The sequence below is a fragment of the Paraburkholderia sp. BCC1876 genome (assembly GCF_902833695.1).
Taxonomy (GTDB): domain Bacteria; phylum Pseudomonadota; class Gammaproteobacteria; order Burkholderiales; family Burkholderiaceae; genus Paraburkholderia.
The window spans coordinates 1-325,414 of the sequence record NZ_CADFGI010000009.1 but is presented as its reverse complement, the minus strand read 5'-3'; the positions used below and the strand labels follow the sequence as shown (position 1 = coordinate 325,414).

Below are 325,414 nucleotides of genomic sequence, written 5' to 3'. Positions count from 1 at the left end.
TGCCGCCAGCGTTCAATCTGAGCCAGGATCAAACTCTTCAGTTCAAACCTGTTACTGTTTTTCGGTTCCGTTAAGAACCGGTCGCTCACTCAACGTACTGACGAATTGTTCGATCGTCTTTCGACAGTCAAACCTTCCTTTCATTACTGTGTGAGACTTGATACTTTCGCTTTGCGGCAGATCCCGAAAGATCCGCCTCGCGTCTCGCATCAAGCGCCCACACTTATCGGCTGTTAATTTTTAAAGATCGATTACGCATTCACTACCAAACCAGCACCACGTGTCGTCAACATCACAACTACCCGGCACCGCTTCGTTCTGCGTCGCTGCATCTGCAGCAGAGAAACGAGATTATGAAGAACTTTCGCTACGTCGTCAACAGGTTTTTATAACGTTCTCAACCCGTTCACTTCGCTGAAACCCTTGCCATTGCTGGCTCTCCCGCCTCCCGTGCCCCGGTGTCCGAAGCACGAAAGAGCGAGATTCTAGCGACCCACGCAGGGCCTTGCAAGCGTTATCTGGAATTTATTCAAGGCGCCTTTTCCACTCGCGCCGACTCGTCGACAACCGGCACTTTTAGATCAGGCGCAAGGGCGCGTGCGCCCGGTGCGCCGATCGTCCAGTCATGCAGCACGGTATAGGCAACCGCAAGCAACGTCGGCCCGATGAAAACACCCAGGAAACCGAACGCAAACGCGCCGCCCAGGATACCCAGCATCACCAGAATCAACGGCATGTCGCTGTTCTTGCCGATCAGGATCGGCTTGATGACGTTGTCGGACATACCCACAACCAGTACGCCCCACACGACCAGAAAGATCGCCCACCCGGTCGAGCCGCCGTGGTACAGCCAGATCGCCGCGGGCAACCACACGACCACCGGACCACCCGGTATCACGGACAGGAAAAAGGTAGCCAGCCCGAGCAGCGCCGGCGCCGGCACACCAGAGATCCAGCAACCGAATCCGGCCAGAATCCCTTGCACGAGCGCCGTGCCGAGAATCCCATACACCACGCCCTTCACGGTGCTGCCTGCCAATGCCAGCAAATAATCAGCGCGTTCGCCCGCGATCCGCCGCATACCCGCATTCAACCAGGCGGCAGCGCCCTCCCCTCCGGTATAGAAGAAGAAAGCGAGCACGATACTCAACGCCAACAACCCCAGACCGTGCGTAACCGCAAGCGCTGCCGCAAGGATCCACTTGCCTGCGGGCGCCGCGAGCGAATGCAATTGCGCGATCAACTCTGAATTCCCGCTGGTCAGATGCTCCCAGAAGGTCTCGATGCTCGAGCCAATCAGGGGAATACCGCCCACCCACGGAGGCAGATCCGGCAACCCGGCCTCAAAGAGCCTCTGCACCAGCGCGACGATTTCATGAACATGCGCGCCAAACGCAAAACCCGCATAGACGAACGGCCCAAGCACCACGACCAGAATGATGATCACGATCAAAGTGGCGGCCCATTTGCGTCGGCCGCCCACAGCCGCGGTCAGCCGCCGATACAGGCCCCATGAGCTATAGCTGAGAATGGCGCCCCACAGCAGCGCGGTCGTAAAAGGCGCGAGTACCAGCAGCGAGCCGCCCACCAGAATGATCAATGCGAATACCGCGGCAAGACGTTCGATCAGTTGGTCCGATTTCACGATGAATCTCCTGTTGCGCCAGGCCACGGCGGCGAGTGGACACACACTTGTCAGACGATCTCTGAAAGCGGTCAGTATAGAAGCGAGTCAAGCCTCCGGGGGCGTCTTATATCATCCGGCCAGGTCGGCAGATAACGCGGCCTCGCGCCATGTAGGAAAACCGAAATCTCCGCGCAGAAATGTCTTAATCCACCCGGCGTAAGCGGCCAAATAATATGGCGGCGGATAAAAGACTAGAATATAAGGTTCTGTGCACCCCAACTTCCGGATTTATGCGCTCGCGAATCGCCAAACGTCTCCCCCCCGATGCCGACAAGCTCGTCGGTCTCTCGCTCGCGCTTTTCGCGTCGGGCAGCCGAACCGAAGACCGCTTCTGGGAAGCGAAACTCGACACGCTGCTGACCAAGATCGTCCGCAATGCCAACCAGACCACGCTGGACGCCGCGCTCGATCATCTGCAGCAGAATCATCCCGATGCGTACGGCGCGCTCGCCGACATGGCGGAAACTCACAGCGAGTCGTTCATCGTCGAGCATGAGGGCGTGCCTTATGAAGCGCTGCTGATCGCGGCGCCCGTGCTCGCCTGGACCCGCTACATGATTCCGTCGGGCCCGCTCAAGACCGACGCGGCCGACGCGCTTCGCGCGCATCTGCAAGCTCACGTGCTGGCGGCCAATACGCGCGTGGCCATGGCGCCGTTCCTGTACAGCATCGATCAGTTGCCGCGTCACCACGTCGAGACATGGCGTATCGCCCAGCAGCTTACGCAGGCAGCAATGGCCGGCGGCAACGCCAAACTCAATTTCGGCGAACTGCCGGAAACCTCGCCGATTCTGGCCGACCCGCGTTTCCTGCTGGCAGTGGTGGCGGCGCCGGTGGGCGAGCCGACCTTCCGCTGGCAGGAAGAAGAGCACGGCAGCCGGATCGAACGCGGCCAGTGCCTCGAACAATGGACCACGCAAGGCGGCGCCAATCTGTCGCTGGTGCTGCCGGGCTGCGAGTTCGAATGCCTGCTGCCGGATGCCTATTACTCGGCTTGCCGCGACGCCGACGAACGCGTGCGTCCTCACACGGTGCGCACCGCCGTGCGCTACCTGTTCGACACGATCGGCGCGGCGCCGCAAGAATTGCGCGCGGTGGTCGCCGGCTTCGGTGAACGCCGCATCGACGAATACCGTGTCGGTTTCACGCGCCGCGGCAGCAACGACGTGATCTACGGCGTCGTCTGGCCGCTGTACGGCCGCGAGAACAGCGAGCCGGGTATCGACGAGGAACCGCAGGAAGTCGCCGCATCAGACGATCCGCTCGAAGAAATCGTCGCGCTGCTCAAAGATACCGGCGTGACCGACGTGCGTCGTCATGCGGGCCGCTTCGAGCCTGAATATTGCGACGACTGCGGCGTACCGCTCTATGCGGATCCGCTCGGCGAAATCGTCCACGCCGAGATGCCGGAAGACGCGGAGCCCGCCCAACCGCATTTCCATTGAGCATCGGCGCGACGACCGCCAACGCGCGCCGCCGCCGAGATAAAAAAGCCCCGCCACACGCGGGGCTTTTTTTACGCCAGGCTTTTTTACGTCATTCCTCCTATGCCTTTTGGACAGGCCGTCAAATTGAAGGGAATTTGTCATCATAGGAACGGCGACGCATCGCACTGCACTCGACGCGTTTGCCGGGTGCGCGCATCGCGCCACCTCGCCCGATTCATCTGGAGACATGCATGCGATTCTCGATACTCAACTCAGACGCGGAACGGCGTGATGGGCTCAAAGTACTACTGCGGCAAATCGACCGGCTGGCACGCTTCAACGAAGCACAAGACTGGCGCCAGGTTGAACGCACGCTCAAGCGTCAGTGGCCCGATCTGCTCGTGATCGACTGGCAGGACTGGATGTCGGTGGCGGATACCCGCCATCTGCTCAGCGATTACCCCGACCTGCGCATCGCCGTGCTCACCGACCAGATCTCCCCCATCCATGTGCGAGCGCTCATGGACGAGGGCGTACTCGGTGTGGTCTCACGCGAAACCGATCCTTGCCTGATCGTGCGCGCATTCGAAATGGTGCTGCTGGGCGGTCACTACGTGCCGCCCGGCGCGCTGGCGCTCAATCCACCGCTGCCGCCGGACATTGCCATCCGCCCATTCGACGAAAAAACGCCGCCGCCGCGCCGCGGCAAATTGGCCAGTGTGCTCTCGCCCCGCCAGGAGCAGATCATGCGCTGCGTCCATATGGGCAGCACCAATAAGATGATTGCGCGCACCCTCGGCATCAGCGAAGGCACCGTCAAGATTCACCTGACCAGCATATTCCAGCAACTTGGCGCACCCAATCGCGCGGCGGCGGTCGCGCTTTACAACGGCTGGCTATCGAACCATTTGCAAGTGCTGCGCATTGGCGGCGACGGCACCGCGCGCCCGATCATGGGACAAAGCAACGTCGTGCCATTGCGGCGCCGGTTGCGCAAGCGCTTTCAATATCCGTTGCCAGTCAGTGACACGACGGCTCCGCTCGCCATGGCCGCCGAACCGAGCCCGCCCTATGGCGACGCATTGCCCACCGGCCCGTCATTGGAACCGCCTCCGCCAGGCGCGGCATAACAGCTCCAAATGAATGCGCCAGACGCCGGGCGCGCAGGTTGTGACGGCGTCCATGCCCGCTGGCATGGAATCCGCTCACACCTTTTCTCGTCCAACGAGTAATATGAGACACATGGGTTTCCTCTACACACCGCTTCCGTTCTGGGTCGCTGTCGGTGGCTGGATCGCCACTGCGATAGTGGTCGCGCTCGCGCTGTGGAAAAATCCTTTCAAACGACTTCAGGACGGCACCTTGCAGCATGTCTGGCTTGCGATCATCGTCGCAGTGTCGGTGCTGTGGGCAAGTAATGCGTGGCTCGACGACGGCACCGTGATGCATCTGCTCGGCGCCACGCTGGTCGTCACGCTCTTCGACTGGGCGCTGGCACTGATCGCCATGGCGGTGGTCACGGGTCTTGCCGCCGTCGTTTTCGACGCGCCGTGGCAAGGTATCGCGCTGACGTTCCTCGTGTATGGCGCATTGCCGGTCGGCATCTCGACGCTGGTCCAGCGCGCCAGCATCGCCTGGCTGCCGCGCAACCTCTTCATGTTCATCTTCGGCCAGGGCTTCGTCTCGCCGGCCATCGCCGTGTCGCTCACGGCCGCCGCCGCGCTCGGCATTCACATCACGCTCGCCGATGGCTCGATGACCGTAATGCCTGCCGGCTACGCGTTCAGCGTGCTGCTACTCGCTACCGGCGAGGCCTGGTTCACGGGCATGTCGACAGCGCTGATCGCGGTCTACCGTCCCGCCTGGGTCACCACTTACGACGTCCGGAGATATCGACTGGGCGGACCACGCACCTGACTCAGGCTCTGCATGGAATGCGCATTCGCGGCGATCGGCCACGCGGCCGTCTCGATCCGCCTCAATTGCGCACACCACGACAGGACAAAATATTTGTGCCAGGATTGAACTCCACCCTATCGCGAGGCATCTTACGTGCCTCATGTCACATTAGCGTCTAACGAACTAGATGGATCGCACCAACGTCCCGCGCCGATTGCTGCGGCTGGTCGGCCGGTTGGCGACACTTGCAGCGAGTCTCTCGCTCATGTGTAGCGCCCCCGCATTCGCCGATCAACTCGAACAGCACAACGACCTCGTCAACAAATTTGTCAATGACATGCATGCGGACCCGCTCGTCGCGGACTGCGCCGCTCATGGCAATTTTGTCGCCAGCACCTCGACCGCTTTCGACCACGTCGAGTTTCCCCCCAGTTCTTTCGACAGCGCGCACGCGTCGGTCACGCCCTGGAACGATTCGTTCGACGAGGGCAAGCAGCGCGTCAAGGTCGACAACATCGTCATCGTCGAAGGGCTCGGCATTCCTCAAGGCGGGGGCGGCGATCCGGCCGATCTGAAATTCCGCTGCGGCTATGTCGGCGTCCAGATGCTGGCGTTCAGCTGGAACGATCCGGTGCCGCCAGCCCGCGCGCGCAGCGGTGAGCCGTCGGGGTCGCGCGCCGTGGCGGGCAAGCATAAGAGCGTCAAGGGCAAGCACTCGGCAAGCGGCAAGAGCACGAAGAAAGCGACGACGAAGTCGTCCAGGACCAGCTCGGGCAAATCGTCAAAGTCGACGTCGAGCAAGTCTTCGAGCAAATCGACCGCGAAAAAGACCACGGCGAAGAAGAAGGCTCAATAGCGGTAGTACGATCACCGGCACAGACTTGGCGAGCCATGGGCGAAGAGCCATAAGCCCGCACTCACACAACGCTCCCCGCAAAAAAAAGAGGCACACGTCACCGTGTGCCTCTTTTTTCTATGCAGCGCCCGCTTTACGCAAACGTCTCCACATGCCGCAAAATCGCCTGCAGCATGGCCGCGCCGAGCGACGCGCTACGATCGCCGTTCCAGCCGACCCGCTCATCGGGCAGATTGGCGTTGTCCTTGAACGGCATTTCCAGCGTCAACGACAGGCAGCCGAATTCGTTGCCGATGTACTTCGACGCCAGCTTCAACGCGTCCTCGCGATACTTGCTCGCGGCGTAACCATACTTGTCCTGGAAGTCCGGGCTCGCCTGCTTGAACGCTTCGATAAACGCCTTCTGCTCCTCGCCCTGCCGTTCGGTAAAGCCCGGCAGCATTTCGGAGCCGGCCACGAACACATAGGGCAGCGCCTCGTCGCCGTGAATATCGAAGAACAGGTCGCAACCCACGGCGTGAATCGCGTCGCGCACCACCAGCACTTCAGGGCTGCGCGCGGCGTCCGGCTCCATCCATTCGCGATTCAGATTCGCGCCGGTCGCGTTGGTGCGCAGATTGCCGCGCACGCTGCCGTCCGGATTCATGTTCGGCACGATATAAAACACCGCGTGATCGTAGAGCTTGCGCGCGACCGGATCACCCGCCCAGTCGCCCCAGCCCGCGAGCCGCTTCACGAGACCTTCGATAAACCATTCGGCCATCGTCTCGCCCGGATGCTGGCGCGCGATCAGCCAGATTTTCTTCTTCGGTGTGTCGCCGGTTTCCGGCGTGCCGAGCGTGAGCAGCGACATGGGACGGCCTTCGACGGTCGTGCCCAGTTCGGTCAGCGTGGCCTGCGGCAACTGCTGCACCGCGCCGAGAAACTCCGAATGACGCTCCTCGCTGTACGGCTCGAAATACGCGTAATAGATGCGCTCGAAATCCGGCGTGTGATCGATCGTCAGCACGCGGCCGTCGTACGAGGTCGGTACGCGAAACCAGTTCACCCGATCATAGCTCGCGACCGCCTGATAGTCGCGCCAACCTTCGGCGAACGCGCAGGCGGCGGCATTCTCGAACGTCATCACGCAGCGCTCGCCCGCCGCGCCGGACAAACGGAAGTAAAACCACTGCGCGAACTCGGCGTGGCTGTCCGGCCGCACGCGCAGACGGATGTTGCCCGCGTCTTCGCAGGACAGGACTTCGATCGCGCCGGCGTCGAAGTTACTCGTGATGGATAAGGTCATGGTGTTCTTCCCTGCGGGTTGCACCGCGAAACGCTTCAACGCTTATTCAGCGACGCGGCGGCGGAATACGTAAGTGGAATCGTTCGATGCCGCGGCGTCGAACGCATAACCTTCGGAGTCGAACGCCTTGAGCTGTTCAGGCTTGTCGAGACGGTTTTCCACCGCATAGCGCGCCATCAAGCCGCGCGCGCGCTTTGCATGGAAGCTGATGATCTTGTAGCGGCCGCCTTTCCAGTCTTCGAAAACGGGCGTGACGACCGGTGCGTCGAGCAACTTCGGCTTGACCGATTTGAAATATTCGCCCGATGCGCAATTCACCAGCACCCGGGACGCCGCCGCGTTCTTCTTCAACTGCGCGTTCAGGGCCTGCGTGATCCGCTCGCCCCAGAACGCGTACAGATCCTTGCCACGCGGATTGGCGAAGCGCGTCCCCATTTCGAGCCGGTACGGCTGCAGCAGATCGAGCGGCCGCAGCAGACCGTAAAGACCCGAGAGCACCCGCACGTGGCTCTGCGCATAGTCCAGATCGGCCGACGACAAGGTCTTCGCGTTGAAGCCTTCGTACACGTCGCCATTGAACGCGAGTACCGCCTGCTTGGCGTTATGCGTATCGAACTTCGGCGACCAATCCGCGTAACGCTGGAAGTTCAGATGCGCGAGCTGATCCGAAATGTCCATCAATGAAGCGATCTGCTGCGGCGACAAACGACGCAATCCGCCGATCAATTCGGCCGCGTCGTCGACAAAATCGGGGATGGTGTGCTTTTTGACGTGCGGTGGGGTTTCGTAGTCGAGCGATTTCGCCGGCGACAGAACGATTATCATAGAGGCTTGCAGGCACGCCGTGCCTGGCGGTCAAAGACGAAAGCCAGATTGTAACGAATGCCCGGTTCCCATGCCTCACACGGCGCTTTGCGCGTCGTCCTCGATTCCAATGTGTGGATCGATATTCTCGTGTTCGACGACCCGCATACGCGGCCCATCCGCGCCGCGCTCGAAAGCGGCACGCTGGTCGCGCTGATCGACGCGCGTTGCCTCGCCGAACTCGCCTATGTGCTCGACTATCCGCAATTCGTGCATCGAAATGTGGACAAAGCCGCCGCGCTCGCGGTCGTCGCGCAGCTTTCGCAGCGGGTCGAAACCGCCGCGCCGGCCGAAGACGCCAGGCCTTTGCCCAAATGCAAAGACCGCGACGATCAGAAGTTTCTCGAACTCGCCCATGCCGCGCAGGCCGACTGGCTTGTTTCGAAGGACCGCGCGGTGTTGAAACTCGCGAAACGGATCGCCCGCGATTTCGGTTTCCAGATCGCGCAGCCCGCGCCGTTCGTCGACGCCATCGCCGTTTCGGCTCACCCGCTTACACACCCCACAACGCTCCGGACAGCGCCATGAATGCACCGCACGACACGCCCACGAGTCCTTCGTTTCCGTCCCGACTGCCGAATGTCGGCACGACGATTTTCACCGTGATGAGCGCGCTCGCCGCCGAAAAAGGCGCGGTGAATCTGGGCCAGGGCTTTCCCGATTTCGGCTGCGATCCGCGCATTATCGACGCGGTCTCGAACGCCATGCGCGACGGTCACAATCAGTACCCGCCCATGGCCGGCGCGGCGCCGCTGCGTCAGGCGATTTCGGACAAGATCGCCACGCTGTATGGCCGCCGCTACGACGCCAACACGGAGATCACCGTGACCGCGGGCGCCACGCAGGCGTTGCTGACCGCGATTCTGTGCACCGTCCACCCCGGCGACGAAGTGATCGTGATCGAACCGAATTACGACAGCTACGTGCCGTCCATCGAACTGGCCGGCGGCAAGCCGGTTTTCGTCACGCTCGAGGCGCCCGACTACGCGATTCCGTTCGACAAGCTCGCCGCCGCGATCACGCCGAAAACGCGGCTACTGCTGATCAACACGCCGCACAATCCGACCGGCACGGTCTGGCGCGAGCAAGATATGCGCAAGCTCGAAGAGATCGTGCGCGGCACCAACGTGCTGATCCTCTCCGACGAAGTCTACGAACACATGGTGTTCGACGGCGCGCCGCACGAAAGCATGGCCCGTTATCCGGAACTGGCGCAGCGCAGTTTCGTGGTGTCGAGTTTCGGCAAGACCTACCACGTGACGGGCTGGAAAGTCGGCTACGTAGCCGCGCCGGCCGCGCTCATGGCCGAGTTCCGCAAAGTGCATCAGTTCAACGTGTTCACGGTCAATACGCCGATGCAGATCGGCCTCGCCGACTACATGAAAGACCCGGCGCCGTATCTCGACCTGCCCGCGTTTTATCAGCAGAAGCGCGACTTCTTCCGCGCGGGTCTCGCGAATTCACGCTTCAAGCTGCTGCCGTGTACGGGCACGTACTTCCAGTGCGTCGACTATTCGGCCATCAGCAACTTGCCCGAAGCCGAGTTCGCCCAATGGCTGACCGGCGAGATCGGCGTCGCGGCCATACCGGTCTCGGCGTTCTATCACGAGGCGCACGAATCGGGCGTGGTGCGCTTCTGCTTCGCCAAGCAGGAGAGCACCCTCGCCACCGCGCTCGAGCGGCTGGCGCGGCTCTAGGACGCCCCGCGCGATGCTGCGAACGACACCACGTTCCCCGCTATCGCGCGCCGCGGCCTGGACGGCGTGCATGGCACGCCGTCGCACGCTCAACCGGCACGATACCGCGTCCAACTCGAATCAGCCGCGGCACCTCTCATCAAGCCGGGCGCGACGCCGCGACATACGCCTTGCGGTCCTCGGTGATGCGTTGTGCGGCCGGCCGCGCATTGATCGCCTTCACATAACTTTTCCAGTCGACGCCCGCATCGAGCAGCAAATCGCGGCCGTAAATGGTTTGCGTCGCCATGCCCACCAGCGGCAAGCTCACGAAACCCGCCGCGTCGGCAACGCTGAAAAGCTCGCCGGCCAGGTACGGCCCGAACTTCGCGATCCGTTTGAAGCCGGTAATGTGATGCGCCAGCAATTTCTCGACACGCCCTTTGGTGGCGTCCGTCACCGTGCCGCCGAAGAACGCCTCTTTGTAGAGATTGCGCGCGGTCAACTCGAGATGCACGTCGACGAACATGATCAGCTCGCGCTCCTTGGCCGCCTCCCAGGGATCGGCGGAGAAAATCGCCTTGTCGGGAAAGCGCGCGGCCAGATACTCCACGATGCATTGCGACTCGCACAGGTCGCCGTCTTCGGTCTGCAGATACGGCACCTTGCCGAGCGGCGAATGCTCCAGCACGGCCTCGTCCTGGCTCGGCATCACGAACACTTCCTCGAACGGAATGCCGTGTTCGAGGAGCACGAACTTCACTTTGTTGTAATAGTTAGAGAGCGCGAAACCGCACAGCTTGATCATCGGGTGTCTCCTTTCTTTTGGGTGGGTGCGACCGTGCATCGACGCATCAGCATCGATGTCGATGTCAGAGCCGCGGCCTTCGAACAATCATCGATAAATTGCACGATCGTGCTATTCTAAAATAACCATGGAGTCGAGCATCACAATGACCTCTCGCAATTTCAGTATCGAGACTATCGGCATTGTCGGAACCGGAGCAATGGGGCGCGGCATCGCACAGATTGCCGCGCTGGCGGGCCTCACGGTACGTCTGTACGACACCAATCCTGCCGCGATTGGCGCCGCGCGCGATTACCTCGCCGAGACTTTCGCCAAATTGACGGCCAAAGGCAAGCTCGATCAGGCCCGCTCGCTCGCCGCGCTGGCGAACGTGAGCGGCGCGCAAGCCATTGGCGACCTCGCCGGCTGCGACCTGGTCGTCGAAGCGATCGTCGAGAAGCTCGACGTGAAGCAGGCGCTGTTCCGCGAACTCGAGACGGTGGTCAGCGGCCGCTGCGTGCTAGCGTCGAATACGTCGTCGCTGTCGATCACCGCGATCGCCGCCACGTGTACCGCTCCGTCGCGCGTGGTCGGCTACCACTTCTTCAATCCTGTCCCGCTCATGAAAGTCGTCGAAGTGATCGACGGTCTGCGCGGCGACCCCGCCGCCGGTGACGCGCTGATGGATCTCGCCCGTCGCATGGGTCATACGCCCGTGCGCGCGAAAGACATGCCGGGCTTCATCGTCAATCACGCGGGCCGCGGTATGAATACCGAAGGCTTGCGCGTGGCGGGCGAAGGTGTCGCGAGCTTTGCCGACATCGACCGCATCATGCGCGAGCAGGCCGGCTTCCGGCTCGGGCCGTTCGAGTTGCTCGATCTGACCGCGCTGGACGTGTCGCATCCGGTGATGGAGTCGATCTACCATCAGTTCTATGAAGAGCCGCGCTTCACGCCGTCGCCGATCACGGGCACGCGACTCGCGGGCGGACTGATCGGCCGCAAGACCGGCGAAGGGTTTTACCGTTACGAAGACGGCAAGAAGCAGGTGCCAGCCGAAGCGCCCGCACCGTCCACGTTGCCGGCCAGCGCGTGGGTCAGCAAGCGCTATCCGCAAGCGCATGAAGCCGTCGTTCAACTGATCGCCCAGGCCGGCGTGACACTCGACGAAAACGCGACGCCCGCCGCGGACTCGTTGATCGTGGTCACGCCGTTCGGTCACGACGCGACCACGGCCGCGGTCGACGAAGCGCTCGACGCCAGCCGCGTCGTCGCGATCGACGTCCTCTTCCCGCTCGTCGCCGCGCAACGTCGCACGCTGATGACCACGCCCGCCACCACGCGCGCCGCGCGTGACACCGCCCATGCTCTGTTCGCCGCCGACGGCGTGCCGGTCACCGTGATTCGCGACTCGACCGGCTTCGTCGCACAGCGCGTGGTAGCGACGATCGTCAACATCGGCTGCGATATCGCGCAGAAGCAGATCGCCACGCCCGACGATATCGATCTCGCGGTGACGCTCGGCCTGGGCTACCCGCGCGGCCCGCTCGCGCTGGGCGATGCGCTCGGCTCGAGCACGATCCTCACCATCTTGCGCAACATGTTCAGCGTGCTCGGCGACCCGCGCTATCGTCCGTCGCCGTGGCTGGCGCGGCGCGCGCAACTGGGCCTGTCGCTGACGCAACGCGACGCCGCCGACATCCAACCTGAAACGCAACCGGAGACCCAACAATGAGCGCCGAACTGCTGACCTCGCGCCCGACCGAAAGCGAATCGACGCTGGTCCTCACACTGTCGAACCCCGGCGCGCGCAACGCGCTGCATCCGGACATGTACGCAGCCGGCATCGAAGCGCTCGATTCGGCGGAACGCGATCCGTCGATCCGCGCCGTGGTAATCACCGGCGCCGACAACTTCTTTTGCGCGGGCGGCAATCTGAACCGCCTGCTGGAAAACCGCGCGAAAGATCCGTCCGTGCAAGCTGAAAGCATTGATCTGCTGGGCGAATGGATTTCGGCGCTGCGACTCTCGTCGAAACCGGTGATCGCCGCCGTCGACGGCGCGGCGGCCGGCGCCGGCTTCTCGCTCGCGCTTGCGTGCGACCTGATCGTCGCCGCCGACGACGCCAAGTTCGTCATGTCCTACGCGCGCGTCGGCCTGACGCCCGACGGCGGCGGCTCATGGTTCCTCGCCCAGGCTTTACCGCGTCAACTGGCCACTGAAGTACTGATCGAAGGTAAACCGATCGGCGCCACGCGTTTGCACGAACTCGGGGTCGTCAACAAGCTGGCCAAAACCGGCGCCGTGCGCGATGCCGCGGTGGCATGGGCCGACGAACTCGGCAAGATTTCGCCCAACTCGATCGCGCGCATCAAAGGGTTGATCGGCGCGGCCGGCGCACAACCGCTGGCCGACCATCTGGTCGCCGAGCGCGACAGCTTTGTCGCGTCGCTGCATCACCGCGACGGCCTTGAAGGCATTTCCGCGTTCCTCGAAAAGCGCGCGCCGGTTTACAAATGAACGAAGGGACCATGCCCGACTATCAATTGCCCAAGCGCCGCCGCATCTTCCTGATGCGTCACGGCGACGTCACCTACTTCGACGATTCCGGCCGCGCGATCGATCCCGACACCGTGCCGCTGAATGCCAACGGCCGCGAGCAGGCTAGCGCGGCGGGCCGCGTGTTCGCCGAACAGCAGGTTCGTTTTGACCGGGTGATCGTGAGCGGCCTGCCGCGTACTGTCGAAACCGCCCAGCGGGTACTGGCGGAAACAGGTCAGCCGATCGAACTCGAAGTCGAACCGGCATGGCAGGAGATTCGCGGCGGCAAGCTCAGCAACATTCCGCCGCAGGATATCGAAGCCGCGTTTCTCGGCGTGTTCGATGGCATCGTGCCGGAAAGCACGCGCTTTCTCGACGGCGAGACGATCGGGGCCTTGTTCGATCGCGTGTTGCCGGCTATCGACGCATTGCGCGCGGACACCTCGTGGGACACCGTGCTGCTGGTTCTGCACGGCGGCGTGAATCGCGCGATCCTGTCGCACGCGATCACGGCGGGAGGCCGCACGTTCTTCGGCCATCTCGCACAAGCCACCGGCTGCATCAATGCGCTCGACGTGGGCGTCGCGCCGCGCGACTGGGTGCTGCGCACAGTCAATTATTCACCGCCGTCGCCGCTGCATCGCGACGTCCGCAATACGACGATGGAAATGCTCTACGCACAATTCATTCAATACAAGCGTAGCTGAACCCGAACTGGAGGAGACACATGGTGCAAGCCACACAGAGCGGCGAACCAGAACACAAACCGGATTATTCGGCTTTCGAAGGCACGCGCCCGGTCAATGATCGGCAACGCTTCGACAGCGAAGCACTCGCGGCGTGGCTGACCCAGCATGTCGACGGTTTTGCCGGGCCGCTCACGCTGGAGCAGTTCGCCGGCGGACAGTCCAATCCCACCTTCAAACTGGTCACGCCGTCACGCTCCTACGTGATGCGCGCCAAGCCCGGGCCGGCCGCGAAGCTGCTGCCGTCCGCGCATGCCGTGGAACGTGAATACCGTGTGATGCACGCGCTGGCCGGCACCGACGTGCCGGTCGCCAGCATGCTGGCCCTGTGCGAGGACGAAAGCGTGATCGGCCGCGCGTTTTACGTGATGGAGTTTGTCGAGGGCCGCGTGCTGTGGGATCAGTCTTTGCCCGGCATGGCGACTACCGAACGCACGGCGATTTACGACGAAATGAATCGCGTGATCGCGGCGCTGCACAGCGTCGACGTCACCGCCGTCGGTCTCGCCGACTACGGCAAACCGGGCAATTATTTCGCCCGCCAGATCGGCCGCTGGAGCAAGCAGTACCTTGCGTCCGAAACCGAGCCGATCGACGCGATGCAGCGGCTGATCGACTGGCTGCCGCAGCATATGCCGGCGGAAACCGGCGAGCGCGCCTCGATCGTGCATGGCGACTATCGACTCGACAATCTGATCTTCCACCCGAGCGAGCCGAAAGTGCTCGCGGTGCTCGACTGGGAATTGTCGACGCTCGGCGATCCGCTCGCCGACTTCGCCTATCACTGCATGGCGTGGCATGTCGATCCGACGCAATTCCGCGGCATCGCGGGGCTCGATTGGGCCGCGCTCGGCATTCCCGATGAGGCCGAATACGTCGAGCGTTATTGCAAGCGCACCGGCCTCGAGATTCACGGCGACTGGAACTTCTACCTGGCGTACAACATGTTCCGCATCGCCGCGATCCTGCAAGGAATCATGAAGCGCGTGGTCGACGGCACCGCGGCCAGCGCTCAGGCGCTCGATGCCGGCAGCCGCGCGAAACCCATGGCGGAACTCGCCTGGCGCTACGCGCAGAAGGTGCGTTGAACGCAACGAGCCCAATCGTCCGTTACCCGTTTTATCCGCGAGGTCCTACATGAATTTCGATTACACCCCGAAGGTTCAGGCGTTGCGCGAGAAACTGCTCGCCTTCTTCGACGCGCACATTTATCCGAACGAACAGGCGTTCTATGCGGAGATCGCGCGCAATCGCCATAACGGCAACGCGTGGCTGCCCACCGAACTGATCGAACAACTGAAAGTGAAGGCGCGCGACGCCGGCTTGTGGAATCTGTTCCTGCCTGAATCCGTGCGCGGCGCCGGGTTGACGAATCTCGAATACGCGCCGCTGTGCGAAATCATGGGCCGCGTGCCCTGGGCGCCGGAAGTGTTCAACTGCAACGCGCCCGACACCGGCAACATGGAAACGATCGAGCGCTACGGCAGCGAGGACAACAAGCGCGAATGGCTCGAACCGCTGCTGCAAGGGCAGATACGATCGGCGTTTCTGATGACGGAGCCGGAAGTGGCGTCGTCGGATGCGACCAATATCCAGACCAGCATCGTGCGCGACGGCGATTACTACGTGATCAACGGCCACAAGTGGTGGTCGTCCGGTGCGGGCGATCCGCGCTGCAAGGTCTATATCGTCATGGGCAAGACCGATCCCGACGCGCCGCGCCATCAACAGCAGTCCATGATTCTGGTGCCCGCCGAGGCGACCGGCATCACCGTGCATCGTCCGCTGACCGTATTCGGTTACGACGACGCGCCGCACGGCCACATGGAAATCACGCTGGAAAACGTGCGCGTGCCGGTGACCAATATGCTGCTCGGCGAAGGCCGCGGTTTCGAGATCGCGCAGGGCCGCCTCGGACCGGGACGGATTCACCACTGCATGCGTTTGATCGGCCTCGCCGAACGTGCGCTCGAACTGATGGCGAAGCGTTCAATGCAACGCGTGGCGTTCGGCAAACCGGTTGCCGCTCAAGGCGTCACCCAGGAGCGTATGGCCGAGGCGCGCTGCATGATCGAACAGGCACGGCTGCTCACGCTGAAGACCGCGTACATGATGGACACGGTCGGCAACAAGGGCGCGCGCGGCGAGATTGCGATGATCAAGGTGGTGGCGCCGAACATGGCGTGCCAGGTGATCGACTGGGCCATTCAGGCGCACGGCGGCGGCGGCGTCAGCGACGATTTTCCGCTGGCTTACGCGTATGCGTCCGCGCGGACGCTGCGTTTCGCCGATGGTCCCGACGAAGTGCACCGCAACGCGATCGCCAAACTCGAACTGGCGCGGCATATGGATGCCGGCGCGGCGGCTCGCGTGGAAATGCCGGTTACGCGCGTTTGAACGTGCTTGAGGTTGAGGCTGAGCTTAAGTTTGATCCGAGCACGGCTTTCGGCATCGTAACGATCCGCGACGCCGCCAGCAGCATCGTGCGATCTATGCTCTAATTTTCGTCAACAGCGGCGCCCTACGTGGCGCCGCTTTCACGAAACAACGGAGCCACGATGATCGACGTCTATAGCTGGGCAACCCCGAACGGCCACAAGGTCCACATCATGCTCGAGGAGACGGGCCTCGACTACGCCGCGCACGCCGTGAATATCGGCACGGGCGATCAGTTCAAACCCGAATTCCTCGCCATCAGCCCGAACAACAAAATCCCGGCGATCGTCGATTCCGAAGGTCCTAAAGGCGCCGACGGCCAACCGTTCGCGTTGTTCGAGTCGGGCGCGATCCTGATCTATCTCGCCGAGAAGACCGGCAAGTTCCTGCCGACCGATCCGGCCGCGCGCTATTCGGTATTGCAGTGGCTGATGTTCCAGATGGGCGGCCTGGGTCCGATGCTCGGGCAAACGCACCACTTCCGCATCTACGCGCCGGAGCCGATCGAATACGCGATCAATCGCTACACGAACGAGACGCGGCGTCTGTACGGTGTGATGGACGCGCAACTCGGCAAGACGCAGTACCTTGCCGGCAACGACTACACGATCGCGGACATCGCGGCGTTTCCGTGGACGCGCTCATGGAAAAACCAGGGCGTCGATCTGGATGCCGTTCCTAATGTGAAGCGCTGGCATGAAGAGATTGCCGCACGTCCGGCGGTGGTGCGCGGTGTGGAAGTGCTGGCTTCGATACGCCAGCCGGTCATGGACGAGAAGGCGAAGGAAATGCTGTTCGGCGCGACACAGTATGCGAAGCGGTAGGTTTGCCGTGGTGCGGTTGCGGTGGCTGTGATGTGATTGTAATTGTGGCGACGGCTACGGCTGCAGGTGTATAAAAAAACGCGGGTCGGCATGAATGCCGCCCGCGTTTTTTTGCCTTCGCGCTCGCACTGGTTTCAGCGTCAACGCCAGGGTCAGTGCCTGAAAATCACACCGAACTTGCCCGCGTTAGAAGTAGTGCCGCGTGATGAACTCCGCGACACACACCGGCCGCTCACTGTCCTGCCGTTCCAGCGTCACATTCCACACCACTTGCACGCCGGCATTGTCGACCTCGCTGACGGAGTCGACCGCGAATTTCGCCCGCAATGACGAGCCGACCGGCACCGGCGACGTGAACCGCACGCGATTCAATCCGTAGTTCACACCCATACGCTGTCGCAGTGCGACCGTCTTGCCCAGCAACGCCGGGATCAACGATAACGTCAGGAAACCATGGGCGACCGGACCGCCGAACGGCGACTCACGCCGCGCCCGTTCCGGATCGACGTGAATCCACTGATGATCGCCGGTGGCCTCCGCGAAGCGATCGACGCTCGCCTGATCGACGGTCAACCATTCGCTGACGAGCGGCTCGGCGCCGATCAGTTCCCGCAGTGCCGCGGCATCGCCGAACGTCGCGGCAGGCGCCGCGCCGACCGTCATGATGCGGCTCCCGGATTGCGCAGTCCGAACAAACCCTTCGAACGCACCGTGATCACCGTTTCACCATGCTGGTTGATGCCTTCCCACTGCGTCGACACGATGCCGCGATCCGGCTTGCTCTCAGACACGCGTTTGTCGAGCACGACGTTCTTCATCGTGATCGTGTCGCCTACGCGCACCGGCTTCAACCAGCGGATATCGTCGATGCCGGGCGAGCCCATCGACGTGGAACCTGCCAGCGTGTTACGCACCAGCATGCCCATCATCACCGAACAGGTGTGCCAGCCGCTCGCCACCAGACCGCGGAACGGCGACTGGGCGGCAGCGGCTTCGTCCAGATGAAACGGTTGCGGATCGTACTTTTGCGCAAAGTCCACAATCTCTTCACGCGTGAACGTGTGCTTGCCGACTTCCACGCTCGTGCCGACCACCATGTCCTCGAAACTGAAACCCATTGTCGCGCTCCTTGTTTTCCGATTCGACCGGCCGATCAAACTTCGGCGGTCATGAAGCCGGGCAGCGCAGCGAACCGCGCGAGATGGTGATCAACATCGCCCAGTGTGGTTTCGATGATCGCAAGACGTTTGAACAGATGCGCCGCCGCGACTTCGTTCGTCACGCCCATGCCTCCATGCAACTGAACCGCCTGCTGACCGACGAAACGCGCAGCCTGCCCAACCCGCGCCTTTGCAGCGGAGACGGCCCGGCGACGCTCGTCGGGGTCTTCGCTGGTGTAGCGCATGGCGGCCAGATAGGTGACCGAACGCGCCTGCTCGGCGTGAATCAGCATCTCGACCATGCGATGCTGCAAGGCCTGAAAGCGCGCGATCGGCTGGCCGAACTGCTGACGTGTTTTGGTGTAGTCGACGGTGGCGAGGTTCAGTGCGTCTAGCGCGCCAATCGCTTCCGCGCACAGCAAGACCGTGCCGTAGTCCGCGATGTGTTCGAGCGCAGCCGCGCCGGCGTGCTTGCCTTCGAGACGGCGCGCGGGCGTGCCGTTGAATTCGAGCGTTGCGGCGCGTTGACCGTCGATCGTACGGTAGTCGGTCAGCTTCACGCCCGCTGCTTCGCGCGCCACGATAAACAGCGCGATTTCGCCATTCAGCCGGGCCGGCACGATCCAGTAATGCGCTTGCGCACCGTGCAATACGACCGACTTCGTACCGGTCAAGGTCGGCTGCTCGCCGGAGCCACTCGCGGTCGTGGCGACGTCGAACAGATCGTACCGTGCGTGGGGTTCGTGAAATGCCACGGACAGCTTGATCTCGCCCTGCGCTGCGCGCTCCAGCAACGATGTATCTTCGCCCCGCCCGCTGCCGGCAAGACGCAATGCCTCGATGCCGACTGCCGTCGCCCAATACGGCTCGACGACCAGCGCGCGGCCGAGTTCCTGCATAACGACCAGCATGTCGATCGGGCCGCCGTTGAAACCACCTTGCGCTTCCGGCACCGGCAGCGCGGTCAGACCCAATTCGGTGAATGCGGCCCAGTGCGTATCCGATATGCCCGCTTCCGAGCGGACAATCGCCTGGCGCGCTTCGAACCCGTAGCTCTTGTCCAGATAGCGACGCAATGCGTCGGCGAATTGCTGTTGTTCGTCGTTGAAATTGAAGTCCATGCGCCGCTCCTCAAAGTCCGAGAATCATCTGCGCGATGATGTTCTTTTGAATTTCGTTCGAGCCGCCGTAAATCGACGTCTTGCGGAAGTTGAAGTAGTACGCGGCTAGCGGCGCGGCGTCGTCGTCGCCGGCCAGACTATGATCGCGCTCGCCTTCGAGGAACGGTACGTCGAACGGTGCGGCAAGCGGACCGACGGATTCGAACATCAGTTCGGTCAGCGCCTGCTGGACCTCGGTGCCTTTGATTTTCAGCATCGACGCCTCGGGCCCCGGTCCGCGTCCGCCAGCTTCATTGGCGACCACGCGCTGCACGGTGACTTCGAGCGCCATCAACTCGATCTCGAGGCTCGCGACTTTCGCGGCGAACACCGGATCTTGCAGCAGCGGCTTGCCGTTCTTTTTCTGATCCAGCGCGAGACGTTTCAGGAAAACCAGTTCTCGCTTGGATTGGCCGACACGCGCAATACCAGTGCGCTCATGGCCAAGCAGATATTTTGCGTAAGTCCAGCCGCGGTTCTCGTCTCCGACCAGATTCTCGACCGGCACTTTCACGTCTTCGAAAAAGACTTCGTTGACTTCGTGATCTTCGTCGAGCGTGATGATGGGACGCACCGTGATGCCCGGCGTTTTCATGTCGATCAGCAGGAACGAAATGCCCTCCTGCTTCTTCGCACCGCTGTCGGTGCGCACGAGGCAGAACATCATGTCCGCGTACTGGCCGAGCGTGGTCCAGGTTTTCTGGCCGTTGACCAGGTAATGGTCACCGACGCGTTCGGCGCGCGTGCGCAGCGAGGCCAGGTCGGAACCGGAACCCGGTTCGGAATAGCCCTGGCACCACCAGTCCGAGCCATCGAGAATGCGCGGCAAATAGTGACGTTTCTGCGCCTCGTTGCCGTATTTCATCAGAACGGGCGCCACCATCGAAACGCCAAAAGGCAGCACCGACGGCGCACCGATGCGCGCGCACTCTTCGTCCCAGATGTGTCGTTGAGTCGCGTCCCAGCCCGGGCCTCCATATTCTTTGGGCCAGGCGATCACCGACCAGCCGCGCGTGCCGAGCAGCTTGTGCCAGCCCGCGAAATCTTCGCGGGAAAGGCGTTTGTGATTGAGAACTTTGTCGCTGAGCTCGCGAGGCAGATTCGCTTCGAGCCAATTGCGGATGTCTGCGCGGAACGCGTTATCAGCGGAGGAATAGTCCAGATTCATGCGTAGTGTCTCCTGGCCGCAACCGCCCGCCGCCAGTGAGCCACTGCGCTATTGCAGCGGTTCCTTCAAGGCGGCCGGGACCGGCAGCGGCATCACTTCGATGCCTTCTTCGACCAAGGCTTTCGCATCTTCGGGTGTCGTAACACCGCGAATATTGCGTGCGGGCGCTTCGTTGTAGTGAATGCGCCGTGCTTCCTCAGCGAAGCGGTCGCCCACGTTCTCAGTCTTTTCCAGTACCTCGCGCAACGCACGCATGACACGCGCCTGCATGTCATCTGTGGCCGCCGGTGCCTTTGCCTCCGTCGCACCCGACAAATTCAGTCGCGGCGCCGACGGCAAGCGGCTTACTTCGTTCGCACCGCAAATTGGACATTCGACCAGCTTGCGAGACTGCTGCGACTCGAAGTCCTCAGCTGAAGCGAACCAGCCTTCGAACCGATGGCCATGCGGACACTGTAAATCGAGGACCTTCATGTGGAATCAGGGCTTGCGTGCCAGTTTAGCGCAAAACATAAATTTGTGAACGGTCGTTCGAAAAACTATTGCGAACGACACGCCGACGCCGGATGCTCAGGGCAAATCAAACGCGGTGCGCGATTTTAACGCTTTGCGCAAAGGGCTGCCGAAGGTCGTCCGATTGGAAAATGACGTGACGCTCGAACGTTGAGTCAGTCAGGGAGTTGCGTCCGTTCGTTACCCTCGCACACTGATCGCGGCACAGCGCTACGCCACCAGGCATTCGAGTTGGCGGTTAAGCCGCGGCTCGAGTTCGCGCGCACCTTTGGCGAGGTTGATCTGCTTCGCCGACTTCGCAACGTCAAGGACGTGTGCCTTGATGTCATAGCCACCGCGCGCTGTCAGCCAGGCCAGGATGTCCGACAAATGCCAGACCGACGCACTGCCCTCGTGGACCGGCGGCGGGAAATCAACTGCGTGGCTCAGCATCAGCTTGCGCATGTTCTGTCGCGACACGCCGGCGACCTCGGCGACGTCGGTAAGCCCGACGAAATCCGGGCCGGCTTCGACGAGGCGTGCAGACGGCACTGCGCGTTTGACGTCTTCGAGTGCGCTGACGAGCGCGGCGAACGCGGACGCGCCTTCACGCGAAAAGAACAACGCCATGCGACCCGGTTGCCCCACGCCGACCGTGGCGTCGTCGCAACCCTCCTCGCCCAACCGCTCGACGATGGCGTCGAGATCGCTGTCTTCAGCCGCGAGCCGGTACTTCAAGATGAAAACATATTCCATACGTTACTCCTACCTTCATTCGGCCTGAACTCTCATTCTGCGGCGCTATCCGCTACCGCTGGGCCGTGCAATTGTCGACAATGCGCCTGAGATGTCTGGCATGGTTGCCGGGGTTCCTGGGCGTACTCCAGACACTCGATATACAAAACTCTCCACAACGACACTCTGCGTCTTTGTACGGACAGTATATTTTTCCCCACGCGTGCCCTTTACCACCGCTCTGAACACGCCAGCCGTTCGTTTCCGCATAGACCAGCGCGGCCTCGATCTCCTTCTTGGAGTGGGTTCCACGTTTCATCTATACCCTCCAATTTAGTGACTTAAAGCATGGTTGTCAAGTGACAACCATGTGCCGTTTACTCAAACACAATTACCCTCCAATCTGTTCGCCATCCGAATCAATCTGGATGACGAGCACCATCGGAGAACGTCAATACTAGAGCGATGAGCGTCGTGAGGCGAGACTGTCGGATGGCATAGGACGGAGCAGCATTTTTTCAGACAACGGCCAGGCAACCCGTCTCATCCGGCGTAAAAAAAGCCCTTGCTGGTCGTAGACCGGCAAGGGCTTTTTGCAGATTCCAAACCGCTGCGCGTTTATCCACGCGCCCGGCTGATTGCGCTACTGCGGTTGCGCGGTTGTCGGCCAGGCGCCCGACAACACCTTCTCCAGCCAGAACGTGCCGATCACCGTCTTCACGTCGGTGATCTTGCCGGTACGCACCCATTCCGACACGTCGGCAACGCTTGCTGTAAACAGCTCAAGGAACTCACCTTCATCGAGCTTGCGCTCGCCCGCGCTCAAACCACGAGCGAGGTAAATGTCGATGAACTCGGTCGAGTACGAAATGATCGGGTGAATGCGCGTCAGGTAGACGAATTCACGCGCCGTGTAGCCCGTTTCTTCCTGCAACTCGCGTTTCGCGCACGCGAGTGCGCCTTCGTTCGCGTCGAGCTTACCGGCCGGGTATTCGACCATGACCTTGCCCATCGGATAGCGATACTGGCTTTCCAGCAGCACACGACCGTCGTCGAAAAGCGGAATCACCATGACGGCGCCCGGATGCTGAACGTATTCGCGCGTGGCCTGCTTGCCGTCCGGCAGGCGAACGGTATCGCATTTCAGCGTCAGAAACGGCCCTTGATGGATCGTTTTGCTCTCGACACAAGTCTCGGTGAGCGCGGCGTCGTGATCAGGAAGTTCAGCCATATGCGGACCTCGGGACAGCTTGGTGCGCGACGGCGAGACGCCGTCAGCGGCGTTTGACGAGATACTGGAAAGTAAAGCCGGGGAATGCGAACACGATGAACAAAGCGAACGTGATCGCGTAGAACTGCCAACCCTGCTCGAAGCGGTTACCCGCGCGCGCCTCAAGCAGAAAACCCAGTGCGCCGACCACGAAGTACAGCACGATCAATTCGGCAATCCGGATCCAGGCGCTCTTCTTCACCGCTTTCAACGGCACGGCGGCGAAGAGGCGCTGATTCAGGAACGGCAGGTTGGCGCCGACCAGCGCCAACAACACGATAAACCAACCCGCAGCCGACATCAGAGCAGCAGCGTGTGCTGGATAGCCTGCAGGCAGGCCTTCAACAGCGGGTCCGGCACGATGCCGAGCACCAGCACCGCCAGCCCGTTCAGCGCGAGCAGAGCACGCGTGCTGGAGTCGGCGTGGATCGGTGCGGTGTCTACCGGATCGTCGAAATACATCAGCTTGACGATACGCAGGTAGTAGAACGCGCCGAACAGCGACGTCATCACGGCCAGCACCGTCAGCCAGGTCAGACCGGCGTTCATGGTGGCCTGCAGCACCGCGAGCTTCGCGTAGAAGCCGACCGCAGGCGGAATGCCGGCGAGCGAGAACATCATGACCATCATCACGAACGCGAACACCGGGCTGCGTTGATTCAGGCCCTTGAAGTCTTCCAGCGTGTCCGCTTCGAAATCGCGGCGTGCCAACAGCATGATGACGCCGAACGTGCCCATCGTCGTGATCAGGTAGACGATGCTGTAGAACATCGCCGAGCCGTACGCGTTCGCGGCGCCGGTGGTCTTGTGGTCGACCACGCCGGAGAGCAGGCCGAGCAGCACGAAGCCCATGTTCGAGATCGCCGAATACGCGAGCATCCGCTTGACGTTGCGTTGCACGATACCGGTGATGTTGCCGACGATCAGCGACAGCGCCGCCATAATCACCAGCATTTGCTGCCATTCGACCGCGAGCGGCAACAGGCCCATCACGAGGAAGCGCAGGCCCCACGCAAACGCGGCAACCTTCGGACCGCCGCCGACCATCAGCGTCATGGCCGTCGGTGCGCCCTGATAAACGTCAGGCACCCACATGTGGAACGGCACCGCGCCCATCTTGAACGCCACGCCCGCCACGATAAAGATCACGCCGAACAGCAGCACGCTCGGGTCGTAGTGGCTCGTGCCGATCGCCTTGAACACTTCGTTCAGGTCGAGCGAACCGGTCGCGCCGTACAGCATAGAGATGCCGTACAACAGGAAACCCGAAGCCAGCGCGCCGAGCACGTAGTACTTCATCGCCGCTTCGTTCGACGGCGCCGCGTCACGGCGCAGCGCGATCGCGCCGTACAGCGACAGCGACATCAGTTCCAGACCGAGATACAGCGTCAGGAAGTTGTTGCCCGAGATCATCACGAGCTGGCCGAGCAACGAGAACATGCCCAACAGGAAGAACTCGCCGCGGAACAGGCCGCGATCTTCGAGGTAACGGCGCGAATAGACGATCGACACGGCATAGCCGAGCGTCACCACCGCTTTCATCACGTTGGCGAACGGGTCCACCACGTACATGTGGCCGAAGTAGTAGCGCACTTGCGGGTCGAACGCGTTCATCGCAAACCAGATGCCGGCGACGAGCGTCGAGAAGAACGCAATGAAGTACGTGGTACGGCGACCGGCCTGGCCGACGAACGTGTCGTTGAGCCACGCGACGACAACGGCGAGCATCACCAGCGCGTCGGGCAACAGAGCAGTCATAGGGGCGTTTTGCATGGTCTTTAAATTCCTCCGCTCGGCGTTACTGAGGCAACGGCAGCTTTGACTGCGCAACGTGGGAGAGGAGGTTTTCCACGGATACGTGCATCACATCGGTAAAGGGCTTCGGATACAGGCCCATGAACAGCGTCAGTGCGGCGAGCACTGCCAGCATGAAAAATTCGCGACGGTTGATGTCGACAAGGCTCTTCACGTGATCGTTGGTGATCGCGCCGAAGTACACGCGCTTGTACATCCACAGCGTGTAGCCCGCGCCGAGAATCAGCGTGACTGCCGCGCCGCCCGCGATCCAGAAGTTGTACTGGACGGAGGCCAGAATCACCATGAACTCGCCGACGAAACCCGAGGTGCCCGGCAAGCCGCAGTTCGCCATCGAGAACAGCATCACGAACGCGGCGAACTTCGGCATCACGTTGACGACGCCGCCGTAATCGGCGATCTGACGCGAGTGCATACGGTCGTACAGCACGCCGATACACAGGAACATCGCGCCCGACACGAAACCGTGCGAGATCATCTGCACGATCGCGCCTTCCACGCCGAGCTGGTTGAAGATGAAGAAGCCGAGCGTCACGAAACCCATGTGCGCGATCGACGAATACGCGACCAGCTTCTTCATGTCGGCCTGCACCATCGCCACGAGACCGATGTAGATCACCGCGATCAGCGACAGCGTGATGACGACCGGCGCGAGGAAGTGGCTGGCGTCCGGTGCGATGGGCAGCGAGAAGCGCAGGAAACCGTACGCCCCGAGCTTCAGCATGATCGCGGCCAGCACGACCGAGCCGCCGGTCGGCGCTTCCACGTGGGCGTCAGGCAACCACGTGTGGACCGGCCACATCGGCACCTTCACGGCGAACGCCATGAAGAACGCGATGAACAGTAACACCTGAGGCGTCATCGCGATCTGCGCGTGCTGCCACGTCGCGAGGTCGAACGTGCCGGTCTGGACGTACAGATAGATCAACGCGACCAGCATCAGCAGCGAGCCCATCAGCGTGTACAGGAAGAACTTGAACGCCGCGTACACGCGGTTCGCCCCACCCCACACGCCGATGATGATGTACATCGGAATCAGCGTCGCTTCGAAGAACACGTAGAACAGCATGCCGTCAGCGGAGCTGAACACGCCGACCATGATGCCCGACAGGATCAGGAACGCGGCCAGGTACTGCGCGACGTTCTTCGTGATCACTTCCCACGCGGCGATCACGACGATCACCGTGATCAATGCCGTCAACACGACGAACCACATCGAGATGCCGTCGACACCCAGGTGATACGAAATGTTGAAACGCTCGATCCAGTTGGCCTTTTCGACGAACTGCAGATCGGCGGTGCTCGAATCAAAACCCGTGATCAGCGGGATCGTCGCGATGAAGCTGACAACCGAACCGATCAACGCAACCCAGCGCGCGGGCGCCGGGTTCTTGTCGGAACCGATAGCCAGAACCAGCAGGCCAACGAGGATCGGTAACCAGATTGCGATACTGAGAATCGGATAAGCGTGCATTAGTGTCCCTCGCCTTATTTGCCGCCGAGCGTTACAAACAGGGTCAGGAGCCCCAACATGCCGATAATCATGGCAAACGCGTAGTGGTAGATATAGCCGGATTGGAGGAAGCGGATCACGCTGGCGAACCAGCCGATAAAGCGTGCGCTGCCGTTGACGATACCGTCGATCACCACGACGTCGCCTTCCTTCCAGAGACCCCGGCCAATGGCCACGGCACCCCGCGCGAACACGACTTCGTTGATCTTGTCCATGTAGTACTTGTTATCGAGCAGCGTGTAGATCGGGCCGAACGCGCGCTTGATGACAGCCGGCAGATCCGGTCGAACAATGTACAGGAACCACGCCACCACCACACCCGCGAGCGCCAGCCAGACCGGCAGACCCGAGACCGAGTGCAGACCCATCGACGCCCAGCCGTGGAACTCCTCGGCCATCTCGGACACCGCCGGATGGTTCGCGCCGATGAAGATCACCTTGTCGAACGCCACGCCGTGCTGGAAGAAGTCGCCGAACAGCATCGGACCGACACCGATCGCGCCGATCACCACCGACGGAATCGCCAGCAGCACCAGCGGCAGCCACACCACCCACGGCGTTTCATGCGGCTCGTGAGCGTGGTCGTCGTGACCGTGCGCGTCATGGCCGTGGCCGTGTGCGTCGTGAGCATGAGCGTCATGCGCGTGCGCAGCGGCTTCGATACCCATCGGCGATTCCGGATGCTTCGGACCGCGGAAGCGCTCCTTGCCGTGGAACACCAGGAAGTACATACGGAACGAATACAGCGCCGTGACGAACACGCTCGCCACCACCGCGAAGTACGCGAAACCCGAGCCCGGCAGATTCGACAGCTTCACCGCGTCGATGATCGAATCTTTCGAGTAGAAGCCCGAGAAGAACGGCGTGCCAATCAGCGCCAGCGAACCGACCAGCGACGTGATCCACGTGATCGGCATGTACTTGCGCAGGCCGCCCATGTTGCGGATGTCCTGATCGTGGTGCATGCCGATGATCACCGAACCCGCGCCGAGGAACAGCAGCGCCTTGAAGAACGCGTGCGTCATCAGGTGGAACACGGCAACCGAGTAGGCCGAGGCGCCGAGCGCGACCGTCATGTAACCGAGTTGCGACAGCGTGGAATACGCCACCACACGCTTGATGTCGTTCTGGATGATGCCGAGGAAGCCCATGAACAGCGCGGTGATCGCGCCGATGACCATCACGAACGACAGCGCCGTATCCGACAGTTCAAACAGCGGCGACATGCGCGTGACCATGAAGATACCGGCCGTCACCATGGTTGCCGCGTGAATCAGCGCGGAAATCGGCGTCGGGCCTTCCATCGAATCCGGCAGCCACACGTGCAGCGGGAATTGCGCCGACTTACCCATCGCGCCGATGAACAGGCAGATGCAGGCCACCGTCAGCAGACCCCAATCCGTACCCGGGAAGCTCAAGGCCGCGAGTTCGGTACGCTTCGCGAAGACGTCGCCGTAGTTCATCGAACCGGCGAACGCGAACAGCAGGCCGATACCCAGCAGGAAGCCGAAGTCGCCGATGCGGTTCACGATGAACGCCTTCATGTTCGCGTAGATCGCGGTCGGGCGCGTGTAGTAGAAACCGATCAGCAGGTACGAGACCAGGCCCACCGCTTCCCAGCCGAAGAACAGCTGCAGGAAGTTGTTGCTCATCACGAGCATCAACATCGAGAACGTGAACAGCGAGATGTACGAGAAGAAGCGCTGGTAGCCGTCGTCGTCGGCCATGTAGCCGATCGTGTAGATGTGCACCATCAGCGACACGAAGGTCACCACGCACATCATCATTGCCGTCAGCGAGTCGACCAGGAAGCCGACTTCGAAATTCGTTTTACCGATCGTCATCCATTGGTAGATGGTCGCGTTGAAGCTCGCGCCGTCCATCACCTGGAAGAACACCACAGCCGACAGGATGAACGAGATCGCGACGCCGAGGATCGTGACCGAATGCGCACCGGCTCGCCCTACCGCTTTTCCGAACAGCCCTGCGATCAGGGAACCGGCCAGCGGTGCCAGCGGGATCGCCAGCAGCAGGTTTTCATTGAGTATCGTGGACATAACCGCTTTTCCTGAAATTAACCTTTGAGCTGATCGAGATCCTCGACATTGATCGTGTCGAGGCTACGGAACAGGGTCACCAGAATTGCGAGGCCGATCGCCGCTTCCGCCGCCGCTACCGTCAGCACGAAGAAAACGAAGATCTGGCCATGCACGTCGCCGAGGTAATGCGAGAACGCGACGAAATTGGTGTTCACCGCCAGCAGCATCAGTTCGATCGCCATCAGGATGATGATCACGTTGCGGCGGTTCAGGAAAATGCCGACGATGCTGATCGCAAACAGGATCGCGCCGAGGACAAGGTAATGGGCAAGGGTCAACATGATTTCTATCTCCTGTCCGCTCAGCTGTTTTTAGCCGCTGCCGAGTCGGCCGCTGTTGCTGCCGCCGCCGCTGCTGCCGCGGCGGCTTCTTCCGCCGCGACGGTTGCCGCGGTCTTTTCCGACTTCATCTTCACGATACGCACACGGTCCTTGGCACGCACCTTGACCTGCTCGCTGACGTTCTGGCGTTTGCTGTCTTTCTTGTGGTTCGTGGTCAGCGCGATCGCCGCGATGATCGCGACCAGCAGCACGAGGCCGGCCACTTCGAACGCGAAGATGTAATCGGTGTAGATCACCTTGCCGATCAGGCGGGTGTTCGACCAGTCGCCCATGCCGTTCGCGGCGGCCGTGGTGTCGCGCAGCGCGGTGGCGGTTGCGCCGTAGCCGTGCCACAGGATCAACGCGGTTTCGATCACGATGATCGCGCCCACCAGCGTGGCCATCGGCACGAAGCGTTTGAAGTCTTTACGCAGCACGTCGATGTTGATGTCCAGCATCATCACGACGAACAGGAACAGCACCATCACCGCGCCGACGTAGACCAGCACCAGCAGGATCGCAAGAAACTCGGCCTCCAGCAGCATCCAGATCGCGGCTGCGTTGAAGAACGCCAGCACCAGAAACAGTGCGGACGACACCGGGTTGCGTGAGGTGATCACCTTCAGCCCTGAAACCACCAGGAACAGCGCGAAGATGTAGAACAGTACGGTCGTGAATTCCATGATTACCGGTTCATCGTTAGGCCATCGTCAGGCATTGTTCTTTGGCACGCGGCGTTGGCCGGACGGAGAAACCGTCAGAACAACCACACAGGTGCGCCGTGCCGCGGCGTTCAAACCGCGGCGCCCGGCCCGACAACAGGCCGTTTTGCTCATGCATTTACTGCCGCATTGACTGCTTCAACTGAAAACTGCAAATGAAGCGTTTCAACGATACGGTGCGTCGGCTGCCTTGTTCGCAGCGATCTCTGTTTCGTAACGATCGCCAACAGCCAGCAGCATGTCTTTCGTGAAATACAGATCGCCACGCTTTTCGCCGTGATACTCGAGAATGTGCGTTTCGACGATCGAATCGACCGGGCAGCTCTCTTCGCAGAAACCACAGAAGATGCACTTGGTCAGGTCGATGTCGTAACGCGTCGTGCGGCGCGTATTGTCCGCACGCGTTTCCGATTCGATCGTGATGGCGAGCGCCGGGCACACCGCTTCGCACAGCTTGCATGCGATACAGCGCTCTTCGCCGTTTTCATAGCGGCGCAGTGCGTGCAGGCCACGGAAACGCGGCGAGATCGGGGTCTTCTCTTCCGGGAACTGCACGGTCACCTTGCGCTTGAACGTATAACGTCCGGTCAGTGCGAGGCCCTTCAGCAGTTCCGTCAGGAAGAAGGTCTTGAAAAAGTCTTGGATTGCGGTCATGGGTTCATCCGCCCTTTATTTCCAGATATTCAACGGCGACATGATCCAGAAGCCGACCACCACCAGCCACACCACGCAGACCGGAATAAAAACCTTCCAGCCCAGACGCATGATCTGGTCATAGCGATAGCGCGGGAATGTGGCGCGCGCCCAGATGAATACCGACAACAGCAGGAAAACCTTGAAGACGAGCCAGAAGATGCCCGGGATAAACGACAGGAACCCGAACGGAGCGCTCCAGCCTCCAAGGAACAATGTTGCAGCCAACGCCGAGATCACGATCATGTTGATGTACTCGCCGAGGAAGAACAGCGCGAACGCCATCCCCGAGTAATCAATCATGTGACCCGCGACGATTTCCGACTCCCCTTCCACCACGTCGAACGGGTGGCGGTTCGTTTCGGCGATGCCCGAGATGAAGTACACGACGAACATCGGCAGCAGCGGCAGCCAGTTCCACGACAGGAAGTTCAGGCCGTGCGAAGCGAAGAAGCCGTGTTCCTGCGAATTGACGATGCCCGACAGATTCAGCGTGCCGGCGGTCATCAGCACGACGACGAGCGCGAAGCCCATCGAGATTTCGTACGAGACCATTTGCGCCGCGGCGCGCATCGCGCCGAGGAACGCGTATTTCGAATTCGACGCCCAACCGGCCAGGATAACGCCGTACACGCCGATCGACGAAATCGCCATGGCGTACAGCAGACCTGCGTTGATGTCGCCGAGCACCGCGCCCGCCTGGAACGGAATCACCGCCCAGACCGCGAAGGCCGGCACCACCACCATGATCGGCGCGATCAGGTAGATCCAGCGGCTGGCTTGCGCCGGCTGAATCACTTCTTTCAGCAGCAGCTTCAGCACGTCGGCGATCGGCTGCAGAAGACCTGCGGGGCCGACGCGGTTCGGGCCGAGACGCACGTGCATCCAGCCGATCAGCTTACGCTCCCAGAGAATCAGGTAAGCCACGCACAGCAGGATCACGACGGCCACTACCAGGATGCGCACCAGTGCCCACACCGTGGGCCATGCCACACCGAGAAGCTGGGTGCCGCCCGAGTTGATCGTATCGAACAAGCTCATTTACGCCTTCTCCACCAGCAGTTCACCGAACAGGCTGCCCAGCGCTGCACCGGCAGGCGTAGCCGCCGATACGCGGACGACCGTCTCCGCAAGATTCGCGTCGCGCACGGCCGGCAACTGCACCGATTGCTCGCCCTGGCGCACGCGCACTGCGTCACCTTCCTTCAAACCCAGTTTGTCGAACAACCCGGCCGGCAGACCGACCGAGTTCGCCGCACGCGACGCCGCCGTCAGATGCAGCGATTCAGCGCGACGCACGAGCGCGTCGGCGTGATAGATCGGCACGTTCGCGATGCGCTCGAACTGACCTTCCGCTGCCTTGACCGCCTTGCCGCGCGCGACCGTAGCACCCGTCTTGTTCGACAGACGCGGCGTCAATGCACCGTCGCCCAGCGCTGCCGTGCGGACTTCTTCCGACGTGTCGAATTCGAAGCCCGGCACGCCCAGCAGGCTGCCCAGCACGCGCAACACCTTCCATGCCGGACGCGTGTCGCCGAGCGGACGCACGACGCCGTTGAACGACTGCACCGTGCCTTCGGCATTGACGAACGTACCGGACGTTTCCGTGAACGGCGCGATCGGCAGCAGCACGTCGGCGTAGTCAGCGCCCGTCTGGAACGGCGACATCACGACTACCATCTCAGCCTGGTTCAGCGCGGTCAAAGCCTGCGCCGGATTGGCCGTGTCGAACTCCGGTTCGACGTTCAGCAGCAGATAACCCTTGCGCGGTTGCTCGAACACTTCGCGAGCGTTCAGACCGCCCTGGCCCGGCAGCGCGTTCACCAGATGCGCGCCGACCGTGTTGGCCGTTTCCGTGAGGAAGCCCAGTGTCGCGCCGGTTGCGTCCGCGATCCATTGCGCCGCGGCGTGAATGACAGCGAAATCCGGATGACGCACCGCCGCGTTGCCCAGCAGCACGAGGCGGCTTTCGCCGGTGCTGAGCGACTTCGCGACCTGCTTGTTGGCGTCGGTCGGCTGCGTGCCGGCAAATGCTTCCGGCAGTGCCACGCCCTTCGCTTCCGACACCGCGCCGGCGATACCCGCCAACGCGTCGAGCCATGCCGACGGTGCGGCGACCACGCGTTGCGCTTGCGGAATCAGCGCGTCGTCGTTCGTGGCCTGCACGAGCGTGAGCTTCGCGCCGTTCTTCGCGGCTTGCCGCAGACGCGCGGCGAACAGCGGGTGGTCACGGCGCAGATCCGAGCCGATCACCAGTGCGGCGTCGACGTTCGACAACTCGGCGATGCTCGTGCCGAGCCACGGCGCGCCGTTCACCGGCGCCGAGAAATCCGATTGACGCAGACGGAAGTCGACGTTCGGCGTGCCGACCGCTTGCGCCAGTTGCTTCAACAGGAACAGTTCTTCGACCGTGCTGTGCGCGCTACCAATCGCGGCCAGCGCATCCGCGCCATGGTCGCCCTTGATGCCCTTCAAACCCTTGACCACGTAGTCAAGCGCGGTTTGCCAGTCGGTTTCGATCCATTTGCCGTCCTGCTTGAGCATAGGCTGCGTCAAGCGCTCGGGGCTGTTCAGGCCTTCGTACGAGAAGCGGTCCTTGTCCGAAATCCAGCATTCGTTGATGGATTCGTTTTCGAACGGCAGAACCCGCATCACGCGATTGTTCTTCACTTGCACCACGAGGTTCGCGCCGACGGAATCGTGCGGGCTCACCGACTTGCGGCGCGACAGCTCCCACGTGCGGGCGCTGTAACGGAACGGCTTGCTGGTCAGCGCGCCGACCGGGCACAGATCGATCATGTTGCCCGACAGTTCCGAATCCACCGTCTTGCCGACGAACGACGTGATCTCCGAATGCTCGCCGCGACCCAGCATGCCGAGTTCCATCACGCCGGCCACTTCCTGACCGAAACGAACGCAACGCGTGCAGTGAATGCAACGCGACATTTCTTCCATCGAGATCAGCGGGCCGACGTTCTTGTGGAACACCACGCGCTTTTCTTCGCTATAGCGCGATGCCGACTTGCCGTAGCCCACGGCCAGATCCTGCAACTGACATTCGCCGCCCTGGTCGCAGATCGGGCAATCGAGCGGGTGGTTGATCAGCAGGAATTCCATCACGGCTTGCTGGCCCTTCACCGCCTTGTCCGACTTGGTGCGCACGATCATGCCGGCCGACACCGGCGTCGCGCATGCGGGCACGGCCTTCGGCATCTTTTCGACATCGACCAGACACATCCGGCAGTTGGCCGCAATCGACAGCTTCTTGTGATAGCAGAAGTGAGGAATGTACGTGTCGACCTTATGCGCAGCCTGGATCACCATGCTGCCTTCAGGCACCTCTACTTTCTTGCCGTCTATTTCAAGTTCAACCATGATGGTCAATCTTCCTTAACCTGTTACCGCTCAATCGTTCGCCCGGCTCACCGCCCGTTTCAGGCGATGAATCCCGCGGATGACGTGTTCTTCTGCGTGCTTGTCTGCTTACTTAAGCCGCTACGGTTTCCGACGCCGCCGCTGCGCCGGCGTGACCGCCGACGAGGCAATGCTTGTGGGCGACGTGATATTCGAATTCGTCCCAGTAGTGCTTGAGCATGCCGCGAACCGGCATGGCCGCCGCATCGCCGAGCGCGCAAATCGTGCGGCCCATAATGTTTTCAGCGACCGAGTTCAGCAGATCCAGATCTTCCGGACGGCCGAGCCCATGCTCGATACGATGCACGACGCGGTAGAGCCAGCCCGTGCCTTCGCGGCAAGGCGTGCATTGACCGCACGATTCTTCGTAATAGAAGTACGACAGACGCAACAGCGAGCGCACCATGCAACGCGTCTCGTCCATCACGATGACCGCGCCCGAACCGAGCATCGAGCCTTGTTTGGCGATCGAGTCGTAGTCCATGTCGGTCTGCATCATGATGTCGCCCGGAATGACCGGTGCCGACGAACCGCCAGGAATCACGGCCTTGATCTTCTTGCCGCCGCGCATGCCGCCGGCCAGTTCCATCAGCGTCGAGAACGGCGTGCCGAGCGGAATTTCATAGTTGCCCGGACGTTCAACGTCGCCGGCTACCGAGAAAATCTTCGTGCCGCCGTTGTTCGGCTTGCCGATCTCGAGGTAATTCTGCGGACCGACTGCGAGCAGGAACGGTACTGCGGCGAACGTCTCGGTGTTGTTGATCGTGGTCGGCTTCCCGTACACGCCGAAGCTCGCCGGGAACGGCGGCTTGAAGCGCGGCTGGCCTTTCTTGCCTTCCAGCGACTCGAGCAGCGCGGTTTCTTCGCCGCAGATATAGGCGCCATAACCGTGGTGCGCATGCAGTTCGAACGAGAAGCCCGAACCCATGATGTTCTCGCCGAGGAACCCGGCGCGACGCGCCTCTTCCAACGCTGCTTCAAAGCGTTTGTAGGTTTCCCAGATTTCGCCGTGAATATAGTTGTAGCCGACCGTGATACCCATCGCGTACGCGCCGATGGCCATGCCTTCGATCAGCGAATGCGGATTGAAGCGCAGGATGTCGCGGTCTTTGAACGTGCCCGGTTCGCCTTCGTCCGAATTGCAGACGAGGTACTTCTGGCCGGGGAACTGACGCGGCATGAAACTCCACTTCAGACCGGTCGGGAAGCCCGCACCGCCACGGCCGCGCAGACCCGACGCCTTGACGTCGGCGATCACCTGCTCGGGCGGAATTTTTTCTTCGAGAATACGGCGCAGCTGGGCGTAACCGCCGCGCGCCACGTAGTCTTCGAGATGCCAGTTGTCGCCGTTCAGGCCGGCGAGAATCAGCGGTTTGATGTGACGATCGTGTAAAGACGTCATTTTGAAAGTTCCTCGAGCAGCTGGTCGATCTTCGCGCGGCTCATGAAGCTGCACATGCGATGGTTGTTCACCAGCATCACCGGCGCGTCGCCGCACGAACCCATGCATTCACCTTCTTTCAGGGTGAACTTGCCGTCTGCCGTGGTTTCGCCGAAGTCGATGCCGAGCTTCTGCTTCAGATAGTCAGCCGCGCTGTCCGCACCGCCGTCCGGGCCGAGCTGGCACGGCAGGTTCGTACAGAGCGTGATCTTGTATTTGCCGACCGGCGAGGTCTCGTACATCGTGTAGAAGGTAGCAACCTCCTGCACGGCGACTGCCGGCATGCCGAGATAGTCCGCGACGAACTGCATGAGGTCGGGCGACAGCCAGCCATGCTCTTCCTGAGCAGTAGCCAGCGCCGACATCACGGCGGACTGTTTCTGATCGGCGGGATACTTCGCGATCGCACGATCGATTTCTTTCAGGCCTTCAGCTGAGATCATTTTCAGACACGACTCTTTCAATTCCTACCGAACGAAAACCCGTCGCTCACTCATGCTGCGACAGACCCGGCGTTCCTTTGCTTGACGCGCGCTTCGGTGCAAGCTGAAGACGCGCGGCGATGAATACGTCCTAGCGATCCACTTCGCCGAACACGATGTCCTGCGTACCGATGATCGTCACGGCGTCGGCGATCATGTGACCGCGTGCCATTTCATCGAGCGTGGACAGGTGCGCATAACCCGGCGCGCGAATCTTCAGGCGATACGGCTTGTTCGCGCCGTCCGAGATCAGGTAGATACCGAACTCGCCCTTCGGGTGCTCGACCGCAGCGTACGCTTCGCCTTCCGGCACATGGAAGCCTTCCGTGAAGAGCTTGAAGTGGTGAATCAGCTCTTCCATGTTCGACTTCATGCCGACACGCGACGGCGGCGCAACCTTGTGATTGTCGACCATCACCGGACCCGGATTCTTGCGCAGCCACTCAATGCACTGTTTCACAATCCGCGTGGATTGGCGCATTTCTTCGACGCGAACCAGATATCGGTCATAACAGTCGCCATTAACGCCGACCGGAATGTCGAAGTCGAGCTTGTCGTAGACTTCGTACGGCTGCTTCTTGCGCAGGTCCCACTCGATACCCGAGCCGCGCAACATCGCGCCGGTCATACCGAGGTTCAACGCACGTTCCGGAGTGACCACGCCGATACCGACCAGACGCTGCTTCCAGATCCGGTTGTCGGTGAGCAGTGTTTCGTACTCGTCGACGCACTTCGGAAAACGCGTAAAAAAATCGTCGATGAAGTCGAGCAGCGAACCCTGGCGGTTCTCGTTCATCTTCGACAAGGCCTTCGCATTGCGAATCTTCGAGGCCTTGTACTGCGGCATGGCTTCCGGCAGATCGCGATAGACGCCGCCTGGACGATAGTACGCCGCGTGCATCCGTGCGCCGGACACCGCTTCGTACACGTCCATCAGGTCTTCCCGCTCGCGGAACGCATACAGAAACACCGCCATCGCGCCAACGTCGAGTGCGTGAGCGCCGATCCACATCAGGTGGTTCAGCACGCGCGTCACTTCGTCGAACAGCACGCGGATGTATTTCGCGCGGATCGGCACGTCGATGCCGAGCAGCTTTTCGATCGCCATCACGTAGCCGTGCTCGTTGACCATCATCGACACGTAGTCGAGACGGTCCATGTACGGCACGGACTGGATGAAGGTTTTAGTTTCCGCGAGCTTTTCAGTCGCGCGATGCAGCAGACCGATGTGCGGATCGGCGCGCTGGATGACTTCGCCGTCGAGCTCGAGCACGAGGCGCAGCACACCGTGCGCTGCCGGATGCTGAGGGCCGAAGTTGAGCGTGTAGTTTTTGATCTCTGCCATGGCGTTCTCTTAGTGTTTCAGACCGCCATAGCGATCCTCGCGGATCACGCGCGGCGTGATTTCCCGCGGCTCGATCGTCACAGGCTGATAGACGACGCGCTTCTCTTCCGGGTCGTAACGCATTTCGACGTAACCGGAGACAGGGAAATCTTTACGGAACGGGTGACCAATGAAACCGTAGTCGGTCAGGATGCGACGCAGATCCGGGTGGCCTTCGAAGACGATGCCGTACAGGTCGAAAGCTTCGCGCTCGTACCAGTTGACCGAATTCCAGATGTCGACGACCGAGGGGAGAATCGGCACTTCGTCGTCCGGCGCGAACACACGCAGACGCAGGCGCCAGTTGTTCTGCACCGACAACAAATGCAGAACGGCCGCGAAACGCGGACCGTCGTAAGCGCCGTCGGCGTAGGTCTGATAGTCGACGCCGCACAGATCGACGCATTGCTCGAAACCGAGCGAGCGGTCGTCGCGCAGACGGGTTGCCACGTTGAGGTAGTCGCTTGCCTTCACGACGATCGTCAACTCACCGATTGCCTCGGTCGTGCTCAACAGGAGGCCGCTGAAGGCCGCCTCGAGGTTCGCTTTCAGGGTCTCGAGTTTGCTTGCCATATTGTGGGGGAGGCGTTGGCCTTATTGACGGGCGATTGTGTTGGTGCGGCGAATCTTGGCCTGCAACTGGATCACGCCGTACACCAGCGCCTCCGCTGTGGGCGGACAGCCCGGCACATAGACGTCGACCGGCACGATGCGGTCGCAGCCACGCACTACCGAATACGAGTAGTGGTAATAGCCGCCGCCGTTCGCGCACGAGCCCATCGAGATCACCCAGCGCGGCTCGGCCATCTGGTCGTAGACCTTGCGCAAAGCCGGCGCCATCTTGTTGCACAGCGTGCCGGCGACGATCATCACGTCCGACTGACGCGGACTCGGACGAAACACCACGCCGAAACGGTCAAGGTCATAACGGGCAGCGCCCGCATGCATCATCTCGACCGCGCAACACGCAAGACCGAACGTCATCGGCCACAACGAACCGGTGCGCGTCCAGTTGATCAGCTTGTCAGCCGTGGTGGTGACAAACCCTTCCTTCAAGACCCCTTCGATACTCATTTGCTTTCCACTCCAGACGGGGTGGCAAGCCTGGCCACCCACGCAAACCGGCGATTAATCCATCATTCCCAGTCGAGGCCGCCTTTCTTCCAGATATAGGCGAAGCCCAGCAGGAATTCGAGCAGGAAAATCATCATTGCCATGAAACCGGGCCAGCCGATGTCGCGCAGGGCGACGCCCCACGGGAACAGGAACGCGGTTTCAAGGTCGAAAATGATGAAGAGAATGGCGACGAGGTAATAGCGCACGTCGAACTTCATGCGCGCATCTTCGAATGCTTCGAAGCCGCACTCGTACGGTGCGTTTTTCTCGGTGTCGGGCTTGTTGGGACCGAGGATTTTACCAATGCTGACCAGTGCTACGCCTAAACCGGTGCCCACAATGAGGAACAGCAAGACGGGGAAATAGGCTGCGAGGTTCAAGACTATCCTCAATCGGTTGGTTCTGAGTGCCGACAGGAGCATAGCACTCCTGCCGCGAAATCACTTCCGAAACGCACAAGCTGCAAGCCCAACGCAAGCCGTGCTCCAGAAACAAAAAATGCCAGCCGAAGCGAAGCAAGCGGCTAGCATTTAGATAACATTTTGGTGCCGACGGCGAGACTCGAACTCGCACAGCTTTCGCCACTACCCCCTCAAGATAGCGTGTCTACCAATTTCACCACGTCGGCACTGCATGCAATCCGGGAAAACAACTTGTAAAACCCGCGAATCGCTTCAAGACTCAAATTATAACTGGCTTAAGCGGTTTGTTCAACGCACAAAATGCAGTTTGAACGAAAATTTATTTCGGCACGTCAGTAGCCGGCGTGGACGCTGCCGATGCCGGCAACACAGCCGACCCACCTGCCGGTGCCGATGCCGCGGAAGCCGCAACCGGTGCAGTCGCTGCCGCGCCCAGCAAGCCTGCGGAAGGTTTCGCACGATACGCGCCGAGGTAAGTCAGCGTCAACGTGGTGACAAAAAACACCGCTGCGAGGACTGCGGTTGTACGCGACAAAAAGTTCGCCGAACCCGTCGCGCCGAACAAACTGCCCGATGCGCCGCTGCCGAAAGCAGCGCCCATATCGGCGCCTTTGCCGTGTTGCAGCAAGACGAGGCCGATAACCCCGAGTGCCGACAACAGCTGAACGACGATAATCAATGTTTTCAAATACAGCATCACACTCACCTGAGTCTTTATTAACCGGACCACACACGGTGTGTGGCACGGGAATGGGGCATCCTCGCCGAGGCGCCCTGCTTAGCCAGCGACGCCCACTACAACCGCAGCCGCCTTGCAGATCGCCAGAAAATCCTGGTCTTTCAACGACGCGCCGCCAATCAGGCCGCCGTCGATATCCGGTTGACGGAACAATTCTTCCGCGTTTTCCGGCTTCACACTGCCGCCGTACAACAGCGGCACATCCGCCACTTCCGCGCCCTTAGCCGCCAGACGCGAACGCAGGAACGCGTGAACTGCCTGCGCCTGCTCCGACGTCGCGCTCTTGCCAGTGCCGATCGCCCAGACCGGCTCATACGCGACAACGATACGCGCCGCGTCTTGCACCGACAGCTTCGCCAGCACTTCGTCCAGTTGCGTGCCGACTACCTGCTCGGTCGCACCGGCTTCGCGCTCTTCGAGGGTTTCGCCGACACAGACGATCGGCGTCAATCCCGCTTCCAGCGTGCGCTGCGTTTTTACCGCGACCAGCTCGGCGCTTTCGCGATGATAGGCACGGCGTTCCGAGTGTCCGACGATCGCGAGCGAAGCGCCGAAATCCACTACCATCGGCGCGGCCACTTCGCCGGTATAGGCACCATGCGTGAACGCGGACACGTCCTGCACGCCCCACACGATCCGGCTGCCTGCCAGTAACGACTGAGCCTGCGCGAGATACGGGCTCGGCACACAGACACCGACTCGCACCTCACCAGGCAATGCGCTTGCACCTTGCGCCACAGCCTGCAACAGCGTCGCATTTTCAGCGAGGCGCCCGTGCATTTTCCAGTTACCGACTACCAGCTTGGCTCGTTGTTTCGACATCGTCTCGTCTTATCTTGGCGGCGGACTTCGTTTGCGCTTACAGCCCGCCTTTCGGATTCATGCGGCGTGCGCAAAACGCGCAATTTTACTGCGTGGGGTGGATCGGGTCAAACAGCCTGTGTCAAGGCTCGTATCGAGCCGCTTGCGTCAAGCGTCCTGACCCCAGCTCAGCACGAGCTTGCCGACGTGGGTGCTGCTCTCCATCAGCGTGTGCGCTTCGGCCGCCTGCGCGGCCAGAAACACGCGATGCACCACCGGCTTGATGCGACCGTCTTCGAGATGCGGCCACACGTGTTCTTTCAACTGCGCGGCGATCTTCGCCTTGAATTCGATCGGCCGCGGACGCAGCGTCGAACCCGTCACCGTCAGCCGGCGGCGCAACACCTCGTTCAGATTCAGCTCAGCTTTCGCGCCGCCCAGCAACGCGATCAGCACGATCCGGCCGCCTTCGGCCAGCGCGGTGAGCTCTCGCGGCACGTAGCTGCCCGCCACCATGTCGAGCACCACGTCGACGCCACGGTCGTTGGTGAGCGACTTGATGACTTCGACGAAATCCTCAGTTTTGTAGTTGATCGCCCGCTCGGCGCCCAGCGCCTCGCACGCACGACACTTTTCGTCCGAGCCGGCGGTGGCGAACACGCGAAAACCCAGCGCATGCGCAATCTGGATCGCCGTCACGCCGATGCCGCTCGAACCGCCCTGCACCAGCAGCGTCTCGTTCGGTGCGCCCTCGCCCTTGCCGAGTTGCGCACGGTCGAACACATTGGTCCAGACCGTGAAGAACGTCTCCGGCAGCGAAGCGGCCTCGACATCCGACAAACCCCGCGGCACCGGCAAGCATTGCAGCAACGGCGCGGCCGCGTATTCCGCGTAACCGCCGCCGGCCAGCAGCGCGCAGACGCGATCGCCGATCTTCAGACCGAACGGATTATTCTTCTCGTCGATCGTGCCGCCGACTATCTCGCCCGCCACCTCCAGCCCCGGCAGATCCGACGCGCCCGGCGGCGGCGCATAGCCGCCCTTGCGCTGAAACACGTCCGGACGGTTGATGCCGGAAGCCGCCACCTTGATCAGCACCTCGCCCGCCTTCGGCTGCGGCATGGGCCGCTCGGCGAGCTTGAGGACATCCGGCGCACCGAATTCGGTGATTTCGATCGCTTTCATCTGCGTCAACTCCAAGATTGGATTGCGTTGCACACCCGCTGCACACTTATTGCGCGCCGCTCAAAACGCGAACCGTCTGACTGACGACGAAGCGCTCCATGCAAACAGAGTACCCGTTTGTACTCATTCGCATACGTTCGCAACGCAATCCACCCTGCACCCTTCATGAAAAACGGCCGGCGCGCATTCGCGCTGCCGGCCGTTGCTCCGCTACCGGATTACTCCGGCGTCGGCTCGCCTTGCGGCGCGTCGTTCAGCAACGCCTTGGCCGACAAACGCACGCGGCCCTTTTCGTCCGTCTGGATGACCTTGACCTTCACTTGCTGGCCATCTTTCAGGTAGTCGTTGATGTCCTTGATACGCTCGTTGGCGATTTCGGAGATGTGCAGCAGACCGTCCTTGCCCGGCAGGATGTTCACGATCGCGCCGAAATCGAGCAGCTTGAGCACCGTGCCTTCGTACACCTGGCCCACTTCGACTTCCAGCGTGATGTTCTCGATACGCTTCTTCGCTTCGGCCATCCCTTCGCTGCTCGTGCTGGCGATGGTGACGACGCCGTCGTCCGAAATATCGATCGTCGTGCCGGTTTCTTCGGTCAACGCGCGGATCACCGAACCACCCTTGCCGATCACGTCGCGGATCTTTTCCGGATTGATCTTGATGGTGATCATGCGCGGGGCGTAGTCCGACAGCACCGTGTTCGCGCCCGACACCGCCGAGGTCATCTTGCCGAGGATATGCATACGGCCTTCCTTCGCTTGCGCGAGGGCGACCTGCATGATTTCCTTCGTGATGCCCTGGATCTTGATGTCCATCTGCAGCGCCGTCACGCCTTGCTCCGTACCCGCCACCTTGAAGTCCATGTCGCCGAGGTGATCTTCGTCGCCGAGGATGTCGGTCAGCACGGCAAACTTGTTGCCTTCCAGGATCAGGCCCATTGCGATGCCGGCGACGTGCGCCTTCATCGGCACGCCGGCGTCCATCAGTGCGAGGCAGCCGCCGCACACCGAAGCCATCGACGACGAACCGTTCGATTCCGTGATTTCCGACACCACGCGAATCGAGTAGCCGAATTCGTCGGCGCTCGGCAGGCAGGCTGCCAGTGCGCGCTTGGCCAGACGGCCGTGACCGATTTCACGGCGCTTCGGCGAACCGACGCGACCCGTTTCGCCGGTTGCGAACGGAGGCATGTTGTAGTGGAGCATGAAGCGTTCGCGGTACTCGCCTTCGAGCGCGTCGATGTTCTGCTCGTCGCCCTTGGTGCCGAGCGTTGCGACAACCAGCGCTTGCGTTTCGCCGCGCGTGAACAGTGCCGAACCGTGCGTACGCGGCAGCACGCCGGTACGGATTTCGATCGGGCGCACGGTGCGCGTGTCGCGGCCGTCGATACGCGGCTCGCCGTTCAGGATCTGCGTACGGACGATCTTCGCTTCGATGTCGAACAGCACGTTGCCGACGGTAGCCTTGTCAGCCGCTGCCGTGCCGCTTGCTGCCGCGTCTTCTTCCAGCTTCGCCGACGTTGCTGCGTAGACTTCCTTCAGCTTGGTCGAACGTGCCTGCTTGTCGCGGATCTGATAAGCGGCGAGCAGTTCGGCTTGCGCCAGTTCCGCCACGCGTGCGATCAGCGGTTCGTTCTTCGCTGCCGGCTTCCAGTCCCATTCCGGCTTGCCCCCTTCGCGGACCAGCTCATGGATCGCGTCGATCGCGATCTGCATCTGCTCGTGACCGAACACCACGCCGCCGAGCATGATTTCTTCGCTCAGTTGCTGCGCTTCCGATTCCACCATCAGCACCGCGCGCTCCGTACCGGCGACGATCAGGTCGAGCGCCGATTCCTTCATTTGCGGACGCGTCGGGTTCAACACGTATTCGTTGTTGATGTAGGCCACGCGTGCTGCGCCGACCGGGCCGTTGAACGGCAGACCGGAAATGGCGAGCGCCGCCGACGCGCCGATCAGCGCGGGAATGTCAGCGGGGATTTCGGGGTTCAGCGACAGGACGTGGATCACGACCTGGACTTCGTTGTAGAAGCCTTCCGGGAACAGCGGACGCAGCGGACGATCGATCAGGCGCGAGGTCAGCGTTTCGCCTTCCGACGGACGGCCTTCGCGGCGGAAGAAGCCACCCGGGATCTTGCCTGCGGCGTAGGTCTTTTCGAGGTAGTCGACGGTCAGCGGGAAAAAGTCCTGACCCGGCTTCGCGGTCTTGGCGCCGACCACGGTTGCCAGGATGACGGTGTCTTCGATATCGACGATCACCGCACCGCTCGCCTGACGAGCGACTTCGCCCGTTTCGAGGCGAACGTTATGTTGCCCCCACTTAAATTCTTTGACGATCTTATTGAACATAGTCATTGCTTTTCCTCTTCGTAATGCCGCGCGGACCAGAAGCGGCGCGGCAACGCCAGGACCGGCGCCGCAGGGGGAAGAGTAGTGTTATGCCATTCCAGAGAACCACGCCCTACGTCGAGTACGTGCGCGAACCGCTGGAATGACACAAAGCTCTGCCCTGAAGCCCGGCCATGTTTCTCTTGTGCTGCTTGTTCTACCGCTCTTTGCTACTGCTTTACTACGACTTCCTGTTCCCGCCGCATGAACCGGCACGCCACTGCGGACCACAGGCAGCGCGCGTCACATGAAGCGCACCGTGCAAAAACAAAATGCCTGCATCAGCGGAACTGACACAGGCATCTTGCCAAGAGCGCCTAACCGCGCGCCCGATTACTTACGCAGACCCAGCTTCTCGATCAGTGCGCGGTAACGGTCCGCGTCCTTACCCTTCAGGTAGTCGAGCAGCTTACGACGGCGGCTCACCATGCGCAGCAGACCGCGGCGGCTGTGGTGATCTTTCGTGTGAGCCTTGAAGTGGAGCGTCAGTTCGTTGATGCGGGTCGTGAGCAGCGCGACCTGAACTTCGGGGGAGCCGGTGTCGTTAGCTGCGCGTGCGAATTGCGCAACGACGTCGGACTTCTTGCTTGTTTCAACTGCGGACATGTCGATTTCCTTAAGAACTAGACAGGCGGTCACGGAAGAATGGCCGTGCCGTGGGTTACTCCCGTTGCTAAAGCCTGAACATTGATATGCCATGCCTCACAACGGGACGCGTATTGTAGCACAGCCCATTGCGGCCGCGAACCCTGCTGCGCCGGGGCGATTCGAGGGCGGCTCGGCAGCGGGAAGGCCGCGCGCGACCAGCCTTACGGCCGTTTCATCTTGCAGGTGGTCGGCGGCACGGTGCGCTCGGGCGGCAGCGCCAGCACCGTGCGGAAACCGTAGCCGGAGCCTTCGTTATCGAAATGCACGCCCGGCGTGCCGGCTTTGTCCATCTCCATCACATAAAGCGGCTGGATCAACTGATGGTCGTCGGCGCGCATCCACGAGGCGTGGAAGCCGTTGTCGAACCTGATGCCCTCGAGCGCGCGGGCGACGGCCAGCGGGTCGGCGCTGCCGGCACGGTTCATCGCCGCGGCGAGGGTTTCGATCATCAGCGGCATGCGCAGCACCGGGTAATCGTCCTGGGCGGCCGGGAAACGGGCCCGGAACGCGGCGTACCAGGCGTCGGACGCTGCGCCACCGGCGTTCGGGTGCCAGTCGGCCACGGCGATCACGTGTTTGACGCCGGCGTCGCCGAGCGCGGCCGGCGCGCCGAGGCTGTTGCCGTAGAACGTATAAAACTTCGTGTCCAGGCCCTGCTCGCGCGCCGCCTTGACCAGCAGCGTCAGGTCGTTGCCCCAGTTGCCCGTGATCACGGCATCGGCGCCGCTCGCGCGGATCTTCGCGATATACGGCGCGAAATCCTTCACGCGGCCGATCGGATGGAACTCGTCGCCGACCACCACGATATCCGGGCGCTTCGCCGCCAGCGTGGACCGCGCGAGGCTGCTGACGTCGTGGCCGAAACTGTAGTCCTGGTTCAGCAGGTAGACCTTCTTCACCGCCTTGTCGCGCTGGATCACATCGGCCAGCGCATCCATGCGCATGCCCGCGTGCGCGTCGAAGCGGAAGTGCCAGAAGCTGCAGTTGGCGTTGGTCAACGCGGGGTCGTCGGCGGAATAGTTGAGGAACAGCTCGCGGTTGGCCGGCTCGCGGCTGTTCTGCTTGTCGATCGCGCCGATCAGCGCGGCGGCGACCGCCGAACTGTTGCCTTGCATGATGTAGCCGATATGGCGGTCGGCGGCCGCGCGCAGTTGCGTGAGCGCCTCTTCGGCGCTGCCTTTACTGTCCAGCACGACCAGTTCGAACGGATGCGCGCCGTCGGCGAGTTTCACGCCGCCCTGCGCGTTCACCTGCTCGACGCCGAAGCGCAGATTGCGCTCCACCGCGGCGCCGGCGTTCGCGAATGGACCGGACATGCCTTCGATCAGCGCAAGCTGGATTGGGGCGCCGGTCGGTTTGCCACCCGTTTGCGCCACGGCGTAACCCGCCGCCGCCATCGACATCGCTGCCAGCGCCGCTGCTGCCGCCCGTTGCCACTTCGCCATTGTGATCGCCCCGCTTGATTCGTCGAAGCGCGGATCATAGGTCGTTCGAGACGGAATAAGCAAGCCGCCGCAAGCGTTACTGTACTGACCGGGCGGCCTTGCACGAAGCGCCGCTGTTTCGCCGCAGCGCGTGTCAAAATACCGGGTCTCGATGATAAAAACCGCGACTCAAATGCCATCGGAGGAATTCATGTTCAACCGCCACGCCTTGACGGCGGCTTCGACCGGAGCGCCGGCCGTCGGCGTTCAAGCAGCTTCGCGCCTGCGCCGCGCGGCGCTCGTCTGCCTGAGCGCGCTGGCGCTCGCCGGCTGCGCGCAACCCTGGCAACAATTCCAGGCAGGCGCCGACGAATCGACCATCGTCACGCGCCTCGGGCCGCCGCGCGAAAGCTACGACCTGCCGAACGGCGGCAAACGGCTGATGTGGCCGACCCAGCCGATGGGCGAAACCACCACCGCCGCCGACATCGACGCCTCGGGCAAGATCGTCAATGTCCGCCAGGTGCTGCAGCCCAACGAGTTCTACCGGGCGGAAATCGGCAAATGGACCAAGAGCGACGTGCTGGTGAATTTCGGCCGACCGGTCGAAACCGCGTACTTCCCGCTCATGAAGCGCCAGGTCTGGACCTACCGTTATCAGGAAGACAACGTGTGGTACATGATGTACAGCTTTTATTTCGACGATCAGGGCATTCTGCGGACCACCCAGAAAACGCCGGATCCGTTGCATGATCCCGATCGCCGCGGCCTGTTCTAAGCATTCGCTCGAACCGGTCCGTATGGATCTACGAAAGCCGCCTCCCCAGGCGGCTTTTTTTTATTTATTTCGCATGCAAGCGAATTTTATTTCTCGCCTGCCGGATTTATTTTTTGATAGAAAGGCATTCGTAAGCATTGATTCGATATCCGCTGACCCGACGGAACCGCTCGCTGACAGGCGAGCACAGCCGTCGCGAAACTCAGCCGGATCAATGCGCCCCACTCACGGAGCCGCTATCGATGAACCGTCCCAAACGCCTGCTGGTCGCCAACGTTGCATGGGCGCACGAAACCGCCGTGCGCAATCCCGCGTTTTTTCGTGATCTGGTTCGCGGGCAAAACCCGCACGTGCTGTGGATCGGCTGCTCGGACAGCCGCGTGCCCGCCGAAACCATCACGCATTGCGAGCCGGGCGACCTGTTCGTCCATCGCAATATCGCCAACCTGTTTCAGCCGGACGACGACAACTCCGCGAGCGTCCTCGAATACGCGGTGAAGGTGCTGAAGGTCGGGCATGTGATCGTCTGCGGTCACTACGGCTGCGGCGGGGTGCGTGCCGCGCTGCTGCCGCCGGAACCGAGCCTGCCGCACGTGAATCGCCGGATCGCGCCGTTGTGCGCGCTGGCGGGCGCGCATCGCGACGAACTCGACGGCCGCGCGACCGAGCGTGAGCGCATCGACCATCTCGCCGAACTCAATGTGCTGGACCAGGTGCGCCGCTTACGCGCGCATCCGATCGTGCAGGAAGCCGGTCCGGCGCCGCTCGTCCACGGCTGGATCTTTGCGCTCGAAGACGGCCGCATCAAGGTGCTCACGTCGGGCTACGAAGCCGACGACGCGATGACCTGCGCGACCGCTGCGCATAGCGCGGCTTAACGGTAAAGAGCGCTGAAGAGCACAAAGGAGCGCTAACCCGCGCTGACGAATGCCGCATCGAGCGCATCACGCGCATCACGCGCATGCATGCGGGCGTGCACGCGCCGCAGCTTTCGCAGCCGACCCGGTAGTCAGCAACAGTTCCGTCCTCGCCAACCACCCAAGCCGCGCGCCAGCGTCTTACCTCTCACTGCACGGACACCATGAATCTACGCGCTTTCTTCTCCACGTTTCAGCGCGACCTGCTTGCGGGCACGGTCGTTTTTCTGGTGGCGCTGCCGCTTTGTCTAGGCATCGCTAACGCTTCGGGCGTCGAACCGTTCGCGGGGCTCGTTTCGGGTATCGTCGGCGGTCTGGTGGTGGCCGTGCTGAGCGGTTCGCGCCTGAGCGTAAGCGGTCCGGCAGCGGGCCTCGTCGTGATCGTCGTCGACGGGATCGCGCAGCTCGGCAGTTTTTCCGCGTTCCTGCTGGCCGTGCTGCTGTCCGGCGCGATCCAGTTCGGCTTCGGCATGCTCAAGGCCGGGCGATTCGCGGCGTATGTGCCGTCGCCGGTGATCAAAGGCATGCTGGCCGCGATCGGCGTGCTGCTGATCGTCAAGCAGTTCCCGCTCGCGCTGGGGCTGGGCGGGGCGTCGTCCGCTTCATCGGCTTCATCGGCTTCATCGGCTTCATCGGCTTCGTCCGCGGCGTCCGGCGCGCAAGCCGCCGGCGCGATCGCCACGCCGTTCGGCTCGATCTCGCTCGCGGCCTGTGTCATCACATTGTTGTCGCTGGCGATTCTGGTCGGCTGGGAAACCCGCGCCATGCGACGCTTCAAGCTCGTGCGTTTGCTGCCCGCGCCGCTCGCCGTCGTGTTGCTCGGGATCGGCGCGACTTTGCTGCTCAGCGTGCTCGCGCCTTCGTTCGCGCCGCCGGCCGAACACCGTGTTGCGCTGCCGTCGCTGGAATCGTTCGCGGCGTTGCAGGTAGCGCTTCAATGGGCCGACTTCGGGCCGCACTTCGCGCAACTCGTCAATCCGGACATCTGGCGCGTGGCCATCACGCTGGCGATCGTTGCGAGTCTCGAAACGCTGCTGAGTCTCGAAGCCGTCGAGCAGATCGATCCCCAGCGCCGCGCCGCGCCGCCGGATCGCGAACTGAAGGCGCAAGGCGTGGGCAACCTGATTGCGGGCGCGATCGGTGGCTTGCCGATCACGTCGGTGATCGTGCGCAGTTCGGCGAACGTGCATGCGGGCGCGCAGAGCCGGCTGTCGGCGATCGTTCACGGCGTGTTGCTGCTGGTCAGCGTGTTCGCGCTCACCAGCGTCATCAATCTGATTCCGCTCGCCTGTCTCGCGGCGATCCTGATTTTCACGGGCGTGAAACTCGCCAAGCCGTCGTTATTCGTTGCGATTGCCCGGCAAGGTTTCGCGCCATTCGCACCGTTTGTCGTCACGCTGGTCGGCGTGCTCGCGACCGATCTGCTGATCGGCATCGTGCTCGGCATTCTGTGCAGCGTGCTGCTCGCGCTGGTTGCGAACCTGCGCGGTCCGATCGTGCTGGCGCAGCACGGCGATCACTATCTGCTGTCGTTTCGCAAAGACGTGTCGTTTCTCGGCAAGGTGCCGCTCAAACATTATCTGCAGCAGATTCCCGACGGCGCCACGTTGATCGTCGACGCGACGCGTGCCGATTTCGTCGATCACGATGTGCGCGAACTGCTCGATACGTTCGTGGCCGATGCGCCGCGCCGCGGGATCGCGGTCGAGGTACGGCATCAGGTTCAGGCACAGGCGCGCGCGGCGCGTGGCTGGTCGATGCGGCGTGCGGCGGCGGAATAGCGCACGGGTTGCCAAACGAAAAAGCCCCGTGCCATTCAAGACACACGGGGCTTTTTTTCTACGGCTACACGGTCGCGCTTTCAGCGCCCCGCGTTCGTCTCGCTCACTCCGAACGTTGCGGATTCAACTTGTCGACGTTCGAATACAACTTGTTGAGCGCCGAGATATATGCCTTAGCGGAGGCCGCGACGATATCCGGATCGGTGCCGACGCCGTTGACGATACGCCCGCTCTTCGACAGGCGCACGGTCACTTCGCCCTGCGCCTGCGTGCCGGTGGTGATCGCGTTCACCGAGTACAGCAGCAGCTCCGAACCGCTGCCCACTTCGGTTTCGATCGCATTGAGCGTGGCGTCAACGGGGCCGTTGCCGCGCGCTTCGCCGGTGATCTCTTTGCCTTCCACCGAGAACACGATCTTCGCGTGTGGCTGCTCGCCGGTTTCCGAATGCTGCGACAGCGACAGGAACTTGTAGTGCTCCTTTTCCTGCGCGGCCGCCGATTCCTCGGTGACGATCGAGATGATGTCTTCGTCGAAGATTTCCGACTTGCGATCCGCCAGTTCCTTGAAGCGCGCGAACGCGGTGTTCAACTCCGCCTCGCTGTCCTGCGGAAGGCCCAGCTCCAGCAGACGCTGCTTGAACGCGTTGCGTCCCGACAGCTTGCCGAGCACGATCTTGTTCGCGCTCCAGCCCACGTCTTCGGCACGCATGATTTCGTAGGTATCGCGCGCCTTCAGCACGCCGTCCTGGTGAATACCGGACGCGTGCGCGAACGCGTTCGCGCCGACCACCGCCTTGTTCGGCTGCACGACGAAACCGGTGATTTGCGACACCAGTTTCGACGCCGGCACGATCTGCGTCGTGTCGAGGCCCACTTCGAGACCAAAATAATCCTTGCGGGTCTTCACCGCCATCACGATTTCTTCGAGCGACGTATTGCCCGCGCGCTCGCCGAGACCGTTGATCGTGCACTCCACCTGACGCGCGCCGCCAATCTGCACGCCGGCCAGCGAGTTCGCCACCGCCATGCCGAGATCGTTGTGGCAATGCACCGAGAACACCGCCTTGTGCGAGTTCGGAATGCGCTCGCGCAGCGTTTTCACCAACTGGCCGTACAACTCCGGCACGCCGTAACCGACCGTATCCGCGATGTTGATGGTGGTCGCGCCTTCGGCGATCACCGCCTCGAGCACGCGGCACAGAAAGTCCATGTCCGAGCGGCTGCCGTCTTCCGGCGAGAACTCGACGTCGTCCGTGAATTTGCGGGCGAAACGCACCGCCAGCTTCGCCTGCTCGAACACCTGGTCCGGCGTCATGCGCAGCTTCTTCTCCATGTGCAGCGGCGACGTGGCGATGAACGTGTGGATGCGGAAATGATCGGCCGGCTTGAGCGCGTCGGCGGCGCGCTGGATGTCTTTGTCGTTCGCGCGGGCCAGCGAGCAGATCGTGCTGTCCTTGATCATGCCCGCAATGGTCTGGATCGCGTCGAAGTCGCCGTTCGAGCTTGCCGCGAAGCCGGCTTCGATGACGTCCACTTTCATCCGTTCAAGCTGCTTCGCGATGCGGATTTTTTCTTCTTTCGTCATCGACGCGCCGGGCGATTGTTCGCCGTCGCGCAAGGTGGTGTCGAATATGATCAGTTTGTCGGACATGTCGGGTCTCCTGAGGAGTCGTTCAATTGTGGGGATCGGATCTTGGAATGGGGGTGTCCGGAGGTTTCCGCGCCACCGCTGGCGACGTTCGGCCACAGACGCGGCAAACGGAGCGGCGGGCGAATACGACTCACGCGACAATTCGTGCGACGATCAGCGCGAGCCACGCGCTGGCACGCTGGATGACGCGCCGGCCTGACGAGGCACGTGGCGCATCAAAAGCGGCGTGTGAACGTATTCAACGAACGACTATAACGGCATTCCCCCTGCCGTGCAATTAGCGCCGAACCTGCCTGCGGGGCGCTGCCGACGGGCTCCGCACAACGAAAAACGGCGGCCTTCCGGCCGCCGTTTTGTCATGTTGCATCCAGGTTGAAAGACGCCCGCTTTTGCTCGAACTTACCGGTCCCGCACCACCGAACGCGCCGGATTGGCGCGGCCGCGCAGCGCCTGGTAACCCCAGAACACATAGCCCGACAGACCATACAGCACGAACAGGCCGAACAGCATCAGCGGCGGATCGGACGACACCAGCACGAACGTCAGCACCACCAGCAGAATCACGCCGAACGGCACGCGATGCCGCACGTCCAGCGCCTTGCCGCTATAGAACGGCGCGTTCGACACCATCGTCACGCCGGCGTAGATGGTCAGCACGAAGGCGACCCACGGCAGCCAGACCAGCTTGAGCGGCACGCGGTTGTCGGTGGCGAGCCACACGAAACCGGCGATCAGCGCCGCGGCGGCCGGGCTCGGCATGCCCTGGAAGAAACGCTTGTCGACCACGCCGATATTCGTGTTGAAACGCGCCAGACGCAGCGCCGCGCCCGAGCAGTAGACGAACGCCGCGAGCCAACCCCAGCGGCCGAGGTCCTTCAGAATCCATTCGTACATGACGAGCGCCGGCGCGACGCCGAACGACACCATGTCCGACAGGCTGTCGAACTGCTCGCCGAACGCGCTTTGCGTATGCGTCATACGCGCGACGCGGCCGTCCATGCCGTCGAGCACCATCGCGACGAAGATCGCGATGGCCGCGACTTCGAAGCGCACGTTCATGGCCTGCACGACGGCGAAGAAGCCGCAGAACAGCGCCGCGGTGGTGAACGCGTTGGGCAGCAGATAAATGCCGCGCTTTCTCAGGAACTGCTGACGTTGCGCGCGCCGGCTGTCGACCGCGCCCTCCGCCACCATCGGCTTGTTACGGCGAAACGGACGCGGCAGCGGTCCGCTGTTGCGGGGGCGACGCGGTTTGAATGCGGCCATTCGGAAAACCTCCTTGGTGCCGCTTTATAGTTCAGCGAGGATCGTGGACGACGCCGAAACCTTCTCGCCGATCGACACACGCGGACGGCTGCCCACCGGCAGATACACGTCGACTCGCGAACCGAACCGGATGAATCCATAACGTTGACCACGCGTGAGCGGCTCACCCGCCCGAACGTAGCAAAGAATGCGCCGCGCGATCAGACCGGCGATCTGCACCGAGGTCACCGTCTGGCCGCCGGCCATTTCGATCACCACCGCATTGCGTTCGTTTTCCGTCGACGCTTTATCCACCGCGGCATTCAGATACGCGCCCGGGAAATATTCGACCTTGGAAATCGCGCCATCCACTGGCGAGCGTTGCGAGTGGACGTTGAACACGTTCATGAACACACTGATCTTCAGCGCTTCACGATTGGCATACGGATCATGCGCGGTCTCGACTGCGACGATACGGCCGTCCGCCGGACACAGCACCGCATTCGCCTGAGTGGGGATGGGACGTGCGGGGTCGCGGAAGAACTGGACGACGAAGATCAGCAGCAGCCAGAACAGCCATGAAATGCCGAACCCCGCGAAGAAGTGAACCAGTAGTGCAACGACGGCCGCGATGGCGATGAACGGCCAGCCTTCTCGCGCGATGATCGGATGAGGGTAATTCATGAATGGCTTCTGTGTTTTTGTAAAACCGTAGGATAGCAAAAGCCGCCCAGGGTTCAGCACCCTTGGACGGCTTTTTGATCTGCCCGGCTCTTTCGTTACGTTTGCGGCTTGGCGCCGCACCGGGCAAAAGCGGTGACTAGCTTAGTTCTTCGACTGGTCGACCAGCTTGTTGGCGGCGATCCACGGCATCATCGAACGCAGCTTCGCACCGACCGTTTCGATCTGGTGTTCAGCCGTCAGGCGGCGGCGCGATTGCAGCGTCGGTGCGCCGGCCTTGTTTTCAATGATGAAGCTCTTCGCGTACTCGCCCGTCTGAATGTCGGTCAGCACGGCCTTCATCGCCTTCTTCGTTTCAGCCGTCACGATGCGCGGACCCGTCACGTACTCGCCGTATTCGGCGTTGTTCGAGATCGAGTAATTCATGTTGGCGATGCCGCCTTCATAGATCAGGTCGACGATCAGCTTCAGTTCGTGCAGGCATTCGAAGTACGCCATTTCCGGCGCGTAGCCCGCTTCCACCAGCGTTTCGAAGCCGGCCTTGATCAGGTCGACCGTACCGCCGCACAGCACGGCTTGTTCGCCGAACAGGTCGGTTTCCGTTTCTTCGCGGAAGTTGGTTTCGATGATGCCGGCACGGCCGCCGCCGTTCGCCGCTGCGTATGACAACGCGATGTCACGTGCTGCACCCGATTTGTCTTGTGCGACCGCGATCAGGTGCGGCACGCCGCCACCTTGCGAGTACGTGCCGCGAACCGTGTGGCCCGGTGCCTTCGGCGCGATCATGATCACGTCGAGGTCAGCACGCGGAATCACTTGACCGTAATGCACGTTGAAGCCGTGCGCGAAGGCCAGCGCCGCGCCTTGCTTGGCGTTACCGTGCACTTCTTTTGCGTAGACTTCGGCGATCTGCTCGTCCGGCAGCAGCATCATGACGACGTCCGCGCCCTTCACGGCTTCAGCCACTTCCTTGACTTGCAGGCCGGCGTTTTCAGCCTTGCTCCACGATGCGCCGCCCTTACGCAGACCGACCGTGATGTTCACGCCGCTTTCCTTCAGGTTCAGCGCGTGCGCATGGCCTTGCGAGCCATAGCCGATGATGGTGACTTGCTTGCCCTTGATGAGGGAGAGGTCAGCGTCCTTGTCGTAGAAAACTTTCATGTCGGTTCCTTGGCTAAATTCGGTGATAACTGTGAAATTCAAATACTGCGAATGTTGTGCTGCCTGGCGGGATTTTTAAGGCTCCGCCCGGCCTTGATCGAGACGGGTTGGCGTTGAGCGTCACACCTTCAGAATGCGCTCGCCGCGACCGATGCCCGAACCACCCGTACGGACGGTTTCGAGAATCGCCGTGGAGTCGATCCCTTCGATGAAGGCGTCGAGCTTCTCGCTCGCGCCCGTCAGTTCGATCGTGTAGGTCTTTTCGGTGACGTCGATGATGCGGCCGCGGAAAATATCCGACATCCGCTTCATTTCCTCACGTTCCTTGCCGACCGCCCTCACCTTGATCAACATCAGCTCGCGCTCGATGTGGGCGCCCTCGGTAAGGTCGACCACTTTCACCACCTCGATCAGGCGGTTCAGATGCTTCGTGATCTGTTCGATCACGTCGTCCGAGCCAATGGAGACGATGGTCATGCGCGACAGCGAACGGTCTTCGGTCGGAGCCACCGTCAAGGTTTCAATGTTGTAGCCGCGTGCCGAGAACAAGCCCACCACGCGTGATAACGCGCCCGGTTCGTTTTCCAGCAGGACTGAAATGATGTGTCTCATGATTCGCTTCTTCCAGATGTTTTGTCGATGTCTGCGAGCGGATTCGCGCCGCTTCGCCCGCGTTTGCCGTTTTTGACGGCACGCGTGACGAAGCCGGCACTCAAGCCGTCGTTATAGATCTTCCGAACCCATGAGCATCTCGGTGATGCCCTTGCCGGCCTGGACCATCGGCCAGACGTTTTCGGTCGGATCGGTCTGGAAATCGAGAAACACCGTGCGATCTTTCAGGCGCAGCGCTTCCTTCAACGCCGGTTCGACGTCGGCCGTGTGTTCGACACGGATACCGACGTGGCCGTACGCTTCGGCGAGCTTCACGAAATCCGGCAATGCATCCATGTACGAATGCGAATAGCGCTTGCTGTATTCGATCTGCTGCCACTGGCGCACCATGCCCAGATAGCGGTTGTTCAGCGAGATGATCTTCACCGGAGTCTCGTACTGCTTGCAGGTCGAGAGTTCCTGGATACACATCTGGATCGAGCCTTCGCCCGTGATGCAGAGCACGTCGTCGTCCGGGTGCGCCATCTTCACGCCCATCGCCGCCGGCAGGCCGAAGCCCATCGTGCCGAGACCGCCGGAATTGATCCAGCGACGCGGCTTGTTGAAGCGATAGAACTGCGCCGCCCACATCTGGTGCTGGCCGACGTCGGAACACACGAAGGCATTGCCGTCGGTCAGTTCCCACGCCTTTTCCACCACGTACTGCGGCTTGATGATGTCGCTCTTGCGGTCGAACTTCAGGCAGTCTTTGGCGCGCCAGGCTTCGATGTCCTTCCACCAGTCGGCGAGCGCCGCGGTGTCGGGCCCATGCTCGGCCGTTTGCAACTGCTCGATCAGCTCCTTCAGCACTTCCTTCACGTCGCCGACGATCGGAATGTCGACCTTGACGCGCTTGGAGATGGAAGAAGGATCGATGTCGATATGGATGATCTTGCGCGGACGCGACGCGAAGTGCGCCGGATCGCCGATCACACGGTCGTCGAAGCGCGCGCCGATGGCGATCAGCACGTCGCAGTGCTGCATGGCCATGTTGGCTTCGTACGTGCCGTGCATGCCGAGCATGCCGAGGAATTTCTTGTCGCTCGCGCGGTAGCCGCCCAGACCCATCAGCGTGTTGGTGACCGGATAGCCGAGCAGGTCGGCGAACTGGTTCAATTCACGCGCTGCGTCCGCGAGGATGATGCCACCGCCGGTGTAGATGTACGGACGCTTCGCGCCCAGCAACAACGACACGGCCTTGCGAATCTGCCCCGAGTGGCCTTTCGTGACCGGGTTATACGAGCGCAGCGACACGCTCTTCAACGGTTCGTACTGGCACGGCGTCTTCGACACGTCTTTCGGAATGTCGATCAGCACCGGGCCGGGACGGCCGGTACGGGCAATGAAGAAAGCTTTCTTGACGGTAGCGGCGAGGTCGCGCACATCTTTCACGAGGAAGTTGTGCTTCACGCAGGGACGCGTGATGCCGACCGTGTCGCACTCCTGGAACGCGTCCTGGCCGATCGCGGCAGTCGGCACCTGGCCGCTGATCACGACCATCGGGATCGAATCCATGTAGGCGGTAGCGATGCCGGTAACCGCATTGGTGACGCCCGGACCGGACGTCACGAGGCACACGCCAACCTTGCCGGTGGAACGCGCGTAAGCGTCGGCTGCGTGGACCGCGGCCTGCTCGTGGCGTACCAGAACGTGCTGGAATTTGTCCTGCTTGTACAGCTCGTCGTAAATATAAAGTACCGAGCCGCCGGGATAGCCCCAGATGAACTCGACGTCTTCGTCGGCCAGTGCCTTCATGAGCACGGTGGCGCCGATAGAGTCAGCTTCGGGATGAGGAGTCGTATCCGACGTGGAGAATTCCGCGCTGGGCATATTCATTTATTCACCTTTCGAAATTTCGGCAAAAATTTGATCGGGTGCTCTCTGCCGGGCTTGTGGCTCGGGTTCAAGCTGCGCGTCCAGTTGACAGGTGAGCTTCTTGGGCCACACCTCAATTGAGACAAATCACTTGTGTTGCGAACCAGCGAAGATATCTGCTGACGCCCACGCGGTCAAGCAAATATTGCCTGAGCGCCCTGCCCCCGAATCTCTCCCGTCGCTCCAGATCGACCGAAAGCTTGTTATAGAAATGCAAGGTGGATCACGTTTCGCCCCAGCGGCGCAAAAGTTTGTTAGCATCCGCGAGTTTTACGACATTTTTCGACCGATTACGCGCACGCTCGCTGCGCCGACCCCCAACGGATGGCATCAGACAAGGAACTCGCCGATTTTTTGGCGGGCGTCGAAAGGCGCGCATTCAAGCAGACGGTCTACGCCGTGCGGGACGACGACGCCTCGCTAGATATCGTGCAGGACGCGATGATCAAGCTCGCCGAAAAATATGGCGACCGTCCGGCGGCCGAACTTCCGCTGCTGTTTCAGCGTATTCTGCAGAATGCGATGCACGACTATTTCCGTCGTGCGAAAGTACGGAACACTTGGGTGAGTCTGTTTTCGTCGCTCGGCAACGCCGACGACGAGGATTTCGACCCGCTCGAAACATTCGAAGCCCAGCAAGGCTCGGCGGGCTCGGAGAGCAACGAACAAAAACTCGAACGCGAACAGGTTCTGCAGTTAATCGACGACGAGATCCAAAAGTTACCGGCACGTCAACGGGAGGCGTTTCTCATGCGTTATTGGGAAGATATGGATGTCGCCGAGACTGCCGCCGCGATGGGCTGCTCCGAAGGTAGTGTGAAGACGCACTGCTCGCGGGCCACCCACACGCTGGCGCAAGCGCTCAAGGCTAAAGGAATCACGCTATGAGCTCCCTGGAAACCAAAGAACTCGAGTTCGCCCGCCAAATGCGCCGCGCGCTCGACGAAAACGCCGCCAGCATTCCCACCGCCACCGTCGACCGGCTCGCCGCGGCGCGCCGTGCCGCGCTCGCCCGCAAGAAGCCCGAAGCGGTGAGCGCGCCGGTGTTCGTACCGGCCTTCGCCGGCGCGGGCATGCCGGCTGGCATGCCGCCGGTCGAATTGCCGCAGCGCCGCCGCTCGCCGCTGCGCCGCTTCGCGCTCGCGTGGCCGCTCGTCGCGCTGGTCGTGAGCCTGGTGGGGATTGCCTACTGGGAAGACCAGCAGCGCACCGCCGAACTCGCCGATATTGATGCCGCCATGCTAAGCGACGATCTGCCGCTCAATGCCTACCTTGACCACGGCTTCAACGCGTATCTTTCACGCGCCCACTGAGCGGGAGATTCTTCGGGTGAGTTACAAGCGCGGCCTGGCCGTTGTTTTCGGATGTACGATCGCGGCCCTGGTGTCGTTCGCCGCGACCTATCCGCGCTTTTACCCGAGCCCCTCCACGCCCAGCGCCCCCGCTGCGGGCGGCAACACGGCTACCGCCAAGGCGCCCGCGCCCACGCTCGCCGTTGAACTGCCGGGCCTGCCCGGCAGCAAAAGTCCGATGGCTTGGTCGCGCCTTAGTTCGGCCGACCATATCGCGCTTGCGCCGTTCGAACCCCTTTGGGATTCGTTCAGTGACGAACGCAAGCGCAAATGGATCAAGATCGCGTCGCGTTACCCGAAAATGTCGCCCGATGCGCAAAAGCGCCTGCACGATCGCATGACTGAATGGGTGCGCATGACGCCCGATCAGCGGCGCGTCGCGCGTGAAAATTACCAGGTGTCGAAGGAGCTGCCGCGCGAGACTCGTCAGAACGCGTGGAAGACCTATCAGCAGTTGCCCGAAGAGCAGAAGGAACGGCTCGCGGCGAGCGAACGCAAGCGTCGGCCGAGTGTGATCAGTGCGCCGCCGTCGGGCCGCACCGAGATCAAGGGTATCGATCGTCTCGTCAATGCGCGTGAACATGGCGCAAGCGGTGCTGCCACGGCCAGCGCCGCAGCCGCCGCGACGCTGCCGAGTCCGGCCGCCGTCGCACCGGCGATTCCCGCCGCAGGCAGCTTCGTACCCGCCACGCCGGTGCCGGTTTCGCCGGCCGAAGCGCCGTCGATTTTCAACGGCTCCTGATCCGGCCCGCCCGTGTCCCAGCCGCTCGCCACCCCGACACTGCCCGTTGATGCGCCCAGCATCGCCCCGACCGTTCGACGGCGCCTCGCGGCGTTGCTCTACGAAGCGGTGATCCTGTTCGGCGTGGTGTTCATCGCCGGTTATCTGTTCAGCACGCTCACGCAGCAACGCAACGGTCTGACTCACCACAACCTGCTGGCGGCCTGGATCGGGCTCGTGGTCGGCGTGTACTTCGTGTGGTTCTGGACCCACAGCGGCCAGACCCTGCCGATGAAAACCTGGCGCCTGCGCGTAGTCGCCGCCAACGGCGCGACGCTTTCCACCGGCCGCGCAATCGTCCGTTACGTGCTGACGTGGCTATGGTTTCTGCCGCCGCTCGCACTGCATCCGCTGCTTGGGCTCAAGCTGCCGCAGACGCTGCTGATCGCCGGTATCTGGTTCGTGCTGTGGGCCGCCACGGGCCGCTTCGATCCGCAGCGCCAGTTCCTGCACGACCGCCTCGCCGGCACCAAGGTAATCGGCGTTTAGCGTCAAGCTAACGCGCGCACCCTTCCCGCCTTAACCCCACACGCCCTGCCCCGCGGACCACCGTCCCTCGACGTCGCCCCGCCTCCCCGCTGCCACTCGCCGCAAACCCTCCCCGCAGTAATAAGAACTTCTCGTGACTGTCACGGCACAGTCACGCGAGCCAGGCTCAATACGGTCACTGCAACTCGACGCGTGAGCCATGGACCCCAAAACGTCCGCGACTTCCCTGTTCCGCCAAACCGGCCCGAGCGTCGACCCCGTCGCGTTCCGCCCGGAACCCAACCCCAGTCACGGCTTGCCGCTGCCTATGGCCTCCTTGCCGCTCGACGCTTCCGCCGGTCATCACGACGACGACCATGCCGAGCCGCATCGTTACCGCACCATCTGGCTGTCCGACATCCATCTCGGTTCGAGCGGCTGCCAGGCGCCCTATCTGCTCGACTTCCTGCGCCACAACGAGTCGGAGTATCTGTACCTCGTCGGCGACATCATCGACGGCTGGCAGTTGAAGAAGGGCTGGTACTGGCCGCAGGCGCATAACGACGTGGTGCAGAAAATCCTCCGCAAAGCCCGCAAAGGCACCCAGGTCGTCTACGTGCCGGGCAATCACGACGAAGCCGCGCGCCAGTTCTGCGACCTCGCGTTCGGCGACATCCACGTGCGCGGCGAGGCGTTCCACACGACGCTCGTCGGCAAACGCCTGTGGATCGTGCACGGCGATCTGTTCGACGGCGTGATCCAGCACGCCAAGTGGCTCGCGTATCTCGGCGACACGCTCTACACGATGATCCTGATCCTGAACCGCTGGTTCAACCGGATCCGCAGCCGGCTCGGCTTCCCGTACTGGTCGCTGTCGCAATACCTGAAGCATCAGGTGAAGAACGCGGTGAATTTTATCTCCTCGTTCGAACGCGTGATGACCGACGAAGCGCGCCGCCGCGGCTGCGACGGCGTGGTCTGCGGACACATCCACAAAGCCGAGATCCGCGACATCGACGGCGTGCTGTATTGCAACGACGGCGACTGGGTGGAAAGTCTCTCCGCGCTGGTCGAGACGTATGAAGGCGAACTCAAGGTGATCTACTGGACTGTGATGCGCTCCCCGGAAGTCGATGTGCAAAAGGCTCGGGCGACCGCGTAGTCCCTCTCAACTTTCATAGGGCCAACACCGATGAAGATCATGATCGTCACCGACGCATGGGAACCGCAGGTCAATGGCGTCGTGCGTACGCTGAAAAACACCACCCGCGAACTCACCGCACTCGGCCACAACGTCGATCTGCTGACGCCGCTCGAATTCAGGACGATCCCCTGCCCGACTTACCCCGAGATCCGCCTGTCGCTGCTGCCGCGCCGCAAGCTGCACGAACGGATCGACGGGTTCGCGCCCGACGCGCTGCACATTGCCACTGAAGGCCCGCTCGGCATGGCCGCGCGCAATTACGCGATCAAGCACAAGCTGCCCTTCACGACCGCTTATCACACGCGCTTTCCGGAGTATGTGCAGGCGCGCTTCGGCATTCCGATCGGCCTCACCTACAAGTTCCTGCACTGGTTCCACAAGCCTTCGCTGGCGGTGATGGCGCCTACGCCGGTGGTCAAGACCGACCTCGAAAAATTCGGCTTCACGAATGTGGTGCTGTGGACCCGCGGCGTCGATCTGGAAATTTTTCACCAGATGGACTCGAAGGTGCTCAATAGCGCGCGGCCGATTTTTCTGTACGTGGGCCGCGTCGCCGTCGAGAAAAACGTCGAGGCTTTTCTGAAGCTCGATCTGCCCGGCTCGAAGTGGGTTGCCGGTGAAGGCCCCGCGCTCGCCGAACTGAAGTCGCGCTATCCGCAGGCGAATTATCTGGGTGTGCTGACGCAAGCCGAACTGGCCAAGGTGTATGCTGCCGCCGACGTCTTCGTGTTCCCGAGCCGTACCGACACCTTCGGGCTGGTGCTGCTCGAAGCGCTCGCCTGCGGTACGCCGGTCGCGGCGTATCCCGTCACCGGTCCGATCGATGTACTCGGCAACGGCGGCGCGGGTGCGATGCACGAAGACCTGCGCGAGGCCTGCCTCGAAGCCCTGAAGATCGATCGTAACCATGCACGCGCGTGGGCAGAGCGCTTCTCGTGGACCGCGGCCTCGGAACAGTTCGCCGCCCATCTGAAGCCGCTGCCGCGCACGTCGTACCGAGAGGAAAGCGCCGCCGCCTGACGCGGCGCGCCGAGCTGTCCATGCCAATCAGACAATCCACCGCGGCGCGCGCCGCCCCACGCGCGCTACGCGCTATCGACGGCGCGAGCGAGACGACGAACATCGAACCGTTCGACGACGTGAGCGAACCCGGCACGCCGGATCATGCGGAGCGCGCGCAGGGATTGAACAGCGTGAACGGCGCGACGCATGCGGGTGCGAGTACGAGTCGCGCGGACGCAAGCAACGTGAACGCCAACCACGCGAACACGAACAACACGAACGACACGCAGCACGAACCGCTCAGCCCCGACGACCCGCTCGCGCCGCTGCCCTTCAATCCGTACAAAGGCAATCGCGGCCTCACCCGCGCCTGGCACGCGATGAAAAACTCGCTCGCCGGGTTTCGTGTCGCGATCCGCGAAGAAAGCGCGTTCCGTCAGGAATTGACGCTCGCGGCGATCCTGATTCCGTGCGGCGTGCTCGTGCCGGTCGAACCCGTATCGCGCGTGCTACTGCTCGGCTCGGTGCTGCTGGTGCTGATCGTCGAGTTGCTGAACTCGAGCGTGGAAGCCGCGATCGATCGTATATCGCTGGAACGTCATGAGCTATCGCGCCGCGCGAAGGATCTCGGCAGCGCGGCGGTGATGGTCGCGCTCGGCATGTGCGTGATGACGTGGGGGCTGATCGTCGGACCGCTCGTCGTGCATTGGATCGGCCGGTGGTGATGGACGCTTGCGCGCATAGCGTGCGAAAACCGCCTGAAAACACGTGAAAAACACACTCGGCGCACCGGCGCAAGGCGTCCGAAAGAATGAAAACCCTGAGTATCTGTTTGGTATAAGAACGGTCGGTTTATAATCGTCCGACAGTCCCACAAGAAAACGCTGGGTCGTCCCCAGGTTTTTCTTGCCCCGCAGGGATCTGCCGCACAACGGCAGATTTGAGGGCACTCAATATACCAACCGCGTCCGGGTGGATCACGCAGCAGCGGCATGCCGCCCAAGCGCCCAGCCCGGCGAAACCAGGGCCGGACGACATGGAAGCCAAACCTCCCCGCCGCACGCGCGAACGGATTCTCGAACTCTCGTTGAAGCTCTTCAACGAAATCGGCGAGCCGAACGTCACGACGACGACGATCGCCGAGGAAATGGAAATCAGTCCAGGCAACCTGTACTACCACTTCCGCAACAAAGACGACATCATCAACAGCATCTTCAGCCAGTTCGAGCAGGAGATCGAAAAGCGTCTGCGTTTCCCCGACGACCATCGCGCGACCATCGACGAAATGTGGTCGTATCTGCAGTACATGGTCGATTTCACATGGCGCTACCGTTTTCTGTATCGTGATCTGAACGACCTGCTGGCGCGTAATCGCACGCTCGAAACGCACTTCAAGCAGATCATCAGTCACAAGGTGCGTTTTGCGAGCCAGTTCTGCGAGCAACTCGTCGCCGACGGCGAAATGGTCGCCACGCCGGAAGAGCTGCAAGTGATCGCCACGAACGTGGGCGTGATCGGCACCTACTGGCTGTCGTACCAGTTCGTGATGAACCCGCGCAAGTACAACGAGCAGGAAGCGATGCGCGCGGAGCTGCATCAGGTGAGCGTGCAGATCGTGTCGCTGATGGCGCCTTATCTGCGCGGCCGCTCGCGACAGATTTTCGACGACCTCGTGTCGGGCAAGCTGCCCAAGCGCGAGTTTTACGACTACCTGCCACCGAAGGAAGGCGCCGCGCCCCGCAACGAACCGAAGGACGTGTGAGCATGAAGTCGGTGTGTGTGTATTGCGGCTCCGCGAACGGAGCCAAACCGCTGTACGCGGACGCGGCGCGCGCGTTCGGCCGCGCGCTGGTGCAAGCCGATCTCGCGTTGGTCTATGGCGGCGGCAAGGTCGGCCTGATGGGCGTGATCGCCGATACGGTGATGGCCGAAGGCGGCCGCGCGATCGGCGTGATTCCTGAGCTGCTGGTCAACAAGGAGGTCGGCCATGACGGGCTGACCGAATTGCACGTGGTGCCCGACATGCATCATCGTAAGAAGATGATGGCCGATCTGTCCGACGCGTTCGTCGCGATGCCGGGCGGCGCGGGTACGCTCGAAGAGTTCTTCGAGGTCTACACGTGGGCGCAGCTCGGCTATCACCAGAAGCCGGTGGCGCTGCTCAATATCGACCGATTCTACGATCCGTTGATCAGCCTGTTGCAGCACACGGTGGAAGAAGGCTTCATGCGTCAGACCTACTTCGACATCCTGCAGGTGGATGCCGATCCGGTCGAACTGATCGGCAAGCTGCAACGCTATCAGCCGCCCGCCAGCGACAAGTGGGCGATCAAACGCGACGCGGTTTGAATCTCGAAGTTTGACGTTTGACGTTCGAAGTTCAAAGCGGGCGCGCTCCGCGCCCGGCCAACGAGACGCCCATGACGAAAACGGTTCTGATCACAGGCGGCAGTCGCGGCATTGGCCGTGCGACTGCCCGGTTGCTGGGTGCGCTCGGCTGGTCCGTCGGTGTGAACTACGCGAGCAACCGCGCGGCGGCTGAAGCCACCGCCGCCGACGTCGAGCGCGCCGGCGGCCGCGCGTTGCCGATTGCCGGCGACGTCGCCAGCGAAACCGACGTGATCGCCATGTTCGACACGCTGCAGCAGGCCTACGGCCGCATCGACGCGCTCGTCAACAACGCCGGTATCGTCGCGCCGTCGAGCCAACTCGCCGACATGGACCTCACGCGCCTGAAGCGCATGTTCGACGTCAACGTGCTCGGCGCGTATCTGTGCGCGCGCGAAGCGGCGCGGCGCATGTCCACGAGTCGCGGCGGCGCGGGCGGTGTGATCGTCAACGTGTCGTCGGCGGCGTCGCGGTTGGGTTCGCCGAATGAATATATCGACTACGCGGGGTCGAAAGGCGCGGTCGACACGCTCACGCTCGGTCTCGCCAAGGAACTCGGCCCGCAAGGCGTGCGCGTGAACGCGGTGCGCCCCGGCCTGATCGACACGGAAATCCACGCGAGCGGCGGCAAGCCGGAGCGCGCCGCCCAGCTCGGCGCAACCACGCCGCTGGGCCGTCCGGGCAGCGCCGACGAAGTGGCGCAATCCATCGTCTGGCTGCTGAGCGACGCAGCGTCGTACGTGACGGGCGCGTTGCTCGACGTTTCCGGCGGTCGCTGAGCGCTGTTTTCCCTCGCGCCGGCAGCCGGCAGCGGGAAGCGGCTCTTCGCCCTTCATTCTTGATCGCCGCCGGCCGCATCTCGCGCCCCTCCGCCCCCTCGCTCTCATCTCCCACCAGCCGCTTCGCGCGAGCATCTTTTTCTCCCCGCCTTACAGATTCCCGTCAATTTGACGAGTAATCCCGGTCAGGTGCGAAATAGCCGCACCGATTCCCGCATTTTCTGTAATCGACAGTAATAAACTCGGACTACAATCGCTGCGAATCGCGTGGCATGCAAGCGCCTGCGACACCTGGCAAAAAACATCAGTAAGCGGCCTATGTTGCCGCCTACGGCGATTAGAGATCTTCATGCAAGAAAACCCATCCGCGCCGTTGGGCACGGGTGCTGTCGCGCTCGCGGCAGCCGCGTCGTCCGGTCCAGCCGGCGGCGTTCAGGACAACGTGCGCGCCGGCTCGGCACAGTTCGCCGACACCGGTGCGGGAGCGGGTGCGACTGCTGACCCAAGCACAGGCACAGGCACGAGTACGCCCAACGGCCTCTTCGCCGATGCAGGCGCCCCCGCACAACCGACCCCGTCCGACGCGCCAGTTCGTCCCGCCGATCGCGGCGCTCGGCGCTGGCGCGCGCTCGCCAAGGCGCGTGCGTTGCGCTGGATCGTCGCGCTGGCCATCCTGTGCGCGTGGATTCTGCCCGGCATCCTCGGTCATGAACCGTGGAAGCAGGACGAGACCTACACCTTCGGCATCATCCAGCACATGCTCGACACCGGCGATCTGGTGGTGCCGACCAACGCCGGTCAGCCCTTCGTCGAAAAGCCGCCGATCTACGACTGGGTCGCCGCCGGACTGGCGTGGATGTTCGGCCGCTACCTGCCCTTGCACGACGCGGCGCGTCTGGCCAGCGCGCTATTCGCCGCACTGACCGTCTACTACACCGCGCGCGTCGCCCGTCGCGCAGTGAACGCCGCGAGCTGGTTCGATCTGCGCGTGATCGGTACGCTCGCGTTGTTCGCCAGCACGCTGGTGGTCGTCAAACACGTGCACGACATGATGACCGACGTTGCGCTGATGGCCGGCGCGGCGCTCGGCTTCTGCGGTCTGTTCGAACTGGTGCTGGTGCATTTGCGCGACGAGGCGCGTCTGTTGCCGGTCGACGTGCGTCGCCGCCGCGACGCCGTGCGCAGTGCCGCGGCCATGTTCGGCGCGGGCGTCGGCGTGTCGCTGCTGGCCAAGGGGCTGTTTGTGCCGCTGGTATTCGGCGCGACCACCTTCGCGGTGCTGGTGCTGTATCCGGCTTGCCGCAGCCGCAGCTTCGCGGGCGCGCTCGGCATTGCCGCGCTGGTCTGCGCGCCGTTCGCGCTGATCTGGCCGATCTGCTTCTATCTGCGCTCCGAGCCGCTCTTCATGGTGTGGCTGTGGGATAACAACGTCGGGCGCTTTTTCGGTTTTTCAGTCGCGCAACTCGGCTCCGAAAGCGAGAGCCGGCTGTTCGTGTTGCGCACCGTATTGACCGTCGGTTTTCCGGCGGCGCCGCTGGCGCTGGCCGCGCTGGTCGGCGGCGCATGGCGGCGCTGGCGCGATCCGCGCGTGGCGCTGCCGACGATCTTCGCGTGCACGGGTTTCGTCGTGCTGCAAAGCTCGGCGACGATCCGCGAGTTGTACATCCTGCCGTTCATCGCCCCGCTCGCGCTGCTGGCCATGCAAGGCGTGGAACGGCTGCCGCGCCGTCTGCATACCGTCTGGGATATGACGAGCCGCGTGCTGTTCGGCAGCACGGCGGCGCTCGCCTGGATCGTCTGGTCGATCATGAGCAATCCGGCGAACACGCATGCGTCGCTGCACTGGCTCGGCCGCTGGCTGCCGCTCGATTGGGTGCTGCCGGTGAAGCCCGGCATGATCGCCGCGGCGCTGGCCATGACGCTCGGCTGGCTGTGGCTGCTGCCGGTTTTCAAGTTCACCGGCAAATGGCGCGGCGCGCTGAGCTGGTGCGCCGGCGCGATTCTGGCGTGGGGGCTGGTGAGCACCCTGCTGTTGCCGTGGCTCGACTATGGCAAGAGCTATCGCGCGGTGTTCGAAGACCTCGGCGCGAAGATGAATATCGAGTGGAACGACGGCGACTGTATGGCGAGCAGCGCGCTCGGCGAATCCGAAGCGCCGATGCTGTACTACTACACCGGCATCGAGCATCAGCCGACGGCCGATACCCGCTCGACCGAGTGCACGTGGCTGATCATGCAAAGCCGCCGCGACAACGCCAAAGCACCCGAGGGCGACGACTGGCGCCTGTTCTGGTCAGGCGCGCGTCCGGGCGACACGGATGAATTGCTGCGGGTGTTCGTGCGTACCCCGGCTGCCGGTGTGAGCGGCGACGGGGACTAACAGGGCGCGGGGCGCGTTCAGAACGACGACCCCGGGGTCCGCAGAAACGCGAGTTCCTCCGCCGTCGACTCGCGCCCCAGCACCGCATTGCGATGGGGAAAGCGCCCAAACCGCTCGATGATGTCCGCATGCCGCACCGCGGAACGGTAATACGATCCGCCCTGCGGCTCCGCTTTCAACCGTTCGAACAAACGCAGCGATTCGCGTTGGCTGTCGAGCGTTTCGTCGTGTTCGAACGGCAGATACGCGAAAGCACGATGATGCGCGCCCGGCAACAACCGATCGGCGCCGCCTGCGACCATCCGCTGCGCGATCTGCAGCGCGTGGTGATCCGCGGCGAACGCGCGCGGCGTGTTGCGATGGCAATTGCGGGAGAACTGATCCAGCACAATGATCAGTGCCAACGCACCCAGCGGCGTTAGCGTCCAGTCGTCGAGTTGCGCTTCGCGCGCCGCGTCGATCAGCGTGCCGAAGCGTTCGCGCAGCAGCGTATCGAAGGCGTCGTTGCGGGAGAACCAGCGCTTGTGCGCGTGGCCGAAGCCCGGCGCACCCGGCGCGTCGAACCAGCAGTCGAGCACGGCGCGCGCCTGCGGCGTCAAGGCGGCGTAATCCGCCGGGTTCGTACAGGGCATCTCGCACGGCCCGTTGGCCACCCTGACCTCGTGACCGCCTGGCTGACGGGAATGGCGGGCCCTGCCTGTCATCGGCACCTCCAACAAGAAAGATACGCGGCTGCTTAAGGCGACAAAGCCCTTTTTAGACGCCTGCAGCCGCACGTTTACTGCCGCGCAATCGCTTCGAAGTGACCGCCCTTATCCCAGATCAACACGTCACGCGAGTCTCTATAGGGAAAGTCAACCCGATCGACGGCAAGGGTCCCCGCTACATCACTGATGCTATACACGCGCAACGGTGGCGTGACAGCCGAATTGCCGTTGATGATCTCCACCGCGCGACGCGTCTCAGGGCCGGTGAACAGCATGGGCTCGTTGCGGCGGATCAACCGCTCCGCAATCAGCAGGTTGCGAATGGCATAGGCGCGCGTCAAATGATTCTGGCTATAGTCGCCGGTGGCATGTTGCAGCAGCGAGATCAGCAGGCAATTGTTACGGTCGCCGTCGTTGCGCACAACCCGCATACCGCTTTGGGCAAGCGCGGCGTCGATCCGATCGTGGTCGGTGGCAGCCTGGGTGGCTTCGCGCTCGAACTGCGAGCGATCGTTGCCATACACGTCTCGCCTGATCCCGACCGGCAACGACGCCCAGAGGTCGCCTGGAGGCATCACGACCGGCCGCGCGGGCAGGCGCTGCAACTGTTGCAGAAAGCGCTGGATATGCTGGTTGTCTGACTCTGCTCGCAGAGAACGGGACGACTGGAACGAACCGAGGGCGGGCCGCACGATAGCCGCACCGGAAGTCCCCCGCACACCAGCGGCGCGGCAAATTCTATCGGTTCTCGTTCGACTTAAACCGAACCTGTTGGCGATCTCCTCACGCGATTGATCCGCGTGAATGCGGGCGTAGTCTGCAACCTCGCGTCGTCTTGCATCAGTCAATGCGATTCTCGGGGGGACAATCCTCGGCACATCAAAGGCACGGCGAATTCTAGTGACTGTGTTTTGGGATACATCGAATATCGTGGCGATGTGATTATCCGAATTGCACGGGTGAATGCGGGCGTAGTCTGCAATCTCGCGTCTCCTTGCATCAGTCGAGACGGGTCGAGGGAGCGTGTTCGGCACACCGAAATCACGGCGAATTCCATAGACTGTCCTCGGAGATACATCGAATACCCTGGCGATCTGCTTATCCGTTTCGCGCAAGTGACCGCGGGCGTAGTCCGCAATCTCGCTCTTCCATGAACAGGAGCCCAGGCTGTCGACGGTGACAGTCCCGGCATGATGCGGCGGCGTTTGATCGTGCCTCTGCCGACCCTCTCGCATCGCGCCTTCGGCAGTACCGGGCGGCAGTCGATGTTGCAGGCTGAGTGACGGCAACGTATCAGGGCTTGCCGCTGATCGGCCTTGAGAGAATCGCGACGCCCAACCCGGTCCTTCAGGCAAAACGTAGTCGGGATCGAATTCTTCCGGCGGCCATTGAGGGTTCACCGGTGTCTGATCCGACGAGGCGGCGGGCGGCGTATGGGCTTGCGGAACAAGACCAGACACCGCCAATCTCTGACCACAATCGGCAAACTGCTGCGTGGATGAGACCCGCTCGACTTCCGCCCGATTTTCCTGGGGAACAAACGGAGGCCGTGCACCATTGTTGACGTTCATGACACTCTCCTGTTTCTAACGGCGACACGTGATTCTCCGTTGTACGCAGCAGCAGAGGTCATACAGGGGTCTATGGCACGATCAGGTGTTGCGGTCGTGTATCCCCGAAAAAATTAGCCATTGCGGTTGCGCATCCAGTCGGCGGTTTCGAAGAACGAACCCAGCAGACGCTCGCGCAACGGTTCGTCCAGACCGATGTCCTGCATCGCCCACGCCATACACCTGAGCCACTGATCGCGCTCGCTCGACGCGATGGCGAACGGCAAATGCCGCGCCCGCAAACGCGGATGCCCGAAGCGGCTGATGTAGTGATCCGGACCGCCCATCCAGCCGCACAGAAACCAGAAAAACTTGTCGCGCGAACCGTCGAGCGACTCCGGGTGCAACGCCCGAATGCCGGCGAAATCCGCCTCGAGATCCATCAGGTCATAAAACCGGTCGACCAGTTCGCGCACGCGCGCTTCGCCGCCCACCAGCTCGAAGGCCGTCGGCTGCGCCGCGGACACTTCGTCGTCAAGATCGCTCATACCCACTCGTCAAACAGAAAGAAAAATCACGCGTCGCGCAGCGATTGCAACGCAGGCCGCGCCAACACATGCCGCAAGCTCAACCAGCCGCCGAGCCCGGCGCACGCGATACCCGCCGCGATGCCCGCCGGCAGCACCCAGGGATCGAAGCTCAGATAAAACTCGAACACGCGCGTGGCCAGAACATAGCCGATGATCTGCGCGCCGATCGCCGCCATCAATCCGGCCAGCGCGCCCACCGCGACGAACTCGGCGATCTGCACCGCGCGCACCTGGCGATGCGACGCCCCCAGCGCGCGCAGCAGCGCGGATTCTCGCATACGCTCGTCGCGCGTACCGGCCAGCGCCGCGTACAGCACCAGCACGCCCGCCGCGAGCGTGAACGCGAACAGGAATTGCACTGCGCCGATCACCTGCTCCAGCACCCGCTGCACCTGCGCGAGGATCGGCCCGGTGTCGATCGCGGTGAGGTTCGGATAGGCGGCGATCAGGCCGTCGATCGTCGCCTGCCTGTTCTGCGGCAGATGGAAGCTCGTGATGAACGTCGCGGGGAAATCCTTCAATGCCGCCGGCGGCATCAGCACGAAAAAGTTGACCTTGAACGAACCCCAGTCGAGCTTGCGCACGCTCGTCACTGGCGCCTCGACCTGCATGCCGGTCACGTCGAAGCGCAACGTGTCGCCGGGTTTGACGTTGATCAGCTTGGCAAGTCCCTGCTCGATCGAAATCTGCGGCGCCGTCGCGTTGCCGTACCACTTGCCGGCGGTGAGCACGTTGTCGTCGGGCAGGTCGGACGTGTACGACAGATTGAATTCGCGGTCCACGAGACGCTTGGCGTCGTCGCCCTTGAACGAATCCGGATTGACCGGCTTGCCGTTGATCGCGATCAGCCGGCCGCGCACCATTGGCGATAACTCCGCGTCGGTCACGCCGTGCGCGCTCAGATACTGCGTCACGACGTCGCGCTGATCGGGCTGAATGTCGATGATGAATTCGTTCGGCGCATCGGGCGGCGTCGATTTGCGCCAGCCGGCCACGAGGTCGTTGCGCGTCATCGCGATCAGCAGCAGGCACATCAGGCCGATGCCGAGCGCGGTGATCTGCAGCGCGCTCGCGCCGCTGCGCCGTTCCAGCGACGCCAGCGCATAGCGCCAGCCGATCCCCGCATTGACGCGCTCGCTGCGCACGAGCCGCGCCGCGCCCCACAGCGCAACTCGCGCGATGCACGCGAACACCAGCATGCCGCCCGCGAAACCACCCGCGACGATGCCGCCGAGCTTCAGCTCACCCGCCGCGATGATCAGCAATCCAGCGAACAGCGCGATGCCGAGCGCGTAGGCTGCCCATGCGGTGCGCCCCGCTTCGCCCCATTCTCGGCGCAGCACGCGCACCGGCGGCACGCGCGTGAGCGGCAGCAGCGGCGGCAACGCGAAACCGAGCAACAGCACGAGACCGGCGGCGATGCCTTCGAGCATCGGCCAGATCGTCGGATACGGCAGCACCACGTCGATCAGCGTGCCGAGCCACGTCAGCAACGCCAGGTGACCGAGATAACCGAGCACCACGCCGACCAGACCACCCACCAGACCCAACCCGGTGAACTCCAGGATGAACAGCGCGCGCAGCGTCGACTGACTGACGCCGAGGCAGCGCATCGACGCGCAGCCGTCCAGATGCCGGCGCATGTAGCGATGCGCGGCCATGGCGATCGCCACGGCCGCCAGCAGCGCCGTGAGCAGCGACACCAGCGTGAGGAAATGACTCGCGCGGTCGAGCGTCTGACGCACTTGCGGCTGGCCGTCCTGCAACGATTCGAGCGCGACGCCGCGCATCTTGCCGCCGTCCACCCGCTCATGCGCGAACTGCGCGAAATTCGCCACTGATGCATCGGCCCCCGCCACCAGCAGCCGGTACGTCACGCGGCTGCCGTAGGCGATCAGGCCGGTCGACGGCACATCGTCGGCGCGCAGCATCAGGCGTGGCGAAAAATTGACGAAGGCGAAGCCGCGGTCGAGTTCGCGCGTGATCACCGCGCCGATCGTGAAATCGCGGCTGCCGACCTTGACCTTATCGCCGACGTGCAACTTCAACGCATCGAGCAGCGCCTGGTCGACCCACACGGTGCCGGGCGCCGGAATCGAGCGCGTGGCATGGTCGGGCGCGCTGGGCGCCGGGGCAATCCGCAATTCACCGCGCAGCGGATAACCGACCGACACCGCCTTGACGGCGGCGAGCCGCGAGACCGGCTGGGCGCCGGTCGAATTGACCATACTGGGAAAGATCGCCGTGGTGGCGGTGTTCAGTCCAAGCGCTTGGGCTTGCTGACTGAATTGCGGATCGACCGGATGATCGGCCCGCACGATGAAATCGGCGGCGATCATGCGCCGCGCGTCGCGCTCGAGCCCCAGGTGCAACCGGTCGGCCAGAATGCCGACGCTGGACAGCGCCGCGACGGCCAGCACCAGCGCCAGCAGCAGCATGGTCAGCTCGCCTGCCCGCCAGTCGCGCGCGGTCATGCGAAGCGCCTGACGCAACACCTCCATGCCGCTCAGCCCGCCCGCTTTTACCGCGGCGGCGCGCGCCGTCGAACCCCGTACCGTTTCACTCAATCGTGCCTGCTCCTGGCAAAGCGCGACACCATATGCGTCGCCATCCCGCGAAAGCCGCCCTGCACGCCGCGCCAAAGCCGCGGCAAGGCCCAGCCGGCCAGCATCAGGAAGCCGACCATCAGCACCAGAAACGCCACCGGTACGAACAGCGCGAGCAGCATGCCGCCGAACACGAGACCGTCTTCCGCGGTCGACGTGACCACGTTCGACACCGGTTCCGGCGACAGATTGATCAGCGCGCGCGTACCGGCTTTAGCCAGATGCGCGGTGCCCGCCAGCGTACCGCCCGCGAGCGCGGCAACTGTCAGCAGCGCCGGATCGGCATGGCCGAGCGCGCCGGCGGCCAGCACAGCGCCGGCCGGAATGCGGATGAAGGTGTGGATCGCGTCCCACAGCGAATCGAACGCGGGGATCTTGTCGGCGAGAAATTCGGTGACGGTCAGCACGCCGGCCACGCCGATTACCCACGGCGACGACAGCGCGGACAGCGTATCGGGAAGATGGATCAGGCCGAGCCGGGCGAATACGCCGGCCAGCAGGACCGTCAGATAGAGGCGCAGACCGCTGCCCCATGAGAGGCCCGCAGCGAGCGAAAGTGATTCAAGCATGGCCGCCTCCGGGCGCGCTGTGCGTGCCGGGCGCTTCGACGGTAAAAGCAGGCGGAGCCACCGCACCGAAGTCGTCAGACCCGCGCCAAGCCGGCCGCGCCAAATAGGCCGCGGGCAATGTCAGGTTGGATTCGATCTCATTATAGCCACGTTAATTCGCAGAACGCAGAGACGTGAACAATTGGCGAATTCTAACGGGCCGTGTGGCGGGTGGATCGACGCATTTTCCGCGCTTTTTGAGGCGAATCGTAAGGTTTTCGGGACACCTGAGCGGCGCCTCAATGCCCCGACGACAGTTTCAACCCGATCAGCCCGATCACGATCAATGCCGCGCTGGCCACCCGCGCCACCGTCAACGCTTCGCCCATCATCACGATGCCGAAGATGAACGCGCCGACCGCGCCGATCCCCGTCCACACGGCGTAGGCGGTGCCGAGCGGGAGCTGGCGCATCGCCATGGCGAGCAGCACGAAGCTGCCGAGGGCGGTCACGATCGTGAACACGGACGGCCCCAGGCGGGTGAAACCTTCGGAGGTTTTGAGACCGGCGGCCCAAGCCACTTCGAGCAAACCGGCGATCAACAGAAGAAACCAGGACATGAGACAACTCCATGGTCAGATGGGGCCGTCCCCGTTTGTAGCGGATGCGTAAGGTCGTCCTTACGATGTGTAATTATATCAAAATAGCCCGCGAGCCGCTCCCGGCCCGCCAGCAGCGGCTCCGCGCGCGGTTCGCGGCCTCGTTCGCGGCCTCGTTCGGGGCATGGTTCGGGGCATGGTTCGGGGCCTCGTCGACCTGCCGTCAAACCGCTCCGACCAAACGGTAACCCACCCCCGTTTCCGTGACGATATGCTCCGGCTGCGCCGGGTCGCGCTCCAGCTTGCCGCGCAAATGCGCCATGTAGATGCGCAGATAGTGATGGCTTTCGACATGCGACGGCCCCCACACATCGCGCAGCAGTTGCCGGTGCGTCAGCACGCGGCCGGCATGGCGCACCAGCGTGGCGAGCAGCCGGTATTCGATCGGCGTCAGATGGATCGCCGCGCCGTCGCGGGTGACCTGGCGCAAGGCCAGATCGATGGTCACCGCGCCGAAGCTCACCTGCGGCGATTCGTTCGCGCCGCCATGATTGCGCCGCCGCATATGGGCGCGAATCCTCGCCAGCAGTTCCGACACGCCGAACGGTTTGGTGAGGTAGTCGTCCGCGCCGGCATCGAGCGCGGCGACCTTCTCGCTCTCCTGGGTGCGCGCCGACAGCACGATCACCGGCAGCTCGCTCCAGCCGCGCAATTCGCGGATCACGTCGAGGCCGTCGGTATCCGGCAGGCCGAGATCGACGATCACCAGATCCGGCTTGCGGGTGGCCGCTTCGACCAGGCCCTGCTTGCCGGTTTCGGCGTCGTGCACGACGATGCCCTCGCCTTCCAGCGCCGTGCGCACGAAGCGGCGAATCTGTTTTTCGTCTTCGATCAGAACGACGGTGATGCTCGGGTCACTCATGGGTAGGCTTGGCCAACGGGAGGTTAAGTGATGAATCGCCGGCGTGACCGGCGAACTCGCCATGCGTCGGAGCATCCAGCTCTTCGTCTTCCAGCACGTCCGGCGCGTCGGGCGGCGTTTCCACCGGCAGCGTAAACCAGAAGCGCGCGCCTTCGACGCGGCCGTCCGCAGCCACCCGGTTGAGCGCGCCGATTGTACCGCCGTGCGCTTCGACGATCGCGCGGCAGATCGCAAGGCCGAGACCGATGCCCGGCTTGGCCGATTCCTTCTCGCCGCGCGTGAATTTCTCGAACACGCGCGCTTCCATGCCGGCGGGTAGTCCGGGGCCGTTATCGTCGACGCAAACGCGCACGAACGACTTGCCGTCCGCGTCGAGCCGTTGCGCGCCAATGGTCAGCGGCGTGTCCGGCGCGGTGTATTTGGCCGCGTTCTCGAACAGGTTCGAGAAGAGCCGCTCCATCAGCACCGCGTCGAGATGCAGCAGCGGCAAATCGCCCGGCAGTTTGACCTGCACCGGGTGTTTCGCCAGCACGCGTTTGCACGCGCGCAACGCGGCGCCGACGGTTTCTTCGAGTAGCGTCCACTGCTGATTGAGTTGCAGACTGCCCGCCTGCAACCGCGCCATATCGAGCAGATTCGTAACGATGCCGGTCATGCGCAACGCTTCCTCGTGAATCGCTTCGACGAGATCGTCGCCGGGTTGCGCTTGCGCATGGGCTTCACGCGACTGCGCCAGCATCGACGAAAACCCGACGATGGTCGTCAACGGCGTGCGAAGATCGTGCGAGATCGCGGACAACAGCGAATTGCGCAGGCGCTCCGATTCCATGTTGACGAGCGCGTCGCGCGCAATGTCGACGTAGTGCACCCGCTCCAGCGCGAGCGCGATCTGCGCGGCGAACGCGTCGAGCATGCGTTGCTGCTCGGGCACGTCGAGCTCGCGTTCGTCGCGCATCACGACCGCGAGCACGCCGCGCGTACGCATCGGCGCCTTCAGCGGCAAATACAAAGCGGCGGCGGCCGGCAGCGTGTCGGTGCCGTGGCCGGCCGGCTTCTGCTGATCGTAGACCCACTGGCCGACGTCGATATCGAGCAGTTCGCCTTCGAGCGTGACAGCCGCGTCCGGGTCCTCGATTTTCTGCTTCACCTGATCGACGCTATCCGGCAACAACATCGCCACGCGCGCGCCGAACACCTCGCTGACGTGACGACTGCCGATCTCGACGATCTGCTCGGTGGTCAGCGCGGCGGCCAGCTCGCGCGCCATCGCATACATTGCGCCGGTGCGTTGCTCGCGACGCCGCGCGACGCTCGCCTCGCGGCGCAGGCTCGACGTCAGATGGCTGATCACGAGCGAGGTCAGCAGCATGCCGAAGAAGGTCAGCAAGTACTGCGTATCCGACACCGACAGCGACATGCGCGGCGGCACGAAGAAGAAATCGAACGCGGCCACACTCAGGAACGACAGCACCACGCCGGGGCCGCGCCCGAGTTTCACCGCGGTGAAGATCACGCCGAGCAGATACAGCATGACCAGGTTGGTCAGATCGATGTGATCGATCAACTGACTCGACAGCAGCGTGATAGCCGTGCAGATCGCCAGCGCGATGCCGTACGCGCGCGGCGGCGAACGGCGTTCGCGCGCCGCGCTCAACGCATCGCGCCACGCGTTCGCGGTGGTGTTCAGCAAATGCCGATGCTCGCCGCCGTCCCGATCGGACGACGCGCGAATCAGCGTGAGATCGAGTTCGCCGGTCTGTTCGGCTAGGCGCTCGCCAAGTGGACGGCGCAACCAGCGCTGCAGGCCGGTACGCGCCGATGCGCCCGCCACCAGCTTCGATACGTTGCGGGCCTGCGCATAGCTGACCAGCGCGGCCACTGCATCGGTGCCCGCGAGCGTCGCGGTTTCCGCGCCGAGTTCGGCGGCCAGCTTCAGCGCATTGAGCGTGCGTTCACGGCGCGCGTCGGGCAGGCGTTGCAGCGCGGGCGTCTCCACATACACGGCGAGCCAGTCGGCCTTCAGGCTGGCGGCGAGGCGCGCTGCCGCGCGCACCAGCATCGGCGCTTCCGGGCCCGGGCCGACGCACACCAGCAAGCGCTCGCGCGCCTGCCAGATGCGCTGGATCGAACGGTCGGCACGATACTCGCGCATCTGCGCATCCACGCGATCGGCGGTACGGCGCAGCGCCAGTTCACGCAGCGCGATCAGGTTGCCCTTGCGGAAGAAATTGCGCACCGCGCGCTCGGCCTGCTGCGGCAAATACACTTTGCCGTCACGCATGCGGTCGAGCAGTTCCTCGGCCGGCAAGTCGACCAGCGTGACTTCGTCGGCGCGATCGAACACGCGGTCCGGCACCGTCTCCCACACGCGAATCCCGGTGATCTGGCCGACCACGTCGTTCAGACTTTCGAGGTGCTGCACGTTGACCGTGGTGTAGACGTCGATGCCCGCGTCGAGCAGTTCGTAGACGTCCTGCCAGCGCTTCAGATGCCGCGCGCCCTGCACGTTCGAATGCGCGAGTTCGTCGACGAGGATCAGCGTCGGCTTGCGCGCGAGCGCGGCGTCGAGATCGAACTCGCCGAGCTTACGGCCGCGATACTCGATCTGCTGCAGCGGCAGTACGTCGAGCCCGTCGAGCAGCGCAGCGGTTTCGCTGCGGCCATGCGTTTCGGCGATGCCGACCACCACGTCCGCGCCTTCGTCGTAACGGCGCCGCGCGGCCTGCAACATTGCGTAGGTCTTGCCCACACCCGCCGACGCGCCGAAGAAAATCTTCAGCCGGCCACGCTGACGTTTCTCTTCGTCGCGTTGCAGTTTGTCGAGCAATTCATCAGGATCGGGGCGGTTCATGCTCAATGGTTTTCATAGTTGGACGAGCGACGGTGTGTGCATGGTGGCACGCCGGCGGCCGGCCCGCAAATAGGGGTGCATTGCCGTGTAGTGCCTGCGGGTCATCACCGTTGTCGCGCTCCGTCAAAAAGGCAAAGGCGGCGTCGTGCGGACGCCGCCTTTGCGAAGCACCGCACGTGCTATCAACCGTGCTTCATCTCGTCCAGCGCCAGATTCAATTGCAGCACGTTGACACGCGCCTCGCCGAGGACGCCGAACTGACGGCCGCTCGTATAACGGTCCACCAGCGCCTGCACGTCGTTGACCGCGAGCTTGCGCGCGTTGGCGACGCGTTCGATCTGATACGCAGCCGCCGCCGGGCTGATCTCCGGATCGAGACCGCTGCCTGACGAGGTCACCAGATCCACCGGCACCGGCTTCGACATATCGGTGCCGGCGGCCTTCAACGCGTCGATGCGACCTTTGATTTCGTCGAGCAGCGCCGGGTTGGTCGGCCCGAGATTCGAACCGCTCGAACCCGTCGCGTTATACGGCATCGGGCTGGTGGCCGACAGACGGCCCCAGAAATACTGCGGCGCATCGAACTGCTGGCCGATCAGCTTCGAGCCGACCACCTTGCCGTTCTGTTCGATCAGGCTGCCGTTGGCCTGATCGTGGAAAGCCGCCTGGCCGACCACGGTCATCACGGCGGGATAAGCGAGTCCGGTGACGGCGGTCAGCACCGCGAAGATCACGATTAACGGACGGAACAGATTTTTCATGATGTTTAATCTCTCTTGAGCTTTAGCGTTCTCAAACCCAGCCGAACGCGGCCAGCACCATATCGATCAGCTTGATGCCGATGAACGGCACGATGATCCCGCCCAGACCGTAGACCAGCAGATTGCGGCGCAACAGCACCGCCGCGCCGAGTGCCCGGTAACGCACACCCTTGAGCGCCAGCGGAATCAGCAGCACGATGATCAGCGCGTTGAAAATCACCGCCGACATGATCGCCGAGGCCGGCGTGGCCAGATGCATCACGTTCAGCGCGTTCAACGCCGGATAGGTCGTGGCGAACGCGGCAGGAATGATCGCGAAGTACTTGGCGACGTCGTTGGCGATCGAGAAGGTGGTCAGCGACCCGCGTGTCATCAGCATCTGCTTGCCGATCTCGACGATCTCGATCAGCTTGGTCGGGTTCGAATCGAGGTCGACCATGTTGCCGGCTTCTTTCGCCGCCTGCGTGCCGGTGTTCATCGCCACCGCGACATCGGCCTGCGCGAGCGCCGGGGCGTCGTTGGTGCCGTCGCCGGTCATCGCCACCAGACGGCCTTCGGCCTGGTGCGCGCGGATCGTGGCGAGCTTCGCTTCCGGCGTGGCTTCGGCGAGGAAATCGTCGACGCCCGCTTCCGCGGCAATGGCGGCGGCCGTCAGACGGTTGTCGCCGGTCACCATGATGGTCTTGATGCCCATCTTGCGCAGTTCGGCGAAACGCTCCTTGATGCCGCCCTTCACCACGTCCTTCAACTCGATCACGCCGAGCACGCGCGCGCCCTGCTCGCCCTTTTCGGCGACCACCAGCGGCGTGCTGCCGCGCCGGGCGACTTCGGCCACGGCGTTGCTGACTTCGTTCGGGAAACGGCCACCGTGCGCTTCGACGTAGTTCTTCACCGCGTCGGACGCACCCTTGCGGATTTCACGGCCCGGCAGATCGACGCCGCTCATCCGCGTTTGCGCGGTGAAGGCGAGGAACACGGCCTGCAGCGAAGCCATATCGCGTTGGCGGATGTTGAAGCGTTGCTTGGCCAGCACGACGATGCTGCGGCCTTCCGGCGTTTCATCGGCGAGCGACGACAACTGCGCGGCGTCCGCGAGCGCTTCTTCGGTGAGGCCGGGCGCCGGCACGAATTGCGACGCCTGACGGTTGCCGAGCGTGATCGTGCCGGTCTTGTCGAGCAGCAGCACGTCGACGTCGCCGGCGGCTTCCACCGCGCGGCCCGAGGTGGCGATCACGTTGGCCTGCATCATCCGGCTCATACCGGCCACGCCGATCGCCGACAGCAGCCCGCCGATGGTGGTCGGAATCAGACACACCAGCAGCGCGACCAGCGCGGTGATCGTCACCACGTGGCCGGATTTGGCGGCTTCGACCGAGAACATCGAGAACGGCAGCAGCGTGGCGGTGGCGAGCAGCATCACGATGGTCAGTGCGACCAGCAGAATGGTCAGCGCGATTTCGTTCGGCGTTTTCTGACGCTTGGCGCCTTCCACCATCGCGATCATGCGGTCGAGGAACGCCTCGCCCGGATTCGCCGTGACGCGCACGACGATCCAGTCGGACAGCACACGCGTGCCGCCCGTCACCGACGAAAAATCGCCGCCCGACTCGCGGATCACCGGCGCGGATTCACCGGTAATCGCCGATTCGTCCACCGACGCGACACCGTCGATCACTTCGCCGTCGGCCGGAATCACGTCGCCGGTTTCGACCAGCACGACATCGCCCTTGCGCAGATCGGAAGCCGTCAGAATGCGGATCGGCGACTTCGGATGCGGCTCGTTGAGCTTCTTGGCCATCACGTCTTTCTTCGCGCTGCGCAGCGACGCGGCCTGGGCCTTGGAACGGCCTTCGGCGAGCGCTTCCGCGAAGTTGGCGAACAGCACCGTGAACCACAGCCACAAGGTGACCGCGAGAATAAAGCCCGCGGGCGCCTCGGCCTGGCCGCCGAGCGCGGCGATCCAGAGAATGGTGGTCAGAATGCTGCCGACGTACACGCAGAACATCACCGGATTACGGAACTGCGTGCGCGGCGTGAGCTTTTTAAAGGAGTCCACGATCGCCGGGCGCAGCAGCGCCGGATCGAACATGGACCTGGTTGCATTATGTTCAGTCATTGAATCCTCGAATTTCCCGTTTGCACCTGTTCAGTCTTGGGTCGCATGTGTCTTGTCGGGCCGCTCAATGCGCGCCCATCATCATCAGATGTTCGACACCAGGACCGAGCGCAAGCGCAGGCACATAAGTCAGCGCACCGACCAGCAACACCGTGCCGAGCAGCAGCACGACGAACAGCGGGCCGTGCGTGGGCAGCGTGCCGCCGGTCACGCCGATACGCTTTTTCGACGCCAGCGAACCGGCAATCGCGAGCACCGGGACGATCGTGCCGAAGCGGCCGAACCACATCGCGATCGCGGTGAGCCAGTTGTAGAACGGCGTGCTCACGGTCAGGCCGGCGAACGCACTGCCGTTGTTATTGGCGGCCGAGCTGAACGCATAGAGGATTTCAGAGAAGCCGTGCGCGCCGGGGTTGGCGATACCCGCCTTGCCCGCGTCGCTCAGCACCGCGATCGACGTGCCCACCAGCACCAGCATTGGCGTGAGCAGCACCACGATCGACACCATCTTCATCTCGTACGCTTCGATCTTCTTGCCGACGTATTCCGGCGTACGGCCGATCATCAGGCCCGCCACGAACACCGCCAGCAGCGCGAACACAAGCATCCCGTACATACCGGAACCGACGCCGCCGAAGATCACTTCGCCGAGTTGCATGAGCAGCATCGGATAGAGGCCGCCGATCGGCGTCAGCGAGTCGTGCGTATTGGCGACGGCGCCGCACGAAGCCGCCGTGGTCGCGACCGTGAAGATGCCCGACTGCGCGATACCGAAGCGCGTTTCCTTGCCTTCCGCGTTACCGCCCGCCTGCAGCGCATTGGCCGACTGATCGACGTGCAACGCGGTGAAGGCCGGATTGCCGCTCTGCTCCGCGCTGATCTCGCCGAACACGCAGACGCCGAACGCGATCGTCATCGCCGCGAGCACGGCCACGCCCTGCTTGCGGTCCGCGATCATGCGACCGAACACCAGCGCCAACGCCGCCGGAATGATCAGGATCGAGAAGATCTGCAGGAAGTTCGAGAACGGCGTCGGGTTTTCATACGGATGCGCCGAGTTGCCGTTGAAGAAGCCGCCACCGTTGGTGCCGAGCATCTTGATCGCTTCCTGCGACGCCACCGGACCCATGGCGAGCGTCTGCGTCTTCACGGGCGTGTCGACCGTCACCGCATTGCCCTTCGCGTCCTTCACCGGATTGCCTTGCGCGTCGAGCTTCGGCGCGGCGTAGGTGGTGGTTTGCAGCGTCGGAACGTCCTCATAGGCCTTGAAGTTCTGGATCACGCCCTGGCTCATCAGCACGGCCGCGATGATCGCCGACATCGGCAGCAGCACGTACAGCGTCACGCGCGTCAGGTCGACCCAGAAATTGCCGATGGTCTGCGCGGTGTGACGCGCGAAGCCGCGAATCAACGCGATCACCACCACGATGCCGGTGGCCGCGGAGAAGAAGTTCTGCACGGTCAGGCCGAGCATCTGCGTCAGATAGCCGACGGTCTGTTCCGGCGTGTAGTCTTGCCAGTTCGTGTTGGTCACGAAGCTGACGGCCGTGTTGAACGCGCCGTCTACCGTCATCGGGCCGAACTGCTGCGGGTTGCCCGGCAGCCACTGTTGCACGCGCAACAACACGTACAGGAACAGCGCGCCCAAGGCATTGAACGCGATCGTGGCGATCGCGTAGTGCTTCCAGCCCATTTCCTTCGACGGATCGACACCCGCGATGCGATACAGCAGACGTTCGAGCGGCCCGCCCAGGCGCACCACGCGCGAGCTGCCGTCCATCACGGCGCTGAGATAGCGGGACATCGGCACCGCGGCGGCCAGCAGCACGACGATGAAGAGGCCCGCCTGCAGGACATTGTTCGAGTTCATTCAATGTCCTCCGCGCGCAACAGCGCATAGACCAGATAAGCAAACAGCAGCGCGGTAGCGGCGCCTGACAACCAGAGAATCCAGTTCATGACCGCGCTCCCTGCCCACGACGAAACTGCATCAACTTCTCGCAGCCGGCAATCAATGCAAAGGTCAGCGCGAAAAACAGCACCAGCCCCCCGACATACAGCACATCCATTTTTGTTCTCCATATCACGGACTTTGGATAGGTGGAACGTTATGCCGAACCGCGTAAAGGCCTGGTCAAAGAGTCCGCTTGAGGTGTAAAAATCGCGTAAACGGACGGCCGTTCCGGCGGTCGTTAATGGCTGGAATAGATGGAATAGAGGGGAGGGGGCAAGGCGGTGACAGCGAGCGGCTCGACTGATTCGAGCGCGGCGGTGAAGCAGAAGGGGCAAGGCGTGGCGGCGGCGCGATCGATCGCACCGCCGCGCGACTATGACGCGTAGTTATTGAGGCAGCAGTACCGTCGACCCGGTCGTCCGGCGCCCTTCCAGCTCGGCGTGCGCCTGACCGACATCCGCCAGTGCGTAGCGCTGATTGATGCTCGTCTTCACCTTGCCCGACACCAGCACGTCGAACAGTTCCGTCGACATCGACTCGTACTCGGCCCGTTTGGCGATATACGTGAACAACGTGGGACGCGTAAAGAACAGCGAACCCCGCCCCGCGAATTCCGACGAATCGATCGGCGGCAACGGTCCCGATGCATTGCCGAAGCTCACGAACATGCCGAGCGGCGCGAGGCAATCGAGCGAGGCCGTAAACGTGTCCTTGCCGATCGAGTCGTACACCACCGGCACACCCGCGCCGTTGGTGATCTCACGCACGCGCCTGGTGAAGTTCTCGCGCGTGTAGACGATCGCGTGGTCGCAGCCGTGCGCCTTGGCGATCTCCGCTTTTTCGTCGGAGCCGACGGTGCCGATCACGGTCGCGCCGAGCGCTTTCGCCCATTGGCACACCAGCAGCCCGACGCCGCCGGCCGCCGCCTGAATCAGGATCGTGTCGCCGGCCTTCACCGGATAGGTACGGCGCAGCAGATACTGCGCGGTCAAGCCTTGCAACATCACCGAAGCCGCCTGCTCGTCGGTCAGCGCGTCCGGCACCTTGACGACTTGCGCCGCCGCCAGCACGCGTTCCTGCGTATAAGCGCCGGGCGGACGCGCCACATAGGCGACGCGATCGCCAGTCTTGAAGCCGGTCACGTCCGTGCCGACCGCGGTCACCTCACCGGCCGCTTCCATGCCGAGACCGCCGGGCAGCGGCAACGGGTAGAGGCCCGTGCGGAAATAGACGTCGATGTAGTTCAGCCCGACCGCCGTCTGCCGGATGCGCAGTTCGCCCGCGCCCGGCTCGCCTACCTCGACGTCGACCCATTTCATCACTTCCGGGCCGCCGGTTTTGTCAAATCGGATTGCTTTGACCATCATGTCTCCTTGATGTGATGTTGCGTGAATGCGGGGCAAGGCCCGCATTCGAAACCGGTGCTTCAGGCCTGCTGCTTCTGGCGCAAGGTCAGCACGTCGAGCACCATGCGCGCCGTCGAAATATTCGTCGCGCACGGAATGTTATGCACGTCGCACGCGCGCACCAGCGCGTTGATGTCCGGTTCGTGCGGCTGCGGCGTCATCGGGTCGCGCAGAAAAATCACCATGTCCACGCGCCCTTCCGCGAGTTGCGCACCGATCTGCAAGTCGCCGCCATGCGGGCCCGACAGCATCCGCTCGACCGTCAGGCCGTGCGTGTCGGCAATCCGACCGCCGGTCGTGCCGGTCGCGACGATCTCGCAACGCCGCAGCGTCTCGACGTATTCGCCGGCCAGTTTGACGATGTCGTCTTTCTTGTGATCGTGCGCGATCAGCGCAATGCGGGTGCTCATGACGTAAGACTCCTGAAACCGTTGTGATTGTCGTTGTTGTAGTGAGGATGAAACCGCGGGCACGCGCTCAGGCACGCGCCCGTTTGAAACTGGATGAACCCGGACCGCTCAGAACGTGCCCGGATAAGCGCCGCCGTCGATCAGCCAGTTCTGGCCGGTGATGTACCCCGCATGCACGCTGCACAGAAACGCGCAGGCGCGGCCGAATTCGTCGCTCGTGCCGAAGCGGCCGGCGGGGATCGTCTTCATGCGCTGCTTGCGCGCGTCGTCGACGGAAATGTTTTGCGCCTTGGCTTGTGCGTCGAACGTGACGGCGATGCGGTCGGTGTCGAACAGGCCCGGCAGCAGGTTGTTGATCGTCACGCCGGTCGGCGCGACCTTGCGCGCGAGTCCGGCGACAAAGCCTGTCAGCCCCGAGCGCGCGCCGTTCGACAGGCCCAGCACGTCGATCGGCGCCTTCACCGCCGAACTGGTGATGTTGACGATCCGCCCGTAGCCGCGTGCGCTCATCGAGTCGATGGTCGCGCGGATCAGCTCGATCGGCGTGAGCATGTTGCTCTCGAGCGCGCGGATCCAGTCCTCGTGCGTGAAGTTGCGGAAGTCGCCCGGCGGCGGGCCGCCCGCGTTATTGACCAGAATGTCCGGCTGCGGACAGGCCGCGAGCGCGGCCGCGCGGCCCTCCGGCGTGGTGATGTCGCAGGCCACCGTCTTCACTTCCACGCCGCTCTGGCGGCGAATTTCCGCGGCGGTCGCTTCGAGCGTTTCCGCGGTGCGAGCGACGATCGTCAGGTTGACGCCCTCGGCGGCGAGCGCTTCGGCGCAACCGCGCCCCAGGCCCTTGCTGGCCGCGCAGACCAGCGCGGTGCGTCCGGCGATTCCCATGTCCATGGTGTGTGTCCTCGTGATGGCCAAGCGTTGCACAGAATCCCCCGATTCTAGAAGAATCGGTGCCGGACTGCGCCGGGTCGCTGCAATCTCCGGTATCGTCGGACGGTACTCTTTCGGTAAACTTGCGCCGTGGCGCGTCCGCCAGCCAGCCTCAGCCAACCTCAGGCCGGCCCGGCGACACGCCGAACCGATCCCTCTAGCCGCCGCTCGTGCCCCCCCCGCCATGACTCAGGACAGCCGTTTCCCCAATCTTTTCATCCTCGATCACCCGCTGATCCAGCACAAGCTGTCGCATATGCGTGACCGGGACACCTCGACTCGCACGTTCCGCGAACTGCTGCGTGAAATCACGCTGCTGATGGGTTACGAAATCACCCGCAATCTGCCCATGACCACGCGCCGCCTGACCACGCCGCTGGTGGAGATCGACGCGCCGGTGATCGCCGGCAAGAAGCTCGCCATCGTGCCGGTGCTGCGGGCCGGTATCGGCATGTCGGACGGTTTGCTGGAACTGGTGCCGTCGGCGCGGGTGGGTCACATCGGCGTGTATCGCGCCGACGACCACCGCCCGGTCGAATATCTGGTGCGCCTGCCGGACCTCGAAGACCGCATCTTCATTCTGTGCGACCCCATGGTCGCGACCGGCTACTCGGCCGTGCACGCGGTAGACGTGCTCAAGCGCCGCAACGTGGCCGGCGAGAACATCATGTTCCTCGCGCTGGTGGCCGCGCCGGAAGGCGTGCAGGTGTTCCAGGACGCGCATCCGGACGTCAAGCTGTACGTCGCGTCGCTCGATTCGCACCTGAACGAGCACGCGTACATCGTGCCGGGTCTCGGCGACGCCGGCGACCGGTTGTTCGGTACGAAGAACTGAGAATTGCATGAAAAAGTGCGGGTTAGCGGGCGTAAAACGCCGCTGCCCCGCACTTTCGTCACCGTTTCCCGCCGCCTCCCCCTCTGCCGCACCCCGCCGCCGTGATAAAATTCGAATCCGCTCAAAGAGCGGCTTAACTGGCGCTATTGCCCGGCGCATCGCGCCTTCACACGGGCGGCGAACCTCGGGCAACCCGCTTTGGGAAGCGGGTCAAGGGCGCCTGGACACGGCCGGGGCTTACCCCGTGCGGTCACACACCAGACGGTTAGACATCGAGGCGCGCCATCGCGATTCCCACGCGCAAGCGCCCGACATCGCAACGACAATTGCACAATGCGTGCGCCCCACTGGCGCGCGCGACGGAGAAAGGTATGGCGGGTCATTCGAAATGGGCCAACATCAAGCATAAGAAAGCAGCGGCTGACGCCAAGCGCGGCAAGGTCTGGACGCGGCTCATCAAGGAAATTCAGGTCGCGGCGCGCATGGGCGGCGGCGACATCGACTCGAACCCGCGTCTGCGGCTCGCCGTCGAAAAGTCGTACGACGCCAACATGCCGAAAGATAACGTCAACCGCGCGATCCAGCGTGGCGTAGGCGGAGTCGACGGCGCAAGCTACGAAGAAATCCGCTACGAAGGCTACGGCATCGGCGGCGCGGCGGTGATCGTCGACACCATGACCGACAACCGTACCCGTACGGTGGCGGACGTGCGTCACGCGTTCTCGAAGAACGGCGGCAACATGGGCACGGACGGCTCGGTGTCGTTCATGTTCGATCACGTCGGCCAGTTCCTGTTCGCGCCCGGCACGGCGGAAGACAAGCTGATGGAAGCCGCGCTCGAAGCCGGCGCCGACGACGTCGTCACGAATGAAGACGGCAGTATCGAAGTGCTGTGCCCGGCGAACGATTTCCCGAAGGTGAAGACCGCGCTCGAAGCCGCGGGCTTCAAGGCCGAACTGGCCGAGGTCACGATGAAACCTCAGACGGAAGTCGAATTCACCGGCGACGACGCGCTGAAAATGCAGAAGCTGCTCGACGCGCTGGAAAATCTGGACGACGTGCAGGAAGTCTATACAAACGCCGCGATCGCCGACGAATGAGCGCGCCACGGCGGCGCGCCGGCATCGCGAACGTTGCGGGTACTCCACGGCTGAGCTGTCCGCGTCAGCCGTTTATGGTTTTTAAGTCTCGGGGATTCACATGAAGTTACTCGTCGTCGGTTCCGGCGGTCGCGAACATGCGCTCGCATGGAAGCTCGCGCAATCGCCGCGGGTTCAGCTCGTCTACGTCGCGCCGGGCAATGGCGGCACCGCACAAGACGAACGTCTGCGCAACGTCGACATCACCGAGCCGGCCGCGCTCGCCGACTTCGTCGAGAAAGAACAGATCGCCTTCACGCTGGTCGGGCCGGAAACGCCGCTGGCGGCCGGTATCGTCAATCTGTTCCGCTCGCGCGGCCTGAAGATTTTCGGGCCGACCAAAGAAGCCGCCCAGCTCGAAAGTTCGAAAGACTTCGCGAAGGCGTTCATGAAGCGTCACGCGATTCCCACGGCCGAATACGAAACCTTCGCCGACGTCGCCGCCGCGCACGCCTATCTGGACACCAGGGGCGCGCCGATCGTGATCAAGGCCGACGGCCTCGCCGCCGGCAAGGGCGTGGTGGTTGCGCTGTCGCTGGAAGAAGCGCACGCCGCGGTCGACATGATGCTGTCGGACAACAAGCTGGGCGATGCCGGCGCGCGCGTCGTGATCGAGGAATTCCTCGCCGGCGAAGAAGCGAGCTTCATCGTGATGGTGGACGGCAAGCATGTGCTGCCGCTCGCCTCGAGCCAGGACCACAAGCGTCTGCTCGACGCCGACCAGGGCCCGAATACCGGCGGCATGGGCGCGTACTCGCCCGCGCCGATCGTCACGCCGCAACTGCATGCGCGCGTGATGCGCGAAATCATTCTGCCCACCGTGCGCGGCATGGAGAAGGAAGGCATCCGCTTCACCGGCTTCCTGTACGCGGGTCTGATGATCGACGCGCAAGGCAACCCGAAAACGCTCGAATTCAACTGCCGGATGGGCGACCCGGAAACGCAGCCGATCATGGCGCGTCTGAAGGGCGACTTTTCGAAGGTGGTCGAGCAGGCAATCGCCGGCACGCTCGACACGGTCGAACTGGAGTGGGACCGCCGTACCGCGCTGGGCGTTGTACTCGCCGCGCACAACTATCCGGACACGCCGCGCAAGGGCGACCGCATCAACGGTATTCCGGCTGAAACGGTGGATTCGGTCACGTTCCACGCCGGCACCACGCTCGCCGACGGCAAGCTGACCACCTCGGGCGGCCGCGTGCTGTGCGTGGTCGGTCTGGCGGATTCGGTGCGCAGCGCGCAGTCGGTCGCGTACGAAACGATCAACCAGATCGCCTTCGACGGCATGCAGTATCGCCGCGACATCGGCTACCGCGCGTTGAACCGCAAGCACGACGCCAGGACCGAAGGCAAGCACTAAGCGGCCACGCCGCTTCCCCGCGTGTGGCGCCGGCGGCGCTACACTGCGGGTCTTCGCGGCGGCGCTTTGCCGTTGAATCCGGCGGCACGACGAGCGCCGCCCTCAGTATCTGCATTCATGACCGATTCGAGCTACGACGCACAAGCCGTGCGCAGCTGGCTGCAAGGCCTGCAATCGCACATCGCGGACACGCTCGGCGCGTTCGACGGCACCACGTTCGCCACGGACGCCTGGCAGCGCGCGCCCGGCGAAAAGCTGCGCGGCGGCGGCTGCACGCGGATTCTCGAAGGCGGCCAGTTCTTCGAGCGGGCCGGCATCGGCTTTTCGGACGTCGCGGGCGACGCGCTGCCGGGTTCGGCGAGCGCGGCGCGTCCGCAACTGGCCGGCCGTGGTTTCGAGGCAATGGGCGTGTCGCTCGTGCTGCACCCGCACAATCCGCACTGCCCGACCGTGCATATGAACGTGCGCCTGCTGATCGCGACCAAGGCCGGCGAAGAGCCGGTGTTCTGGTTCGGCGGCGGCATGGATCTGACGCCGTACTACGGCTACGAAGACGACGCGCAGCATTTTCACCGCACCTGCCGCGATGCGCTGCAGCCTTACGGCGCCGACCTGTACCCGAGTTTCAAGCGCTGGTGCGACGAGTATTTCTTCCTCAAGCACCGCAACGAACCGCGCGGCATCGGCGGGATTTTCTTCGACGATTTTTCGGCGCCGGGCTTCGATCAATCGTTCGCGATGCTCAGGAGCGTTGGCGACGCGTTCCTCGCCGCCTATATGCCGATCGTCGAAAAGCGCCGCAACATTCCGTATGGGCCGGCCGAGCGCGATTTTCAGGCTTACCGGCGTGGACGCTACGTCGAGTTCAATCTGGTCTTCGACCGTGGCACACTGTTCGGGCTGCAGAGCGGCGGACGCACGGAGTCGATCCTGATGTCCATGCCGCCTGTGGTGAACTGGCGTTACAACTGGCAGCCCGAAGCGGGCACGCCGGAAGCGCGTCTTTACAGCGATTTTCTCGTGCCGCGCGACTGGGTGTGACGCGCTTTCCGCCCGCACCGCCCCGCACATGGCCACGACAAAGGACCTTCACCTGAAGCCGAACGCTCACCCTGCTGCCCTGCCGCGCCGGATCGGACTGCTAGGCGGCACTTTCGACCCGATCCACGACGGCCATCTCGCGCTCGCGCGGCGTTTTGCCGAGGTGCTGCAACTGACCGAACTGGTGCTGCTGCCGGCCGGCCAGCCGTGGCAGAAATCGGACGTCTCGCCGGCCGTGCATCGCCTCGCCATGACCCGCGCGGCGGCTGGTGAGCTGGTGCTGCCGCACGCAAGCGTGCGTGTCGCAACCGACGAGATCGATCACGAGGGTCCGACTTATACGCTCGACACGCTGCAACGCTGGCGTGAACGCGAAGGCAAGGATGCATCGATAGCGCTGTTGATGGGCGCGGATCAACTGGTGCATCTCGACACATGGCGCGACTGGCGGCGCCTGTTCGACTTCGCACATATTTGCGCGGCCACCCGGCCCGGTTTCGACCTCGCGTCGATCCCACCGGCGGTCGCTCATGAAATCGACGCGCGCCGTGCCCGCGCCGACGTTCTGCAAGCCACGCCCTGCGGCCACTTGCTGATCGATACGACGCTTGCGTTCAACGTCTCGGCCACCGACATTCGCGCGCATCTGCGCGAACAGGTAAGCCAGCGGCTCGCCCTCGCGGGCGCCGAGCCGCAAGACCAGAGCCAGGCCCGGGCCGCAAGCCATGTCCCCACCGCGGTGTGGGACTATATTCTTCAACATCATCTGTACCACCGGTAACCCCATGGATATTCGTAAACTGCAACGCGTGATCGTCGACGCTCTCGAAGACGTCAAAGCGCAAGACATCAAGGTGTTCAACACCAGCCACCTGACCTCGCTGTTCGATCGCGTGATCGTCGCGAGCGGCACCTCGAACCGCCAGACCAAGGCGCTCGCGTCCAACGTGCGCGATAGCGTCAAGCAAAACGGCGGCGACGTCATCAGCACCGAAGGCGACGACGTCGGCGAATGGGTGCTGGTCGATTGCGGCGACGCGGTCGTCCACATCCTGCAACCGGCGCTGCGCCAGTACTACAACCTCGAGGAAATCTGGGGTGACAAGCCGGTGCGCATCAAGCTGTCCACGCCCGATCCGTTCGGCGGCGCGCGTTCGAGCGAGCCCGACGAAGAGGAAGACGAAGAAGAAGCGCCGGCCGTGAAGAAGCCCGCGCGCAAGACGCCGGTTCGCCGCAAGTAAGCGCAACGGCCGGCCTTGTGCCGGCACGTCGTCAAAGTCTTCGAAGTCTTCGATTCCACCGCTGATGAAACTGCATATCCTCGCCGTCGGCCACAAGATGCCGGACTGGATCGCCACTGGCTTCGACGAGTACGCGAAGCGCATGCCGCCCGAGTTGCGTATCGAGCTGCGCGAGATCAAGCCCGAGCAGCGTTCGTCCGGTCGGCCGGCGGAAAGCGTGATGGCAGCCGAGCGTCAGAAGATCGAAGCCGCGTTGCCGAAGAACGCGCGCATTGTCGCGCTCGACGAGCGCGGCAAGGACTGGACCACCATGCAACTGGCGGGCGCGTTGCCCGACTGGCAGCAGGACGGCCGCGACGTGGCGTTTCTGATCGGCGGCGCGGACGGGCTCGACCCCGATCTGAAAGCGCGCGCCGACATGCTGTTGCGCGTGTCGAGCCTGACCTTGCCGCACGCGATGGTCCGCGTGCTGCTCGCCGAACAGCTTTACCGCGCGTGGACCATCACGCAGAATCACCCCTACCATCGCGTGTGAGCGAACGAGGCTGCTGAAGGAAACGCGTGTTTCGAGCACTTCGTGCGTCTCACGCGCTGTTCCGATTCATCGAGACCTGTTCATGCCCACGTCCGCCGATTCACTGCCTCCGCTGCATCCGTTCGTCTACCTCGCTTCGCAAAGCCCACGCCGCCAGGAGTTGTTGCAACAGCTCGGCGTGCGTTTCGAATTGCTGCTGCCCCGCCCCGATGAAGACGCCGAAGCGCTCGAAGCCGAGTTGCCCGACGAGTCCGCGCGCGACTACGTGCAGCGCGTCTGCGTCGCCAAGGCGCAGGCGGCACGCGCGCGTCTCGAAGCCGGCGGTCACGCCGCGCGACCGATTCTGGTTGCGGATACAACCGTCACGATCGACGGCGCGATTCTCGGCAAGCCGCTCGACGCCGACGACGCCGTCGCGATGCTCACGCGCCTCGCCGGTCGCGACCACGAAGTGTTGACCGCCATCGCCGTGATCGATGCACAGGGCGCGTTGCTGCCCGCCGCGCTGTCGGTGTCGAAGGTGCGTTTTGCTGCACTGCACGCAGACGCAATTCGTCGCTATGCGGCGAGCGGCGAGCCGCTCGGCAAAGCGGGCGCATACGGCGTGCAGGGACGCGCCGCCGAGTTTATCGAACATATCGACGGGTCCTATTCAGGTATCATGGGTTTGCCACTTTTTGAAACCGCTGCGCTCCTGCGCGCAGTGCGCATCGACTTCTAAAACAACACCATGAATGAAGAAATCCTGATCAATGTCACGCCGCAGGAAACGCGCGTCGCGCTAGTCCAGCAAGGCGCCGTCCAGGAACTTCACGTCGAACGAACGCTGTCGCGCGGCCGCGTCGGCAATGTCTATCTCGGCAAGGTCGTCCGTGTGTTGCCGGGCATGCAATCCGCCTTCATCGACATCGGTCTCGAACGCGCCGCGTTTCTGCACGTCGCCGATATCTGGCATCCGCGCATTGCCGGCGAGCCGCAACATCAGGCGCCGCATCAGCCGATCGAAAAGATCGTCTTCGAAGGTCAGACGCTGATGGTGCAGGTCGTGAAGGATCCGATCGGCACCAAGGGCGCGCGGCTCTCCACGCAAGTGAGTATTGCCGGGCGCACGCTCGTGTATCTGCCGCAGGAGCCGCATATCGGCATCTCGCAGAAGATCGAGAGCGAGGCCGAACGTGAAGCGGTGCGCGCGCGTTTAACCGCTGTGCTGCCCGCCGATGAAAAAGGCGGCTACATCGTCCGCACCATCGCCGAAGATGCGACCAGTGAAGAACTCGCCGGCGACGTCTCCTATCTGCGCAAGACGTGGGCAACCATCATCTCGCAAGGTCAGCGCATGCCGCCGACCAGCCTGCTCTATCAGGATCTGAATCTGGCGCAGCGTGTGCTGCGCGATTTCGTCAACGACGACAGCTCGCGCATTCAGGTCGACTCGCGCGAAACGTATCAGATGCTCGCCGACTTCGCCGCGGAGTTCACGCCGGCGGTGTCGTCGAAACTGCATCACTACACCGGCGAGCGGCCGCTCTTTGATCTGTACAACATCGAGGCGGAAATTCAGCGCGCATTGTCGCGCCGCGTGGATCTGAAGTCGGGCGGCTATCTGGTGATCGACCAGACCGAAGCCATGACCACGATCGACGTGAACACCGGCGGCTATGTCGGCGCGCGCAACTTCGACGATACGATCTTCAAGACCAATCTCGAAGCCGCGCATACCATCGCGCGGCAGTTGCGGCTGCGCAATCTCGGCGGCGTGATCATCATCGACTTCATCGACATGGAGAACGTCGAGCATCGCGATCAGGTGCTGGGCGAGTTGAAGAAGGCGTTATCGCGCGATCGCACGCGCGTCACCGTGAATGGTTTCTCGCAGCTTGGGCTGGTGGAAATGACGCGCAAGCGCACGCGCGAATCGTTGGCGCATGTGCTGTGCGAACCGTGTCCGGTTTGCCAGGGCAAGGGGCAGGTCAAGACGCCGCGTACGGTGTGCTACGACGTGCTGCGCGAGATTCTGCGCGAGTCGCGGCAGTTCAATCCGCGCGAGTTTCGCGTGGTGGCATCGCAGCAGGTGATCGATCTGTTCCTCGAGGAAGAGTCGCAGCATCTGGCCATGCTGATCGACTTCATCGGCAAGCCGGTGTCGTTGCAGGTGGAGTCGAATCTGAGTCAGGAGCAGTACGACATTGTGCTGATGTAGGCGGCGCGGCTCGCCGCCCACCGCCCCCGCTCGTTAATGCCCCAACCCGCTCGCCGCGACCTGCTGCTCCACGTACTGCGCGAATAACGCATGCACATGCGTCGTCGGATGCAAGTCGTCGGCGAACATATACGTCTGGTCGGCATTGGCCGCCGAGTACGTGGCCGGCGAGCACAGCAACGACGTGTCATCCGGCGTTTTCGACGGGTCGCAAGCCATCGCGGTGTTCGACACCGTAAAGCCGTAGCTCTGAAAGTTCGCGATGATCCCGTTCAGCCAGGTATAGGCGTCGACCGGGATCACCTTGCCTTGCAGCCCATTGGCTTGCAACGCCGTGGTGAGGTCGCTGTTGAAGAGTTGCGACAACTGGGTCAGGTTGGCCCCGCCGTCAGGCTGGGCGAGCCCTTTGGGCGACAGTCCGATATTCGGCAGGTTGACCACCACCACGTGCGTCGCGCCGTTCCCCACGATCTGCCCAACGACCTGCGCGAGCGCCGCAGCGGCCGTCTGCACGACCGGCGCGGCGGTCGGCAACGTGCCCGCACGCAGCACGTCGTTCGCGCCGGCCCACACGAGCACCAACTGGTTCGCATTGAAGCTCGTGTGAGCGCTCAGATAGCTCCCCACCTGCTGATTGACCGGCATCTCGACGTTGCCGATCACCGCGGTCAGGAAGTCGTACTGGTCGGCCGGCGTCGCCACCGTCGAACCGCCTTCCGCGTACCCCAAGCCACTCTGCGGACTCAGTTCATGCGTGAGGTTGATCGTGAATGCCGCGGTGAGCGTGTTGCCGTAGTACTGCGCGACGTCCTGAGTCCACACCTGTCCGGGATTGGTCGTGAAGCGTCCGCCGCCCACCGCACTCGCGATCGGCGCATACGTCCCGACATCCGAAAGACTGTCGCCAAACGACACCACCTGCAACGTGACGCCACCCGCCGGCGGCGTGGTGGTGCTGCCGCTCGAACTGCCGCCGCCGCTCCCGCCCCCGCATCCGGTCAGAAAGCAAATCGCACTGGTAAAAATTGCAGCGCATAGCGTTTGCTGAAGTCCTTTCATGACGGCTCCCTGCTGATCGGTCGGGCTGAGGCGGGCTTGCGCATGGCGCGGCGTATCGGTTGCCGCACATTGCGCTGACGAGGGTTCGCATCTCTGAGCAAGAAGCATGCGCCGGCGTCAGCGGACTTAGTGCGCCCTGTTTTTTCTCATTGACCCCGGTCAGCCGACAGGCGTATAACCATCCCATTGGATGGCATGGGGATGCCATTCAGATGCCAAACGGAGTATGAATGCCTAAACTCAACCTCGTCGATACCTCGCGCCCGAAAGGCGGCGAGACTGAAAAGATCACCATCAATCTCGGCCCGGTCGACCTCGGGCAGATCGATCTGCTGGTCGAAGAAGGCTTTTATTCGAACCGCACCGATCTGATTCGCACGGCGATCCGTAACCAGCTCGCGGTGCATGCGCAGGTCGTCACGGAAACCGTAACGCGCCGCGCAATGGTGCTCGGCCTGCAGCACTTCTCGCGGGGCGATCTCGAAGCCGCGCAGGCCGCCCATGAGCAACTCGACATTCACGTGCTCGGCCTTGCCAGCATCGCCGCCGACGTCCCGCCGGAACTGGCGACGGCCACGATCGCATCGGTGGAGGTGCTGGGGGCGTTTCACGCGTCGCCCGCGGTCAAGGCGGCGCTCGCGGGCCGCATCCGCTAGGCGAGCTTTTCGATAGATAGATTGATTGATTGCATGGCGTAACCCGTGGCGCACTTCACCGAGCGTCGCTCACGCCTCAACTCAGGCCAACGCAAACCATCATGAAAGTGAACGAAGATTTTTTAAAGTCGATGAAAGAAGCCTTCGACCTGTTGCGCACGAAAGGCCCGAAGGAAGCCACTGCAGCGGTTCAACGAGCGCTCGCGGGCGGCAAAGGCCATGGACACAGCAGCGGCGATGGTGGCGGCAACGCCACCAACAGCGCACAACACGCGCAGCCTGGACAACCCAACGCCGCGCACCCGAACGCGCACCCCAACATGCCTCGCAGCGCGGGCGAATGGTCGCAGGCATGGACCAACGCCTACGCTCAAACTCAGGCGCACCAACCTCCCCACACCCAAGCCGACACCACGATCGACGCCGACGCCCCCGGCGTCTTCAGCACGCACACGTTCAGCAATCACGCGGGCCAACGCGGCTACAAGCTGTACGTGCCCGCTGTCTATAACGACACCCCGCTGCCGCTGATCGTTATGCTGCACGGCTGCACGCAGAACGCCGACGACTTCGCCGCCGGCACGCGCATGAACGAGCTGGCGGAGCGTCACGGCTTCCTCGTCGTCTATCCGAATCAATCGCAGGCGGCGAATCACTCGACCTGCTGGAACTGGTTCAAACCTGAGGATCAGCAACGCGATCAGGGCGAACCGTCGTTGATCGCCGGCATTACGCGCGAGGTGACGGCGCGCTATCGCGTGGATCCGGCGCGGGTGTATGTCGCGGGTCTGTCGGCAGGCGGCGCGATGGCGGACATCATGCTGACCACGTCGCCCGATCTGTACGCCGCCGCCGGAGTGCATTCAGGCCTGGCCTACGGCAGCGCGAAGGGTCTGCCCTCGGCGCTCGCCGCGATGAAGGGCGGCATGGGCGCGCAACGGCATCGTACTCACGCCGCGCCGCAACGTCCGCTGATTGTGTTTCATGGCGACGCGGATCAGACCGTGCATCCGTCGAATGGGATCGCACTCGTCGCGCCGTTCGATGCCAGCGCCACGGATCTCACCGCAAGCACGATCGCCGCCGCGCAATCGGACACCACCCGCGCGACCCACGCACAGCGTCGCTATACCGTGCAGCGTCGGCTCGCCGCGAACGGCGTCGAAGCGGAGTACTGGTCGATTCACGGCGCGGGCCACGCGTGGTCTGGCGGCAGCCCACGCGGCACGTACACGGACCCGTCGGGCCCCGACGCCGCTGCGGAAATGGTGCGATTCTTCTTCGCCCATCCACGGCAACGGTGAGTGGTGACATCAAGCGACATCAAGCGGCAGCAAAGAGCGGCGACGATAACGACAACACCCAACCCACCCCGCCGCCCTCACGCCCGCTATGCGAAAATGCCCTATACCGATCGTGGAGCACGCATGGCAGACCTCGCATCTTCCGTGTCTTCGAGCCTTGAAGACAACTGCGCAAGAGAACCCATCCACATTCCCGGCGGCATCCAGCCGCACGGCTTTCTGTTCAGCCTCGCCGCCGACGGCACGGTGCTGCAGGTCAGCGCGAATATCGCCGCCATCACCGGCATGCCGCCCGAGCGCGCGTTGGGCGAACCGGCCGCGCAACTCGTCGGCGACGCGTGGGCCGCGCGCATCGTCGAGGCGCTAGGCACGCATCAGGAAGACGGCATTCCGCTTTACCTCGGCTCCATGAGCGACCCGCGCGCGCGCCGCGCCGGCACGCAGCCTTCGCACGAAGCCGACACATCCGGCATGCCGTTCGCGGTGATCGTGCATCGTCATCAGGACATTGCGATCGTCGAACTGGAACCGGCGCGCGGCACGCTCGACGTGTTCTCGTCGATGTACCCGCTGGTGCGCACGTTCATCAACCGTCTGCAAGAGGTGGACAGCGTCGACGGCCTCGCGCAGTTGGCCGCCGACGAAGTGCAGCGCATCACCGGCTTCGGCCGCACGATGGTCTACAACTTCGACGAAGCCGGCAGCGGGCACGTGATCGCCGAACATCTCGAACCGGGCTACGCGTCCTATCTCGGCCAGCGCTTTCCCGGCTCCGACATTCCCGCGCAAGCGCGCGCGCTTTATGTGCGCAACCGCATCCGCCTGATCGCCGACGCCGACTATCAGGCCGCGCCGCTCGTGCCGCCGCTGCATCCGTCGACGGGTCGGCCCACCGACCTTACCTTCTCGTCGCTGCGCAGCGTCTCGCCAGTCCACGTGCAGTACATGAAGAACATGGGCACGCTGTCGTCGATGTCGATGTCGATCGTGGTGCGCGGCAAACTGTGGGGGCTGATCTCCTGCCATCACGACAGCGCGCGGGTGCCGCCGTTCGAAGTGCGCAGCGCGTGCGAGCACATCGCGCAGGTGCTGTCGCTGCAAATCGAAGCAAAGGAAGCCCACGCGGAATCCGAATACCGCCTCGCACTGCGCCGCACGCTCGCGCGCTCGCTCGCTGCGATGGCCAACACGGATAGCTTCGCCGACGCGCTCGTCAACGCCCCAAAAGATCTGCTCGGGCTGACCGCGTCGGACGGCGCGGCGATCGTCTTCGACGGCCGCATTCTGCGGGTCGGCGCCACGCCGCCGGAAGCGGCCGTGGCGAGGCTCGTCGAATGGCTCGACACGCAGGTCGACGACACCTTCGCGACCGACTCGCTCGCCACCGCGTGCCCGGTTCTGCCGGCTCATCCGGACTACGCGGGCCTGCTCGCCGTGTCGATCTCGAAGCTGTTTCGCAACTACGTGCTGTGGTTTCGCGAGGAAGTCGTGCAAACGATCCAGTGGGCCGGCGACCCGCGCGCAAAACTGGCCGGCCTCGCCGATTCGCTATCGCCGCGCAAAAGCTTCGACGTCTGGACCGACACCGTGCGGGGCCATTCGCTCGCGTGGCGCCCCGCCGAACTCGAAATCGCGCTCGAATTCCGCACCGCGCTGCTCGGTATCGTGCTGCGCCGCGCGGAGGAACTCGCGCAACTGGCGCTCGAACTCGGGCGCGCCAACAAGGAGCTCGAAGGGTTTTCGTACACGGTGTCGCACGATCTGCGCGCACCGCTGCGGCACATCGTCGGCTTCGCCGATCTGCTGCGCGATATGGAAAGCGAGCGCCTGTCCGAACGCGGCCGGCATTTCGTCGAGCGGATCATCTCGTCGGCGCGCTTCGGCGGCAAACTGGTCGACGATCTGCTCGCCTTCTCGCAGATGGGCCGCGCGGCGCTGCGTGCGCAATTGGTCGAGCTGACGCCGATGATCAACGCGCTGATCGCCGACGAAGCGAAAGACGCCGCGCCGCGCGAGATCGCCTGGCGTGTCGGCGACCTCGGCCACGTCACCGCCGACGCGGTGCTACTGCACGTGGTGCTCCGAAATCTGATCGAGAACGCGGTAAAATTCACGTCCACCCGCGAGCACGCCGTGATCGAAATCGGCCGCCATGCGGGCGAAGCGGAACTCGCCGGTCAAGACGTTTTCTTCGTCAAAGACAACGGTGTCGGTTTCGACATGCGCTACGTCGACAAACTCTTCGGCGTGTTTCAACGGCTGCATCGCGTCGAAGAATTTCCCGGTACGGGCATTGGGCTTGCTGGTGTCAAACGCATCGTCGAACGGCATGGCGGAAAAACGTGGGCCGTCGGCGAAATCGGTCAGGGCGCGGCGGTGTATTTCTCGCTGCCGCGGGTGTTCATTGCCGACGCCAGCCAGGGCGAGGAGTCCGCGGCGGCGGCGGTGGCGCGGCTGACCGCGTTGTCGCCGGGCAAGCGCTTCCGCCCGGTGCCGAAGGAGTCGAAAGATGAACCGAAATGAAGGAAACAGCGTGCTACGACCGATCCTGCTAGTAGAAGATAATCCGAACGACGTCGAACTCACGCTGATCGCGCTGGAGAAAACGCGTCTCGCCAATCCGGTCGTGTCATTGCGTGACGGAGCGGAAGCGCTGCAATATTTGCGCCGTGAAGGGCAATGGGCGGATCGGTCGGAAGAAAATCCGGCGGTGATTCTGCTCGACAAGAAACTGCCGAAGATCGACGGTCACGAAGTGCTGAAGGCCGTGCGCGGCGACGATAATCTCAAGCGGATTCCGGTGGTGATGCTGACGTCGTCGCGTGAGGAAAGCGACTTGTTGCGCAGCTACGATCTCGGCGTGAATGCCTACGTGGTGAAACCGGTCGCATTCGACGACTTCATGGCCGCGATCAACGACCTCGGCATGTTCTGGGCGGTGCTGAACGAACCGCCGCCTTACGCTCGTTGAGCGTGCTTGAGTGGTTGTGTGCTTGAGCCGCTGAGCGGCTGAACGCCACACGTTGATGCGCGCCGCAGTTTGCGCGCGCCGCTCAGCGATACACCGGCAACCTGACCCGAAACGTTGCGCCCTGCCCCAAGCCGGGACTCTCGGCCACAATCGTGCCGCCGTGCAGATCCACGAGGTTCTTCACGAGCCACAATCCCAAGCCTAAACCCGCCACACGTCCGGAGCCCTCCGGACTGAATTGCTGGAAGCGCTCGAAAATCCGCTCCAGCGATTCTCCATCCAGACCCAGACCCGTATCGCGCACCGCCAGTTCGACGCGCTCGCCTTCCGCTCGCACCGACAGCGTGACACTCCCCTGCGGGCAGAACTTCACCGCGTTCGACACGAGATTCCAGACCACCTGCTTCATGCGGCTTTCGTCGGCGAGCACCATCGCGGAGGTGAGGTCGTCCGCGATCAGTTGCAGGCCCTTGGTTTCGGCATGCATGCGCATGTCTTCGGCGATGATGCCGGCCAGCGCGCCGAGATCCACCGGCTGCAAATTGACCGACAGTTTGCCCGTCACGATCGCGCCGCTGTCGAGCAGATCGTCGACCATGTGGGAGAGCTGGCGCGCGTTGCGTCGGATGACGTCGGTAGCGCGCGTGACATGCGACGGATCCGCCGCGCGCTGCAGCAGATCGGTCCACGACAGAATCGCGGACAGCGGTGAGCGCAATTCGTGGCTGACGGTGGTGACGAAATGGTCCATGGCCATCGCGAGACGTTCGCTGTGTTCGCGAGCGCGTTTCTCCGACGCGGCGATTTCCCGCTGCTCCAGTTCCACTTCCTTGCGCGCGGTGATGTCGAGCGTGAAGCCGATTACCGAACTCAGCGTGTTGTCGGCCAAAAAGCGGCCGACGCCGCGCACCAGAATCCAGCGGATCGCTCCGCTCGCCCAGCCGACCCGATAGTCGACGTCGAAATGCTCGTGGCTCGCCAAGCCCTGATGCATTGCGTCGCGCACGCGGTCGCGGTCCTCGGGATGCACGATCTCCTCGAGCAGGCGCTGTTCGGTGAGCACCGAGGTCGCACCTAAACCGAGGTTGCTCTTGCACTGATCGGTGCATTCGATCGCGCCCGTCGCGGGGTCGAGTTCCCATGCACCGAGTTGCGAAAACGCGAGCGCGAGATGAAAGCGCTCCTGATGTTCGCGCAACTGGGCCTTCGCTTCGTCGGCGAGCAGAAGACGCAATTGCGCCTGCGAGCGCAGCTTCGCGCGTTCGCGCTGGTCGCGCTCGTAGTCGGACAGGCCCTCGGTGACTTCGCTGACGCGCAGCGCGATCTGACCGCCCTGCCCTTGATGCGCACCCAGCAGGCTCGCCTTGATCTTCCAGTAACGCGGCACGTCATGCGGCATATCGCTGCCGCTGTCTTTACCGTTCTCGCCATGACGCGATCCGGGCATCTCATAGCGAAACAACGGCGACCATTTCGCTTCGGCCGCGGACAACTCGCGCAGCGCGCTGCCCAACCAGGCACGGCGCGCTTCGCGCTGTTCCACCGGGCCGAACTGGTTGACGTCGAAAATCGATTTACCCAGCAAGTCGCTCAACGACTGTCCCATCAACTCGAGATAGCGCGCATTGGCCAGCACGATCTCGTAGCGATGATTGAGGATCAGATAAGCGTCCGGCAACGACTCGAACGCGGTTGCCGCGTCGAACCGATGCGAAGGGTGGGAGGGATTCTGGTGACGGCTATCCATAAGCGTATTCCGGGCGCGCTTCAATCGACGTTCGCGCAGGCCGCCGACGTGGGGCATTGCGCGAGTTCGATCAGACGGTCGAACGCATCGGCCGCGCCGCGGCACACTTCGTCGATCGTGGCTGGCGAGTGGACCTCGGCCGACAGCGCGCGAATAAAGGCCTGCCAGCGCGCGCCGAGCGTCTCGCGGCCCGCAGCGAGGTAACCGAGCGGATGCGGCGCGAGGCGGTCTTTCAGGCGCGCATATAACACCGCGCCGCCGAGTTGCGAACCTTCGATCACGTAGCAGACACCCCAACGGTAAGCCGCGCTTTGCGCGCCGCGCCATGGCTGCGTGCTAGTCGGTTCCGTCACGTCGGTGCGTTCATCTTGCCGGCGAGCCGCTGTGTGCGCGAGATCCGCGTCGATCAACGCAAGACGGTCAATGCGCGCCGGCAACGTGGACGCTTGCGGCCCGTCGTCGAACTTGTCGAGCCACGCTTCGAGCGGTTCGAGCCAGTCGCGCAGTATCGCCAGATGCGCAAGATAATCGCGCAGCGCCACGCTCTCGACCGACAGCGGCATGATCACGTGCAGCAGTTCATGACGCGCCGCGGTGGCGGCACGTAATGCGCCGAGCGCGCCGTCTTTACCCGGCGACACGCGGCTGACGGATTCTGGTGTGTCGATCAAACGAGTCCGGTTCAACATGATTGAGTAGCGAATGATTATAGGGGCGCGTGCGCGCACGCGCGATAGGCGATTTGCACGGGGTGCTTCGCATGGCGGCAGCGCGAAAATCGCGGGTCGACTGTCGCGCCAACTCGCTCGCGTAGAGCCTGTACACCGCGCGCGAAACGGCACGTGGATCACGCGAGAACACACCACATCGAACGTCAAGCCGCGACCGGGCAACCGGCCTGTTCGAGTGCGCTTTGCGCGTGGTCATGCAGGTCGTCGCTGGTCAACGACGCGTCCGGCGAACGTACCCACGCGGCGATGCGCAGCGTCGCGCCGCCGCTGTCGGGATAGTCCGCCACCGTAATGACCGGCGCGAGCGTCGAGCCGCTCAACACGCGCGGTTCGTCGGCGACGAGTTTCTTCAATTCGCCGATCGCCGCATCGACATCCTTGCGCTCGGCCAGACCCACTTTGACCTCGATACGTTGCGTGCCGCCGCTGCTGTAGTTGATCACCGGATTGCTCCAGATCTGGCTATTCGGCACGAACACCGCATTGCCGTCGCCGCGTTCGATGCGCGTGGTGAACAGCCCCACTTCGCGCACGATGCCGGCCGCGGCGCCGCTACCTTCGATCACGTCGCCGACGCGAAACGGCCGCAACATCAGCAGCATCATGCCGGCCGCGATGTTCTGCAGCGTGCCTTGCAACGCGAGGCCGATCGCGAGGCCGGCTGCGCCGAGCACCGCCAGCACGCTGGCTGTGGCAATACCGACTTCGCCGAGCGCCGCGATGAACACCAGCACGCGCACGGCCCAGGTGCTCATGGCGGCCAGCATCGGCGCGAGCGTCGGGTCCGCATGAGTGCGCGCGAGCGCGCGGGCAAACATGCTGCCGGCGCGATTGGACAGCCACCAGCCGACCACGAGGATCAGCACGGCGAGGACGATATGAAGGGCGTCGTGCGTCATCGTGACGAGCAGCGACGGCTGGAAATGCAATAGACGGGCAAGGAGATCGTTCATGGGTCGTCGTTCCGTTGCGATAGGTTCACCCGATGCAACCAAGCAGGATACGTTCCCGCCCTTTACAAAACGGTTGAGGCGGCACACGGCTTGCTCGACGGCTAGCGGTCCACGGCCGGGAGCGCACGCATGAACCCACCTCTGAAATTACATGACCGCGTCAGTTGGAACACGCCGCAAGGGCTCACGCACGGCAAGATCGTGCGTGTCATTTCTACCCATACGAGCGTGGACGGCAGAACCGTCGATGCGTCGGCGTCCGACCCGCATTACGAAGTGGAGAGCGACAAAAGCGGCAAGCATGCCGTGCATCGCGGGGAGGCGTTGCGGCGATTCAAGGCGTAGCGGAGGAATGAAGGAACGACCGAATGAATGAATTAAGCCGGGACGCTTTAAACAGCGCCCAACGGCTTCAACAGATTGCACAACGCGGCAACCGTGATCGGCCGTGAGAACCAGAAGCCTTGCGCCTCGTCGCAACCCAGCGCTTCGAGTTGCGCGGCCTGTTCGGCGGTCTCCACGCCTTCGGCCGTCACGCGCAATTTGAGCGCGTGCGCCATCGCGATGATCGCGCCGACCAGCGCCTCGCACTGCGGATCGCTGTTCATGCGCATCACGAACGAGCGATCGATCTTGAGACGGTTCAGCGGAAAACGCGTCAGATACGCGAGACTCGAATAGCCGGTGCCGAAGTCGTCGAGCGCCACTTCCACGCCCAGTTCACGCAGCGCATGCAGCGTCTGCAAGGCTTGTTCGGTGTCGCCCAGCAGCACGCCTTCGGTGATCTCGACTTCGAGGTACGACGGATCGAGCGCGGCGTCTTCGAGCGCGCTGCGTATCGTCTCGAACAGGTTCTGGCGTTGGAACTGTTGCGGCGATACGTTGACGGCGATTCGCGGCAGATTGCCGGTCAGGCGCAGCAGCTTGCCGGCGTCGCGGCACGCGGTGCGGATCACCCATTCGCCGATTTGCTCGATCAATCCGGCTTCTTCCGCGACCGGCACGAATTCGACCGGGCTGATCAGTCCGCGCTGCGGATGATTCCAGCGCAGCAGCGTCTCGACCTGCGCGATACGACCGTTCGACAGCGTGACCTGCGGCTGATACACGAGATGCAGTTGCTGCCGTTCAAGCGCTTCGCGCAGCATCCGCTCCAGTTCGAAACGGCGCGCGGCCTGCCCTTCGAGCGCGGTGGAAAAGCGTCGCACCGCATTGCCATGCACCGCCGACGCCGCCGACAGCGCCACGCCCGCGCGACGCATCAGCGTGGGCGCATCCGCACCGTCGGCCGGATACGCGACGATGCCGATGCTCGCCGTGATGTTCAGCGCGGTGCCGCCGCAATCGATCGATTCGGCGATACGGCCGAGCGCTTCGGTGGCGAACGTTTCGGCTGCGGCGCCGCTTTCGTTGATCAGCAACGCGAACTGCGTGCCGCTAATCGACGCGATCGTGCCGTCGTTGGGAAAGAGCCCGCGCAATCGCTCGCCGACAATCTGCAACACGAGTTCGGCCGCATGCAGGCCGAGCGCGTCGCGCAGTTTGCGCAGATGATCGAGTTCGGCGATCACGACGCTGAAGCCGTTGCCGTTGCGCGCACAGCGCTCGATCATCATGTCGAGGCGTTCGGTGAAAAGCGTCTGGTTCGGCAGGCGCGTCACGCCGTCGTGATGCGCGACGTACCAGAGGCGTGCTTCGGACAGCGCGTAGCGCGTCATGTCGATCGCAATGCCGACGTAGCGGGCCGGCTCGCCGACCAGCACCATGCCGGTCTGTGCCGAGTCCGTGACCAGCGGCGCCAGCGCAAGCACCACGCGAATCGTCGTACCATTGTGCCGCACGAAGGTCCACTCGCCTTCGTAGCGTGCGCCGATCGCCGCCAGTGGCGGCAATTCGGCGCGGCGCTTCGCGAGTTCGGCCGGGTCGAACAGGGATTCGAACGACCGCGCGCCGAGCAACTCGTCGGCGGCGAAACCGGTCAGCTTTTCGAAAGCGGCATTGACGGCCTCAAACGTGCCGTGCGCGGTGCAGATGAACATGCCGTACGGCGCCGACGCGAGCGCAGCGTCGCGCGTGTGCGCATCGGCATAGAGGTGATGTTGCATCGCGCCGGCCTTTGAATTTCCCAGGTGGTAACAGCGAACAGGCAAAAGCGAACAGGCGTTTCTTCAAGCGGGGCGCAACCGGTCCGGCCTCGCGAAATCGCTTCGGCATGCCCGCGTGAATTTTCGCAGAAGCCGCTGCCGGATGAGCGCCCGGATTAGCCCGGATTGCTCCCCGCCTCCACTCATGTACGCCGGCCAACCGTGCGTATCATAACGGCTTTCCCGCCGCGCTCCCCTCGCGCCGGACGCGGATTCTTCACGGCAATCGTTTCCCTCCGTGTAATCCCCAATTCGCGCGCCGCGCCGGCTGTCGTTCGCCTGTCGCGCTGCTGTCGTTCAGCTGCGGGTCGGCTGCGGTTCAGTTGCCGTTCATTAGCGAATCGCGCACCTCATACCGCACCGGCTATGGCCAGGATATTCCGTGCGTCATAAGTCAATACGCATCGGTGTTTCATCGCGTTGCACAGGGTGTCGCCGGATTGACGACCGTTATATCCGTGGATATATTTTGCTCGCACTTTCCCCGATACAAAGCGCCGTTCCGCCGCATCGATCCGCACGGATCCGCACGTCACCGAGTCCCGCATTGCATGTCCAAGGAAGTCATCGACTCGCACCTGCTCAAGGTGCTGCACACGCTACTGACCGAGTCGAGCGTGTCGCGCACCGCGACCTTGCTCGGCCAATCGCAGCCCACGGTCAGCGTGGCGCTGCGCAAACTGCGCGACATGACGGGCGATCCGCTGCTGGTACGCAGCGGCAGCCGGATGGTGCCGACGCCGCACGCGCTGACCCTGATCGAACCCGCCGCGCAGGCGTTAAGCCATATCGCGGCGATCCTGCATCCCACCACGTCGTTCAATCCGGCCAACACCAGCCAGACCTTTCGAATCGGCTCGCCCGATTATCTCGACGCGTTCTTCGTGCCCGCCGTGGTCGACGCATTCCATCGCGAAGCGCCGCACGCCAAGCTCGAATTCCGCCATCTGATGATGGTGGACGGCGGTTACGAACACGGCCTGGAAAGCGGCTTTCTCGATCTGGTGATCGGCAACTGGCGCACGCCACCCGAGCATCTGCATCTGCAGCCGCTGTGCAAGGACGAACTGGTGTGCCTGCTGCGCAATGGTCATCCGATCAAACCGGGACGGCTCAATAAAGCGGTCTATGAAGAAGCCGAGCATCTGGCGGTGACGACCTACAACACGACCGCATGGGGCACGGTGGATATCGAACTCGCGCGCAACGGTTTGTCGCGCACGGTCACGACGACGCTGCCGTATTTCGGCATGGCGCCTTACGTCCTCGCGCGCTCCAATCTGCTGTTCACCACCACGCGCGCGCTGGCCACGCATTACACGAAACTGCTGCCGCTGCGCATTGAACCGGTGCCCGGCGAACTGCGTGCGCTGACCTACTATCAACTGTGGCACGACCGCACGCATCGCAGCGTGGCCGCGATCTGGCTGCGCAGGTTGATCGCCAACGTCGCGAAAGATCTGGCTTCCTGATAAAACTCCCTGGCGGCTTCTCGCCACCTTCGCACGCAAGCGCAAGATAAAAAAACGCCGCAAGCAAAGCTTGCGGCGCGAACGGGATCAACGGATGCTTTTCAGGTTGACAGGCCCTGTAGAACACCAGGCGATCACGAAGTGAGGTCGGTCAGAAGGAAGATTGTTATCGCGTGCTGCGTTAAGAGTTAAGGGTTACGGGTTAGATGTTAGGCGTTAGGCGTTACGGATTCGGCGGCGGCGCCATCGCTTTGATCAGCGCCGCTTTGCCCTCGACGGATTTGCCGAGCAACGCGAAGCCCAAGGTCCGTTCGCCATCCACCTGCGTGCACACCGCACGCGCCGCATGCACCGCTGTGTCGCCGCCGGTTTCGATCGACCACGCGCCCTCGCCTTCCGGCGTGACGACCACCGCGGGACTCGCCGGCGTCTTCACCGTGATCGGCATGACCGGGAACGCTACACGCGTCGGCTCGCCGGCCAGCGTGCGCGCCAACGCCCGCGCCGCGTGCATGATCGGCAGCACGTACGGCTGCACTTTGCCGTCGATTGCCGCGCAATCACCGAGCGCGTAAATATCCGGCGCGCTCGTGCGACACCACGCATCGGTACGAATCCCCTGCTCGATCTCGAGCCCGGCCGCCGCGGCCAACGCCGTGCGTGGCGCGAGCCCGATCGCCGAGACCACGAGGTCGGCGTCGATCCGTTCGCCGTCGGCGAAACTCAGGCGGTAACCGTCCGACAGCCGATCGATACGACTCACGCTACGGCCCGGATGAAAGCGGATGCCGCCTCCTTCGAGAGCGCGCGCGAAAATCTCGCCCACCTGCTGCGGCAACAGACGCGCCAACGGCGTGGTCGCCGGATCGATCAGATCGACCGCGTAACCGGCGGCGGCCAGGTCGTTAGCGAACTCGCAGCCGATCAACCCCGCGCCGAGAATCGCCACCGAACGGCAGCGCGTGAGCGCCAGCCTGAACCGCGCGTAGTCGTCGAGATCGTTGATCGACAACACGTCGTCCGCGCCGTCGCCGCCTACCAGCAAACGGCGCGGATCGGCGCCCGTGGCCAGCACGAGCTGGCGATAGCCGACCAGCGCGTTATCCACCAGCAGCGTGTGCTCGGCCGGCATGATGCGCTCGACGTTCTGATGCACGCGAATCCACGCGCCCAGTTGCGAGGCCATCGCCAGCGCGTCGAAACTCGCCAGCGCCTGCGGCTCTTTTTTCATGGCCAATGCGTTCGACAACATCGGCTTCGAATAGAAGCTGCCCGCGTCGCGGCTGATCATCACGATCGGCACGGCGATGTCGAGCTTGCGCAGTTCGCGCGCCACCGTATAACCCGCCATGCCGGTGCCGACGATCACCACCGGCGCCACGCCGTTCTCCTGCTGCGCGGCCGTCATGCGACCACCTGCATTTCGAAATCGTGTTTGCCGGTCGCGCAGTCCGGACACAGCCAGTCGTCCGGCACGTCTTCCCAGCGCGTGCCCGCCGCGATGCCCGCTTCGGGCAGGCCCAGCGCTTCGTCATAGCGAAATCCGCAGATCACGCATTCCCATACTTTCATGACTTCTCTCCCGAATCGCCGCGCGCGTTAGCGCACATAAGCCTGGCCGAGACCGATCTCGGCCAACGCGCGCCGGTAAGCGCCCGACGAGCGGTCCGCCAGAATCGGCGCCTCGGCCGCGCGGTCGATCGGCAAGTCTTCCGGACGCTGTTGCTCGACGATCGCGCGGTCTTCCTCGAACACCTGACGGTTGAACGCGTAGACGTCCTCGAGCGGCAGATCCTTGTCGAAGTTGCGCACGATCGGCACGAACAGACGCGTCTTGCGCGCCGACACCGGGCTCGCGGCATTCAGGATCGACAGACGGCCGTTCTCGGGAAACTGCACAGTGAGGCGCGCGAAGAACGGCACGTCCACTTCGAAAATGCGGTGCCACAGATAATCGTCGGGCGCGCGATGCTGCATCGACTTCGGGAAGTTGCTGACGTTGCTCACATACTCCGCCTTCATGCCGCGTTCGCGTCGTTCGACGGAGTACTGCGGCACCACCGGGTTGTGCCGGTCGGCGAAACTGTCGTGGTGAATCCACGCGAAGTGCGCGACGTCGATAAAGCCTTCCGTCTGACGTCCCGCCGACGCGTTGATGTCGATCGAAGGCGGCAGAATCTGCTGGAAATCCGGATCGTTCCAGTACGGAAACGAAGGCAACGCTTCCGTGCCGCCGCCGAGCGACACCCACACGAGTCCATAGGCCTCCTGCGTCGCGTAGGTGACCAGACGCAGGCGGTCGGGGATCGGGCCGTCCGTTTGCGACGGAATGTGGTTGCACTTGCCGTCGCTGCCGTACGCCAGGCCGTGATACGGGCACACGATGTTGCCGTTATCGACCCAGCCCTGACTCAGCGGCGCGCCGCGATGCGGACAGATGTCGCGCGCGCTCACCAGTTGTCCGTTCGAGCGGAACACGACCAGCGGCTCATCGAGCAGCGTCACGCTGACGGGTTTGTCGGTGACGTCCGCGGCGAACGCGACCGGATGCCAGTAGCGGCTGAGAATCTCCCAGTCGTGGGCGTCGAACGTGCAATTGCGGGGTAACGCGGGGGAGCGCTGAAACGTCAGCGGCTGGGTGGTCGTAGCAGCAGCCGTCGAGGAAGCGCTAGGGGTAGCGGTGGCGGAACTCATGCGTGTCTCCAAAACCTGGTGGGGGTTCGTCGCGCTCATGTGAAGTCCTGAGCGCGTGGAGAGAACGATAGCGGGATGAGGTCCGCCGACCCATCCCCTGAAGGGCATCTAGTCTATGTACGAAAGCGCATAGGGTGTCCCCGCGCGCTACGTGAAAAACGTTACGCGGCGCGCGGCATCGCCGCTTCGATAAACACCGCGCAGAGCGCTTCCATGCCCTTCGCGTCTTCTTCGTCGAAGCGCGCGACCAGCGGGCTGTCCACGTCCCATACGCCGATCAGCGTGCCGTCCGGCGCGACCAACGGCACGACGACTTCCGAATTCGACGCGGAGTCGCAGGCAATGTGACCGGGGAATTCATGCACGTCGCGCACTACTTGCGTCTGACGGGTTTGCGCGGCCGTGCCGCACACGCCCTTGCCGAGCGGAATGCGCACGCACGCGGGCTTGCCCTGGAACGGACCGACGACGAGTTCCTGACCGTCGTGGAAGTAGAAACCGGCCCAGTTCAGATCGCTCAGCGAATGGAACACGAAGGCGGAAAAATTCGCGGCGTTGGCGATCCAGTCGGTTTCGCCGGCGAGCAGCGAACGCGCCTGCGCGACGAGTTCTTCGTAGTGCGCGGCTTTGGGCAGAGAGGAGGCGGAAGAAACTTCGAACATGACGGTGTCCGTGACGAAAGCGGAAAGAGGAACAGCAAGGCTGTGCAGTTTAATGCAAGCGGCTGTTTCGTTCACGGGACTGGTGCGGTGGGCAACGCCCTCGTCAATGTCGGCCAGTCGCGAAACCGGCCGACACGCAGCGCTTACTGATCGACGCCGATGATCACGCTCGACGCCTTGAAGATCGCCGTGGCCGCTTTGCCGTTCGCCAGCGCCAGACGATCGACGCTGTCGTTGGTGATGATCGCCGCGATCTGTGCGCCGCCGGCGCTGATCGTCACTTCCGAATTCACCGCGCCCTTCGTCACCGCCGACACCGTCCCGGCGATGCAGTTGCGCGCCGACACCTGGTTCTTCGCGACGTCGACCATGACGATCACCGACGACGCCTTGACCAGCGCGAACGCTTTTTTGCCGGCCGCGAGACCGAGTTTGGTCGCGCTGCCGTGCGTGATGATCGCGACGATCTCGAGACCGTCCTGGGTCCGCAGCGTGACTTCGTCGTTGACGGCGCCGTGTTTGACTTCGGTGACGTCGCCGGTGAATTGATTGCGTGCGCTGGTTAGCATGTCGTTCTCCTGGTGGTAGGGCCGCGTACGTGAGCGTCGAGGCCCGATGTGAAGGTGGCGGCGAATGGTGCGAAACACTCGCCGGCCGCGCCCGCGCTTTGCGTCGACAGAGACGTCATATAGACGTCGATACAGACGTAAAGCGCGGGTTGGCGCAACCGTATTTCACGGCCTGAAACGCCATGAAAACACGAAAGCATTATGTAGGGTTTTTCACAACGCAGCGGGGACACGACATATCGTTCACGTCGATCGCTTCGCCGACACCGTATCATCGTGCCCTTGGCCCTTTTCCCCGTCGAAGCTCATGCCTGTCGCCGTCCTGCCCCGCCGTGCCCTCAATGGGTCGAACCACTGGTCGAACGCCTGCCGCGCCGCCGCGCTGTGCTGCTCACTGACCGCACTCGTTACGCTCGGCGCCTGCAGCAATCCATCGCAGTCCCACGACGCCCGTGTGCCGCTCGACACCGTCACGCTGTTTCCGATCGCCAACTACGATCAGAACGTCGATCACTGGCTCGAACCGGACAGCCCCGACTACGACAAGCCGTTTCTGAGTGCCGCGGACCAGCAGGCGCAAGTCAAGTCGCTCTACGCGCGCTACTTCGGCACTGGCAGCGACGCGCCGTCGCCGTGGAATTCGGCGTTCGTCGCGATGCGGGTGTATCGCCAGCAAGGCGCGGACATTGCCGCGTTGCAACAGCGCAGGCTCGACAAGTTCGACAACACCGGCAAGAGCGGCGCGGCGCTCGGCTACGGCGAGAACTTCCGTCCGCACGACAAGGCGTGGATCGACGCGATCGCGCAAAACGAAAACGTCGCGCAGTTCACGCAGAACGCCGCGTATCGCCCCGAACAACGCGCGATCGCCACGACCAATCTGATGGTGCGCGAACTGCCGAGCATCGACCCCTCGTTCTACGATCATCGTCTGGCCGGCGAAGGCTATCCGTTCGACAACCTGCAGATCTCGGCGGCGCGGCCGGGTACGCCGCTTTATGTGCTCGGCAGTACGGTGGACGGCGCGTGGCGCTACGTGCAGACGCCCGACGTGCAGGGCTGGGTGCGCAGCGACGGCGTCGGCATGACCGACGATCGCTTCGTCGACAGGTGGCGCGCCGCCACGGCGAAATCGCTGGGCGCGGTGATCGTCGCGTCGGCGCCGGTGCGCGACGACCGTGGCGTGTTCCGCTTCGACGCGCCGGCGGGCACGCTGCTGCCGCTGCTGCCTCGGGCGGCGGCATCGGCAAGTACCGCGAAGCGTGCTGTAGCTAACACGGTGCCAGCGAAATCAGGCGCGGCAGCACATGCGGCAAGTGCCGCCCATGCCGCAGACCGCGCTGCGGAAACCAGCGCAATCGCAAACGAGCCGGACACCTCCGCACCGACCAGCGCCGCTGCGTCCCACCAACTCCTCGTCCCTGCCCGCGATGCCGACGGTCAGGCGCTGATCCGCACCGCCACGCTGACCGACACGCAGATCGCAGCGACGCCGCTTGCCGCCACGCCGCGTCATCTGGCCATGCTGATGAAGACGCTGATCGGGCGGCCGTACGGCTGGGGCAATAGCGGGCTCTACAACGATTGTTCGTCGGAACTGCAGAGCATCTTCGCGACCTTCGGCGTGTGGCTGCCGCGTCATTCGTCCACACAGATGAACGCCGGACGCATGGTCGATCTGTCGGCGTCCACGCCCGCGCAGCGGCTCGACTATCTCGCGCAGCACGGCGTGCCGTTGCGCACGCTGATCTACATCGGCGGCCATGTGATGCTGTACATCGGCAACACGACCCGCAACGGCGTCGCGGTGCCGGTGGTCTACCAGGACGTGTGGGGCCTGCGCCCCGCCGACGACAGTCGGCGCGCGGTGATCGGCGGCTCGGTGATTTTGCCGCTGCTCGAACATATTCCGGAAGACGCGACGCTGCAGTCGCTGGCGGCGACGCCGACCTTCCAGGTCAGCATTCTCGGCGCACCGGACGGCGCCGCATCGACGCCGGGCGCCGCCGGCACGCCGGCCACGCCGCCAGACGAAGACAACCCGGCCGGCTGACGCAGTCAGCCGGCACGCCCGTGCTGAGAATATTTTTCCCGGCGTGTCGATTCGACGGCAGTGCACTCGTCGTACGGTTGAAGGCCTCGCTCAGCGAGCCGGTCTTCCACTCACGAAGCCGTTCAACCAAGGAGTCGCCGTCATGTCCAGCACTGCTGTCAAACCGATCCCGGATGGGATGCACTCGCTTACCCCGTATCTGATCTGCGCCAACGCCGCGGACGCCATCGCGTTCTACGTGAAAGCCTTCAACGCCGTCGAACAGTTTCGTCTGCCCGGCCCCGGCGGCAAAGTGATGCATGCCTGCCTGAAGATCGGCGACTCCATGCTGATGCTCACCGACGAATGGCCCGAGCACAACACGCTCGGCCCGCTCGCGCTGAAAGGCACGCCGGTCATGATTCATCACTACGTGCAGGACGTCGACGCCAGTTTCAACCAGGCTGTCGAGGCCGGCGCGACCGTGATCATGCCGGTCACCGACATGTTCTGGGGCGACCGCTACGGTCAGTTGAAGGACCCGTTCGGCCACGGCTGGTCGCTCGCCACTCACACCCAGGATCTGAGCCCGGAACAGATCCAGCAGAACATGGCCGATTGCATGAAGTAACCCGCGGGTCCAACAGAGAGCGGCGCCAGGCCGACCCTCGGGTCGGCCTTTTCTTTGCCGGAAGAACCCGTATCGACCCGTTGATCGCAGCACTCGCAGTGGCAATCATTTGCCCCGAGTGCTAATCGCGTATTGACGGTAAATGAAATGCCCGTTTTAATCCGGCTCAATTCGATTCAAGTCGCATTACCAATTACCTGATTCGCATAATTTACAATATCGCCAACAACACCGAATTGCCGGACGCAATTGAAATTAGAAAAAAATACCACGCTTAGGGTTTTTCCCCAGCCTCGCCAGGCAGAAACAATTTCCTGCAACACGCCCGCCCCGCCTACCATTGCTGTTGACGCACCCTTGACCCATTGCCTGAACCGAAAATTCTCATCTAAGCATTTGTATGGCAAAGAAAGTCTGGTGTAGACTCATTTTCAACAATTGCAATAACGTTTTTCATAAAGCAAACACTCAGCGGGGAAATTTCAACCACTCGCCGTCTATCCGGCGGCTTGAATTGAAATTGACCGCGCGATAAAACCGGTGTCCTGTCGGCCTGAGAGGTTTCATGATGAAACGAAAACTGCTGTCATCCAGCCTGATCGTCGCAATGATGTTCGGCTTGCCTCTTCAGCTTGCGCGCGCCGCCGTCTATTCGAACGGCACCGCGACCAGTACCTTCACCGTCACACTCACGCTCGCCGCCAACTGCTCGATCAGCGCGACCCCGCTGAACTTCGGCAGCAACGGCGTGCTCGCCACCGCGATCAACCAGCAGACCACGGTCGCGGTCACCTGCACCAACACCACGCCGTACAACGTCGGGCTCGACGGCGGCACCGTCACCGGTTCGACCGTGACGAGCCGTCTGATGGCCGGCACCGCCACCGGCAACACCAGCACCACGGTCGGCTTCCAGTTGTATCAGGACGCCGGCCACACCACGCTGTGGGGCAACACGCAAGGCACCAACACGGTCAGCGGCACCGGCTCCGGCTCGTCGCAATCCATCACGGTCTACGGCCAGGTGCCGGCGCAGACCACTCCGAAACCTGACACGTATCAGACCACCATTACCGCCACGGTCTACTTTTGACGCGCGGCGCCTGGCGCCTGGGCGCGCCTCGCCGGCTCCTCGCGGCAAGCGCATTCGCGTGGTGCCTGAGCGCGGCGGTCGCGCCGTTCGCGCAAGCCGCGACGCTGCAGATTTCGCCGGTCATGGTGGACATGTCGGCAGACGCCAACGCGACCGGCATCACGCTGAAGAACCCCGGCGAGAAACCGCTGTTCGGTCAGGTGCGGGTGTTCCGCTGGGATCAGGCTAACGGCGAGGACACGCTGACGCCCACGCAGGATCTCGTCGCCAGTCCGCCGCTGATCCAGATTGCCGGCCACGCCGATCAACTGGTGCGGCTGGTGCGCACGAATCCGGCGCCGTCGGCGGCTGAGCAGGGCTATCGCGTGCTGATCGACGAGTTGCCCGAGCCCGACGCCGCGCCCACCAGCGGCGTGACGATCCGCCTGCGTTATTCGGTGCCGGTGTTCGTCGAACCGGCCGTCGACATCGGTCAGCCGAAACTGTCGTGGCATCTGTCGCGCGGCACGCAAAGCTGGATGCTGCGGGTCGACAACAGCGGCCGAAAACGCGCGCAGATCGCCGCCGTACAACTGATCGACAACGCCGGCAATGCCTACCCGATCAACAAAGGACTGCTCGGCTACGCGCTGGCCGGACGCGAACGGCACTGGCCGGTCGCGCTGCCTGACAACGTCGCGCAGAACGGCCCGCTGAAGGTGCGAGCCTCGGTCAACTCGCTGCCGGCCGAAGCCGCCGTGAAGCTCGACTAGGCACGCGGCAGCACGCGGCCACGGCGCGACCCGGCGCGACCCGGCGCACACGAGTCCGGCCGCGAGCGCGCGCCGGCCGGAGGGAACCGACACGATGGACCGCCACGCAACCGATGAGAATGACACGACGGCGAATACGTCATGGATGGAAGCCGCATGCCGTCGCGCTCGCGGTCACGCTGTCTCTGCTCGGCGCGAGCCGGGCCGGCGCGCAGACGCCGCCGACGTTGCAGCGATCGCAACCGCAGCCGCAGCCACAGCAGCCGGCCATGCCCGCCGCCGCACCGGCCAACCCGCCCGCCGCGGGCGCCGCGCCGGCACGTGATCTGTATCTGGAAGTCATGCTCAACGGCCAACGCACTTCGTTGATCGCGCACTTTCGCGAAGTGGGCGGCCGCCTCAGCGCGACCGCGAAAGACCTGAGCGACATCGGCGTCGCCACCGACAAACTCGGTGCCGCCGACAGCGCCTCGCTCGAACTCGACCGCATTCCCGGCCTGCAGTACCAGTACGACGCCGCCAGCCAGAGCATCGACCTGCAAGTGCCCGACGCGATCCGCAAGCCCTATACGTTCGACACCCGCGAACTCACGAAAACGCCGGACGCCGCGTCGTCGCGCGGCTTCCTGATCAACTACGACGCGTTCGCGCAAACCGACACCAACGCGCAACTCGCGCTCTGGAGCGAGGAACGCTACTTCGATCCGAACGGTGTGGTGAGCAACACCGGCATTGCGTACCTGTACCGCGATCTGCATCGCTACGTGCGCTACGACACGTCGTGGAGCAAGTCGGACCCCGCCAAACTCACCACCACGCAAATCGGCGACACGATTTCGTCGTCGCTCGACTGGAGCCGCTCGATCCGCATCGGCGGCTTTCAGTGGCGCAGCAACTTCGCGCTGCGTCCCGATCTCGTGACGTTTCCGGTGCAGTCGCTGTCGGGCACGGCGGTAGTGCCGTCGGCGGTGGATCTGTACATCAACAACGTGCGGCAATACAGCGGCAACGTGCCGAGCGGACCGTTCATCGTCAACAACGTGCCGGGCATTACCGGCGCGGGCGAAGCGACCGTCATCACGCACGACGCGCTCGGCCGCACCATCGCGACCTCGCTGCCGCTCTATGTGGATACGCGGATGCTCGCGGCGGGTCTATCGAGCTATTCGTTCGAAGCGGGTTTCCTGCGCCGCAACTACGGCATCGATTCGTTTTCCTACGATCCGCGGCCGGCCGCCAGCGCGACCGCGCGCCGCGGCATCAGCGATTCGCTCACCCTCGAAGGTCACGCGGAAGCGACCGGCGGCCTCGTCAATGCGGGCGCCGGCGCGCTGGTGCGCATGGGCATGGTGGGGGTGATCAACGGTTCGGTGTCCGGCAGCGCCGGCAAGCTGAACGGCACGCAACTGGGTCTCGGCTATCAACTGATCGAGCCGCGCTTTTCGATCGACGCGCAGACCTTGCGCGCCTACGGCAACTACGGCGACCTCGCCGCGCGCGACGGCACGCCGGTGCCCACCACCACCGACCGCGTGACGCTCGCGCTGCCCCTCTTCAGCCGGCAGACGCTGTCGCTCAGCTATATCGGCTACCGGTATCCGGGCGTGTCGGCGTCGCGGATCGGTTCGCTGTCGTACACGCTGAGCTTCGGCAATCTGGCCTCGCTCACGTTCAGCACCTACAAGGATTTTCTGCAGCACGACGCACAAGGCGTGTTCCTGACCGCGAGCTTCGGCCTCGGCAACAACACGTCGATCAATGCGAGCGTGGGCCGCCAGAACGGCCAGTCGACCTACAACCTCAACGCGCAGCGGCCGCCCGATTACGCCGGCGGCTGGGGCTGGGGCGTGCAGGCGGGCGGCACGGGCGCGGTGCCGTATCGTCAGGCACAGGCGCAATACCTCGGCAAATACGGCGAAGTGACGGCGGTGGCGCAGGACATCGACCGGCATGCGGGCGCCTCGCTCGACATGACCGGCGCGATCGTGCTGATGGACCATACGATCCTGCCGGCGCGCCGCATCGACGACGGCTTCGCGCTGGTCTCCACCGACGGCGTCGCGGGCGTGCCGGTGCTGCATGAAAACCGCGTGATCGGCACGACCGATCGCAGCGGTCATTTGCTGATTCCCGATCTGAACGCGTACCAGCACAACCAGGTCGCGATCGACAGCATGAATCTGCCCGCCGACGCGCGCATCGCGACCACCTCGATGGATCTGGTGCCGCAGGCCCATGCGGGCGTGCTGGCGACCTTCCGGGTGTCGCGTTACAGCGCGGCTTCGGTGATCCTGCGCGGCGCGGACGGCAAGCTGCTGCCGCCGGGCACGCGCGTGCATCACGTGGAAAGCGGCGGCGATACGATCGTCGGGTATGACGGGCTGACGTTTATCGAGCATCTGGAGCGCGACAATCATCTTGAGGTGGACGGCGCGAACGTGCATTGCAGCGTCGCGTTCACCTACGAGCGGCCCAGCGATGGCTCGCTGCCGACGATCGGGCCGTTGACGTGCGGGAAAGCGATGTCGAATGCAGCGCAAGGTGACGCGGGCGACGCTGCGGTGAACGGCGTATCGGGTGCAGCGACCGACACGATCGGCGCGGCCGCCCACGCTGCGACCATCCCCACGGCGGCGCGATGAAGCGGCTCTTCCTGCTCCTCGCACTATGCGCCCTGCTCGGCTGCTTACCGCGCGCCGCGAGCGCGCAAACCTGCACGGCGAGTCCCTCCGCGCTGAGTTTCGGCAACGTCAGCCCGATCGCGCTGAGCGTCGTCAACGCGACCGGCAGCATCACGGTTCAATGCACGTGGCCCGCCGTCACGCTGACGCCAAGCGTGCAGGTCTGCCTGAACATGGGCGGCACGACGCCGCGCTATATGACGAGCGGCGCCAACCAGTTGCAATACAACCTGTATCAGGACGGCGGCTATTCGATTCCGTGGGGGTCGTCGGCACTCGGCACGACGCCGATCTCGCTGATCCTCAATAAACCGTTGACCGACGTCACCGCGTCGGCGACGGTCAATTTCTACGGGCAGGTCAGCAGCAACCAGCCGACCGTGCCGACCACGGGCAACGTCAGCACGGTCTATTCGCAGCTCCTGAGTCAGACGTCGCTGAACTATGGCTTTTATCTGCTGGTCGGGCCAACCTGCGCGTCGCTGACGACGAGCGGCGGCAGCTTCGCTTTCACGGCCAGCGCGACGGTAATCAACAACTGTCTGATCAGCGCGACCAACATCGCGTTCACGTCGACGGGGGTATTGAGTTCGGCGCTGAGCGCGACGGGCGCGGTGACGGCGCGCTGCACCAATAACGACGCTTACCAGATCACGCTGAACGGCGGTTCGAGCGGCAACGTCGCGGCGCGCCAGATGCAGCGCTCGGGCGGCGGCGGCGCGGTGAATTACCAGCTTTATACCGATGCCGGCCACACGCTCCCATGGGGCGACGGCACGGGCAGCACGACGGTGGCCACCGGCACGGGCACCGGCAATCCGGTCGCGATTCAGGTCTACGGTCTGGTGCCGGCGCAGAGCACGCCGATGCCGGGGAGCTACAGCGACACGATCACCGCGACGATCAGCTTTTGAGGGTCGCGGAAGAGGCGCGACTTAGAAATTGACGGTCCAGACGGTTTGCCGGGCGTCGCGAGCCGCTACGTATTCCACTGGCGGCGGCGCGTTCCGTAGCGCGTTCTGGGTCGCGTTCTGAGCTGTACTTTGAGTCGTACTTTGAGTCGCGTTTGCGGACCCCGCCGGATCGATCCCAGCCTGCGTGATCTCGAACGGCGCGCCGTGCAGACAGGACACCACCGGCTGGTTCGCCACGCTGATGGCCGCGTCGGTGGCTTGCACGAGGCAGGTTTCCTGCACGGTCAGACTGACGGCGATTGCCGCCAGCTCGGCCGGTGCGGCCTGCGAAGCCGGCGCACTGGGTAAGGCAAGAAGAACGGCCGCGAAAACGGCGGCCAGGTTACGGGAAATCATGGTGTTCCGGAGTCGGCTCGGGGAGCGGGATTAAGTCGAAAGCGCGTTCAAACGCCGGGTCAAAACCAGGCCGAAAGCGAAAGTCAAAAGCAGATGCATAGCATGTCGGCATCTCGTGCAAAAAACTTTAGGCTTTCCTCGACAAAACCCGCTAAACCGGCTCGCACACCACCGTGAACTTCAGCAACTGCGTCGGCCCGAACGCATTGCTGATGGCGACGTCCGCGGCATCCCGCCCGCGCGCCATCAGCACCCGCCCAATGCGCGGCACATTGTTACGCGGATCGAACGTCTGCCAGCAACCGCCGACATACGCCTCGAACCACGCGGCGAAATCCATCGCCGAATACGGCGGCGGCACGCCGACGTCGCTGATATAGCCCGTGCAATAGCGCGCGGGGATGTTCATCGCCCGGCACAGCGCCACGGCCAGATGGGCGAAGTCGCGGCACACGCCCTTGCGCTCCTGCCACGCCTGCCATGCGGTCTTGGTGGGCCGCGCGAAGTCGTAGCCGAATTCGATATGCTGGTGCACGTAGTCGCAGATCGCCTCCACGCGCACGCGCCCGAGCGGCAATTTGCCGAACGTCTGCCACGCGAATTCGGACAGCAGATCCGTTTCGCAGTAGCGGCTGCCCAGCAGGAACAGCAGCGAATCGTTCGGCAACGCCTCCACCGGATGCTGCTCGGTAAACGGCGGCCGCCGTTCCGGTTCCGACGACACTTCGAGCACGGCGCGCGTCGAGAACGACACCTTGCCCTGCGGCGCCACCAGCCGGCTGCACAGATTGCCGAAGCCGTCGCGATACTGGGTGATCGGCACCGACGGATCGACCGTCAGCAGATCCGGACTCAGCACTTCTTTGACGTGCGAAAAGTGGGTGTTCAACATCAACATCATCGGCGTCGGTTGCACGCACTCGTAAACCAGCTCGTAGCCGACGTGCAATTTCATCGTGTTCACACTTGCAAAGAAAGCCGCCGCCTCAGTGGGCGCGAAGCGCCCGGCACGGTTTGATTTCTGAATGAGCCACGGCCGGTTCCGGCGTGGTCGGGTGCTGTCGAATAGGCCAGTTACGGCTTGAGCATACACCCGCCATATTGGATAAAGAATGTCACTTTGGCCGCGGCGGTACGCGCGAAAGTTATCAACAGAAACTGTTCGCAAATCTGTGCATAACTATCCGGCAAAATCTGCAAGCTGTTGATGTGATTGCCATTTTTACCGTGTCGTCGAAGTTGGGCAGCGGCTTGTGGTCTAGACGGGTCAATCGCGCGGTTGAGTGGGCGTAGCGCCAGGTGGGGCTGGTTGTTGCAGCTCGTGCGCCACCTCATGTCCCGCTTCGCGCACAGCCGGCGCATTGCGCGCCTCCTCGCGCCATTGACGGCGCGAGCGAACCATTCTGCGCACGGCGACGCGCGCCATCGTGACCCAGCCCGACGGCCGCGGGTCGGCGAGCATGCTGAGGGCGCGCGCGTAGTCGAGCGTGAGGCCGGGCGTCCAGGCCATCGTGGCGGCGCGTTTGCGCAGTTGTGCGGCGACCCACAGTTCCGGCGTGGTGATCACGCGCAGAAACGGCCGCCATCCGCCGAGATCGCCCCACACGCGTGCCGACGCGCCCTCGATCGCCGCTTCCAGCGCGCGCGACACGCTGCTCGAACAATTGCGATGCGTGAGGTTGTAGGTGGCGTCCTCCCGATAGGTGTCCCAGAAGCGGCGCAGGCGCACCGGATCGTAATTGCGAATCCGCACCTGAACCGTCGACGGGCACCACGCTTTCGATTCGGTCGGGTAATCGGGCTGAAACACGCCCGGCACGTCGTTCTCATGCGTGGCGCGCAGGAGCCGCGCGAAATCGTCAGGTGAGCGATCGATCTCGACACCCGGGTACAGGCTGATGTAAATGCCCTCGGGCGATTCGAGCGCGGCATGGCCGGTGGAGATCACGCCGTTGCGATCCACCGCCGCGATATAACGATCGACGATCAGCTGACGGCGCGCCTCGCTTTTGGCGGTGCCGACCGGGGTCCAGACGTGAACGGTCAATGCGGCTTCGTCGGCGCCGGGTGGGCCGTCCCATTCGAGGGTGGGCGGTCGGCGGGGCGTGGCGGGGTTGGTGGCACTTGCAGCACTCGCGGCGGCGTTAGCGCCATCCGCCACTTCCTCGCCGACCACCGCCGGATTCGACGCCATCCGCCGAACCCGCGTACTCAGCAGAATCATGTTCCAGCCGCCGAAGATCAGACCGAGGCCCAGACAGTACGGCACGGTGCCGACATAGTGCGTCGGGTACGGCTGGTAGAAAAAAACCGCCAGCGCAATTTCGACACCGCCGCCGATCATCGCGAACCGCCACGTGCGATAGCGCACCACTCGGGCCGAGACGATCTGCAGCAAACCGTCGGCCAGAAACAGCGTGCCGAAAATCATCGACAGAATGAAATTGCCGTGATGATGGCCGGCGAGAATCAGCGCGGCCGCGCAGCAGAACGCGAAGCCCTTCACATAGCGCAGCGTGCGCTGCCCGCCCATGCCGGTCCACGCGACGGCCAGCGTGGCGAGACCTTCGAGCAGCAGCAGCAACGCGAACGGCGTGATCGGAAAATACAGCGCGTTGTCGAGCGCGTCGACGAACACCACCACGCCGAGCAGCAGGCTCACCCAGCCGATCAACTGCAGTGTGCGCCAGCGCGTACGCAGGTAATCGACTCCCAGCAGAATCATGACCAGACGAACCATCGGCAAACCTCCGTGACAGGCGCGCACTTCTGATCGCAATCTTAACCATGTTTGCGGGGATGGGACTCACACGTACTTGTGCTTCTCATGACGACGCGGTTTCGACGAACGTCCTTCGCGTTTGCTCGGACTAGTGCTCGTGCTCGAACGCGTGCTCACGCTCGCGGCGGTGTGCGTTTCATTCCGCGGCGCGGCATACGAACCGTTCTGCACGCCAGTCGGGACAGCAGGCGCGGTCATCTCGCCTCGCGGCGCGCTCAGGACAGCCTGCGCATCCGGCGACGAACCGCTTGCCGCATCGACGACTCGCTGCAGTTCGTCCTGCGCATAGGCCGGCAACGGGGCAGGCGGATACTTCGCGTCGGTGGCGCTGGCCGAGGCCGGCACGGCAGCGGCGCAAGCAAGGCCGAAGGCAATCATCAAGGGGGCGAGTTTCATGGCGGGTCCTGGTCAGGATGACGCGGCCGGCATGAAGGCAATGACAGGCCCGGCGCGCGTCGATGGATCGGAAGGTTCCTGACGGCTTACACCGTCAGCACAAGCAGTGTGACGGCCGGGACATGAAGGGTAAATTTTATTAAGCCGGATTCAGATAGGCATAATTCGGCTTAATAAGCACCGACGCGGACATCTGGGCGCGCGCCGGCCTGCAACATCAGAAACGCGAACGAAAACGCAGACGAAACGGCCTCAGGCCGCCGCGGCTTGCGGCATCGCAACGTCCTGCTCGCCGCCCAACGCGTCGAGCAGATCGCTCAGCATGCGGTCGAGTTCGGCGGTCATCAGCGTGACGTCGGAGTCGAAGCGTTCGTCGTCGTTTTGCGCGGTGGGATCGCTCGCTTCTTTCAGCACGTCGAGCGCCGCAATGCGCTTGATCACCAGCGACGGCGTCAGCACGAACGACACGCGGTCGTTCCACGTCATCGCGAGTCGCATGCATTGCTTGCCGGCTTCGATATGGCGGCGCATGTCTTCGGCGTCCAGCGTATGGCCGACGTAACGCACGGTCGCATTGCCTTCGGTCGGCGAGCGCAACTCGGTGTCCTGATCGAGCGTGAAGCCGGCGGGGCCTTCGCCGGAGAGCAGCCAGTTGGTCATTGCCGCGACCGGCGATTGCGTGACGCGCACCGTGCCGAGCGGCAGTTGATCGATCGACTTCACCAGCAAGCCGCGCACTTCATCGGCGACCGCTTGCGAGGCCGCGTCGATCACCAGCCAGCCGTTCTTGCAATCGATCCACACGCGCGTATCGCGGCGAATGCTGAACGCGCGCGGCAGCAGGTCGTCGGTGACCTGTTCCTTCAGTTCGCGCATCTGCTTGCGGCCGGGTTTGAAGCCCTGCTGTTCCTCGAGTTCGGCGGCGCGCGCCTTGGTCACCTGCGTGACCACCGATGCCGGCAGCAGCTTCTTTTCGGTACGGAACACCAGCAGCATCTGGCCGTTGAGCGTGTACACCAGCGAGTCGTTATCGCGCGGCGAGGCCCAGCCGTGGCTTTGCATCTCGACGGTATTGCCGGGCGCAAATGCGTGCGGCGCGAGCCACTTCTGCATCTGTTCGGGGGTGACGGACCACGGAGCGGGGAGACGGTGCAACTGAAGGTTTTTGAACCACATGGGCGACGGTCGTGTTTGGAGCAAGGCGCGTCATTCTATATGACGACGGAGGGATCGCGCGTCCTGGCGCTGACCACCCGCGGTTCGTTGAAATGACAGCGTCGAACGGGTTATTTTCAAATTAAACAATAAAATCCTTTCAACGAAAGACCCATTATCAAATACCGTCGTTAGCTGGAGAATGCGTTTCATCAACTTCAACTTCTCCGGAGCCTGCCATGTCCCACCATTCTTTTGCCCGTCTTTCTCGTCACGCGCTGCTTGCAGCTAGCCTTGCCGGCGCCTTGGGCACCGCTCATGCGGCTCAAGCCGCTCAAGCCGCGAACGACGCCGACCTGCCCGTGCCGCACCACATCGCCGTTGACACGCGTTCCGCGCACAGCGCCGCGATCGTGCAAACCGCGCGCCGCTACGCCGCGTTCTGGAACACCGGCGACACCTCCTACGCGAAGCTCGCGCTGTCGCCGGCGTTTATCGATCGCACCTTGCCTGACGGACGGCCGCAAGGGCCTGAAGGGCCGTTGGCGGCGTCGAAGGGATTTCGCGCGGCGGTGCCCGACCTGCATGCGGAAATTGACGACCTGGTGGTGGCCGGCGATCGAGCGTCGGTTCATTTGCATTTCCATGGCCACTTCACCGGCCAGTTCCAGAATCTCAAAGGCAGCGGCCAGACCGTCGACTTTCAGGCGTTCGATCTCTACCGGATCCAGGACGGCCGAATCGTCGAGAACTGGCACCTCGAAGACAATCTGACGCTGCTCAGGCAACTCGGCGCGATCAAGCCGTAAAGCGCGCGCGGCGCCGTTGTTTAAGCGCGCCGGACGCGGAAATCACCTAGACTTTTTGAGAGGCGTGATAGGGAAGGAGGCGACCATGGCCGATGAAACCGCACCCTGGCAAATGGTGGAGTACGAGGGTTTCGAGATTCACGTGGCGCCCTTTCCGAAGACTCCGCCGGGAGAAGGCGGCGGCGGCTCAGTGCCGGCGGTGGCGGATAACCGATACACGTATGTCGGCTACGTCTGCCATCCTGGCGCCGATGCGGCGATTCCCGGCCATTCAGTGCCGTTTCATGCGGATGGCGAGGAAAGCTTCGCCGGTCACGACGAAGCGTTGTACGAAGGGGTACAGGTGGGGCGCAGCATCGTCGAAGGAACGCATCCGGATTTGACGGTGCTGCCGTTGGTGACGGGCGGCGTGTGAGCGGCGCGCCCGGCTGCTAGCAATCAGCTGAACGCGCGCTTGATTCGCGACTTGAACAATGCACGCCGCAGACGGCCGTTCTGCTCCGGTTCCGTCACCGCGAGTCCGCCTTCAACCGCTGTGCCGCGCCGCAAAAAATAACGGTCGAACGTGGCCTGCGTCATGCCCCACTTGTTGAGGAATTGACGACGCCCGTCGTTCTTCACGACCTTGCCGGTGCTCTTCTGCTGGAAGTGATACACGAGACTATCGCCGACGCCCAGAAACACACGGCAACCGGCATCCCACAGCTTCATCGAAAAGTCGTTGTCGCTGCTCATGCCCGGGCTCAATTCGCTGCTATAGCCGCCGAGCTTGTACCACCAGTCGCGATGCACGAGCGTGGGCGGCCAGGTCGCGCCGCGCCAGTCCGCCCGCACGAGTTTCGGCGTGGCCGCGACCAGTTCGTCCGCGCGGAAATTTTCCACGTCGCGGCCGAAGTTCTGCACCACCACGCAGGGGTTGCCCGAATCGACCGGCTCGACCATCGTGCCCGACAGCATGAACAGGTTGTCGGCCGGCATCTGCGCGAGCCGTTTGACGAGCGCGTCGTCCCAGCCGGGGCAGCAGTACATGTCGTCGTTCATGTAGACGATGTAGTCGTGCGTGGCGCGCGCCGCCGCGATATTCACCGCGTGGCAGATGCCGATGTTGCCGGGCGACGCGGTGTGTTCGATGCCCTCGTCGCGCACCCACGCCAGCGTGCCGTCCGACCCGTCGTTGACGTGCACGATGATCTGATGCGTGTGCGTCGAATGACGCCGCAGGCTCTCGATCACGAGGCGCAGATAAGGCAGGTTGTTCCAGGTCGGGATGATGATTGAGAACATCGAATAGGTATTCCGTGGTGATGGCCCATGCAAACGGATCGTGCCGCTGGGATGCGGCGCGGATCGGCGGCGCCCGGTCTAGTCTTTTGCCGTTTTGTTGAACGGCGTGTTGAACGTGAGCTTGGCGGGAAGATCCGCTTCCCAGCCTTCCAGATCCTCGAACGGATAACGGCCCAGCGCATACAGCACGCGCTTGAAGCGGCTTTTGAACGGCGCGCTCGGCACATTGGGCAGCGAACCCGGTGCGGCGCCGGCCGTCTGGCGAATATAGTCGCGCGCGAAATCGCGCTGCGAAATGCCCCACTTCATCAGGAATTCGCGGCCGCCGCGATTGCGCCGGATACGGCCGGTCGATTTGGTGCCGAAGTGATAGATGCGGCAGGCCCCGACCGAGCGGAACGTGCGGCAACCGACCAGCCAGAGCTTCATCAGGAAGTCGTCGTCGCTGCTCATGCCGGGTCCGAACTCGATGCTGTAGCCGCCCACCATGTGCCACAACTGACGGCTGATCAGCATGGGCTGCAACGCGACGCCGTCGCGATCGGCCGACTTCATCGCCGCGGTGTACTTGAGCAGCCCGGCTTCGTCGAAATTGTCGGGTCCGCTGCCGAAGTTGGCCGCCGTGACGTTCGCATTGCCGGTATCGGTCGGCTCGATCAGCACGGAGGACAGATACGCGGACGCATGTCCCAGCCCGCGCAGGCTGGCCTCGAATGCGAGGTCCCAGCCCGGTGTGACGAACATATCGTCGTTCAGGAACAGAATCCAGTCGCGCGTGGCGAGGCGCGCCACGTCGTTCAACGCCAGGCAGACGCCGACGTTACCTTTGCTCCACGTATGGAGAAGGCCTTCCGAGCGCACCCAGTCGAGCGTGCCGTCGCTGCCGTCGTTGACGTGCACGATGATCTCGTGATCGAACGCCGAATGACGGCGAACGCTGTCGATACACAGCTTCAGATACGGCAGATTGTTCCAGCTCGGAATCAGGATACTGAACATGAGGCGACGGGAAAGCTCGTTGAATGGGATCGCGCGACACGGAAATGCTGAGTGCCGCGGGAAAGAAACGGGAAGGCGGACGACATGACCACGGCCGCCATCGATAACGCGTTGCCCGCGCAATGCTTAAGCGGATCGAGCAAGCCCAGCCGACCGGCCGACGCAAACGTGAGCGGAAATAAGGCTGACAACGGGCTTCGTGAGTTGACGCTCAGAAACGGAAGATGGGCGGGCGTCGACATGTCTTATGAATTTAGCCGGCCGCCGCGACAGTTGCCGTGCGACCCGGTAGGATGGCCTCGCCATTGTACCGGGTTAGGGTCCTGATCCTGCAAATCGGCCGGGAGCCCAAAGCCCGCGCGGGTTGCCGATAACGCGGGCATTGCCGCGCCGTGACCACGCCGGCGCCGGCCTCGGCATCGCCTCGGCATCGGCCTCCGCATCGACGCGGCAATGTCCGCGTAAGCTTGCTGGAGCGTGCTGTTACCATACGGCCCACTCGCCTGCCCCTGCAAGCCGCCGTCATGCCGACACGGCGGGCGCTGTGTCGGCGACCGGCTTCAGCATTTATTCCGTTTTTTTCAGTTTCGAGCAATGAACCGATTGATGAGCGCGCTCTACCGCGGCGCGCCTGCCGCCTTGAAACGCTTCGTGGAGACGGCTGTCGAGCGCTCCACGCGCATCCCTTACGCGGGCGTTGCGCATGAGCCCGAGGTGTTTCTGCGCAAGACGTCGCGAGCCAAAATCGTCAAGAAGTACCTGCACAAGCACTGGCTGCTCAGATGGCGCGGACAATCCCGCCTCGAACTGAGCAGCGCCGCCGACGCGAAGCGGCTGCTATGGATCTACACCGGCAAGCGCAATTTCGGCGATGCGACGATGGACATGTCCGGGCGCGCGCTCCTGAAGGGTCGCGGCTTCGACATCGACCTGTTCACGCTACCGAACCTGCTCAAGCTGTTCGAGGAAGACGATGTGTTCCAGCACGTCTACTCCGATTTGCAGCAGCTTGCCGGCCGTCGATACGACGCGATCGTGATGTCGGAATTCAACCTGCCGTCCATCAAGCTGAAGACGCGCAATTTCAGGCATTTGCCGTACGTCTGCCTGTTCCAGTATTTCTACGGCCCGGACCGCAACCAGACGACGTTCAGTTACGCCGCGGTGAATCACGCGTTTTCGCTGGGCTATGCGCCAACGAGCATCGTCGCGCTGAGCAAGCCTTATCTGGCTGCGAAGACCGGCACGCGCGAGTCGGTGCGAGCGTTGGTACCGAACGAACCGTTCGTGGCGCTGGCGGTCGGCGGGCTCGATACGAACCGCACTTATGGGCGTTGGGGCGAATTACTGGATCTTCTCGATCGATCGGACGAGCCGGGCATACCGAGGCACATCGTGCTGCTCGGCTCGGACAACGGGCTCGCCATGGCGGAAGTGTTGCTGAAGCGGACGTTTAGCACGCTGAAGATCAGTTCGTGCGTTGCTCGATTGACGTTGTTGCAGTCACGCGAAGTCGCGGCACAGGCAAGCCTTTTTGCGGGCGCGGATGGTGGTTTGATGCACGTGGCGCACTCCACACCGACGCCGAGCGTATCGTTATTTTCCGACCGCGAGCCACCGTATCTGCGACTGACCGAGGCGTGCCGTTCGATTGGAATTCAGAGTACTGGCGACGTCGACGAGATTGCGCCGACGGCGGTGATGAATGCGATTCGGACGCAGTTGGTGGGTTTGTCGAGCGCGGCGGGTCCGGATAAGCCGGGTGTTGCAGCTTAAAGGAGAAGGTGCGAGTCTCTTTCGCCGCTCAACTGCCGAGTCCCACTGAACACTGCGGCACGCGAAGCGCTGCCGGAAGAATGACTGCTGTGCCCCTGACGTGGAATGTGCGAGAACACGGATTCCAGATGCACCACTACCGGAACTGTGCGGGGGACCCACTTATAAGCTAGCGGTGTGAGCCGCTTTCTTTTGCTTACTTTGCTTTGCGGCAGGCAAAGAAAAGTGAGTGCCGCCCCGCACAGGGGCAACGCTAATAGACCACTAGCAAAGCAAGGAAAGGCCAACTCAGCAAGCGCCGCGCCCCCTTCTCACGCCGCATCCTGCTGAAACTGAATCCGATGCAAATTCGCATAAAGCCCATCATGCGCCAGCAACTCCCGATGACTCCCCCGCTCAACGATCCTCCCAGCCTCCATCACAAGAATCCGGTCGGCCCGCTCGATAGTCGACAACCGATGCGCGATAACGAGCGTAGTACGCCCCTTCATCAAGGTCTCCAACGCCGCCTGCACATGACGTTCCGACTCAGAATCCAGCGCCGAGGTCGCTTCATCGAGAATAAGAATCGGCGCGTCCTTATAGATAGCCCGCGCGATCGCGAGCCGCTGCCGCTGGCCACCTGAGAGCATGAGCCCGTTATCCCCAACCAGCGTATCGATACCATTCGGCATAGCCTGAACCGTATCCCACAGGTTAGCCGCACGCAGCGCCGCCCTGACCTTGTCCGAATCAGCCACTTGCCCATAAGCAACGTTATTGGCGACCGTATCGTTAAACAGCACAACATCCTGACTCACCATAGCAATCTGCCCACGCAGCGCATGCAGGTCATACTCAGGCAACGCAACGCCATCGACCAGAATCTCCCCGCCGGTCGGATCAAAAAACCGCGGCAGCAAATTCACCAACGTCGTCTTGCCACTCCCCGACGGTCCCACGAGCGCAACCATTTCCCCTGGCGCCACCTTGAACGACACCTTATCCAGCGTGTGCCGATTATTCGTAGCGCTAGCGCCATAACTGAACGACGCATCGCGGAACTCCACTTCACCGCGCGCGCGCTCGAGCGGCTTGCCGCCGCCTTCCGGTTCGGACGGCTCGTCGATCAAGCCGAAGATCAGTTCACACGCCGTCATACCGCGTTGCAGCGGCTGATTCACGTCCATCAGATGCTTGAGCGGTGAAATGATCAACAGCATCGCTGTCACGAACGCGACGAACCCGCCGACCGTGGTCTGATCCGACGACGACTGCATCACCGCAATCGTGATCACCACCGCCAGCGCGATCGACGCGAGAAACTGCGTGAGCGGCTGCGCGAGACCGCCGGAGACGGTCATACGCATTGCGTAACCGCGCAGGCGCTGGCTCATCGACGTAAAACGGTCGATCTCGTACTGCTCGCCGTTGTGCACCTTGACGACCTTGTAGCCGCCCACCGTCTCTTCGACGATGTACGACAGTTCGTTCGTCAACAACTGATGTTCACGGTTCAGGCGCCGCAAGCGGCGGTTGATCTTGCCGACCAGCCAGCCGATTGCGGGCAGCAGCACCGCGACGATCAGCGTCAGACGCCAGTTCAGATAGAACAGATAGCCGAGCAGGAACACCACGGTCAGCGAATCGCGCACCAGCGTGACCATCACGCTCAACAGCACGTTGAGAATCTGGTTCACCTCGAAGACGATCGCGTTGATCACCGTACTCGCGGTTTCGCGCTGGAAAAACGCGACGCTCGTGTGAATCATGCGGTTGAACATCTTCAGGCGCAGTTCGAGCAGGATACTGTTCGACACATACGCGAGCAGGTAACCGGATGCGTATTGCGACAGACTCCGAATCAGCGCGAGACCGATCACCGCGGACGGCACGAACCACTTGGTCTTGTCGTTGGCGTGCGCACCGAAACCCTTGTCCAGCAACGGCTTGAGCAGGGCCGGGATCGCCGCGTCGGTCGCGGAACTGATGGCCATCGCGACGATCGCACCGATGAGGACCCAGACCATCGGCTTGATGTACGGCCACAGGCGTCGAAAAATGACGGATGGCGACGACGCCTCGCCTGTGCCGATGGGTTTGCTTAACGTTGGCTTCGCGCTCAAGGAATCCTCTGGGAATGCGGGACGGCTGCCGCGCGGCGGACGGAATGCCCGCCGCGAGGAAATTCAAAGAAGAGCATTGTAAACGGTTGCGGGCGACGGCTGGGAGCTGGCTGAATGGGCTGTGTATACTGCTGCAACTCGCTGCGAACACCTTGCCGCGAACACCTCGCTGGCGGGTCGCCCCGAGTTGCCGGCGCGACCCGCTCGCGAATGTCGCTCGTGCGGCTCGTTCCATCACTTTGCCCTCCACCCGATTCAGGCATGCAAGAAACCACCCTCGGCGTCGCCATCATCACCAAAAACGCGGCGGCGCGGCTGGCCGAATGCCTGCAAGCTGTGTCGTTCGCCGACCAGATCGTCGTGATCGACGGCGGCAGCACCGACGGCACTGCTGATATCGCCCGCGCTCACGGCGCCCGGGTGATCGAAGAGACCGACTGGCCAGGTTTCGGCCCGCAGAAAAACCGCGCGGTAAAGGCGCTCTCCACCAACTGGATTCTTTCTCTCGACGCCGACGAAATCGTCTCGCCGGAACTGGCCGCGGCGATCCGCGCGGCACTCATCTCTCCCACCGCCGACGTCTACGCGGTGGACCGCCTGTCGAGTTTCTGCGGCCACTGGATTCATCACAGCGGCTGGTATCCGGACTGGATTCCGCGTCTGTTCAAACGCGGCGCGGCGCGTTTCTCCGACGACCTCGTCCACGAGCGTCTGGTGTTCGACACGCCCGCGCAACGGCTCACCGGCAAGCTGATGCACTACTCGTACGAGGACTTCGAAGGCGTGCTGCGCAAGCTCGACACGTATTCGACGGCCGGCGCGGCGCAACGTCATGCGGCGGGCAAGCGCGGCAGTTTCGGCAAGGCGCTCGGGCGCGGCGCCTGGGCGTTCGTTCGAACCTACGTGCTACGGCGCGGCTTTCTGGATGGCAAGGCCGGCTTCATGATCGCGGTGTTTAACGCTGAGACGGTGTACTACCGGTTTTTGAAGCTGGCGCGGTTGGGCGATGAGGCGCGGCGCTGAGGGCGAGACTGGACGCGGCGTGGGCCGTGAGAGGTGTTGCTGTGCCGCTTGATTGTGTTTTGCTGCGCCGCCTGGTTGTCGAGGCTTGTCCGTGTCCGGGCAGCTGCTGCCGCATCGCCGCGACCGTACGAAGCCCTAAGCGGCAGCCCTATAAGCCGTAGCCGAACCCTCTGGTCGTTTTGCCCGCGCCACTGGCGCGGGCAACCCAACCATCAATAGACGATTTCGATCGAACTGCCGGCAAATTCGCCGCGCAACGCCGCGAGGAGTTCGTCGGTCGGCTTCACGCGCCACGCGTCGCCCAGACGCATTTCACCCTGCGCGGTTTCGCTGCGATACACCACCTGCACAGCCAGCCCGTTCGGGATCTGCACCGCCTGACGCTGACGGCCATTGTCGCCGCCATAGCCGCCGCCTCCGCCGCCGTTACGCCCGCCACCATTGCCACCGCGCGCCGACGCAACCGGCGCCGGAGCCGCCGCCGGTTCGTCCTTACCCGCGCTATGCGCTTCGAGCACGCGCCGCAACGCGAGTGCGTCTGCGTTGCCGTTCATCTCCACCTTCACGGCCTCCGCATAACGGCAGCGCGCGCGCCCGAGATCCATGACCGTCTCGACGGTAAAGCGGATGCCGCCAGTGAACGCGTCGTTACGCGCCTGACCCTGCACGACCAGCAGTTCGTCTTCCTTGAACAGTTGCTTGTGGGCTTCGAACGTCTCGTTGAACACCGTCACTTCGCACTGGCCCGTGCCGTCATCGAGCAGCGCGATCAGCATCTTGCCGCGCTGGGTCATCTGCGTGCGCAGCGACGCGATCACGCCCGCGACCAGCTTGTCGCGCCCTTCCTTCAATTCGCCGATCTTCTGCCGCACGAAACGGCGCACTTCGCTCTTGTACGCGTCGAACAGATGGCCCGACAGGTAAAAGCCAAGCGCGGCCTTTTCTTCCTGAAGCTTCTTCTTTTCCGCCCACTCCGGCTCGTCGACCAGTTCGTGACCTTGCGACGGCGCGTCGCCCATGTCGAACAGGCCCGCCTGCAGCGCATTGGCGCTCGCCTGTTCGGCGGCTTCCATGGCGAGTGAGACGGAAGCGATCAACTGCGCGCGATTGGCATGCAGCGAGTCGAACGCACCGGCGCGGATCAACGCCTCGACCGTGCGACGATTGACGATACGGCGGTCGACGCGATTGCAGAAATCGAAAATGTCGATGAACGGACCGTCTTCCCGCGCACGCAGGATTTCTTCGATCGCGTTCTGGCCGCTGCCCTTGATCGCGCCGAGACCGTAGCGGATCGTTTTCGAGCGTTTGCCGTCCGGCTCCGCGACCGGTTCGAAGCGGTACGCCGACAGATTGACGTCCGGCGGCAGCACCGCCATCTTGTTCGTCAGGCAGTCTTCGAACAGGATCTTGACCTTGTCCGTGTCGTCCATGGCGAGCGACATATTCGCCGCCATGAATTCCGCCGGATGGTGCGCCTTCAGCCACGCGGTGTGATACGCGAGCAGCGCGTACGCGGCCGCGTGCGACTTGTTGAAGCCGTAGCCCGCGAACTTCTCCATCAAGTCGAAGATTTCGTCGGCCTTTTCGCCGGTCAGCCCGTTCTTCGCGGCGCCCTGGCGGAACAACTCGCGATGCTCGGCCATTTCCTCGGCCTTCTTCTTACCCATCGCGCGACGCAGCAAGTCGGCGCCGCCCAGCGAGTAGCCACCGATGATCTGCGCCATCTGCATCACCTGCTCCTGGTAGACCATGATGCCGTAGGTCTCTTTCAGAACAGATTCGACGCGCGGATCCGGATACTCGACGACTTCGCGGCCGTGCTTACGCGCGCAGAAGCTCGGGATCAGGTCCATTGGGCCCGGACGGTACAACGCGACCAGCGCGATGATGTCCTCGAAGCGGTCAGGCTGCGCATCTTTCAGCATGCCTTGCATGCCGCGGCTTTCCAGCTGGAACACCGCGACCGTATTCGCTTTCTTCAGGATCGAAAACGACGGCGCGTCGTCCAGCGGCACCTGCGCGAGCGACCAGTCCTGCTTCGACGGATCGAGACGGCGGATATAGCGCTCGGCCCAGTCGAGAATCGTCAGCGTGGTCAGACCCAAAAAGTCGAACTTCACGAGGCCGACGGCTTCGACGTCGTCTTTGTCGTACTGGCTCACGACGCCGCTTTCGTCGCCCTGCGTGTACAGCGGACAGAAATCGGTCAGCTTGCCGGGGGCGATCAGCACGCCGCCCGCGTGCATACCAACGTTACGCGTGAGGCCTTCCACACGCTGCGCGAGTTCGAGCAACTGATGCACTTCATCTTCGTTGTCGAAGCGCTCCTGCAACAGCGGCTCTTCCTTCATCGCGTCGGCAATCGTGACGTGCTTGCCCGGCTTGAACGGAATCAGTTTGGCGATGCCGTCCGTGAACATGTAGCCGAGATCGAGCACCCGCCCGATGTCGCGCACCGCCGCCTTCGCCGCCATCGTGCCGAACGTGGCGATTTGCGACACCGCGTCCGCACCGTACTTTTCCTTCACGTACTGGATCACGCGATCGCGGCCGTGCTGACAGAAGTCGATGTCGAAGTCGGGCATGGAGACCCGTTCCGGATTCAGGAAACGTTCGAACAGCAGGTTGTAGCGCAGCGGATCGAGGTCGGTCACGCCGAGCGCGTAAGCGACCAGCGAACCCGCGCCCGAACCCCGGCCGGGGCCAACCGGCACGCCGTTGTTCTTCGCCCAGTTGATAAAGTCCGCCACGATCAGGAAGTAGCCCGGAAAGCCCATCTTGATGATCGTGCCGCACTCGAATTCGAGGCGCGCGTAATACGTTGCGCGTTGCGCTTCGCGTTCGGCCTCGTCCGGGTACAACTGTTCGAGACGCTTCTCGAGCCCCTCTTTCGACAACTGCACCAGGTAGTCGTCAAGCGACATGCCGTCTGGCGTGGGGAACAGCGGCAGCTTCGGCTTGCCGAGTTCGAGTGTGAGATTGCAACGCTTGGCGATTTCGACCGTATTGGCGAGCGCCGACGGAATGTCCGCGAACAGCGCGGCCATTTCTTCCTGCGTGCGGAAAAACTGCTCGGACGTGAAGCGCTTCGAGCGGCGCGGATTCGCGAGAATGTCGCCTTCGGAAATACACACGCGCGCTTCGTGCGCGGTGAAATCGTCTTGCGTCATGAACTGCATGGGATGCGTGGCGACCACCGGCAACTTCAGCGCCGCGGCAAGTGCGACCGACTGCTGCACGTACTGCTCGCCGCCCGGCTGACCGCTCCGTTGCAACTCGATATAGAAGCCGCCCGGAAAGACCTTCGCCCAATGCAATGCGTTGCGTTTGGCCGCTTCTTCGTTACCCGCCGCGAGCGCGAGGCCAATGTCGCCGTGCTGCGCACCGGACAACGCGAGCAAGCCTTCGCCCAGGCCGGATTCGAGCCAGCCAGCCTCGACTTCCGCGCGACCGCGATACTGATTGGTGAGCGACGCCTTGCTGAGCAACTCGCACAGATTCAGATAGCCGCGCCGGTCTTTGACCAGCAGCAGCAAACGGGAAGGCTTGTCGCGGTCGTCGGGATTGGTGATCCAGACGTCGCAGCCGGCAATGGGTTTGACCCCTTTGCCACGGGCTTCCTTGTAGAAACGGACGAGGCCGAACGCGTTACCGAGATCGGTGAGGGCGAGCGCGCCCTGACCGTCTTTGGCAGCGGCCTTGACGACGTCGTCAAGACGCACGATGCCGTCGGCAATCGAGAATTCGGAGTGAACGCGGAGATGAACGAAGCGGGGATCTGACATGGGCGACATTGTAACTCCACCCTCCGGGAGTTTTCAGGCCAAAACCGCGCGTTGGCCGTTCGGCTTAGGACACGAACGCGGCAGCCTTTATGCACTGGCGCTCCGCGCTATTTTTGACAATTGCGACGGCCACGTGAGAGCGACGCCGCTCGCCCGCGGCGTCAAAAAACCTTGCGCTAATCCGCGTGAATCCGCGTGAATTCGCCCCGCCTTTGTTGACAACCGGCCGCAACGCGCCACGAGATCGCGGACGATTTGCGCTAGCGCAAATCCCTGGCCATTCGGCCGAGTCGGGGAAAGTGCCGGGTTGAGGGATAATACGGGTTTCGCCCTATTCGACGTGGCCGCGCCAAACGAGGTCCAAACGGAGGCCAAACGTGAGCGCCCAACCGCGGGCAGCCTCACTCGCTCCGTTCTCCGCGCCGTCGGCCACCTCTTACCGCTGAACACACATGAGTATCGTCAACCTCTCCGCGTACCATTTCGCGACCATCGAAGACACCGCCGCGTGGCGCCCGTTCGTCACCGATCGCTGCAACGCGCTCGGCCTGCGCGGCACCGTGCTGCTCGCGCCGGAAGGCATCAACCTGTTCGTCGCCGGCACGCGTGAGACGACCGACGCGTTCATCGACTACATCCGTCACGACGCGCTGTTCGAAGGCAAGTTCGCCACGCTGCAATTCAAGGAAAGCCTGTCCGACAAGCAGCCGTTCACGCGCATGCTGGTCAAGCTCAAGCGCGAAATCATCACCATGAAGAAGCCGGCGATCCGCCCGGAACTCGGCCGTGCGCCGTTCGTCGACGCGCCCACGCTGAAACACTGGCTGGACCGCGGTCACGACGACCAGGGGCGCCCGGTCGTGATGCTCGACACGCGCAACGCGTTCGAAGTCGACGTCGGCACCTTCGAGAACGCACTCGACTACCGCATTTCGAAATTCAGCGAATTTCCCGAGGTGATCGAGCAGAACCGCGCCGACCTCGAAGGCAAGACCGTCGTGTCGTTCTGCACCGGCGGCATTCGCTGCGAGAAGGCCGCGATCCACATGAAGGAAGTCGGCATCGAGAACGTGTATCAGCTCGAAGGCGGCATCCTGAAGTATTTCGAGGAAGTGGGCGGCGCGCATTATCAAGGCGACTGCTTCGTGTTCGATTACCGCACCGCTTTGAATCCGCAACTGGAACCCACGTCGACCGTGCAGTGCTTCGGCTGTCGCGCGGTGGTGCCGCCCGAGGCGCAGCAGTCGCCGCTGTACGTGGCGGGCAAGACGTGCCCCGCGTGCCATCCAGACGGCAAGGCCGCGCACGCGGCGTAATGCGGGCGGACATGCCGGCGGTGCGGATCACCCAGCCATGACCTATCGCGGGCGCTTCGCGCCATCGCCTACCGGGCCGTTGCATTTCGGCTCCCTCGTCAGCGCGCTCGCCAGTTGGCTCGACGCACGCGCGCATCGCGGCGTGTGGCTGGTTCGCATCGAAGATATCGACGGTCCGCGCACCGTGCCGGGCGCCGCCGAGAGCATTCTCTCGACGCTCGAACGTTTCGGCATGCACGCGGACGAGCCGCCGGTCTGGCAAAGCCGTCGCATGCCGCGCTACCTGCAGGCGCTGGAACAGTTGAAGTCCACCGGACTGATCTATCCGTGCGGCTGCACGCGCAAGGAGATCGCCGACTCGCTGCTGCACGCACATGCGCGCAATACGACTCTCGCTTATCCCGGCACTTGCCGCACCGGCCTGCATGGCAAGCCGGCGCGCGCGTGGCGCCTGCGCGTGCCCGACGGCGATGCGGCCGTCATCACCTTCCAGGACCGCTGGCAGGGTCCGCAGACGCAGAACCTGGCCACTGAAGTCGGCGATTTCGTGCTGCGGCGCGCGGACGATCAATGGGCGTATCAACTGGCCGTGGTGGTTGACGATGCCGACGACAACATCACGCATATTGTCCGCGGCGCGGATCTGATGGATTCGACGGCGCGGCAGATTTATCTGCAGCGCTGTCTTGGCGCGCCGACGCCGCACTATTTGCACGTGCCCGTGGTCACGAACGAACACGGCGAAAAACTCAGCAAGCAGAACGGCGCGACCGCGCTCGATGACGACCAGCCGCTCGACGCGCTGAACGCCGCGGCGCGGCATCTCGGCCTCGACCTCGGCCTGACGACGAACGGCCAAAAACCGGCAGCAACGCTGGAATGCTTCTACGCGGCCGCCACGGCAGCATGGGCCAGGCGAATGGGAATAAGCGAGTGAATGCGGGCGGGAGTTTCTGCCTGGCGACCGGACCGAGAGCCCAGTAGAACCGAACCCGAGCGGCGCCAAACGAAGCAGAAAGCGAAGAAAAAAGAAGAAAAGCGCGAAGCAAAAACAAAGGGCGATTTACAGAGAAACCGCCGCGATGACCAACCTGTCCGGCCTAAAACTATCGGCTACCGCCCCGCTCGGGGCATAGGGCGCAGCGCCGATCAACCTGCAAAGACCACCATCCGCATCCGCGCGATCAGGAAGACGGAGTAGTCGACTTCCGCGGCATCCCAAACCCACCCAGCAACGCCGCCAAAGGCTGCTTGGAACCGGACTTCTGCGGCGCGGCAGCGGAAGAAGCTGCAGCCTCTTCGACCTTGCGAACCGAAGCCGGCGACGGCTCATAAGGCTTGAGAAAGAAATCGTCCACCGGCTGCGCGCGATGATGATGCGGCCGATCGAACGAACCCGACGACGCCGGACCCGAACGCCGGCGAGCACCGCGCTCATCACGGCCTTCGCGACCCTCACGGCCTTCGCCGCGGCTTTCGCTGCGCTCACGGCGCGGCGCGCGCTCTTCATGATGATGACGCATAGGTGCATTCACCGTCAGATGCTGCACGTCCAGCGGACGCTTGATCAGCTTCTCGATATCGGCGAGTTGCTTGCGCTCGTTCGGGCTGCACAGCGACAACGCGTCGCCCGACGCACCCGCGCGGCCGGTACGGCCGATCCGGTGCACATAGTCTTCCGCATTGAACGGCAGATCGAAGTTGATCACCGCCGGCAGTTCGGCGATATCCAGGCCGCGCGCGGCGACGTCGGTCGCCACCAGCGCTTCGATCTCGCCGCGCTTGAACGCGTCGAGTGCCTGCATCCGCTCGTTCTGCGTACGGTCGCCGTGAATCGCGGTCGCGACCACGCCGTCGCGCTCCAGACTGCGCGCAAGGCGGCTTGCGCCGATCTTGCTGTTACAGAACACGATCACCTGCTTGAGGCTGCGTTCGCGAATCAGTTGCACGACCGCGCCGGTCTTATCGCCTTCGGCGACTTCGTAGACGATCTGCGTCACGTTGGTCGCGGTGGAATTGCTGCGCGCGACTTCGATAGTCTGCGGGTCGCGCAGATACGTGGCGGCCAGTTTCTTGATTTCGCCCGAGAAGGTGGCCGAGAACAGCAGCGTCTGACGTTCCTTCGGCAGCAAATTCAGAATGCGCTGCAAATCCGGCAGGAAGCCCATGTCGAGCATGCGGTCGGCTTCGTCGAGCACCAGAATCTGCACCTGGCCGAGATTGGCGGTTTTCTGTTGCACGTGGTCGAGCAAGCGGCCCGGCGTGGCGATCAGAATTTCGACGCCGCGGCGCAATGCTTCGGACTGCGGGTTCATATCGACACCGCCGAACACCACCGTGCTGCGCAGCGCCGTGTGCTTCGCGTACGACTGCACGTTCGCGGCGACCTGGTCGGCCAGTTCGCGGGTCGGCGTGAGAATCAGCGCGCGCACCGGATGGCGGGCCGGCGAAGCACTCGTGCTCGCCTGCGGCAGCAGCCGCTGGATGATCGGCAGCGAGAAGCTCGCGGTCTTGCCGGTGCCGGTTTGCGCGGCGCCCATCATGTCACGGCCGGCCAGCACGACGGGAATCGCCTGCTCCTGGATCGGCGTAGGCGTGGTGTAGCCCGATTCTTTGACGGCTTTCAGGATATCGGGCGCGAGGCCGAATTGATCAAAAGTCGCAGTGCTGGGCGTGACGGCTGTGTCGGACATGGTGGCTTTCGCTAATAAATGCGCTTGGCGCGTGCGCGCGGCAGCGGTCGGAACCGCAGAGGGCATTGTGATGAAGGCGGAGCCACGGCGTTCCGCACGGGACCCGTTGGTATTGCAGGAAAAAATGCGGCCGGCTCCGGCCGGCGGAAACACCCGCCGGAAAGGCCGGTATTGTAGCACTTCAGCAAAAACACTCATGGCGCATCTGCCGGCTTTCTGCTTACGTCAGCGAAAGCCGCGCCGCCGCTCGCTGTCCGGGGACCGGCAATGCGGTGCGAATTCCAGCAAACACCAGCCAAACCCGGCAAAACACCGCCGCGCCTCGCTGGCGAGCGTAGTGCGCGCAGGCGACAGTTCCGTGACAGCCTGCGCTCACTGGGGGCCAACCGCCATTTACCCGCGCTTACTACCCGCGCCTACCAGGTCTCACGCATCACCATCAGGCGCAATTCGGTCATGTCCTCGATCGCGTAGCGCACGCCTTCGCGTCCCAGCCCGGAATCCTTCACGCCGCCGTACGGCATGTTGTCGACCCGGAACGACGGCACGTCGTTGATCACCACGCCGCCCACGTCGAGTTCGTCCCACGCGCGGTGCGCATTCGCGAGCGAATCCGTGAAGATACCGGCTTGCAGGCCGAAGTCGCTGTCGTTGACGGTGGCGAGCGCCGCGCCGAAGTCGTCGAAACGCTCGAGGATCGCCACCGGGCCGAACGCTTCCTTGCGATACAGGTCGCTATCGCGCTTCACGCCTTCGAGCAGCGTGGCCTCGAACATCGCGCCCTCCACCTTGCCGCCGGCGACGATCTTCGCGCCCGCCTGCACCGCGCTGTCCATCCAGCCGGCGAGGCGTCTGGATTCCGATTCGGAGATCATCGGGCCCACAAAAGTCTTTTCGTCCTTCGGATCGCCCATGATCAGCGACTTCGTCTTCGCGATCAGTTTCTCGCGCAGCGCGTCGTAGAGGCTTGCATGCACCAGAATCCGCTGCACGCCGATACAGCTCTGCCCCGACTGATAGAACGCGCCGAACGCCAGCCGGTCCACCACGTAGTCGAGCTTGCCGCCCTGATCGCCGTCGACGATCGCGGCCGCGTTGCCGCCCAACTCCAGAATCACCTTCTTCTTGCCGGCCTTTTTCTTCAGATCCCAACCCACCGCCGGCGAGCCGGTGAAGGACAGCAGCTTGAAACGTTCGTCGGTGGTGAACAGATCGGCGCCGTCGCGATGCGCCGGCAGAATCGAAAACGCGCCTTTCGGCAGATCGGTTTCCGCCAGAATCTCGCCCATGATCAACGCGCCGACCGGCGTGCGGCTCGCCGGCTTCAGCACGAACGGTACGCCTGCCGCGATCGCCGGCGCCACCTTGTGCGCGGTCAGATTCAGCGGGAAATTGAACGGCGAGATAAACGAACACGGCCCGATCGGCACACGCTTCACATAGCCGTGATAGCCCTTGGCGCGCGGCGCAATCTCCAGATTGATGATCTCGCCGTCGATCCGCACCGATTCCTCCGCGGCCACCTTGAACGTGTCGATCAGCCGCGTGACCTCGCCCCGCGAGTCGTTGATCGGCTTGCCGGCTTCGATGCACAGCGCCAGCGCCAGTTCGTCGTAACGCTCGCGAAAACGCTTCACACAATGTTCGAGCACCGCCTGGCGCTTGAACGGCGGGAAGGCGCGCATGGCCGGCATCGCCGCGACCGCATGGCCGATCGCCTGGTCGATCGCGGCGGCGTCGGCCATGGCCACACGGGTGGCCACTTCGCCGCTGAATTTGTCGGTGACTTCGAGATCGGTGTTGGCCGCCACGGCTTCGTTGGCGAGGTAGTAGGGGTAAGTCTTGTTCAACATGACACGCTCTCCTGGTTCCAATGCCTGACAGTGCTCACAGTGATCACAGTGATCACAGTTGCGCGCTCAACCTCTTGATCTCGCGGTTCAACACGCGCTCGTTATCCGAATAGTCGATCGGCAGATCGATCACATGCACGCCCGGCGTGACGAAGCATTCGCGCAGCAAAGGCGCGAACTCCGCCGCCGATTCGATCCGGTGTCCCTTCGCCCCATAACTCTCCGCGTAGGCCACGAAATCCGGATTCGCCAGCGTCATGCCGTAGTCCGGGAAATTCATGTTTTCCTGCTTCCAGCGGATCATGCCGAACGCGTCGTCGCGCAGAATCAGGACCACCAGATCGAGCTTCAGGCGCACCGCCGTTTCCAGTTCCTGCGAATTCATCATGAAGCCGCCGTCGCCGCACACGGCCATGACCTTGCGGTCCGGGTGCACGATCTTGGTGGCAATCGCGGACGGCAAGCCCGCGCCCATCGACGCCAGCGCGTTGTCGAGCAGCAGCGAATTCGGTTCGTGCGCGCGGTAATAGCGGGCGAACCAGATCTTGTACATGCCGTTATCCAGACACACGATGCCGTCCACCGGCGTGGTCTCGTACACGTCGTTGACGATCCGCACCGGGTACATCGGGAAGCGGTCGTCGTGCTGGCCTTTGACCAGATGCGCCTCGAAGTGCTGCTTGATCTCCTTGAAGCGCGTGAAGTCCCAATGCTCCTGACGTTCCTTCAGACTTTCCTTCAGTTGCCACACCGCATTGGCGATATCGCCGACCACTTCGATCTGCGGGAAGTACACCGTATCCACTTCCGCGCCGAGAAAATTGACGTGAATCACCGTCTTTTCGCCCGCTTCGCCGCTGCGCATGAAGAACGGCGGCTTCTCGATCACGTCGTGACCGACATTGATGATGCAGTCGGCGTGATCGATCGCGCGGTGCACGAAATCGCCGTCGGACAAGGTCGCGTTGCCGAGCCACATGGGATGCGATTCGTCGATCACGCCCTTGCCCATCTGCGTCGTGAAGAACGGAATGCCGGTCTGGTCGACGAACTCGCGCAGCATTTTGGTGGTGGTTTTGCGATTGCCCCCCGCGCCGATCATCAGCAGCGGATGCTTCGCGCTCTTGATCGCCTCGACCGCGCGCGCCACCGCTTTTTCCTCGGCCACCGGACGGCGGCTGAAGCTCTTCGGGATCGGCTTGCCGTCGCCCTCTTCATGCGCGACGTCTTCGGGCAACTCGAGGTGAGTGGCGCCCGGCCGTTCTTCTTCCGCCTGCCGGACCGCCTCGCGCACCGCCGCCGGGATATTGCCGATCGAAACAATCTGCCGCGTGTACTTGGTGAGCGGCTCCATCATCCGCACCACGTCGACGATCTGGAAATGGCCCTGCTTGCTCGACTTGATCGGCTTCTGGCCGGTGACCATCAGCATCGGCATGCCGCCGAGCTGCGCGTACGCGGCGGCGGTCACGAAGTTGGTCGCGCCCGGGCCGAGCGTGGCCAGACAGACGCCCAGGCGGCCGGTGAGACGCCCGTAAGTGGCGGCCATGAAGCCGGCCGCCTGTTCGTGACGCGTGAGGATCAGACGGATTTTGGAGCGGCGCAGCGATTCGAGCAGATCGAGATTTTCTTCGCCGGGAATGCCGAACACGTACTCGACACCTTCGGCTTCCAGCGATTTGACGAACAGGTCCGATGCTTTCATGGAGGGTCTCGCTTGATGAAACGGACGCGGGCCGTGAGCCCGGCCGTCAGGGTCCGGGAACGGACGAAACGGACGATCGAAGACGACAGCAGTCGCGCGGAGAACGCGCGGCATGGCGGAACGGCGTGGTGCATGCCACGCCGGACAGCTTACTACTCGAACGGAAAGGATGTGTGCGGGCGGGCAGTGCCGCGCGGCGGAAGGCGGGGGACGCGGGCGAAGCAGGCAGCGCAGGCGAAGCAATCAAGACAGGCGGCGTTGACACGCAAGGCCACCGCATCGCGGTCAGCGATTGATGGTGACGCAGTCGGACAGCATGGGCGGTGCGTTTTCGCCGTCTGTCGCGTCGTACAGGTCGGCGCGCGGCCCCTTGGTCCACCACGTGTAGCTGCCAGCCTGGTATTTTGCGCCGGACGCCGACAGCGTGTTGACGAACAGCAATTGCTGACCCTTCACGGGCACGAGCGCAAAGCTCTGGCCGTTGGCCGTGTTCCAGTAAGTGACCTGCAGAATCTTGCCGGTCGCGCAGGTGTATTTATGCGTCTGACGGTTTTTGGTTTGAATCTCGGCGAGGCGTAACGGTTCGGCGCACGCGTTGCCATAGAGCGCCGCGAGACCGGCCGCCGTGGTGACTGCAACAAGCCATTTCTTCATAGGAAGCCTCGTTAGTTGCTGCTTGCCGCCGATGCGTGGCGCGATGCCGATGGCGCGACGAACGCCGCCGCGCTGCGCGGCCGCATGACGCGCCTCGATATCGCGGACCGCGTGCTTACGGATCGATCACATTGGCGCACGCGTCGGTCGGCGCGGCGGCGACGTGCCCGACCAGCGGCACGATCTTCAGACCCGCCGATGCGACCCGGCACGGCGCGGCCGCGAGACCGCAACCTGCCAGACCAGCGCTCAACGCGAGCACCACGCTCAATGCGCCCAACCGCCCGGCCACACCACGCTGCTTTCCAGCGCTGGAAGCGGAGTCGACACCCGCGTCGGACCCGGACTCAACCTCGAAGTGACTGCTCGACTGACTGCTGCGGAATCCCTGCATCATGCCTACCTCTTACACTTGCTTACCTGCTTCAACGATTCGGGTCCCGCGCGCGACACCGCGCACACGGCGGACTATATGGCACATAGACACGTGTCGCCGTGCATTCGTTCGCCCTGTTTCGCGTAGCCCTGTTCGACGTCGCTTCGACGTCACTTCGACTTCGTGGACACCGGCCGCACCGCCGCCGCGGCCTGCTTCGCACGCGAGCGGGCTTCGTCGAGATTTTCGCCGGTGGCCAGCGCCACGCCCATGCGACGCTTGAGGAAACTCTCGGGCTTGCCGAACAGCCGCAGATCCGCGTTGGGCACGGCCAACGCCGCCGCCACGCCTTCGAACGCGATGCCGGTTTCGTCGAGCCCACCATAAATTACCGCCGACGCCCCCGGCGCCCGCAGCGACGTATCCACCGGCAAACCGAGGATCGCGCGCGCGTGCAGTTCGAACTCCGAGAAACGCTGCGAGCACAGCGTGACCAGACCCGTGTCATGCGGACGCGGGCTCACTTCCGAGAACCACACCTCGTCGCCGCGCACGAACAGCTCGACGCCGAACAGGCCGCGGCCGCCGAGCGCCGCCGTCACCTTCTCCGCGACTTCGCGCGAACGTTGGAGCGCGAGCGGGCTCATCGGTTGCGGCTGCCACGATTCGACGTAGTCGCCCGCCACTTGCACGTGGCCGATCGGATCGCAGAAATACGTGCTGACCGCGCCGCTTGCCGGATCGATGGCGCGCACGGTCAATTGCGTGATTTCGTACTCGAAGTCGATAAAGCCTTCGACGATCACGCGGCCGTGATTCACGCGGCCACCGGCCATGGCGTATTGCCACGCGGGTTCGACGTCGGCGTCGCTCTTCAGCACCGACTGGCCCTTGCCCGACGACGACATGACCGGCTTCACCACGCACGGATAGCCGACCTTGGCGATGCCGGCGCGCAGTTCGTCGAGCGAATCGGCGAACGCGTACGGCGAAGTCGGCAAGCCGAGCTCTTCGGCGGCCAGACGGCGGATGCCTTCGCGGTTCATGGTGAGCTGCGTGGCGCGCGCGGTCGGGATCACTTCGGCGAGACCGTCGGTTTCGATCGCGGCAAGAGCCTCCGTCGCGATGGCTTCGATCTCGGGGACGATCAGATGCGGGCGCTCCTGCTCGACCAGCGCGCGCAACGCAGCGCGGTCGGTCATGTCGATCACGTGGGCGCGATGCGCGACCTGGTGACCCGGTGCGTTCGGGTAACGGTCGACGGCGATCACTTCGACGCCCAGCCGTTGCAGCGCGATGATCACTTCCTTGCCGAGCTCGCCGGCGCCGAGCAGCATGACGCGCGTAGCGGATTCAGAAAGGGGCGTGCCGATCCGTTGGCCGATCTGCATGGGGTCTCCAGATAAAAGTCGGATGAGGGTGGGATTGGATAGAACACGATGTTAACATGCTGGCCCCTCGCCGCGCCTTGCTCGCAGCGGCTGCATTCTCATCTGCGCGTGGGGCACGCAGGCGCGCCGCGGACCGATCCGCCGGCGGCCCGATTAAGCGCTTGGCACGCCGTTGCGCTCGCGTGCGGCGAGCTTAGTGCGTTACCCTTACGCCTTCGCCAGTTTGAAGAGGAACGACGCCATGCTCCAAAGCTCCTCCGCGCGACGTATTGCGCGCTTTACCTCACCTTTCGTCTCGTATTTCGCTCCGCGTTTTGTTCCGCGCTTTGTTCCGCGTTTTGCTCGTCATGCGCGCACGGTTTTGGCCGGGCTGGGCGTCGCCGCGCTGTTGAGCGCCTGCGCGATCCCGAAACATCCCGATTCGGAAGCCGCGGCGCCCGATCCGTTCAATCCCGCCGCCACGCAATTGCTCGACGACACGAGCTGGGTGCTGAGCGGCTGGAAGCAGGCCGACGGCAGCGCGCGCGCGATTCCGTCCGCCGATCAGGGCGCGCCGATCACGCTCACGCTCTCCACCGACAAAGGCCAGCGGCACGCGAGCGGCTTTTCCGGCTGCAACCGCTACATGGGTTCGTATGGGCTGAAAGACGGCAAGCTGAGCTTCGGCACGCTGGGCGGCACGCGCATGGCGTGCATGACGCCGGGTGGGCAGCTCGAAGGCGCGTATCTGAACGCGCTGACGCATATCGACCGTACCGGCGTGCAAATGCGCGCACCGCAGCAGATGCAACTGGTGCTCGATAACGGCGATACGCTGACGTTCGACCGCAGCGCTAAATGATCGGCGCGCGGCGCGCGGCAATGCACCGTTTTTCTTTCGACGCAAGCTCGCTTGCGTCTGCTTTCGAAGCCACTGGCTTCGCCGGTTTAAACTCGACGGATTGCGTTCTCGCGCGTCCGTCATTCGTTGATGTCTAGCATGCACACGGTAGTTTTCGGCTGGTTCGGCGGGTCGGCCGTCTGGTTCATTCCTCTTTTGTGGCGTCTCGTGAAGTCGGTGCTGCCGGGCGGCGCGGGTTTGCGCGGTCCGGGCACGATCCGGCTGTGGCTCGGCTTCGTCTGCGTGATGGTGGCGAGCTGCACGCTGGAGGCGTCGCTGCTCGACGTGGTCGGCGTGAACGGTGTCGGCCACGCGCTGGCCGCGGGCTTCGGCCATCTGCTCGGGCATATCGGCACGCCGCTCGCGGCGCTGGCGCTGCTCGGCATCAGCCTGCCCTGGCTGATCGATTTCCGCTGGCGCGATGTCGCCGTGTGGGCCGACGGCGCGTTCGGGCTGGGCTTGTCGCGCGGGCTGGCTAAACGCGATGAAGAAGCGCGCCGTCATCGCAGCGTCGATGAGGGTGTGTCGTCGCATGTGTCGCCGACGACTAATACGATGGCGCCCAAGACTAACGGGCGTTACGCGCGGCCGACGGTGTGGCGGCCGCCCTCGCGTGGGCGTGGGGCGGATGTGGCGGCGGGTGCGGCGGGTGCTGCTGCGGCGGCTAAGGATGCGGCGGCGCGGAATTCCGGCGCGAGCTGGCGTGCTGGTGCGACGCCGTCGCGGGCCCGCGCGGCGCAGCCGGCGGAGCCGGTGCTGCGCACGGGTGTTGCGACACCGCCGCGACAAGCGCAGATGCCCGCGCAAAAGTCGGGCGCGGATAAGGCTGCGTGGATGCCCGCTGAGCCGGTTGCGCCGGCGGGATGGTTGCGCGAGCAAAGGTCGGCGGGATCGGCGGCGGGTACGGCGGGGTTGGCTGGTGCTGCCGGATTGGCCGGTGCTGCGGGTTCGGCTAGCGCGTCGGGATTGGCTGGTGCCTCAGGTTTGGCCGGTGCTGCGGGCGCCGCGAATGCCGGCGGTTTGGCCAGCGCTCCCGGTCTGGCGAGCGCCGCAGGTTTGGCAAGTACCGCAAGCTCTGCTGCCGCTCAAACCAGCGCCTCGAGAGCTGCCCAGACCATGACTGCGGCTGCGACACGCGCCACGCCTCGCACTGCTGGGCCAGCTCTTACAAGTTCACCCGCGAACACGTCTGCGGGTTCCGTGAGGAACGCCACAGTTCAGACGGGTCGTCCGTCGACGGGCCAAAGTTCAGCGAATCCGGCGGGTCCGATCAATCGCGCTACCGTGCAGCGACAACCGTCCCCAGTTGCGCCGCGTGCCGACATCGCAATGTCGACGGCAAGCACACGCCGCCCCGGCGCGTCCGCATACACGCGGCCCATGCCGACGACGCAAAAAGTCGCACCGCCCGCGAGCGTCGAGGAAACGCTGCGCAGCATCGCCGAAAACACCGCACGCTGGACCGACATTGCCGGCGTGAGCCTCGCGCGCACGAGCGGCGCGGAAAATGCAAAGCTCGGCACGGGGCCTGCGAATACGGCGGTCTCGGCTGCGGCCGAAGCTGAGCATGGTCAACCGGCGCAACCCACAGTTGAAACGGCGCAGGCTGAAGCTGCGTCCGCGATATCGCCTGAAGCACGGCATGCGGATAGCGCATTCGATGCGCCGCTTGGCGCGGACGCTGACGCTCACTCTGATATCGAAGCGGAAGCAGATGCTCACGCCCGCGCTGACACCAAAACCCACGTCGACACTGACGCCAACGCCGAACCCGTCGTGCAATGGCCGATTGAACCGCCGGTCATTCAGCCACCGTTGACGGCCGCGCCGGCATTCGCGCCGGTTGTAGCGCCCGCATCGGCGACGGATGCGCCTGTGGCCGGATCCTCGCCAGCGACGACGTCCATGACCGACACATCGCCAGCGCCGACATCCGCGGCTGAATCCTCGCGCGCACCGGCAACGCCGCCGACGCCCGTGACTTCGTTCACCCCCACGGTTGCCGTTGAGCTCAATTCGCAGCCTGCCGTGCCTGTCACCACCCCCACGCCGTTCCAGATCTTTGCGGCCCGCCTGCAACAGAGCGAGACCTCCGACAACGCGTCTCCGTTAGACGACGCGGAAAACGCAGAAAACGCAGAAGACGACGCAACGCCATCCGTCGCTCACACGGAAGCCTTGACGAACACCAACGTCGAAGATGCGCAACCGGCCGCCCAGTTCTCGGCGCGTGCACACGTAGCGACATCGGAAACCGCAGCGCCAGTTGGGAACGCAGCAACAACGCACCCGGCAGATGCCGAGCCAGTCGCTCAGCCGCCATCCACAACGCCGACGCCGGTTGCCGAGGTCGTTATCCCGAAGCCGCTCGCGCCCTGGGAAACCGTCAACAGTGTTGCCGCGTCGTCGCACGCGGCGCTGTCAGCGAGCGAATCGCCTGCGCGCAGCAACGCACTGTCGGAAACATCGGTGCCGCCGCATCAAGTCACGCCGTCGTCGCCGCGCATCGAGAGCCCGAGTGACAACGTGGCACCACGCGCAGCGGAACCGGTGGACTCCCCTGCCCCATCCGTTGCATCCGAGACATCCGAATCGTCAGCGGCCCACAGCGCGGCGGACGTAGTCGCCGCCGTGCGGCCGGCGGACGTAGTCGCCGCCGTGCGGCCGACCGACGTCCCGCCGTCTGCTTCGAACGTGGTCCGCTTCCCGTTCGCGGTGCAGGCCGCGCCGGTCGATTCGAGCCCGATCGTCGTCGAAGCCGCCGCCCCGTCAGCGCAAGCAGGCATAGCCTCGCAGTCGGCATTGCCCGCCGGACACGTCGAACCCATCGAAGCCATCGAGCCAAACGAACCGATCGAGTCCAGCGAACCGGCCGAACCCACCGAACCCACCCCCGCCACCCAGCGCCCACCCGTACGCGGCCACAGCCCCGCCAACGGTTTCGAATTCCGCGCGCCCGCCGCATCGATGGTCGAACTCCCGACCCTCGACCTGCTCGCGCCCGCCGACATTGACATCGAACCGGTCTCGGAAGAAAAGCTGATCGAAACCGGCCTGCTGATCGAACAGCGTCTGCAGGAGTTCAAGGTGCCGGTCACCGTGGTCGGCGCATCGGCCGGTCCGGTCATCACGCGTTTCGAAGTCGAGCCGGCGCTCGGCGTGCGCGGCAGTCAGATCGTCGGTCTGATGAAGGATCTGTCGCGCGGCCTCGGCCTCACGTCGATCCGCGTGGTCGAAACGATTCCCGGCAAGACCTGCATGGGTCTCGAACTGCCGAACGCGAAACGGCAAACCATCCGTCTGTCCGAAATCCTCGAAGCAAGCGTCTATCAGAACTCGCATTCGCAACTGACGCTCGCGATGGGCAAGGACATCACCGGCCATCCGGTGGTGGCCGATCTGGCGAAGGCGCCGCACATGCTGGTCGCGGGCACCACGGGGTCGGGCAAGTCGGTGGCGATCAACGCGATGATCTGCTCGCTGCTCTACAAGGCAACGCCCGAAGAAGTGCGCCTGATCATGATCGACCCGAAGATGCTGGAGCTGTCGGTCTACGAAGGCATTCCGCATCTGCTCGCGCCGGTCGTCACGGATATGAAGCTGGCGGCCAACGCGCTGAACTGGTGTGTCGGCGAAATGGAAAAACGCTACCGCCTGATGTCCGCGGTCGGCGTGCGTAACCTGCCCGGTTTCAACCAGAAAATCCGCGACGCCGAAGCCAAGGGCAAGAAGCTCGGCAATCCGTTCTCGCTGACGCCGGAAGCCCCCGAGCCGCTCGCGCCGCTGCCGCTGATCGTGGTGGTGATCGACGAGTTGGCCGATCTGATGATGGTGGCCGGCAAGAAGATCGAAGAGCTGATCGCGCGCCTCGCACAGAAAGCGCGCGCCGCCGGCATTCACCTGATTCTGGCGACGCAGCGGCCGTCGGTCGACGTGATCACCGGCCTCATCAAGGCAAACATTCCGACGCGCGTGGCGTTCCAGGTGTCGTCGAAAATCGACTCGCGCACGATTCTCGACCAGATGGGCGCGGAGTCGCTGCTCGGTCAGGGCGACATGCTGTTCCTGCCGCCGGGCACCGGCTACCCGCAGCGCGTGCACGGCGCGTTCGTCGCGGATGAAGAAGTGCATCGCATCGTCGAATACCTGAAGCAGTTCGGCGAGCCGCAGTACGAAGAAGGCATTCTCGACGGTCCCGCCACCGACGGCGGCGCGGCCCAGGACCTGTTCGGCGAATCGCCCGACGCGGAAGCCGATCCGCTTTACGACGAAGCGGTCGCCTTCGTGGTGCGCACGCGGCGCGCGTCGATCTCGTCGGTGCAGCGGCAATTGCGCATCGGCTATAACCGCGCGGCGCGTCTGGTCGAGCAGATGGAAACCGCTGGGCTGGTGTCGGCGATGGGCATCAACGGCAGCCGCGAAGTGCTGGCGCCAGGACCTGCGGAGTAACTTCGGGGTCACTGCGCGATCGAAAGCGAAACACGCAGCCAAAGCAAAACGGGCCGCTCAACTGAGCGGCCCGTTTTTTTATCCAGCGCGTGAGATCAAGGGAAATCAACTCACGCTGCCTCGACGCTCACGACGGCGACACCAGCTTGAAGTCCACCGGCGAATCGATCTCGATCCGCTTCGGGTTCGCCTCGAGCAAACCGCTCTGCTGATCGCGCTTGAACACATACACCGTGCCGCTATTCTGATTGCCGACGATCAGCCAGTTGCCGGTCGGATCGATCGCGAACTCACGCGGCGACTTGCCGAGGCTCGACTGATGGCCGATCTTCTTCAGGTGCCCATTCGTCGGATCCACCGAGAAAATCACGATGTCGTTCGCGTCGCCGCGATTGGACGCGTAGAGAAAGCGCCCATCCGGCGAAAGATGGATCGCCGAGCCGCCCACCGCGCCCTTGAAGCCCGGCTCGGTCAGCGAAAGAGTCTGCACCTGCGTGAGCTTGCCGTCGTCGTAATTGAACGTGCTGACCGTGCCCGCCAGTTCGCTCGTCAGATACGCCTGCTTGCCGTTGGCGCCGAACACCAGGTGACGCGGTCCCGTGCCCGCCTTCTCCTGCGTATAGCGCCAGTCGGTCGGACCGAACAGGCCGCGGCTACCGTCCGGCGTGTAACGGTACGAGTACAGCTTGTCGGCGCCGAGATCTTGCGCGAACAGATAGTGACCGTCCGGCGAGAACACCGTGGAGTGCACGTGCGAATTGTCCTGACGTCCCTTCACCGGACCGCCGCCTTCATGATGCACGGTCAGCACAGAAGCGCCGACCTGGCCGTCGTCCTGCAGCGGGAACACCGCGAAGCTGCCGCCCGGGTCGGCCGCGACTGAGTAGTTCGCCGTCAGCAGATACTTGCCGTCCGGCGACAGGCTCAGATAGCACGGATCGTTGCCGTCCGACGAGACCTTGTTGAGGAAGCTCAGTTGCCCGCTCGCGGCGTCGAAGCGGAACGCGCTGATGCCGCCGCGCTGCGAAGCCGGGCCGTTGTCGCCGGGCAATTCGTTGACCGCGTAGACGAAGCGGCGGTCGCGGCTCACCACCAGATACGACGGGTTGACCGTCTGCGCGACCGAGACGCGCGTTGCCTCGCCCGTCTTCGTGTCGAAGCGATAGACGTAGAGCCCCTGGCTCGTGCCGCCGGTGTAAGTACCGACCAGCATGTCGTAAACACCATCGGCCGGGACCGGGCCGGAACCTTGCGCAAACGCATGCGTTGCAACAATCGAGACCATGAGCGCGAAACCTTTTATTATCGAACGGGCGGAGCGCAACGGAGCAGGCCGCCCCGCGCGCCATGAAGTGGATTGAGCCGCGTCGGTAGCAGCGGCAGGCCGATGAGAATCCGCGACGGCACGCTGAGCGGCCCGGTGACGACGAAGCATTGAGACCTCCTGGACATCGGTTATTCGGTGAATCGGTTGTAGTGGTGTCTCTGGTCTGCCGCGCGATGGGTCGAGCGTTGTTCTTGTCGAAGCAGTATAGAAGCGTTGTGTCGGATCATGCAGCGAATCCGGTCGACTCGCAGGCTGCTGCATGCGAAGCTGCATCGGTAAATAGTGTCCCGCCTGACGGGGCATTTTTTCAATCTTTTTCAATCGTGTCTCACGCGTCTCACACTTTGGAGTCTTCATGAACGTCACACTCAGCCTGGGCCCGCTCGTTTCGTTGATCGCCGGCATTCTGATTCTCGTCATGCCGCGCTTGCTGAACTACATCGTCGCGCTCTATCTGATCATCATCGGCATCATCGGGATCTTCGGCATGGGGTCGACGCATTTCTGAACCAGGCAGCGGACCCGCAGCGCGAACGCAACCCGTGGACGCACGAAAACGCACGACCGGCATTTGAATCCGGTCGTGCGTTGGTTCAGGGTGAAGAGGTGAAGGGCTGAAGCGCGCGAGCGCGCTTCAGCGTCAGTTCGTCACGCGGCCGGTAGTCGGACCGATGGTCTTCCCGACAGTCAGCCGTTCGAAAGCTGATCGAGACGCAGACGCCCCTGCAACGACAATCCGCCAACGGCATAATGGCCGTCACCGTGTTGATAGCGGCGGAAGCAGGCCCGTTCGACCAGAAATGCCATGGCCGTCAACATGCCGTTGCGGCTTAGGCCCAACCGGCCATGATCGAGAGGCAACATCGAATCGTCGGCCACTTTGCTCGCGGCCGAGAGTATGGTGATGCAATCGGTTTTCGACGGGTTCAGCATCGTTCGGATCCTCGGAAGCGGCGTCTGGTTGCGCCAGGGGCAAGGCCGATCACGATCCGGAGCGTTCCGGGCATCGGCTCGAAATCCGATTGTAGGCAGGGATTTGACAATTTACCAACCCGCGTTTCGCGGTATTGCCCGATGAACCAAAGCGCATTAGGCGAGTCCGGTAATAACCACGACCTCGCGCGCGGCGGTGCTCGCCGTGCGTCACTCTGACACGCTATTCCATGCCCGCACTCATCGAAGACTATGCGCTTATCGGCGACGGCCACACGGCCGCGCTTGTCTCCCGCGACGGTTCCGTCGACTGGCTCTGCTGGCCGCGTTTCGACTCCGGCGCCTGCTTCGCCGCCCTGCTCGGCACGCCCGACAACGGCCGCTGGCTGATCGCGCCGGTCACGGACGCTACGCCCACCTTCACACGCCGGTATCGCGGCGAAACCCTGATCCTCGAAACCGACATCGAAACGCCCGAGGGCGCCGTCACGCTGATCGACTTCATGCCGCCAGGCAACGGCTGGTCGGAGATGGTCCGCATCGTGGTCGGCAAACGCGGCAGCGTGCGCATGAAGATGGAACTGGTGCTGCGCTTCGACTATGGCTTTTCGGTGCCGTGGGTCGATCGGCTGAAGCACGACAACGGCATCAAGGCGATCGTCGGGCCGGACACCGCCGTGCTGCGCACGCCTGTCGAATTGCGCGGCGAGGATATGAAAACCGTCGCCGAATTCACCGTGAACGAAGGCGAACGCGTGCCGTTTTCGCTCGCCTACGCGCCCTCGCATCTGCGCATTCCGCCCGCGCGCGATCCGCATACATCGCTCGCGCGCACCGAGAATCACTGGCTCGAATGGTCGGCGCGCGGCACGGTCGAAGGACGCTGGGCCGAGCCGATCCGCCGCTCGCTGATCACGCTGAAGGCGCTCGCCTATGAGCCGACCGGCGGCATTGTCGCCGCGCCCACCACCTCGCTGCCGGAACAACTCGGCGGCACGCGCAACTGGGACTACCGCTACTGCTGGCTGCGCGACGCCACCATCACGCTGCTCGCGATGATGCGCGGCGGCTACTTCGACGAAGCGCGCGCGTGGCGCAGCTGGCTCGGCCGCGTGATGGCCGGCGCGCCGGATCAGTTGCAGATCATGTACGGCATTGCCGGCGAACGGCGTTTGCCGGAGTTCGAGATCGACTGGCTGCCGGGCTATCAGGACGCCAAGCCGGTGCGGATCGGCAACAACGCGGTCGGCCAGCGTCAGCTCGACGTGTACGGCGAAGTGATGAACGCGCTGCATCTGGCGCGCGTGGGCGGCCTGCAGGCGGACGACACGGCGTGGAACGTGCAGCGCGCGCTGCTGAGCCACCTCGACACGATCTGGCAGGAACCCGACGAAGGCATCTGGGAAACCCGCGGCGGCCGCCAGCACTTTACATTCTCGAAGGTGATGGCGTGGGTCGCGTTCGACCGCGCGATCCGTTCGGCGGAAATGTTCCAACTCGAGGGCCCGCTCGACGCATGGCGCGCCACTCGCGCCACGATTCACGCGCAGGTTTGCGAACAGGCGTGGAATCCGACGCTCAACGCGTTCTCGCAGTCGTACGGCAGCGATCAACTCGACGCCAGCGTCTTGCTGATGCCGATGGTCGGCTTCCTGCCGCCCGACGATCCGCGCGTTAAAGGCACGGTCGCGGCAATCGAAAAAAATCTGATGCACGACGGCTTCGTGATGCGCTACCGCACCACCGAATTCGACGACGGCCTGCCGCCCGGCGAAGGCACGTTTCTCGCGTGCTCGTTCTGGATGGTGGACAACCTCGCGCTGCAAGGCCGCCTCGACGAAGCGATCGCCATGTACGAGCGCCTTCTCGCGCTCGCTAACGACGTCGGCTTGCTCGCGGAAGAATACGATCCGGCGACGAAGCGCCTCGTCGGCAATTTCCCGCAGGCGTTTTCGCATGTGGCGCTGGTGCACACCGGCCTGAACCTGATGAAACACGAACAGCAGATGGCCCAGGCGACCGGACAGCCGCCGCATAACGGCACCGGACAGTCGGAACTTGAGGCTGAGGCAAGCCCCGATAGCGGCGGAGCAGCATCGCCAGTAGCATGATTTAATGACAGTTTGCGTGCAGGTAGTACGCGAATTGCTGCATTGCACAAGTAGGCGTTGTTCGATATGATCGGACAGATTGTTGGCCGAAAATCAATGCGCCCACAACCAATTTGGCCCGCCACAACGCCACACGCGTGTTTGCGAAGCCCCATGCGAACCGCCTTGAAACGGAGCACCCATGCTCTACCAATTGCACGAATTCCAGCGGGCGATGTTGAGCCCTCTCACCGCCTGGGCCCAGGCCGCTTCCAAATCATTCGCGAATCCCGCCAGCCCGCTAGCTTATGTGCCCGGCGCCACGCGCCTCTCGGCCGGTTACGAACTGCTCTACCGGCTCGGCAAAGATTACGAAAAGCCTGAGTTCAACCTTCATCAGATTGTCAAAGACGGTCACAACATTCCGATCATCGAACAAGCGATCATCGAGAAACCGTTTTGCCGCCTGATGCGCTTCAAGCGTTTCGCGGACGACAGCGACGCTGTTGCCCAATTGAAAGATGAGCCGGTCGTGCTGGTCTGCGCGCCGTTGTCGGGCCACCACGCCACCTTGCTGCGCGACACCGTGCGCACGTTGTTGCAGGATCACAAGGTCTACCTGACCGACTGGATCGATGCCCGCATGGTGCCGCTCGAAGCCGGCGAGTTCCGTCTGGACGATTACGTCGCCTACATTCAGGAATTCATCCGCCACATCGGCGCGAAGAACCTGCACGTCATTTCGGTATGCCAGCCCACGGTGCCGGTGCTCGCCGCCATTTCGCTGATGGCGAGCCGCGGCGAAGAAACGCCGCGCACCATGACGATGATGGGCGGCCCGATCGACGCGCGTAAGAGCCCGACCTCGGTCAACTCGCTCGCCACGCAGCACTCGTACGGTTGGTTCGAGAACAACGTGATCTTCACGGTACCGCCGAATTATCCGGGCGTGGGCCGTAAGGTTTACCCGGGCTTTCTGCAGCACACCGGTTTCGTCGCGATGAATCCGGAACGTCACGCGGCTTCGCACTGGGACTTCTACCAGAGTCTGCTGCGCGGCGACGAAGACGACGCGGAAGCGCATCGCCGTTTCTACGACGAGTACAACGCCGTGCTCGACATGGACGCCGATTACTATCTCGACACGATCCGCGTGGTGTTCCAGGACTTCAATCTGGCCGAAGGCACGTGGGACGTGTCCGGTGAACGTGTGCGTCCGCAGGACATCACGAAGACCGCGCTATTCACGATTGAAGGCGAGCTCGACGATATTTCCGGCGACGGCCAGACCTATGCCGCGCACGATCTGTGCACCGGCATTCCGGAGAAGGACAAGCGTCACTTCACTGCGGAAAAGTGCGGACACTACGGCATTTTCTCGGGGCGCCGCTGGCGCACCATCATCTATCCGCAGTTGCGCGACTTCATCCTCGAGCACAATAAAGCGCCGAAGGTCGTGAAGGAAAAAGTCGAAGCCTGACTCTGACTGAATACCCAGCGCGTAGTCACTCACAACGGCCTCTTCGGAGGCCGTTGTTGTTTATAAAGCCGGCAAGTGATAGCGCGAGTACGACGGTTAGGAATACCGCGCGAATACCGCGGCATTCCACCCACCGCGATATTCGCCGCTACTTTCGCAACAGATACGCGAGCAGCAACTCGGTGTTCATCTGAACCACTTCGCTGCGTTCGGTCGCACTGCTGAAATCGCGGCCAAGGGTGGCCTCGAGCGTGAAGCGGTTCGACACGATGTAATAACCCATGCCGGACAGCGTCACATAGAAGCGCAACGGATCGACGTTGGTGCGAAACAGTCCCGCGCGTTGACCTCGCTCGAGAATGCCGCCGAGCGTGGCGACGATCGGCGAGATCATTTCGCGGATGCGCGTCGACTTCTGCATGTAGCGTGCTTCATGCAGATTTTCGTTGTTGATGAGACGTAGCAGTTCGGGATGATCGCGGTAGTAATCCCAAACAAAATGCGCGAGGCGCGTCACGGCCTCGACCGGCGCGATACCGGCCAGTTCGAGCGTGCGTTCCGCTTCGTTGAGCGCGCTGAACGCGTGCTCGAGTACCGCAGTAAAAAGCTGCTCCTTGCTACCGAAGTAGTAATAGAGCATGCGTTCATTCGTCTCCGCGCGGCGGGCGATCTGATCGACGCGCGCGCCGAATAGCCCCCCATTTGCAAACTCTTCGGCCGCCGCAAGCAGAATGCGGCGCCGCGTGCCTTCAGGATCTCTTTTGATTTTCGGCTGATTCATGGTGGCATCATCTTCGTGAGCCGCGTTATCCGGATCGCGCCGCCGGTCTCTCCTCGGACCTTGCACCGACAGCGTTGAACGGGCGCGCCATGGTTGGGGGACACCCTTCTGCGGTCTTTCGAAAAAGCGCTTCGATTATGGCACATGGATTGCGGATGGCAATTGGGGAAATCGGCGATAATGTGCTATTTAGTTCAAGCTGTGCGGCCGCAAGCCAAGCCCCAACGTCGTGACCGTGACAGACAATAAAACACTCGCAGATCGCATCGAAGATCTGCTCCCCCAGACGCAATGCACGAAGTGCGGTTATCCCGCGTGCCGGCCTTATGCCGAAGCCGTCGCGAGCGGCGCAGCGCTCTATAACCAGTGCCCGCCGGGCGGCGCCGAAGGCATCGCGCGTCTCGCCGCGTTGCTCGGCAAACCCGCGATCCCGCTCAATTCCGCCAATGGCGTGGAAAGGCCCCGGCCGTTGGCGGTTATCGACGAACAGGTTTGCATCGGCTGTACGTTGTGCATGCAGGCGTGTCCGGTGGACGCGATAGTTGGCGCACCGAAACAGATGCATACGGTGATCGCCGAACGCTGCACCGGCTGCGATCTGTGCGTGCCGCCCTGCCCCGTCGATTGCATTGCGCTGCCGCCGGTCACCGGCGCGGCGACCGGTTGGGACGCGTGGAGCCAGAGCCAGGCCGACACGGCACGCGAGCGCCATAACCGGCGCGAAGCACGCCTTGCACGCGAACGCGAAGCCGCCGAAGCGCGTGCTGCAGCGCGGCGAGCCGGCAGCGGCGCCACTGTCGCAGTGGCCCAAACGGTTGAAGCCGGCGCCTCGGTTGCACCCGCAGCCGCCGCCGTGGAAGACGCCGACGCGAAGAAACGCGCGATCATCCAGGCCGCGCTCGAACGGGCTCGCAAGAAGAAAGAGGAGTTGGCCGCCAAGGGCCAGGGGCCGCTGAACACCGAGCACGTCAGCGCGGACGTGCAAGCGCAGATCGACGCCGCCGAAGCACGCCGCCGCCGTCTCGCACTCGCCGCGGCCGATGCCGGCGCCGGCCAGAGCGACGACACATCGGCCAACGCCACCCCCGCCGACAGCGCCGCCAAAACCGGCCCGTCGTCCAAGCCGCACTAACAGCCCCTGCACCCGCACGCTCACTCAGCATGAACGCGAACAAACGCCGCGCCATCTACGAAACGCTTCAGAGTCTCAACCCGCATCCGACCACCGAGCTCGAATACACCTCACCGTTCGAACTGCTGATCGCCGTGCTGCTGTCCGCGCAAGCTACCGACGTGTCGGTCAACAAGGCGATGCGCAAGATGTTTCCGGTCGCGAACACGCCGCAGCACGTGTTCGATCTCGGCGAGGAAGGCGTGGTCGGGTATATCAGGACCATCGGCCTGTACCGGACCAAGGCCAAAAACGTTATCGCGACCTGCCGGATTCTGCTCGACCAGTTCGGCGGCGAAGTGCCCGAAGATCGCGAAGCGCTCGAAAGCCTGCCGGGCGTCGGCCGCAAGACCGCCAACGTCATTCTGAACACGGCGTTCGGTCATCCGACCATCGCCGTCGATACGCACATCTTTCGGGTTGCCAATCGAACCGGTCTGGCGCCGGGCAAAGACGTGCGCACGGTCGAAGCAGCGCTGGAGAAATTCACGCCCGCCGAGTTCAGGCAGGACGCGCACCACTGGCTGATCCTGCACGGCCGCTATGTGTGCAAGGCACGCAAGCCCGAATGCTGGCATTGCACGATCGAACCGCTCTGCGAGTTCCGGCCGAAGACGCCGCCGCCGGATCTGTGAGCGCACGCCCAGCATGGCGCCCGGTCCCGGCGTAAAATGTTGGGCTTCACGGGCGGCTCGCCGCCCCACATAACGCCCCACCCACAGCACCGGTCCCACGATGTTCAATCCCAGCCGCGATGAAGTCCGCCTCTTTTTCACCGACACCTGGCGCAAACAGCGTCAAGGCGAAATTCTGACGCCGCTGGAGGCGATCGCCGCCGACTGGATCGTCGAACATCCCGAGTACCACGCCGACCTCACCGACGGCGACGCCGCGCAGGCCCAGGACTACTCGCCCGAGCGCGGCCAGACCAATCCGTTCCTGCATCTGTCGATGCATCTGGCGATCACCGAGCAGTTGTCGATCGACCAGCCGCCCGGCATTCGCGCCGCGCACGAACGACTCGCCGCGCGCCTCGGTTCCACTCACGAAGCGCAGCACGCCATCATGGACTGCCTCGGCGAGACCATCTGGGAAGCGCAGCGCACCGGCACGCCACCGGACACGGACGCGTATCTGCAGCGTATCGAGCGGCGCGCCACCCGCGACTGACGTGCCGGACTGGCGCCCGGGATTAACGCCCGAGACAAACCCAAAACCGACGCCCCAAAAGCAAAACACCCCGCCGAAGCGGGGTGTTTTTCATTCAGGAAGCCGCGCGCGGCAACCAGCCGGACGCGCTTACTTCTTCTGCACCAGATCGCCGTTCAGCGATTCGACATAAGCGGCGATGTCTTTCATATCGCCTTGCGACAGGCTCTGCACCTGCGCCTGCATGATCGCGTTGTTGCGACCGAGGTGCGGGTTGCCGTTGCCCATCTGGTATTGGCGCAGCGCCCAATAGACGTAATCGGCGTGCTGACCGGCGAGCTTCGGATACTCCGGGCTCACCGGCTTGTTCAGGTTGACGCCGTGGCAAGCCGCGCAGTTGTGGGCGTCGGCCAGCACCTTGCCGTTGCCGGCGTCGGCGGCATGCGCGACGTTCGCTGCAACCAGACCGATTACTGCCGCCGACGCGCATGCAGCCTTGAACACCGTGTGGAGTGCCTGTTGTGGCTTATTCATGAATTCTCCTATCCCGCGAATTGATTAACCGGGTGACTGGACGGACGACCGCGGCCGATCACTTGTCGGGATTGCTTTTCGAAGAGGAATTTTGCGCTGCGTAGTAAGCGGCGATGTCGGCGATGTCCTGATCGGACAGCGACGTGGTGATCGCATGCATGGTTTCGAAGTGGCGGTCGCCCTTCTTGTAACCGTGCATGGCGTTTTCGAGGTACTGCTGATTCTGGCCACCCAGCATAGGCACGCGGTACACCTCAGGGTAAGCCGTGCGGTATTCGGGAATGCCGTGGCAGCCGATACACATTGCGACCTTGCCTTGACCCGCCTTGGCATTGCCGACGACATCCGCTGCCTGCACACTGGCCGCATAGCCCGCGAGCACCGACAGCGCTGCGATCACGACGTGTTTGCCGACGAATTTATTCATAGCATGTAACCTGGCATGAGGGGAACGGGCGCCCAAAAAGGCAACGGCCCGCGCCGTTCTTCTTATAGGGTAGCCACGCAGGCCAAAAAAATCGGGCTAATTGTACCGCGACGTCGCGCGAAACGTCCACCGAGCGGGGTGGACGGCCCGTCCGCCCGCCGCAAAGCCAGCGCTAGCGTAGCTTTGCTCCGCCGTGCGGCATCGCGGGTCACACCTTACGCGAGCCCGTTTCAGGCCAACAGGCCTTCTGACTTATACTGGGTTTTTTCCCAAAAAAGAGCATCTCGCCATGCGTTTCGAAGGCTCATCGCAGTACGTCGCCACCGACGACCTCAAGCTCGCGGTCAACGCCGCGATGACGCTGAAGCGCCCGCTGCTCATCAAGGGCGAACCCGGCACCGGCAAAACCATGCTCGCGGAAGAAGTCGCCGCCGCGCTCGGCATGCCGTTGATGCAGTGGCATATCAAGTCCACCACCAAGGCCCAGCAAGGGCTGTACGAGTACGACGCGGTGTCGCGCCTGCGCGATTCGCAGCTCGGCGACGAACGCGTCAAGGACATCCGCAATTACATCGTGAAGGGCGTGCTGTGGCAGGCGTTCGAAGCGGACGAGCAGACCGTGCTGCTGATCGACGAGATCGACAAGGCCGACATCGAGTTTCCGAACGACCTGCTGCGCGAACTCGACCGCATGGAGTTCTACGTGTACGAGACGCACGAGCTGATCCGCGCGAAACATCGCCCGCTCGTGATCATCACGTCGAACAACGAGAAGGAATTGCCCGACGCCTTTCTGCGCCGCTGCTTTTTCCACTACATCAAGTTCCCCGATCCGGTCACGATGCAACAGATCGTCGAGGTGCACTACCCCGGCATCAAGAAAGAACTGCTGGCCGCGGCCATGCAGAGCTTTTTCGAACTGCGCAATGTCGCCGGCCTGAAGAAGAAGCCGTCCACCTCGGAACTGCTCGACTGGCTCAAGCTGCTGCTCGCCGAAGACATTCCGCCCGAAGCGCTGCGCTCGACCGACCAGAAACAGATCATCCCGCCGCTGCACGGCGCGCTGCTGAAGAACGAACAGGACGTGAGCCTGTTCGAACGCCTGATCTTCATGAACCGCAACAACCGTTGATACCCGTCTGACGCGCGACCAGGGCGGCGCCGCGCAGACGCCGAGGCAACGCCACCCGCCACCGATGAGCCCGTCACACCGACCACCCGCCGCCGAGGACCCAGCATGCTGATCGACTTCTTCTACTCGCTGCGCGCCGCCAAGCTGCCGGTGTCGGTAAAGGAATATCTGACGCTGCTCGAGGCGCTCAAGGCCAACGTGATTGCGCCGTCGCTCGACGAGTTTTACTACCTGTCGCGCATCACGCTGGTGAAGGACGAGAAGTACTTCGACAAGTTCGACCAGGCGTTCGGCGCCTATTTCAGCGGCGTCGCGAAAGCGTCCGAACTGGCCTTCGACGTCCCGCTCGACTGGCTGAAGAAGAAGCTGCAACGCGATCTGTCGCCGGAGGAAAAAGCGCAGATCGAAGCCATGGGCGGCCTTGACAAGCTGATGGAGCGCCTCAAGGAACTGTTCGACGAACAGAAAGAGCGCCACGAAGGCGGCAGCAAATGGATCGGCACCGGCGGCACCTCGCCGTTCGGCAACGGCGGCTATAACCCGGAGGGCGTGCGCATCGGCGGCGACGCGGCGGGCAACCGCACCGCGGTGAAAGTGTGGGAATCGCGCGCCTATCGCGACTACGACGACCAGGTCGAAATCGGCACGCGCAATATCAAGGTCGCGCTGCGCCGTCTGCGCCGCTTCGCGCGCGAAGGCGCCGCCGAAGAACTCGACCTGCCCGACACGATCCGCAGCACCGCCGCGAACGCCGGCTGGCTCGATCTGAAGATGGTCCCGGAGCGGCACAACAAGGTGAAAGTGCTGATGCTGCTCGACGTGGGCGGCTCGATGGACGACCACATCAAGCGCGTCGAGGAACTGTTCTCCGCCGCCAAGGCCGAGTTCAAGCACCTCGAGTTCTATTACTTCCACAACTGTGTGTACGATTTTCTGTGGAAAAACAACCGCCGCCGTCACGCCGAGCGCATGCCGACGTGGGACGTGCTGCACAAATTCACGCCCGACTACAAGCTGATCTTCGTCGGCGACGCGACCATGAGCCCGTACGAAGTGCTGCAGCCGGGCGGCTCGGTCGAATACAACAATCCCGAGGCCGGCGCGGTCTGGCTACGGCGTCTCGCGGACCACTTCCCGCATCACGCGTGGCTCAATCCCGAACCGGAAGGGCTGTGGGCGTATCGCCAGTCGGTCAGCGCGATTCGCGAAGTGCTCGGCCACCGTATGTACCCGCTCACGCTCGCCGGGTTGGAGACCGCCATGCGCACGCTGAGCAAATAAATCCGTTCGTGCTTTATCTTCACCTGCTTCACCTTCAACGATAAGAAAGCTGCCGCATGCGTCCGTCTACCTCCCCCGATTTGTCCCCTTCCGCCACGCCGCCGGGACGTTCCAACCCGTTCGCCGACACCTCGCTGTCCACCATCGTCGCCGGTTTCGTCGCGATGATGACCGGCTATACCAGTTCGCTCGTGCTGATGTTCCAGGCGGGTCAGGCCGCGCATCTGAGCGATGCGCAGATTTCGTCGTGGATCTGGGCGCTGTCGATCGGCATGGCCGTCTGCACGATCGGCCTGTCGCTGCGCTTTCGCGCGCCGATCGTGATCGCATGGTCGACGCCCGGCGCGGCGCTGCTGGTGTCGTCGCTGCCGCATGTGGCGTATCCCGAGGCGATCGGCGCGTTTATCGTCTGCGCGGTGCTGCTGACGTTGGTCGGTCTGACCGGCTGGTTCGACACGCTGATGAAAAAAATCCCGGCCGGCATCGCCTCGGCGTTGCTGGCGGGGATTCTGTTCGAGATCGGCATTGAGATTTTCCGTGCCGCGCAATTCCAGACCGCGCTGGTGCTGACCATGTTCTTCACCTATCTGATCGTCAAACGGCTGGCCCCGCGCTACGCGATCGTGACGACGCTGATCGTCGGCACGGCGGCGGCCGGTGGGCTCGGCCTGCTCGATTTCAGCCGCTTTCACGTAGCGCTCGCGCATCCGGTGTTCACGATGCCGGCGTTTTCGTTGGCCGCCAGCGTCAGCATCGGCATTCCGCTGTTCGTCGTCGCGATGGCGTCGCAGAACGTGCCGGGCATTGCCGTGTTGCGCGCGGACGGCTACAGCACGCCGTCGGCGCCGCTGATTTCCACGACCGGCCTCGCCTCGCTGCTGCTCGCGCCGTTCGGCTCGCACGGCATCAATCTTGCGGCGATCACCGCGGCGATCTGCACCGGCCCCGAAGCGCACGAAAACCGCGACAAGCGTTACACCGCGGCGGTCTGGTGCGGCATTTTCTATCTGATCGCCGGGGTGTTCGGCGCCACTATAGCCGCGCTGTTCGCGGCGCTGCCGAAGGCGCTGGTGGTGTCCGTCGCGGCGCTGGCGCTGTTCGGCTCGATCATGAGCGGCCTCGCCAACGCCATGCAGGACCTCAAGCAGCGCGAAGCGGCGCTGGTAACGTTCATGGTGACGGCCTCCGGGCTGACCTTGCTGTCCATCGGCTCGGCGTTCTGGGGGCTGGTGGCGGGCGTGGTGACCCAAATGGTGTTGAACGCGCGGCGTGGCTGAGCGCCCGAAACAAGGGTGAACCGATCGCGTTGGGCAAGTGTCAACCCTGCATCAGGCGATCCGCCATAGAATAGAAGCATCCGGCAGCGCTTTCCGTCAAAATGCCCCGGCACTATGACGGGCAGCGCTGCAGCGTGACCCGCGGCCGCCGGCACTGGTGAATCCGATCAGTCCGGCGGCGATCTCATTTCTCCTGAACCACGGCGCGCATGCGCCCTGAAGGCTCGAACATGACAACCGCACTCGACCAACTCAAGCAATACACCACCGTCGTCGCCGATACCGGCGACTTCCAGCAGCTTGCCCAGTACAAGCCGCAGGACGCAACGACCAATCCGTCGCTGATTCTGAAGGCCGTCCAGAAAGACGACTACAAGCCGCTGCTCGAAAAGACCGTGAAGGCGCACGCGTCGAAGCCGGTTGGCGCGATCATCGACCAGTTGCTGATCGCGTTCGGCACCGAAATCCTCAAGATCATTCCGGGTCGCGTGTCGACCGAAGTGGACGCGCGTCTGTCGTTCGACACCGAAGCGTCGATCGCCAAGGGCCGCGAGTTGATCGCGCTGTATAAGGACCACGGCATCGGCCGCGAACGCGTGCTGATCAAGCTCGCGTCCACGTGGGAAGGCATCCGTGCCGCCGAAGTGCTGCAGAAGGAAGGCATCCACTGCAACATGACGCTGCTGTTCTCGCTCGCACAGGCCGCGGCTTGCGCCGAAGCGGGCGCGCAACTCATTTCGCCGTTCGTCGGCCGTATTTACGACTGGTACAAGAAGAACGCCGGCAGCGCGTGGGACGAAGCGAAAGACGGCGGCGCCAACGATCCGGGCGTCAAGTCGGTGCGCCGCATCTACGCGTACTACAAGAAGTTCGGCTACAAGACCGAGGTGATGGGCGCGAGCTTCCGCACGCCGGGTCAGGTTCTGGAACTGGCCGGCTGCGATCTGCTGACCATCAGCCCGGATCTGCTGCAAAAGCTGCAGGAGAGCACCGAGAAGGTTGAACGCAAGCTATCGGCGGACCTCTCGCAGGGCGCGGATATCGAACGCGTGCCGGTGGACGAATCGTCGTTCCGTTTCCTCGTCAATGACGAAGCCATGGCGACCGAAAAGCTCGCCGAAGGTATCCGCGCGTTCGCCGCAGATGCCGTCAAGCTGGAAAAGCTGATCGAAGCGCTGCGTTGATGGCGGTGAGATTCGCGGCGGCGGAGTAAGTCGCCGCGCTTGCCGCGAAGATTGTTCGGCAAACGGCCCCGGACCTGACGGTTCGGGGCCGTTTGCCGTTTACCGACCCGCCCTACCCTACGATATAAAGTCACGATCCCGCCGCAACGGACGACTACAATTTTCACCACGCCCGTCCCTCGTGGCAGCTTACCGAGGGCCGCCGGCGCCTGCTGTTCCTACTTCAGGAGACGATCATGTCCGTTCAGCCTTACGTGTTTTTCAACGGCCGTTGCGAAGAAGCGCTCGACTATTACACCGAGAAACTCGGCGCCGAAGTGCTGCTCAAGATGCGCTACAAGGAAGCGCCGCCCGACCCGCACAACGCGCCGCGCGCCGGCCTCGAAGAAAAAATCATGCACGCGTCGATCAAGATGGGTTCGACCGTCTGGATGGCGTCCGACGGCCATTGCGATCCCGCCGCGAAAATGGAAGGCTTCGCGCTGTCGCTCACGGCCGAGCCCGCCGTCGCCGAAAAATACTTCAACGCGCTCGCCGACGGCGGCCAGGTCACGCTGCCGTTTCAGCCGACCTTCTGGAGCAAGGGCTTCGGGATGCTGGTGGACCGTTTCGGTCTGATGTGGATGGTGACGTTGCCGGAAGACTGAACTCGCCGCCGCGCCGTGCCGCGGACGCTGCTAAACCTTCAGCAAGGTCCGCGAATGCCGTTCGATATTCCAGTTCGGCTCGGTTTCCAGCAATAGCGCGCGCAGCCGGTCCACCTGCTCCGCGAGCCGCTGACCGAGCCAATACGGCCCCTGCAGATCGGCCGGCAATCTGAGCGCCGCGTCGCCATGCGCCTGCGCGAGCGGCGACGCGGCCGGAATCCCAAAATGCGTCGCCCGGCCGAAGCGCAAGCCACGCGAAATCGCCAGCAGAATCGCCCGCACGGCGCGCACCTCGGCGCCGCACTGCGCGCCATACGCGGCGCGCGCGACCGCGTCGGCGTGCATCAGCGGGCCGGTGGCGAGCAGTTCCAGCGAACTGAGCACCGAGCGGTGCAACCGCTGAATTTCATCGAGTCTGGACTGCGGCACGTCGATCTCTTTCGCGACCGACGGCATCAGCGCACGCAACTGCACCAGCCGCTTGTTGATCGCCAGAAAGTGCTGAACCTGTTCTTCCTCGCTGATCGTCTCGCCATCGATCAACCGCGTGTAGATGCGCGCGCATTCGCGCAGATTGGCCGCGATGCCGTAGCGCCACGAATAAGTGGCATGCAGCGGCAGCGCGAACGAAAACGCCAGCGCGATCACAATGCCGATCAGCACGTTCAGCGTGCGCCACAGCCCGACGTCGATCAGATTGTCGCCATGCCCGGCGACGATGCACATCGTGATGGCCGTCAACAGCCCGATGTAACCGGACGAGCCGATCGCGAACCACGCGCAGATCGCCGCGACGATCGACATCAGCACATAGGTCAGCGGCAACGAGCCGGTGAAATTCTGCACGAGGATCAGCGCGAGTCCGATCGTCGCGCCGAGGAGCGTGCCGGCCGCCCGTTCGGCGGCTTTCTTGCGGATATTGCCGTGATGTTGCAAGCCGCCGATCACCACCAGCAACGTTACCGACGACCAGATGCCATGCGGAATGTCGATGCCCGTAGTCGCCAGAATCGACACCAGCATCGCGAGGCCAACGCGCAGGCTATGCAGCACCTTCGCGTGACGATAGCGGTAATACGGCGAGGTGATCGCGCGCACCATCCGGCTGAGCGCCGAGCGGCGTGGAATCACAGTGTGGGAATCGGCAGAGGCCATGGCGGCGCGGCGAATCCTTCGAAAGACAGTTCCGCTATCGTGCCCTGGACTGCCCTATAAAGACAAACGCCCGCGAACTTTCGTCCGCGGGCGCCGTGATTCATGCTGCGATGAGACAGTCAGGCGCTGTTAGCCCTCGACCACATCCAGATAATCTTCCGGACGCGTGCGGTCCTCGGCGCGCTGCATGCCGAGCACGCGCACCAGCAGACTCACCAACACCGACACCACCAGGTTCACGATCAGCGACCACACCGCCGCGTAGCCCGGAATCGCCAGACCGAACAGGTGAATCGTGAAGATCGAGCCCGCCAGCTTCAGCGAAATCGCCATCCACGTGCCGGTTGCAATCCCCACCGCCCAGCCGGCCAGCAGACCGCGATAGTCGAGCACGCGCGTGTACAGACCGAGCACGATCGCCGGCAGCGTCTGGATGATCCAGATCCCGCCGAGCAGTTGCAACTGGATCGCGTACGTGAGCGGCAGACCGAGAATGAACGCGACCGCGCCGACCTTCACGATCAGCGAGACCAGCTTCGCGACATTGGTCTCCTGCTCGTGCGACATGTTGCGGTTCACGAACTCTTTGTGGATGTTGCGCGTGTACAGGTTGGCCGCCGCGATCGACATGATCGCCGCCGGCACCAGCGCGCCGATGCCGATTGCCGCGAACGCCACGCCGACGAACCACGACGGGAAGAAGTGCAGGAACAGCGCCGGCACCGCGAAGTTCGGGCCGAACGCCTTGAAGTACGGCGCGAATTCCGGCATGTCCTTCACGCCCGAGGCCAACGCCATGAAGCCGAGCAGCGCGAGCAGGCCGAGCACCAGTGAGTAAGCCGGCAGCATCGCCATGTTGCGGCGAATCGTGTTACCCGACTTCGACGACAGCACCGCGGTGATCGAGTGCGGATACAGGAACAGCGCGAGCGCCGAACCCACCGCCAGTGTGGCGTACGCGCTATAGCCGTTCAGGCTCGACACGTCCGGCGCCTTCAGCAGCAGCTTGGCCGGCGGCACGACGCTGAAGATATGCCCGAAGCCACCCAGTTGCGGCGGAATCACGATAATCGCGGCGAAGATCACGATATAGATCAGGATGTCCTTCACGACCGCGATCATGGCCGGCGCGCGCAGACCCGAGGTGTAGGTGTAGGCCGCCAGAATCGCGAACGCGATGATCAGCGGCAGATCGCCGACGAAGCCCTTGGTGTCGAAACCGAGCGCGCCGATCACCACTTCGATACCGACCAGTTGCAGCGCGATATACGGCATGGTCGCGACGATGCCGGTGACGGCGATCGCGAGAGCCAGCATGCGGCTGCCGTAGCGTGCCGACACGAAGTCCGCCGATGTCACGTAGCCCTGACGTTTGGCGATGCTCCACAGTTTCGGGAACACGACGAACGCGAACGGATAGATCAGGATCGTGTACGGCAGCGCGAAGAAACCGGTTGCGCCCGCACCGAACACCAGCGCCGGCACGGCGATGAAGGTGTACGCGGTGTACAGGTCGCCGCCCAGCAGGAACCAGGTGACGACGGTGCCGAAGCGCCGGCCGCCGAGGCCCCACTCTTCCAGATGGGCGAGATCGCCGCGCCGCCAGTGGGCCGCGACAAAGCCAAGAATCGTGACGCCGATGAAAAACAGAACGAAGACGAAAGTTGCGGTGGCGTTCATTATCGTGCGCCCCCTTGCGGACGGCCCGATGAGCGCGCCTTGGTCTTGAAGTACACGAGCGCCGTGATGACGGCGCTGATCAGCACCCACAGGAGCTGATACCAGTAGAAGAACGGGAAATCGAACAGTTGCGGTTCGACCTTGTTGTATGACGGCACCCAGATCATCGCGATCCAGGGCAACAGCAGCAACCAGAGCCAGTGCTTGCTGGCCTTGTTCGCGTCGGCGTCGTGAGCCATGACGTCTCCTCTTCCCTATTATTGAAATGTTGTTGGCCCGTGTTTGACGGGTGGTGGAACCCATTGCGGATAGCCACGGGCGCCCCGAAAGCTTCGAAAGAGTATAGGAGCCGCGAACGTGCGGTCAAGCAGGGCCGACCCGAGGCGCGAGCCTGCTGTTGGGGCGCGCGGAGCGGCGGCTTAACGGAGACGAGGGGGTATGGCGGACTGCAGAACCGTCGCATGCACGCAACGGGGAGGCGCGAAGCCCAGGGGGAAGTCGAGCCGGCGGCAGCCGGCCCGACCTTGACGGCATCAGATCGCGAACGACGCGCCCTTCTGCCCGGTCGATTCCTGCAGACCCTTGATCCACTTGCGCGCCGGCAAGCCGAGTTCCGCTTCGATCAGCCTGGCGCGCGCCTGCAGCGCCGTGAACGGCACGTCGAGCGCCGGGCCCGAGAACGCGATCGCGATGCGGTTGCCGTCGTGCACTTCCGGCAGCGCGATCACGCGGCCGTCGAAGGCTTCGTTCAGGCGCTTCATGTTGCGCACGAAGCTCGGATGATCGCCGAACAGATTCACCGTCACCACGCCCGCATCGGTCAGGCACGCGCGCACCGCGCGGTAGAAGCCGACGCTGTCGAGCACCGGGCCGCGCGCGGTCGCGTCATAGACGTCGACCTGCAGCGCGCCGATCGTGCCGTGGTTGACGCTGTCGTTGACGAAGTCCCACGCGTCGGTTTCGTGCACGGTCAGGCGCGCGTCGTCGTGCGGCAGTTCGAACATCGTGCGGGCGGCAATCACGACCGCCGGGTTCAGTTCCACCGCCTCGACCTTGGCGCGCTTCAGGAAGCGGTACGCGAACTTGGTCAGCGCCGCCGCGCCCAGACCGAGCTGGACGACGCGCTTGGGCGTTTCGATGAACAGCAGCCAGGCCATCATCTGCTGCGCGTATTCGAGTTCGATGTGATCCGGCTTACGCAGACGCATGGCGCCTTGCACCCATTCCGTGCCGAAATGCAGGAAGCGCACGCCGCCTTCTTCGGAGAACGTCACCGGTGCGAAACGCGGCTTGCGCGGCGTTTCGATTTGCGGCGCGTCGTGCAGATCGTCGTCGTGCAACGGGCGCTTCCTGCTGCGCACGGCTTGCTGTTTGCCGCCGGCGCTGGCGGAGTCGGCGTCGCGATTGCGGAAGGCGCGCGCTTCGGCCGAAGCGCGCTTGATCAATTTCGTCATGTGAGGATGTCGCGTTAGAGGCACAATTTTTGGTCGAACGAGAGCATAGCATTCGCCGGACTGGACGAAGGCAATACGAGGGCGGCGTAGCCGGCCACGCCGATCGCTGGCGCCGGCGAGGCGCCGCAACGGATCGATATTTTGTCCAGTTTGACACCTCTGCCGATCACCCAGCATGCTGCTGCCACGCACGCATTGCCTGCCGACATGACCTGTTTCGTCGTTACGTCACCGAAACCTGCTAGCCTCGGTTTCGGCGCTACCACCTCCATCACACGGGAACCGTAAGCATGAGTCATATCCACTTCATCGGCGGAGAAAAAGGCGGCGTGGGCAAATCGCTCGCCGCCCGCGTGCTAGCCCAGTATTTCATCGATCGGGGCGTGTCCTTCATGGGCTTCGATACCGACAGATCGCATGGCGCGCTGCTGCGTTTCTATGCCGACTTTGCCGCGCCTGCCGTTCTCGACCAGCATGACAGCCTCGATCCCGTCCTGGAAGCGGCCATCGCAGAACCGCAGCGACGCATCGTGGTCGATCTCGCGGCCCAGACGCAGCAGGCGCTCGCCGGATGGCTCGACGATTCGGACGTATTCGGTTTCGCCGAAGAACACGGCCTCGCGCTAACGTGGTGGCACGTCATGGACACCGGGCGCGATTCGGTCGATCTGTTACGGCAATGGCTCGACGCCTTCGGCGGACGCATCAAGCTGGTACTCGTGCTAAACGAAGTTCGCGGCGACCGCTTCGAGATTCTGGAGGCATCGGGCGAGCGCAAGCGGGCCGAAGCACTCGGCGCCAGCGTGATAACACTGCGCCACCTGCCCGATACGACGATGCAGAAGATCGATCGACAGAGCGCGAGCTTCTGGGCGGCAGTCAATCATCCGGATCGTGCCGCCACCGGGCTCGGCTTGCTGGAACGCCAACGCGTCAAGGTGTGGCTACATCGCGCTTATGCGGAACTGGACACGCTCGCCTTGTAGGCGGGTCCGGCTTCTACGCGGGGCGCACGGGAAGCCCCGCGTTTGCGCGATTGAGAAACAACGTCAGGAAACAACCTCTCGCCACAGCAACAGCTTCTGATCGAAAGACAGTGTCGCATTCGCCGGACTAGAAGAAGGCAGCACCAGCGTTTCATATCCCGCCTCGCCTATCACGCCGGCAAATCGCCCCGCCGTCTTGCCGTTGAAACACACCTTCTTCAGCAAGGGCGCATGCTCGCGCAGCGCATCGAAATCGTTCGGCTTCGCATTCCGGATCGCCGAATCGAGACTGCCTTCGCGATGGCACGCGGCAAGCACGTCCCAGACACCGATCCCGTGCTTCAACACGAGCTTGAGACGTTCGTCATAAGCGAGCGTATGCAACTGAGGCTCGCCGAGCACCTCGCCCAGTAAGCGCCAGAACTGATTCCGCGGATGCGCGTAATACTGCGTCGCGACCAGCGACGCCTCGCCGGGAAAGCTGCCCAGAATCAGCGTATGGGTATTCGCCGCGACGACGGGAGGAAAACCGCGCAGCATCAGCGGCCTCGCTCATTGGATGGACGCGGCGCCGGCGGATCCTCTGACGGCACCTCCTTCGGCGCGTGCGCGCGTGATACGGTGTGGTCGAGCGGTCGGCCGTGCTCGCGCACACGTGGATGCGCGGCGTGGGCCGTTAGGGCAGAGTTCGCGTCGTCAGCGTGGGAAGAAGCCGTCGCCGCGAGATGCGACCACAGTGCAGGCAGAAAGCATTCCGTCACCATCAGCGGCGCGCCGTGGCGTTCGAACACCGAGCGACGCGCGACCAGCGCATGCGGCGACGCCGTGGTCGCGGCAATTTCACGCGCCGCCAACCGGTACAACGGATGACGCTCGGTTAAACGCCGGCTCACCAGCGCCGAACGCGCGACGCTGCTGTCGCTATACAGCAGCTCGGCCAACGGCCGCGTGCGCAAACGCCGGGTGGCCTGCCACACGCCGACACTCGCGACGAGCGGCGTCACGCTATGCGCGGCGACGAACGGCACGCGGTCGACCGACAGCACCACTTCCCGAACCCACACCTGCGCGCGTGACGCGAGGCCGAGCGCGGCGTACTCGTCGGCCCACGGCAGCGCGACGCTTTCACGCGTGACGCGCACCGCGACCGCACCGAGCGCACGCAGATGCGCGGTCAGTGAACCGCCGCGCGTCAGCCAGTCTTTCTGGGCGGCGCTGAAGCCGGGTAAAGGAGCAACGCGCCAGTGGGCGTCGGCGGCATCGAAACGGATAGGCATGGTGTCGGATTATAGCGGCGCTCAGCGAAGAGCTTGCGGCGGCCGCACCCGCTCGTTCAGCGGTGGTTTCCACCCACGCTTCGCGCCAAACTTTGCGCCACACTCACCGGTTGCGGGCCGGCATCGCCTGCAAGCGGTTTTTGACCCGCTCGACCACCGGCGCCCAGTCCGCCGGCTGTGGCTGCCTGAACAGTTCGATCGAGTCGTACCAGGACTGCGTCTCCTCGCTGCCCCACGACCAGTGCGACACATGGTCGAGCATCGCGAACACCGGGCAACCGAGCGCGCCGCCCAGGTGCAACGGCGCGCTGTCGATCGTCACCAGCGCATCGAGCACGCCGAGATGCGCCGCCACGTCGTCGAAGCCGCTTTCATAGGCCGCCGTCAGATCGCACACGCGATAGCCTTGCGCGAGCAGCGCCGCCGCGTCTTCGTGACGGCCAGGCGTGAGCGGGTAAAACACGACATCCGGCAGCGTCAGCAGCGGAGCAAGCGCGGCAAGCGGAATCGACCGCTTCGCATCGCGCCGATGCGTCGGACTGCCGGACCACACCAGACCGACGTGACGCTTCGCATCCGGCGCGCAGGCGTGAAGCCGCTCGCGCCATGCGGCCATCTTCACGACATCGGCGTGCAGATACGGTGCGCCGCGTAGTTCGTCCGGCCGCAGATCGAGCGCGAGCGGCAAGCTCATCATCGGCAAGCCGTAGTCGGGCGTGCCGAGCGGGCCGTCCTCGATCGACACGCAATCCGCGTAAAAACGTACGAACAGCGGTTGCAAGGCGCGCCGCACGGCCAGCACCAGGCGGCCGCCTTCGGCGTGCACGCGTGCGGCCATTCGCGGGACGAAACGGACCATCTGGATATCGTCGCCGCTACCCTGCTCGCTATGCACGACGAGCGTTTTGCCCGCCAGCGATTCACCCCACCAACGCGGACACAGCGCGGCCATCACGGTGACGATGTTGTTGGGTTCACGGTCGGCGCGTGCGAGCCGCGCCTCGAAGCGCGGCCATCCGCTCGTCCACGCGCCGCGTCGCAATTCCAGATCGGCCAGATCGACGGCCGCCTCGACCGTCGACGGGTCGAGCGCCAGCGCCGCTCGCAACGCCGCTTCGCTGGCGTCATAACACGCCTGCTCGGCCAGATACATGCCGATCGCCGCCGACACATGCGGATTGCCGGGCGCGGCGCGATCGACGGCGCGCATGGTGGCCTCCGCGGCGGCCGCGTCGTTGCTTTGCCACTGCGCGTGACTGAGTTGCCAGGCCATTTCCGCATCCGCGGGATTGCGCGCGAGGCGCTCGCGGCAGATGCGTTCAACCGTCGGCCAGGCGCAAATCTCGCGGAAGGCCAGCGCGAGTTGCAACGGGAGCGCGGGGTCCAGCTCAGGGTTTAGCGCGTAGGCTCGCGCGAGCGTCGCGCGGCGCTCGGTCTGCGCGGAGGAGGTTGCCAGGGCGGAATCGTGCATGGGAATTCACAGAAAGTCGCGACGCGCGAACGCGTCCTCGTTGAATAAGATCCGGCGCAAATGCGACCTAGAAGATTGCGATAAATCCTTCAGGCATCCGAATTTAGAATGCGGAAGAATAAGACAATCCCCCGTGATTACGTCTCATAAACCAATCTCAATTTATGGTCGTTGATTATGTTTAGTTAGTTACCCATACTTATTCGAGTCGACCAAACAGGCCATGCCTGTGCGGCCGACATAATCGATAACTAACACGCCAGGAGTCACCCTTGAATACTGTCAACACGAAAGAAACGTCTGACCGAATCGCTCATCTGGCCGCGCTGGTTTTGCGGCGTTCGTCGGTTACGTTCATGGAGAAGGAACTCGCCGGCTCGGCGCTCGCGCAGCATCACACGTCCAAGCAGACTAGCCAGAAGATCGGCAGTCTGGCGGCAAAGGTACTGGCCGACCATGCGTCCTGCCAGGAAGCCAAGGAACTGGCCGGCTGCGTGCTCTCGCAGGTCACGCATTTGAACGGCCCGGTTCCGGCCCGCTAAGTCTCGCGCTTACAAAGGCTCACGCCGCAGCTCAGGCGCTGCCAAAAAAAATGCGCTGCCAAAAGGCAGCGCATTTTTCAACTCCCAGCGTCAACTAGACGCCAGTTACATCGCACTCACTGCGCACGCGCCAGCAACAACGCGTTGGTGCGCTTCACGAAGCTCGCCGGATCTTCCAGCGATCCACCTTCGGCCAGCATGGCCTGATCGAACAGCAGGTGGCACCAGTCGTCGAAGTTCGCGCTGTCCGCGTGCAAGCCCTTCACCAGCGCGTGTTCCGGATTCACTTCGAGAATCGGATGGAACGACGGCGCGTCCTGGCCTGCGGCCTTCAGCATGCGTTGCAGATAACCGCTCATTTCACCGTCGTCGGCCACGAGGCAGGACGGCGAATCGGTCAGGCGGAACGTGAGACGCACGTCTTTCGCCTTGTCCTTCAGCGCTTCCTTCATCTTCTCGACGAGCGGCTTGAACTCTTCGCCGACCTTCTCCTGCGCCTGCTTTTCTTCATCGTTCAGCGCGCCCAGATCGAGATCGCCGCGCGCCACGCTTTGCAGCGGCTTGCCGTCGAATTCGTTCAGGAACGACAGCATCCATTCGTCGACGCGATCGGTCAGCAGCAGCACTTCCACGCCCTTCTTGCGGAACACTTCGAGATGCGGGCTGTGGGTCGCGGCCAGCCAGGTATCGGCGGTCACGTAGTAGATCTTGGTTTGCTCGGGTTTCATTCGCGCGACGTAGTCCGCCAGCGAAACGGTCTGCTCCGCCGTGTCCGTATGCGTCGACGCAAAGCGCACGAGCTTCGCGATCCGCTCGCGATTGGCGAAGTCTTCGCCGATGCCTTCCTTCAGCACCTGGCCGAATTCTTTCCAGAAACCGGCGTACTTGGCGCGCTCGGCTTCGTCTTCCGAATTGGCCAGCTCTTCGAGCATGGACAGCGAACGCTTGATCACGCCTTCGCGAATCGTCTTGACGTCGCGGCTTTCCTGCAGGATTTCGCGCGACACGTTCAGCGGCAGATCGCTCGAATCGACCACGCCCTTCACGAAGCGCAGATAGCCCGGCAGCAGTTGCTCGGCTTCGTCCATGATGAACACGCGCTTCACGTACAGCTTCAGCCCGCCGCGGTTGTCGCGGTTGAACATGTCGAACGGCGCGTGGGTCGGCACGTACAGCAGTTGCGTGTACTCGCTGCGGCCCTCGACGCGGTTATGCGTCCAGATCAGCGGGTCCTGATGGTCATGCGCGAGGTGCTGATAGAACTGCTTGTACTGCTCTTCGGTGATCTCGTTCTTCGAACGGGTCCACAGCGCGCTGGCCTGATTGACGGTCTCGTCTTCGTCTTTCGTGACCATCTCGCTCTTTTCCGCGTCCCACTCTTCCTTGTGCATCAGGATCGGCAGCGCAACGTGGTCCGAGTACTTCTGAATGATCGCCTTCAGACGATGCGACGACAGCAGCTCGTCTTCTTCGGCACGCAGATGCAGCGTGATGGTCGTGCCGCGCGCGGCGCGCTCGATGCTCTCGACCGCGAAATCGCCCTCGCCCGCGCTTTCCCAGCGCACCGCGTCCGACGCCGGCAAACCGGCACGGCGCGTTTCGACCGTGATCTTATCGGCGACGATAAAGCCCGAATAAAAGCCCACGCCGAACTGGCCGATCAGCGCCGCGTCTTTCTGCTGGTCGCCGGAAAGCTTGCCGAAGAATTCCTTGGTGCCCGAGCGGGCGATCGTGCCGAGGTTGGCGATCGCTTCGTCGCGGCTCATGCCGATGCCGTTGTCGTCGATCGTGACGGTGCGGGCGGCCTTGTCGAACGCCACGCGAATCCGCAGATTCGAATCGCCTTCGTACAACGCGCTGTTTTCGATCGCTTCGAAGCGCAGCTTGTCGGCCGCGTCGGACGCGTTCGAAATCAGCTCGCGCAGGAAAATTTCCTTGTTGCTGTACAGCGAATGGATCATCAGGTGCAGAAGCTGTTTCACTTCTGCCTGAAAGCTCATGGTTTCTTGTGCCATGGTCGGACTTCCTCTCTGTTGCGAATGGGATTCAAATCAGGGTAAAGCGGGACGCCTGGCGCGGCCGGTGCGGGCTGTGCGGCCTTTGCAACTGGCCGCGCAGCGCCGGCGGTCGGTGCGCCGAGTCGGTCCGTCGGTGCGTCAATTCGGCGGCTACCGGGCGGCTACCGGATTGCCCGCGTATTTTGGGGCAAGCTCGCGCGGTTTCAAGAGGCGCGGCGTGCGACTCCGTCAAGATAGCGGGACAGAAACGTCGCCAGTTCCGGATCGCCGCAGTTGGCGATATTGAAGCGCATCCAGGTGGTCGGCGACTGCTGCGGCGAGAACAGGCTGCCGGGCGTCAGCAGAAAGCCGGCTTCGTGACCGGCGGCGGCCAACGCGCCGGCGTCGACGCCGGTATCGGCCCACAGGAACATGCCGGCCGCGGGCGTCAGGAACAGCTTCAGGCCGGTCTTTTCCAGCATCCGCACGGATTTTTCGCGCACGCCGTCGAGCCGCACGCGCAGCCGCTCGACATGCCGCCGGTAATGGCCCTCGGTCAGAATCTTGTACAGCACGCGCTCGTTCAGTTCCGGGCTGGTCATGCCGACCAGCATCTTCTGATCGCTGACCGCCCGCGCCACGTCCGGCGCGCACGCAATAAAGCCGACGCGCAGATTCGGCGCGAGCGTCTTCGAAAAGCTGCCGAGGTAGATCACCCGCTTCAACTGATCGAGGCTCGCGAGCCGCGTGCCCGGATAGCTTGGCGGACACAGGTCGCCGTAAATATCGTCCTCGACGACGATGAAGTCGTAGGCCTCGGCGAGCCGCAGAATGCGGAACGCCTGGGCCGCCGTCAGCGACGTGCCGGTCGGGTTCTGCAGCACCGAGTTGATCACCAGCATCTTGGGCCGCCACGTCTCGACCAGCGCTTCGAGCGCGTCGAGGTCCGGGCCGTCCGGCGTGTACGGCATGCCGACCAGCCGCGCGCCCTGCGACACGAAGCGCCCGAACATCTGAAACCACGCCGGATCGCCGACGATCACCGCATCGCCCGGTTTCACGTAGATGCGCGAGATCAGGTCGATGGCCTGCGTGACGCCGGACACCATCACGATCTGGTCCGGCGAGGCGCCGATTTCCAGCTCCTCGAGCCGCGTCTGCAACTGCTGGCGCAGCGGCAGAAAGCCCTGTGGCGTGCCGATGCCGAGCATCTGCGCGCCGCTTTGCCGGCCGAGCGTGCGTAACGCATTGGTGATCAGGTCGCCGTCGAGCCAGCGCACCGGCAGATAACCGAGACCCGGACTGCGCTCCGAGCGCGCGCCGGTATGCAGCATGTTGCGCAGCAGCCAGACCACGTCGAGCGCGGCCGGCTCGGGCGTCGCGATGCTCGGCGCGCGCGTCTCGACCAGCGCCACGCCGCTCAGACGCTCGCGCACATAAAAGCCGGAACCGCGCCGCGACTCCAGATAGCCTTGCGCGACCAGCCGCTCGTAGGCCTCGACCACCGTGAAGCGCGACACGCCTTTGTCCAGCGCGAGCTTGCGGATTGACGGCATGCGCATGCCGGGACGAAACACGCGTTCCTCGATGCGGCGGCGGGCCCACTGCACGAGTTGCTCGACCAGCGTCATCGAGGTGGTGTCGTGCGGCGTGGGAATCTGGGCAAGCGGGACGGACATGACAGGCTCCAACTGTTCCCCGAGCGGACGTCGTACGGGACGTCGCTCAGGACGTCGTACAGGCGTACTGGAAAGTATCGAATCGATTGTACCGTTACTGTGCCGGTCGTCGCCGCTACATTTTGAGAGAAGCAACGGGACAACGCGACCCGGCCGCGACGGGACGAACGTCCCACCGGCCGCGACGGGACGAACGTCCCACCGGCCGCCAGCGATCCGGCAAGACCCGCCGAAAACACCCCGCGCATGGCCCGCCGATCCGGCAAACGGTTATGCTTACGGCCCCGGCAGCGCAGCCGCCCACCCTGGCGCGCGCCGGCCGGCCGCAGACAACCCGTTTTCCGTTTCCCGATCCGTCATGACCGCCCATACGCTTCGTCTCGACCACCTCGTGATTTCCGCCCGTACCCTCGACGAGGGCACGCAGTATGTCGCCGATACGCTTGGCGTCGCCCCGGCCGGCGGCGGCGCGCATCCGCTGATGCGGACCCACAACCGTCTGCTGAACCTGTGGGGCGGCGTGTATCTGGAAGTGATCGCGATCGATCCGCAGGCAGCCGCACCGGCCGACGGCAATGCGCCGCGCGCCCGCCTGTTCGCGCTCGACGATCCGGCCATCCAGGCGCGGCTCGAAAACGGCCCGTATCTGTCGCACTGGGTCGCGCGGGTCGACCGGCCGAAGCGGCTGTCGGCGTGGCAAACGCAGTATCCGCAGCGCATCGCACCGATCGTGCCGATGACACGCGGCGATTTCACATGGGGCCTGTCAGTCCTCGACGACGGCGCATTCCCCAGTTGGCAAGGCGTTGGCGACGGTGTGCTGCCCTCGCTGATTCAGTGGGACTCGGCGCACCATCCATCCGCGTTCCTGCCGGACTCGGGCATTGCGCTGAAAGCCTTGAAAGGCGCGCATCCGCAAGCCGACGCCATCGCGGCGCAGTTGCAATGGCTCGGCGCCGCGCATCTGATCGCATTGCAGCCGACCGAGGGCGCCGCGGCGCTCGTCGCCGAGTTCGATACGCCCGACGGTCTACGGACCCTTAATTAAAGCAGCGCGCGCGGGTCGCCGACTCGCGCGATAATTGAAGTTTTGACCGGTTCCACCAATACCAGCAGAGGAAGACCATGGACCAAAGCGACTTGAAAGCCCCCACGTGGCAACTATCCGAACGCGCACGCAAGCTCACGAGCTCGGCGATTCGCGAGATTCTGAAAGTCACGGAACGGCCCGAAGTCATTTCGTTCGCGGGCGGCCTGCCCTCGCCGGCCACCTTCCCGGCTGAACGCATGCGCGAAGCATCGGACCGCATTCTGCGCGACTCGCCCGCCGCGGCGCTGCAATACAGCGCGACCGAAGGCTATCTGCCGCTGCGTGAATGGGTGGCGAAGCGCTATTCGGTGAACGGCGCGCAGATCCGTCCCAGCCAGGTACTGATCACCACCGGTTCGCAACAGGCGCTCGACCTGCTCGGCAAAGTGCTGATCTGTCCGGACAGCCCGGTGCTGGTCGAAACGCCCACGTACCTCGGCGCGCTGCAATCGTTCTCGATGTACGAGCCGCGCTACGTTCAAATGCCGACCGACGAACAAGGCCTGATTCCCGAAGCCCTCACGCCCGAGCTGACGGCCGGCGCGCGCCTGTTGTACGCGCAACCGAATTTCCAGAATCCGACCGGCCGCCGTCTGCCGGTCGAGCGCCGCCGCGCGCTCGCCGAGTTCGCGAAGACCGCACCGTTCCCGGTGATCGAAGACGACCCGTACGGCGCGCTCGACTACGCCGGCGAGCCGTTGCCCACCATGCTCTCCATGGCGCCGGACCATATTGTCCACCTCGGTTCGTTCTCGAAGGTGCTGGCGCCGGGCCTGCGGGTCGGCTACATCATCGCGCCCGAAGAACTCATCTTCAAACTGGTGCAGGCCAAGCAGGCCACCGACTTGCACACGCCGAGCTTCACGCAGCGCATCGTGTACGAAGTGATCAAGGACGGTTTCCTCGACACACACGTGCCGACCATCCGCGAGCTGTATCGCAATCAGTGCGAAGCCATGCTGGCCGCGCTCGAACGCTATATGCCCGAAGGCGTGAGCTGGAACCGTCCGGAAGGCGGCATGTTCGTGTGGGTCGATCTGCCCGCGCAGATCGACAGCATGAAACTGCTCGAAGAAGCCGTCGCGCAAAATGTCGCGTTCGTGCCGGGCGGACCGTTCTTCGCGAACGAGGCGCAACACAACACGCTGCGTCTGTCGTTCGTCACGGTGCCGCCGGCCAAGATCGACGAAGGCATGGCGCGTCTCGGTGCACTGATCCGCGCGAAGATTTAAACGCAGCCTGCTTGCGCGCATAGCGCCCAGCACGCCTCACCGAATTCCATCACTGACCAAGGACGCAACATGGCTCAAACCAATGTGTACGACAAGCTCAAGGAACTGGGCATCGAACTGCCGACCGCCGGTGCGCCGGCCGCCGCTTATGTAATGAGCGCGCAAAGCGGTAACACGGTGTACCTGTCGGGTCATATCGCGAAGAAAGACGGCAAGGTGTGGACCGGCAAGCTCGGCGCCAACCTCACGACGGAAGAAGGCAAGGCCGCGGCGCGTTCCATCGCTATCGACCTGCTCGCTACGTTGCACACGCACGTCGGCGATCTGAACCGCGTCACGCGCATCGTCAAGCTGATGAGCCTCGTCAACTCGACGCTCGAATTCACCGAACAGCATCTGGTCACCAACGGCGCGTCCGAACTGGTCGCCGACGTGTTCGGCGAGCGCGGCAAGCATGCGCGCTCTGCGTTCGGCGTTGCGCAGATTCCGCTCGGCGCGTGCGTCGAGATCGAGATGATTGCCGAAGTCGAGTAAGGCTGCGTAACGGTAACCAGAACGCGTCGCGAGGTCTCAGCACCTCGCGGCGCGTTCTGCTTTTTGCGGCGAGGTGGCTCGTTGCGTCAGCACCGGATAGAATCCGCGAACCCGATTCACTCGCACGATTCGCCGGACCGCGCACGATGCTCGCCAACACTGTTCGTTTCAAACAAGTCGACGTGTTCACGTCGGTGCCGTTCAAAGGCAATCCGCTTGCCGTGGTGTTCGACGCCGATACGCTCGATGCGGATCAGATGCAGGCGATCGCGCGCTGGACCCATCTGTCCGAAACCACCTTTCTGCTGAAGCCGACCGACCCGGCCGCCGACTATCGCGTGCGCATCTTCACGATCGAGGGCGAGTTGCCGTTCGCGGGTCACCCGACGCTCGGCACCGCGCATGCGCTGCTCGAAAGCGGCTATCAGCCGAAGCAGGCCGGCCGCCTCGTCCAGCAATGCGGCGTGGGTCTCGTCGAACTCAAGGCGTTGCCGGAAGCGACTAGCGCAGAAGGCGCGGCCAACACCGAACAACACGCGTGGGCTTTCGCCGCGCCGCCCGCTCGCGTCACACCGCTCGGCGCGGATCGCTATACCGAACTGTCTACGGCTTTGCGTAGCGACGCGATCGATTTCAGCGCCGTGCCCTGCGCGGTCGACAATGGTGCACCGTGGCTGGTGGTGCGCGTTAATTCGGCGCAAGACTGCCTCGCGCTCGATCCCGATGGGAGCGCACTCGCCAAACTCGTGCAGTCGGTCGATGCCATTGGCCTCGCTGTCTACGGTCCGCATGAAGCCGGCGGCCCGGCCACATTCGAAGTCCGCTGCCTGATGGCCGGCGATCGCTTCGGCACCGGTGAAGACCCGGTCACCGGCAGCGCCAATGCGGCGCTCGCCGGTTTGTTAAGCACGCAGCAGCGTCGCCCGGGCGAGCGTTATACGGCTCGTCAAGGCACCGTGCTCGGTCGTGCGGGCCAGGTGTCGGTGCACTACGACGACGCACACGGCAAGACGTGGATCGGCGGCGCCTCGGTGACGATCGTCGACGGCACGTTCCGCCTGCCATGAACGGCACGCTCTTTGCCTGCCCAGTGTTGGCCAGCGTGTCCGTGTCCTCGCCACGCAATAACGGACGCGATTTGCCCCACTCAGCCACGCTAAACCACAAAGCGCCGCAGACTCTGCCCAATTAATGCTTTTTGCATTGCGAAAGGCCTGGCACACCTGAACGCCGCACCGCGACTCCCGATGAAACATTCGAAAACGACCACCGGGCCGCGGCCCCAGCACCGGCCGAAGCGGCCAGAAATTCAGCCGGGCAGCGCCGTTTGCTGCGCCCGCGTATACCCGATGCGCGGCCCCTTCCTTAATGCAGTGGCATTAAGTAATATCGAAAGGTGCCTGATAACGTGCGGACGGTTGGGCACGACACCACGCTCCCTCCTCCTGCGCAGCAGTTCCGGCACCCTGGTCACGATGCAGCCAACCATGAAATCAGCGCAGTCGACGCTCGCTCGTTTGCAACCGGCCGGAACCCGCGCACGGACTCGCCGATGAGCAAGTCACGCTTCTCCGACCAGCGCGAAGCCCAACCCCGCCGCGACCCCGCCCTGTCGCGCCGTCGAGCCCTGCTCGCGATTCCGGCGCTCGGCGTGTTGGTGCTGATCCTGCTATGGACCGTGATCTTCGCGCGTCTGTCGGTCGAGAAAGAAGCCACCAATCGCGAGGCCATGGCCTCTGCCGCGATACTCTCCGCGGCGCTGGAGCAGCACACGGTCAAGGCGATTCACCAGGTCGACCAGATCACCCGCTTCGTCAAATACGAGTTCGAGAAAACCCCTGGGCATTTCGATCTCGCCAGCACGGTCGAAAAAGGCGTGGTGCAGAGCGAGACGCTGGTGCAGGTGTCGTTGATCGACGAACACGGCACGTTGATCGCCAATACGGCCGAACTCAATCCAAAACACATCGATCTGTCCGACCGCGAACACTTCAAGGTTCACGAGCACGAGAACGACGACCAGTTGTATATCAGCAAGCCGGTGCTCGGCCGCGTGTCCGGCCACTGGACCTTGCAGATGACGCGGCGTCTGAATCATCCGGACGGTTCGTTCGCAGGCGTCGTGGTGGTGTCGGAAGATCCCAGCTATTTCACCAGCGACTTTTATAACAATGCAGCGATCGGCCGCGAAGGCGTGATCGCGGTGATCTCGGACAACGGCACCGTGCTCGCGCGGCGCACCGGCAGCGCCGACAGCGCCAACGGCACGTTCTCGGCGAGCGGCACCTACCCGACCTCGGAACACGTGTCGGGCACCTACATCGATTCGATCGACAATGTCACGCGCATCGTGTCGTACCGGCATATCGACGGCTATCCGCTCGGCGTGCTGGTGGGTCTGTCGCAAGCCGAGGAATTCGCCGACTACAACCACACGCGCAACGTCTATCTGCTGATGGCGGGTTTCATCTCGCTCGCCATGCTGAGCTTCTTCGCGGTGGCTACAGGACTGATCGGCAAACTGCTCGGCCGCGAGCGCGAGATGACGCATCTGGTCGAATACGATCTGCTCACCGGTCTGCGCAATCGCTACGCGACGCTGCAGAGCCTGCGTCATGACGTCACGCAGCCGGCCAACCTCGGCTGTCTCGCGATTCTGTTTATTGACCTCGACAACTTCAAGACCGTCAACGACACGCTCGGCCACAACGCCGGCGACATCGTGCTGCAGATGACCGCGTCGCGCCTCGCTACCGCTGTCGGTGAGAGCGGCGCGTTGAGCCGCATCGGCGGCGACGAGTTCGTTGTCGTACTCAAGGGCGACGACGTCGAGAAGCAGGCGGTCGCGCTCGCCGAAGCGGCGGCGGACGTGTTCGCCAAACCGTTCGAAGTGCGCGGCAGTTCTTTCGTGCTGCATGCGAGCATTGGCATTGCGCTGTATTCGGTCGCGAACGAAAGCGAGATCGACCTGCTGAAAAAAGCCGACCTCGCGATGTACAGCGCCAAAGATGCCGGCAAGAACTGCTACCAGTTCTATTCGCCGCAACTGTCGCACCGCGCCGATCATTTGATGAAGTGGGAACAGCAACTGCGCGTGGCGCTGACCGAAGGTCAACTGTTTCTCGCCTATCAGCCGAAGATCGACCTGACACGCCGCTGCATCACCGGCTTCGAGGCGCTGGTGCGCTGGAACCATCCGCAGCACGGTTTGATTCCGGCGAACGAATTCATTCCGGTCGCCGAATCGACCGGCCTGATCGTGCCGATCGGCGACTTCGTGATCGAGACTGCCTGCCGGCAACTCGCGTTGTGGCAGCAACAGGGCTACGACACGCTATCGCTCGCGGTGAACATTTCGGCGGTGCAGTTCTGGCGCGGCGACCTGTATGAAACCATCTCGCACGCCATCGAGGAAAGCGGCATCTCCGCGCGCCGCCTCGAACTCGAAATCACCGAAACGGCGATGATGGAATATCCCGAACTCGTCTCCGAGAAGATCTTCGCGTTGAAGCGTCTCGGCGTGCGCGTCGCGCTCGACGATTTCGGCACCGGCTATTCGTCGCTGTCCTATCTGAACCGCTTCTCGGTGGATACGCTGAAGGTGGACCGCTCGTTCATCCAGGCCATTCCCGGCGACCGCAGCGTCTGCGTGATGGTCACCGCGATCGTCAACCTCGCGCGCTCGCTCGGGCTCACCGTGGTGGTTGAAGGCACCGAGACCGAAGAGCAGATCGCGTGGCTCGCCGCGCTCGGCCATATCGAGGCGCAAGGCTTCCTGTTCTCGCGGCCCGTGCCGGTGGAGGCCATCCCCGCGCTGCTGGAACGCTTCGGCGTATGCGGCATGGCTGGCCGTCGCACCACGCATGAAGCGGACAACGCCACCATCATCTCCAGCACGAGCGCCAGCGCCAATCCCTGAGCCTGATGGCGCGCAATGGCCTCACCACGGCCGCCTAAAACCGGCTACATTCACGCAGTACCGCATCACAGCGCGATGCCCGCCACCGGCCGCGCCACCCTATCACAATGATCCCGGAGGGTGGGCGCGCCGCGTGCCGGTCGCCCGCGGCGCCATGCAGACGATCACGAGCCAGGATGCCGCCCGACGAGGCGCACGAGAACCACTATGGACGCTATTCCGGGTCGTATTCGGCCTGTCGGCACTGTCATGGGGCGGCCTCGCGCTGATGGCGCAACTCGAAAACCACTACGTCGAACGCGAAGGGCGGCTGTCACGCATCGCCTTCTCCGATCTGATCGCGCTCGCGTGGATGGTGCCCGGTCCCGTGGGCTGCAATGTCGCCGTGCAGGTGGGGCATGCGCTGCGCGGACGCGCCGGCGCGTGGATCGCGGGCGTCGCCAGCGTGCTGCCCTTCTTCATGCTGATGACGCTGTTCGCGATCTTCTACCGCACCCCGTTCGTGCGCGCCGCCGCGTCGCAAACCTTGTTGAATCACTTCAGTGTCGTGCTGGCCACGTTGATCGCCGTCACCTGGTATAAGCAGGCGCGCGCGCTGCTGCGCGGCAAGCTCGAATGGATCGCGGCGGCGCTCGGCTGCGTGGCGCTTTTCTATGCGCGCAGTCCCGCTGCTTATGTGGCGATGCTCGGTGCAGCCTTCGGCGCGGGCTGGGTGATCAGCCCGATTCGCAATACGCGGCTTGTCGTGTCGTTCGGACGCGGCGACCGGCATCTGCTGATCGCGCTGTGCGTGCTGCTGGTGCTGTTCGCGGTGCCATTGCCGACCCGCTATGAACTCGCGCTGCTGTGGCCGCGTCTGGCGGGCGCCGGGATGACCTTGTTCGGCGGCGGCTTCTCCGCGCTGCCGGTTTTGAAGACGCTGTTCGTCACCCCGGCGATCGGCGTATCGGACAATGACTTCACGCTGGCGTTTTCTTTGTCGCCGCTGTCGCCGGGTCCGCTGCTGAACGTGGTGCCGTTTTTCGGCTATCTGGTGGATGGCTGGGTGGGCGCGCTGATCGCCACGCTCGCGTTATTCGTGCCGTCGGGCTGCCTCGTCGTGCTGGCGCAGCGGCATCTTCATCAACTGAAGGCGAATCCGCGCTTCGAGCACGGCATGCGGATGCTGCGCGCAGTGACCACCGCGTTTCTTGCGGTGGCGGTGCTGCGCATTGCCGGGCATGTGCCGTTCAAACCAGCGTATCTGATCACCGCGCTGTTTTCCGGCATGTGCTTCGTAAAGTTGAAGGTGCCGGTCTACGTGGTGTACGGGACGGTGGCAGTGGTGTGCGGGTTGTGGCTTGCGTATGGGGCGCTGCCATAGACCCGCTTGCCGTGCGCATTCGTAGCGCCGCCCAGGCTGCGCGGCAGCCTTGCCACGCAGCGGTCCTGCTTCAGGCCTGCAACATCAGAATCCGCGCGACAGCACGGCGACACCGATCGTCACCACGCCAAGCACGATATTGATCAGCACCAGACGCCGGATCGTACCGACCGCTTGCGCGCCGTCCGGCCATTTCTGCGCCTGCACCGCACGCCGAATGCGCGGGAACACCGCAAACCGGATATGCCCGAAGATCAGCATCATCACGATGCCGAGGCCGGCCATGGCATGCAACGGCCACGTGGCGTGACCGCCGCCGAATTGCATCAGCAGGAATCCGCCGGTGATCAGAATCACCAGCACCGCCGCCGCGACCCAATTGAAGAAACGGCTAAACACCGATTCCCACAAAGGCAGGCGTAATTGCGGCGATAAATCGGCAATGGCCGGGCGCAGACAGAAATGCGCGAAGATCATCCCACCCACCCACACCGCGACCGCGAGCAGATGGAGAAAGAGTGCGAGTTCGATAGCTTTGTTCATGTTGTTTTCCTCTCCCGACGACGCCATGCCGCTTATGACGAATAATATTTGCGGCGGCTATTGAGCGCATTCGACCGCGCGCTGTGCGTGCAGTTCCTGACGCGTGAGGCTTTTCCCCGCGGCGAGCGCCCCGCATGCTAGCAGAGGCTCGCCGCGCTCGAACGTCAAGCTTTGTTAAGCAGCCGGCACCGGACGCATACCATCGAGCTTCATCTTGCTCTCGGGCGTGCGTCCCTTGCGCGCCCGTTTGCCGACGTGCGGCGCGAGCGCGGCGGGGCCGAGCTTTTCTTCGTCGACGCGGCCACCGCGCCGCGTGCCGATCAGGATCACGCCCGCGTGATTGACCGACAGCGCCTGCACCAGCGTTTCGTTATCGTCGAGCCCCATCAGCGTGACGCCGCGGCCACCGCCCGACAGCGTCTTCATCTCGTCGAGGCCGAACACCAGCAAACGGCCGCCCGACGACAGACAGGCAATGTGCGTGGCATCCGGCAGCATCGGCATCGGCGCGAGCGGTGCGGCGCCGGCGTCGATCGTCATGAACGACTTGCCCGCCTTCACGCGGCTCACCATGTCGCCGACCTTGGCGACAAAGCCAAAGCCGTTGCTCGACGCGAGCAGCAAGGCCTGATCCGCGGATGCCGCGTAGTAATGCATCAGATGACTGCCCGACTCGAGTTCGATCAGCGACGTGACCGGCACGCCGTCGCCACGCCCGCCCGGCAGTAGCGCGACCGCCACCGAATAGACGCGACCGTTGCTGCCCCACGCGACCAGCGTGTCCGGCGTGCGGCACTGGAACGCCGCGTAGAGGCCGTCGCCGGCCTTGAACGTGAAGCCCGCCGCGTCGAGACCGTGGCCCTTCAGCGCACGCACCCAACCCTTCTGCGACACCACCACCGTGACCGGTTCGTCGACCACCCGCGCTTCGAAGGTAGCGCGCTTTTCCTGCTGGATCAGCGTGCGGCGCTCGTCGCCGTATTGCTTCGCGTCGCCCTCGATTTCCTTGATGAGCAGGCGCTTCATGGCCGATTCGCTGCCGAGCAGTTCTTCGAGCTTGGCCTTTTCGTCGCGCAGTTCGGCCAGTTCCTTCTCGATCTTGATCTTCTCGAGGCGCGCCAACTGACGCAGCCGGATTTCAAGAATGTCTTCGGTCTGCCGGTCGGACAAGCCGAACGCGGCCATCAACGCGACCTTCGGTTCGTCCGCTTCGCGAATGATGCGGATGACTTCGTCGATATTCAGAAAGACGACCATCCGGCCTTCGAGGATGTGAATCCGGTCGTTCACCTTCGACAGCCGATGACGCGTGCGGCGCGTCACGGTCGCGAAGCGGAACGCGATCCACTCCTGCAGAATTTCGCGCAGGCCCTTCTGACGCGGCCGGCCGTCGCCACCCACCATCACCAGATTCAGCGATGCGTTCGATTCCAGGCTCGTATGCGCGAGCAGCGTGTTGACGAAATCGGTCTGATCGATACGGCTCGACTTCGGCTCGAACACGAGACGCACCGGCGCATCGCGGCCGGATTCGTCGCGCACCGCGTCGAGCAGCCCGAGCATGGTCTGCTTGGTCTGCAGCTGTTCGGGCGTGAGCGTCTTCTTGCCGAGCTTGATCTTCGGGTTGGTCTGCTCTTCGATTTCCTCGAGCACCTTCTGCGCGGCCGTATTCGGCGGCAGTTCCGTGATCACCAGTTGCCACTGGCCGCGTGCGAGTTCTTCGATCTTCCAGCGCGCGCGTACCTTCAGGCTGCCGCGACCGGTTTCGTAGGCCGCGGCGATTTCCGCTTCGCTCGAAATGATCTGGCCGCCGCCCGGGAAGTCCGGCCCCGGAATGTGTTGCATCAATTCGGCATGCGACAGGTTCGGGTTGCGGATCATCGAGACCGCGGCGCCCGCGACTTCGCGCAGGTTGTGCGACGGAATTTCCGTGGCCAGACCCACCGCGATACCCGATGCGCCGTTGAGCAGCACGAACGGCAGACGCGCGGGCAGCAGCCTCGGCTCGTCGAACTCGCCGTCGTAGTTCTTCATGAAATCGACCGTGCCCTGGTCGATCTCGTCGAGCAGCAGCTTCGCGATCGGCGTCAGGCGCGCTTCGGTGTAGCGCATGGCCGCTGCGCCGTCGCCGTCGCGCGAACCGAAGTTGCCCTGGCCGTCGATCAGCGGGTAGCGCATCGAGAAGTCTTGCGCGAGACGCACCAGCGCGTCGTACGCCGACTGGTCGCCGTGCGGGTGGTACTTACCCAGCACGTCGCCGACCACGCGCGCGGACTTGACCGGCTTCGCATTGTCGGACAGGCCCATGTCGTTCATCGCGAACAGGATGCGGCGCTGCACCGGCTTCTGGCCGTCGCACACGTCCGGCAGCGCGCGGCCCTTGACCACGCTCACCGCGTACTCGAGGTACGCGCCTTCCGCGTAATTGCCGAGCGTCAGAAAGTCGCCCTCCGGGGGCGGCGGCGCGGTGAAAAGGTCGAGAGTGTTGTCGTCGTCCATCTAGATTCCGTATCCGTGTTTGGCTTGAAGTGTGTTCAGGGAGGTCGAGCGCGCTTCTACGCGCTCAGATGTCCGCTTCCACTTCATTGCCCTTTTCTTCCAGCCAGCTACGGCGCGAGGCCGCTTCGCCCTTGCCCATCAGCATGGTCATGCGCGCTACCGTGGCGTCGTAGTCGAGTTCGCCGAGCGCGACCGGCGTCAGACGCCGCGTGTCGGGGTTCATGGTCGTGTCCCACAGCTGTTCCGCGCTCATTTCGCCGAGGCCCTTGAAGCGGCCGATCGACCACTGCGTGTCGCGCACGCCGTCTTTACGGAGTTTGTCGAGGATCGCTTCGAGCTCGCCCGCGTCGAGCGCATACAGCTTCTGCGCGGGCTTCTTGCCGCGCGCCGGTGCGTCGACCCGGAACAACGGCGGACGCGCGACGCACACATGCCCGCGCTCGATCAGTTGCGGGAAATGCTTGAAGAACAGCGTGAGCAGCAGCACCTGAATATGCGAACCGTCGACGTCAGCGTCCGACAGAATGCAGATCTTGCCGTAGCGCAGATTCGACAGATCGATCTTGTCGTCCGGGCTATGCGGATCGACGCCGATCGCTACCGAAATGTCGTGCACTTCGTTATTGGCGAACAGCCGGTCGCGTTCGGTTTCCCACGTGTTCAGCACCTTGCCGCGCAACGGCAGGATCGCCTGATATTCCTTGTCGCGGCCCATCTTCGCCGAACCGCCCGCCGAGTCGCCCTCGACGAGGAACAGTTCGTTGCGGCCAATTTCCGTCGACTCGCAATCGGTCAGCTTGCCCGGCAACACCGCCACGCCCGAGCTCTTGCGCTTCTCGACCTTCTGACCGGCACGCGTGCGCGCCTGCGCCTGCTTGATGACGAGATCGGCGAGTTTCTTGCCGTGCTCGACGTGCTGATTCAGCCACAACTCCAGCGCCGGCCGCGAGAACGACGACACCAGTTTGACCGCGTCGCGGCTATTCAACCGTTCCTTGATCTGCCCTTGGAATTGCGGATCGAGCACCTTGGCCGACAGCACGAACGAGACGCGCGCAAACACGTCTTCGGCGAGCAGCTTCACGCCCTTCGGCTGCAGGTTGTGCATTTCGACGAAGCTCTTGACTGCCTGGAACAGACCGTCGCGCAAACCGGATTCGTGCGTGCCGCCTGCGGGCGTCGGAATCAGGTTCACGTACGACTCGCGCATCAGCGTGCCTTCTTCGCTCCACGCGACGACCCACGACGCGCCCTCGCCTTCCGCGAAAGTCTCTTCGCTCGTGCGCGAGTTCTCGACGAAACGCTCGCCCTCGAACAACGGGATCAGCAGATCGCTGCCGTTCATGCCTTCGAGCAGATAGCCGCGCAGACCGTCTTCGTATTTCCAGGTTTGCTGTTCGCCGGTTTTCTCGTTGATCAGCGTGACTTCGACGCCCGGCAGCAGCACCGCTTTCGAGCGCAGCAGACGTTGCAGTTCGCCGAGCGGCAGGTTCGGCGAGTCGAAGTATTTCGGATTGGCCCACGCGGTGACGCGCGTGCCGGACTTCTTGTCGCCCTTCACGGCGGAACGCACTTCGAGCTCTTTGGCGACGTCGCCATTGGCGAAGCTCAGATCGGCGACCTTGCCGTCGCGCCACACGGTGACGTCGAGGCGGTTGGACAGCGCGTTGGTGACCGACACGCCGACGCCGTGCAGGCCGCCCGAGAACGTGTACGCGCCGCCCGCGGCTTTGTCGAACTTGCCGCCCGCATGCAGGCGCGTGAAGACGATTTCGACGACCGGCACGCCTTCTTCCGGATGCAGACCGAAAGGAATGCCGCGGCCGTCGTCTTCCACCGAGACCGAGTGGTCCGCGTGCAGCGTGACGGTGATTTGCCGGCCGTGGCCGCCGAGGGCCTCGTCCGACGCGTTGTCGATGACTTCCTGAATGATGTGCAGCGGATTTTCGGTGCGGGTGTACATCCCGGGCCGTTGCTTGACCGGCTCGAGGCCCTTCAACACCTTGATCGACGCTTCGCTATACGCGGCGTTTGGCTTTTTCGTAGACATGGTTGACTCGGGTGCGGCGGTTCATCGTTGTCCACAGCTCCTGTGGACAGGTCCGTGGACAATGCGTTGACTTTTCAAAAAAAGCGAAACGAAACAACGGAGTTAGGTCTCGTGCCCGCCATGCGGGCATGCCTGTTCGCGGGGTATTTTACTGATTTCGAATCAGGCGGCAATTCACTACGTGCCGGATTGGCCATCTGGATAAGGGGCGACGTGGACGAAGACCCCGTTTTGATCTCGACGAGCGACGGCCGGCGGGCGCGCCGCGAAGCACAGCGCGCTGTCGCGCCGCGCTCGCGGCCGCCGCCGCCCGCGCGCATCACTTGCGACGGTTTTCCAGTTCGTCCCAGCGTTCCAGCGCGACCAGCAGTTCTTCGTCGATCGCGGCGTAGCGTTCAGTCAGGCGCGTGCCCTCCTGCGGGTCTTTCGCGAACACGGAACCGTCTTCCAGTTGCGCGCCGATGGTCTTCTGCTCGGCTTCCAGCGCGGCGATCTTCGGCGGCAGCGCCTCCAGTTCGCGCTGTTCCTTGAAGGACAGCTTGGCGGCGCGCTGCTGCGTATTGCGGGCCGCCGGTTCTTTGGACGCCGCGGCGTCTTTGCCCGCTTCTTTACCGGCTTCCTTCTGTGCCTCAAGCGCCATTTGCTGCGAGCGGTCGCGCTGAATCTGCCAGTCGGTAAAACCGCCGACGTATTCGCGCCACTTGCCGCCGCCTTCCGCCGCGATCACCGAGGTCGCGACGTTATCGAGGAACGCGCGATCGTGGCTGACCAGCAGCACCGTGCCGTCGTATTCGGTGAGCAGTTCTTCGAGCAGTTCGAGCGTGGGAATGTCGAGGTCGTTGGTCGGTTCGTCGAGCACCAGCACGTTAGCCGGCCGCGCGAACAGACGCGCCAGCAGCAGACGGTTGCGCTCGCCGCCCGACAGCGACTTGACCGGCGAACGCGCGCGTTCCGGCGCGAACAGGAAGTCGCCGAGATAGCTCATGACGTGCTTCTTCTGGCCGTTGACTTCGACCCATTCGCTGCCCGGGCTGATCGTGTCGGCGAGACTCTTTTCCAGATCCAGTTGCGCGCGCATCTGGTCGAAATAGGCGACCTGCAGATTGGTGCCGACGCGCACCGTGCCTTCGTCCGGCGCGAGTTCGGCGAGGATCATCTTGAGCAGCGTGGTCTTGCCCGCGCCGTTCGGACCGACGAAACCGATCTTGTCGCCGCGCATGACCGTGGCCGTGAAGTTGTCGACCACCGTGCGCGAACCGTAGCGCTTGGTCACGTCGGTCAATTCGGCGACGATCTTGCCGGACTTCTCGCCCTGGCCGACGTCGAGCCTGACGTTGCCCTGCACGTTGCGGCGATCCGCGCGCTGATTGCGCATTTCCACGAGCCGCGCGATCCGGCCGACGCTGCGCGTGCGGCGCGCCTCGACGCCCTTGCGGATCCACACCTCTTCCTGCGCGAGCAGCTTGTCGAACTTGGCCGCTTCGACCTGTTCGATTTCGAGTTGCTGCGCCTTGCGCGTCTGGTAAGCGGAGAAATTGCCCGGATACGACAGCAGACGGCCGCGATCCAGATCGACGATACGCGTGGCGACACGGTCGAGGAACGCGCGGTCGTGGGTAATGAAGAACAGGCCCGCGCGCAGTGAGACGAGCAGGTCTTCGAGCCAGCGAATGCCTTCGAAATCCAGGTGATTGGTCGGCTCGTCGAGCAGCAGCACGTCAGGCTGAACGACCAGCGCGCGCGCCAGCGCCACGCGCTTTTGCATGCCGCCCGACAGCGAACCGACGCGCGCTTCACCGTTCAGGCCGATCTGTTGCAACGTGGTGGCCACGCGCGTGCTCCAGTTCCACGCGTCCACCGAGTCCAGCGACGATTGCAGCGTGTTCATGCGGTCCATCAGCGCATCGTGCTCCGCGCCTTCCGGCTCGTCGGCGAGCTGATTGGCGACCACGTCGTATTCGTCGAGCAGCGAACGGGCGTGCGCGAGGCCTGCGGCGACCGCCTCGAACACCGTGTCGTCCGTATCGAACTCGGGTTCCTGCGGCACGTAGACCGTGGTCAGGTTCTGTTGACGCGTGACGAGGCCGTCGTCAGGTTTGGTCAGATCCGCGACGATCTTCAGCAGCGACGACTTGCCCGCGCCGTTACGGCCGATCAGCCCAACGCGCTCGCCCGCTTCGAGAGAGAAATCCGCGTGATCGAGCAACGCGACGTGACCGAACGCGAGTTGCGCCCCGGTAATGGTGTAAAGCGACATGGAGAATTGGAGAAGACAGCGATGAGTCGGAACTGCCCATTGTACCGGGCGCGCGGGGCGGTGCCTGTATGGCGGAAGAGATAGGCTGTTTGGCGGGGTTGTGAAACGTGGAACGGCCGGGTGAGCGGCCGGTTCGGCATCTGCGCCGAGCCGGCCGGCCTGTGCGATGCGCGATTACTTCACGTGTACGGTGATGGTCTTGCTCATTTCCGGACCGTACGAACGATGCATGCCGTCGCCGAACTGCAGCGTCAGCGTGTGATCGCCCGGCGGCAGCGTCAGATCGGTCTCGGTCTGGCCCTTGCCGAAGTGCAGCGACTTGTCGGTCGCGGGAATCACCTCGCCCTTGGGCAGCGGCTGACCGTCGATCAACAGATGATGATGACCCGTGCCTTCGGTCATCGTGCCGGCCGGCGCGATCTTCATGCCGTCGACGGCGAACACCACGTGCACGGGATTGCTGACGGTTGCGCCGTCCGCCGGCTGCACGAACGACACGCTTGCCGCCTGCGCCACGCCCGACACGGCGAGCAATCCAGCCAATGCCGCACCTGCCAGCCATTTGTTTTTGAACATCGTTTTTCTCCTTGTTGGAAACGAAAATGATGCGCGAACCGAGCCGGCGATAGCGGCCTGGCCGTCTGTGGCCGATCGTCGCAACCTGTGCCGGACACCCGGCGCGGCTGTCCAAACGACTGACTGTGGATCAGAGCATACACGCTGTGCGTGACGGAATTCGCGGGCAGTTCGTTGGCCTAGCGCGGGTTGTCGTCGGCGCTTTGCGGCGGCGCAGCGTCGGTAGTTTTCGGTCGAATTGACAAATTCCGGTAATATTGCGGGTCGCCGCCGTGCCTAAAAAAGGGGCAGACGGGCGGATCATTGCATTGAATAGAGAGAAGAGTACGTCGTGAGCGAAGTAATTGAAGTGACTGAATATAAGAGCTGGGTCTGCCTGATTTGCGGCTGGATCTACAACGAGGAAGAAGGCATCCCCGAAGAAGGCATCGAGCCGGGTACGCGCTTCGCCGCGATTCCGGAAGACTGGCGCTGCCCGCTGTGCGATGTGGGTAAGGCGGAGTTTGCAGTGGTGGAGTTTTGAGGGTTGCGTGAGCTTGCTCGTTTTCTGTGAGCTTTGAGTTTTAGCCTGGACACGCTGGGATAGTGGCGTGACGGCACGGTGGTTCTGACGGTCCGGCAGGGGTTGCCCGCTGGGCCGTTTTGCGTTTTGGGGTGGGCTTTTCGCGGGTTGGCGTAGGCTCGACGCTGCCCTCCTCGCGGCCGGGTCGGTTTGATATACTCTGCGCTCGCTGGTGAAGTTGACTCGCTCGATCCCGCAGTGCCCAACAAAAGGCCGCACGGGTCGAAGCGATCTGGTCCGGCTTCGGTCCCTCTCCCTGTAGTTCAATGGATAGAACAAGTGCCTCCTAAGCGCTAGATACAGGTTCGATTCCTGTCAGGGGGACCAAGAAGCATCCCAGCCTCTCCCGGATTTACCCAAGAAAGCCCCGCACGCCTTGCGCTGCGGGGCTTTTTGTTGCCACTATTGCCTACATACAGTTGCCCAGCCCAAGCAAGACGCTCCGGGGGTACAGCCCGGCACCTCACCAAACACGCCCCCAAAAACCACCCCCGCATCGCCCCCACCATCAGAAAAACAGCAAAATGTCCAAATCCCACAGGTTCGAGCGTCATTGTCAGGCGGCGCAAATTGCCCGCCGACAACCCAACCCATGACGGAGATTCAAGATGCAATACATGTTGATGCTCTATGCGAATGAAGGCGGCTGGAACAGCCTGACGAAGACCGAGCAGGAACAGGGCGTGGCGGCCTACGCCGCGTACACGGAGGCATTGAAAAAGGCAGGCGCGCTCGTGGCCGGCGGGCGTCTGCAGCCAACCGCGACAGCAACAACCGTCCGTATCTCAGACGGCAAATCACAGGTGCTCGACGGCCCTTACGTGGAGTCGAAAGAGCAACTAGGAGGCTACTACCTCATCGACGTGCCCAATCTCGACGCCGCCCTCTCGTGGGCCTCACGCTGCCCGACCGCGAGTCACGGCGTCGTCGAGGTGCGGCCGCTTTGGCACGCCGCAGGCTGAGCTGAGCCATGAACCGCGTCTCAGGCAAAGTATGAACGCATGAACTTGCCCAACGACGCCATCAACGCGCGCGACACCGTAGACGCTGTCGCGCGCCGCAGCTTCGGCAAGCTCGTCGCCTTTCTCGCGGCACGTACGCGGGATGTAGCGGCGGCCGAAGATGCGCTATCGGACGCATTTGCCTCGGCGCTGGCCACCTGGCCGCACAACGGTTGTCCGTCGAACCCGGAAGCGTGGCTGCTCACCGTCGCGCGTCGCAAGATGATCGACCTCGCCAGGCGACGCCGCACCGGCGAGGCGGCTGCCGTGCAATTGCTGCTCCTCGGGCCGGAGTTCGACGACGGCGCGACGGACGCCGGCATCCCCGACGATCGTCTCCCGCTCATGTTCGCCTGCACGCATCCGGCGATCGAAGCGGCCATCCGCGCACCGCTGATGCTGCAAGTGGTCCTCGGCCTCGATGCGAAGATGATCGCATCGGCGTTTCTCATGTCGCCGGCCGCCATGGGCAAGCGTCTCGTGCGAGCCAAAAACAAGATTCGCGAAGCCGGCATTGCGTTCAGCATCCCTGAGCGCGAGGAACTTGCCGGCCGGCTCGACGCGGTGCTCGACGCCATCTATGCCGCCTTTACGGAGGGCTGGACGGATCCGGGCGGCACCGACGTCGCACGCCGCAACCTCACCGACGAAGCACTGTTTCTGGCGCGGCTCGCAGCCGACCTGCTGCCGCGAGAACCGGAAGCGCTAGGCCTGCTCGCCTGCATGCTGCATGCGCAGGCGAGGCGTCGCGCGCGACGCGGCGAGGACGGCGAATACGTGCCGCTTGCCGGGCAGGACCCGGCACTGTGGGACTGGCCATTGATCGACGAGGCCGAAGCGCTGCTACGCCACGCCAGCGCGCTGGGTTCGATCGGGCGGTATCAACTCGAAGCGGCGCTGCAGTCGGCGCATGTTCATCGGCGCCGGAGCGGACACGCCGACTGGGCAGCAGTGGTGCAGCTTTACGAGGCGCTCGCGCGGCTCACCGGGTCTCCGGTGGTCGCGATCAACCGGGCGCTCGCCGTCGCGGAACTGCGGGGCGCGAACGCCGGCCTGATCGCGCTGCAACAGGTGGCCGCCGACGCACGGCTCGCGCAATATCAACCGTACTGGGCGGCACGCGCGGAGCTGCTCGCGCGGACCGGCGCGCATCGCGAAGCTCGCGATGCCTACGACATGGCGATCGGCCTCGAACGCGACCCGGCGGTGCGCCGCTTCCTGCAGCGGCGCCAGGCCGGATTGGCGAACTGATCTTCTGTCGGCCGATGCGCCGCCTACGTCCGGTGCGCGAAGACAATCGCGTTCACTAATGCGATCGAACCTAGCGGCGACGAACGCCGCACGACTATCCCCTACTGACGCGCAACGGGCGTGAATCCATACCGCGTCAATACGTCCTGCGCGGCGGGACTCATCAGATACAGCGCGAGCCGATACGCGGCATCGCGCGTGGCGGCGTTCTGCCGCGACTCGATAACGGTCATGCCATAGTCCGCTGCGATGGCCAGCTCCGCCGGCAGCTCGACCTGCGTCAGCGTCGTGTCGGGCGTCGGTTCGTGCGAGCTGCAATAGCCAATGAACACGTCGATGCGTCGCGTCGTCATGAAGTATTTGACCGGATTCTGGCCGGCCGGCACTTGAGGGGCGACGGCGCCGCCAACCAGCTGCTGCGCCTTCGCTTCGAGTGTTTGAGTCGCTCCCGGGCGAACGGTGCCGGCCTTGGCGAACAGCGCCCACGCATAGTCACCGCCGGGATCCGACTTCGGCGTCGACGTGCCGATCTTGACGTTCGGATCGAGCAGCTTGTCGAGCAGGTTGCCGGTCGTCAGGCCGACGTCCGGGCGCGCCTCCACGCACAGCCGGTTTCTCGCGAAGACGACGGTGGGCGCCGCCTTGCCTTCTGCGCTGAGTTGTTGCGGATGCGCCATGTTCGCGGAAACGAAAATGTCCGCCTTGGCCGAGTGCTCGATCTTGTCGAGCAGCATGCCGGCCGGCCCGCTGACGAGCTCGACCGGCTGACCGGTCTCGCTCGTGTATTGGCGCGTGATGGCGCCGAGCGCGCCACTCATGCTACCGGCCGTATAGATCGTGATGGCCGGCGCCGCGGATGCCTGCTGCGCCGTGGCGAGGCAGGCGTTCGTGGTCAGAAAGGAGAGCAGCAGCGTCCGCAGCAGGATGGATTGCGATTTTTTCATGTTTAGAGGTCGATCTGGATTGACGCGCGAACGGTGCGCGGGGCGCCGAGTGTGGCGGTGCCGCTGTCGCTGCCGGTGTAGCCGCTCTGACCGGCCGGCGTGATGTTGGCCCAGTAGTGCCGGTTGGCGACGTTATCGACGCCGACCCGCAGCGTCACAGCTTTGGCGGCGATTTTCGTGCGGTACCGCGCGCCGAGATTGAAGATCGTGTAACCGTCGACGTAATCGCTGTTCGAATAGTTGGCCGCGCGGCGGCTCGCATAGTTCATGTCGACGTTGAAGCCGAGGCCGGCCACCGTGGGCACCGAGTAATCCACCAGCGCATCGAACACCACGCGCGACAGACCGAGAATCTGCGTGCCGTTGGTCGCCGCGACACCCGTGTTGTGCAGACGCGGATCCAGCAGCGAAAGTCCGGTGTAGATGTTGAGATCGCGGGTCACGGCGCCCGTCGCGGTCAGTTCGAGCCCACGGTTGACCTGCTGGCCGCCTTCGGCGAAAACATTGTTCGCTTCCACCAGCGCATACGGCCGCTCGATGCGATACAGCGCGGCGCCGAGCGTCGCGCCCGCCATGTCGACCTTATAACCGAGCTCCCATTCCTTGCTTCGATACGGCGCGAGGGAATTGCCCGCGTTGAGCGTGCCCGACGGGGCGATATCGCCCTGCTGCAGGCTGTCCGCATACGTGAGGTAGGCGGTCATGTTCTCCTGCGGTTTGTACATCAGGCTAACCGTCGGACTGACGCCGTCGGCGGAATATCTGCTCGTGATCGCCCCTTTCGCGTTGTAGTTCTCGGCGTGGATCCAGCTTTGGCTGGCCGCTAGCAGCATCGACCAGTGCGGGTTGAAGCCGATCGTGTCGCCCACGTTGATCGACTGCTGGAACGTGCTGACGGAACGGTAGCGATGCGAGAAGTCAGGCAACGCGGGCTGGCCGAAACTCGCCGGATTGTTGAGGTTGCCGGTGCCGAGCGTGATCGCGCCCGTTTGATAAGGCGTGTACCGATTCCAGTAGAAGCCCGTGGTGGAGACGAACACGTCGTGCGTCAGGCCGGCGAGTACGACGTGGCCGTTCAACGCGATCGTATTGCTGATTACCTGGTCGAGACTGTACGTGGTCGTCGCCGTCGTTTCGGTATAGGCGCCCTTGTTGTTGGTGAGCGTGAGCGTCGGCACGGTCGAGGCGCGGTCGTTCGTTTCGCGCTGCACGCCGGCGCTCAGGTGCCAGTCCGGATTGAAGTCGTGCTTCAGCGTGGCGCTCATCATGTTCGTGACGTTGTCGTCACCGGCCCATGACTGGCCGTAGCCGACCGTCGACGGGTTCGGCGCGGCGGGCAGCAACACGTTCTTCGCGAGGGCGAACGTCCCGGGGAAGCCGGTGTCCAGATAATGGTACGTGCTGAAGTTGGTTTCGAGCCGTGTGTCCGGCGTGAACCGGATATCGAAAGCCAGGCTCGCCAGGTCCCGGCGCAGGCGGCTGCCCGAGACATAACCCTCGCCGTTCTGGTTGAGCAGGTTGAGCCGGTAGCCGAAACGATCGTCGTTGCCGAAGTGCCCGCTGAGATCCGCGCGCTCGGTGAACAAGGCGTTCGACTCGTAGCCGAACGTGAATTCGCGCAGCGGCTGGTCGGTCGGCCGCTTGAGCACGTAGTTGAACGTGCCGGCTGGGCTGGCCGGTCCGTAGAGCGCGCCGGCGAGGCCGTTCAGCACCTGGATACTGTCGAACTGCTCGATTGGGTAATCGGTCGTCGCGGCGATGTTCATGCCGTCGATGCGCGTGTTCTGCACCACGCCGGCCTGCATGCCGCGTGTTTGCGGCCGGATATTCAGACCTTGCACCGAGGGGATGAAGCTGAACGCCTCCTGCACACTGCGCAGTTGCTGATTCTCAGCCAGCGACCTGGGGATGACGTTGATCGAATACGGCGTGTCGAGCAGATTTTTCTTGCCCAGCGGCCCGACGACCGCCTGATCGACCTGGTACGAAGGATAAGGCGTGGGCTTGATGCCGGTGACGACGATCGGGGTCAGTTGAGCGTCGGAATCCTGCGCATGGGCCGGGAAGGTCGCGGCGACGCCTGCGGAGACGACGGCAAGCATGCGTAGGGTGCAGCGGGAGGGTGGTGTCATTGAAATTGCCGTTACGAAATATTGCGGTTCGCAATATTCCGCGAAATATAACGGGGTGCGCGAATTCTTGTAAGGGCTCAGGTGCAAATAGTCGAAATAGCATAAAAATTGGGCTGGTCGAGCGAGGGAAGCGTCGGCCGCGCTACTATCCGCAACACCTGGCTTGAGACGAACTGGATGGAACTCTGGATTCAACCCTGCGCCGCATGCGCCGACCTGCACGGCCAACCGTCGCTTGTCGATCCGCACGGCGAGTTGCTGCTCGACAATGTCGACTGGAAGGAAGGTCAGCGCGCGGCGGAGAAATACACGTGCGCGCGATGCAGCGGCGTGATGGATCGCGCGCTGATGGGTAAGCCGGCACGGCAGCTTTGGACGTTGATGAATGCGGGGCAGCATTGAGCCCGGCGGTGGCTAATCGGACGCGGCTGGGCTTGAAATCCCCTTGGCGGCGAGCAGCCGATTGCGTCCACTCGTCTTGGCTTCCTACAACGCCGTGTCCGCAACGAGGCTCAGCTCCGTCGGCTCACTCGCGCCCCCGGGTCGGGACTCGCGCGGCTACCCGGGCGCTGGAAGTGCTCATCCGACACACTACCGACCTTCACCGACATCGCTCAACGCCCGGACCATCCGCTGCGCCGACTCTTCAAGCGAGAGCCTCGCCCGCTCAACCGTCGACGCCGCGTCCCAATCCGCCTGCACGCCGACAGAAAGCGCATACCTCACTCGCCCGTCGCGCAGAATCGGCACCGCCATCAACGGTAGAGCGGCAGCCTCCGCATGCGCGCCGCCGACGATCGCCTCGCCGTATGTCCACACCGCGGCGTCGCCCCCGCAAGCGCTCCGCACGCCGCGAGCCACGTCGCCGAACTGCCCGCCGCAAAAACTCGTGCCGCCAATCGCGAAGCGCGCCCCCACCCGGGTCGCCGCACACGCGCCGCCTGGATCGTCCGGTAACGCCTGCGCGATCACGACAGCCTGCATGCCGTCGAGCGCCAGCCATTGCGCCGCCGCTAAAGTCCGATTCGCCAGCTCGCGGAGCACGGGTGCTGCCACCCTCACGACCGACGCCCCGTCCAGAAAGCTTGTCCCGATGCCCAGCACCGCGGGCCCGGGACTCAGCCGCCCCGCCTCGTCTTCCACCAGAAAACCCAAAGACGCCAGACTGCGCACCAGACGCGCGACCGTGCTGCGCGGCGCATCCAGATAAGCAACCAGTTCGCTCATCGCCCATTTCGGCCGCGCCGTCGAAAACGCCTGCATCAACCGCAGCCCGCGCACCAATGCAGGCACCAGGTTCGATACCGACGCGCAAGCCTGGCCGTCGCCCGCCTCCGCCACAGCGTCACCCGATGAACTCATCTCCCCCTCATCGACCACCACGCCGCTCCAGATCGAGTGGATCGGGCGCGGACTTGACATACGCCCTGGGCGGCATCCCGGCCCAGCGCCGAAACGCGCGCGCAAAGGCCTTCTCGGAGGTATAGCCGACACGCTCCGCCACCTCGATCAACCGGCTGCGGCCACGCGTCAACTCGCCCGCCGCGAGATACATCCGGTATGCCGTCAAATGCGCGATCGGCGTTTCGCCGACCAGTTCGAGAAAGCGCACGCTGAACCCCGAGCGCGACAACCCGGCCGCCGTCGCGAGATTCGCCACCGTCCACGCCTTCGCGGGCGTCCGATGGATCAGCGCCATCGCCTGACCGATCTGCGGATCGGCCATGCCGCGCAACCAGCCGGTATGCCCGCCGGTGCTGCTCGACAGATGCGCGCGCAACAGATGAATGAACAGCACGTCGGCAAGACGCGCGGCGGCCATCGCCCAGCCGGGCTGCGCCGCCATCGATTCCTGAATGAAGCTGGTCAAGGTATTGGCAAGCCACGGCGCGATTGCGGCATCGCCGGAACGAATGTGAATCAGTGGCGGCAGCATGCCGAGAAAAGGATTGCGCATCGACTCGCGAAACACAACGATGCCCGTGTACAACTCGCTCAACGCGCCCTCGCCACCCGCCGAAAAAGCCAGCGGCGTATCGAAGCGCGGCTCGATGCCCTGGCTCGCCATCAGTTCGTCGAACGGCACGGGCACTTCGTCGAGCGCCGAGCACATCACATGCTCGTGGCCGTGCGGCAGCAACACGAAGTCGCCGGGTTCGACCCGCACGGGCTGCATCCCCTTGACGACGATATAGAACGGATTGCCCGAACAGGTGCGGAACGGCGCGCCGGCTACCGCGGGCTTGTTGAAGGCCCACGGCGCCGCCAGCGAGAATCTGCCGGTCACGACCGTATCGGCCCGCAAGTCGGACAGGACATCGCTCAGCAAATCCATCGGTTCGTCCCTCCCTTGCGTGCACCGCGTCGTCCGCATGCCGGCTGCACCCGCCGCTCGCCTCATGCTAGAAACGCTGCTGGATGCCGACCATCACGCCGAGTTGATCGGCGCCGGTTTGCACGGTGCCGGCCGCAGCCACCGGCGCGGCGGCCTTCTGGCTGTTGAGCATATAACCGAGCGACGAGTACACCGACGTGCGCTTCGACAGAAAGTAGGTCGCACGCGCGATCAGCAGCGTCGAGTCGGAGACGCTCCTGACGTTATATCGCACCATTTGCGTGTCGAGTGAAAGCGCCGGCAGCGCGAAATAGTTCACCCCGACAAAAAACAGATCCGTCTGACTATGAACCGCCGCCGACGTGTTGCGCCGCTCCCAGCCGCCGCCGAGTTTCGCGTCGCCGTATTTGACGTAAGCGTCGACGATGGTCCGGGTATCGGTGTACGCGCTGTTCGTCAACGGCGCGGACGCACCGGTACCGCCGCGCATCACGTCATACGAAGCCGCCATGCCGAAATGCGCCGAATCGTAGGCGGCCAGCGCCGTGTACTGGCGGCAGGCAATGAAGTTGCCGGCCACCTGCCCCGCGCAATCGGTCGCGGACGGGCCAGCCGGTCCCGCGGCGTCGCGGCCGAAACTGTAGGTGCCGCCGAGCGTGAAGCCGCCGAATTTGCCGAGGTAGCCGATCGCATTGTCGCTACGCGCATTCGGCAGATAGGTGTCGAAGCTCGCCATCGAATGAATCGACGGGCCGATCACGTCCGCCTGCAGCAACGCGTAATACGACATGTTGATCTGGCGCCCCAGCGTCAGCGTGCCGTACGGGCTGCTGATACCGACGTTCGCGGCACGGCCGAACAGACGGCCGCCGTAGTTCAGTGCGCCGGTGCCGGTGGCAAAACCGCTTTCCAGCTGGAAGAACGCTTGCGTGCCGCCGCCCAGATCTTCAGCGCCGCGCAAGCCGAAGCGCGACGGCACTTCGCCGGTCAGCGCCGGCATGCCGACGACCGAGCCGCCGGTCGCCGCATGGTTGTAATACTGCACGCCGGTGTCGACGATTCCGTACAAGGTCACGCTGCTCTGCGCATGAGCCAGATTCGCCACGCCGAGCAGACACGCTGCCGCAAGATAGTTTCTCATTTCCAAACCCTGGTTAAATTAGCCATCCGAATCATCAGGGCCGCTTGAGCAGCTCTGGTGTTGCCGATGATCCGTCGATTGAAACAGCACGTCAGGCACGCCCGCGAGTTCGCGGGCATGGCGCGGCGACCTCAGTGATCGGGCGCGCCCGCGAGCACCCAGTTGACGAGGAGCCGCGCGTCGGCGGTGTCGATCCGGTTCGGCGGCATCGGCACATTGCCCCACACGCCCGCGCTACCCTGCTGCACATGCTTGACGAGCAACGCGGCGGCGTTGCTCTGGCCGCTATAACGCGCGGCCACGTCGTGGTAGGCGGGGCCGACGAGCTTCTTGTCCACCGCGTGACAACCGAGGCAGGCGTGCTCGCTGGCCAGCGCCCGCGCGCGGTTGAAATCGGTGTCCGCGTGCGCGTGAACGGCAACGCACGCGAATGCAACCAGCAGAGTGGTTCTTTTCATAAAGCCTTCTTCAACAAGTGGGGAAAAACAGTCGACGGCAGCGCCCGGCTGCCCGGAAAATCAAACGTCGAAGCGCTGTGGCAGCGGCATCGAACGCAAGCGCTGTCCCGTGGCGCGAAACAGCGCGGCGGCCACTGCCGGCGCAACCGGCGGCAACGCGACTTCGCCGCAACCTTGCGGCGCGCGGTCGCTCGGCACGATCACGGTTTCCACCTTCGGCATCTCGGAGAGATTGAGCAGCGGATAGTCCGCGAAATTGCTTTGCACGACGGCGCCTTTCGCAAACGTGATTTCGCTCTTGAACGTGTTGGTGAGCGCGAAGCCGATGCCGCCTTCGATCGCTTCCTGAATCAGCATCGGATTGATCGGCCGGCCGCAGTCGACGGCGCACACCACACGCTCGACTTTCACCTGCCCGTGTACAAGACGCAGTTCGACGATCGTCGCGACATAGGTGGTAAATGCGCCGCCACGGCCGGTATAGAGGCAGAACGCCATACCACGGTGCAAGCCGGGCGCGCTCTTGCCGAACCAGTCGGCTCGCGCCGCGGCATGGTCGAGCACCGCGACGCTCAACGGGTCGTGCCGCAGCAGCGCGCGCCGGTAGCGCAGCGGGTCGATTCCCGCAACGTGCGCCAGTTCGTCAATGAAACTCTCGAGAAAAAACATGCTCGACGTGCTGCCGACGCTGCGCATGAAGCTGACAGGAATCGGCTGCGGCACGTGCAGCGAATCGACCAGCAGATTCGGCACGCCGTAGCAAAGATCGTAAATGCCGTCGAGCATGGTTTCATCCCAGCCGCCGGCTTTGTCGAAGAGGTCGGGTTTGATCGACTTGTATAGCGACTGGCCGACGACGCGCGCGTGCAGCGCCGTGGGCAAGCCGTCCTTGCCCAGCACCGCGCGCATACGCGCCGACGCGCAAGGACGGTAGAAACCGTGTTGAATGTCGTCTTCGCGCGAACGGATCACCTTGACCGGACACCCGACCGCTTTCGAGGCCACCGCCGCGTGCACGACGAAATCGGGCACATACTTGCGGCCAAAGCTGCCGCCGAGAAACGTCGTGTTGACGATCACTTTCGCCGCAGGCACTTTGAAGATCGCGGCCAGGGTCCAGCGCACCTTGTCCTGCCCCTGGATTGGCCCCCACACGTCGACCTCGCCGTCGCGCACGTGCACGGTCGCGTTGACCGGCTCCATGGTCGCGTGGACGAGATACGGCGTGTGATAGTCGGCTTGCACGACGGCAGGCGAGCCCTGCCCGGCCTCCGCGAAACGCGCTTGCGGATCGCCGAGACAGGTCGCGACGACCGCGTGCGCGGATTGCAGCGCGCCCTTGCGTTCGTCGAGAATCGTCGCGCTGTCGAACGGACCACCCGCCGGCGTGTCCCACTCCACCTGTGCGGCGTCGCACGCCAGCTTTGCCTGCCAATACGTATCGGCGACGACGATGAGCGCATCTTTCGCCAGCACCGTATCGACCACGCCCGGCATCTTTCGCACGGTGTCGGCATTGGTGACGCGCAGCGGTTTGCCGCCGAGCGTGGGCGCCATTTTGACGGCGCCCGTCAGCATGCCGGGCACTTGAACATCGATTCCGAATTGCGCCGAACCGTTGACCTTGGCGGGCGTGTCGAGCTTGTGCAACGGCTGACCGATCAGCTTATGCGCCGATGCGGGCTTGAGCCGGGGATGTGCGGGCAACGGGATCTTCACCGCGTCCGCCACCAGCTCGCCGTAGCTCAACGCGCGGCCGCTCGGAATATGGATGACCTGACCATTGGTGGCCGTGCATTGCGTGCCGCGCACCTTGAAGCGGCGCGCGCCGGCTTTGATGAACGCGGCCCGCGCCTGCGCGCCGGCAATCCGCAAGCGCTCGTAGAACATCGTCACCGACATCGAAGCGCCGACGAATTGCTGCGGCATCTCGTTGGCGGCATCGATCCGATAAGCGTCGCGACCGGTCACGAACGTCACCGTGACGTTGCGCCAGTCCGCATCCATTTCGTCGGCAAGCACTTGCGGCAAGCCGGTGTACACACCCTGCCCCACCTCCGCTTGCGACAGGCCGATCACCGTGTGGCCGCTCGCGTCGATACGCACCCAGTCGTTGATCTCATAACTGGGAGCACCACCGTCGCCGGCCCATGCGAGTTCGCTGAAGCTCAACGGCAGGACGAAACTGCCCGCGATCGCCAACCCGCTTTTCAGAAAAACGCGCCGGCTTGCCGAGGCCGCGACGCCCGGTGCGCCGCGCCTCGCGTCAGTATTCCGCGGCGACATGAATAGCCTCGCGGATGCGTTGATAGGTGGCGCAGCGGCACAGATTGGTGATCGCCTGATCGATCTGCGCGTCGGTCGGTTTGGGGGTGTGCACGAGCAAGGCGGCCGCGGCCATCACCATCCCCGATTGACAGTAGCCGCATTGCGGCACGTCCTTCGCGACCCAGGCGCGTTGCACGGGATGCGTGCCATCGGGCGACAGTGCCTCGATCGTGCGAATCGACTTACCCGCCACCGCGGAAACCGGTAGCACGCACGAGCGCACCGCGTCGCCTTCGAGGTGCACCGTGCACGCGCCGCAAGCGCCGATCCCGCAGCCGTACTTCGTGCCGCACAGCATGGCGTGGTCTCGAATCACCCACAGCAGCGGCGTCTGCGCGTCGCCGTCGAAGGAAAACGGGCGGCCGTTGAGTTCAAATTGCATTGCGTGTCTCCCGGAATGCTGTCGTCTCGATGCAAGCGCCGCGAATGCAGCGACATCGACGAGCAAATTCTCGATGCCGCAAAAATCAGCATCAATGACCGGGAAGCTATAAAAAGGCACCGATCGTCCAGCGCGCGAAAATAACGCTGCGGCGAGCGGACGAGGCTTGTGGAAAGGACCACGGATGAAACGTCGACGGCCAGGCGTCGACGCGAGGTCAATTCGACAGGAGGGGAAGTTCGCGAGAGAGCAGAAAGTCCGCGCAGAACGCACTAGACCGTGGGAGACGACGGCCGGACGCGCCTAACGCGATCCGGCCGCCTAAAACCATTACGCAGGCCGCTTCGGAATATCCAGCCCCCGCACCACCGCCGGACGCGCGACAAACGCCGCCAGCACACGTTTCACGTTTGCGAAGTCATCGATCCCAACCAGATCGCCCGCCTCATAGAACCCAATCAGATTACGCACCCACGGGAAGGTGACGATATCGGCGATCGAATAAGCGTCGCCGAGAATCCAGTCGCGACCTTCGAGTTGCTGGTCCAGCACGCCGAGCAGCCGCTTCGATTCGGCGACGTAACGATCACGCGGACGCTTGTCCTCGTACTCCTTGCCGGCGAACTTATGGAAGAAGCCGAGCTGCCCGAACATCGGCCCGATGCCGCCCATCTGGAACATCACCCACTGAATCGCTTCATAGCGACCGCCGATGTCCTCGGGAATCAACTTGCCGGCCTTGTCCGCGAGATAGATCAGAATCGCGCCGGATTCGAACAGCGCCAGCGGCCGGCCGCCGGGACCGTTCGGATCGATGATCGCCGGGATCTTGTTGTTCGGATTGAGCGATAGAAACTCGGGCGTCATCTGATCGTTCGTATCGAAGCGCACGAGATGCGGTTCGTACGGCAAGCCGATCTCCTCGAGCATGATCGACACTTTGACGCCGTTAGGCGTTGGCAGCGAATAGAGCTGAATCCGGTCCGGATGCTCGGCAGGCCATTTCTTCGTGATCGGAAAATCGGAGAGATCGGTCATGGGACGATGTAAGCCTTGTACGAGAGTTGAGCAACGCAGGAGAGCAAATCGAAGTCGCGAGCCAGTTCGAGTCAGTTCGAGCCTTGAAGACCGGCATCGAAATCTCAGCAACGCGAGACCGCGAGATTGCGCGACCGCCAAATATAAACCGACCCGACGGAACGCGTGCGGAAGCGCTCAAGCGCTGCAGGACTTCCGCGCAGCACGTATGGCTTCGAGAGATGGCTGGCGCAAAACCAGGCGGTCACGCGCGCGGCAAAGCTCCTCGACCGCGCGAGAAAGCTCACCACAAGTCCTTGGTCGCCGTGCCGGCGCGCAAGTTATAGCCTTCGCGCCACAACGCCGCACCGACCGTCAGCAGCAACGTCTTCTGCTCACCGTCGAGTAGCTCCCATGCCGCCGCCAGCCACGAGGCGTAGCTCGCGCAGGTCTGCTCCAGATCGACCGGCGCTTTGCCTTCCAGGTACTGCCGTTCGAACATCGAAAGCAATTTTTCGGGTGTCATGGGCGCGATCTCCGGGTTGGATCCCCAAGTCTAATGGCGACACACCACGCGCGGCGCACTCCCACGGTTCACTGCGGGTTACTCCCAGGCGGAATCCGACCAACGCCGCAACCTGCCCGCCATCCGATCCGCAGCCCAAAACGGAAAAGGCGCCGAAGCGCCTTTCCGATCCATCGACAATCAGCACAGCAACCGGATTACGGCGCGTTGCGCTTTGCATTGTCCTTGGCGTCTTCCTTGGCATCGCCATAGGCCTTCTGCACCTTGCCCGCACCTTGTTGCAAGTCACCCTTCAGTTCCTTGCCGGGGTTGTTCGTCGCCTTGCCGACGGCTTCGTTGACCTTCCCCTTGATCTGCTCGCCCACACCCTTCACCTGATCCTTGTTCATGATCGGCTCCTTTATCTCGAATGCCGGCGCGAGATTACGCCAGTATCCCTATCGAGCAACGCGTGTGCCCGCCGTCGGGAACGTGCTTTTTCGCCCGAGGCGCCATACTCAAAAAATAATCGGAAAAGGTCTAAAGATTCGCCCCCGCCTGCCGTAAAGCTGCGAAGGAGGTGCCATGGACCGCACATTCATTACGCTGACGGGTTCGTCCCAGGCCGCGCTGGTCGACCGGGATATCGCGCACATTTCGCGCGCAATGCGGCTTTCTTTACACGGCGATCTCGGCGGTCCGATCCTGCCTCCCGCCTATTGGCGCCAGCGTTTATACACGCTGCTCGACACCGGCTATCTCTCCCACGCGCAACTGTGCTCGGTGGACAGCCTGCTGCTCCAGCTCGATCAGTTCGCAGCCGAACCGCAACTGGCCTGGGACACCCTCACGCCAGCGGTCGCCGCGCTGTTCCCACCGCCTTATCCCGTCGATAACAGCCGCCTCGTTTGAGGTCGAATCCGGGCGCCGCTGAGTTTCAGCGCGGCGGGCCTTTGCGCGCCTGCCGCCTCGCCATACCCACATATCCATCAATAAAAAAAATGGCCGCGAATCGCGCTGCGGCCTCAACACGTCGCTACGCAGGGAATTTGCGTCGCTTCGGTAGCGTACACGCCCAACTGTGACAGCCGCGTTTAGCGGATACGCATCGCCGACAGTCGAAATTTTCCACCGCTCTGCGTCGAAAATAGGGAAAAAGGGACGACCTTAGGTCATAATGTCCGCAAAAATTCCCAGCAAGGACTTCCGTGACCCTCGCCGCACCGCTCGAACTGCTCCGACAGGCGCGCGCCCGCTTCACTCAACGCGAAATCGCCGCGCACGTCGGCAAAGACATCAAGACGGTGCGCCGCTGGGAAAAAGGCGCGACCCCGTGCCCCGCGATGCTGGAGCCGGCCTTGCGCGATCTGCTGCAAGGCAACGCGCGAATCGACGGCGGTCACGCACGCAAAACCGCCGGCGGCGCCTCGTTCCGTTTCGTCGATCTGTTCGCCGGCATCGGCGGTATTCGCATGGGTTTCGAAGCGCAAGGCGGCGAGTGTGTATTCACCAGCGAGTGGAACGATTTTTCCACCAAGACGTACCGCGAGAACTATCCAGGCGGTGCCGAGCATGCGCTGATCGGCGACATTGTGACGTTTCCGGCGGAAGACGTGCCGAGCCACGACGTGCTGCTCGGCGGCTTTCCGTGCCAGCCGTTTTCGATCGCCGGCGTCAGCAAGAAAAACGCCCTCGGGCGGCCGCACGGTTTCGAATGCACGACGCAAGGCACGCTCTTTTTCGACGTCGCGCGCATCATCGCGGCCAAGCGCCCCGCCGCTTTTTTGCTGGAGAACGTGAAGAACCTGCTGTCGCACGACAAAGGCCGCACGTTCGACGTGATCCTGCAAACCCTGCGCGACGAACTGGGCTACGAAGTGCATTACCGCGTGATCGACGGTCAGCATTTCACGCCGCAGCATCGGGAGCGGATCCTCATCGTCGGCTTTCGCGGCAAGACCTCGTTCTCGTGGGACGATCTGCGCTTGCCGGAACACGGCCCGCGCCTCGGCTCGATCCTGCATCGCACGGACGGCAGCGAACCGGTGCTGCCGTGGGACCACGACCGCTTCTTCGATCACACCGCCAAACGCGTCCAGCCGAAGTACACGCTCACGTCGAATCTGTGGACCTACCTGCAGAACTACGCGGAAAAGCACCGCGCGGCGGGCAATGGTTTCGGCTTCGGCATGGCGTATCCGGATAGCGTCACGCGTACGCTGTCGGCGCGTTATCACAAGGACGGCTCCGAGATTCTGGTCTATCAAGGCGAGTCGCTGCGCCCACGCCGCCTCACCCCACGCGAATGCGCGCGGCTGATGGGCTTTCCCGACACCTTCCGGATCCCTGTCAGCGACACCCAGGCTTACCGGCAGTTCGGCAACAGCGTCGTCATGCCCGTCATGCGCGAAGTGGCGCGCATCATGCTGCCGCATGTGCAAACCCTGCTCGCCGAGGAGACGCCCCGTGGTTCGAAGCAAGCCCTCTCGCTGTACGCCTGACCGCCTCGCTGCGCCGTGCGGTGAAGACCGGCGCGGACGCGTCTGAACATGGTCGATATCGTCGATAGCGCGACCCGCAGCCGCATGATGTCCGGCATCCGCGGTCGCAATACGAAGCCGGAAATCCTGATCCGCAGCCTGCTGCATCGGCAAGGCTTCCGCTTCCGTCTCGATGCGCGCGATCTGCCGGGACGTCCCGACATCGTGCTGCCGCGCTACCGCGCCGTGGTGCTGGTGCACGGCTGCTTCTGGCACGGTCACGACTGTCATCTTTTCAAATGGCCGCAAACGCGGCCCGAGTTCTGGCGCGACAAGATCGGCCGTAATCGCAGCAACGACGACAAGGTGAGCGCGGCCTTGCTCGCCGACGGCTGGCGCGTCGCGGTGGTGTGGGAATGCGCATTGCGTGGTGCCAATCGCGATATCGCGGGCATGCTGGAGCGGCTGGTGGCGTGGTTGAAGAGCGACGCGCCGAGCTTCGAGGAACGCGGCTGAAAGCCGCTTGTAGCCTGCCCGTGTGGAGCGAATCCCGGAGCGGCTGGTGATACACTCGATTGGCTCACCCGGGGCCTCGCCGCGCGTTGTTTCAGCGCTCGCCGCAAGCTCCAAGCGGCAGCCAAACCGCCCGCCCCGATCGGCGCAGAACCACTTACTAGGGAGACACATCATGGCTGATTTTCGTCTCTGGTCCGACGACTTCCCCACCAACGGCTTCATGCCGAAAGCCCACGAGTATCACGACAAAGCGTTCGGCGTGGACGGCGAAAACATCTCGCCGGTCTTGCACTGGGACGCACCGCCGGCCGACACCCAAAGCTTCGCGCTCACCGTTCACGATCCCGACGCGCCGACCGGCAGCGGCTTCTGGCATTGGGTCGTGGTGAACATTCCGGCCGAGGCCCGCACACTGCCGCGCGATGCCGGCAAAGCGGACGGCTCGCTGCTGCCGCAAGGCGCGCTGCAACTGCGCAACGACTACGGCACGGCCGGCTTCGGCGGCGCCGCGCCGCCACGGGGCGACAGGGCACATCGCTACATCTTCCGTCTGCATGCGCTGAAGGTGCCGCATCTGCCGATCGACGCGGAAACCACCAACGCGGTCGCGCGCTTCATGACGCATCTGAACGAACTCGACTCGACCACGCACACGGGTCTGTACGAACTGAAGTAACGCGGCGAACGCGCGGCCGGCGTGCGCTTTGCGGCGCCGGTCGCGTACGTAGTGAATCGACACCGGCGTGTCCGGCACAGGCGGGCACGCGGGCGGTCAGTCGCGTGCTCTGTCTCACCCCCCATTCGAACAATCGATGCACGCACAACCACCGCGCGAAGACGGCGCTCCGCCCTCTCCCACCCCATCGCTATCGGACAGCACCGAACAAGGCCTGCCGATTCCGCAGCGTTACTGGGCGATGCTGGTGATCGCGCTCGCGCTGACGCTGGCGGTGCTCGACAGCGCGATCGCCAACGTCGCGCTACCGACGATCGCGCGCACGCTGCACGCCAGCGCGGCCAGCTCGATCTGGGTCGTCAACGCGTACCAGTTGGCCATCACCATTTCGCTGTTGCCGCTCGCGTCGCTCGGCGATCGGATCGGCTACCGGCGCATCTATCTGGGCGGCCTGATCCTGTTCACGGTGGCGTCGTTCGGTTGCGCGTTGTCGACCTCGCTGAACACCCTCGCGCTCGCGCGCGTGGTCCAGGGCTTCGGCGCGGCCGGCGTGATGAGCGTGAATACCGCGCTGGTGCGGATGATCTATCCGCCCGCGCAACTCGGTCGCGGCGTCGCGATCAACGCGATGGTGGTCGCGGTGTCGTCGGCGATCGGGCCGACCATCGCGTCCGGCGTGCTCGCGGTCGCATCGTGGCCGTGGCTGTTCGCGATCAACGTGCCGATCGGCATCGCGGCGATCGTCGGCGGCTTCAAGGCGCTGCCGATGAACCCCGGCCACGAATCGCCCTACGACTACCTGAGCGCGGTGATGAACGCGTTCGTGTTCGGCCTGCTGATCTTCGCCGTCGACGGACTCGGCCACGGCGAACAACTCGGCTACGTCCTGCTCGAAGCGGTCGGCGCAGTGGTGATCGGCTACTTCTTCGTGCGCCGTCAGTTGACGCAGTCGGCGCCGTTGCTGCCGATCGATCTATTGAAAATTCCCGTGTTCGCGCTGTCGATCGGCACGTCGGTCTGTTCGTTCTGCGCGCAGATGCTGGCCTTCGTGTCGCTGCCGTTTTTGCTGCAGGAGACCTTGGGGTTATCGCAGGTGGAAACCGGTCTGCTGATGACGCCATGGCCGGCGGTGATCATCATCGCCGCGCCGATTGCCGGCGTGCTGTCGGACAAGGTGTCGTCGGGCTGGCTCGGCGGCATCGGCCTCGCCGCGATGACCCTCGGCCTGCTGCTGCTCGCCACGCTCGGCGCGCATCCGGACGCCATGCAGATCGCGTGGCGCATGGCCTTGTGCGGCGCGGGCTTCGGCATTTTTCAGTCGCCGAACAATCGCACCATGTTGTCGGCCGCGCCGCGCGAACGCAGCGGCGGCGCGAGCGGCATGCTGGGCACCGCGCGCCTGATCGGGCAGACGCTCGGCGCGGCGCTGGTCGCGCTGATCTTCGGCATCGCGCCGCAGAATGGGCCGACGGTCGCGCTGTATGTAGCCGCGGGTTTTTCGGCGGTCGCCGCGGTCGTCAGTACGTTGCGGGTCAGACAGCGGATCAGCACGCAACCGGCGTGAGGTTTTTATCGGCGGGTTAAAGCCCGCTGTCGGTCAGACGAGCCCATGCACGAAGGGCGCGAATCGCAACATGCGATTCGCGCCCTTCCTGTTTTCGTCCTTCAATCTTTATCAGACGTGATCAGCCTGCGTGCCGTCACCCACCGGTCACGACGACGACGATGCCGTCACGTCAGCGAGCTTTACCGCTTTGGCCGTCACCGAAGAAGCCGTCGCGACATTGCGCAGATCGCCGAGGAACGTATCGCGCCACACCGAGAGATTGTTTTCGCGCATCGGCGCCATCATGTCGGCGTGACGCGCCTGGCGTTCGGCGAGCGGCATCGACAGTGCGCGCTCCAGCGCCTCGGCCATTTGCGACAGATCGAACGGATTGACCACCAGCGCGCCCGGCAACTGCTCCGCCGCCCCGGCGAATTGCGACAGCACCAGCACGCCCGGATCGGCGGGGTCCTGCGACGCGACGTACTCCTTGGCAACGAGGTTCATCCCGTCGCGCAGCGGCGTCACATAACCCACCTGCGATTGCCGGAACAGCGCCATCAGCAGATTGCGTTCGTACTTGCGGTTCAGGTATTGGATCGGTGTCCAGTCGAGCTGCGCGAAGCGACCGTTGATGCGGCCGGCCTCGCCTTCCAGCGTCTGACGAATTCGCTGATACGTCGCCACGTCCGCGCGGGTCGGCGGTGCGATCTGCACCAGCGAAACCCGGCCGTGCCAGCCCGGCGCATTCAGCAGCAGACGTTCGAACGCCTGGAAGCGCTCCACCAGCCCCTTCGAATAATCGAGCCGGTCGACGCTCATGATCAGCTTGCGACCGCGCATGCCGTCGCGCAGACTGCGCACCGGTTTGCGATCGGTGAACTGCTCGGCGGCCTTGGCGATCGCGTCCGGATAGATACCGATTGGATACGCGCCCACTTTCAGGAAGCGGTTGTACGCGTGCACCATGCCGTCTTCGCTCGACGTGCCATGCTGACCGCGCTCAATAAAATCGACGAACGACTGACGATCCGCTTCCGTCTGGAAGCCGACCACGTCGTAGCTGCACATGGCCTTGACCAGCTCCTCGTGCGGCGGAATCGTGCGCAGCACCTCCGGCACCGGAAACGGAATATGCAGGAAAAAGCCGATCGGATTCTTCACGCCCAGCTCGCGCAGGCAGCGCGCGAACGGCAGCAGATGATAGTCGTGCACCCAGATGATGTCGTCGGGCTTGAGCAACTCCTTGAGTTGCTTCGCGAGCGTCGCGTTCACGCGCTGATAGCCCGCGTATTCCTGCCGGTCGTAGCGCGACAGGTCATTGCGATAGTGGAACGTCGGCCACAGCGTGGCGTTGGAAAAGCCGCGGTAGTACTGGTCATAGTCGCGCTTGGTCAGACCCACGGTCGCGTACGTCACATTGCCTTGCTTCTCGATGACCGGAGCGGACGGCTCCGCCACCGTCTCGCCGCTCCAGCCGAACCAGACTCCGCCGGTTTCCTTCAACGCGTCCAGCACGCCGATCGCCAGGCCACCCGCTGCGGGCCGGCCTTCCTGAGTCGGTGCGACACGATTCGATACCACGATCAGTCTGCTCATTGGTTAATGCTCCACCTGGTTCAGTTGCTTCGTTGTAGTCGGATATGTGCCAAAAAGGTGCACGCAAGTCGCGTGCCTTTTTATGAGATGTTGGAAATAAAAATGTATGCAAATGTGACCGACGAGCAGAAACGCGCAACGCCAGCGCGTCGCGAAGAAATTTTTTCTGCTTTGTATGAGGAAACAGGAAGCCTGGCTGCCGGCCGCCGACGCGGCCCGAATCCGCCCTATGCGTCCTGCTCCGAGCCCAGATCGCGCTGGTACTCCAGCCCTTCCTGACGCACGCCGCCCTGGTTGTGCTCGCCGTCCGGCGGGGCATCGGGCGCGACGCGGTTCTGCGCGGCCGGATTGTGCGACGCGGGTTCATCGGGCGGATTGGCCAGATTATCGGGCGGACCGCTCTTGCTGCCGCCCGGCCGGGCGTCGCGCTTCGTATGGCGCGCTGAGCGTCGCAGTGCTGGATGTCTCATGTTCGATGCCTCCAGGGGAAGCCCGCCGCCAGATGAGCGGCATCAGTACAGTCTAGGGGTCACGACGGCAAATTGCCGGTAAAAGAGTCGTCGGCTTTGTAACAAGTACATAAAATTGCTGCGCCGAACTGTGGCGCAGCGCACCAAGCGCGTCAGAGTTGCATGCGCGGCGAGTCGGACGGCGGTCGCATGCTGGCTTGTGGCGTTTGCGTGGGTTGCGGCGGCGGGTCGCCGATCGGCGGGCCGACCGGTTCGATGGGTTCGATAGCGGGCGGCGCCGGACTCGGCACCGTGTCGGGCTCGCCGGGCGTGGGCGGAGGAATCGGCGGCGCCGACGGCGGTTCGATCGGCTCGGGACGATGAGCGTGCTTCGACAGGGGAAGCGCGGGAGCGGCGGTGGTGTCCGGCATATGGGTTATCCTCGTTTGCGTTCCGGTGCTATGGAATGCAGCAAGGCGTGTGCCGTTGTGGCCGCGGCCGCGAGGCGCTGAAGGGATGACGCGGGGCATGAAGCGTTCACGCTTGAACGCCTGGCTGTCTGCCAGGCGAGCCCAAGCCGTGACGCGCTTCAGCGTCCGCGATTAAGCGTCCGCGCCGCCCAGCGCGCGCGATTCATCGGCGGCATCGCCGTCGTCGCGCGCGTCGTTGCCGTACTCCACCAGACGGTTGTACAGCGTCTTCAAACTGATGCCGAGAATCTCGGCCGCACGCGTCTTCACGCCGCCGCATTGCTCGAGCGTGGCCAGAATCAACTGACGATCCGCTTCGGCGAGCGACGTGCCGAACGGAATCGTGATCGCCGTGCCGGCCGCGGGCTTCGACAGCGTGATCTGCAACGGCACCGTCGCGGTGCTGTCCGAGTCCGTGCCCGACATGATGTGTGCGCGCTGCACGTAATTCTTCAACTCACGCACATTGCCGGGCCACGGATACGACATCAGCATGTCCTTCACGGCGGCGGGGAAATGCTTCTTCGTGGCGTGGCGCTCGTTGAGTTCGTCGAGGAACGCCTGCGCCAGCAGTTCGACGTCTTTGCCGCGATCGCGCAACGGCGGCAAGCTGATCGGAAACACGTTCAGCCGGTGATACAGGTCGAGCCGCAGCTTGCCTTCCAGCACCGCCTGCTCCGGATCGCGGTTGGTCGCCGCGATCAGCCGCACGTCGGTTTCGATTTCCTTGGTCGTGCCGACCCGCATGAACATGCCGGTTTCCAGCACGCGCAGCAGCTTCACCTGCAACTCGATCGGCATCTCGGTGATTTCGTCGAGGAACAGCGTGCCGCCGTTCGCGCGCTCGAAATAGCCCTTGTGCTGGCGGTCCGCGCCGGTGAACGAGCCGCGTTCGTGGCCGAACATTTCCGACTCGATCAGATTCGGCGAAATCGCGCCGCAATTGACCGCCAGGAACGCATGTTTGCGGCGCAAGCTCAGTTGGTGCAGCGTCTGCGCGGCGACTTCCTTGCCGGTGCCCGATTCGCCCACCAGCATGACCGAGGCCGCCGTCGGCGCAACCCGGCCGATCTGGTCGTAGACCTCCTGCATGGCCGGCGAATTGCCGAGCATCAAACCAAAGCGGCCCATGCGGCGCAGCTCGCCGCGCAAGGTGCCGATTTCCGCTTTCAGGTCGCCGGCACGCGGCAGGCGCGACAGGATCGCCTTCACGCGCTGCATGTTGATGGGCTTGACCAGATAGTCGGTGGCGCCCATTTTCAGCGCGTTCACGGCCGACTCGACCGTCGCGTGACCGGTAATCACGATCACTTCCACGCCGGAGCGCGGGTCCAGATCTTCGAACAGATCGACCCCGAGGCCGTCGGGTAGCTTCAAATCCGTAAAGACGACGTCCGGCATCTGCCGGACCAGTTGAATGCGCGCTTCGCGCAAATCGCCCGCGGTGGCGGTGGTCAGGCCGTCTTCCCCGATGATGGCGGCAAGCGCCTCGCGGGTACTCGCGTCGTCATCGACAATCAGTACATGTGGCATCGCGTCTCGAAAGCCTGCAAGCGTGAGTGGAGAAACATGCTGGAAGCATGTCTAAAAGCGGCTCGGCGGCACTGCGCCCGGCTGCGGCGCATGGTGTTGCGACGTGAGCACACGCTAACTTCGCATACCCTGCCAAACCGGCAACCTGGTTCAATACTGCAACAATTGACGACAAAACACCGGTTAAGCCGCCGTCATTGTTGTTGATTTACCTATTATAAAGCTTTATCGAGACAGTTCAGCAAGGTGCACCTTGCATCCCTGGTTGCACCGCCGGGCAGAGCGGTGCGCCTCCTCATCTCACTGCCAAGCCCGCTAGCCGCGTCTTCGCCGCGATCGATCCTGCCCTGTCCACGCACCGGCGGCGCACTACCTAACTGCGCGGAAACGGCCACGCGGCGTCGTGCCCGTTCGGATGCGCCGCGCCGTTGGTGCCATGCGCGCCCGGCGTGTCCGGGTTGACCGCCGCTACCGTGGCGGCCGGCGCCACCGGCGCCGCGACCGCGCCGCCCTCGCCTTCCCAGCGGCTCAATTCACGCGCCGCCGGCCCCTGCGCGGCGCGGTTGCGCTGCTGCACGTAGCGAACCGCGAGAAAGCCGCCAAGCGCCATCAGCGCGCCGAAGATACCGATCCTGGGTCGTCCCATTGTGAACTCCTTATGGTCTTAAAGCGAACGGATAGCGTGCCGCGCCTTAGCGCGCGGTCAGCACGCCCAGCACGAAGCCTACGCCTGCGGCAATGCCGATGGAGCGCCACGGGTTATGCCGCACGTAGCGTTCGGTATTGACGGTCGCCGTGCGATAGCGCCGCTGGGCATTCTGCTGCGCGTCGCCGAGCGCGGACTGCAGCGTCTCGACATGGGTGCCAAGCTTGTCGCGCAGCGCGTCGACGCCTTCGCCCGGCACATTGGCGGCAAGTCGCAGCATCTCTTCCGAGTCCTTCAGCAGCACCCGCAGATCCTCGACGATCTTCTGCCCGCCGAGTGCAAGCTGTTGCGCGGTGTCAGTCATCATTCACTCCTGGTCTGAGTTCGGCGTTGGCGTGGGCTTTTCCCTTTTCCGCGCCTGTGCGGGCTGGCGAACCGCCAGCGCCGCGCTCGCCGTGCTTCAATGGATGGCGCAAAAGCACACGCGTGTCGGGTACTAGGCGCAAACGCCGTGCCCGGTAACTTTGCCTCTTCGCAATGCGAGCGAATTCGCGTCAGGCACTTTCGACCGAGCGTGCGGAAAGTGTTTTCGGCGACCGTCACATCGTTTGCCGGAAGCGGCGTCGAAGTGGTTAAATCGACCTTTGTGAGATATTGGCCGTCGCGGCCGATCTCGTTTCAGGCCTGCGCGCCGCAACAACGCAACCCATTTGCACAGGACTCCCCGTTTATGGCGTCAATCGATCTGGACTCGCCCGTCTCCGCCGGCGGCAATACTTCGGCACAGGCGAAGCAGCGCGTCGCGGACGGCATCGCGGGACTCAAATCGTACGGGCTGTTATATGGCTCGTCGCCGGTCATGCTCGATCTGTACGAGCAGATCGAACGCGTGGCCGGCACCGACGCGACCGCGTTGATCATCGGCGAATCCGGCACCGGCAAGGAGCTGATCGCCCGCACGATTCACGATCAAAGCAGCCGCAAAGACATGCCTTTCGTCGCCGTGAACTGCGGCGCGATTCCCGACGAGCTCATCGAAGCCGAACTGTTCGGCCATGAAAAAGGCAGCTTCACCGGTGCGGTGCAGGGCCGCGTCGGCTATTTCGAACACGCGAACGGCGGCACGCTGTTCCTCGACGAAATCACCGAAATGGCGCCGGTGCGTCAGGTCAAACTGCTGCGCGCGCTTGAGACCGGCACGTTCTTCCGCGTCGGCGGCAACGATCTGATCAGCGGCAACGTGCGCGTGATCGCCGCCACCAATCGCGACCCGGCCGTGGCCGTGAAAGAGAACGGACTGCGCGAAGATCTGATGTACCGTCTCGCGGTTTTCCCGTTGCGCGCGCCGCCGTTGCGCGAACGCGAGGGCGATCGCGAACTGCTCGCCCAGCACTTTCTCGCGTTGCTGAACCAGCAGGAATCCGCCAGCAAAAGCTTCAGCAAACGCTCGCTCGAAACATTGCGCACCTGGTCCTGGCCGGGCAATGTGCGTGAGTTGAAAAACGCCGTGTATCGCGCGTTCATTCTCGCGGAGAAGACGGTCGAATTGCCGCATCCACATCTCGCGTCGCGCGTGAAAAAACCCGTGACGCAGGGCGATGCGATGAGCGTGTGGATCGGCACACCGCTCGCGGACGCGCAAAAACAGATCATTCTCGGCACGCTCAAATATTGCGGCGGCGACAAACGACGCGCGGCGAAAGCGCTCGGCGTCAGTCTCAAAACGCTGTACAACCGCTTGAGCGCCTACGGCGACGAAGGCGGCGCGGACGACGAAGTCGAGCAGTAGAAAATTCCGTCGCGCGGCTTCCCGGCACGCTGACAAGCGCGTCAACAATCCCTTCGCATCGCCAATCAAACGGGTGACTGTCAATCAGAAACCCGCTTGAATCGCACCACTTTTTGCAATTGCTTGCACTTTCCCACTGCCAATTACAAATGGCATCCTGCAAAATGCGGCAGCACGTAGTGCCGCGTAGTTGTCGCATTGGATGACGTGCCGTTCGCTCACCCGGCGCTGTTCGCGCGTGAAACGAAAGGCACTTGCAGGAGCAGAGACAGGGAAATGCAAAAAAGTATGGTGTGGGCCGAATGGGTAAAACAGACGGCCGGGCGTGGACGCCCCAATGCAACCGCGGTCGTTGCACTGGCCGTGGCGATCTCGTCGGCGTTGAGCGGCTGTAGTTCGCTGTACTCGGAAGGCGCCGTGGCCGGAGCCGGTATTGGGGGCGCCGCGCTCGCGGCCAAAGTCACCAGCAATGCGGCGGTCGCCACCGGCATCGGTCTCGGCGCGGTCGCCGCGGCCAAAGCAGGCGTGCAGTACTCGGAGCGCGTGGTCCACACGAATACGCAGGACGGCATCGCCAAGATCGCCGGGCCGCTCGACGTCGGCGCGATCGCGCCGTGGAGCGTGACCCACTCGTTCCCGATCGAAGACGACGAACACGGCCGCGTGACCGTCAGCCGCGCGATTAGCGCGGGCGCGCTCGACTGCAAGGAAATCGTCTTCTCGGTCGATACCACCGCCACCAAGAATGTGCCCGCCAGCAGCGCGTTTTACGTCGCGTCGATCTGTCGCGACGGCGACAACTGGAAATGGGCGTCGGCCGAGCCGGCTACCGAACGCTGGGGTGCGCTGCAATGATGGCGGGCTCGTCTGCGGCTTCTTCGGCCGCCTCAGGGGGCGTACGTCGTCCGTTGCGTGCCGCGCTCTCAGGTAGCCCGTTGCGGCTCGTGCTGGCCGGCGCAGTGTGCGTCGGCGCGGCGCTGTTGACGAGCGGCTGCTCGTCGGTCGGCGCGGCGAGCGGTGCGGCCGCCGGGGTCGCGTCGGGTCTGGTGACGTCGAACCCGGCGATCGGCATCGGCGTCGGCATCGCGGTGCAAGCCGCAACCGACGAAGCCGTCGGCCGCTACATGCGCAACATGCACGAAGACCAGCAGAACCTGATCGCCGCGCTCGCGGGCGCGATGCCGGTCGGCGAAACGCGACCATGGGCGATCAAGCACACGCTGCCAATCGAGAACGGCCACGGCCAGGTGCGCGTGACGCGCGCGTTCGGCTCGGCGCTCGCCCTGTGCAAGGAGTTCGTGTTCTCGGTGCAGGACGGCGAGGGTGCGAAGGCGCATGAGGACTGGTATACGGCCAGCGCGTGTCAGCAGGATAAGGGCTGGAAGTGGGCGTCGGCGGAACCGGCGGTCGAGCGGTGGGGCAATCTGCAATAAGCGTTCGGGCTACGCATTTAGCGGCAAGTACTCAGCGATAAGCACGCCGCCCCGAGCACACGGCAATAAAAAAACGGCAGGGTCTCCCCTGCCGTTTTTGCCTGCTGCGTCCGGCGAACGAACCGAACCGCGCCAACCCTCTGCGCTTAAGACTCCACGTCTTCCAGACTGAAGATTTCGGTCTGGTCGTTATACGAGAAGATCTCGCCATAACGGCCCCAGTTGATGACCGCGTCGAGCGTCTCTTCCGCCGCGCTGTCCGACAGAAAATCCTCCAGCTCCTGCTCGAAGCGCACGCGCGGCGCGCGATGCCCCGGCCGTTCGTTCAGCACCTTCTTGATCCGTGCGGCGAGCGGCACGTGCCGCAGCAGATGCTCGGCGAACATCATCTTCCGTTCCTGAGTGCCGAACTCGGAGAACACCCGCGCCGGCGGCGTCAGGAAAATGTCGCCTTCGCGCACGTCGGCGAAACCGAGGTGTTGCAGCACTTCGGCCACCGGGAACAGATCGTCGACCTCCAGATGCAGCGAGCGGGCGATTTCCGGCATGTCGGCGCGGCCGTGGTACGGCGCGGCGGCCAGCGTTTCGATCAGACCCGCCATCAGGTTGGTCGACACATGCGGCAGCCAGCTATGCAACTCGAGACCCTTCTTGGTCTTTTCGTCGGTCTGACGCGCGGTCATCTTCGCGTAGATCTCGTCGACGAGGCGGCGGAACGCCGGGTCCAGACGGTTGCGCGGATGCTTGAACGGCACCTTGATCTCGGCGATCACGCGGCCCGGATTCGACGACAGCACCAGAATCCGATCGCACATGAACACCGCTTCCTCGATGTTGTGCGTGACGATCAGCACCGCCTTGATCGGCATGCGGCCTTGCGTCCACAGATCGAGCAGGTCGGTACGCAGCGTTTCGGCGGTCAGCACGTCGAGCGCGGAGAACGGCTCGTCCATCAGCAGCAGCGTGGGGTCAACCACCAGCGCGCGGGCAAAGCCGACGCGCTGACGCATGCCGCCCGACAACTCGCGCGGATAGGCGTTTTCGAAGCCGTCCAGACCGATCAGATCGATCGCGGCCAGCGCGCGGGTGCGCCGCTCGCTCGCGCCGACGCCTTGCGCCTCGAGACCCGCTTCCACGTTCTGCAGCACGGTCAGCCACGGGAACAGCGCGAAGGTCTGAAACACCATCGCGATGCCGCGCGCGGGACCGCTGAGCGGCTTGCCCAGATACGTGACTTCGCCGTCGGTCGGTTCGATCAGACCGGCGATGATGCGCAACAGCGTCGACTTGCCCGAGCCCGAACGGCCCAGCAACCCGACGATCTCGCCTTCGCGCAGCGACAGATTCGCGTCGTCGAGGACGAGCAGCTCGCCCTGCGACTTGTTGAACCCGCGGCACACGTCCTTGACGCGCAGGATCTCTTCGCCGAGGCGCGGCGGCATCGGCGGAGTCTGGATCGGCGCGGCGGTCATAGCAGCTTTAGGATTTTGCATCGCGTTTAGCCTTTATTACTTAATCGAGCCGGAGCTTGGCTTCGGCATAGGCGTACATCGGACGCCACAGCAGGCGGTTGAACAGCGTCACGAACAGGGACATCACGGCGATGCCCATAATGATCTTCGGATAGTCCCCGGCCGCGGTGGTTTGCGCGATGTACGCGCCCAAGCCGTGCGCGGCGACCTTGGTGTCGCCCCACTGCACGAATTCCGCGACGATACTCGCATTCCACGCGCCGCCCGACGCGGTGATCGCACCGGTCACGTAGTACGGGAAGATGCCCGGCAGCATGATCTGACGCCACCATTGCCAGCCGCGAATCTGGAAGTTCTTGGCGGCTTCGCGGTAGTCGTTCGGGTACGAACTGGCGCCGGCAATCACGTTGAACAGGATATACCACTGCGTGCCGAGCACGATCAGCGGCGACAGCCAGATGTCCGGGTTCAGGTGAAAGCGCACGATCACGATCACGAACACCGGAAACAGCAGGTTGGCCGGGAACGCGGCGAGGAACTGCGCAAGCGGCTGGATCTTTTCAGCCAGCGCCGGACGCAGCCCGATCAGAATCCCGATCGGCACCCAGATCACCGAGGCGATCGCGATCAGCAGAATCACCCGCAACAGCGTGATGAGCCCGAGAACGAACACGTGGCCGACCTCGTCGAGCGAGACGCCGGTACGCACGTAGGTGAACACGCGGTACACCACGTACACCGTGGCGACCAGCACCAGCGCAGCCCACAGCATGTCGCCGAGCTTCGAGCTTTTCTCGCGCTGCGGAATCTGGAAACGCGGCGCGTTGAACGCCGGCAGGCGGAAATTCACCCGCGCGGCCCGCGCGAACATCCAGCCGACCGGCACCAGCAGACGGTGAATCAGACGGGTGCGGCGAATCAGGTCGAGCAGCCAGGATTCCGGCGCGTCGCCCGAGCTGGTGTTTTCCATGCGGAACTTGTCGGCCCACGCGACCAGCGGACGGAACAGGAACTGGTCGTACGCGAGAATCACGACCGTCATGGCGAGAATCACCCAGCCGATCGCGTGCAGGTTTTTGTCCGAGATCGCCTGCGCGAGATACGCGCCGATGCCCGGCAGCGTGATCGTGTTGTTGCCGACGGTGATTGCTTCCGAAGCGACCACGAAGAACCAGCCGCCCGACATCGACATCATCATGTTCCAGATGAGGCCGGGCATCGAGAACGGCACTTCGAGCTTCCAGAAGCGCTGCCACGAGGTCAGATGAAAGCCGCGCGACACTTCGTCCAGATCGCGCGGCACCGTGCGCAGCGACTGATAGAAGCTGAACGTCATGTTCCACGCCTGGCTCGTGAAGATCGCGAAGATCGCCGCCAGTTCGGCGCCGAGCACGCGGCCTGGAAACAGCGCGAGAAAGAAGGTGACCGTAAACGAAATGTAGCCCAGCACCGGCACCGACTGCAGGATGTCGAGAATCGGCACCAGCACCAGACCGGCGCGCCGGCTCTTGGCCGCCAGCGTGCCGTATACGAGCGTGAAGAACAGCGACGCAACCATGGCCGCGAGCATGCGCAACGTGGTGCGCATGGCATATTCAGGCAGGTTCGACGGGTCGAGCGAGATGGCCTGGGTCTTGAGCGTCGACATCGGCGCCAGCGTTTCGTGGAAACCGATCGCCGCCATCGCGATGATGCAGATGATCAGCGGAAACGCGACGAAGTCCCAGCGGTTGGGCAACACCCGCCATGCGGACGCATTGGCGGTGCGCTTCAGGTTGAAGCTGAAATCCATCAGAGGCCCTCCCCGTTGATGAAAGCGAAACGTACGAAGGAGGCCGAGGCAGGCGCGCGACGGTCTGAAGATCGGTCCGGAAAGCGGAAATCAGGCATGGCAAAAACGCGTGGGCGCGGTAAATCGTTAGCGTTGGAGACACGTGGGCCGGTGACGGCCGTGTCCGTGGACGAGCCGCCCGGACCGCAACCATCGAGCCGGACTCCTGTCGCCGCAGGCGCCGCCCGAAGGCTGGCGGGCTTTCCTTGTTTTGGACGGCACGACACTACACCATCCTATGTTTCAGGCACAACCTTTAGCGGTAAATAGCGATATCTCGCGGCAAACGCCTGGTTAAAGCCTGGCGGGGTTTCGAGGCAGGCTTGATCCAGTCGTCAGCTTCGCGTGCGGAAAACCCGCACGACCATCAAGAAACGGGCTGAACTGCCGTTATCAACCTGATCGCCGCGACACACCGTTTGCATTCCCGCAATAACGGTGGCGTCAGGCCCCATGACGGTTAAAATCAGGAGACGACGCACCGGCCGGCGCTCTGTCCGGCCACCGCGCCGCGACACGGCAGCGGCGCATCGCGAGCCGCTTCCACGAGAGCCGAACAGCGCCAGCGCGCTGCCACGAACGAGCTAGTTGCATGTCACAGCCAGACGGATCAGAGGGTCGATGAACAGGACAACCTTGCGCCAGGCAACCGGACCGATCAGCTTCGCGCTGATCGTACTGGTTTGCTGGTTCGTGGCCGGCATGGTCGCGGACCGGATGGTACAGCAAGAGCTGGACGCGGCCCTGCACACGCAGCGGCAGATGTCCACGTCGATCGTCGACAACATGGCGGAAGTGATTGCCAGCGACCTCGCGATGTCGCGGGCCATTCCCGCCACCATGGCCGAAATGGACGTTGTCCAGCACGCTCTGGTGCAATCGCAGAATTATGCCGCGAACGGCGCGGCGGCGGAACCCGCCCTGCACGCCGCGCTGTTAAAAGACGCCCGCATGAGCGCCGTGAGCGAGTTCCTGCACGACGCGCAAGGCTTCTCCGGACTCGACCAGATCTGGCTCGTCAACGCCAACGGCATCTGCGTCGCGTCGAGCAATTCCATCAGCAATCCGCAGGCGGCGCAGCAGTCGTTCGTCGGCATCGACATGCGCGAGCGCGGCTATCTGGCCAACGCGCTGCTTGGGGCTTTTGCGGAAGCCTATGGCGTCGGCCGCGCGAGCGGCGAGCCGGGCATCTTCATCGCCGCGCCGGTTTATGCCGATGGCCTGCTGGTCGGCGTGGTGGTCGCCAAGGTCGGGATCGCGCGGTTGCGCCACTGGGTCGCGCACGCCGGCACCTTCGTCGCCGATGAAAACGGCGTCATCATCATGGCGCACAACAGCGCGCTCGAAGGCCACGCGCTGCCGAATTCGCGCGTCATGCAGATGAGCGACGCCGACCGCAAGATCGTCTACCGCCGCGAAGCATTTACCGATATCAGCATTCAGGTCGACACCCAGGTGCGCGACCAGGCGCCGTGGGTGCCCGCGTCGATCGCCGGGCAGTTGTTCGGCATGAGCGAGCGGCCGGTGCCGTCGCTGTATCAGGCCCGCACCGGCTTGAACTCCGGGCTCTCCGCGCATCTGGTCGATCCGCTGGCGGCCTGGCCCGAACTGTTGCGCAATCACAAGCGAGATCATTTGCTGGTGTTCCTGACGCTGGCCGGCACGGTCGCGCTGGCCTGGGTGATCACCGTGTCGTATGTGCGCGAGCGGCGCCACCATCGCGCCACGCGCGACCTCGCCGAGCAGTTGCAGTCGGCCAATACGCTGCTGTCGGCCGAGGCGCGTCACGACGCGCTGACCGGGGCGCTGTCGCGGCGCTACTTCCTCGACCTGTTGCGCCACGAGATCGAGCGCGCGCATGCCAACAACGAGCCGCTGTGCATGGCGATCGCCGATCTCGATCACTTCAAGCAGATCAACGACCGCTTCGGCCACGCCGCCGGCGACCGCGCGCTCGAACATTTCGTCGACACCTGCCGCGCCGAACTACGCGGCTCGGATGCGATCGGCCGGCTGGGTGGCGAAGAGTTCGGGCTGCTGCTGCCGGCTACCGATCTGGCCGGCGGCCATGAAGTGGTGGAGCGGTTGCGGTTGCGGCTGAAGGCGATACCTTCGCCGAAATTGCCGGCCTCGGTGGGCTTGAGCGTGAGCATCGGGATTACCGAGCTGTCGCCCGACGACCTGCCCGAACGGATCATGAGCCGTGCCGACACCGCGCTCTACGCGGCGAAATCGGGCGGCCGCGACCGCACCGAAGCCTTGCCGCCCGACGACACCGCGCCGCCCACGCGTACCGTGGCCAACGTCTGGTGAGCATGGCGCCGCGATTGCCGCCGCGGCTTCGCGACACACGCCGCCGGCGCACGTAGCGAAGCACGCCTCGATGCAGCGCCACTGACGCAACGCAAGTCCCTCCCTCGTGGCTCCCGTAATGAAGCAGGTATGATCGACCCTGATATCTAGGTTGCCGCTACCGCTTTAACGGGAGATTCGCATGAAGGGAAATTTGGTCATCGTCTGTCGGGATCAGGATGCGCACGCATTCGATCATCTGCTGGCTGAATACGGCGCGTTCCAGACGCGCCTGTCGTCGACCACGTGGTATCTGAAGCTGGACGTTGCGCCGGAACTGATTCAGGAGGAGATCCTGGCGCGGCTCGGCAAATACACCACGCACTATATTTTCGAAGCCGAAACGGTGACGTGGAATACGGTGGATGGCGACGCGGCCAATGCGCTGAACACGCTGTTCTCGGACTAGCGTGGATTGGCGTATTGAACTAGAAAACTAGAGAACCAGAGAAGTAAGCGGCCGCGCATGAGCGGCCGCGCGCAGGAAATTACCAGACGCTTTCCGAGATCGCCGCGATTCGCGGCACCGCCTCAAACGGGAAGCTAATCAACACGCGCAAGCCACGACCGCCGTGGTTGCCGATCTCCCACTCCCCGCCTGCCCGCCGCACCAGCCGCTCGACGATCGCGAGCCCGAGCCCGCTATGGCCGTTGCCGCCGCGCGCCGGATCGAGCCGCACGAACGGCCGGCTGGCATTGATCAGATCTTGCGCGGCGATACCGCCGCCGCTGTCGCTGACCGACAGCGTGTAGCCCTGCGCGGTGCGCGCGGTGGCGACGACGATCGGCGGCGCGCCATATGCATGTGCGTTATCGAGCAGGTTCGACAGAATCCGGTCGAGCGTGGCGGCCGGCAGCAGGAACGCAGGGCCCGCGTGCAACTCGGTCTGCACGGCGGGCACACCGCCGGCCACTGCGCGATAGCTGCGCACTACCCGTTCGCATTGCGCGTCGACTTCGACGGCTTCGCTGCGATCGGCGCCGTCGTGCGCGAACACCAGGAATTGCTCGACGATATGCGTCATCGAATCGACGTCGCGGACCACGCCGTCGCGCATTTTCACTTCTTCCATCATTTCAGCGCGCAGCCGCAAACGCGCGAGTGGCGTCTTGAGGTCGTGCGCGACGCCGGCCAGCATCACCGCGCGATCGTTTTCCGTGCGCGCCACTTCCTGCACCATCTGATTGAAACCATGGGTCAATTGCCGCAACTCGCGCGGACCACGCTCCGGCACCGGCGGCACCGGCAAGCCGCGGCCGAAACGCGCCACCGCCTGCGCAAGCGAACGCAACGGACGCTGCAACGCCCACGCCGCGAACAGCGCCGCCATCACGGCGAACGAGAAAATGATCGCGAGCCACAGCATGGTGCGGTCGAGCGAGCGCGGCGGACGCAACGGCTGCACCGGCACGACGATCCAGTTGGCGTCTGACGCACCGCGCACCCACAGCGTGGGCGGGCGGCCCGGCTCGCCGACGCGCACCTGGGTGCCGGGCGGCATGCGGTCACGCGCGTCTTCGATAAAGCGTTCGAGCGGCGCCGGCATGTCGGCTCGCTCCGCCGGCACGTCCGGGCTGGACGGATCGACCAGCTTCACCCGCGACGGCAACGGCTGATCCGGCGTATGCGCGACGTGCTGACGCACCGCGTCGACGAGGAACGTGGCTTCTTCCACCGCGTAACGCGTCTGCAATTGGCTGCGCTCCAGGCGCATCAACGCGAACCACGCGAAATGCGACAGGAGCAGGACCGCGACGACTAGCAGCGCCAGTCGCCCGAAGAGCGAATCAATGGGCCGACGCATGCTGTTCGCCATCCGGCACGAACACGTAACCACGGCCGCGCACCGTTTGAATGAAGCGCGGCGTGGACGGATCGGTTTCGAGAATGCGACGCAGACGCCACACCTGCACGTCGATACCGCGGTCGGTGCCGTCATATTCCGGACCGTGCAGCAGTTCGAGCAGGCGTTCGCGTGTCAGCGTGCGCATGGGGTGATTGACAAAAATCTTCAGCAGCGCGAATTCGCTGCCGGACAGCGTGAGCGGCTTGTCTTCCAGATTCAGCGTGCGCGACTGGAAGTCGAGCGTAAAGCGGCCGAAGTTGAACGGCTCGCGCTGTTCCGGCGCGGCCGCCGACGGCAACGTGCGACGCCGCCGTAGCACCGCCTGCACACGCGCCAGCAACTCGCGCGGGTTGAACGGCTTGCCGAGGTAGTCGTCGGCGCCGAGTTCCAGCCCGACGATACGGTCGACGTCGTCCGCACGCGCGGTGAGCATGATCACGGGGATGTCGTCGCCCGACGCGCGCAGTTTGCGCAGCGCAGTCAACCCATCGACGCCCGGCATCATCAGGTCGAGCACGATCAGGTCCGGGCGCTCGCGTTCGAGCCTGCGCTCGAGCGAGCCCGCGTCGTGCAGCACCGAGACTTCGATGCCCTGACGGGCCAGATAGTCGCGCAGCAGATCACGCAATTCGACGTCGTCGTCGACAACCAGTATTTGAGTAGCCATGGGATGGAGTTTAACGCGCAGCTGAAAGGGTTTTCGTTTCCGGACGGCCTTCAAGGGTTACCGGGTGTTACGGTGAAAGCCACCCGTAATGACCCGTAATAGCCGAATCAAGCCACGTAACACAGCGCACGACGCAGTTCTCTACGCTGTGTCTTACCGAATGCAGGCCGTCCACGTTTATCGGTTGCATCGTCGGCTATTCCATTACAAGGAGCCTTACATGTCCACCAAAAAGATGTCGCGCGTTCTCGCCGTTGCCGCCACTGCTCTCGCCATCGGCGCGGGCGCAGCCTATGCAGCCCAACCCGCCGGTCACGGCGGCCCTGGCGGCTGGCACGCCGGTTTCATGAAGCAACTCACGCAGTTGCACGACCAGTTGAAGCTCAACGCGGATCAGGAAAAGCAGTGGCAAGCCGCGCTCAACACGATGAAGCAGAACCATGAGGCAATGCGCGCCAACCACGAGCAGATCAAAGATCAGTTCAAGGCCGCGCAGCAACAGCCGATCCTGGATCTGAACGCAATGTCCGCCGCGCATCAGCAGGTCGAGCAGAAAGATGCGCAACTGCGTCAGCAAACCTCCGACGCGTGGCTGTCGTTTTACAACGGCCTGAACGATCAGCAGAAAACCACCGTCAGCACGGCGCTGAAGCAGCGCTTTGCCAGGATGGAAGCGCGTCACGACAAGATGCGCGAGGGTTGGGAACATCACAAGGGCGCAGCGTCGGCGCCGGCTGCGAATCAGTAATGAGCCGCAGTGTAGGCGGAAGGGGGCGGCTGCCGCCGCCTTCCGGATGCAAAAACGCCACGGAAATTTTCCGTGGCGTTTCTGTTTGGTGGGGCGCGCCGCCCTTCAGTTCAGGCGCGGCGGCGTTCAGGCGCCCAACGAAGCAGACGCTCGAACGCCAGGCCCATCATCCGTTCAGCGGCCCGAGATCGAACAGCAGCACTTCAGCGTCTTCGCCCTTCTCCAGCGTCACCGTGTCGATCTCGCTGAGCTTGGCTGCGTCGCCCGCATGGAGCGCTTCGCCGTTCACCGTCAGCGCGCCGCGCGCTACATGCACATACGCGAGACGCCCCGCCGGCAACGTCAACGTCGCCTGTTCCGCACCGTCGATCAGCGCCGCGTAGATCGAGGCGTCCGCGTGGATCGTCACCGAACCGTCGCGGCCATCGGGCGACGCGACGACGCGCAGACGGCCGCGCTTGTCGGCGTCGACGAAACGTTTTTCCTCGTAGCTGGGGACGTCGCCCGTGCGTTGCGGAATCACCCAGATCTGCAACAGATGCGCGGCGTCCTCCTGCGACGCGTTGTACTCGCTATGCTGCACGCCCGTGCCGGCGCTCATGCGCTGCACGTCGCCCGGACGGATGGTCGAGCCGTTGCCCATGCTGTCGCGGTGCGCCAGCGCGCCGTCCAGCACGTACGTGACGATTTCCATATCGCGATGGCCATGCGTGCCGAAGCCCTGGCCACCGGCAATGCGGTCTTCGTTGATGACCCGCAGCGGGCCGAAATGCACGTGTTGCGGATCGCGATAGTCGGCGAAAGAGAAGCTGTGATACGAGTCGAGCCAGCCGTGGTTGGCGTGGCCGCGTTCTTCGGAACGGCGGATCTCGATCATGGAAGGACTCCCGGTGAGTAATTAGCGATGTACTCAATGTAGGGGCGCACGGCGCGCTACACAATCGGCACGGGCGCACCGGATCGTTCCACAAATCCATGCAATCGAAGCCCGTGGGCGCGTGCGGCGGTTCGGGCCGACGGCGCAACGAGCGGCCGAACCGCCGCGCACGACGCGCGCGCGGCCGCGAGCTGAGCCCGCCGCGCCGGGCAACGTCGCGCTCGCACAACGGCTGGTCCGCCGAGTGGCCGACCCCGGCGCGCCGCACTGGCGCCGCGTCCCTGTTCGGGTAAAATACCGCCCTTTTCAAGACACGTGGGTGCCGAAGGCACGCCGGCCGGCCCTGACAGGCGGGTCGCAAGAGCGCGCCAAGCCGCAGCGGCTCCGCCGCCCCGTCTGAAAACGCAGCCCGCGAACCGATCCCCGATCCCGCGCGGCGCGACAATTTTGACCGCCTAGAATAGCGACGGCCGGCCACGAGCCGGCGTTCGTCGGGATCGAAGCACCACGACGATCAGTTTGATCCAGGAGAAACATGAAGAAGTTCGCACTGTGCGTGGCGCTTGCGGTCATGGCCACCAGCGCGATGGCGAAGGAATGGAAGACCGTGCGCATCGGGGTCGACGCCAGCTACCCGCCGTTCGAATCGGTGGCGCCGAGCGGCCAGGTCGTCGGCTTCGACGCCGATCTGACTCATGCGCTGTGCGCGCGGATGAACGTCAGGTGCGTGTGGATCCAGCAGGATCTCGACGGCATCATTCCGGCGTTGAAGGGCAAGAAATACGATGCGATCGTGTCGTCGCTGACCGTCACGGACAAGCGTCGCGAGCAGATCGACTTCTCCGACAAGCTGTTCGACGCACCGGCCCGCATGATCGCCAAAACCGGCTCGCCGCTGCTGCCGACGCCTGAATCGCTGAAAGGCAAACGCGTCGGCGTCGAACAGGGTTCGACTCAGGAAGCGTACGCCAAAGCGTGGTGGGAACCCAAAGGCGTGACCGTGGTGCCCTATCAGAACCAGGATCAGGTGTACGCCGACCTCGCCTCGGGCCGCCTCGACGCGACGCTGCAAGACGAAATCCAGGCCGACGCGGGCTTCCTCAAGACGCCGCGCGGCAAGGGCTTTGGCTGGGCCGGACCGGACGTGAAGGACCCGAAGACGATCGGCGAAGGCACCGCCATCGGCCTGCGCAAGGAAGATACCGATCTGAAGGCGATGTTCAACAAGGCGCTGGCGCAGGTTCACCAGGACGGCACGTTCAGGAAGCTGGAGAAGCAGTACTTCGACGTCGATATTTATCCAGGACATTAAGCTGGGCGCTGAGCTGGGCACCACGCGGGGCGCCGCGTCAAACCGCAACCGCGGCATCGTCCCGCTCACCGCTCATGCACAGCCGCAGTCAAACCGCCTCACGCAACACCCGCGCTTCTCGGGGCTCGCCCGCATGGGCTTTCCCCGGGCTTCGTAATACAGTCGTCGGCAGTCGGCGACCCGCTTCAGGCAGTCATCCGGCAGTAGCGTCACCCGCAGTAGCTTCACAGGCAGTTTTCATCACGAGAGTCGAAAAGCGCGCTGCAAGTCCGGCAACGGTCATGCAGTCATGATTTGCACAGCGGTGCGCTGTGCGCCGCCGGTCGCGGCGAGCCCCGGGCTCGCGGCAAACGCGGTGCGGAGCTGGCCGCGTCTTTCGCGGTGTGTCACAAGCACATCGTCAAGGACCCCCTATGTACCTTCAAGGCTACGGCCCGCTGCTTCTTAACGGCACCTGGCAAACCGTCAAACTGGCGGTGTTGTCGCTGGCGTTCGCTTTTGTGCTGGGCCTGCTCGGCGCGGCGGCGAAACTGTCCAGGAACCGCTTCTCCCAGGGCGTCGGCACCGTCTACACGACGCTCGTGCGCGGTGTGCCCGATCTGGTGCTGATGCTGCTGCTGTTCTATAGCATCCAGATCTGGCTGAACAACCTCACCGACCTGCTCGGCTGGGATCAGATCGATATCGATCCGTTCGTGGCCGGCGTCGCGGTGCTCGGCTTCATCTACGGCGCGTACTTCACCGAAACCTTCCGCGGCGCGTTTCTCGCGGTGCCGCGCGGCCAGCTCGAAGCGGGCGCGGCCTACGGCATGACCGGCTGGCAGGTGTTCACGCGCGTCATGTTCCCGCAGATGATGCGGTTCGCGCTGCCCGGCATCGGCAATAACTGGCAGGTGATGGTCAAGGCCACGGCGCTGGTGTCGATCATCGGTCTCGCCGACGTCGTCAAGGCGTCGCAGGACGCCGGCAAGGGCACGCTGCGGTTCTTCTTCTTCACCCTGCTCGCGGGGGCGATCTATCTCGTCATCACCACAGTGTCCAACTTCGTGCTGATGTACCTCGAAAAGCGTTACTCGACCGGCGTGCGAAAGGCGGATCTATGATCGAGATCATTCAGGAATACTGGCGCAACTATCTCTATACCGACGGCTACCGCCTCACCGGCGTGGCGATCACGTTGTGGCTGCTGGTGGTGTCGATCGGGCTGGGCTTCTGCCTGTCGATTCCGCTCGCGGTAGCGCGCGTGTCGAAGAAGAAATGGCTGCGCGGCATCGTTTGGCTCTATACGTACGTGTTCCGCGGCACACCGTTGTACGTGCAACTACTGCTCTGCTACACCGGCTTGTATAGCCTCGAGATCGTGCGCAGTCACGAACTCACCAACGCGTTCTTCCGCGACGGCATGCATTGCACGCTGCTCGCCTTCACGCTGAACACCTGCGCGTACACCACCGAGATTTTCGCCGGCGCGATCAAGGCGACGCCATACGGCGAGATCGAAGCGGCTCGCGCGTACGGCATGTCGTCGTTCACGCTGTACCGGCGCGTGATTCTGCCGTCGGCACTGCGCCGCGCGCTGCCGTACTACAGCAACGAAGTGATCCTGATGCTGCACGCCACCACCGTCGCCTTCACCGCGACCGTGCCGGACATCCTCAAGATCGCTCGCGACGTGAACTCCGCGACGTATCAGTCGTTCAACGCATTCGGCCTCGCCGCCCTGCTCTATCTGTGCATTTCTTTCGCGCTCGTGTGGCTGTTCCGCCGCGCCGAGCGCCGCTGGCTCGCGTATCTGCGGCCGCAAGGCAAGTAACCCGGGGCAACGCGCCCTCAGCCAGCCAGCACGCCCAAGGATCCTGATGAACACCAAGAAGCAGAAGCTCTTCGTCGACGAGCTTCACAAACAGTACGGCGACAACGAAGTCCTCAAGGGCGTGTCGCTGAAGGCCAATGCCGGCGACGTGATCAGCGTGATCGGCTCGTCCGGTTCGGGCAAGAGCACGATGCTCCGCTGCATCAACTTTCTCGAACAGCCGAACTCGGGCCGCATCTTCGTCGACGGCGAGGAAGTGCGGACCCAGCTCGCCAAGAACGGCGCGCTGCGCGTGTCCGACCCGAAGCAGTTGCAGCGCGTGCGCACCCGTCTGTCGATGGTGTTCCAGCACTTCAACCTGTGGTCGCACATGAACGTGCTCGAGAACATCGTCGAAGCGCCGATCAACGTGCTGGGTCTGAAGCGCAAGGAAGCCGAAGAACGCGCCCGCGAGTATCTGGAGAAAGTGGGCCTCGCGCCGCGTCTCGAGAAACAGTATCCGTCGCATCTGTCGGGCGGCCAGCAACAACGCGTGGCGATTGCGCGAGCGCTGGCCATGCATCCGGACGTGATGCTGTTCGACGAACCGACCTCCGCGCTCGATCCCGAACTGGTCGGCGAAGTGCTCAAGGTGATGCAGACGCTCGCCGAAGAAGGCCGCACGATGATCGTCGTGACGCACGAAATGGCGTTCGCCCGCAACGTCTCGAATCACGTGATGTTCCTGCACCAGGGACGCGTGGAAGAAGAAGGCCATCCCGACGAGGTGTTCAAAAACACCCGCAGCGAACGCCTCAAACAGTTCCTGTCCGGCAGCCTCAAATAAACACCGTCGAATAGCCCATCATTTGGGCTGTAGTCAAAGTAGCATTACAGGGCGCTTACGGGCGCCCTTTTTGTTTCGCTGAACTGTGCATTTGAGCCGTTTTGGCCGCGAAATCCCACTTTCAACCGTCCCCCACCCCCTCCTTTCGCCCTACTCTGCTGCTTTTCAAGCGTCAATAGTGGCAATCCTTAACGTTGTTGCCGCCGATCCGTGATTCCCTTGTCGCGCAAGGGTTTCCGCCTTTTTCGAAGGTGTCGCAAAGGGTCATTGCGCACATTCTTATTGCAATTTGGAGACATCGGTCGTGGCGGGTACTAATTTCTTCTCCCAGCGAAGTGTATTTTTGATAAATTAGTAACCAAAGTAGCAAAACAAAGTTGATTAAAAGTAGTTTCACTTCAAAAGCACAGAGGAGAACCGGTCGGCGAGGGATCGGCATGACGACCAGATAGCCCCAGGCTACACGTCACGGCAGGAGACCCAATCCACCCGCCAATCTCCCTGGTACCGATTTCTGTTCGGCGCATTTGCGTCCGAACACCATTCGCAGTACTGGGTTTCACTATTTGACAGGGTATGGAGGAGAAGATGAAGAAAGCTTTGCTCGCCGCGGCGCTGATGTCGGCCGGTGTTATTGCGCACGCCCAAAGCAGCGTCACGCTGTACGGCCGCCTGGATGCAGGCCTGGAGTACATGAGCGGCCTGTCGAACGGCAATGGCGGATCGACGAACCGTTTCAAGGCAGAAAGCGGCGACTGGGGTACCAGCCTGTGGGGTATGAAGGGCGTTGAGGACATCGGTGGCGGCAACAAGGTTCTGTTCCAGTTGGAAGGCTCCTTCAACACCATGACCGGCGCAGGCCCTGGCGGTGGCGGTCTCTTCAATCGTTGGGCAACGGTCGGCCTGTCGAACGACGCGTACGGTACCTTCACGATGGGCCGCATGCTGTACATCTCGAACGGCGTGTGGGACTTCGACCCGTTCGGTCAATCGAACTGGTCGTCGGCGTCGCTGGTGCGTGGCCGCAACTGGCCGCAATCGAGCAACAACTTCGCGTACCAGTCGCCGAAGATCGCGGGCTTTGACTTCTACGGTCAATACGCGCTGTCGAACGCAACGAGCTGGAACGGTAACGGCACGACGGCCCAAGGTCGCGAAGCTGGTGCACAGGTCACCTACACGTCCTCGCTGTTCCAGTTGCGCGGCATGTACGACGAAATCCGCAACCCGGCCAACGGCAGTCTCGGCGACCCGTTCAACTTCTCGCGTGAATACACGGGCGCAGCCAACGTTTTCCTCGGCCAGTTCAAGATTCAGGGCGCGTTCCAGGCAGTGCGCACGGCTGGCGTGACCGGCGTCGCGTACGGCACGCCGACCACCCTCGATCACGAATGGGGTGGTGTGACGTGGCAAGCTACGCCGGCAGCTGCGCTTATCGGTGCGGTCTATCACGTGAACGCCAACAACGGCGGTGGCAACGCAACGATCTACACGCTGGGCGGTTCGTACAACCTGTCCAAGCGGACGCTGCTGGACATCCAGGTCGCGACCGTGCGTAACAGCAAGACCGCCAACTTCGGTCTCGAAGCGAACTCGGCAGGCGCAGGCGGCCCGACGACGGGCGGCGGCTTCAACGACAACCCGCTGCCGGGTCACCAGCAATCGGGTGTGTACGCAGGTATTCAACACTCGTTCTAAACGAACGGCGCCCCGGGGGACATTCTTCGGGGCGAAGTCAGACAGTCTTCAAGAGAATCTTTTTCACGCTGCTGCGAGAGGCGCGTATCGGTGCGATGTCCGAAAGGGTATCGCACCGTTTTTTATTTCTGGGCGCGCTTTTGCCTCGGCCCCGGCGCACCGCTGCGGTGCATTCGCGAACCGCGTGGCGACCGCTGCGAACTCGAACGCGCGATCAAACCGCCGCTTCGTTTTCTTCGCCGGTGCGAATCCGGATCACACGCTCCACGTCCGCGACGAAAATCTTGCCGTCGCCGATCTTGCCGGTGCGCGCCGCGCCGATGATCGCGTCGATCACCTGGTCGCACTGATTGTCCGCGACCACGACTTCGATCTTCACCTTCGGCAGAAAGTCGACCACGTACTCTGCACCACGATAGAGCTCGGTATGACCTTTCTGACGGCCAAAGCCTTTGACCTCGGTCACGGTCAGACCCGTGAGGCCGACTTCAGCGAGCGCCTCGCGCACTTCGTCGAGTTTGAACGGTTTGATGACTGCGGTGATGCGCTTCATGGCGAACCTCGTCTCGTGATTGGAAGAGTGAAAGGAAAAGGGATGATTTTGATTCTACGCCGCGCCGGATGCGTTGCGGCAATCCGGCGCGTGCTTCAGGTTTAGCTTGAGGACAAGCGTGCCGCGATGGTTCGCTACCGCTCACTCCACCGGTTCGGTGTAGCGCGACGTGATCGGATAACGCCAGTCGCGACCGAACGCGCGATGCGTGACGCGAATGCCGATCGGCGCCTGGCGACGCTTGTATTCGTTGATCTTGATCAGACGCGTGACGCGTTTCACGTCGTCGACTGCATAACCCGCGGCGATGATTTCGGCGAGCGAGCGGTCCTCTTCCATGTACATGCGCATGATCGCGTCGAGCACGTCGTACTCGGGCAAGCTGTCCTGGTCGGTCTGGTTGTCGCGCAGTTCCGCCGATGGCGCGCGCGTCAGAATCCGCTCGGGAATCACGTCGCGCTTCGTGAACGTGGTGGCCTGGTTGCGGTAGTGGCACAGCTTGTAGACCAGCGTCTTGGCAATGTCTTTGATCACCGCGAAGCCGCCGGCCATGTCGCCGTACAACGTGCAGTAGCCGACCGCCATCTCGCTCTTGTTGCCGGTGGTCAGCACGATCGAACCGAACTTGTTCGACAGCGCCATCAGCAGCGTGCCGCGAATGCGGGCCTGGATATTTTCTTCGGTGGCGTCTTCGGCGCGGCCGGCGAACTCATCGGCGAGCGAGCCGCGGAACGCGTCGAACATTGGCGCGATCGCGATTTCGTCGTAGCGCACGCCAACGCGGCGTGCCATCTCGGCGGCGTCGGTCGTGGAGATGTCCGCCGTGTAGCGCGACGGCATCATCACCGCGCGCACCCGGTCGGCGCCGAGCGCGTCGCACGCGACGGCCAGCACGAGCGCCGAATCCACGCCGCCCGACAGGCCGATCAACGCGCCCGGGAAACCGTTCTTGTTGATGTAGTCGCGCACGCCCATCACGAGCGCGGCATAGACCTGCGCTTCGAGCGACAGCTCCGGCGCGACCGCCGTACTCAATGGCCGGCCGCCCTCGAATTCGACGATCGCGGTCGCCTCTTCGAACTGCGCCATCTTGGCCACTAACGCACCGTCGGCATCGAGCACGAACGAGCCGCCGTCGAACACCAGTTCGTCCTGCGCGCCGACCATGTTCACGTAGACCATCGGCAAACCGGTTTCGCGAATCCGCGCGCGCAGAATGTCGAAGCGCACCGCTTCCTTGTTCAGGTGATACGGCGAGCCGTTCGGAATCAGCAGCACTTGCGCGCCCGCCGCTTTCGCCATTTGCGCCGCCGACGCATGCCATGCGTCTTCGCAGATCACCACGCCGTACTTCACGCCGTCCAGTTCGAACACGAACGGCTGCGGGTCGGACGCGAAGTAGCGCTTCTCGTCGAACACCTCGGTATTGGGCAGATCCTGCTTGCGATAAGTGCCGACCACGTCTCCGCCGACGATCAGCGAGGCCGCGTTGAACGTATCGACCGGCGGCACGCCGCGCTCGATCGGCGCGTTTGCATTACCATGGCCGTGCGCTGTGCTGTGGGCAACCTCGCGCAGCGGATGACCGACCAGCACATGCAAGCCGGCGAACGGCTTCAACTGCGTGGCGAGATCGGCCAGCGCCTCGGCGCTTGCGGTATAGAACGCGGGACGCAGCAGCAGATCTTCGGGCGGATAGCCCGATAGCGCGAGTTCAGGCGCGATCAGCAGCTTCGCACCATCGTTGTGCGCGGCGCGCGCGGCAGCGACAATCTTCGCGACGTTGCCGGCGAAGTCGCCGACAGTGACATTGATTTGAGCAAGAGCGATTCGGGTCTTCATGGCAGGATCGACAGGCAAGCCGGACGGCTTGCGAGTACCGCGGCTGGTCAGCTCGACGGCAACGGACAAATCGGATAAACGAACGGCGTAGTGCATCGGCACCGCGCGGTTCATTGGGAACAGTCACACAGATTGAACCAGGAACGCTTTGATTATCGCACGGGCATTCTGGCGTCGCCCTCCGAGGTAGACGCCGCTGAATGGAACGCGCTACTCGCGCAACAATCGCAACCCACGCCGTTTCTGCGGCACGAGTTTCTGAGCGCGCTGCACGCGACCCGCTGCGCGGTCGCCGATACCGGCTGGGCGCCGCAATTCGTCACGCTCACCGATCCGCGCACGGATAAGCTCGCGGCCGCCGCGCCGGTGTATCTGAAGGGGCACTCGTACGGCGAGTACGTGTTCGACTGGGCGTGGGCCGACGCGTACAAACGCAACGGCTTGCCGTACTACCCGAAGCTGCTGTGCGCGGTGCCGTTCACGCCCGTGCAGGGCAACCGCCTGTTGTCGGCGGATCCGCATGCATTGCGGCATCTCGCGGCCACCTTGATGGCGTTCGCCGAGCAGGCCGACGTGTCGTCCTTGCACGTGCTGTTTCCGACTGAAGCGGAAGGCGCCGCGCTGACCGACATGGGCATGATGCAGCGCGAAGGCGTGCAGTTTCATTGGCTGAACGACGGCTATCGTGACTTCGAGGATTTCCTGTCGACGCTCGAACAGAAGAAGCGCAAGAACATTCGCGCCGAGCGTCGCAAGGTGCAGGAAGCCGGCGTGACGATGCGACGGATTCACGGCGAAGACATTCAGGACGCGGACTGGCGCTTCTTCAGCAAGTGTTATCGGCAGACCTATCGCGAGCACTTTTCGAGTCCGTATCTGAACCTCGATTTCTTCCGCATGATCGGCGCGTCGATGCCCGAGAACCTGCTGCTCGTGATCGCCGAATACGAAGGCAAGCCGATCGCCAGTTCGCTCGTGGTGTATCAGCGCGACGCCAAAACCGGCGGCACGCTGTACGGCCGCTACTGGGGCGCGCTCGAACATGTGCCGTGCCTGCACTTCGAAACGGCGTACTACCAGCCGCTGGAGTTCTGCATCGAAGAAAAGCTCGGCGCGTTCGAAGGCGGCGCCCAGGGCGAGCACAAAATGGCGCGCGGCTTTCTGCCCACGGTCACGCGCTCGGCGCACTGGCTCGCGCATCCGGCTTTTGCCGATGCGGTCGGCCATTTCCTCGACAACGAAAAGAACAGCATCCACGCGTACGTGGATGAGCTGCGCGAACACAATCCGTTCAAAGGCTGAAGCGCATTTATGGCGTGGTTTCTTTATCTGCTCGAATGTTCGGACGGCAGCGTCTATACCGGCATTGCCACCGACGTGCAGGCGCGTTTCGACAAACACGTGAGCGGCATGGGCGCGCGTTATACGCGTTCGCGCAAGCCGGTGCAGGTGCTGGCGTCGTTCGAGCTGGCGGACCGGTCGAGCGCGTCGCGCGCCGAGTATTGGGTCAAGCGGCTGGCGGCGCCGGAGAAGCGGGCGCTCGCGGCGGGAGTGCGTACGCTGGAGTCGGTGGTGCCTGTGGTGCCTGTGGTGCCTGTGGTGCCTGTGGCGCCGGTGGTGCCGGTGATCGAGGCCGTGGAAGAAAGCGAAGCGGAAGACAGCGCGTCCTGAAACGGCGCACCGATTGCCCTACCCCCGCGCTTCCCGCATCCGCTCCGTCAACAGTCGTTGCATCAAGGCAAGCTGTCCCACCGCGTCGGCTTCCAATGAGGTCAACCCATCCCGCGCCGGCAGTTCGTGGCGAACCGGTCGCAATGTCCGGTTCAACGCGGCGTCGATCTCCGCGCTCACGCTGTCCGCCCACTCGCCGAGTTCGTCGTGCGTATCCGCCGTATCGCGCCGGTTCGTGCTGAGCCGCAATTGCGTCGCGGTCCCGGCCATTCTGCGCAACAGGCTGAGCACGGTCAGCGTGACCGTATCGACCATCGAGTCTTCGAGCTTCTCCAATCGAATCCGCCCGACGGCCTCCTCCGCGTTATTGCTGGACAGGCCCGCGGCCCGGCGCAAGCGCTCCATGTCCTTATCGCTCTGTCCAGCCAATGTCAGCGCGGCCCGCAGATACGCGAGATTGGCGCGCACCGCGTCGTTCAGATACGCGCGGTAGTCGGATTTTTCGCGGGTCGGCCACAGATAGAACGTCGCCAGCAGCGCCAGCACGCAGCCGAGCACGTTGTTGCCGAGCCGCGTGAGCGCGTACGCGAATTCGCTGGCGCCCGGCGTCGCGAAGTCGGCGACCAGCACGAAGGTCGGCGTCAGGAACAGCACGAACAGGCTGTAGCTGACCGGACGCAGCGCCATAGTCGCCATCACCAGCGGAAACACCGCGAGCGAAATGCCGAGCGGCGAATGGATCGCGTAACCGATTGCCGCCGCCAGCACGCCGCCGACAATACTGCCCGCCACGCGCTCGATACTGCGCGGCCAGGTCGCGGCGATCGACGGTTGCAGGATCAGCAGCGTCGCCATGGTGGCCCAGTAGCCGAACGGCAGCCCGAGCGCGCGGATCACGAGAAAGCCCGTGGTAGTGGTCACGCCGACGCGCGCCGCGTGACGCAAGCCGACCGATTCGATCGACAGGTTCGCTTTGAGCGTCGCCATGATTCGCGTCGACAGCCGCAGCGCGCTGGCCTGCCAGGTTTCGGGCTCGGCGAAGGCCGGCGCGAAATCGACCAGTTCGAAGCCGGACTGCAGCTTCACCGGTTCCAGCAAGGCGGTTTCGAGCCGCCCGGCCAGACGTCGCAAGCGTAGCTGCAAACGGGCGAGGTGCTGCCATTGCGCGTCGCCGGCGGCCGTGCCGGTGCCGCGCAGAACGTTGCCGATCGCCGTCAGCAATCTGGACGCGCGGCGCACGCGCCAGGCGTCGTCCGGCACCCGTTCGCACGCGCCCGACACGGCGATCAGATAGGCGAACAAGGCTTCGCCGTCGGTCAGCAACGCGAGCAGCGTGTCGTAGGTGTCGCGCCCGCCCGTTCTCGAGGCCGGCACCTTCGCCAGGATCTTGCGCGAGCGTTCGAGCGCGGCGCGCGCATCGGCGCGGAATTTCGCGGCATGCGTGGCCCATTCGCTCGGCGGCGCGTGGCGCTCGAGTAGACGCGCGCTGTCCAGCGCGATATCTGCGAGCCGCAGATAAACGGTACGCAGCGACGCGCGGCTCGCGCCGAACGGATGAATCCGCCAGACGGTCAGACTCAACCCCACCGCGAACAGGCAGCCGATCAGATAGACGCCGAGAAACGCGAGGCCGGCGCGCCGATCGTGCATTGGCCGGTCGACCATCACGACGCAGGCGGTCGCGGCCAGAATCGTTACTTGCGAGGCGGCCGCGCCCCAGATCCGGCCGAACGCGCCGAGGCTCGTGAACAGCAGCAGCGCGATGGCCGCGCACAGCGTGCCCGCGCTGGAGGCGAGCGCGGTGAGGCCGCCGCACAGCGTGGACAACAGCGCGAAGCCCATCATCGAAGCGAAGCGCGCGCGGTTCGAGCCGCCCGCGTCGGCGAGGCAGGTCCAGAACGCGCCGATCGCGGCCCACGCGAACGCCGGCTCGTGCAGCAGATTGCCGAGCGCGAGCATCGCGGTCGACGCACAGGCCGCCCTCAAGCCCTCCGACAGACTGGCCTCGCTCGTCGCGAACGACACCATCCACACCGGCCGCTTGCGGTAGATCGCGGTGCCGATAGCGTAGAGCCCGCTCGACCAGCGTTGCGGCCACGAGGATGACGACGGGTTGGACTTGCGATTCAGCATCCGGACGGTGTGCTCCTAAAAACGCGCGTTGATCTGGCTAATGACAAACTAGCGACGAACTAACGACGAACGCCGGCAAGCGGCAAATAATACGGGTTTACACCTAACTATAAAAATGGCTTCGGTTCATCCTGGCGATGCACGCAGGCTATGCGCCCGCAGTCTCTAGAACCGTATGCGATCGGCTTGAAAAGCCCATGAAAAAACCGCGCGGCCCTGGCGGGCTCGCGCGGTTTTTTTTAGCTCGGTGCCGCCGATCGGTCACAACGGACCGATCGACCGGTTGGCAACAGGCGATTTACTTCTTGAAGTTCGCCACGCCTTCCGTGATTTCCTTGTGCGCGGCTTCGATACCCGCCCAGCCCTCGACCTTCACCCACTTGCCCTTCTCGAGCGCCTTGTATTGCTCGAAGAAGTGCTTGATCTGGTCTTTCAGGTACGCCGGAACGTCGTCGATCGACTTCAGGTCGGCGGTCATCGGGCAGATCTTGTCGTGCGCGACGGCAACCAGCTTCGCGTCCACGCCCGATTCGTCGGTCATTTGCAGCATGCCGAGCGCGCGCGCGCGAACCACCGAGCCGGCCAGCAGCGGGAACGGCGTGATCACCAGCACGTCGACCGGGTCGCCGTCGCCCGACAGGGTTTGCGGAATGAAGCCGTAGTTGGCCGGATAGCGCATGCCGGTGCCGATGAAACGGTCGACGACCAGCAGGCCCAGATCCTTATCGGCCTCGTACTTCACCGGATCGCTTTGCGCCGGGATTTCGATGATGACGTTGAAATCTTGCGGCAGGTCTTTGCCCGCGGGGACGTGATTGAAGCTCATGAGCGCTCTCTGATCAGGATGGAATTCGGAACACGGCGCGCAGTGCATGCGCCCGGACGGTGTGAAGCGTGACGACTCGAATCGCCGCTGCCGCCTCGACATCGCCGCGGGCCGCGGCAGTTGCGGCCGGACAGTGCGGAATGCGCCATTATAGCCAATCGGCCGATGGCGCCTCGGCGAGGATCGGCGCGATAATCATCCGGCGTCGTTCGATTGTGCCTCTCGTTTGTGAACAGCACGTCACCGCCCGCACTTGCGTGGCGCTGCGTGTCACCTCAAGGAGTCTGCATGGAAGAAGCCCGACACTTCATCGGCGGCGAGTGGCGCGCCGCTTCAGGCAACGAGACGATCGCCGTGCTCGATCCGTCGGACGGCCAGCCGTTCACCCAGTTGGCGCGCGGCACCGCGGCGGATATCGAGGCCGCCGTGCAGGCCGCCCGCCGCGCGTTCGAAGGCGCATGGGGCGCGGCCAGCGCCGCCGAACGCGGCCGCGTGCTGTACCGGCTGTCCATGCTGGTCGCGGCGCATCAGGAAGAACTGGCGCAACTCGAAGCGCGCGACACCGGCAAGCCGCTCAAGCAGGCACGCGCCGATTCGGCCGCCCTCGCCCGTTATTTCGAGTTTTACGCCGGCGCGGCGGACAAGCTGCACGGCGAAACGCTGCCCTATCAAGCCGGCTACACGGTGCTGACCATCCGCGAGCCGCACGGTGTGACCGGCCATATCGTGCCGTGGAACTACCCCATGCAAATTTTTGGCCGCAGCGTCGGCGCGGCGCTCGCCACCGGCAATGCGTGCGTCGTCAAACCGGCCGAAGACGCTTGCCTGTCGGTGCTGCGCGTCGCCGAACTGGCGGCCGAGGCGGGCTTGCCGGCCGGCGCGTTGAATATCGTCACCGGCTACGGCCATGAAGCCGGCGCGGCGCTCGCCCGTCATCCCGGCATCGATCACATTTCGTTCACCGGGTCGCCGGACACCGGCAAGGCGGTCGCGCAAATGGCCGCTGAAAATCACGTGCCCGTCACGCTCGAACTCGGCGGCAAGTCGCCGCAAATCGTCTTCGCCGACGCGGATCTCGACGCGGCGCTGCCCGTGCTGGTGTCCGCGATCGTGCAGAACGCCGGGCAAACCTGCTCGGCGGGCAGCCGCGTGCTGATCGACCGCGCCATTTACGAGCCTTTGCTGGACCGCCTGAGCGGTGCGTTCCATGCGTTGCGCGTCGGCCCTTCGCAGGCCGACCTCGACTGCGGGCCGCTGATCAACGCGAAACAGCAGCAGCGCGTGTGGGACTTTCTGTCGGACGCGCAGCACGACGGCATTGCCATGGCGGCGCAAGGCGAAGTGATTTCCGACGCGCCGGAAAGCGGCTTCTACCAGGCGCCCACCCTACTGCGCGACGTACCCGCGAGCCATCGCCTCGCGCGCGACGAAGTATTCGGTCCGGTGCTCGCCGCGATGTCCTTCAACGGCGAAGACGAAGCGCTGGCGCTCGCCAACGGCACGCAATACGGCCTCGTGGCCGGCATTTGGACACGCGACGGCGCGCGGCAAATGCGTCTCGCGCGACGTCTGCGCTCCGGCCAGGTGTTCATCAACAACTACGGCGCGGGCGGCGGTGTGGAATTGCCGTTCGGCGGCGTCAAGCATTCGGGGCACGGCCGCGAGAAGGGCTTCGAAGCGCTGTACGGTTTCACGGTGTTGAAGACCATCGCGATCCGGCACGGGTAGCGGTCGGCCGGCGTTCCGGGCAAGCAGTGAATTGATTGCAGTCACAACCAACAACGGAGACATCATGCGGTTGACAGGTAAAACGGCCATCGTCACGGGTGGCGGCTCGGGTTTCGGCGAAGGCATTGCGAAGACCTACGCGCGCGAAGGCGCCAACGTCGTGGTCAACGATCTGAACGGCGCGGCCGCGGAGCGCGTGGCGAGTGAAATCGCGCTGGCCGGCGGCAAGGCCATCGCGGTGGCGGGCAACGTCGCGCAGCGCGACGACTGGCAGAAGCTGCGCGAGGCCGCGCTCGAAGACTTCGGCAGCGTGCAGATCGTGGTCAACAACGCCGGCACGACGCATCGCAACAAACCCGTCATGGAAGTCACCGAAGCCGAGTTCGACCGCGTCTACGCGGTGAACGTCAAAAGCATCTACTGGAGCGTGCAGGAATTCGTGCCGTATTTCCGCGAGCAAGGCGGCGGCAGCTTCGTCAATATCGCGTCGACGGCCGGTGTGCGGCCCCGGCCGGGTCTCGTCTGGTACAACGGCAGCAAGGGCGCGGTGATCATCGCGAGCAAGTCGCTCGCCGTCGAACTGGGTCCGGACCGGATTCGCGTGAACTGCATCAATCCGGTGATCGGCGAAACGGCGCTGCTGTCGGAGTTCATGGGCGTCGAAGATACGCCGACCAATCGTCAGCGCTTTCTCGCGGGCATTCCGCTCGGACGCTTTTCGACGCCGCAGGACATCGCCAACGCCGCGCTGTATCTGGCCTCGGATGAAGCGGAGTTCATCACCGGCGTGTGTCTCGAAGTGGACGGCGGCCGCTGCGTGTAGCGGCGGCGGGCTGACGCCTCAGTGTTTTCCCCCGGTATCGATTCGTGATCCAAAGCACCTGGCGCGACTAGAATCCATCGCAGGCGGTACTTCAATTCCACAAGAAAAGAGGAGACACCATGGCAAGTCCTGCAGATCCGCTCCACCACCCCGGCGCGGGCGCGCCCCCTTCCACGTTCGAGGAGGCTACCTACCGTAAGGTCACGTGGCGGCTCGCGCCGCTGCTGATGCTCTGCTACGTGGTCGCGTATCTGGACCGCGTCAACGTCGGCTTCGCGAAGCTGCAAATGACCAGCGACCTCGGCCTGAGCGACGCCGTGTACGGCTTCGGCGCGGGGATTTTCTTCCTCGGCTATTTCATCTTCGAAATTCCCAGCAACGTGATCCTGCACAAGGTCGGCGCGCGCGTGTGGATCGCGCGGATCATGGTGTCGTGGGGCATCGTTTCGATGCTGACCATGTTCGTCACCACGCCGGCCATGTTCTACGCGATGCGCTTCCTGCTCGGTCTCGCCGAAGCGGGCTTCTTCCCCGGCATCATCCTGTACCTCACCTACTGGTATCCGTCGCACCGGCGCGGCCGCATGACCACCTGGTTCATGACGGCGATCGCGCTGTCGGGCGTGATCGGCGGTCCGGTGTCGGGCTACATCCTGAAGAACTTCAACGGTGCGAACGGCTGGCATGGCTGGCAGTGGCTGTTTCTGCTCGAAGGCGTGCCGTCGGTAATCGTCGGGATTCTGGTGTTCGCAAAGCTCGACGACCGGATCTCGAAAGCCAGATGGCTGACGCGCGAAGAACAGCAACTGCTCGAAAGCCAGGTCTCCGCCGAAGAAGCAACCAAGCACGATATGCCGATCCGCCAGGTGCTCACGAGCGGCCGCGTGCTGATGCTGAGTCTGGTGTATTTCTCGTTCGTGATGGGGCTTTACGGCGTGAGCTTCTGGCTGCCGACCATCATCAAGGCGACCGGCGTGACCGACTCGTTCATGATCGGCCTGCTGTCCGCGATTCCGTTCGCGGCGGCGGTGGTAGCCATGGTGTTCGTGGCGCGCAGCGCGGACCGCACCCGCGAGCGGCGCTGGCATATCGCGGTGCCGGCCTTTGCGGGCGCGCTCGGGCTGGTGCTGTCGGTCGTATGGGCGCACAACACGGTGCTCGCCATGGCGGCGCTGACCCTCGCGACCATGGGCATTCTGACCACGCTGCCGCTGTTCTGGAGTCTGCCTACGGCGATCCTCGCCGGCACGGGTGCGGCGGCCGGCATCGCGATGATCAATTCGATCGGCAATCTGGCGGGCTTTCTGAGCCCGTACGCAGTGGGCTGGCTCAAGCAGGCGACCGCCGCGAACGACTCCGGCATGTACATGCTGGCCGCGTTCATGGTGCTGGGCGGTTTGCTCGCGATCAGCGTGCCGGCCAGGATGGTGAACAAGTGAAGCAGGTCGTCGCGTAACCATCAGGCGTCGGGCGGCAAGCGCCGTGACGCGCTCGCTGCCTGCTTGACCGGCACAGCATCTGGCGATTCGACGCATCGACGAAAAACAAAAACCCCCGGCGTTCTGCAACGCCGGGGGTTTTTGTTTGTCTGCCTGCGCGGCCCGAACCAGCCAGCGCCCAAGGCAAACCTCACACCACGTTCATGGCCAGCGAACTCTCGCGATAATGCTGGCTCGCCTTATCCGAATCGCCAAGCTGTTCGTGCAAACGCGCCAGCGCACGATGCGAGCGAATCTTCAGCGTCTCGTTGTCGGCCAGTTTCAACGCGCGCTCGAGGAACGATTGCGCCTTGCCCCACAGTTGCTGATGCAGGCACAAACGGCCCAGCGCGAACATCAGGTCGGCATCTTCCGGGCGATCCTTCTGCCAGGCTTCGGCCTTCTGGATCAGCGGCAATGCGTCGCCCGCAGTGGTGTCCGGATAACGGCGCAACAGACGCGCGTCCCAGTTCTGCGCCAGCGCTTCCTCGACGATCTTGCGTGCGTCCTGCGGACGGTTCAGCGCCACCAGCAGTTCGGCGGCGAGATCGGCGAGACGCGGCGAATGACGCTCGGTGGCCGACAGCGAGGTCCACAGTTCAAGCAGCGCGTCGGCGTTATGCCGGCGATCGCGCAGCAGGTTTTCCGCCGCGAGTTGCCGCAAACGCACCGCCACCGCCGGATGAATCGCCTCGCGTTTTTCCAGTGTCTTGACGAGCTTGAGCACTTCGGCCCAGTTCTTCAATTGCTGTTGCGCACGCAACATGATCTGCTGCGCGTGAATACGCCGCGCGCCCTGCGATTGCATCTCGGTCAGCGCGGTCAACGCGCCGTCGGCGTCGCGGCCGTCGGCGCGCATGTCGGCGGTGGCCATCAGGCGGGCGTCGAGCCAGTCGGCTTCGTCGATCTGCGCGAGCCATTCGTCGCGCCGACCGTATTCGTGCATGCGGTGCGCCGCGGTGGCCGCGATCAAACCGGCCGCGCCCTTGTTGTCGCCATTGGCGAGCGCATCTTTCGCGGCCTTTTCAGCGCGCGAAAAACGCCCCGCATAGAGATTGCCGATCGCATCGCGCAACGCCGCATGCGCCTTGGCGACGCGCGAACGCGCGCGGTAAGCCGACACGCGCTGCGGCATGCGCCAGATATTGCGGACGATACGCAGCAGCGCGTACAGCAGGATGAACAGCACCACCAGCCCGACCACGAACAGATTCAACGAAATGTCGACGCGGTAAGGCGGATAGATCAACAGCACCTGCCCCATATCGAAGCGCCCGACCACCGCCAGCACCACCGCGACGGCGAACAGCAACGCAAGCCATAGAAGTCCCCGGATCGCCATGATTAACCTCGGTTCCGGTATTGATTGACGGCTTGCAGGCTCGTGTTCAGATTCGGCAGTTCGACCGCGGCGGAACCCGCGTCCACCTGCTTGACCAGATCTTCCACGGTCTGCGTCTTCTTCGACGCGTTGTCGAAGTAGCGCGTCAGCGAAGACTGCGCGGCCTGCAGATCCGATTTCAGCGTGGTCTGGTTGCGCGACAGCAGCGCGAGACGCGCCGACAGCAGGCGCAGCTTCACGTTCTCACGCACGAAGTAGCCCTGGTCGGGCGTGATCAGCATCGCGTCGGCGTTGTCGATACGGCGCACCTGCACGAGGCTCGTCAACTGCTGACCGATGCCGGTGCTCACTTCGCGCCACCACACTTTCCAGCGCGGCTCGCCGGTGGCCGCGGCCACCTTCGCCGTGTCCGCCCAGGTCGCGGCCTTCGGCGTGGCATGCGCGATCGGCGACTCGCCCGACAGCGGCAGGCTGTCGATCTGGTCGATCGCGTTGTCGAGCTTGATGGCGAGACCGGTCAGGTCGGTGGACGGCGCGGCCTTCAGCTTGTCGATGTCTTGCGCGATCGCCTTGCGCACCGTGACGGCTTGCGGGCTGTCCGACGCGGCCAGACGCGTGTCCGCGCTTTGCAGCGCGAACAGCGCGAGCTGCGTGTTGCCGGTGAGCTGCAACTGCTGGCTCGCGGCCGACAGCATCTGCCCGACTTCGGCGAAGGTCCAGTCGTCGCGATTGCGGGCGAGATCCGTGTATTGCTGCTGCAACGCCTGCTGCGCGGTTTGCGCGTCGGCGAGCTTGCCTTCGAGCTGCGCAACCTGTGCGTCCGATTGATGCACCGTGGCCAGCGCCTGCTCGGTCTTGACGCGCAACTCGCTGGTCTGCGCGTCGTTGGCCTGCTGGCGTTGCGCGAGTTGCTGCTCGGCGCGCTCCACCTTGCGGTTGAGCGCAAAGCCGCCCACGCCCGCCGCACAGGCAAGGATCACGACGACAAACCACAGCAGCGGTCCGCTCGCGCTGCGGCGCTTTTGCGCTTCGTAGGGCGTGAAGGGGGGATTCGGCGGCAACCCGGTGGTCGCGGCCGGCTGGGGTGAAGCGTTCGTGGAAGCGGTCGTTTCAGTCATGCGTGATTGTGCCGGTGAATGAGCCGGGTTGGACGGTGCCGGTTGAACTACGGTCGGAACGGCGGCAAGCAGAGCGCGGGCAATCCGGTCGTCGCCCGCGCCGGACACCGTCATGCTATCAAAACCCAATGCCCGCGCGGTCTGCGCAATACGCGGATGCGGCGTGACGAGCGTGGCGTGTTTGAGCGCGGCGATTTCGCCGGTAGTCAGATGGTCTTGCGCGAGTTCGTGCAGATTGCGCACGCCTTCGGAACTGGTCAGCAGCCACGCGTGCGGCAAACCGGCGAGCAGTTCGTGCACGCGCGCCCAGCCGCCGATCGACGGTTCGGGCACCAGACGCCGGTAAGCCGCGGCCGTCTCGACCTCGGCGCCGGCTTCGCGCAGACGTTCGGCGAGCCATTCGCGGCCGCCGTCGCCGCGCACGATCAGCACGCGTTGGCCTTCGAAGCCGGTGGCACCGAGCGCGATTTCGAGCGCCGCGAACAGACCTTCGGAATCGAAGCGAGCGGTTTCCTCGTCGTTACCCGACGGCGGGCTGATGACGTTGTATGCCGGCGCCGCGACGCCATGGCGCGCGAGCGCCTGCACGCTGCCCGGCCCGACGACGCCGATCGGCAACGCATGCGGCCAGATCGCGTCGCTGTGTGCGAACGCCTGGTCGATCGCGTTCGGCGACACGAACACGACCAGCGCGTAGCGTTCGAGCGAAGCGAGCGCCGCGCGCAGCGGCGCGGCGTCGGTGACCGGTGCGATGTCGATCAGCGGGAAATCGAGCGTGGCGATGCCGGCCTCGGCGAGCCGCGCGATCAGCTCACTCGACTGACCGGCCGGTCGCGTAATCACGACCGTGAACGCCGTCTTGCCGACGGCGGAGGACGAGGTGTTGCCGGAGGAGTCGGCCGTCATCACTCGCCGGTCACCGCGCCGGGGGCTGTGTGGGGATTTGCGCTGTCTGCCGAGCCGGCAGCGGGACCGCTGGCCGTGCTGAGCGCACGCACGATCTCCATCGCGCCTTGCTGTTCGAGCTCATCGGCGACCTGCTGACCGAGCGCGATTGCGCGTTCGACGGTCGGCGCGGGCGCCGAGGCCTGCGCGCTCAACACGCGCTGGCCGTCGGGCGTCGCGACGATGCCGCGCAGATGCAACGCGCCGTCATGCCACGTGGCATAGGCGGCGAGCGGCACTTCGCAACTGCCGCCGAGCGCGCGCGAGACCATGCGCTCCGCTTCGACGGCCGCCGCCGTGTGTTCGTGATGCAACGGCGCGAGCCATGCCGCGAGGTCCGCGCGATCGGCGCGAATCTCGATACCGAGCGCGCCCTGGCCCGCCGCAGGCAAGCTGTCTTCCGGATCGAGCAGCGCACGGATGCGTTCAGCGAGACCCAGCCGCTTCAGCCCGGCGGCCGCCAGAATGATCGCTGCATAGTCGCCACGGTCGAGCTTGCCCAGCCGCGTATCCAGATTGCCGCGCAGCGGCCGCACTTCGAGATGCGGATAACGGATGCGCAACATCGCCTCACGGCGCAGGCTGGAAGTGCCCACCACCGCGCCGGCCGGCAACGCGGCCAGTGACTCGTACTGATTCGAGACCAGCGCGTCGCGCGGATCTTCGCGTTCCATGATGGTCGACAACGCAAAGCCCTCGGGCAAGGTCATCGGCACGTCTTTGAGCGAATGCACGGCGAGGTCGGCGCGGCCATCGGCCAGTGCGGCCTCCAGTTCCTTGACGAACAAACCCTTACCACCCACCTTCGACAAAGTGCGATCGAGAATTTGATCGCCACGTGTCGTCATTCCGAGGATTTTTACGTCACAAGATGGATATAATTTGTGCAGCGCACATCGCACATGCTCCGCCTGCCACATGGCAAGGCGGCTTTCTCGCGACGCAATCACAAGCGTGTGGGGTGGCGTAGAAAACGTCTCGGTGTTCATTAGCTTGCTGATCGAATGTCGGGATGTAATAACAAACAATGTTAGCACGCGCCCTTATGTCTCAAGGCACGGCCAGCCGCCGTGCGGGCGCGGTATCGATGGAGGAGACAGGCTTCGCGCAGCGCACGCCTGCCCCATCCCAGCCTGTTCACGCACGGTCGTTCGCGCACCGCTGCCCGGCATGCGGGATGATGCAATGCGGCGCAAGCTGCACGCGTGGCCGACCCGGCCGGCGTGCATCGCATGCCGGCGCACGGTCACCCTCACCGGCGTTTCGGCGGTTCAGCGTGCTGGTTCCACAGCCGTTCTCCATCGGCACCTGTCGTTAGTGCTGTTCACATGCAGTCCGTAGCGCAGTTCCGCAGTAGCAGTTCATCACTCAACAGACCCCGGCTTCCCTGAGGAAACCCATCGTGACGTCTTCCGGATCGGCGCGCCCTGCCCGCCGCAACACTGCATCGCCCAACACCAACGCGGCCGACACCGCCGCGGCGCCTACCGCTTCCGCCGGCTCCACCGCGAGCGCCACGCAGTCGACACCGGCCAAACGCGCCGGCAAAACAGCCCGCGCCGCCCAGCCGGCCCATGCCGCCAAGGCCAGCAAATCCGCTAAAACGTCCACGTCCGCCAAGGCGGCCAAGCCCATGAAAACCGTCAAGACGGACAAGGCCACACCGGCTGCGGCCGGCGTGACTGCGCCGCAGTTGCAGGCCGTGTCGAAAGACACCAGGGTTTCCGCGCCGAAAACCAACGGCCGCACGCGCGAAGACAAGGACCACCCGCTGTTCCAGGACATCCGTTATCTGGGACGCCTGCTCGGCGACGTGCTGCGCGAGCAGGAAGGCGACGCGGTGTTCGACGTCGTCGAAACGATCCGTCAGACGGCGGTGCGCTTTCGCCGCGAGGACGACAGCGCGGCCGCGCAAACGCTCGACAAGAAACTGCGCTCGCTGAGCCCGGAGCAAACGGTCAGCGTGGTGCGCGCGTTCAGCTACTTCTCGCATCTGGCGAATATCGCCGAAGACCGCCACCGCAACCGCCGTCACCGGATTCACGCGCTGGCCGGCTCGACCTCGCAGCCGGGCACGATCGCCCATGCGCTCGAGCGGCTCGTCGCCGCCGGCGCGGCCGCGACGCCGGTGCTGCAGCAGTTCTTCAACGAAGCGCTGATCGTGCCGGTGCTGACCGCGCACCCCACCGAGGTGCAGCGCAAGAGCATTCTCGACGCGCAGCACGACGTTGCCCGTCTGCTTGCCGAGCGCGATCAGCAACTGACCGATCGCGAGCGCACGCACAATGAAGCGATGCTGCGCGCACGCGTCACGTCGCTGTGGCAAACGCGCATGCTGCGCGACACGCGTCTGTCCGTCGCCGACGAAATCGAAAACGCGCTGTCGTTCTATCGCGCCACCTTCCTCGAAGAAATCCCGGCGCTGTACGCCGATATCGAAGAAGCGCTCGCCGAGCACGGCCTCGAAGCGCGTCTGCCGCCGTTCTTCCAGATGGGTAGCTGGATCGGCGGCGACCGCGACGGCAATCCGAACGTCACGGCCGAAACGCTGGAAAACGCGATCACCCGCCAGGCCGCGGTGATCTTCGAACACTACATGGAGCAGGTCCACAAGCTCGGTGCGGAGTTGTCGGTGTCGAACCTGCTGGCCGGCGCGAGCGAGCCGCTCAAGGCGCTCGCCGCCGCGTCGCCCGACCAGTCGCCGCACCGCACCGACGAGCCGTATCGCCGTGCGTTGATCGGCATGTACACGCGGCTCGCCGCCAGCGCGCGCGTGCGTCTGGGCGAAGGCAGCGTGCCGGTGCGCAGCGCCGGCCGCGGCGCGGCGCCGGTGCGTGCGATCCCGTACGACGACTCCGCCGACTTCGTGCGCGATCTGCACGTGCTGATGGATTCGCTCGCCGAGCATCACGGCGCGCCGCTGGCCGCGCCGCGTCTGTCGCCGCTCGCGCGCGCCGCCGAAGTGTTCGGCTTCCACCTCGCGAGCATCGACCTGCGTCAAAGCTCGGACATTCACGAAGCCGTGATCGCCGAATTGCTCAAGTGCGCGGGCGTCGTGGAAGACTACGCGGCGCTGTCGGAAGCGGACAAGCTGGTCGTGCTGCTCGCCGAACTGGCACAGCCGCGTCCGTTGCGTCTGCCGTATGCCGAGTATTCCGATCTCGTGAAGAGCGAACTCGGTGTGCTCGAAGAAGCGCGTGTGACGCGTGAAAAATTCGGCGCGCGCGCGGTGCGCAACTACATCATTTCGCACACGGAAACGGTCAGCGATCTGGTCGAAGTGATGTTGCTGCAAAAGGAAACCGGCCTGCTGCACGGCCGTCTGGGCGACGCCAACGATCCGGCGCGCGCGGGCCTGATGGTGATTCCGCTGTTCGAGACGATTCCCGACTTGCGCAACGCGCCGCACATCATGCGCGACCTGATTTCGCTGCCGGGCGTCGACGCGCTGATCGAACATCAGGGCAACGAGCAGGAAGTCATGCTCGGCTATTCGGACAGCAATAAAGACGGCGGTTTCCTCACGTCGAACTGGGAGCTGTACCGCGCCGAACTCGCGCTGGTGTCGCTGTTTAACCAGCGCGGCGTGACGCTGCGGCTGTTCCATGGCCGCGGCGGCACCGTCGGCCGAGGGGGCGGTCCGACCTATCAGGCGATTCTGTCGCAGCCGCCGGGCACCGTCGACGGTCAGATCCGTTTGACCGAGCAAGGCGAAGTGATTGCCAGCAAGTTCGGCAATCCGGAAATCGGCCGGCGCAATCTGGAAACGGTCGTGGCCGCGACGCTCGAAGCGTCGTTGCTGCCGCACGGCAATACGCCCGCGCAGTTGCCCGAGTTCGAAGAGACCATGCAGCAGTTGTCTGACGCGGCGATGGCGTCGTATCGCGCGCTGGTCTATGAAACGCCGGGCTTCAAGGAGTACTTCTTCGAGTCGACGCCGATCGCCGAGATCGCCGAGCTGAACATCGGCAGCCGGCCGGCTTCGCGCAAACTGCAGGATCCGAAGCAACGCAAGATCGAAGATCTGCGCGCGATTCCGTGGGGCTTCTCGTGGGGCCAATGCCGTTTGCTGCTGACCGGCTGGTACGGTTTCGGCAGCGCGGTGGCCGCGCATCTGGACAGCGCGCCAAGCGACGCCGAACGCGCGCGCCGTCTCACGTTGCTGAAGAAAATGCACAAGAGCTGGCCGTTCTTCTCGAACCTGCTGTCGAACATGGACATGGTGCTGGCGAAGACCGACCTCGCCGTCGCTTCGCGTTATGCAGCGCTGGTGTCGGACAAGAAGCTGCGCAAGCACGTGTTCGAGCGGATCGTCGCGGAGTGGGAACGCACGTCGAAGGTGTTGTCGGAAATCACCGGCAAAAGCGAGCGGCTCGCGGAGAATCCGCTGCTCGCGCGTTCGATCAAGAACCGCTTTCCGTATCTCGATCCGCTGAACCACTTGCAGGTGGAGTTGCTCAAGCGTCACCGCGCGGGCGACACCAACGCACGTGTGCGGCGCGGGATTCACCTGAGCATCAACGGGATTGCGGCGGGGCTGCGCAATACGGGTTAAGCACACGGTTTGAGCGCGCAAGCGGCGTGGTCGGCCGCTTGAACGACAACGCCGGGCAAGGAGTTTTTTCCGTGTCCGGCGTTGTCATTTCCGGCTGGGGGTTTTTCCTTCGCGGGTTCCTTTCTCGCTTTCTTGTGCGCGTTCGTTAGTGCGCCTCGACCATCAGCGCATCGAGCTTGAACGAGCCATCTTCCTGCACGTCGAAATAGGCGCGCACCTCGTCCGGCGAATGGGTCCACAGCGAACGGATCGCTACGACCCGCGGCTCCGGCGTGCGCATGCGCGCCACCCACGAACTGAATTCGATATCGATGCGCCAGCGCTCGCGAATCGACGCCTGAAATCCCGCCGCTTCGAAAAATGCGACCCATTCGTCGGCGCGGTAATCGCGGATATGCGAACCGTCGCGCAACACCTCGACCGCCTGCAAGTGCGTATCGAGCAACGGATGATCGCTACCGGCGATATCGATAAACAACACCTTGCCACCCGGTTTCAACACACGCCGCACTTCCGCGAGCGCGAGCGGCACGTCGTGCCAGTGGTGCGCGCTCATCCGGCTGATCACCCAGTCGAAGCTGTGATCGGCGAACGGCAGCTTTTCCGCCGCGCCCTGCTGCGTGCGAATGTTCGCGAGGCCGCGCTCTTTCGCCGCGCCTTCGACAGTGGCGAGCATTTGCGGCGCGATGTCGTACGCGACCACCTCTTTCGCATGCTTAGCGACCGCGAAGCTCGCGTGGCCCGCGCCGCATCCCATGTCGAGCACCGTCGCGTCCGGCGTCGCGGCGATCGACGTCGCCAGCGTCTGCAGGTCGGCGCCGGTGGCATGGGTCTGACTCGTCAAATACGCGGCGGCGGTCGAGCCGAAGGCGTCGGCGACCTGATCGTGATGCTTCATGGGGAGGCTCCGGTTTATCGGTTATTGGGTGAAACCCAGCTGATACGGGAAGGCGTTGCTGCGTTCCTGCCGCTACAATAGGGCCCGCCGTGTACCAGTACAAGTTAAGCAATTATTCTGGTATCAAAAGCACCCCCAAAAAAGATCGCCCGAATAATCCTCAATAATCCCCTCTACGCCGCTCTACGCGCCGCCCGCTCAGAATGACCACGCCGCCCACCGCCGACCACCCGCCGCCGCTCGAAGCCACCCCCGCCCGCGCGCTCGGCGACTTCATCCGCGCTCACCGCGAGCGCCTGTCGCCGCAAGCGGTCGGCCTGCCGCCCGGTCCGCGCCGCCGCACGCCCGGCCTGCGGCGCGAGGAAGTCGCGCAACTGTGCGGCGTCAGCCCGACCTGGTACACGTGGATCGAGCAAGGGCGGCCGGTGTCGGCTTCCGCCGAGGCGCTCGCGCGGATCGCGGTCGCGTTGCAGTTGTCGCGCGCCGAGCGGGCCTATCTGTTCGAGCTGGCCGCCCAGCGCGATCCGGCCGAGCCCGATCCGGCCGCCGCCGACGCGCCTGCCACGCTGCTCGAAACCGTGCGGCTGGTCAACGCGCCGGCTTATGTGCTCGACCGTCAGTGGACCGCGCTGGCGTGGAACGAGCGCGCCGCCGACCTGTTCGTCGGCTGGCTGGACGGCGCGCACGACCGCAATCTGCTGCGCTACACCTTCACCGAACCCGCCGCGAGCGAGCTGATCGTCGACTGGGAAACGCGCGCGCGGCGGCTCGCCGCCGAGTTTCGCGCCGACTCGATCCGCCATCTGAACGACGCGCCCACGCGCGCGCTGATCGACTCCCTCAGCGCCGCCAGCGACGCGTTCACGCGCTTCTGGGCGTCGCAGGACGTCGGCGGCCGCGAGGGCGGGCGGCGCGAATTCAACCATCCGCGCGACGGCCGCATCGTTTATGACCAGATCACGTTCAAACCCGCGCATCGTGAGGATCTGAAGCTGGTGGTGCTGGTGCGCGAGTAGCCGCGCGCGGCGCTCGACACGCCGCCCGGCGTGCGTGTCGCGACTCGTTCGCCGGGTGGGCAGCGCGTTCGCTGCCCACCGCCCTGTCTTCGGCCTGCTCCGCCGGTGTTAAAATCCCTGTCTTTCCGCGCTTCGGCGGCACCTCGCACGCACCGTGCCCTTGCGCCGTCAGCCTCTTCATCGCTCGCTCAACCCCGCTGCTTAACTGCCGCTCAACCGCCGCTTAACTGCCCAACACCATGACGTCCCAACTGCACAAAAAAGGCGAAGCCTGGTCGGCTCGCTTCTCGGAGCCGATGTCGGAACTCGTCAAACGCTATACGTCGTCGGTCTTCTTCGACAAGCGTCTGGCGCTCGTCGATATCGAGGGATCGCTCGCGCACGCCTCGATGCTGGCTGCGCAGAAGATCATCGCCGCCGACGACCTCGCCGCGATCCAACGCGGCATGGCGCAGATCCAGGGTGAAATCGAGCGCGGCGAGTTCGAGTGGCAACTCGACCTGGAAGACGTCCACCTGAATATCGAAGCGCGTCTGACCGCGCTGATCGGCGACGCCGGCAAGCGCCTGCACACCGGCCGCTCGCGTAACGACCAGGTCGCGACCGACATCCGTCTGTGGCTGCGCGGCGAGATCGACCGGATCGGCGGCCTGCTGACGGAACTGCGTGTGGCGCTCGTCGACATGGCGGAGAAGAACGCGTCGACCATCATGCCGGGCTTCACGCACCTGCAGGTCGCGCAGCCGGTCACGTTCGGGCATCACCTGCTCGCCTACGTCGAAATGTTTTCGCGCGACGCCGAGCGCATGATCGATTGCCGCAAGCGCGTGAACCGCCTGCCGCTGGGCGCCGCCGCGTTGGCCGGCACCAGCTATCCGATCGACCGTCACGCGGTGGCGAAAACGCTGGGCTTCGACGGCATCTGCGCGAACTCGCTCGACGCCGTTTCCGACCGCGACTTCGCGATCGAATTCACGGCCGCGTCGGCACTGGTCATGACGCACGTGTCGCGCTTCTCCGAAGAACTGGTGCTGTGGATGAGCCCGCGCGTCGGCTTTATCGATCTGGCCGATCGCTTCTGTACCGGTTCGTCGATCATGCCGCAGAAGAAGAACCCGGACGTGCCCGAACTCGCGCGCGGCAAGACCGGCCGTGTGAACGGCCATCTGATCGCGCTGCTGACGCTGATGAAAGGCCAGCCGCTCGCGTACAACAAAGACAATCAGGAAGACAAGGAACCGCTGTTCGACACCGTCGACACGGTCGCCGACACGCTGCGCATCTTCGCTGAAATGGTCGCGGGTATTTCGGTGAAGCCGGAAGCCATGCGCGCCGCTGCGTTGCAAGGCTTCTCCACCGCGACCGATCTGGCCGACTACCTGGTCAAGCGCGGCCTGCCGTTCCGCGACGCGCACGAAGCGGTCGCGCTGGCGGTGCGTGTCTGTGCGGATCGCGGCTGCGATCTGGCGGATCTGTCGCTCGAGGAAATGCGCGCGGATCTGCCGAACGTCGCGCATCTGATCGGCGACGACGTGTTCTCGTATCTGACGCTGGAAGGGTCGGTGGCGAGCCGCAATCATCCGGGCGGCACGGCGCCGGAACAGGTGCTCGCGGCGGTGAAGGCAGCACGGGCGGCACTGCAGTAAGCGGCGCCCGGTGGGCGATGAGTGCACTTGCCGCGTGCTCGTCGCCGACGCGATAGAAAGCGAATCCTTGAACCGGATTCGTTTTTTTTTCGTCCTGAATGCGGCATATGAATGTGCCGCGCAAAAAAAATAGCCCGCATAAAGCGGGCTAAATGAAAGACTTCCACCGATGCCTCCCGAAAGAGGCCAGCAGAGTGTAGGCGCGTTTCCGCCGCAAACAAATCTGCTCATATTTCAGGCTATTACAAGCTGCGGAGCGGCCCACGTCAGCAGGCCAAACGGGCCGAACTCAGGCAAAAACCGGACGAAAAAAGCTGCGCTCATAACTCAGGATGCAACGCGTTGCCTGCGCGTACGCGAATGCGGCCTGGCATTCGGCATCGTCCGTTGACTGAATACGGTAAGCCTCGTAAGCCGCCAGTGATTCGAATGTAAACATGGCGAGCGCGACGTTGCTCGCGCCTTCGGACGGCAAAAAATAGCCGTGATGCCGGCCGCCGAATTTCTCGACCAGCGGAATCCACAGCTTGCCGTAATGCTCGAATTCTTTCAGCTTGTACGGGTCGATGATATAGCGCAGATAGCAGGTGACCATGGTTGCCGGTTTCCGTGTCGGAATGGGTGAATGGATGAAGGCCGGCACACATGATAGGTCAGTTCGCAGCGCCGGCATTTCGACGGCACGCAGGGACAACGCTCATTGAATCATGGCGGTTTTTGACTACCATCCAATTACACCCTGCCTCAATGCTGCCGCGACTATGCTCATCCGCACACGTCACGTTCGCCGTTTTACCGGAAGGTTTATCGGACGCTTCGGCGCCTCGTCGCGGGCTCTTGTCACGGTGATGGCGTTCGCCATGACCGCCTGCACGTTCACGCCGCCAACCCGCCCGGCCCTCACGATACCGCCCGCCGCCATCAACAGCGCGACGCTCGATCAGTATCGCGACGCCGTCGCGCGACGCATCATCGAACGCAATCCGTCCTATGTGTTGCGCGGCACGCCGCAAGCCATGCTGCGTTCGCTGGTGGTGGTGTCGTTCACGGTGGATCGCAACGGCCGCGTGCTGCAGTCGTCGGTGTATCGCACCAATGGTGACGACGAAGCCGAAAGCACCGCGCTCGCCACCTTGCGACGCGCTTCGCCGCTGCCGCAACCGCCCGGCAAATTGCTCGACGGACGCGGCCAGCTTGAACTGTTCGAAGACTGGCTCTTCAACGACGACGGCAAATTCCAGTTGCGCGAACTGGCCTCGCCGCAAGCGCAAACCATCGACTGACGGCGCGGTCCTGTGCAGAGCGCATGCGTGAGCTCCCTGCACCGCCCTGCCGGGCCGAGCCCGCAGCCGCCCCAAGCTCGCTATAATTTTGCGATTCCCTGCGCCGGACCTATCCGGCATGGCTCACACCGCCCGCTCACCCGCCGGCGCGGCATCGGCCCGATTACCGCGTTGTCGCGCTACCCGCACGCGTCGCGCAAGCCCCTGGTTATTCCCCTGGTATCACCGCATTCCCGCGCGAACACGGCCAGCCGCCGTTGTAAGCTGTTGCTTCGTCGCCCCCGCCGCAGGTGGCCGCACCTCAGCCCACGTCCGACGCCGACGCCGAAGCCAGCCTTAAGCGCACGAACCCAAACAGAGATGCCGCCCACGCGCGCGCCGCCGCTTCAAGACTCACGGCGCTCGCCGGCATCCACGACAAAAGGAGACCTTGCATGTCCACTTCGCCGATTTCCGCGGCCCAGCCCAATGTGGCCGGGCAGAACAGTAGCGCGCGGATCATCTTCGCGAGCTTTATCGGCACCGCGATCGAGTTCTACGATTTCTATGTCTATGCGACCGCCGCCGCGCTCGTGATCGGACCGGTGTTTTTCCCGCACGGCTCGGCGACCGCTCAGGCGTTGTCGGCCTTCGTCACGTTCGGCATCGCGTTCGTCGCGCGGCCAATCGGCTCGTTCCTGTTCGGCCATTTCGGCGACCGGATCGGCCGTAAATCGACGCTGGTGGCTTCGCTGCTCGTGATGGGTGTGTCCACCACGTTGATCGGCTTCGTGCCCGGCTACGACTCGATCGGCAGCCTCGCGCCGATCCTGTTGTGCGTGCTGCGCTTCGGGCAGGGCATCGGTCTGGGCGGCGAATGGGGCGGCGCCGCACTGCTCGCCACCGAAAACGCGCCGGCCGGCAAACGCGGCTGGTTCGGCATGTTCCCGCAGCTCGGGCCGTCGGTCGGTTTTCTGGCGTCCAACGGTCTGTTCTTCGCGCTGGCTCTGTCGTTGAGCGACGAGCAGTTCCGTAGCTGGGGCTGGCGCGTGCCGTTCCTCGTCAGCGCGGTGCTGGTTGCGCTCGGTTTGTACGTGCGTTTGAAAATCGCCGAAACGCCGGCCTTCAAGGCCGCGATCGAACGCAAGGAACGCGTCAAGGTGCCGATCGCGACACTGCTGTCGCAACACTGGCTGCCCACGCTGCTCGGCGCGCTCGCCATGGTGGTCTGCTACACGCTGTTCTACAACGCGACGACGTTTTCGTTGTCGTACGGCGTCTCGGTGCTGCATATTCCGCGACCGACATTCCTCGGCATGCTGTGCATCGCCGTCGTCTTCATGGCGCTCGCTACGCCGCTGTCGGCCTGGGCTGCGGACCGCTACGGGCGCAAGCCGGTGCTGCTCGTCGGCATTGTCGCGGCGATCCTGTCGGGCTTCACGATGGCGCCGCTGCTCGGCAGCGGACAGACGCCGCTGGTGCTGCTGTTCCTCGTGATCGAGCTGTTCCTGATGGGCGTGACCTTCGCGCCGATGGGCGCGCTGCTGCCCGAGCTGTTTCCGACCAACGTGCGCTATACCGGTGCAGGCGTGTCGTATAACCTCGGCGGGATTCTCGGCGCGTCCGTGGCGCCTTACATCGCCTCGGTGCTGGCGGCGCACGGCGGCCTGCCGTGGGTCGGCGCGTATGTGTCGATCGCCGCGGCGGTCAGCATGATCGGCGTGCTGTGCATGCGCGAAACGCGCGACACCCAACTGATGTGACGCGAGCGACGCAAGGCGGGGGACTTCTGAGTAAATTCCCTGCCTTGCGCGTCTTTTTGACTTGCCTATACTCAACTTCAATAACCCTAAGGCAAGCAGGGAGGCTCGGATGAACGTTCATCTCCACAACGCGGATATCGTCATGATCATTGCGCTGGCGCTACTGTGCTCGCTGCTGCTGGCCTTGCGCTTTCGCCCCGCCACCTGGAAAGGCATCGTGATCGAAGCGCTGGCCGCGAACGCGGCCGCCATCACGGCGGTCATCGCGTTCGAAATGCTGCTGGCGTGACGGCTTAGCGATAGTAGCCACCGTGATGGTAGTAGCCGTAGCCGCCGCCGTAGTAGTAGCCGGGGGCCGGTGCGACGATGCAGCCGCCGAGGGCCGTGGCGAGCAGAGTGCCTGCGATCAGGGTCAGGATTAAGCGTTTCATATTGTTCTCCATCGAGTCAGATTCATTCGAGCCGAAACCCCGAATGATTTGATTGGACACGATGGCGCCTCGCGCGGGCGTTGCCATTTGTAAAGGAAGATCACGCGGGCGTTACAGGTTTGGGCCTCGCGTTTTCGCGTTATCCGACGCGGCGCCTTGCGAGACTCACATCAGAGGAAAACACCGCCTATACTGGGTTGACCATCGATATCCGGCGCATGCCTTGCTGGCTGCGGTTACGCGGCGCGGCAACCTGAGCGTGGATGTTGCAGCGACCCATTTACGCGCCGTCGCACACGGTTAGGCGGGCGAATCAAAGCGTCACGACTCGAGCCGTAGACGATTAGGTGCTCAACGAATAGCGACAGTTTTAACAGACGTGTAATGCGCGCGCAGAGCCGCAAACCGACTTCGACGCGCGCTACGTGTTCTTCGCGATGATTCCTCTCCGCCCGTTGTTCCCCGACGCGGGCGTTTTTTGGAGGCGCAACGTGGCAGCGTCCGTTCGCTCGGGCGGACTGTGCGTCGCGCCTCTTTTCTTTTTCAGCAAACGATTGCGCTGCGACGCAAGAAGAAACGCTCAGGCCGCCGAATCGTGATGATGCAGGGCCACGTCGTGCGGCTCGGTGTGGACGTAGTCGATCGCTTCGAGCGCGTCGCTGACGGACGGCATGGCGCCGCCGTCGCCGATCGAGATCGAGCGGAACGGCGCATGGATACCGCAATGCGATGGCGAGGTCGCCACGAAGATCATCACGGTGCGCTTGAGCAACGCGTGCGCCAGATGGACGAAGCCGGTATCGGTGCCCACCACCAGCGCGCAGGCGTCGATCATTTGCGCGATTTCAGTCACGCTCATTTTCGGCAACACGGTCGAGCCCGGCACCTGGGCGGCGATCTGCTCCGCCTCGGCGCGCTCGCCTTCCGAACCCCACGGCAACACCACCTTGAAACCGCGCTGCGCCAATTCGCGGCCAACCGCGGCCCAATGGGTGAGCGGCCATTTCTTGTCGTCTTTCGAGGTGGCGTGAAAGAACGCCGCGACCGGCGCGGCCTCACCGCCGAACGGAGGTTTGGCCGGCTCGGGCAAACGCAGGTTGTAGATGGGCGGGCCTTCCACGACATAACCCAGCGCCTCGCTCGTGCTCACGCGCATGCCGTGCCACGCATCGCACTGCGGACGCGGGCCGAAGCGCCCGGTGTACGCAAACGCGGCGCCACGCTCGCCCAGATCCTGGTTCTGATAGCCGATACGCCGCGACGAACGCGTCAGAAAGGCGATGATCGCGCTCTTGTAGACACCATGAATGTCGACGACATAGTCGTAGCGGTACGCCCGCAACTCGGCGATCGACGCCGCGATCGCCTTGAAATCGGCCCAGCGGCGGGCTTTTTTGAAGCGCCGCAACGGCGCGGACAGCACGCGGTCCACGCTTTCGCTCCAGTGCACCACCTCGGAGAAGGATTCGTCCGATGCCCAGTCCACCTGAACGCCGGGGAACGCGCGCTTGATATCGGCGACCACGGGCAACGCCTGTACGATATCGCCGAGTGAAGTGACCTTAACGATAAGGACTCGCTTCAGCATCATTGAGGACCTATTAGTTGTTCGAACGTCAAACTATTTTAGCCGACGAATGGATTAATCTTGACCGAAGCCGGCAGCACGCAAACATGTCATTAATACAATGCATTACATCGTCAACCTTACAATAGACCGTTTGCGTACGTTTCAAAATACTTTCTCCCGGTTTTGATGCGTCTGCGGCCCCTATAATTCACCTTTTGCGCCAGCACACGGCTCACCTCTCATGTCCCGCGCTTACCCTCTTCTTTCTTCCGGAATCGTGCGTCGCGCGAGACGCCTGTGGCGGCAATACGGCATTTTCTGGCTCGGCGCGATCGCCGTCGGCCTGGTGGCCGTGCTGTATGCCCGATTGATCGATTGGGGCTACGGCGAATTTCGCACGATGCAGCAACAGCACGTGTGGGCGCCGCTGATCGTGACGCCCGCGGTCGCCGCACTGGCGGTCTGGCTCACGCGCAAATTCTTCCGCGGCGCCGAAGGCAGCGGTATTCCGCAAGTCATCGCCACGCTGCATTCGAAACCCAGTGAGTACGGCGCGCGCCTGCTGTCGTTCCGGATTCTGTTCGGCAAGATCGCCGTGTCGTTCCTGGCGATTCTCGGCGGTTTCACGATCGGCCGCGAAGGGCCCACCGTGCAGGTGGGCGCCGCGCTGATGTTCAATCTGCGGCGGCTCTATCCGCGTTCGAACGCGCTGATCGAGCGGCAACTGGTACTGGCCGGCGCGGCGGCGGGTCTGTCGGCGGCGTTCAACACGCCGCTCGCCGGGATCGTCTTCGCGATCGAAGAGCTCACGCGCAGCTTCGAAGCCCGCGCGAGCGGCGTGCTGATTACCGCGATCATCATCGCCGGTGTGATCGCGCTCGGCTTGAACGGCAACTACACCTATTTCGGCACCATCCAGATCGGCGCGCATTTCCCCGATCTGCTGGCGCTCGCCGTGCTGCTTACCGCGATCGTCACCGGCATCGCGGGCGGTGTGTTCGGCTGGCTGCTGCTGAACACCGCGCGCTGGATTCCGGCGCCGCTGCGTCAATTGCATGGCGAGCGGCCGGTCGCGTTCGCCGCGCTGTGCGGTTTTGCGATCGCGGTGGTCGGCCTGATCTCGGGCGGCACGACTTTCGGCAGCGGCTATGCGGAAGCGCGCGGACTGCTGGACGGACATGAGCATCTGTCGGTGTTCTATCCGTTTCTGAAAATGATCTCGATGGTCGGCTCGTATTTGCCGGGCATACCGGGCGGCATCTTCGCGCCGTCGCTCTCGATCGGAGCAGGCTTCGGCAATCTGCTGCACATGGTGTTCGGCTCGATGCAATTGCCCATGCTGATCGCGCTGGCCATGGTCGGCTATCTGGCCGCCGTCACGCAGTCGCCGATCACGTCGTTCGTGATCGTCATGGAAATGATCGACGGTCACGCGCTGGTGATTTCGCTGATGGCGACCGCGTTGATTGCGAGCCGCGTCGCGCGTCTGTTCGCGCCGCCGTTGTACGAGTCGCTGGCGGAGCGCTATATGAAGCCGCTGCCGCAACCGGCACCCGCGCCCGTGCCGGAAGTCCCCGAGGTCGAGGCGCCGGAACCCGTGGTTGTCAATGAAGCCGACGATGCCGACGAAACCAACAATACGGCGGAACATAAAACCCGGGACAGCGTTCAAGACCTCACTGAAAACAACGCCAAGAACGACGCTGAAAACGGCACCGACACACCGCGTCAATAAACCACGACGCCCGGCGCGCGCACCACCAAAGGCCGCGCCGGTACAACGACACAACCGGCCAGCATCACCGCCAGCATGGCGATCAGAAGCAGATTCTTTTTCATCACTCGAGTCCTGAAAGTCTAGGGAAACGAAACGCAGGCGCGCGCATCCGCGCGAGGCGCATGTGCGGCGCCTGCGTGCTCTTTGTGTTCAATCGGGGAGAGGCGGCGCGAGCGACTCGATTAGCTCAATCGGCTTGAGCCGCGCCGCGCCAATCACGCTGAAGGGAGGCGATTAAGCCCAGTGGCCTGCGACCCAGTGGTAATGCGGACCGAACGCGTCCCAGTGGCCCGGCACCCAATGAAAGCCGACGCGTTCGGCTTGCCAGTGACCTGCGGCCCACACATAGCGGCCATGGTCCCAACGCCAGTGACCGTGATCCCACACATAGCCGACGCGCGCAGTCGGCACGACTTCGTAACGCACGGGCGGCGGCGCGTTCGGCGCGATCACCACGACTTCTTCGGCCGAAGCCGATCCCACGGCAGCGACGCCGGCGGCGATCAGAACGGTGTTGGCGAGCAGCACACGCAAGGTCTTGTTCATTTTTTCCCTCTGTAGTTGGACACCGAATACGGCGTTATCCGTTTAATGCGCGAGGGGTCGAACTGGCTGACGGCGGCCGTGTAACGGTCCACACGGAAATGCTACGGATTATTTCGCGGAGTGGAAAAGCAGCGAGAAAAGCACGAGGTGAACGGCGGGAAATGAGAAGCGTGGGATAAAAAGCGGAGAGTGAAAAGCGCGGAGAAAAAACCGCGCGCGGCAGAGCCGGCGTTCGCGCGCCGCGTCACATGATGCTTATGCAACACGGACGCGACGCGTCAACCGAACTGAACCGATGAGAACCGCCCAGCCGCTTACGCCGCCGGCGCTCCGGCTTGCGGTATCTCGATCTTGACCTCGAGCACTTCGAGGTCGTCCTGGCGTTCAAGACTCACGCGAATATCGTCGTCGGAGATCTTGACGTACTTCGAAATCACGGCCACCAGTTCGCGTTGCAACGCAGGCAGGTAATCGGCGGGCGCGTGGCCGCCGGCGCGCTCGTGCGCGATGATCAACTGCAGGCGTTCCTTCGCTACCGACGCGGACTTCTTCTTCTCGCCCAGCAAAAACGAAAGAATCGACATGACGTGCGCTCCCCTTACTTGGTGCCGAAGAGGCGCTGCAGCAGCCCGGGCTTCTGGTAATCGGTAAAGCGAAGCGACTTCTGCTCGCCGAGGAAACGCGACACGACGTCTTTATAGGCTTCGGCCACATCGGTACCGTCGAGGTGCACGGCCGGCAGACCCTGGTTCGATGCGTGCAGCACCGCTTCCGACTCCGGGATCACGCCGATCAGATCGATACGCAGAATTTCCTGGATATCGGTCAGCGACAGCATTTCGCCTTCGCTGACGCGCTTCGGGTTGTAGCGGGTGATCAGCAGGTGTTCCTTGATCGGATCCTTGCCTTCGATCGCGCGCTTGGTCTTCGACGACAGGATGCCGAGAATGCGGTCCGAGTCGCGTACCGACGACACTTCCGGGTTCGTCACGATCAGCGCTTCGTCGGCGAAGTGCATGGCGAGCAGCGCGCCCGATTCGATACCGGCCGGCGAATCGCAGACGATGTATTCGAAGTCCATCGCGATCAGGTCGTTGATGATCTTCTCGACGCCTTCCAGCGTCAGCGCGTCTTTATCACGCGTCTGCGAGGCCGGCAGGATGAACAGGTTCTCGCACTTCTTGTCCTTGATCAGCGCCTGGTTCAGGTTGGCTTCGCCCTGGATCACGTTGATCAGGTCGTACACCACACGGCGCTCACAGCCCATGATGAGGTCGAGGTTGCGCAGGCCGACGTCGAAGTCGATCACGGCGGTTTTGCTGCCCCGCAGTGCGAGGGCCGATGCAAAACTCGCGCTCGTGGTCGTCTTGCCCACGCCACCCTTGCCCGAAGTCACCACAATGATTTTTGCCATTACCCTTACCTTGTGTTCGTCAAATTCGTCAATTATGTGCGGCCCTCTTTGCCCTACCGTGCCGTGCTGCGCCGCGTGCCGTTGATTCGCTCAGGGCAACGCGCGCGTCGCGCCGGTTACGTGAGCCGCAGCGGTTCGATCATCAATTTCTCTTCGTCGAGCCAGATCTGCACCGGCTTGCCGTGCACGTCGGCCGGCAGCGGGTTCTCGGTCGTTCGATAGATACCTGCGATCGAGATGAGTTCCGGCTCGAGACACGTGCAGAAAATGCGCGCGTCGTGATTGCCCTGCACGCCGGCCAAAGCCCGGCCACGCAACGGCGCGTAAATATGGATATTGCCTTCCGCGATCACTTCCGCGCCGTAGCTCACGAGGCCGAGCACGACCAGATCGCCCTTCGCGTAGATCCGCTGGCCGGAGCGCAAGGGCTTGTCGACCACCGTGGTTTGCGACGACGTGGCAAGACGCACCGGCTCGGCGGCGGGCACGGGTTCGACCGTGGCGGCGCTGGCGGGCGTACCGTCGGGCGGCAGCAGACTTGCCTGAGCGTTGCCGTTGCCGGCGGTCGACGCAGCGGTGGCCGGGGTAACTGGGGCCGCCGCTGCGGCGTTCGCGGCCTCTTCCTCGGCGGATTTAGCGGTGCTGCCACGGCGGTCGCGCGCTTCCAGCAGCGGCAGCGCGGACTCGGCGGCCCACGTCTGATGCGGATTGGCGACCACGCCGACCGGCCGCATCCGCACGCTGTCGAGCAACTGCGCGATGTCGGCGAGCGGCACACGTTCCGTGTCGGCGAGGCGGCGCACGTCGATCGCGACGACGTCGTTGGCAAAGAATTCGGGGGTCGCCTCGAAGCGCCGGGTCAGCTCGGCACGCATCGCGTCGAGGTCGGTTGTCTTGACCACGAACAGGAGCGTATCGACCGAGCCGCTGCGGAGTTCGAAAAAGGGTGATTTCTTGGGCGACATAGCGTTCGGCAAAAAATTTTGCGTATTTTACAGGCGTCCACGCGCGCGGCCAGTTTTTTTGCCGTGGCAACGGGGAGCCACCGATGACGGTGCCGAAGACACCGCCACGAACGCTGCACAGACGCGGAGGGGAATCGAGCGGCAGGCTGCTGCGCCGCTCGCGAGATCACTGCTGAAATACCTGGGACGTGGTCGGCACGTGCCGCACCAGCAGACTTTCGGCTTGTTCCGGCGCGCGCTGAACGCGCCGGTGTTCGCCGGTCGGACCAAAGCCGAGCGCTTCGTAAAAGCGCATGGCGTTGCGGTTGGCGTCGGCGACCCACGCATAGATTTCCGTGGCGCTTTCGCTCGCGAGCCAACTGCCGGCCGTGTCGACCAGCAATTCGCCGCCACGCAGATGACGCACGGCCGGCGCCACCCACAGTTCGCAGACGAACGCGCGGCGTGCCGCGCTGTCGTCGAAATGCGCTTCGATCAGCCCGGCGGGATGGCCCTCGGTGTAGAGAATAAAAGTGGCGACGGCAAACGACACCGCGCGCTCGGCGGCGGTGGCGTCGAAACTGGCGACATCGGCCGACAACGCGTCCTCTAGCGTAGCGCCGAAGGCATACGGCGCCTCCCGCAGCGACGCGGTACGGAGTTCGCGAAAAACGGCGCCCTGATCAGCGGCGATACGGCGAACGGTCAATGACGGACTCATGCAGACGAAAACCCCTTGAAACCCTAAGGCGTAGCTTTAACCGAACCGGCGTGCGAGTCAAATCATTATTGACCGGATTTGACCGGCACGCGAGGTTTGATACGAGACGTGCGCACATCGAGCAGGCAATTCACGCGCCCGGCATGCAGAGCGCGTGTGATCGATGCAGCGCGCAACCCACGTTCAGGTTGCGCTCAAGGCGCTTCGTAACTGCCGGTGCCATCCGGCCAGGGGGTGAGGAGCTCGTAGCCGTCGTCGGTGACGGCGATCATGTGCTCCCACTGTGCGGACAGCGAGCGGTCTTTGGTGACCACGGTCCAGCCGTCGCGCAGCACCGTGGTGCCGGCGCGGCCCGCGTTGATCATGGGTTCGATCGTGAAGACCATGCCGGGCTTCAGGCGTACGCCCTGCCCCGGCTGGCCGTAGTGCAGCACCTGCGGGTCTTCGTGATACACCTTGCCGATGCCATGCCCGCAATAGTCGCGCACGATCGAGAAGCCGTCGCGTTGCGCCACTTTCTGGATCGCATGGCCGACGTCGCCGAGCGTGGCGCCCGGCTTCACTTCGCGGATGCCGGCAAGCATCGCTTCATAGGTCGTGTCGATCAACTGGCGGCCTACCGTGCTCGGCTGACCGACGCAATACATGCGGCTGGTGTCGCCGAAATAACCGTCTTTGATGATCGCGACGTCGATGTTGACGATGTCGCCGTCTTTCAGCACTTCAGTGCGATTCGGGATGCCGTGGCACACCACCTGGTTGACCGAGGTGCACACGGTCTTCGGAAAACCCAGATAGCCGACATTCGCCGGAATCGACTTTTGCGTATTGACAATGTAGTCGTTGCACAGCGCGTCGAGCTCCTCAGTGGAGACGCCGGCCTTGACGTGCTCGCCGATCATCGCCAGCACGTCGGCCGCGAGGCGACCCGAAATGCGTAACCTGGCAATGTCGTCGGGAGTCTTGTAGGTAATGGCCATGAATTCAGTCGATGGGGTTCGATGGTTCAAAGGACGCTGCGTAATCACATGCCCGCGCGTCCCGCTCTGCATGACCGGCGTGGCCGCCCTGCCGCCTGAAACGGCATGGCGAACCGGCCTACGCCGGCGATCGATCGGCCAATTGTACAGAGGATCGCGCGCCAGCCTCCGCGAACCGGGTCGAACTTGCCAGTCGGACGCTTTCGCGCCGGGCGCCACGCGCCGCAAAAAATCCATCGACCGGTACGCGGCGCGCGATGCTGCAAACGCACAAGGAAATCTTTTGTGAGGTTTGCATCTACTCGCAGTTTCGTTCCGTAAAGGCGGGTGAGGACTCGCTTCTTCTGCCTGCATCGATTAGTTCTTCTCAGAAGAACCGAGGCCTCTTTGCGTCCGCGTTTTTGCGTTTTGCAACGCGTGAACAGCAGTCGAGCGCGTGGTTGCATCGCCAGTCCGCGGCATAGGCAGCGAACCAATTGAGGAGCACAGCCATGTCGGAGTCCAGCAGCAAATCAGCAGAGCTTATCGATGCACTCGATCGCCGGGTCGAACGGCGTTTGCAACGCAGACAGTTTTTCCGCAACGCCGGCGGCCTGGGTCTGGGCCTGGTCGGCGGCACGCTGATCAGCGCGTGCGGCGGCGGTTCGGGTTCGAGCGTGTCGGCTCAGACCGCGCCGACCGACCCGGAGATTCTGAACTTCGCGCTGAATCTGGAGTACCTCGAATCGCAGTTCTATACGTACGCGACGACAGGCGCCGGCTTGGCGGCCAGCATGACGGCCGGCGTCGGCACGATGGGCACCGTGATCCCTGGCCAGCAGGTGCCGTTCCAGGATCCCGTGGTGCAGGCGTATGCCAACGAGATCGCCAACGACGAACGCGAGCACGTCGCGTTCCTGCGCAGCGCGCTGGGTTCGGCGGCGGTGGCGATGCCGTCGATCGATATCGGCGGCACCGATCCGAACGGCGCGTTCTCGAACGCGGCGCGCGCGGCGGGCCTGGTCGGCGCGGGTGTCGCGTTCAACCCGTATGCGAGCGACAACAACTTCCTGCTCGGCGCGTTCATCTTCGAAGATGTGGGTGTGACGGCTTATAAAGGCGCCGCGCCGCTGATCACCAACAAGACCTTCCTGTCCGCCGCAGCCGGCATTCTGGCGGCCGAGGCGTATCACGCGAGTCTGGTACGCACGGTGCTGTATTCGAAAGGGATCGACATGACGAGCCTCGTCACGGCCGCCAACGCGATCTCCGCCGCCCGCGCCAGCCTCGACGGCGTCGGCAACGACGATCAGGGGATCACCGGCGCCACTGCCGGCACCTCCAACATCGTGCCGCTCGACAGCAACGGGCTCGCGTTCAGCCGCAATTACAGCAACGTGCTCAACATCGTCTATCTGACGAGTTCGGTCGCGACCAAGGGCGGCTTCTTCCCGAACGGCGTGAACGGCGTGCTCAACATGAGCGCCTGACGCAAGCCGTTTGCTGCACCGGCAACGGGTCGCCGCGATGACGATCGCGCTCACCCGTTGGCCGGCCTTTCTCCGTATTGCCTTGAACGCTTGACGACGGACAGGAGCAGTCATGAACGAAGCGACAGGTCAGCCCGCCGTGCCGCAAACCCTCACCGAGCAAGCGTGTTTCGACATTCGCGAAACGCTCGCGGGACGGCGACGCGGCCTGCGCGCGATGCTGCCGTTCGCCGGACCGGCGGTGGTGGCCTCGATCGCCTACATGGACCCGGGCAACTTCGCGACCAATATTCAGGCGGGCGCCGGTTACGGCTATACGCTGCTGTGGGTCGTGGCGGTGGCGAACATCGTCGCGATGCTGTTCCAGTCGTTGTCCGCCAAACTCGGGCTCGTCACCGGCAACAATCTCGCCGAGTTATGCCGCGCTGCGTTACCGCGCCGCTACGTGCTCGCGATGTGGGGCATCAGCGAAATCGCGGCGATGGCGACCGATCTCGCCGAATTCGTCGGTGGCGCGATCGGCGTGTCGTTGCTCACGCATCTGCCGATGATCCCCAGCATGCTGATCACCGCCGCCGTCACCTATGCGCTACTGCAGTTCGAAAAGCGCGGCTTTCGTCCGCTCGAACTCGCAATCGCGGCGCTCGTCGGCGTGATCGGACTGTCGTATCTCGCTGAATTGCTGATCGCGCCGGTGCATTGGCCGTCGGTCGTCAAGCATACGTTCACGCCGGCCATGCCCGATAGCAATGCGTTGACGATCTCGGTCGGCATCATCGGCGCAACCGTCATGCCGCACGTGCTGTTCCTGCATTCGGGACTCACGCAGAATCGCGTGACGCCGCGCAATGAAAACGAGCGCGGCAAATTGCTGCGGTTTTCGAATATCGAAGTGGTGGTTGCGCTCGGCGTCGCGGGGCTCATCAACATGGCGATGGTGATCATGGCGTCGAGCGCTTTTCATGCGGGTCACGCGGATATCGCCAGCATCGAAACCGCGTGGCGCACGCTTACGCCGCTGCTCGGCGGCGCCGCGGCGGGATTGTTTCTTGCGGCGTTGATCGCGTCGGGCGTGTCGAGTTCGGTGGTCGGCACAATGGCCGGGCAGATGATCATGCAGGGGTTTGTGGGCTTTCACATTCCCGTGTGGGCGCGGCGTTTGATCACCATGGCGCCGGCGTTCGCCGTCGTCGCGTGGGGCGTCGACGCGACGCGTGCGCTGGTATTGAGCCAGGTCGTGCTCAGTATTGCGCTGCCGGTGCCGATGATCGCGCTGGTGTGGTTCACGTCGCGCGGCGACTTGATGGGCCGCTACCGCAACCGTCGCTCGACGACGATCGCCGCCGTGGTCGGCACGATCGCGGTGCTGGCGCTGAATCTGGTGCTGCTGCTGCAGGTGGCGGGAATTTCGCCGTGGTGAGGGGCTGAGAGCGTCTTAGGCGCTGCCGGTCTGAGGCGCTGAGGATCTGGGGCGATGTGCCGCTGCATCCACTTCGCAGAAAGACACGTACATTGTTCGAACGAATCATCTCGAACGGATCGACTGTCATGCCTCGACGCCTGCTCACCCTGACCGCCGCGCTGGCGCTCGCCGCCCTGGGCGGTTGCAGCGCCACCGGCGTGCTCAACGCCGCCGTCTCGCCCAAGAGTTTCCACGCCGACGACGATATCGCCTACGGCGCCAATCCGCGTCAGAAACTCGACGTCTACACGCCCCCCGCCTCCGCGCCGCAAACTGGCGCGCACGGCCGTCCGGTCGTCGTGTTCTTCTATGGCGGCAGTTGGCAAAACGGCTCGCGCAGCAGCTATCTGTTCGTCGGTGCGGCCCTTGCCGCGCGCGGTTTCGTCGCCGTGGTGCCGGACTATCGGACGTGGCCGGAAACGGCCTTCCCCGGTTTCGTCGACGACGCCGCCAGCGCCGTGCGCTGGGCACGCGATCACGCCGCCGAATTCGGTGGAGACCCGTCGCGCATCTTCCTGATGGGACATTCGGCCGGCGCGCATATCGTCATGCTGCTCGCTACCGACGGCCGCTATCTCGCCGCGCAGCAGATGAGCAAAAGCGACCTCAGCGGCGTGATCGGCCTGGCCGGTCCGTACGATTTCCTGCCGCTGCACGACGCCACGCTCGAAGACATTTTCCCGCGTGCGTTGCGCGCCGCGAGTCAGCCGATCAACTTCGTGCAGGGCGACGAACCGCCGATGTTCCTCGCCGCCGGCGAGCGCGACACGACCGTCGACCCGGGCAACACGGATCGCTTGGCGGCGAAGCTGCGTCTGGCGGGGGATAAAGAGGTGGAGGTCAAGCACTATCCGCGCATCGGCCACGCGATGCTGGTGGGCGCGATTGCCGGACCGTTGCGCGGTTTTGCGCCGGTGCTGGACGATAGCGTGGCGTTTATCAACAGTCAGGCGACGATCGCGGTGCGGCGGGACAGCACCACGCAGGCGCCTGATGTGGCGTCACAGTCGGCGCCGGTTTCACAGCCGTCCAGGTCCGACAACGTGATTCAAATGCGTCGCCGGACGAAGGCAGAGGCAGCGCCGTGCGAGGCGGCTTCAACGTCAGCATCGGCGTCAGCATCGGCGTCAATGTCGCTCGCCGAAGCAACTTGCCCGAAACAGCGCACGCCGGGTCACGGCGACTGAACGCCTCACTCCCCGATCCCCAGCAAATGCTTGCGCAAGGTCGGCGCACGCGTCGACGGATCGAGCCAGATGCCGAAGAACGCCCGCGCGAACGCAGGATCGTCGAACTCGCCGGTCATGCGATCGCCGGCGTAAAAGCGCACGCCCTTATCCGGCAGATTGACCGCGCTCAACTGATCGCCGGGCGCGACATCCACGAACGCCTGCATCATGTCCGCGCGCCAGCGCGCTAGCGTCTCGGCCGGAATCGGCGCATCGGCCAGACGTTTGATCTCGCCGATGCCCGTCTCCGCCAGCCGCTCACGCTTGATTCCGCGCGTATAGACAATGTGCAACGCAAAGCGCTCGTCGTAATCGACCGGCGTACGTTCGCTCCACAGTTGCGCGCGATACAGCCGGAAGCCGAACACGGTGAAATCCCCTTCGCCGACGAGTTTCGCCGACTGCACGTCGCCGCGCCAATCGGCGCAGGCGGCGCCGGCCCACAGCATCAGCAGCACAGCGGCGAGCTTGCGCATGTCAGTCCGCCCGGACGAGCACGAACTGCATCACGTCCGTGCGGCCTTCGTCGAAGCCGGCCTCGCAATACGCCAGATACAGCCGCCAGGTCCGCACGAAAATCTCGTCAAAGCCCTGCGTCCGGATCGTATCGAGTTGCGCTTCGAACGCGCTGCGCCAGCGGCGCAAGGTCTCCGCATAATCGCGGCCGAATGCCAGCGACGTCGACGCCACCAGCTTGCCGCGCCGTGCCGCGTCGATGAAACGCTGCGGGCTTGGCAGCATGCCGCCCGGAAAAATGAATTCGCGGATGAAGTCGCTGGTGGCGCGATACGCGGCGAAGTGCGAGTCGTCGATTGTGATGGTTTGGACCACCGCGCGCGCGCCGGGCAGCAGACGCTCACGCAGAATGCTGAAGTACGTCGGCCAGAATTTCTCGCCGACCGCCTCGAACATTTCAATCGAGACGATGCCGTCGTATTGCCCGGTCAGCGTCCGGTAGTCACGCAGTTCGAGCTGCACATGCTCGTCGAGGCCCGCCTCGCGCACGCGTATCCGGCCGAATTCGAGTTGCGCCGGCGAGATCGTCACGCCATGCACCTGAATGCCCTGCCGCGCCGCATGCATCGCGAAACCGCCCCAGCCGCAGCCGATTTCCAGCACCCGCATACCCGCACGCAAACCGAGCGTATCGATGATGCGTTGATACTTCGCGTGCTGCGCGTCTTCTAGCGATTGATGGAAGTCGCCGTCGAACACCGCGCTCGAATACGTGAAGGTGGGATCGAGCCACTGCGCGTAAAACGCGTTGCCGATGTCATAGTGCGCGTGAATATTGCGCCGGCTGCCCGAGCGCGTATTCGGCCGCAGCTTGTGGCGCAACCCGTACCAGAGTTGCGCGAGCCAGCCGCCGTACACCGTGCGTTGCAGCGCGCGTTCGTTGCGGATCGCGACGCGCAGCAGCGCGGCGAGATCCGGCGTATCGACCCAGAACGAACGCCACGCGTCGGCGAAACCGATGTCGCCTTTGCGCAGAATCACGCCGCACGCGCGCCAGTCACGCAACTCCAGACGCGCGCCCGGCGCCGCGTGCGGATCGCCGAACACATGCGGCTGGCCGTCGGGCGTGATCAGTTCCACATGCCCGACCTGAATCCGCTCGAGCAAGGACAGAAACAGACGGGCTGACGCGGGGGCGGAGGGGTGCCCGCTCAGGGTTCGGGAAAACGCCATGGCGCAATCTCCTCAATCGGACGAAATGGAACGCGCAGCGGTGGACGGTTGGCCCGCTGCGGCGTGGTCGGTGGATGCGTCGGCATTGCGCCCCGGCGCGGGATGTTTGCCGTAGAACGGCGCTTTCTTCAGCGCGAGGCGCACGGCCTGCCAATGAATTCTGGCGACGACGCCGAGCGTCAGCAGCGGCTGGCGCAGCAACGCGCCAAGCGCGCTGGCGCGTGTCAGCGGTTGCAGATGGCCACCCAGCGCGGTGCGGATCAGCAGACCGTCGGCGTCGCGGTAGTCGATCGCGACCGACGCGTGAAGCCGCGTCTCCCGGACGCGAAATGAGTAGCTGCCTTCCACGCGGCAAAACGGCGACACGTGCAGCACTTTTCTGCACATGAGCTGCGTCTCCGCGGTGATCGGCGCGTTGCCTTCGGCGCTCAACAGATAGCTGTGACGCGCGCCGAACGTGTTGCGAACTTCGGCCAGCAGCGCGCGCAGATTCCCGTCGCGGTCGTGACAGAACCAGAAGCTCACCGGATTGAACGCGTAGCCGAACACGCGCGGAAACGCCTGCAGCCAGATCCTGCCGTCCGCTTCGTCGATACCCGCCGCCGATAGTTGCGCGCGCATCCACACGGCGAGATCGCTGCCGTCGCGCGGACCATGGTCGCGCGTATGCAGACTGAGCGGCCGCCAGCGGTCGATACCGAACCAGCCGCTCGCGAGCGACGCCAGCCGGTCCAGATCGCAGCGCACGTAGAACACCGGATACGTGAAACGATGCGGCCGTGGTCGCAGACGCTCGTGCATCACCTGCCCGGTCAGGAGCCAGGCGGCCGGATCGACGCTGGCGCGGACGGCACTCATAGCTTCGCCCATGCCGGTGAAGCGTCGAAATCGGCGGCAACGCGCAGCGCCGATTTCAGGCCGTCCTCGTGAAAACCGTAGCCCGTCCATGCGCCCGCGAACCACGTGCGACGCTTGCCTTGCAACTGCGGCAGACGATGCTGTGCATCGATCGCGGCCAGATCGAACAGCGGATGGTCGTAGACGAAGCGGCGCAGTTCGGTGCCGGGCGCGGGCTGCGTCACCGGATTCAGCGTGACGACCAGCGGCGTCTTGAACGGCAGCGGCTGCAACTGGTTCACCAGATAACTGACGCACACCGGATGCGTGCCGTCGACCCGGCGGCTGCCCAGGTAATTCCAGGCCGACCACACGCGTTGCCGGCGCGGCAGCAGGTTCGTATCGGTATGCAGCACGGCGACGTTCGGCTGATAGCGCACCGCGCTCAACACGCCGCGCTCGTCCTGATCGGCATCTTCCAGCAGACGCAGCGTGGTCGGCGCGTGGGTGGCGAACACCACGGCGTCGAAGCGCTGCGCGCTGTCGTCGGTAAAAATGTCGACACCGTGCGCGTCACGCCGCACGCCGCGCACGGCGGTGTCGATGCGCACATCGGTGAGCGTGTCGACGATGCGACGCACATATTCACGCCCGCCGCCGACCACCGTCCGCCACTGCGGACGCCGGTTCACCTGCAGCAACGCGTGGTTCAGGCAGAAGCGCAGGAACGTGGTGGCTGGGAACGCGAGAATGTCGGAGGTCGCGCTCGACCAGATGGCGGCGGCCATCGGTAGCAGATAGTGGCGTTGGAACGCGCCGCCGTAGCCGCCGGCCGTCAGCAGTTCGCCCATCGAGGCGCGCGTTTGCGTCGCGAGTTCGAGGTTCTGCTGGGCGCTGCCGTTAAAACGCATGATGTCGCGCAGCATGCCGATGAACGTCGGCGAGAACAGGTTGCGGCGCTGCGCGAACACGGTGTTCAGATTCGTGCCGGCCCATTCGAGGCGGCCTTCGTCGAGCGAGACCGAGAAGGTCATTTCGCTCGGGTGCGACTGCACGCCCAGTTCGGCGAACAGCGCGATCAGATTCGGGTAGGTGCGGTCGTTGAACACCAGGAAGCCGGTGTCGACGGGATGCGTGTGGCCTTCGAGCGTGACGTCGACGGTATTGGTGTGACCGCCAATGTAGCCGGCCGATTCGAACAGCGTGACCTGATGGTTGCGTGCCAGCAGATAAGCGCTGGCGAGGCCCGAAATGCCGCCGCCGATAACCGCGACCCGCGATCCGCGCGGTAGTGGGGTGGTCGGTGCCGGGTGGGTCATGGGCGCGTCTCCTGATCGAGGGGCGCGCGGTCGGTGAATGGGATGTAGCGGGGGTTGCGCGTCCTTGAGGGGATTTACGCAACGCGGACCGGAATGGATGCAGGCGTGGCGGAATTAGGGGGCTGATTCTGTGATGTGAAATGGGCGCAGCGGGATGACCCGTATGCGACCTGCTTCACGACGCCCTGCCCGTCTCGCGCCGGGCGGCGTGAGACGGGTGGCGGAACGACGCTCCGGCGATGCGTTTTAGTGCAGCGGGATGATCAGATGCTGGCCGATCAGGATCAGATTGGGGTTCGGCAGGTTGTTGCGCTTCTGCACGTCCACATAGCGGGCGCCGCTGCCCAACTGGCTGAGCGCGATGGCGTTCAGCGTGTCGCCCGAACGCACCACGTAGGTCTTCTCGCCGCCGCTTGCCGCGGTGGTCAGCACCTGGTCGCTGATGAAATATTGTCGCAGCAGGTCGAGATACGCCGGCGACTGCTTGACCTTGGCGATGGCCGAGTTCAGGTAGATCAGCAACGCGCCGTCTTCCTTGCGCACGCCGACCTTGTACGACAGGTTCGAGCCGTCGAGCTTGGTGACCGCGAACTTCAGATCGGTGCCCTTGATCTCCGCGACGCCGAACGGATAGTCGTAGACGATCGCGTCGACCTGGTGGCCGTCGAGGAAGTGCGCCATCCACGAGCGCTGTCCTTCGATGCTTGCATCCGACAACTCGACGATCTTGCTATCCGGAAAGGCTTTCTGCACGAACGCCTTCACGTCCGGGTCGCCTTGCAGCACGCCGACCGTTTTGCCCGCGAGATCCGCCGCGGAACGTACCGGCGAACCCTGCGCGACGATCAGCGAATAGCCGAAATCCTCCACATACGGAATCGAATACACGACGCCGCTCGGCGTGTTGTCGGCGAAGGTCAGGCCGTCCATCGCGACATCGACGACCGCGTTGCCCTGCTGGTCGGTCTTCGTGAGCTGATCGGGGACCGCAGGGTACGTGTCCACGCCGTGATGCGTGTCGACCGTGATGGTCGGATGATCGCCCGACGTGAACTCTTTCTGCGCGAACAGCAGCTTGGCGAAGTCGACGTTGAAGCCTTGCGGCTTACCGTTGTCTTCCGAATAGAACGGCCGCGAAGGATTCTCGACGCTGACGCGCACGACGCCGTTGCTCAGGATTGACTTCAGCGTGTCCTTGTTCGGCACGAAGCCGTCCGGGTTGTTGGCGACGGGCGGCGTCGCGGCGGCGGTGGTGGCGCTGTTGCTGTTATTGCCGGTGCTGCCGCTGTTGCCATTATTACCGCTGTTGCCGGTGTCGATGCCGTTCACCGTGGCGGAGTCTTTGTTAGCGCCCTGCCCGTAGTTGAGGTTTTTCAGGCCGCCTTCGTGGATGTACCAACCAGCCGCCAGCAAAATCAGGAAAAGAACCGAACCCAGAATTTTCTTCATTTTTGGTCGAGTCGAGTTATCGGAGGGTGCGCCGGAATTAGTGCGGCGCGGTCGGCGAGCCGATTTGCGGGGCGGGCGGCGTGAGCGTGCCCATTTCGGTGGCGGCCTTCGCCTGCTGCACTTCGGCGCTCTCCATCAGCGACGTTTCCATTTCGGAAAACGCTTTATTGACCGAGTTCATGACCGAATCGAGCGCGGCATCGGTTTTGATTTGCGCGAAGGTGTCGCTGGTCTGCATGCCGGCGATCTTGTTCATGCGTTGCGCGGACTGCGACATATCCCACAGCGCCTTGGCGCGGTCGATCGCGTCGGCGAAACGCTTGAGTTCGTCCTGTACCTGTTTATAGCGACCCTCGCGAAACGCGAGCAGCTTTTTCATGGTCGCCAGCTGGTTTTCGAAACGCGCGGCATCTTCCGGATATTGTTTTTTGAATTGCGCGGTTTTGTCTTCGAAGTTTTTTACTTCGGTACGGAAATCGGTGATGCTTTTCTTGAAGCGCTCGGCGCCTTCCTGTTTTTCGGCCAGTTCGTTGTAAAGCGTTTCGATCGGATTGGCTTTCGCTTCGTTCACGAACATCTTGACCTTCTGGTTCGCGAACTTCATGGCGAGCACGGGACCGAAGTTGATCGCGGCGAGACCGATGACCGCGGCGAGGATCAGGCCGACGAGGCCCTTGACCAGCAGGATGGCGAGCGGCGCGCCGATGGCGATGCACAACCCGATAATCGACCACTTGATGAGCTTGTACTTCGTGCTGCTTTTGGTCGCGTCAACGACCGTATTGCCGACTGACATGTGAATCCCCTTTTGAAGCCTGTTTTACAAAACTGCGTTTGCAAAAAAACTTACGGGACGTCTTTGTGGCTTGTGAACCTTGTGTGGCGTTATTACTTTGCGGTTGCGGGCTGGGTTTTTGGACTTCAGCAGGCAAACGCGGTATGACTTTACAACCACTAAGGCGACGGGGGAAGTGGGGGTGGTTTTGACGCGCGATCGGAAAGGGCTGGCAGGAATTCAAACGCTCGTTGATTCTGACGAAGTCACGTGGCGAATATTTCACAACGCTTTCACTGGAGTTATGAAGCGTGACGTTATGTTCTGATGCGTCACGCCCATGCCGACTATCTTCTGCGTTCGCGCCGCCGGGCGGCGCTTCGCTCACGCTGGCGCTTTTGCCGGCGCGGCGAGCCATTCGCGGCCCTTCAGCAGGCCGTTCCAGTACAGCCACGGAAGAAAACCGGACTTCAGATGCCAGGCGAGCGCGCGCGGCACCGTTGGGTCGAGCGGAAACGTGGGCAGCAGCTTGCCGCCGTAGCCGAATTCCGCCAGCACGACTTTCCCTCTCTCGACCGTCAGCGGACACGCGCCGTATCCGTCGTAGAGCGCAGGCAATGGTTTAGCGTCGATGGACGCCAGCAGATTTTCCGCGACGACCACGATCTGTTTGCGAACCGCCGCGGCCGTTTTGGCGTTGGGCGCGGAACACGCGTCGCCGAGGGCAAACACCTCCGGATAGCGCGGATGCATCAGCGTGGCGTGATCCACTTCGCACCAGCCGGTCTTGTCGGCGAGCACGCTGCTGCTGACCACGGCCGGCGGAAGCTGCGGCGGGACCACATGCAGCATGTCGAACGGCTTCTCGACACGAACGACGCCACCCGCCTCGTCCTTCACAGCGAACGTTGCGATCTTGCGAGCGCCGTCGACGCTGATCAGATCCGAGCCGAACGCCAGCGACGCCTGATAGCGCTCCACGTATTTCATCAACGACGGCACGAATGCCGCCACGCCGAACAGCACGTCGCCGGCCAGATTGAATTCGACCGAAACCTTGTCGAGCACGTGTTGCTTGCGCCAGTAATCGCACGACAGATACAGCGCCTTTTGCGGCGCGCCCGCGCATTTGATCGGCATGCCCGGTTGCGTGAAAAGCGCCTTGCCGCCCTTCAGTTCACGGACCAGTTGCCAGGTGTACGGCGCGAGATCGAACCGGTAGTTCGACGTCACACCGTTTTTGCCCAGCGTCTCTTCCAGCCCTTCGATCTTTTCCCACGCGAGCCGCAAACCGGGACACACGATCAAACGCTGGTAAGTCAGTGCGCGTCCGTTGTCGAGCCGAACAAGATGCTGTTCGGGTTCGATGGCGTTGGCGCTCGCTCGTATCCAATGCGCGCGCTCGGGCATGACGGACGACATGGGCCGCACGGTGTCGCCGATATTGAAGACGCCCCCGCCGACCAGCGTCCACGCCGGCTGATAGAAATGGCGCTCCGCCGGCTCGATGATCGCGATGCGCAATCCGGGACGGCGGCGCAGCAAGCTCGCCGTCACGCCGATGCCCGCGGCGCCGCCGCCGATCACCACGACGTCGAACGTTTCCGGGCTGTCTGAAGCTGCTGCAGTCGTACTCATCGCGATACCTTTGCTTCCGGAGGGTTGGGTTATGCCGGTCGACACGTTGCAGCGGTGGCCGGTGCCGTCGTCAGGCAGATAGGGTTCTGCCATGAACCGTTAAGCGCTGTTCAATGAAATTGATATCTCGACTCGAATTCTATCGCATTGAACACGCGATAACGATTCCGGCCGCCCTTCAATATTTTAGATATAGTCACGGCGCATTTTTATTTTATTTCCAGATAGAAGGTAATACTCACTCATCGACACCCTCCACTTTCAGAATTACAAAAATAGAGCCACTTCTGTTACCACAATCAACTCTCGCATTAAGATTCACTTTAAATACCACAATTCGCCATCCTTTCAATAATTTATGCCATATACGTACCGGTTACGTAGTTTCCACGGATACGCCCACGTCCTTTTAACGCGACAATTATCAAGACGTCGCGCATTGCTTTCGGACCTGTACGAAACGGACGAACTGCCGCCAGACGAGGGAGCGCGCGCGGACTTTATATGCCCCACGCATTCATCTGCGCAACACGAGCGAAACATGAAAAAGAATCTTAAATTCCGCATCGGCGCCAGCTGGCTGTGTATCGAGAATGGCGACGAATCCGCGCCGGCGTATCCGGATTCGGTATCGGTCGTCTTACGGCAAAGTCAGTCGAACGGGCAGCCTGGCCGGCGTATCGAGATGACCCCGCACGTGCAGCGAAACGCCATCCTCGCACTGGGTCTGCGCTTACTCGATCTGGCGGGTCGCATGACGCCGGAAACGACGTCGTCGGACAGTGAATCGACGCCCAGCAACGCACCATCGCCGAGCCTGCTCGACGACCTCGATGCGACGGATGTTGAGCTTATCGAAAGCCTGCCGCACGAGGAGCCGGTCGATTTCGCGCGCGATGTCTCCCAGAGCGCAAAGCGCCTGCGTAAGCGCATGCCGATTCTGCGCGCTGCACAAAGCGTGCTTGAGCAGTGCAACGATGAGACTGCCACCCGTCTTTATCTGACGCTCGTTGCGGCGGACATGGATGGCAGCTTGCCAGTACGTGTACCTATCGTTGCCGAGTCGAGTTGGTCGCCATGTTTTGAACAATGTGTGAGAACACCGGACACGACGGAACACTGAAAATCATCAAAGCGATACGGATTTAATCCATAAGGCATGTTTAGTTGATCACGGATACCAAGACCCTGTAATCTGCAATCCGTCCGCCCGATTGAGCAAGCGTCGGAGCACCTATGACTCACCATGGTTTTTTGCGTAAGACCGATCATGAAATCCGATAGCGCAATTATCAGCTTCATAGAGAATTTTCCGGTCTCCGCCAGCCTCAAGGAAGCAGACACCGGCAAATACATTATTAATAATAGATACAATTCCCGGCAATTCGGCGTTGAGAATCCGGCGGAACTCGTAGGCCTGACGATCAATGATCTGAAATTCTGTCAACCGGAATGGGGCGCGCAATACGCAGCCGCCATTCAGAAGCTTGATTTTCGTGCGCGCGAAAAGAAAACGCATGTACTCGGCAGGCACCATTTTCTCGACGACAGCGGCGAGGCCCAACTGGAGGAAATGGTCAAATTCCCGGTGCTAGGTTCCCGGAAGAATATTCTGGGCATCGTCACGTATCGGAATGACATTACGCCCACGCTGCCGCCCAACAGCCTCTACCAGCTCTACCTGAATTTTTACGACGTCATGAGTGCGATCAAGCGTGTGCTGGCGTGTCTCGAGATCGTTCAATACTTCGTCACGCTACCTACCGATGCCCAGTTCCGGGTTTTCCTCTTAAAGACTGAGCGGCTCACCAACAAGGAAATCGCCAAGTTTCTCGGCACGTCGGACCGCACAGTGGAAACCCATCTGGACGCCCTGCGCAACAAGGTAGTCGACGGCAATCTGCCCCACGTCCTTTCCCTCGTCAAATGGCATACCCCCTACGCTTCCGATTCAACCCCCTGCTGAGAATCGCGCTCACCGCCAATCTGTTCGAGTGGTACGAATTCTCGCTGACGGCTTTCATGGCCCTCGAAATCGGCCGGCTATTCTTTCCCGCCGCCAACGACAAGACGGCGCTCATGCTGAGTTTCTCGGTGTTCGCGAGCAGTTACCTGGCGCGGCCTTTCGGCAGCGTCTTTTTCGGCGTACTGGGTAATCGGTTCGGCGCGGGGACCGCACTCAGATTAAGCATGATCGGCATGGCGATTCCGGCGTCGTTGATCGCTTTTTTGCCGACCTACCAGACGGCGGGTTATCTCGCGACGGGGCTGCTGATCGCCCTGAAAATACTGCAAGGTTTTGCGGCCGGCGGTGAGTTGCCGTTGAGCGGTTATTTTGTGTCGCTCAACGTGGTGGATAAAAATCGCGGCCTCTACTGCGCGGTGGTCGTGGCGAGCGGCTTCGTCGGTATGTTGCTGGCGTCGGGGATCGTTCTGGCTCTGCCCTATTGCAGCGCCATGCTGCAACGCTTGCCGGCGGCGGCTCGCGGCGGGTATCTCACCGAGGTATGGCGCTGGCCGTTCCTGCTGTGCATTCCGCTGTCGCTGTGGATCTATTCACTCAGGTCTTCGATTTCGACGAAACCGGGTAATCAGCCCGATCGTGCATCGCATGCACGGCCCTTATTGCCGTTGATACAAGCCATTGTTCTGGTGGCGTTCATGGAGGCGCACCTTTATACGGCGTTTGTCTGGTTGCCGGGGTATCTCCGCACCTATCTCGGCGTGTCCAGTTTCGACGCTCATTCGACCAACGTGATTACGCTGGTGATTTTTTCACTGTCGATGGTCGCGGCGGGTTACGCCACACGCTGGATAGAGGCATCGAGGCTCGCCCTCATTGGTATCGTGTCTCTGGTCTGCAGTAGTTATCCGCTGTTCGCGTTTCTGCAGCGCGGTGATTTCCTGACGCTGCTGACGGTGCAGGCGGCATTTGCCGTCATGGCGGGTTGTCTGGTCGGCGTTATTTTTGTCGTGCTGCCCGACCTGTTTAAAGACAACTGGCGCAGTTTTGGTATGGTGACCACCTATTCGCTCGCTACCGCCGTGTTTGGTGGGACAGCGCCTGTTGTCGGCGCTTATCTGATCAAGGTGACGCATCTGCTAACCGCGCCCGCGCTTTATATCACCGTGATGGGTGTGCTGGCCGCGCCGGTTGCGTACAGCATTTGCCTGAAGCAACGGAACTTGATTAAGGCGGCCGTCGATCCGGCTGAGGCCGAACAACGACGTGCGTCGTCATCGATTGTTTAACGCTTTTCGCTGAGCTTTAATGAGTCATCTCATGCAGTTACCGCAGACGTTTCTGGTCACGCCTGAACCCGTGGCTGGGAAACCTTTTGGCGACTTTATCGCGTGCCTGGAACGCAGTCTCGAAGCGGGTGTTCGCCTGGTGCAGTTGCGCGCCAAGACGCTGGATGCGCCGCAGTATGCCGGGTTGGCCGAGCAGGCGCTGGCGTGCTGCCGGCGCTACGATGCGCGCTTGCTGGTGAATGCGTCGGCCGAAGTGGCGCTGGCCGTGCGCGCCGATGGGGTTCACCTCACGAGTACTCGGCTGATGGCTTGTAGCAGTTGGCCGTTGCCGTCTAGGCTGCTGGTTTCGGCTGCGTGCCATGACGAACATCAGGTGCTGCATGCGAACCGGATAGGTGCGGATTTACTGACCATCTCGCCTGTTATGCCGACGGCCACTCATACGACTGCCACACCCCTGGGTTGGCCGCGTTTTCGTGAGCTTGTGGCATTGACCAAGATTCCGGTTTATGCGTTGGGCGGGATGAGCGTTGATAGCCTGGATGAGGCTCGTAAGTCGGGAGCTCATGGGATTGCGGCGATTCGGTCGCTTTGGGTTAGCGTTGGTGAATAGGGGGGTTAGTCTCCGGCCAATTTGCCTCGAAGCGAGATTTTGAGCCCCCAAACAAAAAACCCCGCAAGTCATAGACTTTACGGGGTTTTCTGAAGAATCTTGGCGGAAAGGGTGAGATTCGAACTCACGGTACCCCTAAAGGTACACTGGATTTCGAGTCCAGCGCATTCGACCACTCTGCCACCTTTCCGGGTCTTCCAACTTGTCAGCTGTAAGGCTGCTTCGTCAGATCCAAGCGGGTCGTTGCTTGGGAGAGAAAGATTATAGAACAGCTCAATCCGATTTCCAAGCCCCTCGTCAAAAAAACTTCAAAGAGACCTGGTCAAGCCGCCGGCACTTCCAACCGCTCCGTCCCACCCAGGTACGGACGCAACGCCGCCGGCACCGTCACCGAGCCATCGGCATTCTGGAAGTTCTCCAGCACGGCGACGAGCGTACGCCCCACCGCCAGCCCCGAACCGTTCAGCGTATGCACCAGCTCCGGCTTGCCTTGCGCATTGCGGAAACGCGCCTGCATCCGGCGAGCCTGGAACGACTCGGTATTCGAGCAGCTCGAAATCTCGCGATACGTGTTCTGCGCCGGCACCCACACTTCGAGGTCGTAAGTCTTCGCGGCCGAGAAGCCCATGTCGCCCGTACACAGCGTGATCACGCGATACGGCAACTCCAGCTTCTGCAGAATCGCTTCCGCATGACCGACCATCTGTTCCAGCGCCTCATACGACGCATCCGGCGCGACGATCTGCACCATCTCGACCTTGTCGAACTGATGCTGGCGGATCAGGCCACGCGTGTCGCGGCCGTACGAGCCCGCTTCCGAGCGGAAGCACGGCGAATGCGCGGTCAGCTTGATCGGCAGCGCGTCGGCTTCGAGGATGCTATCGCGCACCGTGTTGGTCAGCGAAATCTCCGACGTGGAAATCAGATACTGCGTGACCGTATTCTCTTCACCGCCCTTCTCGACACGGAACATGTCGTCGGCGAATTTCGGCAACTGGCCGGTGCCGTACAGAATTTCCGGATTCACGATGTACGGCGTGTAAACCTCCGTATAACCGTGCTGCTCCGTATGCGTGTCAATCATGAACTGCGCCAGCGCGCGATGCAGCCGCGCAATCTGGCCGCGCAGCATCGTGAAACGCGCGCCCGACAGCTTCGCGCCGGTCTCGAAGTCGAGGCCGAGCGGCGTGCCGACGTCGACGTGATCCTTTACCTCGAAATCGAACTGGCGCGGCGTGCCCCAGCGGCGCACTTCCACATTGCCGGCTTCGTCGGCGCCGTGCGGCACGCTTTCGTGCGCGAGGTTCGGCACGCCGAGCAGCAGGTCCGACAGGCCCTTCTGAATCTCTTCGAGGCGGGCCGCCGACGCCTTCATCTCGTCGCCGATACCGCCCACGTCGGCCATCAGCGCCGAGGTGTCTTCGCCCTTGCCTTTCATCGCGCCGATCTGCTTCGACAGGCTGTTACGGCGCGCCTGCATCTCTTCGGTACGGGTCTGGGTATCGCGGCGTTCCGCTTCGAGCGCGGTGAAAGCCGCCGCGTCGAGGGTATAGCCGCGGTCGGCGAGGCGCTTGGCGACGCCGTCGAGGTCTTTGCGCAGCAGCTGAATGTCGAGCATGGGATGGGGCGGGTGTTCGTTATATGAAGCTGGGATTTTAACGCACCGGCGCGGGCGGCCGGTGCGTTAGATGATGCGCGCGTGCGGAATGCCGGCACCGGGCGAATCCGCTCAGTCCTTCTTCGGCTTGTTCTCGCTGCGCCACTGCGCATCCAGTTCGGCCAGACGCGCCATCTTGTCGCCGATCTTGCCTTCCAGACCGCGCGGCGTCGGCTCGTACCAATGCGGATCGCGCATATTGTCCGGCAGATAGGTCTCGCCGGCCGCATACGCATCGGGCTCGTCGTGCGCGTAGCGGTATTCGTGACCGTAACCGAGCTCCTTCATCAGCTTGGTCGGCGCATTGCGCAGATGCACCGGCACGCCGCGCGACTGATCCTTGCCGACGAACCGCCGCGCTTCGTTGTACGCGTTGTACCCGGCGTTCGACTTCGGCGCGACCGCCAGATAAATGATCGCCTGCGCCAGCGCCAGTTCGCCTTCTGGCGTGCCGAGGCGCTCGTAGGTTTCGGCGGCGTCGAGCGCGATGCGGGCCGCGCGCGGGTCGGCGAGACCGATGTCCTCCCACGCCATCCGCACGATGCGGCGTGCGAGGTAACGCGGGTCCGCGCCGCCGTCGAGCATGCGGCAGAACCAGTACAGCGCGCCGTCCGGGCTGCTGCCGCGCACCGATTTATGCAGCGCGCTGATCTGGTCGTAGAACGCGTCGCCGCCCTTGTCGAAGCGGCGCAGATTCTCGGCGAGCGCGCTGCCCAGCAACGCGCCATCGATCTCGGTGGTTTTCTGCTGCGCGGCCGCGCGGGCGACGATTTCGAGGTTGTTCAGCAGCTTGCGGCCGTCGCCGTCGGCGGAACCGATCAACGCGTCGCGCGCTTCGTCGGTGAACGTGAGGCCGCCGAGTTCCTGCTGTGCACGGTCGAGCAACTCGCGCTGCTCGTCGTCGGTGAGACTCTTCAGCACGTAGACGGCGGCTCGCGAGAGCAATGCGCTGTTCACTTCGAACGACGGATTTTCCGTCGTCGCGCCGACGAACACGAACAGCCCCGACTCGACGTGCGGTAAAAACGCGTCCTGCTGGCTCTTGTTGAAGCGATGCACTTCGTCGACGAACACCAGCGTCTGGTGCCCGTTCGCGCGATGAATCTGCGCGGTCTCGACGGCTTCGCGGATATCCTTCACGCCCGAAAGCACCGCCGACAACGCGATGAACTCGGCGTGAAACGCATCCGCCATGAGCCGCGCGAGCGTGGTTTTACCGACGCCGGGCGGGCCCCAGAGGATCATCGAATGGGCTTCGCCGGATTCGAACGCGACCCGCAGCGGCTTGTTCGGGCCGAGCAGATGCTTCTGGCCGATCACTTCGTCGATATTGCGGGGCCGCAGGCGTTCGGCGAGCGGAACATTGGCGCGGGGTTCTTCAAACATGACGTTTTGGGGATAATCTCGGCTTTTCCGGACGCGGTCCGTATGAAGGCGGCGGGTTGCCGGATGAATCAGGCCGGCACTTCAGCGTGCGAAGGTGCGGGCAAGGTCCTGCATTATGACAGTGACTGACAGCAACGGCGGCCGGCGGAAGGCCACGCGGATTCGGGCAGCGTGGCAAACGCCGCCCTTCGGACACGGATCGGACAAGACGCAGACGGCCTTTACCGGCGCGGATAAAGACACAGGTGCGTCTTGACGTGCAGATTCGGATTGCCGCAACGATGACCCGCATAGTCCACCTGCTCGCCGGGCCCGAGATCCATGGGGGGCGTCCCCGCTTTTGCCGAGTTTGAGGACGACGGCGAAGCTGACGTGCTGCCGGAAGTCACCGGTTTGCGCGAAGGACTCGCGCATCCGGCGAGACTGGCGATGACAAGAACCGTGACGAGCGATCGAGACAGGAGTGCGCGCATGATCCACCGTAGAGAGCGACATCGGGATGGGCATCTTGCAACGCGACGGTCGCCGTCAACGTGACGCGAAAATGACGAAAATCTCATGCTCCAAGGCCTGCTGCGAAGCACCTTCAGCGACCGGGCAACGCTGACATTTTTCTCATCTGGCGGTCATGGTCACGCACTGCCGGCTTCTCATACTGGGCTCCTGATTCGCCAACCGGCAATCGCTTCCCAGGAGATCCAGATGAACGCCATGAAACTGTCCACGCTTTCCGTCGCGGCGCTGCTGTCTATCGGCGCGCTCTCTCAAACCGCGCAAGCGCAGGCCCAGGCGCCTGGCAAGTCGCGTGCGCAAGTACACCAGGAGTTAATCAAGGCTCAGCACGATGGTTCGATTCCGCTCAGCAAAACACAATACCCGCCGAACGAGGCGGTGATTGCGCAGAACAAGCAGACCCACGCGGGCACACGACACAAAGGAGAAACCGCGCCCGCGCTCGACCAGCATGACGCCCCCAAAGCGCGCTAGCGCGGACTGCCGCCGGACGTTTTGACGTCCGGCGGCTCAGCGATCAATAGCGCTTAAATAGAGGTCACTCTGTCGCCTGCCTGATCCGGGAACCGCAGCCAGAACCGCGTCAGAACATGCGGCCGGCTCTGCACGCCGCACTCTCCCCCGTGACTATTCATGATCGATCTGACGATCGCGAGCCCTAGCCCGGTGCCCGACGCCGAGTTGTGCCGCGACGGGTCCACCCGGTAGTAGCGCTCGAAGATCCGTTCGATATGATGCGTGTCGATGCCGGGGCCCAGGTCCGACACGCTGATCGTCGTCGCATCGTCCGCCTGATTGCAGTCGACGGTAATCGCGGTCCCTTCAGGCGCATGAGCCAGCGCATTCGACAGCAGATTGCTGAGCGCTCGCTGATACAGCAGCAGGTCCGCGCGCACCACACCCTGCCCCGTCACGACGATCGACACGCCCGCATCTTCCGCCACCGTCTCGTAGTACCCCGCGACGCGTTCGGCCTCCGCCACGGCATCCAGCTCGCGCAGCGACAGCGATGCATCGGCCTGCTCGGAGCGGGCCAGAAACAGCATGTCTTCGATCATCCGCGACAGTCGCTGATATTCGTCGACGCTCGACTCGATCACGTCGCGATACTCGTCCGCGCTGCGGGGCTGCGCCAGCGCGACCTGGGCCGCGGCCTGCAGATTGGTGAGCGGCGTGCGCATGTCGTGCGCGAGGTTCGATGAAAACTGGCTCAACCGCGTGAACGCCTCGTCGAGCCGCGCCAGCATGCCGTTGAAAGCACGGCCCAACTCTCTCAACTCGCCGGACGTATCGAGCGCCGGCAGCGGTTGCGCGAGGCGGCTGGTCGACATATCTTCCGCGCGCGCCACCAGCCGGCGCAGCGGGCTCAAGCCGAGCAGCGCGATGCCATAGGCCAGCGCGGCCGCCGCCACCACGCCCAGCACTTCGATCAGCACGATCGTTTGCGCGCTGGCGCGCAGCAACGCCTGATCGCTGGAGGCATCGTACTGAACCGCGACGCGCACCGACGCGCCGCCCGGGTCCTCGAGCGGCGCGTTCGCCACCAGGTATCGGAGCGCCGAACGGCTGCGCTCCAGCCGAACCGGTGCAGGAATCGACAGAACCGGCGCATAAGGTTGAAACCCTGCCGTGCTCAGCAGACGATTGCCTGCCGCGTCGTAAATGGCGAGATCCATATTCCGGTGACCATGCAACTGATCGACCCATGTCTCGGCGGTACGCGCAATGTCATCCGGATTGTGTATGGCGGTCAGGTGCATTTGCAGCGCACTCACGGTCTCGGCCATCTGCTCGAGCGACGCCGACTCGATGCGATTGCGCAGCGCCTCATACAGCCCGAAGCCGCTCGCCGCGAGCACCGCCGACGTGGACAGAATGATGAGCGCCGTCAATCTCGCGCGTAGCGTGCGCGGCAAGATACGCCGTATCACGTGCCGCTGCTCCGGTGTTCCAGCACGTAGCCCATGGCTCGCACCGTGTGAATGAGCTTGGGTTCGTAGGCGTCGTCGACTTTGGAGCGCAGCCGCCTGATCGCCGAATCCACCACGTTCGTGTCGCTATTGAAATTCATGTCCCAGACCTGCGACGCAATCGTCGCGCGCGGCAGAATCTCCCCCTCCCTGCGCATCAGTAGCCAGAGCAGCGCGAACTCCTTCGCGGTCAGCAGAATCGTGTCGCCCTGGCGGGTGGCCTTGCGGCGCGTCAGATCCAGCTCGAGGTCCGCGACCTTGAGCAAGGTCGATTCGCGCGGCTTGCCGCGCCGCAGAATCGTGCGCACACGGGCCACCAGTTCGACGAAATCGAACGGCTTCACGAGGTAGTCGTCGGCGCCGAGTTCGAGACCCTTGACGCGGTCCGACACGTCGTCGCGCGCGGTGAGAAACAGCACCGGCGTCTGCTTCGTGCGCCGCAGTTTCTCCAGCAGTGTCCAGCCGTCGTGACCGGGCAGCATCACGTCGAGAATCAGCAGGTCGTAGTCTTCCGTCTCGGCCTGATGCAAGCCCGTCACGCCGTCCTGAACCCAGTCGACCACGTAGCCCGCCTCGGTCAAGCCCTTGCGCAGATAGGCGCCGGTCTTCGGCTCGTCTTCTACTAAAAAAATCCGCATGCGAACCTACCTTGAAATTAAACCGAAGCGGCGCAGCATCTGACCGACGCCGCCGCGAAACAATCCGGCCACGATGAGGGAACGCCACGAGCCCGAATGCGCGACCCGATAGAGCACGGGCAACACCAGCAGCGTCAACGCCGTGGACGACAGAATGCCACCAATCACCACCGTCGCCAGCGGGCGCTGCACTTCGGCGCCCGTGCCGGTCGCGAAGGCCATGGGCAGAAAGCCCAGCGACGCCACCAGCGCGGTCATCAGCACCGGCCGCAGCCGCGTCAGCGCACCGTCGCGCACGGCCGTGTCCAACTCCGCGCCTTCGTCGCGCAGGCTGCGGATAAACGAAATCATCACGAGACCGTTCAACACCGCGACACCCGAGAGCGCGATAAAGCCAACCGCCGCCGTAATGGATAGTGGAATACCGCGCATCCACAGCGACAGCACGCCACCGCTCAACGCGAACGGAATGCCCGTGAACACCAGCAAGCCGTCTTTCGCGTTATTGAACATGACGAACAGCAGCACGAATACCATGAAGAGCGCCAGCGGCACGACGAGTTTCAACCGCTCGCTCGCGCTCTGCAGTTGCTCGAACTGGCCACCCCACGACAACCAGTAACCCGGCGGCACCTGAACCTCGTCACGAATCCCCTCGCGCGCTTCGGCCACGAACGAACCCACGTCGCGCCCGCGCACGTTCGCGCTCACCACCACGCGCCGTTTGCCGTTTTCGCGGCTGATCTGGTTCGGGCCCGGCGCTACCTCCACGGTGGCCAGCTCCGCGAGCGGCACGTAGGGCGCCTGAATCGACGGTGAAGTCGCGGTCGCCGTCTTGCTCCCGGTCGTGGCCGGCGAGAACGGCAACGCGATCGGCAAGCGCTTGATCGCTTCGATATCCGAGCGCAATTCGTCCGGCAATCGCACCACGATGTCGAATCGCCGGTCGCCCTGGAACAGCGTGCCCGCCTTCTGGCCGCCGACCGCGGCCGCGACCGTGTCCTGCAGATCGCCGACCGTGACGCCGTAGCGCGCCAGCTTGTCGCGGTCGAGCCTGAGCGTGAGCACGGGCAAACCAGTGGTCTGCTCGACTTTCACCTCCGCCGCGCCCGGCACTTTCTGCAGCGCGGCCGCGATCTTCTCGCCGGTGCCGTTGAGCACCGTCATGTCGTCGCCGAAGATTTTAACGGCTACGTCGCTACGCACGCCCGAGATCAACTCGTTGAAACGCAACTGGATCGGCTGCGAAAACTCATACGCGTTGCCGGGCAACGCGGCGAGCGCCGCCTCGATTTCCCCAACCAGTTGCTCGCGCGTCTTGCTGGGATCCGGCCACGTGTCCACCGGCTTCAGCATGATGTAGCCGTCGGACAGATTCGGCGGCATCGGGTCGGCGGCGATCTCCGCCGTGCCGGTGCGGGCGAACACCCGCTCTATTTCCGGAAAGCGCTGCTTGAGCGTGGTTTCGATCGCCTTCTGCATCTCGACCGACTGCGATAGACTCGTGCCCGGAATGCGCAGCGCCGCGACCGCAAGATCGCCCTCGTTCAGGCTCGGGATGAATTCGCTGCCCAACCGCGTCGCCAGTAAAACACTCAACGCGACGATTGCCACCGCGCCGCTCAGCACGCGCCTGGGCCGCGTCATGAAGGCCGCAAGCACCGGGGCGTAGAGCCGTTTCGCCCAGCTCATCAGGCGATTGTCCTTCTCTTCGACGCGCTCGCCGATAAACAGCGCGACCGCGGCCGGAATGAACGTCACCGTCAACACCATCGCAGCGGCCAGCGCCATCACGACCGTCACCGCCATCGGGTGGAACATTTTCCCTTCGACACCCGTCAGCGCGAAGATCGGCAGATAGACCACCATGATGATGAGCTGGCCGAAGATCAATGCGCGCCGCGCTTCCTGTGACGCCCGGAACACTTCGGCAAAACGTTCGTCGCGAGTGAGCGGCCGGCCCGCCAGCGTCTGCGCATGCGCCAGCCGCCGCACGCAGTTTTCGACGATCACCACCGCGCCGTCGACGATGATGCCGAAATCGAGCGCGCCGAGACTCATCAGGTTCGCGCTGACCTTCGCGTTGACCATGCCGGTGAACGTGATCAGCATGGACAGCGGAATCACCAGCGCGGTGATCAGCGCGGCGCGCAGATTGCCGAGGAACAGGAACAGCACGACGATCACGAGCACCGCGCCTTCGAGGAGGTTCTTCTTCACCGTTTGCACGGCTCTTTCGACAAGCACCGTGCGGTCGTACACCGGCACCGCGCGCACCCCTGCCGGCAGCGTGCGATTGACGTCGTCCATTTTCGCGGCCACGGCTTTCGCCACCGTCCGGCTGTTTTCGCCGATCAGCATGAACACCGTGCCGAGTACGACCTCTTCGCCGTTCGCGGTCGCGGCGCCGGTGCGCAACTCGCGGCCAATGTCGACCTGACCGACATCCTTGATCCGCACCGGCACCCCGCCGACGTTGGTCAGCACGACGTTGGCCAGGTCCTCGACCGAACCGGCCTGACCCGGCACCCGCACGAGGTACTGTTCACCACGCCGTTCGATGTAGCCCGCGCCGACGTTGTCGTTGTTGCGCTCGAGCGCGCGCACCACGTCGGCCAGCGTCAGGCCGTACGACATCAGCTTGGCCGGGTTCGGCGCAACGCGAAACTCCTTCACGAAACCGCCCATGGAGTTCACTTCGGTGACGCCCGGCACGTTGCGCAGTTGCGGCTTGATGACCCAGTCCTGCAGCTCGCGCAAATCCACCGGCGTGTAGCGCGTGCCATCCGTTTTGCGCGCGGCGGGGTCCGCCTCGACGGTCCAGAGATAAATCTCGCCGAGACCCGTCGAGGTCGGCCCCATCGCAGGCGTGGCGCCGGGCGGCAGCTTGTCCTTCGCTTCCTGAATGCGCTCGTTCACCAGTTGGCGCGCGAAGTAGATGTCGGTGCCGTCCTTGAAAATCACCGTGACCTGCGAGAGGCCGTAGCGTGAAATGGAACGCGTCTGCTCGAGATTGGGCAGGCCCGCCATCGCCGTTTCGACCGCGAACGTAATGCGCTGCTCGGCTTCGAGTGGCGAATAACCCGGCGCGGCCGTGTTGATTTGCACCTGCACGTTGGTGATGTCGGGTACGGCGTCGATCGGCAGCTTCTGGTAGCTGTAGACGCCCAGCGCTGCGGCAGCGGCGACAGCCAGCATGACCAGCCAGCGGTGCGCCAGGGCGAAACGAATCAGTCTCTCAAACATGGAGATCGTCCTGTGAAACCGGGTAATGGACGCGCGCCCCGTGTGTCGCGCGGCGTCGGAAAAATGCGCGGCGGCTGTTACTCGTGCTCGGCGCTGCCCTTGCCGAGTTCGGCCTTCAGCACGAAGCTGTTGGCGGCCACATACTGCTGGCCCGTCTTGAGCCCTTTGACGATCTCGACGACGCGTTCATCGCGCCGTCCCGTCTCGACGCCTTGCGCGACGAAGCCCTTGCCCGACTGAACGAACACCGCCGGCGCGCCGTCGATGTCCTGCAGGGCGTCGCTCGCCACCGCAAGCGGTACGGCTTGCCGGCCGGCGTCGACCGAGACGTTGACGAACATGCCCGGGCGCCACGCGCCGTCGGGATTCGGCAGGACCACGCGGGCCGGCGCCGTGCGCGTCTGCTCGCCCAGCAACGCGCCGACATACGCAATCGGCCCGCTCGAAGTCGACTCGAACGCCGCGGCGCTGACGCGCGCTTCGCGGCCGACGCGCACCTCGTTCAGACGCTGCGCCGGCACCGCCATCTCGGCCCATACCGACGACAGATCGGAGATCACGAACAGATTGGCGTCGGCCGCGACGGCCTCGCCGGGCGTCGCGTGTTTCTCGACGATCGTGCCGCCGAACGGCGCGCGCAATTCGTAGCGGTTCAACGCGCCGGCGGAGACCGGCGCATTCAGCGCGGACAGTTTCGCCCGCGCGTTCTGCGTGGCGATCTCGGCTTCGCGCAACTGCACCTGGGCCTGCAGATAATCCTGCTCGGCCGAAATGCGTTCCTGCCAGAGTGTCTTTTCGCGTTCGTAAGCGGTACGCGCGGCGCCGAGGCGGCGTTGCGCGGTCAGGAGTTCGCTTCTGCGCTCGGCCAGATCGACGCTCGCGATCACCGCCAGCACCTGCCCTTGCGCGACCTTTTCGCCGACCGACACGCCGACGCGTTCCACCACGCCGGCCACGCGCGGCACGACATGGGCGGTACGGTCTTCGTTGAATTTGATCTCGCCGGGAAGCTCGAACGACGTGACGACTTGCGCCGGGCCAACTTGCGCGACATCGATACGTGCGGCCTTGATCTGCTCCGGGCTCAGCGCGAGCGCGCCGTCGACGCTGGAAAAAACAAACGACGCGGCTTGCGCCTGCCATTTGAGATTGATGCTTGCATCGAAGACGTGCGGCTTCGCGATCGCCTCGGTGGAGACGAATTTTTGCCCCACCGACACGAATTGCAGGGTTTCCTTCGAACCGTCGTAACGCGTCACCGAGGCGGATAACGTGACGCCCTTGCCAACGGCCTTGCCGTCGACGAACGGATAGACGACGAGACGCGCATTACCCGGCTTTTCGGACAGCACGATTTCGACGGCCAACGCGCCGTCTTCAAGCACGGTGCCGCCGTGCTGGCCGAGGGCCTGGGCCTGGGCCTCGATCGGGTTCGCCTGCGAGGCTTCGGCGCGATTTTCCGCCGCGACGTTCGCCGGCGATTCACGTGTCAACGCCAACGCGGCAAGCGCGATACTCGCGCCGCCGACAAGGGTCGCACTGACGACGATGAGCTTTCTGCGCGACATGATGAATCCTTCAAGGTTGAGAGGGGGTACGGGCGGCATCGGTGCGCAACGGCGTGCCGACCAGCCGGCCGATATCCGCGTAGGCCAGATGCGCGTCAGTCAGCGCTTGCACGTATTGCGACTGCCGCTGGAAAAACGTGCGCTGCGCGTCCAGCACGTCGAGGAGGCCGAACTTGCCGAGTTCGTAGCCGCGCGACATCGCATTGAGTGCCTCACGTGCGGCGGGCAAGACGTCGGCGCCTAGACGGCGGGCTTCCTGCGTTGCGCGTTCGTAGTTGGTATAGGCCTGGGCCAGGGCCAGTTGCAGGCGCGCCGTCTCACTGTCGAAATCGGCGTGCGCCTTCCCGGCGTTATGGACGGATTCGAGTAGCGCGCCTTTGTTGGTGTCGAATAACGGCAGCGGAATCGAGACGCCGACCACCGCCTGGTTGCCACGCGCGCCGCCGGCCGTGATCCGTTTCATGCCGGCGCTGAAGGTGATATCGGGAATCCGTTTGGCACGCTGCACCGAGATGGCGGCGTCGGCGCGCTGCATTTCGGCGCGCGCGGCTCGTGCGAGCGGGGCCTCGGCGAGGCGCGGCATGAGCTGAGCCAAAGGCTCGACGGCGGGCAGGTTTTCCATCTCACCCGAAGCCGGACGCTCGCGCACGAGCGGACTGCCGGTGACGTTCGCGAGCGTTTCCATGGCCATCTCGACGCGCGATCTGGCGTTGCCGAGTTCGATCTGTACGGCGGTCGCGGCGACGCGGGCCTGGGTCGCCTCGACCGGAGAAACCTTGCCCGCACGCACCCGCTTCGCGGCGAGTTCGGCGGAGCGGGCCGCGATACGCGCCGATTCTTCCGCGACCTGCAACTGGCGTTGCGCGGCGAGCAGGCCGTAAAACGCGGCGATTACGTCGGAGCGCAGCGCCGCGCCCCGGCCGTCGAGCGACGCGAGCGCCACCTCACGGCCATACGACGCGACGTCGAGACGCGCCTGACGCTTGCCGCCCAGTTCAACCAGTTGGCTTACCAGCGCGGTGCTGGTCCGATCGGGCCCGCTGAAGCCTTCCTGCAGAAACGAGATGTCGGGGTTGGGGCGCGCGCCCGCTTGCATGAAGGCGCCCTGGGACGCGTCGGCAGTGGCGCGTGCGCCGCGTAGCAGCGGATTGTTCTGGGCCGCGAGGCCGAGCGCTTCGTCGAGGGATAACGGCGACGTGGGTGTCGTGAGGGCAGCGCTTGCTGTTGTTTCGGCAGCAGCGCCTGCCGATGAATCTTGCGCACGCTCAGGAGTGGCTGTCCCCGGCGATGCATAAGCGGACGCCACGGCGGCAAGTGCAAGACAGGCAACGAGGTTGCGGGTAAGCATGGCGTAGAGAATTCGTCGAATAAGTCGGCCGATGCTAAGGTCCCGCCGCGGTGCAAACATGAGGCGAAAATGACAAATCCGTCATGTTTCGCGGCGGCTCCGGTGCGGGTCGAGTGACGCCTGAAACCTGGCCGGGGACGTGGTCGATTCGTGGTCGATCCCAGACCGATTTGATGCCGATCCGGGCCGTAAGCTGATTTAGGGATAATCTCGGGTTCGCCGGCGGCTGGCCGCCGCCGCGGCGACACTTTTTACGCAGCGCTCACACCAACACAAAACAGCCGTATAGCAGTTATTTCAGCGTCAGCAATAGATCAAGCATCACCAACAGGGACAAGACCAGATGGCACAAGATCCACTCGCCGGCGACGCCGGTTCCACCTACGCACCGCTCATGCCGGTGCCCGACGCGCGTCGCGCATTCCGCACCGGCGACGCATTCGCGCTCTGGTTCTCGCTCGGCATCGGCCTGCTGGTCGCGCAAGCAGGCGCGCTGCTGGTGCCCGGCTTATCGCTGCCGCATGCATTGCTGGCCATCGTGATCGGCAGCGTGATCGGCGTGGTGCTGCTGGCGCTCGCCGGCGTGATCGGCACGGACACCGGCCTCGCGGCGATGTCGTCGCTGCGGCCGACGCTCGGCGTGCGCGGCGCGTCGGTGCCCGCCGTGCTGAACGCGGTACAACTGGTCGGCTGGGGCTCGTTCGAAGTGATCGTGATGCGCGATTCTGCCGACGCGCTCGCCAAACAGTCGTTCGGCTTCTCCATGCCGCTGATCTGGACCGTGGTCTTCGGCTTGCTGGCGACGCTGCTGGCGATCAGCGGCCCGCTGTCGTTCGTGCGTAAATTCCTGCGCACGTGGGGCATCTGGCTGCTGCTCGCGGGCGCAGCGTGGCTCACGTATAACCTGCTGGCCAAACACGATCTGGCCGCGCTGATGCGCCGTCCGGGCACGGGCGAGATGTCGTTCGGCGGCGCGATCGATCTGGTGGTGGCCATGCCGTTGTCGTGGCTGCCGCTGATCGCCGATTACACGCGCTTCGGCCGCAAACCCGGCGAGACGTTCCGCGGCACGCTGCTCGGCTATGGCATTGCGAACCTGTGGTTCTACGCGCTAGGCGCGATCTACGGCCTCGCGGCCGGCGGCGGCGATGCCTTGCTGACCGGCGCGCTGGCCCAGGCCGGCGGCGGCCTCGCGCTGCTGCTGATCCTGATCGACGAAGTCGACAACGCGTTCGCCGACATTCACTCGGCCGCAGTCTCGACCGGCACGTTCTGGACGCGCGGCAGTGTGCCGATGCTGTCGGCCGCGTTCGGCGCGCTCTGCACGCTGGTCGCGCTGCTGGTGCCGATGGCGAAGTATCAGAACTTCCTGCTGCTGATCGGCTCGGTGTTCGCGCCGCTGTTCGGCGTAGTGCTGGTGGATCACTTCATCGTCCGCAAACGCCGGATCGAAGCCGCCGTGCTCGCCGATCTGCAAGGCCGTTACGGTTTCTCCGGCGGCTGGCATCTGAGCGCGTTCGCCGCGTGGGCGATCGGCATCGTGTCGTACCAGGTGATCAATCAGTGGCTGCCGAATCTCGGCGCGACATTGCCCGCGCTGGCGATCGGCGCGGTGTGTTACTACGCGCTGGTGTCGGTGCGCAAGACGGCGTATGCGTGAGGTTTGATGTCACGCGGTAGCGTCGTCTGAAAATGCGAAAAGGCCTGCAAATGCAGGCCTTTTTTTACTTTCCCGGTACGCGGTACGACGTGTGGCTCGTCGCGTCCTATCGCGTGGAAGCCCGATACTCGACGCCCGGCAGCACGCATAGCAACTCGAACGCCAGGTTCGCACCCAGCAGCGCGGTCGTGCCGAACGGATCGTACGGCGGCGCGACTTCCACCAGATCGCAGCCGACGATATTCAGCCCATGCGAGCCGCGAATGATCTCGAGCGCCTGCGGCACCGTCAGCCCGGCGATTTCCGGCGTGCCCGTACCCGGCGCGAAAGCCGGATCGATCCCGTCGATGTCGAACGTGAGGTACACCGGGCCGTCGCCCATACGTTCGCGCACGCGCGCCATCAGCGGCGCCAGCGACTGGTTCCAGCACGCCTCGGCCTGCACGACCTCGAAGCCCTGATCGCGGCACCAGTCGAAGTCTTCCGCCGCGTAACCCGTGCCGCGCAAACCGATCTGCACGACGCGCTCGCAATCCAGCAAGCCTTCTTCGACCGCGCGGCGGAACGGCGTGCCGTGCGCGATCTTCTCGCCCATCATCGTGTCGTTGACGTCGGCGTGCGCGTCGACGTGAATCAAGCCGACCTTGCCGTGCTTGCGATGAATCGCGCGCAGGATCGGCAGCGCGATGGTGTGGTCGCCGCCCAGCGTGATCGGCTTGCAATCGTGCTGGAGAATTTCGTCGTACGCGGCTTCGATGCGCGCGATCGAGTCGTGCAGGTTGTACGGGTTGATCGCGACGTCGCCCAGATCGGCCACCCGCAGCGAATCGAACGGCGCGGCGCGCGTCGCCATGTTGTACGGGCGCAGCAGCACCGATTCGCTGCGAATCTGGCGCGGCCCGAAACGCGCGCCGGTACGGTTCGAGGTGCCGAGATCGAACGGCACGCCGACGAAGCAGGCGTCGAACCCTTCGGCCGAGCCGACGTTCGGCAGGCGCATCATCGTCGCGATGCCGCCGCAGCGGGGCATGGCGTTACCGGAGAGCGGCTGCGGCCGTTCGCCGGCGTCGGGAGAAATGAAGGAAGAAGGTTTCATCGTGGCTCGGCAATGAAAAGGCGCTGCAAACGGACTGCAAGCGAAAAACGTGCGAACCGGCCGAGGAGAAAGCATAAGAAGCGCACCTTGCCGGGCGAATCTGGATTCTTAAGCAGTTTCCCTGAAGTTAAAATACGAACAGAATAAACTTCACATCGATTTTCAGCGATGTATCCTGACGCATGTTCTCTCAACTCACCGATCTCGACCTGCGGCTGATCCGCGTGTTCCTCGCCATCGTCGACGCGGGCGGCGTGTCGCCCGCCCAGGCGACCCTCAACGTCGGCCAGTCGACCATCAGCACACAGCTCGCCACGCTGGAAACGCGTCTGGGCTACCGGCTGTGCGAACGCGGCCGCGGCGGCTTCAGCCTGACCGCGCGCGGCGAGCAGTTCATCGACGCGGCGCGTGCGCTGTTATCCGCGGTCGATACCTTCGGCATGCAGGCGCGCAACGTCGGCCGCAAGCTGGTCGGCACGCTGGATATCGGCATGATCGGCCATACGCCGGTGTCGGCCAGCGCCCGTATCAGCGACGCGATCGGTCGCTTCCGGGCGCGCGATCAGTCGGTGCGGTTTTCGATTCTGGTGCGCTCGCCGGGCGAGCTGGAAGAGTTGCTGCTCAATGGGCGGATTCAGGTGGGCATCGGCTATTTCTGGCATCGCGTGCCGTCGCTCGAATACACCGAGGTGTTCGCCGAAGACCAGCTCGCGTATTGCGCGAAGGGGCATCCGCTGTTCACGCAGGCGGGCGCGGTGCCGCCCGCCGAAGCCGCACAGCATGAATGGGCGTGGCGGAGTTATCCGTTGCCCGAGGCCGAGAGTTCGACCACGCCGCAGAACGTGACCGCCGTTGCGGACAATATGGAAGCGGTCGCGATGCTGGTGCTGTCGGGGCATCACCTCGGCTATTTGCCGGGGCATTTCGCGGCGCCGTTCGTCAGGCAGGGGCTGCTCGCGGCGTTGAATCCGGAGTTGATGCGCTATCGCGTCGCGTTTCATATGGTGACGCGGGGGCGACAGCATCGCACGGATATCGTCGAGGCGTTTATCGACGATATGAAGGCTGCGCATCCGGCGCAGATTCTGGAGGTGGAGGCGTAGTCGAGCTGGTTGCGTCCGCCGGCCCCCACCCCGGGATAGTCAGGTAATAGCGGGTCGAGCGACCCGCACCGACCCTGCCCAGTATGCCCATGTCCTCGAGTTCGATGAGTTCGCGCGACGCCGTGGCCCGCGACGTGCCGCCGACGCTCTCGTATTTCCGCGTGTTCATGCCGCCGTCGAAACCATGGGGACCGGCATCGAGCAGCAGCTTGACGACTTTGCGCTGTCGAGTGGTCAGTACCTTGTCCTGATGGTTCATCCAGAAAAGGGCTGTGGCGAGCGCGGCGTCCATGACGCCGGACGCTTCTTCGCAGGACACCCGCACCTGCTCCACGAACCACAGAACCCATGCGGTCACGTCCAGATCGCCATGCTGGGCGCGTTCGAGCTGCTCGTAGTAGTCACGCCGCTTGTCGAGCAGGCGCTGCGAAGTCCGGATCAAGCGGCTGATCTCACCGTTTTCGCGCGCCAGCACGAGATCGATGAGGACTCGACCGACGCGGCCGTTCCCGTCCTCGAAAGGGTGAATCGTCTCGAACCACAGGTGAGCGAGTGCCGCTTTGACCAGACTGTCGTGCTCGGTCGTGGCGTTGAACCAGTCCAGGAATTGCTGCATTTCGGCCGGGACGTGGGCCGACGACGGCGCCTCGTAGTGCACCCTTTCGCGTCCGAAGCCTCCACTGACCACTTGCATCGGCTCGGCATGCTCGCGGTAGGCCCCGACGAGAATTTTCGTCATGCCCGAGTAGCCGGTCGGGAAAAGCGCCGCCTGCCAGGCGCACAGACGCTCATGCGAGAGTGGCGCCGCCCTTTGCAGCACCGCGTCGTCCATGATGTCGAGCAGGCCTTCCACGCTTCGAGGCGCGTTGGCGCCGTCCTGATTGCCGACGCCGAGCCGCCGCGCCACGGACGAACGCACCGCGGTAAGGTTGATGCGTTCACCTTCGATAGCGGCTGTCGCGACGGCGTCCTGACTCCAGGCTTCGGCGGCGAGTTCGAGGCGCTGTTCGAAGCCCAGACCCGCCAGCTTGCCCTCGACAACGCCTTGCGCCCGGTGCGCGCGAGCCAGTTCGGCGCCGACCTGAATGACGTCATAGTGCATGCCGGGCCACGTGGGGGCTTGCCAGATAAGGGACTGTGTCGGTGACATGGCGGAATGAGCCTTGAGGCGATTACGGGCTTTAATCGACTCATAACGTGAGTCGAATCTAAGTATAGTCGACCCTGAGGCGATTGAGCGTCTAATCGACTCAAATTGTAAGTCGATTAGACGCTCAACGGTGAATCGCTCCCGGGACCGGCAAGAGCCGACATAAAAAAGCCTCTGTAAGTCAAAGACTTACAGAGGCTTTTGGCAGAATCGAAACCCACTTTCAACCGGCGAAGCGAGAGGCCTGACGCCTCCCGCGAACGCTTACCCGTTGATCACATCCGCACCCTTCGGCACCGTGAACTTGAACGCATCCGCCGGCAGCGGCGGGTTCTTCTGAATGTTCGAGAAGGTCAGCAGGGTCACGTTGCCGAACACGTCGTGCAACTCCATTGCTTCGAGATTGCCGTCCTTGAAGCCGATGCCCACGCGTTGGAACTGCGTGTCTTTTGCTTTCGGCGTCAGTTCGAGCCAGTCGATGCCGGCCTTCACGCCCGCATCGCGCAGCGTGAAGTTCTTGTCCAGATCGTTGCTGCCGAACAGGATCGCCGCCGGACTCGCGCCCAACGCCCCGCCAAGACTGCGCACCGTCACCTGATTCAGATCCTTGTCGTACACGTAGAGCTTGTCGCCGTCCGCCTGCAGCAGTTGCGCATAGGGCTTCTCGTATTGCCAGATGAACTTGCCGGGACGCGCGAACGTGAACGTGCCGCTCGACGTTCCGGTCTTGCCGGCGCCGCTGGTGGACAACACGCCGCTCGCGCCCTGCGCCTTGCTCGGCGCGCGCACTTCCTGCTGCACGAAGGTGCCGCGCGCCGAATGCACTTGCGCGACGAACGCCTTCAGTTGCTCGGTGCCGCTCGCGAATGCCTGCGACGCCACCAGCATCGACGCGCCGATCGCCACGCTGCCGACGCCACGCACAAACGTGCGCGCGAGTTGGCCGAAGCGGCTGGATTGAGCACTCTGTCGAGCGTGCTGCTGCGCGAATAGCTGCATAGTTTTTTTCTCCCTTAATTGAATTCGTTGAGCGGTCGCGGCGGTGGGTCTGCACCTCGTGCGCCGCGCTGCCTTTCGTGGCCTGTAGCTCGTGGCTCCGAGGCTCGTGGCTCGCTCCTGGCTCAAACCCGAGCGGTTTGCCGTCAGCCTTATGCGACATAGCTTAGGCGGCGAGCCTTAAACGGGCCTTAGTGCGGCGTAAAGCGCGCGCCGCACCCCGCACCACAAGTGCGACCAACGCCGCGACGCTTATTCCGCTTCCCGCGCCGGCGCGAGAATCTCGCGATTGCCGTTCGACGACATGGACGACACCACGCCCGAGTTCTCCATCTGCTCGAGCAGGCGCGCCGCGCGGTTATAGCCGATGCGCAAATGCCGCTGCACCAGCGAGATCGACGCGCGGCGGTTCTTCAGCACGACGTCGACCGCCTGGTCGTACAACGGGTCCGACTCGCCGTCGCCCGAGCCGGTTCCGCCGGCACCTGCCGAGCCTTCGTCGCCCTCGCCCGTCACGCCGCCTTCGAGAATGCCCTCGATATAGTTCGGCTCGCCCTGCTCCTTGAGCTTGTCGACCACGCGGTGCACTTCCTCGTCCGAGACGAACGCGCCGTGCACCCGCACCGGCATACCGCTGCCCGGCGGCAGATACAGCATGTCGCCCATGCCGAGCAGCGATTCCGCGCCCTGCTGGTCGAGAATGGTGCGCGAGTCGATCTTCGACGACACCTGGAAGGCCATGCGCGTCGGCACGTTGGCCTTGATCAGGCCGGTGATCACGTCGACCGACGGCCGTTGCGTAGCGAGAATCAGATGGATGCCGGCCGCGCGCGCCTTCTGCGCGATCCGCGCGATCAGCTCTTCGACCTTCTTGCCGACCACCATCATCAGGTCAGCCAGTTCGTCGATCACGACCACGATATTCGGCAGGCGCGACAGCGGTTCCGGATCGTCCGGCGTGAGGCTGAACGGATTCGGCAGCTTCTCTTCGCGCTTGGCGGCTTCGTCGATCTTGTTGTTGTAGCCGGCGAGGTTACGCACACCGAGCTTGCTCATCAGCTTGTAGCGGCGCTCCATTTCGGCGACCGCCCAGTTGAGCGCATGACCCGCCTGACGCATGTCCGTGACCACCGGACACAGCAGATGCGGAATGCCTTCGTAGACGCTCATTTCGAGCATCTTCGGATCGATCAGGATCATGCGGACCTGGTCGGCGCTCGCCTTGTAGAGCAGCGACAGGATCATCGCGTTGATCCCCACCGACTTGCCCGAACCGGTCGTGCCGGCCACCAGCAGGTGCGGCATCTTCGCGAGGTCGGCACACACCGGCTTGCCGCCGATGTCCTTGCCGAGCCCCATGGTGAGCGGCGACGCGGCGTCCGCATAAACCGCCGAGCCGAGAATCTCGGACAGGCTCACGGTCTGACGGCGCAGGTTCGGCAACTCGAGCGCCATGAAATTCTTGCCCGGAATGGTCTCGACCACGCGGATCGACACCAGCGACAGCGAACGCGCCAGGTCTTTCGCGAGACCGACGATCTGGCTGCCCTTCACGCCCGTGGCCGGCTCGATTTCATAGCGCGTGACGACCGGCCCCGGATACGCGGCGACCACGCTCACTTCGACGCCGAAGTCCTTGAGCTTCTTCTCGATCAGACGCGAAGTGAATTCGAGCGTGTCGGCGGAAATCGTTTCCTGCGCGACCGGCGCGGCGTCGAGCAGCGAGATGGGCGGCAAGGTGGAGTCGCCCGGCAGATCGGTGAATAACGGCACTTGCCGTTCTTTCTCGACGCGCTCCGATTTGGCCGGCGTGACGACCGGCGGCACGATTACGACCGGCTCGTGTTCCTCGATCCGCACGCGGCCTTTTTCGACCTTGCCTTCGCGCTTCACCGCCGCCGCTTCACCCAGCTTGCGATCGCGGCCGGCCTCGCGGCGCAGCTTCGCGAACGTGACGGCGGAAATGATCGACTCGCCGACCTTTTCCGAAACCGACAGCCACGAGAAACGGAAATACAGCGACAAGCCGATCGCGAGCGCGATCAGCAAGGCCAGCGTGCCGCCGGTGAAACCAAGCGCATGCGAAACGCCGCGCGCCACCGCCTCGCCGATCACGCCGCCGGGCGCGCGCGGCAACTGCACTTTCAGCGACCACATGCGCAGCGCCTCGATACCGTCGCAGGCGAGCAGCACGAGCATGAATGCGAACGCATCCGCGAGCCAGCTGACGTCGCGCGGCTTGTCTTCCTGCACGTCTTCGTTGCGGGTAATGCGCTTGTAGTTGGCGGAGATATGGCGGCCGAGCAGCACGATCCACCAGTAGGCGGACAGGCCGAACAGCAACAGCAGGATGTCCGACGTCCAGGCGCCGACACGGCCGGCCCAGTTGCCGATATGGTCGACCTGAGCGGCGTGGGTCCAGCTCGGGTCGCGCCGGCTATAGCTGACGAGCGCCATGAGCAGGAACACGCCGAGCGCCACCTGCAGGATCCAGCGGATTTCGGTGAAAAGGCGCGACATGCGGTGCGGCAATGCCTGCGCGCTCGCGGAATAGGGAGCTTTTGCCATTGATCCTGTTGCGTGTGGAGCCACGTACGGCCGATTCCCGGCTGGCGCCTCGCCCAGCGCGGCTTCGGGCCCGCTCGCGGCGACCGGAAACTTCGATCCGGCCTATTGTAAACGCAGTGTCCCGCGCAAGGCTGTAAATGACGGTAACTTGGCCGATTGGCTACACCGACGCGCCGCGGCCCGTGCGGCGACCCTATCGGCGCGATCGGAAAGCTTCATGGAGCAGGCTCGCGCCCCGCCCTTTATAATGCCGCACTAACACCCCATCTGTAGTTTCAGCTCAAGTCGCGCGGCCTCGCATGGGCGAGCCGGGCGCCGTAAAAGGATTCGATCATGCCCGCTACTTCCACGAAACACGCCAAGGTTCTGATTCTCGGTTCCGGCCCTGCCGGCTACACGGCTGCGGTCTACGCGGCGCGCGCCAACCTGGCGCCGGTGCTGGTCACGGGTCTCGCCCAGGGCGGTCAGCTGATGACCACGACCGACGTCGAAAACTGGCCCGCGGATGCCCACGGCGTGCAAGGTCCGGAACTGATGACGCGCTTCCTGGAGCACGCGGAGCGCTTCAACACCGAGATCCTGTTCGACCACATTCACACGGCCAAGCTCGACGAAAAGCCGATCCGCCTGATCGGCGATTCGGGCGAATACACCTGCGACTCGCTGATCATCGCGACGGGCGCGTCGGCGCAGTACCTCGGCCTGGCGTCGGAAGAAGCGTTCATGGGCAAGGGCGTGTCGGCTTGCGCCACTTGCGACGGCTTTTTCTACAAGCAGCAGCACGTGGCCGTGATCGGCGGCGGCAATACCGCGGTCGAAGAAGCGCTCTACCTGTCCGGTATCGCGAAGAAGGTGACCGTGATCCATCGTCGCGACAAGTTCCGCGCCGAGCCGATCCTGATCGATCGTCTGCTGGCGAAAGAAAAGGAAGGCCTGGTCGAGATCAAGTGGAACCACACGCTCGACGAAGTGACCGGCGACCAGACCGGCGTCACCGGCCTGCGCATCAAGCACGCGCAAACCGGCGCAACGGAAGACATCGCGCTGCAAGGCCTGTTCGTCGCGATCGGCCACAAGCCGAACACGGACATTTTCGCCGGCCAGCTGGAAATGAAGAACGGCTACATCATCACCAAGGGCGGCCTGAACGGTTTCGCGACCGCCACCAGCGTGCCGGGCGTGTTCGCTGCCGGCGACGTGCAGGACCACGTCTATCGTCAGGCGATCACCAGCGCGGGCACCGGCTGTATGGCCGCGCTCGACGCGCAACGCTACCTGGAAACCATCGACGAGATGGCCGGCGAGCATGCCATGAGCCAGGAAGCCGGACGTTGATGCACCGCGCCGGGCGGCAACGCACGGCGCAACGGTAAAATGGCGGCTGGGCGTGGCCCGGCCGCCTGCCTGATAAAAGGCCGCGGCTGACAAGCCTGCGGCCTTTTTTGCGTCTGCGTCACGCGTCCTGTTTCATGCGCCCTGTTTCATGCGTCATGCCGCTCGCGATCAGCGTCGCGCGATCGATCTCCTTGTCTGCGTTGTCTTCCCGATATGCCGAAAAACCAGCCCCACCCCAACGAACCGAAGCGCGCCCGCACCGCCGCCAGGGCGGCACCGGAACCCGCCGTCCCCGTCGCCCAGGCGAAGCTCGAAGCGGCGGCCGGTCTTGCCGGCCTCGGCGCGCTGCGCGACGCGTTGAAGGGCGAAACGCAACGGCGCGACCGCGAGCGCGCCGTCGCCGCGGTGGCGCAGCGCGAAGCAACGGCGGACGCCGATCTGTTCCGCCGCGAGATCGGCGCAGTGGCGCCGTTAGCGGTGCCGCCGCGCGCCACGCTGCCGCGCAATCCCCCGCCGCCGCTGCCGGTGCAAACCAGGCTCGACGAAGAAGCCGTCCTGCACGAAGCGATTTCCGACGAGTTCGATCCCGAGGTACTGCTCGAAACCGACGAGACGCTCTCGTATTGCCGCCCCGGCGTCAGTCAGGAAGTCGTGCGCAAACTGCGGCGCGGCGACTGGATCGTGCAGGCGCAAATCGACCTGCACGGCATGCGGCGCGAAGAAGCGCGCGAGGCGCTGGCCGAGTTCATCCGCGAGTCGGTGAAGCGCGGTTTGCGCTGTTTGCGCGTGATTCACGGCAAGGGTTTGGGGTCGATCGGCAAGGAGCCGGTGCTGAAAGGCAAAGTGCGCGCCTGGCTCGTGCAGAAGTCCGAGGTCTACGCGTTCTGCCAGGCGCGTCCGCACGACGGCGGCGCCGGCGCGGTGGTGGTGCTGCTGCAGCCGGGCGCGTTGCCGGCGCACGCCAAATCCTGAGGCCGCCGCGGTGATCCATCCGAGGCTGACGCTGGCGCTGACCCTCATGGAAGCGCTGGCGATTTTCGCGTACGCGATTTCCGGCTTCATCGAAGCCCGCACGCGGCGGCTCGACCCCGTGGGCACCTTTCTCGTGGCGATCGCCACGGCTTTCGGCGGCGGCACGTTGCGCGATGTGTTGCTGGAGCGGCGGCCGTTCTACTGGGTCCAGCATCAGGGTTATCTGATCGCGATCTTCGCGATGTCGCTGTTCGCGCCCACGCTGTTGAAGATGACCTCGCGCCTGCTGTCCGAGCGCGTGCTGCTGGTCGCGGATGCCATCGGGCTGGGCCTGTTCAGTATCGCGGGCACGTCGATCGCGCATGACGCGCAGATGCCGTGGTTCACCGCGGTAATGATGGGTGTGCTGACGGGCGTGTTCGGCGGCGTGATCCGCGACGTGCTGTGCAACGAAGTGCCGCTGATCCTGCGTGACTCGCGGCCTTATGCGACCTGCGCATTCGTGGGCTGCTGGCTGTATGTGCTGCTGGACTATGCAAACGTGGATACCGTGTACAGCGTATTGATCGCGACGGTTTTTATTCTGCTCGCCCGGCTGCTGACGTTCAGGTTCAACGTGCGCTTGCCGCACTGACGGCGATGGCGTTAGTCGAGCGCATTCAGCGTATCGAACGCTGAATCGAGCGCCGCATCGCCCGCGAACGCGAACACGAACGATACAGCGCCCTTCACCCTTACTTATTGGTGGCCAGCGCGCCCGCGCTCTTCGAGCCGCCGAACAGCGCCGTCAGATAGGCGGAGTTGTTGTTCATCGTCGCCATTAGCGTGTTCAGCGCGGTGAACTGGCTCTGATACTGCTTGGTCAGTTGCGTCGCGTAGTCGGCGAGCTTGGACTGCTGCGCGGTGACGCTCTTCAGATCGGCGTTCAACGCGCTGTTGCGCGTGTCGATGATGCCGCCGGTCCGAGTGAACTCCGTGATGCTCCTGTTCAGCTTCGCGCCGAGCCCGTCGGTCGTGTTGAACAGTTGCGCCACGCGCGCCGGCGCGGTGCTGAGCGCCGAGCTCAGCTTCGCATTGTCGATCACCAGCGTGCCGTCCGCCGGATCGCCCTTCAGCGTGATGCCGATATGCGCGAGGCTCACCGTCGAAGTGCCCTTACCCACCCCGCCGCCGATAATCGACGCCAGCGAATTCTTGATGGTCTGCAGCGTGGAGTCGCCGAGCAGCGCGCCGCCGGTCTTCGACGTTTTGTCGTACGAGGACAGTTTGTTGACCGTCGTGACGACCGTGTTGTACAGGTTCGCGAAATTCGTGATCGCGGTGTTTTGCGCGGTGGTGTCCGGTGCGATGGTCAGCGTCTGCGTGGTGCCGATCGCGTCGCGCGACAGATTCAGCGATACGCCGGAGATCGCGTCGGTCACGGCGTTGGTCGCGCTGCGCGCGTCGATCCCGCCGATGGTGAGCAGCGCGTCCTGCGCGGCTTCGCTCTGACGCCAGGCTTTGGTGCTGTCCGACGAGACGAACGTGGACGCCGCGCCATCCGCGCCGGGCGTCGACTTGACGCCGAGGGCAGCGAGGCCCGCATCGTTCTGCACGTTGCTGGTGGTGACGTCGATCGTGTTGGCCGCGCCGGTGGTGGCCGCGCGCAGCACGAGGTGGGCGCCGCCCGTGCCGGTCACGATCGTGGCCGTGACGCCCGGGTTGTTGCTCGCCTTGTTGATCGCGTCGGCAATGCCGCCGAGCGTGTTGTTCTTGCTGTCGACCGCGATGTCCATCGACCTGCCGCCGACCGCGATGCTCAACGTGCCGGTGCCCAGTTGCGTGGTCGTGCCGAACGCGGCGGACGCCAGGCTCTGCGACGTGGCGATCTGTTTGACCTCGACGACGTAGCTGCCGGGTACGGCGCCGACGCCCGCTTTCGGGTCGAGTCCTTTACCGCTGGCTGTGGCCGCGAAGGTCGACAGCGTGGTGCCGTCCGACAGATTCTTGATCGCCGCCTGCAGCGCGCTCAGCGCCGACGTCAACGCGCCGTACGCGGACAACGTGGTGTTGTCGGTGGTTTGCCGGGCTTGCAATGCCGCGGACTGACCCGCCGTCTTCGCATTTACTAGCGCCGACACGAGGCTCGCGACGTCCATGGACGAATTGCCGGTCGAGCCGCTGATGATGGATTGCGCCGCCTGCTGCACCTGGTTGCGTGCGCTGGACGTCGCCTGATTGACGGACGTGTTGTTGATCGTAGACATGCCATGGCTCCGTGCGTCGAGTGGTTCGTGATCTCTGGTGTGACGCCCCGGGCCTGTTCAGTTGCGCCATCTATCCGGTCACATCGGCGTCGCTTACATTTTTTTCAAATGTTACACCATATTTCTTGAGCCGAATGTGACGATTTGTCGGAAATAGGCCGATGTTATTTGGTTTGAATTCGTCGAAAAGAGAGATTTGAGCGCTTTGCGCTCAAAAACAGACGTGGCGCGATGCAACACCACTTTTGGAGGGAACAACGACACCCGACGTCACGATGCGTCCGGGTGTTTGAAGCCGGCAGGGCGCTACTGCGTGATCGCAGCGCGCCCCGCCGTGACTACGTCAGCTCTTACTGGAGGAGCTTCAGAACTTGCTGCGGGTTCGAGTTAGCTTGCGCCAACACCGAGATACCCGCTTGTTGCAGCACTTGCGCCTTGCTCAGGTTCGCCGTTTCTTGCGCGAAGTTGGCGTCCGTGATTTGCGACTGTGCCGACGACAGATCGGTCGACTCAGCTTGCTGCGACGTGGCCCCTTTGACGATCAACACTTATCGCTTTGCGCGACTGTCGCGCAAAGTTTATCAATCCGCCATTTTCAACAACGTCGCGACGGCTTAAAGGTTCATTAATGTCTGATCGACGGTCTTTTGCGTCTTGATCGTCTGCGCGTTCGCCTGATAGTTGCGTTGCGCGGTAATCAGCTTGACCAGTTCGCTAGTCAGATCGACATTCGAGTTTTCCACCGCGCCGCCTTGCAGCACGCCGTGGTTCGTCGAACCCGGCGCCGAAATCTGCGCGACACCGGATTGCGAAGTCTGCTGAAACTCGTTGTTGCCGAGGTTCACCAGACCGTTCTGATTCGAGAAGTTCGCGAGCACGATCTGGCCGAGTGCGGCGGTTTGCTGGTTCGAGTAGTTGCCGGTCAGCGTGCCGTCGGCGCCGATCGTGAAGCTCGTCAGCGTGCCGGCCGCGTAGCCGTCGGGCTGCAGCGAGTTCACGCCGTCCTTGCCACCGTACTGCGTCGTGCCGCCGATGTTCAGCGTCAGATTCTGCGGCGTCGACGAACCGTCCGTGGTCGGCACGCCGAAGTTGAACACGAATGGCGTGGTGGTCGCGACGCCGCTCTTGTCCGTCGTGCCGAGCAGCGTGCCCGACGAGTTGAAATTCGCGTGGCCGATCAGTTGCGCCGCGCCGCTCGACGGACCCGCGTAGACATTCCACGCGCCGGCCGCCGTCTTGGCGAAGTACATGTTGACCGTCTGCGAGCCCCCGAGCGAGTCGTAGACCGTCGTGCTGGTCGAGTAGTTGTACGTCGTCGAGCTGTTCTGGTTGAACGCGATCGGCGTCGGCGAGATCGTGTAGCTGTCGTTCGTGGACGGCAGACCGTTGAACGTGATGGTTTGCCCGTTGCCGAGCGGGATCGCCGTGCCGGCCGTGTAGGCGCCGGTGGTCGAGGTGCCGAGCGTGTTGTCGGTCACCGTGTAGGCGGTCGGGCTCGTGAACTTGACGGTGTAGTTGTCGTTGTTCGTGCCGGACGCCGGATGCGTAATCGTCGCGCCAGGCGTGGTGAGCGTGCCGGCGTTCGCGCCGGGCGTGACGGTCGGCGTGCCGAGCATCAGCTTGTCCTGCGCGTTCAGGTTCAGACCGGCGACGATCTTCGTGGTGGCCTGCGGCGCGATGTTCGCGGTCGGCACGCTGAGCGGCACGGTTTGCGCAGTGTTGACCACCCCCGCGGCGTTCGCGCCGAAGCCCATCAGTTTCAGGCCTTGCGCGTTGGTGATGAAGCCGTTCTTGTCGAGCTGGAACACGCCGTTGCGCGAGTACACCGCCGTCCCGTTGTTCGACAGCTGGAAGAACCCGTTGCCGTTGATCGCGACGTTGAGTGCCTGGTTGGTGCTGTTGATCGTGCCTTGCGAGAACTGCTGCTGCACTTCGGCGAGGCGAGTGCCGATGCCAACCTGATTGCCCACCGCGGTCGCCACCGAATTGGCGTACATGTCGGCGAATTGCGCGGAACCGCTCTTGAAGCCGACCGTATGCGAGTTGGCGACGTTATTGCCGATCACGTCGAGATTCTGCGACGCAGCCGTCACCCCACTCAAACCTTGCTGGTATCCCATCGTGGTCTCCGTTCTGGAAAATCGTAACTTCGGTGGTGTTGTTCTGAAGATGAGGGGGCGCCATGATGTCGACGCCTGGCAATATCAGGCGCTCGTCGAGTCGCCGGATGCGCCATTGGGAAGAGGATTGACGGCCGGTTGCGATGCCGCGGCGTTCGCATTCGCCAGCGCCGACGCCGACACGAGGCTTGAAACGAGGCTCGACATGTTCATCGCCGCGTTGCCCGTCGAGCCGTTGATAGCGGATTGCGCCGCCGCCTGCATCTGGTTCTGCACACTGGCGGTCGCGGTGCTGACCGACGTGGTGGTGATCGATGACATGCAAAGGCTCCGTGCGCCGAGTGATTCGCTGTTTTTGGTGCGACGCCCCGAGCCCGTTGAACTGGGCCATTTATTCGCCACACCCGCATCCTTACAATTGTTTCAAATGTTACGCCATATTTCTCAAATACATTGTGAAGATTTGTCGTAGGAATGCGGCGGTGCAACCCTGTGCGCGGTTTTTACGCAGCGCTCGCGTGCCACGATGTCGACCTCGGCGCGCTATCCGCGCATGTCGATTTCCGCTGTTATTGTTCGTCGTCGGGTAAACGGCCCTGCGGCCGTCGTTGCGCCACAACAGCGCCCCCACAACCGCCCACGGTGAACACGATGACCCTGAAGCTTTATGCCCATCCTTTCTCCTCGTACTGCCAGAAGGTCCTGACCGCGCTCTACGAAAACGGCACGCCGTTCGAACTGCGCAAGCTGGCGCACGACGACCCGCAAGTCATGGCCGAATTCGCTGCGCTCTGGCCGATCAAGCGCTTTCCGCTGCTGGTCGACGGCAGCCGGACCGTGATGGAGGCGAGCGTGATCATCGAATACCTCGGACTGGTACATCCCGGGCCGGTGCGACTGCTGCCCGCCGATCCGCTCGCCGCGCTGGAGGTGCGCACTATGGATCGCTTCTTCGACAATTACATCTCCACGCCGCAACAACGGATCGTGTACGACAGCATGCGTCCGGATGCGGAGCGCGATCCGATCGGCGTCGCCGAAGCGCGCGCCGCGCTCGACACCGCGTACGGCTGGTTGAACGACGTGATGGCGGAGCGCGAATGGGCCGCCGGCGACCACTTCAGCCTCGCCGATTGCGGCGCCGCGCCGTTCCTGTTCTACGCGGACTGGACGCACCGCATCGGAGCGGCGTATCCGCATGTGCTGGCGTACCGCAAGCGCCTGCTGGCGCGCTCGTCGTTTGCGCGCGCGGTCGACGAAGCGCGGCCATACCGCTCGTACTTTCCGCTCGGCGCGCCCGACCGCGATTAGTCAGACACCCGCCGCCGAGCACACGCCGGCTGCCCCATACACGGGACCGCCGGACCGTCGCGCGGGCGCATCCCTCGTCGCCCGCAAAACCCCACTGCGACAACAGGTTTTCCACCCTATACACTTCACGTCGAAACCCAATTCCGCCCATCACTCATAAGGCAAAAAACATGGACCGTTTCGAAGCGATGGAGATATTTACGCGGGTGGTGGAAGCGAACAGCTTCACCAAAGTATCCGAATCGCTCGACCTGCCCCGCGCCAAAGTCAGCCGCACGATTCAGGCGCTGGAGGAACACGTCGGCGTGCGTCTCCTGAACCGTTCGACGCGCCAGGTCAGCGTCACCGAAGACGGCGCGGCCTTCTACGAACGCTGCGTGAGCATCCTCGCCGAAGTCGCCGAGGCCGAATCGTCGCTGTCGAACAAGCGCGAAAATCCGGCCGGCACGATCCGCGTGGATACGTCCGGCACGCTCGCGCGAGCGCTGCTGCTGCCCGCGCTCGACGATTTCTACCGCCAGTACCCCGAGATCGACGTGCGGCTCGGGCTCGCGGATCGCAATATCGATCTGATTCAGGACGGCGTGGATTGCGTGATCCGCATGGGCACGCCGGAGGAGTCGAGTCTGGTGGCGCGGCGCATCGGCCAGGCGCGCATTGTCACGTGCGCATCGCCGGCGTATCTGGAGCAGTACGGCACGCCGACCACGCTCGAAGAATTGAGCGAGCATCGTGCAGTCAATTACGTGTCGGCGCGCACCGGCCGAACCTTCCCGTTCGAATACGAAGTGGCCGGCGAAATCGCCAAGGTCACGCTGAAGAGCGTGCTCGCGGTGAACGACGGCTCGGTCTACATCGGCGCGGCCGCGCTCGGCCACGGCATCATTCAGCCGTCGCGCTTCATGGTGGCCGATCTGATCAAGGAAGGCGCGCTGAAGGAAATCCTGACCGACCACACGAGCCCGAGTACACCGCTGTCGATTCTGTACGCGCATCGCCGCAATCTGAGCTCGCGGCTGCGTGCGTTTATCGACTGGGTGAGCGAGTTGTCGCGCAACAATCCGGATCTGCGCATCCCGGACGCTTGAGCGGCAAGCGGCGATCAGCGGCAAGCACCACGCACCACGCGCTCCAAAAGCAAAAACCCCATGCGTGACAAAAAAATGCATGGGGTTTTTCTTTGCAGAACCCGACTTCGCTGCCGTCAGGCTCTCAACCTCGATCAGGCAATCCGCTCTTCATTCGACGGATCGAACAGCACCGCCTTCGACGTGTCGAACAACAGCGTGGTGTTCGTCAGCGGCTGCGGATTCGACGCCGGGTGAACACGGCTCACGATACGCTTGCCGTTCACCTGCGCGAACACCAGCGTATCCGGACCCGTCGGCTCGATCACGTCGACCTTCACTTCGATCGATTGCAGCTGCGCGTTGTCGCCATGCGCGCCGCGTGCGTCGGTGATGCGTTCCGGACGCAAGCCCAGAATCACCTCACGGCCCACATGCGACTTCACCTTGGCCGAATCGAACGGCAGGTTCAACGCCGTGCGCGTCACGCCCGTATCCAGTTCGAGCGCGACACCCGCGCCCTGCTCCACCAGCTTGCCCTGAATGAAGTTCATCGGCGGCGCGCCGATGAAACCGGCCACGAACAGATTCGACGGCGAGTCGTAGATTTCCTGCGGCGCGCCGAACTGCTGCACGATGCCGTCTTTCATCACCGCGATGCGGTCGCCGAGCGTCATCGCTTCGATCTGATCGTGCGTCACGTAGACGATCGTCGTGCCGAGGCGTTGATGCAGCAGCTTGATTTCCGAACGCATCTCGATCCGCAGCTTCGCGTCGAGGTTCGACAGCGGTTCGTCGAACAGGAACATCACCGGATCGCGCGCCAAGGCGCGGCCCATCGCCACACGCTGACGCTGGCCGCCGGACAGTTGCCCCGGCTTGCGGTCCAGCAGGTGCGTGATCTGCAGCGTGTTCGACACGCGGTCGACGATCTGCGCCTGCTCCTGCTTCGGCACCTTGCGGATGTTCAGGCCGAACGAGATGTTCTCGCGTACCGTCATGGACGGATACAGTGCGTACGACTGGAACACCATCGCGATATCGCGATCTTTCGGCGACAGGTTGTTCACCGTCTTGCCGTCGATCTGGATCTCGCCCTTGGTTACGGTTTCGAGGCCGGCGATCATATTGAGCAGCGTCGACTTACCGCAGCCCGAGCCGCCGACCAGAATCAGGAACTGGCCGTCTTCGATGTCGATGTTGACACCCTTCAGAACCGGCACCCCATTCGGGTAGGTCTTGTACACGTCACGGATGGAAAGGCTTGCCATGCTGTGAATCCTCTTTGTCTCTGGTACTGCTTGAAAACGTCTTGTGTGACGGCGGCGGATCACATCACGCACCGCCGTCCTCGGATAGGTTTAGCCCGGCTTCAGCCCTTCACCGCGCCCGCCGTCAGACCGCGCACGAAATAGCGTCCGGCGACGATGTAGACCAGCAAGGTGGGCAGCGCCGCGATGATCGCGCCGGCCATGTCCACGTTGTATTCCTTCACGCCGGTCGAGGTGTTCACGAGGTTGTTCAGCGCCACCGTGATCGGCATCGAATCGACGCCGGAGAACACGATCCCGAACAGGAAGTCATTCCAGATCTGCGTGAATTGCCAGATCAGGCAGACCATGAAAATGGGCAGCGACACCGGCATCAGAATCTTCGTGAAAATCGTGAAGAAACCCGCGCCGTCGATCCGCGCCGCTTTCACGAGTTCAGCCGGAATGCTGACGTAGAAGTTGCGGAAGAACATCGTCGTGAAGGCGATCCCGTAGATCACGTGCACCACCACCAGACCGGTCGTGGTGTTCGACAGACCCATCATGCCTTCGAAGCGCGCCATGGGCAGCAGGATCGCCTGGAACGGAATGAAACAGCCGACCAGAATCATCGTGAAGATCGGGTCCGCGCCACGGAAGCGCCAGTGCGTCAGCACATAACCGTTGAACGCGCCGATGATCGACGAGATCAGCACGGCGGGAATCACCATCCGCACCGAGTTCATGAAGAACGGCTGCATCCCGTCGCAACGCACCCCGGTACAGGCGCCGCTCCATGCCTTGATCCACGGATCGATAGTCCAGTGCGTGGGCGGCGTCAACAGATTGCCGGTGCGCAACTGATCGATGTCCTTGAACGACGTGGACAGCATCACGTACAGCGGGAACAGGAAGTACAGGGCGAACAGAATCAAGGCCGCATAAATGACGGCACGGCTGATCGTCATCTTAGGCTGCATTGCGGGTGCTCCTCGATTCCAGATACATCAGCGGCACGAGCACGGCGACGACGGTGGCGAGCATCATCATCGACGAAGCCGCGCCGACGCCCAGTTGCCCGCGATTGAACGAAAACGTGTACATGAAAATAGCCGGCAGCGACGAAGACGTGCCAGGACCACCCGCCGTCAACGCGACGACCAGGTCGAAGGTCTTGATCGTGATGTGGCAGAGAATCAGCAGCACGGAGAAAAACACCGGGCGCATGCTCGGAATCACGATCTTGCGGTAGATGGTGGGCAGCGCCGCGCCGTCCATCTGCGCGGCCTTGAAAATTTCAGCGTCGACCCCGCGCAAACCCGCGAGGAACAGCGCCATCACGAAGCCGGTGGATTGCCAGACGGCCGCGATCACGACGCAGAAGATCGCCTTGTCCGGGTCGCCCAGCCAGCTGAACGAGAAGCTCGTCCAGCCCCAGTCGTGGAACACCTTTTCGAGGCCGACGCTCGGCGTCATGATCCATTGCCACGCGGTACCCGTCACGATGAACGACAGTGCCATCGGGTACAGGAACACGGCGCGCAGCGCACCTTCGTTGCGGATCTGCTGATCGAGCAGGATCGCGAGGAACAGACCGAGACCGATACAGATACCGATGAACGGAATGCCGAACCAGCCGAGGTTGGCCGCCGACGTCCAGAACACGTCGTTATCGAACAGCTCGCGATAACGGTCGAGACCGACAAAATTATAACGAGGCATCAACCGCGAATCGGACAGCGAAAGAAAGCCGGTAATTGCGATGAAGCCATACACGAAGATCAGGCTGATCACGACGCTGGGTGCGAGCACCAGCTTCGGAATCCAGCGATCGGCAAGCGCCGCCATCGGCGACGTGCGGCGGGCGGCGGTGGCCGTTTTCCCGTTTCCGCTGATAGAAGCAGTCACTACTCGACTCCTGCTGAAACTGAACCGCCGCGATACTCGCGTCTGACAGACGCAAGGCTGCAACGGCCTAGGTGTGACTCGATGAATCCAGAGATGAAACCGCCTGCCGACGAACCAGTCAGCTCAAGCCGGCGGTCTGAAGAGCGCGCCCGATGTGCGTGGAGTCACACCGGGCGCGCCGCTTCGCTTACTTCACTTACTTGGTCTTCGCTGCCTTCGCGAGCGCTGCAACTGCGCTCTTCGAATCCTGCTGCGAGTTCATGAACTTCGTGACCACGTCCGAGATCGCGCCGGCTGCTGCATCCGGTTGCGCCATGCCGTGAGCCAGCGACGGCACATAGCCGCCCGACTTGATCGCCACCTGTTCATCCGCGTACGACTTCTTCGCGCAGTCGTCGAACTTGGCCATCGACACGCCCAGACGCACCGGGATCGAGCCCTTGTTCAGGCTGAACTGTTCCTGGAAGTCCGGCGACATGATCGTCTTGGCCAGTGCCAGTTGACCCGGCGTTGCGGTCTTTTGGCCCTTCTGCTGGAAGAACACGAACGAGTCGACGTTGAACGTGTAGGCCTTTTCCGTGCCCGGCACAGCAGCGCAGACGTAGTCCACACCCGACTTCTTGCCGGCGTTGGCGAATTCGCCCTTCGCCCAGTCGCCCATGAACTGCATACCGGCCTTGCCGTTGATGACCATGGCCGTGGCGAGGTTCCAGTCACGGCCCGTACGGCCCGCGTCGAAGTAACCCTGGATCTTGCGGACCGTGTCGAACACGCCGACCATCTGATCCGACGTCAGCGTCTTCTCGTCCAGATCCACCAGCGCCTTCTTGTAGAAGCCCGCGCCTTGCGACAGCACGACGTCTTCCCACAGCGTCAGGTCTTGCCACGGTTGACCGCCCATCGCGATCGGCTGGATGCCGTCGGCCTTCATCTTGTCGGCCAGCGCGAAGAACTCAGGCCATGTGGTCGGCACCTTGCCGCCTGCCTTGTCCAGCGCTGCCTTGTTGATGTACAGCCAGTTCACGCGGTGCACCGAGAACGGCGCGGCGACATAGTGACCGTCGGCGTGCATGATCTTGTCGATTTCCGGCGGCAGATTCTTCTTCCAGTCGCCGGCAGCTGCGTCGATCGGCACCAGCACGCCTTGCGACGCCCAGTCCTGAATCAGCGGACCCTTGATCTGCGCAGCGCTCGGTGCGTTACCCGAGATCACCTGCGTCTTCAGTGCCGTCATGGCAGCCGCGCCCGCGCCACCCGCAACCGCGAAGTCCTTCCACGTGTAACCCTGCTTCGTCATGTCGTCCTTGAGGACGCCGACGGCTTTCGATTCGCCGCCCGAAGTCCACCAGTGCAACACTTCGATCGACTCGGCAGCCTGCACGGCCGAGACGCCACACATCAGACCCGCAGCGCACAAAGCGCCCATGATCGCGCGAAATTTCATTGCTTATCTCCTCCAGACACCTGAACAAAAAACAAATGGCCCCTGATGTCGCCAGGGTGCTGTGGTTGGTTCAAACAGGCAAAACACTGGGCGATCGAGCACGGTCGGGCGCATGCGCGAGGCATGTGCCGGCGGACCGATGTCCGGCCGCTGGAAGCTCAACAGATGAGTGGTTCGGGATGCAACTGACTGTCTCCTCTTTTGATTTTTGCCTGCCCGCGTTGAGCGCGGCAGACTCGAGGTGCCTTGCACGTCAATTCGGGCAATCGCCTTTGCTGGCCGGTCGACTTCCCGGCTTTCCCTAAGGCTCGCCGGGCCGTGCTGACACGTGCCGAAAGGCAATGTCCGTTAACATGCAGGGAGCGCCTGCCGATTCGGGAAAACGCGCATCTTGCCTGCCAGCGCACGCTTTTTTCATCGAATTAGCGCTACCTCTTGATTTGGATTGTAGTTAAACTACAATTCAGTGTCAAAAAATATTTTATCGGACTACGGTCGCCCTTTCCGGTCATCCCGGCGGCCCCAGGACATCGACGGAGACTCATGCAAACCGACTCAAGCTTCACCTTCGTTCTCTTCGGCGGAACCGGCGATCTGTCGATGCGCAAGATCCTGCCGGCACTGTTTGAAGCACACCGTGCAGGCGGCATGCTTGCGGATAGCGGCAAGATCGTCGCGGTGGCGCGGCATGCTTCGGATCGCGCGGAGTACATCCAGTGGGTGAACGAGCACGTCAAATCGCATGTGTCGAAGAACGGGGTGGACGAAACGGCGTGGGCGAGCTTTCTCGCGCGCATCGAGTTCATCAATATCGACCTGAGCCAAGCGGAAGACTTCGTGCAGTTGCGCGAGGTGATCGAGGGTTTGCCCGGTATCCGCGTGTTCTATCTGGCCACGGGCCCGTCGCTGTTCGTGCCGATCTGCCGCGCGCTCGCGTCGGTGGGGCTGAATGAAAATGCGCGCATCGTGCTGGAAAAGCCGCTCGGCTACGACCTGAAGTCGTCGAATGCCATTAACGATGCGGTCGGCGAAATCTTCACCGAAGAACAGATCTACCGGATCGACCACTACCTCGGCAAGGAACCGGTGCAGAACCTGCTGGCGCTGCGCTTCGGCAATGCGTTGTTCGAGCCGCTGTGGCGCCGCGAGTGGGTCGAGAGCATCCAGATCACGATTGCCGAAGAACTCGGCGTGGAAGCGCGCGGCGACTTCTACGACAACACCGGCGCGTTGCGCGACATGGTGCAGAACCATTTGCTGCAACTGCTTTCCATCGTCGCGATGGAACCGCCGCATTCCATGGATTCGGACTCAGTGCGCGATGAAAAGCTGCGCGTGCTGCGGGCGTTGAAACCGATCGATCCGCGCGATATCGGCAAGGTTGCCGTGCGCGGCCAGTATCATTCGGGCGTGATCCGCGGCAATGCGGTGCCGGCCTACGCCACCGAACCCGGCGTGAAGCCGGACAGCAGCACCGAAACCTTCGTCGCGCTGAAGGTCGAGATCGAGAACTGGCGTTGGGCCGGCGTGCCGTTTTTCCTGCGCACCGGCAAACGGCTGGCCGATCGCGTCGCCGAGATCGTGGTGAATTTTCGTGCGGTGCCGCATTCGGCGCTCGGCGCCTCGGCGTTGCGTGCCGGCGCGAACCGTCTGGTGATCCGTCTGCAGCCGAACGAAACCATTCGCCTCTACTGTCTCGCGAAGCAGCCGGGCGAAGGCATGAACCTCGCCAGCGTGCACCTCGACCTCGCATTCGACCAGTTCTTCCGCGAAGGGCAAATGGAAGCGTATCAACGCCTGTTGCTCGACGTGATCAACGGCCGCCTCGCGCTGTTTGTGCGGCGCGACGAGCAGGAAGCCGCATGGCGTTGGGTCGAACCGATCCTGAACGAATGGAAGGCGTCGATCAAGCCGCCGAAACCGTATGCATCGGGTACGTGGGGACCGGCCGCCTCGAGCGCGATGCTTGCGCAGCACGGCACCTGCTGGCTCGAAGAAGAGAATTGAACTGACACGCGGGACCTTCCCGCAGATCCAACAAAAAAGCAGCACGGAGGAGAAGTGATCCAGCTTCACGCTTTCGACGATCAACGCGCCCAATCCGACGCGTTGGCGAAAGCGGTCGGCGACGCATTACAAGCGTCGCTCGCCGCTCAGGCGGCCACATCCCAAAGCGGTGTGCGCCCGGCCATGCTTGCAGTGTCCGGCGGCAGCAGTCCGCGTCCGTTCCTGCAAACTTTGTCCACGCAATCTTTCGACTGGGCGCGCATTGCCGTGACGCTGGTCGACGACCGCTGGGTGCCGGAAACGGACAGCGCGAGCAACTCGCAACTGGCGCACGACACGCTATTGCAGAACGCCGCGAAAAACGCCGCGTTCTGGCCGCTGGTCGACAGCACGCAAGAGCTGAACGCGCACGTTGCCGCGCTGAATGCCGACCCGCGCTTTAGCGTGGTGCCGGACGTCGCGATTCTCGGCATGGGTGAAGACGGCCATACGGCGTCGATCTTCGCCGACTCGCCCGAATGGGATCACGCGATCACCACGACCGAGCGCTTCGTCGCCGTGCATCCCGGCAGCGCGCCGCATGCGCGCGTGAGCTGGTCGCTGTCCGCGTTGAAAGAAGTGAAGCATCTGTTTTTGCTGATCGCAGGACCGCGCAAGATGGACGTGCTGAACGCCGCGTCCGCTTCGCTACAAAAAAATGCCATCTCGCAGTTGGCAAACGACAAGGGAGTGAGACTCGATGTCTACTGGTGTGCAAACTAAGGCTGTTCCGGGCGCGGGCCAGCACGCCGATGGACCGAGGCTGCTGGCCGACATCGGCGGCACCAATGCGCGCTTCGCGCTGGAAAACTCACCGGGCGAAATCGGCTCGGTGCACGTGTATCCGTGTGCGGACTATCCGGGCGTTGCCGAAGTTATCAAGAAGTATCTGAAGGACGTCAAGATCGGCCGCGTGAATCACGCGGCGATCGCGATTGCGAACCCGGTCGACGGCGATCAGGTGAGCATGACCAATCACGACTGGAGCTTTTCGATCGAAGCCACGCGCCGCGCGCTCGGCTTCGACACGCTGCTCGTGGTGAACGATTTCACGGCGCTGGCGATGGCGCTGCCGGGCCTCACCGACCAGCAACGCGTGCAGGTTGGCGGCGGCTCGCGCCGGCCGAATAGCGTGATCGGTTTGTTGGGCCCGGGCACCGGCATGGGCGTGTCCGGCCTGATTCCCGCCGACGACCGCTGGATCGCGCTAGGCAGCGAAGGCGGTCACGCCACCTTCGCGCCGGCCGACGAAACTGAAGACATCGTGCTGCAGTACGCGCGCAAAAAGTGGCCACACGTGTCGTTCGAACGGGTGGCTGCGGGTCCCGGCATCGAAGTGATTTATCGCGCGCTCGCGGGCCGCGACAAGAAGCGTGTGGCGGCGAATGTCGACACGGTCGAAATCGTCAAGCGCGCGCTGGAAGGCGAGCCGCTCGCGGCGGAATCCGTCGATGTGTTCTGCGGCATTCTCGGCACGTTTGCCGGCAATATCGCGGTGACGCTCGGTGCGTTGGGCGGCATTTATATTGGCGGTGGCGTCGTGCCGCGGCTGGGCGAATTTTTCGCGAAGTCGTCGTTTCGCAAGCGGTTCGAGGCGAAGGGTCGCTTCGAGGCGTATTTGCAGAACGTGCCGACGTATGTGATTACCGCTGAGTATCCGGCGTTTCTCGGCGTGTCGGCGATTCTGGCCGAGCAGTTGTCGAATCGCGCGGGCGGGAGTTCATCGGCGGTGTTCGAGCGGATCCGGCAGATGCGCGATGCGTTGACGCCCGCTGAGCGGCGCGTGGCGGATCTGGCGTTGAATCATCCGCGTTCGATCATCAACGATCCGATTGTGGATATCGCGCGTAAGGCGGACGTGAGTCAGCCGACGGTGATTCGCTTTTGCCGGTCGCTTGGGTGCCAGGGGTTGTCGGATTTCAAGCTGAAACTGGCGACGGGGTTGACCGGGACGATTCCGGTGAGTCATAGCCAGGTGCATCTCGGCGATACGGCGACGGACTTCGGTGCGAAAGTGCTGGATAACACCGTGTCGGCGATTTTGCAGTTGCGCGAGCATCTGAATTTCGAGCATGTCGAGCGGGCTATCGATCTGTTGAACGGGGCTCGAAGGATTGAGTTTTATGGGCTCGGGAATTCGAATATCGTCGCGCAGGATGCCCATTACAAGTTTTTCCGGTTTGGGATTCCCACCATTGCCTATGGGGATCTTTATATGCAGGCGGCTTCCGCTGCTCTGCTTGGGAAGGGGGATGTGATTGTTGCTGTGTCCAAGTCTGGACGGGCGCCTGAGTTGCTGCGTGTGCTGGATGTTGCGATGCAGGCTGGGGCTAAGGTGATTGCTATTACCTCGAGTAATACGCCTTTGGCTAAGCGGGCTACTGTTGCTTTGGAGACCGATCATATTGAAATTCGTGAGTCGCAGTTGTCGATGATTTCGCGGATTTTGCATCTGGTCATGATTGATATTTTGGCTGTTGGGGTGGCTATTCGGCGGGCTGTGCCTTCGGCTGATGTGGCTGAGACTGTGGCTAAGGCCCGGCAAGGGGCTGATGATGATGCTTCCGCTGTGCTCGATTGGTTGAGTCATGGGGCGGCTTCTTCGGCTCGGGATTGAGGTTGGGGGTTGGGCCTTTGGCGGAGGCAGAGTGGGTTGCTTTCGGTGTTGGCCTTTCCTTGATTTGGTAGTGGTCTATTTGCGTTGCCCCTGTGCGGGGCAATGCTCTCAACTTAAGCCCCACTGCATCAAGCGAGTTTGTACGCGAGATGGAAGTGGGGCTTGGCTTTTCTGGGTGGTCTTGGATAAGAGCGTGACGGCTGTACCCGGCATCGGGTCAGGCG

General features: G+C 63.5%; 287 protein-coding genes, 3 tRNA genes and 4 pseudogenes. 127 read left to right on the top strand and 167 right to left on the bottom strand.

The genetic code is table 11. The annotated features are described in order from the left end of the window. Positions 1-529: 529 nt before the first annotated feature. Positions 530-1,645 carry an AI-2E family transporter gene (locus tag HWY05_RS29030; RefSeq protein ID WP_081935905.1) on the bottom strand — a complete coding sequence of 372 codons (1,116 nt, stop codon included), beginning with the start codon at positions 1,643-1,645 and terminating at the stop codon, positions 530-532. A gap of 272 nt (positions 1,646-1,917) precedes the next feature. Here HWY05_RS29030 and HWY05_RS29025 point away from each other — a divergent pair, with 272 nt between their 5' ends. From HWY05_RS29025 to HWY05_RS29010, 4 genes are all read left to right on the top strand, one after another. Continuing rightward, positions 1,918-3,132, top strand: coding sequence for a DUF2863 family protein (locus HWY05_RS29025; protein ID WP_035551684.1), 1,215 nt, complete (start codon positions 1,918-1,920; stop codon positions 3,130-3,132). A 233-nt stretch (positions 3,133-3,365) separates the two neighbouring features. Then, the gene (locus HWY05_RS29020) at positions 3,366-4,244 is read left to right on the top strand and encodes a response regulator transcription factor (protein ID WP_035551686.1); all 879 of its coding nucleotides are present in this window, start codon (positions 3,366-3,368) and stop codon (positions 4,242-4,244) included. A 112-nt stretch (positions 4,245-4,356) separates the two neighbouring features. Further along, complete coding sequence (locus HWY05_RS29015; RefSeq protein WP_035551688.1) at positions 4,357-5,031, top strand: energy-coupling factor ABC transporter permease; 675 nt, start codon at positions 4,357-4,359, stop codon at positions 5,029-5,031. Positions 5,032-5,200: 169 nt separating this feature from the next. Next, a complete protein-coding gene (locus HWY05_RS29010; protein ID WP_176060474.1) occupies positions 5,201-5,869 on the top strand; it encodes a hypothetical protein in 669 nt (222 codons plus the stop codon). Positions 5,870-6,002: 133 nt separating this feature from the next. Here the strand turns inward: HWY05_RS29010 and HWY05_RS29005 are convergent, their stop codons facing one another. Together HWY05_RS29005 and yaaA are read right to left on the bottom strand one after the other, a co-directional pair. Continuing rightward, complete coding sequence (locus HWY05_RS29005) at positions 6,003-7,157, bottom strand: carboxypeptidase family protein (RefSeq protein ID WP_176060473.1); 1,155 nt, start codon at positions 7,155-7,157, stop codon at positions 6,003-6,005. A gap of 42 nt (positions 7,158-7,199) precedes the next feature. Next, positions 7,200-7,982 carry a peroxide stress protein YaaA gene (gene yaaA, locus HWY05_RS29000; protein ID WP_176060472.1) on the bottom strand — a complete coding sequence of 261 codons (783 nt, stop codon included), beginning with the start codon at positions 7,980-7,982 and terminating at the stop codon, positions 7,200-7,202. A gap of 57 nt (positions 7,983-8,039) precedes the next feature. Between yaaA and HWY05_RS28995 the strand changes: the two genes are divergently transcribed. Both HWY05_RS28995 and HWY05_RS28990 read left to right on the top strand, forming a co-directional pair. Further along, on the top strand, positions 8,040-8,549 hold the full coding sequence (locus HWY05_RS28995) for a putative toxin-antitoxin system toxin component, PIN family (RefSeq protein ID WP_176060471.1): 510 nt from the start codon (positions 8,040-8,042) through the stop codon (positions 8,547-8,549). Further along, complete coding sequence (locus HWY05_RS28990; RefSeq protein ID WP_035551706.1) at positions 8,546-9,718, top strand: pyridoxal phosphate-dependent aminotransferase; 1,173 nt, start codon at positions 8,546-8,548, stop codon at positions 9,716-9,718. The genes HWY05_RS28995 and HWY05_RS28990 overlap by 4 nt, the downstream gene beginning before the upstream one ends. 139 nt (positions 9,719-9,857) lie before the next feature. Here the strand turns inward: HWY05_RS28990 and HWY05_RS28985 are convergent, their stop codons facing one another. After that, positions 9,858-10,505, bottom strand: coding sequence for a glutathione S-transferase (locus HWY05_RS28985; protein ID WP_176060470.1), 648 nt, complete (start codon positions 10,503-10,505; stop codon positions 9,858-9,860). 145 nt (positions 10,506-10,650) lie between these two features. On the opposite strand from HWY05_RS28985, the gene HWY05_RS28980 reads away from it, so the two are divergent. The 6 genes from HWY05_RS28980 (at position 10,651) to HWY05_RS28955 (ending at position 17,031) form a co-directional block, all read left to right on the top strand. Beyond that, positions 10,651-12,219, top strand: coding sequence for a 3-hydroxyacyl-CoA dehydrogenase (locus HWY05_RS28980; RefSeq protein WP_176060469.1), 1,569 nt, complete (start codon positions 10,651-10,653; stop codon positions 12,217-12,219). After that, the gene (locus HWY05_RS28975) at positions 12,216-13,004 is read left to right on the top strand and encodes an enoyl-CoA hydratase (RefSeq protein ID WP_176060468.1); all 789 of its coding nucleotides are present in this window, start codon (positions 12,216-12,218) and stop codon (positions 13,002-13,004) included. Before HWY05_RS28980 ends, HWY05_RS28975 begins: the two co-directional genes overlap by 4 nt. Before the next feature lie 11 nt (positions 13,005-13,015). After that, the gene (locus HWY05_RS28970) at positions 13,016-13,732 is read left to right on the top strand and encodes a histidine phosphatase family protein (protein WP_035562046.1); all 717 of its coding nucleotides are present in this window, start codon (positions 13,016-13,018) and stop codon (positions 13,730-13,732) included. Between the two features lie 20 nt (positions 13,733-13,752). After that, on the top strand, positions 13,753-14,859 hold the full coding sequence (locus tag HWY05_RS28965) for a phosphotransferase (RefSeq protein ID WP_176060467.1): 1,107 nt from the start codon (positions 13,753-13,755) through the stop codon (positions 14,857-14,859). 49 nt (positions 14,860-14,908) lie between these two features. Beyond that, positions 14,909-16,168 (top strand): acyl-CoA dehydrogenase family protein, encoded by a 1,260-nt coding sequence (locus HWY05_RS28960; protein ID WP_035551733.1) that lies wholly within the window; start codon positions 14,909-14,911, stop codon positions 16,166-16,168. Between the two features lie 161 nt (positions 16,169-16,329). Further along, positions 16,330-17,031 carry a glutathione binding-like protein gene (locus tag HWY05_RS28955; RefSeq protein WP_176060466.1) on the top strand — a complete coding sequence of 234 codons (702 nt, stop codon included), beginning with the start codon at positions 16,330-16,332 and terminating at the stop codon, positions 17,029-17,031. A gap of 186 nt (positions 17,032-17,217) precedes the next feature. Here the strand turns inward: HWY05_RS28955 and HWY05_RS28950 are convergent, their stop codons facing one another. The 30 genes from HWY05_RS28950 to HWY05_RS28810 all read right to left on the bottom strand — a co-directional run bounded on the left by HWY05_RS28950 (position 17,218) and on the right by HWY05_RS28810 (position 45,642). Next, positions 17,218-17,694, bottom strand: a complete 477-nt coding sequence (locus tag HWY05_RS28950; RefSeq protein WP_035551736.1) for a MaoC family dehydratase — start codon at positions 17,692-17,694, stop codon at positions 17,218-17,220. Further along, positions 17,691-18,149 (bottom strand): MaoC family dehydratase, encoded by a 459-nt coding sequence (locus tag HWY05_RS28945; RefSeq protein WP_035551738.1) that lies wholly within the window; start codon positions 18,147-18,149, stop codon positions 17,691-17,693. The genes HWY05_RS28950 and HWY05_RS28945 overlap by 4 nt, the downstream gene beginning before the upstream one ends. 35 nt (positions 18,150-18,184) lie before the next feature. Then, a complete protein-coding gene (locus tag HWY05_RS28940) occupies positions 18,185-19,312 on the bottom strand; it encodes an acyl-CoA dehydrogenase (RefSeq protein ID WP_035551740.1) in 1,128 nt (375 codons plus the stop codon). A 10-nt stretch (positions 19,313-19,322) separates the two neighbouring features. Beyond that, a complete protein-coding gene (locus HWY05_RS28935; RefSeq protein WP_176060465.1) occupies positions 19,323-20,519 on the bottom strand; it encodes an acyl-CoA dehydrogenase family protein in 1,197 nt (398 codons plus the stop codon). Positions 20,520-20,567: 48 nt separating this feature from the next. After that, entirely contained in the window at positions 20,568-20,993 is a 426-nt protein-coding gene (locus HWY05_RS28930) for a DUF1178 family protein (RefSeq protein ID WP_035551742.1), read from the bottom strand. A 249-nt stretch (positions 20,994-21,242) separates the two neighbouring features. Beyond that, positions 21,243-21,767 carry a DNA-binding protein gene (locus HWY05_RS28925; RefSeq protein ID WP_035551743.1) on the bottom strand — a complete coding sequence of 175 codons (525 nt, stop codon included), beginning with the start codon at positions 21,765-21,767 and terminating at the stop codon, positions 21,243-21,245. 52 nt (positions 21,768-21,819) lie between these two features. After that, positions 21,820-22,065: a hypothetical protein gene (locus tag HWY05_RS38470; protein WP_081935907.1), complete on the bottom strand. Its 246-nt coding sequence runs from the start codon at positions 22,063-22,065 to the stop codon at positions 21,820-21,822. Between the two features lie 324 nt (positions 22,066-22,389). Continuing rightward, entirely contained in the window at positions 22,390-22,977 is a 588-nt protein-coding gene (locus HWY05_RS28920) for an NUDIX hydrolase (protein WP_035551746.1), read from the bottom strand. Positions 22,978-23,020: 43 nt separating this feature from the next. After that, positions 23,021-23,317: a DUF2818 family protein gene (locus HWY05_RS28915; RefSeq protein WP_035551749.1), complete on the bottom strand. Its 297-nt coding sequence runs from the start codon at positions 23,315-23,317 to the stop codon at positions 23,021-23,023. Continuing rightward, the gene (gene nuoN / locus HWY05_RS28910) at positions 23,317-24,789 is read right to left on the bottom strand and encodes an NADH-quinone oxidoreductase subunit NuoN (RefSeq protein ID WP_035551750.1); all 1,473 of its coding nucleotides are present in this window, start codon (positions 24,787-24,789) and stop codon (positions 23,317-23,319) included. The genes HWY05_RS28915 and nuoN overlap by 1 nt, the downstream gene beginning before the upstream one ends. Before the next feature lie 25 nt (positions 24,790-24,814). Then, positions 24,815-26,305, bottom strand: a complete 1,491-nt coding sequence (locus HWY05_RS28905; RefSeq protein ID WP_035551752.1) for an NADH-quinone oxidoreductase subunit M — start codon at positions 26,303-26,305, stop codon at positions 24,815-24,817. A 14-nt stretch (positions 26,306-26,319) separates the two neighbouring features. Beyond that, complete coding sequence (gene nuoL / locus HWY05_RS28900; protein WP_176060464.1) at positions 26,320-28,401, bottom strand: NADH-quinone oxidoreductase subunit L; 2,082 nt, start codon at positions 28,399-28,401, stop codon at positions 26,320-26,322. A gap of 17 nt (positions 28,402-28,418) precedes the next feature. Further along, positions 28,419-28,724, bottom strand: coding sequence for an NADH-quinone oxidoreductase subunit NuoK (gene nuoK / locus HWY05_RS28895; RefSeq protein ID WP_006052894.1), 306 nt, complete (start codon positions 28,722-28,724; stop codon positions 28,419-28,421). Positions 28,725-28,744: 20 nt separating this feature from the next. Further along, positions 28,745-29,446 (bottom strand): NADH-quinone oxidoreductase subunit J, encoded by a 702-nt coding sequence (locus HWY05_RS28890; protein ID WP_035551756.1) that lies wholly within the window; start codon positions 29,444-29,446, stop codon positions 28,745-28,747. A gap of 204 nt (positions 29,447-29,650) precedes the next feature. Continuing rightward, positions 29,651-30,139 carry an NADH-quinone oxidoreductase subunit NuoI gene (nuoI, locus tag HWY05_RS28885; RefSeq protein WP_035551757.1) on the bottom strand — a complete coding sequence of 163 codons (489 nt, stop codon included), beginning with the start codon at positions 30,137-30,139 and terminating at the stop codon, positions 29,651-29,653. Positions 30,140-30,154: 15 nt separating this feature from the next. Next, on the bottom strand, positions 30,155-31,219 hold the full coding sequence (gene nuoH / locus HWY05_RS28880; RefSeq protein ID WP_035551759.1) for an NADH-quinone oxidoreductase subunit NuoH: 1,065 nt from the start codon (positions 31,217-31,219) through the stop codon (positions 30,155-30,157). Next, a complete protein-coding gene (gene nuoG, locus HWY05_RS28875) occupies positions 31,220-33,553 on the bottom strand; it encodes an NADH-quinone oxidoreductase subunit NuoG (protein WP_035551761.1) in 2,334 nt (777 codons plus the stop codon). Between the two features lie 112 nt (positions 33,554-33,665). Beyond that, positions 33,666-34,994: an NADH-quinone oxidoreductase subunit NuoF gene (gene nuoF / locus HWY05_RS28870; protein ID WP_105511582.1), complete on the bottom strand. Its 1,329-nt coding sequence runs from the start codon at positions 34,992-34,994 to the stop codon at positions 33,666-33,668. Next, entirely contained in the window at positions 34,991-35,476 is a 486-nt protein-coding gene (gene nuoE / locus HWY05_RS28865; RefSeq protein ID WP_035551765.1) for an NADH-quinone oxidoreductase subunit NuoE, read from the bottom strand. The genes nuoF and nuoE overlap by 4 nt, the downstream gene beginning before the upstream one ends. 130 nt (positions 35,477-35,606) lie before the next feature. Next, complete coding sequence (locus tag HWY05_RS28860; protein ID WP_035551767.1) at positions 35,607-36,860, bottom strand: NADH-quinone oxidoreductase subunit D; 1,254 nt, start codon at positions 36,858-36,860, stop codon at positions 35,607-35,609. Between the two features lie 9 nt (positions 36,861-36,869). Next, complete coding sequence (locus tag HWY05_RS28855; protein ID WP_134960462.1) at positions 36,870-37,472, bottom strand: NADH-quinone oxidoreductase subunit C; 603 nt, start codon at positions 37,470-37,472, stop codon at positions 36,870-36,872. Positions 37,473-37,493: 21 nt separating this feature from the next. Then, positions 37,494-37,973 (bottom strand): NADH-quinone oxidoreductase subunit B, encoded by a 480-nt coding sequence (locus HWY05_RS28850; RefSeq protein WP_006052903.1) that lies wholly within the window; start codon positions 37,971-37,973, stop codon positions 37,494-37,496. A 62-nt stretch (positions 37,974-38,035) separates the two neighbouring features. Further along, positions 38,036-38,395, bottom strand: coding sequence for an NADH-quinone oxidoreductase subunit A (locus HWY05_RS28845; protein ID WP_007175615.1), 360 nt, complete (start codon positions 38,393-38,395; stop codon positions 38,036-38,038). A 163-nt stretch (positions 38,396-38,558) separates the two neighbouring features. After that, positions 38,559-38,643 (bottom strand) — tRNA-Leu (locus tag HWY05_RS28840). A gap of 113 nt (positions 38,644-38,756) precedes the next feature. Continuing rightward, positions 38,757-39,134, bottom strand: coding sequence for a preprotein translocase subunit SecG (secG, locus tag HWY05_RS28835; RefSeq protein WP_035551774.1), 378 nt, complete (start codon positions 39,132-39,134; stop codon positions 38,757-38,759). A gap of 81 nt (positions 39,135-39,215) precedes the next feature. Further along, positions 39,216-39,998: a triose-phosphate isomerase gene (tpiA, locus tag HWY05_RS28830; RefSeq protein WP_035551776.1), complete on the bottom strand. Its 783-nt coding sequence runs from the start codon at positions 39,996-39,998 to the stop codon at positions 39,216-39,218. 147 nt (positions 39,999-40,145) lie between these two features. Further along, on the bottom strand, positions 40,146-41,162 hold the full coding sequence (locus tag HWY05_RS28825; RefSeq protein WP_176060463.1) for an NAD(P)H-quinone oxidoreductase: 1,017 nt from the start codon (positions 41,160-41,162) through the stop codon (positions 40,146-40,148). Between the two features lie 218 nt (positions 41,163-41,380). Continuing rightward, entirely contained in the window at positions 41,381-43,516 is a 2,136-nt protein-coding gene (gene pnp, locus HWY05_RS28820) for a polyribonucleotide nucleotidyltransferase (protein WP_176060462.1), read from the bottom strand. A gap of 366 nt (positions 43,517-43,882) precedes the next feature. Further along, a complete protein-coding gene (gene rpsO / locus HWY05_RS28815) occupies positions 43,883-44,155 on the bottom strand; it encodes a 30S ribosomal protein S15 (RefSeq protein ID WP_035551782.1) in 273 nt (90 codons plus the stop codon). A 203-nt stretch (positions 44,156-44,358) separates the two neighbouring features. Continuing rightward, on the bottom strand, positions 44,359-45,642 hold the full coding sequence (locus tag HWY05_RS28810; RefSeq protein ID WP_176060461.1) for a branched-chain amino acid ABC transporter substrate-binding protein: 1,284 nt from the start codon (positions 45,640-45,642) through the stop codon (positions 44,359-44,361). A gap of 190 nt (positions 45,643-45,832) precedes the next feature. Between HWY05_RS28810 and HWY05_RS28805 the strand changes: the two genes are divergently transcribed. From HWY05_RS28805 to HWY05_RS28795, 3 genes are all read left to right on the top strand, one after another. Continuing rightward, on the top strand, positions 45,833-46,399 hold the full coding sequence (locus HWY05_RS28805; protein WP_035562051.1) for a hypothetical protein: 567 nt from the start codon (positions 45,833-45,835) through the stop codon (positions 46,397-46,399). Positions 46,400-46,641: 242 nt separating this feature from the next. Further along, positions 46,642-47,277, top strand: coding sequence for a carbonic anhydrase (locus tag HWY05_RS28800; RefSeq protein ID WP_176060460.1), 636 nt, complete (start codon positions 46,642-46,644; stop codon positions 47,275-47,277). A 203-nt stretch (positions 47,278-47,480) separates the two neighbouring features. Next, positions 47,481-49,097: a SulP family inorganic anion transporter gene (locus HWY05_RS28795; RefSeq protein ID WP_176060459.1), complete on the top strand. Its 1,617-nt coding sequence runs from the start codon at positions 47,481-47,483 to the stop codon at positions 49,095-49,097. Positions 49,098-49,200: 103 nt separating this feature from the next. Here the strand turns inward: HWY05_RS28795 and HWY05_RS28790 are convergent, their stop codons facing one another. The 6 genes from HWY05_RS28790 to HWY05_RS28765 all read right to left on the bottom strand — a co-directional run bounded on the left by HWY05_RS28790 (position 49,201) and on the right by HWY05_RS28765 (position 56,322). Beyond that, a complete protein-coding gene (locus tag HWY05_RS28790; RefSeq protein WP_035551792.1) occupies positions 49,201-50,748 on the bottom strand; it encodes a 2-isopropylmalate synthase in 1,548 nt (515 codons plus the stop codon). A gap of 399 nt (positions 50,749-51,147) precedes the next feature. Beyond that, on the bottom strand, positions 51,148-52,014 hold the full coding sequence (pssA, locus tag HWY05_RS28785; protein ID WP_035551795.1) for a CDP-diacylglycerol--serine O-phosphatidyltransferase: 867 nt from the start codon (positions 52,012-52,014) through the stop codon (positions 51,148-51,150). A gap of 24 nt (positions 52,015-52,038) precedes the next feature. Continuing rightward, positions 52,039-52,677, bottom strand: coding sequence for a phosphatidylserine decarboxylase (locus tag HWY05_RS28780; RefSeq protein ID WP_035551798.1), 639 nt, complete (start codon positions 52,675-52,677; stop codon positions 52,039-52,041). A gap of 141 nt (positions 52,678-52,818) precedes the next feature. Beyond that, positions 52,819-53,835, bottom strand: coding sequence for a ketol-acid reductoisomerase (gene ilvC / locus HWY05_RS28775; protein ID WP_035551801.1), 1,017 nt, complete (start codon positions 53,833-53,835; stop codon positions 52,819-52,821). A gap of 120 nt (positions 53,836-53,955) precedes the next feature. Beyond that, the gene (gene ilvN / locus HWY05_RS28770) at positions 53,956-54,447 is read right to left on the bottom strand and encodes an acetolactate synthase small subunit (protein WP_035551805.1); all 492 of its coding nucleotides are present in this window, start codon (positions 54,445-54,447) and stop codon (positions 53,956-53,958) included. 111 nt (positions 54,448-54,558) lie between these two features. Further along, complete coding sequence (locus HWY05_RS28765) at positions 54,559-56,322, bottom strand: acetolactate synthase 3 catalytic subunit (protein ID WP_035551806.1); 1,764 nt, start codon at positions 56,320-56,322, stop codon at positions 54,559-54,561. 363 nt (positions 56,323-56,685) lie between these two features. On the opposite strand from HWY05_RS28765, the gene HWY05_RS28760 reads away from it, so the two are divergent. From HWY05_RS28760 to HWY05_RS28710, 11 genes are all read left to right on the top strand, one after another. Further along, entirely contained in the window at positions 56,686-57,249 is a 564-nt protein-coding gene (locus tag HWY05_RS28760; RefSeq protein ID WP_012432361.1) for an RNA polymerase sigma factor, read from the top strand. Then, complete coding sequence (locus HWY05_RS28755) at positions 57,246-57,674, top strand: DUF3619 family protein (RefSeq protein WP_035551807.1); 429 nt, start codon at positions 57,246-57,248, stop codon at positions 57,672-57,674. The genes HWY05_RS28760 and HWY05_RS28755 overlap by 4 nt, the downstream gene beginning before the upstream one ends. 16 nt (positions 57,675-57,690) lie before the next feature. Further along, complete coding sequence (locus HWY05_RS28750; protein ID WP_035551808.1) at positions 57,691-58,455, top strand: DUF3106 domain-containing protein; 765 nt, start codon at positions 57,691-57,693, stop codon at positions 58,453-58,455. A 12-nt stretch (positions 58,456-58,467) separates the two neighbouring features. Then, positions 58,468-58,983 (top strand): RDD family protein, encoded by a 516-nt coding sequence (locus tag HWY05_RS28745; RefSeq protein WP_035551809.1) that lies wholly within the window; start codon positions 58,468-58,470, stop codon positions 58,981-58,983. A gap of 199 nt (positions 58,984-59,182) precedes the next feature. Further along, positions 59,183-60,124, top strand: coding sequence for a UDP-2,3-diacylglucosamine diphosphatase (locus HWY05_RS28740; RefSeq protein WP_176060458.1), 942 nt, complete (start codon positions 59,183-59,185; stop codon positions 60,122-60,124). Between the two features lie 30 nt (positions 60,125-60,154). Continuing rightward, the gene (locus tag HWY05_RS28735) at positions 60,155-61,186 is read left to right on the top strand and encodes a glycosyltransferase family 1 protein (RefSeq protein WP_035551822.1); all 1,032 of its coding nucleotides are present in this window, start codon (positions 60,155-60,157) and stop codon (positions 61,184-61,186) included. 20 nt (positions 61,187-61,206) lie between these two features. Next, the gene (locus HWY05_RS28730) at positions 61,207-61,893 is read left to right on the top strand and encodes a diacylglycerol kinase (RefSeq protein ID WP_176060457.1); all 687 of its coding nucleotides are present in this window, start codon (positions 61,207-61,209) and stop codon (positions 61,891-61,893) included. A 311-nt stretch (positions 61,894-62,204) separates the two neighbouring features. Further along, complete coding sequence (locus HWY05_RS28725) at positions 62,205-62,930, top strand: TetR/AcrR family transcriptional regulator (RefSeq protein WP_035551824.1); 726 nt, start codon at positions 62,205-62,207, stop codon at positions 62,928-62,930. Between the two features lie 2 nt (positions 62,931-62,932). Continuing rightward, positions 62,933-63,517 carry a TIGR00730 family Rossman fold protein gene (locus tag HWY05_RS28720; RefSeq protein WP_035551826.1) on the top strand — a complete coding sequence of 195 codons (585 nt, stop codon included), beginning with the start codon at positions 62,933-62,935 and terminating at the stop codon, positions 63,515-63,517. Between the two features lie 71 nt (positions 63,518-63,588). Next, complete coding sequence (locus HWY05_RS28715; protein ID WP_176060456.1) at positions 63,589-64,335, top strand: SDR family oxidoreductase; 747 nt, start codon at positions 63,589-63,591, stop codon at positions 64,333-64,335. A gap of 349 nt (positions 64,336-64,684) precedes the next feature. Further along, the gene (locus HWY05_RS28710; protein WP_176060455.1) at positions 64,685-66,715 is read left to right on the top strand and encodes a glycosyl transferase; all 2,031 of its coding nucleotides are present in this window, start codon (positions 64,685-64,687) and stop codon (positions 66,713-66,715) included. A 17-nt stretch (positions 66,716-66,732) separates the two neighbouring features. Here the strand turns inward: HWY05_RS28710 and HWY05_RS28705 are convergent, their stop codons facing one another. The 16 genes from HWY05_RS28705 to HWY05_RS28630 all read right to left on the bottom strand — a co-directional run bounded on the left by HWY05_RS28705 (position 66,733) and on the right by HWY05_RS28630 (position 84,623). Continuing rightward, a complete protein-coding gene (locus HWY05_RS28705) occupies positions 66,733-67,347 on the bottom strand; it encodes a DUF924 family protein (protein ID WP_176060454.1) in 615 nt (204 codons plus the stop codon). 146 nt (positions 67,348-67,493) lie between these two features. Next, the gene (locus tag HWY05_RS28700) at positions 67,494-68,993 is read right to left on the bottom strand and encodes a hypothetical protein (RefSeq protein WP_176060453.1); all 1,500 of its coding nucleotides are present in this window, start codon (positions 68,991-68,993) and stop codon (positions 67,494-67,496) included. A gap of 113 nt (positions 68,994-69,106) precedes the next feature. Beyond that, complete coding sequence (locus HWY05_RS28695) at positions 69,107-69,520, bottom strand: group II truncated hemoglobin (protein ID WP_035551837.1); 414 nt, start codon at positions 69,518-69,520, stop codon at positions 69,107-69,109. A gap of 26 nt (positions 69,521-69,546) precedes the next feature. Continuing rightward, positions 69,547-72,036, bottom strand: a complete 2,490-nt coding sequence (locus tag HWY05_RS28690) for an FtsX-like permease family protein (RefSeq protein WP_244146726.1) — start codon at positions 72,034-72,036, stop codon at positions 69,547-69,549. An 89-nt stretch (positions 72,037-72,125) separates the two neighbouring features. Beyond that, on the bottom strand, positions 72,126-72,737 hold the full coding sequence (locus HWY05_RS28685; protein ID WP_035551846.1) for a DUF4126 domain-containing protein: 612 nt from the start codon (positions 72,735-72,737) through the stop codon (positions 72,126-72,128). Between the two features lie 278 nt (positions 72,738-73,015). Beyond that, the gene (gene sugE / locus HWY05_RS28680; protein ID WP_105511605.1) at positions 73,016-73,336 is read right to left on the bottom strand and encodes a quaternary ammonium compound efflux SMR transporter SugE; all 321 of its coding nucleotides are present in this window, start codon (positions 73,334-73,336) and stop codon (positions 73,016-73,018) included. A 202-nt stretch (positions 73,337-73,538) separates the two neighbouring features. Then, positions 73,539-74,237, bottom strand: coding sequence for a two-component system response regulator KdpE (kdpE, locus tag HWY05_RS28675; RefSeq protein ID WP_035551861.1), 699 nt, complete (start codon positions 74,235-74,237; stop codon positions 73,539-73,541). Beyond that, positions 74,230-77,088: a DUF4118 domain-containing protein gene (locus tag HWY05_RS28670; protein ID WP_176060451.1), complete on the bottom strand. Its 2,859-nt coding sequence runs from the start codon at positions 77,086-77,088 to the stop codon at positions 74,230-74,232. The genes kdpE and HWY05_RS28670 overlap by 8 nt, the downstream gene beginning before the upstream one ends. 182 nt (positions 77,089-77,270) lie before the next feature. Beyond that, the gene (kdpC, locus tag HWY05_RS28665) at positions 77,271-77,849 is read right to left on the bottom strand and encodes a potassium-transporting ATPase subunit KdpC (RefSeq protein ID WP_176060450.1); all 579 of its coding nucleotides are present in this window, start codon (positions 77,847-77,849) and stop codon (positions 77,271-77,273) included. A gap of 31 nt (positions 77,850-77,880) precedes the next feature. Beyond that, on the bottom strand, positions 77,881-79,965 hold the full coding sequence (kdpB, locus tag HWY05_RS28660; RefSeq protein WP_035551865.1) for a potassium-transporting ATPase subunit KdpB: 2,085 nt from the start codon (positions 79,963-79,965) through the stop codon (positions 77,881-77,883). 64 nt (positions 79,966-80,029) lie between these two features. After that, positions 80,030-81,835: a potassium-transporting ATPase subunit KdpA gene (gene kdpA / locus HWY05_RS28655; RefSeq protein WP_176060449.1), complete on the bottom strand. Its 1,806-nt coding sequence runs from the start codon at positions 81,833-81,835 to the stop codon at positions 80,030-80,032. Beyond that, a complete protein-coding gene (kdpF, locus tag HWY05_RS28650; RefSeq protein ID WP_007583461.1) occupies positions 81,832-81,924 on the bottom strand; it encodes a K(+)-transporting ATPase subunit F in 93 nt (30 codons plus the stop codon). Before kdpF ends, kdpA begins: the two co-directional genes overlap by 4 nt. Next, the gene (locus HWY05_RS28645; RefSeq protein WP_028196918.1) at positions 81,921-82,034 is read right to left on the bottom strand and encodes a hypothetical protein; all 114 of its coding nucleotides are present in this window, start codon (positions 82,032-82,034) and stop codon (positions 81,921-81,923) included. Before HWY05_RS28645 ends, kdpF begins: the two co-directional genes overlap by 4 nt. Before the next feature lie 271 nt (positions 82,035-82,305). After that, positions 82,306-83,283 carry a quinone oxidoreductase gene (locus HWY05_RS28640; protein WP_176060480.1) on the bottom strand — a complete coding sequence of 326 codons (978 nt, stop codon included), beginning with the start codon at positions 83,281-83,283 and terminating at the stop codon, positions 82,306-82,308. Between the two features lie 62 nt (positions 83,284-83,345). After that, on the bottom strand, positions 83,346-83,735 hold the full coding sequence (locus HWY05_RS28635) for a methylglyoxal synthase (RefSeq protein ID WP_035551868.1): 390 nt from the start codon (positions 83,733-83,735) through the stop codon (positions 83,346-83,348). Between the two features lie 108 nt (positions 83,736-83,843). Beyond that, complete coding sequence (locus tag HWY05_RS28630; RefSeq protein WP_035551869.1) at positions 83,844-84,623, bottom strand: SDR family oxidoreductase; 780 nt, start codon at positions 84,621-84,623, stop codon at positions 83,844-83,846. Positions 84,624-84,846: 223 nt separating this feature from the next. Here HWY05_RS28630 and upp point away from each other — a divergent pair, with 223 nt between their 5' ends. From upp to rng, 9 genes are all read left to right on the top strand, one after another. Then, positions 84,847-85,497 carry a uracil phosphoribosyltransferase gene (gene upp / locus HWY05_RS28625; protein WP_035551870.1) on the top strand — a complete coding sequence of 217 codons (651 nt, stop codon included), beginning with the start codon at positions 84,847-84,849 and terminating at the stop codon, positions 85,495-85,497. 371 nt (positions 85,498-85,868) lie between these two features. Further along, on the top strand, positions 85,869-86,597 hold the full coding sequence (locus HWY05_RS28620) for a YebC/PmpR family DNA-binding transcriptional regulator (RefSeq protein WP_035551871.1): 729 nt from the start codon (positions 85,869-85,871) through the stop codon (positions 86,595-86,597). A 100-nt stretch (positions 86,598-86,697) separates the two neighbouring features. Then, the gene (gene purD, locus HWY05_RS28615) at positions 86,698-87,996 is read left to right on the top strand and encodes a phosphoribosylamine--glycine ligase (protein WP_035551874.1); all 1,299 of its coding nucleotides are present in this window, start codon (positions 86,698-86,700) and stop codon (positions 87,994-87,996) included. 117 nt (positions 87,997-88,113) lie between these two features. Beyond that, a complete protein-coding gene (gene hemF, locus HWY05_RS28610) occupies positions 88,114-89,037 on the top strand; it encodes an oxygen-dependent coproporphyrinogen oxidase (protein ID WP_035551875.1) in 924 nt (307 codons plus the stop codon). 28 nt (positions 89,038-89,065) lie between these two features. After that, entirely contained in the window at positions 89,066-89,818 is a 753-nt protein-coding gene (locus HWY05_RS28605; protein WP_035551878.1) for a nicotinate-nucleotide adenylyltransferase, read from the top strand. Between the two features lie 4 nt (positions 89,819-89,822). Beyond that, positions 89,823-90,278: a ribosome silencing factor gene (gene rsfS / locus HWY05_RS28600; protein ID WP_035551881.1), complete on the top strand. Its 456-nt coding sequence runs from the start codon at positions 89,823-89,825 to the stop codon at positions 90,276-90,278. Between the two features lie 64 nt (positions 90,279-90,342). Beyond that, a complete protein-coding gene (rlmH, locus tag HWY05_RS28595; protein WP_035551884.1) occupies positions 90,343-90,813 on the top strand; it encodes a 23S rRNA (pseudouridine(1915)-N(3))-methyltransferase RlmH in 471 nt (156 codons plus the stop codon). 82 nt (positions 90,814-90,895) lie between these two features. Further along, positions 90,896-91,534 (top strand): Maf family protein, encoded by a 639-nt coding sequence (locus HWY05_RS28590; RefSeq protein ID WP_176060448.1) that lies wholly within the window; start codon positions 90,896-90,898, stop codon positions 91,532-91,534. 9 nt (positions 91,535-91,543) lie between these two features. Further along, a complete protein-coding gene (gene rng, locus HWY05_RS28585; protein WP_035551889.1) occupies positions 91,544-93,013 on the top strand; it encodes a ribonuclease G in 1,470 nt (489 codons plus the stop codon). Positions 93,014-93,046: 33 nt separating this feature from the next. Here the strand turns inward: rng and HWY05_RS28580 are convergent, their stop codons facing one another. Continuing rightward, complete coding sequence (locus tag HWY05_RS28580; RefSeq protein WP_176060447.1) at positions 93,047-94,072, bottom strand: SGNH/GDSL hydrolase family protein; 1,026 nt, start codon at positions 94,070-94,072, stop codon at positions 93,047-93,049. 230 nt (positions 94,073-94,302) lie between these two features. On the opposite strand from HWY05_RS28580, the gene HWY05_RS28575 reads away from it, so the two are divergent. The 4 genes from HWY05_RS28575 to HWY05_RS28560 all read left to right on the top strand — a co-directional run bounded on the left by HWY05_RS28575 (position 94,303) and on the right by HWY05_RS28560 (position 99,003). Then, positions 94,303-94,728, top strand: a complete 426-nt coding sequence (locus tag HWY05_RS28575) for a CopG family transcriptional regulator (protein ID WP_035551896.1) — start codon at positions 94,303-94,305, stop codon at positions 94,726-94,728. 101 nt (positions 94,729-94,829) lie between these two features. Beyond that, on the top strand, positions 94,830-96,032 hold the full coding sequence (locus HWY05_RS28570; RefSeq protein ID WP_176060446.1) for a PHB depolymerase family esterase: 1,203 nt from the start codon (positions 94,830-94,832) through the stop codon (positions 96,030-96,032). 123 nt (positions 96,033-96,155) lie between these two features. After that, entirely contained in the window at positions 96,156-98,555 is a 2,400-nt protein-coding gene (locus tag HWY05_RS28565; RefSeq protein WP_176060445.1) for an ATP-binding protein, read from the top strand. Positions 98,556-98,565: 10 nt separating this feature from the next. Beyond that, positions 98,566-99,003: a response regulator gene (locus tag HWY05_RS28560; RefSeq protein ID WP_035562057.1), complete on the top strand. Its 438-nt coding sequence runs from the start codon at positions 98,566-98,568 to the stop codon at positions 99,001-99,003. An 82-nt stretch (positions 99,004-99,085) separates the two neighbouring features. Here the strand turns inward: HWY05_RS28560 and HWY05_RS28555 are convergent, their stop codons facing one another. From HWY05_RS28555 to HWY05_RS28545, 3 genes are all read right to left on the bottom strand, one after another. After that, positions 99,086-100,750 carry an ATP-binding protein gene (locus HWY05_RS28555; protein WP_176060444.1) on the bottom strand — a complete coding sequence of 555 codons (1,665 nt, stop codon included), beginning with the start codon at positions 100,748-100,750 and terminating at the stop codon, positions 99,086-99,088. A gap of 20 nt (positions 100,751-100,770) precedes the next feature. Then, positions 100,771-101,439, bottom strand: coding sequence for a biliverdin-producing heme oxygenase (locus HWY05_RS28550; protein ID WP_176060443.1), 669 nt, complete (start codon positions 101,437-101,439; stop codon positions 100,771-100,773). A gap of 185 nt (positions 101,440-101,624) precedes the next feature. Continuing rightward, the gene (locus tag HWY05_RS28545; RefSeq protein WP_176060442.1) at positions 101,625-102,434 is read right to left on the bottom strand and encodes a mechanosensitive ion channel family protein; all 810 of its coding nucleotides are present in this window, start codon (positions 102,432-102,434) and stop codon (positions 101,625-101,627) included. A gap of 129 nt (positions 102,435-102,563) precedes the next feature. Here HWY05_RS28545 and HWY05_RS28540 point away from each other — a divergent pair, with 129 nt between their 5' ends. Further along, positions 102,564-102,779, top strand: coding sequence for a DUF2945 domain-containing protein (locus HWY05_RS28540; RefSeq protein ID WP_176060441.1), 216 nt, complete (start codon positions 102,564-102,566; stop codon positions 102,777-102,779). Between the two features lie 47 nt (positions 102,780-102,826). Here HWY05_RS28540 and HWY05_RS28535 read toward each other — a convergent pair whose 3' ends face one another. Continuing rightward, on the bottom strand, positions 102,827-104,539 hold the full coding sequence (locus tag HWY05_RS28535; protein WP_035551907.1) for a GGDEF domain-containing phosphodiesterase: 1,713 nt from the start codon (positions 104,537-104,539) through the stop codon (positions 102,827-102,829). Positions 104,540-105,129: 590 nt separating this feature from the next. Here HWY05_RS28535 and HWY05_RS28530 point away from each other — a divergent pair. Next, positions 105,130-106,050 carry a LysR family transcriptional regulator gene (locus HWY05_RS28530; protein WP_035551911.1) on the top strand — a complete coding sequence of 307 codons (921 nt, stop codon included), beginning with the start codon at positions 105,130-105,132 and terminating at the stop codon, positions 106,048-106,050. A gap of 223 nt (positions 106,051-106,273) precedes the next feature. Here the strand turns inward: HWY05_RS28530 and HWY05_RS28525 are convergent, their stop codons facing one another. From HWY05_RS28525 to HWY05_RS28505, 5 genes are all read right to left on the bottom strand, one after another. Further along, on the bottom strand, positions 106,274-107,458 hold the full coding sequence (locus HWY05_RS28525; RefSeq protein ID WP_176060440.1) for an FAD-dependent oxidoreductase: 1,185 nt from the start codon (positions 107,456-107,458) through the stop codon (positions 106,274-106,276). Then, on the bottom strand, positions 107,455-107,622 hold the full coding sequence (locus HWY05_RS28520; RefSeq protein WP_035551914.1) for a rubredoxin: 168 nt from the start codon (positions 107,620-107,622) through the stop codon (positions 107,455-107,457). Before HWY05_RS28520 ends, HWY05_RS28525 begins: the two co-directional genes overlap by 4 nt. A 27-nt stretch (positions 107,623-107,649) precedes the next feature. Continuing rightward, positions 107,650-108,744 carry an aromatic ring-hydroxylating dioxygenase subunit alpha gene (locus HWY05_RS28515; protein WP_176060439.1) on the bottom strand — a complete coding sequence of 365 codons (1,095 nt, stop codon included), beginning with the start codon at positions 108,742-108,744 and terminating at the stop codon, positions 107,650-107,652. 161 nt (positions 108,745-108,905) lie between these two features. Beyond that, positions 108,906-109,406, bottom strand: a complete 501-nt coding sequence (locus HWY05_RS28510) for a GAF domain-containing protein (protein ID WP_035551916.1) — start codon at positions 109,404-109,406, stop codon at positions 108,906-108,908. A 143-nt stretch (positions 109,407-109,549) separates the two neighbouring features. Then, complete coding sequence (locus tag HWY05_RS28505; protein ID WP_035551919.1) at positions 109,550-109,975, bottom strand: TOBE domain-containing protein; 426 nt, start codon at positions 109,973-109,975, stop codon at positions 109,550-109,552. Between the two features lie 307 nt (positions 109,976-110,282). Here HWY05_RS28505 and HWY05_RS28500 point away from each other — a divergent pair, with 307 nt between their 5' ends. The 6 genes from HWY05_RS28500 (at position 110,283) to HWY05_RS28475 (ending at position 118,078) form a co-directional block, all read left to right on the top strand. Then, the gene (locus HWY05_RS28500) at positions 110,283-112,028 is read left to right on the top strand and encodes an SH3 domain-containing C40 family peptidase (protein WP_176060438.1); all 1,746 of its coding nucleotides are present in this window, start codon (positions 110,283-110,285) and stop codon (positions 112,026-112,028) included. 142 nt (positions 112,029-112,170) lie between these two features. Next, the gene (locus HWY05_RS28495) at positions 112,171-112,638 is read left to right on the top strand and encodes a VOC family protein (RefSeq protein ID WP_176060437.1); all 468 of its coding nucleotides are present in this window, start codon (positions 112,171-112,173) and stop codon (positions 112,636-112,638) included. Positions 112,639-113,245: 607 nt separating this feature from the next. Further along, positions 113,246-113,731: a spore coat U domain-containing protein gene (locus tag HWY05_RS28490; protein WP_231585119.1), complete on the top strand. Its 486-nt coding sequence runs from the start codon at positions 113,246-113,248 to the stop codon at positions 113,729-113,731. A 17-nt stretch (positions 113,732-113,748) separates the two neighbouring features. Further along, positions 113,749-114,483, top strand: a complete 735-nt coding sequence (locus HWY05_RS28485) for a fimbria/pilus periplasmic chaperone (RefSeq protein WP_176060479.1) — start codon at positions 113,749-113,751, stop codon at positions 114,481-114,483. A 119-nt stretch (positions 114,484-114,602) separates the two neighbouring features. Next, complete coding sequence (locus HWY05_RS28480; protein ID WP_244146724.1) at positions 114,603-117,125, top strand: fimbria/pilus outer membrane usher protein; 2,523 nt, start codon at positions 114,603-114,605, stop codon at positions 117,123-117,125. After that, positions 117,122-118,078, top strand: coding sequence for a spore coat U domain-containing protein (locus HWY05_RS28475; protein WP_035551924.1), 957 nt, complete (start codon positions 117,122-117,124; stop codon positions 118,076-118,078). Before HWY05_RS28480 ends, HWY05_RS28475 begins: the two co-directional genes overlap by 4 nt. 21 nt (positions 118,079-118,099) lie before the next feature. Here the strand turns inward: HWY05_RS28475 and HWY05_RS28470 are convergent, their stop codons facing one another. From HWY05_RS28470 to HWY05_RS28450, 5 genes are all read right to left on the bottom strand, one after another. Further along, complete coding sequence (locus HWY05_RS28470; protein WP_176060436.1) at positions 118,100-118,474, bottom strand: hypothetical protein; 375 nt, start codon at positions 118,472-118,474, stop codon at positions 118,100-118,102. A gap of 151 nt (positions 118,475-118,625) precedes the next feature. After that, complete coding sequence (locus HWY05_RS28465) at positions 118,626-119,429, bottom strand: transglutaminase family protein (RefSeq protein ID WP_035551930.1); 804 nt, start codon at positions 119,427-119,429, stop codon at positions 118,626-118,628. A 312-nt stretch (positions 119,430-119,741) separates the two neighbouring features. Beyond that, positions 119,742-121,214 (bottom strand): DUF308 domain-containing protein, encoded by a 1,473-nt coding sequence (locus HWY05_RS28460; RefSeq protein ID WP_244146723.1) that lies wholly within the window; start codon positions 121,212-121,214, stop codon positions 119,742-119,744. A 66-nt stretch (positions 121,215-121,280) separates the two neighbouring features. Next, a complete protein-coding gene (locus tag HWY05_RS28455) occupies positions 121,281-121,652 on the bottom strand; it encodes a hypothetical protein (RefSeq protein WP_176060435.1) in 372 nt (123 codons plus the stop codon). Positions 121,653-121,904: 252 nt separating this feature from the next. Then, positions 121,905-122,828: a recombination-associated protein RdgC gene (locus HWY05_RS28450; protein ID WP_176060434.1), complete on the bottom strand. Its 924-nt coding sequence runs from the start codon at positions 122,826-122,828 to the stop codon at positions 121,905-121,907. A gap of 218 nt (positions 122,829-123,046) precedes the next feature. Between HWY05_RS28450 and HWY05_RS28445 the strand changes: the two genes are divergently transcribed. Both HWY05_RS28445 and HWY05_RS28440 read left to right on the top strand, forming a co-directional pair. Next, on the top strand, positions 123,047-123,616 hold the full coding sequence (locus HWY05_RS28445) for an ester cyclase (RefSeq protein WP_176060433.1): 570 nt from the start codon (positions 123,047-123,049) through the stop codon (positions 123,614-123,616). Positions 123,617-123,701: 85 nt separating this feature from the next. Beyond that, the gene (locus HWY05_RS28440; protein WP_035551939.1) at positions 123,702-124,031 is read left to right on the top strand and encodes a hypothetical protein; all 330 of its coding nucleotides are present in this window, start codon (positions 123,702-123,704) and stop codon (positions 124,029-124,031) included. 23 nt (positions 124,032-124,054) lie between these two features. On the opposite strand, the gene HWY05_RS28435 is transcribed toward HWY05_RS28440, so the two are convergent. Together HWY05_RS28435 and HWY05_RS28430 are read right to left on the bottom strand one after the other, a co-directional pair. After that, positions 124,055-124,900 carry a glycosyltransferase family 2 protein gene (locus HWY05_RS28435; protein WP_176060432.1) on the bottom strand — a complete coding sequence of 282 codons (846 nt, stop codon included), beginning with the start codon at positions 124,898-124,900 and terminating at the stop codon, positions 124,055-124,057. Positions 124,901-124,978: 78 nt separating this feature from the next. Further along, entirely contained in the window at positions 124,979-125,899 is a 921-nt protein-coding gene (locus HWY05_RS28430; protein ID WP_035551942.1) for a glycosyltransferase, read from the bottom strand. 606 nt (positions 125,900-126,505) lie between these two features. Between HWY05_RS28430 and HWY05_RS28425 the strand changes: the two genes are divergently transcribed. Next, positions 126,506-127,675, top strand: coding sequence for a glycosyltransferase family 9 protein (locus tag HWY05_RS28425; protein WP_176060431.1), 1,170 nt, complete (start codon positions 126,506-126,508; stop codon positions 127,673-127,675). Positions 127,676-127,986: 311 nt separating this feature from the next. Here HWY05_RS28425 and msbA read toward each other — a convergent pair whose 3' ends face one another. Further along, the gene (msbA, locus tag HWY05_RS28420) at positions 127,987-129,750 is read right to left on the bottom strand and encodes a lipid A export permease/ATP-binding protein MsbA (protein WP_231585120.1); all 1,764 of its coding nucleotides are present in this window, start codon (positions 129,748-129,750) and stop codon (positions 127,987-127,989) included. On the opposite strand from msbA, the gene HWY05_RS38465 reads away from it, so the two are divergent. Together HWY05_RS38465 and HWY05_RS28415 are read left to right on the top strand one after the other, a co-directional pair. After that, on the top strand, positions 129,644-129,862 hold the full coding sequence (locus HWY05_RS38465; RefSeq protein WP_231585167.1) for a hypothetical protein: 219 nt from the start codon (positions 129,644-129,646) through the stop codon (positions 129,860-129,862). The two genes, msbA and HWY05_RS38465, sit on opposite strands and share 107 nt — an antisense overlap. Positions 129,863-130,041: 179 nt before the next feature. Beyond that, complete coding sequence (locus tag HWY05_RS28415; protein WP_176060430.1) at positions 130,042-130,803, top strand: glycosyltransferase family 2 protein; 762 nt, start codon at positions 130,042-130,044, stop codon at positions 130,801-130,803. A gap of 212 nt (positions 130,804-131,015) precedes the next feature. Here the strand turns inward: HWY05_RS28415 and dnaE are convergent, their stop codons facing one another. Further along, positions 131,016-134,600, bottom strand: a complete 3,585-nt coding sequence (dnaE, locus tag HWY05_RS28410) for a DNA polymerase III subunit alpha (RefSeq protein WP_035551949.1) — start codon at positions 134,598-134,600, stop codon at positions 131,016-131,018. A 443-nt stretch (positions 134,601-135,043) separates the two neighbouring features. Between dnaE and HWY05_RS28405 the strand changes: the two genes are divergently transcribed. Next, positions 135,044-135,907: a sulfurtransferase gene (locus tag HWY05_RS28405; RefSeq protein ID WP_035551955.1), complete on the top strand. Its 864-nt coding sequence runs from the start codon at positions 135,044-135,046 to the stop codon at positions 135,905-135,907. 37 nt (positions 135,908-135,944) lie between these two features. After that, positions 135,945-136,844: a tRNA glutamyl-Q(34) synthetase GluQRS gene (gene gluQRS / locus HWY05_RS28400; RefSeq protein WP_176060429.1), complete on the top strand. Its 900-nt coding sequence runs from the start codon at positions 135,945-135,947 to the stop codon at positions 136,842-136,844. 247 nt (positions 136,845-137,091) lie between these two features. Here gluQRS and HWY05_RS28395 read toward each other — a convergent pair whose 3' ends face one another. The 6 genes from HWY05_RS28395 to purT form a co-directional block, all read right to left on the bottom strand. Next, complete coding sequence (locus HWY05_RS28395; RefSeq protein ID WP_176060428.1) at positions 137,092-138,600, bottom strand: DEAD/DEAH box helicase; 1,509 nt, start codon at positions 138,598-138,600, stop codon at positions 137,092-137,094. A 416-nt stretch (positions 138,601-139,016) separates the two neighbouring features. Then, a complete protein-coding gene (locus HWY05_RS28390; protein WP_176060427.1) occupies positions 139,017-140,453 on the bottom strand; it encodes an aldehyde dehydrogenase family protein in 1,437 nt (478 codons plus the stop codon). Positions 140,454-140,505: 52 nt separating this feature from the next. After that, positions 140,506-142,158, bottom strand: coding sequence for an acetolactate synthase large subunit (locus tag HWY05_RS28385; RefSeq protein ID WP_176060426.1), 1,653 nt, complete (start codon positions 142,156-142,158; stop codon positions 140,506-140,508). Between the two features lie 285 nt (positions 142,159-142,443). Further along, the gene (locus HWY05_RS28380; protein ID WP_035551969.1) at positions 142,444-142,812 is read right to left on the bottom strand and encodes an MliC family protein; all 369 of its coding nucleotides are present in this window, start codon (positions 142,810-142,812) and stop codon (positions 142,444-142,446) included. A gap of 115 nt (positions 142,813-142,927) precedes the next feature. Next, complete coding sequence (locus tag HWY05_RS38750) at positions 142,928-143,104, bottom strand: DUF6726 family protein (RefSeq protein WP_347880822.1); 177 nt, start codon at positions 143,102-143,104, stop codon at positions 142,928-142,930. A gap of 254 nt (positions 143,105-143,358) precedes the next feature. Next, positions 143,359-144,579 carry a formate-dependent phosphoribosylglycinamide formyltransferase gene (purT, locus tag HWY05_RS28370; RefSeq protein ID WP_176060425.1) on the bottom strand — a complete coding sequence of 407 codons (1,221 nt, stop codon included), beginning with the start codon at positions 144,577-144,579 and terminating at the stop codon, positions 143,359-143,361. Between the two features lie 241 nt (positions 144,580-144,820). Here purT and HWY05_RS28365 point away from each other — a divergent pair, with 241 nt between their 5' ends. Beyond that, a complete protein-coding gene (locus tag HWY05_RS28365; protein ID WP_035551973.1) occupies positions 144,821-145,420 on the top strand; it encodes an META domain-containing protein in 600 nt (199 codons plus the stop codon). A gap of 138 nt (positions 145,421-145,558) precedes the next feature. Then, the gene (locus tag HWY05_RS28360; protein ID WP_176060424.1) at positions 145,559-149,908 is read left to right on the top strand and encodes a DNA translocase FtsK; all 4,350 of its coding nucleotides are present in this window, start codon (positions 145,559-145,561) and stop codon (positions 149,906-149,908) included. Between the two features lie 127 nt (positions 149,909-150,035). Here the strand turns inward: HWY05_RS28360 and HWY05_RS28355 are convergent, their stop codons facing one another. After that, positions 150,036-151,343, bottom strand: a complete 1,308-nt coding sequence (locus tag HWY05_RS28355; RefSeq protein WP_176060423.1) for a lactonase family protein — start codon at positions 151,341-151,343, stop codon at positions 150,036-150,038. A gap of 247 nt (positions 151,344-151,590) precedes the next feature. Here HWY05_RS28355 and HWY05_RS28350 point away from each other — a divergent pair, with 247 nt between their 5' ends. Continuing rightward, positions 151,591-151,743: a DUF3096 domain-containing protein gene (locus tag HWY05_RS28350; RefSeq protein WP_081935917.1), complete on the top strand. Its 153-nt coding sequence runs from the start codon at positions 151,591-151,593 to the stop codon at positions 151,741-151,743. A 179-nt stretch (positions 151,744-151,922) separates the two neighbouring features. Here HWY05_RS28350 and HWY05_RS28345 read toward each other — a convergent pair whose 3' ends face one another. After that, the gene (locus HWY05_RS28345; RefSeq protein ID WP_035551979.1) at positions 151,923-152,168 is read right to left on the bottom strand and encodes a hypothetical protein; all 246 of its coding nucleotides are present in this window, start codon (positions 152,166-152,168) and stop codon (positions 151,923-151,925) included. Positions 152,169-152,398: 230 nt separating this feature from the next. On the opposite strand from HWY05_RS28345, the gene HWY05_RS28340 reads away from it, so the two are divergent. Next, positions 152,399-154,279, top strand: a complete 1,881-nt coding sequence (locus HWY05_RS28340; protein ID WP_176060422.1) for a glycoside hydrolase family 15 protein — start codon at positions 152,399-152,401, stop codon at positions 154,277-154,279. Between the two features lie 181 nt (positions 154,280-154,460). Next, positions 154,461-155,738 (top strand): polyhydroxyalkanoate depolymerase, encoded by a 1,278-nt coding sequence (gene phaZ / locus HWY05_RS28335; protein ID WP_035551984.1) that lies wholly within the window; start codon positions 154,461-154,463, stop codon positions 155,736-155,738. 148 nt (positions 155,739-155,886) lie between these two features. Here the strand turns inward: phaZ and HWY05_RS28330 are convergent, their stop codons facing one another. Beyond that, on the bottom strand, positions 155,887-156,519 hold the full coding sequence (locus HWY05_RS28330; protein WP_035551986.1) for a TetR/AcrR family transcriptional regulator: 633 nt from the start codon (positions 156,517-156,519) through the stop codon (positions 155,887-155,889). A 235-nt stretch (positions 156,520-156,754) separates the two neighbouring features. Between HWY05_RS28330 and rsxB the strand changes: the two genes are divergently transcribed. The 3 genes from rsxB (at position 156,755) to HWY05_RS28315 (ending at position 158,860) form a co-directional block, all read left to right on the top strand. Further along, positions 156,755-157,651 (top strand): electron transport complex subunit RsxB, encoded by an 897-nt coding sequence (gene rsxB / locus HWY05_RS28325; protein ID WP_176060421.1) that lies wholly within the window; start codon positions 156,755-156,757, stop codon positions 157,649-157,651. A gap of 29 nt (positions 157,652-157,680) precedes the next feature. After that, positions 157,681-158,325 (top strand): endonuclease III, encoded by a 645-nt coding sequence (nth, locus tag HWY05_RS28320; RefSeq protein ID WP_035551988.1) that lies wholly within the window; start codon positions 157,681-157,683, stop codon positions 158,323-158,325. Between the two features lie 100 nt (positions 158,326-158,425). Then, complete coding sequence (locus HWY05_RS28315) at positions 158,426-158,860, top strand: DUF1841 family protein (RefSeq protein WP_035551992.1); 435 nt, start codon at positions 158,426-158,428, stop codon at positions 158,858-158,860. Between the two features lie 129 nt (positions 158,861-158,989). Here the strand turns inward: HWY05_RS28315 and HWY05_RS28310 are convergent, their stop codons facing one another. Both HWY05_RS28310 and HWY05_RS28305 read right to left on the bottom strand, forming a co-directional pair. Next, on the bottom strand, positions 158,990-159,373 hold the full coding sequence (locus tag HWY05_RS28310) for a c-type cytochrome (RefSeq protein WP_176060420.1): 384 nt from the start codon (positions 159,371-159,373) through the stop codon (positions 158,990-158,992). A gap of 58 nt (positions 159,374-159,431) precedes the next feature. Further along, on the bottom strand, positions 159,432-159,800 hold the full coding sequence (locus HWY05_RS28305; RefSeq protein WP_035551998.1) for a c-type cytochrome: 369 nt from the start codon (positions 159,798-159,800) through the stop codon (positions 159,432-159,434). A 289-nt stretch (positions 159,801-160,089) separates the two neighbouring features. Here HWY05_RS28305 and HWY05_RS28300 point away from each other — a divergent pair, with 289 nt between their 5' ends. The 5 genes from HWY05_RS28300 to HWY05_RS28280 all read left to right on the top strand — a co-directional run bounded on the left by HWY05_RS28300 (position 160,090) and on the right by HWY05_RS28280 (position 165,321). Next, on the top strand, positions 160,090-160,932 hold the full coding sequence (locus HWY05_RS28300; protein ID WP_035552001.1) for a MoxR family ATPase: 843 nt from the start codon (positions 160,090-160,092) through the stop codon (positions 160,930-160,932). Positions 160,933-161,037: 105 nt separating this feature from the next. Beyond that, positions 161,038-162,213, top strand: a complete 1,176-nt coding sequence (locus HWY05_RS28295) for a VWA domain-containing protein (RefSeq protein ID WP_035552004.1) — start codon at positions 161,038-161,040, stop codon at positions 162,211-162,213. Between the two features lie 56 nt (positions 162,214-162,269). After that, positions 162,270-163,490: a benzoate/H(+) symporter BenE family transporter gene (locus HWY05_RS28290; RefSeq protein ID WP_176060419.1), complete on the top strand. Its 1,221-nt coding sequence runs from the start codon at positions 162,270-162,272 to the stop codon at positions 163,488-163,490. 230 nt (positions 163,491-163,720) lie between these two features. Then, positions 163,721-164,674: a transaldolase gene (tal, locus tag HWY05_RS28285; protein WP_035552009.1), complete on the top strand. Its 954-nt coding sequence runs from the start codon at positions 163,721-163,723 to the stop codon at positions 164,672-164,674. Between the two features lie 236 nt (positions 164,675-164,910). Further along, positions 164,911-165,321 carry a VOC family protein gene (locus tag HWY05_RS28280; RefSeq protein ID WP_035552012.1) on the top strand — a complete coding sequence of 137 codons (411 nt, stop codon included), beginning with the start codon at positions 164,911-164,913 and terminating at the stop codon, positions 165,319-165,321. 30 nt (positions 165,322-165,351) lie between these two features. Here HWY05_RS28280 and HWY05_RS28275 read toward each other — a convergent pair whose 3' ends face one another. The 5 genes and pseudogenes from HWY05_RS28275 to HWY05_RS38460 all read right to left on the bottom strand — a co-directional run. Continuing rightward, positions 165,352-166,476, bottom strand: coding sequence for an FUSC family protein (locus HWY05_RS28275; protein ID WP_176060418.1), 1,125 nt, complete (start codon positions 166,474-166,476; stop codon positions 165,352-165,354). Between the two features lie 129 nt (positions 166,477-166,605). After that, positions 166,606-168,156, bottom strand: a complete 1,551-nt coding sequence (locus HWY05_RS28270; protein WP_035552015.1) for a sodium:solute symporter family protein — start codon at positions 168,154-168,156, stop codon at positions 166,606-166,608. After that, positions 168,156-168,395, bottom strand: coding sequence for a DUF3311 domain-containing protein (locus HWY05_RS28265; protein WP_035552017.1), 240 nt, complete (start codon positions 168,393-168,395; stop codon positions 168,156-168,158). Before HWY05_RS28265 ends, HWY05_RS28270 begins: the two co-directional genes overlap by 1 nt. A gap of 294 nt (positions 168,396-168,689) precedes the next feature. After that, positions 168,690-169,610, bottom strand: a complete 921-nt coding sequence (locus HWY05_RS28260) for a spermidine synthase (RefSeq protein WP_176060417.1) — start codon at positions 169,608-169,610, stop codon at positions 168,690-168,692. A gap of 14 nt (positions 169,611-169,624) precedes the next feature. Beyond that, positions 169,625-169,723: pseudogene (locus HWY05_RS38460) on the bottom strand (DNA-deoxyinosine glycosylase); the annotation flags it as partial. Positions 169,724-169,900: 177 nt separating this feature from the next. Between HWY05_RS38460 and HWY05_RS28255 the strand changes: the two are divergent. Next, the gene (locus HWY05_RS28255) at positions 169,901-170,596 is read left to right on the top strand and encodes a mobilization protein (protein ID WP_035552025.1); all 696 of its coding nucleotides are present in this window, start codon (positions 169,901-169,903) and stop codon (positions 170,594-170,596) included. A 63-nt stretch (positions 170,597-170,659) separates the two neighbouring features. Here HWY05_RS28255 and HWY05_RS28250 read toward each other — a convergent pair whose 3' ends face one another. From HWY05_RS28250 to HWY05_RS28240, 3 genes and pseudogenes are all read right to left on the bottom strand, one after another. Then, positions 170,660-171,136: a DNA-deoxyinosine glycosylase gene (locus HWY05_RS28250; RefSeq protein WP_035552028.1), complete on the bottom strand. Its 477-nt coding sequence runs from the start codon at positions 171,134-171,136 to the stop codon at positions 170,660-170,662. After that, complete coding sequence (locus HWY05_RS28245) at positions 171,136-171,873, bottom strand: chorismate lyase (RefSeq protein ID WP_176060416.1); 738 nt, start codon at positions 171,871-171,873, stop codon at positions 171,136-171,138. The genes HWY05_RS28250 and HWY05_RS28245 overlap by 1 nt, the downstream gene beginning before the upstream one ends. Positions 171,874-171,976: 103 nt before the next feature. Continuing rightward, positions 171,977-173,314 (bottom strand): annotated as a pseudogene (locus tag HWY05_RS28240) (hypothetical protein); the annotation flags it as partial. A gap of 302 nt (positions 173,315-173,616) precedes the next feature. On the opposite strand from HWY05_RS28240, the gene HWY05_RS28235 reads away from it, so the two are divergent. Then, a complete protein-coding gene (locus HWY05_RS28235; RefSeq protein WP_035552033.1) occupies positions 173,617-173,886 on the top strand; it encodes a hypothetical protein in 270 nt (89 codons plus the stop codon). Between the two features lie 116 nt (positions 173,887-174,002). Here HWY05_RS28235 and htpG read toward each other — a convergent pair whose 3' ends face one another. Both htpG and HWY05_RS28225 read right to left on the bottom strand, forming a co-directional pair. Further along, the gene (htpG, locus tag HWY05_RS28230; RefSeq protein WP_035552036.1) at positions 174,003-175,901 is read right to left on the bottom strand and encodes a molecular chaperone HtpG; all 1,899 of its coding nucleotides are present in this window, start codon (positions 175,899-175,901) and stop codon (positions 174,003-174,005) included. A gap of 206 nt (positions 175,902-176,107) precedes the next feature. Next, on the bottom strand, positions 176,108-177,562 hold the full coding sequence (locus HWY05_RS28225; RefSeq protein WP_035552038.1) for a PLP-dependent aminotransferase family protein: 1,455 nt from the start codon (positions 177,560-177,562) through the stop codon (positions 176,108-176,110). Between the two features lie 358 nt (positions 177,563-177,920). On the opposite strand from HWY05_RS28225, the gene HWY05_RS28220 reads away from it, so the two are divergent. The 6 genes from HWY05_RS28220 (at position 177,921) to HWY05_RS28195 (ending at position 185,700) form a co-directional block, all read left to right on the top strand. After that, positions 177,921-178,610, top strand: a complete 690-nt coding sequence (locus HWY05_RS28220) for a VOC family protein (protein ID WP_176060415.1) — start codon at positions 177,921-177,923, stop codon at positions 178,608-178,610. Between the two features lie 77 nt (positions 178,611-178,687). After that, positions 178,688-179,884 (top strand): PLP-dependent aminotransferase family protein, encoded by a 1,197-nt coding sequence (locus HWY05_RS28215; RefSeq protein ID WP_035552042.1) that lies wholly within the window; start codon positions 178,688-178,690, stop codon positions 179,882-179,884. 69 nt (positions 179,885-179,953) lie between these two features. Beyond that, on the top strand, positions 179,954-180,418 hold the full coding sequence (locus HWY05_RS28210) for a RidA family protein (protein ID WP_035552044.1): 465 nt from the start codon (positions 179,954-179,956) through the stop codon (positions 180,416-180,418). Positions 180,419-180,564: 146 nt separating this feature from the next. Then, positions 180,565-181,485, top strand: a complete 921-nt coding sequence (locus HWY05_RS28205) for a PhzF family phenazine biosynthesis protein (RefSeq protein WP_176060414.1) — start codon at positions 180,565-180,567, stop codon at positions 181,483-181,485. Between the two features lie 485 nt (positions 181,486-181,970). Beyond that, positions 181,971-184,337, top strand: coding sequence for an EAL domain-containing protein (locus HWY05_RS28200; protein ID WP_176060413.1), 2,367 nt, complete (start codon positions 181,971-181,973; stop codon positions 184,335-184,337). A 154-nt stretch (positions 184,338-184,491) separates the two neighbouring features. Further along, the gene (locus tag HWY05_RS28195) at positions 184,492-185,700 is read left to right on the top strand and encodes a chromate transporter (RefSeq protein WP_035562089.1); all 1,209 of its coding nucleotides are present in this window, start codon (positions 184,492-184,494) and stop codon (positions 185,698-185,700) included. 84 nt (positions 185,701-185,784) lie between these two features. Here the strand turns inward: HWY05_RS28195 and HWY05_RS28190 are convergent, their stop codons facing one another. The 5 genes from HWY05_RS28190 to HWY05_RS28170 all read right to left on the bottom strand — a co-directional run bounded on the left by HWY05_RS28190 (position 185,785) and on the right by HWY05_RS28170 (position 193,625). Next, complete coding sequence (locus tag HWY05_RS28190) at positions 185,785-186,243, bottom strand: CopD family protein (RefSeq protein WP_035552051.1); 459 nt, start codon at positions 186,241-186,243, stop codon at positions 185,785-185,787. Positions 186,244-186,417: 174 nt separating this feature from the next. Further along, complete coding sequence (gene parC / locus HWY05_RS28185) at positions 186,418-188,742, bottom strand: DNA topoisomerase IV subunit A (RefSeq protein ID WP_035552056.1); 2,325 nt, start codon at positions 188,740-188,742, stop codon at positions 186,418-186,420. A gap of 64 nt (positions 188,743-188,806) precedes the next feature. Beyond that, on the bottom strand, positions 188,807-190,792 hold the full coding sequence (gene parE, locus HWY05_RS28180; protein ID WP_176060412.1) for a DNA topoisomerase IV subunit B: 1,986 nt from the start codon (positions 190,790-190,792) through the stop codon (positions 188,807-188,809). Positions 190,793-191,111: 319 nt separating this feature from the next. Then, positions 191,112-193,049: an ATP-binding cassette domain-containing protein gene (locus tag HWY05_RS28175; RefSeq protein ID WP_035552062.1), complete on the bottom strand. Its 1,938-nt coding sequence runs from the start codon at positions 193,047-193,049 to the stop codon at positions 191,112-191,114. 174 nt (positions 193,050-193,223) lie between these two features. After that, a complete protein-coding gene (locus HWY05_RS28170; RefSeq protein ID WP_035552065.1) occupies positions 193,224-193,625 on the bottom strand; it encodes a DUF4399 domain-containing protein in 402 nt (133 codons plus the stop codon). 331 nt (positions 193,626-193,956) lie between these two features. On the opposite strand from HWY05_RS28170, the gene HWY05_RS28165 reads away from it, so the two are divergent. The 4 genes from HWY05_RS28165 (at position 193,957) to HWY05_RS28150 (ending at position 196,439) form a co-directional block, all read left to right on the top strand. Then, a complete protein-coding gene (locus HWY05_RS28165; protein WP_035552069.1) occupies positions 193,957-194,148 on the top strand; it encodes a rubredoxin in 192 nt (63 codons plus the stop codon). 291 nt (positions 194,149-194,439) lie between these two features. Continuing rightward, positions 194,440-194,514 (top strand) — tRNA-Arg (locus HWY05_RS28160). A 281-nt stretch (positions 194,515-194,795) separates the two neighbouring features. Further along, complete coding sequence (locus HWY05_RS28155) at positions 194,796-195,149, top strand: YciI family protein (RefSeq protein ID WP_035552189.1); 354 nt, start codon at positions 194,796-194,798, stop codon at positions 195,147-195,149. Positions 195,150-195,188: 39 nt separating this feature from the next. After that, positions 195,189-196,439, top strand: coding sequence for a DUF6596 domain-containing protein (locus HWY05_RS28150; RefSeq protein WP_176060411.1), 1,251 nt, complete (start codon positions 195,189-195,191; stop codon positions 196,437-196,439). A 101-nt stretch (positions 196,440-196,540) separates the two neighbouring features. Here HWY05_RS28150 and modA read toward each other — a convergent pair whose 3' ends face one another. Next, on the bottom strand, positions 196,541-197,383 hold the full coding sequence (modA, locus tag HWY05_RS28145) for a molybdate ABC transporter substrate-binding protein (protein WP_035552193.1): 843 nt from the start codon (positions 197,381-197,383) through the stop codon (positions 196,541-196,543). A 2-nt stretch (positions 197,384-197,385) separates the two neighbouring features. After that, positions 197,386-199,515, bottom strand: coding sequence for a TonB-dependent siderophore receptor (locus HWY05_RS28140; RefSeq protein ID WP_176060410.1), 2,130 nt, complete (start codon positions 199,513-199,515; stop codon positions 197,386-197,388). A 177-nt stretch (positions 199,516-199,692) separates the two neighbouring features. Between HWY05_RS28140 and HWY05_RS28135 the strand changes: the two genes are divergently transcribed. Next, positions 199,693-199,917 carry a hypothetical protein gene (locus HWY05_RS28135; RefSeq protein ID WP_176060409.1) on the top strand — a complete coding sequence of 75 codons (225 nt, stop codon included), beginning with the start codon at positions 199,693-199,695 and terminating at the stop codon, positions 199,915-199,917. Between the two features lie 189 nt (positions 199,918-200,106). Here HWY05_RS28135 and HWY05_RS28130 read toward each other — a convergent pair whose 3' ends face one another. From HWY05_RS28130 to HWY05_RS28090, 9 genes are all read right to left on the bottom strand, one after another. Next, the gene (locus tag HWY05_RS28130; RefSeq protein WP_176060408.1) at positions 200,107-200,877 is read right to left on the bottom strand and encodes a helix-turn-helix domain-containing protein; all 771 of its coding nucleotides are present in this window, start codon (positions 200,875-200,877) and stop codon (positions 200,107-200,109) included. A 7-nt stretch (positions 200,878-200,884) separates the two neighbouring features. Further along, on the bottom strand, positions 200,885-201,850 hold the full coding sequence (locus tag HWY05_RS28125) for an AraC family transcriptional regulator (protein ID WP_035552201.1): 966 nt from the start codon (positions 201,848-201,850) through the stop codon (positions 200,885-200,887). 67 nt (positions 201,851-201,917) lie between these two features. Beyond that, on the bottom strand, positions 201,918-202,991 hold the full coding sequence (locus HWY05_RS28120) for a porin (protein WP_035552203.1): 1,074 nt from the start codon (positions 202,989-202,991) through the stop codon (positions 201,918-201,920). Between the two features lie 131 nt (positions 202,992-203,122). Then, positions 203,123-203,449 carry a c-type cytochrome gene (locus HWY05_RS28115; RefSeq protein ID WP_176060407.1) on the bottom strand — a complete coding sequence of 109 codons (327 nt, stop codon included), beginning with the start codon at positions 203,447-203,449 and terminating at the stop codon, positions 203,123-203,125. Between the two features lie 60 nt (positions 203,450-203,509). Then, a complete protein-coding gene (locus tag HWY05_RS28110; protein ID WP_176060406.1) occupies positions 203,510-205,735 on the bottom strand; it encodes a molybdopterin cofactor-binding domain-containing protein in 2,226 nt (741 codons plus the stop codon). Beyond that, entirely contained in the window at positions 205,716-206,159 is a 444-nt protein-coding gene (locus HWY05_RS28105) for a (2Fe-2S)-binding protein (RefSeq protein ID WP_176060405.1), read from the bottom strand. The genes HWY05_RS28110 and HWY05_RS28105 overlap by 20 nt, the downstream gene beginning before the upstream one ends. 330 nt (positions 206,160-206,489) lie before the next feature. Continuing rightward, positions 206,490-207,197, bottom strand: coding sequence for a glutathione S-transferase N-terminal domain-containing protein (locus tag HWY05_RS28100; RefSeq protein ID WP_035552214.1), 708 nt, complete (start codon positions 207,195-207,197; stop codon positions 206,490-206,492). A 283-nt stretch (positions 207,198-207,480) separates the two neighbouring features. Further along, positions 207,481-207,702, bottom strand: a complete 222-nt coding sequence (locus tag HWY05_RS28095; protein WP_035552216.1) for a hypothetical protein — start codon at positions 207,700-207,702, stop codon at positions 207,481-207,483. Between the two features lie 197 nt (positions 207,703-207,899). Then, a complete protein-coding gene (locus tag HWY05_RS28090) occupies positions 207,900-208,091 on the bottom strand; it encodes a CsbD family protein (RefSeq protein WP_035552219.1) in 192 nt (63 codons plus the stop codon). A gap of 175 nt (positions 208,092-208,266) precedes the next feature. Here HWY05_RS28090 and HWY05_RS28085 point away from each other — a divergent pair, with 175 nt between their 5' ends. The 5 genes from HWY05_RS28085 to HWY05_RS28065 all read left to right on the top strand — a co-directional run bounded on the left by HWY05_RS28085 (position 208,267) and on the right by HWY05_RS28065 (position 212,917). Beyond that, positions 208,267-208,593, top strand: coding sequence for a hypothetical protein (locus HWY05_RS28085; protein ID WP_035552221.1), 327 nt, complete (start codon positions 208,267-208,269; stop codon positions 208,591-208,593). A 296-nt stretch (positions 208,594-208,889) separates the two neighbouring features. Next, on the top strand, positions 208,890-210,182 hold the full coding sequence (dcm, locus tag HWY05_RS28080; protein WP_176060404.1) for a DNA (cytosine-5-)-methyltransferase: 1,293 nt from the start codon (positions 208,890-208,892) through the stop codon (positions 210,180-210,182). A gap of 48 nt (positions 210,183-210,230) precedes the next feature. Beyond that, positions 210,231-210,677 carry a very short patch repair endonuclease gene (locus HWY05_RS28075; protein WP_176060403.1) on the top strand — a complete coding sequence of 149 codons (447 nt, stop codon included), beginning with the start codon at positions 210,231-210,233 and terminating at the stop codon, positions 210,675-210,677. Positions 210,678-210,849: 172 nt separating this feature from the next. Next, complete coding sequence (locus HWY05_RS28070; RefSeq protein WP_035552228.1) at positions 210,850-211,353, top strand: YbhB/YbcL family Raf kinase inhibitor-like protein; 504 nt, start codon at positions 210,850-210,852, stop codon at positions 211,351-211,353. 136 nt (positions 211,354-211,489) lie between these two features. Next, positions 211,490-212,917 carry an MFS transporter gene (locus tag HWY05_RS28065; protein WP_176060402.1) on the top strand — a complete coding sequence of 476 codons (1,428 nt, stop codon included), beginning with the start codon at positions 211,490-211,492 and terminating at the stop codon, positions 212,915-212,917. 147 nt (positions 212,918-213,064) lie between these two features. Here HWY05_RS28065 and otsA read toward each other — a convergent pair whose 3' ends face one another. From otsA to HWY05_RS28035, 6 genes are all read right to left on the bottom strand, one after another. Further along, on the bottom strand, positions 213,065-214,498 hold the full coding sequence (otsA, locus tag HWY05_RS28060) for an alpha,alpha-trehalose-phosphate synthase (UDP-forming) (protein WP_035552230.1): 1,434 nt from the start codon (positions 214,496-214,498) through the stop codon (positions 213,065-213,067). Between the two features lie 227 nt (positions 214,499-214,725). Then, positions 214,726-214,968 carry a hypothetical protein gene (locus HWY05_RS28055; RefSeq protein ID WP_176060401.1) on the bottom strand — a complete coding sequence of 81 codons (243 nt, stop codon included), beginning with the start codon at positions 214,966-214,968 and terminating at the stop codon, positions 214,726-214,728. 152 nt (positions 214,969-215,120) lie between these two features. Then, positions 215,121-215,378, bottom strand: coding sequence for a hypothetical protein (locus HWY05_RS28050; protein ID WP_035552236.1), 258 nt, complete (start codon positions 215,376-215,378; stop codon positions 215,121-215,123). A gap of 171 nt (positions 215,379-215,549) precedes the next feature. Next, on the bottom strand, positions 215,550-216,950 hold the full coding sequence (locus tag HWY05_RS28045) for a sigma-54 dependent transcriptional regulator (protein ID WP_176060400.1): 1,401 nt from the start codon (positions 216,948-216,950) through the stop codon (positions 215,550-215,552). Positions 216,951-217,323: 373 nt separating this feature from the next. Continuing rightward, positions 217,324-217,596, bottom strand: a complete 273-nt coding sequence (locus HWY05_RS28040; protein WP_035552241.1) for a hypothetical protein — start codon at positions 217,594-217,596, stop codon at positions 217,324-217,326. Between the two features lie 46 nt (positions 217,597-217,642). Beyond that, the gene (locus tag HWY05_RS28035) at positions 217,643-217,960 is read right to left on the bottom strand and encodes a DUF883 family protein (protein ID WP_176060477.1); all 318 of its coding nucleotides are present in this window, start codon (positions 217,958-217,960) and stop codon (positions 217,643-217,645) included. Positions 217,961-218,326: 366 nt separating this feature from the next. Here HWY05_RS28035 and HWY05_RS28030 point away from each other — a divergent pair, with 366 nt between their 5' ends. The 3 genes from HWY05_RS28030 (at position 218,327) to HWY05_RS28020 (ending at position 220,818) form a co-directional block, all read left to right on the top strand. After that, positions 218,327-219,385 carry a sigma-54 dependent transcriptional regulator gene (locus tag HWY05_RS28030; RefSeq protein ID WP_035562140.1) on the top strand — a complete coding sequence of 353 codons (1,059 nt, stop codon included), beginning with the start codon at positions 218,327-218,329 and terminating at the stop codon, positions 219,383-219,385. A 276-nt stretch (positions 219,386-219,661) separates the two neighbouring features. Further along, complete coding sequence (locus HWY05_RS28025; protein WP_035552247.1) at positions 219,662-220,240, top strand: hypothetical protein; 579 nt, start codon at positions 219,662-219,664, stop codon at positions 220,238-220,240. Next, positions 220,240-220,818 carry a hypothetical protein gene (locus tag HWY05_RS28020; RefSeq protein ID WP_244146725.1) on the top strand — a complete coding sequence of 193 codons (579 nt, stop codon included), beginning with the start codon at positions 220,240-220,242 and terminating at the stop codon, positions 220,816-220,818. The genes HWY05_RS28025 and HWY05_RS28020 overlap by 1 nt, the downstream gene beginning before the upstream one ends. Before the next feature lie 146 nt (positions 220,819-220,964). Here the strand turns inward: HWY05_RS28020 and HWY05_RS28015 are convergent, their stop codons facing one another. Both HWY05_RS28015 and HWY05_RS28010 read right to left on the bottom strand, forming a co-directional pair. Then, positions 220,965-222,311, bottom strand: coding sequence for a nitrate/sulfonate/bicarbonate ABC transporter ATP-binding protein (locus tag HWY05_RS28015; protein WP_035552249.1), 1,347 nt, complete (start codon positions 222,309-222,311; stop codon positions 220,965-220,967). A 19-nt stretch (positions 222,312-222,330) separates the two neighbouring features. Beyond that, on the bottom strand, positions 222,331-224,082 hold the full coding sequence (locus HWY05_RS28010) for an ABC transporter permease subunit (RefSeq protein ID WP_035552250.1): 1,752 nt from the start codon (positions 224,080-224,082) through the stop codon (positions 222,331-222,333). Positions 224,083-224,742: 660 nt separating this feature from the next. On the opposite strand from HWY05_RS28010, the gene HWY05_RS28005 reads away from it, so the two are divergent. Beyond that, positions 224,743-226,434, top strand: a complete 1,692-nt coding sequence (locus HWY05_RS28005) for a sensor domain-containing diguanylate cyclase (RefSeq protein ID WP_035552252.1) — start codon at positions 224,743-224,745, stop codon at positions 226,432-226,434. 181 nt (positions 226,435-226,615) lie between these two features. After that, positions 226,616-226,882 (top strand): hypothetical protein, encoded by a 267-nt coding sequence (locus HWY05_RS28000; protein ID WP_035552253.1) that lies wholly within the window; start codon positions 226,616-226,618, stop codon positions 226,880-226,882. Between the two features lie 79 nt (positions 226,883-226,961). Here HWY05_RS28000 and HWY05_RS27995 read toward each other — a convergent pair whose 3' ends face one another. Together HWY05_RS27995 and HWY05_RS27990 are read right to left on the bottom strand one after the other, a co-directional pair. Next, the gene (locus HWY05_RS27995) at positions 226,962-228,278 is read right to left on the bottom strand and encodes an ATP-binding protein (protein WP_035552256.1); all 1,317 of its coding nucleotides are present in this window, start codon (positions 228,276-228,278) and stop codon (positions 226,962-226,964) included. Then, positions 228,262-228,987 carry a response regulator gene (locus tag HWY05_RS27990; RefSeq protein ID WP_035552258.1) on the bottom strand — a complete coding sequence of 242 codons (726 nt, stop codon included), beginning with the start codon at positions 228,985-228,987 and terminating at the stop codon, positions 228,262-228,264. Before HWY05_RS27990 ends, HWY05_RS27995 begins: the two co-directional genes overlap by 17 nt. Positions 228,988-229,207: 220 nt before the next feature. Here HWY05_RS27990 and HWY05_RS27985 point away from each other — a divergent pair, with 220 nt between their 5' ends. Further along, positions 229,208-229,735 (top strand): periplasmic heavy metal sensor, encoded by a 528-nt coding sequence (locus tag HWY05_RS27985; RefSeq protein ID WP_035552261.1) that lies wholly within the window; start codon positions 229,208-229,210, stop codon positions 229,733-229,735. Between the two features lie 166 nt (positions 229,736-229,901). Here HWY05_RS27985 and HWY05_RS27980 read toward each other — a convergent pair whose 3' ends face one another. Further along, positions 229,902-230,612 (bottom strand): pirin family protein, encoded by a 711-nt coding sequence (locus tag HWY05_RS27980; protein WP_035552264.1) that lies wholly within the window; start codon positions 230,610-230,612, stop codon positions 229,902-229,904. A gap of 535 nt (positions 230,613-231,147) precedes the next feature. On the opposite strand from HWY05_RS27980, the gene HWY05_RS27975 reads away from it, so the two are divergent. The 5 genes from HWY05_RS27975 to HWY05_RS27955 all read left to right on the top strand — a co-directional run bounded on the left by HWY05_RS27975 (position 231,148) and on the right by HWY05_RS27955 (position 236,261). Continuing rightward, positions 231,148-231,924, top strand: a complete 777-nt coding sequence (locus HWY05_RS27975; RefSeq protein WP_035552269.1) for an ABC transporter substrate-binding protein — start codon at positions 231,148-231,150, stop codon at positions 231,922-231,924. A 413-nt stretch (positions 231,925-232,337) separates the two neighbouring features. Beyond that, positions 232,338-233,027, top strand: coding sequence for a histidine ABC transporter permease HisQ (gene hisQ, locus HWY05_RS27970; RefSeq protein ID WP_035552272.1), 690 nt, complete (start codon positions 232,338-232,340; stop codon positions 233,025-233,027). Further along, positions 233,024-233,737 carry an ABC transporter permease gene (locus HWY05_RS27965; protein ID WP_035552274.1) on the top strand — a complete coding sequence of 238 codons (714 nt, stop codon included), beginning with the start codon at positions 233,024-233,026 and terminating at the stop codon, positions 233,735-233,737. The genes hisQ and HWY05_RS27965 overlap by 4 nt, the downstream gene beginning before the upstream one ends. Before the next feature lie 46 nt (positions 233,738-233,783). Then, on the top strand, positions 233,784-234,563 hold the full coding sequence (locus HWY05_RS27960) for an ATP-binding cassette domain-containing protein (protein ID WP_035552278.1): 780 nt from the start codon (positions 233,784-233,786) through the stop codon (positions 234,561-234,563). A 588-nt stretch (positions 234,564-235,151) separates the two neighbouring features. Then, positions 235,152-236,261 (top strand): porin, encoded by a 1,110-nt coding sequence (locus tag HWY05_RS27955; protein ID WP_035552281.1) that lies wholly within the window; start codon positions 235,152-235,154, stop codon positions 236,259-236,261. A gap of 214 nt (positions 236,262-236,475) precedes the next feature. On the opposite strand, the gene glnK is transcribed toward HWY05_RS27955, so the two are convergent. Further along, on the bottom strand, positions 236,476-236,814 hold the full coding sequence (glnK, locus tag HWY05_RS27950) for a P-II family nitrogen regulator (RefSeq protein ID WP_006048444.1): 339 nt from the start codon (positions 236,812-236,814) through the stop codon (positions 236,476-236,478). Between the two features lie 141 nt (positions 236,815-236,955). Beyond that, complete coding sequence (locus HWY05_RS27945) at positions 236,956-238,656, bottom strand: NAD+ synthase (RefSeq protein WP_176060399.1); 1,701 nt, start codon at positions 238,654-238,656, stop codon at positions 236,956-236,958. Positions 238,657-238,788: 132 nt separating this feature from the next. Here HWY05_RS27945 and HWY05_RS27940 point away from each other — a divergent pair, with 132 nt between their 5' ends. Together HWY05_RS27940 and HWY05_RS27935 are read left to right on the top strand one after the other, a co-directional pair. Further along, on the top strand, positions 238,789-239,958 hold the full coding sequence (locus HWY05_RS27940; protein WP_176060398.1) for a GNAT family N-acetyltransferase: 1,170 nt from the start codon (positions 238,789-238,791) through the stop codon (positions 239,956-239,958). Positions 239,959-239,967: 9 nt separating this feature from the next. After that, positions 239,968-240,327: a GIY-YIG nuclease family protein gene (locus HWY05_RS27935; protein ID WP_176060397.1), complete on the top strand. Its 360-nt coding sequence runs from the start codon at positions 239,968-239,970 to the stop codon at positions 240,325-240,327. Positions 240,328-240,345: 18 nt separating this feature from the next. On the opposite strand, the gene HWY05_RS27930 is transcribed toward HWY05_RS27935, so the two are convergent. Continuing rightward, positions 240,346-242,460 (bottom strand): FUSC family protein, encoded by a 2,115-nt coding sequence (locus HWY05_RS27930; protein ID WP_176060396.1) that lies wholly within the window; start codon positions 242,458-242,460, stop codon positions 240,346-240,348. Between the two features lie 298 nt (positions 242,461-242,758). Further along, positions 242,759-243,286, bottom strand: coding sequence for an inorganic diphosphatase (gene ppa, locus HWY05_RS27925; RefSeq protein WP_035552290.1), 528 nt, complete (start codon positions 243,284-243,286; stop codon positions 242,759-242,761). Between the two features lie 288 nt (positions 243,287-243,574). On the opposite strand from ppa, the gene HWY05_RS27920 reads away from it, so the two are divergent. From HWY05_RS27920 to HWY05_RS27910, 3 genes are all read left to right on the top strand, one after another. After that, on the top strand, positions 243,575-245,014 hold the full coding sequence (locus HWY05_RS27920; protein ID WP_176060395.1) for an aldehyde dehydrogenase family protein: 1,440 nt from the start codon (positions 243,575-243,577) through the stop codon (positions 245,012-245,014). Between the two features lie 64 nt (positions 245,015-245,078). After that, positions 245,079-245,837 carry an SDR family oxidoreductase gene (locus tag HWY05_RS27915; protein ID WP_176060394.1) on the top strand — a complete coding sequence of 253 codons (759 nt, stop codon included), beginning with the start codon at positions 245,079-245,081 and terminating at the stop codon, positions 245,835-245,837. Positions 245,838-245,956: 119 nt separating this feature from the next. After that, positions 245,957-247,276 (top strand): MFS transporter, encoded by a 1,320-nt coding sequence (locus HWY05_RS27910; protein ID WP_176060393.1) that lies wholly within the window; start codon positions 245,957-245,959, stop codon positions 247,274-247,276. A gap of 190 nt (positions 247,277-247,466) precedes the next feature. Here HWY05_RS27910 and HWY05_RS27905 read toward each other — a convergent pair whose 3' ends face one another. The 4 genes from HWY05_RS27905 to HWY05_RS38455 form a co-directional block, all read right to left on the bottom strand. Continuing rightward, on the bottom strand, positions 247,467-248,657 hold the full coding sequence (locus tag HWY05_RS27905; protein WP_035552300.1) for a heme biosynthesis protein HemY: 1,191 nt from the start codon (positions 248,655-248,657) through the stop codon (positions 247,467-247,469). A 2-nt stretch (positions 248,658-248,659) separates the two neighbouring features. Next, positions 248,660-250,681 carry a fused uroporphyrinogen-III synthase HemD/membrane protein HemX gene (gene hemDX / locus HWY05_RS27900; protein WP_176060392.1) on the bottom strand — a complete coding sequence of 674 codons (2,022 nt, stop codon included), beginning with the start codon at positions 250,679-250,681 and terminating at the stop codon, positions 248,660-248,662. Further along, positions 250,681-251,709 (bottom strand): hydroxymethylbilane synthase, encoded by a 1,029-nt coding sequence (gene hemC / locus HWY05_RS27895; RefSeq protein ID WP_176060391.1) that lies wholly within the window; start codon positions 251,707-251,709, stop codon positions 250,681-250,683. Before hemC ends, hemDX begins: the two co-directional genes overlap by 1 nt. A 379-nt stretch (positions 251,710-252,088) precedes the next feature. Continuing rightward, complete coding sequence (locus HWY05_RS38455) at positions 252,089-252,355, bottom strand: hypothetical protein (RefSeq protein WP_244146722.1); 267 nt, start codon at positions 252,353-252,355, stop codon at positions 252,089-252,091. Between HWY05_RS38455 and ppc the strand changes: the two genes are divergently transcribed. Continuing rightward, the gene (ppc, locus tag HWY05_RS27890) at positions 252,354-255,275 is read left to right on the top strand and encodes a phosphoenolpyruvate carboxylase (RefSeq protein ID WP_244146721.1); all 2,922 of its coding nucleotides are present in this window, start codon (positions 252,354-252,356) and stop codon (positions 255,273-255,275) included. The two genes, HWY05_RS38455 and ppc, sit on opposite strands and share 2 nt — an antisense overlap. A gap of 145 nt (positions 255,276-255,420) precedes the next feature. Here ppc and HWY05_RS27885 read toward each other — a convergent pair whose 3' ends face one another. Then, complete coding sequence (locus HWY05_RS27885) at positions 255,421-256,173, bottom strand: class I SAM-dependent methyltransferase (protein ID WP_176060389.1); 753 nt, start codon at positions 256,171-256,173, stop codon at positions 255,421-255,423. 203 nt (positions 256,174-256,376) lie between these two features. On the opposite strand from HWY05_RS27885, the gene HWY05_RS27880 reads away from it, so the two are divergent. Together HWY05_RS27880 and argH are read left to right on the top strand one after the other, a co-directional pair. Continuing rightward, entirely contained in the window at positions 256,377-257,189 is an 813-nt protein-coding gene (locus HWY05_RS27880) for a helix-turn-helix transcriptional regulator (RefSeq protein ID WP_176060388.1), read from the top strand. Between the two features lie 239 nt (positions 257,190-257,428). Continuing rightward, on the top strand, positions 257,429-258,835 hold the full coding sequence (argH, locus tag HWY05_RS27875; RefSeq protein ID WP_176060387.1) for an argininosuccinate lyase: 1,407 nt from the start codon (positions 257,429-257,431) through the stop codon (positions 258,833-258,835). Positions 258,836-259,124: 289 nt separating this feature from the next. On the opposite strand, the gene HWY05_RS27870 is transcribed toward argH, so the two are convergent. Continuing rightward, positions 259,125-259,430, bottom strand: coding sequence for an NIPSNAP family protein (locus tag HWY05_RS27870; RefSeq protein WP_176060386.1), 306 nt, complete (start codon positions 259,428-259,430; stop codon positions 259,125-259,127). A 253-nt stretch (positions 259,431-259,683) separates the two neighbouring features. On the opposite strand from HWY05_RS27870, the gene HWY05_RS27865 reads away from it, so the two are divergent. From HWY05_RS27865 to HWY05_RS27855, 3 genes are all read left to right on the top strand, one after another. After that, entirely contained in the window at positions 259,684-260,118 is a 435-nt protein-coding gene (locus HWY05_RS27865; protein WP_231585121.1) for an energy transducer TonB, read from the top strand. Between the two features lie 434 nt (positions 260,119-260,552). Continuing rightward, a complete protein-coding gene (locus HWY05_RS27860) occupies positions 260,553-261,860 on the top strand; it encodes an MFS transporter (protein ID WP_176060385.1) in 1,308 nt (435 codons plus the stop codon). Between the two features lie 109 nt (positions 261,861-261,969). Further along, the gene (locus HWY05_RS27855) at positions 261,970-262,149 is read left to right on the top strand and encodes a hypothetical protein (protein ID WP_035552327.1); all 180 of its coding nucleotides are present in this window, start codon (positions 261,970-261,972) and stop codon (positions 262,147-262,149) included. A gap of 4 nt (positions 262,150-262,153) precedes the next feature. Here the strand turns inward: HWY05_RS27855 and HWY05_RS27850 are convergent, their stop codons facing one another. Together HWY05_RS27850 and waaC are read right to left on the bottom strand one after the other, a co-directional pair. Continuing rightward, complete coding sequence (locus tag HWY05_RS27850) at positions 262,154-262,351, bottom strand: hypothetical protein (RefSeq protein WP_176060359.1); 198 nt, start codon at positions 262,349-262,351, stop codon at positions 262,154-262,156. Positions 262,352-262,871: 520 nt separating this feature from the next. Continuing rightward, positions 262,872-263,876 carry a lipopolysaccharide heptosyltransferase I gene (gene waaC / locus HWY05_RS27845; RefSeq protein ID WP_176060476.1) on the bottom strand — a complete coding sequence of 335 codons (1,005 nt, stop codon included), beginning with the start codon at positions 263,874-263,876 and terminating at the stop codon, positions 262,872-262,874. Between the two features lie 226 nt (positions 263,877-264,102). On the opposite strand from waaC, the gene HWY05_RS27840 reads away from it, so the two are divergent. Beyond that, positions 264,103-265,596: a chloride channel protein gene (locus HWY05_RS27840; RefSeq protein WP_244146720.1), complete on the top strand. Its 1,494-nt coding sequence runs from the start codon at positions 264,103-264,105 to the stop codon at positions 265,594-265,596. A 276-nt stretch (positions 265,597-265,872) separates the two neighbouring features. Here HWY05_RS27840 and HWY05_RS27835 read toward each other — a convergent pair whose 3' ends face one another. From HWY05_RS27835 to map, 6 genes are all read right to left on the bottom strand, one after another. Further along, on the bottom strand, positions 265,873-266,184 hold the full coding sequence (locus tag HWY05_RS27835) for a YXWGXW repeat-containing protein (RefSeq protein ID WP_035552335.1): 312 nt from the start codon (positions 266,182-266,184) through the stop codon (positions 265,873-265,875). A 314-nt stretch (positions 266,185-266,498) separates the two neighbouring features. After that, positions 266,499-266,768 carry a cell division topological specificity factor MinE gene (gene minE / locus HWY05_RS27830; protein WP_035552338.1) on the bottom strand — a complete coding sequence of 90 codons (270 nt, stop codon included), beginning with the start codon at positions 266,766-266,768 and terminating at the stop codon, positions 266,499-266,501. A gap of 14 nt (positions 266,769-266,782) precedes the next feature. Next, positions 266,783-267,598 carry a septum site-determining protein MinD gene (gene minD, locus HWY05_RS27825; protein ID WP_035552341.1) on the bottom strand — a complete coding sequence of 272 codons (816 nt, stop codon included), beginning with the start codon at positions 267,596-267,598 and terminating at the stop codon, positions 266,783-266,785. Positions 267,599-267,714: 116 nt separating this feature from the next. Further along, positions 267,715-268,563, bottom strand: coding sequence for a septum site-determining protein MinC (minC, locus tag HWY05_RS27820; protein ID WP_035552343.1), 849 nt, complete (start codon positions 268,561-268,563; stop codon positions 267,715-267,717). A gap of 166 nt (positions 268,564-268,729) precedes the next feature. Continuing rightward, entirely contained in the window at positions 268,730-269,263 is a 534-nt protein-coding gene (locus tag HWY05_RS27815) for a GNAT family N-acetyltransferase (protein WP_035552346.1), read from the bottom strand. 194 nt (positions 269,264-269,457) lie between these two features. Continuing rightward, on the bottom strand, positions 269,458-270,243 hold the full coding sequence (gene map, locus HWY05_RS27810) for a type I methionyl aminopeptidase (protein WP_176060384.1): 786 nt from the start codon (positions 270,241-270,243) through the stop codon (positions 269,458-269,460). 491 nt (positions 270,244-270,734) lie between these two features. Here map and HWY05_RS27805 point away from each other — a divergent pair, with 491 nt between their 5' ends. From HWY05_RS27805 to HWY05_RS27795, 3 genes and pseudogenes are all read left to right on the top strand, one after another. Beyond that, positions 270,735-271,712, top strand: a complete 978-nt coding sequence (locus HWY05_RS27805) for a ferritin-like domain-containing protein (RefSeq protein WP_035552352.1) — start codon at positions 270,735-270,737, stop codon at positions 271,710-271,712. A gap of 112 nt (positions 271,713-271,824) precedes the next feature. Then, positions 271,825-273,132 (top strand): Nramp family divalent metal transporter, encoded by a 1,308-nt coding sequence (locus HWY05_RS27800; RefSeq protein ID WP_176060383.1) that lies wholly within the window; start codon positions 271,825-271,827, stop codon positions 273,130-273,132. A gap of 200 nt (positions 273,133-273,332) precedes the next feature. Then, positions 273,333-274,121 (top strand): annotated as a pseudogene (locus tag HWY05_RS27795) (alpha/beta hydrolase); the annotation flags it as partial. A 245-nt stretch (positions 274,122-274,366) separates the two neighbouring features. Here the strand turns inward: HWY05_RS27795 and HWY05_RS27790 are convergent. The 7 genes from HWY05_RS27790 to HWY05_RS27760 all read right to left on the bottom strand — a co-directional run bounded on the left by HWY05_RS27790 (position 274,367) and on the right by HWY05_RS27760 (position 282,110). Continuing rightward, positions 274,367-274,879, bottom strand: coding sequence for a chalcone isomerase family protein (locus tag HWY05_RS27790; RefSeq protein WP_035552357.1), 513 nt, complete (start codon positions 274,877-274,879; stop codon positions 274,367-274,369). Position 274,880: 1 nt separating this feature from the next. Then, on the bottom strand, positions 274,881-276,092 hold the full coding sequence (locus HWY05_RS27785) for a cyclopropane-fatty-acyl-phospholipid synthase family protein (protein ID WP_176060381.1): 1,212 nt from the start codon (positions 276,090-276,092) through the stop codon (positions 274,881-274,883). 12 nt (positions 276,093-276,104) lie between these two features. Further along, positions 276,105-276,950: a DUF1365 domain-containing protein gene (locus tag HWY05_RS27780; protein ID WP_035552362.1), complete on the bottom strand. Its 846-nt coding sequence runs from the start codon at positions 276,948-276,950 to the stop codon at positions 276,105-276,107. Further along, on the bottom strand, positions 276,947-278,248 hold the full coding sequence (locus HWY05_RS27775; protein WP_176060380.1) for an FAD-dependent oxidoreductase: 1,302 nt from the start codon (positions 278,246-278,248) through the stop codon (positions 276,947-276,949). Before HWY05_RS27775 ends, HWY05_RS27780 begins: the two co-directional genes overlap by 4 nt. Positions 278,249-278,494: 246 nt before the next feature. Next, entirely contained in the window at positions 278,495-279,697 is a 1,203-nt protein-coding gene (locus HWY05_RS27770) for a transporter substrate-binding domain-containing protein (protein WP_176060379.1), read from the bottom strand. Positions 279,698-279,734: 37 nt separating this feature from the next. Then, positions 279,735-280,493 carry a hypothetical protein gene (locus HWY05_RS27765; RefSeq protein ID WP_051980579.1) on the bottom strand — a complete coding sequence of 253 codons (759 nt, stop codon included), beginning with the start codon at positions 280,491-280,493 and terminating at the stop codon, positions 279,735-279,737. Positions 280,494-280,856: 363 nt separating this feature from the next. Further along, positions 280,857-282,110: an FAD/NAD(P)-binding oxidoreductase gene (locus HWY05_RS27760; protein ID WP_208459118.1), complete on the bottom strand. Its 1,254-nt coding sequence runs from the start codon at positions 282,108-282,110 to the stop codon at positions 280,857-280,859. 541 nt (positions 282,111-282,651) lie between these two features. Here HWY05_RS27760 and HWY05_RS27755 point away from each other — a divergent pair. The 4 genes from HWY05_RS27755 (at position 282,652) to HWY05_RS27740 (ending at position 285,975) form a co-directional block, all read left to right on the top strand. Next, a complete protein-coding gene (locus HWY05_RS27755) occupies positions 282,652-283,233 on the top strand; it encodes a hypothetical protein (RefSeq protein ID WP_035552370.1) in 582 nt (193 codons plus the stop codon). A 147-nt stretch (positions 283,234-283,380) separates the two neighbouring features. Then, on the top strand, positions 283,381-284,076 hold the full coding sequence (locus tag HWY05_RS27750; protein WP_176060377.1) for a sigma factor-like helix-turn-helix DNA-binding protein: 696 nt from the start codon (positions 283,381-283,383) through the stop codon (positions 284,074-284,076). Beyond that, entirely contained in the window at positions 284,037-285,362 is a 1,326-nt protein-coding gene (locus HWY05_RS27745) for an MFS transporter (protein WP_176060376.1), read from the top strand. Before HWY05_RS27750 ends, HWY05_RS27745 begins: the two co-directional genes overlap by 40 nt. 19 nt (positions 285,363-285,381) lie before the next feature. Next, positions 285,382-285,975: a thiamine phosphate synthase gene (locus HWY05_RS27740; protein ID WP_176060375.1), complete on the top strand. Its 594-nt coding sequence runs from the start codon at positions 285,382-285,384 to the stop codon at positions 285,973-285,975. 100 nt (positions 285,976-286,075) lie between these two features. Here the strand turns inward: HWY05_RS27740 and HWY05_RS27735 are convergent. The 3 genes from HWY05_RS27735 to HWY05_RS27725 all read right to left on the bottom strand — a co-directional run bounded on the left by HWY05_RS27735 (position 286,076) and on the right by HWY05_RS27725 (position 289,018). Beyond that, positions 286,076-286,165: transfer RNA gene (locus tag HWY05_RS27735), tRNA-Ser, on the bottom strand. A 132-nt stretch (positions 286,166-286,297) separates the two neighbouring features. Beyond that, positions 286,298-287,593: a serine--tRNA ligase gene (gene serS / locus HWY05_RS27730; RefSeq protein WP_035552374.1), complete on the bottom strand. Its 1,296-nt coding sequence runs from the start codon at positions 287,591-287,593 to the stop codon at positions 286,298-286,300. Positions 287,594-287,704: 111 nt separating this feature from the next. Beyond that, positions 287,705-289,018, bottom strand: coding sequence for a replication-associated recombination protein A (locus HWY05_RS27725; RefSeq protein ID WP_035552376.1), 1,314 nt, complete (start codon positions 289,016-289,018; stop codon positions 287,705-287,707). 702 nt (positions 289,019-289,720) lie between these two features. Between HWY05_RS27725 and HWY05_RS27715 the strand changes: the two genes are divergently transcribed. Beyond that, the gene (locus HWY05_RS27715) at positions 289,721-290,005 is read left to right on the top strand and encodes a DUF4148 domain-containing protein (RefSeq protein WP_176060475.1); all 285 of its coding nucleotides are present in this window, start codon (positions 289,721-289,723) and stop codon (positions 290,003-290,005) included. Between the two features lie 53 nt (positions 290,006-290,058). Here the strand turns inward: HWY05_RS27715 and HWY05_RS27710 are convergent, their stop codons facing one another. The 5 genes from HWY05_RS27710 to HWY05_RS27690 form a co-directional block, all read right to left on the bottom strand. Beyond that, a complete protein-coding gene (locus HWY05_RS27710) occupies positions 290,059-291,462 on the bottom strand; it encodes a heavy metal sensor histidine kinase (RefSeq protein WP_176060373.1) in 1,404 nt (467 codons plus the stop codon). Beyond that, positions 291,459-292,139 (bottom strand): heavy metal response regulator transcription factor IrlR, encoded by a 681-nt coding sequence (gene irlR, locus HWY05_RS27705; protein ID WP_035552384.1) that lies wholly within the window; start codon positions 292,137-292,139, stop codon positions 291,459-291,461. Before irlR ends, HWY05_RS27710 begins: the two co-directional genes overlap by 4 nt. A gap of 6 nt (positions 292,140-292,145) precedes the next feature. Beyond that, positions 292,146-295,385: a CusA/CzcA family heavy metal efflux RND transporter gene (locus HWY05_RS27700; RefSeq protein WP_176060372.1), complete on the bottom strand. Its 3,240-nt coding sequence runs from the start codon at positions 295,383-295,385 to the stop codon at positions 292,146-292,148. Between the two features lie 77 nt (positions 295,386-295,462). Beyond that, entirely contained in the window at positions 295,463-296,953 is a 1,491-nt protein-coding gene (locus tag HWY05_RS27695) for an efflux RND transporter periplasmic adaptor subunit (protein ID WP_176060371.1), read from the bottom strand. A 10-nt stretch (positions 296,954-296,963) separates the two neighbouring features. Then, positions 296,964-298,301, bottom strand: coding sequence for a TolC family protein (locus tag HWY05_RS27690; protein ID WP_176060370.1), 1,338 nt, complete (start codon positions 298,299-298,301; stop codon positions 296,964-296,966). Positions 298,302-298,644: 343 nt separating this feature from the next. Here HWY05_RS27690 and cytX point away from each other — a divergent pair, with 343 nt between their 5' ends. Next, positions 298,645-299,961, top strand: coding sequence for a putative hydroxymethylpyrimidine transporter CytX (cytX, locus tag HWY05_RS27685; RefSeq protein WP_035552393.1), 1,317 nt, complete (start codon positions 298,645-298,647; stop codon positions 299,959-299,961). A gap of 106 nt (positions 299,962-300,067) precedes the next feature. Here cytX and speB read toward each other — a convergent pair whose 3' ends face one another. Next, complete coding sequence (gene speB / locus HWY05_RS27680; RefSeq protein WP_176060369.1) at positions 300,068-301,057, bottom strand: agmatinase; 990 nt, start codon at positions 301,055-301,057, stop codon at positions 300,068-300,070. 182 nt (positions 301,058-301,239) lie between these two features. Between speB and HWY05_RS27675 the strand changes: the two genes are divergently transcribed. Next, the gene (locus tag HWY05_RS27675) at positions 301,240-302,160 is read left to right on the top strand and encodes a LysR family transcriptional regulator (RefSeq protein WP_035552398.1); all 921 of its coding nucleotides are present in this window, start codon (positions 301,240-301,242) and stop codon (positions 302,158-302,160) included. Here HWY05_RS27675 and HWY05_RS27670 read toward each other — a convergent pair. From HWY05_RS27670 to HWY05_RS27660, 3 genes are all read right to left on the bottom strand, one after another. Then, a complete protein-coding gene (locus tag HWY05_RS27670; protein WP_279614185.1) occupies positions 302,105-303,310 on the bottom strand; it encodes a Fic family protein in 1,206 nt (401 codons plus the stop codon). The two genes, HWY05_RS27675 and HWY05_RS27670, sit on opposite strands and share 56 nt — an antisense overlap. Before the next feature lie 264 nt (positions 303,311-303,574). Further along, the gene (lolA, locus tag HWY05_RS27665; protein WP_176060367.1) at positions 303,575-304,309 is read right to left on the bottom strand and encodes an outer membrane lipoprotein chaperone LolA; all 735 of its coding nucleotides are present in this window, start codon (positions 304,307-304,309) and stop codon (positions 303,575-303,577) included. Between the two features lie 249 nt (positions 304,310-304,558). Then, entirely contained in the window at positions 304,559-306,874 is a 2,316-nt protein-coding gene (locus tag HWY05_RS27660) for a DNA translocase FtsK (protein ID WP_035552403.1), read from the bottom strand. Positions 306,875-307,207: 333 nt separating this feature from the next. Here HWY05_RS27660 and trxB point away from each other — a divergent pair, with 333 nt between their 5' ends. The 3 genes from trxB (at position 307,208) to HWY05_RS27645 (ending at position 309,815) form a co-directional block, all read left to right on the top strand. Further along, positions 307,208-308,209, top strand: coding sequence for a thioredoxin-disulfide reductase (gene trxB / locus HWY05_RS27655; RefSeq protein ID WP_035552405.1), 1,002 nt, complete (start codon positions 307,208-307,210; stop codon positions 308,207-308,209). A gap of 213 nt (positions 308,210-308,422) precedes the next feature. Next, positions 308,423-309,181, top strand: a complete 759-nt coding sequence (locus HWY05_RS27650) for a Smr/MutS family protein (protein WP_035552408.1) — start codon at positions 308,423-308,425, stop codon at positions 309,179-309,181. Positions 309,182-309,194: 13 nt separating this feature from the next. Further along, positions 309,195-309,815: a trimeric intracellular cation channel family protein gene (locus tag HWY05_RS27645; RefSeq protein WP_035562172.1), complete on the top strand. Its 621-nt coding sequence runs from the start codon at positions 309,195-309,197 to the stop codon at positions 309,813-309,815. A 100-nt stretch (positions 309,816-309,915) separates the two neighbouring features. On the opposite strand, the gene fliD is transcribed toward HWY05_RS27645, so the two are convergent. The 3 genes and pseudogenes from fliD to HWY05_RS27630 all read right to left on the bottom strand — a co-directional run bounded on the left by fliD (position 309,916) and on the right by HWY05_RS27630 (position 313,547). Continuing rightward, the gene (fliD, locus tag HWY05_RS27640) at positions 309,916-311,427 is read right to left on the bottom strand and encodes a flagellar filament capping protein FliD (protein WP_176060366.1); all 1,512 of its coding nucleotides are present in this window, start codon (positions 311,425-311,427) and stop codon (positions 309,916-309,918) included. 350 nt (positions 311,428-311,777) lie between these two features. Next, positions 311,778-311,957: pseudogene (locus tag HWY05_RS27635) on the bottom strand (flagellin); the annotation flags it as partial. 84 nt (positions 311,958-312,041) lie between these two features. Further along, entirely contained in the window at positions 312,042-313,547 is a 1,506-nt protein-coding gene (locus HWY05_RS27630) for a flagellar hook protein FlgE (RefSeq protein ID WP_176060365.1), read from the bottom strand. A gap of 1 nt (position 313,548) precedes the next feature. Between HWY05_RS27630 and HWY05_RS27625 the strand changes: the two genes are divergently transcribed. The 3 genes from HWY05_RS27625 (at position 313,549) to HWY05_RS27615 (ending at position 315,946) form a co-directional block, all read left to right on the top strand. After that, entirely contained in the window at positions 313,549-314,019 is a 471-nt protein-coding gene (locus HWY05_RS27625) for a hypothetical protein (protein WP_176060364.1), read from the top strand. 179 nt (positions 314,020-314,198) lie between these two features. Further along, the gene (locus HWY05_RS27620) at positions 314,199-314,858 is read left to right on the top strand and encodes a glutathione S-transferase family protein (RefSeq protein WP_176060363.1); all 660 of its coding nucleotides are present in this window, start codon (positions 314,199-314,201) and stop codon (positions 314,856-314,858) included. 170 nt (positions 314,859-315,028) lie between these two features. Beyond that, positions 315,029-315,946 (top strand): LysR family transcriptional regulator, encoded by a 918-nt coding sequence (locus tag HWY05_RS27615; protein WP_035552427.1) that lies wholly within the window; start codon positions 315,029-315,031, stop codon positions 315,944-315,946. 134 nt (positions 315,947-316,080) lie between these two features. Here the strand turns inward: HWY05_RS27615 and ugpC are convergent, their stop codons facing one another. From ugpC to HWY05_RS27595, 4 genes are all read right to left on the bottom strand, one after another. After that, a complete protein-coding gene (gene ugpC, locus HWY05_RS27610) occupies positions 316,081-317,196 on the bottom strand; it encodes a sn-glycerol-3-phosphate ABC transporter ATP-binding protein UgpC (protein WP_176060362.1) in 1,116 nt (371 codons plus the stop codon). A 101-nt stretch (positions 317,197-317,297) separates the two neighbouring features. Next, positions 317,298-318,155 carry a carbohydrate ABC transporter permease gene (locus tag HWY05_RS27605; RefSeq protein ID WP_105507541.1) on the bottom strand — a complete coding sequence of 286 codons (858 nt, stop codon included), beginning with the start codon at positions 318,153-318,155 and terminating at the stop codon, positions 317,298-317,300. Next, the gene (locus HWY05_RS27600; protein ID WP_035552437.1) at positions 318,145-319,083 is read right to left on the bottom strand and encodes a sugar ABC transporter permease; all 939 of its coding nucleotides are present in this window, start codon (positions 319,081-319,083) and stop codon (positions 318,145-318,147) included. Before HWY05_RS27600 ends, HWY05_RS27605 begins: the two co-directional genes overlap by 11 nt. Before the next feature lie 196 nt (positions 319,084-319,279). Next, on the bottom strand, positions 319,280-320,527 hold the full coding sequence (locus HWY05_RS27595; RefSeq protein ID WP_035552441.1) for an ABC transporter substrate-binding protein: 1,248 nt from the start codon (positions 320,525-320,527) through the stop codon (positions 319,280-319,282). A 543-nt stretch (positions 320,528-321,070) separates the two neighbouring features. Between HWY05_RS27595 and zwf the strand changes: the two genes are divergently transcribed. Genes zwf through HWY05_RS27580 form a run of 3 tightly spaced genes read left to right on the top strand, consistent with a single transcriptional unit; the run spans position 321,071 to position 325,190 of the window. After that, positions 321,071-322,534, top strand: a complete 1,464-nt coding sequence (gene zwf / locus HWY05_RS27590; RefSeq protein WP_035552445.1) for a glucose-6-phosphate dehydrogenase — start codon at positions 321,071-321,073, stop codon at positions 322,532-322,534. A 54-nt stretch (positions 322,535-322,588) separates the two neighbouring features. Then, positions 322,589-323,296 (top strand): 6-phosphogluconolactonase, encoded by a 708-nt coding sequence (gene pgl, locus HWY05_RS27585; RefSeq protein WP_035552446.1) that lies wholly within the window; start codon positions 322,589-322,591, stop codon positions 323,294-323,296. Then, a complete protein-coding gene (locus HWY05_RS27580) occupies positions 323,274-325,190 on the top strand; it encodes a bifunctional transcriptional regulator/glucokinase (protein ID WP_176060361.1) in 1,917 nt (638 codons plus the stop codon). The genes pgl and HWY05_RS27580 overlap by 23 nt, the downstream gene beginning before the upstream one ends. Positions 325,191-325,414 lie beyond the last annotated feature (224 nt).

Bases quoted from the DNA above. Each gene is read 5' to 3' on its own strand.
- HWY05_RS29025 (WP_035551684.1), top strand. From the start codon at position 1,918: ATGCGCTCGCGAATCGCCAAACGTCTCCCCCCCGATGCCGACAAGCTC.
- HWY05_RS29020 (WP_035551686.1), top strand. From the start codon at position 3,366: ATGCGATTCTCGATACTCAACTCAGACGCGGAACGGCGTGATGGGCTC.
- HWY05_RS29015 (WP_035551688.1), top strand. From the start codon at position 4,357: ATGGGTTTCCTCTACACACCGCTTCCGTTCTGGGTCGCTGTCGGTGGC.
- HWY05_RS29010 (WP_176060474.1), top strand. From the start codon at position 5,201: ATGGATCGCACCAACGTCCCGCGCCGATTGCTGCGGCTGGTCGGCCGG.
- HWY05_RS29005 (WP_176060473.1), bottom strand. From the start codon at position 7,157: ATGACCTTATCCATCACGAGTAACTTCGACGCCGGCGCGATCGAAGTC.
- yaaA (WP_176060472.1), bottom strand. From the start codon at position 7,982: ATGATAATCGTTCTGTCGCCGGCGAAATCGCTCGACTACGAAACCCCA.
- HWY05_RS28995 (WP_176060471.1), top strand. From the start codon at position 8,040: ATGCCCGGTTCCCATGCCTCACACGGCGCTTTGCGCGTCGTCCTCGAT.
- HWY05_RS28990 (WP_035551706.1), top strand. From the start codon at position 8,546: ATGAATGCACCGCACGACACGCCCACGAGTCCTTCGTTTCCGTCCCGA.
- HWY05_RS28985 (WP_176060470.1), bottom strand. From the start codon at position 10,505: ATGATCAAGCTGTGCGGTTTCGCGCTCTCTAACTATTACAACAAAGTG.
- HWY05_RS28980 (WP_176060469.1), top strand. From the start codon at position 10,651: ATGACCTCTCGCAATTTCAGTATCGAGACTATCGGCATTGTCGGAACC.
- HWY05_RS28975 (WP_176060468.1), top strand. From the start codon at position 12,216: ATGAGCGCCGAACTGCTGACCTCGCGCCCGACCGAAAGCGAATCGACG.
- HWY05_RS28970 (WP_035562046.1), top strand. From the start codon at position 13,016: ATGCCCGACTATCAATTGCCCAAGCGCCGCCGCATCTTCCTGATGCGT.
- HWY05_RS28965 (WP_176060467.1), top strand. From the start codon at position 13,753: ATGGTGCAAGCCACACAGAGCGGCGAACCAGAACACAAACCGGATTAT.
- HWY05_RS28960 (WP_035551733.1), top strand. From the start codon at position 14,909: ATGAATTTCGATTACACCCCGAAGGTTCAGGCGTTGCGCGAGAAACTG.
- HWY05_RS28955 (WP_176060466.1), top strand. From the start codon at position 16,330: ATGATCGACGTCTATAGCTGGGCAACCCCGAACGGCCACAAGGTCCAC.
- HWY05_RS28950 (WP_035551736.1), bottom strand. From the start codon at position 17,694: ATGACGGTCGGCGCGGCGCCTGCCGCGACGTTCGGCGATGCCGCGGCA.
- HWY05_RS28945 (WP_035551738.1), bottom strand. From the start codon at position 18,149: ATGGGTTTCAGTTTCGAGGACATGGTGGTCGGCACGAGCGTGGAAGTC.
- HWY05_RS28940 (WP_035551740.1), bottom strand. From the start codon at position 19,312: ATGGACTTCAATTTCAACGACGAACAACAGCAATTCGCCGACGCATTG.
- HWY05_RS28935 (WP_176060465.1), bottom strand. From the start codon at position 20,519: ATGAATCTGGACTATTCCTCCGCTGATAACGCGTTCCGCGCAGACATC.
- HWY05_RS28930 (WP_035551742.1), bottom strand. From the start codon at position 20,993: ATGAAGGTCCTCGATTTACAGTGTCCGCATGGCCATCGGTTCGAAGGC.
- HWY05_RS28925 (WP_035551743.1), bottom strand. From the start codon at position 21,767: ATGGAATATGTTTTCATCTTGAAGTACCGGCTCGCGGCTGAAGACAGC.
- HWY05_RS38470 (WP_081935907.1), bottom strand. From the start codon at position 22,065: ATGAAACGTGGAACCCACTCCAAGAAGGAGATCGAGGCCGCGCTGGTC.
- HWY05_RS28920 (WP_035551746.1), bottom strand. From the start codon at position 22,977: ATGGCTGAACTTCCTGATCACGACGCCGCGCTCACCGAGACTTGTGTC.
- HWY05_RS28915 (WP_035551749.1), bottom strand. From the start codon at position 23,317: ATGTCGGCTGCGGGTTGGTTTATCGTGTTGTTGGCGCTGGTCGGCGCC.
- nuoN (WP_035551750.1), bottom strand. From the start codon at position 24,789: ATGCAAAACGCCCCTATGACTGCTCTGTTGCCCGACGCGCTGGTGATG.
- HWY05_RS28905 (WP_035551752.1), bottom strand. From the start codon at position 26,305: ATGCACGCTTATCCGATTCTCAGTATCGCAATCTGGTTACCGATCCTC.
- nuoL (WP_176060464.1), bottom strand. From the start codon at position 28,401: ATGTCCACGATACTCAATGAAAACCTGCTGCTGGCGATCCCGCTGGCA.
- nuoK (WP_006052894.1), bottom strand. From the start codon at position 28,724: ATGTTGACCCTTGCCCATTACCTTGTCCTCGGCGCGATCCTGTTTGCG.
- HWY05_RS28890 (WP_035551756.1), bottom strand. From the start codon at position 29,446: ATGGAATTCACGACCGTACTGTTCTACATCTTCGCGCTGTTCCTGGTG.
- nuoI (WP_035551757.1), bottom strand. From the start codon at position 30,139: ATGACCGCAATCCAAGACTTTTTCAAGACCTTCTTCCTGACGGAACTG.
- nuoH (WP_035551759.1), bottom strand. From the start codon at position 31,219: ATGAGCTTGTTCGATACGATCAACTCGGGCGGCACCCAGCTTCTCGGT.
- nuoG (WP_035551761.1), bottom strand. From the start codon at position 33,553: ATGGTTGAACTTGAAATAGACGGCAAGAAAGTAGAGGTGCCTGAAGGC.
- nuoF (WP_105511582.1), bottom strand. From the start codon at position 34,994: ATGACGTCTTTACACGATCGTCACATCAAACCGCTGATTCTCGCCGGC.
- nuoE (WP_035551765.1), bottom strand. From the start codon at position 35,476: ATGATCTCAGCTGAAGGCCTGAAAGAAATCGATCGTGCGATCGCGAAG.
- HWY05_RS28860 (WP_035551767.1), bottom strand. From the start codon at position 36,860: ATGGCAGAGATCAAAAACTACACGCTCAACTTCGGCCCTCAGCATCCG.
- HWY05_RS28855 (WP_134960462.1), bottom strand. From the start codon at position 37,472: ATGGCAAGCAAACTCGAGACCCTGAAAGCGAACCTCGAGGCGGCCTTC.
- HWY05_RS28850 (WP_006052903.1), bottom strand. From the start codon at position 37,973: ATGAGTATCGAAGGGGTCTTGAAGGAAGGGTTTGTCACCACCACGGCT.
- secG (WP_035551774.1), bottom strand. From the start codon at position 39,134: ATGCTGTATTTGAAAACATTGATTATCGTCGTTCAGCTGTTGTCGGCA.
- tpiA (WP_035551776.1), bottom strand. From the start codon at position 39,998: ATGTCGAAACAACGAGCCAAGCTGGTAGTCGGTAACTGGAAAATGCAC.
- HWY05_RS28825 (WP_176060463.1), bottom strand. From the start codon at position 41,162: ATGAAAGCGATCGAAATCACCGAATTCGGTGCGCCGGATGTCCTCAAG.
- pnp (WP_176060462.1), bottom strand. From the start codon at position 43,516: ATGACTATGTTCAATAAGATCGTCAAAGAATTTAAGTGGGGGCAACAT.
- rpsO (WP_035551782.1), bottom strand. From the start codon at position 44,155: ATGTCCGCAGTTGAAACAAGCAAGAAGTCCGACGTCGTTGCGCAATTC.
- HWY05_RS28810 (WP_176060461.1), bottom strand. From the start codon at position 45,642: ATGGCGAAGTGGCAACGGGCGGCAGCAGCGGCGCTGGCAGCGATGTCG.
- HWY05_RS28805 (WP_035562051.1), top strand. From the start codon at position 45,833: ATGTTCAACCGCCACGCCTTGACGGCGGCTTCGACCGGAGCGCCGGCC.
- HWY05_RS28800 (WP_176060460.1), top strand. From the start codon at position 46,642: ATGAACCGTCCCAAACGCCTGCTGGTCGCCAACGTTGCATGGGCGCAC.
- HWY05_RS28795 (WP_176060459.1), top strand. From the start codon at position 47,481: ATGAATCTACGCGCTTTCTTCTCCACGTTTCAGCGCGACCTGCTTGCG.
- HWY05_RS28790 (WP_035551792.1), bottom strand. From the start codon at position 50,748: ATGTCCGACAAACTGATCATATTCGACACCACCTTGCGCGACGGCGAA.
- pssA (WP_035551795.1), bottom strand. From the start codon at position 52,014: ATGGCCGCATTCAAACCGCGTCGCCCCCGCAACAGCGGACCGCTGCCG.
- HWY05_RS28780 (WP_035551798.1), bottom strand. From the start codon at position 52,677: ATGAATTACCCTCATCCGATCATCGCGCGAGAAGGCTGGCCGTTCATC.
- ilvC (WP_035551801.1), bottom strand. From the start codon at position 53,835: ATGAAAGTTTTCTACGACAAGGACGCTGACCTCTCCCTCATCAAGGGC.
- ilvN (WP_035551805.1), bottom strand. From the start codon at position 54,447: ATGAGACACATCATTTCAGTCCTGCTGGAAAACGAACCGGGCGCGTTA.
- HWY05_RS28765 (WP_035551806.1), bottom strand. From the start codon at position 56,322: ATGAATATGCCCAGCGCGGAATTCTCCACGTCGGATACGACTCCTCAT.
- HWY05_RS28760 (WP_012432361.1), top strand. From the start codon at position 56,686: ATGGCATCAGACAAGGAACTCGCCGATTTTTTGGCGGGCGTCGAAAGG.
- HWY05_RS28755 (WP_035551807.1), top strand. From the start codon at position 57,246: ATGAGCTCCCTGGAAACCAAAGAACTCGAGTTCGCCCGCCAAATGCGC.
- HWY05_RS28740 (WP_176060458.1), top strand. From the start codon at position 59,183: ATGGACCCCAAAACGTCCGCGACTTCCCTGTTCCGCCAAACCGGCCCG.
- HWY05_RS28735 (WP_035551822.1), top strand. From the start codon at position 60,155: ATGAAGATCATGATCGTCACCGACGCATGGGAACCGCAGGTCAATGGC.
- HWY05_RS28730 (WP_176060457.1), top strand. From the start codon at position 61,207: ATGCCAATCAGACAATCCACCGCGGCGCGCGCCGCCCCACGCGCGCTA.
- HWY05_RS28725 (WP_035551824.1), top strand. From the start codon at position 62,205: ATGGAAGCCAAACCTCCCCGCCGCACGCGCGAACGGATTCTCGAACTC.
- HWY05_RS28720 (WP_035551826.1), top strand. From the start codon at position 62,933: ATGAAGTCGGTGTGTGTGTATTGCGGCTCCGCGAACGGAGCCAAACCG.
- HWY05_RS28715 (WP_176060456.1), top strand. From the start codon at position 63,589: ATGACGAAAACGGTTCTGATCACAGGCGGCAGTCGCGGCATTGGCCGT.
- HWY05_RS28710 (WP_176060455.1), top strand. From the start codon at position 64,685: ATGCAAGAAAACCCATCCGCGCCGTTGGGCACGGGTGCTGTCGCGCTC.
- HWY05_RS28705 (WP_176060454.1), bottom strand. From the start codon at position 67,347: ATGCCCTGTACGAACCCGGCGGATTACGCCGCCTTGACGCCGCAGGCG.
- HWY05_RS28700 (WP_176060453.1), bottom strand. From the start codon at position 68,993: ATGAACGTCAACAATGGTGCACGGCCTCCGTTTGTTCCCCAGGAAAAT.
- HWY05_RS28695 (WP_035551837.1), bottom strand. From the start codon at position 69,520: ATGAGCGATCTTGACGACGAAGTGTCCGCGGCGCAGCCGACGGCCTTC.
- HWY05_RS28690 (WP_244146726.1), bottom strand. From the start codon at position 72,036: ATGACCGCGCGCGACTGGCGGGCAGGCGAGCTGACCATGCTGCTGCTG.
- HWY05_RS28685 (WP_035551846.1), bottom strand. From the start codon at position 72,737: ATGCTTGAATCACTTTCGCTCGCTGCGGGCCTCTCATGGGGCAGCGGT.
- sugE (WP_105511605.1), bottom strand. From the start codon at position 73,336: ATGTCCTGGTTTCTTCTGTTGATCGCCGGTTTGCTCGAAGTGGCTTGG.
- kdpE (WP_035551861.1), bottom strand. From the start codon at position 74,237: ATGAGTGACCCGAGCATCACCGTCGTTCTGATCGAAGACGAAAAACAG.
- HWY05_RS28670 (WP_176060451.1), bottom strand. From the start codon at position 77,088: ATGAACCGCCCCGATCCTGATGAATTGCTCGACAAACTGCAACGCGAC.
- kdpC (WP_176060450.1), bottom strand. From the start codon at position 77,849: ATGAAAAATCTGTTCCGTCCGTTAATCGTGATCTTCGCGGTGCTGACC.
- kdpB (WP_035551865.1), bottom strand. From the start codon at position 79,965: ATGACTGAACATAATGCAACCAGGTCCATGTTCGATCCGGCGCTGCTG.
- kdpA (WP_176060449.1), bottom strand. From the start codon at position 81,835: ATGAACTCGAACAATGTCCTGCAGGCGGGCCTCTTCATCGTCGTGCTG.
- kdpF (WP_007583461.1), bottom strand. From the start codon at position 81,924: ATGAACTGGATTCTCTGGTTGTCAGGCGCCGCTACCGCGCTGCTGTTT.
- HWY05_RS28645 (WP_028196918.1), bottom strand. From the start codon at position 82,034: ATGGATGTGCTGTATGTCGGGGGGCTGGTGCTGTTTTTCGCGCTGACC.
- HWY05_RS28640 (WP_176060480.1), bottom strand. From the start codon at position 83,283: ATGGTCAAAGCAATCCGATTTGACAAAACCGGCGGCCCGGAAGTGATG.
- HWY05_RS28635 (WP_035551868.1), bottom strand. From the start codon at position 83,735: ATGAGCACCCGCATTGCGCTGATCGCGCACGATCACAAGAAAGACGAC.
- HWY05_RS28630 (WP_035551869.1), bottom strand. From the start codon at position 84,623: ATGGACATGGGAATCGCCGGACGCACCGCGCTGGTCTGCGCGGCCAGC.
- upp (WP_035551870.1), top strand. From the start codon at position 84,847: ATGACTCAGGACAGCCGTTTCCCCAATCTTTTCATCCTCGATCACCCG.
- HWY05_RS28620 (WP_035551871.1), top strand. From the start codon at position 85,869: ATGGCGGGTCATTCGAAATGGGCCAACATCAAGCATAAGAAAGCAGCG.
- purD (WP_035551874.1), top strand. From the start codon at position 86,698: ATGAAGTTACTCGTCGTCGGTTCCGGCGGTCGCGAACATGCGCTCGCA.
- hemF (WP_035551875.1), top strand. From the start codon at position 88,114: ATGACCGATTCGAGCTACGACGCACAAGCCGTGCGCAGCTGGCTGCAA.
- HWY05_RS28605 (WP_035551878.1), top strand. From the start codon at position 89,066: ATGGCCACGACAAAGGACCTTCACCTGAAGCCGAACGCTCACCCTGCT.
- rsfS (WP_035551881.1), top strand. From the start codon at position 89,823: ATGGATATTCGTAAACTGCAACGCGTGATCGTCGACGCTCTCGAAGAC.
- rlmH (WP_035551884.1), top strand. From the start codon at position 90,343: ATGAAACTGCATATCCTCGCCGTCGGCCACAAGATGCCGGACTGGATC.
- HWY05_RS28590 (WP_176060448.1), top strand. From the start codon at position 90,896: ATGCCCACGTCCGCCGATTCACTGCCTCCGCTGCATCCGTTCGTCTAC.
- rng (WP_035551889.1), top strand. From the start codon at position 91,544: ATGAATGAAGAAATCCTGATCAATGTCACGCCGCAGGAAACGCGCGTC.
- HWY05_RS28580 (WP_176060447.1), bottom strand. From the start codon at position 94,072: ATGAAAGGACTTCAGCAAACGCTATGCGCTGCAATTTTTACCAGTGCG.
- HWY05_RS28575 (WP_035551896.1), top strand. From the start codon at position 94,303: ATGCCTAAACTCAACCTCGTCGATACCTCGCGCCCGAAAGGCGGCGAG.
- HWY05_RS28570 (WP_176060446.1), top strand. From the start codon at position 94,830: ATGAAAGTGAACGAAGATTTTTTAAAGTCGATGAAAGAAGCCTTCGAC.
- HWY05_RS28565 (WP_176060445.1), top strand. From the start codon at position 96,156: ATGGCAGACCTCGCATCTTCCGTGTCTTCGAGCCTTGAAGACAACTGC.
- HWY05_RS28555 (WP_176060444.1), bottom strand. From the start codon at position 100,750: ATGGATAGCCGTCACCAGAATCCCTCCCACCCTTCGCATCGGTTCGAC.
- HWY05_RS28550 (WP_176060443.1), bottom strand. From the start codon at position 101,439: ATGTTGAACCGGACTCGTTTGATCGACACACCAGAATCCGTCAGCCGC.
- HWY05_RS28545 (WP_176060442.1), bottom strand. From the start codon at position 102,434: ATGAACGATCTCCTTGCCCGTCTATTGCATTTCCAGCCGTCGCTGCTC.
- HWY05_RS28540 (WP_176060441.1), top strand. From the start codon at position 102,564: ATGAACCCACCTCTGAAATTACATGACCGCGTCAGTTGGAACACGCCG.
- HWY05_RS28535 (WP_035551907.1), bottom strand. From the start codon at position 104,539: ATGCAACATCACCTCTATGCCGATGCGCACACGCGCGACGCTGCGCTC.
- HWY05_RS28530 (WP_035551911.1), top strand. From the start codon at position 105,130: ATGTCCAAGGAAGTCATCGACTCGCACCTGCTCAAGGTGCTGCACACG.
- HWY05_RS28525 (WP_176060440.1), bottom strand. From the start codon at position 107,458: ATGACGGCCGCGCAGCAGGAGAACGGCGTGGCGCCGGTGGTGATCGTC.
- HWY05_RS28520 (WP_035551914.1), bottom strand. From the start codon at position 107,622: ATGAAAGTATGGGAATGCGTGATCTGCGGATTTCGCTATGACGAAGCG.
- HWY05_RS28515 (WP_176060439.1), bottom strand. From the start codon at position 108,744: ATGAGTTCCGCCACCGCTACCCCTAGCGCTTCCTCGACGGCTGCTGCT.
- HWY05_RS28510 (WP_035551916.1), bottom strand. From the start codon at position 109,406: ATGTTCGAAGTTTCTTCCGCCTCCTCTCTGCCCAAAGCCGCGCACTAC.
- HWY05_RS28505 (WP_035551919.1), bottom strand. From the start codon at position 109,975: ATGCTAACCAGCGCACGCAATCAATTCACCGGCGACGTCACCGAAGTC.
- HWY05_RS28500 (WP_176060438.1), top strand. From the start codon at position 110,283: ATGCCTGTCGCCGTCCTGCCCCGCCGTGCCCTCAATGGGTCGAACCAC.
- HWY05_RS28495 (WP_176060437.1), top strand. From the start codon at position 112,171: ATGTCCAGCACTGCTGTCAAACCGATCCCGGATGGGATGCACTCGCTT.
- HWY05_RS28490 (WP_231585119.1), top strand. From the start codon at position 113,246: ATGATGTTCGGCTTGCCTCTTCAGCTTGCGCGCGCCGCCGTCTATTCG.
- HWY05_RS28480 (WP_244146724.1), top strand. From the start codon at position 114,603: ATGACACGACGGCGAATACGTCATGGATGGAAGCCGCATGCCGTCGCG.
- HWY05_RS28475 (WP_035551924.1), top strand. From the start codon at position 117,122: ATGAAGCGGCTCTTCCTGCTCCTCGCACTATGCGCCCTGCTCGGCTGC.
- HWY05_RS28470 (WP_176060436.1), bottom strand. From the start codon at position 118,474: ATGATTTCCCGTAACCTGGCCGCCGTTTTCGCGGCCGTTCTTCTTGCC.
- HWY05_RS28465 (WP_035551930.1), bottom strand. From the start codon at position 119,429: ATGAAATTGCACGTCGGCTACGAGCTGGTTTACGAGTGCGTGCAACCG.
- HWY05_RS28460 (WP_244146723.1), bottom strand. From the start codon at position 121,214: ATGGTTCGTCTGGTCATGATTCTGCTGGGAGTCGATTACCTGCGTACG.
- HWY05_RS28455 (WP_176060435.1), bottom strand. From the start codon at position 121,652: ATGAAACTCGCCCCCTTGATGATTGCCTTCGGCCTTGCTTGCGCCGCT.
- HWY05_RS28450 (WP_176060434.1), bottom strand. From the start codon at position 122,828: ATGTGGTTCAAAAACCTTCAGTTGCACCGTCTCCCCGCTCCGTGGTCC.
- HWY05_RS28445 (WP_176060433.1), top strand. From the start codon at position 123,047: ATGTCCCACCATTCTTTTGCCCGTCTTTCTCGTCACGCGCTGCTTGCA.
- HWY05_RS28440 (WP_035551939.1), top strand. From the start codon at position 123,702: ATGGCCGATGAAACCGCACCCTGGCAAATGGTGGAGTACGAGGGTTTC.
- HWY05_RS28435 (WP_176060432.1), bottom strand. From the start codon at position 124,900: ATGTTCTCAATCATCATCCCGACCTGGAACAACCTGCCTTATCTGCGC.
- HWY05_RS28430 (WP_035551942.1), bottom strand. From the start codon at position 125,899: ATGTTCAGTATCCTGATTCCGAGCTGGAACAATCTGCCGTATCTGAAG.
- HWY05_RS28425 (WP_176060431.1), top strand. From the start codon at position 126,506: ATGAGCGCGCTCTACCGCGGCGCGCCTGCCGCCTTGAAACGCTTCGTG.
- HWY05_RS38465 (WP_231585167.1), top strand. From the start codon at position 129,644: ATGGCCATCGCGACGATCGCACCGATGAGGACCCAGACCATCGGCTTG.
- HWY05_RS28415 (WP_176060430.1), top strand. From the start codon at position 130,042: ATGCAAGAAACCACCCTCGGCGTCGCCATCATCACCAAAAACGCGGCG.
- dnaE (WP_035551949.1), bottom strand. From the start codon at position 134,600: ATGTCGCCCATGTCAGATCCCCGCTTCGTTCATCTCCGCGTTCACTCC.
- HWY05_RS28405 (WP_035551955.1), top strand. From the start codon at position 135,044: ATGAGTATCGTCAACCTCTCCGCGTACCATTTCGCGACCATCGAAGAC.
- gluQRS (WP_176060429.1), top strand. From the start codon at position 135,945: ATGACCTATCGCGGGCGCTTCGCGCCATCGCCTACCGGGCCGTTGCAT.
- HWY05_RS28395 (WP_176060428.1), bottom strand. From the start codon at position 138,600: ATGTCCGACACAGCCGTCACGCCCAGCACTGCGACTTTTGATCAATTC.
- HWY05_RS28390 (WP_176060427.1), bottom strand. From the start codon at position 140,453: ATGTTGAACAAGACTTACCCCTACTACCTCGCCAACGAAGCCGTGGCG.
- HWY05_RS28385 (WP_176060426.1), bottom strand. From the start codon at position 142,158: ATGAAAGCATCGGACCTGTTCGTCAAATCGCTGGAAGCCGAAGGTGTC.
- HWY05_RS28380 (WP_035551969.1), bottom strand. From the start codon at position 142,812: ATGAAGAAATGGCTTGTTGCAGTCACCACGGCGGCCGGTCTCGCGGCG.
- purT (WP_176060425.1), bottom strand. From the start codon at position 144,579: ATGCAGATCGGCCAACGGATCGGCACGCCCCTTTCTGAATCCGCTACG.
- HWY05_RS28365 (WP_035551973.1), top strand. From the start codon at position 144,821: ATGCTCCAAAGCTCCTCCGCGCGACGTATTGCGCGCTTTACCTCACCT.
- HWY05_RS28360 (WP_176060424.1), top strand. From the start codon at position 145,559: ATGCACACGGTAGTTTTCGGCTGGTTCGGCGGGTCGGCCGTCTGGTTC.
- HWY05_RS28355 (WP_176060423.1), bottom strand. From the start codon at position 151,343: ATGCTTCGTCGTCACCGGGCCGCTCAGCGTGCCGTCGCGGATTCTCAT.
- HWY05_RS28350 (WP_081935917.1), top strand. From the start codon at position 151,591: ATGAACGTCACACTCAGCCTGGGCCCGCTCGTTTCGTTGATCGCCGGC.
- HWY05_RS28345 (WP_035551979.1), bottom strand. From the start codon at position 152,168: ATGCTGAACCCGTCGAAAACCGATTGCATCACCATACTCTCGGCCGCG.
- HWY05_RS28340 (WP_176060422.1), top strand. From the start codon at position 152,399: ATGCCCGCACTCATCGAAGACTATGCGCTTATCGGCGACGGCCACACG.
- phaZ (WP_035551984.1), top strand. From the start codon at position 154,461: ATGCTCTACCAATTGCACGAATTCCAGCGGGCGATGTTGAGCCCTCTC.
- HWY05_RS28330 (WP_035551986.1), bottom strand. From the start codon at position 156,519: ATGAATCAGCCGAAAATCAAAAGAGATCCTGAAGGCACGCGGCGCCGC.
- nth (WP_035551988.1), top strand. From the start codon at position 157,681: ATGAACGCGAACAAACGCCGCGCCATCTACGAAACGCTTCAGAGTCTC.
- HWY05_RS28315 (WP_035551992.1), top strand. From the start codon at position 158,426: ATGTTCAATCCCAGCCGCGATGAAGTCCGCCTCTTTTTCACCGACACC.
- HWY05_RS28310 (WP_176060420.1), bottom strand. From the start codon at position 159,373: ATGAATAAGCCACAACAGGCACTCCACACGGTGTTCAAGGCTGCATGC.
- HWY05_RS28305 (WP_035551998.1), bottom strand. From the start codon at position 159,800: ATGAATAAATTCGTCGGCAAACACGTCGTGATCGCAGCGCTGTCGGTG.
- HWY05_RS28300 (WP_035552001.1), top strand. From the start codon at position 160,090: ATGCGTTTCGAAGGCTCATCGCAGTACGTCGCCACCGACGACCTCAAG.
- HWY05_RS28295 (WP_035552004.1), top strand. From the start codon at position 161,038: ATGCTGATCGACTTCTTCTACTCGCTGCGCGCCGCCAAGCTGCCGGTG.
- HWY05_RS28290 (WP_176060419.1), top strand. From the start codon at position 162,270: ATGCGTCCGTCTACCTCCCCCGATTTGTCCCCTTCCGCCACGCCGCCG.
- tal (WP_035552009.1), top strand. From the start codon at position 163,721: ATGACAACCGCACTCGACCAACTCAAGCAATACACCACCGTCGTCGCC.
- HWY05_RS28280 (WP_035552012.1), top strand. From the start codon at position 164,911: ATGTCCGTTCAGCCTTACGTGTTTTTCAACGGCCGTTGCGAAGAAGCG.
- HWY05_RS28275 (WP_176060418.1), bottom strand. From the start codon at position 166,476: ATGGCCTCTGCCGATTCCCACACTGTGATTCCACGCCGCTCGGCGCTC.
- HWY05_RS28270 (WP_035552015.1), bottom strand. From the start codon at position 168,156: ATGAACGCCACCGCAACTTTCGTCTTCGTTCTGTTTTTCATCGGCGTC.
- HWY05_RS28265 (WP_035552017.1), bottom strand. From the start codon at position 168,395: ATGGCTCACGACGCCGACGCGAACAAGGCCAGCAAGCACTGGCTCTGG.
- HWY05_RS28260 (WP_176060417.1), bottom strand. From the start codon at position 169,610: ATGACGAAATTGATCAAGCGCGCTTCGGCCGAAGCGCGCGCCTTCCGC.
- HWY05_RS28255 (WP_035552025.1), top strand. From the start codon at position 169,901: ATGAGTCATATCCACTTCATCGGCGGAGAAAAAGGCGGCGTGGGCAAA.
- HWY05_RS28250 (WP_035552028.1), bottom strand. From the start codon at position 171,136: ATGCTGCGCGGTTTTCCTCCCGTCGTCGCGGCGAATACCCATACGCTG.
- HWY05_RS28245 (WP_176060416.1), bottom strand. From the start codon at position 171,873: ATGCCTATCCGTTTCGATGCCGCCGACGCCCACTGGCGCGTTGCTCCT.
- htpG (WP_035552036.1), bottom strand. From the start codon at position 175,901: ATGGCACAAGAAACCATGAGCTTTCAGGCAGAAGTGAAACAGCTTCTG.
- HWY05_RS28225 (WP_035552038.1), bottom strand. From the start codon at position 177,562: ATGTCCGTCCCGCTTGCCCAGATTCCCACGCCGCACGACACCACCTCG.
- HWY05_RS28220 (WP_176060415.1), top strand. From the start codon at position 177,921: ATGACCGCCCATACGCTTCGTCTCGACCACCTCGTGATTTCCGCCCGT.
- HWY05_RS28215 (WP_035552042.1), top strand. From the start codon at position 178,688: ATGGACCAAAGCGACTTGAAAGCCCCCACGTGGCAACTATCCGAACGC.
- HWY05_RS28210 (WP_035552044.1), top strand. From the start codon at position 179,954: ATGGCTCAAACCAATGTGTACGACAAGCTCAAGGAACTGGGCATCGAA.
- HWY05_RS28205 (WP_176060414.1), top strand. From the start codon at position 180,565: ATGCTCGCCAACACTGTTCGTTTCAAACAAGTCGACGTGTTCACGTCG.
- HWY05_RS28200 (WP_176060413.1), top strand. From the start codon at position 181,971: ATGAGCAAGTCACGCTTCTCCGACCAGCGCGAAGCCCAACCCCGCCGC.
- HWY05_RS28195 (WP_035562089.1), top strand. From the start codon at position 184,492: ATGCAGACGATCACGAGCCAGGATGCCGCCCGACGAGGCGCACGAGAA.
- HWY05_RS28190 (WP_035552051.1), bottom strand. From the start codon at position 186,243: ATGAACAAAGCTATCGAACTCGCACTCTTTCTCCATCTGCTCGCGGTC.
- parC (WP_035552056.1), bottom strand. From the start codon at position 188,742: ATGGACGACGACAACACTCTCGACCTTTTCACCGCGCCGCCGCCCCCG.
- parE (WP_176060412.1), bottom strand. From the start codon at position 190,792: ATGTCTACGAAAAAGCCAAACGCCGCGTATAGCGAAGCGTCGATCAAG.
- HWY05_RS28175 (WP_035552062.1), bottom strand. From the start codon at position 193,049: ATGTCGCTTTACACCATTACCGGGGCGCAACTCGCGTTCGGTCACGTC.
- HWY05_RS28170 (WP_035552065.1), bottom strand. From the start codon at position 193,625: ATGTTCAAAAACAAATGGCTGGCAGGTGCGGCATTGGCTGGATTGCTC.
- HWY05_RS28155 (WP_035552189.1), top strand. From the start codon at position 194,796: ATGCAATACATGTTGATGCTCTATGCGAATGAAGGCGGCTGGAACAGC.
- HWY05_RS28150 (WP_176060411.1), top strand. From the start codon at position 195,189: ATGAACTTGCCCAACGACGCCATCAACGCGCGCGACACCGTAGACGCT.
- modA (WP_035552193.1), bottom strand. From the start codon at position 197,383: ATGAAAAAATCGCAATCCATCCTGCTGCGGACGCTGCTGCTCTCCTTT.
- HWY05_RS28140 (WP_176060410.1), bottom strand. From the start codon at position 199,515: ATGACACCACCCTCCCGCTGCACCCTACGCATGCTTGCCGTCGTCTCC.
- HWY05_RS28135 (WP_176060409.1), top strand. From the start codon at position 199,693: ATGGAACTCTGGATTCAACCCTGCGCCGCATGCGCCGACCTGCACGGC.
- HWY05_RS28130 (WP_176060408.1), bottom strand. From the start codon at position 200,877: ATGAGTTCATCGGGTGACGCTGTGGCGGAGGCGGGCGACGGCCAGGCT.
- HWY05_RS28125 (WP_035552201.1), bottom strand. From the start codon at position 201,850: ATGGATTTGCTGAGCGATGTCCTGTCCGACTTGCGGGCCGATACGGTC.
- HWY05_RS28120 (WP_035552203.1), bottom strand. From the start codon at position 202,991: ATGAGAAACTATCTTGCGGCAGCGTGTCTGCTCGGCGTGGCGAATCTG.
- HWY05_RS28115 (WP_176060407.1), bottom strand. From the start codon at position 203,449: ATGAAAAGAACCACTCTGCTGGTTGCATTCGCGTGCGTTGCCGTTCAC.
- HWY05_RS28110 (WP_176060406.1), bottom strand. From the start codon at position 205,735: ATGTCGCCGCGGAATACTGACGCGAGGCGCGGCGCACCGGGCGTCGCG.
- HWY05_RS28105 (WP_176060405.1), bottom strand. From the start codon at position 206,159: ATGCAATTTGAACTCAACGGCCGCCCGTTTTCCTTCGACGGCGACGCG.
- HWY05_RS28100 (WP_035552214.1), bottom strand. From the start codon at position 207,197: ATGACCGATCTCTCCGATTTTCCGATCACGAAGAAATGGCCTGCCGAG.
- HWY05_RS28095 (WP_035552216.1), bottom strand. From the start codon at position 207,702: ATGACACCCGAAAAATTGCTTTCGATGTTCGAACGGCAGTACCTGGAA.
- HWY05_RS28090 (WP_035552219.1), bottom strand. From the start codon at position 208,091: ATGAACAAGGATCAGGTGAAGGGTGTGGGCGAGCAGATCAAGGGGAAG.
- HWY05_RS28085 (WP_035552221.1), top strand. From the start codon at position 208,267: ATGGACCGCACATTCATTACGCTGACGGGTTCGTCCCAGGCCGCGCTG.
- HWY05_RS28075 (WP_176060403.1), top strand. From the start codon at position 210,231: ATGGTCGATATCGTCGATAGCGCGACCCGCAGCCGCATGATGTCCGGC.
- HWY05_RS28070 (WP_035552228.1), top strand. From the start codon at position 210,850: ATGGCTGATTTTCGTCTCTGGTCCGACGACTTCCCCACCAACGGCTTC.
- HWY05_RS28065 (WP_176060402.1), top strand. From the start codon at position 211,490: ATGCACGCACAACCACCGCGCGAAGACGGCGCTCCGCCCTCTCCCACC.
- otsA (WP_035552230.1), bottom strand. From the start codon at position 214,498: ATGAGCAGACTGATCGTGGTATCGAATCGTGTCGCACCGACTCAGGAA.
- HWY05_RS28055 (WP_176060401.1), bottom strand. From the start codon at position 214,968: ATGAGACATCCAGCACTGCGACGCTCAGCGCGCCATACGAAGCGCGAC.
- HWY05_RS28050 (WP_035552236.1), bottom strand. From the start codon at position 215,378: ATGCCGGACACCACCGCCGCTCCCGCGCTTCCCCTGTCGAAGCACGCT.
- HWY05_RS28045 (WP_176060400.1), bottom strand. From the start codon at position 216,950: ATGCCACATGTACTGATTGTCGATGACGACGCGAGTACCCGCGAGGCG.
- HWY05_RS28040 (WP_035552241.1), bottom strand. From the start codon at position 217,596: ATGGGACGACCCAGGATCGGTATCTTCGGCGCGCTGATGGCGCTTGGC.
- HWY05_RS28035 (WP_176060477.1), bottom strand. From the start codon at position 217,960: ATGACTGACACCGCGCAACAGCTTGCACTCGGCGGGCAGAAGATCGTC.
- HWY05_RS28030 (WP_035562140.1), top strand. From the start codon at position 218,327: ATGGCGTCAATCGATCTGGACTCGCCCGTCTCCGCCGGCGGCAATACT.
- HWY05_RS28025 (WP_035552247.1), top strand. From the start codon at position 219,662: ATGCAAAAAAGTATGGTGTGGGCCGAATGGGTAAAACAGACGGCCGGG.
- HWY05_RS28020 (WP_244146725.1), top strand. From the start codon at position 220,240: ATGGCGGGCTCGTCTGCGGCTTCTTCGGCCGCCTCAGGGGGCGTACGT.
- HWY05_RS28015 (WP_035552249.1), bottom strand. From the start codon at position 222,311: ATGCAAAATCCTAAAGCTGCTATGACCGCCGCGCCGATCCAGACTCCG.
- HWY05_RS28010 (WP_035552250.1), bottom strand. From the start codon at position 224,082: ATGGATTTCAGCTTCAACCTGAAGCGCACCGCCAATGCGTCCGCATGG.
- HWY05_RS28005 (WP_035552252.1), top strand. From the start codon at position 224,743: ATGAACAGGACAACCTTGCGCCAGGCAACCGGACCGATCAGCTTCGCG.
- HWY05_RS28000 (WP_035552253.1), top strand. From the start codon at position 226,616: ATGAAGGGAAATTTGGTCATCGTCTGTCGGGATCAGGATGCGCACGCA.
- HWY05_RS27995 (WP_035552256.1), bottom strand. From the start codon at position 228,278: ATGCGTCGGCCCATTGATTCGCTCTTCGGGCGACTGGCGCTGCTAGTC.
- HWY05_RS27990 (WP_035552258.1), bottom strand. From the start codon at position 228,987: ATGGCTACTCAAATACTGGTTGTCGACGACGACGTCGAATTGCGTGAT.
- HWY05_RS27985 (WP_035552261.1), top strand. From the start codon at position 229,208: ATGTCCACCAAAAAGATGTCGCGCGTTCTCGCCGTTGCCGCCACTGCT.
- HWY05_RS27980 (WP_035552264.1), bottom strand. From the start codon at position 230,612: ATGATCGAGATCCGCCGTTCCGAAGAACGCGGCCACGCCAACCACGGC.
- HWY05_RS27975 (WP_035552269.1), top strand. From the start codon at position 231,148: ATGAAGAAGTTCGCACTGTGCGTGGCGCTTGCGGTCATGGCCACCAGC.
- hisQ (WP_035552272.1), top strand. From the start codon at position 232,338: ATGTACCTTCAAGGCTACGGCCCGCTGCTTCTTAACGGCACCTGGCAA.
- HWY05_RS27965 (WP_035552274.1), top strand. From the start codon at position 233,024: ATGATCGAGATCATTCAGGAATACTGGCGCAACTATCTCTATACCGAC.
- HWY05_RS27960 (WP_035552278.1), top strand. From the start codon at position 233,784: ATGAACACCAAGAAGCAGAAGCTCTTCGTCGACGAGCTTCACAAACAG.
- HWY05_RS27955 (WP_035552281.1), top strand. From the start codon at position 235,152: ATGAAGAAAGCTTTGCTCGCCGCGGCGCTGATGTCGGCCGGTGTTATT.
- glnK (WP_006048444.1), bottom strand. From the start codon at position 236,814: ATGAAGCGCATCACCGCAGTCATCAAACCGTTCAAACTCGACGAAGTG.
- HWY05_RS27945 (WP_176060399.1), bottom strand. From the start codon at position 238,656: ATGAAGACCCGAATCGCTCTTGCTCAAATCAATGTCACTGTCGGCGAC.
- HWY05_RS27935 (WP_176060397.1), top strand. From the start codon at position 239,968: ATGGCGTGGTTTCTTTATCTGCTCGAATGTTCGGACGGCAGCGTCTAT.
- HWY05_RS27930 (WP_176060396.1), bottom strand. From the start codon at position 242,460: ATGCTGAATCGCAAGTCCAACCCGTCGTCATCCTCGTGGCCGCAACGC.
- ppa (WP_035552290.1), bottom strand. From the start codon at position 243,286: ATGAGCTTCAATCACGTCCCCGCGGGCAAAGACCTGCCGCAAGATTTC.
- HWY05_RS27920 (WP_176060395.1), top strand. From the start codon at position 243,575: ATGGAAGAAGCCCGACACTTCATCGGCGGCGAGTGGCGCGCCGCTTCA.
- HWY05_RS27915 (WP_176060394.1), top strand. From the start codon at position 245,079: ATGCGGTTGACAGGTAAAACGGCCATCGTCACGGGTGGCGGCTCGGGT.
- HWY05_RS27910 (WP_176060393.1), top strand. From the start codon at position 245,957: ATGGCAAGTCCTGCAGATCCGCTCCACCACCCCGGCGCGGGCGCGCCC.
- HWY05_RS27905 (WP_035552300.1), bottom strand. From the start codon at position 248,657: ATGGCGATCCGGGGACTTCTATGGCTTGCGTTGCTGTTCGCCGTCGCG.
- hemDX (WP_176060392.1), bottom strand. From the start codon at position 250,681: ATGACGGCCGACTCCTCCGGCAACACCTCGTCCTCCGCCGTCGGCAAG.
- hemC (WP_176060391.1), bottom strand. From the start codon at position 251,709: ATGAACACCGAGACGTTTTCTACGCCACCCCACACGCTTGTGATTGCG.
- ppc (WP_244146721.1), top strand. From the start codon at position 252,354: ATGAAAACCGTCAAGACGGACAAGGCCACACCGGCTGCGGCCGGCGTG.
- HWY05_RS38455 (WP_244146722.1), bottom strand. From the start codon at position 252,355: ATGGGCTTGGCCGCCTTGGCGGACGTGGACGTTTTAGCGGATTTGCTG.
- HWY05_RS27885 (WP_176060389.1), bottom strand. From the start codon at position 256,173: ATGAAGCATCACGATCAGGTCGCCGACGCCTTCGGCTCGACCGCCGCC.
- HWY05_RS27880 (WP_176060388.1), top strand. From the start codon at position 256,377: ATGACCACGCCGCCCACCGCCGACCACCCGCCGCCGCTCGAAGCCACC.
- argH (WP_176060387.1), top strand. From the start codon at position 257,429: ATGACGTCCCAACTGCACAAAAAAGGCGAAGCCTGGTCGGCTCGCTTC.
- HWY05_RS27870 (WP_176060386.1), bottom strand. From the start codon at position 259,430: ATGGTCACCTGCTATCTGCGCTATATCATCGACCCGTACAAGCTGAAA.
- HWY05_RS27865 (WP_231585121.1), top strand. From the start codon at position 259,684: ATGGCGTTCGCCATGACCGCCTGCACGTTCACGCCGCCAACCCGCCCG.
- HWY05_RS27860 (WP_176060385.1), top strand. From the start codon at position 260,553: ATGTCCACTTCGCCGATTTCCGCGGCCCAGCCCAATGTGGCCGGGCAG.
- HWY05_RS27855 (WP_035552327.1), top strand. From the start codon at position 261,970: ATGAACGTTCATCTCCACAACGCGGATATCGTCATGATCATTGCGCTG.
- HWY05_RS27840 (WP_244146720.1), top strand. From the start codon at position 264,103: ATGTCCCGCGCTTACCCTCTTCTTTCTTCCGGAATCGTGCGTCGCGCG.
- HWY05_RS27835 (WP_035552335.1), bottom strand. From the start codon at position 266,184: ATGAACAAGACCTTGCGTGTGCTGCTCGCCAACACCGTTCTGATCGCC.
- minE (WP_035552338.1), bottom strand. From the start codon at position 266,768: ATGTCGATTCTTTCGTTTTTGCTGGGCGAGAAGAAGAAGTCCGCGTCG.
- minD (WP_035552341.1), bottom strand. From the start codon at position 267,598: ATGGCAAAAATCATTGTGGTGACTTCGGGCAAGGGTGGCGTGGGCAAG.
- minC (WP_035552343.1), bottom strand. From the start codon at position 268,563: ATGTCGCCCAAGAAATCACCCTTTTTCGAACTCCGCAGCGGCTCGGTC.
- HWY05_RS27815 (WP_035552346.1), bottom strand. From the start codon at position 269,263: ATGAGTCCGTCATTGACCGTTCGCCGTATCGCCGCTGATCAGGGCGCC.
- map (WP_176060384.1), bottom strand. From the start codon at position 270,243: ATGGCCATTACCTACAAGACTCCCGACGACATTGCCAGGTTACGCATT.
- HWY05_RS27805 (WP_035552352.1), top strand. From the start codon at position 270,735: ATGTCGGAGTCCAGCAGCAAATCAGCAGAGCTTATCGATGCACTCGAT.
- HWY05_RS27800 (WP_176060383.1), top strand. From the start codon at position 271,825: ATGAACGAAGCGACAGGTCAGCCCGCCGTGCCGCAAACCCTCACCGAG.
- HWY05_RS27790 (WP_035552357.1), bottom strand. From the start codon at position 274,879: ATGCGCAAGCTCGCCGCTGTGCTGCTGATGCTGTGGGCCGGCGCCGCC.
- HWY05_RS27785 (WP_176060381.1), bottom strand. From the start codon at position 276,092: ATGGCGTTTTCCCGAACCCTGAGCGGGCACCCCTCCGCCCCCGCGTCA.
- HWY05_RS27780 (WP_035552362.1), bottom strand. From the start codon at position 276,950: ATGAGTGCCGTCCGCGCCAGCGTCGATCCGGCCGCCTGGCTCCTGACC.
- HWY05_RS27775 (WP_176060380.1), bottom strand. From the start codon at position 278,248: ATGACCCACCCGGCACCGACCACCCCACTACCGCGCGGATCGCGGGTC.
- HWY05_RS27770 (WP_176060379.1), bottom strand. From the start codon at position 279,697: ATGAAGAAAATTCTGGGTTCGGTTCTTTTCCTGATTTTGCTGGCGGCT.
- HWY05_RS27765 (WP_051980579.1), bottom strand. From the start codon at position 280,493: ATGTCAGTCGGCAATACGGTCGTTGACGCGACCAAAAGCAGCACGAAG.
- HWY05_RS27760 (WP_208459118.1), bottom strand. From the start codon at position 282,110: ATGAGTACGACTGCAGCAGCTTCAGACAGCCCGGAAACGTTCGACGTC.
- HWY05_RS27755 (WP_035552370.1), top strand. From the start codon at position 282,652: ATGAAAAAGAATCTTAAATTCCGCATCGGCGCCAGCTGGCTGTGTATC.
- HWY05_RS27750 (WP_176060377.1), top strand. From the start codon at position 283,381: ATGAAATCCGATAGCGCAATTATCAGCTTCATAGAGAATTTTCCGGTC.
- HWY05_RS27745 (WP_176060376.1), top strand. From the start codon at position 284,037: ATGGCATACCCCCTACGCTTCCGATTCAACCCCCTGCTGAGAATCGCG.
- HWY05_RS27740 (WP_176060375.1), top strand. From the start codon at position 285,382: ATGAGTCATCTCATGCAGTTACCGCAGACGTTTCTGGTCACGCCTGAA.
- serS (WP_035552374.1), bottom strand. From the start codon at position 287,593: ATGCTCGACATTCAGCTGCTGCGCAAAGACCTCGACGGCGTCGCCAAG.
- HWY05_RS27725 (WP_035552376.1), bottom strand. From the start codon at position 289,018: ATGTTTGAAGAACCCCGCGCCAATGTTCCGCTCGCCGAACGCCTGCGG.
- HWY05_RS27715 (WP_176060475.1), top strand. From the start codon at position 289,721: ATGAACGCCATGAAACTGTCCACGCTTTCCGTCGCGGCGCTGCTGTCT.
- irlR (WP_035552384.1), bottom strand. From the start codon at position 292,139: ATGCGGATTTTTTTAGTAGAAGACGAGCCGAAGACCGGCGCCTATCTG.
- HWY05_RS27700 (WP_176060372.1), bottom strand. From the start codon at position 295,385: ATGTTTGAGAGACTGATTCGTTTCGCCCTGGCGCACCGCTGGCTGGTC.
- HWY05_RS27695 (WP_176060371.1), bottom strand. From the start codon at position 296,953: ATGTCGCGCAGAAAGCTCATCGTCGTCAGTGCGACCCTTGTCGGCGGC.
- HWY05_RS27690 (WP_176060370.1), bottom strand. From the start codon at position 298,301: ATGCTTACCCGCAACCTCGTTGCCTGTCTTGCACTTGCCGCCGTGGCG.
- cytX (WP_035552393.1), top strand. From the start codon at position 298,645: ATGGCACAAGATCCACTCGCCGGCGACGCCGGTTCCACCTACGCACCG.
- speB (WP_176060369.1), bottom strand. From the start codon at position 301,057: ATGAAACCTTCTTCCTTCATTTCTCCCGACGCCGGCGAACGGCCGCAG.
- HWY05_RS27675 (WP_035552398.1), top strand. From the start codon at position 301,240: ATGTTCTCTCAACTCACCGATCTCGACCTGCGGCTGATCCGCGTGTTC.
- HWY05_RS27670 (WP_279614185.1), bottom strand. From the start codon at position 303,310: ATGTCACCGACACAGTCCCTTATCTGGCAAGCCCCCACGTGGCCCGGC.
- lolA (WP_176060367.1), bottom strand. From the start codon at position 304,309: ATGCAGCTATTCGCGCAGCAGCACGCTCGACAGAGTGCTCAATCCAGC.
- HWY05_RS27660 (WP_035552403.1), bottom strand. From the start codon at position 306,874: ATGGCAAAAGCTCCCTATTCCGCGAGCGCGCAGGCATTGCCGCACCGC.
- trxB (WP_035552405.1), top strand. From the start codon at position 307,208: ATGCCCGCTACTTCCACGAAACACGCCAAGGTTCTGATTCTCGGTTCC.
- HWY05_RS27650 (WP_035552408.1), top strand. From the start codon at position 308,423: ATGCCGAAAAACCAGCCCCACCCCAACGAACCGAAGCGCGCCCGCACC.
- fliD (WP_176060366.1), bottom strand. From the start codon at position 311,427: ATGTCTACGATCAACAACACGTCCGTCAATCAGGCGACGTCCAGCGCA.
- HWY05_RS27630 (WP_176060365.1), bottom strand. From the start codon at position 313,547: ATGGGATACCAGCAAGGTTTGAGTGGGGTGACGGCTGCGTCGCAGAAT.
- HWY05_RS27620 (WP_176060363.1), top strand. From the start codon at position 314,199: ATGACCCTGAAGCTTTATGCCCATCCTTTCTCCTCGTACTGCCAGAAG.
- HWY05_RS27615 (WP_035552427.1), top strand. From the start codon at position 315,029: ATGGACCGTTTCGAAGCGATGGAGATATTTACGCGGGTGGTGGAAGCG.
- ugpC (WP_176060362.1), bottom strand. From the start codon at position 317,196: ATGGCAAGCCTTTCCATCCGTGACGTGTACAAGACCTACCCGAATGGG.
- HWY05_RS27605 (WP_105507541.1), bottom strand. From the start codon at position 318,155: ATGCAGCCTAAGATGACGATCAGCCGTGCCGTCATTTATGCGGCCTTG.
- HWY05_RS27595 (WP_035552441.1), bottom strand. From the start codon at position 320,527: ATGAAATTTCGCGCGATCATGGGCGCTTTGTGCGCTGCGGGTCTGATG.
- zwf (WP_035552445.1), top strand. From the start codon at position 321,071: ATGCAAACCGACTCAAGCTTCACCTTCGTTCTCTTCGGCGGAACCGGC.
- HWY05_RS27580 (WP_176060361.1), top strand. From the start codon at position 323,274: ATGTCTACTGGTGTGCAAACTAAGGCTGTTCCGGGCGCGGGCCAGCAC.